Origin of the sequence: Prauserella oleivorans, from assembly GCF_042685745.1 — a bacterium.
GTDB lineage: Bacteria > Actinomycetota > Actinomycetes > Mycobacteriales > Pseudonocardiaceae > Prauserella_A > Prauserella_A oleivorans.
The window spans coordinates 170897-623610 of the sequence record NZ_JBHUNT010000001.1; the positions used below are offsets into that span (position 1 = coordinate 170897).

Here is a 452714-nt window from a genome sequence, read left to right on the forward strand (position 1 = left end):
CGTCGACCGGGTTCTCCTTGTTGGAGTGCATCTGGAAGAGCTTGCCGATGCGCTCCTTGCGCTCCTTGGTCGCGTTGACGACCTGGGCGCCCGAGGAGACCTTGCCCGAGTAGACGCGGATGTAGGTCAGCTTGCCGAAGAACGGGTGCACGGCGATCTTCGACACCAGCGCCGCGAACGGCTCGTCGATCGACGGCTTCCGCGATGCCTTGGTCTCGCCGTCGGGCAGCAGACCCTCGACCGGCGGGACGTCCACCGGCGACGGGAGGAAGTCGATGACCGCGTCGAGCATGGGCTGCACGCCCTTGTTCTTGAACGCCGAGCCGCACAGCACCGGGTAGGCCTCACGCGCGATGGTGAGCTTGCGGATGCCGTTCTTGATCTCGTCCTCGGTGAGCTCCTCGCCACCGAAGTACTTCTCCATCAGCTCGTCGTCCGACTCGGCAACGGCCTCGATGAGCTTCTCGCGGTACTCGGCGGCCTTGTCGGCGAGGTCGGCCGGGATGTCCTCGACCTCGTAGTCCTCGCCCTTCTTGACGTCACCGCGCCAGGTCAGCGCCTTCATGCGGACCAGGTCGACGACGCCCTGGAAGTCGCTCTCCGCACCGATCGGCAGCTGCACCACGAGCGGACGGGCACCCAGCCGATCCTCGATGGTCTTCACGGTGAAGTAGAAGTCCGCACCGAGCTTGTCCATCTTGTTGACGAAGCAGATGCGCGGGACCTCGTACTTGTCGGCCTGCCGCCAGACCTGCTCGGACTGGGGCTCGACGCCTTCCTTGCCGTCGAAGACGGCGACCGCACCGTCGAGCACACGCAGCGAACGCTCCACCTCGACGGTGAAGTCGACGTGGCCGGGTGTGTCGATGATGTTGATCTGGTAGTCGTTCCAGAAGGTGGTGGTAGCAGCCGAGGTGATGGTGATACCCCGCTTCTGCTCCTCCTCCATCCAGTCCATCGTCGCGGCGCCGTCGTGCACCTCGCCGATCTTGTAGTTGATCCCGGTGTAGAACAGGATCCGCTCGGTCGTGGTGGTCTTACCGGCGTCGATGTGGGCCATGATGCCGATGTTGCGGACCTTGTTCAGGTCGGTCAGCACGTCACGTGCCACTTGAATGTTCCCCTGTCTCAAACGTGGAACCCGGCATTGGCGCGATCAAGCGGACCGGGCGACCGTGTTCTACGGTTCACTGCGGTGTCAGGCTCACCAGCGGTAGTGGGCGAAAGCCTTGTTGGACTCGGCCATCTTGTGGGTGTCCTCGCGGCGCTTCACGCTGGCCCCGAGGCCGTTGCTCGCGTCGAGCAGCTCGTTCTGCAGGCGCTCGATCATGGTCTTCTCGCGACGCTGCCGCGCGAAGGTCACGATCCAGCGCAGCGCAAGGGTGGTCGAGCGACCGGGCTTGACCTCGATCGGCACCTGGTAGGTGGCACCACCGACCCGGCGGCTCTTCACCTCGAGGGTGGGCCGCACGTTGTCGAGCGCGCGCTTCAGCGTGACGACCGGGTCGGTACCGGTCTTCTCGCGAGCGCCTTCCAGAGCGCCGTACACAATGCGCTCGGCCAGCGAGCGCTTGCCGTCCGTCAGAACCTTGTTCACCAGCTGGGTGACGAGCGGCGATGCGTAGACGGGGTCAGCGATCAGCGGCCGCTTCGGGGCCGGACCCTTGCGGGGCATTAGCTCTTCTCCTTCTTCGCGCCGTACCGACTGCGCGCCTGCTTGCGGTTCTTCACGCCCTGCGTATCGAGCGAACCGCGGATGATCTTGTAGCGAACACCCGGCAGGTCCTTCACACGACCGCCACGCACGAGCACCATCGAGTGCTCCTGGAGGTTGTGACCCTCACCGGGAATGTAGGCCGTGACCTCGATGCCACTGGTCAGCTTCACACGCGCGACCTTGCGCAGCGCCGAGTTCGGCTTCTTGGGTGTGGTGGTGTACACGCGGGTGCACACGCCGCGCCGCTGCGGGCTCCCCTTGAGCGCCGCGGTCTTCTGCTTGGCAGCCTTGTCCTGGCGGCCCTTGCGGACCAGCTGCTGGATCGTGGGCAATGGACCAGCTTTCTGTCGCGTCCTTCAGCTATACAGCTCTACGTTGTTTCCCCGGTCCCCGCGGTCGGGCGTGTCGGCCCGCGTCAGGATCAAAGATCCGTTAACTTCCCCTCGGGATTTCCGGAACTCCGACTTGCCGATTACCCAGACCCGAGCACGATGACTCGGCCCGTGGGCGCATCGGCGCACGGAGCAGCCCAGCAGCGAGCCGGGCACGGATGTCAAAGATACCCGCCCATGTCGACACCGACACATCGGGGGTCACTTTCGACCCGCGACGCGGCCTCACTGGACGGCCTGCATCTACTAGTCTACCGCAATTACGGCCCTGGCCAGGGCGGACGCGGCGCCGGTACGGGCTCGGCGGCAGCAGAAACCAGCCGGAGCCAAGGCCAGCCTAGCGTGCCGGGCCGCCCGGGATGAAGACCCGACCCTCGGCGCGCGGCACGGACATCCGGCCGGCGAAAGGACCCCGCACCAACATGGACCCGGCACTCATCCTCGTCGCGCTCGTGGTGGTCGCCGCCATCGGCACCCCGCTGTGGTTCGTTCTGCGAGGCAGGTCCGAGAGCAGGCGGCGTGCGCGGCGCACCGCGTTCGCCCAGCGGGTCGGCGGCGTCGAGCATCACCACGACAGCGGCACCCGGCCGCGGTACGGCCACTTCCCCGAGCCGGACTACATCTCGGGTGCACCGTTTTACTATGCGCTCGAGTTCACCCGGCACGGGCACCCCGTGGTCGCCTCGGAATCGCGGGTCCGCCACGGGCCCGACCGGCCGATGCGCTACCGGGGCATCGTGCAGCTGCCGGTGCGACTTCCCGCAGGCGCGCCGCCGCTGGAGATCGGCAGCCACCTGCCTTCGGTCTGGGAACACACGGCCAAGACGAAGGTCGACCCAGTGGCCGATCTGCCCGGCGCGGATCAGGGCCTGCGAGCGCGCTGCTCCGACGAGACGTTCGCGCGCCAGGTCGTCACGCCGACGTTGGCCGCCATCGTCACCGCGCACAAGCGCCACGGCCACCTCCCACGCATCGTGCTCGAGCACGGGACGATCCGGACCTGGGTGGGCGGCCGCCTGGCCGGCGACGACGTCCTTCGGGCCGCCGACCTGCTCGTCGAGATCGCCCAGGCGCTCCCCCAGCAGCGCTCGCTTTCGTAAACGATCGCCCGCCCGAGGGAACGACCAGCTCTGCTCCCGGGGTCGCACCGAAGCGACGGACAAGGAGGGGCGAGGCGATGAGCGGATTCACGGTCCAGATCGAGGCGCTACGGGGATACGGCGAGAACCTCAAGGACTTCCAGCAGCAGGCGACGACGTTCTCCGATCTGGTGGAGCGCGCCGACGTCGGCGACGAGTCGTGGGGCGTCGTCGGGCTCGCGACCAAGGGCTCGTACGACCAGGCTCTCGAGGAACTGACCAGGCTGATCGAGCGCATGAAGCAAGGACTCGAGGCAACCGCCGACAAGATCAAGCAGGCCGCGGACATCTACGCGAGCAACGACCTCGAGGGCGCGTTCCGGCTCGGCGGCCACCGGGTCGAGATCGACAAGGTCGCCGAAGCGCGGCCGGGCAGCTGAGGGGGACGACGATGGCCGAGGTCGAAGACGTAACCAGCGACATCAGTCTGAACGCCGACTCCGACGGCGGCTTCGGCGAGTGGGCGACCGGCGTAGCCGAGAACACGCCCGTCGTCGAAACCGCCCTCAAGGGCGTCGAGACGGTCACCAACATCCGGCAGGGCCTGCCCGACGATCCCGACGCCGGCGACATCATGCTGCACGCCGGCAACGTCGCCACCGACACGGCGGGGTTCGTCGCCGAGTGCGCCACCGAAGCCGCCACGGTGGTGCTCGACCCGATCGGCTGGCTGGTCGGACACGGCCTGGACCTGGTGCTGCACCTGGTCACGCCACTGCAGGACGCGCTGCGCTTCGTCACCGGCGACGGCCCGCGGCTGAGCGAGGCGGCCGACGACTTCACCGCCATCGGCGAGGGCCTGGTCGCCTACTCCGAGGAATTCGCCCGCGTCGCCGACGAGGCATTGCAGGACTGGACCGGCGAGGCGAGCCGCGCCGCGCGCAGTGCGCTGGCCGAGTTCGCGAGCGGCATCCAGGGCGTCGCGACGAGCTCCGGCGGCGTCGCGCAGGTGCTCAAGGGCTCCTCGATGCTGATGCAGGTGATCGAGGAGGTCCTCAAGGCGATCATCACCGAGCTCGTGACCTGGCTGGTCATGATCTGGGTGCCGGCGCTGGCGTCGTCGGTGGTCAGCCTCGGCTCGTCGGTGGCGGCAGCGATGTCGGCCTCGGTCGCCAAGGCCACCGCCACGTTTTCCCGTGTCACCGCCAAGCTGGGCAAACTCGGCAAGCTGCTCGACGAGATCCTGGCCTTCTTCCAGAAGTTCGGCTCCGCGATGGTCAAGCTCGGCGAAAAGCTGGGCGTCAAGCGCAACGGCTTCGCCGACACGGTCGGCAAGATCACCGCGAGCGTCGCCAGGAACGGCGCGGCCGGCGCCATGCGGGAGGGCCTGGTCTCCTCGCTCAAGGCGGGCGGCGGCAAGCTCGCCGAGCAGATCATCGGACTCGACCCGGCCAGCCCTCCGGGTATGACCGGCGGGGAGACCGGCAAGGCGATCAGCGACCACTACGGCACGCTGGTGGACCACCTCCGCGACGGAAAGGACTACGCCGACCAGGGCAGGCTCGGATCCGGCGCGCCGGCCGAGGAGACCGAGGAGCAGCTGAGGATGTAGCCGCCACGTGCGTCACCAATCGCTCCTGGCCCGCTACTGTGTGCAGCGTCGGTGCCGACCTGCACGTCATCGGCAAACCGGACAGTGCCACTGGGGGACGGACACATGGATCTCGGCTACAGCGAGCGCTTCTTCCTCGTCATGATCGCCGGCCTCGCGGCAGTGATCCTGCTCAGATACCTCTACGGCCGCTGGCAGGACAAGTGGCAGGGGAGCCGGCGCGCCAGGTTCGTCCAACAGGTCGGCGGCGTCGAACACACGCGCACGGGCGGCACCCGGCCCCGGTTCGGCTACTTCCCCGAGCCGGACGACATCACCCCGCCCTTTCACTGGGCCATCGAGTCCACCCGCTCCGGCTACCACGCACTCGTGTACGAGACCCGCGATGTCCGGGTCAGGTACCGAGACAACAGCCGACACACCACCACGGACTACTCGAGCTATGTCGAGCTTCCGATTCCCGCCGGTCCGCCGGTGAAGATCGGAGACCAGCGCATGACGAACTACTTTCGCCATGACGGCACGGCGGCTCAGCTGGTGGCCGGCACCGCGGCCGAGCGGCACGGCCGCTACGTGCTCTGCCCGGACCCCGAGTTCGCCCGGGTGTTCGTCACGGACGCCCTCGCCGCCGCCATCGCCGGGCACAAACGCGGGAGGTGGGTCCCGGGCACTGATTTCATCGAGGGCACCGCCCGCCGCCCGGTGCCCCAGGGGCGGACCTTCAAGCCAAGAAGGTGCTCGACACGACGGACTCGCTCATCGAGATCGTACGCAACATTCCCACTCATGCGTGGCGCTGGCACCATCCACCACAGGTGTGAACCACTCCGCCAAAGCACCACCGGCGACACCGGGAATCCGCCATGATGGCCCAGGTCACCATTCGGCGCACGGCTCGCGCCACATTCGCAACCGAGGGGGAAACGACGATGAGCGGCGGCTTCCGGGTCCAGATCGAAGCCCTGCGCGGCTACCAGGACAATCTGGCCGCCTTCAAGGAGCAGTCCGAGAAGTTCGACGAGCTCGTCACCAAGGCGGATGTCAGCGACGAGGCCTGGGGTTTGGTGGGCCTCGCGACGAAAAGCCAGTACACCGCGGCGTTGACCGAGCTGCGCGGCCTTCTCCGGAAGATGCAGGAAGGCCTGGACCAGACCGCGTCGAAGATCGGCAGGGCGGCTGACATCTACGCGAGCGAGGACGAGCGGGGCGCCATCCTGCTCGGTAAGCAGAAGGTCGAGATCGACAAGGTCGAGGAAGTCCGCGCGGGCAACTGAACTGGGGGAACTGACACATGGCTGACGTCGGCGGCAGCGAACTCCTCCCGATCAAGCCGGGTATGAGGACGGAACGCGGGGACGGTGCATGAACATCGACCCCTGGCACCTATTGATCGGCATGTGGGTGTTCGTCCTGGCGATGTTCCCGATCGCGTACGTCTATCCACGTTGGCGCGAGGCGCGCCTACGCCATGCACGTGCCCAGTTCACCCAGCAGGTCGGTGGGCTCCAGCACTACGGAGACGGCGGCACCCGTCCTCGGTTCGGTTACTTCCCCGACCAGGACCACTACACGCCGCCGTTCTACTGGGCGATCGAATTCAGCCGCTCCGGCCACTACGTACTCACCTTCGAGTCGCGCACAGTGACCAAGACCGTCTCGGGCGGGAAGACCAGGCACAAGACGTGGTACTGGCCTTTCGTCGAGGTCATGATCCCACATTGCCCATGCGTCCGGATCGGGCCGGCGAACACCTTTATCACCGACAGAACCCTGAAGGCTCAGATGATCTCCGGGACGCCCGCCGACGAGTTCGGTCTCTACGTATCCAGTCCTGACGAAGCCTTCGCGCGCACGCTTGTCACGCGCCGATTGGTCACCGCGATCGCCGGTCGCGCTGAGAACGGACGCACACCGACCGTCGTATTCCAAGAGGGCACCATCCGTACGACCCCGTTCAGCCCCACCCGGCTCGACGGGCAGACGGCCCGCGAGGTCCCTTCACCCGCCTTCACACCCAAGAAGCGGTTCAACGGCAGGAATGTGCTCGGCACCGCCGACTTCCTCATCGAGATCGTCCGGAGCATCCCGCCGCGTACCTGGCGCCGGGAAGTCCCACCGTAGGTGTGAATGCCCACAGCAAAGCCACTCCGATCAGGCGGCCCATACGTCATGATGGCGTCGCTCAAGCCGACCGAAATGCCCGCGATCATACGACCGTAGAGCGGACTCACATCAGCGACCGAGTTGCTCGATGACGGCCGTCGGCAGCCGAACTAGGGGGAACTGACACATGGCCGAAGTTCAGGACGTCACTGGTGACATCGAGCTCAATGCCGATAGCGACGGATCGTTCGGCGACTGGGCAGGAGGCATGGTCGAGAACACACCAGGTCTGAAAACGGTCAGCTCAGGTGTGGACACCGTCACCAACATCTGGAAGGGCCTGCCTGAAGACCCGGACGCAGTGGACATCGCGATGCACGCCGGCAACGTCGCCAGTGACGCGGCGGGCTTCGTGGCCGAATGCGCGACAGAAGCAGCGTCCGCTGTCCTGGACCCCGTTGGCTGGCTGGTGGAAAACGGCCTGGACATGGTCCTGCACCTGGTCACACCGCTGCAGGACTTGCTGCACCAGGTCACGGGTGACGGACCTCGGTTGGGGGAAGCTGCTGAGGACTTCACGTCGATCGGTGACGGCCTGGTGTCCTACTCGGAGGAGTTCGTTCGCGTCACCGATGAAGCCTTGCAGGGCTGGCAGGGGGACGCCAGCCAAGCCGCTCGGAGGTCGCTGGCGACCTTCGCGCAGGGCATCCAGGGTGTGGCAACCAGCGCCGGCGGAGTCTCGCGGGTTCTCAAGATCTCCTCGATGATCATGCAAGTCGTCGAGGCCGTCATCAAAGCCATCATCACCGAGCTCGTGAGCTGGTTGATCTGGATCTGGCTCCCCGCGCTAGCCACCTCGATTGCGAGTTTCGGCGCCTCGGTCGCGGCGGCTATGTCGGCGTCGGTTGCCAAAGCCGCAGCAACGTTCTCGCGCGTCACCGCGAAGATGGGCAAGCTCGGCAAACTGCTGGACCAGATCCTGGAGTTCTTCAGGAAGTTCGGATCGAACATGGTCAAGCTGGGCAAGAAGCTCGGCGTCGAGGAGACCGGCGGCTTCGCCAACCAGCTCGCCAGCAAGGGCGACGACATCCTGCGGAAGGTCGCCGATCCCGCCATCGGGAAAGCCGGCGTCCTAAAAGAGGCCGTCACCGAGTCGCTGAAGTCAGGCGGGAACGCTGCGTCGCAGGAAGTCATCGGTATCGATGTCACGAACCCTGACGCGGGCAACGGAATTCAGGTCGGTAAGACGATCAATGACGTCACCGGCAAGGTCATCGATCATGGAACTGATGTAAAGAGCGTTACGGACGGCGGCGAACTGGGTTCCGGCGCCTCGGCCGAGGAGACCGAGGACCAGCTCAAGATGTAGCGCCGTCCTGCCCGGGACGGCGATCACCACGTCGAGGATGATGTGCACTCGACGGCGTCGCACGGCCGGTGCTCCGACGCCTGAGATGCACTCTGTGAGGGAGAGAATCGTGTCAGCGGAGTTCGAGCGGCTCGTCGCCGAATTCGAGAAGTTCAAGTCCAAGATGAAGCACGTCGACACCCAGCTCGCAGGCGTCAGCGAGATGCAGAACGAACTGGGGCAGCTGGAGGCGACGGCCTCGAACGCCGACCGGTCGATCACCGTGACCGCCGGCCCGGGCGGCACCGTCAAGGACATCCAGCTCACGGACAAAGCGCTCGCGCAGTCACCTCAGGCGCTGTCGGCGGCCCTGATGTCCACCATCCAGGACGCGGTCGCCGAATCGGCACGGCGGCAAGCAGCCATTGTGGACTCGCACATGGGCGGGCTGGGCATCAACATCACGGATCAGGTGATCGAGACCCAGGCCGAGCTGCTCGGCACCTCCCCCGCGGAGCTGCGCGCGCGCATGCAGGACGAGCGGCCCGCCGCGCGCAGTGTTCCCGTGGAGGAGGAGTACCACGACGACTACTCCCACCGGAACCTCCTCGACGACAACGACAAGTCCGGTCGGCCGACGCCGCCTCCCCCGCCGTCCTCGGGTTCCGCAGGCGACGAGTTCCTCAAGAACCTGTTCGACGACGACAGTCGGTGAAACCGTCCGCTGTGGATTCGATCAGCTCGGGTAGCGCCCTGGAGTGTGTCCGGTCATGACGGAATCGCCGGAACGCAGCGGTAGCGATCAATCCGCCGGTTCGACCTTCGGCTTCATCGCAATCGTGGTCGCCGCGCTCGCCGCGGTGGTGGGACTCATCGGGTACGGCCTGCTCAGCGTCGTGAACGGCGCCGCCGCCGTACTGGGCATCGGGGAGCGGGTGGACATCCACGTCATCCGGGATCAGGGGCCGAGCCGGCACTCACCGGAGCTCGTCGGCGAGTACACAGTGGACGGCCAGGCTCACGAGATCGGCATGTCCGACGTGAATGTCGGGGATGTGGTGGAGGGGTGGCTGGGGCCGCTGCCCTGGCTCAACTTCGGCGACCCCATCGTCGGCGGGGAATCGTGGCTGCATATCGGGATCGGCCTGCTGTGCATCGGCATCCTCGTGGTGCCGGCGCTTCTCATGCGCAAACGTTAGGCCGCTCGTTCCACGGTTCTCCCCCCGTGGGGTGAGCGAGGGTGCCATCATGATCGCCGCGTCCGGGACGGCAAGGGAGGACTGATGAGCGGGTTCACCGTCGACGGCGAGGAGCTACGCCAGTACGCGGGCAAGCTGGCCGGCCAGAAGGACACGGCGAGCCAGATCGCCGGCCTCGTCGACAAGGCCGACGTCGGTGACAAGTCGTGGGGCGTCGTCGGGCTGTTCGTCAAGGACGAGTACACGAGGATGCTGGCCGACCTGAAGGAGACGTTCACCAGCTTGCAAGAGGGCCTGCAGTCCGGATCGGACAAGTTCAAGGCGGCCGCGGACGGCTACCAGCAACACGAGGACGCCATCAAGCAGTTGCTCGACGGCATGAAGATCGAAATCGACAACCGGTAGGCGAGGCATCCTCATGGCGGAAGAGAAGACGACCGCGGGTGGCGTCACGATCACCACCGGCGAGAAGGCCACCAGCCAGAAGGTCCAGGAGGCCATCCCGTTCTACGGGAACTACCTCAAGACCAAGGAGGCGCACGGCAAGCTCAACGACGGTGCGGCGGGTTCCGAGGTCACCGCGCTGGCGTCGGAGGGCAGCGCCCTGCTCGGATCGATCGGCACGAGCGTCTACGGCATCGCGACCGACCCGATCGGCTGGCTCGTCGGGCAGGGACTCAACTTCCTGATCAGTGTCGTGCAGCCGCTCGAGGACGCCATCCACTTCGTCAGCGGCGACGGCCCCGCACTCTCCCAGGCCGCGGAAAACTTCAACGCGATCGGCCAGGGCCTGGTCAAGCTGAGCGACCAGTTCGAGCAGGAACTGCACAGCACGATCCAGAGCTGGGGCGGCCCGGCCGCCCAGGTCGCCGGCACGAAACTGGGCGAGTTCGCGGGCGGCATCGACGGCGTGGCCGGGCAGGCCGGTGAGCTCGCCGAGATGCTGCAGATTTCCAGCATGATCATGACGATCATCGAGGACGTCATCAAGGCGATCCTGACTGAGCTGGTCACGTGGCTGATCATGATCTGGATCCCGGCTCTCGCGGCCGCGGTGCCCAGCTTCGGAGCCTCGACAGCCGCGGCCGGAGCCGCCACCGGCGCGCGCGCCGCCGCCACCGGCGGCCGGGTCGCGCGCATCATCGCCAAGCTCCGCCAGTTCCTCGGCAAGATCATGGCGTTCTTGCGCAACATCGGCAGCCGGCTCGGCAACGTGCGGACGGCCTTCCAGCGGTCGATGGCGTACAAGCAGCTCAACAGTGCGGCAGCGGACTTCAGCAAGAGCCTCGGTGACAAGTCGCCGCTGACCAAACTGTGGAGCAAGGAGGGCATGCTCGGCAGCCGCGTCCAGCAGGGATTCGGCAGGTCGATGGGCACCGCGCTCTCCGACGCGGGGAAATCGCAGCTCGGGATCGGCACCGGCGCGAACTCCGGCATCGACAAGCCGCTACGGAACCAGGCCAACGCCGAAAAGGCCGGGGAGTACGGAAACACGGGCACGGACCAGTCGGTCGACGACACCAAGAGCGACCTGGACATCTGACTCGTGGATGCGGTCTACCTGGACCTCGCACTGCTGGTGCTGCTGCTCGCGGCCGTCTTCGCCTTGATCGTCTGGTGGGGACGGCACAAGGAACGCAAGGAACAGCGCGAGCACACCGAGGCGCTCACCGCGCTGGCCGGTCAGCTCGGTGGGACGGTGTCCGGTCCGGACAACGCCACGGCGTGGTCGGCCGGCCTGCTCCAGCCGTTCAAGAACGACAGCGAGGGTTTGCTCAACCGGCTCGGCACGGCCCGACGGCCACGGTTCGAGCTCGCGCTCGATTTCGTGCGCGGCCCGTGGCAGGTGCGGGTGACCGAGGCCTCGATGAAGAAGAACGTCGGCAACGGCACCAGGGCCTACCACGAGCACCGCATCGAGGTGGTCACCGGACAGCTGACGCCGGTCAAGATCGCTCGCCGCCTGCATGCCGACTTCCTCGGGCGCCCGCTCAAACCCGGCCACGTCCTGACCGAGGGCACCAAGCCCATCGAGGATCCGCCGGCGACGGTGGCGCAGCAGAGGGGCGAGTGGCAGCGGCTCCGGTTGCCGATGCCCGCCGACCAGGAGTTCGCGGTGTTCGCGACCGACATGGCGGCCGCCCACCGCATGCTCGGCAAGGACGCCCTCGAGCACATGGTCGCCAACGCCGGTTCGCTGCCGCCCGTGTTCACGTTCGAGGCCGGGCTGTTCTACGCCACCATGCTCTACCGCATCAGCCCGGACACCCTGCTGACCACCGTGGACGCCGTGCTCGGCCTGCTCGAGCGGATCCCCGGCGCCGCGCCCGCGCCTCACACGCAGCGCTGACCCGGCCCGAACGCGGGAGAACCCGGAAACGAGGAAGCCCCCGACCCACCACGGTGGATCGGGGGCTTCCCGTTGCGAATCGCTCGTCTACCGGAAGTCGCGACCGAAGTCGTAGTCGTCCAGCGGCACCGCGGCGCCCGTGCCGGTACCGAACACGTCCGGGGTGTAGTAGCCGTCGTCGTAGGACGGGATCGCGTACGCGGCGACCCGAGCCTCCTCGGTCGGCTGCACCTGGATGTTGCGGTACCGGTTGATGCCCGTACCGGCCGGGATCAACTTACCGATGATCACGTTCTCCTTGAGGCCCACGAGCTTGTCGCTGCGGCCGTTGATCGCCGCGTCGGTCAGGACACGCGTGGTCTCCTGGAACGACGCCGCCGACAGCCACGAGTCCGTGGTCAGCGAGGCCTTCGTGATACCCATCAGCACCGGACGACCCGAAGCCGGCTCGCCGCCCTCGGCCACCGCCTGCCGGTTGACCTGCTCGAAGCGCGTGCGCTCGGGCAGCTCGCCGGGCAGGAACTCGGTGGAGCCGGAGTCGATGATCGTCACGCGGCGCAGCATCTGCCGCACGATGACCTCGATGTGCTTGTCGTGGATCGACACACCCTGCGCCCGGTACACCTTCTGGACCTCGTCCACCAGGTGCATCTGCGCCTCGCGGGGACCCATGACACGCAGCACCTCGTGCGGGTCCGGCGTGCCCTCGAGCAGCGGCTGACCGACGTTGACGTGGTCACCGTCCGCCAGCGGGCCGTTCGGGCCGACCGCGAGCCGCTGCCGCTTCGACAGCTTGTCGAAGACGATCTCCTCGCTGCCGTCGTCCGGGATGAGCGTGATCTTCCAGAACCGCTCGCTCTCCTCGATCCGCACCCGGCCGTCGACGTCGGCGATCGGCGCCTTGCCCTTCGGGACCCGGGCCTCGAACAGCTCGGTGACACGCGGCAGACCGGTCGTGATGTCGTCACCGGCGACACCACCCTGGTGGAAGGTACGCATCGTCAGCTGCGTACCCGGCTCACCGATCGACTGCGCGGCGACGATACCCACGGCCTCGCCGACGTCCACCAGCTTGCCGGTGGCCATCGAACGGCCGTAGCAGGTCGCGCACACACCCATCGCGGACTCACAGGTCAGGACGCTGCGCACCTTGACCTTGGTGATGCCGCTCGAGATCAGCTTCTCGATCGCCGGGTCACCGAGGTCGTCACCGGCGTTGAGCACCACGTTGCCCTGCGCGTCGACGGCGTCGGCGGCCAGGTTGCGGGCGTAGGCGCTCGTCTCGACGTGCTGGGCCCGCACGATGCGGCCGTCGCCGAGGTCCTCGCCGATGACCATGTTGATGCCCCGGCTGGTGCCACAGTCGGTCTCGCGCACGATGACGTCCTGCGACACGTCCACCAGACGACGGGTCAGGTAACCCGAGTCGGCGGTCCGCAGCGCGGTGTCGGCCAGACCCTTCCGGGCACCGTGCGTGGCGATGAAGTACTCCGCCACCGACAGGCCCTCACGGAAGTTGGACTTGATCGGACGCGGGATGTACTCACCCTTCGGGTTGGACACCAGACCACGCATACCGGCCAGCGACCGGACCTGGGTCATGTTGCCCGCCGCACCGGACTTCACGATCATCGAGATCGGGTTGTCCTCGGGGAAGTGCTCCTCCATGACCTTGGCGACGTCCTCGGTCGCCTGGCCCCACACCTTGACGAGCTCGTTGTTGCGCTCGGCGTGCGAGAGCTGACCACGCTGGTAGCGCTTCTCCACCTGCGCGGCCCTGGCCTCGTACTGGTCCAGGATCTCCTTCTTCTCCGGCGGCACGAGCACGTCGGAGATGGCGACCGTGACGCCCGACCGCGTGGCCCAGTGGAAGCCGGCGTCCTTGAGCCGGTCCAGGGTCTGCGCGACCTGGGTCATCGAGTAGCGCTCGGCGAGGTCGTTGACGATGACGGCCTGCCGCTTCTTCGGCAGCGGCTCGTTGACGAACGGGTAGTCCGCCGGGAGCAGCTCGTTGAACAGCACGCGGCCCAGGGTCGTCTCGGCCAGCCACGGCTGACCCGGCTCCCAGCCCGCCTCGCGCAGCTTCGGCTCGTCCTCACGCGACGGCTGCCGGTCCTTGATGCGGATCTTGATCGGCGCGTGCAGGCCCAGCGTCTTGCGGTCGAAGGCCATGATGGCCTCGGCCGGGGAGCTGAACGCCTGGCCGGCACCGACCGCGTTCTCGTCGAGCCGCGTCAGGTGGAACAGGCCCGTAACCATGTCCAGACGCGGCATGGCCAGCGGACGACCCGAGGCGGGCGAGAGGATGTTGTTCGCCGACAGCATCAGGATGCGCGCCTCAGCCTGCGCCTCCGCCGACAGCGGGAGGTGCACGGCCATCTGGTCACCGTCGAAGTCGGCGTTGAACGCCTCGCAGACCAGCGGGTGCAGCTGGATGGCCTTGCCCTCCACCAGCTGCGGCTCGAAGGCCTGGATACCGAGGCGGTGCAGCGTCGGTGCGCGGTTGAGCAGCACCGGGTGGCCGTTGATGACCTCTTCCAGCACGTCCCACACCTGCGGCTTGGACCGCTCGACCATCCGCTTGGCGGACTTGATGTTCTGCGCGTGGTTGAGGTCGACCAGCCGCTTCATGACGAACGGCTTGAACAGCTCGAGCGCCATGTCCTTCGGCAGACCGCACTGGTGCAGCTTCAGCTGCGGACCGACGATGATGACCGACCGGCCCGAGTAGTCGACACGCTTACCGAGCAGGTTCTGGCGGAACCGGCCCTGCTTGCCCTTGAGCAGGTCGGACAGCGACTTCAGCGGCCGGTTGCCCGGACCGGTGACCGGCCGACCGCGGCGGCCGTTGTCGAACAGCGCGTCGACGGCCTCCTGCAGCATCCGCTTCTCGTTGTTGACGATGATCTCGGGCGCACCGAGGTCGATCAGTCGCTTGAGGCGGTTGTTGCGGTTGATGACCCGGCGGTACAGGTCGTTGAGGTCCGAGGTAGCGAAGCGGCCACCGTCGAGCTGGACCATCGGCCGCAGCTCCGGCGGGATCACCGGAACGGCGTCGAGCACCATGCCGCGCGGGTCGTTGCCCGTGGCCTGGAAGGCCGCGACGACCTTGAGCCGCTTGAGGGCACGCAGCTTCTTCTGGCCCTTGCCGTTGCGGATGGTCTCGCGCAGCGACTCGGCCTCGGCGTCGACGTCGAAATCCTCCGCCAGCTTCTGGATGGCCTCGGCACCCATGCCGCCGGTGAAGTACTCGCCGTAGCGGTCGACCAGCTCGCGGTAGAGCAGCTCGTCGACGATCAGCTGCCGCGGCTCGAGCTTGGTGAAGGTGTTCCAGACCTCCTCGAGCCGGTCCAGCTCGCGCTGAGCCCGGTCGCGGATCTGGCGCATCTCACGCTCGCCGCCCTCCTTGACCTTGCGGCGCACGTCGGCCTTCGCGCCCTCGGCCTCGAGCTCGGCGAGGTCGGCCTCGAGCTTCTGCGCCCGCGCCTCGATGTCGGCGTCGCGCTTGGACTCGATGTTCTTCCGCTCGACGCTGATCTCGTTCTCCAGCGTCGGCAGGTCGTTGTGCCGCAGCTCCGTGTTCACACTCGTGATCACGTACGCCGCGAAGTAGATGATCTTCTCGAGGTCCTTCGGGGCCAGGTCGAGCAGGTAGCCCAGCCGCGAGGGAACACCCTTGAAGTACCAGATGTGCGTGACGGGCGCGGCCAGCTCGATGTGGCCCATGCGCTCACGACGCACCTTGGCACGGGTCACCTCGACACCACAGCGCTCGCAGATGATGCCCTTGAAGCGGACCCGCTTGTACTTGCCGCAGTAGCACTCCCAGTCGCGAGTCGGACCGAAGATCTTCTCGCAGAAGAGCCCGTCCTTCTCCGGCTTGAGCGTGCGGTAGTTGATGGTCTCCGGCTTCTTTACCTCGCCGTAGGACCACTGGCGGATGTCGTCGGCGGTGGCCAGACCGATCCGGAGCTCATCGAAGAAATTGACGTCCAGCACGTCCTTGCATCCCCTTGGGGTTGATTCGACTAGAGGGGTCGGCTACCCGGGCGGGAAGGGCACGCGGGAGGTGTGTCCTTCCCGCCCGGGCGGCTGGGTCATTGCACGACGTCGTCCACCGAGGGCGACTCGTTGCGGGACAGGTTGATACCGAGGTTCGCAGCGGCGCGCTCGAGGTCCTCGTCGTCGGAGTCGCGCATCTCGATGGCGGCCCCGTCGCTGGAGAGCACCTCGACGTTGAGGCACAGCGACTGCAGCTCCTTCAACAGAACCTTGAAGGACTCCGGGATGCCCGGAGACGGCATGTTCTCGCCCTTGACGATGGCCTCGTAGACCTTCACGCGGCCGAGCACGTCGTCGGACTTGATGGTGAGCAGCTCCTGCAGCGTGTACGCCGCGCCGTAGGCCTGCATCGCCCAGCACTCCATCTCACCGAAGCGCTGGCCACCGAACTGTGCCTTACCACCCAGCGGCTGCTGCGTGATCATCGAGTACGGACCCGTCGACCGCGCGTGGATCTTGTCGTCCACCATGTGGTGCAGCTTCAGGATGTACATGTAGCCGACCGACACCGGGTACGGGAACGGCTCGCCGGAACGCCCGTCGAAGAGCGTCGCCTTGCCGTCCTCGCCGACCATGCGCTCGCCGTCGCGGTTCGGCTTGGTGCACGAGAGCAGGCCCATGAGCTCCTGCTCCTTGGCACCGTCGAACACCGGCGTCGCGGTGTTGGTGCCCGGCTCGACGTCGCGCAGCTCCTCGGACAGGTTCTTCGCCCAGTCCGGGTTGCCCTCGACCTTCCAGCCCTGCGAGGCCAGCCAGCCGAGGTGCAGCTCGAGGATCTGCCCGATGTTCATACGGCGCGGCACACCGTGCGTGTTCAGCACGACGTCGACCGGCGTGCCGTCGGGGAGGAACGGCATGTCCTCCACCGGCAGGATCTTGCCGATGACGCCCTTGTTGCCGTGCCGGCCAGCGAGCTTGTCGCCGTCCTGCACCTTCGACTTCTTCGCCACATACACGCGGACGAGCTCGTTGACGCCCGGGGGCAGCTCGTCGTCGTCCTCACGGGAGAAGACGCGGATGCCGATGACCTTGCCGGTCTCGCCGTGCGGCACCTTCAGCGAGGTGTCGCGCACCTCGCGGGCCTTCTCACCGAAGATCGCCCGGAGCAGGCGCTCCTCCGGCGTCAGCTCGGTCTCGCCCTTCGGCGTGACCTTGCCGACCAGGATGTCACCGTCGCGGACCTCCGCACCGATCCGGATGATGCCGCGCTCGTCGAGGTCGGCCAGCACGTCCTCGGAGACGTTCGGGATGTCCCGGGTGATCTCCTCGGCACCGAGCTTGGTGTCGCGAGCGTCGATCTCGTGCTCCTCGATGTGGATCGAGGTGAGCACGTCGTCCTGGACCAGCCGCTGCGAGATGACGATGGCGTCCTCGTAGTTGTGGCCTTCCCAGGGCATGATCGCCACGAGCAGGTTCTTGCCGAGCGCCATCTCACCCTTGTCGGTGGACGGCCCGTCGGCCAGGACCTGGCTCTTCTCGACCCGATCACCCTCGTTGACCACCGGGCGGTGGTTGAAGCAGGTGCCGGCGTTGGTGCGACGGAACTTGTAGAGCCCGTAGCTCTTCCGCGTGCCGTCGTCGTGCATGATCGTGATCATGTCGGCCGAGAGCTCCTCGACCACCCCGGCCTGCTCGGCGACGAGGACGTCACCGGCGTCGACAGCCGCGGTCAGCTCCACGCCGGTACCCACCAGCGGGGACTCGTTGCGCAGCAGCGGCACGGCCTGACGCTGCATGTTCGCACCCATGAGGGCACGGTTGGCGTCGTCGTGCTCGAGGAACGGGATCATGCCGGTCGCGACGGAGACCATCTGCCGCGGCGACACGTCCATGTAGTCGATCTCCATCGGGTCGAGCAGCTCGACCTCGCCACCCTTCCGGCGACCGAGGACCTGCTCCTCGGCGAAGTGACCGTCCTCGGTCAGCGGGGCGTTGGCCTGCGCCTTGACGAAGCGGTCCTCCTCGTCGGCGGTCAGGTAGTGCACCTCGTCGGTGACCTTGCCGTCGACGACCTTCCGGTACGGCGTCTCGATGAAGCCGAACGGGTTGACGCGCGCGTAGGCGCAGAGCGAGCCGATCAGACCGATGTTCGGGCCTTCCGGCGTCTCGATCGGGCACATCCGGCCGTAGTGGCTGGGGTGCACGTCACGGACGTCCATGCCGGCGCGCTCACGGGACAGACCGCCGGGGCCGAGCGCCGAGAGACGGCGCTTGTGGGTCAGGCCCGACAGCGGGTTGTTCTGGTCCATGAACTGCGACAGCTGGGAGGTTCCGAAGAACTCCTTGATCGCGGCGACGACCGGGCGGATGTTGATCAGGGTCTGCGGCGTGATCGCCTCGACGTCCTGGGTGGTCATCCGCTCGCGGACCACGCGCTCCATGCGGGAGAGGCCGACCCGGATCTGGTTTTGGATCAGCTCGCCGACGGTGCGCAGACGACGGTTGCCGAAGTGGTCGATGTCGTCGGTCTCGACGGGGACCACGGTCTCGCCGACCTGCATCGTCTCCTCACCCGCGTGCAGGCGGACGAGGTACTCGATGGTGGTGACGATGTCTTCCTCGGTCAGCGTGCCCGTGTCGTACGGCAGGTCGAGCCCGAGCTTCTTGTTGATCTTGTACCGGCCGACCTTGGCGAGGTCGTAGCGCTTGTCCTTGAAGAACAGGTTCTCCAGGAGCGTCTGCGCGCTCTCCTTCGTCGGCGGCTCGCCGGGGCGCAGCTTGCGGTAGATGTCGAGCAGCGCCTCGTCGGTGCCCGCGGTGTGGTCCTTCTCGAGCGTCGCGAGCAGCGTCTCGGAGAAGGAGAACCGCTCCCGGATCTGCTCGGTGGTCCAGCCGAGGGCCTTCAGCAGGACGGTGACCGGCTGACGGCGCTTGCGGTCGATCCGGACACCGACCGTGTCGCGCTTGTCGACGTCGAACTCGAGCCACGCACCCCGGCTCGGGATGATCTTGACGCTGAAGACGTCCTTGTCGGTCGTCTTGTCGATGGCCTGGTCGAAGTACACACCCGGCGAGCGGACGAGCTGCGAGACCACGACGCGCTCGGTGCCGTTGATGATGAACGTGCCCTTGTCGGTCATCACGGGGAAGTCGCCCATGAAGACCGTCTGGCTCTTGATCTCACCGGTGTTGTTGTTGACGAACTCGGCGGTCACGAACAGCGGCGCCGCGTACGTCATGTCCTTGTCCTTGCACTCCTCGACGGAGGCCTTCACCTCGTCGAAGCGCGGGTCGGAGAAGGACAGGGACATCGAACCTGAGAAGTCCTCGATCGGCGAGATCTCGTTGAGGACCTCCTCGAGACCACCGACCGGGTTCTCCTCACCCTCGTTGACGGCGCGTTCGTACCACGCCTCCGAGCCGGTAAACCATTCGAAAGACCGGATCTGCACGTCAAGCAGGTTGGGAGTACTCAGCGGTTCACGGATCTTCGCGAAAGAGACCCGCTTAGGTGCTCCTGGAATTCCCGTTGACTCTCGAGTCGAGTTGGTCGCAGCAGTGGCCTGGTTCGCGGGAGAGACTGCCAAGATGCGTCCTTCCGGGGACATAGCGGTTGAGCAGCCGCGTTAGCAACTAGCAACACGTACTGTCAAGGGTGCGGTGTTGCCGACCATCCTAGCTACCGCATATGGGCAGCCTGAAAGTGGGCAGCGCAAAGAAGCAGTCTAGCCCCGAAGACGGCCCTTGTCGAGGGGGCACGCCCGATGGGGGCCCAAGCCTCGTTCGCTCGTCTTCGGCTCGCCTCCCGCAAGGCTCGCCGTTGCCTGTAAGCGTGAACCCCCGTGGACTCTGAGTCAAGCGCCGACGCGCTCAAGCAGCCGGTCGGCGCACGACGAAAAGATCACGTTTAGCCGCTCAGCCACCGTTCTGCGGCGCGGGCGCCTGCCCGGACGGCGCAGGTGCCGGAGTCGGCGTCGGCTGGGCCGAGGCGTAGGTGTCCATGTCGGTCACCTTCCAGGCGCCGTCGCGGCGCTCGGTTGTGAACCACAGCGCAGCGCCACCGGCCGACGAGCGGTTGTCGGAGGCCCTGGTCGCCGTCTGGTCGATGAACACCATGACCTTGGCCCGGTCGTCGTCCAGCGTGACGACCGCGCTGCGCGTCGCCTGCACCGTCACGACGATCTTCTGCTCCGGCGCCAGCCGCTTCACCTCGCCCATGAGCGCGTCGTACTTCTGCTTGACCTCGTCGTTCACCAGCAGGTCGGCCGCGGCCCGCTCCGTCTTGCCGATGTCGTTGTAGTCGATGGAGAACAGCGACTCGGCCGCGGACGACATGGCCTCCTTGACCTCGGAGGTCCCCGCGACGTCGATCAGCGCGGTGTTCTCGGTCTGCGCACTCACCTCACTGTGCTTGACCTGGAAGAACACGGCCAGGCCCGCCAGGAGCACGCCGACCGCCAGCAGCGCGGCGACCCGGCCGTAGCCGGCGCGCGACCGGGACCGCTCGTCGTCCGGACCGGCGCCGTCCGCCTCGGCGGCGGGCTCGGACTCGGCTGCGCGCACGTCGTCCTCGGAGACCGGCTTGGCCCGTCCGGTGTCGCGGAACTTCCGCCGGGGCGCTGGCCGCGCCGGCGCGGTGACGGTGTCGGCGGTGTCGGCGTCGGCGGCGGTCTCCGCGGCCTCGGCGTCCCCCGGCGTCTGGACCGGCTCGGTGCTCTCCGGCGACTCGGCAACCTCGACCGGCTCGGGTGCCTCGGTGGACTCGCGAGCGTCGACCGTTTCAGTGCTCTCCGTGCTCTCCGTGCTCTCCGTGCCCTCCGCGGTCGCGCCGGTCTCGGCCGGGTCCGCCGACCGCGCGCGCTCGGGCCGCGGTCGCGGCGTCGGCCCCGGCCTGCGCAGGCCGGCGACCCTGGGCCGGCCGGCCGGCTGCGGCGGGCGAGGTAGACGGCGGGAAGGTGACACGAGACTGACTCCGATCCTGCTCAGGCTTACTGCTGGCCGGTTGCTGCGACGGGCACGTCGCCGATCTGGGACACCTTCCAGACCTGCTCGCCGCCCTCGTCGACGCGCGTCAACTGGATCTCCAGCCGCATCGTCTTGGTGCCCTGCTCCTGCCCACGCGTCACGTTCGTGCTGGCCGTGGCGAGCGCGCTGGCCTTGCCCTCACGCTCGTTGAGCTCGTTGACCGCGACATCCTGCACCGTGGTCGTGACCTTGGTCTTGGCCTCGCTGATGGCCTTGCGGTAGGTCTGTTCCGCCTGGGTGATCTGGTCCCTCAGCTCGCCCGTGGCGATCTCCTTCTGCCGGTTGAAGTAGGCGTCCAGGTTCTCGTGGTCCAACTCGGTGAACGCCGTGACCGCCTGCCCCGCGGCGCGGACCACGTCCTCCCGCTCCCTGGCCACCGCGGCGCTGTCGTCAGCGGAGGCGGTCCACCACATCACCCCGAACGCCGCGGCGACCACGAAGGCCGCCACCGCGAACGCGGCACTGCCGAGCACCAGCCACCGGGGCGCGCCGCGCTCCGGTGTCGCCTCCTGGTCGCGCTGCGGCTCCTGCTCGGGCGCCTCAGCGTCGACCGGCGTCGTCTCCGGCTCGTCCGAACTCATAGCGCTCCAGGGTAGGTAGAGGTGTGATCTTGGTTTCAGCCCGGTAGGCCGACGAGCTGTTGGAGGCTCGTGATGCTCAGTCCGGGGCTTCCGGCCACGCCCGGCGTACCGCGCAGCGAAGCCAGTTCTTCCTCGTCCCGGGTGGAGTTCGCCGCGACCTGGTCCTGCGTCGGCGCGACGGGCACGCCGTTGTAGGGCGCGTTCTGCGAACCGCGCACGCTGATCGGGCTGCCTGCCGGTTCGGCACAGTACGCGCTCTCGTCCGGCGGGCGCTCCGACGTGTCGTTGCCCGGCCGGTACTCCGACGGCGGGCGGTAACCCTTGGTGCACGACGGCGGGTTGAACAGGTTCAGCGCCAGGCCGAGGTGCACGGTGCCGTCACCCGGCACGACGCTGAAACTACCCGCCGACACCATCGGGTAGGCCACGAAGGCCTGCTCGAGCCCGTCCAGCCGCGTGACCAGAACGTTCGACGTCGTGAGCAGGTTCGCCACGAGCGCCGACAGCCCTGGCCCCGTCTCGGCGAGCACCTCGGAGACCTGGCCCGACACCGGCGGCGTGATGTCGATCAGCCTGCGGAAGTCGCGGTCGGAGTTCTTCAGGGTCTCCGACAGCGACGCCAGGTCCTTGCTGAACGACCTCAGCGAGCCCGCCATGTCGTTTTGCGTGTCGAGCACGACGTTGCCCTGCTCCAGCAGCTGCACCGTCTGCGGCAGGGACCGCCGCGCGACGCCGGTGAAGTCGCGCGTGGTGTCCATGAGCACCTGCAGGTCGTCCCCGGTCCCGCTGAACGCGTCGTAGGACTCGTCGACCACCGTGCGCAGCGAGTCGGTCGGCACGGAGTTGGCGAGGTCGGTCAGGTCGCCGATCACCTTCTCCGTGGGCACCGGCGTTCGCGTGCGGTCGGCCGGGATGACCGCGCCGTCCTCCAGGTACGGCCCGTGTTCGTTGACCGGCTGCAGGTCGACGTACTGCTCCCCGACTGCCGAGCGGTTGGCCACAACGGCGTGCAGCCGGCTCGGCACCGGCGGGGTGTCCGGCTCGATGTTCAGCTCCGCCTCGAGCCCGGTCGCGGTGAGGCGGAGCTGCCCGACCCGGCCGATGTTGTACCCCCGGTAGGTCACCTCGGCGCCGGTGAAGATGCCGCCCGACTCGGTGAGCTCCAGCCGGACCGTGTAGCCGCCCTCGCCGAAGACCCGCTCGACCTCGGTGAACCGCACGAGCGCGTAGCCGATGGCGAGCACCGAGATGATCGCGAAGACGACAAGCTGGATCCTCGTCCTGCGCACCAACATCAGCCGGCACCCCCTGACAGCACGGAGAAGATCCCCTCGACGCCCGCCGGCCGCGGTGCCGGTTGTGCCGGGCCGTCGGCCCGCGGCTCGGCCGTGCGCGCGTCACCGGGCAACGGCAGCGGTGGCGGAGCGTTCTCGGGCACGCCTTCCTTGGGAGACGTCAGGCCGCCGAGGATCGGGACGTCCTGGAGCGGGTTCTGCCTGCTGCGCCCGAGGTTGGCGAGGACCTCACCGAGGTTGAGGTCAATCTTCATGTACAGGTTCAAGTAGTCGCCCCGCACGCCCAGCGCCGCCGAGTCGGTGAACGGGAAGCTCAGCAGCAGCTGCAACGCGTTGGGCAGGTCGGAGCCGGCCTCGCCGAGCTTGCGCAGCGTGGGCAGCAGTGCCTGGAGGTTGGCGACCAGGTCCTCCTGTCCCCTGTTGATCGTGTCCACCGCGACGCCCGAGAGGTCCTCGAGCGCCTGCAGCATCGTCACCAGCTGGCCGCGCTGCTGTTCGAGCACCCGCAGGCCCGGGCCCAGGTCCTCGATGGCGCCCGCGATGCGGTCCTTCTGGGCGTTGAGGGTCATCGACAGCCGGTTCAGCCCGTCCAGCGCCCGGGTGATGTCGCTTGCCTGAGCGTCGAGTGTCGTGACGAGCGCCTCCGTGTTGTGCAGCAGCGCCCGGAGGTCGGCCTCGTTGCCCTCCAGGGCGTTGTTGAGCTCCTTGGTGATGGTGTTGAGCTGCTCGACCCCGCCGCCGTTGAGCAGCATCGACAGCGCACCGAGCACCTCCTCCACCTCGACGCTGCGGTCCGTGCGTGCCACGGGGATCACCGCGCCGTCGGCCAGCGGTGCTTCCGCGGCGTCCTGCGCGGGCGGGCTCAGCTGGACGTACTTCTCCCCCAGCAGGCTCGACTGGCGCAGGTTCGCGACGGCGTTGGCGGGCAGCTCGACGTCGCCGTTGACCACGAGGGTCACCTCGGCGGTCCAGCCGTCCTTGGCCAGTCCGATGTGCTCGACCCGGCCCACCGGGACCTCGTTGACCCGCACTCCCGACTGCGGCACGAGGTCCAGGACGTCCCGGAACTGCACCTTCACGCGATACGGGTGGTCGCCGAGGTCGGCGCCGCCAGGCAGCGGGACATCGTAGATGCCGGAGAACCCGCAACCCGACACGGTCAGCATCGCCGCGGCGCAGACGCCGGCGATGCCCTTGCGCAACACCGTCACCGGCCACCTCCCGAACCGAGCAGCTGCGTGGTGAGCGGCACCGGCAGCGGCGGGAGCTTGCCCTGGTTGAGCGCGTTCACCGACTGCGCGAGCGACGGCAGCGGCACCACGCCCTCCACGATCCCGGCGACGCTGTCGCAGAGCTGCCCGACCGCGTCGAGTGCCTCCGGTGTCTGCTTCAGCAGGCCGCAGATCATCGCCAGCGGCGGCTGGGTGAGCTCGTTCATGTTCGGCCGGGCGTCGAGCGTGCCCGACGAGGCGTTGTAGCTGTGCACGAGGTTGCTCAGCGCCAGCGGCGCGATGTCCAGCGTCTCCGCGAGCGCGGCCCGCTGGTCGACGAGGACGCGCGTCACGCTCGCCAGCTTGTCCACATTGGATTTGATGCGGCCCCGGTTGGACTCGATGAAGTCCTTCACCGAGTACAGCGTCGTGCCCAGGTGCCGCACGGTGGCCGCGAGGTTGTCCTTCTCGCCCTCCAGGAACGAGCTGACCTCGGCCAGCTGCCCCTCGAACTCGCGCACCTGGTCGTCGCTGGACGCCAGGGTCGTGGACAGCTGCGCCAGGTTCTCCACGGTCTTGAACAGGTCACCGGAGTTGCCGGACAGCGTGCCCGCGGCCTGGCCGAGCTTGGTGATCGTCTCGTTGAGCGCGCGGCCGTTGCCGTCCAGGTTCGCGGCGGTGGTGTCGAGCAGCTCCGACAGCGAACCGTGCTCGTTGGCGCCCTTCGGGCCGAGCGACTCCGACACCCGGCTGAGGCTCTCGGCCAGCTCGTCGATCTCCAGCGGCACCGACGTGCGGTCCATCGGGATCGTCGCGCCGTTCTCCAGCCGCGGGCCACCCGTGTAGGCGGGCGCGAACTGGACGTAGCGGTCGGACACCAGCGACGGCGCCACGATGATCGCCTGCGCGTCGGCCGGGATGGGCACCTCGCGGTCGTAGGTCATCTCCACGCGGACCCGCTCGCCCTGCGGCTCGACCTTGGTGACCTCACCCATGTCGACACCGAGCACGCGCACGCTGTTGCCGACGTAGAGCCCGATGGCGCTCGGGAAGTACGCCGTGACGCGCTTGCTGCCCGCGTCCTTGAGCGTCCACCACAGGCCGCCCGCGACCACGAGGCCGAGGACGCACGCGATGGCGACGCCGCGGGCGAGACCCTGTCCGAAGCGGGTGGTGATCATCGCGCGTGGCACCCCTCTTCGTTCAGCGGGCCGATCGACGGCAGCAGCAGGCCGCAGATGTAGTTGTCGAACCAGCGCCCGTTGCCGATGGTGTTGTTGAAGACGCGGACGAACGGCGCGAACCGGCGGATGCCCTCCGCCAGCGAGTCCTGGTTGCGCTGCAGCATGTTCGTGAGCTGGTCGAGCTGGGTGAGGACGGGCCCGAGCTGGGCGTTGTTGTCGTCGACGAGCCCCTGCAGTTCCGTCGCCAGCGTCTGGCTGCCCTGCAGCAACGTCGAGATCGCCTGCTCGCGGGCCTGCAGCTCCTCGAGCAGCAGGTTGCCGTCCTCCATGAGCTTCACGAGCTCCGCGTCCCGGTCGGCCAGGGTCTGGCTGACCTGCCGGGTGTTGGCGAGCAGGTCGGCGAGCTGGCGGTCGCGCGAGGCGATGGTGTCGGACAGCCGGGAGAGGCCGCTGAGCGCGCCACGCACGTCGTCCGGCGTGCCGGCGAAGGTCTGCGACAGCACCTCGAAACTCTGCGCGAGCTGCTCGGTGTCGATCTCGTCGACGGTTTGCGACAGGTCCCGGAAGGCGTCGAGCACATCGTACGGCGCCATCGTGCGCTCCCGCGCGATCGTGTCACCGGGGTTGAGCGGCGCGTCCCCGAGCGGGTCGAGCGCGACGTACTTCTGCCCGAGCAGGGTCTTGATCTTGATGGTGGCCGTGGTGCGGTCGCCCAGCCACGCGTCCTTGACCTTGAACGACACGCGCACGCGGTCGCCGGCGAGCTCGACGTCGGTGACCTTGCCGACCTTCACGCCCGCGATGCGCACCTCGTCGTCGTCCTGCAGGCCGGCCGCCTCGCTGAACTCGGCGGCGTAGGTGGTGCCGCTGCCGACGATCGGCAGGTCCTCGGTGTTGAGTGCCGCGACCGTGCCGAGCACCATCAGGACGATGCCGACGAGCGCGATCGGCACCGGGTTGCGTTTCTGGAAGCTCTTCATCGGACGATGCACCGTTCCCTGTTCACCGGAGCGATCGGCACGTTGATCGGCTGCTGCATCAGGCCCGGGATCTGCACGTTGCCCTCGGCCGAGCACAGGAAGAAGTTGAGCCACGAGCCGTAGTCGGCGGTGGCCGAGAGCCTGGTGACCTTCTCGGGCAGGAACCGGATGAAGTGCTCGACCACGGCCTCGCTGTCGTTGAGGTTGCCTGCCAGCACGCCGAGTGCGTCGATGTCCTGCTTCAACGGCTCCCTCGCCTCGTCCAGCAGACCCGCGGTGGTCTCGGTGAGCTCGCCGAGCGAGGTGATCGCCTCACCGATCGGTTCCCGGTCGGCGGCCAGCCCCGACACCAGCTGCTGCAACCGGACGATGAGGTCGTCCAGCTGCGGCGTGCGCTCGTTGATGGTGGCCAGCACGCTGTTGAGATTGTCGATGACCTGGCCGATCACTTTGTCCTTCTCGGCGATCGTCGTGGTGAGCGACGCCGTGTGGGCCAGCAGGCTCTCGACGGTGCCGCCCTCGCCCTGCAGCACCTGGATGATCTCGAACGACAACGTGTTCACGTCGTCCGGCGACAACGCCCGGAACAGCGGTTTGAACCCGTTGAACAACTCGTTGAGATCGAGTGCCGGCTTGGTGCGCTCGACCGGGATCGTGCCACCCGGCTCCAGCGTGCCACCCGGCTCGCCGGTGCCGCGGTCGAGCGAGATGTAGCGCTGCCCCACCAGGTTGCGGTACTTGATGGTCGCCGTGACGCCGGCGGGCAGCTGCCGCCCGGCGTCCACTTCGAACTCGACCTCGGCCATCCGGCGGTCGACGATCCGCACGGCCTTGACCTGGCCGACCCGCACACCGGCGATGCGCACGTCGTCGTTCGGGATCACCATCGTCGCGTCGGTGAACCGCGCCTTGTACGTCGTGGTGTCGCTGAGGTTGACGTTGGCGATGCTGACCGCGAGCACACCCGTGAAGAGCACGGTGACCACGATGAAGATCGTGAGCTTGGTCAGCGGAGCCGCGAGTCCTCTCACTTCACCGTCACCTCCGCTCCCCGGTACAGCGGCGCCATCAGCAGCGCGCCCCAGCTGGGCACCTCGTCCGACTTCATCCCCACTGACGGCCCGATCAGCTGGGACAGCAGCGCGTATTCCGCCGGGGTCCCGGCCGGGTTGCCGCCCATCATCGAGCCGCCGCCGTTGTAGCCACCGGCGTTGGCGAGGTGGTTGGCGGGGTTGAGCCCCGTGTTGCTCGACCGCGCGGGCGGCGGTTCGGACGACGTGCCGTCCTGCAACGGTCCGTCCGGCGGATGCTGCGGGAACGGCTGCGGGTACTCCTTCATGTCGTAGCAGCGCGGGCCGCGCTTGTCCTCGAACCGGGGCTCGTCCTGACCGGGAAGGTACGGACCGCGGTTGATGGTGATCTCGATGGTGGCGTGCAACCCGGGGTTGTCCGTGCCCTTGCCGAACGCCTTCTCGATCCGCGGAGCCAGCTCGCTCATCTGCCCCAGGAAGCATGGGTAGGACGGCGCGTACTTCGCGAGCAGCTCGGCCGTCGGCAACGCCGTCTCGCCGAGGCTGATGACGTTCGCCGAGTTGGCCTCCAGCCACGACCGCAGGTCGTTCGACGCCGCCGTCACGCTGCCGTACAGCGTCTGGAGATTGTGCTGCTGGTCGACGATCGTCTTGCTCGTCGTGGTCAGGTTCTCCAGCGTGCGCACCAGCTCCGGCGTCACGTCGGACACGGTGCCGGAGAACTCCGCCAGCTCACGCAGGTTCTGCTGCAGCTGCGGCAGGTGCGGGTTCAGCTCGCCCAGGTAGGTCCCCAGCTCCGAGAGGGTCTGGCCCAGTTCGGCGCCCCGGCCCTGCAGGGCGGTCGAGATCGCGGTGAGCGTGCTCGACAGCTTCTGCGGCTGCACGGCCTGCAGCACCGGCATCAGGTCCTCGAACGCCTGCTCCAGCTCGATCGCGTCCTCCGTGCGGTCCTGTGGGATCACGTCCCCGGAACGCAGGGTCTGCGACGAGGGCTGCTCGGGGATCTCCAGCGACACGAACCGCTCACCGAACAGCGTCTTCGGCAGGAACCGGGCCGACACGTTGGCCGGCACCAGCTCGGCATGCTCCGGGTCGAGGTCGAGGGTGAGCTTCGACCCGGTCTCGGTCGGCTCGATCTTCCCGACCCGGCCGACGATCAGTCCGCGCACCTTTACGTCCGAGTTCTCGGTGAGCTGGTTGCCGATCTTGTCGGCCTCGAGCGTCACCGTGACGTACTCGGTGAACGACTTGTTGTAGATCGCGACGCTCAGCGCGACTCCCCCGGCGAGCAGCGCGACCAGCAGCAGGCCGAGCAGCCTGCGCCGAAGGGTGACCATCGCGTTCCTCATCCGGCGATCCTCACCGTCGTCTCGGTGCCCCAGATGGCGAAGCCGATGAAGAAGTTGACCACCGCGACCGTCACGATCGACAGCCGCACCGCCCGGCCCACGGCCACGCCGACGCCCGCCGGGCCGCCGCTCGCGCGGTAGCCGTAGTAGCAGTGCGTCAGGATGATGAGCACGCTGAAGATGAGCACCTTCACGAACGAGTAGAAGACGTCTTCCGGTGGCAGGAACATGTCGAAGTAGTGGTCGTAGGTGCCCGCCGACTGGCCGTAGATGTAGATCACGACCGTGCGCGACGCCAGGTACGAGCTCAGCAGGCCGATGACGTACAGCGGGATGACGGCGACGAAACCGGCGAGGATCCGCGTCGTCACCAGGTAGGGCAGGCTGGGCACGCCCATCACCTCGAGCGCGTCGATCTCCTCGGAGATCCGCATCGCGCCGAGCTGCGCGGTGAACCCGGACCCAACCGTCGCCGACAGCGCCAGACCCGCCACCAGCGGCGCGATCTCGCGGGTGTTGAAGAACGACGTGAGGAAACCGGTGAACGCCGACGTGCCGATCGAGTTCAGCGCCGAGAAGCCCTGCAGGCCCACCAGCACACCGGTGAACAACGTCAGGCCGACCATCACACCGACCGTGCCGCCGATGACGGCCAGCGAGCCGGAGCCGAAGCTGACCTCGGCGAGCAGCCGCAGCACTTCCTTGCTGTAGCGGCGGATCGTCCGCGGAGCCCACGCGAGGGCACGCAGGTAGAACGACATCTGGTCGCCGAGACCGTCGAGGGTCTCCAGCGGACGGTTCGCGATCTTCTTCGCGTTCTGCGACAGGGAGGCCATCGGTCTAGTCCAACTTCGCCGGGACGATCTGCAGGTAGATCAGCGTGATCACGAAGTTGACCACGAACAGCAGCAGGAACGTGATGACGACTGACTGGTTCACCGCGTCACCCACGCCCTTCGGCCCGGGCGGCGGGTTCAGCCCCCGGTAGGCGGCCACCACGGCGGCGATGAAGCCGAAGATGAGGGCCTTGATCTCGCCGACCCACAGGTCCGGCAGCTGCGCCAGCGCCGAGAAGCTCGCCAGGTACGCGCCCGGCGTGCCGTCCTGCAGCACGACGTTGAAGAAGTAGCCGCCCAGCACGCCGATGACGCTGACCATGCCGTTGAGCAGCAGGGCCACCAGCATGCACGCGAGCACCCGGGGCACCACGAGGCGCTGTACGGCGGACACGCCCAGCACCTCCATGGCATCGATCTCCTCGCGGATGGTGCGCGCACCGATGTCGGCGCAAATGGCCGAACCACCGGCTCCCGCGACGAGCAGCGCGGTCACCAGCGGGCTCGCCTGCTGCACCGTCGCCAGCACCGAACCCGCGCCCGTGTAGGACTGCGCACCGAGCTGGCTCGCGAGCGAACCGAACTGCAGCGAGATGACCGCGCCGAACGGGATCGCGACAAGCGCCGTCGGCAGGATCGTCACGCTGGCGATGAACCAGGCCTGCTGGATGAACTCCCGAAGCTGGAACGGCCGCTGGAAGAAGCCACGTGCGACGTCGAGGCCGAGCGCGAACAGCTTGCCGGTCTCCCGCAGCATCCCGATTCCGGGAATCCTGGCCGTGGAGGCCCCTCCGCTCATGAACGCCCTCGCCGTGCTCGTTCCTCGCCGGGCGAGCCCGCCCACGAGGCACAACCGCGCTGCATCAACCCGAGCGACTCCTCGCTCCGCTCGTCGCCACTCATGAACGCCCTCGGTCGCGTGGTGGCCGGGCGTGCTGCGAGCCGGGGCGCGGCGCCGGTTCCCGCCACGGGGAGCCGGGCACCGTCGCGACGTCGTCGGGCGGCAGCTCGCCCCGGTGCGCTCCGGCGAACGGCCGGTCGGGCGCGCTCTCGGGAATGCCGTACCGTCTCCGCTCCTCCGGCGTCAGCGAGGAGATGATGCCTTCCTGGGCCGCGGGCGGCAGCGTGTGCAGGATCTTCATGACGCGGTCCTTGCGCCGGCGCACACCCTTGCGCTCGGGCAGTCCCGGCGTGGGCTGCAGCTGCGGCACGATCCCGCGAACGTCCTCAGTGGAACCGTCGTGGTGACCGGCCGCGGCCTGCGCCTCCTCCAGCGCCATCTGCGCGGAGTCCTTCTCCTCGCTCATGCCGATCGGGCCGAGCCTGCGGCCGTTGAGGAACTGCTCCACCACCGGTTCGTCGCTGGTGAGCAGGACCTCGCGCGGCCCGAACATCACCAGCTCCTTGCGGAACAGCATGCCGATGTTGTCCGGCACCGTCCGGGCCAGGTTGATGTTGTGCGTGACGATGAGAATGGTCGCGTCGATCTGGGCGTTGAGATCGATCAGCAGCTGCGAGAGGTACGCGGTCCGGACCGGGTCCAGACCGGAGTCGGGCTCGTCGCAGAGGATGATCTCCGGATCCAGCACCAGCGCGCGGGCCAGCCCGGCGCGCTTGCGCATACCACCGGAAATCTCGCCGGGTAGCTTCTTCTCCGCGCCCGACAAACCGGTCATCTCCAGCTTTTCGAGCACGATCTTGCGGATCTCGGTCTCGGATTTCCTGGTGTGCTCGCGAAGCGGGAACGCGACGTTGTCGTAGAGGTTCATCGACCCGAACAGCGCGCCGTCCTGAAACAGCACCCCGAACAGCTTGCGGGTCTCGTAGAGCTTGCGCTCGGAGCACGTGACGATGTCGACACCGTTGATCACGCACTTGCCGCGGTCGGGCTTGAGCAGACCGATCATCGACTTCAGAAACACCGATTTGCCGGTACCGGACGGCCCCAGCATCACCGACACTTCTCCAGGCGGCAACGTCAGCGTCACGTCGCGCCAGATGGCCTGCTTGCCGAAGGACTTGGTCAGCCCTTCGATGACCACCTCGGCACCCATCGCACCTCCCGGAGCGTCGTCGCGGCAGCATGCCCCGCAGCTTGCGTCACCCCTGTGCAACGACCGAGTGGGCGCACAGGTTACTCACCAGTTCGGCAGCCGCGGCGCACCCGCGCCGGCCGCCGGAGTCGGGGAGCAAGGTAACCCACAGGAGACGCGAAAGCGAGAAAAGGGTGGGCATCCGACGATCGGATGCCCACCCTTTTCGGTGTTCTGACCGGTGGAACCGGACGAATCAGGTCACTTGACGGAGACCTTGGCGCCGGCGCCCTCGAGCTTCTCCTTGGCGGCGTCGGCGGCCTCCTTGTCGACCTTCTCGAGGATCGGCTTCGGGGCGCCCTCGACGAGCTCCTTGGCCTCCTTCAGGCCCAGGCCCGAGACGATCTCGCGGACGACCTTGATGACCTGGATCTTCTTGTCGCCGGCACCCTCGAGGATGACGTCGAACTCGTCCTTCTCCTCCTCGGCCGGGGCGCCGGCGGCACCGGCGGCCGGGGCGGCGGCCACGGCGGCGACCGGGGCGGCCGCGGTCACGTCGAAGGTCTCCTCGAACTTCTTCACGAAGTCCGACAGCTCGAGAAGCGTCAGCTCCTTGAAAGCGTCGAGCAGTTCGTCGGTGCTCAGCTTCGCCATGGTGGCGTTCCTTCCTTGGTTGAGACTCGCTGGTCAGGGGTGGGTGGGTCGGTCAGCTCTCGGCAGCTTCGGAAGCGCCTTCGCCGGATTCGGACTTCTGCTTCTCCTCGAGAGCGGCAGCCAGGCGGGCGACCTGGGACGCCGGCGCCTCGAACAGCGCGGCGGCCTGGGACAGCTTCGCCTTGAACGCGCCGGCCGCCTTCGAGAGCAGCACCTCACGGCTCTCGAGGTCGGCGATCTGTTCGATCTCGCCGACGCTGAGCGGACGGCCGTCCATGTAGCCGCCCTTGATGACAAGGGCGTTGTGGTCCTTCGCGAAGTCCCGCAGAGCCTTGGCGGCGTCGACCGGCTCACCCTCGATGAAGGCGATGGCGGTCGGACCGACGAAGAGCTCGTTGAGGCCCTCGATGCCCGCCTCCTCGGCGGCACGCTTGACGAGGGTGTTCTTCGCGACCCGGTACTTGGCGGTGTTGCCGAGAGCGCGGCGCAGCTCACTGAGCTGGGACACGGAGAGGCCGGTGTACTCGGTGACAACGGTGGCCGAGCTGTTGCGGAACCTGTCCGCGATCTCGGCGACGGCCGCCACCTTGTCGGGCTTCGCCATGGTCGCCTCCTCTCTTGGCTAGGTGACCACTGGCGCGCCCGGACCCCAGACACGACAAACGCCCCGGCGCAGCAGGCGCGGGGCGTCGATACACGCGAGCGAGTCGCGTGGCGATCCTCGTTCCTCCTGCGCGGGCCGTCGCCGTACCGGCGAACCTTCGTTCCCGGGGGGTCGACCCCGGGAAGACCAGCGGTCTTCGGTGAACCTCGACCAGAATACGGCACCCGCTCGCGGGCCCCACGGCGGCCCCGGCAACCGGCCGGTCTCGCCACACCGGGCCACATTCCGTAGGCGAGCAGGCATCATGGATCGCGTGACTGAGCAGCGACCCGACGGGCAGCCCGCGCCCGGACAGCAGCCGCCCGGCTCGCAGATGCAGCCCGCGCAGCCCGGCGATCCGCAGCGGTTCGACCCCGAGCAGCTGCGTCAGTTCCAGCAGTTCCAGCAGTTCCAGGAGTTCCTGCGCTATCAGGAGGCGCAGCGCTCGTCCGGTGCGGACCTGGTGCCCAGCGCCCAGTATCCGCCGGCGCCGACGGGCACCCGGGAGGTCGAACCGCGCCGGCCCGCGCGCCCGCGCGTGCCGGGCTGGCTGCGCTGGCTGGGCAAGAAGGTGCTCGGCTGGTTGATCTTCTTTCTGCTCCTCGCGATCGCGCTGACGTGGGCGTACAACCACTTCTTCGGCGGCGAGGACGAGGGCGACAGCACCGAGGCGGCAGCCAAGCTGGGCGGCGGTACGTACCACACCAACGAGATCCTCTCCGACCAGCCGCACGAGGCGGTGCGGGGTGTCTACGACGCCATCGCCCAGGTCGATCCGAGTAACGGCGAACCCCTGGTCGCCCAGGCGTGCGGCCGGTTCGACCGGGCCACTCAGCAGCAGTTCGCCCGCAACCTAGGCTACGGCGACTGCCGGCAGGCCGTCCTGGCCCTCAACAAGCAGGTCACGCACGTCAACGACTACGCCGAGTCGATCTACCCCCGGCGCTACGACCAGTACTCGCCGAGCGACCAGCACGCCGCCGGCACCGTGCGCATCGACTCCTGCGAGTTCCCGATCAAGGGCGGCCCCGCGCTCGGCACGTTCACCGTGACCGAACAGGACTTCGCGGGCCAGTGGCTCATCACCGGGCACGAACCGGGCCCGAAGACCTGCCCGGCCCCGAGCTCGGGGTCCACCGGGTCCCCGAACTGACCGGAACCACCGGACCGACCCGCGGCCGACCGGGCCCGCACCAAGCCGAACACGACGAAAGGGGCGGCCCACCCAGCCGGGTGAGCCGCCCCTTTCGGGTAGTCGGACGTTACGCGTTGGCGTCCTCGGCGAGGAGGTCGCGCGTGCGCGTCGGGTCCACCGGGATGCCCGGGCCCATCGTGGTCGTGAAGGTGACCTTCTTGAGGTAGCGGCCCTTCGCGGCGGACGGCTTCGCACGCAGCACCTCGTCGAGGGCGGCAGCGTAGTTCTCCACCAGCTTCTCGGCGTCGAACGACGCCTTGCCGATCACCAGGTGCAGGTTCGCCTGCTTGTCGACGCGGAAGCTGATCTTGCCGCCCTTGATGTCGGCGACGGCCTTGCCGACCGCGGGGGTCACCGTGCCGGTCTTCGGGTTCGGCATCAGGCCACGCGGGCCGAGGATGCGGGCCACGCGGCCCACCTTCGCCATCTGGTCCGGAGTAGCGATCGCGGCGTCGAAGTCGAGCCAGCCACCCTGGATGCGCTCGATCAAGTCGTCGGAGCCGACAGCGTCAGCACCGGCGGCCTCGGCCTCGGAGGCCTTGTCGCCGGTGGCGAAGACGATGACGCGGACGGTCTTACCCGTTCCGTGCGGCAGGTTCACGGTGCCGCGGACCATCTGGTCGGCCTTGCGGGGGTCGACGCCGAGCCGCATGGCGACCTCGACGGTGGCGTCCAACTTGACCTTGGACGTCTCCTTGGCCAGCTTCGCCGCCTCGAGCGGCGCGTAGAGCCGGCTGCGGTCGATCAGCTCGGCGGCCTGACGGTAGGCCTTGCTGCGCTTGGTCATGCTCTGTCCTTACTCGTTGAGGTGGATCAGTTGTGGTGCGGGCCAGCGCCTGGCCCTCCCACAGCGGGTGGGCGCTTTACTCGACGGTGAGGCCCATCGACCGGGCGGTGCCGGCGATGATCTTGGCGGCCTGGTCGACGTCGTAGGCGTTGAGGTCGGACTTCTTGGTCTCGGCGATCTCGCGGATCTGGTCCCAGGTGACCTTGCCCACCTTGTTCTTGTGGGGCTCGTTGCTGCCCTTCTCGACACCCGCGGCCTTCAGCAGCAGCTTGGCGGCCGGCGGAGTCTTGAGCTTGAAGTCGAACGAGCGGTCCTCGTACACGGAGATCTCGACCGGCACGACGTTGCCGCGCTGCGACTCGGTGGCCGCGTTGTAGGCCTTGCAGAACTCCATGATGTTGACGCCGTGCTGACCCAACGCGGGGCCCACGGGAGGCGCCGGGTTCGCGGCACCCGCCTGGATCTGCAGCTTGATGATCGCTGCAAGCTTCTTCTTCTTGGGTGGCATTCCTGTTTCCTGTTCAGCGTTTCCCTCCCCGCGCACCTGCCGTGGCGCGGGGACCTTCCGGCCGCCCCGGTGGCGACCGTCAGATCTTGGAGACCTGGTTGAACGACAGCTCGACCGGCGTCTCCCGGCCGAAGATCGACACCAGGACCTTCAGCTTCTGCCCGTCCGCGTTGACCTCGCTGATCGTCGCGGGAAGCGTCGCGAACGGACCGTCCATCACCGTCACCGACTCGCCGACCTCGAAGTCGACCTCGACCTGGCCGCCCGCGGCAGGCGCCTCGGCGGCGGCCTCACGCTTGCCCGCCTTCGCCGGGGCGGCCTTCTCGGCCTGCGGCGCGAGGAACTTCACGACCTCGTCCAAGGTCAGCGGCGAGGGGCGCGACGTGGCACCCACGAAGCCCGTGACGCCCGGTGTGTTGCGCACCGCGCTCCACGAGGCGTCGTTGAGCTCCATGCGGACCAGGATGTAGCCGGGCAGCACCTTGCGCTGCACCTGCTTGCGCTGGCCGTTCTTGATCTCGGTGACCTCTTCGGTCGGGACCTCGATCTGGAAGATGTAGTCCTCGACGTCCAGGGTCTGCCGACGGGTCTCGAGGTTGTTCTTGACCTTGTTCTCGTAGCCGGCGTAGGAGTGCACGACGTACCACTCGCCGGGCAGCGACTTCAGCTCCTCGCGGAGCTTGGCGGCCGGGTCCTGCTCCTCGGCGTCCTCCGCGTCCTCGGCGGCCGCAGTGGGCGCAGTGGGCGCGGTGGCGTCGGCGTCCTCGGTCCGCTCGGCGGTGTCCTCGGCCTGCTCAGCGGTGTTGTCGGCTACGGCGCCGGTCTCGGTGTCGGCCTCCGTGTCCTCGGCGGCCGGCACAGGCGTCTCTGCGGTCTCGGCGCCGGCCGAGTCCGCGTCACCGGTGGCCGCGAGCACCTGCTCGTCGGAAACGCCGGTCAGGTCCTGACCGGCTCCTGAGCCGTTCTCGGAGGTCACTTTCCGTCCTCTCAGTTGATCGCGTGTGGTGGTCGCGGGCGTCGCGTCGACCCCCGCCACCCGCGAGGCCTGGCAGGCAGCTCAGTTGCCGAATACGACGTCCACGCCCTTAAGGAAGAAGAAGTCGAGCACGTAGACCAGGGCAATCATGAAAGCCACGAACACCAGCACCACGATGGTGTAGGTGACCATCTGCTTGCGGGTCGGCCAGATGACCTTCCGCAGCTCACCCCAGACCTCGCGTAGGAACCGGACGAACCGCGAAAACAGCGAGCGCTTCTTCGTGTCCGTACGGCTCTGCTTCGGCGTAGGCCGATTCTTGCCGGCGGGCTTGGCGGCCTTCTCCGAAGACTTCCCGGCCTTCCCCTTCGGAGCGGGTCGCTTGCTCGCCTCGGCGTCCGTGCCCGTGCCGGCGGGACGCGCGGAAGCACGACGCTCACGCCGAGCCGCGGCGGTGACCGGACGGGAAGAGCGCTTGGGCGCCCTCTCCTGGTCCTTCTCGCCGTCCTCGCTCACGAGCTACTCCTCCGCTTCCACCTGACACGTCAACGCAGGGGTGACAGGACTTGAACCTGCAACCTGCGGTTTTGGAGACCGCTGCTCTGCCATTTGAGCTACACCCCTTCGAGCGGAGAACCGCTCACCGGACGCACTCCACTAGACCCCACCTCGGTCGCGGGGCCGGGCGTCGAACGTTCCAAGTTCGGAAGTCTACGGCAAGCCCGTCAGCGGCTTGCAACCACGCCCTCTTGTCGGCCGGTGCCCAGGTACGCGGCGGCGCGCCGCACGTGGAAAACTGTCGGCATGGCCACACCTGAAACCACTGTCACCCGCCCTCGTTCGCGCGTGTCCGCCCGGATCGCCGGCATCACGCCCTCCGCGACGCTCGCGGTGGACGCCAAGGCGAAGGCGCTCAAGGCCGAGGGCCGTCCGGTGATCGGCTTCGGCGCGGGCCAGCCCGACTTCCCCACGCCCGACTACATCGTCGAGGCCGCCGAGAAGGCCGTGCACGAGCGCGCGAACCACGGCTACACCGCCGCGGCCGGCCTGCCCGAGCTGCGTGAGGCGATCGCCGAGAAGACGCGCCGCGACTCCGCCTTCGACTGCGACGCCTCGCAGGTCCTCGTGACCAACGGCGGCAAGCAGGCCGTGTATTCCGCGTTCGCCACGCTGCTGGACCCGGGCGACGAGGTGCTCCTGCTCGCGCCGTACTGGACCACCTATCCGGAGTCGATCACCCTCGCGGGTGGTGTCCCGGTGCAGGTCACGGCGGACGAGTCGACCGGTTACCTCGTGACCGTCGAGCAGCTCGAGGCGGCGCGCACCGAGCGCACGAAGGTGCTGCTGTTCAACTCTCCGTCCAACCCGACCGGCGCCGTGTACCCGAGGGAGCAGGTCGAGGCCATCGGCAAGTGGGCCCTCGAGCACGGCATCTGGGTCATCACCGACGAGATCTACGAGCACCTGGTCTACGACGGCGTGACGGCCGAGTCGATGCCCGCCGTGGTGCCCGACCTGGCGGACCAGACGCTGATCCTCAACGGTGTCGCCAAGACGTACTCGATGACCGGCTGGCGCGTCGGCTGGATCATCGGGCCGCAGGACGTGGTCAAGGCGGCGTCGAGCTTCCAGTCGCACCTGTGCGGCAACGTCGCCAACGTGTCGCAGCGCGCCGCGCTGGCTGCCGTGGCCGGCCCACTCGACGCGGTGCACCAGATGCGGGAGGCGTTCGACGCGCGTCGCAAGCGGATCGTCTCGCTGCTGTCGGAGATCCCGGGGGTGGAGTGCCCGACGCCGCAGGGTGCGTTCTACGCCTACCCGTCGGTGAAGGCGCTGCTGGGCAAGGAGATCCGGGGCGAGCGGCCGGAGGACACCGTCGCGCTGGCCGACCTGATCCTGCGCGAGGCGGAGGTCGCCGTGGTGCCCGGCGAGGCGTTCGGCACGCCCGGCTACTTCCGTTTCTCCTACGCGCTCGCCGAGTCCGACCTGGTCGAGGGCGTCAACCGGGTCGCAGCCCTGCTCGCCGAGGCGAAGTAGCCCCGCCCGACATTCGCGGCCCCCGGGGAGCACAGCCAACGCTGCCCGGGTCCGTTTCGTGTGTGGACCACCTGCCGTGGCGGTCCGGCGCGCGCCAGGGCGGACGATGCACATCACCGACGACCGGGCACAGCCGACGACCGGGCACAGCAGACGGCCGGCCTCGTCGACGATCAGCTGCGGCAGGCGTCGGGGTGCGCTACAAACGCCGGTGATGCGCGGTAAGCCACTGGCCTTCGCGGTCGCCGTACTCGCGGCCGCCTGCACCACCTCGACCCCGCCCGACGACACGGCGACGAGCGCGCCGACGTCCCGACCCGGCGCCGGGCGGTACGTGGCACTCGGCGACTCGTACACGTCCGCGCCCGGCACGGGAACGCCGGTCGGCACGCCGCCCGGCTGCGCCCGCTCGAACAACAACTACCCCCGGCTCGTGGCCGAGCAGCTGGGCGTCACCGACCTCACCGACGTCAGTTGCAGTGGCGCCACCACCCGCGACCTGACCGGCCCACAGCGGACCTCGGACGGGACCAACCCGCCGCAGCTCGACGCGGTGGGACCGGACACAACCCTGGTGACGCTCGGCATCGGCGGCAACGACGTCGGCTTCGTCCAGCTGGCCGCCCGGTGCGCCGGTTCCGGGCAGGAGGCGGGATCGTGTGTCGCCGGCGCCGACCTGGCCACCGCCATCGAGGACACCGCCGACCGGATCGGCGCGGCCGTGCGCCAGATCCGGGAGCGCGCGCCCAGGGCGCGTGTCGTCGTGGTCGGGTACCCGACCGTCCTGCCCGCCGACCCGGGTGCCTGCCGTCCGGAGCTGCCCTACGCGCCCGCCGACGTCTCGGCGCTGCGCCAGAGCCTGCTGCGGCTCAACGAGGTGCTCGCCCAGCAGGCCACCGTGCACGGCGCCGACTACGCCGACAGTGCCGCGCTCAGCCGCGGCCACGGCATCTGCGCGGCGCAGGAGGAACGCTGGGTCGAGGGACTGCGCTCGACGACGGGCGCGGCGCCACTGCATCCCACCGCGCGCGGCGAGCGCGCGATGGCCGATGCGGTCCTGGCGGCCGTGCGGTGAGCTCTCAGCCGGTGCGCACCACGGCCTGAGCCTTGCCCAGCACCGTCTTGCCCTCGAACTTCGCCGTGATGTCGACGCGGGCCGTACCGTCGTCGCCGACCGCGCCGATCTTGCCGGTGAACTCGACGAGCGCGCCCTCGTCGTCGTCGGGGACGACGACCGGCCGGGTGAACCGCACGCCGTACTCGAGCAGCCGGCCGGGGTCGCCGAGCCAGTCGGTGACCATGCGGCCGCCCAGCGCCATCGTGAGCATGCCGTGCGCGATGACGTTCGGCAGGCCCACGCTCGTGGCGAAGCGCTCGTTCCAATGGATCGGGTTGAAGTCCAGCGAGGCGCCCGCGTAGCGCACCAGCTGTTCCCGGGTCACCCGCACCGACAGCGCGGGCAGTTCGTCTCCGACGTTCATGCCTGCTCCCCCCGGACGACCAGCTGGGCGTGGGTCGTGCACACCGGTTCCCCGTCGACGGTGGTGATGTCGGCGTGGACGCCGAGGAAGTCGTTGCCCGCCCGGACGAAGATGTCGTCGATGTGCGTGGTGAGCTGCAGGCGGTCCCCCGCGTGCACCGGGCGGTGGTGAACGAACCGCTGATCGCCGTGCACCATGCGCGAGTAGTCCAGTCCAAGCTCCGGGTCGGAGACGATGACGTTGATCGACGCGAGGTTGATGATCGTGAGGAACGTCGGCGGAGCGATCACGTCCGGGTAGCCCGCGGCCTTGGCGGCCTCGATGTCCCGGTAGAGCGGGTTGGGGTCGCCGATCGCGTCGGCGAACTCGGCGATCTTCGCCCGGCTCACCTCGTAGGTGTCCTCGGGCGGGTAACTGCGGCCGATGAATGACGGATCCAGTGGCACGCTCCGCACATTACCGGCGCGGTCAGACCCCCGGGAACGCCGCTGTGATCGACGTTCGCCGGGGGCCTTTCCGTAGCCGCGTCGATCAGTTCAGGGACAGGCCGTAGGCGCTCAGGGCCTCGGTCACCGGCTGGAAGTACGAGCTGCCGCCACCCATGCCGGACGTGATGCCCAGGCCGACGCTGCCCGAGAACAGGCAGCCTCCCGAGTCGCCGGAGTCCACCGGCGCCGACGTCTGGACGAGCTCGTGCACCGCGCCCTCGGCGTAGTTCACCGTGACGTCGACGGCCTGCACCGTGCCGCAGGTCAAGCCGGTGGTCGAGCCGCTCTTGCAAATCTGCTGGCCGACGGTGGCGTCCGCGGCCGACGTGATGGGCTGCGTGGTGCCGTCGTAGAGGGAGACCTCGCCGGGCGCGCTGCCGGTGGTGTTCTGGATCAGGCCGTAGTCGTTGCCGGGGAAGCTCGCGTCCACCGACGGCCCGACGTTCCATTCCGACACGGCTCCGGTGCAGTGGCCGGCGTCGATGATGTAGTTCTGCGAGCCGTCGTTGGTGTTGAACCCGGCGGAGCAGCGGCTGCCTCCGCCGGTGATCGCCTCGCCGTTGTAGATGGCCTTGTGCATGCCGCCCGGCACGTGTTCGACACGCACGGCGTCGCCCAGCCGCCGCGCCGCCGACTCCAGGGCGGCCGCGGCGTCGTCGGCGGCGGCCTCGGCGACGGTCAGCACGACCTGGTTGCGCTCGGGATCGAGCCCGATGGAGGTATGCGGCACGCCCGGCAACGCCTCGAGCGTGGCGCGGGCGGCGTCGAGGTCTTCCACGCTGCGGGTGACCAGTTTCGCCGTCGCACCCGCCTGCTCGGCGCGCTCGGCCGCGGCGGCGGTCAGCACGTTGACGACGGGCAGCCCTCGGGCGTCGAGGTAGCCGCCCGCCTGCTCGTCGCCGAGCGTGGTGGTGAGCTCGGTCAGCGTCGACGCGCTCGCCTGCTGGGTGCGCAGGATGTTCGCGGCGGCCGTGTCGGTGATGCCACGTTCGGCGGTGAGGGTGGCGATGGCCTCGTGCGCCACGTCGGCCGAGTAGCCCTCGAGGCTCGTCGCGGACGCCACTGACGGTGCGAGCAGACCCAGCGCGAGCGCGCTGGTGGCCGCGGTGATTGCGGTCTTGGACGTGAGGTTCATACCGGCAACTCACTTTCGCAGGGTTGGTCACTCGACAGAGTGACGTCGGTGCGAGTTGGCCGGTACCACCGTTAGTCGGGTTCTTTCCAACCCGACCTGTTCGGCGCAACAAAAAAGCCGCCCCCGTCAGCCGGGGGCGGCTCTTCCGGAAAGCCTGATCAGCGGGTCTCCTTGTGCGTACGGTGCGTACCGCAGTTCGGGCAGAACTTCTTCATCTCCAGGCGGTCCGGGTCGTTGCGCCGGTTCTTCTTGGTGATGTAGTTGCGGTGCTTGCACTCTTCGCACGCAAGCGTGATCTTCGGACGCACGTCGGTGGAAGAAGCCACGGTTTTACCTCTTTCAACGCTCGGTGGGCCACCGCCGTGGCCGTCGTTCGAGTAGCGGGGGCGGGACTTGAACCCGCGACACCACGATTATGAGCCGTGTGCTCTAACCACCTGAGCTACCCCGCCCTGCCCATCAACCTTACCCGCCGGCCGCAGCCGGGGGTCCGGGGGCAGAGCCCCCGGGTGGGGTGTGGGGTCCACCCCCACAAGTGATCAGCGAGCGATCATGCCCTGTGCTCTCCACAGGGAGACCACTCCCAATCGCGAGCCCCTTTACGGAATCGAACCGTAGACCTTCTCCTTACCATGGAGACGCTCTGCCGACTGAGCTAAAGGGGCCTGCTCAACGAGCCTCGAATAGAGTACCTGAGCCCGCGGCCGCCTCCGAAAGGGGGTCCCCCTGTTGCGAAAGCTCAGGTCAGCAGGGTCAGCACCGTCTCGGACCGGTGGCCGAGCGAGCGCGCGGTCCGGGCCTGCAGCCATGCCTCCAGCCGCTCCTCCGACAGCGGCCGCGAGATCAGGTAACCCTGGGCGACATCGCAGCCCATCGCCTCCAGCTGGTCGCGCGCCACGTCGTCCTCGACGCCCTCGGCGACGACGGTGAGGCCCAGCGAGTGGCCCAGTTCGACGATCGAGCGGACGACGGCGAGGTCTCCGAGGTCGGTGCCCATGCCGAGCACGAAGCTCTTGTCGATCTTCACCTGGTCGACGGGCAGCTGGCGCAGGTAGGCCAGCGACGAGTAGCCGGTGCCGAAGTCGTCGACGGCCAGCACGATGCCGAGGCCGTGCAGCTCGCGCAGGATCGGCAATGCGCGCTGGGGGTCGGCCATCACGCCGGACTCGGTGAGCTCGAAGGTCAGCAGTTCGGGCGGAACGTCGAACCGGCCCAGCGCCGCGGCGACCTTGGCGGGGAACTCCTCGTCGGCGAGATTGCGCACCGAGAGGTTGACGGCGACCGAGATCTCCAGCCCCTCGTCGAGCCAGCGCCGCACGCGGTCGAGCGCCTTGTCCAGGACGAACGACGTCAGCGCGCCGACCAGTCCCGCGGCCTCCACGGCGGGCACGAACTCGTCCGGATCGACCCGGCCGAACTCGGGATGCTGCCAGCGCACCAGCGCCTCGACGCCCACCACGTGCTTGCCCGGCAGCGACACCTTCGGCTGGTAGTGGACGCTGACCTGGCCGTCCTCGAGGGCCTGGCGGAACTGCGTGACCATCTGGAACCGGCGCAGGAAGATCTGGCCCATGCTGGGGACGTAGCCGCGAACCTCCTCGCCGCCGCGCGTGGCCCGCACCGCCATGTCGGCGCGTTGCAGCAGGCCGTCGACGTCGAGTTCCTCGTGCTCCTCCACCGCGGTCGAGGCGTAGCCGACCATGGCGTTGGCCTCCACGGTGAGCCGGTCGACGAGGTAGGGCTCGGACGCCTCGGCGCGCAGCCGCTCGGCGACCTCGTGGGCCTGCTCGACCGAGTGGTCCACGAGCAGGGCGGCGAACGAGGCACCCTCCAGCCGCGCCAGCGGCACCTCGGGGCCGAGCACGTCCCGGATGCGCTTGCCCGCGGCGACCACCATCCGGTCCGCCCAGGCGTAGCCGAGCGCGTCGCTGACGGTGGAGAAGACGTCCAGATCGACCCGCAGCACCACGGACTGCTCGCGATCGCGGAGCGGCTCGGCGGCGATCTGCCGGAACCCGGGCCGGTTCAGCAGGCCGGTCAGCGGATCGTGGTAGGCGTCGTGCCGGAGCGTGGCCAGCAATCGCCGGTTGTCCAGGGCGGTGGCGAGGTGGCTGGCCATGGTGCCGAGGAGTTGCACGTCGTACTTGCCGAACCCGCGCCAGCGGGAGAGCCGGTCGTGTGCCTCCACCACGCCGAGCAGCTGGTTGGCGCTGCGCAGCGGGACGACCAGCGCCTCCTGGGCGCCCCGGTCGGACAGCGCGCCCCGCACCTCCGGGTTGGCCTCGGTGATGCGCAGGTGCCGCACGTGCGCGCCGGGCAGGCGCAGGAACGGGTCATCGGGGCGCAGCCTGCCGTCGGGCAGCTCCTCACCCACGACCACCTCGCGCATCGGCTGATCCGGCTCCAGCCGCAGCCGCAGCACGACCCGGGCCGCGGCGAGCTGGTCCTTGATCCGCTCGGCGATCCCGCTCCACTCGCCGAAGTCGACCCCGAGGTCGAGCTCGCCCGCGCGGGCCGCGGGCCGGGCGGCCGCCTGATGATCCGACCGGGCGACCATGAGGCTGACGTCGGAGAGCGCCTCCATGTCGCGCTGCTCGCGCAGCAGGTCGGAGTAGGCCCAGTACAGCGCGACCAGCCCGAGACTGACGGCGAGAACGATCGGCCAGGCGTCGGGCGTCTTGGAGATGACGAGGTAGCCGGTGAGCCCGGCGGAGGCGTTGACGAAGCCGACCACGAGGATGCGGCCGGCCAGCCGCAGCACGGTCCCGACCCGCATCCGCCTGCGCAGCACGCGCACGGCCGCCATCGCCAGCAAGGTGCTGGCCAGCGGTGCGGTGAGGGTGCCGGCGAGCGCGGCCAGCCACGGCATGTCCTCTGGACCACCGAGGACCTGCTTGACCAGACCGGCCACGGCGAAGGCACTGGTGACCTCGATGAGGAAGGCGCCGGCGTTGTAGAGGACGCGCCCGGTGACCTTCCGGGCGAGCAGCGTGGTGACGCCGGCGACGACGTGCGCGGCGAGGACGACCTCGAACGGGGCGACGAAGAAACCGATGACGAGCGGGATCTCCGTGAAGGAAATGGTCCAGGAGATTCCGCTGCGGACGTCGACGTTGACCCCGAGCTGTTCGGCGCCGAGGAAGGCGAGGGCCAGCAGTGGTCCGATCCACCACAGGTGGACCGAACCTTCGAACGGAAGCCAGGAGGAGACCGTCGCGACGGCCAGCACGCCGACGGCGAGGACGACCGCGGTGTAGAGGCGGAACCGGCGCTCGTCGGCGCGTGCCTCGGCGGACACCGGCGCACCCTGCCTGGGAGCGGGCGTATCGGCTGCTGCCGCACCGGACCCGGCGGATCCTTGGTGTGCGTCCGGCATGCAACCTCCCCTTCCGTCACGCCCGCCCCTTCGAAGGCCGGTCCGCGAACGAGGCATTACTGTACCCCGGAGGGCGTATCAAGTGCCTGATTCGAGCACCCGCAGATCACCGCAGGGTTAACGGAGCACCAACGCGGTGATATGCGACCCTCGATGCGAGTGATTCTCGAGTGGGAGATGTCGCCGCCTGTAGTCGACAATGGGCCAGAGCGGTCGCATGCCGTCGCGACCTGCGTGACATAGCTCATAGCGCTTGCGGTTGGATGAACGCATGGACATCGACGCCATCGCCGCCGAGCACGCCAGACGGCTCTCCGGCGCCGACGCGCTGATCCCCAGACCTCGCCTGTGGACCGACGGGCAGGCCGGCACGCCACTGCGCGCCCGGGACGGGCTCGCCCTCGCCACCCGCTCCGTGGTCCGTACCGGCACCCCGGCAGCGCTGTGGCGGCCGCTGGTGGAGTACCGCCTCGACGTACGGCTCGCGGGCACGGACCCCTCCGCCACGCTCTCGGCTCTGCTCGCGCGGTGGGACGAGCACCTCGCCGAGGCCGAAGCGGTCGACTGGGACAGCGCCGCCGTGGTGACGCGGCCGAGCCGCGACACCGTCGGCACCTCCGAGCTGCTGCGCCGCGGCTTCGCGCCCACCAGGGTGTTGGCCGTGCGGCCCGCAGACCGGCTCGGCGCGGGCCCGCCTGCGGTGCCCGGCGTCCGTATCCGGCACGCCGAGGCCGCCGACCTGCCGACACTCGTCCGGCTCCGGCAGGAGCTGCATAGCTATGACGCGCAGTTCGGCGTGGTCACCACGCGGCCGGACGAGCACGACCTCGTCACCACCGAGACCCGCGACCTGCTCGCCGACGCCGACTCCGCCACCCCGTCGCTGTGGATCGCCGAGCTGTACGGCAGGCCGCTGGGCTTCGTGGAAGTGCAGCTGCCGCCCGCGGCGAAGTGGGTCAGCGAGTACGTGACGGCGGACCGGGTCGGGTATCTCGCCTCGTTGCACGTCGCCGAGGAGGCGCGCAGCACCGGGGTCGGGTCGGCCCTCGCGGCGCACGCGCACCAGCTGTTCGACGAGGCGGGGGTCGAGGCAGTGCTGCTGCACCACGCGCAGGCGAACCCACGGTCGACGCCGTTCTGGTACGCGCAGGGCTACCGCCCGCTCTGGTCGTCGTGGTACCGGCGGCCCGCCATCGGCTGACGGCACCGGCTCCCTGATCGCCGGCAGCGAACACACCGGTGGAATTCGGCGGCGCTCCACAAAGTTGAGTCAGGTGTACTCAACCAGAACGGGAGCGCCTTGATGACACAACCACAGCTCCTTCCCCTGCTTCCACTGGACGCCGACGTCGTGCTGCCGGGCATGGTCGCCCCGTTCGAACTCACGGCGGCGGAGACCCGCGCCGCCGTCGAGTCCGCACAGGCCAGGACACCCGGCTCCACGACGCTGCCCGGCATCCGCTCGATCCAGACCGGCAAGCCAGAGCTGCTGATCGTGCCGCGCATCGACGGCGAGCTCGCCGACATGGGCACGGTCGCCACCGTCGAGCGGGTCGGCAGGCTTCCCGGCGGCGGCGAGGCCGCGCTGCTGCGCGGCACCCGGCGGGCCCGGGTCGGCGAGACCGCCGAGGGCCCAGGAGACGCCCGCTGGGTGCGCGCCGAGCCCGCCGACGAGCCGGCGCCCGACGACCGCGCACGCGAGCTGGCCGCCGAGTTCAAGTCCGTCGTCATCGCACTCCTGCGCGAGCGTGGCAACGACCGGATGATCGACGCCGTGCAGCGGCTCGACGACCCGTCGGCCATCGCCGACCTCGCCGGCAACGCCCCGTACCTGCGCGCCGAGCAGAAACTCGACCTGCTGCGCACCCTCGACGTCACCGCCCGGCTGGAGACGGCCCTCGACTCGGCCCGCGCCTACCTCGCCGAGCTCGAGGTCAGCGAGGAGATCCGCAAGGACGTCGAGCAGGGCATGGAGAAGCAGCAGAAGGAGTTCCTGCTGCGCCGGCAGCTGGAGGCCATCCGCAAGGAGCTCGGCGAGCTCGACGGGAGCGGTGCGGACGACGACTACCGCGCCAAGGTGGAGGCCGCCGACCTGCCCGAGCACGTCCGCAAGGCCGCGCTGGCCGAGGTGGACAAGCTCGAACGCGCGTCCGAGCAGTCGCCGGAGTCCGGCTGGATCCGGACGTGGCTCGACACGGTACTCGAGCTGCCGTGGCGCGTCCGCACCACCGACGTGCACGACATCGCGGGCGCGCGGGAGGTCCTCGACGCCGATCACGCCGGCCTGGACGACGTGAAGGAACGGATCGTCGAGTACCTGGCCGTGCGCAGGCGGCGTGCCGAGAGCACGGTCGGTGGCCGGCACTCCGGCGCCGTGCTGGCGCTGGTCGGCCCGCCCGGTGTCGGCAAGACGTCGCTGGGCGAGTCGGTGGCCAAGGCCATGGGCCGCAACTTCGTCCGGGTGGCGCTCGGCGGCGTGCGCGACGAGGCCGAGATCCGCGGCCACCGGCGCACCTACGTCGGCGCGCTGCCCGGCCGGATCGTCCGGGCGATCTCGGAGGCCGGGTCGATGAACCCGGTGGTGCTGCTGGACGAGGTCGACAAGGTGGGCGCCGACTACCGGGGCGACCCCACCGCCGCGCTGCTCGAGGTGCTGGACCCGGAACAGAACCACACGTTCCGCGACCACTACCTCGAGGTCGAGCTGGACCTCTCCGACGTCGTCTTCCTCGCCACCGCCAACGCGCTGGAGACCATCCCGGGACCGCTGCTCGACCGGATGGAGCTCGTGTCGCTGGACGGCTACACCGAGCACGAGAAAGTCGTCATCGGCCGCGACCACCTGCTGCCTCGGGAACTGGAGCGCGCCGGGCTGTCCCCCGGCGACGTGGAGGTCACCGACGCGGCACTGCGCCGGATCGCCACGGAGTACACCCGCGAAGCCGGCGTGCGCGAGCTCAACCGCACACTCGCCAAGGTGCTGCGCAAGGTCACCACGCGGGTCGCGCTCGGCGAGGCGGACCTGCCGGTGCACGTCGACGCCGATGATCTGGGCGGCTACCTGGGCAGGCCCCGGCACGTGCCGGAGTGGGCGCTGCCCGCCGGCGAGCAGCGCACCGCCATCCCCGGCGTGGCGACCGGTCTCGCGGTGACCGGCGCGGGCGGGGACGTGCTCTACGTCGAGGCGTCGCTGGCGGACGCCGAGACAGGTGGCACCGGGCTCACGCTCACCGGCCAGCTCGGTGACGTCATGAAGGAGTCGGCACAGATCGCGTTGTCGTACCTGCGCTCGCACGGTGCCGAGCTGGAACTTCCGGTGGGCGACCTCGCCGAACGCGGCGTGCACCTGCACGTACCGGCGGGCGCGGTACCCAAGGACGGTCCGTCGGCCGGCGTCACGATGACGACGGCGCTCGCGTCGCTGCTGTCCGGCAGGCCGGTGCGGGCGGATGTCGCGATGACCGGCGAGGTGTCGCTGACCGGCCGCGTGTTGCCGATCGGCGGGGTGAAGCAGAAGCTGCTCGCCGCGCACCGCGCCGGCCTGCGGACGGTCGTCATCCCGAAGCGCAACGAGCCGGACCTCGACGACGTGCCCGCCGACATCCGCGCCGAGCTGGACGTCCACGCCGTCACCGACGTCCGTGAGGTGCTCGACGTGGCGCTCGAACCGGCCGCCCGCGACCACGCCGCCCTGGCCACGGCGGCCTGAGAACGCACACGGCCCACCCGACTGCAGGCGCCGGGTGGGCCGTGTGTCCCGGGTACGGGGTCAGGCGGCCGTGCGGTTGCGGGACCGCAGGCGCTTGTAGACGAACAGGCCGACCGCGATGACCACGGCCACGATCACGATGATCTGGAAGACGCCCGCGTACTCCTCGACGACGTGCCAGTTGGCGCCGAGCAGGTAACCGGCGACGACGAAGATCGAGTTCCAGATCAGGCTGCCGAGCGTGGTCAGAACGAGGAACTTCCAGAACGCCATCTTCTCGATGCCCGCGGGCAGCGAGATGAAACTCCGGACCAGCGGCACCATGCGCCCGAAGAACACCGCCTTGGTGCCGTGTTTGGCGAACCACTTCTCGGCCACGTCGAAGTCGTCGGCCTTCATCAGCGGCACCTTGCTGATCAGCCAGCGCGTGCGTTCCCGGCCGAGCAGGCGGCCGAGGTAGTAGACGATCAGCGCACCGACCACGGAACCAACCGTGGTCCACAGCAGGGCGCCGAGCAGCGTGAACGTGCCCTGTGCGGCGGTGAATCCGGCCAGCGGCAGGACGAGCTCGCTCGGGATCGGCGGGAAGATGTTGTCGAGGCCGACGGTGATCGCCGCCCCCGGCCCGCCGAGGGCCTCCATGAGGTCGACCGCCCAACCGGCGAGCCCTCCGAGCTCCTCGCTGTTCTCCTGCGCCAGCTGCCGAATCATGCGCCGACAGTAACGCACCCCCGGTGAGCCTCCGCCAAGCACGGCCGGGTGGATCGGTGGAGACGGCATCGCCGCACGGGCTTACCGCCACCCGAAACGTGGTACGCCGCGGACGGCCGGTGACGAAAGGAGACCAACCCATGGCTGAGCAGGACACCATCGCCCGCATCGACGCACTGATCGCCGAGGAGCGCGACCTGCGCTCACGCGCGACCGGCAGCGGCCTCGACGACGACGCCCGCAGCCGGTTGCGGGAGATCCAACAGCAGCTCGACCAGTGCTGGGATCTGCTGCGGCAGCGCCGGGCGCTCGCCGAGTTCGGCGACAACCCCGACAACGCGGAGGTCCGCCCGGCCGGCGAGGTGGAGTCGTATCGGCAGTGACCACGCGCAGGACCTGCCGAGGGGATGCGGGGCACCTGCGCTCGGACTACCGTGATTTCCGGACCTCCTCGCGCAGGGCAGCACGAGGAGCTCGAGCCCGCACCGCTGCGGTGGAGGTGCACCGTTGGACACCCAGACCGGTTTGCGACCGACCCGAATCCAGTTCTCGGCACCGCCTCGTGGCAAGCGCGGGCAGACCCTGCTGAGCCTGGCGAGGACGACCGATCACAAGGTGATCGGGCTGCTGTACATGGGCACGTCGCTGGCGTTCTTCATGGCGGGCGGCCTGATGGCCCTGCTCATCCGCGGCGAGCTGGCACGCCCCGGCCTGCAGTTCTTGTCCCAGGAGCAGTACAACCAGCTGTTCACCATGCACGGCACGGTGATGCTGCTGCTGTACGCGACGCCGATCCTGTTCGCCTTCGCCAACCTCGTCCTGCCGCTGCAGATCGGCTCGCCCGACGTCGCGTTCCCCCGCCTGAACGCCTTCTCGTACTGGCTGTTCCTCTTCGGCGGGCTGATCGTGCTGAGCTCGTTCCTCACTCCCGGCGGCGGCGCGGACTTCGGCTGGACGGCCTACGCCCCGCTGTCCCGGGCCGAGTACTCCCAGGGAATCGGCGGGGACCTGTGGATCACGGGGCTGGCCGTGTCCGGTCTGGGCACCATCCTCGGTGCCGTCAACATGATCACCACGATCGTCTGCCTGCGCGCGCCGGGCATGACGATGTGGCGGATGCCGATCTTCACGTGGAACATCCTGTTCACCAGCGTGCTGATCCTGGCCGCGTTCCCGATCCTGACGGCCGCCCTGTTCGCCCTGCTGGCCGACCGGCAACTCGGCGCGCACGCCTTCGACCCGGCCAACGGCGGCGCGATCCTGTACCAGCATCTGTTCTGGTTCTTCGGCCATCCCGAGGTCTACATCGTCGCGTTGCCGTTCTTCGGGATCATCACCGAGATCATTCCGGTGTTCAGCCGGAAACCGTTGTTCGGCTATCGGCTGATGGTGTTCGCGACGATGGGCATCACGGCGTTGTCGTTCGTGGTGTGGGCCCACCACATGTTCGCCACGGGCGCGGTGCTGCTGCCGTTCTTCTCGTTCCTGACGTTCATGATCGCCGTGCCCACCGGGATCAAGTTCTTCAACTGGATCGGCACCATGTGGAAGGGTCAAATCACCCTGGAGAGCCCGATGCTGTGGTCGCTGGGGTTCCTGGTGACATTCCTGCTCGGCGGGCTCACCGGCATCATCCTGGCCGCGCCGCCGCTGGACTTCCACATCCACGACAGCTACTTCGTGGTGGCGCACTTCCACTACGTGTTGTTCGGGACGATCGTGTTCGCCACGTTCGCCGGCATCTACTTCTGGTTCCCGAAGTTCACGGGCCGGATGATGAACGAGCCGCTGGCGAAGCTGCATTTCTGGCTGACGTTCATCGGCTTCCACACCACGTTCCTCGTGCAGCACTGGCTCGGCGACATGGGCATGCCGCGGCGCTACGCCGACTACCTGCCCGGCGACCAGTTCACGCCGCTGAACATGGTGTCGTCGATCGGCGCGTTCGTCCTCGGGCTGTCGATGCTGCCGTTCGTGTGGAACCTGATGCGCAGTTGGCGCTTCGGCGAGCCGGTGACGGTGGACGACCCGTGGGGCTACGGCAACTCGCTCGAATGGGCCACGACCTGCCCGCCGCCCCGGCACAACTTCACCGAGCTGCCGCGCATCCGGTCGGAGCGACCGGCGTTCGAGCTGCACTACCCGCACATGATCGAGCGGCTGCACAGCGAGGGGCACATCACGCTCACCGGCAGAACGAAACCTCAGGATTCCTCACCGCAACCGCCGGAGAAGAAGGCGTCGGACGCCATCAAGGGCGAGACCGGCTGAGGATGCGACACTCGGCCCGTGGCTGACCGCGACCGTGATGAGGAGGGCCGCGCCCGCAACGCGCGGCCGAGAGACGGGCTCGGCAGGCCGTTGCCGTACGGCTCGCCGGGCGTCGAACGGGCGCCCGAGGGCGTGGTGCGCACACCCGACGAGACCGTGCGCGAGGCACAGCGCCTGCTCGACGAGGGCAAGCCGTTCCATGCCCACGAGGTGCTCGAGGACGCGTGGAAGTCAGGCCCGGACGACGAGCGGGAGCTGTGGCGCGGGCTGGCTCAGCTCGCCGTCGGCGTCACGCATGCCGCGCGCGGCAACCCGACCGGGGCGGCGGCGCTGCTGAGGCGGGGCGCGGACAACATCGAGGGCTACGCGGCCACGCCGCCACACGGCATCGACATCGCCGGGTTGCTCGACTGGGCCCGGACCTTGGCGGCCGGTCTGGGCGGGCACCGGGGGCACAGGGGGCACAGCACTCCGCCCTCCGCCGCCGACATCGCCCCGAAGCTGCGCTGAGGGTTCGGGCGCCCGGACGGCGGCCACGGCTACCGGAACGGCAGACACCGCCGGTGACGCCGGGCGGCACGGCTTGTGGAGCGATCAACCACGCAGCCGCGCACGCAGGGCAGCCACCTCGGCGGGCACGAGTCCGTGGCCGAACAGGTAGGCCTCCGCGTCGAGCTTCTCGGCCACCTCAAGAAGGGCGGCACGGGCCGTCGTCCCGTGAGTCGCGAGCAGATCGGCGATCAGCGGAGCCTCGTCGGGCCAGCCGAGCGCGGACCAGAGCGGGCGCTGCCGGATGACGCTGCGCTCGTAGTCGTCGGCGACGACCTCGGCGGGCACACCGGCCAGGCGCAACAGGAGCAACACGAGCAGTCCGGTCCGGTCGCGGCCGCCAGCGCAGTGCACGAGCACCCCGCCCGGCTTCGCGCGCGCGACCGCGGCGGCCGCCGCGACGACCAGGTCCGGCCGCCGGTCGAGGATGGGACGGTAACAGAGTGGGGTGGCATGCAGGCCCGTGTCGCGATAGTGGGCCCAGAAATCGTCACCCACCGGATCGAGTGGAGCGTGCACGACGTCCAGGCTGTCCGGGACCGCCCCGGCCTCGCCCTCCCGTTCGTCGTCGTTGCGCAGGTCGACGATGGTGCGCACACCGTGGTCCCACAGCGCTGCCCAGCCTTCCCCGGTCAGCCGCTGCGGCGCCTCGGAGCGCACCACAGCACCCCAGCGGGTCGTGCCGCCGCCGGCAACGGGCAGGCCGCCCAGGTCACGCGCGTTGTGGCTGCCGTCCCAGTCCAGGTCGCGGTTCATACCACTGTGGACGCACGGGAGCGCGGACCGTTGCACCGGCGCGACGGCGGCGCCCGGCCTGCCGAGGCCGGGCGCCGCCCTGGGCACGCCGTTACGCCCTGACCATCCCGTGTGGATCGAGGACGAACTTCCGCGCGGCACCGCGGTCGAAGTCCTGATATCCCTGCGGGGCTTCGTTGAGCGGAATTACCGTGGCGTTGACGGCCTTGGCGATCTGCGCCCTGCCGTTGAGAATCATGTTCATCAGCAGCCGGTTGTACCGCTTCACCGGGCATTGGCCGGTGGTGAACGAGTGCGACTTCGCCCAGCCGAGACCGATCCGCACCCCGAGCTGACCGATCTTGGCGTTCTCGTCCTTGGCACCCGGGTCGCCGGTGACGTACAGCCCCGGAATACCGAGCGAGGCACCCGCCCTGGCGATGGTCATGATGTCGTTGAGCACCGTGGCAGGTTGCTCACCGGCATCCCGGCCGTGCCCGCGCGCCTCGAAGCCGACCGCGTCGACTGCGGCGTCCACCTCGGGCTCGCCGGTGATCTGCTCGATCATGTCGGTCAGTTCGGCGTCCTCGCGGAGGTCGACCGTCTCACAGCCGAAGCTGCGCGCCTGCTCGAGCCGTTCCGGAATCATGTCCCCGACGATCACCACGGACGCGCCGAGCAACTGCGCGGCGTGGGCCGCGGCGAGCCCGACGGGCCCGGCACCGGCGACGTACACGGTGGATCCGGTGGTCACCCCGGCGGTGAAGGCGCCGTGGTAGCCGGTCGGGAAGATGTCCGACAGCATGGTCAGGTCGAGGATCTTCTCCAGTGCCTGGTCGCGGTCGGGGAACTTCAGCAGGTTGAAGTCGGCATAGGGCACCATCACGTACTCGGCCTGGCCGCCGATCCAGCCGCCCATGTCGACATAGCCGTACGCCGCGCCGGGCCGGGCCGGGTTGACGTTGAGGCAGATGCCGGTCTTGCCCTCATTGCACATGCGGCAGCGCCCGCAGGCGATGTTGAACGGCACCGAGCAGATGTCGCCCTCCTTGACGAAGAGCACGTCGTCTCCGGTTTCGACGACCTCGCCGGTGATTTCGTGGCCGAGTGTCTGCCCGACCGGTGCGGTCGTGCGGCCACGCACCATGTGCTGGTCGCTGCCGCAAATATTGGTGGTAACGATTTTCAGAATCGCCGCGTGGGGCGCCTTCTGCGGCAGGCCCAATCCTTCGACGACGTCATGAGGAAGCTCGAGTTTCGGGTAATCGATCGACTCGACGCTGACTTCCCCCGGGCCTTTGTAGACGACAACGTGGTTATCCGGCATGGCCAAACCCCTTTGTCTGATCGCCGGTTTCGCATTACGCGAGCGTCTCTGCAACGTAACTCCGCCGCCCGCGACAACACCAGGTGCCGACCGAGTTACTTATTCACCGGAGAACCGCTGCTCGAGTTCATTCACCTCGGGCAGGCCCATGAGGTCGGTGAATTCACCGAACGACGGGACCGCGGGCAGCGCCGCGGCAGGCGTCCCGTCCCGGCGCAGCACGTCGAGCAGCGAGCGGATGCCCGCCGTGGCGGCCAGCAGCGTGCCGATGGGGAAGATCACCAGCGAGAAGCCGAGCTCGGCGATGCGGTCGAGCGGCATCGGCGGGGTGCGGCCGCCCTCGGCCCAGTTGAACACCAGGGGGGCCACCCCGCGCAGTTCGCCCGCCACCCGCTCGATGCCCTCCTCGCTCGTCGGTGCCTCGACGAACAGCACGTCGGCGCCGGCGTCGGCGTAGGACTTGGCGCGGGCGATCGCGTCGTCCAGGCCGTGGACGGCGGCGGCGTCGGTGCGGGCGATGAGCACGAAATCGGGGTCACGGCGCGCGGCCGCGGCGGCGCGGATCTTGCCGACCATCTCCTCGCGGCCGATCACGGCCTTGCCCGACATGTGCCCGCACTTCTTCGGCATCACCTGGTCCTCGAGGTGGATGCCCGCGACCCCGGCCTGCTCGTAGGACCGGACGGTGCGCAGGACGTTGAGGGCGTTGCCGTAGCCGGTGTCGGCATCGGCGATCACGGGGACGTCGACGGCGGACACGATGCGGGTCGCGTTGTCGATCATTTCGGCGCCGGACAGCAGGCCCACGTCGGGCCGCCCGATGAGCGACGCCGTGCTGCCGAATCCGGTCATGTACACGACGTCGAACCCGGCCTGCTCCACCAGCCGGGCCGACAGCGCGTCGTACGCGCCGGGCGCCACGACGGGTTGCCCGGACACGAGCAGCTCGCGCAGCCGCTTGCGCGGCGAGACGGCGGTACCGGCACGATCGCCGAGCAGATCACCCACGACAGCCCTCCTTGTATACAGACACCCCGAATCTACCGGCCATGAGCTTGCCGTGGGAACGCCGAACGACCACAATTGCACACAATCTTGAGCGAGGTGACCTGTGACACAACGGGCTGATCCGGCGACGACGTCGACCGGCCGAGCCGTGGAGACCCTGCGCGAGCTCATTCTGCGGGGCGAGTTCCCGGCTGGAGGCCGGCTCGGCGAGGTGGAGCTGGCCGAGCGGCTCGGGGTGAGCCGGACGCCGGTGCGCGGCGCGCTCACCCGGCTGGCGGCGGAAGGGCTCGTCGAGCTCGTGCCCAACCGCGGGGCCCGGGTCACCACGTGGACGGTCGACGAGCTGGAAGGCGTGTTCGAGCTGCGCACGATGCTCGAACCCCGGCTCACAGCACTCGCGGTGCGCAACGCCGGGCCCGCGGACATCGACGCCCTCGACGACCTCGCCCGCCGGATGGTCGAGATCGGTAGCCCGGGGCCCGGCCAGGACCTCGACGCACTGATGCCCCTCAACCGCGACTTCCACGGCAGACTCGTCGCACTCGCCGCCCATCCCGCACTCGCCAGCGCGCTCGCCGGCGCGGTGCACGCGCCCATCGTGCTGCGCAACTTCCATACCTACGACGAGCAGTCGCTGCGACGCAGCCTCGGTCACCACGTCGAGATCGTCGCGGCGCTGCGCGCCGGCGACGCCGAGTGGGCGCGGGCCGTCATGACCGCCCACCTCCGCAACGCCCGCGCCGTGATGGTCCGGGCAGCGGAGGAGCAGGAGACTCCCTGAGCCGGCGGAGAACGGTCCGGAATGGATCGGCGGCCCGCGTGTCCGCCACTCCGGTAGCCGTGTCGGCCATTCGCGTCACCGTGTCCGCCACTCCGGTAGCCGTGTCGGTCATTCGCGTAGGCGCGTGACGCGAACGCGTCCCCTGTCGTCTGTGTAGTCGGAAAATCCCTGGCCGAACCGCACGATGGAGACTTGCGTTCCCTCCTTGGATGTCCAGATTTTCCCCCACTCGAACCGATATGTGTCCACGTGACGTGATCAATTACCGAGTTACGAAGAAAATTCATGCCATCGGGGTGGCGGTGCCTTACAGTTGGCCGCCGTCGGCGTCCTCGATCGACGCTGTGCCAACGAAACTCGAGCTGATGTCCTTCCAGGGAGCGCATTGTCCGGCACCAACCCGCCCCCGGAGTGGAGCGCGTTCGAAGCTCTCGCGAAGGCTCTGACGCAATGCCGATCCGAAGGGTTGACCGGCGAGCTCCACATCACAGGCAATCCAGGCGCAGGCGTCCATTTCCGGCGGGGCCGGGTGGTGGCGGTCGAAAGTCCCGGATCGCCCGGGGCAGCCGTCCTGCTGATGCGGTCCGGCCGCATCGACGAGGAGGACTGGACGGCGGCCCTGCGCGCCGGTGCGCGTGACCGCCCACCGCAGGAGGAACTCGTCGCGCGCGGGCGGGTCGGGAGCACGGAGCTTCGCGTCGTCGCCCTGATGGCGGCGCAGGACGCCGCCTTCGCGACCGTCACCGGCACCGTCGAGGGCTACACCATCGACCACGGTGAACCCGATGTCGCGTTGCCGATCTCGGACGGCGTCGAGCCGGAGTGGCTGCTGGAGCAGACCACGCGCCGGCTCTCCGCGCTGGCCTCGCTGCGTACGCCCGTGTCGCCGCATCGCGAGCGGGTGTCCGCGACGACGTCGGAAACCGGAGGACTCACCGCCATCCGGCAGGAGATCCTGGCCCGCGCCGACGGACGGCGCACCGCGCGGGACATCGCGTTCCTGATCAGCCGCAGCGTCTACCCGGTGACGATCGAGATATCGCGAATGCTCGCCGAGGGCCTGGTCGAGCACGCGAAACCGGCGACGGTCGTCGCGCCGGGGTCGCTGCGGGCACTCCAGCCCCGCGTGCCCAAGCCGAGCGCCCCCGTCCCCACGCCACCCGAACAGCTGCCCCGCCGCGAACGGGGAGCGCGCGGCCCCGACGAACCCCCGACTCGGAGCGGTTCGGGCAGGCACCGGTTGTTCGGCCGGCTCCGGGCTCGCCCCACCGGGGAGGCCCGCAACCCGGCCGGCGAGAGCTCGTCGAATGAGAAAGGAAACGCATGAATCATGATGTGCTGATCACCGAGTTGCGCACGCTGCGAGAACAGGTCAGCGGTGTCACCGATGCCCTGATCGCCGCGGTCGACGGGCTGACCGTCGTGGCCGACGTGGCGGACACCCTCGACCCCGACAATGTCTCGGCCCTCGCCGCCACCGGCCTGGGCCTCGCGCGCCGGACGACTTCGGTGATCGGCCACGGGACGCTCCGGCAGTTCGTCGTCCAGAGCAGCGGCGGGATCCTCGCCACGTACGCCATCGGCGACGTCGCGCTGCTCGTGGTGCTGGGCGACGAGGGCCTGGACATGGCCCGCCTTCACCAGCAGGTGCTGCCGACGTTGGAACGTCTCGGCTCCCTGCTGAACGCACCACAGGTCGTCGCGAGCTGACGGCGACGGCCTACTCCCTTCCCCTCCCCACCTTTCGCGAAACGAAAAGAGAACCGTGGACACGCTTGGAATCCCGCAGAACATGTCCGACCAGGTCAACCACACCGTCAAGCGGCTGCGCCAGGAGGTGCCCGACTGTCTGGCCGCGGGTGTCGTCGACATGACCACCGGCATGCTGCTGGCGATCGAGACCACCGACAACCACCCCACGGAGGTCCTGGATCTGCTCGCGGGCGCGACGCTCGACATGTTCCAGGGCCGCAACGTCGTGATGATCGAGGACATCTTCAAGGAACGCCGCGGCGTGCAGAACAACGAGCGGTACTTCCAGGAGATCCTGGTCAACAGCGCGAACCTCACCCACCTGTTCGTGCGGAACAACCACATCGAGGACCTCGTGGCCGTCGTGGTGTGCCCGAAGACGGTGAACCTCGGCATGATGTTCGCCGCGACCCGCCGGGTGGTGAAGAGCCAGCTCGGGCAGTGATTTAGCGGCGGCGGTGGCCGGCGTGTCCGCCGTTCCCGTAGGCGTGTCTGCCGTTCCGGTAGCGGGGGGCCGGGGCCTCGCGTGCGTGACGGCGCAACACGGCGACGCAGACGGCACACACGACCACCTGGACGGCAGACACGGCGACGCAGACGGCACACACGACCACCGCCGCCGTGCCCGGCCACCGCCGCCGCGGCCGGCCACCGCTCAGCCGGACCGTTCCCCCCTCACGGCACGCCACGTGAACCCGCTGGACGTCCACAGCAGCGCGCCGGTCACCACGAACACCGACGCCACACCGGCGACGCCCGCGATGGCGCCGGCGCCGAGCGGCACGAGCACCTGGCCGAGCCGGTTACCGGTCAGCCGCAGCGAGAGCGCCGACGCGCGGCTGCGGTGCGACACCAGGGTCACCACCCACGTCATCGTCAGTGGCTGCCCGATCCCCCAGAAGAACCCGACGATCACGAGCAGGATGCCTATCAGCACCGGTTGCTGCGCGAGAGGCAAGAGCGACATCGGCAACGCCGAGCAGAACGTCGCCGACAGCAGCAGCCAGCGCCGGGGTATCACCCGCAGCAGGCCGGGCAGGAACACGCGGGACACGACGGACGACCCGGTACGCAGCATGAGCAGCACGGTCACGAGCAGCACGCTGAACCCGTACTCCTCGCCGAGCACCGGCAGGAAGGCCGACAGCACGTCCATCGACGTCAGCACGACGAGACTGCTGAACACGGCAGGCCGCATCCCGGGGATAGCGAGCATGGTCAACACCGACTGCGCCGACTCCTCCGAGGCGTGCTTGCGGCTGCCGCGCTGCGGCACCGGCATCACGAGCGAGGACGGCACCGCGAACGCGACCAGCGCCGCGAGCGCGAGCAGCGCCGCCGTCGTCGAAACGCCGTCTCCACCGCCGCTGCTGGCCGCCGAGACGAGCCCCGCCACCGGCAGTCCCGCCGTCTGTCCGATGGAGACGGCCAATGACCAGCCGGCGAAGCGCCGGTCCAGGTCCTCCGGTTCCGACAGCAGCGGGATGAAGCCCTGGGATGCCACCACGGCGAGGATTTGGCCGAAACCCAGCAGCGCGTTCCCGATGCCGAGCACCACCAGATCACCGCTGAGCGCGATCACCAGCAACGCCACGACGGTGAGCAGGACGCCGGCACGCAGCATTCCCGCGGGGTGGCCGTTGTCGACGGCCCTACCCACCTGCACGGCGACCACCAGGGGCAGCAGCGAGAACAGCGCCGTGATGATGCCGAGGGCAAGGCCGTCGCCGCCGAGGTCGAGCGACCGGTACGACACCAGCATCCTGGCGGAGTTGTACGCGGCCTGGCTCAAAGCCGTGATCACGCACAGGTGCGGGTACCAGCGCCTCATTGCCTACCTCTAGCGAGTCCTGGCCGCGCGCGGGCAGCCTGCTGACGCCGGCCGCGGGAAGCACCGCGGCGGCCTGGGATAAACGAGGTCAGGAGTCCATGTCGGTCTGCGAGCCCTCGGCCCGGGCCTCGGGATCCTCCGCCCGGATGCGGGACGCCCTCAGGATGTGCTCGGCCATCAGTTCCGAGGCCTGCTTGGCGTCGCCCCGGCGAATGGCCTCCATGATCGCTTCGTGGTCGTCGGCGAGGTCGCCGGCGTGTTTGCCCGTCCAGATGGTGCTAGCGGGGGTGAACCGGCTCCACAACAGTTCCAGGTAGTCCACCACCAGCTGCGAGCTCTGGGCGTAGATCGCGAAGTGCAGTTCCCGGTTCAGCTGCGAGAGCCGCGCCGCGCTGGCTCCTTCGGCACGGGCCTTGTTGAGCTCGGCGTGCTTGGCTTCGATCTGGCGCAGGCCGGCGGGTGTCATCCGCTCGACGGCCATCTCCGTCGCGGTGCTCTCCGCGCTCGCCCGCATGCGGTACAGGTCGACGGCGGCTTCCGGAGCCATCTCCCGGACCGAGGCGCCACGATGCGGCTGGTAGGTGATGGTGCCGTCGGCCTCGAGGGCGCGCAGGGCCTCGCGTACGGGCGTCGGGCTGACGCCGTACCGCTTCGCCAGCACGGTCTGCTTGATCACCTCGCCGGGCTGGATCAGCCCGTTGGCCAGGTCTTCCTTCAGCCGCTCGACCACGTAGGCCACGCGGCTCTGCGGTGGCCGCAACGGCTCGACCTCCGACGTCATGGGGATCCCCTCCTCCAGAGACCGCGATGCCAGGCACCCGACACAGTATGTCGCCACCTGGCCCTGGACAGGTTCCGGACGACCAGGCTGCGCACCATCATGGTCTCTCAATTTGTTATAGACAACACTCTATAGAGTATGTACGTTCCCGGTAGTCGACGAGTGATGTCCGCCTCTCGAAAACCGGAGCCCATGGAAACCACGACGAAGTGGCCGGCCGATCTTGCGGCCATGACCTGGTCCGACCTGTCCCCCTCCGAACACGACGCCGGCACGATCCTGCTGCGCGACGCCCTCGGCATCGCCTCCGCCGGAACCCGTGCCACCGGCCTTCAGCCCACGCTCGACGCACTGCACGCCCTGGGTCCCGGCGACGTGCCGGTCCCCTGGACGGACCTGCGGCTGCCCGCTCCCCAGGCCGCCCTGGCCACGTCGGCGCTGGTGCACGCGTGGGACTTCGACGACACCCATGACGACGCCGTGGTGCACACGATGGCCGTCGCGCTGCCCGCCGCGCTCGCTGCAGGAACGCAGGCACGCCGCTGTGGCCGCGACATCCTCGACGGCCTCGTCGTGGGTGTGCAGGTGCTGAGCAGGCTCGCCCTCGCCGTCGGCCCGCAACCCGGCATGGTGCGCACCGCGGGCCTCGGCGCCCTCGCCGCCGCGGCAGCCGCCGCCCGCACGATCGGCCTCGGGCCCGAGGGCATCGGCAACGCCATGGCGCTCGCGCTTCCCGCGGCCGGATCGCCGCACAGCAGGCAGGTTGTGGAGGACAGCGCCGTCAACAAGCGCCTGCAGCCGGGTTTCGCCGTGCAGGCCGGGATCACCGCCGCCTTCCTCGCCCAGGCCGGTGTCGAGGGGCCCGCGGGTTGGGCCGACGGGACGTACGGCCTGCTCACTCACGCTTCCGGCACCACGGACGTGCTGTCGGCGCCGGGCTGGGAGGGCGCGCATCTCTCGCTCAAGCCGTACCCGGCGTGCCGCTACACCCACGCGGCTATCGCCGCCGCGGCCGAGGCAGCGGCCGGGATTCCGGTCCGGCGCGTGGCCCGCGTGGACGTACACGTGCCGGACGGAGCCGCGTACGCACTGGTGTCCCGCCCGTTCGCCCGCCGCGGCCGTCCGGTGATCGACGCGCAGTTCTCGATCCCGTGGCTCGTGGCCGCGCAGCTGGTCACCGGCGCCGTCGACCTCACGACGATCGCCGGGCCCACCTTGCTCGACGCCGACGTCGAGGCGTTCGCCACCCGCGTCACCGTGCACCAGGACGCGCACGGCACCGCGACGATGGCACCGGCCACCGTCGTGCTGCACACCGACGACGGGCAGCGCCGTGAGGTGACGGCGCCGATGCCCGGTTCGCCGGAGCACCCGCTCACCGAGGCCCAACTCGCCGCCAAGACCGCCGCGTGCGCCCGCGTCGGCGGGCACGATCCGGACCACACGGTCACCGCGATCGCCGAGCTCGCCAAGCACTTCGCCGACCTCTCCCCCACGGACGTCGCCCCAGCACTCGCCGCCCTCGGCTGTTGAACACGTTTTCAAGCAGTCGCCGACAAGAGAAGTGGAGACCATGGACTTCCAGCTGACCGACGAACAGAAAGCCCTCGTCGACTCCGTCACCAAGCTCGCCGAGCGTGAGTTCGCCGCACAGGCGTTCCAGCGCGACGGCTTCGCGTGGGACAGCCTGAAGACGCTCGCCGCCAACGAGCTGACCGGGATGACGCTGCCCGTCGAGCTGGGCGGCCAGGGCGCGGGACTGCTCGACGCGGTGCTCGTGATGATGGCGATCAGCAAGGTGTGCCCGCACAGCGCGGACGCGTTCCAGGCCGCCAACTTCGGCGCCATCCGGCAGATCGCGCACTTCGGCTCCGAGCGGGTGCGCGAGGAGGTGCTCACGCCACTGCTGCGTGGTGAGGCGCTGGTGAGCGCCGGCATGAGCGAACCCGAGGCGGGCACCGCGCTCACCGACCTCACCACCCGCGCGGAGTACGACGGCGGCGATGTCGTGGTCAACGGGCAGAAGTGCTGGAACTCCCACGGTCCGGACATCACCCACTCGGTGGTGTGGTGCCGATTCGGCCCGCGCAGCAGCGACATCGGTGCCGTCGTGATGCCGGTGGACGCACCCGGCTTCTCGCGTGGCAAGCCCGAGACGTACATGTCGGGCGAACGACACTGCCAGCTGTACTTCGACAACGCCCGCGTGCCGAAGGAGTATGTGCTCGCCGACTCGGGCGCCATCAAGAAGATGCTCTCGGTGTTCGGTGTCGAGCGCATGGGCAACGCCTCGCGGGCGCTCGCGCTCGCGGAGTCGGCCTACGAGCGCGCGATCGAGCACGTCAAGAGCCGCAAGGCGTTCGGCCGCACGCTGTCGGAGTTCCAGGGTCTGCAGTGGAAGTTCGCCGACATGCGGGTCCAGCTCGACGCGGCGAAGCTGTTGCTGATGCGTGCGGTGTCCAATGCGGACACCGGAACGCCCGACCCGACCGAAGCCGCCATCGCGAAGCTGCACTGCAACGAGACCGCGTTCAAGGTCGCCAACGATGCGCTGCAGATGTTCGGGGCTAGCGGCTACTCGACCGAGTTTCCGCTGGAGTACATCGTGCGCCGCACGCGCGGCTGGATGATCGCGGGCGGTTCGGTGGAGGTGCTGCGGAACACGATCGCGCAGAACGTGCTCGGCCAGCGGTTCAGCCAGCGCCCGGAGACCGCGGAGGCCGCCCGATGAGCGCCGAGAGACTGACCGCGCACGTCGCCGAATGGGTCTGCGCGCAAGCGGCCGCGCCGTTGCCCGCCGAGGTCGAGCACCACGTCAAGCGGCTCGTCCTCGACCACCTCGCGGGCGTGATCGCCGGCGCCACCACGCCGGTGTCGCGGGCCGTCGCGGCGCACGCGCGCGAGTCCTACGGCGGCGACGGTGCGACCGGCATCGGCGCGGGTAGGCTCTCCGCGCTGGGTGCCGCGCTGGTCAACGGCACGGCCGCACACGGCCTCGAGGTGGACGACGGGTACACGCCGGGCAGCGTGCACCCGAGCGCGGTCGCCCTGCCCGCGGTGCTCGCGGCCGCGCAGCAGGCCGGAGCCGGCCCGGCGCGGACGCTCACAGCGTCGGCCGTCGCGCTGGAGCTCACGTGCCGGCTGGCCGCGGCCGGGCATCCCGCGACGTGGCGCAATCACTTCCACAACACGCCGCTCGCCGGGGTCGTCGCCTCGGCCGCCGGGGTCGCAGGGCTGCTCGGTCTCGACTCCGGGCAGGTCAAGGACGCACTCGGCATCGCGGGGTCGCACGCGGGCGGGCTGTTCGAGTTCCTCGGGCAGTCGGCCGAGGTCAAGCGGGTCCACCCGGGCAAGGCCGCTCGCGACGGCATCGCGAGCGCGCAGCTCGCGGCGGCCGGCGTGACCGGCCCACACACGGTGCTGGAGGGCACTCACGGCTACTTCGCCGCGTTCGCACGCGAGGAATGGTCACCCGAGACGGTTCGCGACGGCCTCGGCTCGCGCTGGACACTCCTCGACACCTACGTCAAGCCATACCCCAGCTGCCGTCACCTGCACGGCCCGATCGACGCCGCACTCGCGCTGCGCGAGCGGCACGGGCTCACGGCAGCCGACGTGACGTCCGCGCACGTGGGCACCTACACGGTGGCGACCCACCATTCCCACACCGAGGTCGACAGCCTGCTCGATGCGCAGATGAGCATCCCGTACGCGGTGGCCGTCGCCGTCGAGCGCGGCCGGGTCGCGCTGACCGAGTTCGACGACGAGGCCCGCGGCGACGCTGAGGTCCGCAGGCTCACGCGCGCGGTGACCGTCGAGGTGGACCAGCACGCGCAGGACGTCTACCCCAAGGCCCGCCCCGCCACGGTGACGCTGACCCTGCGGGACGGCCGCACCGTCACCGAGACCGTCGAGCAGCCCTACGGCGAGCCCGCGAACCCGATGAGCGACGAATCGCTGGCCGGCAAGTTCCACGCGCTCGTGGACCCGCTGCTCGGCGCGCAGGCCTCGGCCGGGCTCGTCGACGCCGTGTGGCGGCTGGACGACCTCGGCTTCCTCGCCCGCGCCGACGAGCTGCTGCGTGCGGCCGTCTGAGACGAAGGAACGAATCATGGTTTCTGACAACCGGTCCGGCTTCGCCGACTGTCTACTGTGGCCGCGCAGCGTAGCGGTGGTCGGCGCGTCCGGCGATCCGGCCAAGACGACGTCCCGGCCCCAGCGGTTCCTGCGCCAGGCCGGCTTCGACGGTGCCGTCTACCTGGTGAACCCCGCCCGCGAGGAGGTGCTCGGCGAACGCTGTTATCCCAGCCTGTCCGCGCTGCCCGAGGTGCCCGACCACGTGTTCGTGCTCACCAACGCCGAACCCGCGATCGAGACGGTGCGCGAGTGCGCCGCGCTGGGCGTTCCGGTGGCGACGATCCTCGCGAGCGGGTTCGGCGAGGAGGGACCGGCAGGCCTCGAACGGCAGGAGCGGCTGTGCGCGGCGGCCCGCGACGGCGGCGTGCGGCTGATCGGCCCGAGCAGCCTCGGCGTGGTCAATCCGCGTAACCACCTGCTTCTGACGGCCAATGCCGCGTTCGACGAGGAGCTGCTGGAGGGCGATCTCTTCGTGGCGTCGCAGTCGGGTTCGATGATCGGCGCGCTGGTGAGCCGTGGAAAGGCGCGGGGCATCGGCTTCGCCGGCCTCGTCTCGGTCGGTGGCGAGGCCGACCTCTCGATCGGCGCCCTGTGCGAGGCGACCGTCGACGATCCCGGCATCGCGGCCTACGCGCTGTTCATGGAGTCGCTGCAGCACACCGACGAGCTCGCGTCGTTCGCGCATGCCGCCCACCGGGCCGGCAAGCCCGTGGTGGTCTACAAGCTGGGCCGCTCCGAGGAAGCCGCGTCGCTCTCGGTGTCTCACACGGGCGCGCTCGCCGGGGAGGACAGCGAGGCGGACGCGTTCTTCCGCGCATGTGGTTTCACTCGGGTCGACCACCTGGAAGCGCTCATCGAGGCGCCGGCGCTGCTGCGCAACCTCCCGCCCGGGGGCGGCAGGCACGCCGCCCGCGTCGGCGTGATCACCACGACCGGCGGCGGGGCCGCGATCATGGTCGACCAGCTCGCGACCCGGGGCGTGCGGGTGGTGGCCCCGAGCGAGCGGGTGTTGGAGCGCTTCGCCGGGGCCAAGGCACCGGTGGCGCCGAACCTCATCGCCGACCTCACGCTCGCGGGAGCCAAACACGACGTGGTGCGTTCGGCGATCGAGATCATGCAGGACAGCGGGGAGTTCGACCTCGTGTGCTTCGTGATCGGCTCGTCGGCCCGCAACAACCCCGAGCTGGCGGTGCGGGCCATCGCCGAGTGCGCGGACGGCAAGGTCCCGCTCGTTGCGTTCGCCCTGCCCGATGCGCTCACGACGCTGCGGTTGCTCGACGAGGCCGGTGTCGCGGCGTTTCGCACTCCCGAGGCGTGTGCCGACGCCATTGCCGGAGCCCTCGGACGTACCGTGCCGACCGTGCGGACCGGCACCTTGCTCGGCGGAGGCACACCCGCGTCGTCGCGCGTGCTGGACGAGGCGGAGTCGGCGCAACTGCTGGCCGCGCAGGGGGTCGCGCGCGTGCCCTCGGTGGTGCTCGACGCGGCAGGCATCGCGGGGGATCTCACGCTGCCGTTCGAGTACCCGGTGGTGGTCAAGGCGCTGTCGGACAAGCTGCCGCACAAGACCGAGGCCGGGGCCGTGGTACTGGACATTGCCGACGCGGCCGGTGTGCGGCAGGCGGTGGCCAGGATCAAGGCGAGTGTCGCCGCCTACGACCCCTCGATCGAGGTCGATCGCGTCCTGGTGCAGCCCATGGCCGCGAAGGGCATCGCCGAGGCACTGGTCGGCTACCGGGTCAGCCCCTCGGCCGGACCGCTCGTGGTGCTCGCCGCGGGCGGCATCTACGCCGAGCTGTACTCCGACTCCACCGTCCGGCTCGCGCCGGTGGACGCCGACACCGCACGCGGCATGATCGCCGACGTGCGGGGCCTCGGGACCCTCACCGGTTTCCGGGGGGCCGAAGCCGGTGACGTCGACGCGCTCGTGGACACGATCGTCGCCGTCTCGAACCTCGCCGTGGACCGGCCCGACGTCGTCGAGGCGGAGGTGAACCCGCTGTCGGTCGGCCCGGTGGGCGAGGGAGCCATCGCCCTGGACGCCCTCGTGCGGGTCGCCGGCCAATCCTGATCCCAGCCCCAGGAAGGAGACCGTCATGCAGGTGACGATCACCAATCTCAGCCTCGCCTACGGCCGTTTCACCGCTGTGAACGGGCTCGACCTCACCATCGCCGACGGCGAGTCGATCGTCCTGCTCGGACAGTCCGGCTGCGGCAAGACCAGCACCATGCGCTGCATCGCGGGCCTCGAGGAGCCGACCGGCGGGCGGATCGCTATCGGTGACACCGTGGTCTTCGACCACGACACCGGCCGCTCCGTGCCGTCGTTCCGGCGCAACGTCGGCATGGTGTTCCAGTCCTACGCGGTCTGGCCACACAAGACCGTCCTGGAGAACGTGACCTTTCCGCTGCGGATGAAGAAGGTCAAGCGTGGCCCGGCCCGGGACAAGGCGATGGAGGTGCTCGGACTCGTCGGGCTCGACCACCTCGCCGAGCGCGGCGCCAGCCAGCTCTCCGGAGGCCAGATGCAGCGCGTCGCTTTGGCTCGCAGCATGGCGATGGAGCCGAGCGTGTTGCTGCTCGACGAACCGCTGTCCAACCTGGACGCTCGCCTGCGCGAGGACCTGCGGGTCGAACTGCGGCACATCCAGCAGGAACGCGGGCTGACGAGCATGTACGTCACCCACGACCAGCAGGAGGCGCTCGCGCTCGCCGACCGCATCGCGATCATGCAGGGTGGTCGGATCACGCAGCTCGGCACGCCGGAGGAGGTCTATGCGGCGCCCGCGAGCGCCTCCATCGCCAAGTTCATGGGCGTCACCAACGTGTTCGCCATCGGCAGCACGTCCGGCAACGGCGTCGAGCTGGCCGGCTTCCCGATCGCGTTGCCCACGGCCTCACCCGCACCGGCCAACGCCGACAGTGTGGCCGTGCGACCGGAGGACGTGCGGGTGCGCGCGGACAGCACCGAGGGCCGCGGCTTCGCGGGCACCGTCGCGGTGTCGGTGTACCAGGGGTCCTCCGTGCGCTACCAGGTCGCACTCGACAACGGTCCCACGCTCGACGCCGTGTGCCCAGCGGGCCCGGGCGCACTGGTCAGGGGCGAGCGGGCGCGGGTCGAGATCCCCGCCGAGGCCGTGCTGGTGCTGCCCGACGAGGTCGGTGCGGCACCGGCGAAGGAGGAGGTGGCCGCATGACCACGATGCAGAGCACGCGTGCGCAGGCACCTCCCGAAGCGCCGTTACCGGCGCCGTCGGCGCGGCGTCGCCGGTGGCGGAGGCCCCGTGGCCTGAGCAGCCTCCCGCTGCTGCTGGTGGTGGCGTTCCTGGTGCTCGTCCCCGCGGGTTTCGTCCTGCTCGCCGCGTTCAGTGTGGACATCCCCAGGCCGGGCAGTATCAACTTCGACCTGACGCTGCAGCACCTCGCCGTGTTCACCGAACCCGGTGTGCTGAAGGCGACACTGAACTCGCTGATCATCGGGGTCTCGGCCACCTTGCTGGCACTGCTGATCGGCGGCGTCCTGGCGTTCGTGACGGCGCGGACCGACATCCCGTTGCGGGGCTTCGTGTTCCTCATCGGACTGATGCCGCTGTTCCTACCGTCCTATGTGGGCGCGCTGGCGTGGTCGATCCTGGGCAGCCCCGTGGCCGGCCTGCTCAACATCGGCATGCGCGACCTCGGCCTCGACTTCACCGTCAACATCTACAGCATGGGCGGCGTCGTGCTCGTGATGGGCATGTTCTATGCGCCGTACGCGTTCCTGCTCATGCACAGCTCGATGTCGCTGATGAACCCCGACCTCGAGGACGCGGCGGGCGTGCACGGCGGCTCGACCTGGCAGATGCTCCGCAACGTCACCTTCCCGCTGGCCCTGCCCGCGATCCTGGGTTCGGCACTGCTGGTGTTCACCCACATCTTCGAGAACTTCCCCGTCTCGCAGGTGCTGGCCACCCCGGGGCAGATCGACACTCTGCCGACGTTCATCTACCGCCTCATGAACGCCTCCCCCTCGCGAGGCAACGAGGCAGCGGTGATGGCGGTGGTGCTCGTGATCGTGGTGCTCCTGGTGACACTCGGCCAGCGCCGGATTCTGGCCCGCCGCTCGTACACCACCGTCTCGGGCAAGGGGCTCAAGGCGCGGCGCATCTCCCTGGGTGGCTGGCGCTGGCCGCTGTTCGGGTTCGCGCTCGGGTACCTGTTGCTGGCGATCATCCTGCCGCTGGCCGCGCTCGTGCTGACGGCGATCCGTACCTCGCCGTACATGCAGTCGTTCAGCGACCTGTCGGCGCCCGGTGCGATCGACTTCGGCTCGTTCGGCCAGGTGCTGCGCTCGGACCTCTTCCTCGATTCGGCCGGCAACAGCGTGGTGGTGGCCGTCGCGTCGGCCGTGCTGGGCACCGTGGTCGCCTTCCTGGTCGGCTACACCGTGTACCGGACGAGGGCCAAGGCACGCGGCCTGCTCGAAGGGGTGTCGATGGTGCCGCTCGCGATCCCCGCGATCGTGCTCGGCATGGGTCTGTTGTGGACATGGCTGGTGATGCCGGTTCCGCTGTACGGCACTCTCGCGGTGCTCGTGATCGCGTTCCTGGCGGTGCAGATGCCGCAGGGGCTGCGGGGTATCGCGTCGTCGATCCAGTCCACGGAACGGGATTTGGAGGACAACGCCGTCCTGCACGGGGCACGGCGATCCCGCGCGGTTCTCTCGATCACGGTTCCCCTGATGCGGGTGGGCATCGCGTCGACCTTCCTCATGTTGCTGATGCTGAGCATGCGCGAGCTGACCGTGCCGCTCTTTTTGTACACATCGGAGACGCACATCCTGTCGATCACCATTTTCGACCAGTTCGAGAACGGTGGCGCCCTGCAGCAAGCGGCGGCGATGAGCGTCATCTACTGCCTGATCATGTTCGTGCTCTCCTACCTGCCTCGCCGGCTCGGGTCCGGCTCCATCACGCCCTGACGACCGAACCATCGCACTCACCGACGACAAAGGAGTTGAAACCGGTGCGCAGAAAATTGACGGTCGCATTCGCGGCAACGGCCTTGCTCGCCCTCACCACCGCCTGCGGCGGTGGATCCGCGGACTCGCCCACCAGCGAGGCCGCCCGCAATGAGGTCCTGCCGATGCCGGCCAAGATCGACACCTCGAACGGCCTCGTGATCGATGGCGAGCGGATCGCCGACAAGGAACTCTACGAGGCCGCCAAGAAGGACAAGGTCGTGCTGTACTCGGGCTCCGGCAAGGAGAGCGAGGACCTCACGATCGCGCGGTTCAAGGCCGAGACCGGCATCGACATCGAGCTCACGCGGATGCCGACGAACAAGCTCTCGGAGCGAGTCCTCAGTGAGCACGGCGCGAACCAGCTCGGCGCGGGGGTCGTGCGCGTCACCGATCCCCTCGTGGCGCAGCAGTTCGCCGAGCGGGGCGTGTACGTGCCCTACCGGCCGCCGTCGTACGACGAGCTGAGCAAGGCGGACAACGTCGTGTTCAACGACGGCCAGTACCTGACGGCGTACTACTCCGCCTACACCTTCGGGTACAACTCGCAGGCGGTGCAGGGCGCGGACGTGCCGAAGACGTGGTCGGATCTGCTCGACCCGAAGTGGAAGGGCAAGCTCGGCGTGGTGCACGCGGGTGCGGGCGGCACGGTGACAGCGCTCGCCGCGTTCCAGATCGACGCGTTCGGCGAGAACTACCTCACCAAGCTCGGCGCGCAGCAACCACGCATCTTCGACACCACGTCGGTGCAGCTGGAAGCGCTGGCGCGCGGTGAGATCTCGGTCGCCACGCTCGGCTTCAACAGCACCTACGGCGCGCAGGTGGCGGGCGCGCCGATCAAGCTGGTCGTGCCGGAGGATGGCGTATCCGGCTCGTTCAACCTGATGGGCCTCACCCCGGCAGGCGAGCAGAGCCCGGCCGCGAAGGTCTTCATCAACTGGACAATGTCGAAGGCGGGCCAGAAGTTCGCCGCGGCGCAGGGCTTCGTTCCGGCTCGGCCCGGCCTCGAGCCGACGCCGACGGGTGAGTACCAGCTGCCCGCCGCCGACTCGAAGCAGTTCCACCTCTTCACCCCGGAGGACGCTGCCGCGCGGTCGGCCGACACCATCCGGACCTGGAACAAGGCGTTCCACTTCACCGGCTGACGCGCCGCCGGCGTGTCCGCCGTTCCCGTCACCGTGTCGGCCGTTCCCGTCACCGTGTCCGCCGTTCCCGTCACTGGGGCTGCCGCCTGGCGCGCGTGACGACGCAACACGACGACGCAGACGGCACACACCCCGACGCAGACGGCAGACACGACCACGCCGGCGTCAGCTGAACGTGGCGAGGAAGGCGTCGCGGGCGTCGGAGGTCGTGTGCTGTGGCCAGAGCGCGTGCAGCGGGACGTGGGCCGGCGGCAGGAGTTCGAGCACCCGGACCCTGCCGCCGGCGGCCGGTCCCGGCGCGGCGGTGACGAAGGCGACGCTCGTCGTGCCGAGCACGGCGGTGACCGGCGGCGTGCCCTGGATCGGGTTGCGGTGTGTGCGTGGTTCGAAGCCCGCCGCGCGGCAGAGCCCGATGAGCAGGTCGGTGTAGCCGGACTTCCCGGGATGCCCCCACACTGTGATGTCCTCGTCGGCGAGGTCGGTGAGCTGGACGGCGTCGCGCTCGGCCAGTGGGTGGTCGGCGGCGACGGCGACGTGGAGCCGCTGACGCAGCACCGCGACACGGGCCAGGCCGTGGGCCGGGGTCATCGCGCGGCACAGGCCCAGGTCCAGCTCGCCGCCGACGAGTTGTTCGGTGAGCTCACGGGGGTAACGCTGGTTGACCTGCGTGGCCACGTCCGGATGGGTGTTGTGGAGCTGCCGGATCAGCGCGGTGACCTCGTCGCCGGTGACGGCCGGCGTGTGTCCGATGCGGAGGATCTCGCTTTCGCCCCGGCCGATGCGCCGCGCCCGCTGCAGCGCCGACCGGGCGACGCCATGCAACACCCGGGCGTCGGCGATCAGTGCTTCCCCGGCCGGGAGCAGGGTGACGCCGCTGGGTCCACGGGCGAGCAGGTCGACCCCGACCTGCCGTTCGAGGGCGCGAATCGACGTGGACAGCGCCTGCTGGGACAGGTGCAGCCGACCGGCCGCGCGGGTGAAGCTGCCTTCCTCCGCGACCGCGACGAGGTGGTCCAGTTTGTGCAGGTCCAGCCCCACCTCAGCCCCTTCCCCGGGCGTGCCGGGCGGAGAGCACCAGGTTGCCGGCGAGCGTCATGGACACCGTGAGGCCCATCCCGACCATCGCACCGCCCAGACCGAACAGGGGCGGCGTGGCCGCGAACGCCAGCACCACCACGGCACCGGCCAGCACGAGCACGGCCCGCTCGACGGCGCCGGTGCCGGTGAGCCGGTGCAGCACGGCCAGGACCAGCATCACCACGGCGACCGGAACGGCGACGGAGAGCGCGGCCGCCTGCTCGCTGACGTGGGCATGGTGGGTGGCCGCATCGACCGTCACGCCCAGGCCCGCGCCCACCGCCGCCAGCGCCGCGAACACCACGAAGTGCCCGTAACCCCACGTCAGCGCCGTGCGCAGGCTGCCGAGGTGCGCTTCGGCACCGGTGAAGTAGATCCACCACAGCGCGAACACGAGGACGAGCCCACCCGCCGCCACGAGGACGAGCGGCACCGACACACCGGACGCGCTCACGGCGGACTGGACGGCAGTGAGGCTGGCGAGGATCACCTCACCGAGCACGATGATCGTGAACAGGCTGTAGCGCTCGGCGATGTGCCGGGGATGCCAGTGGGTCTGCCCGCCGCGCGCCTCGGCCCAGGCCGGCACCGCCAGCTCGGCGAGGACCAGCACGACGAACGTGATGCCCGCCCACATGCCGGGCGCCCACAGCCGGGCGATCCAGCCGACCTGCACCACGGCGATCCCGGCCGCGTAGCGCAGCGCCGTGCCCCGGCCTTCCGGATGCTCGGCCGCCGCGCGCAACCATTGGGCGATCAGCGCCACACGCATCAGCACGTAGCCGACGACCACGAGCGTGAAGTCGAAGTGCTCGAACGCCGCGGGCACCCCGGCGGCCAGCACGAGTACGCCCGCCATCTGCACGAGGGTGAGCAGGCGATAGGGCACGTCGTCGGTGTCGTAGGCCGAGGCGAACCACGTGAAGTTCATCCACGCCCACCAGATCGCGAAGAACACCGACAGGTAGCCGACCAGCCCGTCCGCCAGGTGGGCCTCGGCGATGGCGTGGTGCAGTTCGGCGGCTGCCTTCGCGACCGCGACCACGAAACACAGGTCGAAGAACAGCTCCAACGGCGTGGCCGCGCGGTGTTCCTCGCCCGGATCGCGACCGTTCATCAGCCGTCGCCACAACCCGGCCGAAGCTCCCGACGCCGCCTGCTCAGTCATCTGCTCATCCTCCCGGCCCACCATGACCAGTCCGAAGCCGGCGGGCAACCCCCTGCGCCGCCCGCCGGCCGCCCCGATCCGACGGTCAGCGCGTCGTGTAACCGCCGTTGGGGAACATCGTCTGGCCAGTGAACCACCAACCCTCGGTGGCCAGGAACGTGATGATCGGGACGATGTCCTCGATCCGGGTGAGCTGGTTGCCCATGGCCTGCGACTTGTGGAACTCGACCCGTTCCGGGGTCTCCTGCGGGTAGAAGAACGGCGTGTCCATGGGCCCCGGCGCCACCACGTTGACCGAGATTCCCCGGTCGGCGAACTCCTTCGCCGCGGCGCGGGTGAAGTGCTCGAGTGGCGCCTTGCCGCCGGCGTAGGTGGAGTAGCCGTCGGTGAACGCCGCCAGCAGCGACGTGCCCAGGCTGATGATCTTGCCGTGGTCGTTGAGCCGGCGGCCGGCCTCCTGGATGAAGAAGTACGCGGCCTTCGCGTTGATCGCGAACATCCGGTCGTACTCCTCTTCGGTGGTCTCCAGGATCGGCTTGCGCAGGACCATTCCGGTGGTGTTCACCGCGACATCCACGCCGCCGAAGCTGTCCACCGCGGTGTCGAACAGCCGCCGCACGTCGGCGACCCGCGTCAGGTCTCCCTGGACCGCCACGGCGTCCGATCCGGCGGCCTTGATCGCGTCGACGGTCTTGTCGGCGTCCGCGGCGGAGGCGTCGCCGTGGTAATGCACGACGACCTTGGCGCCGGCCTCCCCCAGCGTCGTGCCCAGCAGACCCCCGAGGTTCTTCGCGCCACCACCGATGACGGCCACCTTGTCCCGCAAGCTCGTGTCCGGCATGGTTCCGCTCCCTCCGCTCGATGTCTTCGCGACACCGACCGTAGGAACGGCGCGCGCGGCGGAGGAAACACACGATCCGGGTGGGGGCACAAGCCCGATGGATAGGCGCAGGACCAGCCGGACAAGCACGCGCCGAACATCACCCGGGCGGGTGTACGGCGGCTGACGCACGGGGTCTCGTACTTGACACGGATGTAAAGTAGCGCGCGCTCGTTCGGACTCAACGAAGAGAGAACGTCACGTGAAACGCTTGCCTTTTCCGCGCCCCCGCACGGCCGGCGCACTGACCACTGCCCTCGTGGCGCTGCTGTGCAGCCCGATCTCCGCTGCCGCGGAACCGGCACCGCGGCAATGCCAGGAGGTCGACGTACCGGTGACCATCAACGTCGCCATGCCCGTGCACGCACACGGCACCCTGTGCACACCGGCCGGCGCCCAGCCCAGCACCGTCCAGGTCCTGCTGCACGGCGCGACCTACAACAGCACCTACTGGGACTTCCCCGTCCAGCCCGAGCGTTACTCCTACGTCCGCGCCGCGAACGAGCGCGGGTACGCCACGTTCAATGTCGACCGGATCGGTTACGGCGGCAGCACGAAGGTGCCGAGTGCCACGCTCACCGCCCTGGCGCAGGCCGATGTGGCCCACCAGATCGTCACCAAGCTCCGCAATGGCCACATCGGACCGACCGCGTTCCGGAAGGTGGTCCTGGTCGGACACTCGGTAGGCAGCGGGATCGCCGCTATCGCCGCGTCGCGATACCGCGATGTGGACGGTCTCGTGCTCACCGGCATGACGCACCACTTCTCACCGACGCAGGTCGCCCAGGCCCTGCTGCGGGATCTCCACCCGGTGACGCTCGACGAGACGTTCCGGTCGAAGGCGGACCCGGGCTACCTCACCACCAAACCCGGTGGCCGGGAACGGCTCTTCTACGCACCTGGGGACGCCGACCCGGCGGTGATCGCCGCCGAGGAGAAGACCAAGGACATCGCGAGCGTCACCGAGATCGCCGACGCCTACGCGATCGGGTTCACCACCCCGATCACCCGGGCCGTGGACGTTCCGGTGCTGGTCGCCGTGGGGTCGCACGACGCGATCTTCTGCCAGGGCCTGCTGAGCAGCCCGTGCCATGACTCGGCCACGCTGCGGGCCGGCGAACGCCTGTACTTCTCCCCGGACACGCCGCTCGAGGCGACGGTCATCCACGGCTCCGGCCACGACATCGCACTGTCCGAAAGCCACTCCCGGCGCGCCCACGCCACGCTGCTCGACTGGGCGGACCGCTCGGTGGGAACGTGAAGCGGCCGGACGGCGGCCGCATGCCGACCGTCCGGCCGCCCAAACCCCTAACCCGGCTCGGCGCTCAGGGCCTCCCGGTACTCGGGCGCCGGCCGGTGCGGCACCAGCAGTGAGCCGACCACACAGATGGCGACGTTAAGCCCCAGGCCGATCAGCCCGAGCGGGATCCCCAGCGGCTGCTCCACGTCGAGCACGGTTCCACCGCCCGCGAGCAGCGCGCCCGCGAGCATGCCCCAGAACACCGGGCCCGCGGCGAGGCGGCGCCAGTAGATGCCCAGGATGAACGCCGGTGCGATTTGGACGATGAGCTCGAACTTCAGCACGAAGATGGCGTAGAGGGTGCCGGGCGGGTTCCACGCGATCAGCAGCAACACCGCGACCGCGGCGATGCCCGCGATCTTGCCGACCAGCACCTGCTTGCGCTCGGAGGCGCGGGCGTTGATGTGCCGCCCGTAGAGGTCGCGCGACACCACCGACGAGAAGCTCAGCAGCGCGGAGTCCGCTGTGGACACGATGGCGGCCACGATCCCGCCGAACATCAGGATCATGATCACGTAGAAGAACGGGCCGATGTCGGCCACGCGGTTGGCGATCATGCCCACGAGCTGTTCGGACTGGCCCTCGGACAGGTCGGGGAACAGCTGAATGCCGATGATGCCCACCACGAACACCACACCCGTGGTGACCAGCGGCATCCACGCCATGATGGCGAGCGAGCGCTTGAGCGTCCGTTCGCTGCGGGCGGCGTAGACGCGCTGGATGGCGTGCGGGTACACCGAGGCGCCGAAGCCGATGAGCAGCAGCATGGACAGCCAGTTCACCGACGTCTCCGCCGGCGGCACCACGATCTTCTCCGGCTCGTTGGCCAGCAGGTAGCTCGTCACGTCGCCGAGGTCGCCGCGCACCAGGTACAGGGCACCGACGAGCAGCGCGCCGATGCCGACCAGCAGCGCGATCCCCTGCATGACATCGGTGAGGGCGACCGCGCGCATCCCGCCCATCCACGAGTAGACGAGCATCACGACGACGAACGCGATTACACCGAGCTGGTATGGGACGGTGTTGCCGGTCAGCCCCGAGATGGCATGGCCCATCGCCACCAGCTGCTCCAGCAGGTAGTTGGCCAGACCCCAGAGCATGAGCACGACCACCAGCAGCGACACCGGCGCCGATCCGAAGCGGTGCCGCACCCAGTCGGTGGGCGTGATGAACGATTCCCGCTTCGCGATGACGTACAGCCGCGGCGCGAACAGCAGGTAGCCGACGATCACGGCGATCATGAAGCCGACCGACTGCCACCACGAGAAGCCGGATCGGTAGGCCTCCGGCGCGTAGCCGACCACCGAGTTCCCGCTGTACTGCGTAGCGTAGAGGGTGAAGAACAAGGTGACGAAGCCGAGCCCGCCACCCGCGAGGTAGTAGCCCTTGGCGCTCTCACGGACGTTCGGCTGCTTCCGGCCCGCGAAGTAGCCGATGACGAGCATGAGGACGGCGTAACCGACCAGCACGATCACGCCGCTGGTGCCGGCGAAGGTCAGGTTGTCCACGTCGACTCCTCCTCGGCGCGCCGCTCCTCGTCCGGCTCGGCCAGATTCCAGCGGCGCAGGCACACCCAGCTGGTGAACGCGGCGAACAGGAGGGTGGCGACGACGGAGATCACCATCCAGTACGGCAGCCCGAACACGAGTGGTCGCACCGTGCCGCTGGGCAGGTACAGCGGTACGGAAGCGACCATGAGCAGCACCATGACCGCCCAGATTCCGGGGCGGCGGATGGGTTCGACGAGGGTATGGGGTGCGGATCGGCGTTGATCCATGGAGAGCTCCTCAGTGAGCTGGGGAACGGGGTTGTGCGGCGGCTCGATTTCGCGAGGGGCTCAGACCACCTCCGGCAGTGGTCCGCCCGGTGGCCGTCGTCCCGTGCGCACGCCGCCGGTCGCCGGCGCGTTTCCGTCCTCGCGCACGCTCGCACGAGCGGTATCGAGTGCCACCGCGGGTCCGCGGTCGGCGGTGCGGGACATCGGACCACCTCACTCAAGTTGTATGCAATCTAGCGAGGTGATCGGCACCAGACAACCGTCCATCCCAGGGAAATGCGGCCGAGCCGGAGGATCGTATACAACCGGGCCGCCCGGGTACTCGGCCCGGACGGCGGGCCGGGGGCTGATCGGCCTGCCCGCCGCCATGGCGGCGCTGCGACACCGCGGGTAGCGTCAGCTCATCCCCATGGCCCGGCACGCCCAACGATCACGGACACGCGGGAGATCACCATGACCGGATCGGTCCACGTGGTATGGCCCAGAGACCGGAGTACGACATGAAGGCCGCGGTGCTGACGGCGTTCGGTGGCCCCGAGATGCTCGACGTCCGTGAGGTGCCGGACCCCGTTCCCGGCGACTGACAGGTGCTGGTGCGCGTCACCGCGGCGGCGATGAACAATACGGACATCTGGACGCGGGAAGGCGCGTACGGGACCTCGGAGGATCCCGCCGCGAAATCGGGCTGGCGCGGTCCCGTCGAGTTCCCGCGCATCCAGGGCGGCGACATCGTGGGCGTGGTCGAGTCCGACGGCCCCCTCACCGGACGGCGCGTGCTGGTCGATCCCGCGTTCTACGACGCCCACGGCCATCCCGTCGGCTTGCTCGGCAGCGAGGCCGACGGCGGATTCGCCGAGCGCGTCGTCGTGGCGGCCGACCGTGCCCACGACGTCACGGAGTCACCACTGTCCGATGAGGAGCTTGCCTGCCTGCCGGTCGCCTACGGCACGGCGATGGGGATGCTCGAGCGCGGCGGCATCGCGTCCGGGGAGACGGTGCTGGTCACGGGTGCGTCCGGCGGCGTCGGGGTGGCGCTGGTCCAGTTGGCCACGGCCCGCGGCGCGCGCGTGATCGCGCTGACCACGGCGGCGAAGAGCGATCGGGTGGCCGAGGCCGGAGCGGCGGTGACGGTCGATCGGAACGAACCGATCGGCCCGGCGCTGCACGCGGCCGCCCCGGACGGCCTCACGGCCGTCCTCGACGTCGTCGCCGGCCCGACCCTGCTCGATGTCCTGCCGCACCTGCGCGACGGCGCGCGGTGGGTGGTCGCCGGAGCGCTGGGCGGCCACACCGTGTCCCTCGATGTGCGCCGCCTCTACCTGCACAACATCGCGATCATCGGCTCGTCGATGCACACGCCGCGGCACTTCGACCTCCTCGCCGAGGAGGCGCGCCGTGCCACGATCCGACCACCCATCGCCGCGACCTACGACCTCGCCGACATCCACGCCGCCCAACGCGCGTTCGTCACCCGCCGGCACGTCGGCAAGATCGTCATCCGGCCGTGAGGCGGGTCCGCGGCCGCGGCGCCCGGAACGAGGCCCAACACGCCGTCGACGGCTCGGCCGGCGTCTCGACCAGTGCGCGGTGGGGCGAAGGCAAGGCCCTGTCCGGCGAGGTAATCGCCGTTGGCTGTCTCTTCCGGCGGCCCTGACCACGTCACGACCCTGGCGGATGCGCGTGAGCCGGTGCCGAGCCTGTGCCGCGATCCAGCCACTCACGGAACACGAGCACACACGAAAACACCCCCGTGACCTGTTCGCGCAGGTCACGGGGGTGTTTGCCGTGGTGTGGCGGGTGAGGGATTCGAACCCCCGAAGGCAGTGCCGGCTGATTTACAGTCAGCTCCCTTTGGCCGCTCGGGCAACCCGCCGGAGCCGGAGTGCGTCCGGCCGAGCTACAGAGTACCCAAGACCCCCGGCCCGGCCGCCAGCGGGGTTCCCGGTGGCTAGGCTGGGGCCAACCAACCAGCGACAACGAGGTGTATGACGTGGCGGATCCGTCGTTCGACGTGGTGAGCAAGGTCGACCACCAGGAGGTGGACAACGCCCTCAAGCAGACGGCCAAGGAGCTGTCCACGCGGTTCGACTTCCGGGGCACCGGCGCCAAGATCGAGTGGTCGGGCTCGGACGCCGTGACCATCGAGGCCGAGACCGAGCAGCGCGTCAAGGCCGCTGTCGACGTCTTCAAGGAGAAGCTGGTCAAGCGCGGCGTCTCGCTGAAGGCGTTCGACGCGGGCGAGCCCGCCGTCTCCGGCAAGGTCCACAAGGTTCACGGCAAGATCATCGAGGGCATCGCCACCGACAAGGCCAAGCAGATCGCGAAGTTCATCCGCGACGAAGGCCCCAAGGGCGTGCAGGCCCAGATCCAGGGCGACCAGCTGCGCGTGTCCGGCAAGAAGAAGGACCACCTGCAGGACGTCATCTCGCTGCTGAAGAACAAGGACTTCGGCATCGCCCTCCAGTTCACCAACTACCGGTAGCCCGGCATCACCCCACTACCGGCACACCGGCGTGGGCGGCCTTGGCGAACTCGTCGTCGATGAGCACCGCCGCGCGCCCGGCCCGCTCCAGCAGCGAGGCCGCGGCCGCGGCGCGGTAACCGCTGCTGCAGTGCACCCACACGGCACCGTCCGGCAACTCGCCGACGCGCCCGGACAGCTCGTACAGCGGAATGTGGACCGCGTCGCGGACGTGCGCCGCCTCGAATTCCTTGGGGTTGCGCACGTCGAGCACCACCTCCGGGGCCGGCCGGGCGGTCCCGCCGCGCCAGGCAGCGGCGAGGTCGGTGAACGTCGCCGTGTCGAGACCCCGCACCTGCTGCGGGTCCGCGGCGAGGTCCTCCGGTGATCCCGCCGCCGCGGCGGCGAGCCGGTCGATGCCGATGCGGGCAAGCTCCCGCTGGGCATCGGCGACCTGCTCCGAGGTCTCGCCCACCACGGTGATCGGCGCGCCCCAGTCGATCATCCAGCCCAGCCACGTGGCCATCGACCCGTCCAGGCCGAGGCTGACGGTCCCCGCCAGGTGCGAGCGCACATATGCCTTGCGCGAGCGGAGATCCACCACCCACTCGCCGGCCCGCAGCCGCCGCCTCAGCTCCTCGGGCTCGGCGAGGTCCGGCTTGCGCAAGTCCAGCGGCGCGGGCCCGGCGGTGTTCCGGACGCCGAGGTGCGCGTAGTACGCCGGGTAAGCGTCCAAACCGGACAGTGTCTGCTCGACGAACTCCTGTTCCGCCAGGGTCAGCGCCGGGTTGCTCTGCTTCTGCTCGCCCAGCGTCGCCGCGTCGGCGTGCGACTGCGTGGCCGAGCAGAAGCTGCCGAACCCGTGCGTCGGCCAGATCTGCACGCCGTCGGGAAGCAGGTCGGCGAGCCGGTGCGCCGACGCGTGCTGCCGCCGGGCCAGCTCCTCGCTGTGTCGCTCGCCGAGCAGGTCCGTGCGCCCCGTGGTGCCGAACAGCAGTGACCCGCCCGTGAACACGCCGACCGGACCCTCCGCTCCGTCCAGCACGTACGACAGGTGGTGGAACGTGTGACCCGGCGTGGCGAGCGCCCGCACGCGCATGCGGTCCGACACCTCGACGACCTCCCCGTCCCGCAGGCCCCGGTGCGGGAACGGCGCACGGTCCTCTGCGGCCAGCGCGTACTCGGCGCCGGTCAGCCGGGCCAGCTCCAGGCCACCGGAAACGTAGTCGTTGTGCACGTGGGTCTCCAGCACCAGCGCGATCCGCACGCCGAGCCGCCCGGCGACGGCCAGCACGCGGTCGATGTCGCGCTGGGGATCGACCACCGCGGCCACCTCACCGTCACCGGCCAGGTAGCTCCGGTCGCCCAGCGACGAGGTCTCGATGACCTCCACGGTCAGCTCACCGGCAAGCATGTGGTCGACGTCGGCTGTCATCGTCGGCTCCCCTCTCGGCGACCGGCACCGCGCCTTCCGGCTACCCGGCCGGCTCGTCGTGGGAACTCGAACGGCACGGGTGTGAAGCATTGGCCATGCACCATCACATCGTGTTGTAATCCCCCGGTCACCGTCCGGATCCGGGGGTTGCTGTGCGCAAGGCGTTCGTCCTCATGCTCTGTCTGCTCACGTTCACGGCGGTCGTGCCGACGGCTGCCGCGCAGGCTCCGCAGCGGACGTTGTTGCACGACGGCTACGGCGCCTACCCGCGACTCATCCGGATCGAGCACGGCGGCCTGCTGCGGGACGGGCGCATCCTGGCCTCCCTCACCAGCAAGGACCACACCGGCCACTACACGCCCATCTACGAGAGCCGCAACGACGGGCGCAGCTTCCGGAAGGTCGGCGAGGTGCGCGACCCCGAGGGCCACGCGGGCATGTGCTGCGGCACACTGTTCGAGCTGCCGCGACCCATCGGCGAGCTGCCCGCGGGCACCCTGCTCTGGGCCGCCAGCTACCGGCAGCAGGCCGGCGAGAACCGGCGCATCGGCATCCGCGTGTGGGCGAGCCAGGACCTGGGCCGCTCGTGGACCTTCCTCTCCGAGCCGGTGCGTTCGCCCAGCTACGGCGGCGTGTGGGAGCCCGAGTTCAACGTCGACGCCCACGGCACCCTCTGGATGCACTACGCCGACGAGACCGAGCCCGGCCACTCGCAGGTGCTCAACCGGGTGTCCACCGTCGACCTCGTGCACTGGACGGCGGAGCAGCGCACGATGGCCATCTCGCCGCAACGCGTGCGGCCGGGTATGCCGATCGTGCGTACCCTCCCGGATGGCCGCTACTACTTCGGTTACGAGATCTGCAACTACGGCGACCGGTTCTGCGACCCGTACTTCAAGATCTCCGCCGACGGCGCCGACTTCGGTGACCCGGCCGCGCCCGGCACCCGGATCGGCACCGCTCACGGCAACCACTTCCAGCACGCGCAGACGGTCACCGTGTTCCCGGGCGGCCCCACGGGCACGCGGCTGCTCATGGTCGGCCAGATCTACGTCGACGCGCGCGGCGAGCCGCTGCCCGGCAACGGGCGCACCCTGCTCGCCAACGACCACCTCGGCGAAGGCCCGTGGTACGAGGTGCCCGCTCCCGTGCAGGTCGACGCGCCGTACGACCACCCGTGCCCGAACTACAGCTCGACCCTGCTCCCGGTGGACGACGGGGAGTCGGTGCTGCAGGTCGCGGCCGACCGGGTCGGCGGCAGCTGCCGGGCGTTCTTCGCGACCGGACCCGCGTACTGACGGCCCGCGATACCCTGGCCGGGCTATGCGAGCCACGGTCGAGGGAAACGGGGTAGCCGGATGAAGGGAATCGTGCTGGCGGGTGGCAGCGGCACTCGCCTCCATCCCATCACCCAGGCGATCTCGAAGCAGCTTCTCCCGGTCTACGACAAGCCGATGATCTACTACCCGATCTCGGTGCTCATGCTGGCCGGGATCCGGGAGATCCTGATCATCTCCACGCCCACCGACCTGCCGAACTTCGAACGGCTGCTCGGCGACGGCAGCCAGCTCGGCATCGAGTTCCGCTACGCCGAGCAGGCTGCTCCGAACGGCCTCGCGGAGGCGTTCGTCATCGGCGCCGACTTCATCGGGGACGACGACGTCGCACTCATCCTCGGCGACAACATCTTCTACGGCCAGGGCTTCTCGCGGACCCTGCAGACCGAGGTCGCGGACCTCGACGGGTGCGTGCTGTTCGGCTACCCGGTGAAGGACCCGCAGCGCTACGGCGTCGGCGAGATCGCCCCGGACGGCAGGCTGCTCTCGATCGAGGAGAAGCCCGAGACGCCGAAGTCGAATCGGGCCATCACGGGCCTCTACCTCTACGACAACCAGGTCGTGGAGATCGCGCGGGGACTGAAGCCGTCGGCGCGCGGTGAGCTCGAGATCACCGACGTCAACATGACCTACCTGCGGCAGGACCGCGCGCGGCTGGTGGAGCTCTCCCGTGGGTTCGCGTGGCTCGACACGGGCACGCACGACTCGCTGCTCGAGGCGGCGGAGTTCGTGCAGGTGATCGAGCACCGGACCGGCGTGCGCATCGCGTGCCTGGAGGAGGTGGCCCTGCGGATGGGCTATATCGGGCCCGATGAGTGCTACCAGTTGGGCGCGAAGCTCGCCAAGAGCGGCTACGGCGATTACGTGATGGACGTCGCGCGGGCCGCGGGCGCCGGCGACTGAGCCGCGCTCGGCCGGGCCGGGGGCGCAACTCGTCGCGAACGGCGGACACGGCGACCTGGGTGGCCGACACGGCTACCTGGGCGGCGCACACGGCACGTGCGCTCAGTACGGGCGGCGGGCCATCTCCTCCAGCCTGCGCACGCGGTCGGCGATCGGCGGGTGGGTGGAGAACAGCTGGGACAGGCGCTCACCGGGCCGGAACGGGTTGGCGATCATCAGATGCGACTGCGAGACCACCTTGGGCTCCGGAGCCAGCGGCAGCGCGCGGGTGCCCCGCTCGAGCTTGCGCAGCGCCGAGGCCAGGGCCAGCGGATCGCCCGTCAGCTCGGCACCGGAGGCGTCGGCCTGGTACTCCCGTGAGCGGCTCACGCTCATCTTGATCACCCCGGCGGCGATGGGGCCCAGGAACACGAGCAGCAGTGACACGAGCGGGTTGCTGCCGCCCTCGCGGTTGCCGCCGAACATGCCTGCGAACATCGCCATGTTCGCCAGGAAGCTCACCACGCTCGCCAGCGCGCCCGCGACGCACGAGATGAGGATGTCGCGGTTGTAGACGTGGGACAGCTCGTGGCCGAGGACGGCGCGCAGTTCCCGCTCGTCGAGCAACGCGAGAATGCCGGTGGTGCAGCACACAGCGGCGTTGCGCGGGTTCCGGCCCGTGGCGAACGCGTTGGGCGCCTGCGTCGGGCTCACGAAGAGCCGCGGCATCGGCTGCCGCGCCGTGGTGGCCAGCTCGCGCACGATCCGGTACATCGCAGGCTGTTCCGCCTCCGACACGGGTCGCGCACGCATGGCGCGCAGGGCCAGCTTGTCGGAGTTGAAGTATGCGTAGCCGTTCACGGCCAGCGCGATCAGCAGACCGATGAACAGGGCGCCCCGGCCGAACAGCCCGCTGACCCCGATGATGATCGCGCTCAGCAGACCCAACAGCAGGGCCGTCTTGAGTCCGTTGCGGTGCTTGTGCACCTGCTCTGCCTCCCTTCGAAGGACGCACCGTCCGGAGACGACCTCCACTAATCCCAACGCCCGGGGCGCCGGGCAAGTTCCTGGTCCGCCGTGTACGAGTCGAGCTGGAGCGACTCCGGCCTTACGGTCGCAGGCATGGACCTAGGGCTACAGATACCCGACTTCACCTGGCCGAACGGACCCGCCGCACTCGGTACGGAGCTCGCCGACGTGGCCCGCAGGGCCGACGAGGCCGGCTTCGCCTACCTCGCCGTGATGGACCACTTCTTCCAGATACCCGTCGTGGGCCCCAGCGAGCACGACATGCTGGAGGCGTACACCACACTCGGCTTCCTCGCGGCCCACACCGAGCGCGCGCGATTGCTCACCGTCATCACCGGCGCCTTCTACCGGCACCCCGGTCTGCTGGCGAAGGCGGTCACGACACTCGACGTGCTCTCCGGGGGCCGCGCGATGCTCGGCGTGGGCGCGGGCTGGAACGAGGAGGAGTCGCGCGGGCTCGGCTTCCCGTTCCCGCCGCTGGCGCAGCGTTTCGAACTCCTCGAGGAGGCGCTGCAGTACTGCCTGCGAATGTGGTCGGACGACGACGGGCCGTTCGCCGGCAAACACGTCACCGCCGAGCGGTTGCTCAACGTGCCCCAGGCTTTGTCCACCCCACACCCGCCGATCATGATCGGCGGCGGCGGCGAGAAGAAGACGCTGCGGCTCGTGGCGCGGTACGCGCAGGCGTGCAACCTGTTCGTCACTGACGAACTGGAGCACAAGCTCGACGTCCTGCGCGGCCACTGCGCGGCCGAGGGCCGCGACTACGACGACATCACGAAAACCGCCTACCTGACATTGGACGCCGGGGAGAACGGCGAGCAGGCCGACGCCCTGATCGCCGAGCTGCGCAGACTGCGCGGGCTCGGGATCGACGCCGTCCTCGGCAGCGTTCCGGAGGTCCACGACCCGAAACGGCTGGAAATTTTCGGACAGCGAATCATTCCGGAGGTCGCGGCTTTGTGACCGGCTGATCCATTTTCCGGCTCTCCACCTTTCGGCGGGCGAGTGCGTTGTTCACCGACCAGCGCATTCGTCCGCCTGCTTTTTTCTCCAGTTATCACCACTCGGTAAATCCCGTAACGGACGCCTGCCCGGCCGCGAATTCGCAGAAGAGTCGCGGCCGCCGGGTGCGGGCGGTGCGCGGGAGGAGAGCCAGATGAAGATCAGTGTCTTCGGGCTCGGCTACGTTGGCTGCGTTTCCGCTGCCTGCCTCGCAGGCCGTGGTCACGACGTCATCGGCGTCGACGTCAACCCGGTGAAGGTGGAGCTCGTCAACGCGGGCAAGGCACCCGTCGTCGAGGAGCGCATCGGCGAGCTCACCGCGGAGGTGGTGCGGTCGGGTGCGTTGCGGGCGACCACGGACGTCGCCGAGGCGATCGCGCACTCCGACGTGTCGCTGGTGTGCGTGGGTACGCCGTCGGCGCCCAACGGCAGCCTCTCCACCGCGTATCTCGAGCGCGTCTGCGAGGAGATCGGCTCCGCGCTGGCGGGCAAGGACAGCAGGCACACGGTCGTCATCCGCAGCACGATGCTGCCCGGCACGTGCCTGGGCCTGCTCGGGCCGATCCTGGAGAAGACCTCGGGATTGACGGCGGGCGTCGACTTCGGACTCGTCGTGAACCCCGAGTTCCTGCGCGAAGGCAGCAGCGTCAAGGACTTCTTCGACCCGCCCAAGACGGTCATCGGCGAGTTCGACCCGGCGAGCGGGGACGCCGTCGTACCGCTGTACGAAGGCCTGCCCGGGGAGGTGTTCCGCGTACCGATCCCGGTGGCCGAGATGACGAAGTACGCCGACAACGCCTTCCACGGCTTGAAGATCGGCTTCGCCAACGAGATCGGCGCGATCTGCCGTGCGCTCGGCGTCGACTCGCACCGCGTGATGGACGTCTTCCTCGCCGACCGCAAGCTCAACGTCAGCCCCGCCTACCTGCGGCCCGGGTTCGCCTTCGGCGGCTCGTGCCTGCCCAAGGACCTCCGCGGCCTCGTGCACGCCGCGCACCGGGCCGACGTGTCGGTGCCGATCCTGTCGCACGTGCTGCCGTCCAACGAGGAGCATCTGCGCCGGGCGTTCGAGCTCGTCACGCGCACCGGCAAGCGCCGCATCGGCCTGTTCGGACTGTCGTTCAAGCCGGGCACCGACGACCTTCGGGAGAGCCCGCTCGTGGAGCTCGCCGAGCGGCTGCTGGGCAAGGGCTACGACCTCCGGATCTACGACGGCAACGTGAGCCTGTCCCGGCTGATCGGCACGAACCGCGAGTACATCGAGAGCAGGCTCCCGCATCTGGGGCAGTTGCTGGCCGAGTCGGTGGACGAGGTGCTCGCCCACGCGGAGGTCTGTCTCGTCGGTTCCCGGGACCCGGCCGTGCTGGCAGCGCTGCCGAACGCCGGCGATCGGGTGGTCATCGACCTGGTCCGGTTGCCCGGCGCCGAGCGGCTCCGTAGCGAGGAAAGGTATGTCGGCCTTGCCTGGTAGCACGAGCAGCAGGACAGCGTTGATCCTCGTCGAGAACCTTTCGGTGCCGTTCGACCGCCGGGTGTGGCAGGAGTGCACCACTCTGCGGGACGCGGGCTGGCGGGTGCATGTGATCTGTCCACAAGGTACGAACCGGGACACCGAGCCGGAGATCGTCCTCGACGGCGTGGCCATCCACCGGTACCCGTTGCGAGCGGCGATCGGCGGCCCCGCCGGGTACGTCAGGGAGTACGGCTCGGCGCTGTGGCACACGTTCCGGCTGGCCCGCCGGGTCGGTTCGGTCGACGTGGTGCACGCCTGTAATCCGCCCGACCTGCTCTTCCTCGTCGCGCTGCTGCACAAGCGCCGCGGTGCCCGGTTCGTCTTCGACCAGCACGACCTCGTGCCGGAGCTGTACCTGTCGCGGTTCTCCCGCGGCGAGGACCTGCTCTACCGCGGGGTGTGCGCGCTCGAGCGGATGACCTACCGTGCCGCCGACATCGTGCTCTCCACCAACGAGAGCTACCGCGAGGTCGCGTTGGCGCGTGGCGGCAAGGCCGCCGAGGACGTCTTCGTGGTGCGCAGCGCGCCGGTCGTCGAACGGTTCCGCACGGTACCACCGGAGCCCGAGCTGAAGCGCGGCAAGCCGCACCTGCTCTGCTATCTCGGGGTGATGGGGCCCCAGGACGGCGTGGACTACGCGCTACGGGCGCTGGCCGCGTTGCGCGACGACCTGGGTCGCGAGGACTGGCATGCCGTGTTCATCGGCTCGGGGGACACGTTCGACGACATGACGCGGCTCGCGCGGTATCTGGGGCTGGACAAGCACGTCGAGTTCACCGGCCGTATCCCCGACGCCGATCTGGTGCGTTATCTCTCCACCGCGGACATCTGCCTGTCACCGGACCCGGCCAACCCGCTCAACGACGTGTCCACGATGAACAAGGTCATGGAGTACATGGCGATGGGCAAACCCATCGTCTCCTTCGAGCTCAAGGAGGCCCGCGTCTCGGCGGGCGAGGCGGCCGTGTACGCGCCGGGCAACGACGTGCGGGAGTTCGCGAACCTCACCGCGCGGTTACTGGACGATCCCGGTGAGCGAGCGCGGATGGGCGAACTAGGGCGCGAGCGCGTCACCGGTGCGCTGTCGTGGCGGAATTCCGCGACCGCACTGCTCGCCGCGTACGAACGGGCGTACGCAGGTCGCGGTTCGAACAAGAAATCCGTTGATCTGTAACCACTGTATTCGGCACTGCGACGGTGTTCGTGAAACACCGATCCGGCCACAGTTTTTCGAAGGGGGATTCGGCCGTGGATGACGACCCCGTGCGTTTGTCGATGGTCGGACGAGTACTGCGCAGACGCTGGCGGCCGCTTCTCCTGCTCGCCGTCGCCGGCGCCCTCGTCGGCGTGCTCGCGTCGGTGTTGTTCTCGCCTGGATACCGCACTTCGGCCGGCGTGGTGCTGCAGGGCCCGCGCGAGCAGGAGGAGCTGCGCACCGAGGCGCAGGTGGCGATGAGCACCGTGGTGCTCGACCGCAGCGCCGACGCGCTGGGCTGGGACACCGACGGCGTGGGGCTGCGCGACTCGGTGGAGGCCGAGGTGATGGACGGCAACGTCATCCGCATCACCGCCACCGCGGACAGCCCCGAGCAGGCCCGGCAGCTCGCCGACAGCGTCGCCGACCAGTACGTACAGTTCTCCGTGCAGCTCGCCGCCAACAGCGCCGAGGCGTCGGCGGCGGTGGCCCGGGAACAGCGGGCGGCGCTGCGGCGGGCCATCACCGCGACCAACGAGCGCATCACCGACCTGCATGCCTCCGCCGAGGGCGCGACGACGGTCGAGAGCGTGCAGGCACGCACCGAGCTGGCGGCGCTGCGCACCCAGCTGGCGCAGGCGATGAAGACCCTCGAGGAGTCCGAGGGCGCGGCGGGCCAGGGCCAGCTCGTCGTCCTGGGCTCCGCTCCCCTGCCGGACGGACCGGCACCGCCGACGATGCTGCAGTTCGCCGCGGGCGGGGCGGTGCTGTTCGCGTTGCTGGGCCTGCTCGGCCACCTCGTCGCGGCTCGCGGCGACCGGCGGCTGCGGGAGGAGGCGGAGATCGGCGCGGCGCTGGGCGCTCCCGTGCTCGCCGCGGTCGACTTTCCGGCAGGCCGCGAGTCTCAGACCGGCGCCGGCCCGGCCTGGGCGCGCACGCTGCGCCGGGTCCTCGTCGGCGACCTGCCGTGGAACGTCGACCTGGTGTCCGGCGCCGGTGACGAACAGGCCCGGCAGGTACGCCTGCACCGGGTGCTCGACCGGCTCGAGCGGTCCGTTCGCCACCGCGGCCGGATCCTGCTGCTGGTACCCCACGACGACGTCACGGCACGGCTGGCGGCCGTCGAGCTCGTCGCCGCCGCTCACGCCGGCCGCCGCCGCGCGGCGGGCCCGCTGGAGATCGTCAACATCCGTGCCGAGCGGCCCACGGTGCCCGGCGGCGACGACGTCGCCGGCGTGCTCGTGGTGCTCAGCACGGGAACGCGAACCGGCTGGGAACTGGTGAGCGTCAGCGAGGCCACCACCGACGCCGGCCACGAGGTGCTCGGCGCAATGGTCGTGCACCGCGCCGTGCCGGAGCGCCCGGCCCCTGCCGGGCGGCACAGTTCGACCGAGGCGACCGACCCCGAGGCGATGGCGGGTTCAGTGTGATGACGAGCAAGGACAATTCCCCAAGCCAGCCGTTGCTCGACGTCGAGCGCCTGCTGACGGCGATCCGGCGCCGGCGCCGCCTGTGGACGGCCGTGGCCCTGCTCGGCCTGCTGGTCGGCGCCGGGATCGCGGTGTTCCTGCCGCCGCCGCCCACGGCCACCATGCGGGTCCTCGTGATCCACGAGGACGACCAGCCCTCCGACGCCGGAACGCTGGTGTCCACCGACGTCGCGATCCTGCAGACCACGCGGATCGCCCGGGCCGCGGTGGAGGATCTGCGCAGCACCGAGTCGCCCGAGGACTTCCTCGAGACCTACGAGGCGACCCCGCTGACCAACAACGTGTTCGAGGTGAGCGTGGTCGGCACCAGCGATGCCGACGCGGTGCGCCGGGCCCAGGCGATCGGGGACGCGTTCGTCGCAGACCACGTCCGGCGCGTGCAGGCGGCAGCCGACGCGGAGGCGCAGGCGGTGCTCGACCAGCGCGATCGTGCCCAGCAGGAACTCACCGGCGTCGACGGCTCGATCGCCGCGGCCGAGGCGGGCGAGGGCAACCCGGCGACGCTGGAGACGCTTTACGCACGGCGGGCCGAGCTCGTCTCGCGGATCTCCAACCTCACCGACCAGGCCGAGGACGCGGGCATCGGCGCGCCGCGCGTCGAGGCGGGCACCCAACTCGTCGACGCGCCGCGGCCCGTGGAGTACTCGATGCTCACCGCGGCGGCCACGAACGGCGCCATCGGCCTCGCACTCGGACTCGCGGCGGGGCTGGCGCTGGCGCTGGTGCTGGGTGTCGCGCGGGATCGTCCGGTGTGGCGGGCCGACGTCGCCGAACACCTCGGCGCGTCCGTCGTCGCGTCGCTGCCCCAGCGGCCATCCGGTCCCGCCCGGCTGTGGCGCCGGACCCGGGCGGTGCGGCAGCGCCACCGGGTCGCGGGCACGCTGGCCAGGCTGGTCCGCGGCGGGCACGAACCGGTGTCACTGCTCGAACTCGGCTGCGCCCGCACCACCGCCGAGCTCGCCCTCGACGTGGCCACGGAGCTGGCCGCCGACCGTGCGGTGGTGATCGTCGACGACCTGCCAGGCGACGGGATCGCCGCACTCCTCGAGCAGGGCGGGCACGAGCGGATCCGCGTCGTGGCGGCACCCGGCGATCCGCTGCCGGAGGAGCGCCTGCTCGGCGTCGGGTCCGTGGGGCCGGGTGCGGCGTGGACGGACCTAGCCGGCCTGGGCGGGGAGACCGTGCTGGTGGTACGCGCCGGATACGCGACGACGGACTGGCTGCACACCGTCGCCCGGCAGCTCGCCGACGGCGGCATCGCCGTCCTCGGCGTCGTGCTGGTGGACGCCGACCCCAGTGACCACTCCGACGGCACGCTGTGGGACGGACTGCACACCGCGCTGCGTGGCCGCTGGCCGAGCTCGTCCGATATGGACATGGTGACCGCCGAGCTGCCGTACCACCACGAGAACGGCCGCTCGCACACCGACGACATGCCCACCAAGCGCTTCACCCCGGTGCGCTACGGCGACGGGGAGGGACGCTGACATGTGCGGCATAGCCGGGAGCTACCTCTGGCCGGACGGTGGACCCCTCACCGAGCGGCTCACCAAAGCGCTGGCCCACCGCGGACCGGACGGCGCGGGACACTACGCCCACGCCGCCGGCGCCGGCGAGGTCCACCTCGGACACCGCAGGCTCGCCATCCTGGACCTCTCGGAGACCGGCGCCCAGCCGATGGTCCGGGACGGGCTCGCCCTCACCTACAACGGCGAGCTCTACAACGCCCCCGAGCTGCGGGCCGAGCTGGAGGGCGCGGGTGTGCGCTTCCGCGGGACGTCCGACACGGAGGTGCTGCTGGAGGCGTGGCGGCGGTGGGGAACGGACTGCCTGCCCCGGCTGCGCGGGATGTTCGCCTTCGGCGTCTTCGACGAGCGGACCGGCGAGCTCGTGCTGGTGCGCGACCAGCTCGGCATCAAACCGCTGTTCGTCGTGCGGCGAGGCGGGGGCCTGGTGTTCGCCTCCGAGCTCAAGGCACTCGCGGGCGAGCTCGGAGGGTCGTTGACGGTGGACGCCGCCGCGCTGGTGGCGTCCCTGCTGTACTACTGGGTGCCGGACGGGCGGTGCGCCTACCGCGAGGCGGAGAAGCTGCCGCCCGGCACGTGGCTGCGCTGCCTGCCGGACGGGCGGGTCCGGCGCGGGCGGTACTACTCGATCGCCGAGGTGGCGCAGGCAGCACAGGACGAGCCCGAGGCCGACCTGGCCGAGGTGGTCGCCGAGTCGACCCGCAAGCACCTGCTCTCCGACGTCGGCGTGGCGACCTTCCTCTCCGGTGGGCTCGACTCCAGCTACCTCACCGCGCTCGCCGCACGGGAGCGGCCGGGGATCTCCGCCTACACCATCGGGTTCCGGGCCGAGGACGCCCGGTTCGAGGCCATGCCGGACGACCTGCGCTACGCCCGGCAGGTGGCCGCGCGCTTCGGCGTCGAGCTGCACGAGATCGAGATCGCCCCGGACGTGCACGACCTGCTGCCGCGCATGACGTACCACCTGGACGAGCCCATCGGCGATCCGGCGGCCATCAACACGTTCCTGATCTGCTCGGCCGCACGCGAGGCCGGAATCAAGGTGATGCTGTCCGGCATGGGGGCCGACGAGCTGTTCGCAGGCTACCGAAAGCATCTGGCGAACCTGCTCGGCCTGCGTTACCAGCGAGTGCCCGCTGTGCTGCGCAGACCGGTCGAGTCCGTTGTGGACCGATTGCCGGTCGCGTCGGCGGGCCGCGGCTACCGGTCCGTGCGGTTCGCCAAGCGGTTCCTGTCGTTCGCGACGCTGCCCGAGGAGGCCGCGTTCCGGCGCAGCTACACGATGTACGACCGGGAGGAGCTGCTCGGCCTGGTCAACCCCGACCTCGCATCCACTGTGGACGAGGTCCTCACCGAGCACGCCGACACCTACCACGACAACGCACTCTCCGACTTCGTCAACCGCATGTGCCTGGCCGACGCGCGGCTGTTCCTGCCCGGCCTCAACCTCGCCTACACGGACCGCTCCAGCATGGCCGCCTCCACCGAGGTACGGGTCCCGTTCGTGGACGTCGACGTGGTGCGAGCGGCGTTCGGTATCCCCGGCCACCACAAGATCGCCGGACGGCAGGGCAAGGCGGCGCTGAAGTGGGCCGCCTCGGGAATCCTGCCGAAGGAGATCGTGCACCGCCCCAAGGGACTGTTCAGCGCACCGCTGCGGGCCTGGATGAGCCGGGACCTCGCGCCGCTCGTGCGTGAGGTCGTGCACGACGGCGCCCTTGTGACCTCCGGCTTGCTCGACCGGGACGCGCTGCACAGGCTCGTCGCCGAGGACGCCTCGGGCAGGCAGGACCGCGCCAAGCACCTCTGGCACATCGTGACCCTCGAGTACTGGTACCGCGGCGCGGTCGCCGCCGCGCAGGACACCGCCGCATAGGAGCCGCAGTGAAACAGGTCGTGCAAAACTACAAGAGCGGCGAGCTCGCCCTTCTCGACGTGCCCGCGCCCGCGAGCAAACCCGGCGGCGTGCTCGTGCGGACCATGTTCTCGCTGATCTCCACCGGCACCGAGCTGATGAAGGTGTCCGAGGCGAGCATGTCCCTGATCGGCAAGGCGAAGGCCCGGCCCGACCAGGTCGCCAAGGTGATGCAGAGCGTGGCGAGCAACGGCGTGGCGGCCACCTACCGGAAGGTGGCGGGCCGGCTCGACTCCTACACCCCGCTCGGCTACTCGCTGTGCGGCATGGTGGAGGAGGTCGGCGCGGGGATCGACGACGTGGCGGTCGGCGACCTCGTGGCGTGCGCGGGCAACGAGCACGCGCTGCACGCGGAGCTGAACTGGGTGCCGAAGAACCTGTACTGCCGGGTGCCCGCCGGGGTCGCGCCGCGGCATGCCGCGTTCGGCACCGTCGGCTCCATCGCCCTGCAGGGTGTCCGGCGGGGCGAGCCGCAGCTGGGCGACGTGGCGCTGGTGATCGGGCTCGGGCTCGTCGGACAGCTCGTGGTGCAGCTGCTGGTGGCCGCGGGCGCCCGGGTACTCGGCGTCGACCCCGACCCCTCGCGGTGCGAGCTGGCGGAGCGGCTCGGCGCGCTGACGTGTGCGGCTCCCGGCTCCGAGGTGGTGGAGTCGGCCATCGCTGAACTGACCCACGGGCACGGCGTCGACCAGGTGTACCTGGCGGCGGGCGGCAGCACCAACCAGCCGGTGGAGCTCGCCGCGAGACTCGCGCGCGACCGGGCCACGGTCGTCGACATCGGCAAGACCCGGCTGGACCTGCCGTGGAACGCCTACTACGAGAAGGAACTGGACGTCCGGTTCTCCCGCTCCTACGGGCCCGGGCGCTACGACCCGTCCTACGAGCTCGACGGCCGCGACTACCCCATCGGCTACGTGCGCTGGACCGAGCGCCGCAACGTCGAGTGCGTGCTGGACCTCATGGCCCGTGGCCGCATCGACGTGCAGCCGCTCATCTCCCACGTCGCCGACTTCTCCGACGCCGTGCAGACCTACCGCAGGCTGAACGAGGGCGAGCTGCATGCCGTCGCCGTGCTCTTCCGGTACGCGCACCCGGACACCGGCGATCCCCGGCCGGCCGTCACCTCCGTGGCCCTGCCGCGGACCCCCGCCAAGCGCACGGCGAGGTCGGAGACCGTGCGCCTCGGCTTCATCGGCGCGGGCAACTACGCGACGTCGATGCTGCTGCCCCACCTGTCCGGCCGCGAGGACGTCGAGCTGCGGCACGTGGTCACCACGTCGGCGCTCTCCGGTGCCAACGCCCAGCGCAAGTTCGGCTTCGGCGAGGCTTCCACCGACGTGGACGCGCTGCTGGCCGACCCGGACCTCGATGCCGTCTTCGTGGTGACCCGGCACAGCTCGCACGCCGAGCTGACGCGGCGGGCCCTGCTGGCGGGCAAGGCCGTGTTCGTGGAGAAGCCGCTCGCACTGTCCGAGTCGGAGCTGGAGAAAGTGCTCGCGGCCATCGCGGAATCGGGCAACGACCGGCTGCAGGTGGGGTTCAACCGGCGATTCGCGCCGCTGCTGCGGCAGGCCAAGGGACGCTTCGGCCTACGAGCCGGAGCCGCCTCGGTGCGCTACCTCGTCAACGCCGGCGGCCTCGACGGCGGCAGCTGGTATGCGCGAGGCGACACCGAGGGCTCGCGATTCGCGGGCGAGGGCGGGCACTTCATCGACACGGTGAGCTGGCTGCTCGGCTGCGACCCCGTCTCGGTGTACGCGTGCGCCACACCTGGGCAGGCCGATCTGCAGGTGCTGCTGCACTACCAGGACGGCTCGACGGCGGCGATCAGCTACGTCACCTCGGGCGCCACGACGTTTCCCAAGGAGACGCTGGACCTCGTCGCGGACGGCAAGGTACTGCGGTTCGACGACTTCCAGCGGGCCGGCCTGTACGGCCGCAAGCGCTCGGTCAGCCCGCGGATGCCGCTCGGCCGGGACAAGGGCCAGGCCGCCGAGCTCGACGCGTTCCTCACGGCCGTGCGCACGGGTGGGCCGATGCCGGTGCCGGTGAGCTCGCTGGTGTCGACCACGGTCGCGACGCTGGCCGTGCACACGAGCCTCGCGAAGGGCACCCCCGTGCGAATCGAGACCCGCGCATGAGCACGCCGGGCTGGTACCTGCGGCGGCTGTCCCGGATGGGAGCGGCCGAAGTGGCCCACCGCACCGCCGACGTGGTGCGCAGACGGCGCCGGCGCCGGGAGCTTCGCGAACCGGTGACGATCCGCTGCCTGCCGGATCGGGAGTTCTCGGCCGTGCTGCCGGACGTGGTGGTGCCCGAGCCCGGCAGGCACCGGCTGCTCGCGACCGCCGACCGGCTGCTCGACGGGCACGCGAGCTACTTCGGGGTTGCCCGCGACGACTTCGTCGACCCGGACTGGTCGTACGACCCGAAGACCGGCCGCCGCGCCCCGGCGGAGGCGTACGCGTTCGACATCCCGTACCGCGACGAGGCCGCGGTCGGCGACATCAAGCAGATCTGGGAGCCGTCCCGGCACCAGCACCTCACCGTGCTCGCCGCCGCCTACGCCGTCACCGGCCAGGCACGCTATGCCGAGCGTGTCGCCGACCACCTCCGCTCGTGGTGGGCGGCCAACCCGCCGCTGCGCGGGGTGCACTGGGTCAGTGGCATCGAGCTCGGCATCCGGCTGCTGTCGTGGGTGTGGGTGCGCAGGCTGCTCGACGGCTGGCCGGGCGCCCGCGGCCTGTTCGAGGACAACCCCGAGGCACTGCACCAGATCCGGGCTCACCAGCGCTGGCTGGCGACGTTCCGCAGCCGTGGCTCGTCGGCGAACAACCACGCCGTCGCCGAGACGGCGGGACAGCTCGCGGCGGCGTGTGCGTTCCCGTGGTTCCCGGAGTCGGCGCGCTGGCGCGACACGGCGCTGCGGTCGTTCACGCAGCAGTTGCGGCACAACACCTTCCGCTCCGGCCTCAACCGCGAGCTGGCCACCGAGTACCACGGCCTGGTGCTCGAACTCGGGCTCGCCGCCGCGGTCGAGGCGCGCGCGGCCGCGGTCGCGGTGCCGGAGCAGGTCTGGCTGACGCTGCGGGCCATGATCGACGCGCTCGCCGCCGTCGTGGACGCCCGGCTGCGCCCGCCCCGGCAGGGTGACGCCGACGACGGCCACGGGCTGGTGCTCGACGGCGAGGGCGGCGACCGCTGGGCCGCGCTGCTCGGCACCGGCGAGAGCCTGTTCGGGCGCCTGTCGTGGTGGCCGAAGGCGGCCGACGACAGCGTGTTCACGGCCCTGCTCGGCGCGTTCGGTGCCGCGCCGCCGCTACCCGGCGACCGGCCGGCCCGGCGGCCCGCGCATGTGCCCGATGCCGGTGTGACCCTGCTGCGCAGGACGCTCGGCGGCGGGGAGGTGTGGTGCCGCTGCGACGGCGGCCCGCACGGGTTTCTGTCCATCGCCGCCCACGCGCACGCTGACGCGCTGGCCGTGGAGCTGCGGCACGACGGTGTCGACGTGCTCGCCGACCCAGGCACGTACTGCTACCACGGCGAAGAAGAGTGGCGCGACTACTTCCGCTCCACGGCCGGGCACAACACGCTCGAACTCGACGGGCACGACTCGGCCGTCTCCGGCGGACCGTTCCTCTGGCTGCGGCACCCGCGAAGCACGGTGCTCGTGGCGCACGTGCCGGAGACGGGCGTCGCGCGGTGGTGCGCCGAGCACGACGGGTACGCGCACGGCAACCGTCCCGCCCGGCACCGGCGCTCGGTGGAGCTCGACGACACCGCGGGCGAGCTGCGGGTGCACGACGAGGTGCTCGGCGCGCACGAGCACGGCTACCGGCTCTCCTGGCACCTCGGCCCGGCGGTCGAGGCACAGCTGCGGGACAGCGCCGCGGTGCTGCGCTGGCGCGGCGACGGCCGCACGCACACCGCGCGACTCGACCTGCCCGCCCCGCTCACGTGGACGCTCCACCGCGGCGAGACCGGCCCGCCGCTCGGCTGGTACTCGCCCGGCTTCGGGCGCAAGCAGCCCGCCGCCGCTCTTGTCGGCCGCGGTCGGCTGCCCAGCGGCACCCGACTGTCCACAGTGGTCCGATTCGGACCTCCGGAGGACGCCTTGTGACCGTCGTGACCCGTGCCCTTCCCCGTGCCCTGATCGCGTTGCTGGCAGGGTTGGCGGTGCTGCTGGCCGGCTGCACGGGCCCGGACGAGCCGGCGCCCGAGGGCACCACCACGCAAGCCGACGGTGATGGCGCCGCCGACGACCGGCAGCGTGCCCGCGTGTGCGGCAACACGCGGCCCGGCCCGGCGAGCGCGCCCGGCGGCGCGGTGACCGTCGACCCGTCGGTGGAAGGCGACCTGGTCGCCAAGACGGAACAGAACCCGCCCGGCACGACGTTCTGGCTCGCACCCGGGACCCACCGGCTCGGCGACGGCCAGTACGACCAGGTGATCCCGAAGGACGGCAACACCTACGTCGGCGCGCCCGGCGCCGTTGTCGACGGGCAGCGGCGCAACCAGTTCGCGTTCACCCAGCACGCCACCGACGTGACGATCCGGCACCTCGAGGTGCGCAACTTCGTGCCACCGCACAACCAGGGCGTGGTGAATCACGACTCCGGCGACGGCTGGGTGATCGAGCACAACACCCTCCGCGACAACGAGGGCGCCGCCCTCATGGCAGGTGCCCGCCAGCAGGTGCGCGGCAACTGCCTGCGCGACAACGGCCAGTACGCGCTCAACGCCTACCAGGACGGCGACTCGATCACCGACCTGGTGCTGGAAGGCAACGAGATCACCGGCAACAACACCGGCGACTGGGAGAACCGGATCGAGGGCTGCGGCTGCACCGGCGGCGTCAAGTTCTGGGCCATCGACGGCGGCGACGTGCGCGGCAACTGGATCCACGACAACCGCGGGCCGGGACTGTGGGCCGACACCAACAACAACGACCTCGTCATCGAGAACAACGTCATCGAACGCAACGACGGCGCCGCGATCATCTACGAGACCAGCTACAACGCGGTGATCCGCGGCAACCTGTTCCGCGAGAACAACTGGGTCGACGGCCGCGACTTCGCCGACCGGGGCGACAACTTCCCGGTGGCCACCGTCTACATCTCCGAATCCGGCGGAGAACCCCGCGTGCCCGCGCGCACGGACCAGATCGCGATCTACGACAACGTCTTCGAGAACAACTGGTCCGGCATCACCGCGTGGGAGAACGCCGACCGCTTCTGCAGCAGTCCCGCCGACACCAGCGGTGTCTGCACCCGGCTGGAGCCCAACGAGCGGCAGTGCATGCAGCCCGCGGTGGCGACGGAACCACAGCGCGGCGACTGCCGCTGGAAGACCCAACGGCTGGCGGTGCACGACAACCGGTTCCTGCTCGACCCGAACGTCGTCGACTGCGAATCCTGGTGCGCGCGGATGGCACTGCTGTCCAACTACGGCACCTACCCGGAATGGTCGCCGTTCCAGGGCGAGGTGGTGCAGGAGGCGATCACGTTCCACCAGCAGAACCGCTGGTGGCGCAACAGCTACGTCGGGCCGTGGCGGTTCGTCGTGTACGACACCGGCACGGTCGTCGACCCCGCGCGGTGGCAAAGCGCGCCGTACCGCCAGGACCAGGGCAGCACGTTCTCCCGGAGCCGCTGATGCCAGCCCACGCCACCCACCCCGCGCCCCTCGCACGGCTCGACCCCGAGTCGCGCAACCCGCCTCGCCTGGTGGGGCTCGCCTGGGGGCTGCTCGCCCTCAACACCCTCGGCTCACAGGGCACGACGACACTGGTGACGATCCCGCAGGAGGTCTACCAGCTCATCACGATGGGGTCGCTGACCCTGGCGTTCGCGCTGGCGCTGCTGCACAACCCGCGGCTGCGGATCCGGCCGAACGCCTACCTGCTGTCGCTGACGTTGCTGCTCGCCGTCAGCACGATCGGCACGGCACAGCTGGAGACCGGCGCGGGCGGGGTGTTCCGGTGGTGCAGGCTGGCGCTGTTCATCGCGACGCTGTGGCTGCTGAGCCGCTGGTGGGACGGCACGCTGGCGTTCGTCCGCTACCACATCCGGTTTCTCGTGTGCATGCTCGGCACGGTCGTGATCGGCCTCGTCGTCGCACCCGGCCTCGCGATGCCGGCGACCTACGACGGGCGGCTCGTCGGCGCGTTGTGGCCGCTGACGGCGCCGCAGGTCGGGCAGTACGCGGCCGTGGCGGCGGGGTTGACGATCGTGCTGTGGCTCGGTCGCCGCACCGACGGCAGGAGCGTGCTGTTCGTGGCGCTGCCCGCGGTCGGCATCCTCCTGCTCAGCTACACGCGGACGGCGACGCTGGGCTTCATCGCCGGGCTCGGCGCGGCCGCGCTGGCGTTGCTGTTCAGCACCAAGCGGGCGCGCGGGTTCGCCGCCGCGGGCGCCGCCGTCGCGGCCGTCGCGCTCGTGGCGTTCGCGCCCCTGGTGGAGACATGGTTCCGGCGCGGGCAGGACGACGAGAACTTCGAGAACCTCACGGGCAGGCAGAAAGTCTGGGACGCGCTGCTGGCGGAGCCGCGCAGCACCGTCGAGCAGCTCTTCGGGACAGGGCTGAGCAACAAGTCGTTCGACGGCCTGCCCATCGACAGCGGCTGGCTCGCCGTCTACCACGAGCAGGGGCTCGTGTCGGTCGCGATCGTGGTGGTGTTCCTCGGCACGCTGCTGGTCACCACGGCCCTGCGGCCGCCGTCGACGGGCCGGTCGTGTGCGGTGTTCCTGATCGCGTACTGCCTGGTCGCCTCCTACACCGAGGCCGGTCTCGGCGACGCCTCGCCGTACCTGCTCTACCTCGCCATCGCCGCGTCCCTGCTGGGGCCTGCGCCCCGCACGAACACAGCGGCGACGTGACGCCGGCCGCCGGGAGGACCGATGTGCGCGCCGATCGCTGAGCCCGTGCCCGGCAGCAGGCTGCGGGTGCTGGTGGTGCACAACCGCTACCGGTCGGCACAGCCGAGCGGCGAGAACGCCGTCGTCGACCAGGAGATCGCGCTGCTCGCCGGCGCCGGGCACGACGTGACGCTGTTCGAACGGCGCAGTGACGACATCGCCGGCTGGTCGCCGCTCGGCAAAGCGGCCGTGCCGCTGCGGGTGCCGTGGAACGCGTCCGTGCGCGCCGAACTGGCCGAGCGGCTGCGCCGGGAGCGGCCGGACATCGTGCACATCCACAACACGTTCCCGCTGCTGTCGCCGTCGGTGGTGGCGGCCTGCGCCGACGCCGGGGTGCCCGCGGTGGCGACCCTGCACAACTACGGGCTCGTCTGTCCACCCGGGACGCTGTTCCGCGACGGCCGGATCTGCACGTCGTGCGCACACCACCTCCCGCTGCCCGCGGTGCGGCACGGGTGCTACCGCGGCTCCCGGGTCGCGACGGTGCCGCAGGCGGTGAGCCTGGCGGCCAACCGGCACCGCTGGTTCACCGGCATCACGCGCTTCTTCTGTATTTCCGCCGCGCAGCGCCGCCTGCTGGCCGACGCCGGGCTACCCGCCGACCGGCTGATCGTGAAGCACAACTTCGTCACCGACCCCGGCGTGCGCCGGACGGGCGCGGGCGAGCACGTGCTGTTCCTCGGCAGGCTGGCCGAGGAGAAGGGCGTGCCGCTGCTGATGGCGGCGTGGGACCGGCTCGCGGCCCAGGGCGGGGTGCGGGTGCCGTTGGTCGTGGCCGGGACCGGTCCGCTCGAGGACGCCGTGGCGCGCTGGGCGTCCGGCCGCGCCGACGTGCGGTACGTGGGCCTGCGGTCCCGGGCCGAGTGCCGCGATCTCACCGCGCGCGCGGCCGCCGTCGCCGCGCCGTCGAGCTGGCTGGAGGCGTTCGGGCTGGTGGTGGTGGAGGCGATGGCGGCCGGAGTGCCCGCGGTCGCGGCCGCGCACGGCGCGTTCGTCGAGCTGGTCGACGATGGCGTGACCGGGCTGCTGCACACCCCGGGCGATGCCGATTCGCTCGCCGCGTGCCTGCGCCGCGTCGTGTCATCGGGCGCGGAGAACCAGGCGATGGGGGCGGCCGCGCGGGCCCGCTACGAACGCGACTTCACCCCCGCGGTGGGCCTGCGGCGGCTGGTGGCGGGATACGAGGAGGCCATTGGAGCGGGGGCGGTTGGCGAGGTCGGCGGCGGGGGCCGTGTGGATGGCGCGGCCGGCGCGGATGGCGTGGGCACGGTGGGCGAGGTCGGCAGGGTCGGCGGAGTCGGCGGGGTTGGCAGGGTTGGCAGGGTTGGCGGAGTCGGCACGGTCGGCGAGGTCGGCACGGTGGGCGAGGTCGGCACGGTGGGCGAGGTCGGCACGGTGGGCGAGGTCGGCAGGGTTGGCCAGGTCGGCACGGTTGGCGAGGTCGGCACGGTGGGCGAGGTCGGCACGGTGGGCGAGGTCGGCAGGGTTGGTGAAGTAGGCGGCGGCGCGGGGGAGGCCGCCGCGAGGCGCAGCGGGCGCCGCCCGTGAACACACCCACCCGTTTGCCCGCGCGGCGCGGGACTCGCGGTAGTCGCCCGTGAACAGGCGCATCCAGCGGGCCGTTCGGCATACGCCGTTGCCGGAACTGGCCGTGCCGGCCACCGTCGGCACCGCCGTCGCGAACACACCACGGAGCCACCCGTGAACACGCCCACCCGGCCGCCCGCGCGCCACGTCCCGTTGCTGGTGCTCGCCGTGCTGGCCACCGTGGGCACCAGCGTGCTGGCCGTCGTGGTCGCAGGCAGCACGGACCCGAACGCCGCGGACACGTCGTGGATGCCGGTCGCCGAGGTGCTGCCGTTTCCCCTCGCCCTGCTGGTCGACCTCGTGGGCGAGCCGATAGCCGCACCGGTGGTGCTGGCCGTCGTCGCCGGAGTGTGCTTCCGCCACGGTGGCCGCCGCGCCGCCGTACTCGCGGTGGTGGCCCCGAGCGTGACGGTGCTGTCCACCACGGCACTGAAACCGTTGGTCGGCCGACACATCCACGGCGAGCATCTGGCCTTCCCCAGCGGGCACACGGCGTGGGCGGTCGCGCTGGCCGGGGTGCTCGCGCTGACGCTCACCGGACGCCGGGTCACCGCCGTCTTCGTGGGCGTGGCGATCCCGGCCGCGCTGCTCATGGGTAGCGCGCAGGTGACTCTGAACAATCACTACCCCACCGACACGGTCGGCGGGTTCGGGGTCGCGCTGGCAATCGTGCCGTGCGTAACCGTGTTGATCGACAAGATCGCTGACCGCGCAGCCGCCCGGCACGCATAGCGCCGGTGTGTCTGCCGTTCGCCTAGCCGTGTCTGCCGATCCCGTCGCCGTGTCCGCCGCCTGGGTCGCCGTGTCTGCCGTTCACGTCGCCGTGTCCGCCGCCTGGGTGGCCGTGTCTGCCGTTCCCGCAGCCGCGTGCCGTTCCCGTAGCCGCGTGCCGTTCCCGTCGTCGTGGGTGGGCCTCGCGTCTCCGTATCGCCACCTGGTGGATCGTCGTGCTGGCCGTTCCGCTCGGTGTGTCGACTGCCCCCTCGACGTGAATGCCGTTCCGGTCACCAACTATGCCGCTCCGGTCGCGGTGTATGCGGTTCCCGTTGCCGTGTCCGCCGCCGCTGGTGGCGGCGGCTGCTGTTGACAGGCCTCGGTTCGGAATAGGTGCGAGTGGGCCGTTCACGTCATTGGTTGTCGTTGTTGTGGTTGCCTGGCCTGCTTGGGTTATTGGATTTCAAGCACGCCTTCGGCGCGCCGTGGGAAACTGCCACTCCACACATCACCATGCATTGTCTGGTGGTTAGCGGCAGTTCACCACGGAACGGATCTCGTTGTCACGTTCCGTTGTTTGCGGCTTCACCCATATGATTCGGTATTTCGCGGTAGAATCGTTGGTATGGGGGAAAGTTCTCTTGATGAGGTCGTTCGACTGGAGCGGGAGATCGCTCGGCTGCAGGCGCTGCAGGTGCGGGCTTTGGTGGAGTATTCGGCTTCGCGGGACGATGCTGCGGATGTGGCGTCGGAAGTGGCGCTGGGGTTGGCGATTTCGGAGAATGTGGCCCGTATCAAAATAGGGTTGGCGCGGGATTTGGTGTCGCGGCTTCCGGAAACGTTGGGTGCGTTGTCGCGGGGCGAGATCGATCTGTACAAGGCGTCGAAGGTGTCGGAGCCGACAGCGGTGTTGTCCGATTCGCTGGCGCGCGAGGTGGATGCGACGGTTTCCGAGCGGTTGGTGGGGCGGGATGCCTCGTCGATCCGGCGGATGGTGAACCGTGCGGTGCAGAAGGTCGACCCCGAGGGTGCCGCGGCGCGGGCGGAGGCGCGGCGGCGGGAACGGCGGGTCGAGTTGCGGCACGGCGATGATGCGATGGCGACGCTGGTCGCTGACCTTCCTGCGGAGGTGGCGTCGGCGGCCTATGCGCGGATCGATCGGTGTGCCCGCGCGCTACGCAACGCCGGTGACCAGCGGACCATGGACCAGTTGCGGGCCGACGTGTTCGCCGACCTTCTGCTGGGCAACCAGCCGGTCCTGCGTCACCGAAGGCCGAGATCTTCATCCACATCGACTTCGCCGCCCTGGCCGGTTTGTCGGGCAACCCGGCCGAGCTCGCGGGGCACGGACCGCTGCCCGCCTCGATCGCGCGGGCGATCGCCTTCGACCCCAACTCCACCTGGCGGCGGATCATCACCGACCCCCACACCGGCGCCCCGCTCGACGTGGGCCGGGAACGCTACCGGCCACCGGCCGTCACCGCCGACCATGTGAAGGTCCGCGACCGGGAATGCCGGTTCCCCACCTGCCACCGCCCGGCGCACTTTGTCGATCTCGACCACGTCATCCCATACCAGCGCAACGGCGACACCAACACCGGCAACCTCATCGGGCTGTGCCGACGCCACCACCGCACCAAACACACCCCCGGCTGGCGATTCCACCTCACCGACACCCGCCAACTCCACATCACCACCCCCACCGGCCACACCTACCGGTCATGACTCGCACGGATCACCGGAACGGCGTGCCATGGCAAGCAAACCCCCACAGCTACCGATCGTGAGCTCCCGGGTTGGTGTGCGGGTCAGGCGCCGTGGTTGGCAACGACGTCCGGCGGCCACCGGACGCGATGGCGCCGCGCGTCCCATGCCGGCGATGCGCGGTCGTTCCCAAAACCTCCGTGCGTTGACCGGAACCGCCGGCCCGTCCGACACCTTTCCGTCACCCGACAGCCGGCCCAGTGCAGCCAGGCCACGTTCGTCGACCGACCGGCTCACCGATCCCGCGAAGGTAGCCGGCCACGCCGACGGCGCCGTGCAACCCTGACCGCACGCTGCCGAACCCGGGCGAATACGGCGCGCTGGCGACAGTCAGTCACACCTCGCGACAGCTGTCCGGATACCCGGAGCGGCCGTCAAACGTAACGCCGGAACACCGGTTTCACCGCCCGACCACCCAGCCACGGCGTCGGGTCCTGCGCGTCGAGCGCCTTGCGGTAGACGGCACACGCCTGGCCCACCACCTCCAGGGTCCGCTCGATGTCCTCTTCGGACAACGCACTGCTCACCACGAACGACGGACCGAGCACGCCGCCGCTCACCAGCTGGCGTAGGAACAGCGTGCGGTAGGCCTGGGACGGCCGCAGGTTCTCGTCGAGCGTGGCGAACACCAGGTTGCTCGCCCGGCCCCGCACGACGACGTGGTCGGCCACGCCCATGCCCGCCGTCACCTCCCGCACCCCCGCGGCGAGGCGCTCGCCGAGGTCGTGCAGGCGGGCGCTGATGTGCTCGCTGACGTAGGTGTCCAGCACGGACATCGCCGCCGCCAGGGCGTGCGTCTCGGCGCCGTGCGTGGTGGACAGCAGAAACACGCGCTCCCGGTCGGCGCGCAACCCGCCCTGCTCCATGAACTCCCGCTTGCCCGCCAGCGCGGACACGGCGAAACCGTTTCCGAGAGCCTTGCCGAACGTCGACAGGTCCGGCGTCACACCGTAGAGTCCCTGCGCCCCCGCCTCCGACCAGCGCAGTCCCGTGATCATCTCGTCGAACACGAGCAGGCACCCGTACCGATCGGCCAGCTCCCGCATACCCCGCAGGTAGCCGGCGGGCGGCTCGTGCTGGGTCGCAGCCTCCAGCAGCAGGCACGCGACCTGCCCGTCGTAGCGCCCCAGCAGCTCCTCGGTGGCCGCCAGATCGCCGTAGGGAAACGACACCGTGAGCCCGGTGACCTGCTCGGGGATCCCGGCGGACATGGCGGTGGTGCCGATGAACCAGTCGTCGGTGGAGAAGAACGGATGGTCCCGGCAGATCGCGACGAGCGGACGGCCGGTCGCCGCCCTGGCCAGCTTGACGGCCGCGGTGGTGACGTCGGACCCGTTCTTCGCGAACTTCACCATCTCCGCGGTCGGCACGGTCGCCAGGAACCGTTCGGCGGCGTCCAGTTCCACGATGCCGGGCCGCACGAAGTTCGCCCCGCGGCCGAGTTCCCGCCGCACGGCCTCGAGCACCTTCGGGTGCGCGTGGCCGAGGCTCACCGACCGCAACCCGGAGCCGTATTCGATGTAGCGGTTGCCGTCGATGTCCCAGACGTGCGCGCCGTGGCCGTGGGAGATCACCGGGACGAGCCCCTCGGGATACTGGTCCTCACCCTTGGCGTAGGTGTGCGCGCCGCCGGGAACGAGTTCGTGCAAGCGGGCGTTCGCCGCCCGTGACTTCGGCAAATCCATGGTGGTCACCCTTCCCGGGCCGTGGTACCGGCGAGTACTTCGGCGAGCCTCGGAGCGGTTCGGTCGCGTTCGGACAGCAGCGTCACCGGAACCGGCCACGGGATGCCCAGTTCCGGGTCGTCGAAGGCGATGGTCACGTCCTCGGCGGGGTCGTGGGCGCGGTCGATGCGGTAGGACACGTCGGCGGGTTCCGACAGCGCCTGGAAGCCGTGCGCGCATCCGGCCGGAATGTAGAGGCTCGCCTGCGTCTCCCCGGACAACCGGAACGAGGCCTGTCCCAGGAACGTCGGCGAATCCGGCCGCAGGTCCACGATCACGTCGAACACCTCGCCGAAGGAACAGCGCACCAGCTTCGCCTCGCCGGCGCCCGAACGCAGGTGCAGCCCGCGCACCACGCCCCGGTGCGAGCGCGAGACGCTGTCCTGGACGAACGCGTCGGGATCGATACCGGCCGAACGCGCCACGTCGCGGTCGAACGTGCGGGAGAAGAACCCGCGCTCGTCGGCGTGAGGCGTCGGCTCGAACAGGTACGCGCCGGCGACGGCCGGCACCGGTGACGCTCTCATCGTCCATCCTTTCCGGACAATGCGGCGGACATGGCCTCGAACTGCTTCTCGACCGTGCGCGCCACCTGGCCGTCGCGTTCCGCGAGCAGGGCGCGCAGCTCGCCCGACCGCTGCTCGAGCTCGGTGAACTGGGCGATGAGCCGGTCGACGTCGAGGGTGCGGATGCTCTGGCAGAACCGCCCGAGCCCCATGGACTCCATGAGTGCGTCGTTCTTGGTGGCGTAGCCGATGGACACGACGGGCTTGCCAAGCCGCAGCGCGCACAGCACGTTGTGGTAGCGGGTGGCGACCACGCAGCCCACGTCGGCCATGGCGGCGGCCAGCTCGGTCGGACACCGCACCGGCGGTGCGGTCACCGCGTCGCCGTGCTCCCCGGCGAGCAGCTCAGCCACCACCTCGTTGTCCAGCTCGTCGCCCACCAGCAGCCGCACCTGCCTGCCGCCCTGCACGAGCCAGGTGACGAACCGTTTCAGCTTGTCCACGTACTCGGCGCGGATCTCATCGGCCCGGTCGCGGTCGCCGTTGTCGCCGTCGTAGGCCATCACACCCAGACCCACGACGGCGGGCCGCGCCCGCGCCGCCGGGGCGGGCAGGGCGAACGCGACATCGGTGTACACCTCGTCGGCGGAGGTGTCGACGCCCATCTCGCGCATGGCCGTGCGGGACAGCTCGTCGCGGTACGACCGGTAGCCGGCCAGCCGGGCGGCCCTCGTGATGACCATCCGTGTAGGCCGCTCCCTGATCACGTCCGCGCCGACGCCGACCAGCACGATCCGCGTGCCGAAGAGCCTGCCGCACACGCTGAGCACCAGCAGGGAGTACGGGAAGCCCCACGGCCGCACGGGCAGCGTCGCCTCGAGTACGCCCATCCCGGGCACGACCACCGCGTCATGCCTGCGCACCCACGCCGCGGTCCGGAAGACGTCGACGAGCTTGCCGATCGCCTTGAGCGCCATCGTCCTCGGCCCGGACACGGTGCTGTACTCGTGCCGATTCCAGTTGAGCCGCGTGGTCGGCAACCCGTACCGGGCACTCACCACGTCCGTGCCGCTGCACATGACGTCCAGCACGGCGTCCGGATGCCGTTCGCGCAGGAAACCGAGCACCGCCTCCAGCGATGCGTCGTTGCCGAGGTTTCCCGAGCCCAGCAGTCCGAACAGGCCCAGCCGCGGGGTGCGACGCAGGCTCATGGCCGCCTCCCGCCCGGCCCGCCGACCGGCAGCTCCACGGCCACCGGCCCAGGCGGCGGGGCAGGCTCGGTATCCGGCGCCGCGACATCCGAACGCGGCAACGCCCGGCTGGCGAAGTACTCCGCGAGATGGCGGTAGCAGCGCAGCCGGTCCGGCGCGCTGAGCGGCGCCCGCCGGATCACGCCGACCCAGCCCGCGGCGTACTCGGCGAGCAGCCGCGCGGTCGGGTGGCGCACGGGGTCGGCCCGCTTCGGGTCGAGGTTGGCGCACCGGCTGCGTTTGGTCGGATTGGCCCGTTCCGCCCGGGTCGGGTGGTCGCGCCGGAAATACAGCACCTCCGGCACCTGGTGGAACGGCCCGTGCAACGCGATCTCGGCGACGATGGTGCGGTCGGCGTGGTGGTAGCTGTCGTGCGGCGCCACCTGGCGCAGCACGTGCGACCGGATCACGCCGTAGAAGTCGTCACCGCCGGGAGCGAACAGCAACGCGCGGAACCGCTCCGGGGCGCTGGGCGAGTCGGTGGCGAGCCGGTAGTCGAAGGAATCGGTGACCGCCCCGGTCGAGTCGACGATCGCGTGCCACGAGTGCGCGAGCACGATCTCCGGCCGCTCGTCGAGTGCCTCGACGCAGCGCCGCACCAGGTCGCGCCCGTAGAGGTCGTCGTGCGAGGCCCACTTGAACAGCTCGCCGCGCGACTCGGCGAACACCAGGTTGTGGTTGGGCGCGGCGCCGATGTTGCGGGGCAGCCTCAGATACCGGATCCGCGAGTCCCGTGCGGCATAGCGGCGGCAGATGTCCTGCGTGCCGTCGGTGGAGGCGTTGTCGGAGATGATGAGTTCGTAGTCCTCGTAGGTCTGGCCGAGCAGCGCGTCGAGCGACTCGGCGAGATACTCCTCGCCGTTGTAGACCGGCAGGCCGATGCTGAGGCGTGGGGTTCTGGTGGTCATGGGGAGGTCCTCACTTCTGTGCTCAGGTGATCGCGCAGACCACGATGGAGCTGGAACCACCACACGGCGGAGCCGAGCAGGGAGGCGATGGCCGTCCCCCACTCCGAACCGAGTGCTCCGCCGGCGGCGGCTCCGGCCAGTCCGCCGATGACGTACGCGGCCGAGAAGACGAGCTGCGCTCGCAGACTCCGCCGAGCCATCCCCAGTGCCCGCAGTCCCGCCGCCGCTCCGGTGAAGAAACTCGCCCCCACCACGCCCAGCGTCGCCGGCAGGATCAACGGCGCAGCCACCGTCCACACGTCACCGAGCAGGTACTCCCCCACGGCGTCCGGCAGCAGGATCATGAGCGCCACTCCCCATGCCAGCGCCACGATCGCCTGCCCCGCACCCAGGGTCAGGCAGAACGGCCACAGCCGCTGCGGGGAGCGCTGCAACACCCTGGCCGCCTCCGCCACGGTCACCGCCGACAGTCCGAACAGGACGGCGAGGAACGGGCCCATCAGCAGCTCCGCACCCCGCACCACTCCGACATCCGCCAGCCCCGCGATGGCGCCAAGCCCGTACATGCGCAACTGCGACCCGCCGCTGTTGCTGACGTTCTCGATGACGTACCGGAAACCGAGGTCGCGCTGCTCCCGCAACCACGCGCGCGCCCGCGACAGCCTCGGGTACACGCCGGTCTGCACGCAGCCGTACAGCGCCGCGACGGCACCGGAGAACCCCCACGCCAGCAGGAACGCGACCACCGACTCGTGCTGGGCGGCGACGAGCATCGCCGGCACCAGGCACACACCCCACACGACGTCGTTGACGAACGCCTTGCGCCCCTCCCCGGAGGCGAAGAAGGCGAACCGCCAACTGTCCTGCACCAGCAACCCGGGCAATACGACACCGAGCGCGACGAACGCCCACCCGAGCGAGCTGCCGATGACCAGTCCGGCCCCCACGGACAGGACCCCCGCCACCGCACCGACCGCGAGCGCGGTACCCGACGCCTGCGCCGCCCCCCGCCGCCAGCGGCCGGTGTCCACGCCGCTGAACCGCACCATCAGCGGATCCGTGGCGAGTCCTCGCGAGAGGTTGATGAGGACGGCGTAGGTGACCCAGGCGAGGCTGAACACGCCGAACGCGGTGACGCCCAGCTCGCGGGCGACGAACATGCTGACCGCGAAGTTGGTCAGGCTCGAGACGGCCTGGTCCCCCAGGCCCCAGCCGAGCCTGCCCGCCATCGCGCGCACTCCGCGCGAGGGGCTGGTGAACCGCGGTCGTACCGGCGACATCGGCTCACTCCTTCAGCAGCCCGGCGGCCAGCAGAGCCGTGCCCGCGTCGGCGAGAGTGCCGAACGGCAGCCCGGATCGTTCGGCGATGTCGAGCAGCGAGTGGTCACCGTCGGAGAGGTTGAGCACCCACAACATCGCCAGCTGGGCCTGCTTGGCGTCGCTCCTTCCGCCGAGCGAGTCGTACAGTCCGCGCTTGCCCAGCTGCGGTTCCCCGTACGGGCTCGTGTTGACGTAGCGCCGGTTGCGGTCGAGCACGGCGAACGCCTCCCGGCACGCCGCGAGCGTGTCCGCCATGGCTTCCGGCAGCACGAAGTCCGGGTTGTCGGCGGAGGTGTGGTACTCGGGGTAGCCCGCGTAGGGCGTTCTGGTGAGCGAGCCGACGCCGAGGTTGAACCCCGGCGAGCAGAACTGCCGCTCGTCGTAGCCGTACGGCGAGAAGCCGACGATCGTGTGCGGGCGGCCCGAGGAGTCGAGGACGTAGCGCACCACCCGGTCGATCTCGGCGTCGCCCCGCCTGCTCCGCTTGTAGGTCAACGCGCCGGCATCTCCCGCGCACGCCAGCACCAGGCCGTGTTTGACGCGGTCGATGTGTTCGGTGTTGCGGGCCAGCCACGTGATCGAGCCGATGGTGCCGGGTGCGAACAGGAAGCGGTAGGTGTAGTGCGGTGTCCGCTGCGCCAGCTCCCGCGCCAGGAACACCGCGACCGCGATGCCCGCGAGGTTGTCGTTGGCCAGCGACGGGTGGCAGGTGTGGCAGGACACCAGCACCTCGTCGGTGACCCGCCCCGGCACCACGTGCTCGGCGTAGGTGAGGTGGCCGTCGGCGAGGGTGGAGTCGATGTGCACGTCGTAGTCGCCGTCGGGCATGGCGTCGAGCGTGTCCTGGGCGAGGCAGAAACCCCAGGCCGGGGCGTAGTAGCTCGTCCGGTACGGCACCAGGCTCGGCTGGTCGGGCAGGGTGTGCAGGTGCTCGCGGAGCCTGGCCAGCGGCATCCGCGCCGACACCGGCACGCTGTAGCTCACCACGTGCAGGTTCGACTCGGCGAAGTCCACCACGCGCCTGCCGTCGGTGTCGGCGACCCAGGCGTCCCGGATGTTCCACTCCTGCGGCACGGTCCAGTCGAGCACCTGCGTGCCGGTGGGCACCTCGTGCCGGGTCAGCGGCAGGTACTCCTCGACGATGTCGAGTGTGTGGCGCACGCCGTCGCCGGTGATGCTGCGGCACAACGGGTACAGCCGCCTCACCAGTGCGTGCATCTCCGGGCCGGGTGAAGGAGTCATGAACGGCGCCGCAAGGTTTCGTCGATGCCGCCGTCGTCCATTCCGCCGCGCAGCCAGGCGAGCCGGGTGAACATCCGGTCGAACGCGGCCTTCGTGAGCCCGTAGCGCTGGTAGGTGTCGACGAGCTCGACGGCGCCGTCCTTGACCGACCAGTCGCAGTCGAAGCCGGGCACGGCCCGCCGGAACCGCGAGAAGTCGACCCGGTACGACCGCGGGTCCGCCCCGGCCTCGCCGGTGATGCGCAGTGTCGCGCCGGGCACCGCCTCCACCACCTGCTCGGCGATCTCGGCGACGGTCACGTTGTTGCGTTCGGTGCCGATGTTGAACGCCGTGGCGTGCACGGCGTCCCGGGGAGCGACGAGCGCGGCCGCGAACGCCTTGGCGATGTCGCGCGCATGCACCAGCGGCCGCCACGGCGTGCCGTCGGAGAGCACCAGCACCTCGCCCGACAGCACGGCGTGCCCGACGAGGTTGTTGAGCACGATGTCGGCCCGCAGCCGCGGTGAGTAGCCGAACGCCGTGGCGTTGCGCAGAAACACGGGGGTGAACTGCTCGTCCGCAAGCGCCCGCACGTCGTCCTCGACGCGCACCTTCGACTCCGCGTACGGCGTGACCGGCCGCAGCGGCGCGTCCTCGTTCACCAGACCGCCGCCGCCGGAGGCGCCGTAGACCGAGCACGTCGAGGCGTAGAGGAAGCGGCTCACGCCGGCGTCCTTGGCCAGCCGGGCCAGGCGCACGGCGGCGTGGTGGTTGATGTCGTAGGTGAGCTGCGGCGCCAACGCTCCCAGCGGATCGTTCGACAACGCGGCCAGGTGGATCACGGCGTCCACTCCGGACAGATGTTCCGGACCGGCATCGCGGAGGTCCACGCGGTGCCCCGGCGGGTCGTCCGGCTCCGGACCCAGCAGGCAATGCTCGAACAACCCCGAGTCGAGCCCGATCACGTCGTGCCCCTCGGCGGCCAGCACGGGCGCCATCACGGTGCCCAGGTAGCCCTTGTGCCCGGTCAGCAGTACACGCATGAGATCAGCCCTCCAGGCTCAAGGTCAGCTTGCGGGTGTAGAAGGCCTCCGCGTAGCGCTCCTGGCACTCGATGCCCCGGATCCGTGCCAGCCCGAGGAAAGCCTCCCGGTCGTACCACGGACGATGTCGCTGCGACGGGTAGTGGCGTTGCAGCAACTGAACCTTCGTTTCCGCGACGTCGGATTGCAGCGGCTGATAGGCCTGCGGGGTGCCGAGATCCCCGTCCCACTTGACGATCTCGTAGCCCAGGGTGAGGTGACCGCGGAACGCGGTCGGCACCAGCCGCGCGAGGCCCCGGTGGTCCTGGTGTGCGTCGTCGGTGCGCGGCGCCAGTACGAGGTCCGGGTCGCACCGGGCTCGCAGGTCCTCCACGGCATCCTTGGCTTCGTCCCAGTGGGCGGGCAGGCGGCCGTCGGGCAGTTTGAGCACCGTCGCGGTCACGTCGGCACCGGGGCAGAACGCGGCCAGCGCGGCACGTTCCTCGTCCTCGCGTTCGGTGCCGCCGCCGGAGAGCACGAGCGCCTCCACCCGCAGGCCCGGCCGGGCCGCGCACATCGTGAGCAGGGTTCCACCTGCTCCGATGGCGATGTCGTCACAGTGCGCGGCGAGCACGGCGACGACATGGAGGGATCCGGGTACCAGCCGATTCACAGGCGTCACGCGCTCTTTCGCCCGGTCTCCCACAGTGCCCACGGCCGGTCACCGTGGCTGTATGCCTCGTCGAGTGCCGCGCGTTCCTTCACCGTGTCGGTGGGCTTCCAGAAGCCCCGGTAGGGATAGGCCAGCAGCTTGCCACGCTTGGCGAGCTCGGCACATCCGTCGGCCACCAGGTCGCCGTTCTCGGGGATGTGGTCGAAGATCTCCTGCCGCAGCACGAAGTAGCCGCCGTTCTCCCACAACGGCATCTCGCTCACCGCCGTGATGGCACCGACCCGGCCGCCCTCGTCCATCTCGACGCAGTGGAACGACGACTGCGGAGGGACCACCATCATCGACGCGCCGGCGTCGGACGCCGAGAAGCGGTCGATGATGTCCGGCAACGGCGCGTCGGTGAGCACGTCCGCGTAGTTGGCGAGGAACATCTCGTCCCCGTCCAGGAAGTCCCGCACCCGGCGCAGCCGCTCCCCGATCGCCGATTCGATGCCGGTCTGCACGAACGTGATCGACCAGTCCGAGATGTCGGTGGACAGCAGCTCGGCGCGCCCGCCGCGCAGTACGAAGTCGTTGGACGTCGTCTCGGAGTAGTTGAGGAAGAAGTCCTTGATGTGGTGGGCACCGTAGCCCAGGCACAGAATGAAGTCCTTGTGCCCGAAGTGCGCGTAGTAGCGCATCACGTGCCAGATGAGCGGTCTCGGCCCCACCGGCTGCATCGGCTTCGGCATGTCACCCGCCGAGCCCCCGCGCATCCGCATGCCGTATCCGCCACAGAACAGAACGACCTTCACGACGTCACCTCGACGATCTCCAACTGGGGGCTCGGGAACACCAGCCTGCCACCCCATTGGTCTAGATAGGACAGTTGCTCGGTGATCTCCTTGCGGAGATTCCACGGGAGCACGAGCACGTAGTCCGGCCGGTCCCGTTCGATCTGCTCCGGCGGAAGAATAGGGATCCGTGTGCCGGGCGTGTACCGGCCGTGCTTGTACGGGTTGCGGTCCACGGTGTAGGCGAGCAGGTCCGGCCGGATGCCGCAGTGGTTGAGCAGTGTGTTGCCCTTGCCGGGCGCTCCGTAACCGACCACGGTTTCACCCCCCGCGACCGCGTCGGTGAGGAACCGCAGCAGGTCCAGCCGCACCCGGCTGACCTGCGCGGCGAACTCCCGGTAGCCGGACAGGTCGTGCAGCCCGGCGGCTTTCTCGTGAGCGAGCACGTCGAGCATGCGCGCGCTCGGCGGCCCGGCCACCTCGACCGGCCGCGCCCACACCCGGATGGAGCCGCCGTGTGTTTCGAGCAATTCGGCGTCCACAACGGACAGTCCGCCCACCGCGAGCGCCCGGCGCGCCGACTCCACGGTGTAGTACTGGAAGTGCTCGTGGTAGATGGTGTCGTACTGCACCTTCTGGATCAGCGTCAGCAGGTGTTGCACCTCGATCGACACCCACCCGTCGTCGGCGACGAGGTTGCGCAGACCGCGGGTGAAGCCGACGACGTCCGGAATGTGCGCGTAGACGTTGTTGGCCACCACCAGGTCCGCCGGCCCGTGCGCCGCACGTACCTCCGCCCCGGTCTGGGGACCGAGGAAGGTCGTCAACGTCGGCACGCCGGTGTCCCTGGCGGCCTGGCCGACGTTGACCGACGGCTCGATGCCCAGGCAGCGGATGCCCTCGTCGACGACGTGCCGCAGCAGGTAGCCGTCGTTGCTGGCGACCTCGACGACGAACGAATCCTCGTCCAGTCCGATCCGCTCGATCGCCGAGTGCACGAACTGTCGTGCGTGTTCCACCCAACTGTGGGAGTACGACGAAAAGTACGCGTACTCGGTGAATGTCTCCTCGGGCGTGATGAGCGGAGGAATCTGCGCGAGCCAGCATTCCGTGCAGACGCGCAGGTGCAGCGGGTAGGTGACCTCGGGCTCGTCAAGTTGTTGGCGCGTCAGGAAACGCTCGCACGGCGGGGTCGCCCCGAGGTCCACGACGCCGGCCAGATCAGTGGCGCCGCACAGTCGGCATGTCGTCATCTCAAAGACTCCTCGCCCGTGGGTTCGTGCACAGATTCGCTGCCCGGCGCAGCGTTGTTACAGCAAACTCGGACACCCGAACCGGGCGATTCACAAATGAGACCTCGCGCGTTTCCGCATTTCCGAAAATGGGGGCCCGTGGTGGGTCATTCGCGGACATCGACCACTGGGCGAGTGGGTTCGGCGTTGCGTATAGTAAAGTTCGGCGCACCGAAACACCGGGGAGGCCGATGGACGCGACCGACACCGAGCGCATCCGGGCGAGAGCGCAGCGGCGCCGCCGGACCCGTAGGAAGGACCGGCGCGCGCTTGTCGCACTGGCCACGGTCTTCGTGCTGGCACTCTCGGGCGCCGTCGGCTATGCCCTCCAGCCACCGGGCGACGAGGACGACGACACGCTGCGCCTGGTCACCACCACCAACTTCCTCGACGACACCGTGCGGCGCATCGGCGGCGACGACGTCGAGACGGTGCGGCTCATGGGCCCCGGCGTCGACCCGCACCTCTACCAGGCCAAGGCGAGCGACCTCACCGAGATGCGCCGGGCCGACGGGGTGATCGCGGTCGGCCTGTACCTGGAGGGCTCTCTGCAGCAGACCCTGCTCGAGATCGCCCGCACCAAGCCGGTGCTGTTCGCGGGCGCGAGCGTGCCGGAGCACCTCCTGCTGGACCCGCCCTCGGGCGCGGCTCCGGAAGAAGAGCACGACCCGCACATCTGGCACGACCCGAGGCTGTGGGCGCACGTCGTCGACGCCATCGCCGAGCACATGGCCGAGCTCGATCCCCGCAACGCCGCCGACTACGCGCGGCGCGGCGCGAGCTACCGCGCCGAGGTGCTCGCCACCGCCGAGGAGGTGCGGCGCCGGATCGAGCGGATCCCGCCCGGACAGCGCAGGCTCATCACCTCACACGACGCGTTCCGCTACTTCGGCCGGGCCTTCGGCATGGAGGTCGTCGCGATCCAGGGCATCTCCACGCAGCAGGAGGCCACGACCGCCGACATCTCGCGGGTCGCCTCGCGCATCGCCCGCAGCGGTGTGCGGTCGGTGTTCCTCGAGACCAGTGTGTCGCAGCAGACGCTCGGCTCGGTGCTGGCGGCCGTGCGGCAGCAGGGCGGCGAGGTGACCATCGGAGGTGAGCTGTACTCCGACACGGCCGGCGGCGACGGAACCCCGGAAGGGACCTACCTCGGCATGGTGCGGGCCAATGCCACGACGCTCGTGAAGGGGCTGGAATGAGGACGACGAGCACGACGGCGGACCAGGGCACGCAGGCCCCCGCGGCCATGACCCTGCACGAGCTGAGTGCCTCCTACGGCGGCAGACCCGTGATCGAGGGCGTGAGCGTCGACATCCCACCCGGCGTGCTGAGCGCCGTGGTGGGGCCGAACGGTGCGGGAAAGTCCACGATGGTCAAGGCCGCGCTGGGACTGGTGCCGTCGGTGCGCGGCAGCGTGCGGCTGCTCGGTGAGCCGCTCAAGCGGGTCCGCAGGCGTGTGGCGTACGTGCCGCAGCAGGACAGCGTCGCGCAGGACTTCCCCATCACCGCCGTGCAGGTGGTCGAGATGGGCCGCTACCCGCATCGCGGATGGCTGCGCAGGCTCACCAGGCACGACGACGAGCTCGTGGCCTCGGCCATGGACCAGGTCGGCGTGGCCGACCTCGCCGACCGTCCCATCGACGAGCTCTCCGGTGGCCAGCGGCAACGTGTGTTCCTGGCCCGGGCCCTGGCCCAGCAGGCCGATCTGGTGATCCTCGACGAGCCGTTCACCGCCGTCGACGCGCGCACGGAGTCGGCCTTGCTGGAGGTGCTCACCGGCCTGTGCCGCGACGGCACGTCGGTGATCGCCGTGCACCACGACCTGCGCACCGTGCTGGAACGGTTCGAGCACGCCGTGCTCATGGCGGGCACCGTCGTCGCGGCGGGCGACCCGGCGCGGGTGCTCACCCCCGAGCACCTGGAGCGCGCGTACGGCATGGCTCCGCTGGTGCCGAACTCATGATCGGTTCGCTGCTCGACGCCCTGCCGCTGTCCTATCCCGACGCGGTCGTGGTGGTGGGCACCGCGGTGGTCGGGTTCGTGGCGGGGCTGCTCGGTCCCCTGGCGGTGCTGCGGCAGCGCAGCATGTTCGGCGACGCCATGAGCCACGGCACGCTGGCCGGTGTGGCGGTGGCGTTCCTCGTGACCGGCGCCAAGATCCCGGAGCTGCTGCTGCTGGGTGCGGCGATCTCGGCGGCGCTGGCGGCGTTCGCCATGATCGCGCTCGAACGCACCGGAAGACTGCATTCCGACGCGGCGATCGGCGTGGTGCTGTCGGTGTCGCTGACGCTCGGCATCGTGCTGCTCACCGGCATCGCGAGCAGCGGCGACGCGGAACAGTCCGGCCTCGACAACTACCTGCTCGGCCAGGCCGCCGGCCTGGTCGAGCGCGACATCGTGGTGGCCGTCGTGCTCGGCGCGGTGGCCGTGGTGGCGATCGTGCTCGGCTTCCGGCTGCTGCGCTCGGCGACGTTCGACCCGGGGTTCACGGCGGTGGCCGGTGTGCCCACGTGGGCGGTCGACGCGGCCGGCACCGGACTGCTCGCGCTGGCCGTGGTGCTCGGCGTGCGGACGGTCGGCGCGATCCTCATGGTGGCGCTGCTCGTCGCGCCGGTCGTCGCGGCCCGCCAGCTGACCAACCGGCTTGCCGTGTTGCTACCGCTCTCCGGGGCGATCGGCGCGCTGTGCGGGGCGGTCGGCGGGCTCGTGTCCGGCCGTGCCGAGTTGCCGGCCGGGCCGGTGATCGTGCTCCTCGCGACCGCGCTCGCCATGCTCTCGGTGACCTTCGCACCCCGGCGCGGCATCATCGCCCGCGCCAGGACCAGGAGGACACGTGTCTCCCGATGACGTGATGATCATCGTGATCGCAGGGCTGCTGTCCACCTCGTGTGCCCTGCTCGGCAGCTTTCTCGTGCTGCGCAGGCAGGCCCTGCTCCCCGACGCGGTCAGCCACGCGGTGCTGCCCGGCATCGTGCTGATCTTCCTGCTGACCGGCGAGCGCGCCTCAGCGGCCACCGTCCTCGGCGCGACGGCGTTCGGCGTGGTGTGTGTGGTGGGGTTCGACTGGCTGCGGCGTACCGGGCTCGTCGGGTCGGACGCCGCGCTCGCACTGATCTTTCCCGCGCTGTTCTCGCTCGGCATCCTCGGCATCAGCCGGTTCGCCTCGGGCGCGCACATCGACCTGGACTCGGCGATCTACGGCGACCTCACCTTCGCGCCGCTTCGCACCATGGACATCGCCGGGGTCGACGTGCCGCGGTCGCTGGTGGTCACCGGCGCGGCGACGCTGGTGACCGTGCTGCTGGTCGTCCTGCTGTGGCGGCCGCTGCACGCCGCGTCGTTCGATCCGGCGTTCGCCGAACTGGGGGGCCTGCGCGGCAGGCTCGCCGGCCAGGTCCTGCTGGTCGCGGTGGCCGGGCTCGCCGTTGTGGCCTTCGACAGCGTGGGCGCGATTCTGGTCATCACGTTCTTCGTCGTGCCGGCGTCCACGGCGCGGCTGCTCGTGCACCGCCTCGGCACGATGCTCGTGGTCGCCGTCGCTGCGGGATGGCTGAGCTCGTTCGCCGGGCACCGCATCGCGATCTCGCTCGACACCTCCATCCCGGGCACCATCGGCCTGACCAGCGGAGCGCTGTTCCTGCTGACGCTGCTGCTGGCACCACGGCGTGGGCTGGTCTGGCGCCGTCGCGCGCGCCGGTCCGCACCGCGGGCGGCCGGTGCCAAGGTCGGGTGAACGCGTCCGGCTGGCGCAATGCCGGACGCCTCAGGGAAGGCTCGCGGCGCACGGTCCACGCCGTTTGCCGGCCGACGAACCACCACGAACGGCAGACACGGCGACCCTGACAGCGCACACGGCGACGCGAACGGCAGACACGGCGGCTACTTGCGCACCTCGAGAGTGCAGCACTTGGGCCCGCCACCGGCCTTACGGAGCTCGGAGACGTCGACGAACACCGGCTCGAACCCGCGCTCGGCCAGCCGGTCCGCGAGGGCGGTCGCCTCGACCGGCAGCACGACGTGGCGGCCGTCGGAGACGGCGTTGAGCCCGAAGCAGGCAGCGTCGTCGGCGTCGGCGATCACGGCGTCGGGAAACAGCCGTTCGAGCGCCCGCCGCGAGCCGCGGGAGAACGCGCCCGGGTAGTAGGCGATCTGCGCGGGCGCCGTCTCGGTGGCCTCGGCGAGGACGAACAGCGCGGTGTCGAGGTGGTAGTAGCGCGGGTCGACCAGGCGCAGCGACACCACGGGCACCCCGAGCGCCTCCTGCGCCTCGGCGTGCGCGGCCGGTTCGGTGCGGAACCCGGTGCCGGCGAGCAGCAGCCGCCCGGTCCAGGCCAAATCGCCCTCGGCCTCGTTGATGTGCCGGGGCATCGTGACGTCACGGAACCCGTGTTCGACGAACCAGCGCCGGAAGTGCTCGGCCTCGGCGGCGCGCTCCCGCGCCCGGAACCGCGCGCCGAGCACCTGGCCGTCGATGACGGTGCCGGAGTTGGCGGCGAACACCATGTCCGGAAGACCCGGCTCCGGCGGCACCTCGTCCACGGTGTGGCCGAGCTCGCGGTAGGTGTCCCGCAGGGCCGTCCACTGGCGCATGGCGAGCTCGGTGTCGACGGGACGGCTCGGATCCATCCAGGGGTTGATGGCGTAGTCCACGGCGAAGTACCGCGGCGGGCACATCAGGTAATGGCGGGGCGTCGGAACACGTACGGGCAGCTCGGTGTCCGTCATACTTCGAATGTAGATCCGCCCGGTCACGCAATCAATCGACGTTGATTGCGCAGTGGTGTGCTACTCATTGCGTGTGAACACTCTGGACCAGCGAATCGTTTCATGCCTCGTCGCGAACGCGCGCTCGAGCTACGCCGAGATCGGCAAGGTGGTGGGACTGTCGGCGCCCGCGGTCAAGCGCAGGGTCGACCGGCTGCTCGACGAGGGGGTGCTGCGCGGCTTCACGGCCGTGGTGGACCCGGAGGCGCTCGGCTGGGGCACCGAGGCGTTCGTGGAGGTCCACTGCCAGGGCAACGTTTCGCCCGCGCGCATCCGGGCACACCTGGAACCGTTGCCGGAGGTGGTCGCGGCGTACACCGTCTCCGGTGCCGCGGACGCGATCGTGCACCTGCGCGCGGCGGACATCCACCACCTCGAGGCAGCGCTGGAACGCCTGCGCGGCTTGGAGATCATCGACCGGACGGTGTCCACGGTGGTGCTGTCCACACTGCTGGAACGCTCGCCCCACCCGGCCGACTGATCCCACGCCGTGAGACCGTGAGCCTGTTACCCGGCGGTCACAGGTAAGCAGGATCACACCCCTGCACTCGCCCTGAAAACAACAAGTAATCTCGAAGTATTGAGCGCCGCGCGCGCTAGTCGTGAGAGAGGGATTTCCTGGCCCATGAGCACGAGTGCGAACGGCAGTGGCACGGGGGCCCTGTCGGCTACGCGTCCCACGGAGGTCAATCAGCTCGACCGCGTCGTGATCCGGTTCGCGGGTGACTCCGGCGACGGTATGCAGCTGACGGGCGACCGGTTCACCTCCGAGGCGGCGGCCTTCGGGAATGACCTGGCGACACTGCCGAACTATCCGGCGGAGATCCGCGCGCCGCAGGGCACCATCCCGGGCGTCTCGAGCTTCCAGGTGCACTTCGCCGACTACGACATCCTCACCCCGGGCGACCGGCCGGACGTGCTGGTGGCGATGAACCCGGCGGCGCTGAAGGCGAACCTGGGTGACGTGCCCAAGGGCGGCACCGTCATCGTCAACACCGACGAGTTCACCAAGCGCAACCTGACCAAGGTGGGCTACTCCTCGGACCCGCTCGAGGACGACACGCTCTCGGCGTTCGAGGTGCACCGGGTGGCGATGTCGACCCTGACGCAGGGTGCGCTCGCGGAGACCGGCCTCGGCAAGAAGGACGCCGAGCGCTGCAAGAACATGTTCGCGCTCGGCCTGCTGTCGTGGATGTACCACCGTCCGACGGAGGGCACCGAGGCGTTCCTGCGGGAGAAGTTCGCGAAGAAGCCGGAGATCGCCGAGGCGAACATCCTGGCGTTCCGCGCGGGCTGGAACTACGGCGAGACGACCGAGGCGTTCGGCACCACGTTCGAGGTGGCGCCGGCGAAGCTGCCCGCGGGCACCTACCGGCAGATCACCGGCAACACCGCGCTCGCCTACGGGATCGTGGCGGCCGGGCAACGCTCCGGGCTGCCGGTGCTGCTGGGCACGTACCCGATCACCCCGGCGTCGGACATCCTGCACGAGCTGTCCAAGCACAAGAACTTCGGCATCACCACGTTCCAGGCCGAGGACGAGATCGCCGGCATCGGCGCGGCGCTGGGCGCGGCCTACGGCGGCGCGCTGGGCGTGACCTCGACCTCCGGCCCGGGCATCGCGCTGAAGAGCGAGACGATCGGGCTCGGTGTGATGACCGAGCTGCCGCTGCTGGTCATCGACGTGCAGCGCGGCGGCCCGTCGACCGGGCTGCCGACCAAGACCGAGCAGGCCGACCTGCTGCAGGCGATGTTCGGCCGCAACAGCGAGTCGCCGGTGCCGGTGATCGCGCCGTGCTCCCCCGCCGACTGCTTCGACGCGGCGCTGGAGGCCACCCGGATCGCGCTCACCTACCGCACCCCGGTGCTGCTGCTCTCCGACGGCGCGATCGCCAACGGCTCGGAGCCGTGGCTGATCCCGAACGTGGACGAGTTGCCCGACCTGCGCGTGACGTTCGCGAGCGAGCCGAACGCCCCCGACGGCTCCGGCGAGCACTGGCCGTACGTGCGGGATCCGGAGACGCTGGCCCGCGAGTGGGCGGTGCCGGGCACCCCGGGTCTGCAGCACCGCATCGGTGGTCTGGAGAAGGCCGACGGCAAGGGCAACATCTCCTACGACCCCGACAACCACGACAAGATGGTGCGGCTGCGCCAGGCCAAAGTCGACGGCATCGACGTTCCCGATGTCGTGGTCGACGACCCGAGCGGCGGGCAGGCACGGGTGCTGGCGCTGGGCTGGGGTTCGACGTTCGGCCCGATCGGCGCCGCGTGCCGGCGGGTGCGCAAGAAGGGCCTGCCGATCGCTCAGGCGCACCTGCGCCACCTCAACCCGCTGCCGGGCAACCTCGCCGACGTGCTCGCCTCCTACGACCGCGTGGTCGTGCCGGAGATGAACCTCGGGCAGCTGGCGATGCTGCTGCGCGCGAAGTACCTCACCGACATCGAGTCCTACACCAAGGTCGCCGGACTGCCGTTCAAGGCCGAAGAGCTCGAAGGCGTCTTCACCGACATCATCACCAGCAGCGACAAGGAGGCCATCCAGTGACGGCCACCGACCTGGGTCTGCCCCGCATGGGCGGGCTCGACCTGGTCCCCAGCACCGACGAGCCGCAGAAGGCCAAGGACTACAAGTCCGACCAGGAAGTGCGCTGGTGCCCGGGCTGCGGCGACTACGTCGTGCTCAACACCATCCAGTCGTTCCTGCCGACCCTGGGCCTCAAGCGCGAGAACATCGTGTTCGTCTCCGGGATCGGCTGCTCGTCGCGCTTCCCGTACTACATGAACACCTACGGGATGCACTCCATCCACGGCCGCGCGCCCGCCATCGCGACCGGCCTGGCCACCACCCGGCCGGACCTGTCGGTGTGGGTCGTCACCGGTGACGGCGACGCGCTCTCCATCGGCGGCAACCACCTGATCCACGCCCTGCGGCGCAACGTCAACCTCAAGATCCTGCTGTTCAACAACCGGATCTACGGGCTGACCAAGGGCCAGTACTCGCCCACGAGCGAGCCGGGCAAGGTCACCAAGTCGACTCCGATGGGGTCGCTGGACACCCCGTTCAACCCGGTGTCGCTCGCGCTGGGCGCCGAGGCCTCGTTCGTCGGCCGCGCGCTGGACTCGGACAAGAAGGGCCTGACCGAGGTCCTCACCGCCGCCGCCCAGCACCGCGGCTCGGCGTTCGTGGAGATCTACCAGAACTGCCCGATCTTCAACGACGGCGCGTTCGACGTGCTCAAGGACTCCGACGAGGCCGCGCACCGGATCATCCCGCTGAAGGCGGGCGAGCCGATCCGATTCGGCCCCGACGGCGAGTACGGCGTCACCACCACCCGCTACGGCGGACTGGAGGTCGGCAAGGTCGCCGAGATCGGCGAGGACAACCTCGTCGTCCACGACCCGACCGTGCCCGACACCGCCTACGCCTTCGCGCTGTCCCGCCTCGGCGACCAGCACCTCAACCACACGCCGACCGGCATCTTCCGCCAGGTCAGCCGCGAGACCTACGACGACCAGGCCCGCGCCCAGATCGAGCAGGCCCGCCAGGCCAAGCAGCCCGACCTGCAGGCCCTGCTCACCGGCAAGGACACCTGGACGGTCTCGTAACGAGGGCAGCGAGCACAGAACACGACAAAGCCCCCATCGGTCTTCCGGACCGGTGGGGGCTTCGTCGTGTTCGTCGTGGGTGCTACCGGGTTGCCGGTCAGCCCAGTGGGCGGAAACCCACGCGCTCGGCATCGGCGGGCGTGCGGAACCAGACCTCGGCGACCATGCGCGGGTAGTGCGGGGAATCCTCCGTGCAGTACCGCAGCGCCGTCACGCTGGCCTTCACGGTGAACTCCTCGGAAGGGCTCGCACCGCCCGGCAGCGGCATGGCGGAGCCGGGACCGAAAGGCCCGGGGGGTGCCGAGTCGGCGCCCTCGTCCCGAACGGGCTCGGCGGCGGACGGCGGGGCGGGCTCGCGGGCAGGCGCGGGTCCGGCGCCGGGCGCGACGGTGGGTTCGAAGAGCGACCCGCTCTGCACGCCGGTGGTGTCGGGTTCCCGGCGGGTCACCGGCCGCATGGACGGCTGGATCGGCTTCGGCGGATCGAACCCGCCCGCGGGCTTCCTCGGCTGCCGCTTCGGCAGGACCTGAGTCTGGTTGACGGCGTCGTCGTCCGGCGTGGCGCCGGCCTCGCCGAACGCGTAGGCGGGAGGCGCGTCATCCGGCTCGGGCGTTTCCGCGGGCGGCGGTGTGGCCGGCCGCTCGGGCGGGGCCGTTTCCTGCGGCTCGTACGCCCCGGGTTCGAACAGGCTGCCCGACCGCTTTGGCTCCGGCTGCTCGGGTTCGGGGGCCGGATCCGGCAGCTGCCGAGGTTCGGTCGGCTGGAACGGCCCATCGGCGCGTGGCCCGCTGCGCATGGAGTCGTCCGGCGACAGCACCGATGCCACGTCGGGACGGTCCTGCTCCGCGTCCCACGGCTGCTCGGCGGGGTGGAGGTCGTCCTCCTCGACGGGCCGCTCCGGCTCGCCGCGTCGCGCCCGGTACTCCTCGAGGCTGTCGCGCTCCATCCACTCCGTGGGCCGGGTGATGTGCTGGGTCGTCTCCGTGTCGTCCGGCTGCTGCCCGGCGGGCACGAACCGGCGCGTCATCGGTGCCACGTCCTCGTCCGCGGGCTCGTCGGCCGAGGGCTTCGCCGACGGGGCCCGGGGTTCCGGCTCGGCCACCGGCGCCGGCTCGGACTCACTGGCCGCCAGTCTGCGCTCGAGCTCGCGGATGCGACGTTGTGCCGGTCGGACGAGGAAGAGCCAGGCCAGGAGCGCTCCCAGCACGAACGCGATCGCGCTGAACACCCATACCTGCCCGAAAATGGACATCGCTGCGCTGTCCTCTCTCAGTGGGTGCGGGCGACGAGGTAATCGGCGACCGATTCGCAGGCATCCCGCGCCGGAGACGGCGGCAGCGCCGCCAGCTCCGTCCTCGCGCGCCGAGCGTAGTCGGACAGGGTCTCCCGCGCGCGTTCCAGACCACGCGAGCGCCGCAGCAGTCCGAGCGCCTCGTCGACGAGCTCGTCGTCGGTGATGGGACCGCTGAGCAGTTCGGCCAGCCGCGGATCCGGGCGGTCCTCTGCGAGCTCGTAGAGCATCGGCAACGTGCGGACGCCCTCGCGCAGGTCGGTGCCCTGCGACTTGCCCAGCTCGGCCGAGGGTGAGTCGATGTCGATGATGTCGTCGGAGATCTGGAATGCGGTGCCGATGATCTCGCCGAACCGGCACAGCGCGTCGATGTACTCCTGCGGCGAGTTCGAGAGCATGCCGCCGAATCGGCCGGAGGTGGCGATGAGCGAGCCGGTCTTCTGCGCGATCACGCTCAGGTAGTGCTCGATCGGGTCCTCGCCCGGGCCGGGGCCGACCGTTTCCCGCATCTGCCCGGTGACGAGCTCGCCGAAGGTCTCCGCGATGATGCGGGCCGCGTCGGTGCCGAGATCGGCCACGAGACGTGAGGCGTGGGCGAACAGGAAGTCGCCGGTGAGGATGGCGACGGTGTTGTCCCAGCGGGCGTTGACGCTCTGCGCGCCGCGCCGCATGGTCGCCTCGTCCATCACGTCGTCGTGGTAGAGGGTCGCGAGGTGCACGAGCTCCACGGCCGCGGCCGCGGTGATCACCGACTCCCGGCCGCCGTTGCCGAACTGCGACGCCAGCAGCGTGAACAGCGGCCGGAATCGCTTGCCGCCCGCCTCCACCAGGTGCCGGGCCGCCTCGTTGACGGCCTGGACGTCACTGCGCACGACGTCACGCAGCACGTCCTCGACATCGCGCAACCCGGCGACGAGCTCCCGCAGGAGCTGCTCATCGGCGATCTGCAGCCCGACTGCAGCGCGCAACTCCTCGATGGCGCCATCACGCACTGACACGTCGTTCCGCCCTCTCGGCACTGGGTCACGGTCGCCACCAGCCTAATGGCAACCGTTGACGCGCCGATCACCCGCTCGACCTGCGCAGACGTGATGCTGCCGACACCGCCGCGCAAACGATTGCGCGGCGGTCGGCGCGGCCCCGCGCAGGTGCTTGGGCGGGTGGCCGCCGCCCGCGTCACGGGGTGTCCGGCGCGCCTCAGCCGAGCGCGAAGCCCCCGGCGCCCGCCCAGTCGAGAGCGAACGCGGGCAGCACCCCGAGCAGCAGGGTCACCACGACACCCAGCGTGATCGCCGCCGTGGTGAACGCCCCGGGAACGCTGACGGTCGGGCCCTCCGGTGCGGGCTCGGAGAAGTACATCAGCACTACGACGCGCAGGTAGAAGAACGCGGCCACGGCACTGAAGACCAGCGCGATCACCACGAGCGGAGCCATGCCGTCGGACAACGCCGCCGAGAACACCACGAACTTGCCGACGAACCCGCTCGTCAGCGGGATACCGGCCAGCGCCAGCAGCAGGAACGTGAACACCGCCGCCAGCAGGGGCGAGCGCTTCGCCAGGCCTGCCCACGCCGAGAGGTGCGTCGCCTCACCCGACGAGTCCCGCACCAGCGAGATCACGCCGAACGCCGCCAACGTCGTGAACCCGTAGGCGAGCAGGTAGAACAGCGTCCCGGACAGGCCGTCGTCGGTCAGCGCCATCGTGCCGACGAGCAGGAAGCCGGCGTGTGCGATCGAGGAGTAGGCGATCATGCGCTTGACGTCGGTCTGGGTGAGGCCGAGCACGGCACCGATCGCCATCGAGACGATCGCGACGGCCCACAGCACGCCGCGCCACTCCCAGCTGGTCGCCTCGAACGCGACCGTGAGCACCCGCAGCATCCCGCCGAACGCGGCGACCTTCGTGCAGGCGGCCATGAACGCGGTGATCGGGGTCGGCGCGCCCTGGTAGACGTCCGGGGTCCAGGTGTGGAACGGGCCGACCGAGCCCTTGAACAGCAGACCCACCATGAGCAGGCCGAGCCCGGCGAAGAGCAGCGTGTCCGACCGGTCGGTGCCCGCCGAGGCGTTGGCGATGTCGGCCAGCCGCACCGAGCCCGCGTAGCCGTACAGCATGGCCAGGCCGTAGAGGAAGAACGCGCTCGCGAACGCCCCGAGCAGGAAGTACTTGACAGCCGACTCCTGCGACAGCAGCCGCCGCCTGCGGGCGAGCCCGCACATGAGGTACAGCGGCAGGCTGAGCACCTCGAGCGCGATGAACATCGTGAGCAGGTCGTTGGCCGCGCAGAACGCCATCATGCCGCCGAGCGCGAACAACGCCAGCGGGAACACCTCGGTCTGCATGCCGGTGGAGCGGACCTGGGCCCGGTCCTGCACGGTGCCCGGCGCGATGCCCGCCTGCGCGACGAACGCGCCACCCGGCTCCACCGAACGGTCGGCGATCAGCAGCAGTGCCGCCACCGCGAGAGCCAGCAACGTGCCCCACAGGAACAGCGCGGGCCGGTCGACCGAGAGCGTGCCGCTCAGCGTGGTGATGCCCCGTTCCGGCGCGTCACCGGCGTAGGCACCGAGCGCGATACCCGCCGCGGCCAGCGCGGCCAGGCTCAGCACCACCTGGCCGGGCCACCGCTGCGGTTTGGGCAGGAACGCCTCGAACAGCACCCCGATGCAGGCGGCACCGAGGATGATGACCATCGGCAGGATGGCGGCCCAGTCGATGGCGGGCGCGTCGATGCGTTCCACCTGCTGCTGGACGAGATATACGTTCACGGCTGCTGGCTACCTTTCCTGCACCGCTGTGACGTCGTTGACTGTCGCTTCCACCGACGGGGTCACCGTGTCGAGCACCGGCTTCGGGTAGAGCCCGAGCCCGACGATCAGCACCACGAGCGGTGCGAGCACCGCGATCTCCTTGCCGGTCAGGTCCGGGATGGCCTTCTTCGCCCCGACCTCGGGAGCCACCGCGGTCCCCGGTCCGCCGCCGGCGCCCACGAGGGCGTCACCGCGCACCGGGCCGGTCATGATCCGCTGGTACAGCCACAGCACGTACGCCGCGGCCAGCACCATGCCGACCGTCGCGATCGTCGCGTACGCCGGCTCGGTCTCGAACGAGCCGAGCAGCACCAGGAACTCGCTGATGAACGAGTTGGTGCCCGGCAGCGACAATGTGGACAGACCGGCCACGAGCAGCATGCCGCCGAGGATCGGCGTCACCTTGGCCATGCCGCCGTAGTCGGAGATCCGGTTGGACCCGCCGCGGGCGGCGATGATGCCCACCACCAGGATCAGCATGCCGGTCGCGAGGCTGTGGTTGAGCATGTACGTCGCCGAGCCGGCCACCGACTGCGGCGTGAACGCGAAGATGCCCAGTGCGATGAATCCGAAGTGGGCGATCGAGACGTAGGCGACGAACCGTTTCATGTCCTGCTGCCCGGCCGCCAGGATCGAGCCGTAGAGCACGCCCGCGACCGCGAGCACGAGCACCAGCGGCGCCAGCCGGTCGCTGGCCTCCGGGAACATCGGCAGGCAGTAGCGCAGGAAGCCGAACGTGCCGACCTTGTCCAGCACGCCGACCAGCAGCACCGTGACCCCGATGGGCGCCTGGCTCGCGGCGTCCGGCAGCCAGGTGTGGAACGGCACGAGCGGCGCCTTGATCGCGAAGGCCAGGAAGAACCCGAGGAACAGCCAGATCTGCGTTTCCACCGGAGCGTCGCGGACAACGCTGACCAGCGTGGCCCAGTCGAACGTCCCCTCGCCGAGCTCGTCGGCGGCGAGCGAGTAGGCGCCGATGGCCGACGCCAGCATGATGAGCCCGCCCAGGAACGAGTACAGGAAGAACTTCACCGCCGCGTACTGCCGCCTCGGCCCGCCGTAGCCGCCGATGAGGAAGTACATCGGGATCAGCATGATCTCGAACAGGACGTAGAAGAGGAACACGTCGGTCGCCGCGAACACGGCGATCGTCAGCGCCTCCTGCACGAGGATCAGTGAGAGGAAACCTCCGGCGCTGCGCCCCTCGGGAAGCCTGTCCGTCGAGTGCAGCAGGCCGATGACCACCGGAACCAGCAGCGCGATGACGGCGATCATGACGAGCGCGATGCCGTCGATGCCGAACGAGATGTGGACGCCGAACGCCGGGATCCATTCCATCGACGACGCCTGCTGGATGCGTTCGCCACCGGGGTCGTAGCTCAGCCACAGGGGAACGACCAGCGCCAGTTCCACCAGGGACACCGCCACGGCGGTGAGCGTCGCGAGGCGGTCGTCGGCACGCAGCGCCGCGACCGCGAGCGCGCCCACGAGGGGCAGCAGGACGAGTGCGAGCAGCCAGGTCATGCGAACCTCACCATCAGCAGGGCGGCGACGATCAGGACTGACCCGCCGAGCATCGACAGCGCGTACGAGCGGACGAATCCGGTCTGGAGTCTGCGCAGGCGACCGGATCCGCCGCCGAGTGCGGCCGCGATCCCGTTGACTGCGCCGTCGACGCCCCGGTTGTCCAGGAACACCGCGAACCGGGTCAGCCAGAGGCCGGGCGTGGCGACGAGGGCCTCGTTGAGCGCGTTGCCGTAGAGATCCTTGCGGGCCGCCCGCACCGGCCAGGACACGTTCTGCGGCCGCTCGACGGAGGTTTCCCTGCGCCCGAACAGCAGCCACGCCAGACCGACACCGAGCGCGGAGATCAGCACGGTCAGCCACGGGATCAGGGCGTGCGGCAGCACGCCGTGCTCGCTGTGGGCGAGCTCGCCGACCGACGGCAGCAGGAACTCGGCGAGCGTGTCACCGGTGATCAGCAGCGCACCGGCAGCGACCGAGCCGACGGCGAGCACGATCATCGGCACGGTCATCACCGGTGGCGACTCGTGCGGATGGAACTCGCGGCCGTCCGCCGAGCGGGCCTCGCGCCAGCGTTCCTTGCCGAAGAACGTCAGCAGCACCAGCCGGGTCATGTAGAAGCCGGTGATCCCCGCCGCCAGCAGGGCCGCGCCGCCGAACACCCAGCCGCGCCAGCCTTCCTGGCCGAATGCGGCTTCGATGATCGCGTCCTTGGTGTAGAAGCCGGACAGGAACGGGAAGCCGATGATCGCGAGGTAGCCCAGCCCGAACGTCACGGCCGTGATCGGCATCCGCTTGGCCAGGCCGCCGAACTTGCGCATGTCGACCTCGTCGTTCATGGCGTGCATGACCGACCCCGCGCCGAGGAACAGCCCGGCCTTGAAGAAGCCGTGCGTCAGCAGGTGGGCGATGCCGAGCGCGTAACCGAACGGCCCGAGCCCCACCGCGAGCATCATGTACCCGATCTGGCTCACCGTGGAGTACGCGAGCACCTTCTTGATGTCGTCGTAGGCACAGCCGATGATCGACCCGAGCAGCAGCGTGAACGCACCGACGAGCGTGACCACGAGCCTGCCGTCCTCGGTGAGGTTGTAGATCGGCGCGGCGCGGGCGACGAGGTACACGCCCGCGGTCACCATGGTCGCGGCGTGGATGAGCGCCGACACCGGAGTCGGGCCCTCCATCGCGTCGGGCAACCACGCCTGCAGCGGGAACTGGCCCGACTTGCCACACGCGCCGAGCAGCAGAAGCAGCGCGATGGCGGTGACCACGCCCGGCGAGACGTCGCCGATGCCGGCGAACACCTCCGAGTACGAGGTGCTGCCGATGTGCTTGAACATCAGGAAGATCGCCAGCGCCAGCCCCACGTCCCCGACGCGGTTCATCAGGAACGCCTTCTTCGCCGCCGTGGCCGCCGACGGGCGGTCGGTGTACCAGCCGATGAGCAGGTACGAGGCCAGACCGACACCCTCCCAGCCGAGGTAGAGCGTCACGAAGCTGTTGCCCAGTACCAGCACCAGCATCGAGGCGACGAACAGGTTCAGGTACCCGAAGAATCGCCGCCGGCTCGCGTCCTCGGCCATGTAGCCGATCGAGTAGATGTGGATCAGCGCGCCGACACCCGTGATGAGCAGGACGAAGGTCACCGACAGCGGGTCGATGCGCAGTCCGAGGTCGACCTGCAGTGCCTCGACGGGAATCCACGAGTAGACCGTGGTGTCACTGGCCTCGGACAGCGACTCGCCGAAGAACAGCGCCAGGCCGTACACGAAGGACGCGATGACCGTCGCGCAGCCCAGCAGGTGCCCCCAGGCGTTGGTGCGGTTGCCGCCGACCAACAGGACGAGGGCGCCGAGCGCGGGAAACGCGATCAACAGCCACGATGATGCGATCACAGGAGCCGGCTCCTAGTACTTGAGGAGGTTGGTGTCGTCGATGGAGGCCGAGCGGCGGGTGCGGAAGATCGCCATGATGATCGCCAGGCCCACCACCACTTCCGCGGCGGCCACGACCATCACGAAGAACGCCATCACCTGACCGTTGATGTCGCCGTTGATGCGGGCGAAGGTCACCAGGCTCAGGTTCACCGCGTTGAGCATCAGCTCGATGCACATGAACACGACGATCGCGTTGCGCCGCACCAGCACGCCCACCGCGCCGATCGTGAACAGCAGCGCCGACAGCAACAGGTAGTACGTCGGTGTCATGGCCGCTCCTCCCCGTGGTCCGCGGTGTCCGGTTTCTCCGAGCCGACGAGCGCGTGGGCGTCCGGTTCCGGCGTCTCACCGGTGACCTGGCGCCGTTGCGCCTCCAGCCGCGCGGTCGGGGTGGACTCGATGAGCTCCGACAGCGACTCCGGCGCGATCGACCCGTCCGGCAGCAGCGCCGGCGTGGCGACGGAGTTCGACGTGGCGAACACGCCCGGCCCCGGTTTCGGCGAGGGCCGCTCGTACTCGCCGCGGAACCGCGCCACCACCAGCTCACGCTGGGAACGCCTGCCCGCCTTGGAATGCCGGTCGGTGAACCCGAGCACCATCGCCCCCATCGCGGCGGTGATGAGCAGTGCCGACGTCAGTTCGAAGGGGAACAGGTAATCGCTGAAGATCATCCGGCCGAGCCCGCCGGCGCCGCCACCCTCCTCTGTCCACGGGTTGAGCGGCTCCGCGGCCCCGACGTCGACGAACGCACGGGTGAGCGCCCCGGCCAGCACACCGGCCACGCCGATGCCGAGCACCGCCGCCGCCAGCCGTTGCCCCCGGAGCACCTCGACCACCGAGTCCGACGACTCGCGGCCCACCATCATCAGCACGAACAGGAACAGCATCATGATCGCGCCGGTGTAGACGATGATCTGCGTGAACCCGAGGAACGGCGCCTGCTGGACCAGGTAGAGCATGCCGAGCGAGAGCATCGTCAGCACGAGCCACAGCGCGGAGTGCACGGCGTTGCGCGCGAAGATCATGCCCAGCGCGCCCGCGACCGCGATCGGGCCGAGCACCCAGAACGCGACGGCCTCGCCGGTCGAGACGGTCGCCTGCGCGCCCGCCTGGGCGAGAACCAGCGAAGTCAGCGAACTCATTGCATCGCCTTCTCTTCGGACGTTTCGACGGTCTCGCCCGACGGCACGCCACGGTCGCGCGCGAGCTCCGGGCCGTTGACGTAGTAGTCCTGCTCGTCGTCACCGAGCCGCATCGGGTGCGGCGGCTGCTCCATGCCGGGCAGCAGCGGTGCGAGCAGGTCCTCCTTCGTCCAGATCAGCTTCTGCCGGTCGTCGTCGGCCAGCTCGTAGAAGTTGATCATCGTGAGGGACCGTGTCGGGCACGCCTCCACGCACAGCCCACAGCCGATGCAGCGGAGGTAGTTGATCTGGTAGTCCTTGCCGTACCGCTCACCCGGCGAGTACCGGGCCTCCTCCGTGTTGTCGCCGCCTTCGACGAAGATCGCATCCGCCGGGCACGCCCACGCGCACAGCTCGCAGCCGACGCACTTCTCCAGGCCGTCGGGATGCCGGTTGAGCTGGTGGCGGCCGTGGTAGCGCGGCGCGGCGGGCGCACCGATCTCCGGGTACTCCTCGGTGGCCACCTTCTTGAACATCATCCCGAAGGTGACGCCGAAGCCCTTGATCGGATCAAAGATCCCCATCGGAACCCTCCTTGGACGAGCCGAGCGCGGCCGGCTTCTTCTCCTCGGACTTCGCCTTGGCCCGCAGCGCCTTGCGGCGCGGCGTCGTGTCCGGGACCTTGAGGTCCAGCGGCGGAACGGGGTGGCCCCCACCGGTCAGCGGAGCCGAATCCTGCTGCGGCACCTGCTTCTCCGGGATGAGCAATGTCAGCAGAACGACCACCACGATGACGATGCCGCCGATGACGAGGATCTGTCCGGTGGAGACGTTGCCCTCGTTGCGGACCGCCCGGATCGTGGCGATGAGCAGCAGCCACACCAGGGCCGCCGGCACCAGGACCTTCCAGCCCAGCTTCATGAACTGGTCGTAACGGAACCGCGGCAGCGTGCCCCGCAGCCAGACGAACAGGAACAGCAGCCCGCCCATCTTGACGAAGAACCACAGCACAGGCAGCCAGCCCTGGTTCAGCGGCGAGTCGAGCCCCACGAACGGGAACATCCAGCCGCCGAGGAACAGCGTGGTCGCGAACGCCGAGACGATCGCCATGTTCGTGTACTCGGCGAGGAAGAACATGGCGAACTTCATCGAGCTGTACTCGGTGTGGAAGCCGCCGACCAGCTCGGACTCGGCCTCGGGAAGGTCGAACGGCGCACGGTTGGTCTCGCCGACCATCGAGATCAGGTAGATGAGGAAGCTCGGCAGCAGCAGGTAGAAGTACCAGCCGTTCTCCTGTGCCGCGACGATCCCGCTGGTGGCCATCGACTGCGCGTACAGCACGACGCCCAGGATCGCCAGCCCCATCGCGATCTCGTAGGAGATCACCTGCGCGGCCGACCGCATGCCACCGAGCAGCGGGTACGGCGAACCGGACGCCCACCCGGCGAGCACGATGCCGTAGACGCCGACCGACGCGCCCGCCAGGATGAGCAGCACGCTCACCGGCAGCTCGATCAGCTGCAGCACGGTCCGCTCACCGAAGATCGAGACCTCGGGACCGAACGGGATCGCGGCGAACCCGATCAGCGCCGGAACCACCGCGATCACCGGTGCGAGGAAGTACACCTTGCGGTCGGCGGTCTCCGGGATGACCTGTTCCTTGAACGGCAGCTTGATCGCGTCCGCGACGGACTGCAGCATGCCGAACGGGCCCACCCGGTTGGGGCCGGGCCGGTTCTGCATGCGGCCGACGATCTTGCGCTCGGCCACGATCATCACGACCGTGACCAGCGGGCCCACCAGCATGAGCACGACGGCCTTGAGCAGGATCAGCCACAGCGGGTCGTCCGCCAGCAGCTGGGCCCGGGTCAGGGGCTCCTGCGCCTGCGCGAGGAACGGCGTCAGCGTCGTGGACGTCACTGTGCACCTCCGGCCGCGATCGACACCACGGCACCGTGTCCCGCGCCGAGCGTGGCGCGGAGTTTCGACCCCGGCGAGTTCGCGGGCAACCACACCACGCCGTCCGGCAGGTCGGCGACCTCGACGGGTAGCGTGACCGAACCGCGGTCGGTGGAGACGGTGACCCGGCCGCCGAGTCCGTCCGCGGTGGCGCGCGACATCCGCGCCACCACCCGCCGGGCGGTGCCGGCGAGGTGCGGCTCGTCCATCTGCAGCGTCCCGGCGTCGAGCAGCTGCCGCCAGGTCGCCAGCACGGCCTGTCCGGGTCCCGGCGACGGGGCCGGCTCGTGCGGCACGTCGGGCGCGGTGACCGGGGTGCGCCGCATGCTCAGCCGCTCGAGGTCACCCGCGGCCGCGGCCGGGGTCTGGGTGAACAGGTCGGCGTCCATCTCCACGCCAAGGGTGTCGAGCACGCGGCAGTCCGGCAGCGCGCCCGTGCCCTCCAGCGTCACCGAGAACTCGCGGCGGCGGCCCTCCCAGTTGAGGAAGCTGCCCGACTTCTCGTCGATCGCCGCGATGGGCAGCACCACGTCGGCGTACTCCGTGACCGCGCTCGGCAGCATCTCCAGGCTCACCACGAAGCTCGCGGTCTCCAGCGCCCGGCGGGCCAGCTCCGGGTCCGGCAGATCGTCGACGTCGAGACCACCGACCAGCAGGCCGTCGAGGTCGCCAGCCTCCAGTGCGCGCAGGATTTCGCCGGTGTCACGGCCGGCCCGCGCGGGGATCGAGCCTTCCGGCAACTGCCACGCCCGTTCCACCTCGGCCCGCGCGTCCGCATCCGTCACGGCGCGGCCGCCCGGCAGCAGCGTGGGCAGAGCCCCGGCCTCGACGCCACCGCGCTCGCCCGCGCGGCGCGGGATCCACGCGAGCTGCGCGCCGGTCCGCTCCACCAGCCGGTGCAGTGCCGAGTACAGTCCCGGCACCTCCGCGGCCCGCTCGCCCACCAGCACGACGGCGCCGGGTTTGCGCAGCGCCTCGTCGACGTCCGGGGCGTGGTCCGCGATGCCCTCCACGGCACTCGCCTCGGCACCCGGCAGACAGGCCAGGAGCTCGCCGAACGTCTTGCTCACGGCGGGCGTACTCCACTGTCCGATGTGGACGACCTTGGCGCCGTGCTTGCGGGCGCCCTTGCGCAGGCGCAGGAAGACGGCAGGCGCCTCCTCCTCGGGCTCGAACGCCACACACAACACCAGCGGCGCGTGCTCCAGCGCGGTGAACGTGACCCCGTTGTCCGGCGTCGTCCCGACGACGTGGGTGGCGAGGAAGTCCAGTTCCTCCGCCGAGTGCGCCCGGGCGCGGAAGTCGATGTCGTTGGTGCGCAGGGCCACGCGGGCGAACTTGCTGTAGGCGTAGACATCCTCGACGGTCAGCCTGCCGCCCGGCAGCACGCCGGCACCCTTGCCGTCCCGGGCCTTCGCCAGTCCCTCGGCCGCGACCCGCAGGGCCTCCGTCCACGGAGCCTCCCGCAGCTCGCCGGTGGCCGGGTCACGGACCAGCGGCCTGCGGATCCGCTGCTCCGCCGTGGTGTAGCGGAAGGCGAACCGGCCCTTGTCGCAGATCCACTCCTCGTTGACCTCCGGGTCCTCGCCCGCGAGCCTGCGCATCACCTTGCCGCGGCGGAAGTCGGTGCGCTCGGCACACCCGGACGAGCAGTGCTCGCACACGCTCGGCGACGACACCAGGTCGAACGGCCGCGACCGGAACCGGTACTGCGCGCTCGTGAGCGCACCGACCGGGCAGATCTGGATGGTGTTGCCGGAGAAGTAGCTCTGGAACGGCTTGCCCGCACTCGTGTGCGAAGCCCGGTCGTACAGCTCGGCCGTCTCCGCCGTCCCGATCTGCTGGTGCGCGCCCCGCTCGAGCAGGTCGATGAACGGGTCGCCCGCGATCTGTGCCGAGAACCGCGTACAACGCTGGCAGAGCACACACCGTTCGCGGTCGAGCAGCACCTGCGTGGAGATCGGCAGCGGCTTCGGGAATGTACGCTTCTGGTCGCGGAACCGGGATTCCGGCCTACCGTGGGCCATCGCCTGGTTCTGCAGTGGACACTCGCCGCCCTTGTCGCAGATCGGGCAGTCGAGCGGATGGTTGATGAGCAGGAGCTCCATCACACCCTGCTGTGCCTTGTCCGCGACCGGCGACGTCTTCTGCGTCTTGACGACCATGCCGTCCGCGACGGTCATCGTGCACGACGCCTGCGGCTTCGGCATGGGCCTGCCGCCCATCTCCACCTCGACGAGGCACTGGCGGCACGCACCCGCCGGATCGAGCAGCGGATGGTCGCAGAATCGCGGAATGACCGTGCCCAGCCGCTCGGCGGTCCGGATGAGCAGCTCGCCCTTCGCAGCGATGACCTCCTCGCCGTCGATGGTCAGCTTGACGTAGCCCTCGGGTACCTCCACCTTGGGCTCTTCCGGCGCCATCGTCATGCCTTGGCTCCCACCAACTCGCGCTTGTTGCTCTCACACAGCGCCAGGAACTCGTCCCGGAAGTACTTGATGCCACTGGTGATCGGGCTGACCGCGCCGTCACCCAGAGCGCAGAACGACCGGCCGAGGATGTTGTCGCAGACATCGAGCAGCGTGTCGATGTCCTCCTCGGTGCCCCGGCCCTCGACCATGCGCTCGAGGATCTGCGCCAGCCAGTACGTGCCCTCCCGGCACGGAGTGCACTTGCCGCAGGACTCGTGCTCGTAGAACTGCGTCCACTTCATCACCGCCCACGGCACCGACACGGTCTCGTTGAACACCTGCACCGCCGTCGTACCGAGCATCGAACCCGCCTCGGCGGCGCCCTCGAAGTCCAGCGGGACGTCGAGGTGCTCCGCGGTGAACAGTGGGGTCGACGAACCGCCCGGCGTCCAGAACTTCAGCGGGATGCCGTCCTTCATGCCGCCGCAGAGCTCCAAGAGCTCCCGCAGCGTCGTGCCGAGCGGCGCCTCGTACTGGCCGGGCCGTTCCACGTGGCCGGAGATCGAGTAGATCTTCGGCCCCGGCGACTTCTCCCGCCCCATCTGGCGGAACCAGTCGGCGCCGCCGTTGACGATGTAAGGCACGCTCGCGATCGTCTCCACGTTGTTCACCGTCGTCGGCGCCGCGTACAGCCCGGCCGCGGCGGGGAACGGCGGCTTGAGGCGCGGCTGGCCACGGCGTCCCTCGAGCGAGTCGAGCAGCGCCGTCTCCTCACCGCAGATGTAGGCGCCCGCGCCCGCGTGCACCGTGATGTCGAGGTCGAAGCCGGTGCCGAGGATGTCGCGGCCGAGGTAGCCCGCGCCGTACGCCTCGCGCACCGCCGAGGTGAGCCTGCGGATCGGGTGCAGCGCCTCACCTCGTACGTAGATGAAGCAGTGGTGCGAGCGCATCGCGTACGCGGCGATGATGCAGCCCTCGATGAGCGAGTGCGGATCCGCCATCATCAGCGGAATGTCCTTGCACGTGCCCGGCTCGCCCTCGTCGGCGTTGATGACGAGGTAGTGCGGCTTGTCCTCGTTCGGCGGCATGAACGACCACTTGACGCCGGCCGGGAACCCCGCGCCGCCGCGACCGCGCAGACCCGCGTCCTTGATGAGCTGCACCAGCTGTTCCGGGGTTCCGGCAAGTGCCTTGCGCAGCGCCGTGTAGCCCTCGAGCTTCTCGTAGGTCGACAACCGCCACGACTGCGGCGAGAGCCACCGCTTCGTCAGTACCGGGGTAATCGGATCCGCGCTCATTTCGCCTCCACAGCATCCATGCGGGACACCCTCCCCTGCTGTGGCGAAAAAGCGTGCCACAGCGGGGGCCCACCCCCGTCGGCTCCATGAGCAGGAAGAAGAGCAGTGTCGCTCATTTCGCCTCCACTGTGTCCTGCGGGACACCCGCACCCGTCGGCTCCATGAGCAGGAAGAAGAGCAGTGTCGCTCATTTCGCCTCCACTGTGTCCTGCGGGACACCCGCACCCGTCGGCTCCATGAGCAGGAAGAAGAGCAGTGTCGCTCATTTCGCCTCCACCTCGGGCAGCGGTACGTCCTCCGCCATCGCCGGCGCCGTCCAGCCCCGTTCCGCGGCCAGCTGAGCCCCGCGCAGCGTCTCGACGGCCTGCGACGGACCGTCGACGTCGATGCGGAACTGGTCGTCGTCCTCCGGAAAGAACCCGGCGAGCTGCCGCTCCACCGACTTGAAGTCCGACAGCGGCGCGCCGCGCGTCGGCGCCGGTTTCTCCCCGCGCCGCAACGAATCGACCAGCTCGACGGCCTTTTCCGGGGTCTGGTTGTCGTAGTACTCGTAGTTCACCTGCAGCACCGGCGCGAAGTCGCACGCGGCCAGGCACTCGGCGTGCTCCAGGGTGATCGAGCCGGGCTCGCCGGGCGTGCCCGCCGTCTCCTCGTGCCCCAGCGGTTTCCCGTCCTCGCCGAGGTGCTCGGCGAGCTGCCGGTAGATGGCGTCACCGCCGAGCGCCGCGCACAGGGTGTTGGTGCACACGCTCACCAGGTGCTCGCCGCACGGCTTGCGCTTGTACATCGTGTAGAAGGTGACGACCGCGCTGACCTCCGCCTCGGAGAGCCCCAGCTGCTCAGCGCAGAAGGCCACGCCTTCCTGGCTCACGTAGCCCTCCACCGACTGCACCAGGTGCAGCATCGGCAACAGCGCCGACCGCGACTGCGGGTAGCGCGCGATGATCTCCCTCGCCTGTGCCACGACGTCCGCGCCGAACGTCTCGGCAGGCGGCTCGTCGGTGAGCATGCCTTCCTCTCGTACCGGCGAGATCGCCATGACGTCGACGTCCTCGCCGGCCGCGGCGTGCGTCCGCTCGGCAGGATCGCGCCCGGGCTTCGGCGTCGGCGACGGCTGCTGCGACGGTGTGGTCATCGGTCCACTCCCCCCATCACCGGGTCGATCGAGGCGATGGCCGCGATGACGTCCGCGACCAGGCCGCCCTCCGCCATCGCCGGCATCGACTGCAGGTTCACGAAGCTCGGCTCCCGCACGTGCACCCGCAGCGGCCGGGTGCCCCCGTCGGACACGAGGTGGAAGCCCAGCTCGCCCCGCGGCGACTCCACCGGCGAGTACACCTGGCCTGGCGGCACGCGAAAGCCTTCGGTGACGAGCTTGAAGTGGTGGATGAGCGACTCCATCGACTGGCCCATGATCTTGCGGACGTGTTCGAGCGAGTTGCCCATGCCGTCGCTGGAGATCGACAGCTGCGCGGGCCAGGCGATCTTGCGGTCCTCCACCATCACCGGGCCCGGCTCCAGCTTGTCCAGCACCTGCCGGACGATCCGCAACGACTGGTGCATCTCCTCGACGCGGATGAGGTAGCGCGCCCAGCAGTCCGCCTCGGTCGAGGTCGGCACGTCGAACTCGAACTCGTCGTAACACGAGTAGGGCTCGACCTTGCGCAGATCCCACGGCAACCCGGCCGAACGCAGCACCGGGCCGGTCACGCCGAGCGCGATGCACGCGTCGAGCGGGAGGTAGCCGACGCCCTTGAGCCGGTTGCGCCAGATCGGCTGGCCGGTGAACAGCTTGTCGTACAAGGGAAGCCGCTCGTCCATCACCTTGCAGAACGCGGTGACCTTCTCGTGGAAGTCGGCCGGCATGTCCTGCGCGAGCCCACCGGGCCGGATGAACGCGTGGTTCATGCGCAGTCCGGTGAGGTGCTCCAGCAGGTGCAGCACCTCCTCGCGCTCCCGGAATCCGAGCGTCATCGCCGTGGTGGCGCCCAGTTCCATGCCGCCGGTGGCGATGTAGACGAGGTGGGAACCGATGCGGTTGAGCTCCATGAGCAGCACCCGCAGCAGCTGGGCCCGGCGCGGCACCTCGATGCCGAGCAGCTTCTCGACGCCCAGGCAGTAGCCCATCTCGTTGAACAGCGGCGAGAGGTAGTCCATGCGGGTCACGAACGTGACGCCCTGCGTCCACGTCCGGTACTCGCAGTTCTTCTCGATACCGGTGTGCAGGTAGCCGATGACCGACCGCAGCTGCGTGACGGTCTCGCCCTCCATCTCCAGCACCAGCCGGAGCACGCCGTGCGTCGACGGGTGCTGCGGGCCCATGTTGATGACCATGCGCTCGTCGTGCGTGGCGTCGGAGAGGACATCGTCCCAGTCGCCGCCGGAGACCGTGTAGACGCGGCCCTCGGTGGTCTCCCGGTGCTCGGCGTAGCGGGCGCGCTCGGCACTGGCACTGCCCTCGGGTGTGGTGTCGGTGCCGGTCGTCGCGTCGGCGATGCGATCGCTTGTGGTCATGAGTACGACCTCCGCTGATCGGGCGGCGGGATCTCCGCGCCCTTGTACTCCACGGGAATCCCGCCGAGCGGGTAGTCCTTGCGCTGCGGGTGCCCGTCCCAGTCGTCGGGCATGAGGATGCGGGTCAGTGCCGGGTGACCGTCGTAGACGATCCCGAACATGTCCCACGCCTCCCGCTCGTGCCAGTCGGCCGTCGGGTAGACCTCCACAATGGACGGAACGTGCGCGTCGTCCACATCGAGCGTCACTTCGAGCCGGATCCGCCGCCGGTACGTCATCGACAGCAGGTGGTACACGGAGTGCAGCCGCTGCGGAACGTCCTCCCCGTAGTCCACACCGGACACCGAGGTGCACATCTCGAAGCGCAGTCCGGGATCGTCGCGCAGCACCCGGCAGATGGCGACCAGGTGCTCCCGGTCCACGTAGAAGGTGATCTCGCCGCGGTCCACGGTCACCTGCTGGATCGCCTCGGCCGGGATCCCGTTGTCGGCCAGTGCCGCGTAGAACTCGTCGGCGAACTCGTCGAACCACCCGCCGTAGGGACGTTCCGCCGGCGGTGGCGAGTAGGCGGGAAGCCGCAGGCCGCCGTAGCCGGACGTGTCGCCGGGCCCGGACACACCGAACATGCCCTTGCGCTCGCGCCCCGCGATCACCGGCTCCGCGGGCCGCGCGGGTTCGGAACCGCGCGGTTCGAGTCCGGACTCCGGGCGGTCGGCGCTCGACTGCTCGCCGCCCGGTTCCGGGTGCCCTGCACCGTTGTTCTCTGGGCCGTTCTCAGTCATCGTCGACCTACTTCTTCGCGTACTTGACGGACGACGGGACGATTTCGGTCCGCGCCCCGCTCTCCGCCCGCAGCTGGGCGCGGCGCGCGTTCAGCGGCTCGTCCTGGATCTTGGCGTGCAGCTTGAGAATCGCGTCGAGCAACATCTCCGGCCGTGGCGGGCAGCCCGGCAGGTACATGTCGACGGGCACGATGTGGTCGACACCCTGCACGACGGCGTAGTTGTTGAACATGCCGCCGGACGACGCGCACACGCCCATCGCCAGCACCCAGCGAGGCTCGGCCATCTGGTCGTAGATCTGCCGCAGGACCGGAGCCATCTTCTGCGTCACCCGGCCGGCGACGATCATGAGGTCGGCCTGCCGCGGGGTGGCGCTGAAGCGCTCCATGCCGAACCGCGCGATGTCGTAGCGGGACCCGCCCGTGGTCATCATCTCGATGGCACAGCACGCGAGCCCGAACGTGGCGGGCCACAGCGAGTTCTTGCGCGCCCAGTTGACCACGCTTTCCAGCTTGGCCAGCAGGATTCCGTTGGGGAGCTTCTCCTCGATGCCCATGACCTCAGTTCCAATCCAGGCCGCCGCGCCGCCACACGTAGAAGTCGGCGATGAAGAACGTCGAGATGAACAGGGCGACCGCCGCGAGTCCCCACAGGCCCAGGGCATCCGCCGACACCGCGTACGGGAAGAGGAACACCATCTCGATGTCGAACAGGATGAACAGCATCGCCGTGATGTAGTAGGCGACGGGCATCCGGCCCGAGCCGACGAGCGGCTGCGGTGACGGTTCGATGCCGCACTCGTACGCCGAGACCTTGGCCTTGTTGTAGCGGCTGGGACCGACGAGCGGGCCCAGCAACACGGAGAACACCGCGAAGGCGAGCGCGAGCACGATCAGAAGCACCAACGGCAGGTAGATACCGATGCCGGCTTCCTCGCCCTGTGCCAGCACCACCCCTGCCGAGGCAACCGAGGAGTTCACTGCGGCACCATCCTTTCCGCGCCGCTGCGTATCGGACGTGTGTTCTGTGCAACTGCTGGCGGCACACTAAGGGATCTAGCTCACACCGCCTTGGGTTAGGACACCCTTACACCACGTGTTCATCCACCTCTGTCACCGCTGCCAGCCCGTTCGTTGCTTGTGAAACACTTCACAATCTCCTCTGCGCGGTTGTGAAGCGGTTCACAAAGCATGGCGCCAGTGTAGGACGCGAGTCACACGCTTGTCGCTAGTCCTGGTGGTATAAGGGCACCCTAAGTTGACGCGTGCACACACGGCCACGCACCGTGGCCACAACCCGCACTACCTGCGCAAAAACGATCTCCGGACAATCCGGACCCGTCGAGTACGACTGTACTGTGAGCTATCCCACGTTCAGGCGCTCGGCGTGACGCGCGCCAGCAGCGAGATCAGCCGGTCGACGCCGTCGCCGCCCTTCGCGTCGTAGCAGCCGGACAGGCCCTTGTAGACGAGCGGGATGATCGCGTCGATCCGCAGCCCGTACTTGGTCGCCGCGCGCATGATCTTCGGCTTGCCGATCAGCTTGGCGAACACGTTGCCGAGCCGGTAGTAGCCGCCCATGAGCTCGGACAGCGCGCGTGGATAGCCGGCGAGCGCCCGCTCGCGCGACGGACCCTCGGGCCGCGCGAGCGCCTGCAGTACGTGCTCCGCCGCGAGCTGCGCCGACTCCATGGCCGCCGAGATGCCCTCGCCGTTGAACGGGCTCACCATCCCGCCCGCGTCACCGAGCAGGAGCATGCCGTCGCGGTAGTGGGGCGTGCGGTTGAAGCCCATGGGCAGGCCGGCACCGCCGATGCGGCCGACGGCGTTCTCCTCGCGGTAGCCCCATTCCTCGGGAGTGGAGTCGAGCCACGACCGCAGCAGCGCCCGGTAGTCGATGTTGCGGAACGACGCCGAGGTGGACAGCATCCCGAGCCCGACGTTGACGGTCCCGTCGCCGAGCGGGAACGCCCAGCCGTAGCCCGGCAACAGCTTCGGCTCACGCGGGTCGCGCCGGTCCCAGAGCTCCAGATGCCCCTCGATGTAGTCCTCGTTGTGCCGCGGGCTCTTGTAGTAGCGGCGCACGGCGACACCCATCGGCCGCTTGTCGTCCTTCTCGATGCCGACCGACAGCGCCAGCCGCGCCGACACGCCGTCACAGGCGAGGACGAGCGGCGCGCGATAGGTCACCGGGCGCTTGTCCGGGCCTGCCTTGCCCTCGACGCCCACGACGCGACCGGTCCGTTCGTCGGTGATCGCGCCGGTGACCGTGGTGCGTTCCTGCAGCCGCGCGCCCGCCTTGACGGCCGTCTTGGCGAGCAGGTCGTCGAAGTCGTGGCGCGTGCGGGAGACGCCGTAGGGCGGGTAACTCGTGAGCTCGGGCCAGTCGAGCTGGAGCTGCAAATCGCCGGTGATGATGCGCAGGCCCTTGCTGTACGTCCAGCCCGCCTCGGGGCTCAGATCGAGGCCGAGGTCGATGAGCTGTTTCACGCCGCGCGGCGTGAGGCCGTCGCCGCAGACCTTCTCGCGCGGGAAGGTCGTCTTCTCGAGCAGCAGCACGTCCACGCCCGCGCGGGCGAGGTACGTGGCGGCGGTCGAGCCGGCGGGGCCGGCTCCGACGACGATGACCTCGGCGTCCTGAGTCATGCTTCGAGTTCACCACGACCGTGGGCGGCGTGTCGCTCGGGGGTGCGAGGTGCCGATCCCGCTCAGGACGGCGCCGGAGCCGTCGGCTTGCGGGCGCGGTGGACGGCGACGACGCCGAAGGTGAGGTTCAACCACTCCACCTGGGTCCAGCCCGCCGACGCGATGATCTCGCCGAGAGTGCGCTGGTCGGGCCACGTGAGCATCGACTCGGCGAGGTAGCCGTAGGCGTCGGGGTTGGAGGAGGCGCGGCGGCCCAGCCACGTCATCGTCCGCAGGATGATCTTGCGGTAGACGAAGCGGATCGGCGCGAAGGTCGGGGTCGACACCTCACACACCACGAGCCGGCCGCCGGGACGCACGACGCGCAGTATCTCGGCGAGCGCGGCCTTGGTGTCGACGAAGTTGCGGATGCCGAACGAGATGGTCGCCGCGTCGAAGCTGTCGTCCGCGAACGGCAGACGCAGCGCGTCGGCGGCCACCATCGGCACGCCCCGGTGCAGGCCGCTGCGGAGCATGCCGAGGGAGAAGTCGGCGGCCACGCACCACGCGCCGTTGCGAGCGTACTCCTGGGTGGACACGCCGGTACCGGCGGCGAGGTCGAGCACCCGCTCCCCCGCGCGGGCGTCGAGCGCCTTGGCCGTCGTGATGCGCCAGCGCCGGTCGAAGCCGAACGTCATCACGGAGTTCGCGCGGTCGTAGCCTGCCGCGACTCCGTCGAACATGGCGGCTACTTCGCGAGGATCCTTGTCGAGGCTCGCTCGGGACATGCCAAGAGAGTAGCCGTGACGGGACGCGTCGCCGTTCAGGCCGTGGCGGGAGCGTCTCAGCCGCCCAGCACAGCGAGCATCCCGCTCACCGACCGGGGCCAGGTGAACTCCTCCGCCCGGGCGCGGGCGGCATGCCTGCGCTGCGGTTCGGGACTGTGCAGCAGACCGGTGACGGCCGTGGCGAAGGCGGACGCGTGATCGGCGACGGCCGCGCCACACCCCGGCCGGACGATCTCCCGCAGCGCCGACGACCGCGACACCACCACCGGCGTGCCCGACGCGAGGGCCTCCAGTGCCGCCAGCCCGAACGTCTCGTGTGGACCGGGGGCGAGCGAGACGTCGGCGTTGGCGAGCAGGCGTGCCACGTCACCGCGGTCGGCGACGTAGCCGAGGAACGTCACGGGAAGCCCGCGTGCCCGCCGTTCCAGCGCCCGCCGTCTCGGTCCGTCACCCGCGACGACGAGCCGCACCTTGGCGCCGCTCTCGGTGAGCTCGGCGACCGTGTCCACGCTGCGCTCCACGTGCTTCTCCGGCGACAACCGGCCACAGTGGACGATGAGGGCGTCGGCGTCCGCCGCGAGGGTGCGCCGGAGCCGGTCGTCGCGCAGGGCGGGCGTGAATGTGCGCAGGTCCACACCGAGTGGTACCCGCTGCACGTTCGGGGCGCCGATGCGGTCGAACTCGCCCCGTGCGAACGCCGTGGTGCACACGACCTTGTCGTAGCTGGCGGCCATCCGGCGGTTGGCGACATCGGCGACGCGCCTGGCGACCGGACCGGGCAGCAGGAACTGTTCGAGGAGCCGGTCGAGCCGCTCGTGGGAGATGACGACGCTCGGCACACCGTGCCTGCGCGCCCAGGTGCCCATGCCACGCAGGGTGAGCCGGTCGGACACTTCCAGGCGGTCCGGAGCCAGTGCCTGCAGCAGGGTGCGCACCCGCCACGGGTCGACGGCGCGGTACCCGCCGGTGCCCGGGATCCTCGGCGCGGGCAGGGCGATCCGGCGGACGCCGGTGGGCAGGGTCTCGTCGGCGTGCCGTGGCCCGGGAACAACGAGCGTCACGCGGTGCCCGCTTGCGACGTAGCCCGCGCCGAGGTGGTGCAGCGCCGTCCGCAGCCCGCCCGAGCGCGGGCCGTAGAAGTTGGCGAGCTGGACGATGTGCATCACGCCGCCCGCAGGACCCGCCCTCGCACCGCGTCGTAGTGGCCGACGAGTTGCTCGCACACGGCGGGCCACGTCCGGCCGAGTACGGTGCGCCGTGCCCTGGCACCCATCCGCTCGCGCGTGCCGGCGTCGCGCAGCAGGTCGACGGCCTCCGGCAGCGCCGCCATGAATTCCGCGCGCTCGGGTGGCAGGAGGTATCCGGTGCTGCCGTGGTCGACGAGGTCACGCGGCCCGCCCGTGGCCGGCGCGAGCACCGGCAGCCCCGACGCCATGGCCTCCTGCACGGTCTGGCAGAACGTCTCGTGCGGGCCGGTGTGGACGAACACGTCCAGGCTCGCGTAGATCCTGGCCAGGTCGTCGCCGAACCGCGCGCCGAGGAACTCCGCGTCGGGCAGGCGGGCGCGCAGCGGGTCCAGGTCGGGCCCGTCGCCGACGACGACCAGCCGCACGCCGGGCACACCGCCGAGTGCCGCCAGGCGGTCGACCTCCTTCTCCGGAGCCAGCCTGCCGACGAAGCCGATCACAAGCTCGCCGCCGGGCGCCAGCCGTGCGCGCAGTCCGGCGTCGGCGTGGGCCGGGTCGAATCGCTCGATGTCCACCCCGCGGCCCCACCGGTGCACACGTGGGACGCCGTGCAGCCGCAGTTCCCGCACCGAGTGCGTGGAAGGCGCGAGCGTGCGGTCCGCGCGCGAGTGCAGCCTGCGTACCCACCGCCACGCGGCCCGCCCTCCGAGGCCGAGGCCGTACGCGGCGGCGAAGCCCGCGACGTCGGTCTGGTACACCGCCACCGTCGGCACGCCGAGCCGCCGCGCGGCGGCCAGCCCGCGCGCCCCGACCACGAACGGCGACGCCAGGTGCACCACGTCCGGCGCGAAGCCGGCCAGCGCGGTCAGCACGGTCCGCGTCGGCACGCCCACCGGCAGGGAGTTGACGACGGGCAGGTCGACGGCGGGGATCCGCACCACCGGCGCGCCCCGGTACTCGCCGGGTCCGGCGCCCGGAGCGACCACGAGGACGTCGTCGCCGCGGGCGCGCAGGTGCTCCACGACCCGCAGCACGGAGTTGGTCACGCCGTTCACCTGCGGCAGGAAGCTCTCGGTGACGATGGCGACTCGCACGCCGAGCACTGTCGCAACCGCCGAAATCGACGCGGCCACGCTCACGTAACGGCCAGCCCAACGCCGCCGGAACTCTTCGGGCAGCCGTAACCCACGCGAGTCGTCGTCCAATGGCGAGCGACTCGTCATCTGCGCTTCGCGTGCCGGAAACTCGTCTTGTCCATGCTGGAGAGGCATGACGCTCTTGTCCCGCCTGGCCCGCCCCGTCGAGCCGGGCCTGCTCTCCAAGGCCCTGGAGGTGGCAGGCCGGCTGGCCAACGACGCCACCGACGTGATCACCGCGACCGGGGGCCGCGGAGCGCGGCCGGACACCAAGGACTCGCCGTTCGACTGGGTCACCGACACCGATCGGACGCTCGAACGGCACACTCGCCGCGTGCTCACCGCCGAGTTCCCCGGAATCCCCGTGATCGGCGAGGAGTACGGCTACGACGCCCGCGCCGACCGCGCCGAGTACCACTGGGTGGTGGACCCCGTGGACGGCACCGCCAACTACGTCGCCGGCATCCCGTGGTGTGCCTACAGCCTGGCGCTGGTGGACGCCTCGGGCCCGGTGGTCGGCGTGGTCGCCGATCCCTATCGCGGGCAGATCTACGCGGCCGCGCGCGGGCGCGGCGCGCGGGCCAACGGCAGCCCGCTCGAGTTGCCCGCACGCACCCGCACGGCGGGCGCCATCGTGTGCACCGAGCTCGACCGCAACGGCGCCTGGCCCGGCATGGATGCCTTCATCGAGAACGCCGCCGCCGCCCACGCGGGCGTCCGGATCCTGGGGTCGGCGGCGTTGTCGATCGCGCAGGTCGCGCTGGGTCACGCGGCAGCCGCGGTGCTGCACCGCTACCACGAGTGGGACGTCGCCGGTGCCGTGGCGCTCGCCCGCGAGGCGGGTGCCGTGGTGCTGGACCGGCGGGGCGGCGAGACTCCCCTGCCCACCGACGGCCTGCTCGTCGCGGCGCCCGGCGTGGCCGGCGAGGTGCTGTCCTGGTGGCCGGGCGCCGGCCCGGAGAGCTGAGCGGGGTCGGGTGGCGGGTTCGGGGGTGGCGGGTTCGGTGGGTTTGGCGGGGTTCGGTCGGCCCCGGTGGGTCGGTCGGTCGCGGCGACCCGGTCGGTCCAGGAGGGTCGGTCGGTCGCGGTGACCCGGTCGGTTTCGGTCACCCGGTGACTCCGGCGACTCGCGGTTCCGACGACCCGGTCGGCGCCGATGCCTCGGCCGGTGGCGGTGCTGGGCCCCGTAGTCCGATGGTTTCGACCCACCGTTCGTGTTGCCTGAGCGCTCGTGACGTTGTGCCACGGCCGCCGAGACCGCCAGAGACGTCGTTGCCCTCGACTTGCCAACACCTGAAGGTCGGACACTCCCAGAGCTGCCCGAAGTCGCCAGCGCGCCGTCTTCAGCGCGCCGACGTGGCTGAGCCGACCGTGCGCCCGGCTCCAGCGGGCATGTTATGGCGATCGATACCTGCGCCCAGCCGGGGTGGTGATGTGGAGTTGGCCGGTGTCGGTGAGGTGGAAGTGCCAGCCGGGGGTGTGTTTGGTGCGGTGGTGGCGGCGGCAGAGGCCGATCAGGTTGGCGGTGTTGGTGTCGCCGCCACGCTGGTACGGGACGACGTGGTCGAGGTCGCTGTCGTGGGCGGGGCGGTGGCAGGTGGGGAAGCGGCATTCGCGGTCGCGGACCTTCACATGGTCGGCGGTGACGGCCGGTGGCCGGTAGCGGGTGCGGCCCACGTCGAGCGGGGCGCCGGTGTGCGGGTCGGTGATGATCCGCCGCCAGGTCGAGTTCGGGTCGAAGGCGATGGCCCGCGCGATCGGCGCCGGGAGTGGTCCGTGCCCGGCGAGCTCGGCAGGGTTGGTCGACAAACCGGCCAGGGCGGCGACGTCGATGTACACGAACACCTCCGCCCGCACCGATGCCTCGCCCGGAGTCCCGCTGAGCAGCAGGCCGGCGAACACGTCCGCCCGCAGCTGGTCCATGGTCCGGCCGTCACCGGCGTTGCGCAGCGCCCGGCGCACACCGATCGATCCGCGCATACGCCGCCGAGGCCACCTCGGCGGGCAGCTCGGCGGTCAACGTGGCCATCGCATCATCGCCGTGCCGCAACTCCACCCGCCGTTCCCGCCGCCGCGCCTCCGCCCGCGCCGCAGCACCCTCCGGATCGACCTTGTACACCGCACGGTTCACCATCCGCCGAATCGACGAGGCATCCCGCCCCACCAACCGCCCGGAGACCAGCGCATCCACTTCCCCGGCCATGTCATCGGACAACACCGAGGTTGGTTCCGACACTTTCGACGCCTTGTGCAGATCAATCTCGCCCCGCGACAACGCACCCAACGTTTCGGGAAGCCGGGTCATCAGATCCCGCGCCAATCCTATTTTGATCCGCGCCGCATTCTCCGAAATCGCCAACGCCAGCGCCACTTCCGACGCCACATCCGCAGCATCATCCCGCGACGCCGAATATTCCGCCAAAGCCCGCATCTGCAACGCCTGCAGCCGAGCGATCTCGCGCTCCAGCTCGACCAGGCGCTCGATAGAACTTTCCCCCATGCCCACAATTCTACCGGGAAATACCGAATCATATGGGTGAAGCCGCAAACAACGGAACGTGACCACGATGCCCGTTCCGTGGGGAACTGCCGCTAGCGATCAGACAATGAGCGGTGATGCGTGAAGCGGCAGTTTCCCACGGTGCGCCGAAGGCGTGCCTGAAACCCAACCACCTAGGCAACCAAGGCAACCACACCAATGGTCCCCTGACGGAAATTCCGGCCTTCTGTCAGCGTCGAACGAATTCATTGCCATGGACGGCGCCCACGGCTACCGGAACCGCAGACACGGCGACGGGAACGGCGGACACGGCGACGGGAGCGGCGCACACGGCGATTACCCGCTAGCCCCGAGCCCGGCAACAGCCAGTGACCCGACACGCGGTCTACCACATGCGCCCTACGTGCCCGCCGCCACCGGCTTGGCGCGCCGACGGAGTGTGCCGCCTGCCCGTGAGCGCAGCCACCACAGCAGTGGTCCCGCGACGAGCCAGCTGAAGAGCACCGTCGTTCCCGCGGGCAGGAGGCTGAGCAGCCAGGTACGTCCGGCCACCTTGGCCAGGTCGGGGTTCGTGGTGTCGTACTCGATGCGCACCAGCTGGCCGGCGGTGAGTCCGTCCGGGTAGAGGACGCCGTTGGAGGGGCTGTGAGCCACGCCGTCCGGCGTCTCGTAGCGGATGATCGTGCGGTCGAACACGACTTGCTCCACCTGCGCCGTGGCGGTGCCGGGATTCGCCGCGATGGCCCGGTCGTTGCGCAGGGCCGCGAACACCAACACGGCACACAGCAGCGTGATGACGGCGGCCACACCTAGGACCGCCCACGCGCCGATTCGCCATGCGCGCTCGTTCGCAGGGCTGGTGGGGCTCACCCGGCGAGCATATCGACCGCGCTCACCGATCGGCCGGGCGTTGCCGTCGCGGAGGCCGCCCCGACCGGAACGACCTGCACGACACGGAACAACCGGCACGGCCCGGCCCCGGGCCGCTGCTGGCCGCACAAGCGTCGCGGGTCGCTGGGCACGCCAGCCGCCGGAGCCGGGGCGGCATGCTCCACGAGCCGCCGGTCGACGGGTAACCGGCGAGCCCGCCCGAGGCAGCCGGACGGCCGGGGCCGCCGCCCATCCGGACCCGGCCACCCGCCCGAGGCAGCCGGGCCGCGCGGTCCGCCCCGCCCGTGGCAATTGCACGGCAGCTGGCACACCCCAGCCGCAGCAGTCGGGCAACAGGTGGCCAAACGAGGCCATCCTCCCGCGCCCGGGGCAGCCGTACAGGGGTCGCCCGCCGTGCCCTGCGCTGCCGGAGCAGCGGATCACCAAACGGCCGACGGCAGCTCACCGAGCCGCCCCGACAGCCGCACCGCAAGCCACAGCCCATCGGCGACAGGTAGCCAAACGCCCAAGGCCGCCCACCTGCAGCAATGGCAGCTCACCGAGCCGACCCGACAGCCACACAGCAGGCCACCGACCGCCCGAGCCCCACCGACCCGGCCCCGGAAACCGAGCCTCACCGCGACCCGAGGACCGCGGCCGTCACCGCCTCGCGCAGCCGGGCGTGCAGGTCACGATGCCGGGACCGATCCGCGCGCACCTCCACCACACGCAGGCCCGGCTCGGGAGCCAGGGCCTCGCGGAAACCGGCGAGCGTCTCCGCCCTCCGATACGGCACGTGGTAGCCCGCGCACAGGGCGGCGAGGTCGGCACCGTGCGGGGTGCCGAACACACGTTCGAAGCCGGCGCTGTGTTCGGGCGCGCCCTGTTCGAGCAGGGTGAAGATGCCGCCGCCGTCGTCGTTGAACACGACGATCGTCAGGTCCGGCCGCTCCTCCTCGGGCCCGATGAGCAGGCCGTTGATGTCGTGCAGGAACGTCAGGTCGCCCAGCAGCGCGTACGACGGACCGCGGTGCACGGTGGCGGCACCGATCGCGGTCGAGACGGTGCCGTCGATGCCCGCGACGCCGCGGTTGCGGTGCACCAGCACGTCTGGTCGCAGGCCGCCGACGAGCGCGACGTCACGTGCCGGGTTGGACGAGCCGACCACCAGCAGCGAGTCCTTCGGCAGCTCCCGCACGAGCTCCTCGGCCACTCGCAGCCCGCTCGGCCACGGCTCGGCGGCGAGCGTCTCGTGCACGGCCTGCGTGGCCGCGGCGTCGGCCCGTTGCCAGCGTGCGAGCCATTCCGGGTCGGAGGGCTTGGTCGGCGCGTCGAACCACTGCCCCACCTGACGGACGTTGTGCGCGGGCGCGGGCCAGTCCGAGTCGGGCCGGACGAGCAGCACCTCCACGGCCGGGTCCGACAGCAGCCGCTGCACCTGCCGGAACACCGTCGGCCTGCCGATGCACAGCACCTGCTCGGGCTTGTGCTCGGCGAGGAACTCCTCGATGGCGAGCAGCCAGGCGCCGCCCGAGATCGCGGTCGACCCGCCGAGGCCGAGCCCGCCGGTCTCGGACAGCACCGGCCAGCCGTGTTCCTCCGCCCACTCGCTGGCCGCGCGCGCCCCGGCGTCACAGGCGATGACCAGGCCCTGCCGCGCCGCGGGCACCACGAACGACGGCAGCGCGCCGAAGTCCGGCAGTTCCGTCCATCGGGCACCCTGCGGGCGGCCCTCCAGCGGCTCGTACCAGCCGTCGGCGTCGGAGTCGTCGGGCACGAGCGGCTCGCGGAAGGGCACGTTGAGGTGCACGGGCCCGCAGCGCCACTCGCCGTACGCTGCGTTCCACGCCCGGCACACCTGGCTGCGCCAGTAGGCGTTCTGCCCGGCCCGGCGCTCGGCGACGGCCAGCTCGTCGAAGTAGCGGACGGCCGAGCCGTACAGGTGCTGCTGCTCGATCACCTGGTTCGCGCCGGCGGCGCGCAGCTCGGGCGGCCGGTCGGCGGTGAGCACCATGAGCGGCACACCGGCGCGGTCGGCCTCGAGCACGGCGGGATGGAAGTTGGCCGCCGCCGTGCCGGACGTGCACACCAGCGCCACCGGGCGTCCGGTCCGGGCCGCGATGCCCAGCGCGAGGAAACCGGCGCCGCGCTCGTCGATGCGGACGTGCAACGTCAGCTTGCCCGCGGACGCGGCGTCGTGGAGGGCCAGCGACAGCGGCGCGTTGCGCGAACCCGGGCACAGGACCACGTGGGAGACGGTGTTGCGGACAAGCTCGTCGACGATGACCCTCGCCTGCGCGGTGGAAGGGTTCACGAACGAGCCCCCTCATCAGGCACGTGGACTACACCGAAGCCGATCACGCCTCCAGCGGGACGGACTCTTGCGGCGACTATTCTCCCAGGCGTGGATGACGCCCAGGTATCCGAACTGTTCGACCCGGCCGCATGGACCAAGGTCGAGGGGTTCGATTTCACCGACATCACCTACCACCGTTCCACGGAAAGCCGTTCCGGCAAGCGCGTCGTCCGGGTGGCCTTCGACCGGCCCGAGGTGCGTAACGCCTTCCGGCCGCACACCGTCGACGAGCTCTACCGCGCGCTCGACCACGCCAGGATGAGCCCCGATGTCGGCTGCGTCCTGCTCACCGGGAACGGCCCGTCGCCCCGCGACGGCGGCTGGGCGTTCTGCTCCGGTGGTGACCAGCGTATTCGCGGACGCTCCGGCTATCAGTACGCGAGCGGCGAGACGTCCGACACGGTCGACCCCGCGCGAGCAGGCAGGCTGCACATTCTCGAGGTCCAGCGGCTGATCCGGTTCATGCCGAAGGTCGTCATCGCGGTGGTGCCGGGCTGGGCGGCGGGCGGTGGCCACTCGCTGCACGTCGTGTGCGATCTCACGCTGGCCTCCGCCGAGCACGGCATGTTCAAGCAGACCGACGCCGACGTGGGGTCGTTCGACGGCGGGTTCGGCTCGGCGTACCTGGCGCGTCAGGTGGGCCAGAAGTTCGCGCGGGAGATCTTCTTCCTGGGCCGCGCGTACACCGCCGAGGAGGCGCACGCGATGGGCGCGGTGAACCGGGCGGTTCCGCACGCCGAGCTGGAGAGCACCGCGCTGGACTGGGCGTGGGCGGTGCTGGGCAAGTCGCCGACGGCCCAGCGCATGCTCAAGTACTCGTTCAACCTCATCGACGACGGCCTGGTGGGCCAGCAGGTGTTCGCGGGCGAGACCACGCGGCTGGCCTACATGCAGGACGAGGCCGTCGAGGGCCGGGACGCCTTCCTGGAGAAGCGCGAACCCGACTGGACGCCGTTCCCGTACTACTACTGATGCGCGTCGTCTGGACCGACGGCGGACCGGACTCCGTCGACGAGCTCCGCAGGGCATTGCTGGAGGCACTCGACGGCGGCCCGGCCGTGCTGCCGCTCGACCCGCGCAACCCCGCGGCACCGGAGCTGCGCGACGCGATGGCGCCGGACGAGCCCGTGGAACCGGACACGGCGGTGATCATCCCGACGTCCGGCTCGACGGGCGGGCCGAAGGGCGTGCTGCTGTCGGCGCGGGCGCTGCTGACCTCGGCGAACGCCACGCACGCCCGGCTCGGTGGCCCGGGCCGGTGGCTGCTGGCGTCACCGGCGAACTACGTCGGCGGGCTGCAGGTGCTGACCCGTGCCCACCTCGCCGGGTCGGCTCCCGTCGTGCTGGACACCTCGGCCGGTTTCGACCCGGACGCCTTCGCCGAGGCGGCCCGCGCGCTGTTCCGGCGTCCCGGTCCGCACTACACGGCGCTGGTGCCGACCCAGCTCGCCCGGCTCCTCGACGCGGGCGGCGCCGTCGCGGAGGGGTTCGACGCGATCGTGCTCGGCGGCGCGCGGTTCGACGACCGGCTGCGCGCCCGCGCCGAGGCCGCCGGTGTCCGGGCGATCTCCTCCTACGGCATGAGCGAGACGGCGAGCGGCTGCGTCTACGAGGGCGTGCCGCTCGACGACGTGCGGGTGCGGCTGGGCGCGGGTGACCGGATCGAGCTCTCCGGCCCGGTACTCACCCACGGCTACCGGCTGCGCCCCGACCTCACCGGGCAGGCGTTCTCCCCAGACGGCTGGTTCCGCACCAGCGACCTGGGCCGCCTGCACGACGACGGGCGTCTGGAGGTCCTCGGGCGCGTGGACGACGTCATCAACACCGGCGGCGTGAAGGTGCCGGCGAGCGGTGTCGAACGCGTGCTGACCGCACACCCGGCCGTGCGTGCGGCGTGTGTGGTCGCGCTGCCGGACCCGGAGTGGGGCCAGCTGATCGCCGCGGCCGTCGTGCCCGCCGGGGACCCGCCGCCTGAGGCGGACCTGCGGGCCGCGGTCCGGGAGCGGCTGGGCCGCGCCGCGGTGCCCAAACGGCTGCGGTACGTCTCCGAGTTGCCGCTGATCGGCCCCGGCAAGGTCGACCGCGCCGCGGTGCGGGCCACCCTCGCGGGGTAGCTCTGCAGGCTGGACTCGCACGCCCGGCCCACCGAGCCGCGTTGACCAGGCCAGATCCCCTGCTTGGCTGCTCGCATGGGCCGTTCCGTACGCGGATCGTCGGTGCGAGCGCTCTTCGCGCTGACCGTAGTGCCGGTGGTGCTCGCCCTCGTCCCGGCGCCCGCGGAGGGACGCGCTGCCTCCCGGACGTGGACGGTGGCCGTGCCGCGCAGCGCACCCGCCGCTCCGTTCGCGGTGCACGACGTGGCACCCACCCGCCTCGACATCCCCGTCAACACCGTCACCGCCACGCCGGCGGCGGGCACCACGGTCGACGTCCGGTCACTGCGCCCGGACGGCATGTGGTCGGAGTGGACACCGACGCCCGCGGTGCTGCCGGAGAGCCACGACGTCCAGGTGCGGCTCGTGCACACCGCGGCCTCCGGCCCGGGCACGGTGACGCTGACCGCGTGGCGGGACCCGGCGGCGCGCCCCCGCGCGGCGCGTATGGACACATTCCGCATCTTCGCCACCCGGGAGGGCCTGGTGGGCGGCACGACGGCGAACGGGCACGTCATCCGGACCCGCGATCACTTCGTGGCGCTGCCGTCCCGGCGCGGGCTGGCGAGCCGCTCCGGCGGCGAGTACACGGTCCGGGTCTGCACCGTCGGCGGTCACCGGTGCGCGTGGGCGCCGGTGTGGGACGTCGGGCCGTGGAACATCACCGACGACCACTGGAACGTCGCGCGCCAGTCGTGGCGCGACCTGCCCCACGGGCTGCCGCAGGCGCAGGCCGCCTACCAGGACGGCTACCACGGCGGGAAGGACCAGTTCGGCAGGCGCGTCCGCAACCCGGCGGGCATCGACCTCGCCGACGGCACGTTCTGGGACGCCCTCGGCCTCGCGGCCAACAGCTGGGTGGACGTCACCTACCAGTGGACCGGCTCGGGGCCGTGGGGGACGGTCGAGACGCCCGGGTGGGCGCTCAAGGTCCGCGCGGCCCCGAACGCCGGTGCGGCCCATGTCGGCTACGCCGCCCGGCACGCGCGCGTGCGCGTCGACTGCCACCGGTCCGGCCAGCAACTGCACGGCACGCAGGGCACGACCACGCGCTGGTACCGGCTCGCCCCCGGCAAGTACGTCTCCGCCGCCTACGTCCGCCCGGGTCTGGCCGCCGCCGCCTGCTGACGTGTGCCCGCCGGAGCCGACGGCCGGCCGCGGGTGCCGCGAAAGAACGCGAAAGAATGACGGCATGGCGACAGTCGCAGAGTGGATCGAGGGCGCGCGGCCGCGGACGCTGCCCAACGCCGTCGCACCGGTGCTCGCGGGCGTCGGCGCCGCGGTGCAGCTGGAGGCGTTCTCGTGGTGGCGGTCCTTGCTCGCCCTGCTGGTGGCGCTCGCGCTGATCGTCGGCGTGAACTTCGCCAACGACTACTCCGACGGCGTGCGAGGCACCGACGCCGACCGGGTCGGCCCGCTGCGGCTCGTCGGGTCCGGCGCGGCCGAGCCCAAGGCCGTGCTGGCCGCCGCGCTCGGGTGCCTGGGTCTGGCGGGTGTCCTCGGGCTCGTGCTGGTGGCCGTCAGCGGGTACTGGTGGCTGCTCGCGCTGGGCGCGCTGTGCCTGGCGGGCGCGTGGTTCTACACGGGCGGCAAGCGGCCGTACGGGTACGCGGGGCTCGGCGAGGTCGCCGTGTTCGTCTTCTTCGGGCTCGCCGCGGTGCTCGGCACGGTGTACATCCAGGCGGGCACGGTGAGCTGGGAGGCGCTCGGCTGCGCGGTCGCGGTCGGCTGCCTGTCCTCGGCGGTGCTGGTGGCCAACAACCTGCGCGACATCCCCACCGACCGGGAGGTGGGCAAGCGCACGCTGGCGGTCCTGCTCGGCGACGCCGGGACGCGCAGGCTGTACCTGGCGCTCGTGGCCGTGCCGTTCGTGCTGACGGTGGCGCTGGGCGTCGCGCACCCGCTCGCGCTGCTGGGGCTCCTCGCCGCGCCGTTGCTGGTGGTGCCGGTCCGCGTCGTGGCGGGTGGCGGCACCGGGCGCTCGCTGATCCCCGTGCTGCGGGACACCGGCATGGCGATGCTGGCGTGGGGCGTGCTGACCGGGGCCGCGCTGGCGTTCAGCCAGTGAACTCGCCGGTCTCCAGGAACCGTTGCATGGCCTCGAGGTGCGGCGCCAGGTCCAGGCCGCGCTCGGCGATCCACGCGTCGTTGTAGTAGGTGTTGGCGTAGCGTTCGCCCCCGTCGCACAGCAGCGTCACCACGCTGCCCTGCTCGCCGTTCGCGAGCATCCGCGAGATCAGCGTGAACGCGCCGTAGAGGTTGGTACCGGTGGAGCCGCCCGCCCAGTGCCCGGTCTGCTCGCGCAGGAACCGGATCGCGGCCAGCGAACCTGCGTCCGGCACCTGGAACATCTCGTCGATCACCTCCGGCACGAACGACGGTTCGACGCGGGGCCTGCCGATGCCCTCGATCCGGGACGGCATGCCGGTGGTGTAGTCCCGCGCACCGGTCTGCCAGGCGCCGTAGAACGCCGAGTTCTCGGGGTCGACCACGGCGATCTTCGTCTCGTGGCGGCGGTAGCGCACGTACCGGCCGAACGTCGCACTCGTCCCGCCCGTGCCCGCGCCGACGACGATCCACGACGGGATGGGATGCCGTTCCGCCCGCATCTGGGTGAACACCGACTCGGCGATGTTGTTGTTGCCGCGCCAGTCGGTGGCCCGCTCGGCATGGGTGAACTGGTCGAGGTAGTGCCCGCCGCACTCGGCGGCAAGGCGCTCGGCCTCGGTGTACATCTCCGGCGGCCGGTCCACGAAATGGCACCGCCCGCCGTAGAACTCGATGAGGTCGATCTTCTCCTGGCTCGTCTTGCGCGGCACGACCGTGACGAACGGCAGCCCCAGCATCCGCGCGAAGTAGGCCTCGGAGACGGCGGTCGACCCGCTGGACGCCTCGACGAGCGTGGTGTCCGGGCCGATCTGCCCGTTCACGAGCCCGTAGAGCAGCAACGAGCGGGCCAGCCGGTGCTTGAGCGACCCGGTGGGGTGGACGGACTCGTCCTTCAGGTAGAGGTCGATGCCCCACTCGGGGGGCAACGGGAAGACGAGCAGGTGCGTGTCCGCGCTGCGGTTGGCGTCGGCCTCGATGATCCGGATGGCCTCACGCACCCAGGCGTCGTTCACTGGTCCTCGCCGCGAAGCTGGGCGCGCAGCCTCGCGCGCTCCTTCGCACGCCGCTCGTTGCGGGCGGCGAGGCCGGCGGTCACGCGGGCGTTGAGGTTGCGGAACAGCAGCAGCCCGAGCGGCAGGCCGACCACGAGCGCGACCGCGAGGGCCACCAGCAGTGGCACGCCGAGCAGCAGCAGCACGGCAGCGACCACGGCGACCAGCGCGAACCGTGCGAGAACGTAGAAGGTCAGATCGCGGGCCAGGTGCGTGCCGGGTGGTGCGTCGCTCACGTTCTACGAGGCTACGCCGCCGGTGGCCGTGTCTTCCGGCAGGTCGAGCGCACGGTTGTTCGGACGGCCCTCGAACCGCGTGGACAGGACGACGGTGGTGCGTGTGCGGGCGACCCCGTCGATGCGGCGCAGCCTGCCGATGGTGCGTTCGAGCTCGTCGACCGTCCGCACCCGGACCTTGACCACGAACGCCTCGTCACCCGCGACCGCGTAGCAGCTCTCCACCTCGGGCAACTCGCCGAGCGCGACGGCGACCTCGTCGTCCGAGGCGGTGTCGGTGGGCTGGATGCCGACCAGCGCGGTGACGCCCAGGCCGACCGAGCGCGGATCCACCATGGCGTGGTAGCCGGTGATGACGCCTGCCGCCTCCAGCTTGCCCACGCGCTCGTGCACCGACGACGGCGACAGGCCGACCGTCCTGGCGATCTCGGCGTAGGTGGCCCGGCCGTTGTCCCGGAGTGCGGCGATGATCTTCCGATCGAGCTGATCCACGACCTTGAGGCTAGTCGGGCACTGAGATGTCCGAACCGGCCCTTTTGTCCCTTACTACCTCTTTACCCTCTGACAACCGTTCGAGTACCTGACGGGCGAAGTGCGACGATTGGAATCGTTGGGGACCGGGCACGACGGTAGCTGAACGAGCAGGAGATCCGCCGCGCTCCCGGTAAAGCACTCATGGTGTTGAAGGAGGCGGATAGTGACCGCGACCACGGGAGGACGGCTGCTGACACCGGGCGAGGTCGCCGCGTTGTTCCGAGTGGACCCGAAGACGGTGACGCGCTGGGCGACGGCAGGCCGCATCGGCTCGATTCGCACCCCTGGCGGGCATCGCCGGTTCCGCGAGTCCGAGGTCAACGAGCTCCTCGCGGAGCTGACCACCGACGCTGACGAGTCGAAGCGTTCCTGAAGCCGGGCCTGCGGTGCCCTCCAACGGCGTAGGGCACCCTCCGCGGCCCCCGAACCCGGCAAAAGGGCTAATCTCGTGGGGAACACCATTCCACTCGCGTAGCACCGGAAGGGAGCGAGCATGCTCTACCTGCTCGCGGCGATCGGCGCCCTCACCATTGCCGTGCTGTTGTGGCGAGTCCTCGGCGCCGAGCGAGTCGGCGTGGCGACGCGACAGGCCCCGATCGCTCCGGACGACGACCCGGAGTTCCTGCGCAAGCTCGGCGAGCAGAGCAAGAAGCCGTCGGACGACGACGACAAGAGCTGACCTGTTCCCGGTGCGCGACCCGGCGTCGGCGGGCGCGGCGCCACGTCCGGCGGCGCACACACTGTCACGCGCGTGAAGGGCCCACTCGGCGCGGCCTGAACCACGCACCCGGCGCCGCGTCCCGGAAAACTCGCGCGCTCAGCGGACGATGCGGTCGCTGGCGAAGCCGTCCGCGACGGTAGCCGCGAGTTCGAGCAGAGCGGTCCGCGTGGCCTTCTCCAGCCGGTCCAGGTCGATCTCCGCGCCCTCTTCCAGATGCGGGTCGAACGGAATCCGCACGACACCTCGAGTCCGCGCGGCGAAGTGTGCCGTCAGCTTGTCCAGATCGACCGACCCCGACTTCGGGCGCACGGAGTTGATGACCGTCACCGAGCGCTTCACAAGCTCGCCGTAGCCGTGGGCGTCGAGCCAGTCGAGCGTCGCCGACGCGCTGCGTGCCCCGTCGACCGAGCCGGACGACACGATCACCAGCGAGTCCGCCAGGTCCAGCACACCTTTCATGGCGGAGTGCATCAGCCCGGTGCCGCAGTCGGTGAGCACGATGTTGTAGAAGTGCTCGAGCAGGTCGACGGTGCGCCGGTAGTCGTGCTCGGAGAACGCCTCCGACACGGCCGGATCCTGCTCGCTGGCCAGGATCTCGAGCCTGCTGGACCCCTGGGACGTGTAGGCCCGCACATCGCTGTAGCGCGTGATGCGGTCGGCGTCCCGCAGCAGGTGCCGGACGGTGGCCGTCGTCTCGATCGGGATCTTCTGCGACAACGTGCCCCGGTCCGGGTTGGCGTCGACGGCGATGACCCGGTCACCGCGCAGGGATGCGAACGTGGAGCCGAGCGTCGTCGTGGTGGTGGTCTTGCCCACCCCGCCCTTGAGGCTCAGCAGACCGATCTTGTAGCAGCCGCGCAGCGGCTGGTTGACCCGTGCGATCAGCTCCCGCCGCCTGCGGTCGGCAGGCCCCTCCCCGGGGTTGACGAGCTTGCCCGTGCCGAGGTAGAGCGCCTTGCGCCAGCCCGACTGCGGTGCCCGCTTCACGCGCCGCACCAGCTGCGCGCCGGTGAGGTCGGTACCCACGGCCTGCTGCCGGCCGCGCTGAGGCTGCGGCAGGGGCGGCTGCGCGCCGTTGCCGTGCCCGTACTGCGGTTGCGGGGTCAGCGGCGGGAGGTTCGGGTCATAGCCCGGCTGCTGAGCGGGGTACTGCGCGGCCGGTGGCTGGGCCGGTTGGGCTTGTGGTGGTTGTACCGGCTGCATTGGTTGTGCCTGAACGCCCAGCTGCTGTTGCGCCGGTTGCGCCGGGTGGGCCGTCGAATCCGTACTCGCCTCGGAAAAGAGCGGCGATTCCTGCCCGCCGGGATCGTTGGGTGCGGTCACCGCGTTCATTCCTCCGATGGTTGCGAGGTGTCTCCCCTCTGCCTACGCCTGCGACGTTAACCGCCGGGGCCGCGTTCCGTCAGCCCACTCCGGCATACGAGTGAAGACCCGTGGTCACGAGGTTGACGAAGAACAGGTTGAACACCGTGGCCGCGAACCCGACGACGTTGATGATCGCCGCGCGGTTGCCGCGCCAGCCCGCGGTGGCACGGGAGTGCAGGTACGCGGCGTAGATGATCCACGCCACGAACGCCACGGTCTCCTTCGGGTCCCAGCCCCAGAACCGGCCCCACGCGGCCTCGGCCCACACCGCGCCGCACAGCACGCCGAAGGTGAACACCGGGAAGGCGAACACGGTGGTGCGGTAGGCGATGCGGTCGAGCACCTCCAGCGACGGTAGCTTCCCGGCGAACCGGGCGAACTTCTCCGGGCGCTTCTCGTTGCGCGACTTGATCAGGTACAGGATGCTCGCCACGCCCGGCACCAGGAACACACCGGACGACGCCGCGGCCGCCGAGACGTGGATGACCAGCCAGTACGACTGCAGCGCGGGCTGCAGCGGCGCCGCGACCGCGTACAACCAGGTGCCGCCGATGAACATGAGGATCACGACGGGCAGCAGCACGAACATCGAGAGGTGCCGCGCCGGGGCCTTCCGCAGCACCACGAGCCACGCGATCACGGCGACGAGGCACGTGATCATCACGTACTCGTACATGTTGCCCCACGGCACGCGGCTGGTCGCCAGCCCGCGCAGGACCAGCGCCGCGGCGTGCAGCAGCACACCGAGGACGGTCAGCGCCACGCCCATCCGGCCGATCCGCTCGGCCTTGGTCCGCGGAGCCCGCCCCGCCGGCGTGTCGGCCGTTCCGGTAGCCGTGTCCGCCGTTGCGGTAGCCGTGTCCGCCGTTGCGGTAGGCCCGCCGGCACCGACGAGCTCGCGGGTGCGGGTCCGCTCGGCGGCCTGCCTGCCCTTGCGGCCGAACGACTGCTCGACGAGGAAGAACACCATGGCCAGCACGTAGATGGCCACGGCCGTCGTGTAGGACCAGTCGCTGTACTGCGACAGCGTCTCGTTCACCGGCATCAGGATGCCTTTCTGTTCCGGCCGAGGAGGTCGTCCGCGATCCGGGTGAACTCCTCGCCGTACCCGGCTTGATCGGTGCGGGCGAGCCCGCCCACTTCTACTACGGTAAGTCGTTGGTCAACGCCGGTACCGGCAGGGGCGACGCGCACCCACAGTCGGCGCCGCTTGATGAACAGCGACCCGCCGAGGCCGACGAACATCACGATCGCGAAGCCCAGCACCCAGTTCTGCGTCGGGTCGTGCGACACCTGCAACGACACGAACCGCTCGACCCCGTCGAACCGCACGCGCGTGCCGTCGTCCAGCGTCAACGACTCACCGAGGCGCAGGTTCTCGCGCGCGACCTTCTGTAACCGGCCGGAGTCGACCATGGACTGATCGATCTCGAAAATCGACTGCCCGCGCCCGGAGTCGACACCGAGGTCGCCGCGCATGATGTCCACCGCCACCGCGGGATCGTTGAGCTGCGGATTCGAGGAGCTCAGGATGTTCCCGTGCAGCACGGCCGTCGGCGCGAACAGCCCGGTGACCGCGAGCTGGCTCTTCCGGCGCTGCACGGGGTCGGTGATGCCCGGCTGTTCGAACTTCGTCGCGCCCTCCGACAGCCACGTCGTCTGGTCGACCGGCCGCCACTGGATCGTCTGCGTCCGGCTGGTGCCGTCCGGGAAGGTGACCGTGAACGTCGGCGCGTAGCCGTGGCCGAGCAGGTAGAGCCGGTCGCCCGCGGTGCGCAGCGGCTCGTTGACGGCCAGCTGGTACGGCTGCCACGTACCGGCCTCGAGACTCTCCCCCGCCTGGTAGTCGATGTCGGCCTCGTAGGCCAGGGGCTGGCCGTTCGGGGCGAACGTGGCGTGGAAGTCGTTGACACGCACGCAGAACGGGTTCAGTTCGGTGCCGTCGACCCGCAGCCCGGGCTCGAAGGAGTCGTAGTTGTAGATGCCGGAGTTGCAGAACTCCGAGCCGTCGGCCAGCACGATGACCTGGCCCTCGTAGGAGTACAGGGCGCCGAGCGCGAACGTGGCGATCACGCCGAGCATGCCGAAGTGGAACGCCAGGTTGCCCGCCTCACGCGCGTAGCCGCGCTCGGCGCTGAGGCTGCGAACGCCGTCGGCCTCCTCGCGCTCGGTCAGCCGCCAGCCACGCAGCCGGCGCTTCGCGGCCGCGAGCACCTCGTCGACGTCCCCGGGCACCTCGGCGCGCGCGTGGTGCGGCATGCGGGCGAGGTTGCGCGGCGTGAGCACCGGCTTCGCCCGCATCGAACGCACGTAGTCGGCGGTGCGCGGCACCAGGCAGCCGACGATCGACACCATCAGCAGCAGGTAGATCGCCGAGAACCAGACGCTCGAGTAGACGTCGAAGAACTGCATCCGGTCCAGCAGCTCGCCCCACCAGCCGTTGCGCTCGATGTAGGCCCGCGTCTCGGCCTCGTTGATCGAACGCTGCGGCAGCAGGGCACCGGGCAGAGCGGCGAGCGCGAGCAGGAACAACAGCACCAGGGCGGTGCGCATCGACGTCAGCCCGCGCCAGGTGTTGCGCACGAACGCCAGCGCACGGCGCGTGGGCGTCGGGCGGTACTGCTCGCGCTCGGGGCTCAGGGTGCTGGTCACAGCGGCAGCCTCGTGTCGGTGATGAATGCGTCCCGCAGCCAGCCCACCAGCTCGCCCCACATCCCGGTGACGAGCAGGATCCCGACCACGAGCAGCAGCCCGCCACCGAAGAGCTGGACGCGGCGGCCGTTGCGACGTAACCAGTCGGTGGCGCTGACCGCCCACCGGGCACCCGCCGCGATGAGCAGGAACGGCACGCCGAGGCCGATGCAGTAGACGAGCACCAGCAGGAACCCGCGGGCGCCCGTGCCGCCGCTGGCGGTGGCGATGGCGAGCACACCCGACAGCGTCGGCCCGATGCACGGCGTCCAGCCGAGGCCGAACACCGCGCCCAGCAGCGGCGCGCCCCACAGCCCGGCCCGCGGCACGTGGTGGGAGCGGAGGTCCTTCTGCAAGCCGGGGATCAACCCGAGGAACACCAGCGCCATCGCGATGGTGAGCACGCCGCCGATGCGTTGCAGGGCCTCCATGTTGACGGCGATCGCGTCGGCCAGCCACACCAGGCTGCCGACTCCGGCGGTGAAGACGACCGTGAAGCCCAGCACGAACAACGCGGCGGCGCCGACGACGGCCCGGCGGCCCTGCTTGGGGGTCTCGTCCGCGCGGACCGCGGGAGCGTCCGCGCCGACCAGCGCGGCGAGGTAGGCCAGATAGCCCGGAACCAGCGGCACGACACACGGCGACGCGAACGACACGGTGCCGGCGAGCAGGGCCACCACCGCGGCGAGCAGCAGCGGGCCGGACATCGCCAGCTCGGTCGCATTCACGACCCTCAGCGTAAGGAATGGGTTTCCTGTGAAGTCCGCTGGGCCCCGTCACCTGCGCCGATGCGGCCCAGGTCACTGGATCGGGGCGCCGGTGCGCCCGCGGACCCGACGCGCGTCAGCGCTCAGCGGCGAGCTCACGCACCACCGGGAGGAGGTCCTCGGCGAGCAGCTCCCGCAGGTACACCGCCGCCACGCGGCCCTGCCTGTCCACCACGATCGTCGACGGCACCACGTTGCGCGGGTACCCGGTCAGTTGCAGCAGCGACCGCCCGGACGGGTCGTAGATCGACGGGTACGTCAGGCCGCGGTTACGCATGAAGTCCTGCGGCGCGGCCCGGTCGAAGTCCCGCACGTCCACGCCGAGCACCTGCACGCCCTGATCGCGCATCCGGTCCTGAACCTTCTGCATCTCGGGCGCCTCGGTGCGGCACGGTCCGCACCACTGGCCCCAGATGTTGACCACCACGACCTTGCCGCGATAGTCGGAAACGGCGATCCGCTTGTCCTGGTCGAAGAGGTCCTCGCCGGCCAGCTCCGGCAGCGGCTGCCGCTCGGCACCCTCGTACCGGATGTCGGTCTGGCCGCCGGGTGCCACGAAGTTGAACGAGCTGCCCCCGGGCGACGAGCAGCCCGCCATCAGCAGCAGCACGGCTCCCAGGACGGCGGCGAACAGACGGCGGGCGGTCATGCGCCGGTCACCGTCGGATCGGTGTGGCCGGCCGGTTCGCTGTAGACGATCTCGGTGAGCGCCTCGCCGTCGAACACCAGGCTGGTCAGCGACGCGAGCGAGCACTGCCGCCTGCGCGGGTCGTGCCAGAGCCGCTTGCCTTCGAGGAACCGGCGCACCGTCCAGATCGGCAGCTGGTGGGACACGCACAGCGCCTCGTAGCCCTCGGCGACCGCGCGCGCCCGGTACACCGCGCCCAGCATCCGGCGGGCGATGTCGATATACGGTTCGCCCCACGACGGCAGCACGGGGTTGCGCAGCTTGCTCCAGTGCCGAGGCTGCCGCAGGGCACCGTCGCCGACGCTCACGTGCAGGCCTTCGAACTGGTTGGCGGCCTCGATGAGCCGTTCGTCGGTGGCCACGTCCAGCCGGTGGGCCGCGGCGATCGGCGCCGCCGTCTCCTGCGCCCGCTCGAGCGGTGAGGCCACCACGTGCACCAGGCCGTGCCCCGCCAGCGCCTCGGCGACGGTCAGCGCCTGCTGCTTGCCCCGCTCGGAGAGGCTGAAGCCGGGCATGCGGCCATAGAGCACACCCGTGGGGTTGTGCACCTCGCCGTGGCGAAGCAGGTGGACGATCGTCCGCGTCATGGCCGCTCCGGCTCGGTGGCCGCGGCCGCCGCGCGAGCCGCAGGCCCGACCGCCGACTCGATCACCTCGAACGCCGCGTCATCCATCGCCGCGTTGACGAACCATGCCTCGAAAGCACTCGGCGGCCCGTAGACGCCTGCGTCCAGCAGCGCGTGGAAGAACGGGGCGAACCGCCACGTCTGCGTCGCCGCGACCTCGGCGTAGTTGCGCGGCCGGGTCTCGCCGAAGAAGACGCTCACCAGGTTGCCCGCGTAGGAGACGGTATGCGCGACGCCCGCCTCGGTCAGCGCGTCGTCGAACAGGGTGCCGAGCCTGCGGGCGTTGGCGTCGAGGGCGCGGTAGACGTCGTCGTCCGCGGCCCGCAGGGTGGCCAGGCCCGCGGCGACGGCGACGGGGTTCCCGGACAGCGTGCCCGCCTGGTAGACGGGGCCGCTCGGCGCGAGCTTCGCCATGACGTCGGCGCGCCCGCCGAACGCGGCCGCGGGCAGCCCACCGGACATCACCTTGCCGAACGTGTAGAGGTCGCCCGGCACGCCTTCCAGGCCGTACCAGCCCGCGGCCGAGACCCGGAAGCCCGTCATGACCTCGTCGATGATGAGCAGCGCGCCGTGGGCGTGCGCGATCTCCCGCAGCTGGGCGTTGAAGCCCTGCGCGGGCGGGACGGCGCCCATGTTGCCCGCGGCGGCCTCGGTGATGATCGCGGCGATCGAGTCGGGGTTCTCGGCGAACGCCTGGCGTACCGCGTCGACGTCGTTGTACGGCACGACGATCGTGTCGGCGGCCTGCGCCCCGGTGACGCCGGGCGAGGTGGGCAGGCCGAGCGTGGCGATGCCGGATCCGGCTTGGGCGAGCAGCGCGTCGACATGGCCGTGGTAGCAGCCGGCGAACTTGACGATCTTGCTGCGACCGGTGAACCCGCGGGCCAGCCGGATCGCGCTCATCGTCGCCTCGGTGCCGGAGTTGACCAGGCGCACCTGCTCGACCGGCTCGACGCGGCGGATGATCTCCTCGGACAGCTCGACCTCGCCGATCGTCGGCGTGCCGAACGACAGGCCGGCCGATGCGGCGTCGCGGGCAGCCTTGACGACGGCCGGGTGCGCGTGACCGAGGATCATCGGTCCCCACGACGACACGAGGTCGACATAACGGTTGCCGTCGACATCCCACAGGTACGGACCCTCGCCGCGCACCATGAACCGCGGGTCGCCGCCGACCGCGGCGAACGCCCGCACCGGCGAGTTGACGCCGCCCGGCGTGGCCGCCGTGGCCCGTTCGAACCAGGACCTGGACTGCTCAGTGCTGCTTGCGCCTGTCACGGCTGCCAGTCTCGCAAAAGCCCGTCAGGCCTCGTCAGCCCGGCCTTCCTGGCGTGACGTGCGGTACCTGCGCCGCCGGGCGCGCACGCCGAGCATCAGCTGGCGGACCGCGTCGAGCACGAGCACCCCGCCGACGGCGGCCAGCCCGACGGCGATGCCGATGCGATCACCCGCGTAGACGCGCGACACCAGCTCGGTGCCGTCGTCGAGCCGTACGGTGACCGTACGGACGGCGGCGCCCCAGCTGAGCACGGCACCCCACCCGGCGAGCCCGGCCACCAGCAGCTCGACGGCCGCGACCGCCAGCCGCCACGGCTGGTGCAGCCGCGCGTTCGGCTGTCCGGACGTCACGGGCAGAACGACCTCACTCACGGCGCGAGTTTCTCACGCGCTGTTTCCTCGCCTGCGCCAGCGCCTCGCGGAGTGCGCCTGCGTCACCGGCCCAGGCGACGACGTGGCTGCCGTCGGTCAGTGTCAGCGGCACGGCCTCGTACCGTCGCGGCACCGTGAGCCCGCCGCCCAGCACGCGGGTGCCCGGCTTCGGGGCGCCATCGGACACGGCGGCGATGTCGGCGATCTTCAGGTGCTCCTGACCCTGAGTCAGGTGGGTGCCGGTGACGCGGACGCGGAGGAACCGGCGCCGCGCGTACACCCACACGGCGTTGAGCCAGAGCAGCCCGACGCCGGTGATGATCCACATGAGCGTGTGCGGGCGGTCCCCGATGGCCAGCTCGACCAGCAGCCCGGCCGCGGCGATCAGCGGGCCGAACAGCATCGGCCAGCGCGGCGCGCCCGGCTCCGCGTAGAGCTCGGCGGCCGGGTCGGTGTCCGGCTCGCGGGTCGGGTCGGCGGTCACAGCGACTTCGGCACCTTCGGGTAATAGTCCTGCACGGTCGGCAGGTACAGCAGGGCCGTGGCCACCAGGGCGAGGAACGCCGCCGCGAGCGTCACCAGGTTCGAGAACAGCAGCAACTGGAACAGCAGCAGGACCACCGCGAGCACGGTGAGCACGGTGCGCGCCGAGCGGGTGCCCTCGCGGGCCTTGTAGGCGAAGAGCGCGAAGAGGACCGCGAACACGACGGCGCCCACGAACAGCGTCCACAGCAGCGTGGTGGTGCCGGAGGCGATCTGGTCGGTGGTGATGCGCTCGTCGTTGTTCATCTCGACGAGCGTGTCGATGATCTCCTGCTTGGCCGTGAGCGTCAGGCCGAAGCCGGCGATGAGGACGAGACCGGCCACCAGAAACAGCGCGAACGAGACCTTGACCGGCGTCGGCGGGTTCACCTTCGGGCGTTCGTCTCCGGGCAGGCTGGGCGCGGGCGGCAGGCCCCGGGCGCGTCGCTGGTCGTCCGTTTCGTCTGCATCGCTCATCTGACGGACTCTAACCGCTCGCGACCCGCCCCGGGCAGACCGTCCGGCCGTCACCGGCGAGGTGCGACACGGCGACGCAGACGGCAGACACGGCGACGCAAGCGACCGACACGGCTACCTGGACGGCAGACACGGCGAGGCTCAGTCGAGCCAGCCGGCGGCCTCGGTGGCCCAGTAGGTGAGGACCATGTCGGCGCCCGCGCGGCGGATCGACGTGAGCACCTCGAGAATCGTGCGTTGCCGGTCGAGCCAGCCGTTGGCGGCGGCGGCCTCCACCATCGCGTGTTCGCCGGAGATGTTGTACGCCGCGACCGGCACCGGCGACATCTCGGCGGCGGCCTTGATGACGTCCAGATAGGACAACGCGGGCTTCACCATGATCGCGTCGGCGCCCTCGGCGAGGTCGAGCTCGATCTCGTGCAGCGCCTCGCGCGCGTTGCCCGGATCCTGCTGGTAGGTCTTGCGGTCGCCCGTGAGCTGGGAGTCCACGGCCTCGCGGAACGGGCCGTAGAACGCGCTCGCGTACTTGGCGGAGTAGGCGAGGATGCCCACGTCGGTGAACCCGGCGTCGTCGAGCGCTCGCCGGATGACGCCGACCTGGCCGTCCATCATGCCGCTGGGCCCGAGCATGTGCGCGCCCGCACGCGCCTGGGCGAGCGCCATCTCGGCGTAGCGCTCCAGGGTGGCGTCGTTGTCGACGCGGCCCGCGCTGTCCAGCACGCCACAGTGGCCGTGGTCGGTGAACTCGTCGAGGCACGTGTCGGCCATGATCACGGTGTCGTCGCCGAGCTCGGAGCGCAGGTCGCGGAGAGCGACGTTGAGCACACCGTTCTCATCGGTGGCGCCGGAGCCGATGGCGTCGTGCACCTTCGGCACGCCGAAGATCATCAGCCCGCCCACACCGGCGCGCACGGCCTCGACCGCCGCCTTGCGCAGCGAGTCCCGGGTGTGCTGGACGACGCCGGGCATGCTGGAGATCGGGCGCGGCGACTCAGCGCCCTCGGCGACGAACATGGGCAGGATCAACTGGCGCGGCCGCAGCGTGGTCTCACTGACCAGCCGGCGCAGCGCGGGCGTGCCCCGCAACCTCCGGGGCCGATGCTCGGGAAACACGCTCTCGACGGTACTCCGCCCGGCGCCGTTCCGGTCACCACGCCCGGGCCGCCGAGGCCGGGCAGGCCCCGGCACGCTCGCCTGCACAGTGCACGCGCTCGGCCGCGCAGCGGTGTGTGAACGCGCGGCCGTGGGCGCCTCACCGTCCAGCACGGACCCCCGCAGGTGGCCCGGGAACCGTCCTCAACAGACGGTTCCGGACAACGTTTTCCGCTCAACCACAACCGTTTTCCGCTCCCGAAAGACCTGGCGTCCGGGTGGGTGGACACGTAGCATGCCCGGACGACGATTGCCGCGGATCACCTCACTCAACCCACGGAGGGTCATGGCCACGATCCACGACGTCGCGAAGCTCGCGGGGGTGTCGACGTCGACCGTCTCCCGGGTGCTGTCCCGCTCGCGATCGGTGCAACCGGAGTCGGCCAGGAAAGTGCTCGCGGCGGCCGAGGAGCTGGGCTACCGCTACAACGCGGTCGCGCGAGCGCTGCGCACCCACCGCTCGAACACCATCGGCATGCTCGTCCCGCAGATCTCGAACCCGTTCTTCCCCGCGCTCGTCGAGGCGGTCGAACGCCGCCTGCAGGCCGAATCGCTCGAGTTGTTCCTCTGCGACTCCCAGCGGGACGTCGAGGTCGAGGCCAGGCGGCTGCGTGCCCTCGTGGAACGCCAGGTGGACGGGATCATCATCAGCCCATACGACTTCACGGCCAGTGCGCCTGCCGTCGCCGACCTCGTCGGCCGGATCCCGATCATCCAGGTGGACCGCCGGGTCGAGGGCTCGCTCACCGACTGGGTCGGCGTGGACGACGCGGCCGGGTTCGCGCAAGTCGTCGATCACCTGGTGGCCACGGGCAGGCGGCGGCTCGCGTTCGTCAGCTCGCAGCTCACCAACTACTCGGCACACGCCCGGCTCTCCGCGATCACCACCACGCTGGACGACCACGGCCTCTCTCTCGCCCAGCCGCCGCTGCTCGGCAGCTTCGAGGTGGCGTGGGGCCTCGACGCGGCGGAGCGGATCGACCTCACGCGGGTGGACGCCGTCGTGTGCGGCAACGACGCGATCGCCCTCGGCATGCTGCGCGGGCTGCGGCGCGCGGGCGTGTCGGTGCCCGGCGACGTCGCCGTCACCGGTTTCGACGACATCAGCTTCGCCGCGATCTCCGACCCGCCCCTCACCACCGTCAGCCAGCGCTGGGACGTGATGGCCGGCGAGTGCGTGCGGCTGCTGCTCGAACCCGCCGGGCGCGGAGCCGCCCGCCGCGTCGCCGTGACGCCTACCCTGCAGGTGCGGGAGTCGACGCCGGACCGGCCGGACACCACACCGGAGGAGCGATGAGCCTGGACGTGCTGAGCCTGACACGGGAACTGGTCGCGGTCGACACCATCGGGCACGGCGAGAGCGACGCCCTCGCCGTGGTGGCACCCCGGCTGGAGAACGCGGGCTTCACCGTGGAGATCATCGAGCACGAGCCCGGCCGCGGCACCCTGGTCGCCGACTGGCACACCGGTCTCGACACACCGCCGTTGTGCCTCTCCGGCCACGTCGACACCGTGCCGCTGGGTGGGGCGCCGTGGCAGCACGACCCGTTCCGCGCCGAGCCGGACGGCGACCGGCTGTACGGCCGGGGCACGAGCGACATGAAGGGCGGCGTTGCCGCGATCGTCGCGGCGGCGTCCAAACTGGCCGCCACCCGGCCGCGCCGCGCGGGGCTCCGGCTGGTGCTCACCGCGGCCGAGGAGACCGGCTCGGCCGGCGCCCGCGCGGCCGCCGACCGCCTGCGCGGCCGCCCGGCCGGCCCGCTTGTGATCACCGAGCCGACCGGCAACGCCGTCCTGCACGGCCACAAGGGCGCCCTGTGGTTGTCGGCGCTGGCCGGCGGGGTCACCGCGCACGGCTCGATGCCGCATCTCGGCGACAACGCCGTGTACAAGCTCGCCCGCGCGGTCGGCAGACTGGAGACGTACGCGTTCGACGCCGAGCCGCACGCGGTGATGGGCGCGCCGACGCTCAACGTCGGCACCTTCCACGGCGGGCTCAACACGAACTCGGTGCCCGACAGCGCCGAGGCGACCATCGACATCCGCACCGTCGCCGGCCAGGACCACGGCAGCGTGCTGGCGAGCCTGGCCGAGCGGGTGGGCGACGAGGTCCGGCTGTCGCCGCTGGTCGACCTGCCTCCCGTGTGGACGGACCCGGCCGACGAGTGGGCGGCGTCGGTGGCCGAGATCGCCCGCGAGATCACGGGAAGCCAGGACAGCGAGCCGCGGGCCGCCAGCTACTTCACCGACGCCTCCGTGCTCACCCCCGCACTCGGCGGCGTCCCGACGGTCATCTGCGGGCCCGGCGAGGCCGAGCAGGCCCACGTCACCGACGAGTGGGTATCGCTGCGCAAGCTGGCCGAGTCGGTGGCCATCCTCGAACGCGTCTGCGTCGCCTGGTGCGGGCTCTGAACAGCACAAGGGCCACCCCCACCGCATCGCGGTGACGGTGGCCCCGGCGCCGATGTCAGGAGCGGCGCGTGCGCTTGGCCTTGCGAGGCGGCGGCAGGGCGCCCTCGGCCCGCAGCTTGGCGGCGTGCGCCGCGAGCGCGTCCACGAGCTCGATCACGTTCGGCTGCTCGGGCTGGACGTCGACGCGCAGGCCGAACTCCGTCGCCGTCTCCGCCGTCTTCGGCCCGATGCACGCGACGAGCGTGCGCGCGTGCGGCTTGCCCGCGATGCCGACCAGGTTCCGGACGGTCGACGACGAGGTGAAGCAGACCGCGTCGAAACCACCGGTCTTGATCATCTCGCGGGTCTCGGCGGGTGGCGGCGCGGCCCGCACGGTGCGGTACGCCGTCACGTCGTCGATCTCCCAGCCGCGGTCCTTGAGCCCGGCCGACAGTGTCTCGGTGGCGATGTCGGCGCGCGGCAGGAGCACGCGGTCCACCGGGTCGAGCACGTCGTCGTACGGCGGGAACTCCGCGAGCAGGCCCTCGCTCGACTGCTCACCGGACGGCACGAGCTCCGGGATGATGCCGAACGACCGCACCTTCGCCGCGGTCGACTCGCCGACGCAGGCGATCTTCACGCCCGAGAACGCCCGCGCGTCCAGGCCGAACTCGGTGAACTTCTCCCACACGGCACGCACGGCGTTGGTCGAGGTGAACACGATCCACTGGTAGCGCCCGTCGACGAGCCCCTTGACCGCGCGCTCCATCTGCGCCGGGCTGCGCGGCGGCTCCACCGAGATGGTGGGCACCTCGTGCGAGGAGGCGCCGTGGCTGCGCAGCCGCTCGGCCATGTCGCCCGCCTGCTCCTTGGTGCGCGGCACGAGCACCTTCCAGCCGTACAGCGCGCGCGACTCCCACCATGACAGCTTCTGCCGGTTGCCGACGGCCGAGCCGATGGTCACGACCAGGGAGCCGGCGAGCTCGCCCGCGTCGGCGCTCAGCGACGCGAGGGTGGTCTCCACCGTGCGCTGGGTGTTGATGGTGCCGTTGGACGTCACCGCGACCGGGGTCTGCGCCGCCATGCCATTCTCGACGAGCTCGGAGGCCGCCTCGGCGAGGTGGCTCGACGTGGCGTGCAGCACGATCGTGCCGGGGGTGTGGGCGAGGCCGGCCCAGTCGACCTCGGAGCGCACGTCCACCTCGGTGTGAGCGCCGCCGAGCGCCACGCCGGCATAGGCCGGAACGGCCACCCCGGGCGACACGCCGGGCACGATGTCGAATACGGCACTGGTCCGCGACACGGCCTGCACCTCGGCCACCACGGCCGGCTGTGTGAGGGGGTCACCGGCCACGAGCCGCAGCACGAGCCTGCCCGCCTTCGCCTCCGCGGTCAGGTCCTTGGCGACGTCGCCGGGCTCGCCGACCGCCGGGCGGACCTCCGCCTCGGGCCCGGCGTAGGCCAGCGCGCCGGACGGCACATCCGGGTCCGTCACCACAAGGTCGGCCTTCGCGAGCAGCTCCTGGGCGCGGACCGTGAGCAGTCCGGCGTCACCGGGGCCCGAGCCCACGAAGGCGACACGCCCCGTGGTCTTGCGTGCGCGGGTCATCTACTTCGTCTCTCCTCTTGGTCGGCCGCCAGGGCACACGACGGCCGAGTTCGTTCTTCTCGTGCTTCTTCGTCAGCGCGACAAGGCGCCGGCACCGAGGTCGAGCAACTCGGCGGCCAGTGCGCGGCCAAGCTTGTCCGCTTCGTGCATCTCGGCCACGGCAGACGCCCGGAGAATCTGGACGGAGTCGCCTTCGACCCCGGTGGCGGCGATCCCGCGCAGCGAAAGGCGTTCGATCACCGACCCCTCGCTGTCCAGGTCTTCCACGACGTCGGCCAATGCGCCGACGGGGGCGCTGCAACCGGCCTCGAGCGCGGCCAGCATGGCCCGCTCGGCCGTCACGGCGACCCTGGTCGCTTCGTCGTCCACGATGGACTGAAGCAGGTGTTCGGTGTCCACGTCGTCGACGCGGGTCTCGACCGCCAGCGCTCCCTGCGCGGGAGCAGGCAGCATCTGGAGCGGGTCGAGTGTCTCGGTGATCTCGTCGACACGACCGACCCGGGAAAGGCCCGCTCGCGCGAGCACGACGGCGTCCAGCTCGCCGGACGTCACCTTGCCGATGCGGGTGTCGATGTTGCCGCGAATCGGCACCACACGCAAACCGAGCCCCAGCGCGCGCAGCTGCGCGATCCGCCGCGGCGAGCCGGTGCCGACGACCGAACCGGGCGGCAGTTCGCCCAGCGTCAGGCCGTCGCGCGCGATGAGCGCGTCCCGGGGGTCTTCCCGCGGCGGCACGGCTGCCAGCACGATGCCCGGCTCCGGCGCGGTCGGCAGGTCCTTGTACGAGTGCACGGCCACGTCGACCCGCTTGTCCAGCAACGCCTCGCGCAGTGCCGAGGTGAACACGCCCACGCCGATCTCGGCGATGGGCGCGCTCGAGCGGTCGCCGGGCGTGGAGACCGTGACGATCTCGACGTCGCACCCGGCGTCGGTGAGCATCTTGGCGATGGTGCCGGTCTGCGCGACGGCCAGCTTGCTGCCGCGCGTGCCGATGCGGATGGTGCGCCCCGCGGCCGCCCCGTCGGGAGCTGCCGGGCGGGCGGAGGGAGTGTCAGCCACGCTTGTCACCGTCGATCTGGTCGTGCTTGGAGCCTGCCGAGGGGCTGGATACGATCGTCGGCGCCTGCGGGTCGAGCTCGAACAGCTCGCGCAGCGCGGTCGCGTAGTCCGTGTCGTTCGTCTCGGCGGCGAGTTGCTTCACCCGCACCGTCGGCGCGTGCAGGAGTTTGTCCACGACCCGCCGGACCGTGCGGCCCAGCTCCTCGCGGACGTCGGGTTCAAGGCCGGGCAGCCTCCGGTCGAGCCGGAGCAACTCGGCGTCGACGACCTCGGCGGCGCGCTTGCGCAGGGCTGTCACGGTCGGTGTGACGGCGGCACTGCGCTGGCCCGCGAGGTAGGCGCGGACCTCGTCGAGGATGATGCCCGAGGCCTTGGCGGTCTGCTTCTCCGAGGTGCCGCTACCGGACTCCTTCATGCGGCGGCGCACGGTGTCGAGGTCAACCAGTGTCACGCCGGGAAGCTCGCCGACACCCGGGTCGACGTCCCTCGGCAGTCCGAGGTCGCACACCACGAGCGGGGCGTCCGGGCGCGGCCGCACGTGGTCGGTGTCGAGCACGGCGTCCTTCGCGCCCGTGCAGACCACGGCCACGTCGGCATCGGCGACAGCGTCGGCCAGCCGGTCGAGCGGCATAGCACTGGCGGGCACGCCCTGCTCGGCGACGGACGCCGCGAGGCGTTCGGCGTTGGCGAACGTGCGGTTGGCCACGGTGATGCCGCCGATGCCGGCCTTGCGCAGCTGCGACGCCGCGAGCGCACCCATCGACCCGGCGCCGACCACGAGCGCGTGCTTGCCCTCGAGCTCACCCGCCGCGGACAGCGCCGCGGAGACGACGGACGCGCCGAGCGCGTCGAGCCCGGTCTCGGTGTGCACACGCTTGCCGACGCGCAGTGTCGTCTGGATCAGCTCGTGCAGGACGCGCCCGACGGTGCCCGCCTCGCGCGCGGTCGCGTAGGCGGCACGCACCTGGCCCAGGATCTGCGTCTCGCCGACCACCATCGAGTCGAGCCCGGAGGCGACGGAGAACACGTGCTCCACCGCCGCGCCCGCGTAGTGCACGTAGAAGTTGTCGTAGAGCTCACCCGGCTCCATGCCCGCCTGGCGGGCGAGCACCTCGGAGATGTCGGCGAGCCCGCCGTGGAAGGTCTCGACGACCGCGTAGGCCTCGATGCGGTTGCATGTCGAGAGCAGCATGACCTCGGAGATGTGCTCGGCCTGCTGCAGCTCGTGCAGCACCTTGGGCAGCTCGGCCGCGGGCACGGACACCCGCTCCAGCGTCGTGAGATCGGCCGTCCGGTGGGACAGCCCGAGAGCGAGGATGCTCATGACGGCATCACCACGCCCTCATCCGCTGCTCCCGGGATCGGATCCTCGACCACCTGGCCGTTCACCTTGTTGTCCGCCCTTCGCGCCACATGAAAGGACAAGATCTGCAGTTCCACCGCCAGGTCGACCTTTCGTACCTCGACATGTTCCGGTACCTGCAGCACCACCGGCGCGAAGTTCAGGATGCACTGCACCCCGCCGGCGACGAGCCGGTCACACACCGTTTGAGCTGCGGCAGGCGGCGTCGCGATCACTCCGATGGAGATCTGGCGCTCCGCACACACGACGGGAATGTCGTCGAGGTGTGAGACGGGTACGCCACCCACCGGCACCCCGATCAGATCCGGATCGATGTCGAAAAGCGCCTCGACCGGAAAGCCCCGACCGGGAAAGCCACCGTAATTAGCCAACGCATGTCCGAGGTTACCGATTCCCACCACGGCGACGCGGTGCTGGCGGGTGAGCCCGAGCGTGCGCTCGATCTGGCCGATGAGCACCTGCACCTCGTAGCCGACGCCACGCGTGCCGTAGGAACCGATGTAGGACAGGTCCTTGCGCAGCTTGGCGGAGTTCACGCCGGCCGCCGCGGAGAGCTCCTCGCTGGACACCGTGGTGCCGCCCTGCTCGGCCATCGCGGAGAGAATCCGCAGGTAGACCGCCATTCGCGCGACGGCGGCCTCCGGGATCGCCTTGACGCGCGCCTCCGGGTCGGCGCCGTTCTCGGTGACGGCGGGCAGCTCAGCGGTGGGGGCGTTGTCGGCGTCGGGCCCGCGCCGGGAGCCGGTGCGCTTGTGCGCGGCGGCTCCGTTGCGCCGGCCCCGCTGTGCCACCACGCTGGCTCTCCTGTCACCGAAATCGAGAGGTAAACCCTTGACCGTGGGCGCGCGACCGTGTTCGATACCGGCGCCGCTCGGTGGCATTACGGTAGTTCATTTGTGAACGCGTGCACAAAGCGGCTGGTGACGGACTTGACCCGCGCCACATTCCGGCGTTTCTGACGGCCTGTCAGCACTTTCACGTCGTGGTGAAGGTGATCTCGTGCCATCCCGTGGCGCCGTCGGGCAGCACGGGCGAGCGCAGCGGTGTCTGCGTGTAGCCCGACCGGTCGGTGGCGCGGCAGGTCAGCCGGTGGTTGCCGGGCCGGGGCACGTCGAGTGCGATCTGCCACATCCGCCACGCGTCGTCGGTGACCACAGTGGACAGCTCGGCCTCGCGCCACGGCCCGGAGTCCAGCCGTGCCTCGACCTTGGCGATCCCCGTGTGCTGGGCCCACGCGATGCCCGCGGCGACCACGCGGCCCGCGAGCAGAGTGCCGAACGCCACCGGCCGGTCGATGCGGGACTGCGTCTTCACCGGCGCCTCGCGTGCCCAGTCGCGTTCGAACCAGTAGGCGCGGCGGGCCTCCCAGGTGGTCACCTCGAGGTCGGTGACCCACTTCGTCGCGGACACGTAGCCGTACAGGCCCGGGACGACGAGCCGGGCCGGGAAGCCGTGTTCGAGCGGCAGCGGCTCGCCGTTCATGCCGAGTGCGAGCAGCGCGCCGCGATCGCGGTCCAGCACGACGGCCAGCGGCGTGCCGCAGGTCCAGCCGTCGGCGCTGGTGGAGAACAGCTGCTCGGCCCCCCGGCCGCACCCCCGCCTCCCGGAGCAGCTCGCCGAGATCGACGCCGATGAAGTTCGCGGTGGAGATGAGCGGCCCGCCGACCTCGTTGGACACGCAGCACAGGGTGATCGTGCGCTCGACGAGCCGGCGGGCACGCACGTCGTCGTAGGAGAGCTCCAGCTCGCGCTCGACCATGCCGTGCAGGCGCAGCGTCCAGCCATCGGCCCGCACCTGCGGTACCACCAAGGCGGTGTCGATGCGGTAGAAGTCCGTGTTCGGGGTGAGAAACGTCGGTGTGCCGAGCTTGGCGAAGTCGGCGTCCGGTGGCACGGGCGGTGCCGGGCGGACAGGCCGCAGGGGCGGCACGGCAGCGCGCGAGGACGCCGCGTCACGACTGACGCCCAACAGCTGCCCGCCGAGCCCGAGCACCCCGGCCCCTGCGGCGACCCCTCCCGCGCCGAGCAGGAACCGCCTGCGCCCGGGCGCCGGCCGCCCGCCGATGTTCTCGGGGTTGTCGGGATTCTCGGTGGTCTCGCGGAGTGCGCGGGCGTGCAGGAACCGGAACGTGCCGATCCCCGCGACCAAGCTCGCGAGCGGTGCCAGCAGCGCGAGCTGACCGACATCGGCCCGGGTGAACACCGCCACCCCGCCCAGCACGCCGAGCCCGCCGATGAGTGCGGTCCCCGGCCCGGGCCCACGCCGCGACAGCACGCCCGCCACGACGGCCAGCAGCAGGAGCACCACGGCCATCCCGCCCAGCAGAACGACCTTGTCGGCGGTGCCGAACGTCCGCACCGCCCAGTCCTCGAGCCACGCGGGCGTCAGCTCGACCACGGCGCTGCCCACCGCGAGGTACGGCGACGCGCTCCGCCCCACGAATGCGGCCACGACGTGTCCTGCCGCCAGGGCGGCCGCGAGCGCCACCACGCCGGTGACCACCGCGTGTGGTGCGGAGAGGCGCGCCCGCTCGGTCATGCCCCCATCGTGGAACGCGCGGCGGCCCGACGGGACCCGCAGCCGGTCACGAGTGCCTCACGACCGGCCCGGCCCGCCGGTGGTCACGTGCACGGCCGGCCGTCGGTCACGCGGTCAGCGCCGAGCGCAGGCGGTCCTCCTCGACCCTCCAGTACCCGTGCTCGGCGCCGTCGACGAGAAACACGGGCACGCGGTCGCCGTACTCGGCCTGCCAGTCCGGGTCGGAGTCGACGTCGGCGGTGGACCACGGCACGCCGAGTTCGCCACAGATGCGGGCGATCTCGGCCTCGGCCACCTCGCACAGGTGGCAGCCGGCCCGGGTCATCACGGTCACCTGGTGCATGGCTTCCATCTTGCCCGGCGGACGCGCTCAGCCACGCAGGCGGACGCGGCGCAGCTTGCCGACGGCGGAGTGCGGCAGCTCGTCGGTGAACTCCACCCTGGTCGGCACCTTGTAGCGCGCGAGCCCGGCCTCGCAGACAGCGATCACCTGCTGCTCGGACAGCGCCGCGCCGGGCGCGGGCCGTACGTAGGCCTTCACCGCCTCGCCGCTGCGCTCGTCCAGGACGCCGGCCACGGCCACCTCGGCGACCCCGGGCAAGGTCATGATCACGTCCTCGACCTCGCGGGGGTAGACGTTGAACCCGTTGACGATGATGAGGTCGTTCGCGCGGTCCACGAGGTGCAGGTCGCCGTCCACGTCGAGGTAGCCGACGTCCCCGGTGCGGTACCACCCCTCGTCGTCGGGGCCGTGTGCCCGGTCGGGCCAGTACCCGCTGAACAGGTTCGGCCCGCGGATGGCGACCAGTCCGGTGAGCCCGATGTCGTCCGGGAAGGCGTCGTCGGGGTCGGCCGGGTCGAGCGGTGCGGGCCCGGGCGCGCCGTCGCTGTCCACGAGCCGCAGCTCGATCCCGGGCAGCGGACGGCCGGCCGATCCGGGCTTGGCGTAGCCGGTGACCAGCGTGGAGGTGACGACGGGGGCGGCCTCGGTGAGGCCGTAGCCCTCGAACACCGCCAACCCGGTGGCCGCGCGGATGGCGGCGAGCACCCTCGGGTGCAGCGGCGCGGCCCCGGACACGAGCAGCCGGACCGTCGAGAGCGCCTCGCCGACCTCGTCGGCGGGCAGAGCTGCGAACTCGGTGTACATCGCGGGCACGCCGACGATGACGGTGACCCGCTCGTCGAGGCAGGTGCGCAGGGCCTTGCGGGCGTCGAACCGCTGGGACAGGACCGCGGTCGCACCGGCCGCCGTCGTGGCGAGCAGGCCGGGCCCGAGGCCGTAGATGTGGTGCAGCGGGATCGCGATGAAGAGGCGGTCGCCGTGCTCGGCGATCGTGGGCCGCACGGACCGCACCTGCTCGACGTTGGCCAGCAGGGCCCGGTGGGAGAGCATCACGCCGCGCGTCGGCCCGGTCGTACCCGAGGTGTAGAAGATGGCCGCGATGTCCTCGTGCTGGCTCCGACACGGCACCGCCTGCGCCTGGCCGACGTCGATCTCTGGTGTGACCAACGTCACAGTATCTGCGAGTTCCCTACCGTCCCCGCTGATCAGTAGCTTCGCCCCGCTGTCAGTGAGCAACTCACGAAGCTCGGCGTCCGGAGCCGTAGGAGACAGTGGCACCGCGATCCCGCCCGCCCGGGCGACGGCGAAGAAACCCACCGCGAACGCCGTCGAGGTGGGCAGCCGCAGGGCCACGCGGTCGCCGGGGTTGAGCCCGAGCGCCAGCAGGCGATGCGCGAACGAGTTCACCGCATTGTCGACATCCGCCCAGCTCAACACCGTGTCGGCGATGGTGTCGACGAGCCCGGGGACCGCAGGGTGCTCCCGGGCGGCCCTCGCGACGAGGTCCGCGACGTTGCCGACGTCACCGGTCACAGCAGGCCCCTCTCACTCCGCCAGTGTGCCAGCAGCTCTACTCCGTCACAGCCAGGAATTCACCCCGTCTCCTTTTCGCAACCCGGACACCACTACCTACTTTGCGGTAACAACGCGTATGCTCCGTCAGGCGACGTAGTGGCGATGATCACGCGGAGTCCGGGAACGGGCCCGGAGGAGGTGCAACACGATGAGCTTGCCGATCGCTGTTGCGGCTGGTCCCGCACCTGTGCGGCTCCGGAGCGTCGACAGTGCGGCCCGCGCGCACCGGCACGACAGTGTGTCCGAAGCCGACGCCGCCACGGCCGAGAACTGGGAACTCGTGCGCGCCGCGCAGCGCGGCGACACGGCCGCCTTCGGCCGGCTCTACGACCGCTATGTCGACGGCGTCTACCGCTACGTGCTCCTGCGGGTCGGCGACCGGCACCTCGCCGAGGACGTCACCAGCGAGACGTTCCTGCGCGCCCTGCGGCGGATCACGTCCATCTCCTACCAGGGCCGGGACGTCGGCGCCTGGTTCACCACCATCGCCCGCAACCTGGTGCTCGACCACGTCAAGTCGAGCCGGTTCCGGCTGGAGATCGTCACCGACGAGGTCACCGACTCCGGAGCGGTGCCACTCGGCAACGGCACCGGGCACGGCGCGCCCGGGCCCGAGCAGCAGGTCATCAGCAAGAACACCAACGACGAGCTGCTGCGCTGCATCGCCGACCTCGGCGACGACCAGCGGGAATGCATCATCCTGCGGTTCATCCAGGGCTTCTCGGTCGCCGAGACCGCGCGAATCATGGAGCGCAACGAGGGCGCCGTCAAGGCACTGCAGCACCGGGCCGTGCGCAGGCTCGCGAAGCTGCTGCCCACCGGCCTGCGCTGAGGGCCGTAACCGCGCTGCCTGCGCGATCGTTGTCCCGGCGAAGGATTCGGCGGCGACAAGGGCCGGGAGGCGGCGGATGGTCAGGCCTCCGTGGTCGCGTGGGCAACGGCGGGAGCACGATCGCTTCGCGCGCGCCGTCGACGCCGGGCACGATCCGGAGTTCAGCGAGGAACTGGCCGTGGTCGCGGCACTGCGCAGGCTCGGCGAGGAGGTTCCGCTCGACCCCGAGACCCGCGGCCGCATCGCCGAGCGCACCCGCCCCGGCCCAGAGCCGCGCAAGCGGCGTCGGCTGGTTCCCGTCCTCGCCGCCGCGATCGCGCTGCTGCTGGCCGTGACCGGGCTCGGGGTCCTGCTGGCCGAGAACGCGCTGCCCGGCGACTCGCTGTACCACGTCAAACGCGCCCGCGAGAGCGTCGTGCTGGGGCTGACGTTCGACGAGGAGGCGCGGGCGCTCAAGCGGCTCGACTACGGCGCCGCCCGCCTCGACGAGCTGACCGTGCTGATGCGGCGTGGCCACCTCGACGGCGAGGCCTACGCCGTCGGGTTCGCCGACTTCGCCGTACAGACCCGGACCGCCGTCACCGAACTCACCGCGCTCGCCACGTCCTCCGACGGCCACCATCTCGGACCCCTGCGCACCTGGGCGACGGCACAGGCGACCCGGATCGCCGCCATCCACCGCGTCCTGCCCGGCGAGGCCGCCGAACCGAAGGCGCTGCTGATGCGCGTCGAGTCACGGGCTGAGGCGCTGGCCGACCGGATGGCGTGCTACCGCATCACCTCCGGCCGGTACGACGAGCTGGGCGCGCTGCCCGCCACCGGCGCGTGCGGCACACCGGAGACCCTCCGGCGCCGGCCCACGCGCAGCGTTCCGGCCTCGCCCGTTCCCCCACCGGAGCCCCCGCCGGTCGAGGACGCCGTGACGAGCACGGCCACCGGCTCCTCCTCGCGGACGCCCGGGCCGCCGGACGCGCTGCCGACCCCGACCGGTCCGCCCGCCACCACGACGACGGTCCCGGTGCCCGAACCGCTTCCCGGGCCGTTCCCGACCCCCACGAGCCCTCGGCTACCGAGCCCCAGCACCCCGCCGTCACCGCCGGTCTTCACCCTCCCGCCGCTGCTGCCGGGGTTGCTCGGGGTGAGCAACGGATAGCTCTCCGCCGCCGACGATATTCTGGTTACTCTGTGCACAGCACCGGAGTGGAACTCAAACTCAAGCGTGGAGGCGGTGTGCGTGTCACTGTGGCGGGCCCGCAGTAAGGGGCAGGAACGCGAACGGCTCGCCGCCCTGGCAGGCGAAGCCTCGGCCGACGCTGCCGTGGCCATGGAAGCCGCGCAGATCGCCACGCTGCCCGCGCCGGAGACCCCGGACGGCCAGGAGCCTCCGCCCCCGCCCGCACCGCCGGACCTCACCGCCGCCGCCTTCTTCGACGTCGACAACACCATGATGATGGGCGCGTCGATCTTCCACTTCGCGCGCGGACTCGCGGCACGCAAGTACTTCACCTCCTCCGACCTCGCCGGGTTCGCCTGGCAGCAGGTGAAGTTCCGCGTCGGCGGCCGGGAGGACAAGCAGGGCATGCAGTCCAGCCGCGAGCAGGCACTGTCCTTTGTGGCCGGACGTACCGTCGACGAGATGGTGGCCGTCGGCGAGGAGATCTACGACGAGCTCATGGCTGACAAGATCTGGGCGGGCACCCGCGCGCTCGCCCAGATGCACCTGGACGCGGGCCAGCGCGTCTGGCTCGTCACGGCCACGCCCGTCGAACTGGCCGCCATCATCGCGCGGCGGCTGGGACTCACCGGCGCGCTCGGCACGGTCGCCGAGAGCATCGACGGGGTGTACACCGGAAGGCTCGTCGGCGACCTGCTGCACGGACGCGCCAAGGCGCACGCGGTCCGCGCGCTCGCCGCCCGCGAGGGGCTGAACCTGCGCCGCTGCACGGCCTATTCGGATTCCCAGAACGACGTGCCGATGCTGTCCGTGGTCGGCACCGCCGTGGCCGTCAACCCCGACGCCGGCCTGCGCGACATCGCCCGCGCGAAGGGCTGGGAGATCCGCGACTTCCGCACCGGTCGCAAGGCGGCCAAGATCGGCGTGCCGTCGGTGCTGGGCGCGGGTGCGGTCGCGGGCGCCGTGGCCGCCGGACTCGCCTACCGGCGCCGGATCGCCTGACGCATTGCGGCGGGGCAGGCGGCGTGTGCGCCGCTCCCGTCGCCGTGTCTGCCGTTCCCGTAGCCGTGTCCGCGGTTCCGGTAGCCGTGGGCGCCGTCCATGGCAATGAATTCGTTCGACGCTGACAGAAGGCCCGAATTTCCGTCAGGGGACCATTGGTGTGGTTGCCTTGGTTGCCTAGGTGGTTGGGTTTCAGGCACGCCTTCGGCGCGCCGTGGGAAACTGCCACTCCACACATGACCATGCATTGTCTGGTGGTTAGCGACAGTTCCCCACGGAACGGATTTCGTGGTCACGTTCCGTTGTTTTTCGGTTCACTCATATGATTCGGTATTTCGCGGTAGAATCGTGGGCATGGGGGAAAATTCTATCGAGCGCCTGGTCGAGCTGGAGCGCGAGATCGCTCGGCTGCAGGCGTTGCAGGTGCGGGCTTTGGCGGAGTATTCGGCGTCGCGGGATGATGCTGCGGATGTGGCGTCGGAAGTGGCGCTGGCGTTGGCGATTTCGGAGAATACTGCGCGGATCAAAATAGGGTTGGCGCGGGATTTGGTGACCCGGCTTCCCGAAACGTTGGGTGCGTTGTCCCGGGGCGAGATCGATTTGCACAAAACCTCGAAAATGTCGGAGCCGACGTCGGTCTTGTCCGATTCGATGGCCGGTGAGGTGGATGCACTGGTGGCCGGTCGGTTGGCCGGGCGGGATGCCTCGTCGATTCGGCGGATGGTCAACCGTGCGGTGCAGAAGGTCGATCCGGAGGGTGCTGCGGCGCGGGCGGAGGCGCGGCGGCGGGAACGGCGGGTCGAGCTGCGACACGCCGATGAGGCGATGGCCACCCTGACCACCGACCTCCCGGCCGAGGTCGCCTCGGCCGCCTACGCCCGCATCGATCGGTGTGCGCCGGGCGCTCCGCAACGCCGGTGACCAGCGGACCATGGACCAGTTGCGGGCCGACGTGTTCGCCGACCTTCTGCTGGGCAACCACGCCGGTCCTGCGTCACCGAAGGCCGAGATCTTCATCCACATCGACGTCGCCACCCTCGCCGGCGTCGCCGACAACCCGGCCGACCTCGCCGGCCACGGACCCCTCCCCGCCTCCATCGCGCGGGCCATCGCCTTCGACCCCAACTCCACCTGGCGGCGCATCATCACCGACCCCCACACCGGCGCCCCGCTCGACGTGGGCCGCACCCGCTACCGGCCGCCCGCCGTCACCGCCGACCACGTCAAGATCCGCGACCGCGAATGCCGGTTCCCCACCTGCCACCGCCCCGCCCACGACACCGACCTCGACCACCTCATCCCCCGCCAGCGTTCCGGCGACACCAACACCGGCAACCTCATCGGGCTGTGCCGACGCCACCACCGCACCAAACACACCCCCGGCTGGCACTTCCACCTCACCAACAGCCGCCAACTCCACATCACCACCCCCACCGGCCACACCTACCGGCCGTGACTGGCTGCGATCCGGAGCGACACCGCTGAGGTCGGGACCGCCAGGGTCGGAGCCACACCAGCCCCACAGGGTGACCGCCCTAATCCGACGTCCGCGGCGAAACTGCGCGTCCTCACGCGGCGCCCGCGGAGCTGACGAAAACCCCGACCGTGCCGTCAGTCCTTGAAGACGCCCCGGCGCTGAGACAACCGCCGGTAGAGCATCTGCTGGATGGCCTCGCGCACCTGGTCGTTGAGGTTGAACACCTGCATCGGGTCGTCGCTGGCCTCCGGGCCGAACGTGTCGGTGCGAACGGGCTCACCGAACTCGATGTGCCACTTCGTCGGCAGCGGAATCGCGCCGAGCGGGCCGAACAGCGGGAAGAACGGCGTCACCGGGAAGTACGGCAACCCGAGCAGCCGCGCCAGCGGCTTGATGTCGCCGATCTTCGGGTAGATCTCCTCCGCCCCGACCACGGACACCGGAATGATCGGCACCTGCGCGCGCAGCGCCGCCGACGCGAACCCGCCCCGGCCGAACCGCTGCAGCTTGTACCGCGCCGAGAACGGCTTGCCGACGCCCTTGAAGCCTTCCGGCCACACACCCACGAGCTCGCCGGCCCGCAGCAGCCGCTCGGCGTCCGGATTGCACGCGAGCGTCTGACCCGACTTGCGCGCGAGCGTGCCCAGCAACGGCGTCTTGAACACCAAATCGGCGCCGAGCATCCGCAGGTGCCGGTGCCTCGGGTGCTCCTCGTGCACGGCGAACGCCGTCATGATCGAGTCGATGGGCAGCACACCGGAGTGGTTGCCGACGAGCAGCGCACCACCGTCCAGTGGCAGGTTCTCGACGCCGTGCGTGCTCACGCGGAACCACTTCTCGTACAGCAACCGCAGCGGCGGCAGCACGACCGTGTCGGTGAGCTCCCGGTCGAAACCGAACTCGTCGACGGTGTAGTCGCCGGTCAGCCGGTTCCGCAGGAACGTGAGCAGCCGCGTGAGCGTGTCGTGGCCTTCCGCCGCCTCCTCGGCGGGCTTGCGGAACGCCACGACCGGAGCGTCGTGCTCGGTGTCGACGTCGTGGTGCGGCTCCGCGCTGCGTCCCGGGTGCAGCTGGATGACCTGTGCCGACGAGCCGCTCGTCACTACTCCGCCCTCCTACCGCTGACCGAGGCGACCAGATCCGCGACACGTTCTCCGTCGACGATCGGCCGTAGTCCCCGGCCGACGATGTAGTCGTCGAACGCCTCGCGGGTCGTCCACCGAGGGGTGTACCCGAACTCCTTCTTGAGCCGGGTGGTGTCGACAACCCGGCCGAAGTTGAGCAGCCGCACCTGATCCGCCGAGAAGTCGACGAGTCGGGCGCTGCGCAGCACCTTGCCGAGCGACGGCATCACCGACCGGGGAACCGGCAACTCGATGCGGCCGGAACGCCGGATGGCCTGGGAGAGCGTGAGAACGCCGTCGGCGGCGACGTTGAACACACCGGGCCGGTCCTCGAGCGTCGCGCACTCCAGCACGGCCAGCGCATCGGAGGAGTGCAGCAACTGCAGCCGGGCGTCGAAACCGAGGACGGTCGGCACGAACGGCATCGCGAAGTAGCGGGCCAGCACCGTGTCGACCTCCGGGCCGATGATGTTGGCGAACCGTCCCAGGGTCACGGTGATGTCGGGCCTGCGCCGGACCAGTCCACGGACGTAGCCCTCCATCTCGACGGCGTCCTTGGCGTAACCCGTCGCCGACGTCGGGATCAGTTCCGAGTCCTCGGTGAACACCGCGGGCGAACGAGCACTCGCACCGTAGACGGCCGCGGAGGACTTCACCACCAGCTTGCGCACGAGCGGCGATCGCTGGCAGGCGGCAAGCAGCCGCATGGTGCCGATGACGTTGACTTCCTTGACCGTCAACCGCCTGCTCGGCCCGGGCGGATGCGCCGAGGTGGAGGCGTGGACCACCGTGTCGACCTTGGCCGAGCTGATGATCTTGGCGATCAGCGGGTTGCGGATGTCGGCGCGGACGAACTCCGCATGCCCCAGCCTGCGCAGGATCTCCGGGCGGGGCGGCGACGTGTCGACGCCGATGACGCGCTCCAGGTCCGGATTGTTGCCCAACCGCGCCAACAGTCTGCTCCCGAGCTCACCGGCGACTCCGGTGACGAGGACGATGTTGGGCGGCATTGAACCCCCTGGCACAAGGCGTGGATGTCGCGCGAGAGACGCCTCAGGATCGTACTCCCCGGGCGAGGCCGCAGAGCCGTCGCTTACACGCAATTAACCCGGGTTATGCCTGCCGGCCACGTGGCCGCCCGTCCGCGCGGGACGAGCGGCCGTGGTGTCACTTGCCCTGCTTGCGACGCTGCACTCGCGTGCGGCGAAGCAGCTTGCGGTGCTTCTTCTTGGACATACGCTTACGGCGCTTCTTGATCACCGAGCCCACAGAAACTCCTTCAGAAGTAGGTCGTGCTGTCGCGTGGGGCAAGCACACGCACGGCCTATCAGGTTACCTGGGGCTTTCGGCGGTCTCGTTCGTGGGCCTACCCCACATCGAAGTACGCGTTGTCCAGATAGTCGTGCACCGCCTTCTCCGGCACCCGGAACGACTTGCCGACGCGTACGGCCGGCAGCTCGCCCGAGTGCACGAGGCGGTAGACGGTCATCTTGGAGACGCGCATCAGCGACGCCACCTCGGCGACCGTCAGAAACTGGACCTGCCGTGGTCCCGGCACGTCCTCGTTCTTGTTCGGCGGCATAGTTCTCACCGTGTCCCTTTTCGGGTACGTGTCGCGCCGCTCGGCTTCCCCTCCGGGCGGTTTCGTCACGCACGTGCTACCGCCGAGGGTAGCGGGACTCGTGAGACAGATGCGACGGCCGTCGAGGGGATGACCCCCGCGGGCGAGTCAGTCCTCGTGAGCCTTGCCGAGCTCGACGGAGCGGTCGCGGGCCGCTTCGATCGCGTCCAGCATCGCGGCGCGCACGCCGTGTTTCTCCAGCTCACGGATGCCGTTGATGGTGGTTCCCGCGGGCGAGGTCACGGCTTCCCGCAACAGCACCGGGTGCTGCGAGCTCTCGGCCAGCATCTTCGCCGCTCCGACCGCCGACTGGACGATGAGCTGCTCGGCGACGGCACGCGGCAGGCCCAGCAGGATGCCGGCGTCGATCATGGCCTCGACGAGGTAGAAGAAGTAGGCGGGCCCGGACCCGGACAGCGCCGTCACGGCGTCCTGCTGCGACTCCGGCACCACGACGACCTTGCCCACGGCGCTGAGCAGCTCCTCCACCACACGTACGTGGCGGTCGGTGGCATGCCGGCCGGGTGAGATGGCGCTCATGGCCTCGTTGACCAGCATCGGAGTGTTCGGCATCACGCGGACGACCGGGGTGCCCTCCGGCAGGCGGCGCTCGTAGAGGGAGGTCGGCAGGCCCGCGCACATGGACACCACGAGCGAGTCCGGCCCGACCAGGGGAGCCAGCTCGTCGAGCACCGGGTCGATGTCCTGCGGCTTGACGGCGACGACCAGCACGTCGGCGCGCTTGGCGGCCTCGGTGACCTCCACGCCTGCAACGCCGTAACGCTCGGTGAGTTCGGCCGCACGGTCCGGGTGCCGCTCCGTGAACAGCAGCTCGTCCGCGCTGCGACCGCTGTGCAGCAGGCCCGACAGCAGCGCCTCGCCGATCTTTCCAGCACCCAGTACCGCGACAGTAGACATGCTTAAACGGTAGCTGCAGCGCGCAGCGCCTCCGTTTGGGTGGTGGCGGGAGACGCCCGCGCGACGGGCCCCTCAGTCCGGGCCAGACGTGCCACAGCGCGCCCGGCTCACGGCGTCGGCGACAGCGCCAGCTGACGTGCCTGGCAGACGATGCGGCCGTGGGCGTCCACCACCAGCGCGTCGGAGTCGAACCATCCCTCGTGCACCGACCGGCAGTCGACGTGCGCACGCATCCACCCCGGTGCCGGACGCGTGCGCAGGAGTGCCGTGAGCTGCGCCGTCGGAGCCCAGCCGACGCGGCCGAGGTTGAGCACGACCGGCGGGTTGATGTCGCCGGCGAGCAGCGCGAAGTACGGGTCCGGTTCGCCGTCCCGCGGCCGCACCCACAGCCGCAGCCTCGGCGGGTCGCCGGTGCGCCCGACGAGATACCCGGCCGTCGCCGGATCGATCCGCACATCACAGGCCCTGGCGAGGTTGAAGACGCCCTCGGGGTCATTGCCGTCGAGCGGGACGCACCCCGGCGGGGGTTCCACCGGCGACGACGGCGCGTCGTGCCAGACGGGCCTGCGTACGGGCAGCCGCCCCGCCGTGACCCTCGCCTCGACGCAGCTGCGGCCGCGTTGCTCCAGCACCACGGCGACGACCGTCGCCCGACGGCCCACCTTGCGCACGTCGGTGCGCAGCAGCACGGGACCGATCGCGGGCGGGCGCAGGAACTCGGCGCTCACGACGAGCGGGTCGATCACCGGCTCACCGCGTTCGGCGACGGCCGCGACCGCCGCCTTCGCCAGCAGAGCCAGGAGGAAACCGCCGTGCGGGTGGGTGCCGATGCACCATTCGTGCCGCAGATCCGCCGTGAACGTGCCGTCTCCGAGCGGACGGGCGGTGCAGGCGGCGCCGAACGACACCGGCTCCTGGTCGACGGTGCTCACGAACGGCTGGCCAATGCTCGGAGGAAGAAGGCGACGTTGGCCGGTCGTTCGGCCAGTCTCCGCATCAGGTAGCCGTACCACTGTTCCCCGAACGGCACGTATACGCGCACGGTCTCCCCTTCCGCCGCCAGCCTGCGCTGCTCGTCAGGCCGGACCCCGTACAGCATCTGGTACTCGTAGCCGCCCTGCTCCCGGCCGTACCAGCGGGTGCGCTCGCGTAGCACCGCCACCAGCCGCGGATCGTGCGTGGCGAACATCGGGTAGCCGGACCCGGCCAGCAGCCTGTTGGCACACCGAACGTAACTGAGGTCGACGTCGTGTCCATGCTGGTACGCCACCTCGGGCGGCTCCGCGTAGGCACCCTTGCACAACCGCACCCGGGAGCCCTCCGCCGCGAGCCTCGCCGCGTCGGCCTCGGTGCGGTGCAGGTACGACTGGAGCACCGCGCCCACGGACGGCCACCGCCGCCGCAGGTCGGCGACCAGCCGCAGGGTGACGTCGGTGGTGGTGTGGTCCTCCATGTCGATGGTGACGGTGGTGCCGTGCCGCTCGGCGGCCTCGCAGATCTGGCCGGCACAGTCGAGGGCGAGCCGCTCGTCGATGCGCAGGCCGAGGGCGGAGAGCTTCACGCTCACCTCGGCGCGATCGGTCAGTCCTTGGGCGCCCAGCGCGTCGAGCAGCCGCAGGTACGCCTTCACCGTGTGCTCGGCGTCGGCGCGCTCCACGATGTCCTCGCCGAGGTAGTCGAGCGTGGCGTACCGACCGTCGGCGGCCAGCAGCCGCACCGCCGCCAGCGCGGCGTCCACGTCCTCGCCCGCGACGAACCGGTCGACGATGCGCCGCGTGCCGGGTGCGCGCGACACCAGCCGCCGGACGACGTCGTTGCCCGCGGCGGCGAGAATCAGAGAACGCAGCGGCTCCACGATCAAAACTCTACGGGTCGGTAGCCGGGTCGACAGGTGGCCCTGGCCTCAAGTTGATCTTGCTGTGGTCCGGACAAGGCACACCGTTCACCCCAGATGCAGCCTGCTGAACAGCAGTGCCTCGCCCAGCATCTTCGCGCGCTGCGACAGGTCCCGGGCACTCCGCGTGTTCACCTCGAGCACCACCTGGCCGCCGAACCCGTTCGTGGCGAGCCGCTCCAGCAGCTCGGCGCAGGGCTGGGTGCCCCGGCCGGGCATCAGGTGCTCGTCCTTGGCGGCACCACTGCCGTCGGCCAGGTGGACGTGGGTGAGCCGCTCGCCCATCCGGTCGGCCAGGTCGAGTGCGTCCATGCCGGCAGCGGCGGTGTGGGAGAGGTCGAGGGTGTAGTTCGAGTACCCGACGTCGGTCGGGTCGATCGACGGACGGAACGCGGACACCCCACCGTTGCGGCCGCCGGGCGGGCGGACCTTGAACATGTTCTCCACCGCGATGGCCACGCCACTGCTCTCCTCGAGCTCGGCGACCAGGTCGGCGAAGGCATCGGCGTACCGGCGCTGCCAGCGGAAGGGCGGATGCACCACGACGGTGCGCGCCTCCAGGTCCATCGCCGCCTCCACCGAGCGGCGCAGTCGCACGACGGGATCCGGAGACCACACCCGTTGGGTGATGAGCAGGCACGGCGAGTGGATAGCCAGCACCGGGACGCCGGTCTCCCGGCTCCGCCTGCGCAGCGCCGAGACGCTCTGACTCTCCGGATCGGCCCAGACCATCACCTCGACGCCGTCGAAGCCGAGTGCCGCGGCCAGTTCGAACGCGCTGCGCGCACGGAGGGGCCACACGGATGCCGTCGACATCCCGACGGGAATCGCAGCGTTCACGCGCTATTTCGTCACGAGGAGCAACGCGGCGGGCGAGACGGTCACGACCAGCCCGACCAGCAGGGCGAGCACCGTCGTCTGCAGGTCGTCGGCACGCCGCACCTTGCGCACGATCCAGACCAGGGCCACGGTCACCAGCAGCGCGGCGACGAGCGCGGCCGCGGGCAGCACACCCCACAGCCAGTTGAAGCCGAGCCACACGGCCGCCCCGCCGACCACGCCGAGCGCGAGCTGACCCGCCAGCGCGAGCCACTGCTTCGCGGGCGAGGTGTCGTCGACGTCCTCGTCGGCGTCGTCGCGCCGGTCGTAGTCCTCGCCGGTCCCCGCCCGCTCGTCGTAGTCGTCGTCGGCGTAGTCCGGGTAGTCGGCGTCCCGACCGGATTCGGCCAGCGGGTCGTCGTCGAGCACGCCGCCGCCGTAGGGGCTGGCGTCGTCGTCATCGTCGTCGAAGTCAGGAACGAAGAAGCCGGTGGCCGGCCCCTCGTCGGCGTCACTGGAGGTCTCGGCAGGCGGCGCCACGGGCGTGATGCCGACCTCGGTGTCCTCCTCCGGCAACGTCTCGCGCCTGCGGCGGCGCCAGTTGGCCAGGCCGGCGGGCGGCTCGTCCGGGTCGACCGCCTTGTTGAGCGTGGTCGGCTGCTCGGCCTGCTCATCCACGACCGCCGGGAACTGCTCCGTGTTCGGTTCCGGCGGCGGTGGCGGCGCGCCGCGCGGCGGACGCCGCCGCCGGGGCGGCATCGGGAAGGCACCGCTGGTCTGCGGCGGCTGTCCCGGCGCGGGCGGCTGCTGCTCCGGCGCCTCGGACTGCTCGGCACCCTCGAGCCGGGCCGCGAGCGAGCCCTCCGGCCGCGGCGGCTCGGCGGGCGGTGTCGCGGGCGGAACGCGCCGCGTCGAGGACATCCGGCCCTGCGGGTCGGCCGGCGGCATGCCCGTGGGTGCCGCGCCGTTGCGGGCGCGGGGTGGGAGCGGCGGCCTGTCGCCCTCGTCCGGCGGCGGAACCGGGAAGCCCCCGGATCCCTGCTGTGGCGTGCCCCGGGACGGCAGCGCGGAGCCCTCGTCCGGCCGGTCGCCCCGTGGCGGTGCGGGCGCGGCGCCGTTGCGCCTGCCCACGCCAGGAGGCGGCGGGCCCTCGGCCCGCACCCGGTCGATGATGGCCTGCGGTGCCGTGTCGCTGATGCTCGGCTGACGGCCGCCCGGTGCGTCGTCATCGTCGGCAGCGCGACGCCGCCGACGGCGCGGTGCGCCGCCGACCTGTCCGCCATGCTCGGCGAGTAGCTCGGCCACGGTCTTCTGTGGCCGCCCGCCGTCGCTGTCTCGAGTCATCCTTTCCACCGTGCCCGTCGCCAGTCGTCTACGTCCAGTGTGAACCCAGGCGTCATCAGTGCCGGCCCCGGCCGGTCAACAGTGCAGTCTGGTCCTCGCCGTCCGAATGGTCCAGCCTGCGCAGGATCACTCCCTCCCGAAGTGCCCAGGGGCATATTTCCAAAAGCTCCAGCGAGAGGGCGCGCATCGTGGCCTGCGCCACCAGCGCGCCCGCCACGAGCTGGTGGGCCCGGCTGGCACTCACACCCTCCAGCTCCGCGAGGTCGCCGGACGACATCCGCGAGATGAACGCGATCAGCTGCCGCAGTGCCGTGTCGGTGAGCACCCTGCGCACGCGGGGACCGGCGGCCGAGGGAGCCGCACCGGCGAGCCGCGCCAGCGAGCGGAACGTCTTCGACGTCGCCACCACACGGTCCGGTTCGCCGAGCTTGGCGACCCGCTTGGCGAGGTCCCCGAGCTGATCGTCCAGCCAGGCAGCGGTCGCGACCACCTCCGAGCGCTTCGGCGGGTCGCTCGAGAACCGGGTTCGCGTGATCCGGCCCGCACCGAGCGGCAACGACTCCGCGAGTGCGGGCTCCTCGTCGATCCCCATCGCGATCTCCAGCGAGCCGCCGCCGATGTCGAGCACCAGCAGCTGTCCCGCCGACCAGCCGTACCACCGGCGGGCCGCGAGGAAGGTCAGCCGCGCCTCGTCCTCACCGGCCAGCACCCGCAGCTCGACGCCGGTCTCGTCGGCGACCCGGCTCAGCACCTTGCCGACGTTGGTCGCCTCCCGCACCGCGGACGTGGCGAAGGCCATGACCTCCTCGCACCCGCGGCGCTTCGCCGACTCCTTGGCCGAGTCGATCGCCTTCACCAGGCTCGCGATGCCGTCCTTGGTCAACTCGCCGTCGGCGTTGATCTGCTCGGCCAGGCGCAGGACCGTCTTCTCCGAGTGCATCGGCGTGGGGTGGGCACCACGATGCGCGTCCACCACGAGCAGGTGGACGGTGTTGGACCCGACGTCGAGTACCCCTAGGCGCACAGGGAACCACGGTACCCGGCCGCGGGCTCAGCCCTCGAACTTGTAACCAAGACCGCGCACCGTGACGAGGTGCCGCGGCGATCCGGGGTCGGGTTCGATCTTCGACCGCAAGCGCTTGACGTGGACGTCGAGTGTCTTGGTGTCGCCCACGTAGTCCGCGCCCCACACCCGGTCGATGAGCTGGCCGCGCGTGAGCACCCGGCCGACGTTGCGCAGCAGGTACTCGAGCAGATCGAACTCCTTGAGCGGCAACGGCACCTCGGTGCCGTCGACCGTCACCACGTGCCGCTCGACGTCCATCCGCACCGGGCCGGCGGCGAGCACGGGCGGCGCGGCCTCCGGCTCGGTGCCGTTCGTCTCCCCGCCGCGACGCAGCACGGCGCGGATGCGGGCGATGAGCTCGCGCGCGGAGTACGGCTTGGTGATGTAGTCGTCGGCACCGAGTTCGAGCCCGACCACCTTGTCGATCTCGCTGTCCCGCGCGGTCACCATGATCACCGGCACCGTCGACCGTGCGCGCAGCTGTTTGCACACGTCGGTGCCGCTCATGCCGGGCAGCATCAGGTCGAGCAGGACGATGTCGGCGCCGTTGCGGTCGAACTCCTCGAGCGCCTGCTGACCCGTGGTGGCGAGCGCTGCGGTGAACCCCTCCTTCCGCAACAGGAAGGCAAGCGGGTCGGCGAACGACTCCTCGTCCTCGACGATCAGCACCCTGGTCACAGCGATGTTCCTCCCGGTTCGGTGCTCGGCTGCGCGCTCGGGACCAGAGATTCGGAACGCTGCTGCTCCGGCCTCCGGTCGGGGGTGGCAGGCTTGACGGCCTCGACGTGCGCCGGAATGCGCAGCGTGAACGTGGAGCCGACGCCGGGCCTGCTCCACAGCTTCACCTCGCCGCCGTGGTTGGCCGCGACGTGCTTGACGATGGCGAGTCCCAGTCCGGTGCCGCCGGTGGCGCGCGAGCGGGCCTTGTCGGCGCGGTAGAAGCGCTCGAAGACGCGCTGCTGCTCCTCCGGCGCGATGCCGATGCCGCGGTCGGTCACGGCCAGCTCGACGTAGCCGTCCACGAGTCGCCTGCTGATGGAGACGGGGCTGCCCTGCGGCGAGTAGGCGACGGCGTTCTCCAGCAGGTTCGACAGGGCCGTCACGAGCAGTGTCCGGTCGCCCTCGACGAGCAGGCCGCTCGGGCCGTCGGTGGCCACGGTGATCTCGGCGGACTCGGCGGCGAGCTTGGTGCGGCCGAGGGCCTCGCGGACGACCGCGTCCACCTCCACGACGTTCAGCTCGGGTAGCTTCTCGGCGCCCTGCAGGCGGGACAGCGCGATGAGCTCGGTGACGAGTTTGCCCAGCCGGGTGGACTCCCGCAGGATCTTCTCGCCGAACCGGCGGACCTCGGCCGGGTCGTCGTGGGCGTCGAGGACGGCCTCGGCGAGCAGCGCCATCGCGCCGACCGGCGTCTTGAGCTCGTGGCTGACGTTGGCGACGAAGTCGCGCCGGGTGGCCTCCAGCCGCACGGCCTCCGAGTGGTCGACGGCCTCCACGACGGTGAAGCCGTCCCCGAGCGGGCGCACCTCCGCGACCACGGCCTCCGGCTGCCTGCCTCGGACGGCGAGGGGCGAGATGTCCACCTCGACCTGGTCACCGGTCTCGTTGACCTGTTCGGCGGCCTTGCGGGCCCGCGCGTCGACCTGGCTCCCGCGCAGCAGGCCGAGCTCCTCGGCGCGCTCGTTGTGCAGGACCATGTCACCGAATCGGTTGAGCACGACGACGCCGTTGTTCGACGACCGCACGAAGCGCGAGAGCAGTTCCGCCGCCGTGGGCCCGACCGGCCTGCGGCTGTCGCGGCCCGCGGTGCGCGCGAAGAAGAAGCCGACGGCGAGGCCGGCCACCAGGGTGGCAGTGGCCAGCATGAATGCTGCGGAGGCCGTCACGTTGTGCATCGTAAGCGTCGGGGTGGGTGATTGGCCTAGCCCTGGCGGCCCTCTCGTGACCGTCGTGACACTGACCGGCCATGTGTTCGCCACCAGGCAAGATCCAGTTCACCTGTGCGTTGCCGGGACGGGCTGCCGGATCATTCGATCGAGTCGAGATCGGTGTCCGCACGGTGACCGACGGCCACGCAAAGTGCCCGCTCGGCGATGGTCGCCGAGCGGGCTTCGGGGTGTAGCGAGGGCCCGTCAGCGGCCCTGGTTCGCGACCGCGGCCGCGGCCTTCTCGGCCGTCTCGGGGTCGAGGTAGGTGCCGCCCGGGTTGGTCGGCTTGAGCTCCGCGTCGAGGTCGTACCGCAGCGGGATACCGGTCGGGATGTTCAGCCCGGCGATGTCGGCATCGGAGATGCCGTCGAGGTGCTTGACGAGCGCGCGAAGCGAGTTGCCGTGCGCCGCGACCAGCACGGTCTTGCCGGCCTTGAGGTCGGGGACGATGGCCGACTCCCAGTACGGCAGCAGCCGCGCCACGACGTCTTTGAGGCACTCCGTCAGCGGCATCTGGGCACCGAGGCCCTGGTAGCGGGCGTCGGCGTCCTGGCTGTACTCGCTGCCGGGCTCGATCGGCGGCGGCGGAGTGTCGTACGAGCGGCGCCAGAGCATGAACTGCTCCTCGCCGAACTCGGTGGCGATCTCCTTCTTGTTCTTGCCCTGGAGGGCGCCGTAGTGGCGCTCGTTGAGCCGCCAGTCGCGGCGCACGTCGATCCAGTGCCGGTCGGCGACGTCCAGCGCGATGTTGGCCGTCGAGATGGCCCGCCGGAGCAGCGAGGTGTGTACGACGTCGGGCAGCAGCCCGGCCTCGGCGAGCAGCTCGCCACCCCGCCGCGCCTCGGTCTCGCCCTGCTCGGAGAGGGGGACGTCGACCCAGCCGGTGAACAGGTTTTCCGCGTTCCACGTGCTCTGCCCGTGTCGCAGCAGCACCAGAGTCCCAAGTTCGGCCATGCTGCCAGCGTGCCAGAACGCGTGGGCCGGCTCGGAGCTGCCCGCTCTACTCAGAGTGTTGCAGAAGGGAAGTCACTACCCGCATGGTTCGGACGACGGGCGGCCACGACGTTTCGCCAGCGTTAACGAGGTCGCTTTGTGTTAACGCTCGCAGTAAATATCACTCGAATAGAGTAGCCAGTAGTCTTGTGATTACAGTCCCGAGTCTGACAAGTTGACCTGTGAACCCGCGTGCGGGCCGGAAACCACGCACTCCCCGGACCGTTCGCGGGCGCAGGACGCAGCTCGTCTCCCCCCTGCCGAGCTGCGGCCCGCCGGCCCCGTTGGCATCCCCCTCGCCACCGGGTCCACTCTGGCGGGAACGTAAGCGGGGCGGCTCGAGTTCGCGACTCCCCCCTCCCTCGAGCCGCTCCGCCTCCCACTTTCGGGCTGTCCGCTGACCGCGCGGACCTTCCTCGGCTTCGCCATCGCTTCTGGGGGGCCGAGCCCCCAGACCCCCACGGTGCGTGCTCCTCACCCTTGGCGTGCGCTGGGCACGGACGCTTGAACCAGCATCGGCGGTGCTCGCCGCCCGGCGGTGCCGGTTGGGCAGGTGCAAAAGGGGTTGCCGGGTCGTCGGCGTGGACCAGCCACCGGCCGCGCTGGCGGCGCGAGCCGGTCGCGTGTCGTTCGTTTCAGTCGGTCAGGGAGCCCGGCTCGTGCTCGGCGCTCGGCTCGATCAGGTGCTTGAACGCCTGCAGATTCGCCAGCGACTCCCCGCGCGAGACCCGCCAGTCCCACTCGCGCCGGATCGAGCTCGCGAACCCCAGCTCCAGCAGCGTGTTGAAGTCGCCGTCCGCCGCCTCCAGCACCTGGCCGAGGAGCTTGTCCAGCTCCGCGGCCGACACGGTGTCCGGACCGAAGCGGCCGACGAGGTAGATGTCGCCCGCCGCGTCGATCGTGTAGTGCACGCCGTAGAGCTTCGCGTTGCGTCGCAGCAGGAAGCGGTAGACGTCCTCGTGCGCCTCGTCCGGGCGCCGGCAGACGAACGCTTCGATGGCGAACGAGTGCTCACGGGCGACCAGCCACGCGTTGGTCTGCAGCTTCTTCACGCCGGGCAGGGTGACGAAGTAGACGCCCTCCCCCTTGCGGTCGTAGGCGATCTCGGCGGCGTCGAGCGCCGAGCGGATCACCTCGTCGATGCTGCTCACACCGCCACCTCCAGGGCCGCCCGGCGGAAGGCACTCGTCGCCTCGGTGTAGGCGTCGAGCAGGGCGTCGGTCGTCCGCTGCCACGAGAATCGCCCCGCGTGCCGCAGCGCGCCCGCCGACAGCTCGGCGTGCCTGCCCGGCCGCAGCGCGATGTCGGCAAGGGCGTCGGCCCAGTCGTCGGCCCGGTGCGAGGGCACCAGCAGGCCCGACCGGCCGTGGTTGACGGCCACCGGCAAGCCACCGACCTCGGCGGCCGCCACCGGCGTGCCGCACGCCTGGGCCTCCAGCGCCACCAGGCCGAACGACTCGTTGTGGCTCGGCACCGCGACGACGTCGGCGGCACGGTAGACGTTCACCAGCGCATCGGCGGCCTGCGGCGGCAGGAACCGCGTCAGGTCGGCGATGCCCAGCGAGACGGCCAGCTCGCGCAGCGCCTGCGGCTGCTCCATGCCGGTGCCCGACGGCCCGCCCGCGACGAGCACCACCAGCCGGTCCCGCAGCGACGGCTGCCTGGCCACCAGCTCGGCGGCCGCCCGCAGCAGCACGTCCGGAGCCTTCAGCGGCTGGATCCGGCCCGCGAACGCGAGCACCACCGCGTCGGCGGGCAACCCCAGCGCCCGGCGCGCGGCGTCCTTCGAACCCGGCCGGAACCGCTCGAGGTCCACGCCCGGCGACACGGTGCGCACGGCGCGCCGGTCGGCGTCGTACAGCTCGACCAGCTGCGCGGCCTCGACGTCGGTGTTCACCACCAGCCGGTCGGCCTCGGCGACCACCTGCTCCTCGCCGATCACGCGCGTGCGCGGCTCGGGCGAGTCGCCGTCGGCCAGCGCGGCGTTCTTCACCTTGGCCAGCGTGTGGGCCGTGTGCACGAGCGGCACACCCCAGCGGTCACGCGCGAGCCAGCCCACCTGGCCCGACAGCCAGTAGTGGGAGTGGATGAGGTCGTAGTAGCCGGGCTCGTGGAACGCCTCGGTCCGCAGCACACCCGACGTGAACGCACACAGCTGTGCGGGCAGCTCACCCCGCGACAGCGGCTCGAACGGGCCCGCCGGGATGTGCCGGACGATCACCCCGGGTGCGAGCTCGGCGACCGGCGGCTGATCCGACGACGTGGCGCGCGTGAACACCTCGACGCTCACCCCGCGCCGCGCCATCTCCTGCGCGGTCTGGGAGATGTAGACGTTCATGCCACCGGCGTCTCCGGTGCCCGGTTGCTCCAACGGCGAGGTGTGCACGGACAGCACCGCCACCCGGCGCGGCTGCTTCACCGGCCGGTACCAGGAGATCGTCACCGAATCACCTTTCTGTTCGGGCTTCGCCCGCCCGTTCCCCGGCGAACCGCGCCAGCGTCGCGTTGAACTCCCGCGCGGCCTCCACGAACGGTAAATGGCCTACACCAGGCCACCAACGCGACTCGGCCCCGGGTATCTTCCCGGCGGCGTACTCGCCCGAGGTGATATCGACAACGGCGTCCTCCGTGCCGTGCACGACCAGCGCCGGGACGTCGACCGAAGCCAGGACGTCCGCGCTGTCGACGTCCCGGCGGAACAACCCCGCCCGCACGTGAGGCGGCACGGCGAGGGACGTGCCCAGCAGCGCCTGCGCCAGCGGACCCGGCACCGGCTTGCTCGCCATACCGTCGCACAGCTTGCCCAGCGCGGGCAGCGCCACGTCCAGCTCGTCGGAGAGCACGCCGGGGAGAGCCTCCCGCATCGCGGACCCCACCACGCCGCCCGGGTGACCGTTGCCGATCTCGGTGATGGCGCCGGCCAGCACGACGCCCGCGATCCCGCGGGTGCCATGCACGCGCAGGTAGTCGGCGATCACCAGCCCGCCGTAGGACCAGCCGACCACCACCGCGGGCTCCCCCGCGATGCCCAGCACCGCCCCGAGGTCACCGGCCCAGACCAGCGGATCGTCGTAGCCGCCCGCGGGGACGTCCGACTGACCGTGGCCCCGCAGATCCATCGCCACGAGCCGGAACCCGCGGCGCAGTTCCGGGTCCGCGAACTGCTGGTCCCACACCCGCGCCGACTGCGCCCAGCCGTGCACGAACACGATCGCCGGCGCGCTCTCGTTGCCTTCGACGCGCACCCCGATCCGGACGCCACCGGCACCTACGACCTCGGTTCTCATGGCGGCAGTCTCCTACAACGGCCGGTTCCGCCCCACCGGCACCTGGTGGGGCGGCACGCGACCCGCCTCAGCGCACCCGGCGGAAGAACTCGCGGACGTCGCCGACGAACGTCTCCGGCGCCTCCATCGCCGCGAAGTGCCCGCCGTCGCCGAACTCCGCCCAGTACACGACGTTGTGCTGCTGTTCGGCGATCGCCCGGATGGTGGTGTCACCGGGGTAGAGCGAACACCCGGTGGGCACGCCCGAGCTCTCCGGCGCCGCGCCCCACTGCGAGGACTCCTTGTAGATCCGGATCGACGAGGCGAGCGTCTCGGTGAACCAGTAGATGCTCGCGTGGGTGAGCAGCGCGTCCCGGCCGACTGCGTCGTCGGGCGACTCGATGGCCGGGTTGGAGAACAGGTGGTAGATGTCGGCCAGCCAGGCGAGCAGCCCGGCGGGCGAGTCGTGCAGCCCGACGGCGAGCGACTGCGGCCGCGTCGACTGGATCCCCGCGTACCCGCCGATCTCCTCGAACCCCTGCGCCTTCTCCCAGCGCTGCCGGTCGGCCTCGTCCAGCGTGCTCGGGTCGAGGTCCCACCCGCCGAAGGTGAGCAGCCCGTTCACGTGCACTCCGACGACGTGGTCGGTGTCGATACGGCCCAGCTGCGGAGCGACCAGCGCGCCGAGGTCGCCGCCCTGCGTGCCGTAGCGCTCGTACCCGAGGCCGGCCATGAGCGCGGCGATCACCTCGGCGTAGCGGTCGCTGTCGGCCTGGCCTGCCTGCCTGGTCGGCCCGGAGAACGCGAACCCGGGCGGCGACGGAACCACCACGTGGAACGCGTCGGCCGGGTCGCCGCCGTGCGCACGCGGATCGGTCAGCGGCCCGATCACGTCGAGGAACTCGGCGAACGTCGCACCCCAGCCGTGCACCAGCACAAGCGGCAGCGCGTCCGGTTCCGGCGAGCGGACGTGCAGGAAGTGCACGCGCTGCCCCGCGATGTCGGTGACGTACTGCGGGTGGCGGTTCAGCCTCGCCTCCCAGGCACGCCAGTCGTACCCGGTGCGCCAGTACTCGGCGAGCCGGCGCACGTACGACACGGGCACGCCGTGACTCCAGCCGACGCCCGGAAGCTCGTCCGGCCACCGCGTGGTCGCCAAACGCGCCCGGAGATCGTCGAGGTCGGCGCGCGGAACGTCGATGCGGAACGGTTCGATTCGCAGAGCGGTCATCGCTGTGTCGGTAGTCATGGCACGACCATAGGAGCCATACCGGCCACTTTTCGTCCGCAATGGGGAGCGAAGCGGTCGAGCTGGCGATCATGTCCGATATGTCGGAGAATTCCCGCGAGGGGAGTACTTCCTCAAAGACCCTTCCGGTCAGTACGAGCGCGCCGGAGACGCTCTCGGAGGGTCGCCCGCACGCGGGTGAAGGAGACCTCGAACGACAACGTTCGTGGAGGCCTCTGTGCTCGCTCAAGCCGGATCCGGCACCGCGTCGATGGGCTCGCCGCTGCTGTGGGGAATCAGCATCGCCGTGCTGCTCGCCTTGCTGATCACCGACTTCGTCATCACCCGCAAGCCACACGAGGTGTCGATGAAGGAGGCCGTCGGCTGGTCGGTGTTCTACCTGACGTTGCCGTTCGTGTTCGGGCTCTGGGTGTGGCTGACCTACAGCGGCGCGCAGGCGACGGAGTTCGTCACCGGCTTCGTCGTGGAGAAGTCGTTGTCGGTGGACAACCTCTTCGTGTTCCTGTTGATCCTCACCGGGTTCGCCGTCCCGGCCGCAGTGCAGCAACGCGTGCTGCTCTACGGGATCGTGGGCGCCCTCGTGCTCCGCGGCATCTTCATCGCGGCCGGTGCGGCGATGCTGCAGGCGGGCACCTGGGCGTTCCTGGTGTTCGGGCTGATCCTCTTCGTCTCGGCGGTGAAGATCCTGCACGAGGCCGCCAAGGGTGGGCATAGCGACAAGGACGTCTCGGAGATGCGGTCGGTGCGGCTGCTGCGCAAGCTCATGCCCGTCACCGACGACTACCGCGGCACCAAGATGCTCGTCCGCGAGGCCGGGCGCCGGGCGCTGACGCCGTTGACGCTCGTGGTGGTGGCGGTGTTCGCGACCGACATCGTGTTCGCCGTCGACTCCGTGCCCGCGGTGTACGGCATCACCGAGGATCCGTACCTGGTGTTCGTCACCAACGCCTTCGCCCTGCTCGGCCTGCGGGCGCTGTACTTCGTGCTGCAGGCGGTGCTGGCGAAGCTCGTCTACCTCAACCACGGCCTGGCGATCATTCTCGCCTTCATCGGCGTGAAGCTGGTGCTGCACTGGGCGCACACCGTCTGGCCGGCCGTGCCGACCATCCCGACCCCGATCTCGCTGGCGACGATCGTCGTCGTCCTCGCCGTGGTGACGTTGGCGAGCCTGCGGCGGTCCCGGCGTGACGCCGAAGCGCAGGCCAGGGCAGGCCAGATGACCTAGGAGCTGACGATGATGGTGGACTTCCTCATCGACCTGGCGTTGACCGTGCTGATCCTCGTGGCGGCGGCCATCACCATCGGTTCCCTGGTGACCTTCCGACGCCCCCACTGAGGCGAGGCGGCGACGCGAACCGACCCGCTGCCGCTCACAGGGCTGAGCGGGACTTCCAGGTCTCCCAGTCCAGCAACCAGTCCATGACGTCCGAGGTCGTGGGGAAGTTCGCCTTCGAGCCGGAGACCTCCACCGGGTCGCCCAGCATCGCCGAGTCGAAGAACGCCTTCGCGTCCGCCTCGTAGAGGTTGACGCAGCCGTGCGAGGTGTTGGCCTTGCCGATGTTGGCGCGGTTCTCCTCGTTCTCGTGGATGTACTCGCCGTGGTTGGAGATCCGGCAGCACCACTTCTTCTGGACGTCGGTGTAGCCGTAGCGCTCGTTGTCGAAGATCGAGGTCGGCTCCTTGGTCATGATGATCACGGTGCCGTTGGGCGTGTTGAGGTTCGGGTCGTCGTCGCGACCGTTGCTGCAGGGGTAGTTCGCCACCTCGGCGCCGTCGCGGTAGACGCGCATCCGGTGCTCCGGGGTGTGGACCTTCACGACCTGGTTGCGGCCGATGCGGAACGTCGTGGTGACGTCGGCCTTGCCGTACGCGCCGCCACCGTAGTGCACGCCGTACAGCTTGGCGGTGACCGTGACCTCCGTGTTGGCCGGCCAGTACTCCCGCGGCCGCCAGTCGACCTGCCGGTCGGAGAGCCACCCCCACGAGCCTTCGACCTCGGGAGTCGTCCTCACCGACAGGGCCCGCTCCGCCGCAGCGCGGTCGGTGATCGACTCGGCGAACTTCACGCTGATCGGCATGCCGACGCCCACCACGGCGTCGTCGCCCGGGTAGAGCGTCGCCCGCACCTCCGACGCCGGCGTAAGGGTGCCGAACGTGCCGTCGAGGGACACCATCTTGTTGTCGGTGCCCTTCGCCTTGGCGGCGTAGGTGTAGGTGCGGCCGTAGCCGAGCGGTTCCGTGCTGGTCCAGGTGGTCTTGTCCGCGTTGAACTCGCCCGCGAGCGCGGCGCCCTCCTCATTGGTGACCGCGACCTCGGTGAAGGCGCCCTCCTGCACGGTGAGCGTGACGGGTTTCACCACCGGAACGTCCTGGGCTCCGCGAGCCGGGTCGGCGGTGATCCGCGCCTTGGGCGGGACGTGGGCCGGGTTGATCTCCGCCGTGCCGCTCGTCGTGCCCGAACAGGCCGCGAGCAGGCCCGCCGAGCCCGCCGCGAGGGCGGCCTTGAGAGCCGTGCGCCGTTCCATCTACGTCAACCCCTCCCTGCACTCACTCGTGCGGTCCCCCATGAGCGTTACAACGCTACCTGGCAGCATGCGGTCATGAGCACTCGAACCGCTGTCATCACGGGAGCCAGCGCGGGAATCGGCGCCGCCACCGCGAAGGCTCTTGCCCACGCCGGCTTCCAGGTCGTCCTCGGCGCCAGGCGCCTCGAACTGCTCAAGCCGCTGGCCGACGAACTCGGCGGCACGGCCCTTCCTCTGGACGTCACCGACGCCGACTCCGTTGCCTCGTTCGTGGAACAGGTGCCGGAATGCCATGTGCTGGTGAACAACGCCGGTGGCGCCCGTGGTCTCGAACGCGTCGAGGACGCCGACGAGGAGCACTGGCGCTGGATGTGGGAGACGAACGTGCTCGGCACCCTGCGCATGACGAAGGCGCTGCTGCCCAAGCTCGTCGCGTCGGGGGACGGCCACGTCATCACGGTGACCTCCATCGCGGGCCACGAGGTGTACGACGGCGGCTCCGGCTACACCTCCGCCAAGCACGCGCAGTCCGCGCTGCACCGGACGCTGCGGTCGGAGCACCTCGGCGACCCGCTGCGGATCACCGAGATCGTGCCGGGGATGGTCGAGACCGACTTCTCGCTGAACCGCTTCGACGGCGACGCCGAGCGTGCCGCGAAGGTGTACCAGGGGCTCGACCCGCTGACCGCCGAGGACGTCGCCGAGGTGATCGCCTTCGCCGCCACCCGCCCGCCACACGTCAATCTCGACCAGATCGTCCTCAAGCCCCGCGCACAACTCAACGGCTCGCGGTTCCATCGGCAGTGACGAGCCCGGAACGGTCTCGAACAACCGCATGACCGGAACAGGTCATGGCGACCTCCGGTTCCACCACCGAGCCTGCCCCAGGTGCCGAGCCGGCGCCTGGGGCAGAACCCGCGGCTGCCCAGGGCCTGCGCACCGTGCCGGAGGGAGCGACGGTGCGGCTGCGCATCGACCGAGGACGGACCGCCCCGGTTACACGTCGCAGTTGATGAGCAGGGGTTCGGGGTGCAGAGTGACGCCGAAGGTGGCCCGCACCCCGTCCCGGACCTCGCGGGCGAGGGCGAGCAGATCCGCCGTGCTGGCCTCGCCGCGGTTGGTGAGCGCCAGCGTGTGCTTGGTCGACAGCGACACCCGGCCGCCGGGGCCCGCGTGGCCCTTGTGGAAGCCGGCCCGCTCAATCAGCCACGCCGCCGAGAGCTTCACGCCGCCCTGCGCGGGGTACTGCGGCACGGGGGTGTCCGCGCCGACGACCTCGCCGATCCGCTCGAGCACCTCGGCGACCCGGTCGTCCGGCACGATCGGGTTGGTGAAGAAGGAGCCCGCGCTCCACGTGTCGTGGTCGGCGGCGTCGAGCACCATGCCCTTCTTCCGGCGCAGGCCCAGCACCGCCTCGCGGGCCTCGGCCGCGGGCACCCGTGTGCCGACCTCGACGCCGAGGGTGCGGGCCAGCTCGGCGTACCGGATCGGCACCGACCGGCCGTCGTCGCGCAGGGTGAACCGCACCGACAGCACCACGCCCGCGTCCGTGCCCTTGAGCACACTCGTGCGGTAGGCGAAGCCCAGTTCGGCCGCCGGGATGGTGCCGACCTCCTTGGTGCGGCGGTCGTAGAACTCGACGGAGTGCAGCACCTCGCTGATCTCGCAGCCGTACGCGCCGACGTTCTGGATCGGCGTCGCGCCCGCCGAGCCGGGGATGCCGGACAGGCACTCGAGCCCGCCCCGGCCCTCGGCGACGGTCGCGGCGACGTAGGCGTCCCAGTCCTGGCCCGCCGCCACGGTCTCACCGTCCCAGCCGGTGGTGGCGATGCGGACGACGGTGCCGTCGAAGCCCGCGTCGGCGACCACCAGGTTGGAGCCGCCGCCGAGCAGCAGCAGCGGCTCGCCCGCCTCGTCGAGCTCCCGCACCACGGACACGAGCTCGTCTGTGGTCTCGGCCGCCACGAGCCGGCGGGCGGGGCCGCCGAGCCGCAGCGTGGTGTACGCGCGCAGGGCCTGCTGGGTGGGCGTTTCGACAGTGCTCACAACCCGCAACGGTACTGTCCAGGGCATGGCATCCCGTATCGAGCACCGGGCGACGTTCCCGCACAGCGTCGCCGACGTGTATGCCGCCCAGTCGAGCGAGGCCGCGTTGCGGGCGCGGCTGGCCGAGCTCGGCGGCAAGCACGCCACGCTGGAGGACCACACGAGCACCAGCGACGGTGTCCGGTACACGCTGCTGCAGGGCGTCCCGGCGGAGAAGCTGCCGCAGGCCGTCCGCAGCCTGCACAAGGGCGACCTGATGGTGCGCCGGGAGCACACATGGGCACCGTCCGGGGCCGGCTACACCGGCACCATCAAGGCGCACGTCCCCGGGCTGCCCGGGGACATCACGGCCAGCACGGAGCTCACCGGTGACGGGCAGGGCAGCGTGCAGGCCACGCGCGGCGAGGTGACGGTGCGCATCCCCCTCGTCGGCGGCAAGCTCGAGGGTTTCGTCGCCGAGCAGGTCACCAGGCTGCTCGAGCGCGAGGCCGAGTTCACGGCGACGTGGCTCGCGCACGGCAACTGATCGGCGCGCCGACCCGAGGCACCACCAATCCCAATCGTTTACGCCGGATCGACCGCTGGCTCACCGCCGACCACGGGGTGGCGCGGGTGCTCTCGGCGCGCGCCGATCCGCTGGTGGTCGATCTGGGCTACGGAGCCTCGCCGGTGACGACGGTGGAACTCGCGCGGCGGCTCGCAGCCGTCTTCCCCGGTGTGCGGGTGCTGGGGCTGGAGCTCGACGCCGACCGGGTGGCGGCCGCGGCGCACGCGGCCGACCCGCCCCGGCTGGACTTCCGCCGGGGCGGATTCGAGCTCGCGGGTACGCGACCGGTGCTGGTGCGGGCGTTCAACGTGCTGCGGCAGTACGCCGAAGCGGACGTGCTGCCGTCGTGGGAGGCGATGCTCGCGAGCATCGAACCCGGCGGCCTGCTCGTGGAGGGCACGTGTGACGAGGTCGGCAGGCTGTGCACCTGGGTCACCGTGTCACACGACGGCCCGCGCACCCTCACGTTGTCGTGCAAGGTGACAGCGTTCGACCGTCCGTCCACTGTGGCCGAGCGGCTGCCGAAGGCGTTGATTCACCGCAACGTCCCTGGTGAACGTGTGCACGAGTTCCTGTCTGTTGTGGACTCCTGCTGGGCGACGGCGGCGCCGTTCGGCGTCTACGGTGCCAGGGCGCGCTGGACCGAGACCGTGCGGCTGCTGGCCGAGACCGGCTGGCCGGTGCTCGGCAGGCGGGACCGCTGGCGGCTCGGCGAGCTCACCGTGCCGTGGGAGTCGGTGGCCCCGGGCGCGTAGGGCGTTCGCCGTCGAGGTGGGGCTGGCCGGTACGACCGGGTAGGGCGGGCAGGTCAGGGCTGCCCTGATCTCTCCCTGAGATCGCTCTCAGGCCATGGTCTCCGCGCTGTCGCGGTGCCAGTCTCGCACCAGTGGGGGTCGCCGAGCGGCCACTCGGCGACCCCCGATCGCGAGCGGAGCACCTCTCGACACCACACGAACGGAGACACCCATGCCCGCGTTGTCCACCGTACCGATCCGGGCCTACACGGCCGGAATCGCCGACACACCGGAGCAGATCCGCGCGGCCCAGCGGCTGCGCACCACCGTCTTCCGCGACGAGCTGGGGGCCGAGCTGCCCGGCGAGCTCGACGCGGACCCGTTCGACGAGGTGTGCGACCACCTGATCGTCACGCACGAACCGACCGGCGAGGTGGTGGGTACCTACCGGCTGCTGCCGCCCGGGCGGTCCCGGCGGCTGTACTCGTCGACGGAGTTCGACCTGGCGAACCTGGACCCGCTGCGGCACACGCTGCTCGAGACCGGCCGCTCCTGCGTGCATCCGGGCCACCGCGGCGGCGCGGTGATCACACTGATGTGGTCGGCGCTCGCCCGGTACGCGCTGCTGTCCGGGCACCGCTACCTCGGCGGCTGCGCGTCGGTGCCGCTGGCCGACGGCGGGCTGGCGGCCGCGAGCACGTGGCATGTGGCCTCCACCAAGCACGCCTCCCCCGCCGAGTACCGCGTGCTGCCGCACCGGCCGTGGATCCCGTCGCGGTCGCGTGGCCTGCGGCCGAGGTACGCGGACCTGCCGCCGCTGGTGCGCGGGTACCTGCGCCTGGGTGCGTGGGTGTGCGGACCGCCCGCGCACGACGAGGACTTCGCCGTCGCCGACTTCTTCCTCCTGCTGCCGATGGCGCAGCTGGACGAGCGCTACCTGCGTTACCTCCTGGGAGCCGGCCGGTGAACCCGTGGCGCGCATGTTCACCGTGTTCTTCACGCTGCGTCACACACCGGTTGGCCCCGGTGAGCACCATGGAAGCCGTGCGGCGGGGTGCGGCGCTGGCGGAAACCCTCGCGCGACGCGGAGACATCGGCAACCGCGCCGCGGAGGCCCTGCGCGCCCTCGGCATCAGGCTGGACACAGACGGTGAGCGGCCGAGCGTGCCAGGCGGCCCGGGCACGCTGATCGTCGCCAACCACGTGTCGTGGCTGGACATCGTGGGCCTGCTGGCCCTCGAGCCGGTGACCTTCCTCGCGAAGCGGGAAATAGCGCGCTGGCCGGTGTTCGGCTCGCTGGCGCGGCGCGTGGACACGGTGTTCGTGGACCGCTGGGCGCTGCGCACGCTGCCGGAGGCCGTGGCGGCGGTGGCGGAGCGGCTGCGCGCCGGCCGGTCGGTGGCGGTGTTCCCGGAGGCGACCACGTGGTGCTCGCCGCCGGGCGGCCCGTTCCGGCGGGCGGTGTTCCAGGCCGCGCTCGACGCCAGGGCGCCGATCCGCCCCGTCACCCTGACGTATCTCCAGCGCGGCGAGCCCACCACCGTGGCCGCGTTCGTCGGCGACGACGGCCTGGCCACGTCGGTGGGCCGCGTCGCGCGGGCGAGGGAGCTGACCCTGCGCGTGGACGTCCACCCCGCGCTGCCGCCGCAGGGTGACCGGCGGTCGCTGGCCGAGCAGGCGCGCGCTGCCGTGCTCGGCCGGGAGCCCGCCGGTGTTTGAGCTGCTGCACGACCTCACCGCCGTGCTGCAGAGCCAGCTCGATTCGCCGTGGTTGTGGCTGGTGGTGTTCGTCGTCGCGGGACTGGACGCGTTGTTGCCGTTCATGCCGAGCGAGACGACGGTCATCACGGTGGCGGTGCTGCTGGGGCCGGACGTGGGCGGGCTCGCGCTGCTCACGGTGGTGGCCGCCGTCGGAGCGCTGGCGGGCGACTGCTTCGGGCACGGCATCGCGCGCGGCGCCGGGCCGCGCACGCTGACGAGGCTGCAACGCACCGAACGCGGCCGTCGGCGGTACGCCTGGGCACGGGAGCAGCTGGACCGGCACGGCGCCGTGCTCGTCATCGCGGGCCGCTACGTCCCCGGTGGGCGGGTGGCCTCGGCACTCGCGACCGGCAGCCTGCGTTACCCCCTCGGCCGGTTCGTGGCACTCGACGCCGTCGGCACCACCGTGTGGGCGATCTACTCGGTGCTGATCGGCCTGCTCGGCGCCGCCGGATTCGCCGACGAGCCGGGCAAGGGGCTGCTGCTCGCGTTCGGCGCCGGGCTCGGCTGCCTCGCGTGCGTGGAGCTGGGGCGGCGGCTACTCTCGCGCCGTGGACTACGCGACGCACGTCGCGGCGATCGAGGAGCACAACGCCGGCCTGCGCAGGGCCGCGATCGCCGCCGGTCCGGACGAACCCGTACCGACCTGTCCGAAATGGACTATCCGGCGACTGGTGCGGCACCTCGCCAGAGTGCAGTCGTGGGTGGTCGCCGCCATCGCCGACCCGCACGGTGAAGGCGCCCGCGCGGGGACGCCACCGGACGACTGGGACGGCCTGCTGGCCTGGTGGGACGAGCAGCGCGCCGCGCTGCGGGCCGCGTTCGACGCCGGACCGGACGCACCGGCCCAGATGGTCTTCCCGTCGCACTCGCCGACGGTCGGCTCGTGGGCACGCAGGCAGGCGCACGAGGCCGCCATCCACCGGGTCGACGCGGAACTGGCGGCGCGCGAGGATCCGGTGACCTTCGATCCCGCGTTCGCCGCGGACGGCATCGACGAGGTGCTCGCCATGATCGTCTACCGGCGCGCCGACTGGAGCGCCTTCACCGCGAAGGGCAGCGTGCTCGTGCACGCCGAGGACGCGGGCAGACTGTGGTCGCTCAAGCTGGCGCCCGGCGAGGCACCGCAGTTCGACGAGCAACCGTTCGAAGCCGAGCTCACCATCGAGGGCGACGCCGACGCCGTGTACAAGGCACTCTGGCGCAGGCCGAGCACGGTGACGATCACGGGCGACGCCGCGTTGCTGGAGCCGCTCGCGGCTCCGTGACGGGCAGGCGCGAGAATGGGGAGCCGTGCCTGACTCGCGTAGATATGTCATCACCTTCGGCTGCCCCGACCGCACCGGGATCGTGGCGCGGATCTCCTCGTTCCTCGCCGAGGTCGGCGGCTGGATCACCGAGGCCGCCTACTACACCGACCCGGACACCGGCTGGTTCTTCACCCGCCAGGTGGTGAAGGCCGAGTCGATCCCGTTCGACGTCGAGGAGCTGCGCGCCCGGTTCGCCGGAGTCGCGCGGTCGCTGGGAGCCGAGTCCAACTGGCGGGTCGACGACAGCGGCGAGCGCAGGCGCATGGTGGTCCTCGTGTCGAAGGAGGGGCACTGCCTCTACGACCTGCTGGGCCGGGTCGCCTCCGGTGAGCTGGACGTCGACGTGCGCGCGGTCATCGGCAACCACGACAACCTCGCCGACATCACCCGCGCCCACGGCATCCCGTTCCATCACGTGCCGTTCGGCAGCGATCCCGAGGAGAAGCAGGCCGCGTTCGCCGAGGTCGCCAAGCTCGTCGACGAGCACGACCCGCACGCGGTGGTGCTGGCGCGGTTCATGCAGATCCTCCCCGCCGAGCTGTGCGAGGCGTGGGAGGGCCGCGCCATCAACATCCACCACAGCTTCCTGCCCTCGTTCGTCGGCGCGCGCCCGTACCACCAGGCGTACGCGCGCGGCGTGAAGCTCGTCGGCGCGACGTGCCACTACGTGACGGCCGACCTCGACGCGGGGCCGATCATCGAGCAGGACGTCATCCGCGTCGACCACGGCGACACGGTGGCCGACATGGTCCGCAAGGGCCGCGACATCGAGAAGATCACCCTCGCCCGTGGCCTGCGCTGGCACCTAGAGGGCCGCGTGCTCGTGCACGGCAACCGGACGGTCGTGTTCTGACTTGCGCACCCGCCGGTTGGGCACGATCAGCGGGGTGCCGGTCTCCGGGTCGTCGATCACGCGGCACGGCAGGCCGAACACCTCCTCGACGAGCCCGGCCGTGATGATCTCCGATGGGTCGCCCTGCGCCGCGATGACGCCGCCCGGGCGCATGACGATGAGGTGGGTGGCGTAGCGGCAGGCCTGGTTGAGGTCGTGCAGCACGGCGACGAGCGTGTGCCCGCCGTCCTCGTGCAGGTCGGCGCACAGGTCCAGCACCTCGACCTGGTGGGCGATGTCGAGAAACGTCGTCGGCTCGTCGAGCAGCAGGATCGACGTCTGCTGGGCGAGCACCATCGCCAGCCACACGCGCTGCCGCTGGCCACCGGAGAGCTCGTCGACGAGCCGGTCGGCGAGGTCGAGCACCCCGGTGAGCCGCATCGACTCGGTCACCACCGCCTCGTCCTCCGACGACCACTGCTTGAGCAGCTTCTGGTGCGGGTAGCGGCCGCGCGCGACGAGGTCGCCGACCGTGATGCCGTTCGGGGCGATCGACGTCTGCGGCAGCAGTCCGAGCCGCCGCGCCACCTCGCGGGAGCGGTAGGCCGAGATCAGCCTGCCGTCGAGATACACGCCGCCCGCCTTGGGCTTGAGCATGCGGGCCAGCGCCTTGAGCAGGGTCGACTTGCCACACGCGTTGGGGCCGACGATCACCGTGAACGAGCCGTCGGGAATCTCCACTCCGAGGTCGGTGGCCACGGTGGTCTGCTCGTAGGCGAGCGTGAGGTGCTCGGCATGGAGCCTCGTCATGTGTACCTGCCCTTCCCGCGCCATTCAGACGCCAACAACCAGATCAAGTACAGCCCGCCGATGCAGCCGGTCGCGGTGCCCACCGGCAGTTGCGAGGCCGGGAACAGCTGCTGGACCGCGTAGTCGCCGGCAGCCAGCAGCAGCGCGCCGACGAGCGCGGAGGTCACCAGCCCCGGAGCGGGCGAACGGGTGAGCGTGCGCGCGAGCTGCGGTGCGGCGAGCGCGACGAAGGTGATCGGTCCGGCCGCGGCCGTCGCGACCGCTGCGAGCAGCACGCTCGCGAGGATCAGCGCGGCACGGCTGCGCGGGACGTTCACCCCGAGTGCCTTCGCCGAGTCCTCCCCCAGTTCCATCATCGCGAGCGGCCGCGCGTGGTAGAGGGCGAGCGGCAGCAGCACGGCGAGCGCGAGCGCGGCCGCGGTGACGTGTTCCCAGCCGCGCGAGTTGACACTGCCGACCAGCCAGGACTGCGCGGTGAGCGCGTCGTGGAGGTTGGCGCGCGTGATGAGGTAGGAGTTGAGCGCCACGGCGAGGGCGTTGATGCCGATGCCCATGAGCACGAACCGCAGGCCCTGCGCACCGCGCGTGAAGGCGAGCAGGTAGATCAGCAGCGCCGCCGTGACCGCCCCGGCGAGCGCGCCCAGCGAGACCTCGACCATGCTGCCGCCGACCACGATGATCACCAGCAGCGCGCCGGTGGAAGCGCCGTTGGTGAACCCGATGATGTCGGGGCTGCCGAGCGGGTTGCGCGTGAGGCTCTGCAGGATGGCACCGCTGGCGGCGAGCGCCGCGCCCACGAGCACGGCGGTGAGCAGCCGCGGCAGGCGCAGCGTGTTGACGATGAAGTCGGCGGCACCGTCACCCTGCCCCAGCACGGACAGCAGGACCTCGTCGACGGAGAGCTCGAACTCGCCCGTGGTGAGCGTGAGCATCATGACGGCCAGCAGCGCGACGGCGGCCACCCCGCCCACGGCGATCGAGCGACCCCGCACCCGCACCGCGAGCCCTTCCCGCCGGGTCCTCAGCACACGCCCGGTCACCACGGGGGTCACAGGGCGGCCAGCTTTCGCTTGCGGCACAGGGCCAGGAACACGGGGACGCCGATCGCGGCGGTCACGATGCCCACCTGGACCTCCGACGGCGGCGCGATGATCCGGCCGACGAGGTCCGCGCCCACGAGCAGCGTCGGGGCGAGCACGAGCGAGTACGGCAACACCCAGCGCTGGTCGGGTCCCGCGACGAACCGCGCCACGTGCGGCACCGCGAGTCCGACGAAACCGATCGGTCCGACGGCGGCGGTGGCCGCGCCGCACAGCAGCGTGATCGCGACGGCACCGACCACCCGGATGCGATCGGGGTGCGCGCCCAGCGCGCGGCCGAGCTCGTCACCCATGGCGAGCGCGTTGAGCTGGCGCATCAGCAGCAGGGCGACGACGATCCCGGCGGCGATGAACGGCAGCACGGGCACCAGCACGTCGTAGTAGCGCCCCGCGAGCGAGCCGACCTGCCAGAAGCGGAACTCCTCGAAGGCCCCGGGGTCGGTGAGCAGCACCGCGCTGTTGACGGCGAACAGCACGGCCGTCACCGCGGCGCCCGCGATCACGAGCCGTTCCGGCGTCGCGGTGCGCGCGCCCGCGCTGCCCAGCGCGTACACTACCAGCGAGGCGACGGCGGCTCCCGCGAAGGCGAACCACACGTAGCCGAGCACCGAGGAGACCCCGACGAACGCGAGCGCGGCCACCACGCCGGTCGAGGCGCCCATCGTGATGCCGAGCAGTCCGGGGTCGGCGAGCGGGTTGCGGGTCAGCGCCTGCATCAGCGCGCCGGCGAGGCCGAGGGCGGCGCCGACGAGCATCGCGAGCAGGGTCCGCGGGATGCGGTAGTCGTGGATGACGACCGCGTCGGCGGATCCGTCGTTGTCCCACAGGACACTCCACGTCGCCGTGAACGGGATGCTCTTCGAGCCGAGCCAGATGCTGAGCAGGCCGAGCAGCACGAGCACGGCCACGGACACCAGCAGGCCCACGCCGCGCAGGGCGCTCGCGGACCGCCGTGGAGGCGCCACGTCGCCCGTCGACTGGTGCGCCGGCGACGTGGTCAAGGACATAAGGTGAGCCTAACCGAACGGGTGACTCGCGGTCCATCGGACCGGACGGGCTCACAGTCGCCGTTCGCCGTCGTCCGGGGAGGGTGATCGCAGGCATGCCGACGGGCCGCAGCGTGCTTCGGGATGCCGTCTTCGGGCAAGGCCGCCTGCTCGCCGGCGCCTCCGTGTTCGCGGCGCTGCACCAGGGCGGTGAGGCGCTCGTTCCGGTGATCGTCGGCGTGGTGATCGACGAGGCCGTGGACACCGGATCGCTCCCGGCGCTGCTGCGCTGGCTCGTCGTGCTCGCGGCCGTCTTCGCCACGCTTTCGCTCAGCTATCGCTTCGCCGCCCGCGCCGCCGAGCGCGCTGCCGAGCAGGCCGCGCACGGGCTGCGGGTGCGGCTTGCCGAACGGGTGCTCGATCCGCGCGGCGGGGCCGAGGCCGGCCGGCTGCCCGGGGCGCTCGTCACCATCGCGACCGGCGACGCCAAGCGGGTCGGCGCGATCGGCACGGCGTTGCCGTTCGCGATCGCCGGGCTCCTCGGGCTGCTGGTCAGTGCGGTCGCACTGCTGCGGATCTCGGTGCCGCTCGGGTTGCTCGTGCTGCTCGGGACGCCGCCGCTGCTGTGGCTGATCCACCTCATCGGCCGCCCGCTCGAGCGGCGCAGCGGCGTCGAGCAGGAACGGGCCGCGCACGCGTCGGGCGTCGCGGCCGACCTGGTGTCGGGGTTGCGGGTGCTCAAGGGCATCGGCGCCGAGGCGGCGGCCGTGTCGCGGTACCGGCGCACGAGCCGGGACTCCTTCGCGGCGACCCTGCGCGCGGCCCGCGCCCATGCCGGGCACGACGGCGCGATTCTCGCCCTCACCGGCGTCTTCATCGCCGTGGTGGCCCTGGTCGGGGCGCGGCTGGCCGCCGAGGGGTCGATCACGGTCGGCGGGCTCGTCGCGGCCGTCGGCCTGGCGCAGTACCTGCTCGGTCCGTTCCAGATCTTCGCGTGGGCGGGTGGCCAGCTCGCCCAGGCCCGGGCGTCGGCGGAGCGGGTCGGGTCGGTGCTCGCCGCGCGGCCCGCGGTGCCGGTCGGCGAGGGTGCGCTCCCCGGCCGGGTACGCGGGCGGTTGCGGCTGCGGGGCGTGTGCCACGGCAGCCTCGACGGGTTGGACCTCGACGTCGAGCCCGGCGAGCTGCTCGGCGTGGTGGCGGGCGATCCGGCCGCGGCGACCCACCTGCTGGAATGCCTCGGCCGGGAGGCCGACCCCGCCCACGGCCGCGTCGAGCTGGACGAGCTGGCCTTCACCGACCTCGATCCCGATCACCTGCGTCGGGCCGTGCTCGTCGCCGCGCACGACGCCGACCTTTTCGAGGGCAGTCTCCTCGACAACGTCGTGACCGCGGCGGCCTCCGCGCACGCCCACATCGACGCGGCGCTCGCGGCGTCGGCCGCGGACGAGGTCGCCGAGTCGCTGCCGCACGGCGTGCACACGACGGTGGCCGAGCACGGACGGTCCCTCTCGGGCGGGCAGCGGCAACGCGTCGCGCTCGCACGGGCGCTGGCCGCCGACCCGCCGGTCCTGGTACTGCACGACCCGACCACGGCCGTCGACGCGGTCACCGAGCACCGGATCGCGCGGGAGCTCCGGAAGATCCGGCAGGGCCGCACGACCGTCCTCGTCACCACGAGCCCGGCACTGCTGGCCGTCACCGACCGCGTGGTGGTGCTCGGCGGCGGCCGCGTGAGCGCGCACGGCACCCACGCCGAACTGGTCGACACCGACGCGGGCTACCGGTCGGTGGTGCTGTCGTGACCACCCGCGCGCTCCTGCCCACCGCCACCGGCAAGCGCACGGCCGCGGCCGTGCGCGAGCTGCTGGCGTCGCGCAAGGTACTGGCGTGCGCGGCGTTCGGCGTGTTGACCGCGGCCACGGCGGTGGGCCTGCTGACCGCTCCCCTGCTCGGGCACATCGTGGATCTCGTGGCGGGCGGCGAGACCGGCTTCACCGTGCCGGTGCTGCTGCTCGGCGTGGTGGCGCTGGTGCGCGGAGCCGCGAACGCGTGGGGACTGGCTCTGGTGTCCCGGCTGGGTGAGGGGATGCTGGCGAGCCTGCGGGAACGGTTCATCGAGCGGGCGCTGAACCTGCCGCTGGAACGCGTCGAGCAGGCAGGCGCGGGCGACCTCACGTCGCGGGTGACCAACGACGTCGCCGTCGTGGCCAGGTCGGTCCGCGAGGCGCTGCCGGAGCTCGGCCGGTCGGTGCTGACGATCGTGCTCACGCTGGGCGCGCTGACCGTGCTCGACTGGCGGTTCCTGCTCGCCGCGCTGCTGGCCGCGCCGATCCAGCTGCACACGGTGCGCTGGTACGTGCGTCGAGCGAACCCGCTGTACGCCGAGCAGCGCGTCAAGGAGGGCGCCCAGCAACAGCAGCTGCTCGACACGGTCGGCGGTGCGCGCACGGTGCGCGCGTTCCGGCTCGCCGGCGAGCACGTCGACCGCGTGCGCGGGCGCTCGCAGGACGTCGTGGACGTCACCATGCGCGCCACCCGGCTGACGACGCGGTTCTTCTCGCGGCTGAATCTGGCCGAGTACATGGGGCTCGCCGCGGTGCTCGTGGCCGGGTTCGTGCTGGTCGGCAACGGCGCGGCGACCCTCGGTACCGCCACGGCCGCGGCACTGTACTTCCACAGCCTGTTCAACCCGATCAACGCCGCACTCGCGCTCGTCGACGACGCGCAGTCGGCGGCGGCAAGCCTGTCCCGTCTCATCGGGGTGGCCGACCTGCCCGGCGAGTCCGGCTCGCCGGGGGCCGGCGTGGCGCGGCGGCCGCTCGACGCGTCGATGAAGGCCGCGGGTGTCGGCCACGCCTACGTGCCGGGCCACGACGTGCTGCGCGACGTGGACCTCGACATCGCCCCCGGCGAGCGGGTGGCCCTGGTCGGCGCGAGTGGGGCGGGCAAGACGACGCTCGCCAAGCTCGTCGCGGGCATCCACCGGCCCTCCCGGGGTTCCATCGCGCTCGGCGGCGTGCCGCTCGACGAGCTCGGGCCCGGCGGCACTCGGCGCGCGGTGGCCCTCGTCAGCCAGGAGGTGCACGTCTTCGCGGGGCCGCTCGCCGACGATCTCCGGCTCGCCCGCCCGGACGCCACCGACGACCAGCTGCGCGCCGCGCTCGCCCGCGTCGACGCTCTCGCATGGGCCGACGCACTGCCGAACGGACTGTCCACTGTGGTCGGCGAGGGAGGGCATCGGCTCACGGTGACGCAGGCGCAGCAGCTCGCGCTGGCGCGGCTCATGCTGGCGGACCCGCCGATCGCGATCCTCGACGAGGCGACCGCCGAGGCGGGCAGTGCGGGCGCGCGCGTGCTCGAGCGGGCCGCGGCCAACGCGCTCGAGGGACGCACCGCGCTCGTCGTCGCCCACCGGCTTACGCAGGCCGCGGCCGCTGACCGGATCGTCGTCCTCGACGCCGGGCGCGTCGTCGAGTCCGGCACGCACGATCAGCTCGTCGCGGCCGGTGGCCGGTACGCCGCCTTGTGGACGGCTTGGTCCGCCGGGCGGGAGCGGGGTGGTGGGTGAGTTCGGGTTTGTGACCTTCGGTGTTCCGTGGTCTGGTGTTCCAGTTCACGCCGTCGGTGGCGGCGGTGGCGGTGGAGTCCGTTGCCCCGGTACGCACTATCGACCACGGTCGCGACGTCCGGCCGGCGCGTTACGACCGGTAGGTGTGGCCGGTGGGGGTGGTGATGCGCAGGGCTCCGGTGTCGGTGAGGTGGAATCGCCAGCCGGGGGTGTGTTTGGTGCGGTGGTGGCGTCGGCAGAGTCCGATGAGGTTGGCGGTGTTGGTGTCGCCGTTGCGCTGGTATGGGATGACGTGGTCGAGATCGACAAAGTGCGCCGGGCGGTGGCAGGTCGGGAACCGGCATTCGCGGTCGCGGATCGTGACGTGGTCGGCGGTGACGGCGGGCGGCCGGTAGCGTTCCCGGCCCACGTCGATCGGGGCGCCGGTGTGCGGGTCGGTGATGATGCGCCGCCAGGTGGAATTGGGGTCGAAGGCGATCGCCCGCGCGATCGAGGCGGGCAGCGGGCCGTGCCCGGCCAACTCGGCCGGGTTGGTCGACAGGCCAACCAGGGTGGCGACGTCGATGTACACGAAGATCTCCGCCCTCGATGAGCCACCACCCGGAGTCCGGCTGAGCAGGAGATCGGCGAACACGTCGGCCCGCAGCTGATCCATGGTCCGGCCGTCACCGGCGTTGCGCAGCGCGCGGGCACACCGATCGATCCGGGCATAGGCCGCCGAGGCCACCTCGGCGGGCAGCTCGGCGACCAGCGTGGCCATCGCATCATCGCCGTGCCGCAACTCCACCCGCCGTTCCCGCCGCCGCGCCTCCGCCCGCGCCGCAGCACCCTCCGGATCCACCTTGTACACCGCACGGTTCACCATCCGCCGAATCGACGAGGCATCCCGCCCGGCCAATCGCCCAGAAACGAGCGCGTCCACTTCCCCGGCCATGTCATCGGCGAGGACCGCTGTCGGCTCCGACACCTTCGACGCCTTGTACAAATCAATGTCACCCCGCGACAACGCACCCAACGTTTCCGGAAGCCGAGTCACCAAATCCCGCGCCAACCCTATTTTGATCCGCGCCGCATTATCCGAAATCGCCAACCCCAGCGCCACTTCCGACGCCACATCCGCAGCATCATCCCGCGACGCCGAATACTCCACCAAAGCCCGCACCTGCAACGCCTGCAGCCGAGCGATCTCCCGCTCCAGTCGAATGACCTCATCAAGAGAATTTTCCCCCATACCAACGATTCTACCGCGAAATACCGAATCATACGAGTGAACCGAAAAACAACGGAACGCGACCACGAAACCCGTCCCGTGGGGAACTGCCGCTAGTAAACAGCCAGAGCACGGTGATGTGTGGAGCGGCAGTTTCCCACGGCGCGCCGAAGGCGTGCCTGAAACCCAACCACCCAAGCAACCAAGGCAACCACACCAATGGTCCCCTGACGGAAATTCCGGCCTTCTGTCAGCGTCGAACGAATTCATTGCCATGGACGGCGGACACCGCTACAGGAACCGCGGACACGGCTACGGGAACGGCCAACACAGCTACCGGAACGGCAAACACGGCGACGCAGACGGCCAACACAGCGACGCGAGAAGCGAACACGGCAACGGGAACGGCCGACACGCCAACCACCGCCTCACCAACACCCACGTAAATCGGTTGCACCGTCCAACCCGGACAGAGCATCATCGGCACATGACCGCCTACGGCACCCACACCCACCTGCTGACGCCCGGCTCGCCCGTGGCGGCCCAGCAGCAGACCGCGCCGGCACGGAGGTCGACCGCCGAACGCCCGTGACCGCGGCGCTCGTCGCCGGCCTCGCCGCCGGTTACGGCATCGCGGTGCCGGTCGGCGCGGTCGGCGTCTACCTGGTGACGCTGTCGGCACTCACCGATCGCCGGGCGGTGCGCATCGCCGCGGCGCTCGGGGCGGCGAGCGCCGACGGCGGCTACGCGCTCGTCGCCGTGCTCGGCGGAGCGGCCGTGGCGAACACGCTGGAGCCGGTGGCGACGCCACTGCGCTGGACGTCGGCTGCGGTGCTCGTCGCGATCGCCGTGACCGTCGGGGGCGCGGCGATCGCGCGATTCCGACGTGGCAGGCAACCCGACCACCTCCGGATCGCCACGTCCCCCATCGCGCGATTCCGGCGCGGCAAGCAATCCGGCCACCTCCGTCGCGGCCAGGGTCACCGGGTCCGAGCCGGGCACGCTCGCGGCCAGGGTCACCGGGCCCGAGCCGGGCACCCAGGCCATCTCCGAGCCGCCCCGACCGCGACGCCGAGCCGCGCGTACGCGACCCTGCTCGCCATCACCGCGCTCAACCCGGCGACCGTCGCCTACTTCGCCGCGCTCGTCCTCGGCGACGGCGCACGCCTGGCCGGAACGCCCACCACCGGCACGATGTTCGTGCTGGCCGCATTCGCCGCGTCGGCCAGCTGGCAGCTCACCCTGGTCTGCGGAGGTGCCGTGCTGGGCAGGTTCGTCACCGGCCCACGCGGGCGCCTCGCGACCGCTGTGGTGTCGAGCGTCGTGGTGGCCGGTCTGGCTGTCGGCATACTCGCAGAGGACGCATGGTGATCGATCGAGCCCGCAACGGAGATGTCCGGGGAAACTCATCAGCGGCACACGGCCATCCCCGGCTGGCCAGGCGGTGATCCGCCGACCGACCGCTGAGGCGACAGCGTCGTCGATCCACGCGGCATACGGCCTGTGGACTGCGGCTGTCTTCTGCGAACAACGCCGGGCGCTCGCGATCGAGTACGAGCGGCCGCGCGTCCTGGTGGGCCGATTTCCCTGCTGCATTTCGGAATCACCTGCGATGGCACGACCCCGCCGATCAGCGCCGTATCCCTCCTCATCGGACTGGAACCCACCGGCGCCGGCATCCTGCACGGGCTCGGCGCCGACGAGCGGCCGCGACGGCAGCACGCCCACCAAGTGCGGTTGCCGTGTGGCGAGGCCGAGATCACGACACGCGGCCTCACCGTTACCCTCGGCGCGGGAGCACCGGCGCTGCCCGCCGTGCAACCGTCCGCCACCGTCCCGGTTCCGCGAACCGGCCGTCGGCTCGTCCTGACGCTCACCACGCCCGGTCCCGGCAGCTGGCCGCCTACGCGGCCACGGCCGCGGACGTCCTGCGCAGCGTCCGGTTCGCGGACGGCCGGTCGTGACGCCCCGGTGGGGCCGCCCGGGTCGTCGCGCCGGCGCGCGGCTGTGAGAACGTGGACACGAGCCCGGCCTGGGCTCCCGGACGAGGGGTGCCGTACCCGGCGCGCGACAAGACGGCCCGCAGGAGGTTGTCATGTCGTGGGTGGTGTTGGTCGTCTCCGGCCTGATGGAAGCCGTGTGGGCGACCGCGCTCGGCAAGTCGGACGGTTTGAGCAGGCTCGGCCCGTCCGTGGTGTTCTTCGCCGCACTGGCGGCGAGTATGTCCGGACTGGCGTACGCGATGCGCGACCTGCCCGTGGGAACGGCCTACGCGGTATGGGTCGGCATCGGCGCGGTGGGCACTGTCGTGTACGCGATGCTCGCCGGTGACGAGCCCGCGTCGGCGTTGAAGATGCTCTTCCTCGCCGGGATCATCGGGTGCGTGATCGGCCTCAAGGTCACGCACTGAGCCCGGTCAGCGAATGCTCGCCGGCCGAAGATCGGTCCAGTGTTCCTCGACGTAGGCGAGGCACGCGTCGCGCGTGTCCTCGCCGAACACGACCCGCCAGCCCGCCGGTACGTCTACAAAGGACGGCCAGAGCGAGTGCTGATCCTCGTCGTTGACGAGCACGTAGTAGCGGCCGTTCGGGTCGTCGAACGGGTTGGTCACGGTTGTCCTCCCCGGGGTCGGCTTCTCTCCGTCACACACGTCACGCGGGACGGTGCCCGCTGACGGCGAACTCCTCGGCACGATCGGGATCTCCCACCGACCGGCGGCGGACGATGGAGCCGAGGATCTCGCCGGAACGCACGGCGTTGTTCGACAGCAACGACGAGGTGATGCCGTGCGTGTGCTCGGTGCTCCCGCCCTGCAGGTAGATGCCCGCGGTCATGTCGGCGCGGGTCTCCAACCGGTAGTCCCGCTCCACCCGCGGCCTGCCCTGGGCGTCGCGGCCGCAGTACCGCGCGACGTCGCCGAGCTGCGCGGTGACGTCGGCCGGCCGGTACCCGGTGCAGTAGACCACGATGTCGGCGTCGAGCACGGTCTTCTCGCCGGTACTCAGGGACTCGATGGTGGTGCGCACGCCGTCGTCGGTCTCGACCACCTCGACCGCGCGGGAGACGTGGAAGATCCGCAGCCGCTCGACGCCGAGCACCTTCTCCCGGTACAGCCTGCGGTAGAGCTCGTCGATGAGGTCGAGGTCCACCACGGAGTAGTTGGTGTTGGCGTGATAGTCCATGATGCGCTCCTTGACCTGCTCGGGCGCACCGTAGAACTCGTCCACCGACGCGGGGTCGAAGATGCGGTTGGCGAACGCGCTGTCGTCGGAGGGGCTGTAGCCGAACCGGGAGAACACCGAGCACACCTCGGCCTTCGGGAACCGGTCATGCAGGAACGCCGTCACCTCGGCCGCGCTCTGTCCCGCGCCGACGACGACGAACCGCGACGCCCCGGCCACGTCGTCGACCCGGTGCAGCAGTTCGCTGTTGTGCCACACGCGGTCGGAGGCGGTGATGCCGTCCGGCAGGTACGGCTTCAGCCCGGTCGCCAGCACCAGGTTGCGGGCGCGGTAGACCTCGCCGTTGGCCGACCGGACGTCGACGTAGGCCACCTTGCCCTCGTCGAGAACGGGTTCCACGGCGACGACCTCGTGCGAGTACGACACCATGTCGTCCACCTGCGCGGCCGCCCACTCGAAGTAGTCGTGGAACTCGACCCGCAACGGGAACAGGCTCTTGTGGTTGACGAAGTCGACCAGCCTGCCGCGAGCGTGGAGATAGGACAGGAAGCTGTACTTGCTCGCCGGGTTCCGCAGTGTCACCAGGTCTTTGAGGAACGACACCTGCATGGTGGCGTCGTCGATGAGCATTCCCCGGTGCCAGCCGAAGCCGGCCTGACGCTCCAGGAAGTGCGCCGTCACCGGCTGCGTCGCGGCGCTGGCCTCGGCGTTGTGTTCGGCGACCGCTATCGCCAGCGCCAGGTTGGACGGTCCAAAGCCGACGCCGACCAGGTCGTACACCGGTGTCTCGTCCTTCAGCAGTGCCTGTGACATACGTGTCCCATCGCCGGTTGCAGCAAGACGGAGGCAACCCTAACCTAACTTAGGGGTACCTCAGTTAGTCCATTGGAGGGTGATACTCGACTCCGGACCGAAGGCTTGCAAGATTAGGCTAGCCTTGCTTCACTAGGCCCCGTTTGCCGACGAAGGACGGAGGGCCGATGCGGGTCGTGATGTTCGGGTACCAGACGTGGGGGCACCGGACCCTGCGAGCGCTGCTCGACTCGGAACACGAGGTGGCACTGGTCGTCACGCACCCGAAATCGGACCACGCCTACGAACGGATCTGGGCCGACTCGGTCGCGGACCTGGCCACCGACAACGGCATCGAGGTGGTCTTGGCCAATCGGCCCGACGACGCGCTCGTCGCCAAACTGCGTGAGGTCCAGCCCGACCTCATCGTCGCCAACAACTGGCGCACCTGGCTTCCTCCGGAGATCTTCCGGCTGCCCACGCACGGCACGCTCAACGTCCACGACTCGCTCCTGCCCGCCTACGCGGGTTTCTCGCCGTTGATCTGGGCGCTCATCAACGGCGAGCGCGAGGTCGGCGTCACCGCGCACATGATGGACGACGAGCTCGACGCGGGGCCGATCGTGCTGCAGAAGGCGGTCGAGGTCGGCCCACGCGACACGGCGACCGACCTGTTCCACAAGACCGTCGATTTGATCGAGCCGGTGGTGAGCGAGGCACTCGCGTTCATCGCCGCCGGGCGCACCGACTGGGTGCCGCAGGACCGGTCCAAGGCGAGCTTCTTCCACAAGCGCTCGCTCGAGGACAGCCGGATCGACTGGACCTGGCCAGCCGAGGACATCGACCGGCTCGTGCGCGCGCAGTCCGACCCGTACCCCAACGCGTTCACCTTCTACCAGGGCGAGCGGATCCGGATCGTACAGGCGTCGGTGTCGACCGGCCGCTACGGCGGCACTCCTGGGCGCGTGTTCATTCCCGAGGACAAGGGCGTGGTGATCGTCGCGGGCGCCGATGCGCGGTACGGCCGCAACCACGGCCTGCGGATCGAGCGCGTGCGTACCGACGACGGCACGGAGTACGCCGCGACGGAGTTCTTCCGCACGATGGGCGGTTACCTCACCTCCCACCCGTGACGCCGCGGGCCGTGGGTGCGAGAACGTACCCACGCGTCCCCGCACGACCTCGCCTGGCACGCCAACCCGGCAGCGATGCTCAGCCGCAGATCTCCGATCCGCAGGCGGCCTCCGCCGTCGCCCCCGGGGCCTCACTCTCGGCGAGGGAGCGCGCCACTCAGACGCGGACGAGCATCTTGCCGGTGTTGGCGCCGGCGAGCAGGTCCAGGAAGGCCTGCGGTGCATTGCGCACGCCCTCGACCACCGTCTCGGAGTACTTCAGCGAGCCGTCCCGCACCAGCGGCGCGACCTCGGCGAGGAACCTGGGCCGCAGGTGGACGTGATCGCCGACGAGGAAGCCCCGCATGGTCAGCCGCCGGGAGATGAACTGCATCAGGTTGCGCGGCGCCTTCGGCGGCTCGGTGGCGTTGTACTGGGATATCATCCCGCACACGGCGATCCGCCCGTGCAGGTTCAGCACGTCGAGGGCGGCCTCGAGGTGCTCACCGCCGACGTTGTCGAAGTAGACGTCCACGCCGTCCGGCGCGGCGGCCCTGAGCTGCTCGGTAACGGGCCCGTCCTTGTAGTTGAACGCCGCGTCGAAGCCGAGCTCCTCGGTGAGCCAGCGCACCTTCTCGGCCGAGCCCGCGCTGCCGATGACCCGGCGGGCGCCACGCAGCTTGGCGAGCTGGCCTGCCACCGAGCCGACCGCCCCCGCCGCCGCGGAAACGAACACCGTGTCACCCTCGGTGAACGTCGCGACGTCCACCAGGCCCGCGTAGGCGGTGAGGCCGGTCATCCCCAGCACGCCGAGGTAAGCGGTGACCGGAGCGGCATCGGGGTCCACCTTCGTGGCGTGCGCGGCGTCGAGGACGGCGTGCGTGCGCCAGCCCAGGCCGTGCAGCACGATGTCGCCGGGCCGGAAGTCGTCGCTGCCCGACTCGAGCACCTCGCCGATGGCGCCGCCGTGCATCACCTTGCCGACCTCGTAGGGCTCGGCGTAGGACTTCGCCGAGCTCATGCGGCCCCGCATGTACGGGTCCACCGACAGCCAGGTGTTGCGCACCAGGACCTGCCCCGGCCCGGGACTTGGCACCTCGACCTCGACGATGTCGAAGTTCTCCGCGGTGGGCACGCCGTGCGGCCGCGACGCGAGCCGCACCTCGATCGCGCCGTCGCCACTCATGCCGACTGCCTCGCCTGGGCGTCGAGGTTGGCGAGCACGCCGTCGTAGATGCGCTTGAGCCCACCGGGCGCGAAGGTTTTCTCGAAGAAGCCGCCGATGCCGCCCGCGCCCTGCCAGGTGGTCTCGATCCGTACGAGCGAGCGCGTTCCCGCCTCACGGACGGTCCAGGTGGTGACCATGCTCGAGTTGGCGTCGGTCTCCACGAGCGTGCCCGGCTCCGGCTCGGTGACCGTGGCCGCGACATCGCGCACGCGCTTCGACGTCGCCTGCAGCTTCCACCTGGCGACCGTGCCCGCACCCTTGCCGCCCTCGGTGACCTCGTAGTCACGGTAGGCGTCGGTGAGGATCTTCGGCCGGACCTCGGCATAGTCGGCGACGAGCGCGCGCACCGTCTCCACGGGCGCGTCGATCGTCCGCTCGGCCGTGGCCGTGACCTTTCCCATGCGTGCCCCTTTCGGTCTGTCCTACTTGGCGAGTCCTTCGACGACCTCGGCGCCGGGCAGCCCGGCCAGCAGGGTTCCGGTGACGAGGAGTTTGCTCCCGCGGATGCCGCTGCCGATCACGAGCTCGGGCGAGTCGGCGACGGCCTTGTCGATGAGGATCGGCCAGCCCTCGGGCAACCCGATCGGGGTGATGCCCCCGTACTCCATCCCGGTCAACTCCGTCGCCTCGGCCATCGGCGCGAACGACGCCTTGCGCACGTCGAGCTTGCGGCGGATGACGTTGTTGACGTCGGCGCGCGTCGTGGCGAGCACGAGCGCGGCGGCGTAGCGGAGCTCGCCCGCCCGCTTGCCGGCCACGACGACGCAGTTGGCCGACGCGGACATCGGCGAGGAGTACGCGGCGCAGAACTCGGCGGTGTCGGCGAGGTCGGGATCGATCTCGACGATCCCCACGGGCTCGGTGATGGTGGCCAGCGCCTTGGCGACCGGCTCGGCGACGAGGTCGGTGCGCTCGGCGGCAGGCACCACGTTCAGCGTTCCGGCAATGGTCCAGTTGCTCACATGGCCACCGTACTCAGCGGCTCGTCACCAGTTCTGGCCGCCGCGCTGCACCTCGATGAGCTTCGGACGGACGTCCACCAGGTACACGAGGGAGGCGACCAGCCCGGCGAGCCAGAAGATCATCCCCGCGCCGTAGAAACCGAACAGCAGCATCGCCACCGTGGACCCGCCGGTGATGGCGAGCCAGATCGGCTTCGTGTGGCGATCGGCGGCCGTGTAGGCGTCCGAGCGCTGCATGACGGCATGCGCGAACGCGACCAGGCCGGCCAGGGTCCCGGCCCAGTCGATGACCCAGACGATCCACATCGCGAGGAGCGGCACGTCCCCCAGCGTACGTCAGTGCGCTCGCACGCTTCAGGCCCCGGCCGTCCGCCTGCGACGGATGGCCGGGGCCCGAGTGGATGCGGTGTTCCGTGGCGGGTTACTTGGTGGTCTTGGAGCTGGTGCTGTTGGCCGGCTTCTTGGCGGCGCTGGTGGTGCGCCGCGTGGTCGACCGGGTGGTGGTCTTCGGCTTGCTCGGCGCGGCCTCCTCGACCTTGTCGGCGACGTCGCCGGTGACCTCCTCCACCTTGGCGGCGGTGTCCTCCACCTTCAGGGCGGCCTGCTCACCGACCTCGCGGGTGCGACCGGTCACCTTGGCCACGACCTCGTCGATGCGCTCGCGTACGTCGGAGGCCACCTCGTCGACCCGGCCCTGCGCGGTGTGCAGGGTCTCCTCGAGCTGCTCCAGGTTGCGCTTCACCTGCGGCTGGGCGACGAGCTTCTCCCACGTCTCCTCGCCGGCCTCGGCCAGCCGGTGGTAGAGCTTCAGCGCCGCGTCGGTGTACTCGTCGAGCAGCTTGCGCAGCTCGGCCGGGTCGAGGCGACCGCGGAGGCTCTCGAAGTCCGACGGCAGCTCCTCGATGTTCTTGCGCGCGACCTCGCTGCTCTCGGTGACGCGCTCCCTGGCCTTGGTCAGGACGTCGGCGACGGCCTGGCCGGCCAGATTGCCCGCGCCGAGCGCGGCGAGCAGCGGCGTCTTGATCTGCTCGATGGCGCCTGTGTTCTTGCGGTCCTCGGTGTTCGTGGTCGCCATGTCGGGTTCACTCCTTGGCTTGCGATTCGGATTCGGGCTCGGTTGCGGACGTTTCTGCTTCCCGGTTCTGCCGGCGGAAGGACTCGTAGACGTCCAGCAGAACCTGCTTCTGGCGCTCCGTGAGCTCGGTGTCGGCGCGGATCGCGTCGGTCACCGGTCCCCCCACGGGCAGGTCGAGAATCCCGGCCTGCACGTAGAGCGCCTCCGCCGAGATTCGCAACCCCTTGGCGATCTGCTGCAGGATCTCCGCGCTGGGTTTGCGCACCCCGCGCTCGATCTGACTCAGGTACGGGTTGGAAACACCGGCCAGTTTCGACAGCTGCCGCAGGGAGATCTTGGCGTTGTTGCGCTGCTGCCGGATGTAGGCGCCGATGTCCCGGCCGATGTCGGCCACCTTGTCCATGGGCCCGGTCACGGCGTCGTTGCCCTCGGCCGGGAGGTCATCCGCCAACGTGCCACCTCCTCGCGACATCTCCCACGGTACGCGGAGGTGCTAGCTATTGCAAGCACTTTGCTTGCAACCATCGAGTGGTTCCGGGCGCGACTACGCTGGGGCCATGCGTTCCGCCGCGCGACGGCGCCGGCACCTCGTCCAGGAGCTGCTCCGCGAGGACGCCGTGCGGGATCCGCTGTGGATCGAGGCGTTCCGCCACGTACCACGGCACGTGTTCCTGCCCCGCTTCTTCGTCCCGCACGGCAACCGCTGGGCCGCGGTCGCGCGCGGCGATGCCAACTGGCTCCCGCTGGTCTACTCCGACACCGTGCTCGTCACCCAGCTCGACGACGATCCGGGCCTGTGGGAACGCGCCCGGCGCGAGGGCCCGGTGCCCGGGACGCCCACGTCGTCGTCGAGCATGCCGGGGATCATGGCCTTGATGCTCGAGCATCTGCAGTTCCGCGAGGGCGACCACGTGCTCGAGATCGGCACCGGCACCGGGTACAACGCCGCGCTGCTCTGCCACCGGCTCGGCGACGCACGGGTGTCCACAGTCGACATCGATCCGACACTCTGCAGACAGGCCCGCGCGGCACTGGCGACCATCGGCTACCACCCGGAGTGTGAGGTGGCCGACGGCGAGAAGGGGTTCCCGCCGAGCGCGCCGTACGACCGGGTGCTGTCCACCTGCTCGGTGTCCCACCTGCCGCCCGCGTGGCTGGAACAGACCCGGCCGGGCGGGCTCGTGCTCACGACGTTGAACCGGCCCATCGGCGCGGGCATGGTGCTGGTGGCCGCGGGCGAAGGGGCCACCGGCGAGGGCGTGGTGCTGGCCACCGACGGCCGGTTCATGCCCATGCGCGCCCACCGGCGCGCCGACACGGTCACCCTGCTCGCCGGAAGCGACGGCCCCGGCGACGACGTCACCGCACGGCCCACCGACCTGCCGCTGGAGACCGTGCTGAACCCGGCGCACGCGTTCGAGTTCTTCGTGAGCCTCGAGCTGCCCGGCCTGATGGCCGCTGCCCACCCGCAGACCGGCGAGCTCTCGTTGCTCGTGCACCCCGACGGGTCGTGGGCAGGCCACCACGGCACCGACGGCGGGCACGTCGTGCAGCAGGGCGGCCCGCGCAAGCTGTGGGACGCCGTCGAAGCCGCCTACCGGCGCTGGCACGAGCTCGGCAGCCCGCCCCGCGACGCATTCACGGTGAGTGTGCGGGGCGAGCGGCAGTCGATCCGGTTCGCGGGGCACGAGTGGCCGCTGCATCGCGAGGACTGAGCTCGCGAAACCACGCGACGGCGTGCTCGGCCGCCTCGTCACGCGTGGCGTGCGTGGTGTCGAACAGACGCACGGGCGGCGACATCCGGGGCGCCTCGGTGCGCAGCCAGTCGTTGAACTCCAGAGTCTCGGCGATGCGCGGCTCGTCCCACTCCCGCCACGCCGGCCGCGCCCTCAGCCGGGTGGCGAGGACGTCCGGCTCGGCCACGAGCGCGAGGTAGTGGATCGAGGAGAAGAAGACCCGCTCGGGCAGCGGTTCGAACTCGGGCGGCACGACGGTGCCGCACAGCACCACCGGCCGCCCGTTCTGGTGGATCATCGCGGCCATCCGCAGCCACGTGGACCGGAAACGCGGATGGCCGTCGACCTCACCGGCGTCGTCCCGGAGGGCGCCGGTCCACAGCACGTCCTGCTCGAGCACCACGGCCTCGCCGGCGAGCCGACGGGCCAGCTCGGGCCCCACGGTGGACTTACCGCCCCCGCTCGGGCCGGTCAGCGCGAACAGGGGCAGCCTGCGGAACTCCCAGCGCTGCCCGCAGACGCGGCACACCAACCGATCCGCCTCGACGAGCGGAACATCGGCGCGGTCGCCGCACCGCGGGCAGATCTTCAGGTCGAGCACGGTCAGTCGAACAGACCCTCGAGGAAACTGCGCCTGCGCCGATGGCCGTATCCGTGCCCGCCGTAGGGGCGCGGCGAATCCCGGTAGCCGCCGTAGTGTTTGGGGGAGTCCGGGTAGTGCCCGTGCCGCTCACCGCGGTACGGGCGGGGAGAGTCGGCGTAGTGCCCCTCACCCCGGTAGGGGCGAGGCGAGTCGGCATAGCCGTACTGCCGGGTGGGCGGTGCGGCCTGCGGCCCACCCGCAGGCCGGTACGGCGGCGGGGGCGCGGCAGCCGCGCCGTAGTAGGCGTTCTCCGCCTCGACGATCCGTTCCAGCTCACCGTGGTCGAGGAACACTCCGCGGCAGCCCTCGCACTGCTCGATGTGCACGCCGCCCTTGTCGACCGTCTTCATGACGTTCTGGCACTTGGGACAAATCACCGGGCAAGCCTAGCCAGATCCGGGTGATCCGTCGGCTACCAGACGTCACCTTCTTGTGGTGGGTGCTTGTGGTGGGGTGCTTGTGGTGGGCTCGAGTTCCATCCGCCAGGGCGGCCGGGCCTGGCAGCCGGCCGGCGCGGGATGTGGTGGTGGGTGGGGTGGGCCCACGGCCACCGAAGGAGCACGGCGGTGGACGATCGTGGCCGACCTGGCCGTCCGTCCGGCTCGACCTTCGCCATGCGGCGTGCTGCTGCTACACGTCGCATGCGTTCGGCGGACGACGCCAGGCCACGGTCATCGCCGGGCGTGGGTTGCTCGGCGTCGACGAGGGCCTGGGCCACCATGGCGGCAGTCTGTGGTGGTCTGGTCGGGTTCGGTCGGTGGACTGCTCCGCATGGCTCGGCCGAAGCTGTGGTTTCCGCTTTTTGGAGTGGTTGCTTGGGTGGTTGGGTTTCAAGCACGCCTTCGGCGCGCCGCGGGAAACTGCCGCTCCACACATCACCATGCATTGTCTGGTGGTTAGCGGCAGTTCCCCACGGAACGGGTTTCGTGGTCACGTTCCGTTGTTTGCGGCTTCACACTTTCGGTCTGTGGTATTCGGGTAGAATTGTTGGCATGGGGGGAAAGTTCTCTTGATGAGGTCGTTCGACTAGAGCGGGAGATCGCTCGGCTGCAGGCGTTGCAGATGCGGGCTTTGGCGGAGTATTCGGCGTCGCGGGACGATGCTGCGGAAGTGGCGCTGGCGTTGGCGATTTCGGAGAATGCGGCGCGGATCAAAATAGGGTTGGCACGGGATTTGGTGACCCGGCTTCCCGAAACGTTGGGTGCGTTGTCGCGGGGTGACATTGATTTGTACAAGGCGTCGAAGGTGTCGGAGCCGACCTCGGTGTTGTCCGATTCGCTGGCGCGCGAGGTGGATGCGACGGTTTCCGAGCGGTTGGTGGGGCGGGATGCCTCGTCGATTCGGCGGATGGTCAACCGTGCGGTGCAGAAGGTCGACCCCGAGGGTGCCGCGGCGCGGGCGGAGGCGCGGCGGCGGGAACGGACTCCACCTGGCGACGGATCATCACCGACTCCCACACCGGCGCCCGCTCGACGTGGGCCGCACCCGCTACCGCCCGCCCGCCGTCACCGCCGACCACGTCACAATCCGCGACCGCGAATGCCGGTTCCCCACCTGCCACCGACCCGCCCACGACACCGACCTCGACCACGTCATCCCATACCAGCGCAACGGCGACACCAACACCGGCAACCTCATCGGCCTCTGCCGACGCCACCACCGCACCAAACACACCCCCGGCTGGCGATTCCACCTCGCCGACACCGGCCAACTCCACATCACCACACCCACCGGCCACACCTACCGGTCGCACTGACGCCCGACAACACGACAGCCTGGCCAACGCCACGGCCATCCAGACAACCCAGACTGGACGACCGTCCCGAGCCTCGAACAAACCGCGGCGTCGGCCTGGGTCACCGAGATCCGACCTTGCACGGGCAAGCGGCCTCGCCGATTCGACCATTGACGCCATCCAGCGGCGACCCGCCGACGCGGGCCACCGCCACGGCGCAGACAGCATGGGCCGACGCTGCCGACGGAGAAGACAACGCCGCGCGGCTCGGCCGCCGAAGGAGACTGGTCGCGTCGGCCACCGGATACCAGGTCCCAGCGACCAACGCGGTAAGCGCGGGCCGGCACCCCAGGCATAGTCGGGCGAAGGCGCTCCATCCGCTCCGATGGAGGTGACTGCGCAACCTCTTCTCCGGCTTGATCTCCACGAACAACGACCTCTACTAACCCCCACCGCCGGTCCGGCACGAGTAGCCCGGAAACACCACCCGACCCACCTCACCCGCCATCGGCCTGCAGCTCGTCGGCCACGTCCCGCAGCGCGTCGAGCACGGCCGCGATCGTCGGGTTCCGGCCGCTGCCCGCGCGGATGGCAGCCGACACCGTCCGGGTCAGCGCGGGTTCGGTGACCTCGCGCAGCACGACGTCCGACGACATCGACTCGAACGCCAGCCTCGGCACGAGCGACACCCCGAGTCCGGCCTCGACGAGCGCGAAGATCACCGTGAGGTCGGTACTGGTGTAGTCGATCCGCGGGACGAACCCGGCGAGCCCGCACGCGCGGCGGAGCAGCTCGTGCAGCTCGGCGTCGCGGTCGGCGGCGATCCACGGCTCGTCGGCCAGCTCGGCCAGCGGCAATGGCTCGGTCCCGTTGTGCCGCGCGGCGGGCAGGGCGACCAGCAGCGGCTCGGTGAGCAGTCGGACGACCTCGACACCGGCGTCGGCGACGTCGGGCAGCAGGCTGTAGCCGTAGACCAGCGCGATGTCGCAGTGCCCCGCCTTGACCGCCGTGATGGCGTCGGGCGCCTGCAGCTCGGAGAGTCGCACCTGCAGGTCGGGGTACTCGGCGCGACACCGGGCCAGCGCACCGGGAACCAGCGCGCGGGCCGCGGTCGGAAACGCCGAAAGCCGCAGCACTCCGCGCACCTGCGAGGTCAGCGCGGCAACCCCCGCCCTGGCCGCCTCCAACGCGGCCAGGATCCCCTCGGTGTGGTCCACGAGCACCCTCGCGGCCTCGGTGAGCACGAGTGTCCGGCCGTCCCGGATGAACAGCGGACTGCCGACCTCCCGTTCGAGCAGGGTCAGCTGTTGCGACACGGCCGACGGCGTCAGTGAGCAAACGCGGGCCGTCGCGGCGATGGTGCCGTGCAGGGAAAGCTCCCGCAGCAGCCGGAGCCTGCGCACGTCGTAGAGGTCAGCTGCCATGTAGAAACATTAATGGACACAGCGAGAAATCGTCACTGGTTCTAACGGTTCACAGCCGCCATTCTGAGGGCGTGATCTCCTCGGACAGAGTCGCGGCACTGCGGACGCGCATGACGGAACACGGGGTCGACGCCGTGGCGCTCGCCAGCCCCGAACTCATCTACTACCTGACCGGTCTCGACCATCACGGCTACTTCGCCTTCACACTCCTCGTCGTCCGCCGCGACGGCGAGCTGGCACTGGTGACCCGCGAGATGGAACGCCCGACGGTGCGCGCACAGCTCCCCGAATGCCGGCACGTGACGTTCGGCGACGGCACCGATCCCGCGGTCGCCGTCGCGGCGGCGCTCGCGGGCGTTCCCACGGGCGGGCGCATCGCCACCGAAGACACGGCGATGTTCTTCCCGCCCGCCGTCCACGCGCGGGCCCGGCTCGCGCTGGCCGACCGGCGGTTCTCCGACGCCTCGCCGCTGCTGCGGGACGTGATGGCGGTGAAGTCGGCCGAGGAGGTGGAACTCGTGCGCCAGGCCGCGGAGATCTCCGACGCGGCGCTGGCCGCGGGGGTGGCACAGGCCAGGCCGGGCGCCGCCGAACACGAGGTGGCGGCAGCGGTCCAGCACGCGCTCTACGCCAAGGGCGGGCAGACCCCCGGCTTCGTCCCGATGATCCGTCCGCTGTGGATGCTCGAACAGGAGCACGTGTCCTGGGGCGACCGCAAACTCGAGACGGGAACAGGCCTGTTCCTGGAGCTGTCCGGGTGTGTGCGCCGCTACCACGCCCCGCTGTCCCGGACCGTCTACATCGGCGAGGCACCCGCCGGCGCCACGACCGCCCATGCTGCCGCGCTCGCGGGGCTCCACGCGGCGGCCGGGACCCTCCGCCCAGGCGCCCGGACCGGTGACGTCTATGCCGCCTGGCACGAGGCCGCGGGTGTCACCGGACCGCGGCACCACTGCGGTTACCTCGTCGGCATCGGATTCCCGCCGAGCTGGGTCGGCGGCGGCGAGGTGCTCGGCATTCGTCCCGGTGGCGACCGGATCGTCCAGGCAGGCATGACGTTCCACCTCATGTCGTGGGTGCCGGGCCACGTGGTGTCCGACACCGTGCTCGTCACCCCGGACGGCGCCGAGTTCCTCACCCACACTCCCCACGAACTGACGGTGGTGATCTGACATGCGCATCACGGGAATCCGCGCGACCCCGGTCGCCGTGCCGTACCGCTCGCCGGAGGTGTGGGCGTTCGGCAGGCGGCGAGGTCAGGTGAGCGTGCTCATCGAGGTGGACACCGACGACGGCGTCACCGGGCTCGGCGAGGCGGCGGCCTACCCGTCGGCCGACATCGTGCTCGCCGTGCTGCGCGGACTGGAGCCGCTCGTGCTCGGCGAGGACCCGTTCGCGGTGGAACGGCTGGTGCGCCGCATCGAACTCGTCGGCACCTGGCACCACGTGAAGGCGACCAGTCCGGCCATCGCGGCGGTGGAGATGGCGTGTTGGGACATCCTGGGCAAGGTCTGCGGACAGCCGCTGGTGAACCTGTTCGGCGGCCGGTTCCGCGAGCGGGTCGAGTGCTTCTATTACGTGGCGCGCGCCGAGCCGGACGACGTGGCCGCCGAGGCCCGGCTGGCGACGAAGGCTGGTTTCGGCACGTGCTACCTGAAGGTCGGCTCGGACGACCCGCGTACCGACATCGAACGCGTCGCGGCGCTGCGGGACGGCGCTGGCCCGGACGCGCGGCTGCGGATCGACGCGAACGAGGCGTGGTCGCCGGGCACGGCGGTGCGGCTGATCCGAGAGCTCGAGCGGTTCGACCTCGAGCTGATGGAGCAACCCGTGTCGGGCCGCAACCTCGACGAGATGGCCTACGTGCGCGGACGCGTCGGCGTGCCGATCCTGGCCAACGAGGCGTCATGGACGCGGTACGACCAGCTCGCCGTGATCAAGGCCGGTGCGGCCGACGTGCTCTCGGTGGACAACCAGATGGACGGCGGACTGGCCAACCTCAAGCGCGCGGCCGGGTTGTGCGAGGCGGCCGGGCTGCCGGTGGTCAAGCACAGCCTCGGCGAGCTCGGTGTCGCATTGGCCGCGGCAGTGCACGTCATCGCATCGACCCCGAACTTCCGGTACGCCAACCAGGCCTACGGGGCGCTGCTCGCCGACGACGTGACGAGCGGGTTCGGCGGCGGCTTGGAGTCCTATGCGGACGGCTGCATGGAGGTGCCCTCCGGCCCCGGTCTCGGCGTGGCTCTCGACCCTGACCGCGTCGCCCGCTACGCCGAGCTGTACCGCACCGAGGGTGCGTCGTTCAGCTTCGGCGATCCGCAGGCACTCGCCCGCGCGCACGCGCTGCCCAAGCTGTGAGGCCGGATCAGGCGGCGCACAGGCAGAACGGGTGTCCGGCGGGGTCGGCGTACACGCGGAACGTCTCCGGTGTGTCGTCAAGCAGGCGGGCGCCGAGGTCGAGCACGCGTTGGTGCTCGGCGTCGATGCTGGGCACGGTGAAGTCGAGGTGCAGCATCTGGGCCCGTTCGTTCGACGGCCAGGTCGGTGGCTGGTAGTCAGGGTCCTGCTGGAACGCGATGCCCGTGCCGCCATCCGGGTTGACGAGGTCGACCCAGCGGTCACCGGGCTGGTCGCCCTCGGCGATCCGCCAGCCGAGCAGCTCGCCGTAGAACGTCGCGAGCGCGTAGGGATCGGGACAGTCCAGCGCGACGACGCCCAGCGTGATCGTCGTACTCGGGGAATTCATCGCCACCTCCGCATCATTTGGTCCACCGAGTATGGCGGTTACGGAGTGGGCACGCCGGTCGTTTCGGCAGCCTTCCCCAGGTCACCCGGGCTGTGGATAACTACGTGGATAAGTCGGGCTTCTGTGGATAACCTCCCCCACGCGGGGGGACACAACCGAGGGACGTCACCTCATCGGCGGCTTGCCAGCGCCGGGATGGCCGCGATCTTGTCCTCGGCCAGGTGATCCCACAGGATGCCGGGGCTGCGCTTGGGCTTGGGCACCCGGATGACCTCGTGCGGCGTCACGATGACGTCGACGCGAAAGTCGTGCTCCGTCTCCGGCAACTCCTCGTCGAGCACCTGCAGGTCGTGCACGGTCGTGGCGATCGTGGTGCGTTCGTCCACGAGGCCGGTCTCGACGAGCAGCCCGAACTCGATGTCGGAGAACCCGCCGCCCTTGCCGATGCGCACGCCGTCGCGGTTCACGGCGACCGTGCCGCACACCACGAGGTCCACGCGCTGCATCTCGCTCACGGCCACCGGGTCGCCGAGCCGCAGCGCCCGATCCTTCGCGGCGGCCCGGCGCGGCAACTCGGTCAGCGAGCCCGGGTCCAGCCGGACGAACGGCCGCTCCTCCGTCAGCTTCGGCACCGCCATGTAGAGCAGCTTGCCGTTCGCCAGCACGCGCGAGCGCACCGGCAGCTGCGGGCTGTCCGGGTTGGCCTTCACGACGCGCGCCGACTCCCACTCCGGCAGGTGCGTCAGTTCCGCGGCCGCCTGCTCGGCGCCGGCGAAGTTGGGGATCCGCCCCCGCGCGCCGGGAAACCGCGCGGCACGTTCCTGTTCCAGCAGCGCCCACACCCGCTGCCGGACCTCCTGCTTGGCCGCCTCCGGATCGGACATGGGTCAGAACAGCAGTTGCGCGACCGTGTAGATGACGAGCCCCGCGAGAGCACCCACGACGGTGCCGTTGATCCGGATGAACTGCAGGTCCCGGCCCACCTGGAGCTCGATCTTGCGGGACGTCTCCTCGGCGTCCCAGCGCTCGACCGTGTCGGTGATGATCGTGGTGATCTCGCGCGAGTAGTTGGTCGCCGCGTAGGCGGCCGCGTCCTCGACCCAGCCGTCCACCTTGCCCGCCATCGCCGGGTCCGAGGTGAGCCGTTTGCCGAGCGAGCGCAGCCCCTCCCGGACGCGCCTGCGCAGCTCGCTGGACGGGTCCTCGGCGGCGGTGAGCAGCATGTCCTTCGCGGTCGCCCACGCCGAGCCGATGAGCTTCTGCACCTCGGGATGCTGGATCAGCTGCTGCTTGATCTGCTCGGCCCGCGCCATCGTCTCGGCGTCCTTCTGCAGATCCTGCGCGAACTCGCCGAGGAACCGGTCGAGGGCGAGCCGCATGGGGTGGTTCACATCGGTCTTCACCGCCCACGCGAACGCCAGCACCTCGCCGTAGACCTTGTCGGCCAGCATCTCGTCGACGAACCGCGGCGACCACGACGGCGCCCGCTCGGACACCACACGCAGCACCGTGGAGTGGTTGGTGCGTACCCATTCGTACGCGCGGTCGCACATGAGATCCACGAGCCGGTAGTGCGCGCCGTCCGAGAGCACCTGCTCCAGCAGCTTGCCCAGCGGCGGCCCCCACTCGCGGTCGACGACCCGGCGCACCACCGCCTGTTCCATGACGGCCTGCACGTCCTCGTCCCGCAACACCGTCACCGCGCCGCGTACGACGGTGGCCAGTTCGGCGGTGGCGCGCTCGGCGTTCTCCGGCTTCGCGAGCCACTCGCCGACCCGCCGGGAGGCCTCCACGCGGCGCAGCTTGTCGCGCACCACGGGTTCGGCCAGGAAGTTGGAGCCGACGAACTCGCCGAGGCTGTCGCCGAGCACGTCCTTCTTGTGCGGGATGATCGCCGTGTGCGGGATCTTGATCCCCAGCGGATGCCGGAACAGCGCCGTGACGGCGAACCAGTCGGCCAGCGCACCGACCATCCCGGCCTCGGCGGCGGCCCGCACGTAGCCGACCCAGCCCGTCCAGCCCGCGGACTGCGCCCAGCTGGTGAGAAGGAACACGACGGTCGCGCCGAGGAGGAACGACAACGCGACCAGCTTCATCCTGCGCAGGCCGCGCCTCTTGGCCTCCTCGCGCGCCAACGCGCCGGGCGGCTCCACCGGCGTCGTCCTGGCCCTCGGTTGCTCCACGCCCTCATTGTCCGTGAGGATTGGCCATCGTGCGCGAACCAGTACTCGTCCCCCGCCTCCAGCCGTTCACCTCGACGATTTTCTCGGAGATGACGGCACTCGCCGTGCGCAGCGGGGCCATCAACCTCGGGCAGGGTTTCCCGGACACCGATGGCCCACGGCCGATGCTCGACGCGGCCAAGGAAGCGCTGTTCGGGGGCGCCAACCAGTACCCGCCGGGGCCGGGACGACCGGAGCTGCGGAAGGCGATCGCCGGCCACCGCGCCCGGCTGGGCCTGCACTACGACCCGGACAGCGAGATCCTCGTCACGGCCGGCGCCACGGAGGCGATCGCGGCCACCCTGCTGGCCCTCGCCGACCGGGGTGATGAGGTCGTCGTCATCGAGCCCTACTACGACTCCTACGCCGCCGCCATCGCGATGGCCGGTGCGACGCGGCGCGCCGTGCCGCTGGTGTCGGACGGAAACCGGTTCGCCCTCGACGTCGACACCCTGCGGGCCGCGGTGACCCCGGCGACGAAGGCGATCCTGCTCAACTCACCACACAACCCGACCGGCACCGTGTTCACCCGTGCGGAGCTGGAGGCCGTCGCGGCCGTGTGCATCGAGCACGACCTCGTCGCCGTGCAGGACGAGGTCTACGAGCACCTGGTGTTCGACGACCACGAGCACATCCCGCTGGCGAGCCTGCCCGGTATGCGTGAGCGCACGGTGTCGATCTCCAGCGCGGGCAAGACGTTCAACTGCACCGGCTGGAAGATCGGCTGGGCGTGCGCGTCGCCGGAGCTGATCGCGGCCGTCACAGCGAGCAAGCAGTTCCTCACGTTCGTCTCCGGCGGGCCGCTGCAACCGGCCGTGGCCTACGCACTGGAACACGAGCTCGGCTGGGTGGAGCAGCTGCGCACGTCGTTGGCCGCCAAGCGCGACCGGCTCTCCCAGGGTCTGCGGGAGGCCGGGTTCACGGTATGGCCGAGTGCGGGGACGTACTTCGTCTGCGCCGACGTCCGGCCGCTCGGCTTCGCCGACGCCGAGGAGCTGGCGTGGCAGTTGCCGGAACGCGCCGGGGTCACCGCGGTCCCGATCACCGGGCTCACCGACCACCCGGACGAGTGGAATCACGTTCTGCGGTTCGCGTTCTGCAAGCGCGACGATGTCCTCGACGAGGCCGTCGAGCGGCTTCACCAGCTGCGAAGCATTGCGCCGTCCGGGGTGGATCAGGCGCGGACGAGGTGAAACACTTCCGAGCGATGCTAGAAATAGCAGTCCCGGGGTAGCCCGACCTGGGCCGATACCGGGCTGAACGAGACGACGGTGGTGGTGTGCAGTGAGGGGATCGGGGGGCGCGCGCTCATCCGGTCTCCTTTCGGCTGCCCTCCTGCGGGTGCTGCTGGCGGTCGGTTTCGCGGTCGCCGCGTGGCTTACCGCCGCGCTGCTCTCCTCGGCCGCCCACGCCGCCGAACCGCCCACGGCTGAGCAGATCGCCGCGGAGGTGGAGCGGGAGGTCCAGGAGGACGTCTCGACAAGCCTGCCCGGGGACCCCGCGACGGCCGAGGTGCCGCCGGTGCTGGACGCGGCCGCGCTGCCGCCCGAGCAGGCCGACCCCCCGACCGAGCCGACTCCCGAACCGGCAGAGGCTGCCGAGCCCGCGACTCCGGCTGCTCCTGCTGTTCCCGACCTTCCGGCTGTTCCCGGCTCGAACGGCGAGCCGGACGCCGCTCCCGCACCGTCCCGTGCACTGCTCGGCACGCTCACCGACACGGTCGGCACGCTGGCCGGTACCGTGACCGACACCCTGGGCTGCATCACCGGCTCGCTCGAGCGCACCACGCCGATTCTTGACCTGCCCGCACCTGAGCTGCGGTTGCCGCCGGCGCTCCTGCCGGCGCTGCCGGTGCTGCCGACGCTGCCATCAGTGCCGACCCTGCCGGAGCCCGGCGATTCGGTCGGTATCGCGGTGCCGGAGGGCGAGCTGCCCGGTGCCGGACTGCCCGGCCCCGCCGTCCCGCAGCCGGACGCGCCGGACCAGCAGACCTCGCAGCCGCAACCGGCGCGGTCGCTGCCCGTCACGGTGACCGCCGCCGACGGCACGCCCGCCGTCCCGGCGACGGAACCGGCCGCCCCGGTGGCGCCGCGCGAGATCGTCGCCGGTGGCGGCGCCGCGCCCGCCGGCGTGCCGGCGCCGCTGCCCGCCGCCCCGACCGGGACGGGTGTCACCGCACAGGTCGTCGCGTCGGCCCACCACGACCACGCCGGTGGACGGGCTGTCCACGGCATCCTCAGCTGGGAGCCCACGCAGGCCCAGCTCCGGCTTGCCGGAACGAGCCGCGAGCACGATGTGGACGGTGCGGGCCGGCAGGCCGCGCTGCCCACCACCACCCCGGACTGACCGCACGCCGCTACGCCGGGGGCCAGTGCGTCCGACAAGACGCTGTGAATTCCCGGCACAGTCTCGCTCGCGTGTAGTCGTCTTCGCAGGGGTACTTCTCGTGGATACACAGCTTCCCGCCCGGCCGACCGCGCCAGGCCGTGACGGGTCCTGGTCCCGGTGCCGCGTTGCCCCCGTGGTGCCGGGGCCCCAACCGGGTGCGCGCCAAGGCGTTCTGCTCACCGCGCCGAGCAGGAGCGCCTTCCCGATGCGCACCTGAGGCCGCCAGGCCCTCCGGCATGGCGAGGGGCGATGCCGGAGGCGGCCGGTGGCACCCGTGCCCACGCGGCACGGCGGAGCCGGTGCGCTGGATGATTGACCGTCTCGTTTCCCTGGAGTGACGGCACCCCCACATCCGGCGCACCGGCTCCTCTTTTGCTTTCACACCAACAGTTCTTGCACCCGGTGGGTTCTTCACACCACGGTCGCGTCGACGCCGCGCGGCCCGCTGCGTACCGACGCGGCCGCGAGCCCGAGCCGCCGCACCGCTTCCCGGAGCCTGTCCTCCGGCAGGCAGAACGGCAGCCGCAACCGGCGTTCGAGGCCACCGTGGACACCGAAGCGCGGGCCGGGCGCCACCTGCACGCCGTGGTTCGCCGCGGCCACGCTGAGCCGAGTGCTCATCGGCTCGGGAAGTCCGCACCACAGCGACAAACCGCCGACCGGCAGCCGGAACGTCCACTCAGGACAGTGCTCGCGGAGAGCGTCGGCCAGAACGTCACGTGCCGCACGCAGATCGTCCCGACGTTGCCGGAGCAGGGGGCCGGCATCGGCGAGCAATTCGGCGAGCACGAGCTGAGAGAGCACCGACGAGCCGAGATCGAGCGAGTGCCGGGCGGCCAGGAGTTGCTCGACGAGGTGTTCGGGCGCGCGGATCCAGCCGAGCCGGAGCCCGCCCCAGAACGTCTTGGCCGCCGAGCCGACCATGATCACCCACTCTCCCGCGTAGGCCGCGAGCGGCGGCAGCGGCACCGGTGTCGCGCGCAGGTCGAGCTCCGCGAGCGTCTCGTCGACAACGGCGGGTGTCCGCGCGCGGGCGAGTGCCGCTCCGAGCCGTTGCCTGCTCTCGGCGTCCAGCTGCAATCCGGTGGGGTTCTGGAAGTCCGGGACGAACACGGCGAGCCGGGGCGAGGCCTGTCGGAGGGCGGCCTCGATGGCGGCGATGTCCCAGCCCTCCACCGGATCGACGGCGACCGGCACCGGGAGGGCGTGGGCGGCCCGGATGGCCTCCGGGGTGTTCGGGTAGCACGGCTGCTCGACGAGGACCCGGTCACCGGGGCCAGCCAGGGTGCGCAGGACCAGCGCGAAGGCGTGCTGGGCGCCGTTGGTGACGATCAGCTGGTCGGGGGTTGTCGGCAAGCCACGGGCGGCGTAGCTGGCCGCGAGGCGCTCCCGGAGCACGGGCAGCCCGCGAGCGCTGTAGCCGTGGTCGCACAGCTCGGCACCCAGCTGTGGACGGACCGCGTCGAAGGCAGCCAGTAGCCCGGGCACGGCGGGCGGCGAGGCGTGGGCGAGATCGAGCAGTTCGAGATCCGCGCCGGGATCGCGGCGGCCGACCCGGCCACCCGCGGGAGCGCTCACCCAGGATCCCGCGCCCTGTCTGCTGGCGACGAGCCCGGACTCGCGCAGCCGGTCGAGGGCCGCGCCGACGAGCGTCCGGCTGACCCCGAGCGCGGTGGCGAGCTCTCGCTCCGCGGGCAGCCGGGTGCCGACCGGCAGCCTGCCGTCGAGCACCTGCGACTCCAGCGCGTCGGCGAGGTCACTCGCGCCCCGGCGGGAGCCGCTGTGCCGCCAGCCGCCCAGCAGTCGCGCGAGCCGTGCACCGGATATCCGTCCACCCGGTGGGAATTGGCTCGTCATGCAGGCCAATTTATGCAGATTGGCTCTGGATTACCAGCCCAAATGCACAGATAGTGGTGACGTGGCCCAGACAGGACAGTTCGAACTCTCTCCGGTGACCGTGACCGAAGACCCGGCACGCAGGCTGACCCAGCTGGTGGCGGGTCTTCTGCTGTTCGGCACGAGCATGGCGATGATGTCCCGGTCGAGGCTCGGGCTGAACCCGTGGGACGTCCTGCACGAAGGGCTCATGGAGAAGACCGGCCTGACATTCGGCTCGGTGACCGTCGTGACGGCCGTGCTGGTGCTGCTGGCCTGGATTCCGCTCCGGCAGCGGCCGGGCATCGGCACCGCCGCCAACGTCGTGCTCATCGCGGTCTCGGTCGACCTCGTGCGACTGGTGTTGCCGGATCAGCACGTGCTGGCCTGGCAGATAGCGTTGTTGCTCGGTGGCATCGTGCTGAACGGGCTCGCCACCGCGCTCTACGTCGGCGCGCGGTTCGGCCCCGGTCCGCGGGACGGGCTCATGACCGGACTGTCCGCGCGAACGGGCCGTTCGGTGCGGCTGGTCCGCACGCTGATCGAGGTGTGCGTGCTGGCGGCCGGCTGGCTGCTCGGCGGGACGGTCGGAGTGGGCACCGTGCTGTTCGCTCTGGCCATCGGCCCGCTGACGCAGCTGTTCCTGCCCTACGTCGTGTGGCGGCGGCGCTCATGACGCCCGGCGCCGGGCGGCTCTGAGCACGAGCGGGTCGGCGCCGAGCCCGGTGAGAACGTCGGCCGCCGGACCGGGCAGGCTCGCGAGCGCCAGCAGGAGGTGCTCGCCACCGATGTAGTCGTCCCGGAGCTCCATGGCTTCCTTCAGGGACTGTTCGAGCACCCGCTTGGCATCACCGGTGAACGGCACGTGCTTACGCGTGCGTCGCACGTGGCCGCGAGCGAGCGCGCCTTCGCCGTGCTCGTGCTCGACGCGCGCGACCACCTCGTCGACGTCGATGCCCAGCTGCTCGAGCGATTGCGTGTCGGCGTCGGTGAGCCCGCCGCGCCGCCGCACGTGCGCGACCTGCGCCTCGAGGTCGTCGAGGCCGAAGCCGACGGCGCCGAGCAGTCGCGCCGCGGCGCCGTCGGGAAAGCGCGTGAGGGCGACGAGCAGGTGCAACGGATCGACCTCCCGGGCGCCCTGGATGTCCGCCTCACGGACCGCCTCGGTGACAGTCGTCCGGGCTTCCTCGGTAAACCGCTCGAACATCAACGCCTCCCATATTTCTTGTGGACCGCCTGCTTGCTGACGCCGAGCTCGTCGGCGATCTCCTGCCATGACCAGCCGTGCACGCGCGCACTGCGCACCTGGACGGCCTCGAGTTGCTCCAGCAGCCTGCGCAGGGCGGCGACGGCCCGCAGGCCGACGCGTGGGTCGCGATCGCCCGCCCTGGCGGCCAAATCAGTGGCTTCGGTCATGATGTCAATCTAAGTTGACGGTGCGCTGCTGTCAACCTTGGTTGACAGGTGGCTACATTCGGCCGGTGCCCCGCATCGACATCGCCGAGCAGCCCGGCGTCGGCCTCGACGGCCTTCCGCGGCCGACCGAGGACCGGGTGGTGGTGACGACGAACGCCGTCGCGGTGCTCGACGGCGCCACGGAGTTCCGCGCCGGCATGCTCAGCGGAGGCTGGTATTCGCACCGGCTCGCCGAATACCTCGAGGCAAGCCTGACGACCTCGCCCGCCGCCCCGCTGCGCACCGTCCTGGCCGCCGCGATCGAGAACGTGGCGCTCACCCACGGCCTGCGGCCAGGCCACAGCCCGTCCAGCACCGTGGCGATCGCGCGATGGACCACCGAGACCGTCGACGCGCTCGTCCTGGCCGACAGCCCGGTCGTCGCGTTCGGACACCTCGGGACGACCGTGGTCGCCGACCACCGGCTGGCCCGCCTGCGCCACGGTGGGTTCCTGCGCACGCGCGCCGACGTCGACCGGCTGCGCAACCACGAGGACGGGTTCTGGGTGGCCGAGGCGGACCCGGCCGCGGCCTCACACGCCGTGTGCGTCAGCTGGCCACGGCGCGACGTGGAGGCCGTGCTGCTGGCCACCGACGGCGTCTCGGTGGGCGTCGACGACTACGGGCTGTTCGATTGGCCGGACGTCGTGGATCTCGCCCGAGGCGAGGGCGCGAAGGCCGTCCTCGACGCCGTGCGCCGGGCGGAACTCGCCGACCCCGACGGCGTTCGCTGGCCCCGCGTCAAGCAACACGACGACCAGGCGCTTGCCGTGATCGATTTCACGATGGATCAGGGGTGATTCAGGGACTTACCCGGATCACACACCGGCTCTCGAGGCGTTGACTGGAGATATGAACAGCCTGGGGAGCAAGGCTCATACCACTGCGGCGGCACGTACCAGGACGTGGACCATCGCCGCGGGCGCCTCGCTCGGCTGGGCGTTCTTCACGCTGGTCATCCTGCACGTGGTGAGTTCGTTCGACCCGCTGGCCGACCCGCTGAGCCGGTACGCGTTCAGCGACCAGGGCAGCGGAATGCTGGAAGCCGGCTTGCTCTCGGTCGCGGTCGGCGTGATCGCCGTCCGCGGCGCCCTCGTGGCGTCCGGGCTGGCGTTCACCCGGACCGCGTCGGTTCTCGTCTACGCGACCGCGGGCGGACTCGTCAGCGCCGCGCTGTTCCCGGCGACGTTCACGCCGGAGATCGACCCGGTGAGCGGGCGGATCCACCAGTACGGAAGCCTCATCGCCTTCCTCAGCCTGCCGGCGATCGCGTTCGCGCTGCTCGACAGCCTGCGCGAGGTGCCTGCGCTCGCGGGCACGCGAATCGTGGTGGTGCGGCTGCTGCAGGTCGGTGTGGTGACGCTCGGGCTGTTCGGCGTCAGCTACATCGCCGACGCGCTCGCGTTCACGCCGGTGTTCGCGGCTGTCGAGACGCTGCTGCCGGTTGGGTTCACCCAGCGAATCGTGTTCGCCGTGGACTTCGCTCTCCTGGTCACACTCCTGGTGGCGGCCACGCGGTGCGCGCGGGCGACGGAGTCACCGGACGCGTTCGGCTCGGTCGGCGACCCGCAGCGAGGCATGCACAAGGGGTAACCCGGGCGCGGCCATGAGTAGCGATCACCGGCTCACCGTGTGCATCATCGAGGTGTGAGCTGGTTGGATGCGGCTACGGACCGCTCGGCGAAGCGCTGGCTGAGCAGGCTCGGCGACGACCTGCGCAGCGGCTGGCGTGCGCTCGCCCAGCCCGTGCTCAGACAGCACTTCGACCAGCACCTCGAGCAGGTCACCGAACACATCCGGGACCAGGAGGCACTGGTCGAACGAGCTGTCCCCGTGACGCCGCTCGTGCTGATCGCCGGCCACGCGTTCGACGTGCGCCGGCAGGCCCTGCGCGAAGGCTGGCAGCCGCCGAGGTCGGAGTCGGACTGGACCCCCGACGAGTGGTTCGGACTCCGGCTGCTCGCGTGCTATGAACTGGCCTCACGCGAGCCGCACGGGCCGAAGCCACCCCGGCGTCAGAGCGACTGGTCCTCGATCGTAGGGCTGATCCGCGGGTCGCGACCGGGCTGACCCGGCACGGGCGCGACCACGGGCCCACGCTGAAGCTCGGAGTTCGTGGGCGTCCGCGACGGCGGTCCGGCCGGCGCCGCGGGCTTGCTCAGGCTTTCCTCGACCATCTTGGTGTCGTGCATGTTGGAGAGCACGGCCATGGTCACCGCGTGCACCAACGCCAACAGAAGCAGCAGCACACCGAGGTTTCCGACGAGCGCCCGCAGACCATCCCCGCCGAAGCCGACGTCGAGCACGGACAGCAAAGCGAGGAAGCCGAACATCACGAGGTGGAAGAGCACGGTGACGAGCCGCGTCTGCGACCCTGCGGTGTTCATGTCGGCGTCCACATCGGACAGGTACCGTTTCCCGCTGTGGTATAGGATTTGGCCATCCACCACGATCATCAGCACGCCTAGACCGAGGAACGCCAGGTAAGCGTCGTTAGGCACCTCAGACTCCTTTCTGCGTGACACGGGGCCACGCAGCGTGGGTACCCGGTCACCGGTGCCGGAAACAGAACGTGTAGCCCGAACGTTTAAGGGGTAACTGCACCAGCACGCAGCCCGTGACTCTCGATGCTTGGGGAGAAATCGTGAACGCATACAGCCCGACCGCACCGACGCAGAACCCTCAGCCCGCGCTGCCTCGCACGGAGGAGCCGGACGCCGAACAGCGCCGCCGAGCAGTCCGGGCGATCGCGTCGGCGGCCCACGACGCCGCGGACTGCGCGACTCTGCTCGAGGCCCTGGGACTGAATCCGGAAGAGGGCAGGCAGATCCCGGCTCAGCGCGACAAGTGACAGCACCGTGACCAGACGCGCGACGGTCGCGGATACCGTCCGGGTCGCCGCCGGAGTGGTGCTGCCGACGTTGGCGGGCGGCGTGATCAAGCGCCGCCCGCGCGTGCTTGCGATGGCCGAGCGGCTCCAGCTGGACCGGTCGGCCATCGGTGTGCTGCGTGGTCTGCACGCGCGCTACGGCGCCGGGCCGCTCGTGCTGCGGGTACCGAAGCGGTCGTTCGCGATCGTGCTCGACCCGGGCGACGTCGAGCGCGTCCTCGACCACACGCCCGCGCCGTTCCACCCGGCGACGTACGAGAAGCGTGCCGCGCTGAACCACTTCCAGCCGCGCGCGGTGCTGTCGACGCGCAGCCCCGAGCGGCAACCGCGTCGCGAGTACAACGAGATCGTGCTCGAGTCGGCGCACCAATTGCACTCACTCGCCGCCCCGGCGCACGTCGTCGTGGAGGAGGAGACCAAGCAACTCCTGGACGGCGTCACCGAACTCGACTGGGACACCTTCAACATCACCTGGTGGCGGATCGTGCGCCGCATCGTGCTCGGTGACGGCGCCCGCGATGACGACGAGGTGACCGATCGGCTCGCGCAGCTCCGCCTCCGCGCGAACTGGGCGTACCTGCGGCCCAAGTCGAGACGCCGGCGGGAGGCGTTTCGCCGCACGCTGGACGAGTTGCTCGACCGTGCCGAGAGCGGCAGCCTCGCCGCTAAGATCGCGGCCACCCCGGCTGAGCCGGGCGTCGACCCGCACGGCCAGGTGCCGCATTGGCTCTTCGCCTTCGACGCGGCCGGTATGGCGACCATGCGCACGCTGGCGTTGCTGGCCACCCACCCACGGCAGAACGCCCAGGCGCGGGAGGATCTCGACGACCCGGCGCTGCCCTACCTGCGGGCCTGTGTCACGGACGCGGTCCGGCTCTGGCCGACGACACCGGCGTTGCTGCGGGAAAGCACCACGGCGACGTCCTGGCGCGGGGACCAGCTACCACCCGACACGACGTTCCTGGTGTTCGCGCCGTACTTCCACCGGGATCCTGAGTCGGTGCCGTTCGCGGACCGGTTCGAGCCCGAGGCCTGGCTGGACGGCCGGGCGTCCCACTACCCCGCCCTGGTGCCGTTCAGCGACGGGCCGGGCCGTTGCCCGGGAGAGAACCTCGTCCTGTTCGTCACCAGTACGATGCTCGCCCAGTTGCTGCGCCGGGGCGAGTACCGCCTGCTCGCGCCACGAACACTGAGCCCGCAGCGACCGCTACCGGCGACGCTCGATCACTTCGGCCTCCGATTCGCCTACGAGGCGCGGAGCAGCTCCTCGTAGTACACGGGCTCGGTGCACCCGCAGCCGCCGTCGACCGACTCGCACTCGATCACCAGCGAGTGCCGCACGATCTCGAATTCGGTGCAGCCGTCGTCGGTGCACTCCACGACGCCGGAGACGTGCTGCACCAGCGTGCCGTGGCAGTGGTCGAGGCCGGTTTCGCAGCTCTGGCAGGTCATGGACCCTTGGTACCACCGCTCTGCGACGAAATCCGTCCGACACGCCCGCGAGCGCATACCGGCTGGCGGCGACGTGCGTCACCCGACCGGGTGTCCCGCACGGAGGGCAGCCGATGCTCCGCGGGCCGGCGCGCTGCGCGCGGGAGCCCAATGCCCTGAGGCCCACCGGATCCCCTGAATCGGAGGCCGACGCTCACCGACGGGTCCCGGATCCGAGGCCGACGCCCACCGACGGGGTGACCGGTGGCGGGGCACGGGTCCCACCCAAGCTGCGCGAGCGGTCCGACATCGCCGCGGGACGCCCACGGGAACGGCAGGCCGGGTCGCGTGACCACTCAACCTGCGCGAGCCGGCCCGTGCGGCGTCACGCTCCCTTCGCCGACTTCCTCGTGCCCTTCTTCGCAGTCGATGGCTTGCGTGACTTCGCCGGCTCCCGGGACTTCTTCGCAGCCGTCACGCTCGCCTCGAGCGCCGCCATGAGATCGGTGACCTCGGTCTCCGCCGCTGCCGAAGGCACCGCGGTGGTCTCCTTCCCGGCGATCTTCGACTCAATCAGTGCCAGCAACGCCTCGCGGTAGCTGTCCTGGTACTTCTCGGGCTCGAAGACGCTGTCCGACAGCGAGTCGATGAGCGACGCGGCCATCGTCATCTCCTGCGGCCGGATCTGCGGGGGGTCCTCCCTCAGGAACGGGAAGTCGGGCTGGCGGACCTCGTCGGGCCACAGCATCGTCGTGAGCACCATGACATCGGACAGCACCCGGAGGACCGCGAGCGACTCCCGCTGCCGGATGGCGACCTTGGCGATCGCGACCTGACCGGACTTCTGCAACGCGTCGCGCAGGAGGACGTACGGCTTGAGCGCGGGCTTTTGCGGCTCGAGGTAGTAGCTCTTGTCGTAGTAGATGGGATCGATGGCCTCGAGTGGGACGAACTCCTGCACATCGATGGTGCGCGACGTGGACAACGGCAACTCGGCGAGCTCCTTGTCCGTGAGCACGACCATCCCGCCGTCGGAAAGCTCGTAACCCTTGGCGATGTCCGCGTACGGCACTTCCTCGCCGTCGACGGTGCAGAACCTCTTGTACTGGATACGCCCGCCATCGGCCTCGTGCACTTGGCGCAACGAGACGTTCTTGCTCTCGGTAGCCGCGTAGAGGTGAATCGGGATCGTGACGAGCCCGAACGACACCGCACCCTTCCACATGACGCGCATGGGAGGAAAGGTACGCGTTTTTGCAGCTCAGCGACACTGTTACCGCCCTGACCGACGGTTGATGGCGTCCTGCCGCACCCGCTCGGTGTGCGTGGTGAGGTCGTCGACCTGCTCGGCCAGCTCGGGATGCGTGTCCTTGAGATGCGGGCCGGCACCCGCCAGCGGCTGCAGCAGAATCGCCGGATCGTCGTCGCCGAGAGCGCGCTGGACCTGGTCGATGTGGTGCCGGGCCGGCTTGCTCGTTCCCTCGGCCGCGCTGACCATGGCCGCGAGCCTGCGCACGGTCGCCGAATTTTCGCGTGCCCACGCCGTGACGGCCCGCTCGGCAGCGCGGCGGTCTCGCTCCGCCTGGACGCGACCGTCGGCCGTCAAGCCCTCCGGTGCCCCTTCGGACTTCCGCAGCCGCAGATAGCGCCGCTCGGCGGCCTGTCTGCTCGCCACGCCCAACGCCGGCGCGAGGTCGGCCCAGCTGGCTCCGAGCTCGCGCGCGATGGCGATGAGCTGTGGCTCCCAGCCCGCAAGGTCCTCCCTCAGTTCGCGGAGCAACACGAGGGCGGCCAGTACCTGGTCGCCCTCCAGGTCTTCGCCCGCCGCGGCCCGCTCGACGACCTCTCGCAGTTTCTCGTATCGATGCACAACGTCATCATGCCGACGACATGATCTCTTGTCAACGGACCGACGACATGCTACAAATGTGACGTGCGCCGGAGACGCCCCGGCGCCCACACCGCGCAAACAGCACGAATCCAGAGGACAAGCATCGAAAGACAGCTAGGAGGTGGAAACGTGATGTTGATGCGCACCGACCCGTTCCGGGAGATGGACCGGCTGGCACAGCAGGTCTTCGGCAACACCCCCGGCACGTGGTCCCGCCCCACGGCGATGCCGATGGACGCCTACCGCGCGGGCGACGAGTTCGTGGTGTGCTTCGACCTTCCCGGTGTTTCGCCTGACGCGATCGAGCTCGACGTCGAGCGCAACGTACTGACGGTCAAGGCCGAACGTCGTCCGATGCGCCAGGACGAGGGCGTGGAGATGCAGGTCTCCGAGCGTCCGCTCGGCGTGTTCTCGCGGCAGCTGTTCCTGAGTGACAGCCTCGACACGGAGCACATCAAGGCCTCATACGAGTCCGGCGTGCTCATGCTGCGCATCCCGGTCGCCGAACAGGCCAAGCCTCGCAAGATCACCATCGAGAGTGGCGATACCGGACGAAAGGAGATCAACGCCTGACGACTGAACACTCCCCCGGCTTCCTGCTTCCCTCGATGAAGTGGCTCCGGCTGGGGCCCGCCCGGCCGGAGCCGTTCGCTGTGCGGCACCACCCGGATCAGGGTTGACTACTTCCCATAGGACGGATGTACCGTTTCTCTCAACGGTATTTTGATTCCGCGTAGCGAAAAGGGTGGGCGACGATGCTCGACGTGGCCGTGCGCGAAGCCCTGGCCGCCGCCGTCGGTGCGCAAAACGTCATCTCCGATCCGGTGAAGTTGCGCAGCTACGAGTGCGACGGGCTGACGGGCATTCGCCAGATCCCCGGACTGGTCGTGCTTCCCCACGACACGGACGAGGTCGCTGCGGCGGTGCGGGTCTGCCACGAGCATCGAGTGCCCTTCGTCGCCCGGGGCGCGGGGACCGGACTCTCGGGCGGTGCCATGCCGGTGGCCGACGGCGTGGTCATCTCCCTGCAGCGGCTGCGCCGGGTGCTGGAAGTGGATCCGCTCGATCGCCGGGCGGTGCTGCAACCGGGTGTCACGAACATCGACATCACCAAGGCCGCCGCGCCGTACGGGCTGTACTACGCACCGGACCCTTCGAGTCAGCAGGTGTGCACCATCGGCGGCAACGTGGCCGAGAACTCCGGCGGAGCGCACTGCCTGAAGTACGGCTTCACCACCAACCACGTGCTGTCGGTGACCGTGGTGCTGGCCGACGGTGAGGTGGTGACGCTCGGCGGCGACACCGGGGAACAGCTGGGACCGGATCTGCGTGGCGTCTTCATCGGGTCCGAAGGCACCCTCGGGATCGCGTGCGAGGTCACCGTGCGCCTGCTCCGGGTGCCGGAGACCGTCCGGACCCTGCTGGCCGACTTCCCCTCGGTCACGGCGGCAGGCGAAGTGGTGAGCGACATCGTCGCCGCCGGCATCGTGCCTGCTGCCGTGGAGATGATGGACAACCTAGCGATCCAGGCAGCGGAGAAAGCGGTGGGCGCGGGGTACACGCTCACCACGCCGGCGGCGCTCGTCGTCGAACTGGACGGACCGGCGGCCGAATGCGCCGCGCAGTTCGAGCAGGTCAAGGAGATCTGCGACCGGCACGGATGCACCCGGCTCCACATCGCGGGGGATACCGCCGAGCGCGCCCGCATCTGGATGGGACGCAAGGCGGCCTTCGCGGCGGTCGGCCGGATCAGCCCGGACTACATCGTGCAGGACGGTGTGGTCCCGCGGACCAGGCTGGCCGAGGTGCTGGGCCGCATCGAGGAGATGGGCCAGGAGGCAGGACTGCGCGTCGCGAACGTCTTCCACGCGGGCGATGGCAACCTACACCCCCTCGTCCTCTTCGACGACGACGCCGGGGAGCTGGAACGCGCGGAACAACTGTCGAAGGACATCGCCGAGCTCTGTGTGGAACTGGGCGGCTCGCTGTCCGGCGAACACGGGATCGGCACCGACAAGGCCTGCTCGATGCCGCGAATGTTCGGCATCGACGATTTGTCGACCATGGACCGGGTGCGCTCGGCGTTCGACCCGGACCGGCTGTGCAACCCGGGCAAGCTGCTGCCCACGCCGCGGCTGTGCGGTGAACGTCCCGGCCGATACCGGCCGCACCCGTTGGAGGAGGCGGGAGTGATCGAACGGCTATGACAGCCACCATGCTCGCGCCGACCGACCTGCGCGGTGCGCACGAGGCACTCGCCGACACCGACGGCACGGTCCAGATCCAGGGCGCGACAACAGCACGACAGTGGGCCGGCGCGCCCGAACCCGCCGAGACCGTCATCGACACGAGCCGGATGACGGGGGTGCTCGCGTACAACCCGGCAGACATGACGGTCGCGGTCCGTGCGGGTACTCCGCTGCGCGAGCTGCAGGCGGAACTCGCTCGGAACGGTCAGCGCCTCGCCTTCGACTCGGCCCGCGCCGGCCAGGGCGCGACCGTCGGCGGACTCGTCGCGACAGCCGACTCCGGACCGCTCGCCCTGGCCTACGGTTCGATGCGGGACCTGGTGATCGGCGCGACCGTCGTGCTCGCCGACGGCACCGTGGCGCGCACGGGCGGGCACGTCATCAAGAACGTCGCCGGATACGACCTCGCGAAGTTGATGCACGGCTCGTACGGAGCGTTCGGTCTGCTGGCCGAGGTGGTGCTGCGGCTGCACCCGCTGCCGTCCGCGACGCGCACCGTCTCCCTCGACTGCCCGCTCGCGACGGCCGTCGAGCGGGCGACGGCGGTGCTGGCCGAGGCACTCGAACCCGTCTGTCTGGAATGGACGGACGGAACGCTGCTCGTTCGGCTCGAAGGCACCCCCGAAGGCACCGACGACCGTGCCAAGCAGCTGGCTCGGCTGATCGGGGGCGCCGTCCTGTCCGACGACGACGCGGACGCCGCGTGGGTACAGCACGCCGACCTCGTCGGCAAGGCGGTCGTCCGGGTCGGCTGCCGTCCCAGCAGGCTTCCCGTCGTCCTGGAGCAGTGCCGCGGCATCGCCGTGGCCGGGCTCGGTACGGGAGTCGGGACGCTGATCGTCCCAGCGAGCGAGGTCGACCACGTGCACGACACGGTCACCGCGGCGGGTGGCACGTCGGTGACCCGGCAGCGGCCGGAAGTCGATGCGCGCGCGTGGGGTCAGCGCCCGTCGGCGCTGCGCGTGCTCCGGGCGGTGAAGCAGGAACTCGACCCGCAGGGCCGGCTCTGCCCGGGACGGTTCGAGGCATGGTTCGACGACAAGGGCGACAAGGACGACGAGGGCGACCAGGGCCGCGAGCCCGGCCGACACGACAAGGAGGAGCACCCGTGACGGACTCGAGCTTCGACGCCGTTCACCCGCCGTCCCGGGAACTGCTCGACGACTGCGTGCACTGCGGTTTCTGCCTGCCGACCTGCCCGACCTACCAGCTGTGGGGCGAAGAGATGGACTCGCCGCGCGGCCGGATCTACCTGATGGACCTGGCCGAGCGTGGCGAGATCGGGCTCGAAGGCGCGTTCACCGAACACATCGACGCGTGCCTGGGCTGCATGGCATGCGTCACGGCCTGCCCGTCCGGCGTGCAGTACAACCGGCTGCTCGAGGCGGCGCGGCCGCAGATCGAACGCAACGTGCACCGTAAGCCGTTCGACCGCCTGTTCCGGAACGGCATCTTCGCGTTGTTCCCGTACCGCCGCCGGCTGCGCGCCGCCGCGATCGCCGGGCTCGCCTACCAGAAGCTGCGGCTGTCGCGCGTCGCCGAACGCATCCTCCCGCCCCGACTGCGGGCCACCCAGGCCCTCATGCCGCCGGTACGTCTGCGGTCGGCGTTCGCCACGTTGCCCCGCCGAATCCGGCCGGAGGGCCCGGTACGCCGCCGGGTCGCACTGCTGTCCGGGTGTGTGCAGGACGTGTTCTTCCATGAGGTGAACGTCGCCACGCAGCGGGTGCTCGCCGCGGAAGGCTGCGAGGTGCTCACGCCGAGAAGCCAGGGCTGTTGCGGCGCGCTCGGGCTCCATGCCGGCCGCGAGCAGCACGCGCTCAAACACGCGAAGCGAACCATCGAGACGTTCGAGAAACTGCCCGTCGACAACATCGTCGTGAACGTCGCCGGGTGCGGGTCCTCCATGAAGGAGTACCGCGACCTGCTCGCCGACGACCCGGAGTGGGCGGAGCGTGCGCGGGCTTTCAGTGCCAAGGTCCGCGACATCACCGAACTCCTCGCCGAACTCACCCCGCAGGCGACCCGGCACCGCATCGACGCGAAGGTCGCCTACCACGACGCCTGCCACCTCGGGCATGCCCAGGGAGTGCGCGCCCAGCCCCGGGCCGTGCTGCGCACCATTCCGGGCGTCGAACTCGTCGACCTGCCGGAGGCCGAGCTCTGCTGCGGGTCGGCAGGCATCTACAACATGGTCCAGCCGGAACCGGCCGAGGAGCTCGGACAGCGGAAAGCAGGCAACATCCGGGCGGTGAATCCGGACCTGCTGGTCACGGCCAACCCGGGTTGCCTGCTTCAGATCGGGCGCTACCTCGACGGCATCCCGATGCTGCACCCCGTGCAGCTGCTCGACGCCTCCATCCAGGGGCGTCAGCCGACAACCTCGATGTCCACGCAGGTGGGCACACGCGAGGCGCCCTCGTCACGGAGGTAGTGCGCGGCGACGAAACCGGTGCTGCCGTCGACCTCGCCCCGCAGCCACCGCGAGTTGCCGGACACCGGTGAGCCGGACTGCCAGCACTCGCCGAGGAACCGATCGTTCTCGGCGATCCAGCCGACCTTGATGCAGTCCACATCGGGGCAGGCGCGCACGTTCAGTCCGGCGCCGTCGGTGCCGGACACGCGGTAGCGACCGTCCGCGAACGTCTCCCGCGACTGCGTGGTCTCCGGGACCGTGTCCCGAGCTCCGTCCTGCAGTGGGCCCGGTTGGGCGCGCCACCCGAGCGCCAACGCCACCGCGGCGACCGTCAGCGCGACGACCACGAGGACCCGGATGAACACACCGATTCGCAACGACACAAACATTGCCGACCTCCCTCAGTCAGGTCTGCGTAGTCCCCGAGAGATCGCGCCGACGTTTCGTGCTCGGGTTCCTCCTTCCGCTCGACGTGGTGGGATCGTCCTGGGAACCGCAGATTGATTCTCCCGTAATGGGCATGCGCCGTGCAATTCCCACGGAGTCCTTCCCAGGGCAGCCACTCGGACGGAGCAGCGTCTTGGCCCACACGGCCCAACCGCAACGCGCCCGGACCCTCACCCGCCGGAGGTATTGCGGCGGTGGACTACAATCTGCGCATTGGGATTCCCACGAGGACATCCCGGCACGAAAACCCGCGACCTACCCCGAACCGAGGTCCGATGGCTGATCCAGGCCCTGTCGTGCCACGACGGCGCATCGCCGAGGAGCTGCGTCGGCTGCGCAGCGAGGCAGGTCGCACCCTCGAAGAGGTCGCCGACGCCCTGCTGATCTCGACGTCGAAGCTGTCCCGGCTCGAGAACGCCCAGGGCAGGCCACAGCTGCGCGACATCCGTGACCTTGCCCGTTACTACGGGATCGAGGGCACGCAGGTCGCTGGCCGGCTCGAGCGCTGGACCAAGGCCGCCCAATCCCAGGGCTGGTGGACCGACTACAGCGCCAACATCCCCGAGGACCTCGGTGCGCACGTCGCCTACGAAACCGAGGCATCGGTCGCCCGGGTCTACACGATCCCGGTGCTGCCCGTCCTGCTCCAGACACCGGACTACGCGCGGGCGTACTACCACAGCACCGAGACCTGGCGGACTTCCGACGACATCGACCGCCTCGTCGAGCTCCGGACCAGACGCCAGGAAGCCCTGAAACAGCGCGAGGGGCAACCCCCACTCGAACTGATCGCGGTGACCCACGAGGCGAGCCTTCGGCAGCTGGTCGGCAGCCCCGAGATCATGCGGGCGCAACTCGACCACCTGATCGAATGCTCCACCGCGCCCAACATCGAACTTCGCGTGTTCCCGTTCTCGCGCGAACCGCTGTTCACCATCACGTGCATGTACGCGTACTTCGAGTTCAGCGAGGACATCGACCACGACGTCGTGCACATCGAGACCCACGCGGGCATCCGGCACATCGAACGCCCGAAGGTCGTCAAGGAGTACCGCCAGTACCACGACGCCCTGTACCGCAACTCGCTGGCGCCCGAGGAAAGCCGGGCGCTCATCCGCGCAATACGGCAGCAACAATTCTCCTAGCCATTTCCGCATCCCCCGCATTGGAACTTTCATGGCACCCGAAGCTGTGCATCCGTGCAGTACCAAACTCAGAAACGACGGCTACGCCCTTCTGACCGAAGCCGAACTGGGTTTCTCCCCCGACGACCGCGAGCGACTCCACCGAACGTTCTTCCACAGTGGAGTGCTCAAGCGTTACGAGAACGACCTGCCCGCCGACCGCGAGCGGGCTCGCGACGTCGTCCGTTTCGAATGGACACGCAGCGGGCTGAGACTGTCCGAACACGACACCATCACGATCGTGAACCGGGGCGAGCGTCCCGAGCCGCGCGAGTACGGCCGCGTCGAGGTGCTCCAGGACCCGGTGTTCGAGCGCTGGATCCGCCGGGCGCTGACGCTGCTGCCCACCGAGTGGCGCGACCCACGCGGGACGTTCGGCGTCAACCTGTTCCGCACGTTCACCAACGTCGTCACGAAACCGCACCAGGACGGCGAACGGTTCATCTTCATCTACGTGGTCGACAAGATCGGCGAGGGCGCCGAGAGCTGGCTCTACGGACTCGACGAGCACGACGACGTACCGGTGTTCCGGGGGACCCTCAACCCCGGCGACATGTTCGTCTTCGAGGACGCGCGGTTCCGCCACAACGTCACGCCGCTCGTCGACCCGCCGGGCGGCCGGGCTCGCCGCGACGCCCTCGTGTGCACGGTGAACTACAGCGACACCTACTCGCTCGACTGGGACTGACCAGCCGGCTCGCGGCACCCGCCTGGCCTGCGGTCGATGGCCACCCGCCCATCGGGCCAGTCGGGAGCGGCGAGCAGTGCAGCCACGAGAGCCGCGCGGGGTCGCCTCGCGGCGTTGTCTGCCCGAGGCGGCCCCGAGGCTGCATGCCATCCCGAACCCCGCCGCACCCGGGCATCCGTCGTCATCCAGAACCCCGCCGCCGCCTCGGACATCCGGGCGCCACGCCGAAAGCGCTCAGCCCGTCGACGGAGCGAGTGCCGCGTTGCGCATGACGTGCTGAATCAGCGTGATGAGCACCTGCTTGGTCGACTCGCGGTCCCGTGCGTCGCACAACAGCAGCGGCACGGACTGGTCGACGTCGAGCGCCGCCCGCACCTCCTCCGTGCCGTAACGGTAGGCGCCGTCGAAGCAGTTGACGCCGACGACGAACGGCAGCCCCCGCCGCTCGAAGAAGTCCACCGCGGGAAAACACGTCTCAAGGCGGCGCGTGTCGGCGAGCACCACGGCCCCGAGGGCGCCGTTGGCGAGCTCGTCCCACATGAACCAGAACCGGTCCTGACCCGGTGTGCCGAACAGGTACAGGATCAACTCGGGGCTGATCGTGATGCGCCCGAAGTCCAGCGCCACGGTCGTGGTGGTCTTGCGCTCGACGCCGCTCAGGTCGTCGATACCCTCCGACGCCGCGGTGAGCGTTTCCTCGGTGCGCAGCGGCGGAACCTCGCTGACGGAGCCGACCATCGTGGTCTTGCCGACGCCGAATCCGCCGGCGATCAACAGCTTCACTGCCGTCGCGGTGAGCCGCCTGCCGGGATCAAAGTTTCCGGATGCCATCGAGAACCGCCTGCAGTACGTGTTGGTCTGGGACGTCGCTGACCGGCGCCGCCTTGCGGAAGATCAGGTAGTTCTGCTCGATCAAATCACTCAACAGAACCTTGACCACCGGGAGGGGTAAGTCGATGTGGGCGCCCACCTCCGCCACCGACATCGGTCGCTGGCACAAGCGCACGATTTGCGCGTACTCGGGCGAAAGGTTTCCCGCTTCCGCGACGGAGGGCAATGCGACGACGAGCGTCATCATGTCGAGGCCGAACCGGTCCGAACGAGTGCGCCCGCCCGTGACCGTGTAGGGCCGGACCAGTGGACCGGCCTCGTCGTCGAACCACGCCTCGTCTTCCTCGGTCATGGCGCACTGTGCTCAACCCTCGGCGCCGCGCTCAACGCGGCACCGACCCGCTTGACCATCATGTTCATCGCGTAGGCGACAAGCCCCATGTCGGCATCCTCGGTGGTGAGGAGGGCTAGACACGCGCCTCGGCCGGCTGCCGTGACGAAGAGAAAGGCGTGGTCCATCTCCACCACGGTCTGTCGTACCTGACCGCCGCCGAAATGTCTACCCGTGCCGCGGGCGAGGCTCTGGAACGCCGACGCCACCGCGGACAGGTGCTCACCATCCTCTTCGGACAGATTGCTCGACCGGCCGATCAACAGGCCGTCGGCGGAGAGCACGACAGCGCGGTCGGCGCCGGCGACCTGTTGCAGCAGGTCATCCAGCAGCCAGTCCAGTTCGTTGACTCCCGTGTTCGCCATCGTCGTTCAGTCTCCAGAGAAGAGGTTGTGGCCGCTGTCCTGCTCCCGTGCCTGCCGCGTGCCGCGCTGGAAGGCCGCCAACCGGCTGCGCGCCTGTTCGGGCGAGTCGGTGACCACGTCCTCCTCGTCGGTGGCCGCCGCGGTCTCCTTGAGCTGGGGAACAAGGTTTTCCTGCTTGCGCCGCCGTGGCAACGGTGGCCGTCCGGGCGCCATCGGGCCACCCGGCTGCGGGGGGCGCGCGTCCGGCGACCGGCCCTCCGGGGCCCTGGGTTCCGGCGAGGGCCGTCGCGCCTCGTGCGTCCCGGCCGGCCTCACGACGTCGGTCGGCGGGCCCGCCGGCTCGTCGGCTCGGTGGGCCGCCGCGCCGCGCCTCGGCAACTCGGGACGCTGCTGGTGGTCGGCGGGCGATGCCGGCTGGGCATGCCTCGGCAGCTCACCTCGCTGCGGCTGGTCCACCGCGGGCAGTGCCTCCTCTCGCCTGGGCGGCCGGCGGGGCAGCTCCCGGCGCGGCTCGCGCTTCGGCAACTCCGGCGGCCCGGCCTGCTCGGTGGCCGCCGCGGGCGCGGCCGCAGCGGCGGCGTCACCGTTCGTCTCGGCGTAGGCCTCCGGCCGGACCCGGCGCCTCACCGACGGACCCACCTGTGCGGGCACGGCGTCCTCGGCGATGACGTCGTCCTCCGGCTCGGGCAGCGAGCTCAGCAGGTCGGACCGGACGAGCACGATCGCGCGGGTGCCGCCGTACGCGGAGTCGCGCAACGTCACCTGGATTCCGTGTCGCGCGGCCAGCCGCGCGACGACGAACAGACCCAGTCGCGGCTCGTCGGACAGCGCCATGAAGCTGAAGTCCGGCGGATTGCGCAGCAACTGGTTGAGTTCCTCCACCTGCTCCGGCTCGATGCCGAGGCCCTGGTCCTCCACCTCGACGACCACGCCGCGGCCGACCGTCTCGCCGCGGATCTCCACGCGCGAGCGCGGCGGCGAGAACGACGTCGCGTTGTCGATGAGCTCGGCGAGCAGGTGGATGAGGTCGGCGACCACCGGGCCGGACACCGCCACATCCGGCAGCTTGCCGACGGTGACGCGCTGGTAGTCCTCGGTCTCCGCGGTCGCGCCGCGTACGAGGTCGGTGAGCGCGACGGGTTTGCGCCACTGCCGGCCCGGCTGCTCGCCGCCGAGGATGATGAGGTTCTCGGCGTTGCGCCGGGCGCGGGTGGAGAGGTGGTCGAGGCGGAACAGCATGTCCAGCTGGTCCGGGTCCTCCTGCTTGCGCTCCGCCTCGTCGAGTACCTTCAGCTGCCGGTGCACGATCACCTGGCTGCGGTGGGCGATGTTGAGGAACACGTTCTTCGTGCCCTCCCGCGTCTTGGCCTCCTCCACGGCGGCGGCGATGGCGGTCTGCTGCGCCTTGTTGAACGCATCGGCGACCTGGCCGATCTCGTCCTCACCGTGGTCGAGGAACGCCACCTCCGAGTCGAGGTCCACGTGCTCGCCGGAGCGCACCCGCGAGACGAGCTCGGGCAGCTGCCCCTCGGCGAGGTCGAGCGTCTCCTCCCGCAGCCGGGCAAGCCGTTCGACCAGCCATTTCGACAGCCGCCATGCGAAGTAGATCAGCACCAGCCCGAGCAGCAGCGCCACGACGCCGGCGATGATCGCGGTGATGAGGGTGCGGTCGGCGGCATCGAGACCGACGTTGGTCGCGTTGGTGCTCTGCTCGATGTAGAGCCCCATCATCGCGGCGCCGACCTCGCGGGCCGCGGTGCGCCACTGCTCGTCCGACACCGGCAGGTTGTCCGCATTCCCGCGCAGGAACGCGTTCTCGACGGTGCCCAGCACCTGCCAGGCTTGGCTGCGCTGCAGCTGCTCGTACTTGTCGCGGACCGAGGGGATCATCTCGGGCGCGGCGAGTTGCAGCTGCGTGTGATAGGCGCCGACCTGGCCGATGTAGGTGCGGAACTCCTGCTCGGTCAGCCCACCACCGACGTAGCCCGCCGCAGCGAGACCGTCCGCACGGGACATGCCGTCGGCGGCCGTGAACAGCGGCATCGCCGTGACCCGCAGGTACGCCGTCTCGGCGTCGGGCGCCTGCTGGGCGACGCCGTTGAGGCCGGCCGCGAACGTGTCGATGATCCGGTTGTAGAAGTCGTAGGCCTCCTGCAGCGACGGCGCGCCGGTGTCGATGCGCTGGCGGAACTCCGGAAGCTGCTCGTAGAGCTCCCTGCTCAGGTTGATGTCGCGCAGAACGTTGGCGGGGGCGTCGTCGATCATGCCCTCGAGGTGGGCGAGGATGCCCCTCGCCGCCGCGTCCGTCTGGCTGCGCTGCTGCTCCATGGCGACGCGGGACTGCCCGCCGCTCGCGAGGTTCTCAAGCGTCAGCCTGCGTTCCTCGCGGACCGCGGCGAAGTAGACGGCACCCGGTTCGGCGGCCTCGTGAACCTTGGTGGCGAAGTCACGATCCTTGACGGCGTCGTAGATGAGGTAGCCCGCGAGCGCCACACCCACGAGCAGAAGGGTGATGCTGGGAACGAACGCGATCGCGAGCACGCGCACTCGCACCGACGAACGTCCGGAGCGTGACCCGAACAGCTTCTTGACCAACGCGCTCAAAGGCCCCTTCGGCAACTTCGTGTGATCGGTTGTTGGGCCCCCGGTACCCGATGCGATGACCGACTCGCCGGACTTGCCCGACTAAGCCACCGCTCAGCGGAGATTAGGCAGCCACGGAAAGGTGAGTCAACTTCCCTACTCCGTCTGGCCGCGTGACCGAGCGCGTTCGGCGGCGAGTCGAGCTGTGGTTTTGTCCGCCCGTTCGGGTGGAGCGATGTGGCACACCGTGACGAAGCTCATTACACCGAGCAGGCGCCGACGAAGGTCTGGGCCAGGAGGCGGTGCGGCGCTGTCCACAGGTAACCCTTCGTGCCGTCCCGGCGATAGGTGGTCGAGTCCTGCGCGAACATCGACGAACGCAGAAGGAGGCCGGTCGATGCTCAAACGCTCTGTCAGGGTCGCCTGGTCACAGCGCCTGATGTTCGTCATGCTGGCGCTCGTCTTCGCGGCGACCGCCGCGCTCCAGGGCTTCCTGGCCAGCTCGGTGTCGGAATGGTGGCCCGCCGTGCTGGCCGCCCTGCTGGCGCTCGCGGCGGCCGGTTGCCTGTTCGCCGCACTGCAGTCGTCGAACGACTGAGGTCTGCACCCCTCCGGACATCGCGCGCGTCGGTTGTCGATTCCCCGCCGCCCCGGTTCGACGTACCCATGACGGCCGAATCGAAAGGAACGGAGGCGAATCATGACCCGGACAACCGAGACGACCCGGACGACCCAGCCGGCCCCGACCACGCTCACGCCCCTCCAGCAGCGCGTGCTCGCCGCGACGCGCACCGTGGTGGCGTTGCTGTTCATCTGCCACGGCACCATGAGCTTCGGCGCGTTCGGCGGCGTCGACGGCGCGGGCGCCGCGGCGCCGCTGGGCGCGTGGCCCGCGTGGTACGCCGGTGTCATCGAGGTGGGTGCGGGCGCGCTCGTGCTGCTCGGCCTGTTCACCCGGAGCGCCGCCGTGCTGTGTTCGGGCACGATGGCCTACGCCTACTTCACCGTGCACCAGCCGATGGCGCTGCTGCCGCTGCAGAACATGGGCGAGCAGGCGGCCCTGTTTTGCTGGATCTTCCTGCTGATCGCCGTGCTCGGCCCCGGCACGGCCGCGCTCGACGGGCTGCGCCGGACCCGCCGGTCGCGCACCTGACAGCGGACGCGCCGCGAGCACCCGGAGCCGGCACCGGGTGCTCGCTCGACGATGGCGGGGTTCGTCCGGGGCAGGACGGTCAGCGGTGCAGCGGCACCTTGAGCACGCTGCCGTCCCCGACGCACACGCCGCAGTTGGAGATGTACGCCGAGCCGTGCCGCAGCGCGAGCCCGCCCGGCATGGTCAGGCCCTCGCCGTGCACCAGGGTGTGCCCGCCACCGCGGTTCACCCTGAGCAACGCGCCTGCCGGATCGCCCGAGGCCAGCCCGTTGTGCGCGATCTCCAGCACGTACAGCCTGCCACCGGAGCTGAAGCCGATGTCGATGATGTTGGTGAACCCCGCGGCGTAGACCTGCGGCCGCTCGCCGGGCTCGACGCGGTACACGCGTGCCGCGCCACGCGGGAACGGGAAGCCGGTGAGCTCGCCGACGTACAGCGCCCCGTCCGGGCCCCTGACGACCGAGGTCGGCACCGACTGCATCGGGATCGTGCCGCCCGGCGGCGCGGGAACGCCCGGCGGCGGCGCCACCATGCGCGTCGGGAACGTCGCCACGGTCCGCACCGTGCCCTTGCGTGGTACGAACAGCAGCGAGTTGCCGCCGGCGTCGACGACGTACTGCCCGTGGCGGGTGGCGAGCACGGAGTTGGGGTTGCTGTCGCGGACGCCGCCGTCGGGATTGACGCGGGCCTCGTACCCGGCGATGTCCGCCTGCTGCCTCCACCCGGCCCGGCCGTGGGTCGTGAGCAGCCGGCCCATCGCGTCCCGGCCGAGCCGGGGCAGGTCGGCGCGCCTGGCGGGGTCGGCGCCGAGTCCCACCGTGAAGTGCAGCCCGCGCGCCATCGACACGTCGGAGGGTCCGGTGGCCGACGTGCCGTCGCCCTCGTCGCCGAGAGACGGCAACCCGCGCACCACCCGGCTCCGCTTGCCCTTGCTGATCTTGGTGATGGCGCCGGTGGCGCCGAAGCACACGCGACCGCCCTCGGGCCCCGCCAGGCACGGCCCGCTGCCGCCCCGGCCCGATTCCGCCACGTACAACACGCCGTCCTGGCCGAAGTCGAGTCCGCGCGGGTTGTCGAGGCCGGTGGCGATGGTCGTCGCCGATGGTCTGACCTGTCGCGGCTCCTGCCCGGCAGCGGGGAGCACGGTCATCGCCAGCGCCGTGCCGGTGGCCACACCGGCGACCAGCAACCGGGAACGCCTTGCGGACATGGCGACCTCCTCGGTCGGTTGTCCCCCAGACGTCCCCGGCGTCGGGGCTGTTACATGGTCGTCACGATTTCGCCCCGACCAGATTTCTATCCGGGCGCCGCCGCGGTTCGTCGTGCTTCGGCCCACCCGGCAGGAACTGGAGCGGCCGCCGCGCGGCGATGTCCTCCACCCAGCCGAGCGAAAGCACCGCCACCGCGGTGAGCAGCACGGACATCCCGAAGTAGGCGCCGATCGAGTACGGGATGCCCAGCCACTCGTTGACGGGGACCGCCAGCGCGATGGCCACGTTGTGCCAGAGGTAGAGCGTGATCGCCCGCGAGTTGACCACGGTGACCAGCCGGCCGAGGCCCGGCGTGCGATCCAGCCACGCCATCGACGGCGACCCCCGCAGCAGCAGCGGCACCACACCCGCGCAGATCAACGCCTGTGCCAGCGGGATGTCGTTGAGGTCGGTCTCGCCGGTGCTGTGCGTCACGGCCCACCAGCCGCCGAGCCCGATCGCCCCGGCGGCGAGAGCCAGCAGCAGCCGCAGCGACATCGCCTTGAGCACACCGTCACGGTGGGCGATGCCGAGGACCCAGCAGGCGCCGTAGATGCCGAAGTCCTCCACCCCCGACCCGACCGGGCCGAGCACCGCCAGCGGCGAGCCGGCCAGCGTGTTCAGCGCGACCAGGGCGAGCGGTGCCAGAAGGGTGACCACCGGCCTGCGGCGAAACGCCCGCACCAGCATCGGCGTGAGCAGCACGAACCACAGGTATGCCCGGACGTACCAGAGCACGGCCGTCGCATCGACCGCGAGCGACCAGTCGCTCGACGGCGGATCGAAGATCGGGAAGATCCAGTAGAGCAGTTCGGCCCAGTCGAGGACGTACTGGCCGTTGTCGCCCGTCTGCACCGTGCTCCAGCCGTGCAGCAACATCAGCGGCACGAGGACGATCCCGAGCACCCACAGCGGAGGCAGCAATCGGCGGATCCGGCTGCCCACCACGTCGACCGCGGGCCGGCTGGTCATCGACTTGGTGGCGAGCGAGCCACCGGCGGCGAACATCACGCCCATCGCGGGGAAGACGATGCTCAGCCAGCCCCAGCCCGTCGTGTGGTAGAGCACCACGCGCGCCAGCGCGACGGCCCGGAGGACATCGAGCCAGCGTTCCCGAGCCGGACCGGGCCTGTCGCGCCGGTTGTCCACAGTGTCCACAGCATTGTCCACAGTCACCGTACTGGCTCGCCCCGGAGACACCGGCGTCATCGACACGGACGCGGTTGCCGCCGGAGCGTCCACAGTGGGCAGGTCGGTCTTCATGGCCACCGGACGCGCGGCCCGCTGCCGGAAGAATCCGGTGCGCCGCATCCGCTGCCACCGGACCGGGATACCGGACAGCGCCGCGGTCATGGACTGCACGAGCGCCAGGTACATCAATTGGCGGTAGACGAGCTGCTGCGCGGGCAGCAGCCAGAGCGCACTGGTGCGCTCGCCGTCCATCTTGAACGCGAAGAACCCGCCGACCGCCTGGATGGCGAGCATCCCCGTCCACAGCAGCAGCGTCTCGGCCGGGTTGAGGAACAGCAGACCGTAGACGAGGAAGATGTCGATGACGGGCGCGGTCAGCGGCAACACGATCTGGAACGCCATCACGTGCAGCAGGCCGAACCGGCCCATGCGTCCGGACGCACCGCGCTGCAGGATCGCTCTGCGGTGCTTCCACATCGCCTGCATCGTGCCGAAGGTCCACCGGAACCGCTGGCGCGCGAGCTGCCGGACGGTGGTCGGCGCCTCCGTCCACGTGACCGCGGTGTCCTGGTAGACGATGCGCCAGCCGGCGCGGCCGATGGCGATGGTCAGGTCGGTGTCCTCCGCCAGCGTCTGGGTGCTCAGGCCGCCGACCTTGCGGAGCACCGATCGCCGGAACGCGCCGCCCGCACCGGGGATGGTCGGCATGGACCGGGTCAGGTCGTACACGCGCCGGTCGACGTTGAACCCGATGACGTACTCGATGTGCTGCAGCCGCGTGAGGAACGTGTCGCGGTTGGCGATCTTGACGTTGGCCGCGACCGCACCCACCCCGGCGTCGGCGAACGGCTGGACGAGCTCGTGCACGGTGTCGGGCTGGAACACCGTGTCGCCGTCCACCATCACGATGAGCTCGTGGCTCGCAGTGGCGATGCCGGTGTTCAGCGCTGCCGCCTTGCCGCTGTTCGGCTGACGGATCACGCGCACGCGTGGCAACCCGAGCGACTCCACCAGGTCGGCCGTGCCGTCGGTCGACCCGTCGTCGACGACGATCACCTCGACGTCGTGGTTGCTCGCGAGCGCGGAGCGCACGGTCGACTCGATGTTGGCCGACTCGTTGTACGCGGGCACGATCACGGTCACCGGGTCGGTCACCGGCTCCCCCCAGCGGACTCCCTTGCGCTGCCGGGCGTGCCTGCGCGCCACTACCACGAGCAGCATCAACCGCAGCGCGGTGAGGCCGCCGACGACGATGAGTGCCCACTTGAGCACGGTCACCACCACCATCGACACGCCGACGAGGCCGACCAGCAGTGAGCCCGCGAGAGTGTCGTTGTCCTGGGCGGGCTGGTTGCCCGGAGGCAGGCCGACGGCCTCGCTGACCGTGGTGAACCGGTAACCCTGGGCCTGCAGTTTCGGGATGAGCACGTCGAGCGCGGCCACGGTCTGTGACCGGTCGCCGCCCGCGTCGTGCAGCAGCACGATGCCGCCCTCGCCGTTCTCCGGTGTCGAGTTGCGCACGATGGCGTCGACGCCCGGCTTGTTCCAGTCGTCGCTGTCGAGGTCGGTGAACACGCTGACGTAGCCGAACTGCCCGGCTTCCCGCACCACGCGGTAACCGGGGTCGTCCAGCGCCTCCGGGCTCGAGGAGAACGGCGGCCGGAACAGCCTGGTCGTCACGCCCGCGCCCCCGACCAGCGCGAGTTGTGTCTCGTGCATCTCGCGGTCGAATCGCCAGCCCCTGGTGCCGGCGAGGTCGGGGTGGGTGAAGCTGTGCGCCGCGAGTTCGGAGCCGGAGTCACGGATCTGCCGGATGAGTTCCGGGTGCCGGGCCGCCATGGAGCCGACCACGAAGAACGTGCCGCCCACGTCGTGCTTGCGCAGCACCTCCAGCACCTTAGAGCGTGTCTCGTTTGGATCTTGGTTGGGTTGCGGGCATGATCTTGGTTCGTGGTTGATGAGTTGTCGCGGCGGTTGGTGCCTGATGAGCTGTGGGCACTGGTCGAACCGCTGGTCCCTGCGCATCAGGTTCGTCCGCAGGGAGGCGGACGGTCGCGCGTGGATGATCGTGCTGTGTTCACCGCGATCGTGTTCGTGCTGACAAGCGGGTGCGCTTGGCGACACCTGCCACCCAGCTTCGGAGTGAAGGTCCCGACCGCGCATCGTCGCTTCACCGAGTGGACGAAAGCCGGATTATGGCGCAGGTTGCATCGCGCGGTACTCGATGAACTCGGCAGCCAGGGAATGATCGACTGGTCCCGCGCGGTCCTGGACGGAGCCTCCGTCAGGGCCAAAAGGGGGGATCTCTGACCGGTCCCAGTCCTGTGGACCGCGGGAAACCCGGCTCGAAGATCCATGCACTGTCCGACCGGGCGGGACTGCCGCTGGCGGTCGCGATCTCGGCCGCGAACACCAACGACGCGCACGCCCTCAAACCGCTGATTCTGGCCATCCCCGCCGTGAACTCCCGGCGGGGGCCCCGCCGGCGCAAGCCGGACAAGCTCCACGCCGACAAAGCCTACGACCAGGCCGAACTCCGAGACTGGGTACGCAAGCAAGGAATCACCGTGCGCATCGCCCGCAAAGGCATCGAATCCAGCCAGAAACTCGGCAAGCACCGCTGGGTCATCGAACGATGTATCGCGTGGCTGTTCGGATACCGACGATTGACCATACGCTACGAGCGCTACGCCAACCACTTCTGCGCCTTCCTCACTCTCGCCGCAGCCCTCACCTGCTTCAAGAAACTCGCGAAATGAGACATGCTCTTAGGTGTCCACTGCGGATCGGGCCCGTCGTCGAAGGTCAGGGCGATGGTGCGGTCGGGCACGTTCAGCGACTCCACCGGGCTCTTGGTGGCGTCCACGACCGTTCCGCCGTCACGCACGTGCTGCGGCACGGCGGCGTTGCCGACGGGGTCGCGCGCGAGGGCGTCGTTGGTGATCTCCGAGCTCGACAGACCGGCGACGAGCAACATCGTCGCCAGGCTGAGTGCGAGGATCGCGGCGACCAGCCACGAGATCTTGCTCCGCATACCGGCCTTACTCCCCCTCGCCGGTGAGCGCACCGGTGGTCTCTTCGACGGTGTCCAGGACCGGATCGGTCACCGGTGCCGTCGTCTCCAGCACGGGCTCGGTCGTCTCCTCCACCGCATCGGGAACGACGGTTTCCACGGGCTCGGGCAGCTGCGGCTCGGGTTCGGCCGTCGGTGCGGGTTCCGGTGTGGGAGCGGGCTCCTCCGGGATCCGGCACCGGCAGCTCGGGGTCCGGTTCGTCGACCGGGCCCGCGGGTACCTCCGGAACGACCGGGTCCGGGTCGGTGGACTGTGCGGAGGGCGGCGGCGTGCTGCCGGCGCCGGAATCCGTGCCGGCGTCGCTTTCCGTGCCGTCGCCGTCCGTGCCGGGCCCGGGCGCGTCCGGGTCCGGCGTCACCGGGTCCGAGCCGGTATCCGGCGTGGCCGGGCTGCTCGTGTCCTGGACGGCAGTCTCCCGCGGCACCGTCGTCGACGACGACTCCGCGGGAGCCGGTGAGCCCGGACCCGGGGCCGCCGACGACGGGGTCGTGGCCTGCCCGCGTCCGGCACCGAAGACGAGCTCGGACAGACTCGTGGTGTTCGCCGGTGCGATCGCGATCCCGCCACGGTTTCGGGCCTCGTCGCCGAACAGGAACAGCGGCCCGCCGCCCCGCCCGGCCGGTCGGTCGGACGCGGCTTCCGGCCTCGGCACCGGAACGGCTCCGGGCAGCAGCGGCGTGAGCAGTGCGGGCTGCTGAGCCAGCAACACTCCACACGCGACGATCACCGCAGCGCCACCGCCGACCGACATGCCGGTCGTCAGATTCACCCACTTGCGCCGCCTGCCGCGTGGATCGAGAAAAACCGGGAGATCTCTGGTCATTCGCCCTCCTCCGGGACGTGCGCGGTGGCCCGCGCGAAGTCGTAGGTGTGCTGGGCCAGGCCGCTGCAGTCCTCACGGGCGTCCCGTTCTCCGGGGCAGCGGCCGTTGTCCCTGGCCAGCGACCAGAAACCGAGGTAAGCCAGGTCGTGCTCGCCCGCGTAGTCACGCAGTGCACGCGCGTCGGCGAGTGTGGTGACGACGCCGGTGTCGTTGCGGCCCGCCATGTAGGTCAGGCCAAGCCGGCGATAGGCACCGTCCCGGCCATCCGACGGCCAGATCTGTCCAATTTGGTCGGTCACGGACTCCGCCGCCCTGAGCATGGCGACCCGCCACCCGTTGTCCGGGGGAAAGTTCATCACCATCGCGTTGACGACCACGTCGACGTTTCGCCACGCAAGTGCCCGCAGCAGTTCCGTCGCCGAGGCCGGGAGTCCCCGCCGCTCGTCGAGAACCTCGACCGTCACGCTGATCCGGGCCCCACGCCGGTCCTGGACCTCGCGCAGCGCCTCCGCGACGAGCTGGACGGGAATGCCGGTCTCGATGTCGACGTCGAGCCAGTCGGCTCCCGTGCGATCGAGCGCGCGAACGTAGGCGTCCGCGAGCTCTCCGGCCGTCGCGCACGTGTTCTCGAGGTAGGTTCCGGACGCTCCACCGGAGGCCACGGTCACCGCTGCGCCCGTGGCACGCAGTGCTCGCGCCTCGGCCAGGACGTGCGCATCCGCCAGCGGCCTGCCCGTGTTCCACACCGGCTCGCAACGACTCTGGTGGGAGAGCAGGAACGCCAGGACGAACCGGCGCAGCGGCGTGCGCTCGGCGGCGCGGGCCAGGCCCAGCCGGCCGTCACCGACGTACACGTACGGCGCGGCGGTGACCGGATCGTCCTGTTCGGACTGTGCATCGCCACACGCACTCAGTGTGACCAGACACACCGTCAGCGATGCGATACTCACACTCCAGGCACGGCAGCGTCGCATCAATGTCCAATCGGGGAGACTTCACGTGCCCTGCGTCAGTTGACGGTCCGTGGCCGGGGCAATACTCAACCGGACCGCAACGGCAAGATTTCCCTTGCCTCGCTTGGTTCATCGTGCGGCAGGCCACCGGGTTACGCCCCGGGACAAGGTCTGCGCGAATTAGAGCAGAAGGTCCCTAATCTCCGATGCGACGCTCTCGACCCTGCCAAACTCGTTGACGCAGAACGAATTTCTGGATTTTCCCGGTGGATGTTTTCGGGAGTTCGGTGAACACGACCGACTTCGGCGCCTTGAACCGGGCCAGCCGGGCGCGCACGTGCTCGATGATCTCGTCCTCGGTGGCGTGCGCGCCGTCATGCAACGTGACGTAGGCGGCGGGAACCTCGCCCCACCGCTCATCCGGCACGGCGATCACCGCCACCTCGAGCACCGCGGGATGGTCGGCGATAGCCTGCTCGACCTCCACCGAGGCGATGTTCTCCCCGCCCGAGATGATGACGTCCTTGCTGCGATCGCGTAGCTCCACGTAGCCGTCCGGATGCAGCACCCCGAGATCCCCGGTGCGCAACCACCCGTCCGGCGCCGCCTGCCGCGTCGCCTCCGGATCCTTGAAATAGCCGAGCATGACGTTGTTGCCGCGCAACGCGATCTGCCCCACCGTCACGCCGTCCGCGGGCACATCCGTGCCGTCCTCGGCCACCACCCGCACCCGGCAGGAGATCATGTTCCCCACGCCCTGACGCGCCTGCAGCCGGGCCTGCGCCTCGGTGTCCAGCGCGTTCCACTCCGGACGCCAGTCGCAGATCATCGCCGGCCCGAACGTCTCCGTCAGCCCGTACAAGTGCGTCACCTCGAACCCGAGCTCGCCCATCCGGCGCAGAATCGCCGGCGACGGCGGAGCACCCCCGGTGGCCACCCGCACCGTGCGCTTCACCGGCGCCGCCTCCGCCGCATACGCCAGCATCGACAGCACCGTCGGCGCCCCGTTGAGGTGCGTGACCCCCTCCTCCCGCAGCAACCGCCACACCTGGGCCGGATCCACCTTCGGCAGACACACGTGCGTCGCCGCCGCCGCGGTCACCGCCCACGGAAAACACCAGCCGTTGCAGTGAAACATCGGCAACGTCCACAAATGCACCGCCGACGGCGACAACCCGGTGTGCCCCACCATCGCCAGCGCCTGCAGGTACGCCCCGCGGTGGTGATACATCACGCCCTTCGGCTTGCCGGTGGTGCCGGAGGTGTAGTTGATCGACAGCAGCGCGCGTTCGTCGTCCGGCGTCACCGCCCGCGGCGTCGCCGAGGCCAGCAAATCCTCGTAGTCCGGCCCCGCCCACACCACCCGCGGCGGCGACGACACCCGGCGCAGCGCCTCCGCCACCGTCTCCTCGAACACCGGATCACACACCAACACCCCCGCCTCGCTGTGCTCGAGGATGTAGGCGATCTCCCCCGCCGCCAGCCGCGTGTTCACCGCCACCAGCGGCACCCCCGCCCACGGCATCCCGAAATGCGCCTCCAGCAACACGTGTGTGTTCGGCGCCAGCACCGCCACCGGACGACCCCCGGCCGGCCCGGCCAGCCCACCCGCCAACCGCCGGCACCGCTCGTGCAGCTCGGCATACGTCCACCGGCGGGCACCATCCACCACCGCGACCCGATCACCATGCGCCGCAGCCGCCCGATCCAGAAACGACACCGGCGTCAACGGCTCGAACGAGAGATCACCCGCCATGGCACGAGCTTGGTGCCACCGGCCTGCCGGGTCAATCGGTCAGCCGAGCCACGTCTCCAGCCAGCGCGTATGCACGGCGCCGTCGCGGAGGTCGGAATCGGTCAGCAACCGGTGGTGCAGGGTCGCGGTGCTGCGCACACCCTCGATGCGCAGCTCGGCCAGCGCCTGCCGCGCCCGGGCGAGGGCCTGCTCGCGGTCGGCGCCCCAGCAGATGATCTTGGCCAGCATCGAGTCGTAGAACGGGCTGATGACGTCACCCGCCGTGAACCCGGTGTCCACGCGGACCCCCGGCCCGCCGGGCAGGTCGAACCGGTCGAGCGAACCCGGTGTCGGCACGAATGCGTTGTCCGGATCCTCGCAGTTGATGCGCATCTCCACGGCCGCACCGTCGAGTGCGATGTCCTTCTGCGTCACCGACAGCGGCTTGCCCTCGGCGATCCGCAGCTGCTCGGCCACCAGATCCACTCCCGTGACGACCTCGGTCACCGGGTGCTCCACCTGGATGCGGGTGTTCATCTCCATGAAGTAGAAGCCCGCGTCGTCGAGCAGGAACTCGACCGTGCCCGCCCCGCGGTAGCCGACGTGCCGGGCCAGCCGCACGGCGGCGGCCGTGATGTCCTCCCGGGTCGCCGGGTCGAGCCCGGGCGCGGGCGCCTCCTCCACAAGCTTCTGCCTGCGCCGCTGCACCGAGCAGTCGCGCTCGAACACGTGCACCACGTGGCCATGATCGTCGGCGAGCACCTGGACCTCGATGTGCCGGGCCTGCTGCACGGCGCGTTCGAGATAGAGCGTGCCGTCGCCGAACGCGGACGCCGCTTCCGCCTGCGCGGTGGCGAAGACGTCCGCGAGTGCGTCGGCGTCGTCCACCGGCCGGATCCCCCGGCCACCGCCGCCTGCCGCCGCCTTGATCAGCAGCGGGTACCCGATCTGCTCGGCCGCGGCCTTCGCCGCCGCCACGTCGGCGACCGGCCCGCTGCCCGGCACGACGGGCACGTCGGCCTCCCGCGCGGTCTCGCGGGCCACCGCCTTGTCGCCCATCTTCTCGATGACCTCCGGCGGCGGGCCGATGAACGTCAGCCCCTCCTCCCGGACGCGCCGGGCGAACGCGGCGTTCTCCGACAGGAAGCCGTAGCCGGGGTGGATCGCGTCGGCACCGCTCGCCTTCGCGGCGTTCAGGACGGCGTCGGCGTTGAGGTAGGACTTGCCCGCGGGCGAGCCGCCGAGATGCTCCGCGGCGTCGGCGAGCGCCACCCAGCGCGCGTCCTTGTCGGCGTCGGAGTACGCCGCCACGGCCTCGTGCCCGGCCTCGTGGCAGGCGCGGACGATCCGCAGCGCGATCTCGCCCCGGTTGGCGACCAGTACCCTCATGCGCCGTCGACCTCGGCGATGTCCTGGCCCATCGACACCTCGTCGCCATCGTCGAGGAGGAACTTCGTGACCTTGCCCGACACCTCGGACTTGACCTCGTTGAACGTCTTCATCACCTCGATCAGGGCGATCGTCTGGCCCTCGGAGACCTCGGTGCCCTCACTCACGTACGGCTCCGCGTCCGGGCTGGGACGCCGGTAGAACACGCCGGGCATGGTGGCCTTGATCGTCGTCATCACTCGCTCCTCAGTTCCGTGCTGATCCGGTCGAGACGTTGCCTGCGTTCCCGCCGGGCGGCGATCGCCTCGTCGACGTCGATGGGCACGAACGACACGGAGTCGCCCGTCTTGGTCTGCGCGAGCCGGTCGCGGTCGGCGGAGATCACCGTGCCGATCGTGGCGTACCCACCGCCGGTGACGGCGTCGTTGAGCAGCACGATCGGCTCGTCCCCACCCGGCACCTGGATGGACCCGATGGGGTAGCCGAGGTCCACGACGTTGGCCGGGTCGCTGCCCGCGCCGAACGGCTGCTCGCGCTCGACGAACTCCAGCGTCCCACCCCGCAGCCGGTAACCGACCCGGTCGGCGTCCTTGGTGACCTTCCACGTCGTCTCCAAGAACGACCGCATGCCGGCCTCACTGAGCCGGTAGGAACACAGGCCCACCACCGTGCGCACCTCGGTGACCGGCTCGAACCGCGGCCGCAGCGACTCGGCGACCGCCGATCCCGGCTTCGGGGCGCCGTTGCCGGACTCCTTGCCCAGTGGCAGCCGGTCGCCGTCGGCGAGCTTGCGGCCCTCGAACCCCCCGAGCCCGGTGAGCATGTACGTGGAACGGGAACCGAGGTACTCCGGCACGTCGATTCCGCCGCTCACGGCGATGTAGGTTCGGCAACCGCCGGTGATCATCGAGAACTCCAGCACGTCGCCCGCCCCGACCTTGATGGTCGTCCACGGCTCGACGGGCTCGCCGCCGAGCGTCACCGGCCCGTCGGCGCCCGTGACGGCCACGAGCCGGTCGTCGGTGAACTCCAGCTTCGGCGCGATGTAGGTGGCCTCCAGCGCGGCGGCGCCCTCGGGGTTGCCGACGAGCAGGTTCGCGGCGCGGTAGGAGAACTGGTCCATCGCACCGGACGGCGGCATGCCGATGTCGTAGTAGCCGTCGCGGCCCGCGTCCTGCACGGTCGTGTAGAGCCCGCCGGAGTGCACGATCAGCTCGGTCATCGGTACAGCACCTCCAGCAGCTCGTTGTTGACGGCGTCGGGGTCGGCGAGGAACTCGGCGGGCCGGAACTCGAACTCACGGATCCGGTAGCGCCACGTGCCCGCCTCGACGGCACGCCGCACCTCGTCGAACTCGGTCTGGTCGATCGCGCGGTACCGGAAGATGTCACCGGAGCGCGGGAAGACGATGCTGTCGGCGAAGTCCGGCAGCGACTGGGTGCGGTCGAACACCGGCGCGGGCGCCATGCCGAACAGCTGGTAACCGCCCGCGCCCCGCACCGGATACACGACGGCGAACGCACCGCCGTAGCCGAATGCCCGCTCCGGGGTGTCGGTGCGCGGCCGCACGTACTTGGGCACCTCGATCTGCCGGTCGCGCGGCACCATCTGGTAGCAGAACGGCAGGCCGGGCACGAAGCCGAGCATCGTGACGATGTAGGGCGCGCCGGACAGCGCGTCGATCAGCTGGGGCACGCCGTCGAAGCCGTTGATCCGCGCGGCGTATTCCAGGTCGGTGGCCTCGGGATCCTGGTGGCGGTCGCGGAAGCGCAGCAGCGTCTCGCGCGTCCACGGGTCGTCGTAGAGCACCGGCACGTCCACCACCCGCGTGGGCAGCACGTGGTCGGAGCTCAGCTCGGCCGCCGACTTCTCCATGCCGCGCAGCTCCTCGACCAGGTCCTTGGGGTGCAGCTTCTCCGGGTCGAGCCGGATCAGATAGGAGGCGTTGGACGGGCAGATGTCGACAACGCCGTCGAGCCCCCGTTCGGCCAGCGCGGCCGTGATCGTCATCGCCTTGAAGTTCGCCTCCAGGCTCATGGCCTGGTCGATCTCCACGAACACGAACTCGTCGCCGCCGTACTCGTACCGTGCGGGCGGAAGACTCAGGGTTGTCGCGGCCACGCCACCCCTCCTCGTCTGGCGGTCTGGGTTTCGCAACACCCTTCCCGTCGCGGATGCGGTGCACCATTGGCCCGAGTGGACAGGTATCCCGCGCCGCTTTGTCCAAACCGATGAATTGCCGCCGTCCACCCGGACGCCCACTGTTGGAGACATGAAGACGGTGATCGACCTCAATGCCGACGCGGGCGAGAGCTTCGGCAGGTGGAAGCTCGGCGACGACGAGCACCTGCTGCCGCTGGTCAGCTCGGTGAATGTCGCGTGCGGATGGCATGCGGGCGATCCGGCGACGATGCGCCGGTCGGTGGAGCTCGCGAAGGGTGCCGGCACGGCACTCGGCGCGCACCCCGGCCTGCCCGACCTCGCCGGATTCGGCCGCCGCGCGCTCGCGATGTCCCCCGCGGAGGCGGCCGACGCCTGCCTCTACCAGTACGGGGCGCTGCGCGGGTTCGCCGACTCGCTCGGCGTGGAGGTCACGCACGTCAAGCCGCACGGCGCGTTCTACGGGCTGACCATGCGCGACGAGACCGTCGCCGACGCGGTCGCCGACGCGGTGGCCTCGATCTCCGACGAGCTGGTGGTGGTGCTGCACGCCGGTGCCACGGCGGAGCGGGTCGCCGCGCGTGGGCTGCGCGTGGCGCGGGAGGCGTTCGCCGACCTGGAGTACGACGAGAACGGGCACATCATCATCGAGCCGCAGCCGCTGCCCAAGGACCCGCAGGAGTGCGCCGAGAAGGCCGTCGCGATCCTCGGCGGCATGGTGCGCACGACCGCGGGCACGTGGGTCGACATCGACGCCGACACGATCTGCATCCACGGCGACCGGCCCAACGCCGTCGAGATCGCCACCGCCATCCGCGAGCGGTTCGCCGCCGAGGGCGTGACGATCAGCCCCATGCGCGAGGTGCTGGCGGAGCGCTGAGCCGGGCCGGGGCGCTGGAGAGCCGTTCCAGGTGCCGCGAGTCGAGCGCGAACTCGACGTGCTGGGCCAGCTCGTGCGCCTCGGGGACGCCGATCTCCCGGAACCGCACGGTGTCCTGCCCCGGCCGCAGCTGCCCGACCTTCCACAGGCTCGCGCGTGCGATCGTGGCGATCACCGTGAACCCGCCCGAGGTCGCCCCGTCGGGGCCGAGGATGGTGGGGACGTCGCCGTTCACGATCACCCCGCCGACGGGGAAGCTGCCATCGAGCACATTGGACGGATGGTCGCCCGCGACGCCACCGTCGGTGCGCGCCCACGTGAAGCGGTGCGGGTTGAGCAGCACGGCCAGCCGGTCGGAGTTCAGGTTCACCCGCCACGGCAGCGACACGAAGTCCCGCCAGTCACCCTCGGTGAGGAACTCGGAACTGGCATGCGGGCCGCGCACGACCTCCAGCTCCCAGTGCCGGTGGTAGGCCGGGCGCAGGGCCTGCGGCAGCCGCAGTCTCGTGCCCGTGGCGGGTCCGGTGGGCAGGACGTCGCCACGGATGAGCGCCCGGCCCTCGAGTCCACCGATGCCGCCCGCGGTGTGCAGGGCGCGGGAGCCGAGCACCTCCGGGACGTCGATGCCGCCCGCCACCGCGAGGTAGAGCCGGAAGCCGGGACCCTTCGCCGTGCCGCACGTGAGCACGTCGCCGGGCCGCACCTCGATTCCCTCCCACAGCGGCACCGGCGCGCCGTTGAGCTGCGGGTTCGTGCCGTCGGCGCCGGTCAGGGCCAGCACGGTGTGCCGGTGGACCCGCGCGCCGAAGCGGCCGGTGGCGATCTCCAGCCCTGCGGCACCGGGTTCGTTGCCGACCAGCACGTTGGCGATCCGGAACGCGAGGTTGTCCACCGGTCCCGCTGGAAAGACGCCCTTGGCCTGCAGCCCGACCCGGCCCGGGTAGTCCTGCACGGTGGTCTGCACACCGGCGTCGAGGATCTCCAGCGTCATCGGCCGGCAAGGTAGTCGGCGACGACGAACGGGGCGTCCTCGACGCGGTAGGCGTAGCGGCCGTCGAACGCCTGCCTGCGTGCCCGGAGCAGCTCCTCCTCGGTGACGCGGGTGAACCGCACCCGGTCGCCCGCCCGGATCAGGAACGGGTCGTCGCGGAACAGCTCGTGTCTGCCGAGGAGGTCGTAGATCGGGACGGTGCGGCCGAACAGCTGGTAGCTACCGGGCGAGTCGACCGGGTAGATCGCCACGCACGGTCCCCCGATGCCGACCGCCCCCTCGGGAGTCCACGCTCGCGTCGGGTTGTACTTCGGCACGCTCAGCGTCGGCTCGCGCAGGGAGAACAGGAACGGCAGGCCGGGCGCGAACCCGGTGAACGCCGTCCACCACTCCGTGCCGAGGATCGCCTCGTAGAGCTCCTCGCGGTCGGCGAGCCCGTTCTGCTCGGCGATGTAGTCGATGTTGGTGCCGTCGCGCGCGTAGGGCGCGTCCGGCCGGATGGTGGTGACGTAGCGGCGCACGGCCTCGGCGGTGGCGGAATCGTCGAACGCGATGGGCAGCACGATTCGCCTGCTCGGCACGGTGAGGCCGGCGATCTCGGGTTGCCGTCCGTGCAGGTCCCGCAGGTGGTGCAGCAGCGCCTCGCGGCTGGTCGCGGCGGGGTCGTACCGGATGAGGATTGACCGCAGCCCGGGCGCGGCCTCCACGAATCCGGGAGGTGGGGCCGTGGTCAGGGCCCCCAGCATGCCGACGACGACGAAATTGAGCCGCAGGTCCAGTTCGGTGCCGTCGGCGTACTCGACGAGCACGTACTCCTCACCAGCCTGCCGGTAGGTAGCGGCCGGGCGGCCCTCGACGGCGGGCGTGCGGTCGAGCACGACGCTCATCGCATCTCCCGCATCCGCAACGCCAGCCACAACTCCGCCCGCGCGGTGGGGTCGTCGAGGTCGGTGTCGAGCAGTTCGCTGATGCGGCGCAGCCGGTAGCGCAGGGTGTGCCGGTGGATGCCCAGTGCCGTGGACGAGGCGTCGATGTGACTGTTGTTGGCCAGGTAGACCCGCAGCGTGGAAACGAGGTCCAATTTGGACCGGGACGCGTGCCGTTCCAGCGGTTCCAGCAGGGCGTCGGCCCAGCCGCGGGCTCCGGGATGGTCGAGTTGCGCGAGCAGCCCCGCGGTGGCGACGTCCTTGGCGAGCACGAGCCGGTCGCCGCCGCGTGTGGTGCCGAAGAAGACCGACCGGGTGCGGCGCAGCGCGTCCGGAACGTCGGCAGGCTGGACCCCGTCGCTGACCACACCGCGGGAGCGGGCCACCCGGTGCAGCACCTCCTCCAGCGCCTGCAGGTCACCCTCGGCCACCGGAAGCAGCACCACGACGCTGTGCCGGTCGTAGCGGGCGACGAGCGCGCCTGCCTGGGTCAGCGCCGGGTGGTCCTCGGCCGCCCGGAGGAGGTCGCGGATGTCGCCGGGTTCGCAGCTGAGCAGCGCCACGCGCAGCGGCGCGGGTGGCAACGCCACGCCGAGTGTGTCGGCACACGACTCCGCGAGGTCGGGATGCCCGGACGCCGCCAGGCGCAGCACGGCCACGTTGGCGTCCCGCCGGGCGTCCCGCGCCTGCCGCTGCGCGACGACGTCGAGCGCGAGCAGCCCGACCGCGCTGGCCAGCACCGAGTGCTCCGGCGTGGTGAGCGCGGCACGCCTGCCCGCCGCGAGGTAACCGGCCACCGAACCGCCCGTACCGACCGGCAGCACGGCCACCTGCTGGTCGCCGAGCGCGAGCGACGCGGAATGCAGTAGCGACGTCATGGTCATCCGATCGAGCTCGGCCCGCACGCTCGCGGCGTAGCGGCGCGCGTGGGGCGGCGAGCAGTGCCGCGCGGCGCCCGACTCGTCGAGCAACAGCACCCAGGCGTCCAGCGCCTCCGCCAGGCCGGTGACCACGGCGCGGGGTCCACCGGTCGACACCGCTGCGGTGATGAGCTCCCGCTGGGTGGCGAGCGCGGAGGCGAGCGCGTCCTCCTGGGCGTAGGAGATCGCCGCGGCGACCGCCTCGCTGATCGCGATGAACGGCGTCGGCTCCGGAACCTCCAGCAGCGCCAGCCCGGACTCCCCGGCGGCGCCGACGAGCTCGTCCGGCACCCGCTCGTGGTGCGGTCCCACACCGAAGCCCAGCGCCACGACACCGCAACGGACCAGCCGGTCGACGTAGCCGTGCCAGGGTTTGTCGTGCAGGCCCGTCGTCAGCAGGAGCTCACCACCCGAGAGGTACGGCGTCGGGTCGGCCAGCTCGCTCGCGTGCACCCAGCGGATGCACCGCTGCGCGCCGGTGTCGACGAGCGCACGCAGGCCGAGCTCACCGCGGTTGAGCAGCCACTGCACGGTCGGTCGCATGCACCCTCCTGCGGGCCAGTGTTGCACCGGCGCCCGCGAGGGGGGCGCACCCGGGTGACCTCGACGGTCTCGCTCAGCGCCCCGGGCGGTAGGTGTGCAGGACGTTGCCCGAGGCGAACGGCCTGGTCGCGACGAGCTCGAGCCGGGACCGGCCGATACCCCGGTACACCGGCGTCCCCTCCCCCAGCAGGACCGGCATGACCAGCAGGCGGATCTCGTCCACCACGCCGAGCTCCACCAGGCGGGCCGCGAGCGTGGAGCTGCCGAAGACGGCGACGTCCTTGCCGGTACCGGCGACGTCGTCGCGCAGTGGGCCGACCTTGGCCGGGTCGTCCAGGACGCGGGTGTCCGGCCAGTCGGCGCTGGTGAGGGTGCGGGTGACGACGGCCTTGGGCAGTGCGTTCATCCGCCGCGTCGTCTCCGGGTCGGTCTCCCACGCGGTGGGGGACTGCCAGAACTGCGCCATCCCCTCGTAGGTGACGCGGCCGAAGACGATCGCGCCGGTGTGGTCGAGCTGGTCGAGTGAGAACTCGGTGAACTCGTCGTCGACGTTGTGCCAGTCGAGGTTCCTTCCGGGGGCCTCGTGGTAGCCGTCGGCGCTGGTGGCGATGAATGAGTACAGCATGTCCGGTCAGACCGCGGGCTGCGCCGGAACTCATCGCGGGTGTCCGCTCCGATGATCACGGAGCGCAGCGGGTCCGGCAGGGAAATGACCCGACGGTGGCGGAACGCGACGGCGCGGCGCGACGATTATCCCGCTATCCCCAGGTGGAAAGGAAAGGCAGCATGAGCACCGCCGCAGACGTCCAGCCGGTCCGGATCCCCGAGCAGGCCACGACCCAGCCCGCTCCCGCGATTCCGGCGCCGGAGCTGGACGACGACGAGTTCGCCCCCACCATCGTCCGCGGCAGGGAGTGACCGGCGCAGTTTGGTCCGGCCAGGAATGGCAACACCACGCGCGTAGGGGTTCGACCAATCGCGAGTGGGAGCGTCATGTTTCATCACACCAAGAAGCTGCAGTTCGAGGCCAAGCCCGAGCAGCCCGACCCGGTCTACGCGAGGAAGCTTCAGGAGCTGATCGGTGGAGCCTGGGGCGAGATGACGGTCACGATGCAGTACCTCTTCCAGGGCTGGAACTGCCGCATGGAAGGCAAGTACAAGGACCTCATCATGGACATCGCCACCGAGGAGATCGGGCACGTCGAGATGCTCGCGACGATGGTGGCGCGCCTGCTCGAGGGCGCACCGGCCACGGAGACGACGCGCGCCGTGCAGGACCCGGTGATGGCCGCGGTCATGGGTGGCATGGACCCGCAACAGGCGATCGTGGGCGGCGGCGGCGCCCTGCCCAACGACAGCCAGGGTGTGCCGTGGAACGGCCGCTACGTGATCGCCAGCGGCAACCTGCTCGCCGACTTCCGCGCCAACGTCGCCGCCGAGGCACAGGGCCGGCTGCAGACAGCACGGCTCTACAACATGACGGACGACCCCGGTGTCAAGGAGATGCTCAAGTTCAATCTGGCGCGGGACACCTACCACCAGAACATGTGGCTGGCCGCCATCGAGCAGCTGAAGGCGGACGGCATCGAGGGCACGCTCGCGCCGAACGCGTTGTTCGACGAGGAGCACCGCGAGCACGCGACCAGCCTGTGGAACCTCTCCGAGGGCAACGACTCCGCGCAGGGCCGCTGGGCCCAGGGCACCGGCCCGGACGGCGACCACGAGATGGGCATCGTGGAGAACCCGGAGCCGCTCGGTGGTCCGGCCGCGGGACCGCCGCCGGACCCGAAGCTGTTCGCGACCTACGACGGCAGCGAGCAACCCCGCGACCCGCGTCTGAGCGGTGCGAAGGGCATGGTCGGCAAGCTCAAGGAAGGCATGAGCTGACGGCCCGTCGAGGCCCGGTCGCAGGCCCTGCCCCGGGGCTGTGCAGGTCCGGGGCGGTGCCACATGCGTCCTGGTTCGTTCCGGCTCGCGCGGTTCCGTTCGACACGGCTACCTGGGCGGCACACACGGCTACCTGGGCGGCAGACACGGCTACCTGGGCGGCACACACGGCTACCTGGACGGCAGACACGGCGGCCGGGGGTGTTCAGCCTTCGGCAAGCAGCGGCTCGAGTTCCAGTTCCGGGTGCTGGCGGAGCAGGATGCGCATCGCCATCTCGTCCTCGAAGAGCGCCAGCTCGGTGCCGTCGACGCGGCTGACCACCTCGCTGCGCCGCCCGGAGTCCACGAGCCCGCGCTGCGCCGGATCGGCCAGTTTGCGGACGGCGCTGTAGGGCAGCCGGTCGAGCCGCACCGGCGCGGAGAACTCGTGCTCCATCCGGTGCGCGGCGACCTCGAACTGCATGGGACCGACCGCCGCGAACACGGGCGCCGCGTCGCCGCGCAGGTCCGACCGGAGCAGCTGGACGACCCCTTCGGCCGAGAGCTGGTCGACGCCCTTGCGGAACTGCTTGGACTTGCTCAGGTCCACCGGCCGCGCGACCGCGAAGTGCGCGGGCGCGAACTGCGGCAGCCCTGGGAATCGCACCGGCGGCTTGCCCGCGTACAGCGTGTCACCCACGCGCAGCGCGGAGGCGTTGACGAGCCCGATCACGTCGCCGGGGAACGCGGTGTCCACAGTAGACCGTTTTTGGCCGAACACCTGCTGCACGTACTTGGTGGCGAACGGCCGCTTCGTCGTCGCGTTGGTCACCACCATGCCGCGCTCGAACATGCCCGAGCACACGCGCGCGAAGGCCACCTGGTCGCGGTGTGCCGGGTCCATCCCGGTTTGCACCTTGAACACGAACGCGGAGAAGTCGGCGTCGAGCGGGCGGGGCACCCCGTCGGCGTCCACCCGCGGGGTGGGCCGCGGCGCCAGGTCGACGAGCAGGTCGAGCAGGTGCCGCACGCCGAAGTTCAGCACGGCGGCACCGAACAGCACCGGGGTGGCGGTGGCGTCACGGAACCGGTCGGCGTCGAACTCGCCACCGGAGGCCGCGAGCAGCTCCCTCTCCTCGCGGGCCGTGGTCCAGTCGGCGCCCACCTCGGCCTCGGCGCGGGCGGCATCGAGCCGTTCCTCGGGGGCAGCCTTGGCGCCACCGCTCGTGCGGGCGTAGCGCACGAACGAGCCGTCCGCGACGTCGAGCACGCCCTGGAAGTGCCCCGCCGCGCCGACCGGCCACGTCAGCGGCATGGGCTGCAGTCCGATGCGCTCGACGAGCTCGTCGCACAGCTCCAGCGCCTCGCGGCCGGGGCGGTCCCACTTGTTGACGAAGGTCAGCACCGGGATGCCGCGGTGACGGCAGACGTCGAAGAGCTTGAGCGTCTGCGGTTCGAGCCCCTTCGCGGCGTCGAGCAGCATCACCGCCGAGTCGACGGCCGAGAGCACGCGGTAGGTGTCCTCGGAGAAGTCGGCGTGGCCAGGGGTGTCGAGCAGGTTGATGACGGCGTCGCGGTAGGAGAACTGCAGCGCGGCCGACGTGATGGAGATGCCGCGTGCGCGTTCCATCTCCATCCAGTCGGAGACGACGCCGTGCCGCCCGGACTTGCCGTGCACCGCGCCCGCCTCGGAGATCACCCGGGCGTGCAGCGCCAGCGCTTCGGTGAGGGTGGACTTGCCGGCGTCGGGGTGGCTGATCACGGCGAAGGAGCGCCTGCGATCGGCCTCGGTGAGGATGTGCATCGGTGTTCCAGTCTACCCGACCGCCCGATAGTCCACTGTAGACAGCCGACGACGTGCTGAAACGCACTGTTGTAAGATCAACTTCCGTGACTCCGGAACGCCATGACTCGGTCGCCGCGTACAACGCCGCGTACCCCGACAGCCCGATCCCGTCCGAGCCGGCCCAGCGGCACGCCCTGCGCGGGTACCACGCGGCCATGAACGGAGTCACCGACGACGTCACGGGGTCGGGGGGCACGTTGACGGTGGAGTTCCTGCCCGGCGGCGTGCCCGGGCCGGGCGAGGAGGACCGGGTCGGCACGGTGGTGGCGACCCGATGGGGTTCGGAGCCCGTACTCGTGCTGGCACCGCGGGTGCCGCTGCGCGCGGCGTGGAAGGCGATCATCGACCGGTGGCCCGCGCGGCTGTCCGAGGTCCAGGACACGCTGCACACCCTGCGGACGCCGACTCCCGCCGCCTGAGCCGGACTCGCCGCACGTGACAGACAGAACTGGAACATGTTCTACTTGTCGCCATGAGGTACGGCGTCGTGCTGTTCACCAGCGACCGCGGCATCGCCCCCGCCACGGCGGCACGGCTCGCCGAGGACGCGGGCTTCACCTCGTTCTACGTGCCCGAACACACCCACATCCCGGTCAGGCGTGAAGCCGCCCACCCGACCACGGGGGACGCGACCCTGCCCGACGACCGGTACCTGCGCACGCTGGACCCGTGGGTGTCGCTGGCGATGGCCGCCGCTTGCACCGAACGGATCCGGCTCGCGACAGCCGTGGCGTTGCCGGTGGAGCACGACCCCATCGCGCTGGCGAAGACCATCGCCTCCCTCGACCACCTCTCCGGTGGCCGGGTGACGCTCGGCGTGGGCTTCGGCTGGAACATCGACGAGCTCACCGACCACGGAGTACCCAGGGGCAGGCGGCGCACCATGCTCCGCGAGTACGTCGAGGCGATGCGGGAGCTGTGGTCCCACGACGAGGCCGCCTACGACGGCGAGTTCGTGAAGTTCGGCCCGAGCTGGGCCTGGCCGAAACCCGCGCAGGGCGGAGACATCCCGGTGCTCGCCGGGGCCGCGGGCACGCGCACGACGTTCGAGTGGGTCGCCCGCACCGGCCACGGCTGGCTCACCACACCGGTCGAGACGGAGCTGGACGACAAGGTGGCACTGCTGCATCGGACGTGGCGGGACGCGGGCAGGCCGGGTACGCCGGAGGTGGTCGCGCTGGCAGGCAAACCGAACCGGGCGGTTCTGGAGCACTGGGCGTCGATCGGGGTGACCGAGGTCGTCTTCGGCCTCCCGGACCGGTCCGCCGACCGCGTCGCCGCCTACCTCGAGCGGCTGGCGGGCACGCTGCCGGCGGCGTAGAGCACGGCCAGGCAGCCCGAACCACCCGGCCACCTCCCGTGGACGACCCCCGCGACGCCGGGACCGTCCGGCGCCGGGCCCGGTTCGACGACCCGCCGGAGCTCGATGCTCACCGAGTCGTCCAGCGGCGGCCTGCGCCCATGTGCCGAACCGCCCGCCCTCCGCCCGATCGCGGTGGCATCCAGGTGGCGTCCGGCCGAGTCGGACACCCCGCCCGTGCGCACGAGCCGCACGAGCTGGCGCCGCCACACCGGGTCGGCCTCCGCGTCGTGGATCCAGCGCGTACCCAGCACGCTGTGCTCGGCGGTCGCGACGAGCGGTGCCTCGATCGGTGCGCTCCGGTAGGTCAGCGGCACCTGGTACACGCACGTGCCGTCGGTGAGCAGGTGCGTCTCGATGCCGACCTCACCGGCCGGGTCCTCCAGCCGGAACCAGCCGACGGGCGTCAGCGCGGCGTCGTCGCCGCCGCGGTACCACGGGCGGCGGAGGACCCACGCGGGCAGGAACTCCTCGAACGGCGGCGTCAGCGTCGCGCCACGATGAATCTTGGCCACACGCCACTGTATGCCGCGACCTCGCGTCAGCCCGCCGGGGCGAGTTCGATGCGCGGCAGGCGCTCGAGCTCCATCACCGCCATGTCGCCGACCGACGCGCGCACCCGCTCCTGCCGCTGCGTCATGCGCTCGTCCACCAGCTTGCTCAGCTCGTAGGCGAGTGCGCCCGTCTGCTTCACGGTGACGTCGTCGAGCATGGGCCGTGGGGTGGACGTGATGGCGATCCCGCTCGCGTGGCCGGACTCGTCCTGCGTCACGCCGACGCTGCACTGCTCCCTCGGCGCCCGCGCGGTGTCGGTGTGGCGCTCGCGGAGCCGGATGAGCACGCGATGCCACTCCAGCACCTCGCCCTGCAGCGGAGTCGCCGTGACGTCGTCCTCGCTCAGCCCGGCGTCGCCACCGAAGCACCGCGCGTAGGTCAGCACGGCCGTGGTCCACAGCGCGTCGACGGTGAGGTCGTCGGGCTCGTCGGCGGCCAGCTCGCCGACCAGCCGCTCGCAGCAGAGCAGCACGGTCTGCAGCTCGCCGAGGATCTCCGCGAGCCGGGCGAGCTCCCGGGCGGCGGGGGTGTCGAGCTCGCGCACGGTCCGGGGCTGCGGGGCCGCAGTCGACATGGTGCTCCTTTCCGCCCGCGCTCAGCGGGAGCGGTTCGCGGTGACGATGCCGTAGTCGTGGATCTTGCGATAGATCGTCGCCCTCGACATGCCGAGCGACTTGGCGGCTTTGCTCTTGTTGCCGTCCGCGTCGTGCAGGCTGCGCACGATGGCGTCCCGCTCGATCGACTCCAGGTGGGTCAGCGCCCGGCGGGTGACGGTGTGATAGTTCGCGGGCAGGTCACCCGGCCGGATCTCGCCCGTCCGGCGGCGATGCTGCACGACCTCCCTGAGCATCCGGTACAGCTCGGTCACGTTGCCCGGCCACGTCGCGCGCATCAGCAGTTTCATCGCGCTCGGTGAGCACGTGAGCTGGCCGCCGTGGCTGAGCTTGTTGAGCAGGAACGGGACGAGCTGGTTGAGGTCCTCGATGTGGTAGCGCAGCGGCGGCACCTGCACCGTGCGCGGGACCAGCGCGAGCAGCTCGGACAGGTTGCGCTGCGTGTCGGCGCCCGGCAACAGGGTCACCGCCACCCAGGGCACCTGGCCGCGGTGCTGCTCACGGATCTCGCCCAGCGTGGACGCCAGCGCGTTCGCGGTGGCCGTCTCGAGCTTGTCGACGTGCTGGATCACCAGCGCCGACGCCGGCCGGTCCAGCGCACGGCGGACCCGGTCGAGCCATCCCGGCTCGCCCGCCTGCGCGGCGTCCAGCGTGCGCAACCGCTCCCCCGGCCGCCTGCGCTGCTGGACACACTGCGCCAGCGTGGTCTTGCCGGTGCCGGGTTCGCCCACGAGCGCGAGCCACTCGCCCGCGTCGTAACTGGCGTCGACCTCGTGGCAGCACCGCAACCACACCGGCGCCGAGCCGACCGTGCCCGGCAGGAACATCGGCAGCGTCGCGGTCGCCCCGCCCGGCTCCTCGTCGGTCTCGACCAGCTCGACGTGCAACACGCCCGCCCCGCGCCCGGACAGCGGCCGGCAGTGGACGCGGACGCGGCTGCCGCTCGGCAGCACCAGGTTCGTGCTGCAGCGTTGACCGGCCGCCAGCAACTCTCTGGTGTGCCCGAGCAACATCGCCTGGTCGCTGGGTTCCAGCAGCTGGCGGGCGTAGTCGTTCATCATCACCATCTCGTCGGCGAGGGCCATGACGATGCCGCCGGTCCTCCTGCACGCCTGCAGGTAGGCCTGGAACAGCTCCAGCTCCCGGGCGCTCGTGGTGGTCAGCAGCGCCTGCCGGATCTGCTCGGCGGCACTGCGCGCCAGCGCGATGAGCAGCCCGCTCGCGTCGCGGCTCCAGCAGGTCAGGTCCACCGCGCCGATCATCTTTCCGGACAGCGGGTGGTGGATGGGTACACCCGCGCAGGCGAGGTTGTCGAGGTGCTCGGCGTAGTGCTCGTGCCCGAACACGCGCCTCGGCTGACCGTCCTCGAGCGCGGTGCCGATGCCGTTGGTGCCGACGAACTGCTCGCCGTAACTGAAGCCGGGGATGAGATGGACGCGCTCGAGATGCCGGTGCAGGTCGCTGTCGCCGGTGTGCTGGGAAAGCACCACCCCGGTCGGATCGGTGAGGATGAGGCTCACCGGCTGGCCGTCGAGCTGCTCGGCGAGCTGGTTCAGCAACGGCCGCGAATTGCGCACCCACACGGCGTCGAGGTGCTCCTCCCCGACATACGGCACCTCGATGCGGTCGGCCGGGACGTCCGCCTTCCGCGAGCGCCACCACGAGTTGAGGATGGGCTCTCGTACCTCGGTGAGCTCCACCGATTCCGAGGTCAGAAACCTGATCCGGGCGTCGGCGAGTGTCTCGTCGCTCGGCCGGGACTGCCCTGGTAGGTCGTTCGGCATCCGTTGCAGGGGTGGCCTGTCGCCCATCGTGCCTCCAAGACCGCTCCGTTGCGACCTGTTCGCGCGCACGCGAAGGTGCCCGATTCATCACGGTAAGGCCCCGGCACTGTTCACGGTGTCTCAAATTGAGACCACGCCCCGAATGGGGGCGGCGTGTCATGGACGGCAAGGCGCGGGCGAGTGGCCGCCGCGCGGCCGGACGCACCGCGGTCGAGGACGAACGAGTGAGGTGCGGACATGCCCGAGGAGAGTTGAGGTGCGGACATGCCCGAGGAGAGTTACAGCCCGTGGACGGTTGTCAACGTGGTCTTCTCCCATCTGGCCGATCAGGGACTCCACCCGGTACTCGGCGAAGCGGGCGATCCGGGTAAGCCCGCGGCCGACCTGTTGCGAGCGTTCGGCATCACGCCGTCCGCGCAGGGTGATTCCCGGATCGGTCAAGAAACACAGCGCGAACTCGCCGACCTCCGGGCGGCACTGATGGATGACCCACCACCGGAGTAACGACGTCGCGCCGCGAAAAAGGGCACTTGGTGCCGTCTCAAATTGAGACCGCAAACCACGTGGGCGAGCACTGTAATGGGCGTCACAGTCGCTGCGTCCCTGCCGCGTCGGTGCGCCCCGCCTTCGGGACGGACCGGGGACACGGAACTGTGCCGGACGATTCCGTCACCGTCACCTCAGTGACGGGTAAGGAGTGATCATGACTCGCCAGAGTGTGGCGAAAGCTCACCAGAAGATCCAAGAGCTGGCGTGGGAACCGGCTTACCACGAGCCGGTCTCGCACTACGGAACCGACTACACCTTCCGGAAGGCGAAGAAGAAGGACCCGCTCAAGCAGGTGCTTCGGTCGTACTTCCCGATGGAAGAGGAAAAAGATCACCGCGTGTACGGCGCCCAGGACGGCGCCATTCGCGGAAACATGTTCCGTCAGGTCCAGCAGCGCTGGATGGAATGGCAGAAACTCTTCCTGTCCATCATTCCGCTGCCGGAGATCTCCGCTGCCCGCGCGATGCCGCTGCTGTTCCGGACCGTGCCCAACCCGGAACTGCACAACGGCCAGGCGATTCAGATGATCGACGAGGTCAGGCACTCGACGATCCAGCAGAACCTGAAGCGCCTGTACATGAACAACTACATCGACCCGGCGGGCTTCAACTCGAGCCTGCGCAACTTCCAGAACGACTACGCCGGCACCATCGGCCGGCAGTTCGCCGAGGGCTTCATCACCGGTGACGCGATCACCGCGGCGAGCATCTACCTGACCATCGTCGCCGAGACGGCGTTCACGAACACGCTGTTCGTCGCCATGCCCGGTGAGGCCGCAGCCAACGGCGACTACCTGCTGCCGACGGTGTTCCACTCGGTGCAGTCGGACGAGTCTCGCCACATCAGCAACGGCTACGCCACGCTGCTCATGGCGCTGTCCGACGAAAGCAACCACCAGTTGCTGGAGCGCGACCTCCGGTACGCCTGGTGGAACAACCACTGCGTGGTGGACGCCGCGATCGGCACGTTCATCGAGTACGGCACCAAGGACCGCCGCAAGGACCGCGAGAGCTACGCGGAGATGTGGCGTCGCTGGATCTACGACGACTACTACCGCAGCTACCTGGTGCCACTCGAGAAGTACGGCCTCACGATCCCCCACGACCTGGTCGAGGAGGCGTGGAACCGGATCTGGAACAAGGGCTACGTGCACGAGGTCGCCCAGTTCTTCGCCACCGGATGGATCGCCAACTACTGGCGCATCGACCCGATGACGGACGAGGACTTCGAGTGGTTCGAGCACAAGTACCCGGGCTGGTACGACAAGTACGGGGCCTGGTGGGAGAACTACAACCGGCTGTCCGTCCCCAACGGACACAAGCCGATCGCCTTCGAGGACGTCAACTACGTCTACCCGCACCGCTGCTGGACGTGCATGGTCCCGTGCCTGATCCGCCAAGACATGGTCATGGACAAAGTGGACGGACAGTGGCGTACGTACTGCTCGGAGGGCTGCCACTGGACCGACGCGGTCGCCTTCCGGCCGACGTACCAGGGCAGGCAGACGCCGAACATGGGCAAGCTCATCGGTTCCCGGGAATGGGAGACGCTGTACCACAACTGGAACTTCGCCGACATCGTCAAGGACATGGGCTACGTCCGCGACGACGGCAAGACCCTCGTGGCACAGCCGCATCTCGACCTGGATCCGAAGAAGATGTGGACGTTGGACCACCTGCGCAAGTGCCCGCCGTTCCCGAGCCCGAACGTCACGCTCAACGAGATGACCGACGAGGAGCGTCAGGCGTTCCACGCCGACTACGTCCGGCAGGGCCCGGGCGGCAGGCCGGCACCGGCGGCATGAGCACAGACCGCCGGACGGTGACCAGGCGCGGGGAGCCGGCACGGCCCACAGCGGCCGTGTGCCCTCCCCGCGCCGGCTCACCGGCAGGCAGCGCTGTGCCCGACGAAGAATGAGGACAGCATGGCAGAGAAGCACCGGGTGCGCTTCGAACCGGTCGGCATCGAGATAGACGTCGACGAGGACCAGACGATCCTCCGGGCGGCCGCGGAGCAGGGCGTGATGCTCATGCACGGCTGCAAGGAAGGCCAATGCGCGTCGTGCAAGTCGTTCATCCTCGAGGGAGACGATGTCGACCACGACCGCTACTCCACGTTCGCGCTGCCCGAGTTCGAACTGGAGGAGGGCTACACGCTCCTGTGCCGGGCGCACGCCTACGAGGATCTGACCATCGAGCTGCTCAACTACGACGAGGAGATGATCCGCTCGGGGCTGCCGATCCAGGAGGCCTCGGTCGAGGTGGTGTCGAACGACAAGGTCACCCACGACATGCGGCATCTGGTGGTGCGGCTCGTCGAGCCGGAGACACTGAAGTTCTTCCCCGGCCAGTACGTCGACTTCGCCGTACCGGGGACCGACCAGACGCGCTCCTTCTCGATGGCCAACACCTCAAGCGCCGAGTCCGGACAGCTCGAGTTCGTCATCAAGGTGTACCCCGGCGGGCTCTTCTCGGAGTTTCTCGACACGCAGGTGAAGGTCGGCGACCGGCTCGACATCACGGGCCCGTTCGGCGTCTTCACTCTCCGGGACGCGCCCGGTGCCCCCCTCGTCTTCGTCGGCGGTGGAGCGGGTATCGCGCCGATCCTCTCGCTGCTGCGGTCCATGGCCGAGCGTGGCATCGACCGGAAGGCGACTTTCTACTACGGGGCACGGGCGAAGAAGGACCTGTGCTTCGAGAAAGAACTGCGTGAGCTCGAGGAACGGCTCCCCGGGTTCCGCTACGTACCCGCGCTGTCCGAACCCGCGGACGACGATTCCTGGGACGGCGAGTCCGGATTGATCACCGATGTGGTCCGCCGCCTGGAGACCGATCTGTCCGGTGTGGACGCCTACGTGTGTGGTCCCCCGCCCATGGTGGAAGCGGCCGTCGAGCTGCTGCCCGCATTGGGCGTGGACGACAAGCGGGTGTTCTACGACAAGTTCACGACAACCGGCGAAGGCGACGGCACCTGAGCGAGCACGCCGCCCATCCGCCCACATCCGGCAAGCGCCGATGAGTTGGCTCGAGAGACGAAGGACCTTCCATGACAGCGACGCAAGAACGCAGCGTACCGAAACCGGTGTTCACCGACGCCGAAGCCGGCGCGCGCGAGTTCCCGGACTCGAACCTGCGCCACTTCAACTACTACAAGCCCCGCAAGCGCAAGCAAAGCCACTATGAGGACGTGACGGTCGAGGTTCAGCCCGACCCGCGGCACTACCTGTCGCAGGGCTGGCTGTACGGCTTCGCCGACGGCAAGGGCGGCTACCCGCTCGAGTGGACCGTGCTCAAGGCGTGGGGCTCCGACCGTCCCGTTCCCGAGCGCTACCCCGGATCCGGTGGTCAAGGCTACGAATGGCCCGCTCACGGGTGGCACGAGTTCCGCGACCCGAACGAGGAGTGGGAACAGAGCATCTACCGCAACAACTCGAACGTGGTGCGGCAGCTCAATCAGAACATCGAGGCCGCGCGGCAGTCCAAGGCGTTCGAACAGTGGAACCGCAACTGGGTGCAGTTCGTCGCGCAGCACGTCGGCGCGTGGATGCACGTGGACCACGGCCTGGGCCTGTACCTCTTCGCCAACGCCAACCGCAGGGCGCCGACCAACATGCACAACACGGCGATCTCGGTGAACAGCATGCATCGGATCCGCTCGGCGCAGGACCTGGCGCTGTACAACCTGACGCTGTCGGAGGAGATCGAGGACTTCGACGGTGCGGCCCACCTCGAGACGTGGGCGAGCGATCCGGCGTGGCAGGGCGTGCGCGAGACCGCCGAACAACTCACGGCGATCTGGGACTGGGCCGAGGCGGTCTTCGCCGCCAACGTCGTGTTCGAGCCGCTGGTCGGCGAACTGTTCCGCAGCAACCTGGTGCAGCAGGCCGCGCCCGGCAACGGCGACTTCGTGACGCCGACCCTCATCGGCGCCGCGGAGTACGACTACGCCGAGCGGGACCTCCGCTACACCAAGGCGATGTTCCAGCCGCTGGTGAGCGACAAGGAGTTCGCGCAGCACAACACCGAGATCATGCAGTCGTGGCTGGAGACGTGGGTTCCGCGGTGCCTGAGCGCGGCCCGCACCCTGCAGCCGCTGTGGTCGCAGCCGGACGCGAAGCCACCGCGCTTCGAGGACGGACTCGACCGGGCGAAGAGCCGTTTCGGCGGCATCCTGGCCGACCTCGGCCTGCGTATCCCAAAGGAGCTGAACCAGTGACTTCCACGCAGACGGAAAGCCGCTTCGCGTCGAACAACACCGCGTCCGGCATGTGCGGTTTCACCCTCATGAACAGCCAGGTCGGCGAGGTGATCGCCGAGGTGATGCGGACGAAGGAGAACGTAACCGTCACGCCGTTGCCGTCCATGATCCGCGTCGACGCGAAGAACCGCGTGGACGTCGTCTACTCCGAGATCGACGAAGCAGCCGGAGAGGAGGAGGGCTGGTTCGACCAGGCGGAGTTCGAGGAAAGCATGTCCACCCACTACGGGCGCATGATCCACCTCGACGACCGCACGATTCTCTTCGCCAACCCGGAGGACGCCGCCGAGTACCTGGACTTCGATCTGCGTCCTGTCCAGTGACCCACGGCGACGATCCGACACCTGGGGGATGACGGTTCGCCGGGCCCGCCCGATCCCGCGCGCGGGCCGGCCCGGCGAACCCTTCCCCCGCTTTACCGCGACACAGCAAGGGAGCAGTGCCATGTACACCAAGGACGGGGAAAACTACTTCATCGTCGACAGCCACGTGCACTTCTGGGACGGCAGCCCCGAGAACCAGGCCAACCGCTACGGCAAGGGCTTCATCGAGTGCTTCTACGACTACCACCGCAACCTCAGCCCCGAGGAATGGGTGTGGCCGCTGGACAAGTTCGAGAAGTACTCAGAGGAAACCCTGATGAAGGACCTGTTCGAGGACGGCTACGTCGACAAGGCGATCTTCCAGCCGACCTACCTCAGCGACTTCTACGTCAACGGGTTCAACACCACCGAGCAGGACGGCCTGATCGCCGAGCGGCACCCGGACAAGTTCATCGTCAACGGCGCCTGGGACCCCCGAGACGGTGAGGCCGGGCTGGACAAGCTGGAGGAACTCGCCCAGCGGTGGAACCTGCGCGGCGTGAAGCTCTACACGGCGGAGTGGAAGGGCACCTCCAAGGGCTGGAAGCTCACCGACGACTGGTCCTACCGCTACCTCGAGAAGTGCGAGGAGCTGGGAATCCGCAACATCCACGTCCACAAGGGACCGACGATCTACCCATTGAACCGGGACGCGTTCGACGTGGCCGACGTGGACGATGTCGCGACCGCCTTCCCGAACCTGAACTTCATCATCGAGCACGTCGGGTTGCCGAGGCTGGAGGACTTCTGCTGGATCGCCACGCAAGAGCCGAACGTCTACGGTGGACTGGCCGTGGCGATGCCGTTCATCCACTCCCGCCCGCGCTACTTCGCGCAGATCATCATGGAGCTGCTGTACTGGCTGGACGAGAACCGGCTGACGTTCGCCAGCGACTACGCGATCTGGCACCCGCGCTGGCTGGTGGAGAAGTTCGTGGACTTCCAGGTGCCGGAGGACATGCAGGCCGAGTACGGCGTGCTGACCCCCGAGGTCAAGCGCAAGATCCTCGGCATCAACGCCGCCCGCCTCTACGACATCGAGGTGCCGCCCGAGGCCGCCGTGACCGAGGCGCCGGTGGACAGCGGCGAGGCCGTCGGTTCCGCTCCGGTGGTGCCGGCATGACAGCCACCGGCACGCTGGCCGAGCGGGCGTGGCAGGCGCTGTCGAGCGTGCGTGACCCCGAGCTGGACCAGCCGATCACCGACCTCGGATTCGTGCTGGCCGCGACGGTGCGTGACGGCGGCGTCAGTGTCCGCCTGCGGTTGCCGACGTATTTCTGCGCTCCCAACTTCGCCTATCTCATGGTGGCCGACGCCTACGACGCGCTGATCGCGCTCCCGGAGTTCGAGTGGGCGGAGGTGCGGCTCACCGACCACTTCGCCGCGGAGGAGATCAACGCGGGCGTAGCGGCGCGCGAGGGCTTCGCGGGCACGTTCGCCGGCGAGTCCCTCGGTGAGCTCGACGACCTGCGCCGGACGTTCCGCCGCAAGGCGCATCTGGCCTGCCTGGAGCGGGCGTGCCGGACGCTGCTCGACAGCGGGTGGCAGATCGACGCGCTCGCCGGCACGACGCTGGGCGACCTGCCCGAGTCGGCCGAGCGGGACAGCCTGGTGCGCCGCCGGGCCGAGCTCGGGTTGTCGACGACGCCGGACTCGCCGCTGTTCGTGGACGACGACGGCACTCCGGTATCCGAGGAGAAGCTGGCCGCGCGGCTGCGCTTCGCCAAGACCGTCCGCGTCAGCATCGACGGCAACGCCGGGTGGTGCCGTGGCCTGCTGCGGACCCGCTACGGCGAGGACGTCGACGCCGAACCGGACGTGCGGGTGCCCAGGAGCAGGACACAGGAGGAGGCGTCATGAAGGCCGTGCGGCTGCACCGCTACCACCAGAAACCGGCCGTCGAGGAGGTGCCGGAGCCGAAGATCTCCGGGCCGTTCGACGTCATCGTCAAGATCGGCGGCGCCGGGGTGTGCCGGACCGACCTGCACATCATCGAGGAGCAGTGGGCCGAGAAGTCGGGTGTGCAGCTGCCCTACACGATCGGCCACGAGAACGCGGGCTGGGTCGAGGAGGTCGGTTCGGCGGTCACCAACGTGGCGCCGGGCGACACCGTCATCCTGCATCCGACGCCGACGTGCGGGCTCTGCCACGCCTGCCGCGCCGGGGACGACATGCACTGCGAGAACAACGCCTTCCCCGGCATCGACTGTGACGGCGGCATGGCCGAGTACCTGCTGACCTCGGCGAGAGCGTGCATCAAGCTCGACCCGTCCACGCGGCCGGAGGACGTGGCGGCGCTGGCGGACGCGGGCATCACCGCCTACCACGCCGTCCGCAAGGCCGTTCCGTTGCTGTATCCCGGAACGACGTGCGTGGTGAACGGTGCGGGCGGGCTGGGTCACATCGGCATCCAGTCGCTGGCGGCGCTGACGGCGACCAGGATCGTGGTGGTCGACCGCAAGCCGGAGGCGCTCAAGCTGGCCGAGGAACTCGGCGCGCACGAGACGGTGCTCGCCGACGGCAAGCACGTCGACGCGGTCCTGGACCTCACGGGCGGCAACGGCGCCGAGGTGGTGCTCGACTTCGTCGCCGAGCAGGGCGCCCAGCAGGACGCGTTCGCGATGACGCGCCGGGCCGGTTCGCACTACGTGATCGGCTACGGCAGCAACATCGACATCCCGACGATCGACATCATCTCCACCGAACGCAACGTCATCGGCAACCTCGTGGGCACCTACAACGACCTGGTCGAGCTGATGGTGCTCGCGCAGGCGGGCAAGGTGACCCTCCACACCAAGCAGTACCCGCTGGACGCCGCGCTGGACGCGCTGGCCGATCTGGACGCCGGCCGCGTGAGTGGCCGGGCGATTCTCGTCCCCTGAGCCACCGCGCGCAGAACAGGAGTTAGAAACCATGGCCAAGGATCTTCGCTTTGGCTCGGATGCCCGCGACCTGCTCCGAATCGGTGTGGACAAACTCGCCGAGGCGGTGAAGTCCACATTGGGCCCCAAGGGGCGCAACGTCATCATCGAGAAGATCACCGGTTCACCCGAGGTCACCAACGACGGCGTGACGATCGCCCGCGACATCCATCTGAAGGACCAGTTCGAGAACATGGGCGCCCAGCTGGTGAAGGAAGCCGCCATCAAGACCAACGACGTCGTGGGCGACGGCACCACGACGGCGACGGTCCTGGCACAGGCGATCATCCACGAGGGCATGGACGCCATCGCCAAGGGCGGCAACCCGGTGCTCGTGAAGCGGGGTATCGACCTCGCCGTCGGCAGGCTGGTGGAGTACCTGCAGACGGTGGCGCATCCGGTGTCCACCGAGGCCGATTTCGCCCGCGTGGCCTCGATCTCGGCCAACAACGACGACGCGGTCGGCTCGGTGATCGCCAAGGCACTGCACACCGTCGGCGAGGGCGGCATCGTCACCGTCGAGGAGTCGCCGCGGATCGGCATGACCGTCGACTTCGTGGAGGGCTTCGAGTTCGACAACGGCTACCTCTCGCCGTACCTGGTGACCGATCCGGGCCGGCTGGAGGCGGTCGTCGAGGACCCGTACATCCTGCTGTGCGCGGAGAAAATCACCAAAGTGCAGGAGCTCATGCCGCTGCTCGACAAGATCATGCGGGCGCCGCGCCCGCTGGTGGTGATCGCCGAGACGGTCGAGGGCACGGCACTGTCGATGCTGGTGCACAACCACACCAACGGCACGTTCCAGTCGGTGGCGGTGCGGGCTCCCGGCTTCGGTGACCGCAGGCTGCACAAGCTCGAGGACATCGCCGCCGTCGTCGGCGGTTCCGTCCTTTCGCGACAGTCCGGGTTCACGCTGGAGAACATGACGCTGGCCCAGCTCGGCCGGGCCCGGCAGGTGCGGGTCACCGAGAACACCACCACGATCATCGACGGTGCGGGAACGCCCGAAGCGATCGAGTTCCGCGTCAACCAGCTGCGGGCCGAGCTGGAACGGGCCCAGCACGGCGTCGACGAGGACGTGCTGAGCGAGCGGATCGGCGCGCTGACCGGCAAGGTCGCGGTGATCCGGGTCGGCGCGGCGACACCCGCCGAGCTCAAGGAGCTGCAGCACCGGGTGGAGGACGCGTTGTCGGCCACCAGGGCGGCGATGGCCGAGGGCATCGTCGCCGGTGGCGGCGCGGCGTTCCTGCACGCCGAGAAGGTGCTGGAGAACCACGGCCTCGACGGCGACTACGCGATCGGCGCCGACATCGTGCGGCGGGCGCTGGCCGAACCGGCGAGGCTCATCGCGGGCAACGCCGGATACCCCGCGGACGACATCGTCGCCCGCACCCGCGAGCTCGGCACCGACGAGGGATTCGACGCGCTGCACGACCGCTACGGGAACATGCTCGAACTGGGCATCATCGACCCGCTGCGGGTGGCGCGCTCGGCGCTGCAGAACGGTGCGTCGGTGGCGGGTCTGCTGCTCACCACCAACTCGCTGATCGCCGAGGCGGAGACTCCGTGGGGCGGCAGCCCCGCGCTGATGACCGAGTTCGGTGAGCTCGACGAGGGGCTCCGGCAGCCCTCGCCCGATCCCAGCACGCCGCAGTCGCTGGGAATGGGCCCGTCCGTGGGGTGAGTCGCCGGGCCGGGGACGGCCACCCGGGCGGGCCGACCCCGCCCCGCGCTCGCGGCCGGTACCGAGGACTCAGCCGGGGCGCGGTTCCGGCCCGCGCCGGCTGACCTGGCCGTGGGTCGGCGAGTCGCGGCGCATCGGCCCACGGCCAGGACCCCTCAGATCGATCAACCCGCCAAGGAGGTCATGTGATCCTCATCGTCGTCAAGTTCACGATCCGTCCCGAGCACAGCGAGGACTGGCTCTCGCGTGTCTCGGAGTTCACCGAGGCCACGCGCGCCGAGCCGGGCAACCTGTTCTTCGAGTGGTCCCGCAGCGTCGACGTGCCGCACCAGTTCGTGCTCGTGGAAGGCTTCGCCTCCGCCGAGGCGGGCAAGCAGCACGTCGAGTCGCAGCACTTCAAGACCGCCATGGCGTGGATGCCGGAGGTGATCGCGACAACCCCGGAAATCATCAACGCCGAGATCCCCGACACCGGCTGGAACACGATGGCGGAGCTGACCCCGGCACGGTGACGCCGGTGCGGGAGCCCGCCGCCCTGGGGGTGGCGGGCTCCCGGTGCTCAGGCCAAGTGCCGCAGTTCGTCGTCGGTGAGCAACCGCGACCGGATCAAGAACCGCACACCCTCCGGTGCCTCCAGGGAGAACCCGCTGCCCCGGCCCGGCACCACGTCGATGGTCAGGTGGGTGTGCTTCCAGTACTCGAACTGCGCCGCGGACATCCACACGGGCACCGGATCGGGCACCCCGGCGACGGTGAGGTCGCCGAGGTGCACGTCCGAGGCGCCGGTGCGGAACTCGCCCGCCGGGTAGCACATCGGCGCGCTCCCGTCGCAGCAGCCGCCGGACTGATGGAACATCAGCGGGCCGTGCCGGTCGTGGAGTGTGCGCAGCAGTGCCGCCGCGGCGTCGGTGAGGTCCACCCGGTTCGCCGTCATCGTCAGAAGAAGCCCTGAGCGTCGGGCGAGTACGACACCAGCAGATTCTTGGTCTGCTGGTAGTGGTCGAGCATCATCTTGTGGGTCTCGCGACCGATGCCCGACTGCTTGTAGCCGCCGAACGCGGCGTGCGCGGGGTAGGCGTGGTAGCAGTTGGTCCACACCCGGCCCGCCTGGATGTCCCGGCCGGCTCGGAAGGCGGTGCTGCCGTCCCGGGACCAGACGCCTGCGCCGAGGCCGTACAGGGTGTCGTTGGCGATCTTGATGGCGTCGGCGTAGTCGTCGAACCGGGTGACCGACACGACCGGGCCGAAGATCTCCTCCTGGAAGATCCGCATCTTGTTGTCGCCCTCGAACACGGTCGGCTTGATGTAGTAGCCGCCCGACAGCTCACCGCCGAGGTCGGCGGGCTCGCCGCCGGTGAGGACCTCCGCGCCCTCCTGCTTGCCGATGTCGATGTAGGAGAGGATCTTCTCGAACTGGTCGTTGCTGGCCTGGGCGCCGATCATGGTGTCGGTGTCCAGCGGGTGGCCCTGCTTGATCTTGCCGACGCGCGCGACGCCGTCGCCGACGAACTGGTCGTAGATCGACGACTGCACGAGCGCCCGGGACGGGCACGTGCACACCTCGCCCTGGTTGAGGGCGAACATCGCGAAGCCCTCCTGCGCCTTGTCGTAGAAGGCGTCGTTGGCCGAGGCCACGTCGGCGAAGAAGATGTTCGGGCTCTTGCCGCCGAGCTCGAGGGTGACCGGGATGATGTTCTCGCTGGCGTACTGCATGATGAGCCGCCCGGTCGTGGTCTCGCCGGTGAAGGCGACCTTGCGGATGCCCTTGTGCTGGGCCAGCGGCTTGCCCGCCTCGACGCCGAAACCGTTGACGACGTTCAGCACACCCGCGGGCAGCAGGTCGGCGATGAACGACAGCAGCACGTGGATCGAGGCCGGCGTCTGCTCGGCGGGCTTGAGCACGACGCAGTTGCCCGCGGCCAGGGCGGGGGCGAGCTTCCAGGTGGCCATGAGGATCGGGAAGTTCCACGGGATGATCTGGCCGACCACGCCCAGTGGCTCGTGGAAGTGGTAGGCGACCGTGTCGGCGTCGATCTGCGAGATCGCGCCCTCCTGCGCCCGGATCGCCCCGGCGAAGTAGCGGAAGTGGTCGATGGCCAGCGGGATGTCGGCGGCCAGGGTCTCGCGCACGGGCTTGCCGTTGTCCCAGGTCTCGGCCACCGCGAGGGCTTCGAGGTTGGCCTCCATCCGGTCGGCGATCTTGTTCAGCACCGCCGCGCGCTCGGCCGGGGACGTGCGGCCCCACGCCGCGGCGGCGCCGGTCGCGGCCGCCACCGCACGATCGACGTCCTCGGCGGTGCCGCGCGCGATCTCGGTGAAGACCTTCCCGGTCACGGGGGTCGGGTTCTCGAAGTAGCCGCCCTTGGCGGGCGCGACGTACTCGCCGCCGATGAAGTGGTCGTACCGGGGTTCGAAGGCGACGACGCTGCCTGCTTCACCCGGTGCCGCGTACTGGGTCACTTGGGAGCCCTCCCTGCTCGGTGTTTCTCACGTGGAACGGCAAGCTAGGGGCGGCCACGTTGCAGCGCCGTTGCATCGCCTGCCGGGCGATCCCGCGACGCCGACCTTGCCCAGGGCAGAGCCAGGAGGCATGCTCGCTGGTGGGCCGGGGTTCGCGCAGGCGGGCGCCGGTCGTCCAGCCGCCCCCGTCGACGCCGCCGCGGAGTGCCTGATGAACGCGAAGCCCGCCAGTACCGCCGGCTCCACCACGTTGCCGTGGTCGTCCGACCCGGTGGAGCAGTTCAAGCTTCTCCAGCAGGTCCGGGACGCGACGCTGAGCGGTAACGGCTCCCCGGCGGCACCGCGCCCGGTGATTTCCGAATCCTGGCGGCGCTCACTGGCCGCCCACGTGGATCCCGAGGACTACCGGCCGCCGATCGTGTACGACAGCGACGAGATCGAGGACGTCCGCGCGGACCACCCCCTGCATGCCGTGCTGCCGCCGTTGCGGGAACTGCTGGTGAGCATCGCCGACGAATCGCAGCACATCACCATCGTCACCGACGCCGACGGAACCATCCTGTGGCGGGAGGGCCCGTCGACGCTGTGCCGGCTGGCCGATCCGGTCGGCCTGCACGAGGGCACCAAGTGGGCGGAGTCGGCGATCGGCACCAACGCCATGGGCACGGCGCTGGCGGTGGACGCGCCGGTGCAGATCTACTCCGCCGAACATCTCGTGCGGACCTACCACACGTGGACGTGCGCGGCCGCGCCGATCCACGACCCGGACACGGGCCGCGTCCTGGGCGCCATCGACATCAGCGGGCGGCTCGACACGCTGCACCCGGCGATGGTCTCGCTCGTCAACGCCACCGCGCAGCTCGCCGAGAACCACTTGCGGCGGCGGATGGAGGAGCAGGACGAGCGGCTGCTCGCGCGCAACATGCGGCACCTCGAACGGTTGCGCGGCGAGCCGGGCGCGCTGCTCACCACGACCGGCCGGGTGCTCGCGGCCGAGCCGCTGGGCCGCTGGCCGCGGCGCATCGAGGTGGCTCCGGGCACCGAGCGCGTCCTGCTCGACGACGGCCGCGAAGCCCTCCTCGAACCGCTCGCGGAGGGCTACCTGCTGCGGCTGCCGAAGCTCGCCACCGGTGGTGTGCGCAGGCCACGGCTGCGCCTGTCGTTCCTCGGCGCGAGCCCGGCGGCCGAACTGGACGGGCGGCCGGTGCCGCTGACGCTGCGGCGCGCCGAGATCCTCGCGTTGCTCGCGCTGCACCCCGCGGGACTGACGGCCGAGCAGCTGGCGCTGCACCTCTACGGCGAGGACGGCAACCCCACCACCGTCCGCGCGGAGATCCACCGGCTGCGCGCGGAACTGGGCGAGGCCGCGATGCGCGCCAAGCCGTACCGGCTGGCCGCCGAGGTGGAGGCGGACTTCCTGGCGATCCGATCGGCGCTGGCGGCAGGCGACGTGTCCACGGCCGCGGCGGCGTGCACCGCGCCACTGCTGGCCCGGTCGGACGCGCCGACGATCCGCGCCGAGCGCGACCAGCAGATCGCGGCCCTGCGCTCGGCCGTGCTCGCCCACGGCGACCTGGACGCGCTGTGGTCGTTCGCCGAGAGCGAGCAGGGCCACGACGATCTGGAGGTGTTCGAACGGCTCGCGCGGGAGCTCCCGGCGGGCGATCCGCGCCGCCCGGTCGCGGCGGCCCGGCTGTCCTGGCTGCTCGGCGAGGACGGCTGACAAACGCGAAACGGGGCGGATGCAACGTCGATGCAACGTTGCCGTGCCTAGCTTTCCAGGACCGACCTTCGAGGACGAAGACAGGTGGTGGCGGTGACCCTTCCCGACAAGGTGGACCTCGATCCCGGTCGCGACTACCCGCTGGCGGCGCACCGGCCCGAACTCCTCCGGACACCGACCGGCAAACGCATCGACGACCTCACCATGCAGGCCGTGCTCTCCGGCGAGGTCGCTCCCGAGGACCTGCGCATCTCGCCCGAGACACTGCGGCTGCAGGCACAGATCGCCGAGCGCGTGGGCCGGCCGCAGCTGGCGCAGAACTTCCGCCGGGGCGCCGAGCTCACGGCGCTGCCGGACGAGCTGGTGCTCTCGATCTACAACGCACTGCGGCCCCGCGCATCGACCAAGCGGCAGCTGACCGAGATCGCCGACCAGCTGGAGCGCGACTACTCCGCGACCCTGTGCGCGCAGCTGGTCCGCGAGGCCGCCGACGTCTACGAACGCCGCGACATTCTCGCCCCCGAGGGGAGCTGACATGACTCCGACATCCAAGCGCACCGAGACCCTGGAGCAGCGGCCGGTGAACCTCGACGGGTTCGTCGAGGAATGGCCCGAGGTGGGCATGGTCGCCATGGACAGCCCGTACGACCCGGCGCCGAGCGTGCGGGTCGAGGACGGCGTGATCGTCGAGATGGACGGCAAGCCGCGGGCCGAGTTCGATTTCCTCGACCAGTTCATCGCCGACCACGCGATCGACGTCGCCGCGGCCGAGCGGGCGATGGCGCTCGAACCGGTCGAGGTCGCGCGGATGCTGGTGGACCCGAGCGTGTCGCGTTCCGAGGTTCTCGAGGTGTCCCGCGGCCTCACCCCGGCCGCGCTGCTCGAGGTCGTCAAGACCATGAACGTGGTCGAGATGATGCAGGCCCTGCAGAAGATGCGGGCCCGCCGGACCCCGGCCAACCAGGCTCACTCCACCAGCGCGAGGGACAACCCGGTGCAGGTGGCGGCCGAAGCCGCCGAGGCGTCGTTGCGTGGCTTCCGCGAGCTGGAGACCACGCTCGGCGTCGTCCGGTACGCGCCGCTGGTGGCGATCGCGCTGCAGGTCGGCGCGCTGGCCGGTACGCCGGGCGTGCTCACGCAGTGTGCGCTGGAGGAAGCCACGGAGCTGGAGCTGGGCATGCGCGGCATCACCGCGTACGCCGAGACGATCTCGGTCTACGGCACCGAGCCGGTGTTCTGCGACGGCGACGACACCCCGTGGTCGAAGGCGTTCTTGGCCTCGGCCTACGCCTCGCGCGGCATCAAGATGCGGTTCACCTCCGGCACCGGCTCCGAGGTGCAGATGGGCAACGCCGAGAGCAAGTCCATGCTCTACCTGGAGATCCGCTGCATCCTGGTGACCAAGGGCGCGGGCGTGCAGGGCCTGCAGAACGGGTCCATCAGCTGCATCGGCGTGCCCGGGGCGGTGCCCGCGGGCATCCGGGCGGTGCTCGCGGAGAACCTCATCGCCAGCACCGTCGACCTGGAGTGCGCGTCGGGCAACGACCAGTCGTTCTCCCACTCCGACATGCGCCGGGTCGCGCGGCTGCTGCCGCAGCTGCTGCCCGGCACGGACTTCGTCTGCTCCGGCTACTCGGCGGTGCCCAACTACGACAACATGTTCGCCGGGTCGAACCTGGACTGCACCGATTACGACGACTGGAACACCATCCAGCGCGACCTGCAGGTCGACGGCGCGCTCCGGCACGTCCCCGAGGCGGAGATCCTGGCCGCCCGCAGCCGGGCGGCACGTGCGCTGCAGGCCGTGTTCGCGCAGCTCGGACTGCCCGCGATCACCGACAAGGAGGTCGAGGCGGTCACGTACGCCCACGGCAGCCAGGAGCTGCCGTTGCGCGACGTGCTGGAGGACCTCAAGGCCGCCCAGTCGGTGATGGACCGGGGGATCACCGGGCTGGACATCGTGAAGGCGCTCGAGGCATCCGGCTTCAGCGACATGGCGCACACGCTGCTGGCCGTGCTGCGGCAGCGTGTCTCGGGCGATCTGCTGCACACCTCGGCGATCCTGACGCCCGAGCTGGAGACGCTGTCAGCGGTCAACGACGCCAACGACTACGCCGGCCCCGGTACCGGGTACCGGCCGTCGGGGGCGCGCTGGGAGGAAATGAAGCGGCTCCGGCACGTGGTGAGCGCGCGGAACCCGGAGCAGGAAGTCGGCTGAGGAGAGCGACATGGCGGACACCAGCGTAGGAACCCGGCGCACGCTCGAACTGACCGAACGCGGCGAGGCGGGGCCGGGCACCCGGGCGGACGAAGTGGTCATCGGGATCTCGCCCGCGTTCGGGGACTTCTTCACCAAGACCATCGTCGAGATCCCGCACGCCGAGGTGCTGCGCGAGCTGCTGGCGGGCATCGAGGAGGAGGGCGTGCAGGCGCGCGTCGTGCGGTATCGCGGCGGCTCGGACCTGGCGGTCATCGCGCACGCGGCGGCGAAGCTCTCCGGGTCGGGCATCGGCGTCGGCGTGCTCTCCCGGGGCACGACGATGATCCACCAGAAGGACCTCGTGCGACTGTCCAATCTGGAGCTGTTCCCGCAGGCACCGCTGATGGACACCGAGACCTTCCGCAAGGTGGGCCGCAACGCCGCCCGGTACGCGAAGGGCGAGTCGCCGGAGCCGGTGCCCGCGCGCAACGACTACATGGCGCGCCCCCGGTGGCAGGCCAAGGCCGCGTTGCTGCACATCAAGGAGACCGAGTTCGTGGTGCCCGGCGCGGCGCCGGTCGAGCTCGACGTCCGGATCCGGCTGGCGGACGCCGGCTGACGCCCGTGGCACTCGTCGTCGGCGTCGACATCGGCAACTCCACCACCGAGGCGTGCCTGGCCGAGCTCGGCCCGGACGGTCCGCGGTACCTGGGCGGTGCGCTGGCCGCCACCTCGGGGGTGAAGGGCACGACGGACAACGTGCCGGGTGTGGTGAAGGTCGTGCAGGAGGCGCTGTCGCGGGCGGGCCGCCGGAAGGACGAGCTCACCGCGGTGCTGGTCAACGAGGCCACCCCGGTGATCAGCGGGCTCGCGATGGAGACGATCACCGAAACGATCATCACCGAGTCCACGATGATCGGACACAATCCGGACACCCCGGGCGGCGCCGGGCTCGGGGTGGGCACGACGGTCGCGTTCCACGACCTCGCCTCGTGCGCGACGGACGAGCCGGTGATCTGTGTCATCGGCGCCGGGGTCGATTTCGAGGACGCGGCCGCCGGGATCAACGCGGCCGCCGAGCGGGGCGTCGAGGTCACCGGGGCGATCGTGCACGCCGACGACGCGAACCTGATCGCGAACCGGCTGCACACCGTGATCCCGATCGTCGACGAGGTCACCCTGGTCGAGAAGGTGCCGCTCGGGATGCCCGCCGCGGTGGAGGTGGCCGAACCGGGGCGCACGATCCGCACGCTGTCGAACTCCTACGGCATCGCCACGTTGTTCGACCTCGACCCCGACCAGACGCGGATGATTTCGCACGTCGCGCGGGCGCTGGTCGGCAACCGGTCGGCGGTCGTCGTGCGCACCCCGCACGGCGACATCGAGGACCGGCGGATCCCGGCCGGGACACTCACGCTGATCGGCGAGCACGCGCGGTTGTCGGTCGGCATGGACGCCGGTGCCGACGAGATCATGCGGACGGTGCGCCGGGTGCGTCCGCTCACCGACGCGACCGGTGAGGCCGGCACGCACGTCGGCGGGATGCTCGCGACGGTGCGCGACACGATGTCGGAGCTGGCCGCGACCTCGTCGGGTGAGGTGCAGATCCAGGACGTGCTGGCCGTGGACACCTTCGTGCCACAGCGCGTGACGGGCGCCCTGGCGGGTGAGTTCGCGCTCGAGAACGCGGTCGCGCTGGCGGCCATGGTGCGCACGAGCCGGGGCCCGATGGAGGCGCTGGCCGCGCAGCTGCGGACCGCGCTGGACGTCGACGTCCTGGTGGGCGGGGTCGAGGCGGACATGGCGGTGCTGGGCGCGCTCACCACGCCCGGCACCGACCGGCCGGTCGCGATCCTCGACCTGGGCGGCGGGTCGACCGACGCCGCGCTGGCCACCGAGGACGGCGTGGTGCGTTCGGTCCACCTCGCCGGTGCGGGTGATCTGGTGACCAAGCTGATCGACTCGGAACTGGGCCTGGAGAACCGCGACCTCGCCGAGGACATCAAGAAGTTCCCGCTGGCCAAGGCGGAGAGCTTCTTCCACGTGCGGATGGAGGACGGCACGGCGCGGTTCTTCACCGAGCCGCTGCCGCCGGAGACGTTCGCGCGGGTCGTGGTGCTCGGCGACGCGGGCATGCGGCCGGTGCCGACGCGGCACTCGCTGGACAAGATCCGTCAGGTGCGCCGATCGGCCAAGCACAAGGTGTTCGTCGTCAACGCATTGCGGGCACTCGAACAGGTGGCGCCCGGCGGGAATCTGCGTCAGATCGGGTTCGTCGTGGTTCTCGGCGGGTCCGCGTTGGACTTCGAGATTCCCGAGCTGATCGCCGAGGCGGTCGCCGACGCGGGCATCGTGTGCGGCACCGGCAACGTGCGCGGCACGGAGGGCCCGCGCAACGCCGTCGCGACCGGGCTCGTGGCCGACCACGCGCGGAGGTCGGCTCGGTGAGCATCGTCGACCGCCGGGCCGAGAACGCGCGACGCACGCCGCCGTGCGTCGTCGCCCGGTGCGCCGGTGACGATCGCCTGCGCGAGGTGCGGGCCGGACTGGAGGAGGAAGGCGTCCCGCTGCGGGTCGAGGCCGTGGCGAGCGGAGACGCCGTGGAACTCGCGTACGAGGCTGCCCTGGCGTCCTCGCTCGGCGTCGGGATCGGGATCGACGCGGCAGGCGGGATCTGCGTGCACCACGCCAAACGCCCGCGCGAGTCACCGGTGCTCACCGCCGTCGCGGCCCAGGCCCGGCTGTGCGGGCACGACGCCGCCCGGCTCGTCGTCGGGTTGCCGCTGAAAACACCATCCGAGGAAAGGGAGAACCCGTGGCCGGACAACTGACGCTCGCCGACGCCCAGCGTGTGCTGAACGCCGCGCTGGACAAGGCCGTACAGATCGGGCAGCCGATGAACGTCGCCGTCGTCGACGACGGCGGGCACCTGGTGGCGTTCGCGCGGCAGGACGACGCGATTCTGGCCAGCATCGACATCGCGATCGGCAAGGCGCGCACGGCGGTGCTCATGAAGATGCCGACGGCGCAGCTCGGCGAGGCGGCCGCACCCGGATCACCGCTCTACGGCATCGAGGTGACCAACGGTGGTCTCGTGATCTTCGGCGGTGGCATTCCGCTGAAGAATTCCGACGACAGGGTGATCGGCGCGATCGGGGTGAGCGCGGGCACGGTGGAACAGGACACCGAGGTCGCCGAGGCCGGCGTGGCGGCGCTGGGCAAAGGCTGAACGCTCGCTGGGAGCGGTCCGGGTCGAGATCCTCGCCCGCGCAGGCCGGCGTGAGTATGGTCTGCACCATGAAGTGACGACGGGCCTACACACCTGACCGCGGCATGCCGTTCGAATGGTCGACTCGGGCGCCGCGGTGTGTCCATTGTGTCCGTCGCACTTCCCGGAACGAGGGTTTGCATGAACGACGATCAGTTCGTCACCCACGTCGCCGACCGGCTGGCCGGTCTGCCCGCGGTGCATGCCGTGGCGCTCGGCGGTTCGCGCGCGCGGGGCACGCACACACCCGACAGTGACTGGGACTTCGCCGTCTACTACCGGGGCTCCTTCCAGCCGTCCGACCTGCGCGCGCTCGGCTGGGAGGGCGAGGTCTTCGAACTCGGCGCCTGGGGCGGGATCTTCAACAGCGGGGCATGGCTCACGATCGACGGCAGGCACGTCGACGTGCACTACCGGGATCTCGACGCCATCGAGCACGAGCTCGCGGAGGCCGGGCACGGCAGGTTCCGCTGGGAGCCGCTGGCGTTCCACCTCGCCGGGATCCCCAGCTATCTGCTGCTCGCCGAGCTCGCCGGCGCGCGGGTGCTGCACGGCTCGCTGCCCCGGCCCGCCGATCCCGACGCGCTGCGCACCGCCGCCGCGCAGCAGTGGCGACAGCAGGCCTCGCTGACTCTCCGCTACGCCCAGGACGCCTTCGTGCGCCGTGGGCAGGCCACCGAGCTCGCGGGCGCGCTGGCAACGGCCGCCATGCAGATGGCGCATGCCGTGCTGGCGCGGCGCGGAGAGTGGGTGACCAACGAGAAGCGGCTCCTCGCCCGAGCCGGTCTGCGCGACGTCGACGCCGTCATCGCCGGGCTGCGACCGGAGCCCGAGGCGCTGGAGCAGGCACTCGCGGAGGCGAGGACGCTCCTCGACGCAGCCGGCCAGCGGGGTCCGGCCGGTCGCAGCTGACCGGAACCTACTGCCAGGTCGCGGTGTCGGGGTCGATGCCGTGGGCACGTGCGCTGGCGTCGATGCTTCGACGGAACCACGTGGCAAGGCCCGCGCGGATGCCGTCGTAGTGGGCGGCGTATCCCGGATCGTCCTCGAACATGCGGCCGAGACACACCTGCATCTGCCTGGTGAGAGGGAAGTACGACGACGTGAACACCTCGCGGTGCCGCTCGACGAGCTGATTCGCTTCCGGGCTACCGGGTGTGACACCGGCGTCCATGGCATCGGCGAGGGCTCGGTCGAGGTCGGCAACGGCGTCGGCGACGGCTTGCCACTCCTCCGGACCGCGAGCGGCGGATCGTTCGGCGTACTGCCGCCATTGGACCGTGTCTCCGTAACGCTGACGGGCTCGGGCAGGGTCGGCCGGGTTCCATTCGGGGCCGAAGATCGCGGCCTGCTGCTCGACGGTGAGCAGCAGGCCGCGCTCGTGGGCTTCGATCATCCGATCGAGTCCGGTGATGAGCTGCTGGAGGCGGTCGATCCGTTCGGCGACCTGCGCGCGCTGCGCACGCAATGCGACGACCACATCAGCGGCCGAGTCGTCCAGGATGGCCTGGATCCGGTCCAGGCCGAGACCGAGCTCCCGGTAGACGACGATGCGGTGCAGCCGTTCCAGATCACCAGCGGTGTAGAGCCGGTATCCGGCGGCCGTGCGCAGTGACGGTCGCGCCAGACCGACCTCGTCCCAGTGGTGCAGCGCGCGGACCGTCACGCCCAGACGTGTCGAGACCTGACCGACGGTCAGACCATCGACGTCAGCGGCATCAGGCATGCTCCCCATTGTCGCCGAGGTCCGGTGCGGTGATCCCGACAGCGGCGAGGTCCCGCGCTTCCTTGCTCGCCGGATCCCACTCTTTCGCCGCCGTGAACACGATCCGCGCGTTCTCGGGGGTGACCACCTCCAGGTCCCGGGTGTTCCAAGGGGTGTCCCGCGGACCGTCGATCGAGTCCGGTCGCAGCGCACGGCACGCCTCGGCAAGGGCATCGATCTGGCTGAGCACGCACGCGAAGCTGACGCTCATCGCGGGTGCCTGCTCGGGAACGCGCTCGGCCGGGACGAGCAGCACGTCCTGGAACGCCCACCTGCGCAGGTGCACGACCCCGCCGGGGATGCTGAACAGCTCGATGAACCCCAGCCCACGAGTCCAGAAGTCCACCGACGCCGCCAGATCGCTCGTCGGGATCGTGACGAACGCGGGCATCCCATAGATGCCCCGGAACGGCTCGGGCGCAACCGCATCCGGGCCGGGCGCGGGCACCGGACTGATCTCGAACGCGTTGTAGTAGTCGCTCATGCACCCCACCCTCCAGCCTCACGCAACGTGAGGGTCAAGTCCGATTCTGGGCGAGTTACCAGCGCACCTGTCAGCGGCACTGACTGTCAGTAGACTGAACGGCTGTGTCCGTCGACAGAGAGCCACGTCAGCTGCCGGCTCCGGCCTTCGAGGAGTACACGGGCTTCCTGCTGCATCGCCTGGGTATCGGAGCGCAGCGCGTCATCGAGGAAACCCTCCGCCCGCTGGACCTGCGCCCGAGAGAGTTCCGGGTCCTTGCCCTCCTCGGCGACACCCCGCGCTCGCAGCGCGAACTGGCCGAACTGAGCAGACTCGACCGGACGACGATGGTGGCCGTCGTGGACCGGCTCGAAGACCTCGAACTGGTCCGGCGCACGCGGAACGCCACCGACCGCCGGAAGTACCTGGTGGAGCGCACGGCCGCGGGCGCATCGCTCGTCGGGGACGCCATGGTGAAGCTGATCAAGGCCGAGCGGGAGTTCCTCTCGCCGCTCCCGGAAGACCGGCAGACCGAACTCAACGCCCTGCTGCGCGAGCTCTACGCGGTCCGCATCGTCGACTGCTGACCTGCGCTCACGGCCTTGCCCTCCCGAATCCGTCAGCTACACTGACAATCAGCCTGCCTGATAGATCGGAGAAGGCCATGACCGGACAGCTCCACGCGAACCGCGGCCTCACCGCCCTGACCCCCTCGCCGACCGCCGTGCCGCTCTGGGTGTCCCGGGGCGTCGCGGTCGCCGTGAGCGTGCCGACCTTCCTGGTCCTGCTGCTGGGCGGCGGGGTGCGCGCCGACAACCCGTTCCTGGTCCCGGACCTGGTGCTGTGCGCGGGACTGCTCGTGGGCGCGGTCGTGCCCGGCCGCGTCGCCGTGCCGCTGCTGCGGATCATGTTCGGGTTCGCGGCCGGCGTCATCACGACGGCGGTGTTCGACTACGTGGCGCGCGGTGAACTCCAGGACGGGATCGCCACCGTCGTCGCCGCGGTCGCGTGCGTGGTCATGACCGTCCTGCTGGCCGTGGACGGCGGCCGGTCGACCCGGCCGGACACCGCCTGACCCCACCCCGTTCGACCGTCCACAGTGTCCCCGAGGACGGTGGCCGGCGTTTCCTGGCTACACTGCCCACCACGTGAACTGGGGGAACGACCATGGCGGCAGGAAGACGCGCGATCGCGGCACTGGCCGGAGCCGGGCTCACGGTAGGACTGGCCGGTGCCCTCACGCGGTTCGTGCGCGGCACCATGACGTACGCCGAGCGGGATGCCACGACGATCGCGGCGGCCGGGTTCGTCGAGAAGCAGACCACGATCGACGGTTCCCGCGTCATCTACGCCGAAGGGCCGGACAACGGGCCCGCGCTGCTGCTCATTCACGGTCAGATCACCGACTGGCGGAGCTGGAGCCGGGTGCTGCCGAGCCTCGCCGAGCGTTACCACGTCTTCGCCGTCGACTGCTACGGCCACGGCGGTTCGGCGTGGGTTCCGGAGAAGTACACGGCGAAGGCCCTGGCCGCGGACATGGTGACGTTCCTCGACCAGGTCGTCGGGCGGCCCGCCACGATCGCAGGCCACTCGTCGGGCGGGCTGATCGCGGCGGCGATCGCGGCGCAGGCACCGGATCGCGTGCGTGGCGTGGTGCTCGAGGACCCGCCGTTCTTCGCGACGCTGTTGCCGCGGGCGAAGCAGACCTTCAACTACATCACGCTCGCGACGCTCGCCCACGAGTTCCTCGACAGCGGGGAGGACGACTTCGTCGCCTACCACCTGCGCCACTCCGCCTTCTGGGATCTGTTCGGTGGCCTGCGCGAGAAACTGCAGGAGTCGGCCATCGCCTACCACGAGAGCCACCCGGGCGAGCCGGTGAGGATCTTCTGGATGCCGCCGTCGCTCAACGAGCTGTTCCGGGCGATGGACTCCTACGATCCCCGGTTCGGTGAGGCCTTCTACACGGGCTCGTTCGACGAGGGCTTCGACCACGCCGACACGCTGTCGCGGATCACCGTGCCCGTGGCGCAGATCCACGTGAAGCCGCGTTACGACAGTGCGGGGATCCTGCAGGCGGCGATGAGCGACGACGAGGCCGAACGCGCCCGCTCGCTGCTCGCCGACGTCGAGCTGTACCGCGCGAACACCGGCCACAACTTCCACTTCGACGATCCGCGTCGGTTCGTCCGGATCGTCGACGACCTGGAGCGCCGCGTACGCGCCTGACGCCGCCGTGTCTGCCGTCTATGTCGCCGTGTCCGCCGCTCCGGTAGTCGTGTCCGCCGTTCCCGTAGCCATGTCTGCCGTCTATGTCGCCGTGTTGGCCGTTCCGGTAGCCGTGTCGGCCGTTCGCGGGACCACGTCGATCACCGCGGGAGTACGTAGTAGCTCGACTTTCGCTCCCCTCGGCGCCGAAGCTTGTCTGCTTGCGCGAGCCGTTTGAGCAACCGACCTGCCTGCTCCGGCGAGATGGCACACAGGTCGGCCGCCTGGCGGCGGGTGATGGTGCCATGCGCTCCCACGAACGCCAAGACCATCTGCTCCTGTTGGAGCGGTTCGAACCCACGAACCCGCACGTAACCCGGAGACCATCGCCTCGCCGAAGTCGTCGGTGAACCCCGCGCACGGGTAGACGTCGTACTCGTCGTCGGCCTGGCTGATGGGCACGAGGAGCGTGCCGTCGGCGGCGCCGCCCACGTCGTCACACACCTCGCTCAATTCCGTACCCGGTGGCATGAACGCCACGGTGAGCTTGCGGTTGCCGATGACCCGTTCCGCCATCCGCTCGTCGAGGCCGACATCCGGCGCGACGTACACCGACGAGCCGCGGAGTTCCTTCGCGATCGGACCGTCGAACACGCCGCCCGTGCTCAGCGCCCACCCGGCGAGGACGAGGCAACCGACGACGGCCAGCCCGAAGAACCGCCTGATCCGCTTCATACGAGCCTGCCCGCGAGGTAGGGCTGGTGTCGGTCATGGCGTTCACGGTCACGGGCGGGCGGATCGCCGCCATTGACGTGCTGGCCGACCCGGGCCGGCTGCGCGCCCTGGGCCTGAAGGTCGGCTGACAGTCAGCTGGTCGATCCCGGCGGCGGGTCGGCGAAGATCCCGTCGAGCATGCCCGTCGCCTGGCCGACCTCGATCAGGTAACCGTCCGGATCCCGCAAGTAGCAGCGGATCTCCGCCTTGCGGTCGAGCGGCTCGGTGAGGAACTCGGCGCCCTTGCGACGCGCCTCGGCGTGGAAGGTGGCGATGTCGGCGACGCGGACGTTCAGGAACGCCGAGACCGGGTCGCCCGGCTCGGGCGGCCGCAACGTGACGTCCGGCTTGTCGGGCGTGGGACCGCCGCCCGGGTTCATGATGATCCAGGTGTTTGCGACCTTGACGATGCACGGGTTCTCGTCGAGGACGACCTGTCCGCCGAAGACGTCGGTGTAGAACGCTCGTGATCGGGCCACGTCCCGCACCGTGAGGAAGTGGGTGAGGACGAGCCCTTCCTCCGGTGCTGGCCAGTCGTCGTGCCGCATGGGTCACCTCCCGCCCCGATGGCATCGACGGTAGGTGTGCCGTCCCCGGTGCGCACCTCGGACGGGCGGTGGCCCCGGCCGGTTCAGGACAACCGGCGCCGCCGCGATGTCGGCGAACATAGGCTCCGTCCCCATACGTGGAGCCGAGACGGGGAACCATGGCAGCGGAACACGAGCTGGGAGCAGTGCTCGGGCGGTACGAGACCGACAACGAACGCCGGCGGCGGATCGCGTTCGTAGCCGTTCCCGTGGGCGCGGCCGTGGGATGCCTCGGCGTGCTGATGATGCTGATCCTCGACGCCGACGCGGGCGGCGCCATGATCTTCCCGGCGCTCGTCGGCGGAGCCGGCTTCGGCGCGTTCGTGGTGGGCCTGTGCCAGGCGTGGCTCACCGCGACCCGCACGGACGAGGTCTTCACGCTGTACGAGGGCGGTCTCGTTCACTCCTACGGCGGCAAGTCCTGGCCGATCAGCTGGGCCGAGATCGCCGACATCAAGGACAACGGCAAGGACAGCGCGCTCCACCGGGCCCTCGGCATTGACGTCCAGTACCGCGTCGTGCTGCGCTCCCCCGTGGGTGGCCGCCGGAGCGTGACGATCTCCGGCTTCACCGACGACGCCGTCCGGCTCGCCGAGACCGTGCGACAGGCCGCGGTGCACGGCATCCGGCCGGGCCGGTACGGGCGCTGAGTGCCCTCCGTGCTGTCGCGCACGGGATGGTGACCGACTGCGGAAGGTCACCAATCACGCACTGTGGCGTCACCGCACGCGTTCCGGCGCGTGTCCATGTTGTGACCGTTGCCGACGGGACCGCGCCGGTGCGGCTTGGCTCCAACGATCGCTTGCTTTCATCAGAGAAAAGAGAAAAACCGTGCACAAGCGTCGTGTTGCCTTCGCTGCTGCGATGGCTGCCCTGGCTGTCGGTCTGTCCGCATGCGGCAGCGAGGAGGAGACCGCCACCGCGGCGACGAGCGAGCCGCCGGCGACCACGGCGTCGAGTGAGACCTCTGCCGCCGAGCCGTCGGAACCTTCCACCCCGGCCGGCGACATCGGCCCGGCGAAGGCCACCGCTCCGGGCACCGAGCTCGAGGTCGGGGAGACCGCGACCGTGCCGTTCGAGTACACGAGCGACAAGACCGGAACGATCGCCATCACCGTGACCGCGATCGAGCAGGGTCAGGAATCGGGCCTCGCGGAGTTCGGCGAGCGCGCCAAGGGACTCGTGCCGTACTTCATCAAGTACAAGATCGAGAACGTCGGCGGCACGGACCTGTCGTACGCCAACCTCGACCTGCGAGCCGTAACGGCCGACGGCCGGAGCACCGGCGTGGTCATCGCCGGCGACGTCCCCGGCAAGTGTGAGAGCGAGACGGCGGACAAGGACTTCACCACGGCGGGCGCGACGTTCGAGACCTGCAACCTCCAGGCCTCCCGGGCAGGTGTCGAGGTGACCGGAGCCGAGTTCGACGAAGGCGACGAGTACTCCGACAACCCGGTCGTCTGGACCAAGTAGGGGACGTGGGGCCGGCAAGAGGGGGAGCCGGCCCCACGGGTGCTCAGCGATGGCGAACGTCAGGTTGCGCTGCCGCCCCAGGCGGAGGTGGCGAGCCGGCTTCTCACCTCACGACGAATCTCGGCTTGAATGAGACGCGGCTGCGTCGCCCCCGCCCTCCGTGGCTGACGGGACCGGTTCCCGCGCAAAGTCCGCAGCCGTTTCTCGGATCTCTTGCTCGATCTTCTCGCGGCCCGGTAGGTCGGACTCCCAATCGTCCATGAGTTGCATGAAGATCCCGAAGCGGTCGGCCTTGGCATCGAAGCCGCGCGCCAAGTACCAGATCTTGCTTGCGCCCTGGTACGGGACAAGTAAGCCGGTCGAGATCTTTCGCGCAGCGTCCTGAATGAGGATGTCCACAGCGAATTGTGGGCTCAGGGTCGGCAACCCGAGGCTTTGGGCGGCGGTGTCGAGCAACGGGGCGAGTTCTTCGGCGCGCAGTTCGTCGGCAGGCAGTGCGGCAACAGTGACGAGCGCGTCCGGCGGCTCGGACAAGTGCGCAACGAGTTCAGCCGCCGCCTGGACGACCTCCGCGGCAGGACCGTCGTCGGCGATAAGTTCGGCCGCAGCAGTGAGAAACGCTGCTTGCGGAGACATGGAAATCCCGTTCATCGACCGTCCGTAAACTTCGTTTTGACTCTACCCGTTCACCGGTTCGAACGTTCTCGTACCAATGGGTTTCGAACTGTCGTCCGTCGGCCCCGGTGTAGCTCTTGCTTGTCATCTTCGCCCAGTCCTGCGCGTCGCCGCCATAATGCTTCGCCAAGTCGTCGGCCTTCCGGAGGGGCGTCTTCGTACCGGCACCGACGACTGCGGTGCCAGATTCCGTCACCTGGTCTCCGAAGCGAGCGACCTGTTGAGGTCACGCCCAGAGATGGAGCTGGTGGGTACGTGTCGTGCGGCTTTGGCGGCGTCAGTGGTCCTGTCGACGGCTTTGGCGCCGGTGGCGGCCGATCCGGCGAAGGGAATGGCAGCGGCTCCGGCGATCGCGGCGTCAGCGTAGCGGCCCTGTCCGGCATACCAGGCGGCGTTGGCGCCATCAGCGATTTCACCGACGCCGGGGATGAGCCCAACGACGTCCAGGACGCCGTGGCCGATTCTGCTGAGCGTGGTCTCTTCCTCGGGCGGGGTCAGGTCGCGTAACACTTGCGCGGTTTCGTCGCCGACCTGCTGTATTTGCTGACGCGCCCGATTGAGTATGTCCCGGGCCGCCTGGCGGATCTTCTCGCCAGGGTCAACGAGCGGAGGGACGGTGACTCACGTCGGATCACCGACGGCGGCGTTGGCCTCGTTCTGTCGCTGTGCGTCGGCAAGGGCGGCGTGGTGCGTCGCCTTGGCCTGTTTGGTCTCCTGGGCGGCTTGGTCCCATAACGCGATCGCTTCGCGTGCCTGCCCTTGAGCCCAGCGCAAGGTCGCTGCGTACATACCGAGGGCCGCGCCGGTGGAGGTCAGCGCATCACCCGCGTCATACCACTTGCCCGGCTCGTAGGAGAACTCGTCATGAAAGCGTCCGCGGCGGGGCCGCGCCACGCGCCCGTGTCGATCGCCCGCAGTCCGGTCGCGGCGTCCACGGCCTGGCGTCCGCGCGCGTCGAGCACCCTGACGTTGGCCTCGATGGCCTCGGGCTTGCCGGGAACGAGCTGCTGCGGGTCCCTGGTTTCACCGAGCTCAGCCATCAGCGGCGTCCACAGCCGGGTCTTCGCGGAGCTTCCCGGCTCGGTCGGCTTCCCGATCCGCTTGCGCAGACGCCTGTAACGCGCTACCGACGTCTTCAGCGCCATCAACCAGATCGTCGATGCGGTCGCCATCGCACGCACACGTCCATCAGCGCGTCGCGTAACGGCGTGTGACCGTACACGTCTGCCTCACCGACGAGACCGCGCAACTCGACGTTGTCCTGCTCAGCGACGGCCTTCTTGATCGCCCCGCCAGCCTCTTCCAGCCGGTCGACGTCGACGTGAAAGCCGGGTCCGTCCATGAATTCCCCCCGGAAGCAAACCTGCGCCCGGGGTAACGACCCTGTTCATCACGTCAAAGAATCGTCCAGGGGCATCAGTGATCTCGACCTCGGGCACACCCGGCGCTGCCGACCTGCAGGTGCTCCGGCCTCTTTTGCGCATCGAACCCGGGCGGGCAGAATCCGACCCACATAGCCTACGGACACCCCCGAAGCGCCACGTTTGGCCGCACATACGACAAACGCCCTACCGACCCGTCTTCCCGGGTGGTAGGGCGTTCGTTCGTCATGATCGATGAAGCGCGCCCGAAGGGATTCGAACCCCTAACCTTCTGATCCGTAGTCAGATGCTCTATCCGTTGAGCTACGGGCGCATTCTGTTCAGTTGTACCCGACCGGAGTCGGGTTGGTGCTCGGCTGGGCCGAGCCCCGGCGGAGGCTCCGGGATTTGAACCCGGGAGGGGGGGTTACCCCCAACCGCATTAGCAGTGCGGCGCCATAGACCAGACTAGGCGAAGCCTCCCAGGTCGCGACCACTGCTGTCATAGCGTACACAGCCCCTCAGGCCGCCTTCAAACCACCCCCCTCAACTCGCTGACCAGGTCATTTACCGGCCAGCGCGACGAAGGCGGCGAGCGAGTCCGGATTGGCGAGGGCGTCGCGGCTGACGGCACGTTCGGGGTCGACGCCCTTGAGGATCTTCTTCACCGGCACCTCGCACTTCTTGCCGTTCAGCGTGCGCGGGACCTCGCTGACCACCACGAACCGGTCCGGGACGTGCCTGGGCGAGAGCGCGCTTCGCAGCTCCTTGCGCAGCGCCGGCTCCAGCTCCTCCAGCGACGCGCCCTCGGCCAGCACGAGGAAGCACACGAGCTCGCCCTCCTCGCCGGCCGCCGAGGTGTCGATCACCAGCGAGTCCAGCACCTCGTCGTAGCCCTCGACGACCCGGTAGAACTCGGCCGTGCCCATGCGGACGCCCCCGCGGTTGAGCGTCGAGTCGCTGCGGCCGTAGATGACCGACGAGCCGCGACGGGTGATCTTGATCCAGTCGCCGTGCCGCCACGTGCCGGGGAAGTCCTCGAAGTAGGCCTCCCGCAGGCGCGTGCCGTCCGGGTCGTTCCAGAAGTACAGCGGCATCGACGGCATGGGCTTGGTGACGACGAGCTCACCGACCTCGTCCACCACGGCGTGGCCGTTCTCGTCGTAGGCCTGCACGGCCGCACCGAGGCTCCGGCACGACAGCTCGCCCAGCCACACCGGGACGTCCGGCGCCGAGCCGACGAACGCCGTGCACAGGTCGGTGCCACCGGACACGGAACAAATCTGGACGTACCCGCCGATGGCGTCGGCGATCCAACGGAACCCCTCCTCGCTGAGCGGCGCCCCGGTGGACCCGAGCGCTCGCATAGCGGAGAGGTCCAGCTCGTCCGACGGCCTCAGGTGCGCCTTGAGGCAGCTCTGCACGAACGGGGCCGACGTGCCGAACACCGTGATCCGGTGTCGCTCCGCCAGCCGCCACAGCGTCCCGAGGTCCGGGTGTGCCGGGCTGCCGTCGTAGAGCACGATCGTCGAGCCCACGAGCAGGCCCGAGATCAGGAAGTTCCACATCATCCAGCCGGTGGTGGTGAACCAGAAGAACCGCTCCCCCGGCCCGAGGTCCAGCTGCAGCGCGTGCATCTTGAGGTGTTCGACGGTGATGCCGCCGTGGCCCTGCACGATGCCCTTCGGCAGCCCGGTGGTGCCGGACGAGTACAGCACCCACAGCGGGTGGTCGAAGTCCACCGGCTCGAACTCGAGCGGGGCGCCCGCGTGCTCGGCGACGAGGTCGTCCCAGTCGAGCGCGCCGGGCAGGCTGCCGCCGCCCTCGTAGTCGATCAGCACGGTCGAGCCCAGCCCGGGGAGCTTGGAGCGCAGTTCCTCCACGGTCGGCCGTACGTCGAAGGCACGGCCGTTGTAGCGGTAGCCGTTGACGGCGACGAGCACCTTCGGCTCGATCTGCGTGAACCGGTCGGCGACCGCCCGCACGCCGAAGTCGGGCGAGCACGACGACCAGGTGGCGCCGAGGCTCGCCGCGGCCAGGAACGCCACCAGCGTCTGCGGGCAGTTCGGCGCCAGCGCGACCACCCGGTCGCCCTTGCCCACGCCCAGGCTCGCCAGTGCCGCCCGCGCCGCCGCGACCTGGGCGCGCAGCTCGCCGTAGGTGAGCCGCTGTTCGAGCCCGTCCTCGCGGGCGAACACGACGGCCGGGTCGTCGTCCGCCTTCGGCGCACCGGCTACGCCACCGGAGAGCGCGTGCTCGGCGTAGTTCAGGGTCGCACCGGCGAACCACGTCGCGCCCGGCATCTCGAGCCCGGAGAGCACCCGCGTGCCCTGCTGGTGCCAGCGGACGCCGAGGTAGTCGGTGACCGCCGACCAGAAGTCACCGAGCGAGCCGACGGAGAACTCCCACAGCTGGTCATAGTTCTCGGTGGTCACGCCGCGTTCGGCGCGCAGCCACCGGCGGAAGTCTGCGATCCGCGTCTGCTCGACGCGGTCGGGACTGGGCCTCCACAGCACTTCGGGGACGTCGGCGTCAGTGCTCATACGCCGAACTCTAAGCCAGATCGGCGACCATTTCCTCCGCCATCGAGTGCAAGCGCGCAAGATCGGCAGGCGTCACCGTGACCCAGTCTCCGTGCCTGCGCAGGACGTAGCGGCCCTGCTCGGTGTCGACCCAGTTGACGGTGCCCGGCGAGCGGCCGTGCGCCGTCGAGGTCGCACCGAGGTACCCTCCGGCCGCCCTCCCCTCGATGGCGCGCAGGAACGTGCCCGCCTCCGACGAGCGCACGCCCGCCCCACGCAACACGTCGAGGAAGCCGCCTGCCCCCTCGTGCTCGGCGGCGCGGCAGGCCCTGCGGTAGTCGGCGAACCGGGCGTTGCCGGGCCCGCCCGGCCCGGCGGGCAGCGGCGAGAGCGCGCCCAGGATCGTGCCGACCAGTTCGGCGCGTTCCACCGGCCCGAGCCGCACGTCCCCCTCGGCGACACCGATCGTCACCACACCGAACCGTCCGATCGCGCCGACCGCCCGGAACGACCTGTCCTGCCCCACCGCCCGCATGTCCACCGTCAGCTCGGGTGCGGCCAGCGCGCGCAGCAGTTCCTCGAGGTCCGGCGCCGGTCGCGCGACGGTGCCGAGGCCCCGGCCCGCGAGCGCCTCGTCCGCGATCGCGATCAGCTCGGCCCGCGCCGCGGCGGTCCGGCCCACGTGCGGGATCTCCAGCACGTCCGGCAGCTCACCGAGTCCGAGCTCGGTCCAGAGCAGGTACAGCTCTCCGGGGTGGAGGGTGACCCAGCCGGTGCTCTCGTCGCGCACTCAGCGGCCTCCGGGCGGGCGCTCACCCAGCACGGGCGGCATCACCGGGGTCTGCACACCCCACGTGTCGTCCTCCTCCTGCAGGTACGACGGCGCTGTGCGCTCGGTGTCCTCGCCGCCTCCGGGCCGGGCGGCGGCCATGCCCATCGGCATCGCGCCCGGCATGCCCGTGCCGCGCTGGCCCGTCGCCGCGGCCGCCGCGTGGGGCGAGGTACCCGGATGCGCCGGTGCGCCCGCGGCCGAGCGCGCGTCCGGTGCGGGCTCGGCCGCAAGGAACCCGCCGGGAGCCGGCGCGACCGGAGCACCGCCCGCGGGACCGAACCCACCGGCCGCGGGCATGCCGGCTACGGGCGCGGCCGCACCGGGCGACACCGCACTCGCCGACGTGTCGTCGTCCTCTCCGCCACGCCCTGGGGGCTCGGGGTCGCGCTTCGGCGGGTCCTCCGGGACCTGGGTGATCCGGTGGTCGCCGGAGGGAGCCGAGAACGTCGGGACGCTCCGGTAGATCTCGTTCGACTGGTGCTGGTACCGCTCCATCACCTCGGCCGCCTGCTGATGCAGCTGCCGGGCGCGCTCCCGTTCCGGTGCGGGATCGGTGACCAGGTCCGGAGCGGACGCGAACCCGCCCGGCGCCTCGGCCAGCCGGGCCGGCTCCGCCTCGCCCCGCAGCGGCACCACCGGCGCCGGCAACAGCGGCGGCTCCGGCATCGTGTTCTTGGTGACCCGGGCGAGATCGGCCTGCTTGCTGACGCACTCCGACACCAGCACGCTGCCCTCGGCCGTCTGCCGCGTCCAGGAGGAGAGCTGCTCGACCTTGCCGCGCGCCTCCTCGGCCGCCGCGCCCTGCCAGCCGTCAGCCGCCTGTTCGAGCGCCTGTTTGAGCAGCCTGCCGATGTCGTCCAGCTCGCCACCGAGCCGCGACCACTGGCCGGCCACCTCGTCGGCGCCCTCGAGGTCGAGACCGGTGGTGGCCATCCGGTACAGCTCTCGGTGCGAGTAGGTGCGCCAGTTGATCTCCTCGCCGAGATCCCCGGGCTCCGGCTCCGGTTCGGGCACCGGCCACGGATAGGGCAGGCAACGCGGCGTCGAGAGATCCATCAGTCCACCCTTCCCAGGCTGTGGAGCTGATCGCCCGCGGCCGCGTCGGCCTCGGTGATCAGCCCGGCGGCCCTGCGCACGATGTCGTCGAGCTTCTCCAGCTGGCCGGCGAAATCCTCGAGCACGGGGATCGCCGCGTCGGCTCCCCCGGACGCGGCGCCGCGCAGCCGCTCGCTCATGGCGCGGGCGACGAAGTTGGCGCCGAACCGCAGTGGCTGATCGATCCGCTCACTGCCGTCGGCGATGAGCGTGTGGACCCTGGACTGCAACCGCGTGATCGCGGCCAGCAACTCGTGTGCGGCGTCCGGATCGAGGTGGAGCCGGCCGTCCTGGACCTGCTCCCGCACCACGTCCAGGTCTCTGGCCACGGGCGCCAGCGCGTCGGCCGCTCCGGAAGCGAATCTGTGCCCCACCGGCACGCGCTCGAGGTTTCCAGTCGTGTCCGTCACGGCACCCCCAGGAGGCTAGGCAGTCAGCACCATAGCTGGGACGCGGCGCGGACACGAACGGTTCACACGTTCTCAGCGCAGGTAGGCGCCGAACCAGTCGAGGGTGCGCTGCCAGGCCTCCGCGGCGGCGGCCGGGTCGGCGTCGAACCGGTGGCTGGCCCCTGGGTACCGGATGACGTTGGCGGCCACCGGGGCCGACGCCGCCGCCTCCCGCAACCGCTCGATCTCGGCCTCCGCGGCCTCGTCACCGTCGTCGCCGTACAGACCGAGCCACGGGCTGCTCAGTTCGCCCGCGATGTCCACCAGCGCGGGCAGCGCGTCGGACACCGGTTCGACGACACCCCGGCCGCCCACGCTCACCGCGGCGCCGAGCTTGCGGCGCGCCGCGACGACGAGAGCGGCGGTACCGCCGAGGTCGAAGCCCATCACCCCGATGAGATCCGCCCGCACCTCGCGGTCGGCCAGCCACGCGAGCGTGACGTCGGTGGCCGCAAGGACGCTGCGCCCGTCGAACGAGCCACCGCCCGCGATGTCCGGTGCCACGGCCAGCCAGCCGTCCGAGGCGAGCGCGGCGAGCAGCTCCTGCACCTCCGCCGTGACACCCTCGGCCTCGTGGAGCACGACCACACCGCCCCGCACCGCACGGTCCGGCTCGGCGAACGTAAGCTGGACGCCCCGGCCGTCGGCGCGCTGGTAGTCGTCGGTGAAGGTCTGTGTCATACGCCTACTCAACCACCGTGGGTACACCCGGAGTCAACCGCAGCTGCAGCGGATCCGGCGAGATAGGTTGGACGACGGCACGTCGAACACCCAACGATCGCGAGGAGCGCACCGTGTCCACCGCGTCCAGCACACCCCACGCATCCGGGGCGGTCCCCACCCGAGCCGACCTGGCGGCGCTTCCCGCCTACGTTCCCGGCCGCACCGTGCCCGGCGCGATCAAGCTCGCCAGCAACGAGGTTCCCGGCGGGCCGCTGCCGAGCGTGGCGGAGGCCATCGCCCAGGCGACGAGCCAGGTGAACCGCTACCCGGACATGGGGTCGCAGGCACTCACCGAGCGGCTCTCCCGCGAGCTGGACGTGGCAGGCGAGCGGATCGCCGTCGGCTGCGGCTCGGTGTCGCTGTGCCAGCAGGTGGTGCAGGCGATGTGCGCGCCGGGCGAGGAGGTGCTGTTCGCGTGGCGGTCGTTCGAGGCGTACCCGATCGTCACCCAGGTCGGCAACGCCACACCGCGCACGGTGCCGCTCGACTCCGACCACGTCCACGACCTCGACGCGATGCTCGCCGCGATCACGCCCACCACGCGTGTGGTGTTCGTCTGCAACCCCAACAACCCGACCGGCACGGTGGTGCGGCGCGAGGCGCTGACCCGGTTCCTCGACGGCGTTCCCGGTGACGTGCTCGTGGTGCTGGACGAGGCCTACCGCGAGTTCGTCACCGACCGCGAGGTTCCCGACGGGCTCGACTTCGCCCGCACCCGGCGCAACGTCCTCGTGCTGCGCACCTTCTCCAAGGCCTACGGCCTCGCCGGGCTGCGCGTCGGCTACGCCGTCGGGCCGGAGGAGGTCATCACCGCTCTGCGCAAGGTGTACGTGGCGTTCAGCGTGAACGCGCTCGCGCAGACGGCCGCGATCGCCTCCCTCGACGCCAAGGACGAGCTGCTGGCACGCTGCTCCGACGTCGTGCTCGAACGCACCCGCGTGCGCGACGCGCTGCTCGCCGCAGGCTACGAGGTCCCGGAAACGCAGGCGAACTTCGTGTGGCTGCCGCTGCGCGAGCGGGCCGTGGAGTTCGCCGAGCACGCCATGCAGCACAAGGTCGTCGTGCGGCCGTTCGCCGGGGACGGCGTACGGGTGACCATCAGCACGCCCGAGGAGAACGACGTCTTCCTCGAGGCGGCGCGCACGTTCACGCGCTGATCGCGGACAGCAGGGCCAGCAGCGCCCGGTTGGCTTCGACGGCCTCGCCGTGGCGGTCGCCGAGCCGGGCGATCGTGCCGGTGAGGCCGTCGTACTCCAGCCGCCTGCCTGCCTCGCGGTCCTGCAGCATGGACGTCGTGCTGCCCGGTGCGAGTCCCTGCAGCCAGGCCAGCGTGCGGGTGGCGTCGGCGTCGGTGAGTTGCGCGCCCTCGGCGCGGCCGACCGCGACAGCCTCCCGCAACACGGCCAGCGCCAGGTCGGCGACAGCCGGTTCGGTGAGCACCTCCACGCGCCGTCCGGTGAGCGCGGTGATCGGGTTGGCGGCGACGTTGGTGAGCATCTTGCGCCACGCCGCCGTCCGGAAGTCGGCGTGTGTCTCCACGGTGAGCCCGGAGGTCTCGAACAGGTTCGCCGCGGCCTTGGCGGCGGCGTCGTCGGGCAGCACCAGATCGCGTTCGGTGCGCCGGACCCGGACGCTGCCGGGCGCGGTGCGCTCGGCGTTGAGGTAGACCAGTGCGGGCACGACCGCGGCCGCACCCACCAGCGGCTCGACGCGCTCGCGGTGGTCGACGCCGTTCTGCGCGACGACCACGTGGCCGCCGTCGGCGGTGAGCCGGGCGAGCCACTCCGCTGTGGCCGGTGTGTCATGGATCTTGGTGGCCAGCACGACGAACGGCACCGGGCCGGCGTCCTCCGGCGAGCCCGCCCAGCCCACCGGGTACGCGCGGGTGCCCCGCTCGTCGGTGATCTCGATGCGCTCGAGCGGCCGCCTGCCGCAGGCGACGACCTCGTGTCCGGCCTCGGCGAGCGACGCCGCGAAGGCCGTGCCCACCGCTCCCAGTCCCACTACGGCAACGGTTTCCGCACTGTCCACAGTGTCCATCACTCCACCGTCACGCTCTTGGCCAGGTTCCGCGGCTTGTCGATGTCGCGGCCGAGCACCGTCGCGAGGTGGTAGGCCAGCAGCTGCAGCGGGATGCCGAACAGGATCGGGTCGAGCTCCGGCTCGGTCCTCGGCACCCGCAGCTCGATGTCGGCCAGACCGGCGGGCAGGTCCGCGTTGGTGACGGCGATCACCGGGCCGCCGCGGGCCTTGATCTGCTCGATGGTGCCGATGTTCTTGGCGAGCAGTTCGTCGTCGGGAACGATCACCACGGACGGCATGTCCCCGTCGATCAGCGCGATCGGCCCGTGCTTGAGCTCGCCCGCCTGGTAGGCCTCGGCGTGGACGTAGGAGATCTCCTTGAGTTTCTGGGCGCCCTCCCGCGCCACCGGCCAGCCACGCACGCGCCCGACGAAGAACATGTGCCTGGCCGCGGAGAACCGGCGCGCCGCGTCCGCGATGTGCTCGTCCTGCGCGATGACCTCCTCGATCCGCGACGGCAGCGCCACGAGACCGGCCACGATCCGCCTGCCGTCGGCGACGGACAGATCCCGCACCCGCCCCAGCAGCAGCGCCAGCATGGCGAAGCAGGTGCTCATGTTGGTGACGGCCTTGGTGGAGGCGACCGACACCTCCGGGCCCGCGTGGAGGAACACGCCGCTGCCGCATTCCCGCGCGATGGCGCTGCCCACGGCGTTCACGGCGCCGATGACGCGCCCGCCCTTGCGGGCGAGCTCCTGCACGGCGGCGAGCGTGTCGGCCGTCTCGCCGGACTGGCTGACGGCGACGTAGAGCGTGTCGGGGTCGACGACCGGGTTGCGGTAGCGGAACTCCGACGCGGGCTCGGCGTCGGCCGGGATACGGGCCAGCTCCTCGACGAGGTTCGCTCCGATCTGCCCGGCGTAGTACGCCGAACCGCAGCCGATGAACTTGACGCGCCGGATCGACCGCAGATCGCGCGGCTCCAGCCGCAGGCCACCGAGCCGGGCGGTGGAGAACCGCTCGTCCAGCCTGCCCATCAGCGCGCGGCGCATGGCCTCGGGCTGCTCGGCGATCTCCTTGCGCATGTAGTCGGGGTGGCCGTCGAGCTGGTAGTCCGCGTCGGTGAGCTCGACCTCGGTGGGCGTCTTGTCGGTGCGCCGGGCCTGGAGCGTGCTGGTCCGGTAGTCGCCCGCCTTGAGCGTGGCCAGCTCGCCGTCGTCGAGGTAGACCACGCGCTGGGTGTGCCGGACGAGCGCGGCCACGTCGGAGGCGACGAACATCTCGCCGTCCCCGATGCCGAGCACGATCGGGCTGCCGTTGCGGGCGACGACGAGCTCCCCGGGACTGCGCAGGTCCAGCACCACGATGCCGTAAGCACCCTCGACCACCCGCAGCGCGCCGCGCACGGCGTCCTCGAGGGTCTCGGCGCCGTCGCGCAGCCGTGCGGCGATCAGGTGGGCGAGTGCCTCGGTGTCGGTGTCGGAGGCGAACTCGACGCCGTTCGCGGTGAGCTTGGCGCGCAGCGCCTCGGCGTTCTCGATGATGCCGTTGTGGACGACGGCGACCCGGCCCTCGCTGTCGGTGTGCGGGTGGGCGTTCGCGTCGGTCGGCTCGCCGTGGGTGGCCCAGCGGGTGTGGGCGATGCCGATGGGCGCCGGGTGGTTGTCGCCGACGAGGTCCCGCAGCTCCGCGACGCGGACGGCGGCCTTGGTCACCTTGAGCCGTCCGCGGTGGGCCAGCGCGACACCCGCCGAGTCGTACCCGCGGTACTCCAGCCGCTGCAGGCCCTCGAGCAGGATCGGCGCCGCTTGCCGCTGGCCGACGTAACCGACGATTCCGCACATGGAGCGCTCCTGGATCTAGGTCGTCCTAGGTTGTCCTAGGTTGTCGTGGTGGCGGTTGTCGTGGTGGCGAAGCCGCTGGTGAAGTGGCCGCAGACCGGCACCGCCGAGGCGGCCATGCCGCAGCTGCTCCGTTCAGCCGTAGACGATGCGGCGCAGCTGCCGCTCGGTGAGCGGACCGGCCGCGAAGGGACGGAACGCCAGCTCGGTGGTCAGCACCGCCCAAATCTGCGCGTTCTTCATCCCCCGCCCCTTCAGCTCGCGATGCCGGCGCCGGACGAACTCCTCGATGGTCTCACCGAAGAACGCGATGACGTCGGCGATCACGCGGGCGGCCGTGCCGTCCGGCAGGCCGGTCGAGCCGGCCACGTGCCGCACGAGCTCGGCGGGCAGCAGCTGTTCCATCCATCGGAGCCTCGCAGACCGCTGTTACGAAACCCAAAATCCTGTCCGATTTCGGGCAGAACTCACAGCTGCCGCAACACGAGTTGCACGATGGCCGCGACCCCGACCACCACGATCACGCCGCGCAACATCGTCGGCGAGAGCTTCCGGCCGACCCGCGCGCCCAGCCAGCCGCCGAGGATCGATCCGGCGGCGAGCAGCCCGACCACGGGCCAGCTGATCGGCGCGACGAAGGCGTAGATGGTGCCCGCCACGACGTTGACCACCGCCGCGAGCACGTTCTTGATGCCGTTGAGCCGCTGGATCGGCTCGGTCATGAGGATGCCCATGATCGCCATCAGCATCACGCCCTGCGCGGCCGTGAAGTAGCCGCCGTAGATGCCGACCAGAAAGATCATGGTGATGAGCAGGACGGCGCCCTTGCGGCCGGACTGCCCTCCGTCGCCGGCGCGCTCTTGCTTCTCCGCCCGCCTGCTCAGCACCCAGCTCGACACCCTGGGCTGCACGATCACCAGCACCAGGGCCAGCGCGACCAGGACCGGCACCACCGTCTCGAAGGCGTCCGGCGGCAGGGACAGCAGCAGGATCGTCCCGCCCACCGCTCCGAGCGCCGAGGCGGGGATGAACGTCAGCAGCCTGCGCAGCTGGCCCCGCATCTCCCTGCGGTAGCCGATCGCGCCGCTGATGCTGCCGGGGGCGAGGCCGATGGCGTTCGAGGTGGTCGCCGTGACGGGCGAGTACCCAAATGCCACGAGGACCGGGAACGTCACCAACGTTCCGGACCCGACCACCGTGTTGATCATCCCCGCCCAGACGCCGGCCAGCGCGATGAGAACGGCATGCCACCAGACCACGGACGGACCATAAGTGGCCGTGATCAGGGCCGCTCGCCCTGGGCGCGTATACAGTGTTCAGTATCACCATGCGCTGGTAGACCTCCACGTTTCGCTCGGCAGCGCCCGGGTAACCACGGGCCGAGCGACGCGAGGGAGGTACGAGTGGACACGACGACGTTGCGTGAACTGGCGACCACCAAGGGGCCATTCGCGTCGGCGTACTTCGACGACTCCCACGACACCGCGGACGCCGCGAAGCTTCTCGAGTTGCGCTGGCGGGAGGTACGCGAGCAGCTCGCCGATCAGGGGGCGCCCAGCGAGACGCTCGACGCGATGGAGTCCGCCGTCCGCGACAGCTCCCCGCCGGTCGGCCGGAGCGGCCGCGCGCTCGTGGCCGCCGCCGACCGCGTGCTCGTGGACCAGGAGCTCGACGCTCCCCCCGCACAGACCGTCGCCCGGCTCTCCGACCTGCCCTACCTGCTGCCGCTGGCCGAGCTCGGCGAGCTGCCACCGGCACACGTGGTGGTGGTCGTCGACCACGTCGGTGCCGACGTCACCGCCGTCGACCAGCACGGCCGGATCGTGGAGCAGGAGACCGTCGAGGGCTCGGACCACCCGGTGCACAAGGTGCGGGGTGGCGGCGCGGCCCACCGCGACCTGCAGTCGCGCACCGAGGAGACCATGCGCGCCAACATCGACCGGGTCGCCGAGCACGTCTCCACCACCGCTCGGCGCCTCGGCGCCGGCCTCGTCGTCCTGGCCGGTGAGTCACAGGCCCGCAAACAGCTGCACGATGCCCTGCCCGAACAGGTGCGGCGCACCACCACCGAGCTGCAGACCGGGGCGCGGCACCAAGGCGGTTCCAACGACGAGCTGCGCAGGCAGATCGACGAGCTGCTGGCCGACGCCAAGAAGGCGCGCCGCGCCGAGGTGCGCGAACGCTTCCGCGCGGCACTCGGGCAGCAGACCGGGCTCGCCGTCCAAGGCCTGGAAGCCACCACGACGGCATTGCGGGAAGCCAATGTCGAGACACTGATCGTCGGCGACCTGGGGGATGCCGAAGTCCTCACCGGGCCGGAACCGACGCTCGTCGGATCCCAGGAAGAAGAACTGAAGGCGCAGGGCACCGATGCACTCGCCCGGCGCCGTGCCGACGAGGCATTGGCCGTCGCGGCGATCGCGTCGGCCGCCGAGATCGTGTACGCCGATGCGTCCCTCGGGCTCACGGAAGGAGTGGGGGCGATCCTGCGTCATGATTGATCCGGGACGAGCCGCGGCCGGGGCGCCGCAGCGGACAAGATGAATGGCCGGTAAGACGCTGAGGTGAAAGTGACAAAGACAGAGCCTTCGTCGCAAGACGTGGGTGCCCAGGACGATATCGAGGTACGCCTCGGCGCGAACCTGGTCCACCTGCCCATCATTCGCTCGATCGCGGCCAACATCGCGATCCGCGCGGACTTCGATCTGGACGCGATCGCGGATCTGCGCCTGGCCGTGGACGAGGCATGCTCCACCCTCATCACCCGTGCGGTGCCCGGCAGCACCATGGTGTGCCGGTTCACCATCGACGGCGACGAGCTGCGGTTCCGCGGCGGCGTGCCCTCCGTTGACGACTCCGCGCCCAGCACGGCGTCGTTCGGCTGGAAGGTACTGACGACACTCGCCGACTCCGCCTCCTCGTGGGTGGAGCCGAGCTCGCAGAACGGGCAGCGCAACTGGGTACACGTCGAACTCGCGAAGCGAAAGCCGACTCTTACGTGACCGGAACGACGACACGCGGATCGCGCGGCTCCTCGGACGACTACGAGCACCTCACTCCGCTTTTCGAGGAACTCGTGACGCTCGATGACGATGATCCACGACGCGTCGCGTTGCGGGACGAGCTCGTGACGGGGCACCTGCCGCTGGCCGAGCACATCGCGCAGCGGTTCTCCGGGCGAGGAGTGGCCAAGGAAGACCTGGTGCAGGTCGCCAGGGTCGGGTTGATCAACGCGGTGGACCGGTTCGATCCGCGCCGCGGCTCGGACTTCCTCTCCTTCGCCGTGCCGACGGTGATGGGCGAGGTGCGCAGGCACTTCCGCGACACCGGCTGGGTCATCCGGGTGCCGCGCAGGCTCAAGGAACTGCACCTGTCGATCAACAACGCGAGTACACAGTTGTCGCAGAAGCTCGGCAGGGCGCCGACTCCGAGTGAGATCGCGCAGCACCTCGGCCTCACCCAGGAGGAGGTCTTCGAGGGCCTCGACGCGGGCAACGCCTACCACTCCATGTCGCTGGACGAGGTGCTCTCGGGCGACACGGAGAACCTCGCGCTCGGCGACACCCTCGGTGAGGACGACGCGGCGCTCGAGGGCGTGGAGAACCACGAGACGCTGCAGCCGCTGGTGAAGGAACTGCCGGAACGCGAGCGCAAGATCCTGGCCTTGCGGTTCGTGCACAACATGACCCAGACACAGATCGCCGAGCAGGTGGGCATCTCGCAGATGCACGTGTCGCGGCTGCTCGCGCGGACGCTCGCCAAGCTCCGCGAGGGGCTCGTCGAGGAGGAGTCCCGCGGCGCCGACGCCTGAGCCACGGCACCACCCGCCCGGGTGAGCGGCCAGCGTGAAGGGCGTTTCACCAGCTCACGCCGTGGGTAACCGCTGCCGTGGCGACGAGCGGCGTGCAGCGTTCCGGTGAGCCGGGCAGCGTCCGGCACACCGGCGGCCCGGCGCGCTTCACCGTCGAGCGACACGGCGGGTCGACGCCTCATTTGGAGCTGCGACTGGACCTCGGCGGCCGGCCGGTGTCCTGGCTCGTGGCCGACGGACCCCGCTTCGAACCCGGCGACAAGCGGCTTGCCCTGCGCGGCGACGATCAGCCGCTGCGCGACGCCGCCCACGTCTGGGACGCGGGGATGCTCGAGAACCGCGGTGCCGAACCGCTCGAGGACGGTCTCGCCCGCGGCAGGCTCACCCTGTGGTTCGGCGGCGCCCGGTTCGCCGGCGCGTTCAGCCTCGTGCGCACCCCCACGGGTGGCCAGGAACAGTGGCTGCTCAAGAAGGAGCCGGACGACGGGGTGCCCGGGTGACGTGGCGGGAACCGATGCTGGCCACGCTCACCGACCGGTACTTCTCGGACCCGGCGTGGGTGTTCGAGCGCAAGCTCGACGGCGTGCGCACCATCGCCGTGCGCACCGACGGCGGTGAACCCCAGCTGTGGTCGCGCAACCACCGACTGATGAACGCCGCCTACCCCGAGATCGTGGAGGCGCTCGCCGAGCAGGGCGGCGAGAGTTTCGTCGCGGACGGCGAGATCGTCGCGTTCGACGGCAGGCAGACCAGCTTCGCCAAGCTGCAGCCGCGCATCCATCTCACCGATCCGGTGCGTGCGCGGGCCACCGGCATCCAGGTCTTCTACTACCTGTTCGACCTGCTCTCCTTCGGTGGCACGGACGCGACGTCACTGCCGTTGCGTGGACGGCGCAAGCTGCTGGAGCGGGCGTTCGACTTCCGCGGCGCGCTGCGATTGTCGCGCTACCGCAACGCCGAGGGCGAGCGGTTTCTGCGCGAGGCGTGCGAGAAGGGCTGGGAGGGCCTGATCGCCAAGCGCGCCGACGCTCCCTACACCAGCGGCCGGTCGCGGCACTGGCTGAAGTTCAAGTGCGTCAAGGATCAGGAGTTCGTGGTGGGCGGCTACACGGATCCGTCCGGGTCGCGGGCCGGGTTCGGCGCCCTGCTGGTGGGTTACTACGACGACGGCGCGCTGCGGTACGCGGGCAAGGTCGGCGCCGGCTACACCGATGCCGCGCTGCGCACGCTCAAGGGCAGGCTCGACGACCTGGCGGTCTCCTCGTCGCCGTTCGCCGACCGCGTGCGTGAGCCGGGCAGCCACTGGGTCGAGCCGGAGCTCGTGGTGCAGGTCCGGTTCTCCGAGTGGACCGGCGACGGGCGGTTGCGTCATCCTCGGTTCACGGGCCTGCGCACCGACAAGCCCGCGGCGGAGGTGGTCAGGGAAACGCCATGAGCGACGTGTCGAGCGCCGGGAAACTCTTCTACCCCGCCGACGGCATCACCAAGGGCGACGTGGTGGCGCACTACCGCACCGTCGCCGACGTGATGGTGCCTCACCTGCGGGGCAGGCCGCTGACGCTGCGCAGGTATCCGGACGGCATCGACGCCGAGGGCTGGTTCCAGAAGGAGGCCTCGGCACACTTCCCGGAGTGGCTGCGGACCGAGCGGGTGCCCCAGCGGACCAAGCCCGGCGAGTTCGTCCGCCACGCCGTGTGCGACGACGCCACCACGCTGGAGTACCTGGCGAGCCAGGCGACCATCGAGTTCCACATCTGGCTGTCCAGAGTGGACAGTCTGGACAATCCCGACCTGCTCGTGCTCGACCTCGACCCCGCCGACACCACGGGACTTCCGGAGCTGCGGGACGTCGCCAGGCGGGCCCGGTCGTTGTTCGCCGGGATCGGACTGATGCCGTACCTGCAGACCACCGGTGGCCGCGGATTCCACATCGTGACGCCGCTGCTCGGCGACGCCGGGTTCGACGAAGTCCGCGAGCTGGCCCAGCGCGCGGCTCAGCGGCTCGCCGCCGAGGACCGAGATCGGCTCACCACGGCACAGCGCAAGGACAAACGTGGCCAGCGCATCTTCCTGGACACCAACCGCAACGCCTACGGGCAGACGTTCGTCGCGCCGTACTCGCTGCGGGCGCGGCCGGGCGCGCCGGTGGCCACGCCGATCGACTGGTCAGAGCTGGGCAAAACCGAGCCGGAGGGCTACCACCCCCGGCGGATCCGGCAGCGGCTGGCGCGCAAGAACGATCCCTGGCACGACATCCACGCGGACGCGGCGTCGGCCGCACGCGCACTCGAGAAGCTGAGCTGACGAAAGCAGGAGGCGGGCAGTGGCACGAGCCATCTGGAGCGGGGCGCTGAACTTCGGCCTGGTGACGGTGCCGGTCGAGCTGTACAGCGCGACCGAGGACCACACCATCCACTTCAGGCAGTTCCAGCGCGGCACGTCCGACCGCATCCGGTACCGGCGGGTCAACGAACGCACCGGCGAGGAGGTGCCCTACGACGAGATCGTCAAGGGCTACGACCTCGGTGGGGACGAGTACGTCATCGTCGAACCGGAGGAACTCGAGCAGATCGCGCCGGGCCGCTCACGCACCATCGACATCGACGCGTTCGTCGATCTCGACGAGATCGACCCGATCTACTTCCAGAAGACGTACTGGCTCGCGCCCGCGAAGGAGGAGTTCGGCCGCGCCTACAGCCTGCTGATCGAGGCCATGGACAAGACGAACCGCGCGGGCCTGGCCCGGTTCGTGATGCGCGGCAAGGAGTACATCGCCGCCGTCCGCGCGGGTGACGGCGTGCTCGTGCTCAACACGCTGCTCTTCCCCGAGGACATCCGGGTGCCGCAGAAGGAGATCAGCAAGCTCCCGGCTCCCGGCAACGTCAAGGAGAAGGAAGTCGACATGGCGGTGAGCCTGATCGAGTCGATGGCCGAGGAGTGGGATCCCGACGACTACCACGACGAGTACACCGAGCGCGTCAAGCAGCTGATCGAGGACAAACGCGCTGGCCGCACGGTGACTCCCGAGGAGGCACCGCCCGAGGCGACGAAGGTCGTGGACCTGTTCCAGGCGCTGCAGCAGAGTGTCGAGCGCAGCGCCAAGGGCCGCAAGAAGGACAAGGGCACGGGCAAGGCGGGCGCCGAGGCGAAGTCGTCGGGCGGCAGGTCCGGCAAGCGCAAGGAGGCCGAGCCGGACCTGTCCGAGCTGAGCAAGTCGGAGCTGGACAAGATGGCCCGCGAGCTGGACATCAAGGGCCGCTCGAAGATGTCGCGGGCCGACCTGGAGCAGGCCATCCGGGGCGCCTCGCCGCGAACCACCCGCAAGCGCGCCTCCTGAGCCGCCCGGGAGGCAATACGATCTCCTCGTGCGCAGGACCCGGTTGCCGACGCGGTTCCGTGCCGTGCTGCGCACCAGCCTCGGTCTGGCCGGGCTCGGGTTCCTGTCGAGCTTCGCCGGCGCCGGTGTGGTGTTCCTGCTGTTGCTGCTCGAAGGCGTCCCCGCGGAGGCCGGGAACAACAGCTGGATCATCGCCGTCTGCGCGGCGGGTTACGTGGTGCTCTCCGTCCTGATCGGCACGGCGTGGGCGGGTTACCTGCAACGACGCACCGCCGTCTGGTTCGTCCTCGGCCGCGCGCCCACGCGCGAGGAGGCCCGCCGCGCGCTGCGGCTGCCGGCCGACCTCGCCACGGTCAGCGGCACCCTGTGGTCCGGCGGCGTCGTGGTGATCGGCACGCTGACCGCGGTGTTCGGCACCTGGCTCGACGCCTTCGGGGTCGCGCTGGCCATCCTGCTCGGCGGGCTGGCGACGGTCAGCCTGAACTACCTCGCCGCCGAGTGGGTCGCCCGGCCGGTCATGACGATGGCCCTGGCCGCGGCCCCACCCGGCGACTCGCTCTCGACGACGGTGCTCTCGCGCCTGGTCGTGACATGGATGCTGGCCAGCGGCGCCCCGATGGCCGGGGTGCTCATCCTGGTGTTGCCGCCCGACATCGGCGACCGCGACCCGCGCTACAGCCTGATGGCGCTCTCGATCCTCGGGCTCGGGCTCGGTGCCCTGGCCACCGCACTACTGGCCCGCGCGGTGGCGGCGCCGCTGCACCGGCTGCGCCTGGCGCTCGAGCAGATCGCGCGCGGCCGGCGGGACGTCACCGTCGGCGTCGACGACGCCAGCGAGATCGGCTTGCTGCAGGCGTCGGTCAACGACCTGACCGCCGGGCTGCGCGAGCAGGAGCGGCTGCGTGACCTGTTCGGCAGACACGTCGGCGACGACGTGGTGCGGCACGCGCTGGAGCACGGCGCCTCGATGTCCGGGGACGTGCGTGACGTGACGGCGCTGTTCGTGGACGTCGTCGACTCGACGGCGCTGGCCGCGGAACTGCCCGCGGACGAGGTGGTGCGCAAGCTGAACAGCCTGTTCGCGTGCGTGGTGGACGCGGTGAGCACGCAGGGCGGGCTCGTGAACAAGTTCCAGGGGGACGCGGCACTGTGTGTCTTCGGCGCGCCGACGCGGCACGCCGACCCGGCCACCGCCGCTCTGAAGGCCGCCCGCGCCATCCGCGACGCGGTGGCCTCCTCCGGCGAGCTGGACCTCGGCATCGGGGTGGCCAGCGGGCCCGCGTTCGCCGGCCAGCTGGGCACGGCGACCCGGTTCGAGTACACGGTGATCGGCGACGCCGTGAACGAGGCGGCACGGCTCACCGAGCACGCCAAGCAGGCGCCGGGCCGGATTCTGGCCAGTTCCGCCGCGCTGTCGGCGGCCACGCCGTCGGAACGCGCGTTGTGGTGCCCGCACGGTGAGCTGCGGCTGCGGGGCCGTCCGGCACCGACCGAGGCGTGGACGACGCCGCCCGTCTCGGAGTGAGGCGGCCGGCCCGGCGTGCGTGATCGTCAGCCCGGCGTGACGGCAGGCCAGCGCAGGGCGGTGGCGCCCCACGTCAGCCCGGCGCCGAACGCGCTGACCAGCACGCGATCCCCGGCCTGCAGGCTGCCGTCGTTGACACCGTCGACCATCGCCAACGGAATCGACGCGGCACTCGTGTTGCCGGTGCGCTCGATGTTCACGACCAGGCTGTCGGCGGGCAGCCCGAGCTGTTTCGCGGTGCCCTGCAGGATGCGGATGTTGGCCTGGTGCCCGACGAACCGGTCGACATCGCTGACGGTCCAGCCGAGCTCGGCCATCACGGCCCGCGACGACTCGGCCATGCGGGCGGTCGCGTGCCGGAATACCGCCGGGCCCTGCATGTGGAAGTAGTGGTCGGCGGCGTTGTCCGAGGTCTTCTGCTTCGACCCGCCGGCCGGAATGACCAGCAGATCGGCCAGGTCGCCGTCGCTGTGCAGGTCGAACGGGCCGAGCGCGCCGAGCTCGTCGGGCTCGCCGCGGCGCAGCACCACGGCGCCGGCACCGTCGCCGAAGATCGGGACGGTGCTGCGGTCCCCGGGGTCGAGGAGCGTGGTGAACGCGTCGGCGCCGACCAGCAGCACCCGCTCGGCCGCCCCGGCGGCGATGAGCCCGGCCGCCGTGGCGAGCGCGTAGACGAACCCGCTGCACACGGCGTTGACGTCGAACGCCGCGACCCCGCCCAGGCCGAGCCTGCTGGCCACCTGGGGCGCGCTGGCCGGGCACAGCTGGTCGGGCGTGGCGGTGGCGAGGACGACGGCGTCGACGTGCTCGGTGTGGGCCGAGTGCAGGGCCCGCCGCCCGGCCTCGACCGCCATGTCCACAGTGGACATACCGGGCTCCACGACGTGCCGCTCGCGGATTCCGGTGCGCGTACGGATCCACTCGTCGGAGGTGTCCAGCCGCGTGGCCAGCTCGTCGTTGTTCACGACGCGCGGGGGCAGCCAGCCGCCGAGGCCGGTCAGCACCGCTACGCCGGGTCTGCTGTGCGGGGACACTTGCATCCTCCAGAAACCGAGTGCACACAAAACGGAGGAACGCCGCGGACGCCCTCCCACCTTGTGTATGGGCTACTTTTCGGTAGAGGCTGTGCTTGTGAACTATGTCTCATCCAGGGTATGCCGAAGTGCGAAAGAGGACGAGACCTGACCGCTGTCCGGGCTAGAAACAACCGCATGACCGTCCTCGGCCGGCGCGCGCTCAACCGCGCCCTCCTCGCTCGCCAGCACCTGCTCGAGCGTGCGGACATGCCCGCGCTCGCGATGGTGGACCACCTCGTCGGCATGCAGGCGCAGGCACCGTTCCCGCCGTACTACGGCCTGTGGACCCGGCTGCGCGGGTTCGAGCCCGGCGAGCTGTCGGCGCTGCTGCTGGACCGGAAGGTCGTGCGCATCGCCGTCATGCGCGGCACCGTGCACCTCGTGACCGCCGCCGACGCCCCCGAGCTGCGCGCGGCCGTGCAGCCGGTGCTCGACCGCGACCTGCGCCGGGTGGGCGCGCTGGACCTCGACACGGTAGCGGCGGAGACCCGGAAAATCCTTGCCGAACGGCCGTACCCCACCACCGAGCTCGCCCGCGAACTCGCCCGCCGCCTGCCCGGCCACGACCGGTCGGACCTCATGCTCGCCGCGCGTGCCCTGGTGCCGCTCGTTCAAGTGCCGCCACGGGCCGTGTGGGGTCGCGCCGGGCAGCCGACGTGCGCGACCTTGCAGGACTGGCTCGGCGTGGACGTGCCCGAGCGCCCCGGCCTGAAGCAGCTGGTCTTGCGCTACCTCGCCGCGTTCGGGCCCGCGACCGTCCGCGATGTCCAGGCGTGGTGCGGGCTCACCCGGCTCGCCGAGATCGTCGACCGGTTGCGGCCGCGGCTGCGCGTCTTCCGCACCGACGACGGCAAGGAGCTGTTCGACCTCCCCGACGCACCACGCCCCGATCCGGACACGCCCGCGCCGGTGCGGTTCCTGCCCGAGTTCGACAACCTGCTGCTCTCCCACGCCGACCGTACGCGGGTCATCAGCGACGAGTACCGCAAGCGCATCTCCACCCGCAACGGCATAGCACCGGCGACGATCCTCGTCGACGGCGTCATGTGCGGCCGGTGGAAGATCATTCGCGACAAGGAGAAGTCCACTCTGGACATCGAGCCGTTCGAACGGCTGTCCGGTCCAGACCGTGCCGCACTGTCCGAAGAGGGCAGCCGGCTGCTCCGGTTCGCCGAGCTGCCGGACGGCGAGGTCCGCTTCTCACCCGCCGGCTGACGGGTTCACCGGCGTGATCTCCGCCTGCTTGCCCGGCGGCAGACCGACCAGGGAGATCGCCCCGACCGCACCGGCGTACAGCATCTCGGTGGGGCAGGTGAGCACGTTGCCGAGCGTGGTCAGTGTGCCGTCTCCACCGGCCGGCGCACCGGGCGGCGGCGCGGGCGTCGGCTCGCTCACCGCGGTGGTGTCCGGCACGTGGACGGCGATGCTGAGTGGCAGGTCGCGCGACGACCCGCCGACCGCGAGGGTGTGGTCGCCGGCCGCGCGGACCCACCGGTGCGATCCGGTGTCCCAGTGCGCGAGCGAGCGTTCGTCGAGCTCGAACCGCACCTGCCGCGTCTCGCCGGGCCGCAGCGTGACGCGCTGGAACCCCTCGAGCCGCTTCGGTGGTTCGCCACCGGTGTTGGGCCTGCCGACGTAGAGCTGCGCAACCTCGGTACCGGCACGTCGGCCGGTGTTGGTGACGTTCACCGTGACGGTGTCGCCGTCGGTACGCAGGTCGGAGTAGGCGAACGTGGTGTAGGACAAGCCGTGTCCGAACGGGAACAGTGGCTCGATGCCCTCCCGGTCGTACCAGCGGTAACCCACCGCGAGACCCTCGTCGTAGCGGCCACCGGGAAACCGCGCCGGGTCACTGGTGGGCAGGTCCGCGAGCTCGGCGGGGAACGTCACGGGCAGGCGACCCGACGGCTCGGCATCTCCGAAGAGGACGGACGCCAGCGCGGCGCCGTACTCCTGTCCCGGGTACCACGACGCGACGACGCCCGCGACGTCGTCGAGCCACGGCATGGCCACCGGTCCACCGGTGTTGAGCACGACGACCGTGTTCGGGTTGGCGGCGGCCACCTTCTCGATGAGCCCGTTGTCCTGTGCGGACAGAGCAATGTCCTTGTTGTCCTTGGATTCCGTCGACCACTTGCCGACGACGACCACGGCCAGATCGGACTCGGCGGCGACCTCGTCCGCGTGCCGTCCGGCGTCGAACCGCACCTCGACGCCGTCCTGGTCGGCCCGGCGGGCGATTCCGTCGAACGGCGTGACGATGGACCGCGCGATCACGTGCGGGCTTCCGCCGCCCGAGCCGATCACGCCGGACCCGGCTGCCTCACCGAGCACGGCGATCGAGCGCCGGTTCTGGATCGGCAGCACCGCGTCGTCGTTCTTGAGCAGTACCATGCCGCGTTCGGCCACCCGCCGCGCGACGCCCGCGTTCTCCGGCGTCGTCACGATGTCGTCGGGCGATCCGGTGGCAGGACGGTCGAACAGGCCGTGCCGGAACATCGGGCGCAGGATGCGCGACACCATGTCGTCGAGCCGGGCCGTGGGCACCGCGCCGGTCGCGACACCGAAACGCAGCCGCGGACCGAACAGGCAGCCACCGGGCATCTGCAGATCCATGCCTGCGTTGGCGGCGGCGTAGCTCGCCTGGGTGGCGAACCAGTCCGACGTCACGAAACCGTCGAAACCGAACTGTCCCTTGAGGACCTGGTTGAGCAGATAGCTGTTGTTGCAGGCATGGACGCCGTTCAGCCGGTTGTATCCGCACATCACAGACGCCACGCCCGCGTCCACAGTGTCCTGAACGGGTGCGAGATAGATCTCCTGCAGGGTTCGTTCGTCGACGACGGCGTTGTCGGCCGGCGTGTTGCGCAGGGTCTCCTGGTTGTAGGCGGCAAGGTGCTTGGCCTGGGCGAGCGCGCCCGCGTCCTGGATGCCGCCGACCTGGGCGGCGGCCAGCTCGCCGACCAGGTGCGGATCCTCGCCGAGGGTCTCGAAGGCCCGCCCGGCGCGGGGGTCGCGGAGCAGGTCGACCGTGGGTCCGAGCACGACGTTGGCGCCCTTGCCCAGCACCTCCCGCGCGATCACGCCGCCGTACTCGGCCGCGAGCTCCCGGTCCCACGACGCGGCGAGCGCGAGCGGCGCGGGCAGCTGGGTGACGCCGGTGTGGCTGTTGCCGACGCCGGCCGGACCGTCGGAGAGCCCCAGTTGCGGAATGCACAGCCGCGGGATGGCCGGCACCAGGCCCGCGTAGGTCGGGCCCACGAACTCGAACGGACCGGCCGCACCATGTACGAGGCCGAGCTTCTCGTCGAGCGTCATCCGGGACAGGACCTGCCCGACCTTCTCCTCGACGGGCGCGTCCGACCCGACCCACGGACAGCCGGGTTCGGGTGCCGCCTGCGCGACCGGGGTGGCCGCGAGCAGCGCCGTGGTCATCAAGGGGGTGAGCAGCAGGCTCAGGCCACGCCGCATGGAGCCGCCTTCCGTCGACCAGCCGGAACGTGAGACAGCTTCACATATAGCGGAGGGAACTACCAATCCGAACGCAGGAGATCGCCCATCCGGCCGTCCCCGAATCCACGCGCGTCGTCATCGCCCCGGTCCCGATCACCGCCGTACCGTCCGTCGCTGTCCCGGTCACCGTCGTAGCGGAGGTCGCCGTAGGACTGCCCATCGTGGAAGGAGCCGGCCCACCGGCCGAGATCACGCGCGAACGGTTCGGCCATCGCCAGCACGTGCTCGCGGGCGCGGTCGGCGGACGTGTCCGCTCGGGCCACGGGCAGCCGCACATCGGGCAGCGGATCGGGCCGCTGCTCCTGGGCGACGACGATGTCCGCGGACTGCGGCTCCGGCTCGGGCGCCGGTTCGGGTTCGGTGTCGACCGGCGTGGCAGCCTGCGGGGCTGGAACGGGGCGCGGCTCGGGGACGTCCTCGGCGATCACCGGGGGCGGGGCGGGCGGTTCGGCGACCGCGACCGGGCCCCGGGTGGGCACGCCGCTGGCGATGACGGTGGAGCCGCCGCCGTCGCTCTTGACACCCTCGAAGACGCCACTCAGCGCCACGATTCCCATGAGCACGAACGCGGCGAGACTCGCGACTCCGGAGCGGTTGAGGCCGCGACCACCCGGCTCGGCGTCCTCGATGCCCTGAGTGGGCACGGAGGCACTGATGATCCCGGTGCGGTCGAGCAGCGCGGCGTCGTGCGGTGTCCGGCGCAGGACCGTGGGCGCCATCAGTCCCTCCATCAGCACATGTCCCAGGAATGCGGCCCACAAGGCCCGCCCGCTGTCTACTCGCCCCGCGCGTCCGTTGTCACGAGGCCACCCCGGGTCCATCGGCAACAAGACTCGATGGAGTGAAGTGCTGTAACGGAAATGGCGCCGAATCGCGATCCGGGAGCGCATAGGCTCGAGGTGACCACTCGGCCGGGGTAGAGCGGGCGGGTCGGCTACCGGTGCGCTCTACTGCACGTTGCCCCGATCAAGATTCCCCCGATCGGCGCATCACACCACAGGCCAGGTGGCCGTCTCTCCTCATGTAAGGCCGCCGGGACGGAGGCGGCACCGGGCAGACGGGAGTGTGCCGTGCGCTACGACGTCGTACACCAGAGCCAGTTCGTGTACCTCAACGGCTGCAGCACGCCCGTGCTGTCCCGGCTGTCCTACCGGGCGAACGACCCGTTCACCGTGTCGCTCGCCTTCCGGATCGACGGCGACGAGTGGGTCGAGTGGGACTTCGCCCGCGAGCTGCTGCTGACCGGGCTGACGGAGCCGTCGGGGATCGGGGATGTCCGCGTGCGGCCGGACCTGGCCACGGACGACGACTACCTGGTGCTCGAGCTGGAGTCACCGGACGGCTACGCCGTGGTGGAGATCGACGTGGGCGACGTCGAACGCTTCGCCGACGCCGCGACCGCGATGGTGCCGCCGGGAACGGAGAGCGACCACCTCGACCTGGACGCGCTCATCGCCGACCTCACCACGGCCCGCCCCTGACGCTCCGGGAGGGCGGCACGCGGCGGCCGTGGTGACCTGGCCGGCAGACACGGCGACGTGGACAGCAGACATGGCGACGCAGGCGGCAGACACGGCGACGTGGACAGCAGACACGGCGACGCAGGCGGCAGACACGGCTACCTGGCCGGCACACACGGCTCACCGGGTCAGCCGCAGGCGCCCTTCGACCGCAGCACACGCTCGAGCGACTCGGTCACCCGCTGCTCGGGCAGCTCGCCGGACTGAACGGCCCGTTCGAGCCGGTCGAGGACCGGTCCGACCGTGCCGCCGGACGACCACAGCGCCTGGTCGGCCCCCGCCTGGAGCGCGCGCAGGACGGCCTCGGGAAGCGGGTAGCGGTCGGAGATGGCGCGCATGGCGCCGAGGTCGTCGGTGACGACGGGACCGTCGAAGGCGTAGTCGGTGCGCAGCAGCTCGTACGCCGCGGGCGACAGCGAGGCGGGCTGCCCCTCGGTCAGCCCGGGCACGTTCAGATGGCCGACCATCACGCCGGTGGTGGGGCCGTACTCGTCGATGCGCTCGTAGGGCTTCAGGTCGTGCTCGCGCAGTTCGGCCAGCGGCGGCGTGCGAACCAGGCCCTCGTGCGAGTCGCCGCTGGCGTTGCCGTGGCCCGGGAAATGCTTCACCACGGGCTGGATCCCGGCGGCGGTGAGGCCGTCGGCGAACGCCTTCGCGTACTCGCGCGCGACGGCGGGGTCGGTGCTGAACGAACGGTCGCCGATCGCTTCGTCGGCGGGTTCGTCGGTGAGATCGACGCTGGGGGCGTAGTCGACGGTGACCCCGAGCTCGCGCATGGCCCGGCCACGCTCCTCGGCGAGCGCGCGCACCTCCTGCGGTGACATCGTCTGCGCCATCTCACGGGCGCTGGGGATGTCGCCTTCGAGCTGGTCGAGGCGCTGGACGCGACCGCCCTCGTCGTCGATGGCGACGGACACCGGCACGTTCGCGGCATCGTGGACGCGGTCGAGCGCGTTGCCGGTGAACAGGTCGGTCTCGTTGCCGCCGATGAAGATGCCGCCGACCTGCTCGGTGCGTACCAGCTCGGTGGCCGCCGCCGGATCGCTCGGCTCGACCCCGACGACGACGAGCTGCGCGACGCGCTCGCGGGCGGACATGTCCGCCACCACCGGGCCGCAGTCCGGCCCCGGGGCCGCCTGCGGGCGGGAGGGAGCGGCCGATTCGCTCGACGGAGCGGAGGCCGACGTGGGCGGCGGCTTCGAGGCCGCGGACCCCGGGCTCGGCGGGTTCTGGGTCTCGGTGCCGGAGGTGCCGCATCCGACGAGCAAGGATCCGAACAGGGTCGCCATCAACAAACGCTTCATCGCTGCCCCACGGTACGTCGTGCGGCCGCGCTGCGCTGCTTCTCTCCCCGGCGCGGGGGTCGCGGCGCGCCCGGATGCGCGTCCCACGGCGGCGCCGGTGCGGTCGTTGCGTGGTGGCGTGGTGACGCGCGCGGGCCGCCTGCACCGGTGCTGACGGCCCGCCTCGCCTGCGAAAGCGGGCACCGGCGAACGATCACCTCCCGGGCGAATGTGCCTGGTCAGCAGCAGTGCTGCCGACTGACGTCGGGTGCGGGCAGCGGACAACGCGACCTTCCGTGTCCCATCGCGCGCGACGGCGTGGGGCACCAACCGGCCGCCATCACGCCGGTGGTGTGCTCGACATCCCGGCCGACGGATGCCGTGTCGGTCACGTTTGCCGACGCATTCGCCTACTCCGGCGGCCGTCGAGGCTGACTCCGGGTGGTCCGTTCGCACCGAGCCGGCATCCCGGGCCGGCCGCCCGCAGCCGCGATGCCATGGCCGTGGCGCGCACGCGTGCGCGCGACCAGGTGCGGTCCGGCGGCACGGCGTCGCCAGTTCGCACCACGGCGTTGGTGATCGCGAGTGGACCGTTGCGACCGCCCGGCCGGGCCGGTGTGGCGATGCCGTGCGCCCGCGCACCGGCTCGTTACTCCACCGGTCTGCCGTATCTTCGCCGCGCCTGCTCCGTACCGTCCATCCGCTCGATCACGAGCGTGCTCGGCGCATGCCGCCGCGCGTGCCCGGCCGCGATCCGGACGGCGTCGCGTTTGCGGCAGTGCCGGGACAGCACGCTGCCGTCCCGGACGACGAGCCAGGTCAGGGAATCGGGCGAGAAGCGGAACTGCACGAGAAACCGGTCCATGGGCGTCCTCTCGACGGGCGTTGCGTTACTGCAACGATATCGCAATACTGAAATTCCATGCTGGCAGTTCCCGTCCACCGCTGTGATAGTGATCGGAGGAAACACGGAGGAGCAGCAGATGTCAGGCCGCCTCGACGCACGTCGGCTCTACGACGCACTCGACGCCCAGCGCCGAGCGCGCGACCTGTCGTGGCGGCAACTCGCCGACGAAGCGGGAGTCAGCCCGTCGTTGCTCAGCCGCATGGGCAACGGGCAGCGTCCCGACCTCGACGGCTTCATCGCGCTCGTCCAGTGGCTCGGCGCGCCGGCGGAGGATTTCATGCTCCGGCCCGACGAGAAGTCACCCGGGCGTGAGGAGCCCGCGCTGGAAACCCAGCTCGCGATGCTGTTGCGGGCCAGGGACGACCTGCCGGACGCGGACAAGGAATACCTGCTCGAGATCGTCAGCGCCACGATGCGACGTATCAAAATGGACCGTCAGGGGAGATGAGACGTGCCTCTACGCCGTGGATTCAAGGCGTACGCCCAGCGGCTCGCACTCGACGTGCGCGAGGAGATGGGCATCGGGGTCTTCGCTCCCCTCGACCCGTACGCGCTCGCCGAGCTGTACGGCATCGCGGTGTACGACCTCAGCGACCTGCCGCTGCCCGCGGAGGTGCTACGGCACGTCACGGGCCCGGCGGCGGATGCGTTCTCCGGTGCGCTGATCGCGGTCGGCACCGGGCGCGTCATCGTCGAGAACCACGCCCACGACATCACACGCAGACGGTCGACCATCGCCCACGAGATGGCACACGTACTGCTCGAGCACGAGTTCGGCCTGCTGCTGACCGGGGCGAGCCTGTGCGGCTCCACCTCGGCGACGGTCGAGCAGGAGGCCGCCGAACTCTCCGGTGAGCTGCTCGTGCCACGCGACGCCGCGCGGATGGCGGCCTTCCGCGGTTGGACCGACGCGACCGTCGCCCGCTACTTCCGGGTCAGCAGGCGGATGGCTCGCTGGCGGCTCAACGCCACCGGCGCTCGTCGCATCGTGGGCCGCTACCACGCCAAAATCCCGCGGCCACTATCCCTTGGCGTGACGGTCTGATGTGGACGGTTTCCGGCACGACGGTGTGCCGCGACACGAGCCGCCACGACACGCGTGGCCGCCACCCTGCGTGCGCGACGCGAGCAGCCACGACCGGCACCGGCACTTGCGTCGAACACGCCGCCGCCTTACGGCATCCGGCGCTGATATTCCTCCACGGCCAGCGTCCCCGCCGACCGGATGTGGTCTTCACAAGCCCGGCGCGCGGCGTCCGGGTCGCGCTGGTCCGCGGCGGCGTCGGCGATCCGGCGAAGCTGCCGCAGGGACAGCCGGACCCGCTCGTCGTCCTTGAAGGCGTAGTGACGGAACTGGCCGATCCGGACGTGGACGCCGGCCAGGTCGGCCTGCAACACCTGATTGCCGGCACCCTCCAGCAGGATCTCGTAGAAGCGGTCCTTGAGCCGACCCCGCTCGGCCAGGTCGGCGTCGAGCATACGGCTCTCCATCAACGCGACGTGGTCCAGCAACGCGGCGGCCTGCTCGTCCGACGCTCGGGCGGCGAAGAGCTCACCCGCGAGACCCTCCAGCGAGCCCCGCACCTCGTAGATGGACCGGATCTCGTGCGCGGTGAGCACGGCGACGATGGGCCCGCGGTGCGGCCGCATCGTGATGAGGCGTTCGGCTTCGAGCTGGCGAAGCGCCTCCCGGATCACGGTGCGGGACACGCCGTAGCGCGCACACAACGCGCTCTCGGTCAGCCGATCCCCGGGACGCAGCCGCTGTTCGAAGATGTCCATCCTGAGCAGCCGCACGACTTCCAGGCGAACCGGTGCCGCAGTGCGCTCCACCTTGACCACCGCTCCGTCGTCGACCGGCGCCGCGTACTGCGTGGCGCCTGCCGGCCAGCTGCTCATCCGGTCGCTCCCCCGTTGTGGTGTACGCCTCTTGATTGTATGACGGTAGTACCGTCACCATGGCGATGGCGCGTGCGGTGATGCTCGTCACGGCCGACCGGGTGTCGTTCGACCGCCGCTCGGACCAAAGGAGGTCTGATTGCTAGACAGTGCTCGGATCGAGGAAGCCAAGGCCGCGTGCCTGCTGGCCGCCGAAGCGGAGCCGACCCCGTCCGCCGAACTCGTGAACTCGTGGCGACGCAGTCACGCCGCACTGGGCGCCCCGACCAACGTGCGTGACGTACCGCGCGTGGCCGAGGACGTCCTCGACGCCCAGCTGCTGGAGATGTTCCGCGCGCCGCTGCAACGGTTCGCCGAAACGCTGCACGGCACCGGGCTCGCATTGCTGCTGTCGGACCCGAGCGGCCGGATCCTGGAGCGGTGGTCGAGCGACAGCACTGCCGAGCGGCATCTGGAGAGCGTCGGCACGCTGCGAGGCGCGGTGCTGTCCGAGGAGGCGGTCGGGACCAACGGGGTCGGGACCGCCCTGGCGACCGGCCACCTCGTCCAGGTGCGTGGTCCGGAACATTTCGCGGACTTCTACCGCAGCGCCATGTGCACCGGGGCTCCGGTACGGCATCCGCTCACCGGACGGACGCTCGGCGCCGTCACGCTCTCGTGCGAGGTCGCACCGCGGGCCGAGCTGCTGCCTCCGCTGCTGCACACGGTCACCACGCAACTGCAGCAGCACGTGCTCGAGGTCGAGCGCCCCGCGTCGAGGCGCGCGCTGGAGACGTTCGTGAGCATGGCCAGTTCCCGCACCGAGCCCGTGGTCGTGCTCGGCCCCCGCGGGCTGGTGATGCAGAACGCCCAGGCGAGCAGGCTCAGCCACGAGCACATCGCGGAGATCCAGGCGGTCTGCCGCGACATCCGCCCCACCGGCGGCAGCGCCAGGCGGGTGCGGACCGACAACCTCACCCTCGAGGTGAGCTCGTCGGAGCCCGGCAACCACCTCGTGGTCATCCGGTCGGCGCCGCTTCCCGTGCGCACCAGCACGGGCACGGCCCGGGCGACGCCGGCGTTGGTGGGACGCAGCCCCGACTGGCTGGCCGCACTGCAGGAGGTCGCCCGGGCGCGGCTGGAACGCTCACCGCTGACACTCGCCGGCGAGCCAGGCGTCGGGAAGCTGTCCGTGGCCCTGGGTGTTCCCTACGTCCCGGGGCGGGTCCCCGCCGGATACACCGTGCTCGACTCCGCCGAGAGCCACGTCATGGGTTCCCGCGAGTGGCTGCAGAAGGTCGCGGGCGCGATGCGGTCGGGCGACACGGTGTGTGTGCGGGCGGCCGAGACGCTCGACCGTGCCACCCTGGCCGGGCTGCGGTCGGTGCTCGACACCGGCGCCACGTCCGTCGTCACGTTGTCGACGGCCGATGAGCGGGAGGCGGAGGACTTCGCGGTGAGGCTGGGCGGCAACCGCGTCGTCTGGCTGCCGCCGCTGCGCGACCGGGTGGCCGACATCCCGGAGCTGTGGAATGCCTTCGCCCGCACCGCGGCGCCCACGGCACGGCTCGTGCTGAGCGAGGACGCGCTGCGGGTCCTGCGCGGACACCGCTGGCCGGGCAACCTCGTCGAGCTGCGATCCCTGGTCGAGCGCCTGGCCGCCTCCGGCGCGTCCGGCCCGGTCGAGCCCGGCGACCTGCCCGCCTCGCTGCGGACGGAGGATCCCGCGCTGCCACTGATCGAGCAGGTCGAGTTGCGCGCGATCCGGCAGGCCTTGCAGGAGGCGGGCGGCAACCGGGCGAAGGCGGCGGAGATCCTCGGCATCTCGCGAGCGACGATCTATCGCAAGATGAAGAGTTACCGCCTGACGGCCTGACCGGGCCCGCCGGTCGTCATTGCGCGAGGTAGCCGCCGTCGATGACGAGCTCGGACCCCGTCATGAAGCTCGACTCGTCGCTGGCCAGGTACACGGCCCCGTAGGCGATCTCCTCGGGCAGGCCGGGCCGTCCCATCGGGGTCTGGCTCACGACGTAAGCGTTGACGTCCTCGTCCTGCGCGTCGGTGAGCGGGGTGGCGATGAAGCCGGGATGCAGCGAGTTGACCCGGATGCCGTCGCGCGCGTGGGTGATCGCCACGTTCTTCGACATGGTGCGCACCGCACCCTTCGTCGCGTGGTAGGCATGTGCGCCCGCCACCGCGGCCGACCCCCAGATCGACGACACGTTGACGATGGACCCGCCGCCCTGCGCCAGCATGTGCGGGATCACGGCACGCATGCCGAGCCATGTTCCGGTCTGGTTCACCGCGACCACGCGGTTCCAGTCGTCGATGCCGAGCTCGTGGGCGGGTTCGTAGGTGATGATCCCGGCGTTGTTCACGAGCGCGTCGACCCGGCCGTGCCGCGTGACCACGTCGTCGACGACCCGGGCCCAGTCGTCCACACTCGACACATCGAGCTGCTGGTACTCGATGCCGGAGCCGATCTCGGCGTAGTCGCCTGCCTTGCCGCGACTCGTGGCGATCACCGTGGCGCCCTCTCGGGCGAACACCTCGGCGATCGACCGGCCGATGCCTCGGCTGGCTCCGGTGACGACGGCGACTTTGCCTGCCAAGCGGGGCATTGACTCCTCCTGATGAACGACCGATGCGGTGGGCGAACGGACTCGCCCTTGCGGCGCGCTCGTGCGCTCGAGACGAGTGTGGGGGCGGCGCGCCACTGCCGAGTGCGTCACTTTGAGAGCGCGGTGTCGCAATCTGCGACGCCTGTCGCATCCGGCTCCCGTTCCGGATCAGGGTGGGCACGTGCCCGACAGGACGGCACCCGCGCGCCGACTTCCGCCGCGGTGACCGTGACCGGATGGTCAGGGAGATGACGTGCCATGACTGAACCCGAACCGCAGGACCTCCTCGGCCGGATCTACGCGCAGTGGGCGGTGGAGATGGCCAGGTATCCGGACATGTCCACCGAGCTGCTGCGCATCGTCTTCGACGACTGGCAGCGGGCGACCGCCGAGCCGGAGGACGTCACCTACCGGCACACCGAGTTCGGTGGCGTGCCCGGCATCCAGGTGCGCCCCCTGGGTGCCGACAGCTCGCGGATCCTGCTGCTGATGCACGGCGGCGGGTTCGCGCTCGGATCGTCCGCGAGCCACCGGAAACTGGCCGGGCACCTGGCGAAGGCGTGTGGTGTGGAGGCGTTCGTGGCCGACTTCCGCCTCGCCCCCGAGCACCCCTACCCCGCGGCGATCGAGGACGGCCTCAGCGTCGTCGACGCGCTCGTCGCCCGCGGCCACGCGATGCGCGACATCACGCTGGCCGGCGACAGCGCGGGCGGGAACCTGGTGATCGCGATGACGCTGCGGCTCATGGCGGCGGGCCGGGAGCTGCCGCGCCAGGTGCTGACCATGTCGCCTTGGCTGAACATGGAGAACAACGGCGCCACCCTCGACACCAACGACGCCACCGACTTCCTCATCGCCAAGGAAGGCCTGCAGGCGAACATCGACCGCTACCTGGGCGGAACCGGTGTCGAGCCGACCAATCCGTTCGTCAACCCGCTCTACGCCGACCTCACCGGATTCCCGCGGCTCTACATCACCGCCGGTGACGTCGAGTCGCTGTACGACGACAGCGTCCGGCTGCACGCGCTGGCCGAGAAGTGCGGCGTCGACGTCACCTTCACCGTCGGCGAAGGCCAGCAGCACGTCTTCCCGTTCCTGGCGGGCCGGCATGAACGCGCCGACCAGGAGATCGCGGCGATGGCCGCCTGGTACGCGGCCGGTTACGAAGCCTGACTCGCAGCAGCAACTCCCACTCCCCATTTCGACCTCGAGGAAGCGACATGACCGAGCAACACGTGAGCGACACCGACGTCGACGCCGTCGTCATCGGCGCGGGCTTCTCCGGCCTGGCGATGCTGTACCACCTGCGGGAGATCGGGCTCGACACCCGCATCGTGGAGGCCACCGACGGCGTCGGCGGCACGTGGTGGGTGAACCGCTACCCCGGCGTCCGCACGGACAGCGAATTCCACTACTACTCCTTCTCCTTCTCCAAGGAGGTGCGCGAGGAGTGGACGTGGACCGAGCGCTACCCGTCGGGCAAGGAGGTGCTGGCGTACCTCAACTTCGTGGCCGACCGGCTCGACCTGCGCAAGGACATCCTGCTGAACTCCCGCGTGCGCTCGGCCGTCTGGGACGAACCGACCAACCGCTGGTCGGTGCACCTCGAGGACGGGCGCACGCTGACCGCCACGTACGTGGTCAGCGGCATGGGCGTGCTGTCGCAGCCGATCTACCCGGACATCCCCGGCATCGACAGCTTCGCCGGCGAGCGGTACCACACCGCGGAGTGGCCGCGGGAGGGCGTCGACCTGTCCGGCAAGCGGGTCGGGCTCATCGGCCTCGGCGCGTCCGGCATCCAGGTGGTGCCGGTGGTCGCCGAGCAGGCCGGTGAGTTCTACGTGTTCCAGCGCACGCCGAACTACGTGGTCGAGACCAACAACGACAAGGTCACCGCCGAGTGGATGCAGTACGTGCGCGACCACTACGACGAGATCTACGAGAAGGCCGCCAACCACCCGTTCGGTGTGGCGATGGAGCCCGCCGAGCACAGCGCGCTGGAGGTCGACGCCCAGAAGCGCAAGGAGATCTTCGAGAGCAAGTGGAACGAGGGCGGGTTCCACTTCGCCAACGAATGCTTCACCGACCTGGCCAGCAACCTCGAGGCCGCCGAACTGGCCTCGGAGTTCATCCGTTCCAAGATCCGGGAGATCGTGAAGGATCCCGAGACCGCGGAACTGTTGTGCCCGAAGGACTACGCGTTCAACGGCAAGCGGGTGCCGACGGGGCACAACTACTACGACACCTTCAACCGCGACAACGTGCACCTCGTCGACGTGAAATCGACGCCGATCTCCGAGGTGACCCCGCGCGGCCTGCGGGTGGGCGACACTGACTACGAGCTCGACGTGCTCATCTTCGCCACTGGATTCGACGCGATGACCGGCACTCTGACGGCGATCGACATCGTCGGCCGCGACGGCCTGGTCCTGCGCGAGAAGTGGGAACGCGAAGGGCTCCGGAGCAACCTCGGCATTTCCGTGCACGGGTTCCCGAACTTCTTCATGTCGCTGGGCCCGCAGACGCCGTACTCGAACCTGATCGTGCCGATCCAGCTGGGCGCGCAGTGGTTGCAGCGGCTGCTGGTGTGGGCCAGGCGCAACGGCGTCGAGCAGATCGAGGCAACCCGTGAGTCCGAGGACTGGTGGGCCGAGGAGACCAACCGCGCGGGCGAGGCGACGGTCATGGCGTCCGAAGGCGAGAAGGCCGGTGCCTGGTTCCTCGGCCACAACGTACCCGGCAAGGCGAGGGCGTTTCAGGTGTACATGGGCGGCGGCCAGATCTACCAGGACTTCTGCCGCCAGGCCGAGCAGGAGGAGTACCGCTCGTTCCGGGCCGACCTCCAGCGACAGGCAGCCGTCAAGTGACCCGATCCGAAGGGAGTCCAGCGGAGATGACAGGCCGGCTGGCAGGCAAGACCGCCATTCTCACCGGTGCCGCGTCCGGCATGGGACGCGTGACGGCGGAGCTGTTCGCCCGTGAGGGCGCGTCGGTGGCCCTCACCGACGTCAACGACGACGGCGGCAAGGCGGCGGTCGAGGAGATCACCGCCGCCGGTGGTGAGGCCGGGTACTGGCACCTCGACGTCAGTGACGAGTCGGCGATCGAATCGGTGTTCGCCGACATCGTGTCGCGCTTCGGCAAGCTCGACATTCTCGTCAACTGTGCCGGGGTGATGGGGCCGGACAAGCCGACCCACGAGGTGTCCGAAGAGGACTTCGACGCGCTGTTCGCCGTCGACGTCAAGGGCGTGTTCTTCTGCACCAAGCACGCGGTGCCGCACATGATCGCGACCGGGAAGGGCAGCATCGTCAACTTCTCGTCGATCTACGGGCTGATCGGCAACGACGAGTTCACCACGTATCACGTGGCGAAGGGCGCCGTGACGATGCAGACCAAGCAGGACGCCGCGACGTACGGCAAGCACAACATCCGGGTCAACTCGGTGCACCCGAGCACGGTGCTCACGCCGCTCGTGGAAGGCATCGCGGCCGACTATCCCGGTGGGCTTCCCGCCTACGAGGAGATGATGACCGGCAACCAGTCGCTGCGCCGCCTGGGCAGGCCGATCGACGTCGCCTACGGCGTGCTGTACCTCGCCTCCGACGAGGCCGACTGGGTCACCGGCGTGAGCCTTCCGATCGACGGCGGCTACACCGCCCGCTGAATCGCCACGCCCGCGCAGAAAGGACCACCACCCCGATGAGTTCCACGGACTCGCTGGACTCTCCCGCCGTCGCCCTGGTTCACGGGCGAAAGGTGCCGACCGGCCTGTACATCGACGGCACCTGGCGCCCGACGGGCGCGACGTTCACGGTCGCCGATCCCGCCGAAGGTACGGCCGTCGCCGAGGTCGCCGACGCGACCGGCGAGCACGCGCTGGAGGCCCTCGACGCGGCCACGCGTGCGCAAGAGGACTGGGGCGCCTGGGCACCAAGGGCACGTGCCGAGCTGTTCCACACCGCCCACCAGCTGCTGCAGGACCGGGCCGAGGACTTCGCCGCCGTCATGACCGCCGAGAGCGGCAAGCCGCTCGCCGAGTCGCGCGCGGAGTTCGGTCTCTCCATCGGGTTCTTCCGGTGGTATGCCGAGCAGATCGGCCACCTGCACGGCACGTACGCACACGGCTCGCCCGGCGGCTACCGGATCGTGGCGACCCACCAGCCGGTGGGGCCGTGTCTGCTCATCACGCCGTGGAACTTCCCACTGCTGATGTCGGCCCGCAAGGCCGGTGCCGCGCTGGCGGCCGGGTGTACCGCGGTGATGAAGAGCGCGCAGGAAACGCCGCTCACCGGGGCGCTGTTCGTGCAGACGCTACACGACGCCGGCTTCCCGCCGGGCGTGGTGAACCTGCTGCACACCACCACGTCGGCGGCGATCTCCGACGCCGTGCTGGGCGATGCGCGGCTGCGCAAGGTGAGCTTCACCGGCTCTACCGGCGTGGGCAGTCACCTGCTCGGCAAGGCGGCGAACAACATCGTCAATGCCTCGATGGAACTCGGCGGCGACGGACCGTTCATCGTCCTCGACGACGCCGACGTCGACCTGGCCGTCGAGCAGGCGGTGGTGTGCAAGTTCCGCAACGCCGGCCAGGCCTGTGTGGCCGCCAACCGGATCATCCTGCACGAGGCGATCGCGGAGGAGTTCACCGAGAAGTTCGTCGCGCAGGTGCGGAAACTCCGTGTCGGCAACGGGTTCTCCGACGGCGTCGACGTCGGCCCGATCATCAGCGAGCGGCAACGCGACCGGGTCGGCGAGCTGGTGGCGGCGTTCCGGCAGCAGGGCGGAGAGATCCTGGCCGGTGGCGAGCCCGTCGACGGCCCCGGCTACTTCTTCGAGCCGACCGTCGTCCGCATGGACACGCGCGACCACACGCTGTGCGGCGAGGAGCTCTTCGCGCCGCTGGCGACCCTCTACACGGTCGGCTCGGTGCGCCAGGCCATCGAGTTCGCCAACGACACCCACTACGGCCTCGCCGCGTACGTGTTCACCCGAGACCTCAACCGTGCGGTCGCCGTCTCGGAGAAGCTCGACTTCGGCATGGTCGGCGTGAACCGGGGCATCATGGCCGATCCGGCGGCGCCGTTCGGCGGGGTCAAGTCGTCCGGCCTGGGCCGGGAAGGCGGGCACGACGGCATCTACGAGTTCCTCGAGCCGAAGTACCTCGCGCTCACGATCGACGAAACGGAGGCGATCGGAGTATGACCCGCACGGTCAACGAACTCCAGCTCGGCCTGCTGCGCCAGCCGTCCACCGTCCTTTTCGGACCGGGCCAGCGGAGGCAGCTGCCGTCGCTGGTCGCGGCGCACGGCGACCGGGCACTGCTGTGCACCGACGAGCGGATGGCCGCCGATCCCGTGTTCACCGACATCGTGGCGGCCACCGAGGCCCGAGGCGTCACGGTGAGCGTGTACAGCAAGGTCGAGCCCGACCTGCCGCGCGAGAACCTGCTCGACGTGGCGAACCAGTACGCCGGGCAGCGCTTCGACGTGGTGGTGGGCATCGGCGGCGGCAGCGTGATGGACTTCGCCAAGGTGACGGCGATCCTGCTCGCCCGCGGCGGCGACGTCCGGGACCTCTACGGCGAGAACGTGGTGTCCGGTCCCGGTTTCCCGCTGATCACCGTCCCCACGACCGGCGGCACGGGCGCCGAGGTCACCTGCATCGCGGTGGTGTTCGACGCCGACAAGGGCATGAAGATCGGCGTGGCCTCCCCGCACCTCGAGGCGACGGCGGCCGTCGTCGACCCTGAGCTGACGCTCACCTGTCCGCGCGGCCTGACTACGGCCACCGGCGCGGACGCCCTGACGCACCTGGTCGAGGCCTTCACCGGCCGGGCGAAGAACCCGTCGCCGGACGAGATCGAGGCACACCTCTACGTCGGCAAGAACCTGCTGACCGACCACTACTGCCGCGCCGGGCTGACGCTGGTGAACACCTCGTTCGCCCGCGTCGTGGCAGACCCGTCCGACCTGCAGGCGCGCTCGGACACGATGCTCGCGGCGTTCAACGCCGGCATGGCCATCAACACGGCCGGGACGGCGGGCGCCCACGCGATCCAGTCGCCGATCGGGGCGCTGACCCACACGGCACACGGGCTGGGTGTCGGCGCGCTGCTGCCGTACGTCATGCGGTACAACCTGCCCGTCCGGCTCGAGGAGTTCGCCGAGATCGGCCGCATTCTCGGTGTGGCGAGGGCGTCGGAGAGTGTGGAGGCGCAGGCCCAGGCCGGCATCCGGCGTCTGGAGGATCTGCTCGACACGCTCGGTTGCCCGCTGAACCTGAAGGACCTCGGGCTGCAGCCCAAGGACTTCGACTACGTCGCCGATCAGGCGATGCTGGCCACCAGGTTGACGGCGAACAACCCGCGCGAGCTGACCCACGACAGCATCGTCGAGATCCTGCGCCGTGGTCACGCGGACGACCGGTCGTTCTGGACGGTGTGAGATGACCGCCGCCGTCGTGGGAACCGGGTCGATCGGCGTGGCCTTCGCCCTGGTGTTCGCCCGCGCCGGGATGACGGTCCGGTGCTGGGATCCGCTGCCGGAGTCGATGCAGCGGGCAAAGGGCGACCTGGCCGACCGGCTGACCCGCCTCGACGCACACGGGCTGCTGGCGGAACGCCCGCACGAGGTCGCGGCGAGAGTGTCGTTCGCCTCGACGCTGAGCGAGGCGGTCCAGGGCGCCACGCTCGTCCAGGAATGCGCACCCGAGCGGCTGGACCTCAAACGGTCGCTGTTCGCCGAGCTCGCCGGCAGCACCGGAGACGAGGTGGTGCTGGCGAGCTCGAGCTCGGCGATCCGGCCGAGCGCGATCGCCGAGGACCTGCCCGCCACGGACCGGATTCTCGTCGGCCACCCCGGCAACCCGCCGTACCTGCTGCCGGTCATCGAGGTGGTGCCGTCCCCCGCCACGAGCGCGCAGACGGTCGAGCACGCCCGGGCCACCTACTCGGCAGCGCGGTTGCGTCCGGTGGCCCTGCGCCGCGAGGTGGAGGGATTCGTCTTCAACCGGCTGCAGGGAGCGCTGTTGCGGGAGGCGTACTGCCTGCTGCGCGACGGGGTCGCCGGTGTCGAGGACATCGACACCGTGGTCAGGTGCGGCCTGGGACGGCGCTGGTCCGTGATCGGGCCGTTCGAGACGGCGGATCTCAACACCCGCGGCGGCATCGCGGCGCACGCGGAGAAGCTGGGTCCCGCCTACGCCCGCATGGGTGCCGAGCGAGGACAGCACGATCCGTGGACTCCGGAGCTGGTGGCCCAGGCCGAGGCCGAGCGGCGCGCCCTGCTTCCGCTTGAGCAGTGGGAGGACCGCGTGCGCTGGCGCGACGAGCGGCTCATGGCTCTGACCGCGTTCGAGAACTCGGCCGACGCCTAGCGGGTTCGTCTGTCCTGGACTGAGTCGGTCGGGGGTCGATGGCATGCTGGCGGCATGCCGATCGAACGCGCCACGCCCTCGCTCAACGCCGACGAACGCACCACGCTCGAGAACTGGCTCGACTGGTACCGGGACACGCTGGCCCTGAAGTGCGAGGGGCTCACCGAGGACCAGTTGCGCACGGTGTCCGTGCCACCGTCGACCCTGACGCTGCTCGGGCTGGTGCAGCACGCGACGGAAGTGGAACGACACTGGTTCCGCCGCGTGCTCACCGCCGAGCAGGTACCACCGATCTACGGGCCACCCGCGTCCAACGGCCACGACGGGGGTTTCGAGCTGCGCGACGACGTGTCCGGCGAGCAGGCGCTGGCGACCTGGCGCGCCGAGATCGCGCTGGCCAGGGCGAACTGTGGCACCCGCGATCTGTCGCAGACCAGCCCGTTCCACGGCGCCGAGGTGACGCTGCGCTGGATCTACACGCACATGATCGGCGAGTACGCGCGGCACGCCGGGCACGCCGATCTCATCCGCGAGCGCATCGACGGCCGGACCGGCGTGTAACCGCGTTCGGCCGTCGGGTGGTCCGGCGCCGGTAACGCGGTGCGCCGGGTGGTGCGCACAGCGCGATGCATGGCTCGGAGCAGCGTTGATACGCTCCGCTCGGGCCTATCTCGTTCGAACATGCTGGGGAGCGGTTACGTGAGCACAGATCGTGGGGCCAAGTCCGTACCCGTGATCGACGAGTCGGTGGCGAGCATCGCCCGCGTCTACGACGTGTTCCTGGGCGGCAAGAACAATTACGAGAGCGACCGTCAGGTCGCCAATGCGGTGATCGAGAAGATCCCGCAGACCCTGCAGTTCGCGCAGGAGCACCGGGCCTGGCTCATCCGCGTGGTGCGGTTCCTGGCGAAGGCCGGTATCGACCAGTTTCTCGACTGTGGCTCGGGACTGCCCACCCAGGAGAACACCCACCAGGCGGCGCAGCGCGTCAATCCGGACGCCACCGTGGTCTACGTCGACAACGACCCGATCGTCGCCGTCCACGGCCGCGCGCTGCTGGAGGAGAACGACCACACGCACTTCGTCCAGGGCGACCTCACCAAACCAGCCGAGCTACTCGCCGATCCCGACGTGACCGGGGTCCTGGACTTCTCGCGGCCGATCGCGCTGATCCAGTGCTCCACCATCCACCACGTGACCGACGAGCAGCGCCCCCACGAGATCATGCGGGCCTACGTCGACGCGTTGGCGTCGGGTTCGTACGTCGCGCTGACCCACTGGCACGACCCCGCCGACGGCAGCGAGGGCAGCCAGATCGCGCGCTACATCCAGGAGACGTTCCGCACCAGCTCGATGGGCTCGGCGAACTTCCGCTCGAGGGACGAGATCATGCGGTTCTTCACCGGGCTGGAGCTGGTCGAGCCCGGCCTCGGCCTGCTGCGCGACTGGTGGCCCGACGGCCCGCACATGACCGAGGAGCAGCCGGTCGACCAGATCGTGCTCGCCGCGGTGGGCCGCAAGCCGTAGCGCGTTTCCCGGCATCCGGCGGCGGCCGCATTCGGCGTCGACGAAGCCGGTCGTGTCCCGTCACGCTGTACTCGGCGCCCCCTCGCCGAGCAGGTCCCACCGATTACCGGCGATGTCGAGGAAGACCGCGACCCGCCCGTACGACTCCGTCCGCGGTCGGCTCACGAATTCGACGCCGGCGGCCACCATGCGCTGGTACGTCGCGTCGAAATCCTCCGCCCGGAGGAAGAACCCGACCCTGCCCGCGACCTGATCCCCGACGACGGTGGCCTGGCGTTCGCCATCCGCGCGGGCGAGCAGGATGCCGGTGCCGCCGCCGGGTGGGCGGACGACGACCCACCGCTTCGGGCGCCCGTCGTTGGTGATCGACGGGGAGTCCTCGACCAACTCGAACCCGAGCGCGTCGACGAAGAACTCGATGGCGGGGTCGTAGTCCTCCACGACGATCGTCACCAGCTCGATTCGCATGTCGGGAGGATAGGCGCAGGCAATTTTCTCAACCAGAAGGTTGACAACGCCGGGGCGCACACCTACCTTCGTTATCAACCAAGAAGTTGAATAGAGCGAGGACAGGTGGACGACAGCACGGAGCAGCTCAACCGGGCGTTCGCGGCACTGGCCGACCCGACCCGGCGCGACCTGGTGGCCCGGCTGGCCGTCGCGGACGCGACCGTGGGCGAGCTGGCGGAGCCCTACGACATGAGCCTGCAGGCCGTCTCCAAGCACGTGAAGGTGCTCGAGGAGGCCGGGCTCGTGACCCGCAGCAGGGACGCCCAGCGGCGACCCGTTCACCTCGACGCGGAGGTGTTCGACCTGATGACGAAGTGGATCGAGCGCTACCGCACGGCGGCGGAAGAACGCTACCGCCGTCTCGACGCCCTGCTGGGCGGCATGACCGACGAACACGACACCACGCACACCGGGACGGAGAACGCATCATGACCACGACCAAGCACGAGACCGAGATCAAGGCCGACGAGAGGGTCCCGACGATCGAGATCATCCGGGAGTTCGACGCCGCTCCCGAACAGGTGTTCCGCGCCCACGTGGACCCCGAGCTGTTCGCGCAATGGGTCGGGCCGCGCTCGCTCACCACCCGGATCACCAAGTGGGATGCCCGTACCGGCGGCGAGTGGGCCTTCGCCAACGACCGGGACGGCGAGGAGATCGCCACCTTTTTCGGCAGCTACCACGAGGTCCGCCCGCACGAGCGGATCGTGTGGACCTTCACCTACGAAGGCGAGCCCGACGGCGTCGCGCTGGAGACGCTGACCTTCGAGGAGCTCCCGGGCGGACGGACGCGGCTGCGCGTGCTGAGCGTGGTGGAGGACTTCGAGACCCGGGACGGCATCCTCGCCAGCGGCATGGACGTCGGGGTCAAGGAGGGCTACGACAAGCTCGACGAGCTGCTCACGAAGGGGGCGTGAGCGATGGCGCCCAGGAGCCCGGCCGAGCAGCACGCGTACGACGCGGCCCGGTTCACCGAGTTGGTCGAGTCGGCCTCAGCCCGGGACTGGGCGCGACCCAGCCCGGTCCCGGAGTGGAGGGCGCTCGACATCGTGCAGCATCTCGTCGAGTGGTCCCGCGGCTTTCTCCAGGGCGCCGGAATCCAGCTGCCTGCCCTGGACGTCGCGGCCGACCCGGTGGCGGCCTGGAAGCAGCACGTCACCGACATCCAGTCCATCCTCGACGACCCTGCCGGGCGGGTGCTCAGCAACCCGCACACCGGCGACAAGCCGGTGGACGAGGCGATCGACGAGTTCTACACCGCCGACGTCTGGATGCACTCGTGGGACCTCGCCAAGGCACTCGGCCTCGAACCCGACCTGGGCGAGGAGCGCTGCGCCGCCGCGCTGGTGGCCATGGAGCCGTGGGACCAGATCCTGCGCGAGAGCGGGCAGTTCGGTCCGGCCGTACCTGTCGCCGACGACGCCTCCGCGCAGGACAAGCTGATGGCCTTCATCGGCCGTGACCCCGCCTGGCGGCCCGTGGGGCAACCCCGCTGACGGAAGCGAGATTCTCGACGACCGCTCGCGACATCCGAGACCACAAAGGACTGGGCACCGGTGGCGTCGGATACCGGTCGGCTGTCGCCCCGGCCGGACAGTGCGGAAACGAGGGGTGTACGGGCATGCCGGGCAACGGCCGAGGCCCGGCATACCGGACGGACTGGCCCAAGTATGGGGCGGGACCGGATTACCGGCTTCGCTCCAGGTCAGTCCTTGCGCACCGTTCGCTCCGGTTCGCCCGGTTTCCACACCGTGATCTCGAGGTGGCCGTCGTTGATCTCCACGGCCGAGCCGCCGACGATGTCGGCTGCGTAGAAGTGGTCGAACTCCCGCCCGCGCAGGTCGAACCCGGTCTCCTCGTACAGCGCGGTGGCCCAGCGCTGGTGCAGAGCCGGGTCACGGACGTCCTCGACGACACCCCACAGCTTCGCGTCGCCCTCCTTGACCTCGGTGTCGACGGTCGCGGTGTGCAGGCAGAAGCGGGGATCGCGGGCGAGATCGCGGAACTTGGTGGTGCCGGGCATGCCGACGAGCCAGAGCTGGTCCTCGAAGAACCTCGGCTCCAGCGGGCTGATGCGGGGAAAGCCGTCCGAGCGCAGCGTCGCGAGCAGGCAGAGGTTCCCGGTGGCGGCGTGGCGGCGGGCGAAGACCCCGGCGGTCCGTGGTGCGGCGTGGGCGAACTCTGTCCAGGTGGCCATGGAGCCGGACGCTACGCGCAAACCCTGTCAGCCGCTGTCATGGTTCTCGTGCCTCATCGCCGAGGGTGTAACTGCAACGCAAACTGCAACGCTGCGGCCGATATGCCGGGCGACGGCCAGACGCCACGCCCGGCATATCGACTGGCCACAGCTTGCGGAAGCGGAGGGATTTGAACCCCGGACCCTTGTGGGTCGCTCGCTTCCAAGTTGTGCGTACGCGCGGACGGGGCGAGTCGCCGAGACGCTGACCAGCGCGGATCGCCCTCAATGCATGTCGGCGAACCTCAGCGGACGTGGGCGAATGAGACCACAAGTGAGACCATGGACCCGCGCGTGGCTCAGTCGCCTGATTTGCATACCACGAAGTGGTCCTTGTGAGCGCCTGAAGCCCTCAGTGCGTCACGCGAGACGCGCCCCATCTGGGCGGCCGTCATCCCGGCGAGGCGTGAGATCTGCTTTTGAGCCGCGCCGGAGTTTCGGCACCGTGGTCAAACCCATGCACGCAGCTTGAAGGCGACCGAAGGTCGCGGCGTCAGTGGACCCCCATCCCAAATGCGTCCCAAGAGAGTTGTTCTTGAGACTGTCTGCGCAGGTCAAGGGCCTTCGCGCGCCGCACCGCGCTGGGTCCGCTGCTGAGCCGGTTTGCGTGATTTGGCCTCGCGCTCGGCGTGTTCCTGGACCCCGTGGTCGAGCAGCGCGGCGATCTCGTCGCGGTTCCCACGGGCGTGTACTTGCAGCGGCGCGGCCGCGGGGGCCCGCAGCGAGACGACACCTGCCTCGTCAAGCAGGCGACGCGCGCGGGAGCGGTGTGACTCCTCAGCCTGGCGCTGGTCGACCAGCGCCGGCCCCGAGGGGATGTTCGGATCACTGTCCAGCGTGAACCCCGCCGCGTTCAGGCGGGCCGTATCCAGTCGGCATCTCGCCATTGTTTCCTCAGCTGCTCAGCCAGCTCCTGCCCTCGCTGCCGTAGCTCGGTCAGTGGTGCAGACATACCCGCGTCGCGCTCGCGCGTAGCGGTCTCGATCGCGATTTCCACCCCACCCGCCGCGTCGCCTCACTCCGCGGCCACGCGGGAGGTCACCTGTTCATATATCTTGCTCCGCCACCGCGGCTGCCAGTTCGTGCGCTGCCGGCGAGAGTGTCCATCTCGGCGGGCGCGGTAGGCCCGCGCCCGACAGCTGTGGCTTCACTGTCTGCGGCATGGGTTCCAACCGGGGACAGGGCGCAACTACCTGTATAAGCGCGCCCTCACCCAACCCGCTCCGACCAGCCCGCGCCGCCGAAACCGACCGTCTTCTCGCACAGTGATGACCCGCAGTCCTCGCTGTCGGCTCCCGGACGGCACGTCAATGCCGGATCAGGCCGCCGACCGCGACGGGAGAGACGTGGCCGGTTGCCGGAAGCGTCCGCGCCAACGCAAGACCGACGTCAACGAGCGACGATCGGCACAGACCCGCGACATCCGATATCGACGTCCAGACCGACTCAGCGGTCTCACCGTTCGGCTCGGGCCGCAAGGCGCCACCAGTAATCCGGACCTGGTAAAAGATGCCGACGTTCTGGTGCTCGATCCCCAACCGCGCTTCGGCGGCGGGAATCACCCTTGAGTCCACGCCCAACAGGCGTTCGACCACCGCCTCGCAGCCCGTCTCCTCGGCGACCTCCCGAACCACCGCGTCGAACGGATCCTCGGCATGCTCAACCTTGCCGCCCGGAAGAGTCCAGTTCGTGTCTCCCGTCGGCGAAACATGACGGGCGAGCAACACACGCCCGTCCTCGATGCACACGGCATATGCCGCCAGCCGGAAACTCATCCGCACCTCCCTGGCGACCCTACCGGCAAGGCGACGCCGCCGGATTCCGCCAACTAAGTCCGGACACACGCACGCCAAACTGTCCGGACCTAGCCGGTGAACCTCAGATCAGCCGCACCGTCATCCGACAAGTGCAACCGGACGGGACATCCACCTCGGCTGGCGCTGTGGTACGCCCACAGCCGCCGACCACTTCTACGTCACCCCGCGCCTGATCCTCTCCAGCGTGGGACCCGGCTCCGCCAAGACCCGTGTGCTCGAAGTCGCCCAACACCTGGTGCGGGCCCCGGAGATGACCATCTCGGCGACCACCGCCGCACTGTTCCGCATGGTCAGCGACGGGCCGATCACCATCCTGTTCGACGAGGTCGACACCATCTTCACCGGCAAGTGCGGCAACAACGAAGACCTGCGCGGCCTGCTCAACGCCGGATACAAGTGCTCCGCGACCGTCGCCCGCTGTGTCGGCGATGCCAAAGCGATGAAGGTCGACCGGTTCAAGGTCTACGCCCCCGCCGCGTTGGCCGGCATCGCCGGGAACATGCCCGCCACCATCACCACCCGCGCCATCAGCATCCACATGCAGCGCCGCCGCGAAGACGAGGAAGTCGAGGAGTTCTGGGAAGAAGCCACCCCACTGCGCGGGATGCTCGCCACGTGGGTCGGGTCGGTCACCGACAAGATCAGCCGAGGACGCCCACCCATGCCCGAGGGCGTGCGGGACCGCGCCGCCGAAATCTGGCGGCCCCTCATCGCCATCGCCGACGCCGACCGCAACGGCGGCGGCCAACGCCTGCAACTCCTCGCCGACCTCCGCGACCTGTTCGCTGCACGAGGAACGGACAAGCTCACCACAGCGGAGACCCTGACTGCCCTCCACGGGCTGGAGGAGTCCGACTGGGCCGACCTCGACGGCAAGCCCCTCGACGCACGACGACTGGCCAAGATGCTCAAGCCCTACGACGTCGAGTCCCGCAGCATCAACCAACCCAACGGCAGCGTCGTAAAAGGGCTACCGCACCACAGGCCCGGCGGTCTCGCCGACGCCTGGCAACGCTATCTACCCGCTGCCACTACTACCGCTACCTCGCAGGCCAATGCGGTAGCCGTGACCAGGCAGGTAGCGCAGGTAGCGGAGGTAGCGGACAACCCCAACCCGCAACGAACTCCGAAGGAGGCGCCCTGGTTCCTCCCTCACCACCACAAGCACGACCACGGGGAGAGACAGACCGCATGGCCACCGCGCACGAGATCAGCCAGCTCGCCGCGACACTCGCCAAGCTCGCCGAAGCTATCGCCGCCCAAGAAGCCAGGCCCGCCGCCGAGCCGCCCCGACCGGTTCCAAAACGGGTGCTGTTGACCGTCGAGGAGGCCGCCGAATACCTCGGTGTGGGCCGCACGCTGATGTACCAGCTCATCCGAGAAGGGGAGATTGCCACGGTCCAGATCCATCGCCTTCCGCGCGTTCCCCGCGAGGAGATAGACGCCTACGCCGGCTCGCATTCACGCGGAACAGAACGCCGCCTAGGAGGGTCGATGCCACGCAAGAAGCAGGGTCGCAATTCCAACGGTGAATCCTCGCTCTACCTCGGTTCGGACAAGCGATGGCACGGCCGCGTCACCGTAGGGGTCAAGGACAACGGCCAGCCCGACCGCAGGCACGTCAGCGCCAAGGAGAGAGCCGAAGTCGTGCGCAAGGTCCGAGAGCTGGAACGCAAACGCGACGCGGGCACCGTGCAGAAGGCGGGGACGTCCTGGACGGTCGCGCAGTGGCTTGACCACTGGCTGAATGACATCGCCGTGATGACGACCACCGAGAATGGCTGGGACGCGTACCACTACGCCGTGAAGCACCTGGTTCCGGGCGTCGGTGCGCACCGACTGACCAAGCTTGCACCGCACCACCTGGAAAGCCGCTATCGGAAGATGCTCGCCAACGGCGCGCGGAAAGGCACGGTGCACCAAGTGCATCGCACCATCCGCGCCCCATTGAACGACGCGGCAGCCCGCGACTTCCTCACAAAGAACCCAGCCAAAGTCGCCAAGGCACCCACGCCCGACGACGAGGAGATCGAGCCGTTCAGCGAAAGAAGAGATTCGAGCGCTGTTCACGGCGGCGAGGAAGGAGCGCAACTCGACTCGATGGATCATCGCTATCGCACTCGGCCTTCGTCAGGGCGAAGCACTCGCCCTTCAGTGGTCGGACCTGGACTTCGAGGAACAGACCTCAAGGTCCGCCGGTCACAGCTACGGCCGAAATGCCGCCACGGATGCGAGCAGCCGTGCGGCCGGAAGTACGCGGGGCACTGCCCCCAGCGGATCAATATTCGCCCAGAGACCAAGGACACGAAGTCGAAGGCGGTAAGCGGATCATCGGTCTACCCGCGCCGTTGATCGAAGAACTTGAGCGGCACCGGCAGGAGCAGCGTGCCGAACGCGAGAAGGCGCGAGACCTCTGGCAGGACGAGGGCTGGATCTTCGCCGATCAGCTCGGCCGCAGGCTGAACGCGCGCACGGACCAGTTCCACTGGAAACGGCTGCTCGATGCGGCCGGAGTCCGGGACGCCCGCCTGCACGACGCCCGCCACACGGCGGCCACGGTACTGCTCGAGCTGGGCGTTACCGACCGCGCGACGATGGGAGTGATGGGCTGGTCGAACGCCAGCATGGCAAGCCGGTACCAGCAGGTGACCGCGCCGATCCGCCGCTCGATCGCCGACCAGGTGGGCGGGCACCTGTGGGGACTGGGGACCTCCACAACCGGCAGGGAGGCAACGGGCTAGGTGAACAAGAGGAGTGCCGCAACCGTCACCTCGGCGCTCCTCAGACACCATCACCATCGGTCGAGCCCGGAGCCTGACGAGGCCAAGTTCGGCGCTATTGAGACCAAAAATGAGACCAGGACGGACGCCGGCAAGCCGGAGTTGACCCGGCCTGACCGGCGTTCGCCCTCGTCACAGCTTGCGGAAGCGGAGGGATTTGAACCCCCGGACCCTTGCGGGTCGCTCGCTTTCAAGGCGAGTGCATTCGGCCGCTCTGCCACGCTTCCCCGCCGATCAGGGTAACGGGTCAGTCCTCGAGTTCGGTGAGGTGTGTGAGCACCCGGGAGAACACCCGCCCCATCGTGACCTGCTCGTCGGTGCTCATCAGGTCGATCAGGTGCGCCCGCACACCACGCAGATGGGTCGGCGCCGCGGCCTGGAGGAGCTCCACGCCCTTGTCGGTCAGCTCGGCCGTCACCCCACGCCGGTCCTCGGGGTCCTTGCCCCGGCGCACGTACCCCGCGAGCTCCATCCGCCCGACCTGATGGGAGAGCCGGCTTTTCGTGGACCCCAGCATGGCGGCCAGCTCGGTCATCCGCATGCGGTTCTCCGGCATCAGCGACAGGGCCACCAGCACCTCGTAGTCGATCAAGGACACGTCGTGCTGCTCGACGAGCTCGCGGTGCAGCCGCTGACGCAGCCGCAAGGTGGCCACGATGTAGGGCCGCCACGCGGTCATCTCCGTGTCAGACAACCAGCGCACGTCGTCCGGAACCTGGGTCATGTACGGAGAGTAGATGCTCGGCCGATCTGCGGAACCAACGCGTTCGAGGCGTGTTCAGGCCCGTGCGAATCGGTCCGGGAAAAGTTGTGAGAAACCGGCGAAAGGGGGAACCTTGTGGGTAGGGAGGAGTCGACGGACGACAGGCTCCAACCCGGGGCAACGGTCCGGCGGGTCCGCCCGGGAAAGGTCAGGTGGTGCTGTGACCGGAAGTTGCACGCGGTTGCCCGCCCGCTGTGTCCCACGGTCGGGACGGCCTGATCCGGCCCGGTCGTGATGATGAGCAGCCCGGGTTCTCAAGCGTCTTCTCGCGCATGACGGCGTGTTCGACGCTGTTTCGGCACGGTTTCTGTGATCGCGCCACAGTGCTCAGCGCCGGCCCGTGACGCGGTCGACCGCTTAACAACTGGACAACCTCGGTAGGCCTGGGTGCGGCGCTGACGGGCGTTCCGCACCCAGGCGCTTTCTGGCTTATCGTCGGCGGTCGTGAGGTTCGACGACGACGCGGGACTCGACGTCTCCGAGGTCCGCGACCTGCGTGGTGGCGGCGTCGGCGGCCGGGTGGCGCTCGGTGGTGGCGGACTCGGACTGGTCGGCGTGCTCCTGTACTTCGTGCTCGGCCAGTTCGGTGGCGTGACCACGAGCCCGGCGGGCCTGGACTCGGTCCGCTCGGGTGATCAGGTGGCGGCAGGGTCGCTGGCCCAGGAGTGCCGAACCGGCGCCGATGCCAACAGCGACCACGACTGCGCGGTGGTCGCCATCGTGAATTCCATTCAGGACTACTGGACGAATCAGTTCGCCCGCTCGGGCCTGACCTACCGTGAGTCGACCACCACGTTCTTCCACGGCGGCGTGCGCACCAGCTGCGGGAGCGCGGGCTCGGACGTCGGGCCGTTCTACTGCCCGGCCGACGAGGGCGTCTATATCGATTTGTCCTTCTTCGACCAACTGCGCGGACAGTTCGGTGCGACGGGCGGCTTGTTCTCCGAGGCCTACGTCCTCGCCCACGAATACGGCCACCACGTGCAGAATCTACTGGGCACGTCGTCCCGCGTCCGCGGCGGCACGGGACCGGGATCCGACGGCGTCCGGCTGGAACTGCAGGCCGACCGCTACGCAGGCGTGTGGGCCAACCACGCCACCACCACGCCGACCGAGAACGGCCGTCCGCTCGTCACCGAGGTGACGCCGCAGGACATCGCCGCCGCCCTCGACACGGCGAGCCGCATCGGCGACGACTACATCCAGCGCGAGCTCGGCGGCGGCACCGTCGACGAGTCGACATTCACGCACGGCACGTCGGAGCAGCGGGAACGCTGGTTCGGCACCGGCTACCACACCGGCGACCCGGCCCGCTGCGACACCTTCGGCACCCGGGATCCGGGCTGACGGCTCCGCCGGCCGTGAAGCCGCGGCCGCCGCAAGGACGGCAGACACGGCTACCTGAACCGCAGACACAGCTACCTGAACCGCAGACACGGCTACCTGAACGGCAGACACGGGGACCGACCTGACTGTGGCGCCCGGTCCGGAGAGAACGGGCGCCACAGTCGGGAATCGGCAGGGTCAGGCGGCGTCCGCGTGGTCGTGCGCGGCTACCGAGACGGCCCGGGCCTGGCCGGCCCGCTGGTCGGCGACCTTCGCCTTGTTCTTCGCCGCGCCGGGGGCGACGCCGTTGACGTCCTCGGTGCTGAGCGCGTACTTCGCCGTCACCGCGGCCATCGCGTCGGCGTTGCGGTCGAGCGCGACCCGGTCGACGTTGCCGAGGTGGTCGCAGGGCGTGTGGTAGCACGGGTCGTAGGCTTGCCCGGCCTGGCCGCCCCACCTCGCGGCCTCCTCCTCGGTCTTGATGCCCTCGGCGCCCGTGAACAGTCCGCCTGCCGGGATGCCGACGGCGATGAACTCGCCGTAGTCGGAGCGGCCGTCGAAGTCCCGGCCCGCGGTCTCGATGTCGCGCTCCGCCAGCGCGTCGGTGAACGCCTGCTCGATCTGCGCCGAGCCGTACGGACCCGGGCCCGCACCTTCGCCGTCGGAGTCGTCACCGTCGTAGACGAAGTAGCCGGCGTTCGGCGAGCCGATCATGTCGAAGTTGAGGTATAGCGCGATGTCGAGCTGCTGCTCGAACGACAGCGAGTTGACGTAGTGCGTGGAGCCGACGAGTCCGAACTCCTCGGCGCCCCACCACGCGAACCGCACCGCGTTGTTCACCTTCGGCTTCCCGCCCAGCTGCAGTGCCGTCTCGAGCAGCGCCGCCGATCCCGTGCCGTTGTCGTTGATACCCGCGCCCTCGGACACGCTGTCGAGGTGCGCGCCGGCCATCACGACGTTGTCCTTGCGGCCGGTCTTGGTCTCGGCGATGACGTTGTAGGTGGTGCGCTCCTCCTGCAGAGCCCGCAGGTCGAGGGTCGCCTCGGCGCCGTCCTTGGCGGCGAGCGCCTCGCCGTCGGCCTTGGAGATCCCGCCCATCGGGATGCGCGCGTCCGCCGGGTCGCCGAGCGTGCCGTTGAGGGGGCCGTCCTCGGTGTTGTAGACGACCGCGCCGATCGCGCCCGCCTCGGCCGCGGCGATGCCCTTCTCCGCGAACGAGCAGAACCCGCGCTGCACGAGCGCGATCTTGCCCGTGACGTCGCCGTAGTCGGAGGCCTCGCAGCCGGGGGTGTCGTCCGGCTCGACGACAGCGAGCGGAGCCGTCACGCCACCCTCGGGTGTGGAGGGGCTGTAGGTCATGATGATGATCGGTACGTCGGCGCCGTCCACCGTGAGCTGCTCGGCGAGCGTCTCGCTGTAGGTGAACGGGAATTCCTGCCGGGTCACGTCGAAGCCCGCGGCCTCGAGCTTGCCCGCGACGTACTCGGCCGAGCGGTCGTATCCGACGCTGCTCGCGGCACGGTGGCCACCGCTGCTGTCGGCGATGCGCTGCAGCGCGACCAGGTGCCGGTTCATGTTGTCGAGCTTGACCTTGCGCGGCAGCTGCTCCGGCAGCTGGCTCGCGGGCGCGGGAGCTGCGGCCGCGGTCGCGCCGCTGGTGAGGACGAGACCGGCACACGCCGCGATCACGACGGCGGGTCTCCACTTCCCTCTATTGGATGACATAGTGCGTCCCCTTCGTCACTGAGGAGCGCCACTTTTGTGTGTGTTGTCCCAAAGGTCAAGAGCCGTTCGTAGGAAAGCCATGCCCGCGTTCCGCCGCTGCGTGACATAAGGTCCGGGTATGCGCGCGATCACTATCCGCGAGCCGGGTGGCCCGGAGAACCTCGAATGGACCGAAGTACCCGACCCCGTGCCCGCCGCAGGCGAGGTGCTCCTCGACGTCGCGGCGACGGCCGTCAACAGGGCGGACCTGCTGCAACGGCAGGGCAACTACCCGCCACCCCCTGGCGCCAGCGAGATCCTCGGCCTGGAGTGCTCCGGCACCATCGCGGAACTCGGTGAGGGCGTCGAGGGCTGGCAGGTCGGCGACGAGGTGTGCGCGCTGCTCGCGGGTGGCGGCTACGCCGAGAAGGTGGCCGTGCCGGCGGTGCAGCTGTTGCCGTTGCCGAGCGAGGTCGAGCTGATCTCGGCCGCCGGGCTCCCCGAGGTGGCATGCACGGTGTGGTCGAACGTCGTGCAGCTCGCCGGGTTGAGCGAAGGCGACGTGCTGCTGGTCCACGGCGGTGCGGGTGGCATCGGCACCCACGCGATCCAGGTCGGCAAGGCGCTGGGCGCCACCGTCGCCGTGACGGCCGGGTCGGCGGAACGGCTCGACCGCTGCCGCCAGCTCGGCGCCGACATCACGATCAACTACCGCGAGCAGGACTTCGTCGAGGAGCTGAAGAAGCACACCGCGGGCGCCGACGTCATCCTCGACAACATGGGCGCCAAGTACCTCGGCCGCAACGTCGACGCGCTCGCCGACGGCGGCCACCTCGTGGTCATCGGCATGCAGGGCGGCGTCAAGGGCGAGCTCAACATCGGCAAGCTGCTGCGCAAGCGCGGCACCGTCTCGGCGACCGCGCTGCGCTCCCGGCCCGTCGAGCAGAAGGGCGCCATCGTCGCGGACGTACGCGAGCGCCTCTGGCCGTTGGTCGCCGAAGGCACCGTGCAGCCGGTGATCGACCAGGTGCTGCCGCTGGCAGACGCCGCCGAGGCGCACCGGGCCCTCGAGGAGGGCGGCGTGTTCGGCAAGGTCCTGCTGACCGCGAAATGAGCCCCGCCGGCGTCAGGCGAGCTCGGCGAGGACGCGCACGAGCTGGTTGACCTCGAACACGTTGGAGTAGTGGGCGAGGCCGATCCGCACCGCTCCCCCGACCTCGCCGACGCCGAGCGCGGCGAACACGCCGCTGGTGCCCTCGTCGGCGAACGCGCACAGGCCCTGCTTGGCGAGGTACTCCGCGACGTCGGCGGCCTTCCGGTCGGCCACGGTGAACGCGAGGGCCGGGATCCGCCGCATGGCGTCCCCGATCACCATCACGTGGCGCAGCGACCGCAGTTCCGTGGACAGCTGCGCCAGCAACCCGGCGTGGTACGACTTAGCCGAGCCGAGCGAGGTCAGCAGCCGCTCGCGGCGGCTTCCCGTGGCCGCGTCGTCGAGGCCGGCGAGGTAGTCGACGGAAGCGATGAGCCCGGCCAGCAGCGGGTAGGCGTGCGGGCCGATCTCGAGTCGCTCGGGTCCGCGGGCGTGGGGTTCGAGGGACACCGAAGGCAGGCGCTCCAGCAGATCGGGGTCGCGGAACGCGAGTGCCCCGATGGCGGGGCCACCCCACGTCTGTGCCGACACCACCACGACGTCGGCGCCCAGGGCGTTGACGTCGAGGGGGATGAACGGCGCCGCGTAGGTGGCGTCGACCACCACGAGCGCGCCGACCCGCTTGGCGATCTCCACGACGGTCGGCACGTCCGGCCGGGTGCCGACGGAGCCGGACGCACCGGTCAGCGCCACGGCCTTCGTCCTGGCGTTCACGAGGTTCTCGTACTGCCAGGCGGGCAGCTCGCAGGTCTCGATGTCGATCTCGCCCCACCGCACCGCGCCACCGACCCGCTTGGCCGCGCGCCGCCAGGGGGCGATGTTGGCCTCCTCGTCGAGACGGGAGACGACGACCTCGTCCCCGAGCGTCCAGCGTTCGGACACCGCGTCGACGAGCCTGCCGATCAGCACCGACGCGCTCGGGCCGAGGACCACCCCAGCAGGATCCGCGCCGACGAGATCGGCCACCGCACGACGCGCGGCGGCCACGATGCTCTCCGCGCGCTGGGAGGCCGGAAATGCTCCGCCCGGGCCGGAAACCGGAGCCCGCATCGCCGTCGAGACGGCCGACGCGACCTGTTCGGGGACGAGCATTCCGGTTCCACCGTCGAAGTGAATCCAGCCGTCACCCAGAGCGGGAAACAACCCACGTATCCGAGCGACGTCAAACGCCATGCGAACACCGTACGGAGGAGTAATTTCGCTGCGCGTTCGGGGTTGCCCTGCTGGACACGTGCCGCAACGGATGCGACTACGCTCGGATGTCGAGGTCCCCAACCCGCTGTGAAGACGTCCCGGAATGAACCAGGATGGAGCATATGACCGAGCCGAACACACCGTTCTCGCGCACTCCCGGCGGCCAGGAGGGTGACCGATCACAACACGTGGTCGTCGTCGGCCCGGACGGCGCTCCGGTCGGCGCGGCACGGATCAACCCCGCCGAGGGTTCGGACAAGAACGAGTCGGTCGGCGACATGGTCGAAGAGCCGGCCAAGGTCATGCGGATCGGCACGATGATCAAGCAGCTGCTCGAGGAGGTCCGCGCGGCTCCGCTGGACGACGCCAGCCGCAACCGGCTGCGGGAGATCCACCAGACCTCGATCAAGGAGCTCGAGCAGGCGCTGGCGCCGGAGCTGCAGGACGAGCTGGAGCGGCTGGTCGCACCGTTCACCGACGAGTCGACGCCGTCGGACGCCGAGCTGCGGATCGCGCAGGCTCAGCTCGTCGGCTGGCTCGAGGGCCTGTTCCACGGCATCCAGACCGCGCTGTTCGCGCAGCAGATGGCGGCCCGCGTGCAGCTCGAGCACATGCGCCGCGGCCTGCCGCCGGGCGGTGGCGGCTCCGCCGAGGGCGGCCCGGCCATCGGCAACCCCGGCCAGTACCTGTAGCCGAACAGGCGCCTGCCAAGCCAGCCCCTCCCCGAGCCGGCAACCCCTTTTGCGCCCACCCAACCCGCACCGCCGCGGGTTCTCAGCACGCCCCCTGCGAGGACAGCCCTGACGTGGTGAATTGGACATTCATGAGGAAGGGATCCCGGAGTAGGGGGCGTGCTGAGGTTCCGCCACCCGCGCCGACCGTCAGTCTCCCCGCAACCGTGAAAGCCACCTGTCGATCGTGAGTTGGTAGCGCCCGGGGTCGTGGGTCGCCTGTGCCCCCTCGACGGCGTTGGTGACGGCGGCGTCGACCTGCTCGGCCCAGCGCGGCAGCACGTAGACGTACTGCCAGTACCCGTCGCGCATCTGGAACGGGCCCACCTGGTGGTAGCCGGCGACCGCCACGGGGACGTCGAGTCCGTAGGCGTCCTCGGGGATGCGGTCGGTGTAGGAGGTGGCCACGATGACGGTCGGACGGGCCTCGCGCACCACGTCGTCGGGATCGGCGCCGTGGGCGATGCGTTCGTCGTTGAGTCCGATGTAGTCGATGGTCCTCCAGCCGCTGTAGTACGGGATCGCGCCCGCGTCGCTGACCGCGAGCGTCCGGTCCGGCTCCGCCACCCCGGCGTCGGCGAGCCCCTTGCCGATGGCGACGTGTACGCGGTGCAGGTCGGTGCCGTAGTTGGCGATGACGGGCAGGTCCGGCGACATCGCGCCCGCGACGGCCACCCAGCCGACCGCCACCACGCGGCGCGGGAGAGGGTGACGTGCTTCTCGATGGCGCACGCGCCGAGTGCCACGGCGGCGACCGCGGCGCCGATGCCCGGGGTGTGGTCGGACAGGCCCACCGGCGCGCCGGTGACCGAGGCCAGCACCGGCAGCGCGCGCAGGTTGCTCTCGGCGGGCGAGGCCGGGTAGCTCGCCGTGCACGCCAGCACCACGAGCTGGTCGTTGCCGGCCTCGCGGGCGGTCCGGACGGCGGCGTCGATCTCGGCGACAGTGGCCATGCCGGTGGAGATCACCAGCGGCCTGCCGGTGCGCGCGCAGCGTTCGATGAGGGGCAGGTCGACGATCTCCGACGACGCGATCTTGTACGCGGGCGCGTCGAGGGAGGACAGCAGCTCCACCGCGGTCGGGTCGAACGGGCTGGAGAACGCCTCCAGGCCGTGCTCGCGGGCCCGCCGGAACAGCGGTTCGTGCCACTCCCACGGGGTGTGTGCCTGCTCATACAGCTGGTAGAGATTGCGCCCGGCCCACAGCTCGTGGTCGTCACCGAGTCGGAACGCGGGCCCGTCGGCGTCGATGGTGATGGTGTCGGCGCGGTAGGTCTGGAGCTTGACGGCGTCCGCGCCGGACTCGGCGACCGCGTCCACGATGGCCAGCGCACGGCCGAGGTCGCCGTTGTGGTTACCGGAGACCTCGGCGATGACGAACGGCGGGTGCTCCGGCCCGAGGTCCCGCGCCCCGATGCGGACGGACATGTCACGCATTGTCCAGCGCCTTGCGCAGCACGCGGAACGGTCCGGCCGCCGACTCCGGGACATAGCCGGCGTTGCGGAACAACACCACCGACGCCGTGTTCTCCTCGTGCACGCTGGCGAGCAGCGTCCGCGGCCGGCGCCGCGCCCGCACCGCCCGCTCCCCCTCGGCCAGCACCGGGCCCGCCAGTCCGCGCCCCCGCCATTCCGGCGCCACGGTGATGCTCACCTCCCAGGTGTCCTCGGCGGCGTCGGTGAGATCGAAGCGCACGGTGCCCACCGGCCCGCCGGCTTCGGCGATGTAGAGCAGCCGGTCCGGCGAGGCGAGCACGTCCCGCAGCCAGCGCCGGTGTTCCTCCGGCGAGACGACCCCCGAGGTCCGGGACCACCGCCGCGACTCGGCGTCGTTGCGCCAGCGAAGCAACAGCTCGGCGTCGGCCTCGGTCGCCGGGCGCACCGTCACCGGTCGCTCACTCACGGGCGCTCGCGGCCACGCGTTCCTCGAGTCTGCGCAGCCGCTCCTCGTACCGGGCGATGCCGCTCAGCCGCACCCGGATCTGCGAATGCTGCCGCTGGACCTCCTCGATCAGCGATCGCGCCCGCGCCACCTCCGGCTCCGTGGCGGCCGGCGTCAGCGCGAGCCTGCCGCGCAGGTCCTCCAGCCGCGACTCCTGCGCCGCGACGTGCGGCACGAGCCGTTCGACCTCGTTGGCGGTCCAGCGCAGGTCGCCCCGCACCTGTTCGAGCTCCCGGGTGACCGCGTCGAGCCTGCGCTCCAGTGCCGCGATCCGCTCGCCGTGCCGGTCCAGCGTGCGCACGTGGCCGTGCCAGGTTCGGAGGTGCTCGTCGATGCGGAAGTCGACGAATCGCCCGAACCGCCGGGCGAGCTCGGCACGGGCCAGCTTCAACGGGTTCAGCGACGTCATCGGCACCGCGTCCTTCGACCGAGTCGTTCGAGTAAACGGAGCTTGCAGATGAATGGTCACCGAAGAAGCGTCGCCCTGCCCGTCGAGATCCAGGACGTCAGCAGGCTGCCTTCCGCCGCGATCCGGTGCTCCGGCCCCACCACGCAGGCGTCACCCGCGGCGTGCCGCCATGAGGTCTGGTGCGGGTCGTCGACGAATGAGAACCCGGCGAGCACCAGGTCGGCGTCGGGGAACGCGGTCCGCGCGATCCAGGCGGCCATGGTGCCGGTGGTCGCCCACCGGCCTTCCGCGTGCGTGGGCAACCCGAGTGCGTCCGACAGCGGCAGTGTCACCGCGCGGTTGGAAACGGGCACGAATCCCAGGTCGGCGGGCCACCACCCCGGGATGTCCTCCGGCTCCCAATGCAGCCGTCCGGGCTCCACCAGCAGGTACAGCTTCTCCGGATAGTCGGCGAAGACCCATTTCGTCGCGCGCAGTGCGCGGTTGAACACGACGACGTGCGTCCGGCGGCCGACGGCCGGCGGCCCGGCCGGCTCGTCGCAGACGTAGCCGTTGACGCGGACGACGAGGTCGCAGGCGTCGATGGTCTTGGCGCGGTGCTCGTCGGGCTCCAGCGGCTGGTTGCCCACCACGGCGACCGCGCGCGGGTCGGGCCGGTCGGCGTACGCGCGCAGCAGATCGAGCACCAGGACGCCGTTATCCATGTCGCGCAACGTAGCAGCACTTCCTGGTGTGCGCCGGGTACACGCCCGGCTACACAACGCGCCGAGACGGCGGTTCGTCCCTACCATCGGAGCATGCCCGGAAAGTTACGGCGGGAACTGCGCGCCAAGCTCGTGCGTGCCGTCGAATCGGCGGTGGCGCCCCTGCGCGAGGAGCAGAACGCGCGACTCGACCGGCTCGAACGAGAACTCGCCGGCCTGCGCAAGGACGTCAACCGCACGTTCGACCGGCTCGTGGAGTTCGAGATCCGCAGCAGGCACGACCTGGTCTACGCCGGCGACCGCGAAGCGGCTGCGGAGAGCCACCGGTTCGCCCGCGAACACCTGACGGGTGCGACGGCGTTCCGCAAGCCGTGGGAGACGCTGCGCTACGCCCTGTCGCTGGCCCCGGCGGGCGGAATGGCGCTGGAATTCGGCGTCGCCACGGGCAGCACGCTCCGTGTCATCGCCCAGGCACGCGAGGACACGGTGTACGGCTTCGACTCCTTCGACGGCCTGCCCGAGGACTGGGTCACCGGCATGCCGGCCGGATCGTTCGCGACGTCCGAATTGCCCGACGTCCCGGGCGCGGAACTCGTCGTCGGCCTCTTCGACGACACGCTGCCCGGGTTTCTCGCCGCCCACCCCGGGCCGGTCGACTTCGTCCACGTCGACAGCGACCTCTACAGCTCGGCGAGGACGGTGCTCGACCTCGTCGGCCCGCGGCTGCGGCCGGGCAGCGTGATCGTGTTCGACGAGTTCTTCAACTACCCCGGCTGGCAGGAGCACGAGGCCCGAGCGTGGCGCGAATACGTCGACAAGACCGGCATCCGATTCTCCTACGAGGCGTTTTCCTACGAAGACCGCCAGGTCGTCGTCCGGATCACCGACTGAGGAGGACGCGCGCGTTCGCCCGAACCGGTCGCCAGTACCCTCGTATCTCGTGCACGCCACAAGCACCGTCGACGCCACAGATTCGCCAGCGATGAAAGAGGCACCGTCCGGCCCGGGCAGTCGGTCCTGGAGCCGCGCCTTCACCGACATCCGCGACGGATTCCACCAGCGGGAGCTGTGGGGACACCTCGCCTGGCAGGACATCAAGCAGCGTTACCGGCGTTCGGTACTCGGTCCCCTGTGGATCACGCTGAGCATGGGCATCACCGCGCTCGGCCTCGGACTGCTGTACTCGCAGCTGTTCGGCTCGCCGGTCTCGACGTTCCTGCCCTACATCACCACGGGCTTCATCGTCTGGAACTTCATCCTGGGCTGCCTGACCGAGGGCACCGAGACGTTCATCAAGAACGAGGGCCTCATCAAGCACCTGCCCGCGCCGCTGACGGTGTACGTGCTGCGGACGGTGTGGCGACAGAGCATCATGTTCGCCCACAACATGATCATCTACTTCCTGGTGATCGGACTGTTCTGGGGCGCGGTCACGGAACCGGGCTACGTGATCACGGAGGGTGGCTTCGAGCAGCCGGGTCTCAACTGGAGCATCCTGCTGGCCATTCCCGCGTTCGCGCTGCTCGCGGTGAACGCCGGCTGGGTCGTGATGCTGTTCGGCATCGTCTCGACGCGGTTCCGCGACATCCCGCAGGTCATCACGAGCCTGATCAACCTGCTGTTCTTCCTGACGCCGATCGTCTGGTCCACCGACATCCTCAAGCAGCGCTTCGGTGACGCGGTGAGCTGGCGCGACCTGATCGCCGAGCTGAACCCGCTGTACCACTTCATCCAGATCCTCCGTGCGCCGCTGATCGGCAACGAGCAGAGCTGGCACCACTGGGCCGTCGTCGGCGGCATCACCGTCCTCGGCTGGGCACTGGCCCTCGTGGTGATGCGCAACTACCGTGCCCGCGTCTCGTATTGGGTGTGACGACAACATGAGCAGCATTGAGGTCTGGAACGCGTCCGTCGACTTCCCCATCTTCGACGCGAAGACGCGGTCGCTGAAGAAGAAGGTGCTCGGCAAGGTCGGCGGCAAGATCGGCACCGAGAGCCGCGTGCCGATCATCGAGGCGCTGCACGACATCACGCTGTCGGTCAAGGAGGGCGACCGCATCGGCCTGGTCGGGCACAACGGTGCGGGCAAGTCGACGCTGCTGCGCCTGCTCTCCGGCATCTACGAGCCGACCAGGGGCTCGGCGCGCATCGAGGGCCGCGTTGCTCCGGTGTTCGACCTCGGCGTCGGTATGGACCAGGAGATCTCTGGCTACGAGAACATCATCATCCGCGGCCTCTACCTGGGCATGACGCGCAAGCAGATGGAAAAGCGCATCGACGACATCGCCGACTTCACCGAGCTCGGCGACTACCTGTCGATGCCGCTGCGCACCTACTCCACCGGTATGCGGGTGCGGCTCGCACTGGGCGTGGTGACCTCCATCGACCCGGAGATCCTGCTGCTCGACGAGGGCATCGGCGCCGTCGACGCCGCGTTCCTCAACAAGGCGCGCGACCGCCTCGTCGACCTGGTGCGCCGGTCGGGTCTGCTGGTGTTCGCCTCGCACCAGGACGACCTGCTGCTCGAGCTCTGCACGTCGGCGATCTGGATGGACGAGGGCCGCATGAAGATGCACGGCTCGCTGCGCGAGGTGCTCACCGCGTACAAGGGCAAGGATCCGTTCAAGAACGTCAGCAAGGAAACCCTCGAGCGCCTCGGCGAGGCGCCGGCGATGAGCGGCGACTGACATGAGCGGGAAGCCGTTGCGGGAAGGCGCGGTGGTCGCCGTCGTGGTGACGCGGCACCGCCGTGACCTGCTGGCCGACTCGCTGAAGGTCATCGAGTCGCAGACCCGGCCCGTCGACCACCTGATCGTCGTCGACAACGGTCCCGACGAGCCCGCCCGCGAGGTCGTCGAGGCCTATTCGCTGCCCGCCACGTACCTGCCGTCGTACCGCAACCTCGGCGGCGCGGGCGGGTTCGCGCTGGGCATGCTGCATGCGCTGGCGCTCGGCGCGGAGTGGGTGTGGCTGGCCGACGACGACGGCAGGCCCGCCGACGAGAAGGTGCTGGAGACCCTGCTGGAGGAGGCGCGCAAGCGTGACCTCGCGGAGGTCTCGCCGATGGTCGTCAATATCGACGACCCGTCGCGACTGGCGTTCCCGCTACGGCGTGGCCTGACGTGGAAGCGCTCCTCGGCCGAACTGGGCAACGACTTCCTGCCGGGCATCGCGTCGCTGATGAACGGCGCCCTGTTCCGGGCGTCGACCCTCGAGGTCACGGGCGTGCCGGATCTGCGGTTGTTCTTCCGCGGCGACGAGGTCGAGCTGCACCGCAGGCTCGTGCGCTCGGGTCTGCCGTTCGGCACCTCGCTGCGTACGGCGTACCTGCACCCCAACGGTTCGGACGAGTTCAAGCCGATGCTCGGCGGCCGGTTCCACGCCCAGGACCCGGAGAACGACGTCAAGCGCTACTACACCTACCGCAACCGCGGCTACCTGCTGTCCCAGCCGGGCATGCGGAAGATCGGCGCCCTGGAGGTCCTGCGGTTCGGCCTGTACTTCGTGGGCGTGAAGCGGGACCCGAAGGCGTTCGCGCAGTGGCTCCGGCTCGTCCGGCAGGGCCGCAAGGAGCGCTTCTACCGGTACTGAGGTGCGCGGGCTGGGGCGGGCAGTAAGCTCACCGACGCCTGTTCAGGAAAGCACCTACTACTTGTCGGGGAGCTTCAGCTCGACAATCTCGGCGATCTTTTCCGCGGGTGAGCACCGGTCTTGTCTCGATACGTCCACACTGCTGACGACGACATCGACGCGGGACGTGGCACTGACAGCAAGCGCGATCAAACAGCCGTCAGGACCCGGCGCCTGCGCGACCTCTCGTCCGTTGAGAGCGCCACGCCGGACTCCTCGGCCGTCGATCTCGTGAACGTCGTTCAGGCCTTGCTCATCCCACACATAGACGGCGACCACTGGAAGCACGTTACTGGCGGCAGAAAGCTTCGGAACCCACTGACACGTACGGCCCGCCTCGCCGTAGGCAGGTACCTCACCACGGCTGTAGGTTGCTCCCAGCCCGGTCAACTCAGCGGCACTAAGCATCTTGCACGGGTCGAGCGAGGCAGTTGACCGTCCCGCACTCTCGCTAGGCGACACAACAGTTGACGTCGGCTCCACTGCCTGATCAGGTCGTACAGCAGCACCACCCTCTTTCGCCGTGCAGGCGGAAACTGCCATCAGAGCGCATATGCCGAGGACGGACCAACCAGATCGCAGAGACACCCGTATACGACTCCCTTCAGCCAACCGGACGCTTCCCGACACATCTCTGCTCAGATAGCACGCCGCCCCTAGGAACTTCGCCATGACAAGTCGGCCTGGCTGGCCGTTTGTACGTCTCCAGCGCCCTTTGGATTCGTCTATTCCAGTGTCCGGAACGTCCACTCAAGACTCGTTCGTCACCAATGGCGATGACGCATCCGCTCGATCCTGCCATACGGCCCTCCCCGCACTCCGAGCTCCGCGCGCGGCCCTGCCCTATCTCAGCGAAGTCTCACCGGTAACACTTGCATCGTCCGACAGCCGACTTACGCACGGACTGTGTGCCGGTAGGCGTCATTCACCAACTGCGTGTGCTGCATACGACAAACGCCGAGCGCGATGCAAGGACTTCCCGTCAGCCATGAGGGACCTTGGGCTCTACGAGCCTGGCCAACTCGTCCACCATTTCACAAGCTCTGGATGCATCTACTCCAGTGACCTGAACGTCCACTCGAGACTCGTCCGTCACCCCGATCGCAATGACGCATCCACTCGGCCCAGCTACACGGCCATACTCCCGCCCGTCCAACTCCTGGTACTGCACACCTTGTCCCATATCGGGCAAATCGCGGACGCCACCATTCTCGCGGAGAATGATGAAGGTCGTCGGCATGTCGGCCGCCGTATTTCCCCGGTCAGGAAGCCACTGGCATGTTCTGGCAGAGCCGACTTGCTCCGGCAGGGGCTGACGCACGGGGCCGTACTTCTCGATATCGTTGACGTCCAACAATGAGCATGGATCGAGTTCAGCCAGCGAGCTTCCAGCTCCCGAGCTCTCCGGTGAGGACGGACTTGATGCGGCAGTCGGGGCGACACTACCGAACGGGTGTCCGCGCCCAGGTTCTGCGGTACCGCCCTCACTCTGCGAACATGCCACGAGCACGAAGGCGGTCGCCGCAACGAACGGCACCGCGGCCGCACGTGAGAAATGCACCGTACTTAGCTCCCTAAGCCTTGTAGTGGCTCGTCGCGTTGTCTTCCGCCTCGCGGTAGTTCCTCATCGCGTGCCGCAACGCTTCCTCTGATTGTTCAAGCACCGCCTGAAGTTGCGTCAGGACCGTGACAGCACCCTGTGGCCCGTCACCACTTTTTCGCACATGCTCGGCTACCTGGACCGCATACGGCGAACTCCCCAACGGAGGAGCGGTCGAAAACGTATAGCTCTTGCCCAGCATCTGGTCGATGCGATCCCTAGCGTCCGCGAGTGCCTCGATGAGAGGCTGAGCTCCTCGCTCGCTCACCCGGAAGCCGCCGCTCTTCGCGACCTGCAGCATCTTGCCGGCCTCAGTGCTGGTCTTTGCCACGGCGGCAGCACTGATTCCCGCATTGACCCAGTTGCCACCGGCCATGCCGGCGCTGTCACTGACCGGCTGGTCAAAGATCTGGTCGCCTGCCATCTTCATGCCCCAATGCTCTCGGTAGCTCGGAGGTCACCGTACCGAAGCCGGACAACCACCGAAGTCGGGTTTCGTTTGTGCCCGGATGCGCTGATCGCAACGGACGCCCGTACCTCCAAGCGCCTACTCCCCGATCACTGGCGGAGCGGTGCGCTCGTCCGTACCGAAGACCTCGTCCGGGTCGCCCTCGACGAGATACGTCGGCCGCTGGTGCTCGGCGTCCTCGCTGCCCTGACCACCACGTCCGGCTCCGGCACCCATCGCTCCCATGCCGCCCGCGCCACGTCCGGCACCTCCGGCGGCAGCCGCGGCGCCAGGCGCGGCGCCGGGCATACCACCCATACCGGGCCGCGCGGCACCGGAAGCGGCTCCCGGACCAGCACCGGTCCCGCCGACAGCAGCACTTCCTCCAGGACCAAACCCGCCACGTCCGAGCTTGCTGCTGTAGTCGGAGCTTCCTCCGCCCATACCGCCGGCGGCCATACCACCGACCGGCATGGCACCCATGCCACCGAAGCCGCTGTTCGAACCACCGCCCGAGGGGACTCGCCCCGTGGCCGTCGGTGGCCGGTAGCCCGACGGCCTGGTGCCGGACGGCATACCGGCGCCGGTGTTCCGCCCACTCTGCAACGGCGCAGGGACAGGCGTGTACCCGCCACCACCGCTCGAACCGCCGCTACCTCCGGGCACCGAGAACGATCCACCGCCGCCGGATCCGCCCGGCCCTGTTCCCGTGCCGGAGATCGAGCCACCGGCATAGCCCGACGCGCCAGTACCGGCGTCGCCACCCGGAACGCTGATCGCCGCGCTCGCGCTCGGCATCCGAACACCGTCGGACCCACCGGCACCGAAGGTCGGCGGCTCGGAGAATGCCGGCTGCTTCGACGCGGCTTGGTAGAGCTCGTTGTCATAAGTGGTCATGACCCGCGCGGCCTCGTCATGAGCCTCTTGGCTGCGCCGGTAGGTCTCCATGGTCTCGCTGATGTTGTCCGCGAGATCGAAGGGATTGCTGGTGACGAGCTTCTTGAACTCGGTGCGCCAGTCGAACGGCACCGGTTCGGGCATCGTGTTCTTGGCGGTCGCGGCCGCATTGCCTTCCTGCGCGATCACCTCGGAGGCCAGTTTCGCGTTCTGCGCGTTGCCGTCGGACCAGGTGCCCAGCGATTGGAAGAATCCATGCGCCTGTTCGGCTGCGTCGCCTTCCCACTCCTGCCTGGACTTCCCGACCCCTTCGTTCAGCCGAGACGACAGGTCCTCCAGCACCGAGACGAGTTCGGCATAGGCATCGGAGATCCCCTGAATATCCTCAGCCCGCAGGTTCTCCGTCACGAACTGCTTCAACTGCTCGTGCTCGTGGCCTGGGTAATTCATGTCGGACGCGCTCAGGCCTTCCAGGTACTGCACATCGCCGGACGTCAGCCGCGCGATCTGCTCCTGGGAAAGGTTTTCCGCGTTCGCGTGTGCCTTCAACATGCCGATCGGCATGGAGAAAAGGCCGCCGTTGGCCGCCGCTTCGGCCATGGCCTGACTGGTCAACGCTGCTTCCCGCTGGCTCGGCGCCACCCACTCGTCGTTGTTCGCCGACGGTTGCGGATTGGTCATCCTCAGGCCCCTCCAGAGAGCTCGCTTGCCCGAACGCGGCATTCCTGCTGGTCAAACAGTCCTCGCCTGTGTCGTCCGACGGCAGTTTACAAGCCGCACACCTACCGCGACGGCTGTTCACAGCAAACCATCCACGACGGGACCTGGGACGTACCGCACCCGGGCGACGGTTCCCGCGACCTCACAGGTAGCCCTCGAGCTGGGCATACAGCTGCTGGACGATGCGCGCGTTGTCGCCGGGGGCATAGGTCAGCCACTTCTGGCCGTCGTCGGCGGCCCGCTGGGTGCAGAAGTACCGGCCGTCCTCGGTGTCGAACCAGGCCACCGGGCTCAGGTTCATCGGCTTGCCGCCCTGCCCGGGCGCGAACGCCGTGAACGCCCCGATCCGCAGCTTCGGCTTCTCGAACAGGCGCGCGACCGCACGTTCCTGGGTCGCCGAGTGGGAGCGCGGCGGCGCGACCCCCGCGAACGGGTCGTAGCCGGCGTCCTCGGCCGCGTGCCGCGGGCGGCTCGGCGCCGGCTTGGCCACCGTCACGGACTGGCCGGGCGCTGCCGGGGTCAACGGCAGCAGGTCCACGAGCGCCGACACGAACTGCGTCGGCCGGACCTCCTCGAACACCATCAGGTTGCCGTCCTGCCGCACCAGCACCGCGAACTGCCCGTCCGACGACGCCCGCCCGAACAGCTGCTCCTCGTCCTTGAGCTGCGCCGCCAGTGTCACCGCGAGCGGCGCCCGGACGAACGTCTCCAGCGCCAGCTGGACATCGGGGTCGAGCCTGCCGCGCCCGAACAGCTGACGACTTTCCAGGTCGCGGAACACCGCTTCCCGCACCTGGGCACGCTGCGTGTGCGTGGTGCCGATGTGCGGGACCTGGAACGGAAACGGGGCACGACCCAGCTTCAGATGTTCCAGCAGCATGTCCACCGCCACCAACGACAGCGAGAACGAGTGCGCCATTCCCCTATCCCCCCGGAGTCCTCGAGCCGACGGGAGTGCACGTTAGCAGCAGCACGCGCTCACGCTCCGCTGTCAGCGAACCGCCCTTGCCGCCGCGGCCACCCGGTGGTCTGGTGGAACCATGCCTGACGCGAAGCCCACCCTGGTCCTGCACCTCGTCAGCGGCGGCGAACCGCTGCTGTTCCAGCTCCACCCCGACGACGTCGACGAGGTGGCGAAGCAGCTGTACCTCTACCTCGACCACGGTTCGGTGCAGACCATCCGCACCAAGGACGACGTGCGACTGCAGGTCAACTTCGCACACGTCGCCGTCGCCTACATCGACCGGCAACCCGGCAAGGTGTTCGGCCTGCACTGAGCGGCTCCCGGCCGCCGCGGCTCGAGCAGCGGCACGGCTCACAGGCCGTACAGGCGGCTCCAGTTCTCCCGGCTGGTGAGCTCGGGCAGCGCGCGCTTGTACTGCGCCTGCACCGCGCGGCCCTCCTTGCGCAGCCGGTTGATCACCTTCACACCGCGCTTGGCCAGGTCGAACATGCGGTCGCGGTCGTAGGAACGCACCCGCACGCCCTCCTGCGAGGCGTCGGTGACGATCGCCGTCTTGAACAGCGAGACGTGCCACCAGTGCGCCTCGTCGCTCGGGATGGCGCCCAGCGCGAAGCGGTGCTTGCCGAGCACACGGTCGAGGATGCGCTTGAGCAGCACCAGCCGCTGCATGCTGGGCCTGGGGGCGGTGTTGATGATGCCGATGTCGTTGGAGGCGACGCCCGGCACCTCGGTCGGCGCGTACTTCTTCGTCTCCGGGTACTGCGCGCGGATCTCGCGGATCTCCTTCATTGCCGCGACACCGCCGTCGTGCAGGATGTCCGGCCCCTCGAGGAAGTCCTCGACCGCCTTGATGAGCGTCGCCGAGAGCCCGTACTGCATGCCGAGCAGGTACCGCACGAGCTGGGCCATCAGCACCCGCGAGAGGACGTTCAGGTCGAACGGGCTGTGCAGCGCCGCGGTGATGATGGAGTTACGCAGGTTGAAGTAACGGTGCCACTCGTCCCAGTCCTTCCAGTGGAAGTCGGCGTGCCATACGCCGGCGCCGGGCAGCGTCACCGTCGGGAAGCCGTGCGCGCGCGCCCGGTAGCTGTACTCGGCGTCGTCCCACTGGAAGAAGAACGGCATCGGGTAGCCGATCTCCTTGACGACCTCGTACGGGATGAGGCACGACCACCAGCCGTTGTAGCCGGCGTCGAGGCGGCGCTCCTGCCGGTTGGGCTCGCCGGTCTTCTTGTCGACACCGAGCAGGTCGGCCGTCTCCAGGCTGTGCGGCACCGGCTGTCCGGGTTCGAGCGTGTTGAGCCGCGCGTACTCGGCACCGACGTGCAGCTGGTTCGGGTGGAGCAGGTTGAGCATCTGTCCACCGACGATCATCGGGTGCGCGGCGCGGTTGGAGAACGCGGTCAGCCGGATCACCAGGTCGGGTTCCAGCAGCACGTCGTCGTCCATGAACAGCACGTTGGCGTGCTCGGTCTCGGTGTTGCCCGCGACCTCGTACAGACCACGCGTGAAGCCGCCCGCACCGCCGAGGTTCGGCTGCTTGATGTAGCGCAGCTTGTCACCGAGGCTCTTGGCGACGTCGGCGAAGCCCTCGCGAGAGTCGACGGTGTCGGTGCCCTGGTCGGCGACGTAGATGGCGTCGAGCGTGTCGAGCGCGGGCAGCGAGTCGGCGAGCGCCCTCAGGTTGCCCAGGCAGTCGTCGGCGCGGTTCATCGTGCAGATGGTCACCGCGGTCGGCCGGATCTTCTCCGGCGCCTCCACGGTCCAGCGCACCTGCGAGACGGTCAGCCGCTCACCGGCCTCGGTCTCCAGGTCGAGCCACAGCGCGCCGCCGTCGAGGAACTTGTCCAGCGGGGCCTCGAGCGTCACGGTGGCGGGCTGCTCGGCGCCGACGACGTTGCGCACGGCGACGGTGCGTGGCTCGCCCTCCACATCGGAGGCACGCACGGCCAGCTGACCGGAGCCGGTGACGGTGGCCTCCACGGCGACGGTCTTGACCTTGGTCCAGCGCTGCCAGTACGCGGCGGGGAACCGTCCGAAGTAGGTGTTGCCGGAGACCCGCGCCGACGGTTCGAGGGTGACGCTCTCGCGGTGCCGCGCCGCCACGCCCTTGGCGACGTCGGCGTAGAGGTCCTTGCTCACCACGTCCGAGGGGCCCGCGAACAGCCCGCGCTGGGCGAGCAGCCGGTCGGCCTGGGGGGTGTGCTCGGAGAACCGCGTCCGCCCTTCCTTCGTCGATGCGGTCGCCGACCTCTTGGCAGTGGCCGAAGCGGCTTTACCGGGCATGAGACCAGTCCTCCAGGGAAAACACTGACAAACACTTACGCGCGAACTGCCAGTAAGGTACAGGCCTCACCCGGACCGCCCGCGCAGGCGCCCGTCAATCGCGTGACTCGCGGAACACCACCCATTTCAGCATGACGAAATTGATCGTGGTGGCCGTGCCCTGGGCGATGATCCACGAAAGCGCCACCCGCCAGGTGAAGTCCGGGAGCAGGGAAAGAGCCAACGCGTTCGTGCCCACGTTGACGAAGAACGTCACCGTGTAAAGCAGCACGAAACCGCCGACCTGGCCCGCGCCACCCTTCTGCGCCCCGGTGAACGTAAAACGCCGGTTAAGGAAATACGCCGTGGTGGTGCCGGCGATGAAACTGATCGCCTTGGCCAGGTGCACCCACGTGCCGGCCTGCAACAGCAGCCAGTAGAGGCCCGAATCCACCAGGGCGCAGAAGCCGCCGATGAGAACGAACCGCGCGATCTGGGCCAAGAGGCCGGGAGAGGACGGCCGTGCCGCCTCGCCAGCCTGGGAGTCCGTCGCCACCACTGCATACCTCGCCGGCCGGGGATGGGTCGTTCTGCAGAGTCTAAGAACGTCACCGAACCCGGGGCGCGTCGGCCCGTGTCTCGGCACGGTTACCCTGGGCCGGGTGAGCGCTGAGACCTCCCAGACTCCCGGACCGCACATCGAACGCCGGACCCTCGCGGGCTGGGGCCGCACGGCTCCGACCACCGCGAACGTCCTGAGCACGCCCGACGTCGAGGTGATCGCCCGCGCCGTCGCGCAGGCGGGCGAGCGCGGGGTGATCGCGCGTGGCCTCGGCCGCTCCTACGGCGACCCGGCACAGAACGCGGGCGGGCTGGTCATCGACATGACCGCGCTGGACCGGATCCACTCGATCGACCCGGACTCCGGCACCGTGGACGTCGACGCGGGCGTGAGCCTGGACGCGCTCATGCGCGCGGCCATCCCCCATGGCCTGTGGGTGCCGGTGCTGCCGGGCACCCGTCAGGTGACCATCGGCGGTGCCATCGCCAACGACATCCACGGCAAGAACCACCACAGCGCGGGCAGCTTCGGCAACCACGTGCTGTCGATGGACCTGCTCACGGCCGACGGCAGGGTCCGCACGCTGACGCCGGACGGCCCCGAGTCGGACCTGTTCTGGGCCACGGTCGCCGGCATCGGGCTCACCGGCATCATCCTGCGGGCGAGGATCCGCATGAAGAAGACCGAGACCGCGTACTTCGTGGTCGACGCCGATCGCACGTCGAACCTCGACGAGACGCTGGAGCTTTTCACCAACGGCTCCGACCTCAACTACGACTACTCGATGGCCGTGCCGGACCTCATCTCCCGGGACGAGCGCCTCGGCCGTGCCACCTTTTCGCGGGGATCGCTGGCGAAGCTGGACCAGCTGCCGGACAAGCTGAAGGCCGACCCGCTGAAGTTCGACGCGCCCGTGCTGGCGACGCTGCCCGACATCTTCCCGAACGGGCTCGGCAACAAGGTGACGTTCGGGCTCATCAACAACCTGTGGCAGCGCACGGTGCCGAAGAAGGGTGCGCGCGGCAAGATCCAGAACCTGACGCAGTTCTACCACCCGCTGGACATGCTGAGCGAGTGGAACCGGGCGTACGGGTCGAAGGGTTTCCTGCAGTACCAGTTCTCCGTGCCGTTCGGCCGGGAGGACGACCTCAAGCGCCTGTGCCGCAAGATCGCGAACTCCGGGCATTATTCGTTCCTCAACGTCATCAAGCGCATGGGCGAGGCGAACCGGGCGCCGCTGTCCTGGCCCACCCCAGGTTGGATGCTCAGCGTCGACTTCCCCATCAAGGACGGCCTGAGCCGGTTCTGCACCGAACTCGACGAGGATGTGCTCGCTGCGGGCGGGCGGCTCTACACGGCGAAGGACTCGCGGACCACCGCGGAGATGTTCCACCGCATGTACCCCCGCCTCGACGAGTGGCGCAAGATCCGGCACTCTGTCGACCCCGACGGCATCTTCATCTCGGACATGGCCAGGAGGCTGGAACTGTGATCGACGCGGTGGGCAACCCCCAGTCGCTGCTGCTGCTCGGCGGCACCTCGGACATCGCGCTGGCGATCGCCGAGCGCTACCTCGCGGAGCGTCCACTCCGGATCGTCCTGGCGGCGAGGCCGTCGGCGCGTTTGGACGACGCCGCGAAGCGCCTGCGGGACAAGGGCGCCGAGGTATCCACTGTGGACTTCGACGCCAAGGACACGGCCTCGCACCCGGCCGTGATCGAGAAGGCATTCGCGGGCGGGGACATCGACGTGACGGTGGTGGCCTTCGGGCTGCTCGGCGACGCCGAGGAGGTGTGGCAGGACCACGCCAAGGCGGTGGAGCTCGCCACCGTCAACTACACGGCCGCCGTGTCGGTGGGTGTGGCGCTGGCGGACAAGCTCAAGCAGCAGGGCCACGGCTCGGTCGTGGCGCTGTCGTCGGTGGCCGGCGAGCGCGTGCGCCGGTCGAACTTCCTCTACGGCTCCACCAAGGCCGGGTTCGACGGCTTCTACCTCGGCCTGGGCGAGGCTCTGGCGCCGTACGGCGTGCAGGTCACGGTGGTGCGGCCGGGCCAGGTGCGCACCAAGATGACCGAGGGCATGGGCAAGGCTCCGCTGGAGCAGACCGCCGAGCAGGTGGCCGAGATCGCCGTCGATGCCGTCCGCGCAGGCAAGGACCTGGTGTGGGCGCCCGGCACGTTCCGCTGGGTGATGTCGGCGTTGCGGCACGTGCCGCGGCCGATCTTCCGCAAGTTGCCGATCTAGGTATCCCCGATCCGGGCAACGGCCCCGCCGCCTCTCGCGCGGCGGGGCCGTTGCCGTATCCGGTCGGTCACTGCGTGAGCCAGTAGCCGAACGAGGTGTACTCCGGGTACGGGCTGAGCAGGGGCCGCACCGGCTCGAGCCGCACCTGGACCTCCGGCGACGTCACCGCGTCACCGGGCACGGTGAAGGTGCGGATGTTCCACCGGTCGCCGCGCGGCCCGAGGTTCCAAATGCCCAGGTCGCGGCCGTCGACACGCACGCGCACGAACCGTTCCGGACCGGAGGGCAGCACTCGCCCGGTGATGGTCATCGACCTGCCGGGTTCGAGGTTCCGTGCGGTGAACGTCTCGCCGCCGAGGATGTACCGGCCGCTGTCGATGACGTCGCCCTGCCTACGCAGTTGCGTGTACGGCTGGACCCGCGGCTGCGCCATGTCGGCGGTGTAGCCGTGCTGCTCCTCGCTGTCGAGTGCGCCGACGTTGACGTAGTCGCGGACGTCGCCGGGCCGCGGCGGCTGGTCGCCGGTGCCCGCCAGGACCCAGTTCGCCTTGTACACGCCGAGCTCGTTGAACGGCACGATGCTCCAGCCGGTCTCGTCCCTGGGCGCGCGCAGCTGGAAGGTCATCTCGGGCTCCGCCTCGAAGACCCCGGTCTCCAGGAACGGCCGCATCGACGCACCCGGCCACGTCTCGTACACGACGAAGTAGTCGGGCCGCTGCTGCTCGGGCAGCTCGCGCAGCTTCTCGTACAGCGAGCCGGTGCCGTTGTTGCTGGCCTCGGCGAATCCGTTGGTGGCCAGGCCGATGGTGTCGACGACCCGGTGCTCGCCCAAGTAGGCGACCGCGCCGACGTCCTTGACGCCGATGACGGCGTCTGGCGGCAGGTTGCCCTTGACCCAGCCGGCCGCCGAGACGTCGGTGTCCCGGATGGTCGCCGACTCCCAGCCGAAGCGCACCGCCCACGTCGGCAGGGCCGCCAGCGAGAACAGCAGAGCGATGGTCAGCAGCGTGTGCAGGGCGATGCGGCGGAACCGCTCGCGCTGCACGACCCGCGACACCCCGTAGAGCCCGCAGACGGCGAACAGGATGTACAGGGGCAGGAACGGCTGGAAGTACCGCAGCTCGTGGATGAGCGCCGACGACAACGTCGACACCGACGCGACGATGCCGGCGAACCCCAGCGCGACGGCGATCAGCAGCGGCCGCCACTGCCTGCGCGTGGCGAACACGTACACCAGCCCGATCAAGAAGGCGACGAGCATGCCGGGGAAGGCGTAGTTCTGGCCGATCATGCCGTTGAAGAAGCCGACCGCGCCGCGCACGTTCTCGACCGTGCGGTCGACGAACTCACCGAGGTAGAACACGGGCCGGTCGTTGAGGTGCGACTTCGACTGGACGCCGTTGGCGGTGAACGTGCCGGTGGCGATCCGGTAGAACAGGTACTGGCCGGCCACGGCGACCAGCGGGAACAGGCACCACAGCGCCCGGCCGAACCGGAACCGGCCCTCGTCGCGCCGGGCGGCGAACACCGTCCAGACCATGGCGCCGCACAGCATGAGCGCCAGCACCATGCCCTCGGGCCGCACCAGCGCCAGCAACGCCCCCAACAGCGGGGTGAGCCGGAACCGCTGCCGCGGCCGTTCCCGCACGAAGACGTACACCATGGCGGTGGCGAGAAACGCCGTGAGCCCGACCTCCATGCCGCTCGCCGCGCCCCACAGCAACGGGCCGCTGAGCCCGACCAGCACACCCGTCCACACGCCGATCGCGCGGTTCACCAGCACGCGACCGAGGTGGTAGGCGAGCCCGGTGGCGAACGCCGTGCAGACGATGCCGAGCCCCACGGCGAAGCCGATGAAGCCGCCGTCCTGGAAGCCGAGCACCCAGGCCGCGGCGAGAACGAACGAGTACAGCAGGCTGCTCGCGCCCGTGCTGATCGGGTCGCCGGTGTTGAACTCGAACGGGTGGCCCTCGCCGAGCTGCCTGCCGTACTGGAGGTGGATGTAGACGTCGTCGAGCGGCGCGATGAACGTGCCCTGGTTCCACGCCAGGTCCACGATGACGAACACGGCGCCGCCCAGCAGCGCGAGACAGCCCAGCAGCCACGCGAGCGGGTCCCGGCGAGCCAGGAACCGGCGGCCCCTGCCTGCCGGGCGCGTACCGGACTCCTCGGGGTCCGGGGAGGTTTTCGCCGTGTCCGCGTCGGTTGTCGTGCTCATCCGCTCCTGCCCTGTCGGCTCCTCACGAAGCTACCCGGCGGGTTCCGGCCACCGCACTCGACGCTGCCCTGCCCTCCGGGTCAGCGGACGGCGATGACGGCGAACGGGCCGACATCGCGCCGCTCGAACCGCGGTGAGTCGAACAGGGCCGCGTCGAAGGAGACCGGCCTGCCCTTCACCGGAATCCGCTCGGGGAAGGTGTCGTACTTGATGGTGTAGCGCAACGATCCGTCGTCCGCGCGCCGCAGCACGAACATCGTGGCCGGCTCGAACGGGCCGTCGTGCATGCGCTCGTAGAGCTGCTCCGGGCTGGTGGAGCGTGCCCACGACCGGATCTCGTCGGCCCGCTCGGTGTAGCGGGACAGCGGGTTGGAGTAGTGCGGCGTCAGGTCGTGAAAGCCCCAGTACGGGCGGAACGACATCATGTGCAGCTGGTCGGACAGCAGGATCTCGCGGGTCGGCTCGCCGGTGCCGAGGCGGTCGATGGTCGCGATGAGCTCGTCGGTCCACGCGGCGTCGTCGGCCGGGTCGCCGCCGCCCGACGCCGTGGTGCCGTCCGGGTAGAAGTCGGTGTTGGCACGCTCGATGATCTCCGCCATCGAGTACCGCACGCCGTCCTGGACGAGCGAGAGGCAGGAGGCGATCGCGAGCACCATCGACACGGCGAGCGCGGGCCTGCGCCACTGGCTCCACGTGCGCACCAGCAGCCGCAGCAGCTCCAGTGCGGCGAACAGGCCACCGACGGCGAGCGTGACGTTCAGCGTCACCACGAAGCGGAAAGCCAGCAGCGTCGTCTCCATGGTCAGCGCCAGCATCGACAGCGCGAACCACACGTACACGCCCGCCGTGATGGCGAGCAGGACGAACGCGACCGTGTTCCTGCGGGCCCGCACGATCGACCAGACCAGCCCGGCGAGGCAGAGCGCCCCGAAGATGCCGTCCGGCTTGAACGGGATCGGAAAGTAGGCGCTGCCCGAGGGCAAGAACCGCGCGGCGACGTTTTCCGCCCCGAGCCCGCCCGCGAACAGGAACGGCGCCCACACCACCAGCAGCATCGCCGCCGAGATCGCACCGATGAGGACGAGCCTGCCGACCATGCGGCGCACGACCACGCCGCGCCGCTCCCCGGCCCGCACCGCCAGAACGCCCGCTACCAGGGCGAGGCCCACCACGAGCAACGCGCCGAAGCCCAAGTGCAGCGTGTAGGTCATCGCGCAGATGCCCAGGTACACGCCCACCAGGACGAGTGGCCACTTCGCCGCCTCCCGCCGGCGCAGGGCCAGCCAGGCCAGGATCATCACCGGCGGCAGCCACGACGTCGTCGGCCACGCGTAGGGCTCCTCGACGCTCGACGACTGCAGGCCCGCCACCAGCGTCACGACGCTGGCCAGCAGCGCGGTCCGCCTGCGCACGACGAGGCTCCACAGCACGAACGTCACTGCCGCGGTGACGGCCGCCGTCATGATGGAGAACGGCTTGTAGGCCTCCCAGCCGGAGAGACCGAACAGGTTGGCGAAGCGCCCGCCGAGCCAGAACCAGCCACCCGGGTAGTAGGGCGGGACGTCGTAGTAGTTGATGTCGTTCAGCGCCCAGTCCGACGCCATCCGCTCCATATAACGGAGCCGGAAACTGTTGTCGACCGACGCCCCGCCAAGGAAGAACCGCGTCGACATCAGCGGCAGCGCCACGATGACCGTCACCAGCGCGGACAACGCACTCCACGCGCCCGCGAGCTTCACCCACACCGGCCACGCGCGCACTCGCGGCACGGCGAGCGACCCGAACGCCACCGCGATGATGACCGCGCTGGACAGGGCCACCATGGCCGCGGGCACGTGGGTGCCGGGCACCAGCCGGGGAAGACGATTGATCGCGAACTGGATGGCCAGGCTCAGCACCGCCGCCCAGCCGCCCGCAAGGAGCAGCTCGACCACCGTGCGGCCCGGCCCCATCAGCGGCGCGCGCAGGAAACCCTCCGCCTGGCCGGGCTCGGCGCTCGCTGACGCGATATTCGGTTTCCGTGCGCGCAAGGTGTCGGTCATCGGCGACGGGCTCGCTACAGGTAGTACGAGCAGACGAGCGTGGCGACCCAGGCGACACCCAGCACCTGCAGCACACGGTCGCGCAGGGCGATCTCCTCCGGCTCACCCGCGTTGCCGCCGTCGACGTCCACCGCGTAGCGCAGGACCGCGATGACGAACGGCACCAGCGAGATGACGCTCCACATCGCGCCCGGCACCCGCTGCTGCTGCTCGAAGGCCCACAGCGAGTACGACATGATCAGGATCGCGGCGGAGGTGGCCCACACGAATCGCAGGTAGCTCGCCGAGTACTTCTTCAGCGACGAACGGATCTTCGCGCCCGTGCGCTCGAAGAGCATGATCTCGGCATACCGCTTGCCCGCCACCATGAACAGCGAGCCGAACGCCGTGACCAGCAGGAACCACTGGGACAGCGCGATACCGGTGGCCACACCACCGGCGATGAGCCGCATCAGGAAGCCGGAGCCGACGATCGCGAGGTCGACCACGGGCTGGTGCTTGAGCCCGAAGCAGTAGCCGAGCTGGATGGCTTCGTAGATCACCAGCACGATCAGCAGCCGCCAGTCGGCGAGCAGGCTGATCGCGCATCCGGCCAGGAAGAACACGACGGCGGAGGCGTAGGCCAGCGGGATCGGCACGATGCCCGCGGCGATGGGCCGGTTGCGCTTGGTGGGGTGTGCCCGGTCGGCCTCGACGTCGACGGCGTCGTTGATGAGGTACACCGAGGACGCGACGAGAGAGAACGCCACGAAGGCGACCAGCGCGTCCAGCAGCACGCTGCCGTTGGCGATCTGGCCCGCCGTGAACGGTGCGGCCAGCACCAGGACGTTCTTGACCCACTGGCGAGGGCGCGCGGTCTTGACCACGCCGAAGACGGTCCCTACCGGGCCCTTCTTCACTACGGGGGTGCTGCTGTCGCCTACCTCGGCACGCTCGGTGGTCTCACTCATCGTGGTTTCCGCTTCCGTGAGTTCAGCTTGCGGCGCAGGACACCGCCGACCGCGCCGCCCAGGGCCGCGCCGGCGAGTACGTCGGTCGGGTAGTGCACGCCGAGCACGAGCCGGGAGGCCAGCATCGGCGGCACGAGTGCGGGCACGAGGTTACGCCCCGTGAGCCCGGAGTAGAGGACGGCCGCGGCCGTCGTGGACGTCGCGTGCGACGAGGGGAAGCTCAGCTTGCTGGGCGTACCCACGCCGACCTGCACACTCGGGTGGTCCGGACGGGCCCGGCGCACGACGCGCTTCACCGCGATCGACGCCGCATGGGCGCCGACCACCCCCGCCGCCGCGGTGAGCCAGTCCTTGCGCCGCCGCTTGTCCACGGCGGCGCCGACGAGACCCAGCGCGAACCAGCCCGCACTGTGCTCGCCGAAATGGGACAGCCCGCGCGCGGCCTTCACGGTCGCGGGGCGGGCGATCGCCTTCTGCACGGCCGCGAGCACCGCGACCTCGCCCTCCGCGGGCTTGACCTCGATCGGCGCGGCCTGCCCGGGATCCTTCTCAAGCATCGATCGAACCATCCAGTGGTGCGCCGTCGGTCAGGTGCGGGGCGATCTTGTTGTCGAACATCGACAGGGCGGAGCCGATCGCCATGTGCATGTCCAGGTACTTGTACGTGCCGAGCCTGCCACCGAAGAGGACGTTGCGCTCCTTGGCCTCCGTCTTGGCCAATTCGCGGTATCGCTCGAGCTTCTGCCGGTCGTCCGGCGTGTTGATCGGGTAGTACGGCTCGTCGTCGTCCTTGGCGAACCGCGAGTACTCCCGCACGATGACGGTCTTGTCCTTCGGGTAGTACTCGCGCTCCGGGTGGAAGTGCCGGAACTCGTGGATGCGGGTGTAGGGCACGTCCTCGTCGTTGTAGTTCATCACCGACGTGCCCTGGAAGTCGCCGGTCGGGACCACCTCACGCTCGAAGTCCAGCGTCCGCCAGCCGAGCCTGCCCTCGGAGTAGCCGAAGTAGCGGTCGAGCGGGCCGGTGTAGACGGTGGGCGTGCCCTCCGGGATCTGGTCGCGGACCTCGAAGTAGTCGACGTTGAGCCGGACCTCGATGTTCGGGTGCTCGGCCATCCGCTCCAGCCACGCCGTGTAGCCGTCGACGGGCAGGCCCTCGTAGGTGTCGTTGAAGTACCGGTTGTTGAAGTTGTAGCGGACCGGAAGCCGGGTGATGTTGCCCGCCGGCAGCTCCTTCGGGTCCGTCTGCCACTGCTTGGCCGTGTACCCGCGGAAGAACGCCTCGTAGAGCGGGCGGCCGATGAGCGAGATGGCCTTTTCCTCGAAGTTCTGCGCGTCCTTGGTGTCGATCTCGCTCGCCTGCCGCGCGATGAGCTCGCGGGCCTCGTCCGGCGTGTGGGAGCGGCCGAAGAACTGGTTGATGAGGTGCAGGTTCATCGGCAACGGGTAGACCTGGCCCTTGTACTTGCCGAAGACCCGGTGCTGGTAGCCGGTGAAGTCCGTGAACTGGTTGACGTAGTCCCACACCCGCTTGTTCGACGTGTGGAACAGGTGCGCGCCGTAGGTGTGCACCTCGATCCCCGTCTCGGGCTCGGGTTCGGAGTAGGCGTTGCCACCGATGTGGTGCCTGCGCTCGAGCACGAGCACCCGCTTGTCGAGCTGACTGGCGGCTCTCTCGGCCACCGTCAGGCCGAAGAAACCGGATCCGACCACGATGAGGTCGTATCCGGCGAAGCCACCGGTGTTGCTGGGGGAGTTGCTGTGCGCGCTCACGGTCGAAAAGGCTACCGACGCGCTGTGGCCCTCGTGCGGCGAGGCTCCACGTGCACCCTCACCGGGTGTGCCCCTCCGCGCCTGCCTGCCGCACGAGGGCCCGCGCTCCCAGCACCCCCTGGTAGCCCGGCCCGCGCCGTACGACAGAACCGACGAGGTGTGTGGCCGATCGGTTCCCGCCTTGTCGACACTCACCCGTTCGGAGCATGGCCCTGCACCTGAGGGAGCACCTCGTCGACGACCTCCTCGAGCACGGTCTCCCTGCCCTGATAGGGCGTTCCGCTGCGGGGCCAGTGGGTGACGATGTCGGTGAAGCCGAGCTCGGCCGCGCGGCCCGCGGCATCGGCGAAGGCCTCCTTGCTCGACAGCGAGAACACCGGCGCGGCGTCGAGGCTGAGGTAGCGGTTGACGCGGTCGGCGTCGCGGCCGTGTTCGTGGAGCGCCTCGTCGAAGCGGGCCGAGAGCTCGGCGACGCCTGCCCACCACTCCCGTTGTTCGTCCACGTTTCGCCCGGTGGTCAGCCAGCCGTCACCCAGCCGGGCCGCCAGCCGCATCGTGCGCGGACCGTTGGCGGCGACGAGGAACGGCGGCCGCGGCCGTTGCACCGGACCGGGCAGGTTGCGCGCGCCGCGCACCGTGTAGTGGTCGCCGCTGTAGTCGAAGCCGTCGATGCGCAGCAGCCCGTCCAATGCCTCGACGAACTCCACGAAGCGGTCGGCGCGCGCCCGCGGACTGGGCTCGGGCTCGCCGAACACCTCGGTGTCGTAGCCGAGGCCGCCCGCGCCCACGCCGAGCACGAACCGGCCGTCGGCGAGGTCGTCGAGAGTCACGATCTCGCGCATGAACGGCAACGGATGCCGGAAGTTCGGTGATGCGACGAACGTGCCCAGCCGGATGCGAGAGGTGACCATGGCGGCGGCCGACAGCGTCGGCACCGCGCCGAACCACGGCCCGCCGACCAGATCTCGCCAGCCCAGATGGTCGTAGGTCCAGGCGTGATCGAAGCCGTACTCCTCGGCCGCCCGCCATTTCGGCTCGGCGGCCCACCACCGGTCCTCGGGAAGGATCACTATGCCTACACGCACGCCGCCACACGCTAGCGGTGTTCCACGACACGCGAGTGGACGGGCGATGCTCTGGGAAACTGGACGTGTGGAGAAGCCAAGCCTGATCGCCTCGGACGTCGACGGCACGCTGCTGTCGTCGGCGACACACCTCAGCGATCGCACGATCGACGTGGTCAACCGGGCGGTGGGCTCCCGTGTGCCGGTGGTGCTGGTGTCGGGCCGCCCGCCGCGGTGGATCCCGCAGGTGGCCGAGCAGGCGGGACTCGACGGGTACGCCGTGTGCGCGAACGGTGCCGTGCTGTACGACATCGGCGCCGACCGGATCGTCGACGTGCACGGGCTCCTCGAGCCCGCGGAGCTGACCGAGGTGGCGCAGGCACTGGACTTCGCGCTGCCGGGGTGCAGGCTGGCCGCCGAGCGGGTCGGCACCCACGCCGTGGACGACGACATGAAGAACTTCGTGATCGAGTCCGACTACCACAATCCGTGGGGCGACGGCGAGGGAACGCAGGTCTCGCGGGCCGAGGTGCTCGGGCACGCGGCGGTGAAGCTGCTGGTCAGCCACCCGAAGATGACCTCCGACGCCATGGCGGAGGCGGCGCGCTCCGTGCTGGACGACCACGTGGACATCACGTTCTCCTCCCGGGGCGGGCTCATCGAACTGGCCGCGCACGGCGTCACGAAGGCCACCGGACTCGCGGAGGTGGCGCGGCGGCTCGAGGTCACCGCCGACGACACGATCTCCTTCGGCGACATGCCCAACGACCTGGAGATGCTGCGCTGGGCGGGGCACGGCGTCGCGGTGGCCAACGCCCACCCGGTGGTGCTGGACGCGGCCGACGAGGTCACCGCACCCCACCACGAGGACGGCGTCGCCCAGGTGCTGGAACGCTGGTTCTGACCGCTCACTCGCACGGCACGTGGTCGAACCGCGGGTCGGTGTCCAACTGCTCGACGAGACCGCGGGCCAGCGTGCCCCGCAGGTAGAGGTCCGTCCAGCCCGAGCCGTCCGTGCGGCGGAACGTCGCCACCTGGTACACACCGGCGTAGGCCGGTCCGATGCCGCACGTCTGCCTGGGCTCGGAGCCGCTGACGGTGTCGACGGCGACCGCGGGTGCCCGTTCGTTCACCACGTAGTCGTAGTCGGAGGCCACCACCACGCCACCGGGCAACGGCCGGCGGCTGCCCTCGCGTGCGATGCGGTTGTCGGTGACGCCCCGGACGTCCACGACGATGAGCCCGGGCCCCGCCGCGTACGCCAGCGCCCCGGGCCGGAAGGCGCTCACCACGGTGCCGGGTGGCAGGTGCTCCCCCAGCCACGCGCCGATCTCACCGAGCCGGCCGGTGGCCGCGCGGTGGTCGTGCATACCGGGCAACATCCGAGGGTGGGCCGTGCTGATGACCAGCGAGAGTCCGCACACGGCCAGGGCGACGATGGCCACCGCCGGGCGCGGCCGGGGGGCCGGGTCGCGGGCGGCGAGGATGCCTGCCGCCGCGGCCGCCGCGACCGCGAGCAGCGGCGGCACCGGTGCGAGCAGCCGCCACGCGGGCAGCGTGTCGCCTCCGGCGGCCACCGCGACCGCCGCCTGCCCCACCGCGAGCAGGAACAGCAGCCACACCAGCGACCGGGCGTGGCCGGCCGATCCGCGCCGGTAGGTCAGCAGGGCCACCGCGATCGCCGCGACGAGCAGCAACGCCTGCGACACCAGGGCGAACCCGGCCAGGTACGACCATCCCGCCGCCAGCCGCGTGGTCACGGGGCCGCCGGATTTGGCCACGATCGCCGCCGGCAGCGCATGCTCGTAGTAGGTCACGCGCCACGCCGTCCACGGCACGAGCAGCACCAGCGCCGCCAGCGCGTACGCCGCCGGCGCGGCCGACCGGACGTGCCCCCGCAGCGCGGCGACGAGCAGCCACAGCCCCGCGAGCACGGCCACGCCCAGCCCGTCCGGGCGGGTCATGACGGCCAGCGCGACCAGCACACCCGCCGCCATCGGGTGTCCCCCGGCGAGCGCGTGGACGACGGTGAGCACCAGCAGCACGTACAGCGGCGTCTCCAGGCCCGACGGACCGTAGGCGGCCAGCGAGCCCGCGCCCGCCGTCACCACCGCGGCGGCCACGCCGAGCGCGGGCAGCCCGTCCGGCACGACGAGCCGCACGATGCGGTTGGCCAGGACGTATGCGGCGAGCACGCAGCCCAGGGCGCAGAGCGTGCCCAGCACGACGGCGGTCGGCTCGACCTCCACACCGAACATCGCGCGCGGCAGGGCCAGCAGCACGACCCACAGGAAGTTCGGGTAGCCCTCGACCGTCTCACCGAGGTTGAACACCGGGCCGTAGCCGTCGGCGATGTTGCGGGCGTAGCGGAAGGTGATGTAGGCGTCGTCGGGGATCGTGGCGAACAGCAGCTGGTGCACGAGCGAGAACGTGAGCGCGAGGGTCAGCACGGCGATGCGCCACCCGCGGTCGGCGGCCAGCCGTGACCAACCCGCGACGACCACGACGGCCAGGCAGAGCCACACCACGGCCACGACAGCGATCACCCGACCACCCCCACCGCCCGCACTGTCGGCGCAAAGTTAACCCGCGAGCGGGTGGCTCGACCACGCGGGTGGCTGAAATGTCGGACTCGCCCAGCTGCTCGCGAGCACGTGCCGCCAGTGCCCGCGTTCGGCTTCACCGCGCCGTTTCCGCCTGGCACCCGTTAGCCTCGGACCCGTGCGTCGAGTGGTCGTGATCGGTGGCGGAATCCTCGGGCTGGCGGTCGCCCACGAGTTGTGCACGCGCGGCGTGCACGTGACCGTCCTCGAGAAGGAGGACCGGTGGGCGGCGCACCAGACCGGCCACAACTCCAACGTCGTCCACGCCGGTCTGTACTACCGGCCGGGGTCGTTCAAGGCCCGGATGTCGGTGGCGGGCAACCGGTCCATCGTCGCCTTCGCCCGCGAGCACGGGGTTCCGGTGCGGGTGTGCGGCAAGCTGGTCGTGGCCACCGACGAACGGGAACTGCCCGCACTGCGCGTGCTGGCCGAGCGAGCCGAGGCCAACGGCGTTCCGGCAGGGATGATCTCGCCCGACGAGGCACGCGAGTACGAGCCCGAGGTGTCGTGCGTACAGGCCTTGCGCGTGGAGTCGACGGGCATCATCGACTTTCCCGCCGTGTGCGCCGCCCTCGTACGGCTGCTCGAGGACGGTGGTGCGGACCTGCGCCTGGGCACGCCCGCGCTCGGCATCCGGTCCGGCTCGCCGTCGGGCGTCGAGGTGGCGACCGGGTCGGATGTGGTCCGGGCCGATGTGCTCGTCAACTGCGCGGGCCTGCACTCCGACCGCGTCGCGACGCTGGCGGGCATCACCCCGCGAGCGCGGATCGTGCCGTTCCGCGGCGAGTACTACGAACTTCGGCCGCAGCGGCGGCACCTGGTGCGCGGCCTCATCTACCCGGTACCGGACCCGACGCTGCCGTTCCTCGGCGTGCACCTCACCCGCATGCTCGACGGCAGCGTCCACGCGGGACCGAACGCCGTGCTCGCCCTGCGCCGCGAGGGGTACCGCTGGCGTGACGTGTCGGTGAAGGACCTCGCCGACGTGGCGACCTTCCCCGGCGCGTGGCGCCTCGCCCGCCGCTACGCCTACCCCGTGGGGCTCGCCGAGGTACGCCGTTCGCTGTCCAAGCGCCGCTTCGCGCGCAGCCTCGCCCGGCTCGTCCCCGCCGTGGGCCCGGACGACATCGTCCGCCACGGCTCGGGTGTGCGCGCACAGGCGATGTTGCGCGACGGCTCACTCGTGGACGATTTCCTCATCGACCAGGCCCCGAACCAGGTGCACGTCCTCAACGCCCCCTCACCTGCGGCCACGAGCGCACTCGAGATCGCGAAGTACGTCGCCGACCGGGTGGAGGCCTGACCGAGCCGGCGTGTCCGCCGTTCCCGTAGCCGTGTCCGCCGTTCCCTACGCCGCCGGGAGGTGCGCGGTGATGAGCGGCACAGCCTCGCGGACCTTCTCGCACCCCCTGGCCGGGTCGTCGGCGTTGGCGTGGGAGATGACGACCGACGACCGCTCGGTGAACGCCAGCGCGGCGATGCAGTCGCCGGGGAAGTCGCTGGGTTCCGGGTGGAGTGTCCACGTGCGACCGCCCGCCTCGACCGGTTCGCCGGGTGTCTCGGCGAAATACCACTCCTCCACGGGACGGTCACCGGCGTAGACCAGCAGGTCCCGCCAGCCGCCCTGGCCATCGGTGTCGAGCCAGCTGCAGCCGGGCGGCAGGTCCAGCCCGGGTTGCTCCTCGACGGCGTCGCCGATGCCCCGCAGTTCCAGCCGCTCGGCCTCCTCCGGCCGCAGCAGCGTGCACGGATCGAGCGAGGCGAGCGGACTCGGCTCCGGCGTCTCGATCGTCGGCTCGGGCGCGGGCCGGCCGCCCGGCAGGTGCGACGCGACGAAGGGCGCCGCGGTTTTCGCCAGATCACACGCCTTGGCCTTGTCGTCGAGGTCACTGGAGACGAGAACCACGAACGAGGTGTCGTCGAGCTCCGTCGCGAGCAGGCACACCGAATCGCTGGCCACGCTCGCATACCTGCCCCACTTCAGGCCACCGAACTCCAGCGTCTCCAAGGGCGAGTCGCCGAGCATGTAGTCCGCGAGCGAGAACGAGGTTTCGTAACCGGCCGAGAGTCGGCTGCTCTCGCGGTCGTCCTCCGCGGCCCAGCTACACGTCGGCGGTATCAGGTTGCGCGGCTCACCCGCGCGGAACTCGCCCTTGCCGACCAGCCCGAGGCTCACCGCCTCCCGCTCGGTGAGCAGCTTGCACGGTTGCCCGTTCGCGAGCCTGCTCTCGCTCGGCGGCGCGGGGGCGGGGTGCCCGTTTCCGCCCACCGTGGCGGCGCACGCACTCAGCAGCACAGCCGACGCCACGACCCCGAGTACGCGTGCCTTCACGACCGTCTCCCCCCGAACGTTCACCGATGGACCGGACGACAGCCTAACCGGGCGAACCGGGCCGCCGCGGTGAAACGGCCACACTCGTTGGCAGACAACGATTGTTGCCGTCCGATTAACGACGACGGCGGCGGATGAGCGATTCGAGTCGGTCCGGTTACATCGCATTTCCCGGCGGTGAAGGTTGTTCCCACCAGTCTCACGCACGCGCGCGCGGACCTACCGTTGATCTCGTGTTCGACGAATCCGACATCCGGCTCTCCGAGCCGACCGGCATCGGCCTGGTGGCCCCCTTCGACTTCGCACTGGACCGCGAGCTCTGGCGGTGGCTTCCCGAACACGTCTGTCTGCACACCACCCGCCTGCCGTATCTGCCGGAGCCGGTGACGGTGCAGCTCGCGTCGGCGCTCGGCAATCCGCACGGCGTGCGCCGCGCGACGCAGGACATCCTCACGCCCGAACCGAAGGCCGTCGCTTACGCGTGCACGTCGGGCAGCTTCGTCGACGGTGCTGCGGGCGAGGCCGCCCTCGTGGCCGCGATGCTGGACGCCGGGGCGCCCGCGGCGGTCACCACGTCGGGTGCGCTCGTGAGCGCGCTCTCCGAGGTCGGTGCCGAGCGCGTCGCCGTCATCACGCCCTATGTGGACGATGTGACCGGGCGACTTCTGGACTATCTCGAAGAATTCGGCCTCACGACCACCGCGAGCTTCGGCCTCGGCCTGCTCGGCGACATCTGGAAGATCACCTACTCCGACGTGCTGCGCGCGATCTCCGGCGTCGACACCACCGGGGCCGAGGCATTGTTCGTCAGCTGCACCAACGTGCCCACCTACGACCTCATCGCACCGCTGGAGCAGCACCTCGGCATCCCGGTGCTCACCGCGAACCAGGTGACGATGTGGGCGGCGCTGCGCGCGGCGGGCATCACCGACACCGCCGCGCCGGGCCGGCTATTCGCCCAGCGGGACAAGGACGTCGCGGCCGCCTAGGAACGGCCGCAGCGCCTCGGGCACACGCACTGAGCCGTCCTGGAGCTGGTGGTTCTCGAGAATCGCCACGATCCAGCGGGTCGTCGCGAGCGTGCCGTTGAGCGTCGCCGCGGTCTGCGGACGACCGTTCTCGTCGCGGTAGCGCACCCCCAGCCGACGAGCCTGGAACGTCGTGCAGTTCGACGTGGACGTCAGCTCGCGGTAGGTCTGCTGGGTGGGCACCCAGGCCTCGCAGTCGTACTTCCGCGCCGCGCTCGTCCCGAGGTCGCCCGCCGCCGTGTCGATCACCCGGTAGGGCACCTCGATCTTGGCGAGCATCTCCTCCTCCCACGCGAGCAGGTTCGCGTGCTCGATCTCGGCGTCCTCCGGACGGCAGAAGACGAACATCTCGATCTTGTCGAACTGGTGCACGCGGATGATGCCGCGCGTGTCCTTGCCGTAGGAGCCCGCCTCGCGCCGGAAGCAGGTGGACCAGCCCGCGTACCGCTTGGGGCCCGCGCCCAGGTCGATGATCTCGTCGGCGTGGTAGCCGGCCAGCGGCACCTCGGAGGTCCCCACGAGGTACAGGTCGTCCTCGGCGAGCCGGTAGACCTCCGACGAGTGCGCGCCGAGGAACCCGGTGCCCGCCATGATCTCCGGCCGCACGAGCACCGGCGGGATCATCAGCTGGAAGCCCTTCTCGGCCGCCTGCGAGGCGGCGAGGTTCAACAGGGCCATCTGCAGCTGCGCCCCGACGCCGGTGAGGAAGTAGAACCGCGCGCCGGAAACTTTCGCACCACGCTCGGTGTCGATCGCGCCGAGCGCCTCACCCAGCTCGAGATGATCCTTGGGCGTGAAATCGAACTCCCGGGGCGTTCCGACGTGCTTGAGCACGACGTAGTCGTCCTCACCGCCCGCCGGCACGTCGGGGTGGACGATGTTGGGCAGCTTGCCGTGCAGCTCGTCGAACTCGCCGCTGGCGCGCGCCTGCTCGGCCTCGGCGGACTTGACCCGCGCCGCCAGCTCCTTGCCCTTGGCGAGCAGCGCCTCGCGTTCCTCGCCGAAGGCCTTGCCGATCTGCTTGCCGAGCTGCTTCTGCTCGGCACGCAGCTGGTCGGCCGTGGCGATGGCGGACCTGCGCTCGGCGTCGAGGGAGAGCAGCTTGTCCACCACGCCCTCGTCTTCACCGCGGGCGCGCTGCGAGGCGCGCACCACGTCCGGGTCTTCGCGCAGAGTCCTGGGGTCAATCACGGTGTCGAGGGTAGTCGGCGGCCCGGCGCGGGCCTGCTACGGCTCCTGCAGACCGCGGACGAAATCCACGATCACGCGCGCGAGCTGTTCGCCACCGTCCTCTTGCAGGAAGTGACCGGCGCCGGTGATGGTCGGGTGCTCCCGGCCGGCCGCGCCCGGCATGCGGCGTTCGAGCACGGGGCGCATGCCCGCCGTGATGGGGTCGCCGTCGGAGAACGCGCACAGGAACGGCAGGTCCAGCGTCGTCAGCGTGCTCCACGCGGCGCGGTTGGCCTCGCTCGCCGGATCGTCGGGCCTGGTCGGTACCAGCCCCGGCATGGCGCGCGGGCCGGCCTTGTACATCTCGTTGGGGAACGGTGCGTCGTAGGCGGCCTTCTCGGCCTCGGACAGCGCCGTCCTGCAGCCCGACTGCACGAAGCGCGCGATGTCGAGCACCGGCGCCTTCTGCACGGCGTCGTGGAACGCCCACCAGACGTCGGGCATCCCGTGGTCGCCGGTCGGCAGCCCGGTGTTGGCGGCCACGACGCCGGAGAAGCGGCCGGGATTCTCCGCGACGAGCCGCAGGCCGATCAGCCCGCCCCAGTCCTGGCCGACCAGCGTGACGTCCCGCAGGTCCAGCGCGTCGAACGCGAACGCGCGCATCCACTCGACGTGGTTGGCGTAGGTGTGGTCGGCGACCTCGGCGGGCTTGTCCGAGCGGCCGAAGCCCACCAGGTCCGGCGCGACCGCCCGGAGCCCGGCGTCGGCGAGCACCGGAAGCATCTTCCGGTACAGGAACGACCAGCTCGGTTCGCCGTGCAGAAGCAGGACGACCGGGCCGTCCGGCGGCCCCGTCTCGACATACCCGACGCGGACGATTCCGTGTAGCGGGTGGTCGACATCGGCGTAGAGGGCCGGGAAATCGAAATCCGGCAGGTCGGCGAAACGATCTTCAGGAGTCCGCAGGAGCCGCACGCGGACAACCGTAGTGGCTAGGAGATGGCGACGGCTACCACCAGACCGAGGGCCACATGCGCGGCGGCGACCACGAAGCTGGCGGGCGCGAACTTGTCGCTCTCCACCGTGGACCGCACGTCGATGCGGGTCACCCACTCCAGCATCCGCACCGCGGCGACCTGGACGATGATGCCGATGAGCCCGTAGACCAGCGATGTGATCAAGCCCTCGGTGAGGTCGGCCGACGACGTCCAGATGGCGATCACGACGATGAACGCCATCGACACCATGCCCGAGGCGGTGATGATCACGGCGTTCGGCAGTCCGCGCCGCACCAGCTCGGACAGCTTGCCGGGCGTGGTGAGGTCGATGGCGTAGAAACCGAGCAGCATCAGCAGCAGGCCGACGATCGCGTACAGCGCGATCGCGCCGATGCCCCTGGCCAGGTCGGTACCGAACGTCTCGGACAGCGCTACGAGCACTTGAGTTCTCCCAGATTCTTCGATCGTTTCGCGGTGGTGTCTATCACGACTCGGGGATGCGATGCGGGACAAATGCGGCACCGTCGTCGGTGACCAGCCCCGCCGTCTCCCTGATCCCCAGCCCCGCGGCGTTGTCCCCGACGATCCACGCGCCGAGCGCGGGCCGGAACCCGTCGAACTCGGGCAGCGGGTCGAACGCCTGGTACACGTAGCCTTCCGCGCCGTAGACGCCACCGGTCTGCGTCTCGTAGCCGGTGGCGACGATCTGCACGTTGGCGCCCTCGCGGCCGAGTTTCGGCTTGCGCACGTACTCGGTGAGCAGGCCGGGCTGGTCGTTGAAGGCGGGCAGCAGGTTGGGGTGGCCGGGGTAGTTCTCCCAGAGCAGGCCGAGGATCGCCTTGTTGGAGAGCAGCATCTTCCACAGCGGCTCGACCCACAGGGTCTGCGGGAGCGACTCGACGGCGTAGCGGCCGAACTCCTCCTCGACCACCCATTCCCAGGGGTAGAGCTTGACGATGGTGCCCATCGGCGCCTCTTCGAGATCGACGAAGCGCTTCAGCAGCGGATCCCAGCCGATCTCCTCGATGGACAGCCCGACGGTGTCCAGCCCCGCCTCGGCGGCGGTCTCCTGGAGGTAGGCGGTGGTGATGTGGTCCTCGCCCGTGGGATCGGCGGTGGACCACGTGAAGTGCAGTTCCTTCGACGGCAGCGCGGCACCGACCTCCTGCCAGCGCTCGACGAGCCGCTCGTGGATGGAGTTCCACTGGTCGTCGTCGGGGAAGACGTCGGTCTTCCAGTGCCACTGCACCACGGCCGCCTCGAGCAGCGACGTGGGCGTGTCGGCGTTGTACTCGAGCAGCTTGGCCGGGCTGCGACCGTCGTAGCGCAGGTCGAAGCGCCCGTAGACATGCGGGTCGCGGCGCTTCCACGATTCGGCGATGTGCGGCCACACCCACTCGGGCAGGCCGAACTCGGCGTACCGCTCGGTGGTCACGACGTGGTCGACGGCCTCGAGGCACATCGAGTGCAGCAGTTCGACGTCGGCCTCGACGGAGAGCACCTCGTCCATGGGCAGCACGTAGTGCACCGACTCGTCCCAGTACGGGCGCGCCTGACCGGTGCCGTACCGCGCGGGGGTGCCGAACACCAGGCCCTGTTCCTCGACGATGCGCTGCCAATCCCGCCGGGGCGGCCTGGATTCCCTGTGCACCTACGAGCCTCCGCTCTTGCCGAAGCTGCCGCCGCTGATGCCGAAGCCACCGCGCTGGACCGTCTTCCCGGACTTGGTGGCGATGTCGGCGTTCGCCGGTTTGGTGAACGAGCCGCCCGACACCTTGCCGCCGACCGTGCCGGTGCCGCCGTAGTTGTAGCGGTACTGCTGGTAGCCGCCGCCCGGCAGCGGCAGGAACATGAACCCGCCGCTGTAGTGGCCGCCGTGGCTTTCGACGTAGTCCTCGTCGCAGTAGTCGTCGTTCTCGACGATGGTGCCGTCCGCGCGGGTGCACACGGCCGTGACCTCTTCGGGCTTGGCGACCACATACCAGCCCGCGACGAGGCCGACCAGGCCGACGGTGACGCCGGTTCCGATGAACACCTTGCGCCGCGTCTCAGCCTTGCGCTCGGCCTCCTCGCGCGCGCGTTCCTCGGCGGCCTGGCGCTCCCGCTCCTCGACCATGGCGCGGCGCCGCGCGCGCTGCTCGGCCAGGGTGGGCTCGCGAGGAGTGGTGCTCTCGGCGTCCTGGAATCGCATGGAGCCACGCCGGGGCGGCTCGGATGAGTCCGGCCGCTGCGGGGTGTTGTCGTCTTCGGTCATCTGGCACTCCGTAACCGCGAGGCATGCGCAACCTCACCCTATCGACCCGCGAGCGGTCGCCGTCGCGAGCAGGCATCATGGGTATCGATGTCCGACGAGTCCCGCCGGTTCCCACCGACGAGAACAGCACTGCGCACGCGCGTGCTGGTCGTCGGCGTTTTCGTCGGCGCGCTGGTGGCGATGTCGCTGTCGTGGGTGTTCTCCCTGGGGCCCTTGGGGGTCGAGTCCGAGGCCGAACGCGCACAGAAGCGAGCCGAGGCCGCGCTGATGGCCCGCAGGCAGGCGTTCAGCTCACCACCCGGCAGCTGCCTCACCTGGACCGCCGCCGACGCCAGCGATGTGAAAAAGGTGAGCTGCACCTCCGAGCACCTGTTCGAGGTGGTGGGCGTCGTCGACATCGCCAAGGAGTTCCCGCGGGGTGCCAGGCAACCGAGTGCCGACCAGTGGCGCGCCATCACCGAGGAGCGCTGCGGCGAAAGCGCCCGCGAGTACCTCCAGGGGCCGCTGGACCCCTACGGCAAGCTGGCGCTCGGCATGCTGCGGCCCGACGACCAACAGTGGGCCGACGGGCACCGGAAGCTGCACTGCGGCCTGCAGTGGGTCGCGCCGGGCGGTGAGCTGCAGACGCTGACCCAGCCGGCGGCTGAGGTGAACCAGTCGAACGTCTGGGAGCCCGGCACGTGCCTCGGGCTGCAGGGCAAGACCGTCGGCGACCCGGTGGACTGCGCGCAGGAGCACTCCTACGAGATGGTGGGCCTGGTCGACCTGGCCGAGGAGTTCGACTCCTACCCGTCGCACGAGGAACAGATGGAGTTCCTCGACCGGCGGTGCTCGCGGATCGTCGAGGACTACACCGGTGGTGCCGACCTGCGTGCACAGGGCCTCATCCTGAGCTGGGACCTGCGTGAACGCGAGAGCTGGGACGCCGGCTCGACGCTGGTCAACTGCAAGGTCGGCGCGAAGCTGAAGGACAACAGCGGCCTCGCACCCGTCCGCGGCAGCATCGCCGCGCAGCCGAAGCCGGCTGAGCCGGCCAAGCCCGCCGAACCGGCCGACCCTGCTGAGCCCGGCAAGCCCGGTGAACCCGCCGGGCCCGCCCAGTCCGGCGAGCCGGGTGAGTCCGGTGACTCCGGCGACTCCGGCGACTCCGGTGAGTCTCCCGGGTCCGGCGAGCAGGGCGAGTCCGCCGAGTCTCCCGAGTCCGGTGAGCCGGCGCCCGCCTCGGCCTCGTCGCCGGACGGAGGCTGAGGCGTGGCCGTGACCATGTCGCGGCGCCGGTTCGAGGAGCTGGTCAGCGCCGCGCTCGACCAGGTTCCGCAGGAGTTCGCCGGCGCGATGGACAACGTCGTGGTGCTCGTCGAGGAACGCAACGAGGAGGAGCCCGACATCCTGGGCCTCTACCACGGCGTCGCCCTCACCGAGCGCGGCCACGACTACGGCGGTGTCCTGCCCGACCGGATCTCCATCTACCGTGAGCCGATCCTCGGCATCTGCGACACCGAGGACGACGTGGTGGAGGAGGTTCTGATCACAGTGGTTCACGAGATCGCCCACCACTTCGGCATCGACGACGCGCGACTGCACGAACTCGGCTGGGGCTGACCACATGGACGGCGGGGACAGACGTCACCCACCAGGGTTCAGTTGCTTGCGCGACACATGTGTTCCCGCTGTGCTGTGGATCCATGAGCCGGCATGCGACGTCGCTGCTCGTCGTCCCCTCCTCGACTCGCGCCGCGACGCAAGGACCACCCCTGACGGTCTCCGCACGCGACCTCGCCGGCGCCCTCCGTCGCGCCACGGCGGCAAACCTGCTCCTGGCGCCCCGCTTCCCTGTCGACCGACCACTGGCCCCGTATGCGGGCAATGACTCGTAGCCGCGGCACCCGGGACCGGCGGCTGGCCTGGCTGCTCGGTTCGAGCTCGCTCGCCAACCTCGGCGACGGCATCGCCAAGGTCGCGTTCCCGCTGCTGGCTGCCACCACCACGCGCGACCCGGTGCTCATCGCCGGGCTCTCGGCCGCGCAGTTCCTGCCGTGGTTGTTGTTCGCGTTGCTCGCGGGCGCGCTGCTGGACCGGGTCGACCGCCGCAAAGCCATCGTGCTGGCCAACGTGGCGCGGGCGGTCGTCGTCGGCGGGATGGCGGCGCTGGTGCTCGCGGGCGAGGTGTCGATCTGGCTGGTGTACGCGGGCGCGCTGCTCGTCGGCGTCGCCGAGACGGTGGCCGACAGCGCCGCCAACGTGCTGATCCCGTCGGTGGCAGGCGAAACCGGGCTGGAGAGCGCCAACAGCAGGCTCCAAGCCACCGAGATCGTCGGCCAGAGCTTCCTCGGCGGACCGGTCGGCAGCCTCACCTTCGCGGTGTTCGCGGCGTTCCCGTTCGTGCTGACGTCGTCGGCGTTCGCGATCGGCGCCGCCCTGCTGGTCGCGATGGCGGGCAGCTACCGGCCGCGCGGCAAGTCGCGCCCCGCCACCACGTTGCGCGCCGACCTCGCCGACGGGCTGCGCTGGGTCGGCCGCAACCCGCTCGTGCTGCGGCTCGTCGTCGTGGCCGGGTCGCTGAGTCTCATCACCGAACTCGCCCAGGCGCAGCTGGTGCTGTACGCGCTGGAGGACCTGGGGCTTTCGGAGGCGACGTTCGGCGTGTTCGCCTTCGCGGGCGGGATCGGCGGACTGGCCGGCGCGGCCGTCGCGTCCCGGCTGCTCGCCCGGTTCCGCCAGCGCACCGTGCTCGCCGTGAGCGTCGCCGTGGCCGGGCTGGCTATCGGCGGGATGGGGTTCTCACCGGTGCCCGCGCTCTCGGCGACACTGTTCGGCCTGTTCGCGGCGGCCGTGGTGATCGGCAACGTCATGCTCGCCACCGCCCGCCACCGCCTCGTGCCCGGCGAGCTGCTCGGCCGGGTCATCGGCGTGTGGCGGACGGTGGTGTGGGGCGCGCTGCCCGCGGGTGCCCTGCTGGGCGGCCTGCTCACCGAGCTGCTGGGCAGCACGAGCGCGACGTTCGTGGTGTCCGGTGCCCTGCAGCTGGCACTCGCCTGCGCCGCGCTCGCGGCCGCCCGGCGGCTCTGAGCACCACGTCCAGGTCCGCGGCTCAGGCGGGGCCGGGTTCGATGGTGGCCACGGTCAGCTGGTGGCCGGGGATGTCCGCGCTCGCGCACCCGGTGCCGGGCGCCTCGACGAACAGGGACTCCGTCTCCTGGGGCGGGTAGATGCGCAGGCCCCGGACCGGCGTCGGCTTGCACTGGGCCGGGTCGTAGTTGTGGACTTGCACGAATCCCACGTCGGCGTGCGCGGTCTGGCCGTTGGCCAGCGTGATCGACGCGCCCTCGGAACCGGTGCGGTAGGCGGCGGGGCCCACCTGGTGGCCGTCGTCGCCCGCGACGTAGGAGACGCCGGGGAAGCCCTGGATCACGCAGGGTGCGCCGCTGACATTGGTGAACTGCAGCGGCCGGTAGCGCGTGCCCGCGGTCCCCTCACCGCGGCCGAGCGACAGCTCGACGTCACCTGCCGTGCACAGGCCCGGCTGGGCCTCCTGCTGGGGCGCGGGTGCCGCGCCGGGATCGTTCGCGCTGGTGGATGGTGTCGTGGGGCTCGCCGGGGCTGACGTGCCCGGCGAGGTCGTGGTCGATTCGGCCGTGCTGGTCGGCGCGGGCGCCGAGGTCGTTTCCGCCGCGCTCCGGGTTTCCTCGCCGCAACCGGAGAGGACCAACGCCAGTACCGCCGCACCGGCGGCGGCCCATGCCTTGCGTGAACCGTTGATGCGAATGTCGGTCATCACACGCCTCCCTGTGCCGGATGACTACCCGGGAGACGTGACGCACACACGGAGGGTTGCGTTGATTCTTCACGAGCTGCCGAGAAAACTCGTGAGGGTTACCCGTTTCGGAGGACCGGCGCAGGCCCGACGAGCATTCGACGCAGCTGGAGCGGGCGAACGGCGCAATCCGTCAGTTCGCGGGCGGGTCCAGGGACACGCCGGCCCACTCGAGGCAACGCCACCCACCGCGCGGCGTGGTCTCCAGCCGCACGATGCCGGTGTTGGGCAGCAACCCCTTGTCGGCGACCTCGGAGGCGACGTTGTCGGCGAGCCACTCGGCGCCGAACCGGATGGCGCCACCGTGGCTGACCAGCACGACCGTCTCGTCCCGGCCGTGGTGGCGGGCGTGCAGCTCGCCGACGGCGGCAAGATAGCGCTCCCGCAGCTGCTCACCGCTCTCTCCACCCGGAAGAGCCACGTTCAGCTCACCCTGAGCCCACAGATGGGTGGTCTTCGCGTAGAGCTCGAGAGCCTCGTGATCGCCGCGTCCCTCCAGGTCACCGACACTGACCTCGTGCACGCCGGGCAGCACCTCGACGTCGAGCGACAGCGCGTTCGCCAGCGGCTCCGCGGTCTGTCGTGCGCGCGTGGCCTCCGAGGCGTAGACGGCCGCCACCGGCTCGCCCGCGAGCCGCTCTGCCAGCGATCGTGCCTGCTCACGGCCCAGTTCGGTGAGCGGCGGACCTGGCAGCGCGGTGTCGAGGATCTTGCGCACGTTCCCCTCGCTCTGCGCGTGTCGCACCAGGTACAGCCTCACGCCAGCTCTCCCTTCCGGACCGACTCCACCCAGGCGTCGGCGTTGACGAAGTCGTCGTTGCCCGCGCCGGCCTGCACCGTGGCCTCGACCCCGTCGGCACGCGGGTGGGAGCCGAGGAACCGGACGTTGTTGCAGCGGCGGCGCAGCGCGGCGAGGGCGTCGGCGATGCGCGGCTCGGCGACGTGACCCTCGAAATCGAAGAAGAACCGGTACATCCCGAAATCGCCCTTGATCGGCCGCGCGTCGAGCCGGGTGAGATTGATCCCTCTCATAGCGAGTTCGGTGAGGAGCTCGGCGAGCGACCCGGTGCGGTTGGCGGCGGCCACGACGATGGAGGTGCGATCGGCTCCGGTCGGTTCGGGCAGCGGGCCCGGCGGGCGCAGCAGCAGGAAACGCGTGCGGGCGTCGGGAACGTCGGCGACGCCGGTGGCGAGCACCCGCAGCGGATAGTGCTCGACGGCGACCGGCGCGGCCACCGCGGCGTCGTACTCCCCTCGTTGCACGCCGACGGCCGCGGCGGCGGTGGACGAGGCGACCACCGGCCGCGCCTCCGGAAGATTGCGTTCGAGCCACAATCGCACCTGTGCCAAGGCATGCGGATGACTGGCGACGGTGCGCACCGTCTCGACGTCGTCGCGGCTGAGAACACTGAACTGTACGGGAAGCAGCGCCTCCGCGACAGCCACGAGCGGTGCGTCCTCGGCGAGTCCGTCGAGGGTCGCCGTCACCGGTCCTTCAACGGAATTCTCAACGGGGACACAGGCTCCGTCGGCCTCTCCCTTGCGGACCACGGTGAGCGCCGCCGAGATCGTCTCGACGGGAAAAAGTTCGGCTCCACCAGCAAGACTGCGAGCGGCCTGCTCGGTGAAAGTTCCCTCTGGGCCGAAGAAGGCGATGCGTGCCACGGCAGCCAGGCTACCGGCCGCGAGGAGGTTCACTCGCATAGCCGGTAGCTTTCGCGGTTACCACGCTTGGGTTTTTTTGCGATGCTGTAGGCGTGACCGCCGAATCAGGCACCCATCTCAGGCGTAATGGATCGACCGGCGATGTCCCGCGCGTCATGCCGGAACTCGTGCTGTGCGCGCTCGACGACGCACTCGCCCGCGCCTGGAAATCGGTGCGGGACAAGGTATCCGGGCCCGTTCGTGTCCATAACGGATCGGTCCTGGACGTCGACGCGCAGGCGGTGGTGAGTCCGGCGAACTCGTTCGGGTGGATGCGCGGCGGCATCGACGCCGTGTATGCCAAGGCGTTCCCGGGAATCGAGCAACAGGTGCGCAGCGCGATCCTCGCGTACCACGGCGGCGAGTTGCCGGTCGGCGAGGCCGTCGTCGTGCCGACCGGAGTGCAGGCTCCGGAGTGGCTCATCAGTGCGCCGACGATGCGCGAGCCCGGCGAGCGACTGCCCGTCGACACGGTGCACCCGTACCTCGCGGCGAAGGCCGTGTTCCTGTGCTGGCGCGACGGGGTGCTCGAGCACGGGACGGAACTGCGCCGCGTGGTGACCACGATCGCGATGCCGGGGCTCGGCACCGGCGTCGGCGGGGTCACCCCGGAAACCTGTGCCCATCAGGTGGCCGCAGCGTGGGAGGAGGTCTTCATCCAGCGGTGACGCAGGGCCGGCCGAACGGTGGCCGGCTGACGACATCGGACAGTCGCATTAGGTAATCAAAAGCAACCCAACGTAGTTCTCGACGACCGTCACAACCCTGGGCGTGGAGAAGCTCACAGTCCGTTGGCAGCACGTCAGCCGTAACGTTGAATGCGCGTTACAGATGTATGGCGCCGGCCCACCGACGGGCAAGGAGTGAGCGAATGCCACGGGTCCGTGAGCTGAGCCCCTATGTCGAGTTGCAGCGCGATCAGTGGCGGGAGCTCCGCCGCGCCACCCCGCTGCCGCTGACGGCGAGCGAGCTGGTGAAGCTCCGAGGGCTCGGCGAGCAGATCGACCTGAACGAGGTCGCCGAGGTCTACCTTCCGCTGTCGCGACTCATCAACCTGCAGGTCGCGGCACGTCAGCAGCTGTACGAGGCCACCACGACGTTCCTCGGTGAGGACACCCGCGGCACGAAGGTCCCGTTCATCATCGGCATCGCGGGCAGTGTCGCCGTCGGCAAGTCGACGACCGCCCGCATCCTGCGCACGCTCCTGGCCCGCTGGCCCGACCACCCGCGCGTCGACCTGGTCACCACCGATGGGTTCCTCTACCCGCGCGAGGAGCTCGTCCGCCGCGGCATCATGCACCGCAAGGGCTTCCCGGAAAGCTACGACCGCAGGGCGCTGCTCCGGTTCGTCACCGAGGTCAAGTCCGGCGCCGAGGAGGTCCGCGCACCGGTCTACTCCCACCAGGCCTACGACATCCTCCCTGGCAAGGAGCAGGTGGTGCGCAGGCCGGACATCCTCATCGTCGAGGGTCTGAACGTCCTGCAGCCCGGGCCGAGCCTGACCGTGTCGGACCTGTTCGACTTCTCGATCTACGTCGACGCGCACACGTGCGACATCGAACGCTGGTACATCGAGCGGTTCCTCGAGCTGCGGCACACGTCGTTCGCCGACCCGTCGTCGCACTTCCACCACTTCGCCAGCCTGCCCGACGACGAGGCCCGGTTCGAGGCGCAGCATCTGTGGAAGACCATCAACGAACCGAACCTCATCGAGAACATCCGGCCGACACGGCCGCGCGCGACGCTGGTGCTCCGCAAGGACGCCGACCACTCGATCAACCGGGTCCGGCTGCGCAAACTCTGAGGCGCAAACGCTTGCGTCCCGTGTGTGTTGGGTAACACCACCTGACCGGGGGGCTTGCGCGGGCCAAGATGTTCGGGCATGAGCAGCCGACCGCGCAGGCTCCTGGTTCGGGTCCTCGGTCCTCTCGCCGTGACCGGCCCGGCGGACGCCGCCGGAGCCCTCCGGCACGCACCCCTGCGTGCCGTGCTGGCGACGCTCGCCCTCACCCCGAACGATCCGGTGCCGCTCGAGCGGCTCGCCACCGTCGCCTGGGGTGCCAGGCCGGTGACCGGCCTCGACGACGCGCTCGGCACGCTCGTCTCCCGGCTCCGCACGCTGCTGGCTCCGGTGGCCGACGTCCGGTGGAGCGGCGGCGGCTACACCCTGTGCGTCGAGCCGGGCCGGATCGACGCCGTCCGGTTCGAGCGGCTGGTGGAGGCGGCGACCCGCGCCACGCCGCGGCAGGCCGCGCGATTGCTCGGCCGGGCGCTGGAGTTGTGGCGTGGACCGGTGGCCTACCCGGACCTGCGGCCAGGTGGGCTCGACCATCCGGAGGCCGTGCGGCTGGCCGAGCTGCGGCACCGCGCGATCGACCGGCTGGCCCGATGCGAGCTGGCGCTCGGCCGGGCGGGGGCAGCCGCCGACCGGCTGCTCGAGGTGATCCAGGTGCGTCCCGCGCGGGAGAGCTCGGCGGTGCTGGCCGTCCATGCCCTGCACCACGCGGGCCGAGCCGGTGAGGTGCCCGGTCTTTACCGGTTCGTGTGCGACCGGCTGGCGGCCGAGATCGGTGCGGACCCGTCCGTGGAACTGCGCGAGGCCTACCGCGCCGTCACCGGATGCTCGCCCGGGCCCTGCGGCCACGCCTGGCCGGTACGCCCGCCCCGGCGTCCGCCGCCGACGTCGTACGTCGACCGGACGAGCGAGGTGGCCAGGCTACGCGCCCTGTCGGCGACGCAGCGGCTGGTCACCGTGACCGGACCGGGCGGCGTGGGCAAGACCCGGCTCCTGCTGGCGGCGCTGTCCACCCTCGACACCACGCCCGCGTACGCCGAGCTCGCGCTGCTGCCCGGCGACGCCGTCCCGGCCGCGGTGGCGGTCGCGCTGGGGATCGAGGCCACCGGCAAGCCGGACGACGTGGCGGCCGCCGTCGCCGGCTACCTCGCCGACCGGCGCCGGCTGCTCGTGCTGGACGGTTGCGAGGACGTCCTGGAGGCTGTGCGCGCCCTGCTGAAGCGTCTGTTCACGCGGTGTCCCGGCGTGACGGTGCTCGCGACGAGCCGGGTACCGCTGGGGCTCGGCGGCGAGTATCGCCTGCCGCTGGCTCCGCTGTCCGCCGAGCCGGCCGGCGACCCGCTCGACTCCCCGGCCGGCGTGTTGTTCCTGGATCGTGCCGGGCGAGCCGTCCCGCCGGATGAGGCGGAGCGGGTGCGCGGCCTGCTCGCGTCGGTCGTCTGCCTGCCGCTGACGGTGGAGTTGCTCGCCGCGCGTGACCTCGCCGAGCTGCCGGAGCCGCCCCGGGACGTACTGGACCTGGCGTACGGGCGGCTCTCCGCCGACGACCGGCGACTGCTCGAAGCGCTGTCGGTGTTCCACGCCGACGCCGACGGGACCGCCGTGGAGGAGGTGGCCGATGCCGGGCCGGGCACGTCCGGCGGGCTGGCACGGCTGCGCGCGGCCGCGCTCGTGACGATGGTGGACGGCCGGTACCGGATGCCCGGGTTCGTGCGCCGGTTCGCCGCGCACCGGCTCGCGGAGTCGCCACGCGAGCGCAAGGTGCGGGATCGCCACACCCGGTGGGTCCAGGAACTGGTGGCCGAGCCGGCAGACGAGACGACCGTCGCGGAGCGGTTGCGCCGCCACGCCGCCGACATCACCGCGGCCGGGCTCCCGTGTGCGCCACCGTCGCCGCATCTGTCCGCTGTGGACTGTTTTCTGCCTGGCTCCCGGCCCGGTGATCGACACACCCGGGCGCTCGACCACCACTTCGCGGGCGAGGACGGCCTGGCCGCGATCGCCTGCCGTGAACTCCTGGCGACGCCCGGCCTCTCCCCGGCGCGCCAGGCCGATGCCCACAGCCTGCTCGCGTTGTCGGCACCCGGCCACGACGGGGCCCTGCACGCGGTGGCGCGGGCGCGGGCGCTGGCCGAGGCGGCGGGGTCGCTCGCGGCGCGGGCGTTCGCAGGCTACGCCGAGGGCCGGGTACGCGCGGCGACCGACCCGGCCGGAGCCATCGCCGTGCTGACCAGGGCACGCGCCGACGCCCGCGGCGCTGGGGCCGCGAGGGTGGACGCGGCAGCCGGTACGACGCAAGCCGAGGCCCTGCTGCGGCTCGGCCGGGTCCCCGAGGCGGGCAAGGTCCTGCTGGCGGTGTTCGACCATGTCGCCCGGCTACGGGTGCGGCCGCAGCCACCACTCGACGTGGCCGCCCGGGCGCTCGCCGCGTTCGGCGACCCGGCGGCGGACCTCTCGGTCGCCGGGGCGACGGCCGCGCTGCACCGCCACGTCGGCACGCTCGCCTGCTGATCGTTGCTTACAGTCGGCCGCATGCGGCGGCGCGTGTTGCTCGGGACGGCGGTGCTCGTCACCATCGTGGCCGTGGTGTTCGGCGCGGCGTTCGCGTTCCAGCGCAAGCTCATCTACCTGCCCACCGGCGGGCCGGTGCCGTCGGCCGCCGACGTGCTGCCGTCCGGCCGCGACGTCACCCTGGCCACTCGCGACGGGCTGCGGCTCGGCGCCTGGTACTTCCCGGTGCCGGACGCTCCGGCTGCCGTGCTGGTCGCACCGGGCAACGCGGGGAACCGCGCGACCCGGGCACCGCTGGCGCGGGCGCTGACCGAGCGCGGGCTCTCGGTGCTGCTGCTCGACTACCGGGGCTACGCCGACAATCCCGGCTCGCCGACCGAGGAGGGCCTGGCGCTCGACGTCCGCGCGGCGCGGGAGTTCCTGGCGCGGGAGGCCGGGGTGCGGCGGATCGTGTACTTCGGGGAGAGCCTCGGGGCGGCCGTGGTCGCCGAGCTCGCCCTCGAGCACCCGCCGGCCGCGCTGGTGCTGCGGTCACCGTTCACCGACCTGGCCGCGGTCGGGCAGCGGCACTACCCGTTCGTGCCGGTGCGGCTGCTGCTGTTGGACCGGTTCCCCGTCGCCGATCGGATCGGGCGCGTGCGGGCGCCGGTCACCGTCGTCTACGGCACGGCGGACTCGATCGTCTCGCCCGAGCAGAGCCGGGAGGTCGCGGCGGCGGCACACGCGCGGGATGTGCCCGTACCCGGAGCCGACCACAACGACGCCGTGCTGCTCGACGGGCCGGATCTCCTCGCCGCGATCGAGCGCGCGGCGCGCGGCTGACCGCGTGGCGCGGGCCGTGCTCGCGCAGTGCGACCGATCTCGGCCGATCGGCCAGGTCGGCACGTCGATCATCAACCGGTTGGCCGATACCACTGGTCCAGGCCTGCCTCGACCCTGGTTGGTAAGAACCACACACCCGGAACAGGGAGGCAACACCCATGCTGTCGAGCATCCTGACCTGGGTCGGCGCGCTGCTGGGCGTCGGTGTCCTGCTGGCCATGGCATGCGGTGCGTTCGTGCTGGACTTCGACGACTCCCGGCGAGCCGAGAAAAGCGCCTCCTAAGCCGTCACCGCAGGGTTTTGGGCAACGCGATCCGTGCCCGGCGGATCTCCTCGAGCAATCGCGTCTTGCGCCGGTGCGTCGCGGCCAGGTCCGTGACGAACTCGCTGAACTCGCCGGCCGTGCCCGCCCGCCGGTGCAACGTACGCAGCCGCCGCAGCTGCGCGGCCGCCCGGGCGTAGTGGGCGGCGTCCTTGCGGGCGATCAGCTCCTCGATGTGCCGGCGGTACACCGCGATCATGTCGGCGGGCGGCTGCTCGCTCGCGGCCTTCCACGCCTCCTCGTCCCTACCGTCGGCCAGCAGTACCGCCACGGGTTCGACGGGCCGGGCCGCGTGGGCGCCTTCGAGTTCCTCGACCGGCGAGCCCCGCCGAGCCGCCGGGTCGTTGCCCAGCGCCCGCGCGGCGTGCGCGATGGCGTCGGCATGCCTGCCCGCTGCGCGGAGCACCCGCACGATCTTGAGGCTGACGTCCAGGCGGGGCAGCTGCTCGGACAGGATGCGGACGACCGTGTCGACGTCGCCGGTGACCTCCGCGATCTCCTGCTGGAGCCGGCGCGCGGTGTGCCGCCGCCCGGAATCGTCCACGTCGAGCAACTTGTCTACTGTGGACTTGACGCGGGCGATTCCCTGCTCCCCCAACGCTTCCGCGAAGTCGGGCAGCGAGATGTCCGGCCAGCCGGGCGTGCCGAACGCCATGCCGAGGAACCAGTCGGCGAGCCGGCTCGGCGGCGGTGGGTGGGCGGCACACGCCCGCGCGTACAGGGCGACGGCGCGCTCCAGCTGCGACTCGCCCACCGCGCCCTCGGTGTCGCCGAGGGCGGCGGTGATCTTGTCGACCGCCCTGCGGGCGAGCGGCGCGACGTCGGCCTGGGTGCCGCCGTCCAGGAGCCGCTGGAGCGTGTCGAGGACCGACGTCACCTGCACGGCCTCCTCCGCGGGCCGCGCGTCGTCGAGGAGATCGCTGACCTCGGCGAGCTCACCGCCGTGTGCCCGGGCGAGCAGCCGTCTGCGGAGTTCCGGATCGCGGTCGGCCTGCTCGCACAGCAGGTCCGCCAGCGTCGCCGAATCGAGCGAACGGAGGAACGCACGCAGGTCCGGTTGGCTCACCCGATCATCGTGTCACGAGATGTGGGCGGGTTGGTCACCGTCGCGTGCCGATCGCTCGACGGCCTGCCGTGGCTGGGGAATCAGCAGCTCGCCGGCCGGGCGAACCGTCAGCGCGCCGTCCCGGCGCAGGGCCTCGATCGCACCGAGCGGTGTGCCCGGCGCCGCGGCGCGGACCGCGGACAGGTCGGCGAGCAGGTAGAGCCGGCGGCACGGACGCGTGACAGCGGAGACGAACGCGCGGGTCCGGGCCGACCAGTCGTCGGTGGTGAGGTCGACGAGCACGGTCTCGAACTCCTGGCCGCACACGGTGCGGCCGGTGCCGACGGCGATGTCGAGACGGTCCCTGGCGGCGGTGGCCCAGGTTGCTGCCGCGGTGCGGTGTGGCGCGACCACCGCGGTGTCGCCGAGCGGCATCGCCGCGGCGACGGTGGCGTGGCGGGCAGGCTGACCACCCGTGTCGAGCAGGACGACCTCGGTCGCGACGCCGTCGCCGGACATCGTCGGCACGCCGAGGTGGTCGGCCAGCATGCGCACGGCGTCGCCGAACCGGTACTGCGTCGTGAGCACGTGGCAGCCGGGGTGTTCCTCGGCATCCTCGGGTTTGCGAATCCCACAGTGGGCGAACGCGGTCGGCACCGACCAGCGGCGAACCTCGGGCCGCTCACGCAGGCGCGGCGGCACGCGGGGGCCCGGGCTGCCGAAGTCGCCCGCGACCACCGCAGTGTGGCGGGCCAGGGCGACGGCGGCCAGCACCTCGGCCAGGCGCCGGCTACCGGCGTCGTCGACGAGCACCACGTCGAACAGTTCACCGTCCTCGAGCTCCGGCAGCGACGATGCCCGCGTGAGCAGTCCTGATCCGGCCTGCCTGCGACGTTGGTAGGCACGATCGCCGAGCCACCACAGCCGTTCCTCCAGCCGACCGCGCCGGGCGGCGCGTTCGTCGCTCTCGGCACGGAGCCGCTCGCGTTCGTCGTGGAGGTCGGGAAGCTCGAGCCGCACGCACTCGGCGTGGAACCGCTGGTCCTGTGTGGACGGTGCGCCGACGGAGCGTAGCTGGGCGATCTTGCCGCGCAGATACTCCAGGCTCGTGTAGGCGTGGGCCTCGTCGCGGGCGGCGGCGTCGAGCCTGCGATGGGCGTCGGCGAGCGCGCGGTCGAGCTCGGCCGCGCGCTCCTCGGTCAGCGCGCGGCCACCGCACTCGGCCAAGCGCTCCGCGAGCTCGGAACGCCGTTTTTCGTTGGCTCGCAACGCTTTCCGGTCCGCCCGGCGACCCCGGTAGAAACGCCGGTGGAGGCGCTCGCTCAGCCTGGCGATGTCGCTCTCGGTGGTCGTGAGCCGGGCGGTGAGCGTGCGGGACTCGGCGAGCAGTTCGCGCTGTTCGGCGACCTCGTCCCAGGCCGCCCGCGCCGTCCGGAGTTCCTGCCGGGCGGCGGCGAGTTCCTTGGCGGTGACGTCGTGTTCCTGCGATGCCTTGGCGAACTCCGGTTCCAGCAAGTGCGCGCGCCGATGGTTGGCGATGCGCTGCTCGACGGCCAGGAACGCGGCGTGGTCGAAGCCGGCGAGCGTGTGGTCCAGTTCGGCCAGTCGCCGCTCCTGCGCGCTGAGAGCCGCCAGCTGCTGCTGCACGGCGAGACGCTGCGGGTCGGCCGGCACGCTGAGGGCCTGTTCGGTGCCGGTGAGGAAGAGAACGCGCTTGCCGGAGCCGGCGAGCTCGTCGGCCGCCTTGGCGAGCAGGGTGGTCTTGCCGGTGCCGGGTGGGCCCCAGATCAGCCGGACGCCCGGCAGGAAGCACGCACCGTAGGGGTCGCCGTAGGCACGGTCCGGCCTGCCGTCGGCGAGCCGGTCGGCGAGCGGGGCGAAGTCGGCGCGGCGTAGCGTGCGGACCAGCGTGTCGCACTCGTCGCGAGTCCCCGTCCACCGGGCCCACACCCGAGCGCATTCGGAGGGCAGTGGACCGGGGTCGTCCAGCCACAGCACGCCGTGATGAAGCCGGGCGCCGACCGGGACGGCAGCGCCGCCTCGGGGGCCGTCGGAGCCGGCGAGGCGGATGTCGTGCAGCCGGCCGAGGCGTCGTCCGCGTAGATCCACGGCCAGGCCGCCGTCTTCGGTGCCGATCACTTCTCCGAGGTCGTGCCACTCGTCCTCGTGCGGTGCGTCGTCGCGTTCGGCCTCGGCCGCCCTCGCGGCTTCCCGGCGCCAATCGGCCATGCCACCCCCTTCAGCCTCCACGAAGTAAACCAAGGGTGGCCGTCCGGGTACAGAAAGTAATCCGACAGTGTGATAGGCAGTCGGGTCGTGACGCTCGACGACCTCATCCAGCGGTTGCGGGACTTCGCCGCGGCCCGTGGCTGGGAACCGGACCACACGCCGAAGAACCTCGTGATGGCGCTTGCCGGGGAGGTGGGCGAACTGACAGCACTGTTCCAGTGGCTGACCCCGGAGCAGTCGGCCGCGGCGATGGCGGAGCCGGAGCTGCGCGGGAAGGTGCTCGACGAGATCGCCGACGTGATGCTGTACCTGGCCCGGCTCGCCGACGTCCTCGGCGTCGACCTGCTGGCGGCCGCGAACGCGAAGGTCGACCGGAACGAGACACGCTTCCCCGCGCCGTAGCCGTCACGCACCGGTGGCGGAGGTGGCCGTCGCGACCGTGACCGCCGTGCCCGGCGGCACGTGGCGCGTCAGCCGAACGGCGTCGTCGGGCGAGGCTGCAGCTCGCCGTCGACGTAGACGTCCACGCGCTCGTCGGCGAAGGCGATCAGGCCGGCGATGCGCTGGCTCTCCGGCAACGGCATGCGATATGACCAGGCGAGGTCCTTCTGCTCGCCCACCGACCAGTACTCCGCCTGCCCCTTGTACGGGCAGTGGGTGACCGTGTCGGTCGGCGTCAGCAGGTCGAGGCGCACGTCGGTCTTCGGCAGGTAGTAGCGCGTGGGCAGGCCGGTCTCGAACAGCAGCCACGGGCGGGCCGACTCGGCGACCGTCACCCCGTCCACCTCGATCCGCACGTGCCGCGAGCTGGGCAGGATGTCCACGCGCTTGTGCGGGTCACGCGGGTGGGTGTAGACCTCCTCGTCCTCCTCGAACCAGTGGTCCATGGAGGTCCAGTCGAGGCGGACGGCGTCGCGGAGCTGTTCGAACGGCGAATCCGGGTACTCGGTGACGGCGTCCACGGCCTCGCGGTCGCCGACCCGCAGCGTGGACACGCGCCCCTCGCCCCGGCTCGGCGAGGGGCGCGTCCGTCCGGTCGGGACGAAGAGGTCGGTCCGCACGTCCGCGCGGGGGAGGTAGTACATCGGGTAGTACGGCACCTCCCACACCAGCAGGGGCCGCGTCGTGTCCGCCACGACGATCCCGGCGAACACGACCCGGACCCGCTTCGCGCCCTGCTCGACCCGCACCCGCCCCCGGCTCTCGGTAGTCGTCATGTGAGGGGCAACACACAGCCCGGGGCGGTTATTTCGGCTGCTTCGTCAGCCCTGCCGCACGCCGGTCATGGTCGCGTAGGCCACGACGTTGTCGAGGTACTCGCCGGAGTCACGGTCGAAGTCGCCGCCGCACGTGATGAGCCGCAGCTCCGGGCCGTCGGTGTTGCCGTACACCTGCTCAGTCGGGAAGGCGTCCTTGCCGTACTGCTCGACCCTCGTGATGGTGAACTCGACCGCGGAGCCGTCGTCGCGGTGGACGGTCGCCGTGTCGCCCGGGCTCAGCTCGTGCAGGCGGAAGAACACCCCGGCCACGCCGTCGTAGTCGACGTGGCCCGCGATGACCGACGGCCCGACCTCGCCCGGCGTGGGGCTCTTGGTGTACCACCCGGCGGTCACGGCGTCGTCCGGAACCTCGAGCTCACCATTGGGCTGCAGGCCGAGGTCGATGATCTCGTCCGTGCGGACGTCGATGGCGGGGATCTCGAGCCAGACCGGTTCGGACGCCGCGAGGGAGGCGGGGGTGCCGGTCTCGGTCGGTGGCGGCGGAGAACTGGCCTGCGTGGTCACCGGAGCCGGTGGCGGAGTGGATCCCGCCGCGACGGGTTCGGGATCCCCCGACACCACGGTGACCAGCACCAGGACCAGCGCCGCCACGGCGGCTCCGAGGCCGGCGACCACCGGCCACCGGAACCGCCGCTCGCGGACCTCACTCACGCCTCGATACCACCCTGGGCACGCCGCCGGATGACGACCGCGGCACCGGCACCGACCAGCACCAGACCACCGAGCGCGAGCAGGCCCGCGTCGTCGTCCGCCCGGCCGCCGGTGTCGACTCCCCCGGACGGGTACACGCTGACCTGCTGGTCGTGGTCGCCGGACGTGCCCGCGAAGTGACGTTCACACGCCTCGCCGTCGTTGTCGGCGTCGAGGTTGTGCGGGTCGCTCGGGTCGGCGTCGAGCGTGGCCTGCGCCTGCGCCTGGGTCGCGAAGTCGGCGCAGTTCTTGTCGCTGAAGGCAGGCTCCGTCGTGGTCTGCTCCACCGGCGCGGGCTGGGGAGCGGGCTCAGTCGTCTCGGCCGGCGGGGGCGCCGGGGTTGTCGGGGTCGTCGGCTGGGCTCCTCTGGACGGGAGGCCTTCGCAGGCGACGCCGTCCTCCGGATCGCCGTCGAGGTCGTGCGGGTCGCTCGGATCCCTCTCGAGCTCCGCCTGCGCGTCTTCCTGGTACTCGAAGTCGCTGCAGTTCAGGTCCTGGAATGCGACCGCGGAGATCTCGGATGTGGCCTCCTCCGCAATGGACACACCAGTGAAAGCAAGGCTTGCCAAACCAACGGCGGAAACGACCGTCATAGAACGACGCAACAAGGACACAGGTTGACCTTTCTCGTCAGGAAACCCCAGTTCGGGAGCCGCAACCCGGCTCGCGCACCGGCTTATCGATCACCTCCCGAGAAAGCGTTACGCCTTGTTCGGAAAAACTTGTTCCCGCCAATCGCGAGTTTCTGGTCGGAACGTTTCCGCCGAGCCGGCCGGTACCGGCCGGCATGGCGCGACCGACCCGCCACGGCGGCTCCGGTACCCGCGGAAACCGGCCACCGGAGCCGCCGCCGGCGGACCTCACTCACGCCCCGGTACCACCCTGGGCACGCCGCCGGGCGACGAACACGGCACCGGCACCCACCAGCACCAGACCACCGAGCGCGAGCAATCCCTCGTCGCCGCCGTCGTCCGAGCGGCCACCGGTGTCGACTCCACCGGCCGGCGGCACCACCTGTTGGTCGTCGCCGCCGTTCGTGGTGCCATCGTCGCCGCCGTCCGTGGGCGGGGTCGTGGTCGTCGTGGTCGGCGGAGTGCCATTCGGCGGCGGGGCCGGGGTGCCGTCCTCGCAAGCAATCCCGTCGTTGTCGGCGTCAAGACGGTGCGGGTCGCTCGGGTCGGCGTCGAGCGTCGCCTGAGCCTCGGCCTGTGACCCGAAATCAGCGCAGTCCAGGTCCTGCTGAACTGCCACCACGGACATGCCGGACGCCGCCGGATCGTCCGCAAAGGACACTCCGGTAAAAGCAAGGCCAGCCAAACCAATGGTGGAAATGACAATGATGGTGCGACGCAGCACGGACATGGGTCAGCCTTTCTCGTCAGGGAAGCCCCAGTTCGGGAGCCGCAAACCGGCCCATAAAACGGATTAGCAAGTAACGGCCGTAAATGTCCATGCCACGTCACGAAAAAGTTCTTTCCAAGAAATACGTACATCTTGTTGGCGACTTTCCCGGTTCAGTGCGTCGTTCAGCCGGCGGCCACGCTCGCCGCCGTGAAGGTGTCGCCGGGCATGGCGCGGCCGAGCCGCCAGGTGATGGCGATGGGCCTGCTGCCACGGTGCGTGACGTACGAGGCCTGGCCGAGACACAGGAACGGCGCGGTGCCGAGGTCGTCCACCTTGGCACGGCGAACGAACAGCACCACGTGGCTGCCGTGTGTGCGATGGTTGACGTACCGCTGCCCCGTCACCGAGTCGATCGACGTGGCATTCTGCGATTCCCAGTGGAACAACTCCGGACTGATCGCGTAGTCGCGATACATCGTGGTCGGCGAGAAATCTTTTTCGCTCTTGTGGAGGTTGACAAGCAGAATGTCGGTGTTGGTCTCCTCGGCCCACGCGACTCCGGAGACATGGTTGGCGACGGGACGGTCCAAGGAGGCGTAGCCGAACGCCGCCAGGATCTCTTCCCGCCGGTAATGGGCGTGGCTTGCCAGCGGGACCTGCTGCAGACCGTTGCCCAGCGGCGCGGGGAGGCGGCGGGCCCGGTCGAGTCCAAACGCGACAAGTTCGGCGAGTTCCGCGCAGACCGCGGGATGCCGCCGAAGCCGCGCCAGGCCTGCCTCGTAGGAAGGGAACGCACCACGCTGTGGCCAGAAGGTGAAGAGCAGCATGCGAGCCAGTCGTCGTTGTCGCTCGCTCAGGTCGTGGTACGCGGGCCCGTCGGGGTTCGCCAGCTCGGTGTAGGCGCTCACGCGTTCGGGATCGTCGACGTGCGCGAACGCCGAGACGCGCCGCAGCAACGCGTCCTCGTCCGGGCCCGCGGGGAGGGTGGGAAGACCGGCTTCCCGCCGCAGCGCCGTCCACGAGCCCTGGCTCTTGTACACGTCCGCCGGTTCCCGGCCCGCCTCGGTCAGGTAGCCCGCCAGGGAGAGATCGCCGTGTGATCGCACGTCCGCGATCAGTGCCCGCCTGGTGAGCCGCAACTGGGAGCGGACGTTGTCGAGCACAATCGTCTGCGCCACCCGGTCCAGCACCAGCTGCGAGCCGGACGGCAGGAACGGGAAACCCTGTTCGATGGCGCGTTCCAGACCACGCCGAGTCGCCCCGGTCAAGGCTCGATAGCGCATGTCGAAACGGAATTCCCTGCGGTGGTGGCCGATGAAGTCGAGCACGGTGAGCACCGCCTTGCCCGGAGAACGCCGAAGCCCTCGCCCGAGCTGTTGCAGGAACACGGTGGCACTCTGGGTGGGCCGCAGGAAGAGCACCGTGTCGACCTGGGGAATGTCGAGGCCCTCGTTGAACAGATCGGCCGCGAAGAGCACCTTCACCTCGCCCCGGGCCAGCGCCTCGACCGCCTCCCGACGGGCATCGGGACGGGTCGATCCGGACACGGCCAGAGCCTGGATGCCGGCTTCCCGGAACACCCGTGCCATGTACTCGGCATGCGCGACCGACACGCAGAACCCGAGTGCCCGCATCCGGCCGACATCGGTCACCTTGTCGCGCACCTCGGCGAGCACCTTGGCCGCACGGGCGTCGTTTCCCGTGTACAGCGTGTCCAGGCCGGCGGTGTCGTAGCTGCCACGCGTCCAGCCGACCCGGGACAGGTCCACGTCATCGGCGACGCCGAAGTAGTGGAACGGCACCAGGAGATCGGCCGCCAGAGCGTCCCAGAGTGGCAGTTCGTAGGCGGCGCGGCCACCGAAGAAGTCGCGGACGTCGATACCGTCGGCGCGCTCGGGCGTCGCGGTGAGACCGAGCAGTTCCTGCGGACGCAGGTGATCGAGCAGGCGCCGGTACGAGGCGGCCTCGGCGTGATGGAACTCGTCGACCACCACGACCTCGAAGTGCTCGCGCGGCAACCGGTCCACACCGTATGACGACAATGCCTGAATGCTCGCGAAGACATGCTGCCAGCGCTCCGGCCGGGCGTTGCCGACGTAGGACTCCCCGAAAGAACCGTCCATCATGGTCTCCCGGTAGGTCCGCAGCGACTGCTCGAGGATTTCCTTGCGGTGCGCCACGAACAGCAGGCTCAGGTCGCGTTGATGCAGCTCGCGGAGCCGTCGGTAGTCCAATGCGGCCACGACCGTCTTCCCGGTGCCCGTGGCGGCGACGACAAGATTGCGGTGCCGCCCGTGCAGTTCGCGCTCGGTGTCCAGGGCCTCGAGGATTTCGTGCTGGTGCGGCAACGGACGGACTTCCAGCCCGGCCAGGCTGATCCGCGGCGCCGTGGCGGTCCGGCGGCCGGCGCGGGCGAGCGCATCGTCAAGCCGATCGGCGTCCCGCTCCGGGTCGTAGGGCACGAACGCGCTGGAGGCCCAATAGGTGTCGAACGTGGCGGCGAATTTCCGCAGCAGTTCGGGCGTGCCCACGCCGGAGAGCCGGACGTTCCATTCCAGACCGTCGAGCAGAGCCGACCGGGACAGGTTGGAACTACCCACGAACGCGGTGTCGTAGCCGGAGTTGCGTCGAAACAGCCACGCCTTCGCGTGCAACTTGGTGGATTGGTGCTCGTAGCTGATCCGCACGTCGGCGCCGAATCGGTGGACCAGCTCGTCGAGCGCTCGTCGTTCCGTCGCGCCCACATACGTGGTCGTCAGCACCCGCAGCGGCACCCCGCGCCGCCGCAGGTCGGCCAACGCGGATTCGAGAACGCGGAGGCCATGCCAGCGAATGAAGGCGCACAGCAGGTCGACCCGGTCCGCACTCGCCAGTTCGGCGCGCAGCTCCGCCGAGAGCGACGGCTCGTCCGCGGCGTTGGTGAGCAGGGCGGCGTCGGCGAGTGGAGTCACCGGACGCCGTGGTGGTCGGCCGTCGAGCCGGTCGACGGGGGTCAGCGCGAGTAGTTGTTCCACGCTGCCGGGAAGCTGTTCCTCGGGTGCGCCGAGGAGGGCGAGGATGTCGTTGACCGTGGCGATCTGGCGAGCCGCCTGGGTCTGCTCGGCGAGTGCCCGGCGGACGACCTCGGCGACATGGCGGGCGAGCACCTCGGGTGTGTCGGCATGGTCGACGTCGGCGAAGTGGGGGCGCAGCCGGTCGCGTAATCGGTCGATCGCGGCGTTGAGGCGGGCGGTGCGGATTGCCTCGTGGATGCCGTCGGCGAGCTCGTCCATGCCGGAACCCTGCCATGCCGGTGCGTCCGCTGATCGCCGTTGTGACGACGTAACCTCGGCTCATGGCCATCGAGGTATTGCTCGTCGACGACCACGAGGTCGTGCGCCGTGGGTTGCGTGACCTGCTCGGTGACGAGCCGGACATCAAGGTCGTCGCGGAGGCGAGCACGGCCGACGAGGCGCTGGCGGTGGCCCTGCATCTGGAGCCGGACGTGGCCGTGGTGGACGTCCGCCTCGGCGAGTCGGAGACCGACGGTGTGCAGCTGTGCCGGGAGTTGCGGGCACGGCCCAATCCGCCGTACTGCCTGGTGCTCACGGCGTTCGACGACGAGGAGGCCATGGTCGGCGCGATCATGGCGGGGGCGTCGGGGTATCTGCTCAAGCAGGTTCGCGGTCAGGACGTCGTCCATGCCGTGCGAGAGGTCGCCGCCGGCCGGTCGCTGCTCGACCCGGTGACCACGGCCCGCCTGCTGGACAAGATGCGCCATCCCAGCCCGCCCGACCGGCTGGCCGAGCTGAGCGAGCGCGAACGCAGCGTCCTCGAGCTCATCGGCCAGGGGTTGTCGAACCGCGAGATCGCCGAGCGCCTCTTCCTCGCCGAGAAGACCGTGAAGAACTACGTGACCTCACTGCTGGGCAAGCTCGGTATGCAACGCCGCACGCAGGCCGCCGCGTGGGTGGCCCGGCACACGGCAGAACGCCGCGAGCACCGCTGAGCCGCGGCCACCGAGCCGTGCCGGTCAGCCGGGCGCCGCCATCGCCGTGAGGCGGCGGGCGAGCCGAGCGGCGGCCTCACGCAGCTCCGGCGGCTCCAGCACCTCGGCCTCGTAACCCAGCCGCGCCACATGCATGGCGAGCCAGTCCAGGTCGTCGCCGCCGACGATGAGCACGCACCAGCCGGCGCGATCGTCCTCGACGCGGCCCACCTGCGGCGGCACCAGCCGGCGCACCCGGTCGGGCGGCGCGTGCAGGCGCACTCGGGCGAGGTGCCGGTACGGTGCCTCGGCCACCGACCGCTGCACGTACGCGGCCGCGTCCGGATGCTCCCGCGGCCGGAAGTGCCAGGTGGTCGCCACGACGTCGCGCATACGGTCGAGCCGGAAGGTGCGCCAGTCGTCGCGGTCGACGTCCCACGCCATCAGGTACCAGCGCCGGCCGGTGGCGACCATCCGCACCGGCTCGACGGTGCGCTCGCGCTCCCCACCCTCGCGGTCCGGGTAGCCGAACCGCACGCGCACGGCGTCGCGGCAGGCCCGCGCGAGCGTCACCAGCAGCTCCGCGTCGATCTCGATGCCGGGGCCGACCAGGGTGTCGGTGGCGCCGTGCACGGCCCGCACCTCCGCCCGCAACCGGGGCGGCATCACCTGGTCGAGCTTCGCCAGCGCCCGCAAGGCCGCCTCGCCCGCGCCGGCGACCGTGCCGCCCGACGCGAGCCGGAGGGACACGGCCGTCGCGATGGCCTCCTCGTCGTCGAGCAGCAACGGCGGGAGCCGGGTGCCCGCGCCGAGCTGGTAGCCGCCACCGACGCCGGCCGTCGCGTGCACGGGGTAGCCGAGCGCGCGCAGGCGTTCCACGTCGCGGCGCACCGAACGGTCGGTGACGCCGAGTTCCCCGGCGAGCTCGGCGGCGGTCCAGGACGGCCGCCGTTGCAGCAGCGCCAGCAGGCGCAACACCCGCTCGGTGGTCGCCTCGACGGTCATGCGCTCATCGTGGCACAGATCGCGGAACGAACCTGTCCGCTATTGGCGGCAGGCTGAGCCCATGACCGATCTGACCTGGAACTCCTTGCTCCGCGACCAGATCGCGTGGCACTGGACCAACCAACTGCGCGATCGCCTCGACGGACTCACCGACGACGAGTACTTCTGGGAACCCGCGCCCGGTTCCTGGAGCGTGCGCCCGCGTGGCACCGGCACGGCACCGGTGCAGGCCGGGTCCGGCCCGATGACGATCGATTTCGCGTGGCCGGAGCCCGACCCGCCGCCGTTCACGACCATCGCGTGGCGGCTCGGGCACGTGATCGTGGGCGTGCTGGCGGTCCGCAACGCCGCCCACTTCGGTCGCGCGCCCACGGACTACCAGTCCTTCTCCTACGCCGCGACCGCCGGCGAGGCGCTGGCCCAGCTCGACGCGGAGTACGCCACGTGGCTGGCCGGTGTGGAGTCGTTGGGCGAAGCGGGTCTCGCCCGTCCGTGCGGCGAGGCGGAAGGACACTACGCGGAAAGCCCGATGGCACGCCTCGTGCTGCACATCCACCGCGAGCTGATCCACCATTTGTCGGAGGTGTGTCTGCTCCGCGACCTCTACCTGCACACCCGGCAGCAGACCCGACGGGAGGCGAGCTGACATGGCCCGCGACGTACAGATCACCTTCGACTGCGCCGACCCGGCCGCCCTGTCGGCGTTCTGGGCCGAGGCCCTGGGCTACGAGCTCCAGGCACCGCCGACCGGGTTCGAGTCGTGGGAGCAGGCCCTGGAGGCGATGAACGTTCCACCGGAGCGGCGCAACGACGCCTCGGCCATCGTCGACCCCGACGGTGCGGGACCGCGCGTGTTCTTCCAGCGCGTCCCGGAAGGCAAGCAGATCAAGAACCGCGTGCACCTCGACGTGCGCGCCGCGCCCGGGCTGGAGGGGGACGAGCGGATGGCGGCGCTGGAGAAGGAGGCCGAACGGCTCGTCTCCCACGGCGCCACCCGGCTCGAACGCTTCGAGCCCGCGCCGCCGCTCGGTGCGGGCTGGATCGTGCTGGCCGACCCGGAGGGCAACGAGTTCTGCCTCGACTGATCGGGCCGGCGGGACACCGTGGGACGTCAGCCTGCGGTGGTTCGCCGGAGCAGCCGGTAGCCGTGCCGTTCGGCCTCGCCCGCTTGATCGGCGAGCGGGCTGCCGAACAGTTCGCCGCGCACGGTGTCACGGGCCCGCCGCAGCGCGGCGACAGCGGAGAGCACGTCGGCGCGAGCCCGGGCGAGGCCCGGCCGGTCCCCCGCCTCGAGTCCCCGCCTCAGTTCCGCGTTGGCCGCCTCGAGCGACTCCAGCGCCCTGCGCACCGCGGTCGCGTGCCGGTGGCGTCCGGGAACGACGACGGCGGCGAGGAAACCGACGAACGCGCCGAGCACGGTGTCGAGCACCCGGTCGGCGACGAGTCCGGCGGCGTCGGCGGGTGCGGGAATCGAGGCGAGCAGCAGCGTCAGCGGGGTCACGAACACCATCGCGGCGGCGTAGTTGCGGACGACGTAGAACTCGGCGCCGAGCAGGGCGATCACCACGCAGGTGAGGACGACGGGCTGCGACGGCTGAGCGAGCAGGAGCGCGGCGCCGAGCACGGCTCCGGCGACGGTGCCCACGGCGCGCTGGACGGTCCGGTGCACGGTGTGCCGCACGTTCGTCGTCTGCAGCACGGCCGCGGCGGCGACCATCGCCCAGTAGGCGTGCCCGAACCCGAACCCGGCCGCCAGCAGCCCGGCGGCCAGCACGCCGAGGCCGACGCGGACCGTGCCGACGAACACCGCGGACGACGGCCGGACAGCCGAGCGCAGCATGCGTCCCCAGGCCGGCAACGTTCCCGGTGAGCGCCGGGATCCGGGCACCGGGCCACCGTGGAGCAGCAGCGCGCGGCGCCGCCGGCCCTCGGCCGTCACCGGGATGCCACGTATCGCCCGCAACTCTCGTGCCCGCTCCCGGAGCGGGGCCACGGCACGAGAGCTGTCGTGGAGCACGAGGTCGGCGTCCACGAGTGCGGCCTCCAGACCGCTGACCTCGCGGCGCGCGGGCACGGTGTTCACGGCTCGCCAGGCCGCGTCGATGGCGGCGATCGCCGGATGCGGGTCGCCGGTCACGCGGCTGGTCGCCACGGCGTCGAGCGCACGCGCCACGAGAAGGCGAACCGGTCCGAGTTGGTCGACGAGCCTTCCGGACATGCCGACGAGCCACGCGACGGCGCCGCCGGCGGCCACGCTGAGCAGGTGCCACCCGACCTCGGACCAGGTGACGGGGAACATCGCCATCGTGCTGACGGCGAAGACGAACATCAGCCCGCCGGGCGGTCCGGAGCCGACGGCGTCGGTGAGCAACTTGGCGAGCGCGGCGAGCGCGGCGACGAGCACGACGATCGGCACCGTGCCCCAGCCGGCGGCCGAGGCGGCGACACCGGCACCCACCGACACCACCATGCCGAGGGCGACGCCGGCCAGCAGCCGTCCCCGCACCGCGAAGGGTTCGAACCGGGCATGGACGGCGGTCATGCCACCGAACGCGGCGGCCGCGCCCAGCTCGGGGTGTCCGAGCAGGACCACGACCACGAGCACCGCGTTGGCGCCGATGGTGGCGCGCAGGGCCGAGCGCAGTGCCGCGTCGGCCGGGCGGAGCTTCCACCATCCCCGGAGGGACAGGGCATCGCTTCGCAAGTATTTCACTAGTAAAATTGTATGGGAAGAGCCCCAAGCAGAGGAGCCCGGGGATGAGTGACCTCGTCGACAAGATCATCAGCCAGTGGGCGGAGGTCCACCCTGAGCTCGACACGTCCGGCCTGGCCGTGGTGGGCCGGGTGTTGCGGCTGGCGTCGTTGATCCGGCGGGGCACCGAGGACGTGCTGGCCGAGTACGAGCTGACGCGTCCGGAGTTCGACGTGCTGTGTGCCGTACGCCGCAACGGCGCCCTCACGCCGGGCCAGATCACGCGGGAGATGTTGTCGTCGGGCGCGGCGGTGACGAAACGCGTCGATCGGCTCGCGCGGATGGGCCTGCTCGTGCGGGAGCGGAGCACGCGCGACCGCCGGGTCGCCCACATCCGGCTCACCGACCAGGGCCAGAACATGCTGGACGAGCTGCTCCCCCGGCACCTCGCGGCCGAGAACGCGATGCTCGCCGAGCTCACCGACGACGAGCGCGCCCGGCTCGCCCGGTTGTTGTCGACCATGCTCGCCACGGCCGAAGGGCGGCTCGGCTGAGCCGCCCGGGTGATCGTCAACCCAGCGGCAGGTCGAAGGCGACAAGCGTGCCGAGGCTCGGCGAGGAGTTGACGAAGAACGTGCCGCCCGCGCCTTTCGCGCGTTCCTCCAGGTGCCGCAGGCCGCGCTTGGCGACGTCGCGGGGCACGCCACATCCGTTGTCACGCACGCGAAGCCGGACACCGTCGTCGCCGCGCTGGAGGCTGACGCGCACCTCGCTCGCACCCGAGTGACGCACCACATTGGACAGTGCCTCGCGTAGTGCGGCGCGGACGTGGTCGGCGCGCTCGGCGGGGATGTCGGCGAATTCACCGGAGAGTTCGAGCGTGGGCGGGTAGCCGAGCAGCTCGCCGGCGATGCGCACCTCGGAGCGGGCGGACTCGGCGAGGTCGGTGTCGGCGTGCCCGGGTTCGTCCGGCAGCGAGTCGGGCGAGCGCAGCTCCCGGACGGTGCCGCGGATCTCGTCGATCGTCTGGTCGAGCTGGTCGATGGCCTCGCCCAGCCGTGCCTCGTCGGCGCCCGCGAAGCGCCTGCGCATACGCCGGCGTACCCGGTCGAGCTGCATGCCCGCGGCGTAGAGGCGCTGGACGATCACGTCGTGCAGTTCACGCGCGATGCGTTCGCGTTCCTGGTAGAGCGTCACGCGGTGCCGGGCGTTGGCGCCCTCGGCGAGCGCGAGGACGACACCGGCCTGGCTGGCGAACGCGGTGAGCAGGTCCACGGTGCTCGTCGAGAACGGTTCCCGGTCGTGCCTGCGGTAGGCGGTGAGCACGCCGAGTTGTTTGCCTCCGGTGCCGAACGGCGCCGCCGCGAACGGCCCGTAGGACTGGAGTTCCTCGGGCACGAACCGGGACGTGCGCGGGTCGCTGGTGACGTCGGCGGTGAAGACGGGCTCCTCCCCCGCGGCAACGCGGCCCGCGGCGGATTCGGCGGGCAACACGAGCCCGAGCAGGTCGGCGTCGGCGTCGCCGTGGACGGCTTCGACGGTCACGGAGCCGTCGTCGGAGCGCACCATGAGCAGTCCGAGGTCGGCGTCGGCGAGCTCGACGGCGTGCCGGACGACCGATCCGAGCACGACATCGGGGTCGTCGCCGGAGAGGGCCGCGGTGGTGATCTCGGTGGCGGCGGACAGTGCGCGAGCGGCGAGTGTGGGTTCCATCAGCAGTATCAAGCCTATGCGCCCCCGCCCGCGACGGCCGCCGGTTGTGCCGGGAGTCGCGTGGTCACCTGACCGTCGCGGACCTCGAGGACGAGGTCGGCGCCCGCGACCTCCTCGGCCCGGTGGGTGACGTGGACGACGGTCTTGCCGCGCAGCGCCTCGCGCAGCCCGGCGAGGACCCGGTCGGCGGTGGCCGGGTCGAGGTGGGCGGTGGGCTCGTCGAGCAGCACGACGTCCGTGTGTGGGGCGGCGAGCAGGGCCCGGGCGAGCGCCAACCGCTGTGCCTGGCCGCCGGACAGCCCCGCGCCCGCGCTGTCGAGCACGGTGGCCAGGTCGAGGCCGGGCAGCCCGGCGAGACGGGCTGCGGCGGCGAGCTGGTCGTCGGTGGCGTGCGGGTCGGCGAGCCGGAGGTTCTCGGCGACGGTCGTGGACACCAGCTGCGGTTCCTGTGGTGCCCACGCGACGCGCTCGGGCAGGACGGCCCGGGAGCTGTGTCCGGTGTGGTCGATCGGCAGGAAGCCGAGCAGCGCCGCGAGGAGCGTGGACTTGCCGGAGCCGGACGGGCCGATGACGGCGACGTGGCTGCCCGCGGGGATGTCCACGGTCACCGAACGCAGCACGGGGGCGTCGGTGCCCGGCCACCGGAGGTCGGCGTCCCGCAGCTCGATGTGGTCGCCGTGGCCGGCCGGGGTGTGTTTCGCCTCCCGGCCGGTGAGGGCGGCGAGGCGGGCACGGGCCTGGCGCAGTGCGTCCCGGTGCTGGGCGACGGGCGGCAGCAGGGCGAGCACCTCGGCGAGGGCGAGCGGCACGAGCGCGAGCACCGGGGCGAGGACGGGATCGAGCGAGCCCTGGGCGACCGCGCGTCCGGCCAGCCAGGTGCCCGTGACGGCGGCGCCGCCGGTGACGGCGATGATGACGGCGTCGGCCACGCCTGCGCCGAGAGCCTGCCTGCGGGCGGCGGCGACGAGGGTCGCGTCGGTGCCGGCGAGGTCGCGGCGGCGCCGGCGGTGGGCGCCGACGGCGATGAGTTCGGCGGCGGCGTCGAAGAGCCCGAGCACCTGGCGTTCGACGGCCCGGCGACCGGCCGCGAGGGTGGACGTGGCGCGGCGTTCGACGGCGAGGGCCGCGGCGGGCGCGAGCAGCCCGCCCACGAGCATCGCGATGGCCAGGGCGAGCCCGGCTTCGGGCAGGACGGCGGCCTGCACGGCGCACGCCGCCAGGAGCACGATGGTGACGACGAGCGGTGGCGTGGCCACGCGCGGAAGCAGGTCGCGGATGGTGTCGACGTCGCTGACGAGGCGCTGCTGGCCTTCGCCGCGGTGCAGCGTGAGGGTGAGGGCGGGGCCGAGCCGCACCAGTGCTCGCCACAGCTGTTCGCGCAGCCGGCCGGCGATGCGGAAGGCGGCGTCGTGGGTGACGACGCGTTCGAGGTAGCGCAGCCCGGCGCGGGCGAGGCCGAACGTGCGCACGCCGACGACGGCGACGGTCAGCATGAGGATCGGCGGCTGCTGGGAGGCGCGCGCGATGAGCCAGCCGGAGGTCGCGGTGAGCGCGACACCGGCGAGCAACGCGGCGGCGCCGAGTGCGGCTCCGCCGAGGAACCGGCGATCGAGGAGGGTGCGCAGTGGCGCGGGCCGGGCCGCGTCCGGTTCGGGGTCCGCATCCGCACCGGGCCGGGCGGTCGTGGGCTCGGCACCGGTTTCGAGGGCGGCGCGTTCGTGTGCGGCGACGACCACGGCCGCGCCCTCCTGTTCGGCGTCGCGGATGGCGGCGAGCACGCGCTGGGCGTTGACGGCGTCGAGGTGGGCGGTGGGCTCGTCGAGGAGCAGCAGCCAGGCACCGGCCCGCACACGCAGCAGGGCCCGGGCGAGGGCGAGGCGCTGGCGCTGGCCGGTGGACAGGCGACTGACGCAGGCGGCGCCGAGTCCGGTGAGGCCGAGCCGGTCGAGCACGGCGCCGATGTCGGCCTCGGTGGCGGTGGGCGCGGCGAGTACGAGTTCGTCCCGCACGGTGCCGCCGGCGAACGCCGGGGACTGCGGCACCCAGGCGATGTTCTCGCGCCAGCTGGACATGGCGATGTCGGCCAGTGGTGTGCCCGCGACGGTCACGGTGCCGGAGTCCGGGCGGAGGAAGCCGAGCAGCACGGACAGCGTGGTGGTCTTGCCCGCCCCGCTGGGCGAGCGCAGCCACACGGTCTCGCCCGGCCGCACGGTGAACGACTCGCCGTCCGGGGCGTAGCGGCCACGTCGCCGGACCCGCAGGTCACTCACGCGTACCTCACCGCGCGGCGCGGGTGTCGTGCCGTCGGCGGGTGCGGGTTCGGCGAGGACGTCGGCGACGCGGCGGACGGATTCGACGCCGTCCTCGCTGGCGTGGAACGCGGTGCCGACCGCGCGCACGGGCTGGTAACACTCCGGCGCCAGGATCAGTACGCCGAGGCCGATGGCGAGCGAGAGGTCGCCGTTCACGAGCCGGACCCCGATGAGGACGGCGACCAGCGCCACGGACAGCGTCGCGGCGAGTTCGAGCGCGAACGCCGAGGTGAACGCGACGCGCAAAGTGGACAGTGTGGCGCGCCGGTGCCGGTCGTTGACACGGCGGACCGCCTCGGCCTGCGCCTCGGCGCGCCGGAAGGCGGCCAGCACGGGCAGGGCGCGGACGAGTTCGAGCAGGTGGCCGGACAGCCGCTGCACGGCGTCGCTGACCGCACTGACGCGGTCGGCGGTGTACTTGCCGATGAGGATGCCGAACAGGGGCAGCAGCGGGAGGGTGAGCGCGATGACGACCGCCGACGGCCAGTCGGCGACGAGCACGGCGGATCCAGCCGCGAGGGGGACCACGGCGGCGGTGACGAGCGCGGGCAGGTAGTCGGTGAAGTAGGCGTCGAGGGCGTCGAGGCCCTTGGTGGTCACGGCCGTGAGCTGCGCCGGTCCGCGTTGGGCGATCCACTCCGGACCGAGGCGCAGTGCGTGGTCGACGGCCTTGGCGCGCAGCTCCTCCTTGGCGCCGGCGGCGGCCCGGGCGGCCACCACGCGGGTGGCCCAGCCGAGCACGGCCCGCACCAGCACCACGCCGACGAGCACCGTGAGCCGTGTGGTGAGGTTCGCCGTGTGGCCGGCGACGATGTCGGCGAGCACGGCGGCGAGCAGGAACGCCTGCGCGACCAGCGTCGCGGCGTTCAGCAGGGCCAGCAGTGCCGATGCGGCCAGCGCCCGGCGCGCTGTCGCCGACAGGGCGGGCAGCGCGCCGAGCGGACCCTTGCCCGTCCGCGGCGAGTCCGCTGTGGACGTTGTGCGTGCGGACTCCGTGGCGGTAAGGGGTGTGCGGACGGGAAGTCTCATCGCGGTGCGTGCACCTTCGGGATGTGTTTCGTGCTGATGCGCTTGCGGAACACCCAGTACGTCCAGCCTTGGTAGACGAGCACGGCGGGGGTGCCGAACCCGGCGACCCAGGTCATGATCGTCAGCGTGTACGGGCTGGAGGCGGCGTCGGTGACGGTGAGCGAGTTCGCCGGGTCCGTTGTGGACGGGAGGACGTCCGGGTAGAGCGCGCCGAACAGAGTCACGACGGCGGCGGTGAGCGCGGCTCCGAGCGCGGCGAACGCCTGGCCTTCCCGGCCTTCGGCGAGCCGCCACCACGCGACGGCGGCCGTGATGAGGGCCAGCGCGAGTGTGCCCAGTGTCCACAGTGCACCTTCACGCCACTGCACGAGGCCCAGGAATGCGGCCAGGGGCAGCAGCGCAGCCGGGAGGATGCGGAAGGCGAGCCGGTGGGCGCGGTGGCGGATGTCGCCGTCGGTCTTGAGCGCGATGAACACGGCGCCGTGCAGCAGTGAGAACCCGACGATGGCGACGGCTCCGAGCAGCGTGTCCCACCGGACGGCCTCCAGCGGCGAGCCGATGCGGTTGCCGTCGGCGTCGAGGGGCAGTCCGAGCACGGTCGTCGCGATGAGGAGACCGACGCCGAACGGCGGGATCCACGAGCCGATCATGATGACGCGGTCCCAGACGCGCCGCCAGCGGTCGGAGTCGACCTTGCCGCGGTACTCGAACGCGACCCCACGGCCGATGAGGGCGAGCAGCACGACGAGCAGTGGCAGGTACGCGCCGGAGAAGAGTCCGGCGTACCAGGCGGGGAAGGCGGCGAACGTGGCACCCGCGGCGACGATGAGCCAGACCTCGTTGCCGTCCCACACCGGGCCGATGGTGTTGATGAGGACGCGGCGTTCGGTGTCGTCGCGCCCGAGGACGGGCATCAGCATGCCGACACCGAAGTCGAAGCCCTCGAGGAAGAGGTAGCCGAGCCAGAGCAGGGCGATCAGCACGAACCAGACGGTTTCGAGGTCCATCAGCGCGCCTCCGTGGCCGGTGTTTCAGGTGAAACCAGATATCCCCAGGCAGTTGTGCACAACAGGGTCGGTTGTCCACAATTTCCTGCTGACGGCCCGTGGACAGCCCGCCCATGGGTAGGCTGGTGCAGGGGTCGCCCCCCGGGAAGGGTGGGGGGTTGCCTACGCCATTCCGACATTGCTCCCACCTTCCTCAGTAGGCGAACGCGAGCGCGTCGTCGTCGCTGCCGCCACTGCCACCACTGCCACCACTGCCACCGCCGCCGTCCCGGCCTGGTCCGCCGTCCGGTTTCTCCGGCTTCGGGGGTATGACGCCCTCGATCCCGCCACGCACGTACTTCGTGATCAGGAAGACCTCCACCACGGCCAGCACCGCGTAGACGAGGGTCAACGCGATCAGCGACGTCCACACCTCGCCCTCCGTCACCCTCGACACGGCCTGCGCGGTGTACATCCAGACACCGTCGACGCCGCTCGGGTCGGGGTTCGGCACCACCACGAACGGCTGCCGCCCCATCTCGGTGAAGATCCAGCCCGCGCTGTTGGCGATGAACGGCAGCGCGATACCCGACAGCGCCATCCGGGGGAACCACTTCGTATCCGGGATCCGCCCGCCGCGCGTCAGCCAGAGCGCGAACACGCCCAGCGCCGTCGACAGCGCGCCGAAACCGATCATGACCCGGAAACCCCAGTAGGTCACCGGCAGGTTCGGCACATAGTCGATGGGCTTGCCGGCCAGCTCACCGAGCGCCGGGTCGTCCGGGTAGTTGCTGCCGTAGCGCTCCTGGTACTCGGTGACCAGGTCGTCGATGCCCTTGACCTCGGTCGTGAAGTCGTTGTGCGCCAGGAACGACAGCAGCGCAGGCACGTTGAATGTCTTGACGCTCTCGCAGTCGGCGTCGCGGACATCGCCGATCGCGATGATCGAGAAGCTCGCCGGCTGCTCGGTGTGGCACAGCGCCTCGGCGGAGGCCATCTTCATCGGCTGCTGCTCGAACATCAGCTTGCCCTGGACGTCACCGGTGACCGCGAGCACCACGAACGCGACCACCCCGGTCCACGTGCCGAGCTTGAGCGACGACCGCCACACCGCACGGTGCTCGTCGTGCTCGTGCCGCTTGCGCCACAGCCGCCACGACGCGATCCCCACCAGGAACGCCGCCGCCACGGAGAACGCACCGGCCACCGTGTGCGGGATCGCCGCCAGCGCGGTGTTGTTGGTGAGCACGGCCCAGATCGAGGTCATGGTCGGCCTGCCGTCGACGAACTCGGCGCCCACCGGGTGCTGCATCCACGAGTTCGCCGCCAGGATGAAGTACGCCGATGCCACGGTGGCCAGCGAGAACGCCCACACGCACGCCAGGTGCACCTTCTTCGGCAGCCGGTCCCACCCGAAGATCCACAGGCCGAGGAACGTCGATTCGACGAAGAACGCGACGAGCCCCTCCATCGCCAGCGGGGCGCCGAATACGTCACCGACGAAGCGAGAGTACTCGCTCCAGTTCATACCGAACTGGAACTCCTGCACGATGCCGGTCACCACACCCATGGCGAAGTTGACCAGCAGCAGCTTGCCCCAGAACTTCGTCATCTTGTAGTAGCGCTCGTCGCCCGTGCGCACCCATGCCGTCTGCATCCCCGCGACCAGCACGGACAGGCCGATCGTGAGGGGCACCATCAGGAAGTGGTAGACGGTCGTGATCCCGAACTGCCACCGGGCAAGCTCCAGTACGTCCACGCCCTCGACTCTGCCCCGGCGGCCCCCACGCGCGTCAGGTCCCGTGGTCCTGATCTTGCCGGGACATAGGTCCCGTCCACGCAGATCAGAGACGCTGTTTCGGCGTGGCGAAAAAAATTGTGAGGCGGCGCTTGGAAATTGCCCGAGCACCGCCGAAACCGCCGATTCGCAAATCCAATCAGCTTGATTTTCCGCCGCTCCCCTTTATCGTTGAAGTGACAAGGGAGTGAAAGCATTCATGTCCACCGCACTGCTGGCCTTCATCGCAACGTTTGCGCTGGTCATGGCCGTCGAGCTACCCGACAAGACACTTGTCGCCACGCTCGTCCTCACCACGCGTTACCGCGCCGCTCCGGTACTCACCGGAGTCACCATCGCCTTCGCGGTGCAAACGGTGATCGCGATCGCATTCGGCAGTGCGCTGACATTACTCCCGGACCGCCTGGTCTCCGTTGTGGTCGGCGTCATGTTCGGTATCGGCGCCGCGATGCTGCTTCGAGCGGGCTTCCGTACGGGCGACGAGGGCGAGGAGGACGCCATGCGGGCCGGCCCCGCGCCGGTGTCGTTCCTGCGAGCGGGCACGACCTCGTTCGCCGTGTTGTTCACCGCCGAGTGGGGTGACGCCTCGCAGCTGGCCACCGCCGGGCTCGCGGCCCGCTACGCCCAGCCGTTCGCGGTGGGTCTCGGTGCTTTCGCCGGGCTGGCCTGCGTGGCGGCGCTGGCGGTCTTCCTCGGCAAGAAGATCCGCAGCCGGATTCAGCCGAAGCTCATCCAGCGGGTGGCGGGGTTCGTGTTCGCCGGGTTCGCGACCTTCGCCTTCGGCGCCGCGCTGCTCGGCTGACGTCCCCTTCAATCGCGCACGACGTCCGCGAGCGCTCCGGCGGCGTCCACCACCCGCGGTCCGACCGTGGTGGCGTCGGGGGGTTCGAGCGACACCACGCCGACGGCGGCGCGCAGTCCCAGCACACCGCGCAGCGGCGCCGCGATGCCGTGCACTCCCGGCTGCGGTTCACCCGTCGCCGTTGCCCAGCCCTTTCCGCGAGCCCGCAGCGCGAGCGCCTTGCCCGCAGCGCCGCGCGAGGCCGGGTGCCTGCTGCCGATCCGGTACGCCACGTGCAGCGCCGTTCCCGCCGGCTCGGCCACCGCGATCACGTGCAGGTGCTCGCCCTCGGCAATCGAAAGGTGCGCGGTGGCACGGACGTCGTCGGCCAGGGCCCGCAACACCGGACGGGCGGCCTGGCGCAGCTGCGGCCGCATCTGGTCGGCGAGCCGAAGGATGCCCGCGCCGAGCCGCACCCTGCTGCCGTCCCGCCACACCAGCCCGCGTTCGGACAGCGGCACGAGCAGCCGGTAGACGGCCGCGCGGCTGGTGCCGATCGCCGCGGCCAGTTCCGAGACCGTCGCCGCGGCGCCGCCCGCGTCGGCGACCGCCTGCAAGAGGGCGAGCCCGCGATCGAGAGTCAGCGAGCTCTCCCTGCTCACAACAGGCCCAGGTCCTGGAGGTCCCCGATCGGCTGCTCGAAGCTGGCCGAGGCGTACGAGGCGAACAGCGCACGCACGGCCTTGGCGGCGTCGTCCGACAGCCGCCGCGCCTCCTCGGCGAGCTGCTCACCGTCGGTGCTGCCCAGCGCCTCCCGCACGTTGCCGCCCGACAGGCACCGCGCCGACGCCACCAGCAGGTTGAGGAAGCCGTGGTGCTCGAACCCGCTCTCCGGGTCGGCGTGGCGCACCGCGCGGTGCAGGCTGTTCGTCGCCTTGAACGTCGCGCCCTCGACGCCCGCGACAACCGACAGGAAGTCGGCCACCTCGTCGATGCTCGGGAAGTTCTCCCGCGACAGCCCGCCACAGCGGATCTTCGGCCAGCTGCCGTGTTCGATCACCCGGCGGACGCCGTCGAGCCAGCCCACGCCACGCCTGGGCTCCACAACCCGCACGACGTCCTCGGGCACGAACTCCGACACCCGCTCCAGCCACACCTCGTCGACGTCGGAGGGTGCGGGCATCTCGACCATCCTCAGCGCCAGGAGCTCGCTGCGGGATTCCACGATCGAGATCGCCTTAGGCACGCCGCCGAGGCCGGTGTCGATGATGAGCGACAGCGGCAGCGGTTCCTTCGGCTTGATCTTGATGAGCTCTGTGATCAGCTCCGGCAACCGCGACGCCTGGCAGAGGAAAACCCCCAGGACACCCGCGTGTTCGCCGGCGCGGTTCTCGAAGTAGGCCTTCAGCGCCTCCGGCATGGTCGCATCGCCGGGAGGAAAGAGGGCCGAGTCGTCGACCAGGCGAGCGAACAGGGGTGGGGTTCCACGGGGGCCGGGGGGCGTGAGTTCCACAGCGCTTGACACGCCTCACACGCTAGTAGCGTCCGAAATCAGGACGACACTGGCCGCCTGGCGAACGCCTCGCCTGCCCCTCACCGCACCGCCGCCCACCATCGTGAGGAGACGAAGGCAACTTCCACCTGCCCGGGAAATAGGTTAGCCTCGCCTAAGTTGGAGGTGAGTGGTGACCCAGACCGAGCAACCCCGTCGTCCCCAGACGCCACAACCGGCCGAGCGCGCGAAGACCATCGCGGCACGCGGCGGTCCGGCGGTGCTCGTGCCCGCCCTCGACCGCAGGCCGGACGCCGACCTGCGCGTCGTCCCCACCCTCCAGCACGTCCATGCGGGCGGCCGCGTCAGCGTGCTGCTGCCGGACGACCACCCCATCGTCACAGGCATCCGCGAGACCGAGCGCGGCGAACTCGCCATGATGCTCGAGATCACCGACCAGGCACCCGTCGAGCTGCGGGAACCGGTGCGCGGGCTGCTCTGGATCACCGGCTGGCTCCGCCGGATCGACGAGCGCGCGGCCCGCGCCCGGGCGGTGTCCATCGCCGACGTCAAGGCCGACGAACGGCTCCTCGACCTCGGGCACGGGCTCACCATGCTCGACCTGGTCCCCGTCTCGTTCGTCCTCGCCGACGCCGAGGGCACCCACTCCCTGACCACACCGACGTTCAGCGCCGCCTCCGCCGACCCGTTCTGCCACTACGAGCGCCACTGGCTACGACACCTCGAGTGCGCCCACCCGGACGTCATCGACCAACTCGCCCGCCACCTGCCCGACGAGCTCATCGACGGCCGCATCCGCCCGCTCGGGATCGATCGCTACGGGCTGCGGCTGCGTGTGGAGTGCGACAACGGCGACCACGACGTCCGGCTCGGCTTCTCCCGGCCCGTTGCCAGCCCGACGCAGCTTGCCGTGGAACTCCGCAAGCTCGTCGGCTGCCCGTTCCTGCGCGCGCACCGGCGCTGACTCCGGCAGCTCCGTGACCAGGCGTCTCCAGATCGTCGAGGTGCCGTCGAGAGGGCACCTAGCGCATCGGCCGCTGCGCTAGCGTGCAGCGGTGTCACCTGGTTTCCGTCGCTGGTACGACAGCTGGCTGAAGGCTCCGGCGCCGGAGCGGCCCGCCGTTCTCACCGAGCCCGCCCGGCGGCGGGCCCTCGTCGTCGAGGTCGTCCTGGTCTTCGCGATCACACTCGGCCTGTCCGGTGCGCGGGCACTGCTGTCGCTGATCGACTCGCTCCTGCGGCCGCAGTCGCTGCGCGAGCAGCAGGTCGCCATCAACACCGCGCAGGCGACCACCGAGCTGATCGACCTGCTCAAACAGCTGCTGAGCGTCGTGCAACTCGTCGGCTGGGGTGCGTTCGGGCTGTACCTGCTCTGGCGCGGCGGCATGCGCCTGGCCGAGATCGGGCTGAGCCGCAGGCCGCGGCAGGGTGACATCCGCTGGACGATCGGCCTGACGGCGCTGATCGGCATCCCCGGCCTGGTGTTCTACCTCGTGGCGTGGCAGCTCGGGCTCAATCTCGCCGTGCAGCCGTCCACTCTCGAGCAGACGTGGTGGCGGCCGATCACGCTCACCCTCTCGGCGTTCGGCAACGCGTTCGCCGAGGAGGTGCTGGTGGTCGGCTACCTGCTCACCCGGCTGCGGCAGCTCGGCATCGGGGAGAACGCCGGCCTGGTGCTCGCCGCCGTGCTGCGCGGGTCGTATCACCTCTACCAGGGCGTCGGCGGGTTCGTCGGCAACGTCGTGATGGGCCTGGTGTTCGGCCGCGTGTGGCAGCGGACCAACCGGCTGTGGCCACTTGTCGCGGCTCACACCCTCTTGGACGTGTTCGCGTTCGTGGGTTACGCGCTTCTGCGTGATCATGTCTCCTGGCTGCCGTGAGCGATTGCGGCAATGTTCGAACATGTGTTCTAATGGGTGAGCCGGTTCGCAGGGGATGGCGAGGGCCGGCGCCGCGACGACCGATGGAGGGGTATATGGCCTGCAAGATCACGCACCGGCTCAACGACCAGCAGATCCGGTTCGCCAACCGGGACGCCGCCGAGCGCTACGCGGAGATCATGGGCGGCGGGGTCGACAACTGGGTGTTCACGACGGTGCCGCCCGCCGAGGCCGAGTGGTCCGCGCACGGGCAGCGTTCCGAGCACGCGGTCTCGAGGCGAGCCGCTTCGTAAGCCGGGCCGGGTGGCGCGCGGTTCATTACGCTCGCCTGCGTGGAAGACACCATCACTCCGGGCGTCGACAGTGAGGTCGGGCCGCTGCGCTCCGTGCTTCTGCATCGCCCTGGCAACGAGCTCAAAAGGCTCACGCCCCGCAACAACGACCAGCTACTGTTCGACTCGATCCCGTGGGTGGACCGGGCCCAGCAGGAGCACGACGCCTTCGCCGGTGTCCTCAAGGGGCGCGACGTCGAGGTATTGCTGCTGGCGGACCTGCTCTGTGAATCGCTGAGGGACGCCCGTGCCCATGCGGCGGGCGTGCACGCGGCGGTCGACGACAGACGACTCGGCACGGAGCTGGCGGACTCGCTGCGCTCCCACCTGTCCGGCCTGGACGCTCCGGTGCTCGGCGAGGTGCTCATGTCGGGCATGACGTTCGAGGAGCTGCCCGCCTCCGAGGGCGCGTCGCTGGTGCGGAAGATGCACCACCCGCACGACTTCGCCGTCGATCCGCTGCCGAACCTGCTGTTCACCCGCGACTCGTCGGCGTGGATCGGAGACCGGGTGGCCGTGTCGTCGCTCGCGATGCCGGCCAGGCGCCGGGAGACGGCGCTGCTGGACCTCATCTACGCCTACCACCCGCGGTTCCAGGGCACGGCCCGGGCGTACGGGGCGCACTCGGCCCCCGTCGAGGGCGGTGACGTGCTCCTGCTGGCGCCCGGCGTGCTGGCGGTCGGGGTCGGCGAGCGCACCACGGCGGCGGGCGCCGAGTCCCTGGCGCGGTCGGTGTTCGCGGACGGCCTCGCGCACACCGTGCTCGCGGTGCCGATCGTGCAGACGCGAGCCACCATGCACCTCGACACGGTGTGCACGATGGTCGGGCCCGACTCGGTGGTGATGTACCCGCTGGCGCGGGACTCGCTGGTGGCCTACACGCTGCGGCCCGGCGACAACGACACCCTGCGCGTGGACGGCCCGGCTCCGTTCCTCTCCGCCGCCGCGGAGGCGATGGGCATCGATCGGCTGCATGTCATCGACACAGGCCTCGATCCGGTCACCGCGGAACGTGAACAGTGGGATGACGGGAACAACACCCTCGCGCTCGCGCCCGGTGTGGTCGTGGGATACGAGCGCAACATGGAAACCAACGCGCGGCTGGAGGAGGCAGGCATCGAGGTGCTGCGCATCGCCGGTTCGGAGCTGGGTTCCGGCCGAGGTGGTCCACGCTGCATGTCCTGCCCGATCGCGCGTGACCCGATTTCACCGGCAACACACTGACTATAAGTAAGCCTCACCTAAGGAATTGCCGCGATTCTTAGGTGAGGCTCAACTAAATAAGACGAACCTTGGCTAATGAATTGTATGTAAATGGGGCCGGGATCACCAGACCCCGAGTAGAAGAATGTCAGCGGTCGCGCGTATCGTGAATGTATGCCCACCACGAAGAAGCATCCGCGATCCAAGTTCTATGAATTGCTGCAGGCGCAGGTGCACAACGAGTTCAACGCCTCGCAGCAGTACACCGCGCTTGCGGTGTGGTTCGACAACGACGACCTGCCGCAGCTGGCGAAGTTCTTCTACGCGCAGGCCGTGGAGGAGCGCAACCACGCCATGGCGCTGGTCCAGTACATGATGGACACCGACCACCACGTCGAGATCCCGAGCACCGGCGACGTGCGCAACGACTTCTCCCAGCCTCGCGAGCTCGTGGAGCTGGCGCTCGAGCAGGAGAAGGAAGTCGCGGCCGACATCAAGACGCTGGTCAAGGCCGCGCGCGCCGAGGACGACTACATGGGCGAGCAGTTCATGCAATGGTTCCTGAAGGAGCAGGTGGAGGAGATCTCCACGATGAGCACTCTGCTCAACGTCGTCGACCGCGCGAAGGGCGACATGTTCGAGGTCGAGAAGTTCGTGCACCGGGAGCTCTCCACGCCGAACGACGACGACCCGACCATGCCTCCGGTCGCGGGCGGCAAGCTCTGATCCCGCCAGGAATGAAACCCGGGCCTCCCGATCGGGGACGCCCGGGTTTTTCACTTAGGGATGCCTTGCCTCAACAATTCGCGTCGAGCGACTCCAATTGCACCTGCGAGACCGCGTCATCCGCAACGGTGAACACATAGCGCGCGGACGCCGAAGCTGACGCCACGTAACCGTCCGACTCTGCAGTGAGACCGGAATAGGTGGACCTCAGCTGATCGAGTGACGAACCATTTCCGATCCCCTCCGGGGTTTGCGCGTCGCCGGCCCGGAAACGCACGATTCCGTCGTCACCCGAAATCGTGATCTCACGGATCGTGGCGGTCCCCTCCGTCAGCTGATAGTGGGCGCAGCCCTGCGCGGGTGGCGGGCCGGGGTCCGGGGACACCAGCCCCGTAGCCGTGGCGTCCTGGTAGCTCATGCCGAGCCGGAGCGAGAGGTAGCCGTCCGGCCCCAGCACCGGCCGCGCCGCCAGCACCTCGCCGCTCTCGGCCCGCTGCGCCGGTGAGGTGACCGGCGGCGACGACGGCGGCAGGACCTTCCGCTCGCCCGTCGGCGGCGTCTCCACCGACGGAGGCGGAGCCTGCGTGCCGCCGACCGTCGACGACGGCGCCCGCGGGGACGAGGCGGCCGGTTCCTCGGTCGACGTCGGCGCGGCCGCGACGTTGGCGTCGCGCGGCACGTCCTCCCGCCCGACACCGCTCAGCGCCAGACCACCGCCGACCAGCCCCAGCACGACCAACGTTCCCGCGCCCGCGCCGGCCGCGGCTCGGCGGCGCCGACGTCGCCGGGCACCGGACACAATGGCCCGATCGGCATCCGGCGCCGGCCGCACGTCGAGTCGCTCGTCACCGAAGAGCCTGCGGAGCTCCGCGCCGACCGCATCGTCGTCCCAGTCGTTCACACCGCCTGCCTCCCCTCGGTGCCCTCGGTGCCGTCACTGCCGCGCAGTCTTGCGCGCAGCGAGGCGATCGCCTTGCTGGCCTGGCTCTTGACCGTCCCCGGACTCACGCCGAGCGAGTCGGCGATCTCCGCCTCGGACAGTCCCTCGTAGTAACGCAACACGATGACCGCGCGTTGCCTCGGGGGCAGATCTCGCAGCGCCTGCCACAGCGGTTCGTGTTCGAACGGGTCCGCCATCGTGAACGAGCGGGTCTCGGGGAGCTCCGCGACCAGGTTCTCGCGGCGCCGTTTGCGCCACCGGCTGATGTGCGCGTTCGCCATCGACCGGCGCACGTAGGCCACCGGGTCGTCGGTCTTGTTCCGCACGTGCGACCAGCGGGATCCGATCTTCTCCAGCACCGTCTGCACCAGGTCTGCGGCGTCATGCGGGTTGCCGGTGAGCGCATGGCCGTACCGCAGCAGCCCGGGCAGGTTCGCCTCCACGAACTCGGCGAAATCCGCGAGATCGCCCGGCACGGCGAATCCCCTCCTGCCCCATGACACCCGGCCGTTCCCCCACGTCGACGGCAGGCACAACCACGCCACGGTAACGCGTCACGGCAGGCGGCACCGAGCCGACCTGCCGCTCAAACCTCCCTGGTGGCCAGCTCGGGAGGCAGCCGGAAGGAGCCGTCGGGGCCGGGCGGAAAGGGGTGCACCGCCACGACCGCGGCCGTCGGGATCGGCCCGTAGACGTGCGGGAACCACGGCGCGCCAAGCTCCGGCGGGTCGGCGGGCTCCCAGCGAACCGGCACCTCCAGGCGGTCCGGGTCGACCACGAGGAGCAGCAGATCGATCCGGCCGCGAAACACCCGGTCGGCGGGGAACTGCACCGTGCCGAAATCGGAGCAGTGCACGAACCCCACGTCGGTCAGCGACGCCGGCGCGTACACGCCGCCGGAGGGCACCGCTGCCCAGTCGGCGGCCGGGCAGATGTGCAGGATCATCAGCGCAGGGTCAGCTGCCTGCCGATGAGCCCGTCCCGCGACCGGCGCTCGGCCGCGTTGAGCGGCTCGTCGTCCAGCGACTCCAGCGCCTCCTGCAGCCGCGTGCCGAGCTCCTTGGCGGGCTCGATCCATTCGCGTGCGTGGGCCTCGGGGTCGAGGTCCCAGACCGGCACCAGCAGACCGTGCGCCCGGAACGACCCCGCGAACCGGGTGCCCTCGCCCAGCGTCAGCGTGCCGGCCGCCGCAAGCCGCGCAAGCGCTTGCAGCAGGCGGTTCTCGTCGGCGGGCCACACCCAGCGCAGGTGCGCCTTCTCGCCCGCGAGCACCCAGTAGGCACCAGTGCTGAGCCGCTCGGTCGGCATGATCGCGGCGTTCGCGCGCTCAAGGGACAGCGCGACCTCGCCGGTCGGCTCGGTGTCCTCCGGCAGCCACCACGAGAAGTCCTCGTGCAGCTGGACGTCGAGCTCGGCGTTCGGGTCGAGCAGGTCCTGCAACCGCTCGCCCTCCACGGGCTCGCTCGTGGTGTCGGGTACGGAGAGCACGTCGCCGGGCTCGGCCTCCAGCGCCCAGCGCAGCGACCGGCCGAGATCGCGGCTGATGTCCGACGAGCGGGTCTGCACCTGCATGCCGAGGAACACCTCGCCGTCGGTGCGGACGAACGCCGCGGCGGCCATCGGCAGCACCGACCCGACCGTCACGCTGCGGTCACGCTCGCCCGCGAGCGTGAGCCGGGCCGTCGCCGACGGCACGAACTCCCGCATCGCGATCAACTCCGGCTCCGCCGCGAGGCCCTCGAACGGCCGCGCGACGAAGACGTCCCTCACCTTGGGCTTGCGGTCCTTCTTCGGACCCTTCCTGCGCGCGCCCTTGCCCACGTTGTCGCCTCCTGCGTCGCGTTACGGCGAAAAACGCTACTCGACACACGAGCGCGTTACGGTCGGCGGGTGTTCAACCCCGCTGACCCGGAATTCCTCGACGACCCGTACCCGGCGTTCGCCGCCCTGCGCGCGCAGGGCGAGGTGCATCGGCACACCGGACTGGGGTTGTCGATCGCCGTGTCGCACGCGGCGGCGTCCGCTGTGCTGCGGCACCGTTCGCTCGGCCGGATCTGGACGGACGCGACGCCGCTCGAGCGGTTCGCGTCGTTCAACCTGCTGCACCGCCACTCACTGCTGGAGAACGAACCACCCGCGCACACGCGGCTGCGGCGTCTGGTGTCGTCGGCGTTCGCGCGCGGCCACGTCGAACGGCTGCGGCCGACGGTGGAGAGGCTGGCGGACCGGATGGTCGGCACGCTCGCCGACGCCATCGCCGCCGACGGCGAGGCCGACCTGCTCGAACACCTCGCGCAGCCGCTGCCCGTGGCGGTGATCGCCGAACTACTGGGCGTGCCGGAGGACGCGGGACCGCAGCTGGTGACCTGGAGCAACGCCATCGTGAAGATGTACGAGTACGGGCTGCCGGAGCCGAAGCAGCGCGCCGCCGAGGAGGCGGCCGGGGCATTCGCCGGATACCTGCGGGAGCTCGCCACCGCCCGGGCCGCCGCACCCGGTGACGACCTCCTGAGCCACCTGGTGGCGAGCGAGCTGACGAGCGACGAGGTGGTCGCGACGGCGGTGTTGCTGCTGATGGCGGGGCACGAGGCGACCGTGAACGTCATCGGCAACGGCGGGTACGCCCTGCTACGGCACCGCGACCAGTGGGACCGGCTGGTCGCCGACCCGACTCTGCTCGGCACGGCCACGGAGGAGCTGATCCGGTTCGACTCACCGCTGCAGCTGTTCGAGCGCACGGCCACCGCGGACGTCGAGATCGCGGGTCACCCGGTGGCGAAGGGCGAGAAGATCGCGGCGCTGCTCGGAGCGGCGGCGCGGGATCCCGAGGTGTTCGCCGAGCCGGACACCCTCGACATCACCCGCGAGAGGAATCCGCACCTGGGCTTCGGCGGCGGTGTCCACTACTGCCTGGGCGCGCCGCTGGCGCGGATCGAGATCGCGGCGGCGCTGGGTGCGTTGACGCGGCGGCTGCCCGGCCTGCACCTGGCACGGACTCCGCAGCGGCGGCCGGAGTTCGTCATCCGGGGGCTGCGCACGCTGCCGGTGACGGTCGGGTGACTAGCGGGCGGAGGTCTTCGGGCGGCCGCGGCGGGGCGGTTCGGGCGCGCCGGTCACCTTGAGCACGCGCAGGGGCCGGAGGAACCGGTCGTCGAGCGGGGCGAGCAGCCGCGTGATGCGCGAGACGATCACCAGCGTCACCACCGCCAGCGCCGCCGCCGACAGGTCGGTCAATCCGCTGAGCAGCACGCCGTCGGCGTCGGCCTGCACGCCGTCGCGCATCCGCCAGATCACTGTCAGGGTCAGCAGCACCGCGTTGCCCCACCACGCCGCCCACCAGCCGAGCACGAGGCGCGAGGGGCGCGGCCGCACGTCGGCGGGCCTGCGCAACGTCGCGTGTTCCAGCTCGGCGAGGATCGGACCGGCCAGCAGCAGGTTCGCGCCCGGCACCAGCGTGCCGACCAGCACCTCCCACGCCGGCCGCGGCGGCTCCTGACCGGCGGCGTCGGCCGCCGCCGAACGCGCCACGAACAACCACCACACCGTGCAGGCGATGGCGAACAACGCGAGCACGAACGTCATCAGCGAGAACGCCAGCACCAGCGCGTCGGACGCGCCGACCACGCCGGGGCTCAACGCGGAGTCGCGGCTGCGTACCAGCAGCGCGTACCGCCAGAACTCCGCCCCCGCCGCGATCGTCGCCAGCACGGCCAGCGTCGCGAGCAGCGTGGTCGTGTTGCGGGCGATCATGCGCAGCCGTTGCTGCGGGACCGGGGTGGCCGACGCCGTGCCGGGCACCGCTGTCGGCCTGCGCCACACCAGGTTCGGGAAGCCCCAGCGCGGCGGCGTGGCATACGCCGGTGGACCGGTGTAGGGCCGGTGCACGACGCGACGACGTGGCCGGCTCGCGGCCGACCCCGGTGGGATGGTCGCGACCCAGCGCACCCGCGGGCGGTTGCCCGGCCGGCCCGGCTGCATGGCTCAGAGCACCTCGGGTGCCACACCCTCGTGGTCGCCGACCAGGGGACGGCCCTCGGTCTGCCACGACTTCATGCCCCCGGCCACGTTCACGGCGTCCGCCAGACCGGCGGCGTTGAGCCACGCGGTCGCGCGTGCCGAGCGCCCACCGGTACGGCAGATGACGTAGACGGGCCGGTCGTCGGGCAGCTCGGCGAGCTCGTCCGTCCGCGAGGGCAGTTCGCCGAGCGGGATGTGCACGGCGCCGGGAGCGTGTCCGGCGGCCCACTCGTCCGGCTCGCGCACGTCGAGGAGCACGAGATCGTCGGTCGGCAGCTCGGACACGGACGTCGTCGGTATCTCGGCAGGGTTCACCACAGCCCCATCGTCGCATGCGGGCGTGTGGCCGTCCTGTGAGAGACCGTCACTTCCGATGCCTGCCACCGCTGGTGCGCACGCGTTCCTCCGCCCGCCCGAACCGCGCGACGGCGCGGTCGCGCATGAAGCCGAGCGGGTCGGGGGCGTGCAGCCGCAGCATCACGGCGTTGACGTCCTCGGGGACGCGGTCGGCGGTCGCGAGGCTGACCAGGATCGTGACCAGGAATGCCACCGGCACCGTCACCAGGGCGGGCTGGTGCAGGATCCACGGCGCCCACTGTCCGGTGTGCTCGCTGACGGCGTTGAGCACCACGGCGAGCAGCACCAGCCCACCGCCCACGCACATCCCCCCCATCGCCCCGAACCAGGTGAGCCTGCGCCACCAGATTCCGAGCACCAGCAGGGGGCAGAACGTCGACGCGGCGAGCGCGAACGACATCCCGACGCTGAGCGTCAGATCGTCGATGGGCAGCGTCACGGCCAGCACGGCGGGGACTGCCGACACGGCGATGGTCGCCAGCCGGAAGTCCCGCACCTTGCCGGTGAGCAGGTCGGTCGCGATCACTCCGGACACGCTCACCACCAGGCCGGAGGCCGTCGAGAGGAACGCGGCGAACGCGCCCGCCGCCGTCACGCCCGCCAGGATCTGCCCCAGGAGTCCGGGTGCCATGGCCGTGGGCAGGGCGAGCACGGCGGCGTCGGTGTTGCCCGTGACGAGCAGTTCGGGCACGTACATCCGCGAGAGCATCCCGATCATCACCGGGAACAGGTAGAAGAGGCCGAGCAGCAACAGCACCTGCGCGGTCGTCCGGCGTGCGGCCTTGCCGTCCGGGTTGGTGTAGAAGCGCACCAGCACGTGCGGCAACCCCATCGTGCCCAGGAACAGGGCGACGATCAGCGAGTACGTCGACCACAGCTCGGTCGAGTCCTGGGTGGGCCGCAGCCACGCGTCGTTGCCGGACTCGCCGTCGCTGACCACCGGCACCCTCGAGTCGGCGGGGAACACCAGCCGGGTGCCCGCCTCGACGGGGTAGCCGGTGCCGGGCGTCCAGACGGTCTCCCTGCCGCCCTCCCGCACCGGAGTGGGCTGCTCGACGGTCAGCATCACGTCCGTCTCGACCGACACCGTCGTGTCGGCGGTGAACCGCGGTGGCGCCGGTTCTCCGAGCCCGCCGGCCGATCCGGCGCCGCCGCCGACGAACACCACACACAGCACGAACGTCGGCACGGCGAGCGCGAACAGCTTGAACCAGTACTGGAACGCCTGTACGAGCGTGATCGCACGCATGCCGCCGGCGATGACGTTGAGCGCGATCACCACGGTGACGAGCACCGACCCGACCCACGCCGGTGCGGGCATGATGGTCGTCAACGCGATGCCCGCTCCCTGCAGTTGCGGCAGCAGGTAGAGCACGCCGATGAACACGACGAACAACGTCGACATCGTGCGCAGGGCGGGCGAGCCGAGCCGCGCCTCCATGAAGTCGGGCAGCGTGTAGGCACCGGAGCGGCGCAGGGGTGCGGCGACGAACAGCATCAGCGCGAGGTAGCCCGCGGTGAAGCCGATCGGGAACCACAGCGCGTCGGCGCCGTCCTTGAGCACCAGTCCGGCGACGCCGAGGAACGACGCCGCGGAGATGTACTCGCCGGCGATGGCGGCGGCGTTACGGCGTGACCGCACGGTGCGGCGCGCGACGAGGAAGTCGTGAGTGCTGCGCGCGAACCGCGACGTCCGGTGACCGAGGTAGAAGGTCACCATCACGACGAGCCCGACACTGGTCAGAGCCCACGGGTTCACCTGCACGGGCAGTTCCTCGCAAGAGTCCGGATGCCGCGCCGTCGGCTCAGTTCTCGATCATGTCGACAAAGTCACGCTCATGCCGCTCGGCCAGCCGGTTGTACCACACACCCACCCCGAACAGGAGCGGGAAGGGCGCCACCCCGAGCAGCAGCCACGGCACGGGAAGGCCGACGAACCGCAGGTCGGCGAAGCCGGGCGCGAGGAAGAAGGCCGCGGGCAGCGCGCACAACGGCAGCAGCACGAGCGCGGCCAGCAGCACGGCACTGCGCAGCTGCACCGTGATGAGGTCCTTGATGAGCAGCTCGCCCCAGCTGGTCTGCTGCTCCAGCTCCACTCTGGCGCGCAACGAGCTCGGCGTCCGGCTCGGTTCGGCGAGCACCACCCGCTGCCTGCGGATGCGCGGCTGGTGTTGCGGGTCGGCGGCGCGCGGCGTGGCCGGCCGGGTGGGTTCGGGTTCCGACCGGGCGTGCTTACCGAGCGTCGGATCCGGTTCCCGGATTCCTCCGACCCTGCGGTAGGGGTCCTCGGCCACGGCGCGTCACCCGGCTCGCGACGAGCCGACCAGCCTGTCCTTCAGAGCGCGGGTGTGCCGCCTGCTGACCGGCAGGACCTTCTCCTCGTTGCCGATCACCACCTGGTAGCCGCCCTGGCCCATGCGCAGCTCGGTGATGAGCGGCAGCGCCACGAGGAACGACCGGTGGATCCGCACGAATCCGGCACCTGCCCAGCGTTCCTCCAGCTGGGCCAGCGGAATACGCACGAGGTGGCTGCCCTCGGTGGTGAACAGCCGCGCGTAGTCGCCCTGCGCCTCCACCCAGCGCACCGACGAACGCGGGATGAGCTTGGTGGTGCCCGCCAGCTCGACGGGGATCACCTCGTCGTCGGTCTTGACGGCGTCCGCGCCGGGCCCCGTGTCGCGCACCGGGCGGGCGTCGATCTTGTCGATGACGCGGCCGACGGCCTTGTCGATGCGTTCCTGCCGGGCGGGCTTGAGCACGTAGTCGACAGCGCCGAGGTCGAACGCGTCCACGGCCTCGCTGGCGTATCCGGTGACGAACACGAGCACGGGCGCGGGGTTGAGGGAGGCGAAGACGCGCGACATCTCCATTCCCGACAGGCCGGGCATGTTGATGTCGGCGAACACGGCATCCACGGGAGGCATGCCGTTCTCCTTGCGCCGCCGGATCTCGTCGTCCTCCGACCCGAGCAGGCGCAACGCCTCCGACGCGTCGACGGCGGGGATGACCCTGCCGACGTGCGGGTTGGATTCCAGGCAGTGCCGCAGCTGATCGAGGCCGGGCAGCTCGTCGTCCACCGCCAGGACGAGGAGCTTCCGGGTGTCGTCGTGAGTACTCACAGTGAGCGCAATCCTGCCGCGCACACCCGGCGGCTGTCTACACCGCGCGCGGGCGAAATCGTTGTCACAGCCCGAAACGCGACCAGGCGACCCGGTGCTCCACGGCGTCCAGCAGCGCGGCGGCGGGCGAGGAGAGGCCGAGGCGGGCCAGCAGCGGCTTCTTCGGCTCCGCGAACACCACGTCGGCGTCCGGGTAGCGCCGGCCGAGCACGTCGCGCAGGTTGCCGAGGCCGTCGACGAGCCCCAGTTCGAGGGCCTTCGTGCCGAGCCACACGTCACCGTTGAACAGGTCGTCGGATCCGGACAGCCGATCGCCACGCCGCTGGCGCACCCAGCCGGCGAACATGTCGTGCAGCTGGTTGTGCAGCTTGTTCAGCCACTCGACGTCCTCGGGCTTCTCCGGGCTGAACGGGTCGAGCCGCGACTTGTTCTCGCCTGCCGTGTAGAGCCTGCGCTCCACGCCGAACCGGTCGAGCAGGCCGGTGAAGCCGAACCCGCCGGTGACCACGCCGATGGAGCCGACGAGAGACGTGCGGTGCGCGTAGATCTCGTCGGCCGCGCAGGCCAGCCAGTAGCCGCCGGACGCGGCGACGTCCTCGGCGAAGGCGATGACGGGCACCTTCTTCTCGTCGGCCAGCTGGCGGATGCGCTCGGCGATCAACCCGGACTGGGTGGGCGCACCACCGGGCGAGTTGATCTGCAACGCGACCGCCTTCAGCCGCTCGTGGCCGAACGCCCTGGTGAGCGCCGTTTCGACGGCGGCAAGGTTGATGACGCCCCTGGCCAGCGGCGAAGGCTGCGGCGTGATGACACCGTGCAGCTTCACGACGGCGACGACGTCCTTGCGGTCGACACGTTCGCCGACCTTGGGGATCCGAGCCAGCTTGCCGGTCATGCTCATGTTTTTGAAGGTACAGCGACGCGCAGCGTCTCCGCTTGGGTCGGTGGTGGGAGACGGGTGGGAGGTACAGCGACGCGCAGCGTCTCCGCTTGGGTCGGTGGTGGGAGACGGGTGGGAGGTACAGCGACGCGCAGCGTCTCCGCTCGGGCCGGCGCGCCCGGATCAGCCCGGCTTGACCGCGGCGTTCGGCAGTGCCGCGCGGGACCCGTTGCCGTTGCGGCGTGCGAGCTGCCCGGAGGCGTCGGCGGCGAACTTGAGCATGTCGGGCCGGACGCCCCGGACGAACTTGGGCACCCGCATGGTCACCTTCATGCCCGCGCCCGGCGCCGTCTCCACCACCAGCGAGTACCGGTTGCCGAACACCTGGCTCATCCGCCGGTTGATACCGGTGAGCCCGATGTGCGCACTGCTGCGGGAGTCGCGCATGCCGTCGAGCAACGCCGGGTCCATGCCGACGCCGTCGTCTTCGACGCTGATCTCGGCCTCGGTGCCGTAGTCCTGCGCGGTCACCGTCACCGTGCCTCCGCCGGGCTTGTTGGCGATGCCGTGCTTGACGGCGTTCTCCACGAGCGGCTGGATCAGCAGGAACGGCACCACCACCGACTGCACCTCGGGCGCGATCTTCAGCCGGACGTTGAGCCTGCCGCCGTAGCGGGCGCTCTCGATGGTCAGGTAGCGGTCGATGTTGCGCAGCTCGTCGGAGAGCGTGGTGAACGTGCCCTCGGTGCGGAAGCAGTACCGGGTGAAGTCGGCGAAGTCCTGCAGCAGCTCCCGCGCCTCCTCGGGATCCGTGCGGATGAGCGAGGAGATCGTGTTGAGCGCGTTGTAGACGAAGTGGGGCGATATCTGCGCCCGCAGCGCCTTGATCTCGGCCTGGTGCAGCTGGTGCTTGGTCTCCTCCAGCCGCGCGGCCTCCAGCTGCGTGCCGACGAACCGGGCGACCGCGTCGGCCATGTGCACGACGCGCTTGCCCTGCGTGCGGCCGACGACGATGAGCACCGCCTCGGTCTCGCCCTCCACGATCAGCGGCACGATCACGGCGGTCTTCATCCGGCAGGTACCGCGGTGATTGC

440 protein-coding genes, 7 tRNA genes, 8 pseudogenes and 1 riboswitch (2 of these 456 running past the window's edge) are annotated in these 452714 nt (G+C 70.3%); of the genes and pseudogenes, 198 read left to right on the forward strand and 257 right to left on the reverse strand.

Translation table 11 applies throughout. The features are described 5' to 3' along the window. From fusA to rpsL, 3 genes are all read right to left on the reverse strand, one after another. On the reverse strand, positions 1-1111 hold the 5' portion of the coding sequence (fusA, locus tag ACFSZT_RS00820; protein ID WP_377387188.1) for an elongation factor G. 989 nt of this gene lie to the left of the window's left edge; only the first 1111 of its 2100 coding nucleotides appear in the window; the start codon lies at positions 1109-1111; its stop codon lies off the left edge, out of view. A 93-nt stretch (positions 1112-1204) separates the two neighbouring features. Then, complete coding sequence (gene rpsG / locus ACFSZT_RS00825) at positions 1205-1675, reverse strand: 30S ribosomal protein S7 (RefSeq protein WP_009152373.1); 471 nt, start codon at positions 1673-1675, stop codon at positions 1205-1207. Continuing rightward, positions 1675-2049 carry a 30S ribosomal protein S12 gene (gene rpsL / locus ACFSZT_RS00830; RefSeq protein WP_003102113.1) on the reverse strand — a complete coding sequence of 125 codons (375 nt, stop codon included), beginning with the start codon at positions 2047-2049 and terminating at the stop codon, positions 1675-1677. The genes rpsG and rpsL overlap by 1 nt, the downstream gene beginning before the upstream one ends. Before the next feature lie 482 nt (positions 2050-2531). Between rpsL and ACFSZT_RS00835 the strand changes: the two genes are divergently transcribed. The 12 genes from ACFSZT_RS00835 to ACFSZT_RS00890 all read left to right on the forward strand — a co-directional run bounded on the left by ACFSZT_RS00835 (position 2532) and on the right by ACFSZT_RS00890 (position 11800). Continuing rightward, positions 2532-3209, forward strand: coding sequence for a hypothetical protein (locus tag ACFSZT_RS00835; RefSeq protein WP_377387193.1), 678 nt, complete (start codon positions 2532-2534; stop codon positions 3207-3209). Positions 3210-3286: 77 nt separating this feature from the next. Continuing rightward, positions 3287-3628, forward strand: coding sequence for a type VII secretion target (locus ACFSZT_RS00840; protein ID WP_377387196.1), 342 nt, complete (start codon positions 3287-3289; stop codon positions 3626-3628). Between the two features lie 11 nt (positions 3629-3639). After that, the gene (locus ACFSZT_RS00845) at positions 3640-4800 is read left to right on the forward strand and encodes a hypothetical protein (protein WP_377387199.1); all 1161 of its coding nucleotides are present in this window, start codon (positions 3640-3642) and stop codon (positions 4798-4800) included. A 51-nt stretch (positions 4801-4851) separates the two neighbouring features. Further along, the gene (locus ACFSZT_RS00850) at positions 4852-5667 is read left to right on the forward strand and encodes a hypothetical protein (RefSeq protein WP_377387202.1); all 816 of its coding nucleotides are present in this window, start codon (positions 4852-4854) and stop codon (positions 5665-5667) included. Then, positions 5664-6074, forward strand: a complete 411-nt coding sequence (locus ACFSZT_RS00855) for an ESX-1 secretion-associated protein (protein ID WP_377387205.1) — start codon at positions 5664-5666, stop codon at positions 6072-6074. Before ACFSZT_RS00850 ends, ACFSZT_RS00855 begins: the two co-directional genes overlap by 4 nt. Before the next feature lie 127 nt (positions 6075-6201). After that, a complete protein-coding gene (locus ACFSZT_RS00860; protein ID WP_377478140.1) occupies positions 6202-6921 on the forward strand; it encodes a hypothetical protein in 720 nt (239 codons plus the stop codon). A 169-nt stretch (positions 6922-7090) separates the two neighbouring features. Continuing rightward, complete coding sequence (locus tag ACFSZT_RS00865) at positions 7091-8272, forward strand: WXG100 family type VII secretion target (RefSeq protein ID WP_377387211.1); 1182 nt, start codon at positions 7091-7093, stop codon at positions 8270-8272. A 109-nt stretch (positions 8273-8381) separates the two neighbouring features. Then, positions 8382-8966 carry a YbaB/EbfC family nucleoid-associated protein gene (locus ACFSZT_RS00870; RefSeq protein ID WP_377387214.1) on the forward strand — a complete coding sequence of 195 codons (585 nt, stop codon included), beginning with the start codon at positions 8382-8384 and terminating at the stop codon, positions 8964-8966. A gap of 55 nt (positions 8967-9021) precedes the next feature. Then, positions 9022-9450: a hypothetical protein gene (locus ACFSZT_RS00875; RefSeq protein ID WP_377387217.1), complete on the forward strand. Its 429-nt coding sequence runs from the start codon at positions 9022-9024 to the stop codon at positions 9448-9450. 84 nt (positions 9451-9534) lie between these two features. Continuing rightward, complete coding sequence (locus ACFSZT_RS00880; RefSeq protein WP_377387220.1) at positions 9535-9855, forward strand: WXG100 family type VII secretion target; 321 nt, start codon at positions 9535-9537, stop codon at positions 9853-9855. 13 nt (positions 9856-9868) lie between these two features. After that, positions 9869-10993: a hypothetical protein gene (locus ACFSZT_RS00885; protein WP_377387223.1), complete on the forward strand. Its 1125-nt coding sequence runs from the start codon at positions 9869-9871 to the stop codon at positions 10991-10993. Positions 10994-10996: 3 nt separating this feature from the next. Beyond that, positions 10997-11800, forward strand: coding sequence for a hypothetical protein (locus ACFSZT_RS00890; RefSeq protein ID WP_377387225.1), 804 nt, complete (start codon positions 10997-10999; stop codon positions 11798-11800). Between the two features lie 87 nt (positions 11801-11887). On the opposite strand, the gene ACFSZT_RS00895 is transcribed toward ACFSZT_RS00890, so the two are convergent. The 15 genes from ACFSZT_RS00895 to rplJ form a co-directional block, all read right to left on the reverse strand. Then, positions 11888-15799: a DNA-directed RNA polymerase subunit beta' gene (locus ACFSZT_RS00895; RefSeq protein ID WP_377387228.1), complete on the reverse strand. Its 3912-nt coding sequence runs from the start codon at positions 15797-15799 to the stop codon at positions 11888-11890. 98 nt (positions 15800-15897) lie between these two features. Then, a complete protein-coding gene (rpoB, locus tag ACFSZT_RS00900; protein ID WP_377387231.1) occupies positions 15898-19389 on the reverse strand; it encodes a DNA-directed RNA polymerase subunit beta in 3492 nt (1163 codons plus the stop codon). Between the two features lie 328 nt (positions 19390-19717). Then, positions 19718-20764: a hypothetical protein gene (locus ACFSZT_RS00905; protein WP_377387234.1), complete on the reverse strand. Its 1047-nt coding sequence runs from the start codon at positions 20762-20764 to the stop codon at positions 19718-19720. Positions 20765-20790: 26 nt separating this feature from the next. Next, positions 20791-21408, reverse strand: a complete 618-nt coding sequence (locus tag ACFSZT_RS00910) for a hypothetical protein (protein ID WP_377387237.1) — start codon at positions 21406-21408, stop codon at positions 20791-20793. A 35-nt stretch (positions 21409-21443) separates the two neighbouring features. Further along, a complete protein-coding gene (locus tag ACFSZT_RS00915) occupies positions 21444-22703 on the reverse strand; it encodes an MCE family protein (protein ID WP_377387240.1) in 1260 nt (419 codons plus the stop codon). Beyond that, on the reverse strand, positions 22703-23869 hold the full coding sequence (locus ACFSZT_RS00920; protein WP_377387817.1) for an MCE family protein: 1167 nt from the start codon (positions 23867-23869) through the stop codon (positions 22703-22705). Before ACFSZT_RS00920 ends, ACFSZT_RS00915 begins: the two co-directional genes overlap by 1 nt. 41 nt (positions 23870-23910) lie before the next feature. Beyond that, positions 23911-25095 carry an MCE family protein gene (locus ACFSZT_RS00925; RefSeq protein ID WP_377387242.1) on the reverse strand — a complete coding sequence of 395 codons (1185 nt, stop codon included), beginning with the start codon at positions 25093-25095 and terminating at the stop codon, positions 23911-23913. After that, on the reverse strand, positions 25092-26078 hold the full coding sequence (locus ACFSZT_RS00930; RefSeq protein ID WP_377387245.1) for an MCE family protein: 987 nt from the start codon (positions 26076-26078) through the stop codon (positions 25092-25094). Before ACFSZT_RS00930 ends, ACFSZT_RS00925 begins: the two co-directional genes overlap by 4 nt. Continuing rightward, a complete protein-coding gene (locus ACFSZT_RS00935) occupies positions 26075-27109 on the reverse strand; it encodes an MCE family protein (RefSeq protein ID WP_377387248.1) in 1035 nt (344 codons plus the stop codon). The genes ACFSZT_RS00930 and ACFSZT_RS00935 overlap by 4 nt, the downstream gene beginning before the upstream one ends. Continuing rightward, the gene (locus ACFSZT_RS00940) at positions 27106-28458 is read right to left on the reverse strand and encodes an MCE family protein (protein ID WP_377387251.1); all 1353 of its coding nucleotides are present in this window, start codon (positions 28456-28458) and stop codon (positions 27106-27108) included. The genes ACFSZT_RS00935 and ACFSZT_RS00940 overlap by 4 nt, the downstream gene beginning before the upstream one ends. Beyond that, positions 28455-29294: an MlaE family ABC transporter permease gene (locus ACFSZT_RS00945; protein WP_377387254.1), complete on the reverse strand. Its 840-nt coding sequence runs from the start codon at positions 29292-29294 to the stop codon at positions 28455-28457. Before ACFSZT_RS00945 ends, ACFSZT_RS00940 begins: the two co-directional genes overlap by 4 nt. A gap of 4 nt (positions 29295-29298) precedes the next feature. Next, positions 29299-30093 (reverse strand): MlaE family ABC transporter permease, encoded by a 795-nt coding sequence (locus ACFSZT_RS00950; protein ID WP_377387257.1) that lies wholly within the window; start codon positions 30091-30093, stop codon positions 29299-29301. Between the two features lie 100 nt (positions 30094-30193). After that, positions 30194-31348: an ABC transporter ATP-binding protein gene (locus ACFSZT_RS00955; protein ID WP_377387260.1), complete on the reverse strand. Its 1155-nt coding sequence runs from the start codon at positions 31346-31348 to the stop codon at positions 30194-30196. A 240-nt stretch (positions 31349-31588) separates the two neighbouring features. Continuing rightward, positions 31589-31981, reverse strand: coding sequence for a 50S ribosomal protein L7/L12 (rplL, locus tag ACFSZT_RS00960; protein WP_377387263.1), 393 nt, complete (start codon positions 31979-31981; stop codon positions 31589-31591). A 52-nt stretch (positions 31982-32033) separates the two neighbouring features. Further along, on the reverse strand, positions 32034-32585 hold the full coding sequence (gene rplJ / locus ACFSZT_RS00965; RefSeq protein WP_377387265.1) for a 50S ribosomal protein L10: 552 nt from the start codon (positions 32583-32585) through the stop codon (positions 32034-32036). Between the two features lie 304 nt (positions 32586-32889). Between rplJ and ACFSZT_RS00970 the strand changes: the two genes are divergently transcribed. Continuing rightward, the gene (locus ACFSZT_RS00970; RefSeq protein WP_377387268.1) at positions 32890-33777 is read left to right on the forward strand and encodes a hypothetical protein; all 888 of its coding nucleotides are present in this window, start codon (positions 32890-32892) and stop codon (positions 33775-33777) included. Between the two features lie 109 nt (positions 33778-33886). Here ACFSZT_RS00970 and rplA read toward each other — a convergent pair whose 3' ends face one another. The 5 genes from rplA to ACFSZT_RS00995 all read right to left on the reverse strand — a co-directional run bounded on the left by rplA (position 33887) and on the right by ACFSZT_RS00995 (position 36714). Next, on the reverse strand, positions 33887-34606 hold the full coding sequence (gene rplA, locus ACFSZT_RS00975; RefSeq protein WP_377387271.1) for a 50S ribosomal protein L1: 720 nt from the start codon (positions 34604-34606) through the stop codon (positions 33887-33889). Between the two features lie 76 nt (positions 34607-34682). Continuing rightward, the gene (gene rplK / locus ACFSZT_RS00980; protein ID WP_377387274.1) at positions 34683-35114 is read right to left on the reverse strand and encodes a 50S ribosomal protein L11; all 432 of its coding nucleotides are present in this window, start codon (positions 35112-35114) and stop codon (positions 34683-34685) included. 79 nt (positions 35115-35193) lie between these two features. After that, positions 35194-36090: a transcription termination/antitermination protein NusG gene (gene nusG, locus ACFSZT_RS00985; RefSeq protein WP_377387277.1), complete on the reverse strand. Its 897-nt coding sequence runs from the start codon at positions 36088-36090 to the stop codon at positions 35194-35196. A gap of 81 nt (positions 36091-36171) precedes the next feature. Continuing rightward, on the reverse strand, positions 36172-36606 hold the full coding sequence (gene secE / locus ACFSZT_RS00990) for a preprotein translocase subunit SecE (RefSeq protein ID WP_377387280.1): 435 nt from the start codon (positions 36604-36606) through the stop codon (positions 36172-36174). Positions 36607-36641: 35 nt separating this feature from the next. After that, positions 36642-36714: transfer RNA gene (locus tag ACFSZT_RS00995), tRNA-Trp, on the reverse strand. Positions 36715-36894: 180 nt separating this feature from the next. On the opposite strand from ACFSZT_RS00995, the gene ACFSZT_RS01000 reads away from it, so the two are divergent. Next, complete coding sequence (locus tag ACFSZT_RS01000; RefSeq protein WP_377387283.1) at positions 36895-38127, forward strand: pyridoxal phosphate-dependent aminotransferase; 1233 nt, start codon at positions 36895-36897, stop codon at positions 38125-38127. Between the two features lie 214 nt (positions 38128-38341). Beyond that, entirely contained in the window at positions 38342-39202 is an 861-nt protein-coding gene (locus tag ACFSZT_RS01005; RefSeq protein WP_377387286.1) for an SGNH/GDSL hydrolase family protein, read from the forward strand. 4 nt (positions 39203-39206) lie between these two features. Here the strand turns inward: ACFSZT_RS01005 and ACFSZT_RS01010 are convergent, their stop codons facing one another. The 7 genes from ACFSZT_RS01010 to ACFSZT_RS01040 form a co-directional block, all read right to left on the reverse strand. Next, positions 39207-39608 (reverse strand): MaoC/PaaZ C-terminal domain-containing protein, encoded by a 402-nt coding sequence (locus tag ACFSZT_RS01010; protein WP_377387289.1) that lies wholly within the window; start codon positions 39606-39608, stop codon positions 39207-39209. Continuing rightward, positions 39605-40054 (reverse strand): MaoC family dehydratase N-terminal domain-containing protein, encoded by a 450-nt coding sequence (locus ACFSZT_RS01015; protein WP_377387292.1) that lies wholly within the window; start codon positions 40052-40054, stop codon positions 39605-39607. Before ACFSZT_RS01015 ends, ACFSZT_RS01010 begins: the two co-directional genes overlap by 4 nt. Before the next feature lie 85 nt (positions 40055-40139). Beyond that, positions 40140-41231 carry a S1 family peptidase gene (locus ACFSZT_RS01020; RefSeq protein WP_377387295.1) on the reverse strand — a complete coding sequence of 364 codons (1092 nt, stop codon included), beginning with the start codon at positions 41229-41231 and terminating at the stop codon, positions 40140-40142. 158 nt (positions 41232-41389) lie between these two features. After that, positions 41390-41557, reverse strand: coding sequence for a 50S ribosomal protein L33 (rpmG, locus tag ACFSZT_RS01025; protein WP_377387298.1), 168 nt, complete (start codon positions 41555-41557; stop codon positions 41390-41392). Positions 41558-41609: 52 nt separating this feature from the next. Continuing rightward, positions 41610-41683 (reverse strand) — tRNA-Met (locus ACFSZT_RS01030). 140 nt (positions 41684-41823) lie between these two features. Beyond that, a tRNA-Thr gene (locus tag ACFSZT_RS01035) sits at positions 41824-41896 on the reverse strand. A gap of 74 nt (positions 41897-41970) precedes the next feature. Next, complete coding sequence (locus tag ACFSZT_RS01040; RefSeq protein WP_377387301.1) at positions 41971-44607, reverse strand: putative bifunctional diguanylate cyclase/phosphodiesterase; 2637 nt, start codon at positions 44605-44607, stop codon at positions 41971-41973. 271 nt (positions 44608-44878) lie between these two features. On the opposite strand from ACFSZT_RS01040, the gene ACFSZT_RS01045 reads away from it, so the two are divergent. Continuing rightward, complete coding sequence (locus tag ACFSZT_RS01045) at positions 44879-45808, forward strand: GNAT family N-acetyltransferase (protein WP_377387303.1); 930 nt, start codon at positions 44879-44881, stop codon at positions 45806-45808. A gap of 102 nt (positions 45809-45910) precedes the next feature. Next, positions 45911-48316 carry an endopeptidase La gene (gene lon, locus ACFSZT_RS01050; protein WP_377387306.1) on the forward strand — a complete coding sequence of 802 codons (2406 nt, stop codon included), beginning with the start codon at positions 45911-45913 and terminating at the stop codon, positions 48314-48316. A gap of 60 nt (positions 48317-48376) precedes the next feature. Here the strand turns inward: lon and ACFSZT_RS01055 are convergent, their stop codons facing one another. Then, complete coding sequence (locus ACFSZT_RS01055) at positions 48377-49027, reverse strand: DedA family protein (RefSeq protein WP_377387309.1); 651 nt, start codon at positions 49025-49027, stop codon at positions 48377-48379. Positions 49028-49167: 140 nt separating this feature from the next. On the opposite strand from ACFSZT_RS01055, the gene ACFSZT_RS01060 reads away from it, so the two are divergent. The 3 genes from ACFSZT_RS01060 (at position 49168) to ACFSZT_RS01070 (ending at position 51808) form a co-directional block, all read left to right on the forward strand. Continuing rightward, the gene (locus ACFSZT_RS01060; protein WP_377387312.1) at positions 49168-49410 is read left to right on the forward strand and encodes a DUF2630 family protein; all 243 of its coding nucleotides are present in this window, start codon (positions 49168-49170) and stop codon (positions 49408-49410) included. A 124-nt stretch (positions 49411-49534) separates the two neighbouring features. Further along, positions 49535-51298: an aa3-type cytochrome oxidase subunit I gene (gene ctaD / locus ACFSZT_RS01065; protein ID WP_377387315.1), complete on the forward strand. Its 1764-nt coding sequence runs from the start codon at positions 49535-49537 to the stop codon at positions 51296-51298. Between the two features lie 18 nt (positions 51299-51316). Beyond that, positions 51317-51808, forward strand: coding sequence for a DUF309 domain-containing protein (locus tag ACFSZT_RS01070; protein ID WP_377387318.1), 492 nt, complete (start codon positions 51317-51319; stop codon positions 51806-51808). Positions 51809-51892: 84 nt separating this feature from the next. On the opposite strand, the gene ACFSZT_RS01075 is transcribed toward ACFSZT_RS01070, so the two are convergent. The 3 genes from ACFSZT_RS01075 to ACFSZT_RS01085 all read right to left on the reverse strand — a co-directional run bounded on the left by ACFSZT_RS01075 (position 51893) and on the right by ACFSZT_RS01085 (position 54917). Beyond that, a complete protein-coding gene (locus tag ACFSZT_RS01075; protein WP_377387321.1) occupies positions 51893-52603 on the reverse strand; it encodes a tyrosine-protein phosphatase in 711 nt (236 codons plus the stop codon). Between the two features lie 91 nt (positions 52604-52694). After that, positions 52695-53909 carry a formaldehyde dehydrogenase, glutathione-independent gene (gene fdhA, locus ACFSZT_RS01080; protein ID WP_377387324.1) on the reverse strand — a complete coding sequence of 405 codons (1215 nt, stop codon included), beginning with the start codon at positions 53907-53909 and terminating at the stop codon, positions 52695-52697. A gap of 99 nt (positions 53910-54008) precedes the next feature. Beyond that, positions 54009-54917, reverse strand: a complete 909-nt coding sequence (locus ACFSZT_RS01085; RefSeq protein ID WP_377387327.1) for an isocitrate lyase/PEP mutase family protein — start codon at positions 54915-54917, stop codon at positions 54009-54011. Between the two features lie 103 nt (positions 54918-55020). Between ACFSZT_RS01085 and ACFSZT_RS01090 the strand changes: the two genes are divergently transcribed. The 4 genes from ACFSZT_RS01090 (at position 55021) to ACFSZT_RS01105 (ending at position 57895) form a co-directional block, all read left to right on the forward strand. Then, positions 55021-55698 carry a GntR family transcriptional regulator gene (locus ACFSZT_RS01090; RefSeq protein ID WP_377387330.1) on the forward strand — a complete coding sequence of 226 codons (678 nt, stop codon included), beginning with the start codon at positions 55021-55023 and terminating at the stop codon, positions 55696-55698. A 532-nt stretch (positions 55699-56230) separates the two neighbouring features. Next, positions 56231-57025: a hypothetical protein gene (locus ACFSZT_RS01095; RefSeq protein ID WP_377387333.1), complete on the forward strand. Its 795-nt coding sequence runs from the start codon at positions 56231-56233 to the stop codon at positions 57023-57025. Then, on the forward strand, positions 57022-57408 hold the full coding sequence (locus ACFSZT_RS01100; protein ID WP_377387336.1) for a roadblock/LC7 domain-containing protein: 387 nt from the start codon (positions 57022-57024) through the stop codon (positions 57406-57408). The genes ACFSZT_RS01095 and ACFSZT_RS01100 overlap by 4 nt, the downstream gene beginning before the upstream one ends. Before the next feature lie 55 nt (positions 57409-57463). After that, entirely contained in the window at positions 57464-57895 is a 432-nt protein-coding gene (locus ACFSZT_RS01105) for a hypothetical protein (RefSeq protein WP_377387339.1), read from the forward strand. A 210-nt stretch (positions 57896-58105) separates the two neighbouring features. Here ACFSZT_RS01105 and ACFSZT_RS01110 read toward each other — a convergent pair whose 3' ends face one another. Next, positions 58106-59281, reverse strand: coding sequence for an MFS transporter (locus ACFSZT_RS01110; RefSeq protein WP_377387341.1), 1176 nt, complete (start codon positions 59279-59281; stop codon positions 58106-58108). 88 nt (positions 59282-59369) lie between these two features. Next, entirely contained in the window at positions 59370-60062 is a 693-nt protein-coding gene (locus tag ACFSZT_RS01115) for a GntR family transcriptional regulator (RefSeq protein ID WP_377387344.1), read from the reverse strand. 231 nt (positions 60063-60293) lie between these two features. Here ACFSZT_RS01115 and ACFSZT_RS01120 point away from each other — a divergent pair, with 231 nt between their 5' ends. The 7 genes from ACFSZT_RS01120 to ACFSZT_RS01150 are packed head-to-tail and all read left to right on the forward strand — an operon-like array spanning position 60294 to position 70343. Beyond that, positions 60294-61595, forward strand: a complete 1302-nt coding sequence (locus ACFSZT_RS01120) for an MmgE/PrpD family protein (protein WP_377387347.1) — start codon at positions 60294-60296, stop codon at positions 61593-61595. A 40-nt stretch (positions 61596-61635) separates the two neighbouring features. Further along, entirely contained in the window at positions 61636-62793 is a 1158-nt protein-coding gene (locus ACFSZT_RS01125; protein WP_377387350.1) for an acyl-CoA dehydrogenase family protein, read from the forward strand. Beyond that, complete coding sequence (locus ACFSZT_RS01130) at positions 62790-64157, forward strand: MmgE/PrpD family protein (RefSeq protein WP_377387352.1); 1368 nt, start codon at positions 62790-62792, stop codon at positions 64155-64157. Before ACFSZT_RS01125 ends, ACFSZT_RS01130 begins: the two co-directional genes overlap by 4 nt. Positions 64158-64173: 16 nt before the next feature. Beyond that, on the forward strand, positions 64174-66270 hold the full coding sequence (locus ACFSZT_RS01135; RefSeq protein ID WP_377387355.1) for an acetate--CoA ligase family protein: 2097 nt from the start codon (positions 64174-64176) through the stop codon (positions 66268-66270). A 25-nt stretch (positions 66271-66295) separates the two neighbouring features. Next, complete coding sequence (locus tag ACFSZT_RS01140) at positions 66296-67396, forward strand: ABC transporter ATP-binding protein (RefSeq protein ID WP_377387358.1); 1101 nt, start codon at positions 66296-66298, stop codon at positions 67394-67396. Beyond that, the gene (locus ACFSZT_RS01145) at positions 67393-69159 is read left to right on the forward strand and encodes an ABC transporter permease (RefSeq protein ID WP_377387361.1); all 1767 of its coding nucleotides are present in this window, start codon (positions 67393-67395) and stop codon (positions 69157-69159) included. Before ACFSZT_RS01140 ends, ACFSZT_RS01145 begins: the two co-directional genes overlap by 4 nt. Before the next feature lie 44 nt (positions 69160-69203). Then, positions 69204-70343 (forward strand): ABC transporter substrate-binding protein, encoded by a 1140-nt coding sequence (locus tag ACFSZT_RS01150; protein ID WP_377387364.1) that lies wholly within the window; start codon positions 69204-69206, stop codon positions 70341-70343. A gap of 165 nt (positions 70344-70508) precedes the next feature. On the opposite strand, the gene ACFSZT_RS01155 is transcribed toward ACFSZT_RS01150, so the two are convergent. From ACFSZT_RS01155 to ACFSZT_RS01165, 3 genes are all read right to left on the reverse strand, one after another. Then, the gene (locus ACFSZT_RS01155; protein WP_377387367.1) at positions 70509-71381 is read right to left on the reverse strand and encodes a LysR family transcriptional regulator; all 873 of its coding nucleotides are present in this window, start codon (positions 71379-71381) and stop codon (positions 70509-70511) included. A gap of 1 nt (position 71382) precedes the next feature. Then, positions 71383-72588, reverse strand: a complete 1206-nt coding sequence (locus tag ACFSZT_RS01160; protein ID WP_377387370.1) for a low temperature requirement protein A — start codon at positions 72586-72588, stop codon at positions 71383-71385. Between the two features lie 85 nt (positions 72589-72673). After that, a complete protein-coding gene (locus ACFSZT_RS01165; protein WP_377387373.1) occupies positions 72674-73429 on the reverse strand; it encodes an SDR family oxidoreductase in 756 nt (251 codons plus the stop codon). A 250-nt stretch (positions 73430-73679) separates the two neighbouring features. Between ACFSZT_RS01165 and ACFSZT_RS01170 the strand changes: the two genes are divergently transcribed. Further along, positions 73680-74729, forward strand: a complete 1050-nt coding sequence (locus ACFSZT_RS01170; RefSeq protein ID WP_377387376.1) for an alpha/beta hydrolase — start codon at positions 73680-73682, stop codon at positions 74727-74729. Between the two features lie 47 nt (positions 74730-74776). Here the strand turns inward: ACFSZT_RS01170 and ACFSZT_RS01175 are convergent, their stop codons facing one another. Together ACFSZT_RS01175 and ACFSZT_RS01180 are read right to left on the reverse strand one after the other, a co-directional pair. Then, positions 74777-76276, reverse strand: coding sequence for a sodium:solute symporter family protein (locus ACFSZT_RS01175; RefSeq protein WP_377387379.1), 1500 nt, complete (start codon positions 76274-76276; stop codon positions 74777-74779). Continuing rightward, positions 76264-76545 (reverse strand): hypothetical protein, encoded by a 282-nt coding sequence (locus tag ACFSZT_RS01180; protein WP_377387382.1) that lies wholly within the window; start codon positions 76543-76545, stop codon positions 76264-76266. The genes ACFSZT_RS01175 and ACFSZT_RS01180 overlap by 13 nt, the downstream gene beginning before the upstream one ends. A 593-nt stretch (positions 76546-77138) precedes the next feature. Here ACFSZT_RS01180 and ACFSZT_RS01185 point away from each other — a divergent pair. Further along, on the forward strand, positions 77139-78053 hold the full coding sequence (locus ACFSZT_RS01185) for a zinc-binding dehydrogenase (protein WP_377387385.1): 915 nt from the start codon (positions 77139-77141) through the stop codon (positions 78051-78053). A 283-nt stretch (positions 78054-78336) separates the two neighbouring features. Here the strand turns inward: ACFSZT_RS01185 and ACFSZT_RS01190 are convergent. Further along, positions 78337-78418, reverse strand: a tRNA-Tyr gene (locus tag ACFSZT_RS01190). 117 nt (positions 78419-78535) lie between these two features. Between ACFSZT_RS01190 and ACFSZT_RS01195 the strand changes: the two genes are divergently transcribed. Then, on the forward strand, positions 78536-79027 hold the full coding sequence (locus ACFSZT_RS01195) for a YajQ family cyclic di-GMP-binding protein (protein ID WP_377387388.1): 492 nt from the start codon (positions 78536-78538) through the stop codon (positions 79025-79027). Between the two features lie 7 nt (positions 79028-79034). Here the strand turns inward: ACFSZT_RS01195 and ACFSZT_RS01200 are convergent, their stop codons facing one another. Further along, positions 79035-80441 (reverse strand): MBL fold metallo-hydrolase, encoded by a 1407-nt coding sequence (locus ACFSZT_RS01200; RefSeq protein ID WP_377387390.1) that lies wholly within the window; start codon positions 80439-80441, stop codon positions 79035-79037. Between the two features lie 152 nt (positions 80442-80593). On the opposite strand from ACFSZT_RS01200, the gene ACFSZT_RS01205 reads away from it, so the two are divergent. Beyond that, positions 80594-81739, forward strand: a complete 1146-nt coding sequence (locus ACFSZT_RS01205) for a sialidase family protein (RefSeq protein WP_377387392.1) — start codon at positions 80594-80596, stop codon at positions 81737-81739. Positions 81740-81799: 60 nt separating this feature from the next. Then, on the forward strand, positions 81800-82681 hold the full coding sequence (rfbA, locus tag ACFSZT_RS01210; RefSeq protein WP_377387395.1) for a glucose-1-phosphate thymidylyltransferase RfbA: 882 nt from the start codon (positions 81800-81802) through the stop codon (positions 82679-82681). A 102-nt stretch (positions 82682-82783) separates the two neighbouring features. Here the strand turns inward: rfbA and htpX are convergent, their stop codons facing one another. Further along, complete coding sequence (gene htpX, locus ACFSZT_RS01215) at positions 82784-83647, reverse strand: zinc metalloprotease HtpX (protein ID WP_377387398.1); 864 nt, start codon at positions 83645-83647, stop codon at positions 82784-82786. A 135-nt stretch (positions 83648-83782) separates the two neighbouring features. On the opposite strand from htpX, the gene ACFSZT_RS01220 reads away from it, so the two are divergent. The 14 genes and pseudogenes from ACFSZT_RS01220 (at position 83783) to ACFSZT_RS01285 (ending at position 103276) form a co-directional block, all read left to right on the forward strand. Further along, positions 83783-84655 carry an LLM class F420-dependent oxidoreductase gene (locus ACFSZT_RS01220; RefSeq protein ID WP_377387401.1) on the forward strand — a complete coding sequence of 291 codons (873 nt, stop codon included), beginning with the start codon at positions 83783-83785 and terminating at the stop codon, positions 84653-84655. 193 nt (positions 84656-84848) lie between these two features. Beyond that, positions 84849-86165, forward strand: a complete 1317-nt coding sequence (locus ACFSZT_RS01225) for a nucleotide sugar dehydrogenase (protein ID WP_377387404.1) — start codon at positions 84849-84851, stop codon at positions 86163-86165. Continuing rightward, on the forward strand, positions 86146-87381 hold the full coding sequence (locus tag ACFSZT_RS01230) for a glycosyltransferase family 4 protein (RefSeq protein WP_377387407.1): 1236 nt from the start codon (positions 86146-86148) through the stop codon (positions 87379-87381). Before ACFSZT_RS01225 ends, ACFSZT_RS01230 begins: the two co-directional genes overlap by 20 nt. 74 nt (positions 87382-87455) lie before the next feature. Next, positions 87456-88832, forward strand: a complete 1377-nt coding sequence (locus tag ACFSZT_RS01235) for an exopolysaccharide biosynthesis protein (RefSeq protein ID WP_377387410.1) — start codon at positions 87456-87458, stop codon at positions 88830-88832. Continuing rightward, complete coding sequence (locus ACFSZT_RS01240) at positions 88832-90379, forward strand: Wzz/FepE/Etk N-terminal domain-containing protein (RefSeq protein ID WP_377387413.1); 1548 nt, start codon at positions 88832-88834, stop codon at positions 90377-90379. The genes ACFSZT_RS01235 and ACFSZT_RS01240 overlap by 1 nt, the downstream gene beginning before the upstream one ends. Position 90380: 1 nt before the next feature. Continuing rightward, the gene (gene asnB, locus ACFSZT_RS01245; RefSeq protein WP_377387416.1) at positions 90381-92294 is read left to right on the forward strand and encodes an asparagine synthase (glutamine-hydrolyzing); all 1914 of its coding nucleotides are present in this window, start codon (positions 90381-90383) and stop codon (positions 92292-92294) included. An 8-nt stretch (positions 92295-92302) separates the two neighbouring features. Next, complete coding sequence (locus ACFSZT_RS01250; protein WP_377387419.1) at positions 92303-94474, forward strand: bi-domain-containing oxidoreductase; 2172 nt, start codon at positions 92303-92305, stop codon at positions 94472-94474. Beyond that, positions 94471-96453: a heparinase II/III family protein gene (locus tag ACFSZT_RS01255; protein WP_377387422.1), complete on the forward strand. Its 1983-nt coding sequence runs from the start codon at positions 94471-94473 to the stop codon at positions 96451-96453. The genes ACFSZT_RS01250 and ACFSZT_RS01255 overlap by 4 nt, the downstream gene beginning before the upstream one ends. Next, entirely contained in the window at positions 96450-97988 is a 1539-nt protein-coding gene (locus ACFSZT_RS01260; RefSeq protein ID WP_377387425.1) for a right-handed parallel beta-helix repeat-containing protein, read from the forward strand. The genes ACFSZT_RS01255 and ACFSZT_RS01260 overlap by 4 nt, the downstream gene beginning before the upstream one ends. Next, on the forward strand, positions 97988-99211 hold the full coding sequence (locus ACFSZT_RS01265) for an O-antigen ligase family protein (RefSeq protein WP_377387428.1): 1224 nt from the start codon (positions 97988-97990) through the stop codon (positions 99209-99211). The genes ACFSZT_RS01260 and ACFSZT_RS01265 overlap by 1 nt, the downstream gene beginning before the upstream one ends. 60 nt (positions 99212-99271) lie before the next feature. Next, positions 99272-100450: pseudogene (locus tag ACFSZT_RS01270) on the forward strand (glycosyltransferase); the annotation flags it as partial. A 501-nt stretch (positions 100451-100951) separates the two neighbouring features. Continuing rightward, complete coding sequence (locus ACFSZT_RS01275; protein WP_377387431.1) at positions 100952-101569, forward strand: phosphatase PAP2 family protein; 618 nt, start codon at positions 100952-100954, stop codon at positions 101567-101569. A gap of 607 nt (positions 101570-102176) precedes the next feature. After that, positions 102177-102997 (forward strand): annotated as a pseudogene (locus tag ACFSZT_RS01280) (DUF222 domain-containing protein); the annotation flags it as partial. Positions 102998-103042: 45 nt separating this feature from the next. Then, on the forward strand, positions 103043-103276 hold the full coding sequence (locus ACFSZT_RS01285; protein ID WP_377387819.1) for an HNH endonuclease signature motif containing protein: 234 nt from the start codon (positions 103043-103045) through the stop codon (positions 103274-103276). Positions 103277-103689: 413 nt separating this feature from the next. Here ACFSZT_RS01285 and ACFSZT_RS01290 read toward each other — a convergent pair whose 3' ends face one another. Genes ACFSZT_RS01290 through ACFSZT_RS01335 form a run of 10 tightly spaced genes read right to left on the reverse strand, consistent with a single transcriptional unit; the run spans position 103690 to position 113965 of the window. Then, complete coding sequence (locus ACFSZT_RS01290; protein WP_377387434.1) at positions 103690-105000, reverse strand: glutamate-1-semialdehyde 2,1-aminomutase; 1311 nt, start codon at positions 104998-105000, stop codon at positions 103690-103692. Between the two features lie 5 nt (positions 105001-105005). Further along, on the reverse strand, positions 105006-105566 hold the full coding sequence (rfbC, locus tag ACFSZT_RS01295; RefSeq protein ID WP_377387437.1) for a dTDP-4-dehydrorhamnose 3,5-epimerase: 561 nt from the start codon (positions 105564-105566) through the stop codon (positions 105006-105008). Then, the gene (locus ACFSZT_RS01300) at positions 105563-106756 is read right to left on the reverse strand and encodes a polysaccharide pyruvyl transferase family protein (RefSeq protein WP_377387440.1); all 1194 of its coding nucleotides are present in this window, start codon (positions 106754-106756) and stop codon (positions 105563-105565) included. Before ACFSZT_RS01300 ends, rfbC begins: the two co-directional genes overlap by 4 nt. After that, positions 106753-107703 (reverse strand): glycosyltransferase family 2 protein, encoded by a 951-nt coding sequence (locus ACFSZT_RS01305; protein ID WP_377387443.1) that lies wholly within the window; start codon positions 107701-107703, stop codon positions 106753-106755. The genes ACFSZT_RS01300 and ACFSZT_RS01305 overlap by 4 nt, the downstream gene beginning before the upstream one ends. Then, positions 107700-108983 (reverse strand): hypothetical protein, encoded by a 1284-nt coding sequence (locus tag ACFSZT_RS01310; RefSeq protein WP_377387446.1) that lies wholly within the window; start codon positions 108981-108983, stop codon positions 107700-107702. Before ACFSZT_RS01310 ends, ACFSZT_RS01305 begins: the two co-directional genes overlap by 4 nt. 4 nt (positions 108984-108987) lie before the next feature. Next, positions 108988-110265: a DUF4910 domain-containing protein gene (locus tag ACFSZT_RS01315; protein ID WP_377387449.1), complete on the reverse strand. Its 1278-nt coding sequence runs from the start codon at positions 110263-110265 to the stop codon at positions 108988-108990. Further along, positions 110262-111287, reverse strand: a complete 1026-nt coding sequence (locus ACFSZT_RS01320) for an NAD-dependent epimerase/dehydratase family protein (RefSeq protein WP_377387452.1) — start codon at positions 111285-111287, stop codon at positions 110262-110264. The genes ACFSZT_RS01315 and ACFSZT_RS01320 overlap by 4 nt, the downstream gene beginning before the upstream one ends. A 4-nt stretch (positions 111288-111291) precedes the next feature. Then, the gene (locus ACFSZT_RS01325; protein WP_377387821.1) at positions 111292-111939 is read right to left on the reverse strand and encodes a PIG-L deacetylase family protein; all 648 of its coding nucleotides are present in this window, start codon (positions 111937-111939) and stop codon (positions 111292-111294) included. 5 nt (positions 111940-111944) lie between these two features. Beyond that, a complete protein-coding gene (locus ACFSZT_RS01330) occupies positions 111945-112733 on the reverse strand; it encodes a sugar phosphate nucleotidyltransferase (RefSeq protein WP_377387455.1) in 789 nt (262 codons plus the stop codon). Further along, entirely contained in the window at positions 112730-113965 is a 1236-nt protein-coding gene (locus ACFSZT_RS01335) for a methyltransferase domain-containing protein (protein WP_377387458.1), read from the reverse strand. The genes ACFSZT_RS01330 and ACFSZT_RS01335 overlap by 4 nt, the downstream gene beginning before the upstream one ends. 230 nt (positions 113966-114195) lie before the next feature. Here ACFSZT_RS01335 and ACFSZT_RS01340 point away from each other — a divergent pair, with 230 nt between their 5' ends. Genes ACFSZT_RS01340 through ACFSZT_RS01355 form a run of 4 tightly spaced genes read left to right on the forward strand, consistent with a single transcriptional unit; the run spans position 114196 to position 117737 of the window. Then, positions 114196-115203 carry a metal ABC transporter solute-binding protein, Zn/Mn family gene (locus ACFSZT_RS01340; protein WP_377387461.1) on the forward strand — a complete coding sequence of 336 codons (1008 nt, stop codon included), beginning with the start codon at positions 114196-114198 and terminating at the stop codon, positions 115201-115203. Continuing rightward, the gene (locus tag ACFSZT_RS01345) at positions 115200-115967 is read left to right on the forward strand and encodes a metal ABC transporter ATP-binding protein (protein ID WP_377387464.1); all 768 of its coding nucleotides are present in this window, start codon (positions 115200-115202) and stop codon (positions 115965-115967) included. Before ACFSZT_RS01340 ends, ACFSZT_RS01345 begins: the two co-directional genes overlap by 4 nt. Then, positions 115964-116851: a metal ABC transporter permease gene (locus tag ACFSZT_RS01350; protein WP_377387467.1), complete on the forward strand. Its 888-nt coding sequence runs from the start codon at positions 115964-115966 to the stop codon at positions 116849-116851. Before ACFSZT_RS01345 ends, ACFSZT_RS01350 begins: the two co-directional genes overlap by 4 nt. Further along, positions 116838-117737 (forward strand): metal ABC transporter permease, encoded by a 900-nt coding sequence (locus ACFSZT_RS01355; RefSeq protein ID WP_377387470.1) that lies wholly within the window; start codon positions 116838-116840, stop codon positions 117735-117737. The genes ACFSZT_RS01350 and ACFSZT_RS01355 overlap by 14 nt, the downstream gene beginning before the upstream one ends. Before the next feature lie 146 nt (positions 117738-117883). Here ACFSZT_RS01355 and ddaH read toward each other — a convergent pair whose 3' ends face one another. After that, complete coding sequence (ddaH, locus tag ACFSZT_RS01360; RefSeq protein WP_377387474.1) at positions 117884-118729, reverse strand: dimethylargininase; 846 nt, start codon at positions 118727-118729, stop codon at positions 117884-117886. 73 nt (positions 118730-118802) lie between these two features. Here ddaH and ACFSZT_RS01365 point away from each other — a divergent pair, with 73 nt between their 5' ends. The 3 genes from ACFSZT_RS01365 (at position 118803) to ACFSZT_RS01375 (ending at position 122374) form a co-directional block, all read left to right on the forward strand. Then, the gene (locus ACFSZT_RS01365; protein WP_377387477.1) at positions 118803-119249 is read left to right on the forward strand and encodes an Lrp/AsnC family transcriptional regulator; all 447 of its coding nucleotides are present in this window, start codon (positions 118803-118805) and stop codon (positions 119247-119249) included. 144 nt (positions 119250-119393) lie between these two features. Further along, positions 119394-121313, forward strand: a complete 1920-nt coding sequence (locus ACFSZT_RS01370; protein WP_377387480.1) for a 2-oxoacid:acceptor oxidoreductase subunit alpha — start codon at positions 119394-119396, stop codon at positions 121311-121313. After that, positions 121310-122374 (forward strand): 2-oxoacid:ferredoxin oxidoreductase subunit beta, encoded by a 1065-nt coding sequence (locus tag ACFSZT_RS01375; protein WP_377387483.1) that lies wholly within the window; start codon positions 121310-121312, stop codon positions 122372-122374. Before ACFSZT_RS01370 ends, ACFSZT_RS01375 begins: the two co-directional genes overlap by 4 nt. Before the next feature lie 97 nt (positions 122375-122471). On the opposite strand, the gene ACFSZT_RS01380 is transcribed toward ACFSZT_RS01375, so the two are convergent. The 20 genes from ACFSZT_RS01380 to ACFSZT_RS01475 all read right to left on the reverse strand — a co-directional run bounded on the left by ACFSZT_RS01380 (position 122472) and on the right by ACFSZT_RS01475 (position 145715). Next, positions 122472-123626 (reverse strand): sunset domain-containing protein, encoded by a 1155-nt coding sequence (locus tag ACFSZT_RS01380; RefSeq protein WP_377387486.1) that lies wholly within the window; start codon positions 123624-123626, stop codon positions 122472-122474. Between the two features lie 17 nt (positions 123627-123643). After that, on the reverse strand, positions 123644-124663 hold the full coding sequence (locus tag ACFSZT_RS01385) for a polyprenyl synthetase family protein (protein WP_377387489.1): 1020 nt from the start codon (positions 124661-124663) through the stop codon (positions 123644-123646). 199 nt (positions 124664-124862) lie between these two features. Beyond that, positions 124863-126434: an NADH-quinone oxidoreductase subunit NuoN gene (gene nuoN / locus ACFSZT_RS01390; protein WP_377387492.1), complete on the reverse strand. Its 1572-nt coding sequence runs from the start codon at positions 126432-126434 to the stop codon at positions 124863-124865. Between the two features lie 9 nt (positions 126435-126443). Further along, positions 126444-128000, reverse strand: a complete 1557-nt coding sequence (locus ACFSZT_RS01395; RefSeq protein ID WP_377387495.1) for an NADH-quinone oxidoreductase subunit M — start codon at positions 127998-128000, stop codon at positions 126444-126446. After that, a complete protein-coding gene (gene nuoL / locus ACFSZT_RS01400) occupies positions 127997-129895 on the reverse strand; it encodes an NADH-quinone oxidoreductase subunit L (RefSeq protein ID WP_377387498.1) in 1899 nt (632 codons plus the stop codon). Before nuoL ends, ACFSZT_RS01395 begins: the two co-directional genes overlap by 4 nt. Positions 129896-129907: 12 nt before the next feature. After that, positions 129908-130207 carry an NADH-quinone oxidoreductase subunit NuoK gene (nuoK, locus tag ACFSZT_RS01405; protein ID WP_377387501.1) on the reverse strand — a complete coding sequence of 100 codons (300 nt, stop codon included), beginning with the start codon at positions 130205-130207 and terminating at the stop codon, positions 129908-129910. Further along, positions 130204-131079 carry an NADH-quinone oxidoreductase subunit J gene (locus ACFSZT_RS01410; RefSeq protein WP_377387504.1) on the reverse strand — a complete coding sequence of 292 codons (876 nt, stop codon included), beginning with the start codon at positions 131077-131079 and terminating at the stop codon, positions 130204-130206. The genes nuoK and ACFSZT_RS01410 overlap by 4 nt, the downstream gene beginning before the upstream one ends. After that, a complete protein-coding gene (nuoI, locus tag ACFSZT_RS01415; RefSeq protein WP_377387507.1) occupies positions 131076-131642 on the reverse strand; it encodes an NADH-quinone oxidoreductase subunit NuoI in 567 nt (188 codons plus the stop codon). The genes ACFSZT_RS01410 and nuoI overlap by 4 nt, the downstream gene beginning before the upstream one ends. Next, entirely contained in the window at positions 131629-132963 is a 1335-nt protein-coding gene (gene nuoH / locus ACFSZT_RS01420; RefSeq protein WP_377387823.1) for an NADH-quinone oxidoreductase subunit NuoH, read from the reverse strand. Before nuoH ends, nuoI begins: the two co-directional genes overlap by 14 nt. 11 nt (positions 132964-132974) lie before the next feature. Continuing rightward, positions 132975-135446, reverse strand: coding sequence for an NADH-quinone oxidoreductase subunit G (locus tag ACFSZT_RS01425; RefSeq protein WP_377387510.1), 2472 nt, complete (start codon positions 135444-135446; stop codon positions 132975-132977). Continuing rightward, positions 135443-136726, reverse strand: coding sequence for an NADH-quinone oxidoreductase subunit NuoF (gene nuoF / locus ACFSZT_RS01430; RefSeq protein WP_377387513.1), 1284 nt, complete (start codon positions 136724-136726; stop codon positions 135443-135445). Before nuoF ends, ACFSZT_RS01425 begins: the two co-directional genes overlap by 4 nt. A 262-nt stretch (positions 136727-136988) precedes the next feature. Next, positions 136989-137861 (reverse strand): NADH-quinone oxidoreductase subunit NuoE, encoded by an 873-nt coding sequence (nuoE, locus tag ACFSZT_RS01435; RefSeq protein WP_377387516.1) that lies wholly within the window; start codon positions 137859-137861, stop codon positions 136989-136991. Beyond that, positions 137858-139240, reverse strand: a complete 1383-nt coding sequence (locus ACFSZT_RS01440) for an NADH-quinone oxidoreductase subunit D (RefSeq protein WP_377387518.1) — start codon at positions 139238-139240, stop codon at positions 137858-137860. Before ACFSZT_RS01440 ends, nuoE begins: the two co-directional genes overlap by 4 nt. Beyond that, positions 139237-140022 carry an NADH-quinone oxidoreductase subunit C gene (locus ACFSZT_RS01445; protein ID WP_377387521.1) on the reverse strand — a complete coding sequence of 262 codons (786 nt, stop codon included), beginning with the start codon at positions 140020-140022 and terminating at the stop codon, positions 139237-139239. Before ACFSZT_RS01445 ends, ACFSZT_RS01440 begins: the two co-directional genes overlap by 4 nt. A gap of 7 nt (positions 140023-140029) precedes the next feature. Beyond that, the gene (locus ACFSZT_RS01450; protein WP_377387524.1) at positions 140030-140578 is read right to left on the reverse strand and encodes a NuoB/complex I 20 kDa subunit family protein; all 549 of its coding nucleotides are present in this window, start codon (positions 140576-140578) and stop codon (positions 140030-140032) included. Positions 140579-140582: 4 nt separating this feature from the next. Continuing rightward, positions 140583-141002 (reverse strand): NADH-quinone oxidoreductase subunit A, encoded by a 420-nt coding sequence (locus tag ACFSZT_RS01455; protein ID WP_377387527.1) that lies wholly within the window; start codon positions 141000-141002, stop codon positions 140583-140585. Positions 141003-141395: 393 nt separating this feature from the next. Continuing rightward, complete coding sequence (locus ACFSZT_RS01460) at positions 141396-142667, reverse strand: geranylgeranyl reductase family protein (RefSeq protein WP_377387530.1); 1272 nt, start codon at positions 142665-142667, stop codon at positions 141396-141398. 62 nt (positions 142668-142729) lie between these two features. Then, positions 142730-143434: a demethylmenaquinone methyltransferase gene (locus ACFSZT_RS01465; RefSeq protein ID WP_377387533.1), complete on the reverse strand. Its 705-nt coding sequence runs from the start codon at positions 143432-143434 to the stop codon at positions 142730-142732. Positions 143435-143490: 56 nt separating this feature from the next. Further along, a complete protein-coding gene (locus tag ACFSZT_RS01470; RefSeq protein WP_377387535.1) occupies positions 143491-144597 on the reverse strand; it encodes a glycosyltransferase in 1107 nt (368 codons plus the stop codon). Then, positions 144597-145715, reverse strand: a complete 1119-nt coding sequence (locus ACFSZT_RS01475) for a glycosyltransferase family 4 protein (RefSeq protein WP_377387538.1) — start codon at positions 145713-145715, stop codon at positions 144597-144599. Before ACFSZT_RS01475 ends, ACFSZT_RS01470 begins: the two co-directional genes overlap by 1 nt. 175 nt (positions 145716-145890) lie before the next feature. Between ACFSZT_RS01475 and ACFSZT_RS01480 the strand changes: the two genes are divergently transcribed. After that, a complete protein-coding gene (locus ACFSZT_RS01480) occupies positions 145891-146724 on the forward strand; it encodes an inositol monophosphatase family protein (RefSeq protein WP_377387541.1) in 834 nt (277 codons plus the stop codon). Positions 146725-147152: 428 nt separating this feature from the next. Here ACFSZT_RS01480 and ACFSZT_RS01485 read toward each other — a convergent pair whose 3' ends face one another. The 4 genes from ACFSZT_RS01485 to menD form a co-directional block, all read right to left on the reverse strand. Next, positions 147153-147737 (reverse strand): HNH endonuclease, encoded by a 585-nt coding sequence (locus ACFSZT_RS01485; protein ID WP_377387544.1) that lies wholly within the window; start codon positions 147735-147737, stop codon positions 147153-147155. Further along, positions 147691-148257, reverse strand: coding sequence for a DUF222 domain-containing protein (locus tag ACFSZT_RS01490; protein ID WP_377387547.1), 567 nt, complete (start codon positions 148255-148257; stop codon positions 147691-147693). Before ACFSZT_RS01490 ends, ACFSZT_RS01485 begins: the two co-directional genes overlap by 47 nt. A 399-nt stretch (positions 148258-148656) precedes the next feature. Beyond that, positions 148657-149127, reverse strand: a complete 471-nt coding sequence (locus ACFSZT_RS01495; protein ID WP_377387550.1) for a DUF3592 domain-containing protein — start codon at positions 149125-149127, stop codon at positions 148657-148659. 634 nt (positions 149128-149761) lie between these two features. Next, on the reverse strand, positions 149762-151441 hold the full coding sequence (gene menD, locus ACFSZT_RS01500; RefSeq protein WP_377387553.1) for a 2-succinyl-5-enolpyruvyl-6-hydroxy-3-cyclohexene-1-carboxylic-acid synthase: 1680 nt from the start codon (positions 151439-151441) through the stop codon (positions 149762-149764). A 90-nt stretch (positions 151442-151531) separates the two neighbouring features. Here menD and ACFSZT_RS01505 point away from each other — a divergent pair, with 90 nt between their 5' ends. From ACFSZT_RS01505 to ACFSZT_RS01520, 4 genes are all read left to right on the forward strand, one after another. Continuing rightward, complete coding sequence (locus ACFSZT_RS01505) at positions 151532-152455, forward strand: 1,4-dihydroxy-2-naphthoyl-CoA synthase (protein WP_377387556.1); 924 nt, start codon at positions 151532-151534, stop codon at positions 152453-152455. Continuing rightward, positions 152455-153597 (forward strand): o-succinylbenzoate--CoA ligase, encoded by a 1143-nt coding sequence (gene menE, locus ACFSZT_RS01510; protein ID WP_377387559.1) that lies wholly within the window; start codon positions 152455-152457, stop codon positions 153595-153597. Before ACFSZT_RS01505 ends, menE begins: the two co-directional genes overlap by 1 nt. A gap of 75 nt (positions 153598-153672) precedes the next feature. Then, positions 153673-154764 (forward strand): hypothetical protein, encoded by a 1092-nt coding sequence (locus ACFSZT_RS01515; RefSeq protein ID WP_377387562.1) that lies wholly within the window; start codon positions 153673-153675, stop codon positions 154762-154764. Between the two features lie 64 nt (positions 154765-154828). After that, complete coding sequence (locus tag ACFSZT_RS01520) at positions 154829-155704, forward strand: 1,4-dihydroxy-2-naphthoate polyprenyltransferase (RefSeq protein WP_377387564.1); 876 nt, start codon at positions 154829-154831, stop codon at positions 155702-155704. On the opposite strand, the gene ACFSZT_RS01525 is transcribed toward ACFSZT_RS01520, so the two are convergent. From ACFSZT_RS01525 to ACFSZT_RS01535, 3 genes are read right to left on the reverse strand one after another with little or no spacing between them, the layout of a single operon-like run. Beyond that, positions 155694-156758: a PLP-dependent cysteine synthase family protein gene (locus ACFSZT_RS01525; protein ID WP_377387567.1), complete on the reverse strand. Its 1065-nt coding sequence runs from the start codon at positions 156756-156758 to the stop codon at positions 155694-155696. The genes ACFSZT_RS01520 and ACFSZT_RS01525 overlap by 11 nt on opposite strands. Then, complete coding sequence (locus tag ACFSZT_RS01530; protein WP_377387569.1) at positions 156755-157033, reverse strand: DUF4229 domain-containing protein; 279 nt, start codon at positions 157031-157033, stop codon at positions 156755-156757. The genes ACFSZT_RS01525 and ACFSZT_RS01530 overlap by 4 nt, the downstream gene beginning before the upstream one ends. A gap of 3 nt (positions 157034-157036) precedes the next feature. Continuing rightward, positions 157037-157525: an Lrp/AsnC family transcriptional regulator gene (locus ACFSZT_RS01535; protein ID WP_377387572.1), complete on the reverse strand. Its 489-nt coding sequence runs from the start codon at positions 157523-157525 to the stop codon at positions 157037-157039. Between the two features lie 205 nt (positions 157526-157730). Here ACFSZT_RS01535 and ACFSZT_RS01540 point away from each other — a divergent pair, with 205 nt between their 5' ends. Both ACFSZT_RS01540 and ACFSZT_RS01545 read left to right on the forward strand, forming a co-directional pair. After that, complete coding sequence (locus ACFSZT_RS01540; protein WP_377387575.1) at positions 157731-157940, forward strand: BldC family transcriptional regulator; 210 nt, start codon at positions 157731-157733, stop codon at positions 157938-157940. Between the two features lie 120 nt (positions 157941-158060). Continuing rightward, complete coding sequence (locus ACFSZT_RS01545; protein WP_377387578.1) at positions 158061-158246, forward strand: hypothetical protein; 186 nt, start codon at positions 158061-158063, stop codon at positions 158244-158246. Between the two features lie 138 nt (positions 158247-158384). Here ACFSZT_RS01545 and ACFSZT_RS01550 read toward each other — a convergent pair whose 3' ends face one another. From ACFSZT_RS01550 to hemB, 11 genes are all read right to left on the reverse strand, one after another. After that, a complete protein-coding gene (locus ACFSZT_RS01550; RefSeq protein WP_377478380.1) occupies positions 158385-159629 on the reverse strand; it encodes a MinD/ParA family ATP-binding protein in 1245 nt (414 codons plus the stop codon). Between the two features lie 61 nt (positions 159630-159690). Continuing rightward, positions 159691-160698 carry a c-type cytochrome biogenesis protein CcsB gene (gene ccsB / locus ACFSZT_RS01555; protein ID WP_377387584.1) on the reverse strand — a complete coding sequence of 336 codons (1008 nt, stop codon included), beginning with the start codon at positions 160696-160698 and terminating at the stop codon, positions 159691-159693. Next, the gene (gene resB / locus ACFSZT_RS01560; RefSeq protein ID WP_377387586.1) at positions 160698-162305 is read right to left on the reverse strand and encodes a cytochrome c biogenesis protein ResB; all 1608 of its coding nucleotides are present in this window, start codon (positions 162303-162305) and stop codon (positions 160698-160700) included. The genes ccsB and resB overlap by 1 nt, the downstream gene beginning before the upstream one ends. Then, a complete protein-coding gene (locus tag ACFSZT_RS01565) occupies positions 162302-163051 on the reverse strand; it encodes a cytochrome c biogenesis CcdA family protein (RefSeq protein WP_377387825.1) in 750 nt (249 codons plus the stop codon). Before ACFSZT_RS01565 ends, resB begins: the two co-directional genes overlap by 4 nt. Before the next feature lie 136 nt (positions 163052-163187). Further along, a complete protein-coding gene (locus ACFSZT_RS01570; RefSeq protein WP_377387589.1) occupies positions 163188-163760 on the reverse strand; it encodes a TlpA family protein disulfide reductase in 573 nt (190 codons plus the stop codon). Then, complete coding sequence (locus tag ACFSZT_RS01575) at positions 163757-164386, reverse strand: histidine phosphatase family protein (protein ID WP_377387592.1); 630 nt, start codon at positions 164384-164386, stop codon at positions 163757-163759. The genes ACFSZT_RS01570 and ACFSZT_RS01575 overlap by 4 nt, the downstream gene beginning before the upstream one ends. Further along, complete coding sequence (gene hemL, locus ACFSZT_RS01580) at positions 164383-165702, reverse strand: glutamate-1-semialdehyde 2,1-aminomutase (RefSeq protein WP_377387595.1); 1320 nt, start codon at positions 165700-165702, stop codon at positions 164383-164385. Before hemL ends, ACFSZT_RS01575 begins: the two co-directional genes overlap by 4 nt. A gap of 24 nt (positions 165703-165726) precedes the next feature. After that, complete coding sequence (locus ACFSZT_RS01585; RefSeq protein ID WP_377387598.1) at positions 165727-166074, reverse strand: hypothetical protein; 348 nt, start codon at positions 166072-166074, stop codon at positions 165727-165729. Then, on the reverse strand, positions 166067-166558 hold the full coding sequence (locus tag ACFSZT_RS01590; RefSeq protein WP_377387601.1) for a hypothetical protein: 492 nt from the start codon (positions 166556-166558) through the stop codon (positions 166067-166069). The genes ACFSZT_RS01585 and ACFSZT_RS01590 overlap by 8 nt, the downstream gene beginning before the upstream one ends. Continuing rightward, positions 166555-167073, reverse strand: a complete 519-nt coding sequence (locus ACFSZT_RS01595; RefSeq protein WP_377387604.1) for a hypothetical protein — start codon at positions 167071-167073, stop codon at positions 166555-166557. Before ACFSZT_RS01595 ends, ACFSZT_RS01590 begins: the two co-directional genes overlap by 4 nt. Before the next feature lie 141 nt (positions 167074-167214). Then, positions 167215-168186 (reverse strand): porphobilinogen synthase, encoded by a 972-nt coding sequence (gene hemB, locus ACFSZT_RS01600; RefSeq protein WP_377387607.1) that lies wholly within the window; start codon positions 168184-168186, stop codon positions 167215-167217. 325 nt (positions 168187-168511) lie between these two features. Here hemB and ACFSZT_RS01605 point away from each other — a divergent pair, with 325 nt between their 5' ends. Continuing rightward, entirely contained in the window at positions 168512-169522 is a 1011-nt protein-coding gene (locus ACFSZT_RS01605; protein ID WP_377387610.1) for a LacI family DNA-binding transcriptional regulator, read from the forward strand. Continuing rightward, positions 169519-170637, forward strand: coding sequence for a M20 family metallopeptidase (locus ACFSZT_RS01610; protein ID WP_377387613.1), 1119 nt, complete (start codon positions 169519-169521; stop codon positions 170635-170637). Before ACFSZT_RS01605 ends, ACFSZT_RS01610 begins: the two co-directional genes overlap by 4 nt. Positions 170638-170692: 55 nt before the next feature. Here ACFSZT_RS01610 and ACFSZT_RS01615 read toward each other — a convergent pair whose 3' ends face one another. From ACFSZT_RS01615 to ACFSZT_RS01645, 7 genes and pseudogenes are all read right to left on the reverse strand, one after another. Beyond that, positions 170693-172225 (reverse strand): bifunctional uroporphyrinogen-III C-methyltransferase/uroporphyrinogen-III synthase, encoded by a 1533-nt coding sequence (locus ACFSZT_RS01615; RefSeq protein WP_377387616.1) that lies wholly within the window; start codon positions 172223-172225, stop codon positions 170693-170695. A gap of 72 nt (positions 172226-172297) precedes the next feature. After that, positions 172298-173284: a hydroxymethylbilane synthase gene (gene hemC, locus ACFSZT_RS01620; RefSeq protein WP_377387619.1), complete on the reverse strand. Its 987-nt coding sequence runs from the start codon at positions 173282-173284 to the stop codon at positions 172298-172300. Then, positions 173277-174608 (reverse strand): glutamyl-tRNA reductase, encoded by a 1332-nt coding sequence (locus tag ACFSZT_RS01625; protein ID WP_377387622.1) that lies wholly within the window; start codon positions 174606-174608, stop codon positions 173277-173279. The genes hemC and ACFSZT_RS01625 overlap by 8 nt, the downstream gene beginning before the upstream one ends. Then, positions 174605-175441, reverse strand: coding sequence for a redox-sensing transcriptional repressor Rex (locus ACFSZT_RS01630; RefSeq protein ID WP_377387624.1), 837 nt, complete (start codon positions 175439-175441; stop codon positions 174605-174607). Before ACFSZT_RS01630 ends, ACFSZT_RS01625 begins: the two co-directional genes overlap by 4 nt. A gap of 181 nt (positions 175442-175622) precedes the next feature. Beyond that, a pseudogene (locus tag ACFSZT_RS01635) lies at positions 175623-177186 on the reverse strand (molybdopterin-dependent oxidoreductase). Between the two features lie 106 nt (positions 177187-177292). Continuing rightward, complete coding sequence (locus tag ACFSZT_RS01640) at positions 177293-177529, reverse strand: glutaredoxin family protein (RefSeq protein ID WP_377387629.1); 237 nt, start codon at positions 177527-177529, stop codon at positions 177293-177295. A 27-nt stretch (positions 177530-177556) separates the two neighbouring features. Beyond that, positions 177557-179062, reverse strand: coding sequence for an AMP-binding protein (locus ACFSZT_RS01645; RefSeq protein WP_377387631.1), 1506 nt, complete (start codon positions 179060-179062; stop codon positions 177557-177559). Between the two features lie 190 nt (positions 179063-179252). Between ACFSZT_RS01645 and ACFSZT_RS01650 the strand changes: the two genes are divergently transcribed. The 5 genes from ACFSZT_RS01650 to ACFSZT_RS01670 all read left to right on the forward strand — a co-directional run bounded on the left by ACFSZT_RS01650 (position 179253) and on the right by ACFSZT_RS01670 (position 183568). Continuing rightward, the gene (locus tag ACFSZT_RS01650; protein ID WP_377387634.1) at positions 179253-179936 is read left to right on the forward strand and encodes a sigma-70 family RNA polymerase sigma factor; all 684 of its coding nucleotides are present in this window, start codon (positions 179253-179255) and stop codon (positions 179934-179936) included. Positions 179937-180012: 76 nt separating this feature from the next. Continuing rightward, positions 180013-181089 (forward strand): DUF5667 domain-containing protein, encoded by a 1077-nt coding sequence (locus tag ACFSZT_RS01655; protein ID WP_377387637.1) that lies wholly within the window; start codon positions 180013-180015, stop codon positions 181087-181089. Positions 181090-181155: 66 nt separating this feature from the next. Beyond that, positions 181156-182112: an HAD family hydrolase gene (locus ACFSZT_RS01660; protein WP_377387640.1), complete on the forward strand. Its 957-nt coding sequence runs from the start codon at positions 181156-181158 to the stop codon at positions 182110-182112. Between the two features lie 288 nt (positions 182113-182400). Next, entirely contained in the window at positions 182401-183033 is a 633-nt protein-coding gene (locus ACFSZT_RS01665) for a DUF222 domain-containing protein (RefSeq protein ID WP_377478145.1), read from the forward strand. Between the two features lie 10 nt (positions 183034-183043). Continuing rightward, a complete protein-coding gene (locus ACFSZT_RS01670) occupies positions 183044-183568 on the forward strand; it encodes an HNH endonuclease (RefSeq protein WP_377387643.1) in 525 nt (174 codons plus the stop codon). A 155-nt stretch (positions 183569-183723) separates the two neighbouring features. On the opposite strand, the gene ACFSZT_RS01675 is transcribed toward ACFSZT_RS01670, so the two are convergent. From ACFSZT_RS01675 to ACFSZT_RS01755, 17 genes are all read right to left on the reverse strand, one after another. After that, entirely contained in the window at positions 183724-184692 is a 969-nt protein-coding gene (locus ACFSZT_RS01675; protein WP_377387646.1) for a lysophospholipid acyltransferase family protein, read from the reverse strand. Then, positions 184692-185723, reverse strand: a complete 1032-nt coding sequence (locus ACFSZT_RS01680; RefSeq protein WP_377387649.1) for an NAD-dependent epimerase/dehydratase family protein — start codon at positions 185721-185723, stop codon at positions 184692-184694. Before ACFSZT_RS01680 ends, ACFSZT_RS01675 begins: the two co-directional genes overlap by 1 nt. A 157-nt stretch (positions 185724-185880) precedes the next feature. After that, positions 185881-185982 carry a 30S ribosomal protein bS22 gene (locus ACFSZT_RS01685; protein ID WP_005453035.1) on the reverse strand — a complete coding sequence of 34 codons (102 nt, stop codon included), beginning with the start codon at positions 185980-185982 and terminating at the stop codon, positions 185881-185883. A gap of 97 nt (positions 185983-186079) precedes the next feature. Then, positions 186080-186295, reverse strand: a complete 216-nt coding sequence (locus ACFSZT_RS01690; RefSeq protein ID WP_377387654.1) for a helix-turn-helix domain-containing protein — start codon at positions 186293-186295, stop codon at positions 186080-186082. A 147-nt stretch (positions 186296-186442) separates the two neighbouring features. Next, a complete protein-coding gene (gene proC, locus ACFSZT_RS01695; RefSeq protein ID WP_377387657.1) occupies positions 186443-187252 on the reverse strand; it encodes a pyrroline-5-carboxylate reductase in 810 nt (269 codons plus the stop codon). Positions 187253-187359: 107 nt separating this feature from the next. Continuing rightward, positions 187360-188184: a thioesterase family protein gene (locus tag ACFSZT_RS01700; protein WP_377387660.1), complete on the reverse strand. Its 825-nt coding sequence runs from the start codon at positions 188182-188184 to the stop codon at positions 187360-187362. Beyond that, positions 188181-189107: a proline dehydrogenase family protein gene (locus ACFSZT_RS01705; RefSeq protein WP_377387663.1), complete on the reverse strand. Its 927-nt coding sequence runs from the start codon at positions 189105-189107 to the stop codon at positions 188181-188183. The genes ACFSZT_RS01700 and ACFSZT_RS01705 overlap by 4 nt, the downstream gene beginning before the upstream one ends. A gap of 87 nt (positions 189108-189194) precedes the next feature. Continuing rightward, on the reverse strand, positions 189195-189962 hold the full coding sequence (locus ACFSZT_RS01710) for a sugar phosphate isomerase/epimerase family protein (RefSeq protein ID WP_377387829.1): 768 nt from the start codon (positions 189960-189962) through the stop codon (positions 189195-189197). A gap of 27 nt (positions 189963-189989) precedes the next feature. After that, entirely contained in the window at positions 189990-191309 is a 1320-nt protein-coding gene (locus ACFSZT_RS01715) for a hypothetical protein (protein WP_377478147.1), read from the reverse strand. Between the two features lie 55 nt (positions 191310-191364). Beyond that, complete coding sequence (locus ACFSZT_RS01720; RefSeq protein ID WP_377387669.1) at positions 191365-192333, reverse strand: Ppx/GppA phosphatase family protein; 969 nt, start codon at positions 192331-192333, stop codon at positions 191365-191367. A gap of 27 nt (positions 192334-192360) precedes the next feature. Continuing rightward, a complete protein-coding gene (locus ACFSZT_RS01725) occupies positions 192361-193053 on the reverse strand; it encodes a response regulator (RefSeq protein ID WP_377387672.1) in 693 nt (230 codons plus the stop codon). After that, positions 193050-194240, reverse strand: a complete 1191-nt coding sequence (locus ACFSZT_RS01730) for a sensor histidine kinase (protein WP_377387831.1) — start codon at positions 194238-194240, stop codon at positions 193050-193052. The genes ACFSZT_RS01725 and ACFSZT_RS01730 overlap by 4 nt, the downstream gene beginning before the upstream one ends. Positions 194241-194507: 267 nt before the next feature. Then, positions 194508-195257, reverse strand: coding sequence for a phosphoglyceromutase (locus ACFSZT_RS01735; RefSeq protein ID WP_377387675.1), 750 nt, complete (start codon positions 195255-195257; stop codon positions 194508-194510). A 674-nt stretch (positions 195258-195931) separates the two neighbouring features. Beyond that, positions 195932-196447, reverse strand: a complete 516-nt coding sequence (locus ACFSZT_RS01740) for a type III secretion system chaperone family protein (RefSeq protein ID WP_377387677.1) — start codon at positions 196445-196447, stop codon at positions 195932-195934. Then, the gene (gene mshA, locus ACFSZT_RS01745) at positions 196444-197739 is read right to left on the reverse strand and encodes a D-inositol-3-phosphate glycosyltransferase (RefSeq protein WP_377387679.1); all 1296 of its coding nucleotides are present in this window, start codon (positions 197737-197739) and stop codon (positions 196444-196446) included. The genes ACFSZT_RS01740 and mshA overlap by 4 nt, the downstream gene beginning before the upstream one ends. Before the next feature lie 4 nt (positions 197740-197743). Continuing rightward, entirely contained in the window at positions 197744-198583 is an 840-nt protein-coding gene (locus tag ACFSZT_RS01750; protein ID WP_377387681.1) for an alpha/beta fold hydrolase, read from the reverse strand. A 67-nt stretch (positions 198584-198650) separates the two neighbouring features. Then, entirely contained in the window at positions 198651-199811 is a 1161-nt protein-coding gene (locus ACFSZT_RS01755) for an epoxide hydrolase family protein (RefSeq protein ID WP_377387683.1), read from the reverse strand. 250 nt (positions 199812-200061) lie between these two features. Here ACFSZT_RS01755 and ACFSZT_RS01760 point away from each other — a divergent pair, with 250 nt between their 5' ends. Beyond that, the gene (locus ACFSZT_RS01760) at positions 200062-201036 is read left to right on the forward strand and encodes a TerC/Alx family metal homeostasis membrane protein (RefSeq protein WP_377387833.1); all 975 of its coding nucleotides are present in this window, start codon (positions 200062-200064) and stop codon (positions 201034-201036) included. A 145-nt stretch (positions 201037-201181) separates the two neighbouring features. Here ACFSZT_RS01760 and ACFSZT_RS01765 read toward each other — a convergent pair whose 3' ends face one another. Next, positions 201182-202336 (reverse strand): L,D-transpeptidase, encoded by a 1155-nt coding sequence (locus ACFSZT_RS01765; RefSeq protein WP_377387685.1) that lies wholly within the window; start codon positions 202334-202336, stop codon positions 201182-201184. Positions 202337-202411: 75 nt separating this feature from the next. Here ACFSZT_RS01765 and ACFSZT_RS01770 point away from each other — a divergent pair, with 75 nt between their 5' ends. Beyond that, a complete protein-coding gene (locus ACFSZT_RS01770; RefSeq protein ID WP_377387687.1) occupies positions 202412-203143 on the forward strand; it encodes an SDR family oxidoreductase in 732 nt (243 codons plus the stop codon). A 189-nt stretch (positions 203144-203332) separates the two neighbouring features. Here the strand turns inward: ACFSZT_RS01770 and ACFSZT_RS01775 are convergent, their stop codons facing one another. Continuing rightward, positions 203333-204382, reverse strand: coding sequence for a UDP-N-acetylmuramate dehydrogenase (locus tag ACFSZT_RS01775; RefSeq protein WP_377387689.1), 1050 nt, complete (start codon positions 204380-204382; stop codon positions 203333-203335). A 25-nt stretch (positions 204383-204407) separates the two neighbouring features. On the opposite strand from ACFSZT_RS01775, the gene ACFSZT_RS01780 reads away from it, so the two are divergent. The 7 genes and pseudogenes from ACFSZT_RS01780 (at position 204408) to purU (ending at position 209587) form a co-directional block, all read left to right on the forward strand. Then, positions 204408-204908 carry a DUF2505 domain-containing protein gene (locus ACFSZT_RS01780; protein ID WP_377387691.1) on the forward strand — a complete coding sequence of 167 codons (501 nt, stop codon included), beginning with the start codon at positions 204408-204410 and terminating at the stop codon, positions 204906-204908. Beyond that, the gene (locus tag ACFSZT_RS01785; RefSeq protein ID WP_377387693.1) at positions 204887-205684 is read left to right on the forward strand and encodes a class I SAM-dependent methyltransferase; all 798 of its coding nucleotides are present in this window, start codon (positions 204887-204889) and stop codon (positions 205682-205684) included. The genes ACFSZT_RS01780 and ACFSZT_RS01785 overlap by 22 nt, the downstream gene beginning before the upstream one ends. Before the next feature lie 211 nt (positions 205685-205895). After that, the gene (locus ACFSZT_RS01790) at positions 205896-206630 is read left to right on the forward strand and encodes a GNAT family N-acetyltransferase (RefSeq protein WP_377387695.1); all 735 of its coding nucleotides are present in this window, start codon (positions 205896-205898) and stop codon (positions 206628-206630) included. A 68-nt stretch (positions 206631-206698) separates the two neighbouring features. Beyond that, positions 206699-207382, forward strand: a complete 684-nt coding sequence (locus ACFSZT_RS01795) for a lysophospholipid acyltransferase family protein (protein ID WP_377387835.1) — start codon at positions 206699-206701, stop codon at positions 207380-207382. Continuing rightward, on the forward strand, positions 207375-208160 hold the full coding sequence (locus ACFSZT_RS01800) for a DedA family protein (RefSeq protein ID WP_377387697.1): 786 nt from the start codon (positions 207375-207377) through the stop codon (positions 208158-208160). The genes ACFSZT_RS01795 and ACFSZT_RS01800 overlap by 8 nt, the downstream gene beginning before the upstream one ends. Next, positions 208057-208692, forward strand: a pseudogene (locus ACFSZT_RS01805) (maleylpyruvate isomerase family mycothiol-dependent enzyme); the annotation flags it as partial. The gene ACFSZT_RS01800 and the pseudogene ACFSZT_RS01805, both read left to right, overlap by 104 nt. 25 nt (positions 208693-208717) lie before the next feature. Further along, a complete protein-coding gene (gene purU, locus ACFSZT_RS01810; RefSeq protein WP_377387699.1) occupies positions 208718-209587 on the forward strand; it encodes a formyltetrahydrofolate deformylase in 870 nt (289 codons plus the stop codon). Here the strand turns inward: purU and ACFSZT_RS01815 are convergent. Genes ACFSZT_RS01815 through ACFSZT_RS01825 form a run of 3 tightly spaced genes read right to left on the reverse strand, consistent with a single transcriptional unit; the run spans position 209540 to position 212483 of the window. Beyond that, the gene (locus tag ACFSZT_RS01815; RefSeq protein ID WP_377387701.1) at positions 209540-210376 is read right to left on the reverse strand and encodes an ABC transporter ATP-binding protein; all 837 of its coding nucleotides are present in this window, start codon (positions 210374-210376) and stop codon (positions 209540-209542) included. The genes purU and ACFSZT_RS01815 overlap by 48 nt on opposite strands. Then, on the reverse strand, positions 210373-211404 hold the full coding sequence (locus ACFSZT_RS01820; protein ID WP_377387703.1) for a FecCD family ABC transporter permease: 1032 nt from the start codon (positions 211402-211404) through the stop codon (positions 210373-210375). The genes ACFSZT_RS01815 and ACFSZT_RS01820 overlap by 4 nt, the downstream gene beginning before the upstream one ends. 20 nt (positions 211405-211424) lie before the next feature. Next, the gene (locus ACFSZT_RS01825; RefSeq protein WP_377387705.1) at positions 211425-212483 is read right to left on the reverse strand and encodes a FecCD family ABC transporter permease; all 1059 of its coding nucleotides are present in this window, start codon (positions 212481-212483) and stop codon (positions 211425-211427) included. Positions 212484-212578: 95 nt separating this feature from the next. Here ACFSZT_RS01825 and ACFSZT_RS01830 point away from each other — a divergent pair, with 95 nt between their 5' ends. Both ACFSZT_RS01830 and ACFSZT_RS01835 read left to right on the forward strand, forming a co-directional pair. Further along, positions 212579-214264 (forward strand): ABC transporter ATP-binding protein, encoded by a 1686-nt coding sequence (locus ACFSZT_RS01830; RefSeq protein ID WP_377387707.1) that lies wholly within the window; start codon positions 212579-212581, stop codon positions 214262-214264. Continuing rightward, on the forward strand, positions 214261-216030 hold the full coding sequence (locus tag ACFSZT_RS01835; RefSeq protein WP_377387709.1) for an ABC transporter ATP-binding protein: 1770 nt from the start codon (positions 214261-214263) through the stop codon (positions 216028-216030). Before ACFSZT_RS01830 ends, ACFSZT_RS01835 begins: the two co-directional genes overlap by 4 nt. 130 nt (positions 216031-216160) lie before the next feature. Here ACFSZT_RS01835 and ACFSZT_RS01840 read toward each other — a convergent pair whose 3' ends face one another. Then, complete coding sequence (locus ACFSZT_RS01840) at positions 216161-217261, reverse strand: HNH endonuclease signature motif containing protein (protein WP_377387711.1); 1101 nt, start codon at positions 217259-217261, stop codon at positions 216161-216163. A 116-nt stretch (positions 217262-217377) separates the two neighbouring features. On the opposite strand from ACFSZT_RS01840, the gene ACFSZT_RS01845 reads away from it, so the two are divergent. The 3 genes from ACFSZT_RS01845 to ACFSZT_RS01855 all read left to right on the forward strand — a co-directional run bounded on the left by ACFSZT_RS01845 (position 217378) and on the right by ACFSZT_RS01855 (position 219650). Further along, complete coding sequence (locus ACFSZT_RS01845) at positions 217378-217686, forward strand: alanine-zipper protein (protein ID WP_377387837.1); 309 nt, start codon at positions 217378-217380, stop codon at positions 217684-217686. 142 nt (positions 217687-217828) lie between these two features. Continuing rightward, complete coding sequence (locus ACFSZT_RS01850; RefSeq protein WP_377387713.1) at positions 217829-218611, forward strand: lysine transporter LysE; 783 nt, start codon at positions 217829-217831, stop codon at positions 218609-218611. 649 nt (positions 218612-219260) lie between these two features. After that, a riboswitch (guanidine-III (ykkC-III) riboswitch) is annotated at positions 219261-219325 on the forward strand. Positions 219326-219335: 10 nt separating this feature from the next. Beyond that, positions 219336-219650, forward strand: coding sequence for a DMT family transporter (locus ACFSZT_RS01855; RefSeq protein ID WP_377387715.1), 315 nt, complete (start codon positions 219336-219338; stop codon positions 219648-219650). A 6-nt stretch (positions 219651-219656) separates the two neighbouring features. Here the strand turns inward: ACFSZT_RS01855 and ACFSZT_RS01860 are convergent, their stop codons facing one another. After that, positions 219657-219851: an MbtH family protein gene (locus tag ACFSZT_RS01860; RefSeq protein ID WP_377387717.1), complete on the reverse strand. Its 195-nt coding sequence runs from the start codon at positions 219849-219851 to the stop codon at positions 219657-219659. A 40-nt stretch (positions 219852-219891) separates the two neighbouring features. Continuing rightward, positions 219892-221235: a lysine N(6)-hydroxylase/L-ornithine N(5)-oxygenase family protein gene (locus ACFSZT_RS01865; RefSeq protein WP_377387719.1), complete on the reverse strand. Its 1344-nt coding sequence runs from the start codon at positions 221233-221235 to the stop codon at positions 219892-219894. A 167-nt stretch (positions 221236-221402) separates the two neighbouring features. Between ACFSZT_RS01865 and ACFSZT_RS01870 the strand changes: the two genes are divergently transcribed. Next, positions 221403-222347 (forward strand): methionyl-tRNA formyltransferase, encoded by a 945-nt coding sequence (locus ACFSZT_RS01870; protein ID WP_377387721.1) that lies wholly within the window; start codon positions 221403-221405, stop codon positions 222345-222347. A gap of 157 nt (positions 222348-222504) precedes the next feature. On the opposite strand, the gene ACFSZT_RS01875 is transcribed toward ACFSZT_RS01870, so the two are convergent. The 6 genes from ACFSZT_RS01875 to ACFSZT_RS01900 form a co-directional block, all read right to left on the reverse strand. Beyond that, positions 222505-223512: an NADP-dependent oxidoreductase gene (locus ACFSZT_RS01875; RefSeq protein WP_377387723.1), complete on the reverse strand. Its 1008-nt coding sequence runs from the start codon at positions 223510-223512 to the stop codon at positions 222505-222507. After that, positions 223509-223955 carry an SRPBCC family protein gene (locus ACFSZT_RS01880; protein WP_377387725.1) on the reverse strand — a complete coding sequence of 149 codons (447 nt, stop codon included), beginning with the start codon at positions 223953-223955 and terminating at the stop codon, positions 223509-223511. The genes ACFSZT_RS01875 and ACFSZT_RS01880 overlap by 4 nt, the downstream gene beginning before the upstream one ends. Positions 223956-223976: 21 nt before the next feature. Further along, positions 223977-224516: a YbaK/EbsC family protein gene (locus ACFSZT_RS01885; RefSeq protein ID WP_377387727.1), complete on the reverse strand. Its 540-nt coding sequence runs from the start codon at positions 224514-224516 to the stop codon at positions 223977-223979. Between the two features lie 24 nt (positions 224517-224540). Next, on the reverse strand, positions 224541-224837 hold the full coding sequence (locus ACFSZT_RS01890) for a DUF2516 family protein (protein WP_377387729.1): 297 nt from the start codon (positions 224835-224837) through the stop codon (positions 224541-224543). A 100-nt stretch (positions 224838-224937) separates the two neighbouring features. Next, positions 224938-225591, reverse strand: coding sequence for a hypothetical protein (locus tag ACFSZT_RS01895; protein ID WP_377387731.1), 654 nt, complete (start codon positions 225589-225591; stop codon positions 224938-224940). Positions 225592-225598: 7 nt separating this feature from the next. Then, positions 225599-225994: a helix-turn-helix domain-containing protein gene (locus ACFSZT_RS01900; RefSeq protein ID WP_377387839.1), complete on the reverse strand. Its 396-nt coding sequence runs from the start codon at positions 225992-225994 to the stop codon at positions 225599-225601. 154 nt (positions 225995-226148) lie between these two features. Between ACFSZT_RS01900 and tgmC the strand changes: the two genes are divergently transcribed. Beyond that, positions 226149-227306 carry an ATP-grasp peptide maturase system methyltransferase gene (gene tgmC / locus ACFSZT_RS01905; RefSeq protein ID WP_377387733.1) on the forward strand — a complete coding sequence of 386 codons (1158 nt, stop codon included), beginning with the start codon at positions 226149-226151 and terminating at the stop codon, positions 227304-227306. On the opposite strand, the gene ACFSZT_RS01910 is transcribed toward tgmC, so the two are convergent. Both ACFSZT_RS01910 and ACFSZT_RS01915 read right to left on the reverse strand, forming a co-directional pair. Further along, positions 227230-227928, reverse strand: coding sequence for an AAA family ATPase (locus tag ACFSZT_RS01910; RefSeq protein WP_377387735.1), 699 nt, complete (start codon positions 227926-227928; stop codon positions 227230-227232). The genes tgmC and ACFSZT_RS01910 overlap by 77 nt on opposite strands. Before the next feature lie 2 nt (positions 227929-227930). Beyond that, entirely contained in the window at positions 227931-228347 is a 417-nt protein-coding gene (locus ACFSZT_RS01915) for a TFIIB-type zinc ribbon-containing protein (RefSeq protein ID WP_377387737.1), read from the reverse strand. A 685-nt stretch (positions 228348-229032) separates the two neighbouring features. Between ACFSZT_RS01915 and ACFSZT_RS01920 the strand changes: the two are divergent. Both ACFSZT_RS01920 and ACFSZT_RS01925 read left to right on the forward strand, forming a co-directional pair. After that, positions 229033-229326: pseudogene (locus ACFSZT_RS01920) on the forward strand (DUF222 domain-containing protein); the annotation flags it as partial. A gap of 118 nt (positions 229327-229444) precedes the next feature. Beyond that, the gene (locus ACFSZT_RS01925; protein ID WP_377387739.1) at positions 229445-229726 is read left to right on the forward strand and encodes an HNH endonuclease signature motif containing protein; all 282 of its coding nucleotides are present in this window, start codon (positions 229445-229447) and stop codon (positions 229724-229726) included. A gap of 476 nt (positions 229727-230202) precedes the next feature. Here the strand turns inward: ACFSZT_RS01925 and ACFSZT_RS01930 are convergent, their stop codons facing one another. Then, positions 230203-231129, reverse strand: a complete 927-nt coding sequence (locus ACFSZT_RS01930) for a LysR family transcriptional regulator (protein ID WP_377387741.1) — start codon at positions 231127-231129, stop codon at positions 230203-230205. Positions 231130-231200: 71 nt separating this feature from the next. Between ACFSZT_RS01930 and ACFSZT_RS01935 the strand changes: the two genes are divergently transcribed. Further along, the gene (locus ACFSZT_RS01935) at positions 231201-232301 is read left to right on the forward strand and encodes a M24 family metallopeptidase (RefSeq protein ID WP_377387743.1); all 1101 of its coding nucleotides are present in this window, start codon (positions 231201-231203) and stop codon (positions 232299-232301) included. 1 nt (position 232302) lies between these two features. Then, a complete protein-coding gene (locus ACFSZT_RS01940; protein WP_377387744.1) occupies positions 232303-233487 on the forward strand; it encodes a mandelate racemase/muconate lactonizing enzyme family protein in 1185 nt (394 codons plus the stop codon). Between the two features lie 7 nt (positions 233488-233494). Here the strand turns inward: ACFSZT_RS01940 and ACFSZT_RS01945 are convergent, their stop codons facing one another. From ACFSZT_RS01945 to ACFSZT_RS01955, 3 genes are all read right to left on the reverse strand, one after another. Then, positions 233495-233875 carry a VOC family protein gene (locus tag ACFSZT_RS01945; RefSeq protein WP_377387746.1) on the reverse strand — a complete coding sequence of 127 codons (381 nt, stop codon included), beginning with the start codon at positions 233873-233875 and terminating at the stop codon, positions 233495-233497. Between the two features lie 170 nt (positions 233876-234045). After that, a complete protein-coding gene (locus ACFSZT_RS01950) occupies positions 234046-234759 on the reverse strand; it encodes a 5-formyltetrahydrofolate cyclo-ligase (RefSeq protein WP_377387748.1) in 714 nt (237 codons plus the stop codon). 3 nt (positions 234760-234762) lie between these two features. Further along, the gene (locus ACFSZT_RS01955) at positions 234763-236058 is read right to left on the reverse strand and encodes a DUF445 domain-containing protein (protein WP_377387750.1); all 1296 of its coding nucleotides are present in this window, start codon (positions 236056-236058) and stop codon (positions 234763-234765) included. A gap of 29 nt (positions 236059-236087) precedes the next feature. Between ACFSZT_RS01955 and ACFSZT_RS01960 the strand changes: the two genes are divergently transcribed. Together ACFSZT_RS01960 and ACFSZT_RS01965 are read left to right on the forward strand one after the other, a co-directional pair. Continuing rightward, the gene (locus ACFSZT_RS01960) at positions 236088-237290 is read left to right on the forward strand and encodes a pyridoxal phosphate-dependent aminotransferase (RefSeq protein ID WP_377387752.1); all 1203 of its coding nucleotides are present in this window, start codon (positions 236088-236090) and stop codon (positions 237288-237290) included. Positions 237291-237438: 148 nt separating this feature from the next. Continuing rightward, positions 237439-238443 carry a hypothetical protein gene (locus ACFSZT_RS01965; protein WP_377478149.1) on the forward strand — a complete coding sequence of 335 codons (1005 nt, stop codon included), beginning with the start codon at positions 237439-237441 and terminating at the stop codon, positions 238441-238443. A 453-nt stretch (positions 238444-238896) separates the two neighbouring features. Here ACFSZT_RS01965 and yczR read toward each other — a convergent pair whose 3' ends face one another. Beyond that, the gene (gene yczR, locus ACFSZT_RS01970) at positions 238897-240342 is read right to left on the reverse strand and encodes a MocR-like transcription factor YczR (RefSeq protein WP_377387753.1); all 1446 of its coding nucleotides are present in this window, start codon (positions 240340-240342) and stop codon (positions 238897-238899) included. Between the two features lie 61 nt (positions 240343-240403). Here yczR and yczE point away from each other — a divergent pair, with 61 nt between their 5' ends. After that, a complete protein-coding gene (yczE, locus tag ACFSZT_RS01975) occupies positions 240404-241036 on the forward strand; it encodes a membrane protein YczE (RefSeq protein WP_377387755.1) in 633 nt (210 codons plus the stop codon). Here yczE and ACFSZT_RS01980 read toward each other — a convergent pair. Further along, a complete protein-coding gene (locus ACFSZT_RS01980) occupies positions 241031-241567 on the reverse strand; it encodes a Clp protease N-terminal domain-containing protein (protein WP_377387757.1) in 537 nt (178 codons plus the stop codon). The two genes, yczE and ACFSZT_RS01980, sit on opposite strands and share 6 nt — an antisense overlap. Next, complete coding sequence (locus tag ACFSZT_RS01985; protein WP_377387759.1) at positions 241567-241776, reverse strand: sigma factor-like helix-turn-helix DNA-binding protein; 210 nt, start codon at positions 241774-241776, stop codon at positions 241567-241569. Before ACFSZT_RS01985 ends, ACFSZT_RS01980 begins: the two co-directional genes overlap by 1 nt. Positions 241777-241841: 65 nt before the next feature. Here ACFSZT_RS01985 and ACFSZT_RS01990 point away from each other — a divergent pair, with 65 nt between their 5' ends. From ACFSZT_RS01990 to ACFSZT_RS02000, 3 genes are read left to right on the forward strand one after another with little or no spacing between them, the layout of a single operon-like run. Beyond that, positions 241842-242615, forward strand: a complete 774-nt coding sequence (locus ACFSZT_RS01990) for a protein phosphatase 2C domain-containing protein (protein WP_377387761.1) — start codon at positions 241842-241844, stop codon at positions 242613-242615. 52 nt (positions 242616-242667) lie between these two features. Beyond that, positions 242668-243408 (forward strand): DUF998 domain-containing protein, encoded by a 741-nt coding sequence (locus ACFSZT_RS01995; protein WP_377387763.1) that lies wholly within the window; start codon positions 242668-242670, stop codon positions 243406-243408. Positions 243409-243462: 54 nt separating this feature from the next. Further along, a complete protein-coding gene (locus ACFSZT_RS02000; RefSeq protein ID WP_377387765.1) occupies positions 243463-243885 on the forward strand; it encodes a DUF6401 family natural product biosynthesis protein in 423 nt (140 codons plus the stop codon). Here ACFSZT_RS02000 and ACFSZT_RS02005 read toward each other — a convergent pair. Next, entirely contained in the window at positions 243831-244316 is a 486-nt protein-coding gene (locus tag ACFSZT_RS02005; RefSeq protein ID WP_377387767.1) for a hypothetical protein, read from the reverse strand. The genes ACFSZT_RS02000 and ACFSZT_RS02005 overlap by 55 nt on opposite strands. Positions 244317-244459: 143 nt before the next feature. On the opposite strand from ACFSZT_RS02005, the gene ACFSZT_RS02010 reads away from it, so the two are divergent. Both ACFSZT_RS02010 and ACFSZT_RS02015 read left to right on the forward strand, forming a co-directional pair. Continuing rightward, entirely contained in the window at positions 244460-244666 is a 207-nt protein-coding gene (locus ACFSZT_RS02010) for a hypothetical protein (RefSeq protein ID WP_377387769.1), read from the forward strand. Positions 244667-244673: 7 nt separating this feature from the next. Further along, on the forward strand, positions 244674-245978 hold the full coding sequence (locus ACFSZT_RS02015; RefSeq protein ID WP_377387771.1) for a cytochrome P450: 1305 nt from the start codon (positions 244674-244676) through the stop codon (positions 245976-245978). Here ACFSZT_RS02015 and ACFSZT_RS02020 read toward each other — a convergent pair. From ACFSZT_RS02020 to ACFSZT_RS02030, 3 genes are all read right to left on the reverse strand, one after another. Then, the gene (locus ACFSZT_RS02020) at positions 245951-246157 is read right to left on the reverse strand and encodes a hypothetical protein (RefSeq protein WP_377387773.1); all 207 of its coding nucleotides are present in this window, start codon (positions 246155-246157) and stop codon (positions 245951-245953) included. The two genes, ACFSZT_RS02015 and ACFSZT_RS02020, sit on opposite strands and share 28 nt — an antisense overlap. A 364-nt stretch (positions 246158-246521) precedes the next feature. Next, the gene (gene ku, locus ACFSZT_RS02025) at positions 246522-247370 is read right to left on the reverse strand and encodes a non-homologous end joining protein Ku (RefSeq protein ID WP_377387775.1); all 849 of its coding nucleotides are present in this window, start codon (positions 247368-247370) and stop codon (positions 246522-246524) included. Positions 247371-247409: 39 nt separating this feature from the next. After that, on the reverse strand, positions 247410-248006 hold the full coding sequence (locus tag ACFSZT_RS02030; RefSeq protein WP_377387777.1) for an HSP18 transcriptional regulator: 597 nt from the start codon (positions 248004-248006) through the stop codon (positions 247410-247412). Between the two features lie 153 nt (positions 248007-248159). Between ACFSZT_RS02030 and ACFSZT_RS02035 the strand changes: the two genes are divergently transcribed. The 4 genes from ACFSZT_RS02035 (at position 248160) to ACFSZT_RS02050 (ending at position 252710) form a co-directional block, all read left to right on the forward strand. After that, on the forward strand, positions 248160-248600 hold the full coding sequence (locus ACFSZT_RS02035; protein WP_377387779.1) for an Hsp20/alpha crystallin family protein: 441 nt from the start codon (positions 248160-248162) through the stop codon (positions 248598-248600). Between the two features lie 182 nt (positions 248601-248782). Next, positions 248783-250234: an FAD-linked oxidase C-terminal domain-containing protein gene (locus ACFSZT_RS02040; protein WP_377387781.1), complete on the forward strand. Its 1452-nt coding sequence runs from the start codon at positions 248783-248785 to the stop codon at positions 250232-250234. Then, positions 250231-251388, forward strand: a complete 1158-nt coding sequence (locus tag ACFSZT_RS02045) for an FAD-binding oxidoreductase (RefSeq protein WP_377387783.1) — start codon at positions 250231-250233, stop codon at positions 251386-251388. The genes ACFSZT_RS02040 and ACFSZT_RS02045 overlap by 4 nt, the downstream gene beginning before the upstream one ends. After that, complete coding sequence (locus ACFSZT_RS02050) at positions 251385-252710, forward strand: (Fe-S)-binding protein (protein WP_377387785.1); 1326 nt, start codon at positions 251385-251387, stop codon at positions 252708-252710. The genes ACFSZT_RS02045 and ACFSZT_RS02050 overlap by 4 nt, the downstream gene beginning before the upstream one ends. On the opposite strand, the gene ACFSZT_RS02055 is transcribed toward ACFSZT_RS02050, so the two are convergent. Continuing rightward, positions 252647-253081 (reverse strand): hypothetical protein, encoded by a 435-nt coding sequence (locus tag ACFSZT_RS02055; protein ID WP_377387787.1) that lies wholly within the window; start codon positions 253079-253081, stop codon positions 252647-252649. The two genes, ACFSZT_RS02050 and ACFSZT_RS02055, sit on opposite strands and share 64 nt — an antisense overlap. A gap of 333 nt (positions 253082-253414) precedes the next feature. Here ACFSZT_RS02055 and ACFSZT_RS02060 point away from each other — a divergent pair, with 333 nt between their 5' ends. Together ACFSZT_RS02060 and ACFSZT_RS02065 are read left to right on the forward strand one after the other, a co-directional pair. Beyond that, positions 253415-254284, forward strand: coding sequence for a helix-turn-helix domain-containing protein (locus ACFSZT_RS02060; RefSeq protein ID WP_377387789.1), 870 nt, complete (start codon positions 253415-253417; stop codon positions 254282-254284). 31 nt (positions 254285-254315) lie between these two features. Further along, a complete protein-coding gene (locus ACFSZT_RS02065; RefSeq protein WP_377387791.1) occupies positions 254316-255011 on the forward strand; it encodes a 2OG-Fe dioxygenase family protein in 696 nt (231 codons plus the stop codon). 234 nt (positions 255012-255245) lie between these two features. Here the strand turns inward: ACFSZT_RS02065 and ACFSZT_RS02070 are convergent, their stop codons facing one another. The 4 genes from ACFSZT_RS02070 to ACFSZT_RS02085 are packed head-to-tail and all read right to left on the reverse strand — an operon-like array spanning position 255246 to position 259202. After that, entirely contained in the window at positions 255246-255842 is a 597-nt protein-coding gene (locus ACFSZT_RS02070) for a GTP-binding protein (protein WP_377387793.1), read from the reverse strand. Continuing rightward, positions 255823-256194: a DUF742 domain-containing protein gene (locus ACFSZT_RS02075; RefSeq protein WP_377387795.1), complete on the reverse strand. Its 372-nt coding sequence runs from the start codon at positions 256192-256194 to the stop codon at positions 255823-255825. The genes ACFSZT_RS02070 and ACFSZT_RS02075 overlap by 20 nt, the downstream gene beginning before the upstream one ends. Next, positions 256191-256598, reverse strand: coding sequence for a roadblock/LC7 domain-containing protein (locus ACFSZT_RS02080; RefSeq protein ID WP_377387797.1), 408 nt, complete (start codon positions 256596-256598; stop codon positions 256191-256193). Before ACFSZT_RS02080 ends, ACFSZT_RS02075 begins: the two co-directional genes overlap by 4 nt. 6 nt (positions 256599-256604) lie before the next feature. Further along, positions 256605-259202 carry a sensor histidine kinase gene (locus ACFSZT_RS02085; RefSeq protein WP_377387799.1) on the reverse strand — a complete coding sequence of 866 codons (2598 nt, stop codon included), beginning with the start codon at positions 259200-259202 and terminating at the stop codon, positions 256605-256607. Positions 259203-259578: 376 nt separating this feature from the next. On the opposite strand from ACFSZT_RS02085, the gene ACFSZT_RS02090 reads away from it, so the two are divergent. Next, the gene (locus ACFSZT_RS02090) at positions 259579-259779 is read left to right on the forward strand and encodes a hypothetical protein (RefSeq protein ID WP_377387801.1); all 201 of its coding nucleotides are present in this window, start codon (positions 259579-259581) and stop codon (positions 259777-259779) included. 102 nt (positions 259780-259881) lie between these two features. Next, positions 259882-260334 carry a DoxX family protein gene (locus ACFSZT_RS02095; RefSeq protein WP_377387803.1) on the forward strand — a complete coding sequence of 151 codons (453 nt, stop codon included), beginning with the start codon at positions 259882-259884 and terminating at the stop codon, positions 260332-260334. 79 nt (positions 260335-260413) lie between these two features. Here ACFSZT_RS02095 and ACFSZT_RS02100 read toward each other — a convergent pair whose 3' ends face one another. Both ACFSZT_RS02100 and ACFSZT_RS02105 read right to left on the reverse strand, forming a co-directional pair. Next, positions 260414-261544 carry a ScyD/ScyE family protein gene (locus ACFSZT_RS02100; protein WP_377387805.1) on the reverse strand — a complete coding sequence of 377 codons (1131 nt, stop codon included), beginning with the start codon at positions 261542-261544 and terminating at the stop codon, positions 260414-260416. A gap of 61 nt (positions 261545-261605) precedes the next feature. Beyond that, on the reverse strand, positions 261606-264662 hold the full coding sequence (locus tag ACFSZT_RS02105; protein WP_377387807.1) for a glycosyltransferase: 3057 nt from the start codon (positions 264660-264662) through the stop codon (positions 261606-261608). Between the two features lie 63 nt (positions 264663-264725). Here ACFSZT_RS02105 and ACFSZT_RS02110 point away from each other — a divergent pair. Further along, a protein-coding gene (locus ACFSZT_RS02110) for an IS5 family transposase (protein WP_377478151.1) occupies positions 264726-265534 on the forward strand; the annotation gives its coding sequence in 2 pieces (ribosomal slippage) (positions 264726-265068 and positions 265068-265534; 810 coding nt in all). On the opposite strand, the gene ACFSZT_RS02115 is transcribed toward ACFSZT_RS02110, so the two are convergent. Together ACFSZT_RS02115 and ACFSZT_RS02120 are read right to left on the reverse strand one after the other, a co-directional pair. Continuing rightward, on the reverse strand, positions 265462-265809 hold the full coding sequence (locus tag ACFSZT_RS02115) for a hypothetical protein (RefSeq protein ID WP_377478153.1): 348 nt from the start codon (positions 265807-265809) through the stop codon (positions 265462-265464). The two genes, ACFSZT_RS02110 and ACFSZT_RS02115, sit on opposite strands and share 73 nt — an antisense overlap. A gap of 7 nt (positions 265810-265816) precedes the next feature. Next, positions 265817-265948, reverse strand: a complete 132-nt coding sequence (locus ACFSZT_RS02120; RefSeq protein WP_377394658.1) for a hypothetical protein — start codon at positions 265946-265948, stop codon at positions 265817-265819. Positions 265949-266094: 146 nt separating this feature from the next. On the opposite strand from ACFSZT_RS02120, the gene ACFSZT_RS02125 reads away from it, so the two are divergent. After that, positions 266095-266547, forward strand: coding sequence for a hypothetical protein (locus tag ACFSZT_RS02125; RefSeq protein WP_377394662.1), 453 nt, complete (start codon positions 266095-266097; stop codon positions 266545-266547). Between the two features lie 121 nt (positions 266548-266668). Here the strand turns inward: ACFSZT_RS02125 and ACFSZT_RS02130 are convergent, their stop codons facing one another. From ACFSZT_RS02130 to ACFSZT_RS02155, 6 genes are all read right to left on the reverse strand, one after another. After that, positions 266669-267622, reverse strand: a complete 954-nt coding sequence (locus ACFSZT_RS02130; RefSeq protein ID WP_377394664.1) for a carbohydrate-binding protein CenC — start codon at positions 267620-267622, stop codon at positions 266669-266671. A 199-nt stretch (positions 267623-267821) separates the two neighbouring features. After that, the gene (locus ACFSZT_RS02135; protein WP_377394665.1) at positions 267822-269381 is read right to left on the reverse strand and encodes an AMP-binding protein; all 1560 of its coding nucleotides are present in this window, start codon (positions 269379-269381) and stop codon (positions 267822-267824) included. 39 nt (positions 269382-269420) lie between these two features. Next, a complete protein-coding gene (locus ACFSZT_RS02140) occupies positions 269421-270749 on the reverse strand; it encodes an acetyl-CoA carboxylase biotin carboxylase subunit (RefSeq protein WP_377394666.1) in 1329 nt (442 codons plus the stop codon). Further along, positions 270746-270985, reverse strand: a complete 240-nt coding sequence (locus ACFSZT_RS02145) for an acetyl-CoA carboxylase (RefSeq protein ID WP_377394668.1) — start codon at positions 270983-270985, stop codon at positions 270746-270748. Before ACFSZT_RS02145 ends, ACFSZT_RS02140 begins: the two co-directional genes overlap by 4 nt. Beyond that, positions 270985-271971 (reverse strand): 5-oxoprolinase subunit C family protein, encoded by a 987-nt coding sequence (locus ACFSZT_RS02150; protein ID WP_377394669.1) that lies wholly within the window; start codon positions 271969-271971, stop codon positions 270985-270987. The genes ACFSZT_RS02145 and ACFSZT_RS02150 overlap by 1 nt, the downstream gene beginning before the upstream one ends. Beyond that, the gene (locus ACFSZT_RS02155) at positions 271968-272870 is read right to left on the reverse strand and encodes a 5-oxoprolinase subunit B family protein (RefSeq protein WP_377394671.1); all 903 of its coding nucleotides are present in this window, start codon (positions 272868-272870) and stop codon (positions 271968-271970) included. The genes ACFSZT_RS02150 and ACFSZT_RS02155 overlap by 4 nt, the downstream gene beginning before the upstream one ends. Positions 272871-273021: 151 nt before the next feature. On the opposite strand from ACFSZT_RS02155, the gene ACFSZT_RS02160 reads away from it, so the two are divergent. Continuing rightward, positions 273022-273789 carry a LamB/YcsF family protein gene (locus tag ACFSZT_RS02160; protein WP_377394673.1) on the forward strand — a complete coding sequence of 256 codons (768 nt, stop codon included), beginning with the start codon at positions 273022-273024 and terminating at the stop codon, positions 273787-273789. On the opposite strand, the gene ACFSZT_RS02165 is transcribed toward ACFSZT_RS02160, so the two are convergent. The 4 genes from ACFSZT_RS02165 to ACFSZT_RS02180 all read right to left on the reverse strand — a co-directional run bounded on the left by ACFSZT_RS02165 (position 273755) and on the right by ACFSZT_RS02180 (position 277794). After that, positions 273755-274780, reverse strand: a complete 1026-nt coding sequence (locus ACFSZT_RS02165; protein WP_377394675.1) for a 5-oxoprolinase/urea amidolyase family protein — start codon at positions 274778-274780, stop codon at positions 273755-273757. The two genes, ACFSZT_RS02160 and ACFSZT_RS02165, sit on opposite strands and share 35 nt — an antisense overlap. Next, complete coding sequence (locus tag ACFSZT_RS02170) at positions 274777-275667, reverse strand: 5-oxoprolinase subunit B family protein (protein WP_377394677.1); 891 nt, start codon at positions 275665-275667, stop codon at positions 274777-274779. Before ACFSZT_RS02170 ends, ACFSZT_RS02165 begins: the two co-directional genes overlap by 4 nt. Continuing rightward, positions 275664-277169: a PucR family transcriptional regulator gene (locus ACFSZT_RS02175; RefSeq protein WP_377394679.1), complete on the reverse strand. Its 1506-nt coding sequence runs from the start codon at positions 277167-277169 to the stop codon at positions 275664-275666. The genes ACFSZT_RS02170 and ACFSZT_RS02175 overlap by 4 nt, the downstream gene beginning before the upstream one ends. 73 nt (positions 277170-277242) lie before the next feature. Beyond that, positions 277243-277794, reverse strand: a complete 552-nt coding sequence (locus tag ACFSZT_RS02180; protein WP_377394680.1) for a dihydrofolate reductase family protein — start codon at positions 277792-277794, stop codon at positions 277243-277245. A gap of 161 nt (positions 277795-277955) precedes the next feature. Between ACFSZT_RS02180 and ACFSZT_RS02185 the strand changes: the two genes are divergently transcribed. Both ACFSZT_RS02185 and ACFSZT_RS02190 read left to right on the forward strand, forming a co-directional pair. Continuing rightward, positions 277956-278087 (forward strand): hypothetical protein, encoded by a 132-nt coding sequence (locus ACFSZT_RS02185; RefSeq protein WP_377394682.1) that lies wholly within the window; start codon positions 277956-277958, stop codon positions 278085-278087. A 75-nt stretch (positions 278088-278162) separates the two neighbouring features. Next, positions 278163-279056, forward strand: a complete 894-nt coding sequence (locus ACFSZT_RS02190; RefSeq protein ID WP_377394684.1) for a manganese catalase family protein — start codon at positions 278163-278165, stop codon at positions 279054-279056. Between the two features lie 205 nt (positions 279057-279261). Here the strand turns inward: ACFSZT_RS02190 and ACFSZT_RS02195 are convergent, their stop codons facing one another. Next, positions 279262-280839, reverse strand: coding sequence for a peptide chain release factor 3 (locus ACFSZT_RS02195; RefSeq protein WP_377394686.1), 1578 nt, complete (start codon positions 280837-280839; stop codon positions 279262-279264). Between the two features lie 86 nt (positions 280840-280925). On the opposite strand from ACFSZT_RS02195, the gene ACFSZT_RS02200 reads away from it, so the two are divergent. Together ACFSZT_RS02200 and ACFSZT_RS02205 are read left to right on the forward strand one after the other, a co-directional pair. Beyond that, the gene (locus ACFSZT_RS02200) at positions 280926-281300 is read left to right on the forward strand and encodes a hypothetical protein (protein WP_377394688.1); all 375 of its coding nucleotides are present in this window, start codon (positions 280926-280928) and stop codon (positions 281298-281300) included. Positions 281301-281353: 53 nt separating this feature from the next. Further along, a complete protein-coding gene (locus tag ACFSZT_RS02205) occupies positions 281354-282202 on the forward strand; it encodes an LLM class F420-dependent oxidoreductase (RefSeq protein WP_377394690.1) in 849 nt (282 codons plus the stop codon). On the opposite strand, the gene ACFSZT_RS02210 is transcribed toward ACFSZT_RS02205, so the two are convergent. The 3 genes from ACFSZT_RS02210 to ACFSZT_RS02220 are packed head-to-tail and all read right to left on the reverse strand — an operon-like array spanning position 282163 to position 285221. Then, positions 282163-282756 carry a maltokinase N-terminal cap-like domain-containing protein gene (locus ACFSZT_RS02210; RefSeq protein WP_377394692.1) on the reverse strand — a complete coding sequence of 198 codons (594 nt, stop codon included), beginning with the start codon at positions 282754-282756 and terminating at the stop codon, positions 282163-282165. The genes ACFSZT_RS02205 and ACFSZT_RS02210 overlap by 40 nt on opposite strands. A gap of 26 nt (positions 282757-282782) precedes the next feature. Continuing rightward, positions 282783-283370, reverse strand: coding sequence for a hypothetical protein (locus tag ACFSZT_RS02215; RefSeq protein ID WP_377394694.1), 588 nt, complete (start codon positions 283368-283370; stop codon positions 282783-282785). A gap of 21 nt (positions 283371-283391) precedes the next feature. After that, entirely contained in the window at positions 283392-285221 is a 1830-nt protein-coding gene (locus ACFSZT_RS02220) for a sigma-54-dependent Fis family transcriptional regulator (protein WP_449301406.1), read from the reverse strand. A gap of 237 nt (positions 285222-285458) precedes the next feature. On the opposite strand from ACFSZT_RS02220, the gene ACFSZT_RS02225 reads away from it, so the two are divergent. The 10 genes from ACFSZT_RS02225 (at position 285459) to ACFSZT_RS02270 (ending at position 295479) form a co-directional block, all read left to right on the forward strand. Continuing rightward, positions 285459-285698 (forward strand): hypothetical protein, encoded by a 240-nt coding sequence (locus tag ACFSZT_RS02225; RefSeq protein WP_377394695.1) that lies wholly within the window; start codon positions 285459-285461, stop codon positions 285696-285698. 199 nt (positions 285699-285897) lie between these two features. Then, the gene (locus ACFSZT_RS02230; RefSeq protein ID WP_377394696.1) at positions 285898-287547 is read left to right on the forward strand and encodes a methane monooxygenase; all 1650 of its coding nucleotides are present in this window, start codon (positions 285898-285900) and stop codon (positions 287545-287547) included. A 120-nt stretch (positions 287548-287667) separates the two neighbouring features. Then, complete coding sequence (locus ACFSZT_RS02235) at positions 287668-288717, forward strand: NADH:ubiquinone reductase (Na(+)-transporting) subunit F (protein ID WP_377394697.1); 1050 nt, start codon at positions 287668-287670, stop codon at positions 288715-288717. A 71-nt stretch (positions 288718-288788) separates the two neighbouring features. Then, positions 288789-289958 (forward strand): toluene hydroxylase, encoded by a 1170-nt coding sequence (locus ACFSZT_RS02240; RefSeq protein ID WP_377394698.1) that lies wholly within the window; start codon positions 288789-288791, stop codon positions 289956-289958. Further along, a complete protein-coding gene (gene mimD / locus ACFSZT_RS02245) occupies positions 289955-290323 on the forward strand; it encodes a propane 2-monooxygenase effector subunit MimD (protein WP_377394699.1) in 369 nt (122 codons plus the stop codon). Before ACFSZT_RS02240 ends, mimD begins: the two co-directional genes overlap by 4 nt. Before the next feature lie 121 nt (positions 290324-290444). Next, positions 290445-291485, forward strand: coding sequence for an amidohydrolase family protein (locus ACFSZT_RS02250; protein ID WP_377394702.1), 1041 nt, complete (start codon positions 290445-290447; stop codon positions 291483-291485). Then, positions 291482-292222 (forward strand): iron-sulfur cluster assembly protein, encoded by a 741-nt coding sequence (locus tag ACFSZT_RS02255; protein ID WP_377394705.1) that lies wholly within the window; start codon positions 291482-291484, stop codon positions 292220-292222. The genes ACFSZT_RS02250 and ACFSZT_RS02255 overlap by 4 nt, the downstream gene beginning before the upstream one ends. Beyond that, the gene (locus ACFSZT_RS02260) at positions 292219-293244 is read left to right on the forward strand and encodes an NAD(P)-dependent alcohol dehydrogenase (protein ID WP_377394708.1); all 1026 of its coding nucleotides are present in this window, start codon (positions 292219-292221) and stop codon (positions 293242-293244) included. The genes ACFSZT_RS02255 and ACFSZT_RS02260 overlap by 4 nt, the downstream gene beginning before the upstream one ends. 31 nt (positions 293245-293275) lie before the next feature. Further along, complete coding sequence (gene groL / locus ACFSZT_RS02265) at positions 293276-294967, forward strand: chaperonin GroEL (RefSeq protein WP_377394711.1); 1692 nt, start codon at positions 293276-293278, stop codon at positions 294965-294967. Positions 294968-295152: 185 nt separating this feature from the next. Further along, positions 295153-295479, forward strand: a complete 327-nt coding sequence (locus ACFSZT_RS02270; RefSeq protein WP_377394714.1) for a putative quinol monooxygenase — start codon at positions 295153-295155, stop codon at positions 295477-295479. Between the two features lie 47 nt (positions 295480-295526). Here ACFSZT_RS02270 and ACFSZT_RS02275 read toward each other — a convergent pair whose 3' ends face one another. Together ACFSZT_RS02275 and adh are read right to left on the reverse strand one after the other, a co-directional pair. Beyond that, positions 295527-295901, reverse strand: coding sequence for a DUF779 domain-containing protein (locus tag ACFSZT_RS02275; protein WP_377394717.1), 375 nt, complete (start codon positions 295899-295901; stop codon positions 295527-295529). Positions 295902-295903: 2 nt separating this feature from the next. Then, complete coding sequence (adh, locus tag ACFSZT_RS02280) at positions 295904-297427, reverse strand: aldehyde dehydrogenase (RefSeq protein WP_377394720.1); 1524 nt, start codon at positions 297425-297427, stop codon at positions 295904-295906. A gap of 211 nt (positions 297428-297638) precedes the next feature. Between adh and ACFSZT_RS02285 the strand changes: the two genes are divergently transcribed. From ACFSZT_RS02285 to ACFSZT_RS02320, 8 genes are all read left to right on the forward strand, one after another. Continuing rightward, a complete protein-coding gene (locus tag ACFSZT_RS02285) occupies positions 297639-299150 on the forward strand; it encodes a GAF domain-containing protein (protein WP_377394723.1) in 1512 nt (503 codons plus the stop codon). Between the two features lie 93 nt (positions 299151-299243). Then, complete coding sequence (locus tag ACFSZT_RS02290; protein ID WP_377394726.1) at positions 299244-299684, forward strand: diol dehydratase small subunit; 441 nt, start codon at positions 299244-299246, stop codon at positions 299682-299684. 1 nt (position 299685) lies between these two features. Continuing rightward, positions 299686-301368: a propanediol/glycerol family dehydratase large subunit gene (locus ACFSZT_RS02295; RefSeq protein ID WP_377394729.1), complete on the forward strand. Its 1683-nt coding sequence runs from the start codon at positions 299686-299688 to the stop codon at positions 301366-301368. 10 nt (positions 301369-301378) lie between these two features. Continuing rightward, positions 301379-301969, forward strand: coding sequence for a propanediol/glycerol family dehydratase medium subunit (locus tag ACFSZT_RS02300; protein ID WP_377394732.1), 591 nt, complete (start codon positions 301379-301381; stop codon positions 301967-301969). 5 nt (positions 301970-301974) lie between these two features. Beyond that, positions 301975-303798, forward strand: a complete 1824-nt coding sequence (locus ACFSZT_RS02305) for a diol dehydratase reactivase subunit alpha (RefSeq protein ID WP_377394735.1) — start codon at positions 301975-301977, stop codon at positions 303796-303798. Next, a complete protein-coding gene (locus ACFSZT_RS02310; RefSeq protein ID WP_377394738.1) occupies positions 303795-304181 on the forward strand; it encodes a glycerol dehydratase reactivase beta/small subunit family protein in 387 nt (128 codons plus the stop codon). Before ACFSZT_RS02305 ends, ACFSZT_RS02310 begins: the two co-directional genes overlap by 4 nt. Further along, positions 304166-304579: a GlcG/HbpS family heme-binding protein gene (locus ACFSZT_RS02315; protein WP_377394741.1), complete on the forward strand. Its 414-nt coding sequence runs from the start codon at positions 304166-304168 to the stop codon at positions 304577-304579. Before ACFSZT_RS02310 ends, ACFSZT_RS02315 begins: the two co-directional genes overlap by 16 nt. A 180-nt stretch (positions 304580-304759) precedes the next feature. After that, the gene (locus ACFSZT_RS02320) at positions 304760-305530 is read left to right on the forward strand and encodes a nucleotidyltransferase domain-containing protein (protein ID WP_377394744.1); all 771 of its coding nucleotides are present in this window, start codon (positions 304760-304762) and stop codon (positions 305528-305530) included. Positions 305531-305537: 7 nt separating this feature from the next. Here ACFSZT_RS02320 and ACFSZT_RS02325 read toward each other — a convergent pair whose 3' ends face one another. Next, on the reverse strand, positions 305538-306344 hold the full coding sequence (locus tag ACFSZT_RS02325) for a MerR family transcriptional regulator (RefSeq protein WP_377394747.1): 807 nt from the start codon (positions 306342-306344) through the stop codon (positions 305538-305540). Next, complete coding sequence (locus ACFSZT_RS02330) at positions 306337-306867, reverse strand: VOC family protein (RefSeq protein WP_377394750.1); 531 nt, start codon at positions 306865-306867, stop codon at positions 306337-306339. The genes ACFSZT_RS02325 and ACFSZT_RS02330 overlap by 8 nt, the downstream gene beginning before the upstream one ends. Positions 306868-306971: 104 nt before the next feature. Here ACFSZT_RS02330 and ACFSZT_RS02335 point away from each other — a divergent pair, with 104 nt between their 5' ends. The 3 genes from ACFSZT_RS02335 to ACFSZT_RS02345 all read left to right on the forward strand — a co-directional run bounded on the left by ACFSZT_RS02335 (position 306972) and on the right by ACFSZT_RS02345 (position 309075). Continuing rightward, positions 306972-307433 carry a MarR family winged helix-turn-helix transcriptional regulator gene (locus ACFSZT_RS02335; protein WP_377394753.1) on the forward strand — a complete coding sequence of 154 codons (462 nt, stop codon included), beginning with the start codon at positions 306972-306974 and terminating at the stop codon, positions 307431-307433. 77 nt (positions 307434-307510) lie between these two features. After that, a complete protein-coding gene (locus ACFSZT_RS02340) occupies positions 307511-307921 on the forward strand; it encodes a hypothetical protein (protein ID WP_377394756.1) in 411 nt (136 codons plus the stop codon). Between the two features lie 92 nt (positions 307922-308013). Beyond that, positions 308014-309075, forward strand: coding sequence for an alpha/beta fold hydrolase (locus ACFSZT_RS02345; protein WP_377394758.1), 1062 nt, complete (start codon positions 308014-308016; stop codon positions 309073-309075). 81 nt (positions 309076-309156) lie between these two features. Here the strand turns inward: ACFSZT_RS02345 and ACFSZT_RS02350 are convergent, their stop codons facing one another. Together ACFSZT_RS02350 and ACFSZT_RS02355 are read right to left on the reverse strand one after the other, a co-directional pair. After that, positions 309157-309789 carry a hypothetical protein gene (locus tag ACFSZT_RS02350; RefSeq protein ID WP_377394760.1) on the reverse strand — a complete coding sequence of 211 codons (633 nt, stop codon included), beginning with the start codon at positions 309787-309789 and terminating at the stop codon, positions 309157-309159. 131 nt (positions 309790-309920) lie between these two features. Further along, a complete protein-coding gene (locus ACFSZT_RS02355) occupies positions 309921-310376 on the reverse strand; it encodes a VOC family protein (RefSeq protein ID WP_377394763.1) in 456 nt (151 codons plus the stop codon). A 158-nt stretch (positions 310377-310534) separates the two neighbouring features. Here ACFSZT_RS02355 and ACFSZT_RS02360 point away from each other — a divergent pair, with 158 nt between their 5' ends. Together ACFSZT_RS02360 and ACFSZT_RS02365 are read left to right on the forward strand one after the other, a co-directional pair. Further along, positions 310535-311065: a hypothetical protein gene (locus ACFSZT_RS02360; RefSeq protein WP_377394766.1), complete on the forward strand. Its 531-nt coding sequence runs from the start codon at positions 310535-310537 to the stop codon at positions 311063-311065. Between the two features lie 214 nt (positions 311066-311279). Beyond that, positions 311280-311888, forward strand: a complete 609-nt coding sequence (locus tag ACFSZT_RS02365; RefSeq protein WP_377394769.1) for a hypothetical protein — start codon at positions 311280-311282, stop codon at positions 311886-311888. Positions 311889-311996: 108 nt separating this feature from the next. Here ACFSZT_RS02365 and ACFSZT_RS02370 read toward each other — a convergent pair whose 3' ends face one another. The 11 genes and pseudogenes from ACFSZT_RS02370 to ACFSZT_RS02420 all read right to left on the reverse strand — a co-directional run bounded on the left by ACFSZT_RS02370 (position 311997) and on the right by ACFSZT_RS02420 (position 319503). Beyond that, complete coding sequence (locus ACFSZT_RS02370) at positions 311997-312539, reverse strand: hypothetical protein (RefSeq protein ID WP_377394772.1); 543 nt, start codon at positions 312537-312539, stop codon at positions 311997-311999. A 216-nt stretch (positions 312540-312755) separates the two neighbouring features. Then, positions 312756-313073: a hypothetical protein gene (locus tag ACFSZT_RS02375; RefSeq protein ID WP_377394774.1), complete on the reverse strand. Its 318-nt coding sequence runs from the start codon at positions 313071-313073 to the stop codon at positions 312756-312758. Between the two features lie 111 nt (positions 313074-313184). Then, positions 313185-313735, reverse strand: a pseudogene (locus tag ACFSZT_RS02380) (putative T7SS-secreted protein). Continuing rightward, complete coding sequence (locus tag ACFSZT_RS02385; protein ID WP_377394777.1) at positions 313708-313905, reverse strand: hypothetical protein; 198 nt, start codon at positions 313903-313905, stop codon at positions 313708-313710. The pseudogene ACFSZT_RS02380 and the gene ACFSZT_RS02385 overlap by 28 nt, the downstream one beginning before the upstream one ends. A gap of 280 nt (positions 313906-314185) precedes the next feature. Next, positions 314186-314258: transfer RNA gene (locus ACFSZT_RS02390), tRNA-Arg, on the reverse strand. A 59-nt stretch (positions 314259-314317) separates the two neighbouring features. Continuing rightward, a tRNA-Ser gene (locus ACFSZT_RS02395) sits at positions 314318-314407 on the reverse strand. Between the two features lie 80 nt (positions 314408-314487). Further along, complete coding sequence (locus tag ACFSZT_RS02400) at positions 314488-316467, reverse strand: acetoacetate--CoA ligase (protein WP_377394780.1); 1980 nt, start codon at positions 316465-316467, stop codon at positions 314488-314490. Between the two features lie 10 nt (positions 316468-316477). After that, positions 316478-317236 (reverse strand): ESX secretion-associated protein EspG, encoded by a 759-nt coding sequence (locus tag ACFSZT_RS02405; RefSeq protein ID WP_377394783.1) that lies wholly within the window; start codon positions 317234-317236, stop codon positions 316478-316480. Then, positions 317237-318334, reverse strand: a complete 1098-nt coding sequence (locus tag ACFSZT_RS02410; protein WP_377394786.1) for a WXG100 family type VII secretion target — start codon at positions 318332-318334, stop codon at positions 317237-317239. Beyond that, the gene (locus ACFSZT_RS02415) at positions 318334-318783 is read right to left on the reverse strand and encodes a hypothetical protein (RefSeq protein ID WP_377394789.1); all 450 of its coding nucleotides are present in this window, start codon (positions 318781-318783) and stop codon (positions 318334-318336) included. Before ACFSZT_RS02415 ends, ACFSZT_RS02410 begins: the two co-directional genes overlap by 1 nt. 72 nt (positions 318784-318855) lie before the next feature. Beyond that, complete coding sequence (locus tag ACFSZT_RS02420) at positions 318856-319503, reverse strand: dienelactone hydrolase family protein (RefSeq protein ID WP_377394792.1); 648 nt, start codon at positions 319501-319503, stop codon at positions 318856-318858. Between the two features lie 113 nt (positions 319504-319616). Between ACFSZT_RS02420 and hisC the strand changes: the two genes are divergently transcribed. Then, on the forward strand, positions 319617-320702 hold the full coding sequence (gene hisC, locus ACFSZT_RS02425; RefSeq protein WP_377394795.1) for a histidinol-phosphate transaminase: 1086 nt from the start codon (positions 319617-319619) through the stop codon (positions 320700-320702). Here the strand turns inward: hisC and ACFSZT_RS02430 are convergent. The 4 genes from ACFSZT_RS02430 to ACFSZT_RS02445 all read right to left on the reverse strand — a co-directional run bounded on the left by ACFSZT_RS02430 (position 320692) and on the right by ACFSZT_RS02445 (position 324667). Continuing rightward, on the reverse strand, positions 320692-321585 hold the full coding sequence (locus ACFSZT_RS02430; RefSeq protein WP_377394798.1) for a 2-dehydropantoate 2-reductase: 894 nt from the start codon (positions 321583-321585) through the stop codon (positions 320692-320694). The two genes, hisC and ACFSZT_RS02430, sit on opposite strands and share 11 nt — an antisense overlap. Further along, positions 321585-323411 (reverse strand): glutamine--fructose-6-phosphate transaminase (isomerizing), encoded by a 1827-nt coding sequence (gene glmS / locus ACFSZT_RS02435; RefSeq protein WP_377394801.1) that lies wholly within the window; start codon positions 323409-323411, stop codon positions 321585-321587. The genes ACFSZT_RS02430 and glmS overlap by 1 nt, the downstream gene beginning before the upstream one ends. A 132-nt stretch (positions 323412-323543) precedes the next feature. Then, positions 323544-323813: a hypothetical protein gene (locus ACFSZT_RS02440; protein WP_377394803.1), complete on the reverse strand. Its 270-nt coding sequence runs from the start codon at positions 323811-323813 to the stop codon at positions 323544-323546. Between the two features lie 62 nt (positions 323814-323875). Next, entirely contained in the window at positions 323876-324667 is a 792-nt protein-coding gene (locus tag ACFSZT_RS02445) for a sulfite exporter TauE/SafE family protein (RefSeq protein ID WP_377394806.1), read from the reverse strand. 144 nt (positions 324668-324811) lie between these two features. On the opposite strand from ACFSZT_RS02445, the gene ACFSZT_RS02450 reads away from it, so the two are divergent. From ACFSZT_RS02450 to ACFSZT_RS02485, 8 genes are all read left to right on the forward strand, one after another. Beyond that, positions 324812-325909, forward strand: coding sequence for an Rv2629 family ribosome hibernation factor (locus ACFSZT_RS02450; protein ID WP_377394809.1), 1098 nt, complete (start codon positions 324812-324814; stop codon positions 325907-325909). Between the two features lie 69 nt (positions 325910-325978). Continuing rightward, positions 325979-326410 (forward strand): ATP-binding protein, encoded by a 432-nt coding sequence (locus ACFSZT_RS02455; protein ID WP_377394812.1) that lies wholly within the window; start codon positions 325979-325981, stop codon positions 326408-326410. Continuing rightward, the gene (locus tag ACFSZT_RS02460) at positions 326407-327219 is read left to right on the forward strand and encodes a SigB/SigF/SigG family RNA polymerase sigma factor (protein ID WP_377394815.1); all 813 of its coding nucleotides are present in this window, start codon (positions 326407-326409) and stop codon (positions 327217-327219) included. Before ACFSZT_RS02455 ends, ACFSZT_RS02460 begins: the two co-directional genes overlap by 4 nt. 77 nt (positions 327220-327296) lie before the next feature. Further along, complete coding sequence (locus tag ACFSZT_RS02465) at positions 327297-327719, forward strand: DNA polymerase ligase N-terminal domain-containing protein (protein WP_377394818.1); 423 nt, start codon at positions 327297-327299, stop codon at positions 327717-327719. A gap of 14 nt (positions 327720-327733) precedes the next feature. After that, positions 327734-328654 (forward strand): non-homologous end-joining DNA ligase, encoded by a 921-nt coding sequence (gene ligD, locus ACFSZT_RS02470; protein ID WP_377396260.1) that lies wholly within the window; start codon positions 327734-327736, stop codon positions 328652-328654. Then, a complete protein-coding gene (gene ligD, locus ACFSZT_RS02475; protein WP_377394821.1) occupies positions 328651-329523 on the forward strand; it encodes a non-homologous end-joining DNA ligase in 873 nt (290 codons plus the stop codon). The genes ligD (ACFSZT_RS02470) and ligD (ACFSZT_RS02475) overlap by 4 nt, the downstream gene beginning before the upstream one ends. Before the next feature lie 19 nt (positions 329524-329542). After that, positions 329543-330556, forward strand: a complete 1014-nt coding sequence (ku, locus tag ACFSZT_RS02480) for a non-homologous end joining protein Ku (protein WP_377394824.1) — start codon at positions 329543-329545, stop codon at positions 330554-330556. A gap of 28 nt (positions 330557-330584) precedes the next feature. Then, complete coding sequence (locus tag ACFSZT_RS02485) at positions 330585-332081, forward strand: adenylate/guanylate cyclase domain-containing protein (RefSeq protein WP_377394827.1); 1497 nt, start codon at positions 330585-330587, stop codon at positions 332079-332081. A 26-nt stretch (positions 332082-332107) separates the two neighbouring features. On the opposite strand, the gene ACFSZT_RS02490 is transcribed toward ACFSZT_RS02485, so the two are convergent. Then, entirely contained in the window at positions 332108-333121 is a 1014-nt protein-coding gene (locus ACFSZT_RS02490; RefSeq protein WP_377394830.1) for a beta-ketoacyl-ACP synthase III, read from the reverse strand. Between the two features lie 171 nt (positions 333122-333292). Here ACFSZT_RS02490 and ACFSZT_RS02495 point away from each other — a divergent pair, with 171 nt between their 5' ends. Further along, positions 333293-334372 carry a winged helix DNA-binding domain-containing protein gene (locus ACFSZT_RS02495; RefSeq protein ID WP_377394832.1) on the forward strand — a complete coding sequence of 360 codons (1080 nt, stop codon included), beginning with the start codon at positions 333293-333295 and terminating at the stop codon, positions 334370-334372. On the opposite strand, the gene ACFSZT_RS02500 is transcribed toward ACFSZT_RS02495, so the two are convergent. Together ACFSZT_RS02500 and ACFSZT_RS02505 are read right to left on the reverse strand one after the other, a co-directional pair. Then, complete coding sequence (locus tag ACFSZT_RS02500; protein ID WP_377394835.1) at positions 334358-336628, reverse strand: beta-glucosidase family protein; 2271 nt, start codon at positions 336626-336628, stop codon at positions 334358-334360. The two genes, ACFSZT_RS02495 and ACFSZT_RS02500, sit on opposite strands and share 15 nt — an antisense overlap. 59 nt (positions 336629-336687) lie before the next feature. Beyond that, positions 336688-337389 (reverse strand): hypothetical protein, encoded by a 702-nt coding sequence (locus ACFSZT_RS02505; RefSeq protein WP_377394838.1) that lies wholly within the window; start codon positions 337387-337389, stop codon positions 336688-336690. 351 nt (positions 337390-337740) lie between these two features. On the opposite strand from ACFSZT_RS02505, the gene ACFSZT_RS02510 reads away from it, so the two are divergent. After that, positions 337741-338151 (forward strand): SsgA family sporulation/cell division regulator, encoded by a 411-nt coding sequence (locus ACFSZT_RS02510; protein WP_377394841.1) that lies wholly within the window; start codon positions 337741-337743, stop codon positions 338149-338151. A 167-nt stretch (positions 338152-338318) separates the two neighbouring features. Here the strand turns inward: ACFSZT_RS02510 and ACFSZT_RS02515 are convergent, their stop codons facing one another. After that, on the reverse strand, positions 338319-339494 hold the full coding sequence (locus ACFSZT_RS02515) for a glycoside hydrolase family 3 N-terminal domain-containing protein (protein WP_377394844.1): 1176 nt from the start codon (positions 339492-339494) through the stop codon (positions 338319-338321). 628 nt (positions 339495-340122) lie between these two features. Further along, positions 340123-340338, reverse strand: coding sequence for a DUF2188 domain-containing protein (locus ACFSZT_RS02520; RefSeq protein ID WP_377394847.1), 216 nt, complete (start codon positions 340336-340338; stop codon positions 340123-340125). A gap of 118 nt (positions 340339-340456) precedes the next feature. Here ACFSZT_RS02520 and ACFSZT_RS02525 point away from each other — a divergent pair, with 118 nt between their 5' ends. Beyond that, positions 340457-340828, forward strand: a complete 372-nt coding sequence (locus ACFSZT_RS02525; RefSeq protein ID WP_377394850.1) for a helix-turn-helix domain-containing protein — start codon at positions 340457-340459, stop codon at positions 340826-340828. 3 nt (positions 340829-340831) lie between these two features. Further along, positions 340832-341425, forward strand: coding sequence for an ImmA/IrrE family metallo-endopeptidase (locus ACFSZT_RS02530; RefSeq protein ID WP_377394853.1), 594 nt, complete (start codon positions 340832-340834; stop codon positions 341423-341425). A 128-nt stretch (positions 341426-341553) separates the two neighbouring features. Here ACFSZT_RS02530 and ACFSZT_RS02535 read toward each other — a convergent pair whose 3' ends face one another. Further along, on the reverse strand, positions 341554-342279 hold the full coding sequence (locus tag ACFSZT_RS02535) for a GntR family transcriptional regulator (RefSeq protein WP_377394856.1): 726 nt from the start codon (positions 342277-342279) through the stop codon (positions 341554-341556). Positions 342280-342418: 139 nt separating this feature from the next. Between ACFSZT_RS02535 and ACFSZT_RS02540 the strand changes: the two genes are divergently transcribed. Beyond that, a complete protein-coding gene (locus ACFSZT_RS02540) occupies positions 342419-344134 on the forward strand; it encodes a sigma-54-dependent Fis family transcriptional regulator (RefSeq protein WP_377394859.1) in 1716 nt (571 codons plus the stop codon). A gap of 16 nt (positions 344135-344150) precedes the next feature. Here ACFSZT_RS02540 and ACFSZT_RS02545 read toward each other — a convergent pair whose 3' ends face one another. Then, positions 344151-344879 (reverse strand): SDR family NAD(P)-dependent oxidoreductase, encoded by a 729-nt coding sequence (locus tag ACFSZT_RS02545; protein ID WP_377394862.1) that lies wholly within the window; start codon positions 344877-344879, stop codon positions 344151-344153. Between the two features lie 258 nt (positions 344880-345137). Here ACFSZT_RS02545 and ACFSZT_RS02550 point away from each other — a divergent pair, with 258 nt between their 5' ends. From ACFSZT_RS02550 to ACFSZT_RS02585, 8 genes are all read left to right on the forward strand, one after another. Then, on the forward strand, positions 345138-346052 hold the full coding sequence (locus ACFSZT_RS02550; RefSeq protein ID WP_377394865.1) for an alpha/beta hydrolase: 915 nt from the start codon (positions 345138-345140) through the stop codon (positions 346050-346052). A gap of 47 nt (positions 346053-346099) precedes the next feature. Next, positions 346100-347746 (forward strand): flavin-containing monooxygenase, encoded by a 1647-nt coding sequence (locus ACFSZT_RS02555; RefSeq protein WP_377394868.1) that lies wholly within the window; start codon positions 346100-346102, stop codon positions 347744-347746. 26 nt (positions 347747-347772) lie between these two features. Further along, on the forward strand, positions 347773-348546 hold the full coding sequence (locus tag ACFSZT_RS02560; protein WP_377394871.1) for an SDR family NAD(P)-dependent oxidoreductase: 774 nt from the start codon (positions 347773-347775) through the stop codon (positions 348544-348546). Positions 348547-348581: 35 nt separating this feature from the next. Beyond that, positions 348582-350084 carry an NAD-dependent succinate-semialdehyde dehydrogenase gene (locus tag ACFSZT_RS02565; protein ID WP_377394874.1) on the forward strand — a complete coding sequence of 501 codons (1503 nt, stop codon included), beginning with the start codon at positions 348582-348584 and terminating at the stop codon, positions 350082-350084. Continuing rightward, positions 350081-351325, forward strand: a complete 1245-nt coding sequence (locus tag ACFSZT_RS02570) for an iron-containing alcohol dehydrogenase (protein WP_377394877.1) — start codon at positions 350081-350083, stop codon at positions 351323-351325. The genes ACFSZT_RS02565 and ACFSZT_RS02570 overlap by 4 nt, the downstream gene beginning before the upstream one ends. 1 nt (position 351326) lies before the next feature. Then, positions 351327-352256, forward strand: coding sequence for a 3-hydroxyacyl-CoA dehydrogenase (locus tag ACFSZT_RS02575; RefSeq protein ID WP_377394880.1), 930 nt, complete (start codon positions 351327-351329; stop codon positions 352254-352256). Positions 352257-352310: 54 nt separating this feature from the next. Further along, a complete protein-coding gene (locus ACFSZT_RS02580; protein WP_377394883.1) occupies positions 352311-352817 on the forward strand; it encodes a DinB family protein in 507 nt (168 codons plus the stop codon). 120 nt (positions 352818-352937) lie between these two features. Continuing rightward, positions 352938-353783, forward strand: coding sequence for an SAM-dependent methyltransferase (locus ACFSZT_RS02585; RefSeq protein ID WP_377394886.1), 846 nt, complete (start codon positions 352938-352940; stop codon positions 353781-353783). A 60-nt stretch (positions 353784-353843) separates the two neighbouring features. Here ACFSZT_RS02585 and ACFSZT_RS02590 read toward each other — a convergent pair whose 3' ends face one another. Continuing rightward, positions 353844-354251: a VOC family protein gene (locus ACFSZT_RS02590; RefSeq protein WP_377394889.1), complete on the reverse strand. Its 408-nt coding sequence runs from the start codon at positions 354249-354251 to the stop codon at positions 353844-353846. A 105-nt stretch (positions 354252-354356) separates the two neighbouring features. On the opposite strand from ACFSZT_RS02590, the gene ACFSZT_RS02595 reads away from it, so the two are divergent. Genes ACFSZT_RS02595 through ACFSZT_RS02605 form a run of 3 tightly spaced genes read left to right on the forward strand, consistent with a single transcriptional unit; the run spans position 354357 to position 355789 of the window. Further along, positions 354357-354725, forward strand: coding sequence for an ArsR/SmtB family transcription factor (locus ACFSZT_RS02595; protein WP_377394893.1), 369 nt, complete (start codon positions 354357-354359; stop codon positions 354723-354725). Beyond that, entirely contained in the window at positions 354722-355210 is a 489-nt protein-coding gene (locus ACFSZT_RS02600) for an SRPBCC family protein (RefSeq protein WP_377394896.1), read from the forward strand. The genes ACFSZT_RS02595 and ACFSZT_RS02600 overlap by 4 nt, the downstream gene beginning before the upstream one ends. A gap of 3 nt (positions 355211-355213) precedes the next feature. Then, positions 355214-355789, forward strand: a complete 576-nt coding sequence (locus ACFSZT_RS02605) for a maleylpyruvate isomerase family mycothiol-dependent enzyme (protein WP_377394899.1) — start codon at positions 355214-355216, stop codon at positions 355787-355789. A 209-nt stretch (positions 355790-355998) separates the two neighbouring features. On the opposite strand, the gene ACFSZT_RS02610 is transcribed toward ACFSZT_RS02605, so the two are convergent. The 3 genes from ACFSZT_RS02610 to ACFSZT_RS02620 form a co-directional block, all read right to left on the reverse strand. Next, complete coding sequence (locus ACFSZT_RS02610) at positions 355999-356490, reverse strand: pyridoxamine 5'-phosphate oxidase family protein (RefSeq protein ID WP_377394902.1); 492 nt, start codon at positions 356488-356490, stop codon at positions 355999-356001. Positions 356491-357083: 593 nt separating this feature from the next. Next, on the reverse strand, positions 357084-357416 hold the full coding sequence (locus ACFSZT_RS02615) for a hypothetical protein (protein ID WP_377394905.1): 333 nt from the start codon (positions 357414-357416) through the stop codon (positions 357084-357086). 420 nt (positions 357417-357836) lie between these two features. Beyond that, complete coding sequence (locus ACFSZT_RS02620; RefSeq protein ID WP_377394908.1) at positions 357837-358304, reverse strand: NUDIX hydrolase; 468 nt, start codon at positions 358302-358304, stop codon at positions 357837-357839. 153 nt (positions 358305-358457) lie between these two features. Here ACFSZT_RS02620 and ACFSZT_RS02625 point away from each other — a divergent pair. The 3 genes and pseudogenes from ACFSZT_RS02625 to ACFSZT_RS02635 form a co-directional block, all read left to right on the forward strand. Continuing rightward, positions 358458-359376 (forward strand): annotated as a pseudogene (locus ACFSZT_RS02625) (DUF3631 domain-containing protein); the annotation flags it as partial. Positions 359377-359537: 161 nt separating this feature from the next. After that, the gene (locus tag ACFSZT_RS02630; RefSeq protein WP_377394911.1) at positions 359538-360698 is read left to right on the forward strand and encodes an excisionase family DNA-binding protein; all 1161 of its coding nucleotides are present in this window, start codon (positions 359538-359540) and stop codon (positions 360696-360698) included. Then, a complete protein-coding gene (locus ACFSZT_RS02635) occupies positions 360695-361087 on the forward strand; it encodes a tyrosine-type recombinase/integrase (RefSeq protein WP_377394914.1) in 393 nt (130 codons plus the stop codon). The genes ACFSZT_RS02630 and ACFSZT_RS02635 overlap by 4 nt, the downstream gene beginning before the upstream one ends. A gap of 181 nt (positions 361088-361268) precedes the next feature. Here the strand turns inward: ACFSZT_RS02635 and ACFSZT_RS02640 are convergent. Both ACFSZT_RS02640 and ACFSZT_RS02645 read right to left on the reverse strand, forming a co-directional pair. After that, positions 361269-361353: transfer RNA gene (locus ACFSZT_RS02640), tRNA-Ser, on the reverse strand. A 20-nt stretch (positions 361354-361373) separates the two neighbouring features. Next, a complete protein-coding gene (locus ACFSZT_RS02645) occupies positions 361374-361850 on the reverse strand; it encodes a MarR family winged helix-turn-helix transcriptional regulator (protein ID WP_377394917.1) in 477 nt (158 codons plus the stop codon). Positions 361851-362333: 483 nt separating this feature from the next. On the opposite strand from ACFSZT_RS02645, the gene ypfJ reads away from it, so the two are divergent. Beyond that, positions 362334-363236, forward strand: a complete 903-nt coding sequence (gene ypfJ / locus ACFSZT_RS02650; protein ID WP_377394920.1) for a KPN_02809 family neutral zinc metallopeptidase — start codon at positions 362334-362336, stop codon at positions 363234-363236. A 177-nt stretch (positions 363237-363413) separates the two neighbouring features. On the opposite strand, the gene ACFSZT_RS02655 is transcribed toward ypfJ, so the two are convergent. Continuing rightward, entirely contained in the window at positions 363414-364940 is a 1527-nt protein-coding gene (locus tag ACFSZT_RS02655; RefSeq protein ID WP_377394923.1) for a M28 family metallopeptidase, read from the reverse strand. 118 nt (positions 364941-365058) lie between these two features. Here ACFSZT_RS02655 and ACFSZT_RS02660 point away from each other — a divergent pair, with 118 nt between their 5' ends. After that, the gene (locus tag ACFSZT_RS02660; protein WP_377394926.1) at positions 365059-366033 is read left to right on the forward strand and encodes an NAD(P)H-quinone oxidoreductase; all 975 of its coding nucleotides are present in this window, start codon (positions 365059-365061) and stop codon (positions 366031-366033) included. Between the two features lie 12 nt (positions 366034-366045). Here ACFSZT_RS02660 and ACFSZT_RS02665 read toward each other — a convergent pair whose 3' ends face one another. After that, positions 366046-367245, reverse strand: a complete 1200-nt coding sequence (locus tag ACFSZT_RS02665) for a cysteine desulfurase-like protein (RefSeq protein WP_377394929.1) — start codon at positions 367243-367245, stop codon at positions 366046-366048. A gap of 143 nt (positions 367246-367388) precedes the next feature. Here ACFSZT_RS02665 and ACFSZT_RS02670 point away from each other — a divergent pair, with 143 nt between their 5' ends. After that, positions 367389-367958 (forward strand): bacterial proteasome activator family protein, encoded by a 570-nt coding sequence (locus tag ACFSZT_RS02670; protein WP_377394932.1) that lies wholly within the window; start codon positions 367389-367391, stop codon positions 367956-367958. A 189-nt stretch (positions 367959-368147) separates the two neighbouring features. On the opposite strand, the gene ACFSZT_RS02675 is transcribed toward ACFSZT_RS02670, so the two are convergent. The 5 genes and pseudogenes from ACFSZT_RS02675 to ACFSZT_RS02695 all read right to left on the reverse strand — a co-directional run bounded on the left by ACFSZT_RS02675 (position 368148) and on the right by ACFSZT_RS02695 (position 371033). Further along, positions 368148-368690 carry a hypothetical protein gene (locus ACFSZT_RS02675; RefSeq protein ID WP_377394934.1) on the reverse strand — a complete coding sequence of 181 codons (543 nt, stop codon included), beginning with the start codon at positions 368688-368690 and terminating at the stop codon, positions 368148-368150. 5 nt (positions 368691-368695) lie between these two features. Further along, positions 368696-369433, reverse strand: a pseudogene (locus ACFSZT_RS02680) (N-acetylneuraminate synthase family protein); the annotation flags it as partial. After that, a complete protein-coding gene (locus ACFSZT_RS02685; RefSeq protein WP_377394937.1) occupies positions 369426-369899 on the reverse strand; it encodes a GNAT family N-acetyltransferase in 474 nt (157 codons plus the stop codon). The pseudogene ACFSZT_RS02680 and the gene ACFSZT_RS02685, both read right to left, overlap by 8 nt. Continuing rightward, a complete protein-coding gene (locus ACFSZT_RS02690; RefSeq protein ID WP_377394940.1) occupies positions 369892-370347 on the reverse strand; it encodes a hypothetical protein in 456 nt (151 codons plus the stop codon). Before ACFSZT_RS02690 ends, ACFSZT_RS02685 begins: the two co-directional genes overlap by 8 nt. 56 nt (positions 370348-370403) lie before the next feature. Further along, complete coding sequence (locus tag ACFSZT_RS02695; RefSeq protein WP_377396263.1) at positions 370404-371033, reverse strand: hypothetical protein; 630 nt, start codon at positions 371031-371033, stop codon at positions 370404-370406. A gap of 111 nt (positions 371034-371144) precedes the next feature. On the opposite strand from ACFSZT_RS02695, the gene ACFSZT_RS02700 reads away from it, so the two are divergent. From ACFSZT_RS02700 to glfT1, 4 genes are all read left to right on the forward strand, one after another. After that, positions 371145-371942: a class I SAM-dependent methyltransferase gene (locus tag ACFSZT_RS02700; protein WP_377394943.1), complete on the forward strand. Its 798-nt coding sequence runs from the start codon at positions 371145-371147 to the stop codon at positions 371940-371942. A 91-nt stretch (positions 371943-372033) separates the two neighbouring features. Then, complete coding sequence (gene wzm / locus ACFSZT_RS02705) at positions 372034-372924, forward strand: galactan export ABC transporter permease subunit Wzm/RfbD (RefSeq protein WP_377394946.1); 891 nt, start codon at positions 372034-372036, stop codon at positions 372922-372924. 7 nt (positions 372925-372931) lie between these two features. Then, on the forward strand, positions 372932-373738 hold the full coding sequence (wzt, locus tag ACFSZT_RS02710; protein ID WP_377394949.1) for a galactan export ABC transporter ATP-binding subunit Wzt/RfbE: 807 nt from the start codon (positions 372932-372934) through the stop codon (positions 373736-373738). 1 nt (position 373739) lies between these two features. Continuing rightward, on the forward strand, positions 373740-374642 hold the full coding sequence (gene glfT1, locus ACFSZT_RS02715; protein WP_377394952.1) for a galactofuranosyltransferase GlfT1: 903 nt from the start codon (positions 373740-373742) through the stop codon (positions 374640-374642). A 57-nt stretch (positions 374643-374699) separates the two neighbouring features. On the opposite strand, the gene ACFSZT_RS02720 is transcribed toward glfT1, so the two are convergent. The 5 genes from ACFSZT_RS02720 to ACFSZT_RS02740 all read right to left on the reverse strand — a co-directional run bounded on the left by ACFSZT_RS02720 (position 374700) and on the right by ACFSZT_RS02740 (position 379265). Continuing rightward, on the reverse strand, positions 374700-375353 hold the full coding sequence (locus ACFSZT_RS02720) for a DUF3558 domain-containing protein (protein WP_377396266.1): 654 nt from the start codon (positions 375351-375353) through the stop codon (positions 374700-374702). Positions 375354-375663: 310 nt separating this feature from the next. Then, a complete protein-coding gene (locus tag ACFSZT_RS02725; RefSeq protein WP_377394955.1) occupies positions 375664-376242 on the reverse strand; it encodes a DUF3558 family protein in 579 nt (192 codons plus the stop codon). 13 nt (positions 376243-376255) lie between these two features. Continuing rightward, positions 376256-376711, reverse strand: a complete 456-nt coding sequence (locus ACFSZT_RS02730; protein ID WP_377394958.1) for a hypothetical protein — start codon at positions 376709-376711, stop codon at positions 376256-376258. Between the two features lie 117 nt (positions 376712-376828). Continuing rightward, a complete protein-coding gene (locus ACFSZT_RS02735; protein ID WP_377394961.1) occupies positions 376829-378307 on the reverse strand; it encodes a hypothetical protein in 1479 nt (492 codons plus the stop codon). A gap of 181 nt (positions 378308-378488) precedes the next feature. After that, positions 378489-379265 (reverse strand): ESX secretion-associated protein EspG, encoded by a 777-nt coding sequence (locus tag ACFSZT_RS02740; protein WP_377394963.1) that lies wholly within the window; start codon positions 379263-379265, stop codon positions 378489-378491. Between the two features lie 121 nt (positions 379266-379386). Here ACFSZT_RS02740 and ACFSZT_RS02745 point away from each other — a divergent pair, with 121 nt between their 5' ends. Further along, positions 379387-379623 (forward strand): hypothetical protein, encoded by a 237-nt coding sequence (locus tag ACFSZT_RS02745; RefSeq protein ID WP_377394966.1) that lies wholly within the window; start codon positions 379387-379389, stop codon positions 379621-379623. Positions 379624-379661: 38 nt separating this feature from the next. On the opposite strand, the gene ACFSZT_RS02750 is transcribed toward ACFSZT_RS02745, so the two are convergent. Further along, the gene (locus tag ACFSZT_RS02750; RefSeq protein ID WP_377394969.1) at positions 379662-381596 is read right to left on the reverse strand and encodes a glycosyltransferase; all 1935 of its coding nucleotides are present in this window, start codon (positions 381594-381596) and stop codon (positions 379662-379664) included. Between the two features lie 94 nt (positions 381597-381690). Continuing rightward, entirely contained in the window at positions 381691-382134 is a 444-nt protein-coding gene (locus tag ACFSZT_RS02755) for a GtrA family protein (RefSeq protein ID WP_377394972.1), read from the reverse strand. Between the two features lie 103 nt (positions 382135-382237). On the opposite strand from ACFSZT_RS02755, the gene ACFSZT_RS02760 reads away from it, so the two are divergent. Further along, entirely contained in the window at positions 382238-383629 is a 1392-nt protein-coding gene (locus tag ACFSZT_RS02760; RefSeq protein ID WP_377394975.1) for an FAD-binding protein, read from the forward strand. Beyond that, a complete protein-coding gene (locus tag ACFSZT_RS02765) occupies positions 383626-384381 on the forward strand; it encodes a decaprenylphospho-beta-D-erythro-pentofuranosid-2-ulose 2-reductase (protein ID WP_377394978.1) in 756 nt (251 codons plus the stop codon). Before ACFSZT_RS02760 ends, ACFSZT_RS02765 begins: the two co-directional genes overlap by 4 nt. Positions 384382-384448: 67 nt before the next feature. Here the strand turns inward: ACFSZT_RS02765 and ACFSZT_RS02770 are convergent, their stop codons facing one another. The 6 genes from ACFSZT_RS02770 to ACFSZT_RS02795 form a co-directional block, all read right to left on the reverse strand. Further along, positions 384449-386599: an ArnT family glycosyltransferase gene (locus ACFSZT_RS02770; protein WP_377394982.1), complete on the reverse strand. Its 2151-nt coding sequence runs from the start codon at positions 386597-386599 to the stop codon at positions 384449-384451. An 80-nt stretch (positions 386600-386679) separates the two neighbouring features. Further along, a complete protein-coding gene (locus ACFSZT_RS02775; protein WP_377394985.1) occupies positions 386680-388641 on the reverse strand; it encodes an arabinofuranosyltransferase in 1962 nt (653 codons plus the stop codon). A gap of 14 nt (positions 388642-388655) precedes the next feature. Further along, positions 388656-389591 (reverse strand): decaprenyl-phosphate phosphoribosyltransferase, encoded by a 936-nt coding sequence (locus ACFSZT_RS02780; protein WP_377394988.1) that lies wholly within the window; start codon positions 389589-389591, stop codon positions 388656-388658. After that, on the reverse strand, positions 389588-390148 hold the full coding sequence (locus ACFSZT_RS02785) for a phosphatase PAP2 family protein (protein WP_377394990.1): 561 nt from the start codon (positions 390146-390148) through the stop codon (positions 389588-389590). The genes ACFSZT_RS02780 and ACFSZT_RS02785 overlap by 4 nt, the downstream gene beginning before the upstream one ends. Next, complete coding sequence (gene glf / locus ACFSZT_RS02790) at positions 390141-391364, reverse strand: UDP-galactopyranose mutase (RefSeq protein ID WP_377394993.1); 1224 nt, start codon at positions 391362-391364, stop codon at positions 390141-390143. Before glf ends, ACFSZT_RS02785 begins: the two co-directional genes overlap by 8 nt. Before the next feature lie 191 nt (positions 391365-391555). Then, entirely contained in the window at positions 391556-392434 is an 879-nt protein-coding gene (locus ACFSZT_RS02795) for an LLM class flavin-dependent oxidoreductase (RefSeq protein WP_377396270.1), read from the reverse strand. Between the two features lie 82 nt (positions 392435-392516). On the opposite strand from ACFSZT_RS02795, the gene ACFSZT_RS02800 reads away from it, so the two are divergent. Continuing rightward, positions 392517-393332: an HAD family hydrolase gene (locus tag ACFSZT_RS02800; RefSeq protein WP_377394996.1), complete on the forward strand. Its 816-nt coding sequence runs from the start codon at positions 392517-392519 to the stop codon at positions 393330-393332. Positions 393333-393336: 4 nt separating this feature from the next. Here ACFSZT_RS02800 and ACFSZT_RS02805 read toward each other — a convergent pair whose 3' ends face one another. Continuing rightward, entirely contained in the window at positions 393337-394974 is a 1638-nt protein-coding gene (locus tag ACFSZT_RS02805) for a hypothetical protein (RefSeq protein ID WP_377394999.1), read from the reverse strand. 151 nt (positions 394975-395125) lie between these two features. Between ACFSZT_RS02805 and lhgO the strand changes: the two genes are divergently transcribed. Then, a complete protein-coding gene (gene lhgO, locus ACFSZT_RS02810) occupies positions 395126-396334 on the forward strand; it encodes an L-2-hydroxyglutarate oxidase (RefSeq protein ID WP_377396273.1) in 1209 nt (402 codons plus the stop codon). A 45-nt stretch (positions 396335-396379) separates the two neighbouring features. Here lhgO and ACFSZT_RS02815 read toward each other — a convergent pair whose 3' ends face one another. After that, positions 396380-397363, reverse strand: a complete 984-nt coding sequence (locus ACFSZT_RS02815; protein ID WP_377395002.1) for a DUF3558 family protein — start codon at positions 397361-397363, stop codon at positions 396380-396382. Positions 397364-397596: 233 nt separating this feature from the next. Here ACFSZT_RS02815 and ACFSZT_RS02820 point away from each other — a divergent pair, with 233 nt between their 5' ends. After that, positions 397597-398352: a maleate cis-trans isomerase family protein gene (locus tag ACFSZT_RS02820; RefSeq protein ID WP_377395005.1), complete on the forward strand. Its 756-nt coding sequence runs from the start codon at positions 397597-397599 to the stop codon at positions 398350-398352. Here the strand turns inward: ACFSZT_RS02820 and serS are convergent. From serS to ACFSZT_RS02845, 5 genes are read right to left on the reverse strand one after another with little or no spacing between them, the layout of a single operon-like run. Next, entirely contained in the window at positions 398314-399582 is a 1269-nt protein-coding gene (gene serS / locus ACFSZT_RS02825) for a serine--tRNA ligase (RefSeq protein ID WP_377395008.1), read from the reverse strand. The two genes, ACFSZT_RS02820 and serS, sit on opposite strands and share 39 nt — an antisense overlap. 36 nt (positions 399583-399618) lie before the next feature. Then, on the reverse strand, positions 399619-400536 hold the full coding sequence (locus ACFSZT_RS02830) for a haloalkane dehalogenase (protein WP_377395011.1): 918 nt from the start codon (positions 400534-400536) through the stop codon (positions 399619-399621). Positions 400537-400553: 17 nt separating this feature from the next. Then, a complete protein-coding gene (locus tag ACFSZT_RS02835) occupies positions 400554-401000 on the reverse strand; it encodes a DUF350 domain-containing protein (protein WP_377395014.1) in 447 nt (148 codons plus the stop codon). Positions 401001-401043: 43 nt separating this feature from the next. Then, entirely contained in the window at positions 401044-402210 is a 1167-nt protein-coding gene (locus tag ACFSZT_RS02840) for a glutathionylspermidine synthase family protein (RefSeq protein WP_377395017.1), read from the reverse strand. Beyond that, a complete protein-coding gene (locus ACFSZT_RS02845) occupies positions 402211-402813 on the reverse strand; it encodes a hypothetical protein (protein WP_377395020.1) in 603 nt (200 codons plus the stop codon). A gap of 87 nt (positions 402814-402900) precedes the next feature. On the opposite strand from ACFSZT_RS02845, the gene ACFSZT_RS02850 reads away from it, so the two are divergent. The 3 genes from ACFSZT_RS02850 (at position 402901) to ACFSZT_RS02860 (ending at position 405882) form a co-directional block, all read left to right on the forward strand. Next, entirely contained in the window at positions 402901-404061 is a 1161-nt protein-coding gene (locus tag ACFSZT_RS02850) for a septum formation family protein (protein ID WP_377395023.1), read from the forward strand. Between the two features lie 3 nt (positions 404062-404064). Next, the gene (locus ACFSZT_RS02855; RefSeq protein ID WP_377395025.1) at positions 404065-404415 is read left to right on the forward strand and encodes a metallopeptidase family protein; all 351 of its coding nucleotides are present in this window, start codon (positions 404065-404067) and stop codon (positions 404413-404415) included. A 264-nt stretch (positions 404416-404679) separates the two neighbouring features. Further along, a complete protein-coding gene (locus ACFSZT_RS02860) occupies positions 404680-405882 on the forward strand; it encodes an MFS transporter (protein ID WP_377395027.1) in 1203 nt (400 codons plus the stop codon). Positions 405883-405904: 22 nt separating this feature from the next. On the opposite strand, the gene ACFSZT_RS02865 is transcribed toward ACFSZT_RS02860, so the two are convergent. The 3 genes from ACFSZT_RS02865 to pheA form a co-directional block, all read right to left on the reverse strand. Then, positions 405905-406588: a DUF4232 domain-containing protein gene (locus ACFSZT_RS02865; RefSeq protein ID WP_377395030.1), complete on the reverse strand. Its 684-nt coding sequence runs from the start codon at positions 406586-406588 to the stop codon at positions 405905-405907. A gap of 172 nt (positions 406589-406760) precedes the next feature. After that, positions 406761-407387: a histidine phosphatase family protein gene (locus tag ACFSZT_RS02870; protein WP_377395033.1), complete on the reverse strand. Its 627-nt coding sequence runs from the start codon at positions 407385-407387 to the stop codon at positions 406761-406763. Next, the gene (gene pheA / locus ACFSZT_RS02875; protein WP_377395036.1) at positions 407384-408292 is read right to left on the reverse strand and encodes a prephenate dehydratase; all 909 of its coding nucleotides are present in this window, start codon (positions 408290-408292) and stop codon (positions 407384-407386) included. Before pheA ends, ACFSZT_RS02870 begins: the two co-directional genes overlap by 4 nt. Positions 408293-408384: 92 nt before the next feature. Between pheA and ACFSZT_RS02880 the strand changes: the two genes are divergently transcribed. From ACFSZT_RS02880 to ACFSZT_RS02900, 5 genes are all read left to right on the forward strand, one after another. Next, the gene (locus tag ACFSZT_RS02880) at positions 408385-408999 is read left to right on the forward strand and encodes a macro domain-containing protein (RefSeq protein ID WP_377395039.1); all 615 of its coding nucleotides are present in this window, start codon (positions 408385-408387) and stop codon (positions 408997-408999) included. Between the two features lie 203 nt (positions 409000-409202). After that, positions 409203-410135, forward strand: coding sequence for a type I pantothenate kinase (gene coaA / locus ACFSZT_RS02885; RefSeq protein ID WP_377395042.1), 933 nt, complete (start codon positions 409203-409205; stop codon positions 410133-410135). Between the two features lie 78 nt (positions 410136-410213). Then, entirely contained in the window at positions 410214-412637 is a 2424-nt protein-coding gene (locus tag ACFSZT_RS02890) for an AfsR/SARP family transcriptional regulator (RefSeq protein ID WP_377395045.1), read from the forward strand. Between the two features lie 21 nt (positions 412638-412658). Continuing rightward, positions 412659-413459, forward strand: a complete 801-nt coding sequence (locus tag ACFSZT_RS02895; RefSeq protein ID WP_377395048.1) for an alpha/beta hydrolase — start codon at positions 412659-412661, stop codon at positions 413457-413459. Positions 413460-413617: 158 nt separating this feature from the next. After that, on the forward strand, positions 413618-413743 hold the full coding sequence (locus ACFSZT_RS02900; protein WP_377395051.1) for a hypothetical protein: 126 nt from the start codon (positions 413618-413620) through the stop codon (positions 413741-413743). Positions 413744-413747: 4 nt separating this feature from the next. Here ACFSZT_RS02900 and ACFSZT_RS02905 read toward each other — a convergent pair whose 3' ends face one another. Beyond that, positions 413748-414848, reverse strand: a complete 1101-nt coding sequence (locus tag ACFSZT_RS02905) for a hypothetical protein (RefSeq protein WP_377395054.1) — start codon at positions 414846-414848, stop codon at positions 413748-413750. A gap of 12 nt (positions 414849-414860) precedes the next feature. After that, on the reverse strand, positions 414861-417056 hold the full coding sequence (locus ACFSZT_RS02910; RefSeq protein ID WP_377395057.1) for a hypothetical protein: 2196 nt from the start codon (positions 417054-417056) through the stop codon (positions 414861-414863). A gap of 87 nt (positions 417057-417143) precedes the next feature. Here ACFSZT_RS02910 and ACFSZT_RS02915 point away from each other — a divergent pair, with 87 nt between their 5' ends. Beyond that, the gene (locus ACFSZT_RS02915) at positions 417144-417458 is read left to right on the forward strand and encodes a nucleotide pyrophosphohydrolase (RefSeq protein ID WP_377395060.1); all 315 of its coding nucleotides are present in this window, start codon (positions 417144-417146) and stop codon (positions 417456-417458) included. Positions 417459-417526: 68 nt separating this feature from the next. Here the strand turns inward: ACFSZT_RS02915 and ACFSZT_RS02920 are convergent, their stop codons facing one another. From ACFSZT_RS02920 to ACFSZT_RS02940, 5 genes are all read right to left on the reverse strand, one after another. After that, a complete protein-coding gene (locus ACFSZT_RS02920; RefSeq protein ID WP_377395063.1) occupies positions 417527-418273 on the reverse strand; it encodes a DUF427 domain-containing protein in 747 nt (248 codons plus the stop codon). 45 nt (positions 418274-418318) lie between these two features. Next, positions 418319-418987, reverse strand: coding sequence for a class F sortase (locus tag ACFSZT_RS02925; RefSeq protein WP_377395066.1), 669 nt, complete (start codon positions 418985-418987; stop codon positions 418319-418321). Beyond that, entirely contained in the window at positions 418984-419571 is a 588-nt protein-coding gene (locus ACFSZT_RS02930; RefSeq protein WP_377395069.1) for an excalibur calcium-binding domain-containing protein, read from the reverse strand. The genes ACFSZT_RS02925 and ACFSZT_RS02930 overlap by 4 nt, the downstream gene beginning before the upstream one ends. Positions 419572-419890: 319 nt before the next feature. Next, entirely contained in the window at positions 419891-420388 is a 498-nt protein-coding gene (locus ACFSZT_RS02935; protein WP_377395072.1) for an excalibur calcium-binding domain-containing protein, read from the reverse strand. 164 nt (positions 420389-420552) lie between these two features. Continuing rightward, positions 420553-423642: a DUF3427 domain-containing protein gene (locus ACFSZT_RS02940; protein ID WP_377395074.1), complete on the reverse strand. Its 3090-nt coding sequence runs from the start codon at positions 423640-423642 to the stop codon at positions 420553-420555. 62 nt (positions 423643-423704) lie between these two features. Between ACFSZT_RS02940 and ACFSZT_RS02945 the strand changes: the two genes are divergently transcribed. Further along, positions 423705-424358 (forward strand): response regulator, encoded by a 654-nt coding sequence (locus tag ACFSZT_RS02945; RefSeq protein ID WP_377395077.1) that lies wholly within the window; start codon positions 423705-423707, stop codon positions 424356-424358. Between the two features lie 24 nt (positions 424359-424382). Here ACFSZT_RS02945 and ACFSZT_RS02950 read toward each other — a convergent pair whose 3' ends face one another. Continuing rightward, positions 424383-425342: a helix-turn-helix transcriptional regulator gene (locus ACFSZT_RS02950; RefSeq protein WP_377395080.1), complete on the reverse strand. Its 960-nt coding sequence runs from the start codon at positions 425340-425342 to the stop codon at positions 424383-424385. 61 nt (positions 425343-425403) lie between these two features. Between ACFSZT_RS02950 and ACFSZT_RS02955 the strand changes: the two genes are divergently transcribed. Together ACFSZT_RS02955 and ACFSZT_RS02960 are read left to right on the forward strand one after the other, a co-directional pair. After that, positions 425404-425988 carry a DinB family protein gene (locus ACFSZT_RS02955; RefSeq protein WP_377395083.1) on the forward strand — a complete coding sequence of 195 codons (585 nt, stop codon included), beginning with the start codon at positions 425404-425406 and terminating at the stop codon, positions 425986-425988. Between the two features lies 1 nt (position 425989). Further along, positions 425990-426427 carry a VOC family protein gene (locus ACFSZT_RS02960; protein ID WP_377395086.1) on the forward strand — a complete coding sequence of 146 codons (438 nt, stop codon included), beginning with the start codon at positions 425990-425992 and terminating at the stop codon, positions 426425-426427. 26 nt (positions 426428-426453) lie between these two features. Here the strand turns inward: ACFSZT_RS02960 and ACFSZT_RS02965 are convergent, their stop codons facing one another. Next, complete coding sequence (locus ACFSZT_RS02965; RefSeq protein ID WP_377395089.1) at positions 426454-428055, reverse strand: FUSC family protein; 1602 nt, start codon at positions 428053-428055, stop codon at positions 426454-426456. 44 nt (positions 428056-428099) lie between these two features. On the opposite strand from ACFSZT_RS02965, the gene ACFSZT_RS02970 reads away from it, so the two are divergent. Beyond that, positions 428100-428588 (forward strand): MarR family winged helix-turn-helix transcriptional regulator, encoded by a 489-nt coding sequence (locus ACFSZT_RS02970; RefSeq protein ID WP_377395092.1) that lies wholly within the window; start codon positions 428100-428102, stop codon positions 428586-428588. Between the two features lie 16 nt (positions 428589-428604). Here ACFSZT_RS02970 and ACFSZT_RS02975 read toward each other — a convergent pair whose 3' ends face one another. From ACFSZT_RS02975 to ACFSZT_RS02990, 4 genes are all read right to left on the reverse strand, one after another. Continuing rightward, positions 428605-429747: a GAF domain-containing sensor histidine kinase gene (locus ACFSZT_RS02975; protein ID WP_377395095.1), complete on the reverse strand. Its 1143-nt coding sequence runs from the start codon at positions 429745-429747 to the stop codon at positions 428605-428607. 14 nt (positions 429748-429761) lie between these two features. Beyond that, a complete protein-coding gene (gene cydD / locus ACFSZT_RS02980) occupies positions 429762-433088 on the reverse strand; it encodes a thiol reductant ABC exporter subunit CydD (RefSeq protein ID WP_377395098.1) in 3327 nt (1108 codons plus the stop codon). Next, positions 433085-434095 (reverse strand): cytochrome d ubiquinol oxidase subunit II, encoded by a 1011-nt coding sequence (gene cydB, locus ACFSZT_RS02985; RefSeq protein WP_377395101.1) that lies wholly within the window; start codon positions 434093-434095, stop codon positions 433085-433087. The genes cydD and cydB overlap by 4 nt, the downstream gene beginning before the upstream one ends. Positions 434096-434288: 193 nt before the next feature. Continuing rightward, the gene (locus ACFSZT_RS02990) at positions 434289-435833 is read right to left on the reverse strand and encodes a cytochrome ubiquinol oxidase subunit I (RefSeq protein ID WP_377395104.1); all 1545 of its coding nucleotides are present in this window, start codon (positions 435831-435833) and stop codon (positions 434289-434291) included. Between the two features lie 238 nt (positions 435834-436071). Here ACFSZT_RS02990 and ACFSZT_RS02995 point away from each other — a divergent pair, with 238 nt between their 5' ends. Beyond that, entirely contained in the window at positions 436072-436674 is a 603-nt protein-coding gene (locus tag ACFSZT_RS02995; protein ID WP_377395107.1) for a TMEM165/GDT1 family protein, read from the forward strand. 8 nt (positions 436675-436682) lie between these two features. Here the strand turns inward: ACFSZT_RS02995 and ACFSZT_RS03000 are convergent, their stop codons facing one another. Together ACFSZT_RS03000 and ACFSZT_RS03005 are read right to left on the reverse strand one after the other, a co-directional pair. Next, positions 436683-437315, reverse strand: a complete 633-nt coding sequence (locus tag ACFSZT_RS03000; RefSeq protein ID WP_377395110.1) for an IclR family transcriptional regulator — start codon at positions 437313-437315, stop codon at positions 436683-436685. Next, a complete protein-coding gene (locus ACFSZT_RS03005) occupies positions 437312-438166 on the reverse strand; it encodes a hypothetical protein (protein ID WP_377396276.1) in 855 nt (284 codons plus the stop codon). The genes ACFSZT_RS03000 and ACFSZT_RS03005 overlap by 4 nt, the downstream gene beginning before the upstream one ends. A 172-nt stretch (positions 438167-438338) precedes the next feature. Here ACFSZT_RS03005 and ACFSZT_RS03010 point away from each other — a divergent pair, with 172 nt between their 5' ends. The 5 genes from ACFSZT_RS03010 to ACFSZT_RS03030 all read left to right on the forward strand — a co-directional run bounded on the left by ACFSZT_RS03010 (position 438339) and on the right by ACFSZT_RS03030 (position 442307). Continuing rightward, on the forward strand, positions 438339-439130 hold the full coding sequence (locus ACFSZT_RS03010; RefSeq protein WP_377395113.1) for a DUF2470 domain-containing protein: 792 nt from the start codon (positions 438339-438341) through the stop codon (positions 439128-439130). A gap of 127 nt (positions 439131-439257) precedes the next feature. Beyond that, positions 439258-440046, forward strand: a complete 789-nt coding sequence (locus ACFSZT_RS03015) for a CPBP family intramembrane glutamic endopeptidase (protein ID WP_377396279.1) — start codon at positions 439258-439260, stop codon at positions 440044-440046. A gap of 95 nt (positions 440047-440141) precedes the next feature. Then, positions 440142-440339, forward strand: a complete 198-nt coding sequence (locus ACFSZT_RS03020) for a hypothetical protein (RefSeq protein WP_377395116.1) — start codon at positions 440142-440144, stop codon at positions 440337-440339. 39 nt (positions 440340-440378) lie between these two features. Beyond that, entirely contained in the window at positions 440379-441602 is a 1224-nt protein-coding gene (locus ACFSZT_RS03025) for an arginine deiminase (protein WP_377395119.1), read from the forward strand. Between the two features lie 153 nt (positions 441603-441755). After that, positions 441756-442307: a ferritin gene (locus tag ACFSZT_RS03030; RefSeq protein ID WP_377395122.1), complete on the forward strand. Its 552-nt coding sequence runs from the start codon at positions 441756-441758 to the stop codon at positions 442305-442307. Positions 442308-442377: 70 nt separating this feature from the next. Here ACFSZT_RS03030 and ACFSZT_RS03035 read toward each other — a convergent pair whose 3' ends face one another. From ACFSZT_RS03035 to ACFSZT_RS03050, 4 genes are all read right to left on the reverse strand, one after another. Beyond that, the gene (locus ACFSZT_RS03035) at positions 442378-443208 is read right to left on the reverse strand and encodes a hypothetical protein (protein ID WP_377395125.1); all 831 of its coding nucleotides are present in this window, start codon (positions 443206-443208) and stop codon (positions 442378-442380) included. Continuing rightward, complete coding sequence (locus ACFSZT_RS03040; RefSeq protein WP_377395127.1) at positions 443205-443723, reverse strand: SigE family RNA polymerase sigma factor; 519 nt, start codon at positions 443721-443723, stop codon at positions 443205-443207. Before ACFSZT_RS03040 ends, ACFSZT_RS03035 begins: the two co-directional genes overlap by 4 nt. A 110-nt stretch (positions 443724-443833) precedes the next feature. Further along, positions 443834-444193 (reverse strand): DUF952 domain-containing protein, encoded by a 360-nt coding sequence (locus ACFSZT_RS03045; RefSeq protein WP_377395130.1) that lies wholly within the window; start codon positions 444191-444193, stop codon positions 443834-443836. Continuing rightward, on the reverse strand, positions 444193-445068 hold the full coding sequence (locus ACFSZT_RS03050) for a DUF5926 family protein (protein ID WP_377395132.1): 876 nt from the start codon (positions 445066-445068) through the stop codon (positions 444193-444195). The genes ACFSZT_RS03045 and ACFSZT_RS03050 overlap by 1 nt, the downstream gene beginning before the upstream one ends. Positions 445069-445137: 69 nt before the next feature. Between ACFSZT_RS03050 and ACFSZT_RS03055 the strand changes: the two genes are divergently transcribed. After that, positions 445138-446307: a cytochrome P450 gene (locus ACFSZT_RS03055; RefSeq protein ID WP_377395134.1), complete on the forward strand. Its 1170-nt coding sequence runs from the start codon at positions 445138-445140 to the stop codon at positions 446305-446307. Here ACFSZT_RS03055 and ACFSZT_RS03060 read toward each other — a convergent pair whose 3' ends face one another. The 7 genes from ACFSZT_RS03060 to ACFSZT_RS03090 all read right to left on the reverse strand — a co-directional run. Beyond that, on the reverse strand, positions 446308-447225 hold the full coding sequence (locus tag ACFSZT_RS03060) for a DUF4328 domain-containing protein (RefSeq protein ID WP_377395137.1): 918 nt from the start codon (positions 447223-447225) through the stop codon (positions 446308-446310). Between the two features lie 3 nt (positions 447226-447228). Next, positions 447229-447579 (reverse strand): rhodanese-like domain-containing protein, encoded by a 351-nt coding sequence (locus ACFSZT_RS03065; RefSeq protein WP_377396282.1) that lies wholly within the window; start codon positions 447577-447579, stop codon positions 447229-447231. Between the two features lie 49 nt (positions 447580-447628). Then, positions 447629-449386 carry a sodium/solute symporter gene (locus ACFSZT_RS03070; RefSeq protein ID WP_377395140.1) on the reverse strand — a complete coding sequence of 586 codons (1758 nt, stop codon included), beginning with the start codon at positions 449384-449386 and terminating at the stop codon, positions 447629-447631. A 40-nt stretch (positions 449387-449426) separates the two neighbouring features. Next, positions 449427-449915 carry a hypothetical protein gene (locus ACFSZT_RS03075; RefSeq protein ID WP_377395142.1) on the reverse strand — a complete coding sequence of 163 codons (489 nt, stop codon included), beginning with the start codon at positions 449913-449915 and terminating at the stop codon, positions 449427-449429. Positions 449916-449921: 6 nt separating this feature from the next. Beyond that, positions 449922-450752 carry a LytR/AlgR family response regulator transcription factor gene (locus ACFSZT_RS03080; RefSeq protein ID WP_377396285.1) on the reverse strand — a complete coding sequence of 277 codons (831 nt, stop codon included), beginning with the start codon at positions 450750-450752 and terminating at the stop codon, positions 449922-449924. A 52-nt stretch (positions 450753-450804) separates the two neighbouring features. Continuing rightward, entirely contained in the window at positions 450805-451641 is an 837-nt protein-coding gene (locus ACFSZT_RS03085; protein ID WP_377395145.1) for a S49 family peptidase, read from the reverse strand. Positions 451642-451803: 162 nt separating this feature from the next. Beyond that, positions 451804-452714 carry the 3' portion of a sensor histidine kinase gene (locus ACFSZT_RS03090; protein WP_377396288.1) on the reverse strand. Its footprint extends 382 nt past the window's final position, so the window shows 911 of its 1293 coding nt (coding positions 383-1293); its start codon lies off the right edge, out of view; its stop codon occupies positions 451804-451806.

Excerpts from the sequence above, each read along its gene's own strand:
- rpsG (WP_009152373.1), bottom strand. The coding sequence starts at position 1,675 with ATGCCCCGCAAGGGTCCGGCCCCGAAGCGGCCGCTGATCGCTGACCCC.
- ACFSZT_RS00835 (WP_377387193.1), top strand. The coding sequence starts at position 2,532 with ATGGACCCGGCACTCATCCTCGTCGCGCTCGTGGTGGTCGCCGCCATC.
- ACFSZT_RS00840 (WP_377387196.1), top strand. The coding sequence starts at position 3,287 with ATGAGCGGATTCACGGTCCAGATCGAGGCGCTACGGGGATACGGCGAG.
- ACFSZT_RS00845 (WP_377387199.1), top strand. The coding sequence starts at position 3,640 with ATGGCCGAGGTCGAAGACGTAACCAGCGACATCAGTCTGAACGCCGAC.
- ACFSZT_RS00855 (WP_377387205.1), top strand. The coding sequence starts at position 5,664 with ATGATGGCCCAGGTCACCATTCGGCGCACGGCTCGCGCCACATTCGCA.
- ACFSZT_RS00865 (WP_377387211.1), top strand. The coding sequence starts at position 7,091 with ATGGCCGAAGTTCAGGACGTCACTGGTGACATCGAGCTCAATGCCGAT.
- ACFSZT_RS00875 (WP_377387217.1), top strand. The coding sequence starts at position 9,022 with ATGACGGAATCGCCGGAACGCAGCGGTAGCGATCAATCCGCCGGTTCG.
- ACFSZT_RS00880 (WP_377387220.1), top strand. The coding sequence starts at position 9,535 with ATGAGCGGGTTCACCGTCGACGGCGAGGAGCTACGCCAGTACGCGGGC.
- ACFSZT_RS00885 (WP_377387223.1), top strand. The coding sequence starts at position 9,869 with ATGGCGGAAGAGAAGACGACCGCGGGTGGCGTCACGATCACCACCGGC.
- ACFSZT_RS00910 (WP_377387237.1), bottom strand. The coding sequence starts at position 21,408 with ATGAGTTCGGACGAGCCGGAGACGACGCCGGTCGACGCTGAGGCGCCC.
- ACFSZT_RS00915 (WP_377387240.1), bottom strand. The coding sequence starts at position 22,703 with ATGTTGGTGCGCAGGACGAGGATCCAGCTTGTCGTCTTCGCGATCATC.
- ACFSZT_RS00920 (WP_377387817.1), bottom strand. The coding sequence starts at position 23,869 with ATGCTGACCGTGTCGGGTTGCGGGTTCTCCGGCATCTACGATGTCCCG.
- ACFSZT_RS00925 (WP_377387242.1), bottom strand. The coding sequence starts at position 25,095 with ATGATCACCACCCGCTTCGGACAGGGTCTCGCCCGCGGCGTCGCCATC.
- ACFSZT_RS00930 (WP_377387245.1), bottom strand. The coding sequence starts at position 26,078 with ATGAAGAGCTTCCAGAAACGCAACCCGGTGCCGATCGCGCTCGTCGGC.
- ACFSZT_RS00940 (WP_377387251.1), bottom strand. The coding sequence starts at position 28,458 with ATGAGGAACGCGATGGTCACCCTTCGGCGCAGGCTGCTCGGCCTGCTG.
- ACFSZT_RS00945 (WP_377387254.1), bottom strand. The coding sequence starts at position 29,294 with ATGGCCTCCCTGTCGCAGAACGCGAAGAAGATCGCGAACCGTCCGCTG.
- ACFSZT_RS00950 (WP_377387257.1), bottom strand. The coding sequence starts at position 30,093 with ATGAGCGGAGGGGCCTCCACGGCCAGGATTCCCGGAATCGGGATGCTG.
- ACFSZT_RS00955 (WP_377387260.1), bottom strand. The coding sequence starts at position 31,348 with ATGGGTGCCGAGGTGGTCATCGAAGGGCTGACCAAGTCCTTCGGCAAG.
- rplL (WP_377387263.1), bottom strand. The coding sequence starts at position 31,981 with ATGGCGAAGCTGAGCACCGACGAACTGCTCGACGCTTTCAAGGAGCTG.
- rplJ (WP_377387265.1), bottom strand. The coding sequence starts at position 32,585 with ATGGCGAAGCCCGACAAGGTGGCGGCCGTCGCCGAGATCGCGGACAGG.
- ACFSZT_RS00970 (WP_377387268.1), top strand. The coding sequence starts at position 32,890 with ATGGATCGCGTGACTGAGCAGCGACCCGACGGGCAGCCCGCGCCCGGA.
- rplA (WP_377387271.1), bottom strand. The coding sequence starts at position 34,606 with ATGACCAAGCGCAGCAAGGCCTACCGTCAGGCCGCCGAGCTGATCGAC.
- rplK (WP_377387274.1), bottom strand. The coding sequence starts at position 35,114 with ATGCCACCCAAGAAGAAGAAGCTTGCAGCGATCATCAAGCTGCAGATC.
- ACFSZT_RS01000 (WP_377387283.1), top strand. The coding sequence starts at position 36,895 with ATGGCCACACCTGAAACCACTGTCACCCGCCCTCGTTCGCGCGTGTCC.
- ACFSZT_RS01005 (WP_377387286.1), top strand. The coding sequence starts at position 38,342 with ATGCGCGGTAAGCCACTGGCCTTCGCGGTCGCCGTACTCGCGGCCGCC.
- ACFSZT_RS01010 (WP_377387289.1), bottom strand. The coding sequence starts at position 39,608 with ATGAACGTCGGAGACGAACTGCCCGCGCTGTCGGTGCGGGTGACCCGG.
- ACFSZT_RS01020 (WP_377387295.1), bottom strand. The coding sequence starts at position 41,231 with ATGAACCTCACGTCCAAGACCGCAATCACCGCGGCCACCAGCGCGCTC.
- ACFSZT_RS01040 (WP_377387301.1), bottom strand. The coding sequence starts at position 44,607 with ATGCCGGACGCACACCAAGGATCCGCCGGGTCCGGTGCGGCAGCAGCC.
- ACFSZT_RS01045 (WP_377387303.1), top strand. The coding sequence starts at position 44,879 with ATGGACATCGACGCCATCGCCGCCGAGCACGCCAGACGGCTCTCCGGC.
- lon (WP_377387306.1), top strand. The coding sequence starts at position 45,911 with ATGACACAACCACAGCTCCTTCCCCTGCTTCCACTGGACGCCGACGTC.
- ACFSZT_RS01055 (WP_377387309.1), bottom strand. The coding sequence starts at position 49,027 with ATGATTCGGCAGCTGGCGCAGGAGAACAGCGAGGAGCTCGGAGGGCTC.
- ACFSZT_RS01060 (WP_377387312.1), top strand. The coding sequence starts at position 49,168 with ATGGCTGAGCAGGACACCATCGCCCGCATCGACGCACTGATCGCCGAG.
- ACFSZT_RS01075 (WP_377387321.1), bottom strand. The coding sequence starts at position 52,603 with ATGAACCGCGACCTGGACTGGGACGGCAGCCACAACGCGCGTGACCTG.
- fdhA (WP_377387324.1), bottom strand. The coding sequence starts at position 53,909 with ATGCCGGATAACCACGTTGTCGTCTACAAAGGCCCGGGGGAAGTCAGC.
- ACFSZT_RS01100 (WP_377387336.1), top strand. The coding sequence starts at position 57,022 with ATGAATCATGATGTGCTGATCACCGAGTTGCGCACGCTGCGAGAACAG.
- ACFSZT_RS01110 (WP_377387341.1), bottom strand. The coding sequence starts at position 59,281 with ATGAGGCGCTGGTACCCGCACCTGTGCGTGATCACGGCTTTGAGCCAG.
- ACFSZT_RS01115 (WP_377387344.1), bottom strand. The coding sequence starts at position 60,062 with ATGACGTCGGAGGTCGAGCCGTTGCGGCCACCGCAGAGCCGCGTGGCC.
- ACFSZT_RS01120 (WP_377387347.1), top strand. The coding sequence starts at position 60,294 with ATGACCTGGTCCGACCTGTCCCCCTCCGAACACGACGCCGGCACGATC.
- ACFSZT_RS01125 (WP_377387350.1), top strand. The coding sequence starts at position 61,636 with ATGGACTTCCAGCTGACCGACGAACAGAAAGCCCTCGTCGACTCCGTC.
- ACFSZT_RS01130 (WP_377387352.1), top strand. The coding sequence starts at position 62,790 with ATGAGCGCCGAGAGACTGACCGCGCACGTCGCCGAATGGGTCTGCGCG.
- ACFSZT_RS01135 (WP_377387355.1), top strand. The coding sequence starts at position 64,174 with ATGGTTTCTGACAACCGGTCCGGCTTCGCCGACTGTCTACTGTGGCCG.
- ACFSZT_RS01140 (WP_377387358.1), top strand. The coding sequence starts at position 66,296 with ATGCAGGTGACGATCACCAATCTCAGCCTCGCCTACGGCCGTTTCACC.
- ACFSZT_RS01145 (WP_377387361.1), top strand. The coding sequence starts at position 67,393 with ATGACCACGATGCAGAGCACGCGTGCGCAGGCACCTCCCGAAGCGCCG.
- ACFSZT_RS01160 (WP_377387370.1), bottom strand. The coding sequence starts at position 72,588 with ATGACTGAGCAGGCGGCGTCGGGAGCTTCGGCCGGGTTGTGGCGACGG.
- ACFSZT_RS01165 (WP_377387373.1), bottom strand. The coding sequence starts at position 73,429 with ATGCCGGACACGAGCTTGCGGGACAAGGTGGCCGTCATCGGTGGTGGC.
- ACFSZT_RS01180 (WP_377387382.1), bottom strand. The coding sequence starts at position 76,545 with ATGGATCAACGCCGATCCGCACCCCATACCCTCGTCGAACCCATCCGC.
- ACFSZT_RS01200 (WP_377387390.1), bottom strand. The coding sequence starts at position 80,441 with ATGACAGCCGACGTCGACCACATGCTTGCCGGTGAGCTGACCGTGGAG.
- rfbA (WP_377387395.1), top strand. The coding sequence starts at position 81,800 with ATGAAGGGAATCGTGCTGGCGGGTGGCAGCGGCACTCGCCTCCATCCC.
- ACFSZT_RS01220 (WP_377387401.1), top strand. The coding sequence starts at position 83,783 with ATGGACCTAGGGCTACAGATACCCGACTTCACCTGGCCGAACGGACCC.
- ACFSZT_RS01225 (WP_377387404.1), top strand. The coding sequence starts at position 84,849 with ATGAAGATCAGTGTCTTCGGGCTCGGCTACGTTGGCTGCGTTTCCGCT.
- ACFSZT_RS01230 (WP_377387407.1), top strand. The coding sequence starts at position 86,146 with ATGTCGGCCTTGCCTGGTAGCACGAGCAGCAGGACAGCGTTGATCCTC.
- ACFSZT_RS01240 (WP_377387413.1), top strand. The coding sequence starts at position 88,832 with ATGACGAGCAAGGACAATTCCCCAAGCCAGCCGTTGCTCGACGTCGAG.
- asnB (WP_377387416.1), top strand. The coding sequence starts at position 90,381 with ATGTGCGGCATAGCCGGGAGCTACCTCTGGCCGGACGGTGGACCCCTC.
- ACFSZT_RS01255 (WP_377387422.1), top strand. The coding sequence starts at position 94,471 with ATGAGCACGCCGGGCTGGTACCTGCGGCGGCTGTCCCGGATGGGAGCG.
- ACFSZT_RS01265 (WP_377387428.1), top strand. The coding sequence starts at position 97,988 with ATGCCAGCCCACGCCACCCACCCCGCGCCCCTCGCACGGCTCGACCCC.
- ACFSZT_RS01290 (WP_377387434.1), bottom strand. The coding sequence starts at position 105,000 with ATGGATTTGCCGAAGTCACGGGCGGCGAACGCCCGCTTGCACGAACTC.
- rfbC (WP_377387437.1), bottom strand. The coding sequence starts at position 105,566 with ATGAGAGCGTCACCGGTGCCGGCCGTCGCCGGCGCGTACCTGTTCGAG.
- ACFSZT_RS01300 (WP_377387440.1), bottom strand. The coding sequence starts at position 106,756 with ATGAGCCTGCGTCGCACCCCGCGGCTGGGCCTGTTCGGACTGCTGGGC.
- ACFSZT_RS01305 (WP_377387443.1), bottom strand. The coding sequence starts at position 107,703 with ATGACCACCAGAACCCCACGCCTCAGCATCGGCCTGCCGGTCTACAAC.
- ACFSZT_RS01310 (WP_377387446.1), bottom strand. The coding sequence starts at position 108,983 with ATGTCGCCGGTACGACCGCGGTTCACCAGCCCCTCGCGCGGAGTGCGC.
- ACFSZT_RS01315 (WP_377387449.1), bottom strand. The coding sequence starts at position 110,265 with ATGACTCCTTCACCCGGCCCGGAGATGCACGCACTGGTGAGGCGGCTG.
- ACFSZT_RS01320 (WP_377387452.1), bottom strand. The coding sequence starts at position 111,287 with ATGCGTGTACTGCTGACCGGGCACAAGGGCTACCTGGGCACCGTGATG.
- ACFSZT_RS01335 (WP_377387458.1), bottom strand. The coding sequence starts at position 113,965 with ATGACGACATGCCGACTGTGCGGCGCCACTGATCTGGCCGGCGTCGTG.
- ACFSZT_RS01340 (WP_377387461.1), top strand. The coding sequence starts at position 114,196 with ATGGACGCGACCGACACCGAGCGCATCCGGGCGAGAGCGCAGCGGCGC.
- ACFSZT_RS01345 (WP_377387464.1), top strand. The coding sequence starts at position 115,200 with ATGAGGACGACGAGCACGACGGCGGACCAGGGCACGCAGGCCCCCGCG.
- ACFSZT_RS01350 (WP_377387467.1), top strand. The coding sequence starts at position 115,964 with ATGATCGGTTCGCTGCTCGACGCCCTGCCGCTGTCCTATCCCGACGCG.
- ddaH (WP_377387474.1), bottom strand. The coding sequence starts at position 118,729 with ATGACGGACACCGAGCTGCCCGTACGTGTTCCGACGCCCCGCCATTAC.
- ACFSZT_RS01370 (WP_377387480.1), top strand. The coding sequence starts at position 119,394 with ATGAGCACGAGTGCGAACGGCAGTGGCACGGGGGCCCTGTCGGCTACG.
- ACFSZT_RS01380 (WP_377387486.1), bottom strand. The coding sequence starts at position 123,626 with ATGTCCATTTTCGGGCAGGTATGGGTGTTCAGCGCGATCGCGTTCGTG.
- ACFSZT_RS01395 (WP_377387495.1), bottom strand. The coding sequence starts at position 128,000 with ATGACCTGGCTGCTCGCACTCGTCCTGCTGCCCCTCGTGGGCGCGCTC.
- nuoK (WP_377387501.1), bottom strand. The coding sequence starts at position 130,207 with ATGACACCGACGTACTACCTGTTGCTGTCGGCGCTGCTGTTCACGATC.
- ACFSZT_RS01410 (WP_377387504.1), bottom strand. The coding sequence starts at position 131,079 with ATGAGTTCGCTGACTTCGCTGGTTCTCGCCCAGGCGGGCGCGCAGGCG.
- nuoI (WP_377387507.1), bottom strand. The coding sequence starts at position 131,642 with ATGGGGATCTTTGATCCGATCAAGGGCTTCGGCGTCACCTTCGGGATG.
- ACFSZT_RS01425 (WP_377387510.1), bottom strand. The coding sequence starts at position 135,446 with ATGACGATGGCGCCGGAAGAGCCCAAGGTGGAGGTACCCGAGGGCTAC.
- nuoF (WP_377387513.1), bottom strand. The coding sequence starts at position 136,726 with ATGAGCGCGGATCCGATTACCCCGGTACTGACGAAGCGGTGGCTCTCG.
- nuoE (WP_377387516.1), bottom strand. The coding sequence starts at position 137,861 with ATGACCACACCGTCGCAGCAGCCGTCGCCGACGCCGAAGCCCGGGCGC.
- ACFSZT_RS01440 (WP_377387518.1), bottom strand. The coding sequence starts at position 139,240 with ATGACCACAAGCGATCGCATCGCCGACGCGACGACCGGCACCGACACC.
- ACFSZT_RS01445 (WP_377387521.1), bottom strand. The coding sequence starts at position 140,022 with ATGACTGAGAACGGCCCAGAGAACAACGGTGCAGGGCACCCGGAACCG.
- ACFSZT_RS01450 (WP_377387524.1), bottom strand. The coding sequence starts at position 140,578 with ATGGGCATCGAGGAGAAGCTCCCCAACGGAATCCTGCTGGCCAAGCTG.
- ACFSZT_RS01460 (WP_377387530.1), bottom strand. The coding sequence starts at position 142,667 with ATGACTCAGGACGCCGAGGTCATCGTCGTCGGAGCCGGCCCCGCCGGC.
- ACFSZT_RS01465 (WP_377387533.1), bottom strand. The coding sequence starts at position 143,434 with ATGTCCCGAGCGAGCCTCGACAAGGATCCTCGCGAAGTAGCCGCCATG.
- ACFSZT_RS01470 (WP_377387535.1), bottom strand. The coding sequence starts at position 144,597 with ATGCACATCGTCCAGCTCGCCAACTTCTACGGCCCGCGCTCGGGCGGG.
- ACFSZT_RS01480 (WP_377387541.1), top strand. The coding sequence starts at position 145,891 with ATGACGCTCTTGTCCCGCCTGGCCCGCCCCGTCGAGCCGGGCCTGCTC.
- ACFSZT_RS01485 (WP_377387544.1), bottom strand. The coding sequence starts at position 147,737 with ATGCGCGGATCGATCGGTGTGCGCCGGGCGCTGCGCAACGCCGGTGAC.
- ACFSZT_RS01490 (WP_377387547.1), bottom strand. The coding sequence starts at position 148,257 with ATGGGGGAAAGTTCTATCGAGCGCCTGGTCGAGCTGGAGCGCGAGATC.
- menE (WP_377387559.1), top strand. The coding sequence starts at position 152,455 with ATGCGCGTCGTCTGGACCGACGGCGGACCGGACTCCGTCGACGAGCTC.
- ACFSZT_RS01515 (WP_377387562.1), top strand. The coding sequence starts at position 153,673 with ATGGGCCGTTCCGTACGCGGATCGTCGGTGCGAGCGCTCTTCGCGCTG.
- ACFSZT_RS01520 (WP_377387564.1), top strand. The coding sequence starts at position 154,829 with ATGGCGACAGTCGCAGAGTGGATCGAGGGCGCGCGGCCGCGGACGCTG.
- ACFSZT_RS01545 (WP_377387578.1), top strand. The coding sequence starts at position 158,061 with ATGCTCTACCTGCTCGCGGCGATCGGCGCCCTCACCATTGCCGTGCTG.
- ccsB (WP_377387584.1), bottom strand. The coding sequence starts at position 160,698 with ATGCCGGTGAACGAGACGCTGTCGCAGTACAGCGACTGGTCCTACACG.
- ACFSZT_RS01565 (WP_377387825.1), bottom strand. The coding sequence starts at position 163,051 with ATGTCCGGCCCGCTGCTGCTCGCCGCGGTGGTGGCCCTGCTCGCCGGC.
- ACFSZT_RS01570 (WP_377387589.1), bottom strand. The coding sequence starts at position 163,760 with ATGACCGCCCGCCGTCTGTTCGCCGCCGTCCTGGGAGCCGTGCTGCTG.
- ACFSZT_RS01575 (WP_377387592.1), bottom strand. The coding sequence starts at position 164,386 with ATGACGCGGACGATCGTCCACCTGCTTCGCCACGGCGAGGTGCACAAC.
- ACFSZT_RS01595 (WP_377387604.1), bottom strand. The coding sequence starts at position 167,073 with ATGAGCGATGCAGACGAAACGGACGACCAGCGACGCGCCCGGGGCCTG.
- ACFSZT_RS01605 (WP_377387610.1), top strand. The coding sequence starts at position 168,512 with ATGGCCACGATCCACGACGTCGCGAAGCTCGCGGGGGTGTCGACGTCG.
- ACFSZT_RS01610 (WP_377387613.1), top strand. The coding sequence starts at position 169,519 with ATGAGCCTGGACGTGCTGAGCCTGACACGGGAACTGGTCGCGGTCGAC.
- ACFSZT_RS01615 (WP_377387616.1), bottom strand. The coding sequence starts at position 172,225 with ATGACCCGCGCACGCAAGACCACGGGGCGTGTCGCCTTCGTGGGCTCG.
- ACFSZT_RS01625 (WP_377387622.1), bottom strand. The coding sequence starts at position 174,608 with ATGAGCATCCTCGCTCTCGGGCTGTCCCACCGGACGGCCGATCTCACG.
- ACFSZT_RS01640 (WP_377387629.1), bottom strand. The coding sequence starts at position 177,529 with ATGCACCAGGTGACCGTGATGACCCGGGCCGGCTGCCACCTGTGCGAG.
- ACFSZT_RS01650 (WP_377387634.1), top strand. The coding sequence starts at position 179,253 with ATGAGCTTGCCGATCGCTGTTGCGGCTGGTCCCGCACCTGTGCGGCTC.
- ACFSZT_RS01655 (WP_377387637.1), top strand. The coding sequence starts at position 180,013 with ATGGTCAGGCCTCCGTGGTCGCGTGGGCAACGGCGGGAGCACGATCGC.
- ACFSZT_RS01670 (WP_377387643.1), top strand. The coding sequence starts at position 183,044 with ATGGACCAGTTGCGGGCCGACGTGTTCGCCGACCTTCTGCTGGGCAAC.
- ACFSZT_RS01680 (WP_377387649.1), bottom strand. The coding sequence starts at position 185,723 with ATGCCGCCCAACATCGTCCTCGTCACCGGAGTCGCCGGTGAGCTCGGG.
- ACFSZT_RS01690 (WP_377387654.1), bottom strand. The coding sequence starts at position 186,295 with ATGCCGCCGAACAAGAACGAGGACGTGCCGGGACCACGGCAGGTCCAG.
- proC (WP_377387657.1), bottom strand. The coding sequence starts at position 187,252 with ATGTCTACTGTCGCGGTACTGGGTGCTGGAAAGATCGGCGAGGCGCTG.
- ACFSZT_RS01710 (WP_377387829.1), bottom strand. The coding sequence starts at position 189,962 with ATGTCGACGGCATCCGTGTGGCCCCTCCGTGCGCGCAGCGCGTTCGAA.
- ACFSZT_RS01715 (WP_377478147.1), bottom strand. The coding sequence starts at position 191,309 with ATGACTCGAGACAGCGACGGCGGGCGGCCACAGAAGACCGTGGCCGAG.
- ACFSZT_RS01730 (WP_377387831.1), bottom strand. The coding sequence starts at position 194,240 with ATGCTGGCCACTGCCACCCTGGTGGCCGGCCTCGCCGTCGGCTTCTTC.
- ACFSZT_RS01735 (WP_377387675.1), bottom strand. The coding sequence starts at position 195,257 with ATGGCCGAACTTGGGACTCTGGTGCTGCTGCGACACGGGCAGAGCACG.
- ACFSZT_RS01750 (WP_377387681.1), bottom strand. The coding sequence starts at position 198,583 with ATGAGAACCGAGGTCGTAGGTGCCGGTGGCGTCCGGATCGGGGTGCGC.
- ACFSZT_RS01755 (WP_377387683.1), bottom strand. The coding sequence starts at position 199,811 with ATGACTACCGACACAGCGATGACCGCTCTGCGAATCGAACCGTTCCGC.
- ACFSZT_RS01760 (WP_377387833.1), top strand. The coding sequence starts at position 200,062 with ATGGGCTCGCCGCTGCTGTGGGGAATCAGCATCGCCGTGCTGCTCGCC.
- ACFSZT_RS01765 (WP_377387685.1), bottom strand. The coding sequence starts at position 202,336 with ATGGAACGGCGCACGGCTCTCAAGGCCGCCCTCGCGGCGGGCTCGGCG.
- ACFSZT_RS01770 (WP_377387687.1), top strand. The coding sequence starts at position 202,412 with ATGAGCACTCGAACCGCTGTCATCACGGGAGCCAGCGCGGGAATCGGC.
- ACFSZT_RS01780 (WP_377387691.1), top strand. The coding sequence starts at position 204,408 with ATGGCATCCCGTATCGAGCACCGGGCGACGTTCCCGCACAGCGTCGCC.
- ACFSZT_RS01790 (WP_377387695.1), top strand. The coding sequence starts at position 205,896 with ATGCCCGCGTTGTCCACCGTACCGATCCGGGCCTACACGGCCGGAATC.
- ACFSZT_RS01795 (WP_377387835.1), top strand. The coding sequence starts at position 206,699 with ATGGAAGCCGTGCGGCGGGGTGCGGCGCTGGCGGAAACCCTCGCGCGA.
- ACFSZT_RS01815 (WP_377387701.1), bottom strand. The coding sequence starts at position 210,376 with ATGACGAGGCTCCATGCCGAGCACCTCACGCTCGCCTACGAGCAGACC.
- ACFSZT_RS01825 (WP_377387705.1), bottom strand. The coding sequence starts at position 212,483 with ATGTCCTTGACCACGTCGCCGGCGCACCAGTCGACGGGCGACGTGGCG.
- ACFSZT_RS01830 (WP_377387707.1), top strand. The coding sequence starts at position 212,579 with ATGCCGACGGGCCGCAGCGTGCTTCGGGATGCCGTCTTCGGGCAAGGC.
- ACFSZT_RS01840 (WP_377387711.1), bottom strand. The coding sequence starts at position 217,261 with ATGGGGGAAAATTCTCTTGATGAGGTCATTCGACTGGAGCGGGAGATC.
- ACFSZT_RS01845 (WP_377387837.1), top strand. The coding sequence starts at position 217,378 with ATGTGTGGAGCGGCAGTTTCCCACGGCGCGCCGAAGGCGTGCCTGAAA.
- ACFSZT_RS01855 (WP_377387715.1), top strand. The coding sequence starts at position 219,336 with ATGTCGTGGGTGGTGTTGGTCGTCTCCGGCCTGATGGAAGCCGTGTGG.
- ACFSZT_RS01865 (WP_377387719.1), bottom strand. The coding sequence starts at position 221,235 with ATGTCACAGGCACTGCTGAAGGACGAGACACCGGTGTACGACCTGGTC.
- ACFSZT_RS01870 (WP_377387721.1), top strand. The coding sequence starts at position 221,403 with ATGCGGGTCGTGATGTTCGGGTACCAGACGTGGGGGCACCGGACCCTG.
- ACFSZT_RS01875 (WP_377387723.1), bottom strand. The coding sequence starts at position 223,512 with ATGAGTGGCGACGGCGCGATCGAGGTGCGGCTCGCGTCGCGGCCGCAC.
- ACFSZT_RS01880 (WP_377387725.1), bottom strand. The coding sequence starts at position 223,955 with ATGGGAAAGGTCACGGCCACGGCCGAGCGGACGATCGACGCGCCCGTG.
- ACFSZT_RS01895 (WP_377387731.1), bottom strand. The coding sequence starts at position 225,591 with ATGGCGACCACGAACACCGAGGACCGCAAGAACACAGGCGCCATCGAG.
- ACFSZT_RS01900 (WP_377387839.1), bottom strand. The coding sequence starts at position 225,994 with ATGGACAAGGTGGCCGACATCGGCCGGGACATCGGCGCCTACATCCGG.
- tgmC (WP_377387733.1), top strand. The coding sequence starts at position 226,149 with ATGCGTTCCGCCGCGCGACGGCGCCGGCACCTCGTCCAGGAGCTGCTC.
- ACFSZT_RS01930 (WP_377387741.1), bottom strand. The coding sequence starts at position 231,129 with ATGGCAGCTGACCTCTACGACGTGCGCAGGCTCCGGCTGCTGCGGGAG.
- ACFSZT_RS01940 (WP_377387744.1), top strand. The coding sequence starts at position 232,303 with ATGCGCATCACGGGAATCCGCGCGACCCCGGTCGCCGTGCCGTACCGC.
- ACFSZT_RS01945 (WP_377387746.1), bottom strand. The coding sequence starts at position 233,875 with ATGAATTCCCCGAGTACGACGATCACGCTGGGCGTCGTCGCGCTGGAC.
- ACFSZT_RS01950 (WP_377387748.1), bottom strand. The coding sequence starts at position 234,759 with ATGTCCGATCCGGAGGCGGCCAAGCAGGAGGTCCGGCAGCGGGTGTGG.
- yczR (WP_377387753.1), bottom strand. The coding sequence starts at position 240,342 with ATGACGAGCCAATTCCCACCGGGTGGACGGATATCCGGTGCACGGCTC.
- ACFSZT_RS01980 (WP_377387757.1), bottom strand. The coding sequence starts at position 241,567 with ATGTTCGAGCGGTTTACCGAGGAAGCCCGGACGACTGTCACCGAGGCG.
- ACFSZT_RS01985 (WP_377387759.1), bottom strand. The coding sequence starts at position 241,776 with ATGACCGAAGCCACTGATTTGGCCGCCAGGGCGGGCGATCGCGACCCA.
- ACFSZT_RS01995 (WP_377387763.1), top strand. The coding sequence starts at position 242,668 with ATGAACAGCCTGGGGAGCAAGGCTCATACCACTGCGGCGGCACGTACC.
- ACFSZT_RS02020 (WP_377387773.1), bottom strand. The coding sequence starts at position 246,157 with ATGACCTGCCAGAGCTGCGAAACCGGCCTCGACCACTGCCACGGCACG.
- ku (WP_377387775.1), bottom strand. The coding sequence starts at position 247,370 with ATGCGCGTCATGTGGAAGGGTGCGGTGTCGTTCGGGCTCGTCACGATC.
- ACFSZT_RS02035 (WP_377387779.1), top strand. The coding sequence starts at position 248,160 with ATGTTGATGCGCACCGACCCGTTCCGGGAGATGGACCGGCTGGCACAG.
- ACFSZT_RS02040 (WP_377387781.1), top strand. The coding sequence starts at position 248,783 with ATGCTCGACGTGGCCGTGCGCGAAGCCCTGGCCGCCGCCGTCGGTGCG.
- ACFSZT_RS02045 (WP_377387783.1), top strand. The coding sequence starts at position 250,231 with ATGACAGCCACCATGCTCGCGCCGACCGACCTGCGCGGTGCGCACGAG.
- ACFSZT_RS02055 (WP_377387787.1), bottom strand. The coding sequence starts at position 253,081 with ATGTTTGTGTCGTTGCGAATCGGTGTGTTCATCCGGGTCCTCGTGGTC.
- ACFSZT_RS02060 (WP_377387789.1), top strand. The coding sequence starts at position 253,415 with ATGGCTGATCCAGGCCCTGTCGTGCCACGACGGCGCATCGCCGAGGAG.
- ACFSZT_RS02065 (WP_377387791.1), top strand. The coding sequence starts at position 254,316 with ATGGCACCCGAAGCTGTGCATCCGTGCAGTACCAAACTCAGAAACGAC.
- ACFSZT_RS02070 (WP_377387793.1), bottom strand. The coding sequence starts at position 255,842 with ATGGCATCCGGAAACTTTGATCCCGGCAGGCGGCTCACCGCGACGGCA.
- ACFSZT_RS02075 (WP_377387795.1), bottom strand. The coding sequence starts at position 256,194 with ATGACCGAGGAAGACGAGGCGTGGTTCGACGACGAGGCCGGTCCACTG.
- ACFSZT_RS02080 (WP_377387797.1), bottom strand. The coding sequence starts at position 256,598 with ATGGCGAACACGGGAGTCAACGAACTGGACTGGCTGCTGGATGACCTG.
- ACFSZT_RS02090 (WP_377387801.1), top strand. The coding sequence starts at position 259,579 with ATGCTCAAACGCTCTGTCAGGGTCGCCTGGTCACAGCGCCTGATGTTC.
- ACFSZT_RS02095 (WP_377387803.1), top strand. The coding sequence starts at position 259,882 with ATGACCCGGACAACCGAGACGACCCGGACGACCCAGCCGGCCCCGACC.
- ACFSZT_RS02100 (WP_377387805.1), bottom strand. The coding sequence starts at position 261,544 with ATGTCCGCAAGGCGTTCCCGGTTGCTGGTCGCCGGTGTGGCCACCGGC.
- ACFSZT_RS02115 (WP_377478153.1), bottom strand. The coding sequence starts at position 265,809 with ATGCGGAGCAAGATCTCGTGGCTGGTCGCCGCGATCCTCGCACTCAGC.
- ACFSZT_RS02135 (WP_377394665.1), bottom strand. The coding sequence starts at position 269,381 with ATGGCGGGTGATCTCTCGTTCGAGCCGTTGACGCCGGTGTCGTTTCTG.
- ACFSZT_RS02140 (WP_377394666.1), bottom strand. The coding sequence starts at position 270,749 with ATGAGGGTACTGGTCGCCAACCGGGGCGAGATCGCGCTGCGGATCGTC.
- ACFSZT_RS02145 (WP_377394668.1), bottom strand. The coding sequence starts at position 270,985 with ATGACGACGATCAAGGCCACCATGCCCGGCGTGTTCTACCGGCGTCCC.
- ACFSZT_RS02150 (WP_377394669.1), bottom strand. The coding sequence starts at position 271,971 with ATGACCGAGCTGATCGTGCACTCCGGCGGGCTCTACACGACCGTGCAG.
- ACFSZT_RS02160 (WP_377394673.1), top strand. The coding sequence starts at position 273,022 with ATGAAGACGGTGATCGACCTCAATGCCGACGCGGGCGAGAGCTTCGGC.
- ACFSZT_RS02165 (WP_377394675.1), bottom strand. The coding sequence starts at position 274,780 with ATGACGCTGGAGATCCTCGACGCCGGTGTGCAGACCACCGTGCAGGAC.
- ACFSZT_RS02170 (WP_377394677.1), bottom strand. The coding sequence starts at position 275,667 with ATGAGCGTCGTGCTCGACCGCACGCCCGCCGTCGAGGGCCGCCCGGCC.
- ACFSZT_RS02175 (WP_377394679.1), bottom strand. The coding sequence starts at position 277,169 with ATGCGACCGACCGTGCAGTGGCTGCTCAACCGCGGTGAGCTCGGCCTG.
- ACFSZT_RS02180 (WP_377394680.1), bottom strand. The coding sequence starts at position 277,794 with ATGCTGTACTCATTCATCGCCACCAGCGCCGACGGCTACCACGAGGCC.
- ACFSZT_RS02185 (WP_377394682.1), top strand. The coding sequence starts at position 277,956 with ATGAGCACCGCCGCAGACGTCCAGCCGGTCCGGATCCCCGAGCAGGCC.
- ACFSZT_RS02190 (WP_377394684.1), top strand. The coding sequence starts at position 278,163 with ATGTTTCATCACACCAAGAAGCTGCAGTTCGAGGCCAAGCCCGAGCAG.
- ACFSZT_RS02195 (WP_377394686.1), bottom strand. The coding sequence starts at position 280,839 with ATGCACATCCTCACCGAGGCCGATCGCAGGCGCTCCTTCGCCGTGATC.
- ACFSZT_RS02205 (WP_377394690.1), top strand. The coding sequence starts at position 281,354 with ATGAGGTACGGCGTCGTGCTGTTCACCAGCGACCGCGGCATCGCCCCC.
- ACFSZT_RS02215 (WP_377394694.1), bottom strand. The coding sequence starts at position 283,370 with ATGTCGACTGCGGCCCCGCAGCCCCGGACCGTGCGCGAGCTCGACACC.
- ACFSZT_RS02220 (WP_449301406.1), bottom strand. The coding sequence starts at position 285,221 with ATGGGCGACAGGCCACCCCTGCAACGGATGCCGAACGACCTACCAGGG.
- ACFSZT_RS02225 (WP_377394695.1), top strand. The coding sequence starts at position 285,459 with ATGCCCGAGGAGAGTTACAGCCCGTGGACGGTTGTCAACGTGGTCTTC.
- ACFSZT_RS02230 (WP_377394696.1), top strand. The coding sequence starts at position 285,898 with ATGACTCGCCAGAGTGTGGCGAAAGCTCACCAGAAGATCCAAGAGCTG.
- ACFSZT_RS02235 (WP_377394697.1), top strand. The coding sequence starts at position 287,668 with ATGGCAGAGAAGCACCGGGTGCGCTTCGAACCGGTCGGCATCGAGATA.
- ACFSZT_RS02240 (WP_377394698.1), top strand. The coding sequence starts at position 288,789 with ATGACAGCGACGCAAGAACGCAGCGTACCGAAACCGGTGTTCACCGAC.
- ACFSZT_RS02250 (WP_377394702.1), top strand. The coding sequence starts at position 290,445 with ATGTACACCAAGGACGGGGAAAACTACTTCATCGTCGACAGCCACGTG.
- ACFSZT_RS02255 (WP_377394705.1), top strand. The coding sequence starts at position 291,482 with ATGACAGCCACCGGCACGCTGGCCGAGCGGGCGTGGCAGGCGCTGTCG.
- ACFSZT_RS02260 (WP_377394708.1), top strand. The coding sequence starts at position 292,219 with ATGAAGGCCGTGCGGCTGCACCGCTACCACCAGAAACCGGCCGTCGAG.
- groL (WP_377394711.1), top strand. The coding sequence starts at position 293,276 with ATGGCCAAGGATCTTCGCTTTGGCTCGGATGCCCGCGACCTGCTCCGA.
- ACFSZT_RS02275 (WP_377394717.1), bottom strand. The coding sequence starts at position 295,901 with ATGACGGCGAACCGGGTGGACCTCACCGACGCCGCGGCGGCACTGCTG.
- ACFSZT_RS02285 (WP_377394723.1), top strand. The coding sequence starts at position 297,639 with ATGAACGCGAAGCCCGCCAGTACCGCCGGCTCCACCACGTTGCCGTGG.
- ACFSZT_RS02295 (WP_377394729.1), top strand. The coding sequence starts at position 299,686 with ATGACTCCGACATCCAAGCGCACCGAGACCCTGGAGCAGCGGCCGGTG.
- ACFSZT_RS02300 (WP_377394732.1), top strand. The coding sequence starts at position 301,379 with ATGGCGGACACCAGCGTAGGAACCCGGCGCACGCTCGAACTGACCGAA.
- ACFSZT_RS02320 (WP_377394744.1), top strand. The coding sequence starts at position 304,760 with ATGAACGACGATCAGTTCGTCACCCACGTCGCCGACCGGCTGGCCGGT.
- ACFSZT_RS02325 (WP_377394747.1), bottom strand. The coding sequence starts at position 306,344 with ATGCCTGATGCCGCTGACGTCGATGGTCTGACCGTCGGTCAGGTCTCG.
- ACFSZT_RS02330 (WP_377394750.1), bottom strand. The coding sequence starts at position 306,867 with ATGAGCGACTACTACAACGCGTTCGAGATCAGTCCGGTGCCCGCGCCC.
- ACFSZT_RS02340 (WP_377394756.1), top strand. The coding sequence starts at position 307,511 with ATGACCGGACAGCTCCACGCGAACCGCGGCCTCACCGCCCTGACCCCC.
- ACFSZT_RS02345 (WP_377394758.1), top strand. The coding sequence starts at position 308,014 with ATGGCGGCAGGAAGACGCGCGATCGCGGCACTGGCCGGAGCCGGGCTC.
- ACFSZT_RS02350 (WP_377394760.1), bottom strand. The coding sequence starts at position 309,789 with ATGAAGCGGATCAGGCGGTTCTTCGGGCTGGCCGTCGTCGGTTGCCTC.
- ACFSZT_RS02355 (WP_377394763.1), bottom strand. The coding sequence starts at position 310,376 with ATGCGGCACGACGACTGGCCAGCACCGGAGGAAGGGCTCGTCCTCACC.
- ACFSZT_RS02360 (WP_377394766.1), top strand. The coding sequence starts at position 310,535 with ATGGCAGCGGAACACGAGCTGGGAGCAGTGCTCGGGCGGTACGAGACC.
- ACFSZT_RS02365 (WP_377394769.1), top strand. The coding sequence starts at position 311,280 with ATGGCTGCCCTGGCTGTCGGTCTGTCCGCATGCGGCAGCGAGGAGGAG.
- ACFSZT_RS02370 (WP_377394772.1), bottom strand. The coding sequence starts at position 312,539 with ATGAACGGGATTTCCATGTCTCCGCAAGCAGCGTTTCTCACTGCTGCG.
- ACFSZT_RS02385 (WP_377394777.1), bottom strand. The coding sequence starts at position 313,905 with ATGGACGGACCCGGCTTTCACGTCGACGTCGACCGGCTGGAAGAGGCT.
- ACFSZT_RS02400 (WP_377394780.1), bottom strand. The coding sequence starts at position 316,467 with ATGAGCACTGACGCCGACGTCCCCGAAGTGCTGTGGAGGCCCAGTCCC.
- ACFSZT_RS02410 (WP_377394786.1), bottom strand. The coding sequence starts at position 318,334 with ATGGATCTCTCGACGCCGCGTTGCCTGCCCTATCCGTGGCCGGTGCCC.
- ACFSZT_RS02420 (WP_377394792.1), bottom strand. The coding sequence starts at position 319,503 with ATGACACAGACCTTCACCGACGACTACCAGCGCGCCGACGGCCGGGGC.
- ACFSZT_RS02430 (WP_377394798.1), bottom strand. The coding sequence starts at position 321,585 with ATGGACACTGTGGACAGTGCGGAAACCGTTGCCGTAGTGGGACTGGGA.
- glmS (WP_377394801.1), bottom strand. The coding sequence starts at position 323,411 with ATGTGCGGAATCGTCGGTTACGTCGGCCAGCGGCAAGCGGCGCCGATC.
- ACFSZT_RS02440 (WP_377394803.1), bottom strand. The coding sequence starts at position 323,813 with ATGGAACAGCTGCTGCCCGCCGAGCTCGTGCGGCACGTGGCCGGCTCG.
- ligD (WP_377396260.1), top strand. The coding sequence starts at position 327,734 with ATGCTGGCCACGCTCACCGACCGGTACTTCTCGGACCCGGCGTGGGTG.
- ligD (WP_377394821.1), top strand. The coding sequence starts at position 328,651 with ATGAGCGACGTGTCGAGCGCCGGGAAACTCTTCTACCCCGCCGACGGC.
- ACFSZT_RS02490 (WP_377394830.1), bottom strand. The coding sequence starts at position 333,121 with ATGCAAGTGTCCCCGCACAGCAGACCCGGCGTAGCGGTGCTGACCGGC.
- ACFSZT_RS02495 (WP_377394832.1), top strand. The coding sequence starts at position 333,293 with ATGACCGTCCTCGGCCGGCGCGCGCTCAACCGCGCCCTCCTCGCTCGC.
- ACFSZT_RS02500 (WP_377394835.1), bottom strand. The coding sequence starts at position 336,628 with ATGCGGCGTGGCCTGAGCCTGCTGCTCACCCCCTTGATGACCACGGCG.
- ACFSZT_RS02505 (WP_377394838.1), bottom strand. The coding sequence starts at position 337,389 with ATGGCGCCCACGGTCCTGCGCCGGACACCGCACGACGCCGCGCTGCTC.
- ACFSZT_RS02515 (WP_377394844.1), bottom strand. The coding sequence starts at position 339,494 with ATGAAGCGTTTGTTGATGGCGACCCTGTTCGGATCCTTGCTCGTCGGA.
- ACFSZT_RS02520 (WP_377394847.1), bottom strand. The coding sequence starts at position 340,338 with ATGGACCGGTTTCTCGTGCAGTTCCGCTTCTCGCCCGATTCCCTGACC.
- ACFSZT_RS02525 (WP_377394850.1), top strand. The coding sequence starts at position 340,457 with ATGTCAGGCCGCCTCGACGCACGTCGGCTCTACGACGCACTCGACGCC.
- ACFSZT_RS02535 (WP_377394856.1), bottom strand. The coding sequence starts at position 342,279 with ATGAGCAGCTGGCCGGCAGGCGCCACGCAGTACGCGGCGCCGGTCGAC.
- ACFSZT_RS02545 (WP_377394862.1), bottom strand. The coding sequence starts at position 344,879 with ATGCCCCGCTTGGCAGGCAAAGTCGCCGTCGTCACCGGAGCCAGCCGA.
- ACFSZT_RS02550 (WP_377394865.1), top strand. The coding sequence starts at position 345,138 with ATGACTGAACCCGAACCGCAGGACCTCCTCGGCCGGATCTACGCGCAG.
- ACFSZT_RS02555 (WP_377394868.1), top strand. The coding sequence starts at position 346,100 with ATGACCGAGCAACACGTGAGCGACACCGACGTCGACGCCGTCGTCATC.
- ACFSZT_RS02560 (WP_377394871.1), top strand. The coding sequence starts at position 347,773 with ATGACAGGCCGGCTGGCAGGCAAGACCGCCATTCTCACCGGTGCCGCG.
- ACFSZT_RS02565 (WP_377394874.1), top strand. The coding sequence starts at position 348,582 with ATGAGTTCCACGGACTCGCTGGACTCTCCCGCCGTCGCCCTGGTTCAC.
- ACFSZT_RS02570 (WP_377394877.1), top strand. The coding sequence starts at position 350,081 with ATGACCCGCACGGTCAACGAACTCCAGCTCGGCCTGCTGCGCCAGCCG.
- ACFSZT_RS02575 (WP_377394880.1), top strand. The coding sequence starts at position 351,327 with ATGACCGCCGCCGTCGTGGGAACCGGGTCGATCGGCGTGGCCTTCGCC.
- ACFSZT_RS02580 (WP_377394883.1), top strand. The coding sequence starts at position 352,311 with ATGCCGATCGAACGCGCCACGCCCTCGCTCAACGCCGACGAACGCACC.
- ACFSZT_RS02585 (WP_377394886.1), top strand. The coding sequence starts at position 352,938 with ATGCTGGGGAGCGGTTACGTGAGCACAGATCGTGGGGCCAAGTCCGTA.
- ACFSZT_RS02590 (WP_377394889.1), bottom strand. The coding sequence starts at position 354,251 with ATGCGAATCGAGCTGGTGACGATCGTCGTGGAGGACTACGACCCCGCC.
- ACFSZT_RS02600 (WP_377394896.1), top strand. The coding sequence starts at position 354,722 with ATGACCACGACCAAGCACGAGACCGAGATCAAGGCCGACGAGAGGGTC.
- ACFSZT_RS02605 (WP_377394899.1), top strand. The coding sequence starts at position 355,214 with ATGGCGCCCAGGAGCCCGGCCGAGCAGCACGCGTACGACGCGGCCCGG.
- ACFSZT_RS02610 (WP_377394902.1), bottom strand. The coding sequence starts at position 356,490 with ATGGCCACCTGGACAGAGTTCGCCCACGCCGCACCACGGACCGCCGGG.
- ACFSZT_RS02615 (WP_377394905.1), bottom strand. The coding sequence starts at position 357,416 with ATGGCGAGATGCCGACTGGATACGGCCCGCCTGAACGCGGCGGGGTTC.
- ACFSZT_RS02620 (WP_377394908.1), bottom strand. The coding sequence starts at position 358,304 with ATGAGTTTCCGGCTGGCGGCATATGCCGTGTGCATCGAGGACGGGCGT.
- ACFSZT_RS02630 (WP_377394911.1), top strand. The coding sequence starts at position 359,538 with ATGGCCACCGCGCACGAGATCAGCCAGCTCGCCGCGACACTCGCCAAG.
- ACFSZT_RS02645 (WP_377394917.1), bottom strand. The coding sequence starts at position 361,850 with ATGACCCAGGTTCCGGACGACGTGCGCTGGTTGTCTGACACGGAGATG.
- ACFSZT_RS02655 (WP_377394923.1), bottom strand. The coding sequence starts at position 364,940 with ATGTCATCCAATAGAGGGAAGTGGAGACCCGCCGTCGTGATCGCGGCG.
- ACFSZT_RS02660 (WP_377394926.1), top strand. The coding sequence starts at position 365,059 with ATGCGCGCGATCACTATCCGCGAGCCGGGTGGCCCGGAGAACCTCGAA.
- ACFSZT_RS02665 (WP_377394929.1), bottom strand. The coding sequence starts at position 367,245 with ATGGCGTTTGACGTCGCTCGGATACGTGGGTTGTTTCCCGCTCTGGGT.
- ACFSZT_RS02670 (WP_377394932.1), top strand. The coding sequence starts at position 367,389 with ATGACCGAGCCGAACACACCGTTCTCGCGCACTCCCGGCGGCCAGGAG.
- ACFSZT_RS02690 (WP_377394940.1), bottom strand. The coding sequence starts at position 370,347 with ATGACGTCGCTGAACCCGTTGAAGCTGGCCCGTGCCGAGCTCGCCCGG.
- ACFSZT_RS02700 (WP_377394943.1), top strand. The coding sequence starts at position 371,145 with ATGCCCGGAAAGTTACGGCGGGAACTGCGCGCCAAGCTCGTGCGTGCC.
- wzm (WP_377394946.1), top strand. The coding sequence starts at position 372,034 with ATGAAAGAGGCACCGTCCGGCCCGGGCAGTCGGTCCTGGAGCCGCGCC.
- wzt (WP_377394949.1), top strand. The coding sequence starts at position 372,932 with ATGAGCAGCATTGAGGTCTGGAACGCGTCCGTCGACTTCCCCATCTTC.
- glfT1 (WP_377394952.1), top strand. The coding sequence starts at position 373,740 with ATGAGCGGGAAGCCGTTGCGGGAAGGCGCGGTGGTCGCCGTCGTGGTG.
- ACFSZT_RS02720 (WP_377396266.1), bottom strand. The coding sequence starts at position 375,353 with ATGGCGAAGTTCCTAGGGGCGGCGTGCTATCTGAGCAGAGATGTGTCG.
- ACFSZT_RS02730 (WP_377394958.1), bottom strand. The coding sequence starts at position 376,711 with ATGAAGATGGCAGGCGACCAGATCTTTGACCAGCCGGTCAGTGACAGC.
- ACFSZT_RS02735 (WP_377394961.1), bottom strand. The coding sequence starts at position 378,307 with ATGACCAATCCGCAACCGTCGGCGAACAACGACGAGTGGGTGGCGCCG.
- ACFSZT_RS02740 (WP_377394963.1), bottom strand. The coding sequence starts at position 379,265 with ATGGCGCACTCGTTCTCGCTGTCGTTGGTGGCGGTGGACATGCTGCTG.
- ACFSZT_RS02745 (WP_377394966.1), top strand. The coding sequence starts at position 379,387 with ATGCCTGACGCGAAGCCCACCCTGGTCCTGCACCTCGTCAGCGGCGGC.
- ACFSZT_RS02750 (WP_377394969.1), bottom strand. The coding sequence starts at position 381,596 with ATGCCCGGTAAAGCCGCTTCGGCCACTGCCAAGAGGTCGGCGACCGCA.
- ACFSZT_RS02770 (WP_377394982.1), bottom strand. The coding sequence starts at position 386,599 with ATGAGCACGACAACCGACGCGGACACGGCGAAAACCTCCCCGGACCCC.
- ACFSZT_RS02775 (WP_377394985.1), bottom strand. The coding sequence starts at position 388,641 with ATGACCGACACCTTGCGCGCACGGAAACCGAATATCGCGTCAGCGAGC.
- ACFSZT_RS02780 (WP_377394988.1), bottom strand. The coding sequence starts at position 389,591 with ATGAGTGAGACCACCGAGCGTGCCGAGGTAGGCGACAGCAGCACCCCC.
- ACFSZT_RS02785 (WP_377394990.1), bottom strand. The coding sequence starts at position 390,148 with ATGCTTGAGAAGGATCCCGGGCAGGCCGCGCCGATCGAGGTCAAGCCC.
- ACFSZT_RS02845 (WP_377395020.1), bottom strand. The coding sequence starts at position 402,813 with ATGACCGAAGACGACAACACCCCGCAGCGGCCGGACTCATCCGAGCCG.
- ACFSZT_RS02850 (WP_377395023.1), top strand. The coding sequence starts at position 402,901 with ATGTCCGACGAGTCCCGCCGGTTCCCACCGACGAGAACAGCACTGCGC.
- ACFSZT_RS02860 (WP_377395027.1), top strand. The coding sequence starts at position 404,680 with ATGACTCGTAGCCGCGGCACCCGGGACCGGCGGCTGGCCTGGCTGCTC.
- ACFSZT_RS02865 (WP_377395030.1), bottom strand. The coding sequence starts at position 406,588 with ATGACCGACATTCGCATCAACGGTTCACGCAAGGCATGGGCCGCCGCC.
- coaA (WP_377395042.1), top strand. The coding sequence starts at position 409,203 with ATGCCACGGGTCCGTGAGCTGAGCCCCTATGTCGAGTTGCAGCGCGAT.
- ACFSZT_RS02890 (WP_377395045.1), top strand. The coding sequence starts at position 410,214 with ATGAGCAGCCGACCGCGCAGGCTCCTGGTTCGGGTCCTCGGTCCTCTC.
- ACFSZT_RS02895 (WP_377395048.1), top strand. The coding sequence starts at position 412,659 with ATGCGGCGGCGCGTGTTGCTCGGGACGGCGGTGCTCGTCACCATCGTG.
- ACFSZT_RS02900 (WP_377395051.1), top strand. The coding sequence starts at position 413,618 with ATGCTGTCGAGCATCCTGACCTGGGTCGGCGCGCTGCTGGGCGTCGGT.
- ACFSZT_RS02910 (WP_377395057.1), bottom strand. The coding sequence starts at position 417,056 with ATGGCCGATTGGCGCCGGGAAGCCGCGAGGGCGGCCGAGGCCGAACGC.
- ACFSZT_RS02920 (WP_377395063.1), bottom strand. The coding sequence starts at position 418,273 with ATGACGACTACCGAGAGCCGGGGGCGGGTGCGGGTCGAGCAGGGCGCG.
- ACFSZT_RS02935 (WP_377395072.1), bottom strand. The coding sequence starts at position 420,388 with ATGTCCGTGCTGCGTCGCACCATCATTGTCATTTCCACCATTGGTTTG.
- ACFSZT_RS02940 (WP_377395074.1), bottom strand. The coding sequence starts at position 423,642 with ATGGACGAGCTCGCCGACGGCATCCACGAGGCAATCCGCACCGCCCGC.
- ACFSZT_RS02945 (WP_377395077.1), top strand. The coding sequence starts at position 423,705 with ATGGCCATCGAGGTATTGCTCGTCGACGACCACGAGGTCGTGCGCCGT.
- ACFSZT_RS02950 (WP_377395080.1), bottom strand. The coding sequence starts at position 425,342 with ATGACCGTCGAGGCGACCACCGAGCGGGTGTTGCGCCTGCTGGCGCTG.
- ACFSZT_RS02955 (WP_377395083.1), top strand. The coding sequence starts at position 425,404 with ATGACCGATCTGACCTGGAACTCCTTGCTCCGCGACCAGATCGCGTGG.
- ACFSZT_RS02960 (WP_377395086.1), top strand. The coding sequence starts at position 425,990 with ATGGCCCGCGACGTACAGATCACCTTCGACTGCGCCGACCCGGCCGCC.
- ACFSZT_RS02970 (WP_377395092.1), top strand. The coding sequence starts at position 428,100 with ATGAGTGACCTCGTCGACAAGATCATCAGCCAGTGGGCGGAGGTCCAC.
- ACFSZT_RS02975 (WP_377395095.1), bottom strand. The coding sequence starts at position 429,747 with ATGGAACCCACACTCGCCGCTCGCGCACTGTCCGCCGCCACCGAGATC.
- cydD (WP_377395098.1), bottom strand. The coding sequence starts at position 433,088 with ATGAGACTTCCCGTCCGCACACCCCTTACCGCCACGGAGTCCGCACGC.
- cydB (WP_377395101.1), bottom strand. The coding sequence starts at position 434,095 with ATGGACCTCGAAACCGTCTGGTTCGTGCTGATCGCCCTGCTCTGGCTC.
- ACFSZT_RS02995 (WP_377395107.1), top strand. The coding sequence starts at position 436,072 with ATGTCCACCGCACTGCTGGCCTTCATCGCAACGTTTGCGCTGGTCATG.
- ACFSZT_RS03020 (WP_377395116.1), top strand. The coding sequence starts at position 440,142 with ATGGCCTGCAAGATCACGCACCGGCTCAACGACCAGCAGATCCGGTTC.
- ACFSZT_RS03030 (WP_377395122.1), top strand. The coding sequence starts at position 441,756 with ATGCCCACCACGAAGAAGCATCCGCGATCCAAGTTCTATGAATTGCTG.
- ACFSZT_RS03045 (WP_377395130.1), bottom strand. The coding sequence starts at position 444,193 with ATGATCCTGCACATCTGCCCGGCCGCCGACTGGGCAGCGGTGCCCTCC.
- ACFSZT_RS03060 (WP_377395137.1), bottom strand. The coding sequence starts at position 447,225 with ATGCAGCCGGGCCGGCCGGGCAACCGCCCGCGGGTGCGCTGGGTCGCG.
- ACFSZT_RS03085 (WP_377395145.1), bottom strand. The coding sequence starts at position 451,641 with ATGAGCATGACCGGCAAGCTGGCTCGGATCCCCAAGGTCGGCGAACGT.